Annotated in this window: 413 protein-coding genes, 7 tRNA genes, 2 rRNA genes, 7 pseudogenes, 1 riboswitch and 1 other annotated feature (1 of these 431 cut by a window edge); of the genes and pseudogenes, 143 read left to right on the top strand and 286 right to left on the bottom strand. The window is 62.6% G+C overall.

The genetic code is table 11. The features are described from left to right. From C1A13_RS02830 to C1A13_RS02775, 12 genes are all read right to left on the bottom strand, one after another. Positions 1-142 carry the 5' portion of an NAD(P)H-dependent glycerol-3-phosphate dehydrogenase gene (locus C1A13_RS02830; RefSeq protein WP_101548886.1) on the bottom strand. The gene continues 872 nt to the left of window position 1, outside the view, so 142 of the gene's 1014 nt are visible here — the first part of the coding sequence; the start codon lies at positions 140-142; its stop codon lies beyond the left edge, outside the window. A gap of 42 nt (positions 143-184) precedes the next feature. Further along, the gene (gene plsY, locus C1A13_RS02825; RefSeq protein WP_101548884.1) at positions 185-844 is read right to left on the bottom strand and encodes a glycerol-3-phosphate 1-O-acyltransferase PlsY; all 660 of its coding nucleotides are present in this window, start codon (positions 842-844) and stop codon (positions 185-187) included. A gap of 32 nt (positions 845-876) precedes the next feature. Then, positions 877-2205 carry a ribosome biogenesis GTPase Der gene (gene der / locus C1A13_RS02820; protein ID WP_101548882.1) on the bottom strand — a complete coding sequence of 443 codons (1329 nt, stop codon included), beginning with the start codon at positions 2203-2205 and terminating at the stop codon, positions 877-879. Between the two features lies 1 nt (position 2206). Beyond that, positions 2207-3538: a DUF512 domain-containing protein gene (locus C1A13_RS02815; RefSeq protein WP_101548880.1), complete on the bottom strand. Its 1332-nt coding sequence runs from the start codon at positions 3536-3538 to the stop codon at positions 2207-2209. Between the two features lie 76 nt (positions 3539-3614). Further along, positions 3615-3797 (bottom strand): 50S ribosomal protein L32, encoded by a 183-nt coding sequence (rpmF, locus tag C1A13_RS02810; RefSeq protein WP_101548878.1) that lies wholly within the window; start codon positions 3795-3797, stop codon positions 3615-3617. A gap of 80 nt (positions 3798-3877) precedes the next feature. Then, a complete protein-coding gene (locus C1A13_RS02805) occupies positions 3878-4375 on the bottom strand; it encodes a YceD family protein (RefSeq protein ID WP_101548876.1) in 498 nt (165 codons plus the stop codon). Positions 4376-4501: 126 nt separating this feature from the next. After that, entirely contained in the window at positions 4502-6055 is a 1554-nt protein-coding gene (locus C1A13_RS02800) for an acyl CoA:acetate/3-ketoacid CoA transferase (protein WP_101548874.1), read from the bottom strand. Between the two features lie 1281 nt (positions 6056-7336). After that, positions 7337-8125, bottom strand: a complete 789-nt coding sequence (locus C1A13_RS02795; protein ID WP_101548872.1) for a hypothetical protein — start codon at positions 8123-8125, stop codon at positions 7337-7339. Positions 8126-8278: 153 nt separating this feature from the next. Then, positions 8279-8689 (bottom strand): hypothetical protein, encoded by a 411-nt coding sequence (locus C1A13_RS02790; protein WP_101548870.1) that lies wholly within the window; start codon positions 8687-8689, stop codon positions 8279-8281. A gap of 44 nt (positions 8690-8733) precedes the next feature. Continuing rightward, positions 8734-10071 carry a glucose-6-phosphate isomerase gene (locus C1A13_RS02785; protein ID WP_101548868.1) on the bottom strand — a complete coding sequence of 446 codons (1338 nt, stop codon included), beginning with the start codon at positions 10069-10071 and terminating at the stop codon, positions 8734-8736. A gap of 165 nt (positions 10072-10236) precedes the next feature. Then, positions 10237-11412: a D-alanyl-D-alanine carboxypeptidase family protein gene (locus tag C1A13_RS02780; protein ID WP_101548866.1), complete on the bottom strand. Its 1176-nt coding sequence runs from the start codon at positions 11410-11412 to the stop codon at positions 10237-10239. A 1392-nt stretch (positions 11413-12804) separates the two neighbouring features. Next, positions 12805-13038 carry an HPr family phosphocarrier protein gene (locus C1A13_RS02775; RefSeq protein ID WP_101548864.1) on the bottom strand — a complete coding sequence of 78 codons (234 nt, stop codon included), beginning with the start codon at positions 13036-13038 and terminating at the stop codon, positions 12805-12807. Between the two features lie 203 nt (positions 13039-13241). Here C1A13_RS02775 and mtaB point away from each other — a divergent pair, with 203 nt between their 5' ends. The 5 genes from mtaB (at position 13242) to C1A13_RS02750 (ending at position 20694) form a co-directional block, all read left to right on the top strand. Continuing rightward, positions 13242-14573, top strand: coding sequence for a tRNA (N(6)-L-threonylcarbamoyladenosine(37)-C(2))-methylthiotransferase MtaB (gene mtaB, locus C1A13_RS02770; protein WP_101548862.1), 1332 nt, complete (start codon positions 13242-13244; stop codon positions 14571-14573). Beyond that, entirely contained in the window at positions 14570-15139 is a 570-nt protein-coding gene (locus C1A13_RS02765; RefSeq protein WP_101548860.1) for a hypothetical protein, read from the top strand. Before mtaB ends, C1A13_RS02765 begins: the two co-directional genes overlap by 4 nt. A 19-nt stretch (positions 15140-15158) precedes the next feature. Then, positions 15159-18869 (top strand): phosphoribosylformylglycinamidine synthase, encoded by a 3711-nt coding sequence (locus C1A13_RS02760; RefSeq protein WP_101548858.1) that lies wholly within the window; start codon positions 15159-15161, stop codon positions 18867-18869. Positions 18870-19695: 826 nt separating this feature from the next. Further along, the gene (locus tag C1A13_RS02755) at positions 19696-20403 is read left to right on the top strand and encodes a TVP38/TMEM64 family protein (protein ID WP_172439139.1); all 708 of its coding nucleotides are present in this window, start codon (positions 19696-19698) and stop codon (positions 20401-20403) included. A gap of 96 nt (positions 20404-20499) precedes the next feature. Next, a complete protein-coding gene (locus tag C1A13_RS02750; protein ID WP_101548854.1) occupies positions 20500-20694 on the top strand; it encodes a hypothetical protein in 195 nt (64 codons plus the stop codon). A gap of 730 nt (positions 20695-21424) precedes the next feature. Here C1A13_RS02750 and rpiB (C1A13_RS02745) read toward each other — a convergent pair. The 9 genes from rpiB (C1A13_RS02745) to C1A13_RS02710 all read right to left on the bottom strand — a co-directional run bounded on the left by rpiB (C1A13_RS02745) (position 21425) and on the right by C1A13_RS02710 (position 30719). Further along, a complete protein-coding gene (gene rpiB / locus C1A13_RS02745) occupies positions 21425-21886 on the bottom strand; it encodes a ribose 5-phosphate isomerase B (RefSeq protein ID WP_101548852.1) in 462 nt (153 codons plus the stop codon). Positions 21887-21960: 74 nt separating this feature from the next. After that, positions 21961-22893: an allose kinase gene (gene alsK / locus C1A13_RS02740; protein ID WP_101548849.1), complete on the bottom strand. Its 933-nt coding sequence runs from the start codon at positions 22891-22893 to the stop codon at positions 21961-21963. Between the two features lie 15 nt (positions 22894-22908). Continuing rightward, positions 22909-23592 (bottom strand): D-allulose 6-phosphate 3-epimerase, encoded by a 684-nt coding sequence (gene alsE, locus C1A13_RS02735; protein ID WP_101548847.1) that lies wholly within the window; start codon positions 23590-23592, stop codon positions 22909-22911. An 82-nt stretch (positions 23593-23674) separates the two neighbouring features. Beyond that, positions 23675-24649, bottom strand: coding sequence for a D-allose ABC transporter permease (gene alsC / locus C1A13_RS02730; RefSeq protein ID WP_242970804.1), 975 nt, complete (start codon positions 24647-24649; stop codon positions 23675-23677). A gap of 17 nt (positions 24650-24666) precedes the next feature. Further along, positions 24667-26193 carry a sugar ABC transporter ATP-binding protein gene (locus tag C1A13_RS02725; protein ID WP_101548843.1) on the bottom strand — a complete coding sequence of 509 codons (1527 nt, stop codon included), beginning with the start codon at positions 26191-26193 and terminating at the stop codon, positions 24667-24669. Positions 26194-26352: 159 nt separating this feature from the next. Next, the gene (gene alsB, locus C1A13_RS02720) at positions 26353-27381 is read right to left on the bottom strand and encodes a D-allose transporter substrate-binding protein (RefSeq protein WP_101548841.1); all 1029 of its coding nucleotides are present in this window, start codon (positions 27379-27381) and stop codon (positions 26353-26355) included. A 248-nt stretch (positions 27382-27629) separates the two neighbouring features. Continuing rightward, positions 27630-28634, bottom strand: coding sequence for a LacI family DNA-binding transcriptional regulator (locus tag C1A13_RS02715; RefSeq protein ID WP_172439138.1), 1005 nt, complete (start codon positions 28632-28634; stop codon positions 27630-27632). Positions 28635-28723: 89 nt separating this feature from the next. Continuing rightward, positions 28724-29398 (bottom strand): metallophosphoesterase, encoded by a 675-nt coding sequence (locus C1A13_RS14605; protein WP_146021671.1) that lies wholly within the window; start codon positions 29396-29398, stop codon positions 28724-28726. Between the two features lie 25 nt (positions 29399-29423). Next, on the bottom strand, positions 29424-30719 hold the full coding sequence (locus tag C1A13_RS02710; RefSeq protein WP_101548838.1) for an O-acetylhomoserine aminocarboxypropyltransferase/cysteine synthase family protein: 1296 nt from the start codon (positions 30717-30719) through the stop codon (positions 29424-29426). A 238-nt stretch (positions 30720-30957) separates the two neighbouring features. Between C1A13_RS02710 and C1A13_RS02705 the strand changes: the two genes are divergently transcribed. The 4 genes from C1A13_RS02705 (at position 30958) to C1A13_RS02690 (ending at position 34692) form a co-directional block, all read left to right on the top strand. Beyond that, entirely contained in the window at positions 30958-32508 is a 1551-nt protein-coding gene (locus C1A13_RS02705; protein WP_101548836.1) for a D-alanyl-D-alanine carboxypeptidase family protein, read from the top strand. A 149-nt stretch (positions 32509-32657) separates the two neighbouring features. Next, complete coding sequence (locus C1A13_RS02700) at positions 32658-33701, top strand: DUF4349 domain-containing protein (RefSeq protein WP_172439137.1); 1044 nt, start codon at positions 32658-32660, stop codon at positions 33699-33701. A gap of 141 nt (positions 33702-33842) precedes the next feature. Continuing rightward, on the top strand, positions 33843-34073 hold the full coding sequence (locus tag C1A13_RS02695) for an AbrB/MazE/SpoVT family DNA-binding domain-containing protein (protein WP_101548832.1): 231 nt from the start codon (positions 33843-33845) through the stop codon (positions 34071-34073). Continuing rightward, a complete protein-coding gene (locus C1A13_RS02690) occupies positions 34063-34692 on the top strand; it encodes an L-2-amino-thiazoline-4-carboxylic acid hydrolase (protein WP_101548830.1) in 630 nt (209 codons plus the stop codon). The genes C1A13_RS02695 and C1A13_RS02690 overlap by 11 nt, the downstream gene beginning before the upstream one ends. Before the next feature lie 49 nt (positions 34693-34741). Here the strand turns inward: C1A13_RS02690 and rplL are convergent, their stop codons facing one another. Beyond that, on the bottom strand, positions 34742-35119 hold the full coding sequence (rplL, locus tag C1A13_RS02685; protein WP_101548828.1) for a 50S ribosomal protein L7/L12: 378 nt from the start codon (positions 35117-35119) through the stop codon (positions 34742-34744). 159 nt (positions 35120-35278) lie between these two features. Continuing rightward, positions 35279-35782, bottom strand: a pseudogene (gene rplJ / locus C1A13_RS02680) (50S ribosomal protein L10); the annotation flags it as partial. Positions 35783-35800: 18 nt separating this feature from the next. Beyond that, positions 35801-35955: a sequence feature (ribosomal protein L10 leader region), on the bottom strand. 112 nt (positions 35956-36067) lie between these two features. Between rplJ and C1A13_RS02675 the strand changes: the two are divergent. Next, a complete protein-coding gene (locus C1A13_RS02675; RefSeq protein WP_101548824.1) occupies positions 36068-36565 on the top strand; it encodes a hypothetical protein in 498 nt (165 codons plus the stop codon). Positions 36566-36620: 55 nt separating this feature from the next. On the opposite strand, the gene rplA is transcribed toward C1A13_RS02675, so the two are convergent. The 8 genes from rplA to C1A13_RS02635 all read right to left on the bottom strand — a co-directional run bounded on the left by rplA (position 36621) and on the right by C1A13_RS02635 (position 40853). After that, positions 36621-37313, bottom strand: coding sequence for a 50S ribosomal protein L1 (rplA, locus tag C1A13_RS02670; protein WP_101548822.1), 693 nt, complete (start codon positions 37311-37313; stop codon positions 36621-36623). Between the two features lie 56 nt (positions 37314-37369). Then, positions 37370-37795 (bottom strand): 50S ribosomal protein L11, encoded by a 426-nt coding sequence (gene rplK, locus C1A13_RS02665; protein WP_101548820.1) that lies wholly within the window; start codon positions 37793-37795, stop codon positions 37370-37372. A gap of 115 nt (positions 37796-37910) precedes the next feature. Next, the gene (nusG, locus tag C1A13_RS02660) at positions 37911-38435 is read right to left on the bottom strand and encodes a transcription termination/antitermination protein NusG (RefSeq protein ID WP_101548818.1); all 525 of its coding nucleotides are present in this window, start codon (positions 38433-38435) and stop codon (positions 37911-37913) included. A 44-nt stretch (positions 38436-38479) separates the two neighbouring features. Continuing rightward, positions 38480-38707, bottom strand: coding sequence for a preprotein translocase subunit SecE (secE, locus tag C1A13_RS02655; RefSeq protein ID WP_101548816.1), 228 nt, complete (start codon positions 38705-38707; stop codon positions 38480-38482). A gap of 21 nt (positions 38708-38728) precedes the next feature. Further along, positions 38729-38878 carry a 50S ribosomal protein L33 gene (rpmG, locus tag C1A13_RS02650; RefSeq protein WP_006876590.1) on the bottom strand — a complete coding sequence of 50 codons (150 nt, stop codon included), beginning with the start codon at positions 38876-38878 and terminating at the stop codon, positions 38729-38731. A 154-nt stretch (positions 38879-39032) separates the two neighbouring features. Then, a complete protein-coding gene (locus C1A13_RS02645; RefSeq protein ID WP_146021670.1) occupies positions 39033-39302 on the bottom strand; it encodes a DUF6809 family protein in 270 nt (89 codons plus the stop codon). A 196-nt stretch (positions 39303-39498) separates the two neighbouring features. Then, on the bottom strand, positions 39499-39648 hold the full coding sequence (locus C1A13_RS14800) for a hypothetical protein (RefSeq protein ID WP_172439136.1): 150 nt from the start codon (positions 39646-39648) through the stop codon (positions 39499-39501). Positions 39649-39914: 266 nt separating this feature from the next. Then, on the bottom strand, positions 39915-40853 hold the full coding sequence (locus C1A13_RS02635; RefSeq protein WP_101548810.1) for an AEC family transporter: 939 nt from the start codon (positions 40851-40853) through the stop codon (positions 39915-39917). Between the two features lie 213 nt (positions 40854-41066). Between C1A13_RS02635 and C1A13_RS02630 the strand changes: the two genes are divergently transcribed. The 6 genes from C1A13_RS02630 to C1A13_RS02605 all read left to right on the top strand — a co-directional run bounded on the left by C1A13_RS02630 (position 41067) and on the right by C1A13_RS02605 (position 48080). Next, positions 41067-42128 carry a D-alanine--D-alanine ligase family protein gene (locus C1A13_RS02630; RefSeq protein WP_101548808.1) on the top strand — a complete coding sequence of 354 codons (1062 nt, stop codon included), beginning with the start codon at positions 41067-41069 and terminating at the stop codon, positions 42126-42128. 36 nt (positions 42129-42164) lie between these two features. Next, a complete protein-coding gene (murI, locus tag C1A13_RS02625) occupies positions 42165-42977 on the top strand; it encodes a glutamate racemase (RefSeq protein ID WP_101548803.1) in 813 nt (270 codons plus the stop codon). Positions 42978-42998: 21 nt separating this feature from the next. Next, positions 42999-43424: a DUF1934 domain-containing protein gene (locus tag C1A13_RS02620; protein WP_242970803.1), complete on the top strand. Its 426-nt coding sequence runs from the start codon at positions 42999-43001 to the stop codon at positions 43422-43424. Between the two features lie 116 nt (positions 43425-43540). Beyond that, positions 43541-45235 (top strand): arginine--tRNA ligase, encoded by a 1695-nt coding sequence (gene argS / locus C1A13_RS02615; protein ID WP_101548799.1) that lies wholly within the window; start codon positions 43541-43543, stop codon positions 45233-45235. A gap of 13 nt (positions 45236-45248) precedes the next feature. Then, positions 45249-46469 carry a homocysteine S-methyltransferase family protein gene (locus C1A13_RS02610; protein WP_101548797.1) on the top strand — a complete coding sequence of 407 codons (1221 nt, stop codon included), beginning with the start codon at positions 45249-45251 and terminating at the stop codon, positions 46467-46469. Positions 46470-47453: 984 nt separating this feature from the next. Then, positions 47454-48080, top strand: coding sequence for a flavin reductase (locus C1A13_RS02605; protein ID WP_242970802.1), 627 nt, complete (start codon positions 47454-47456; stop codon positions 48078-48080). A gap of 300 nt (positions 48081-48380) precedes the next feature. Here C1A13_RS02605 and C1A13_RS02600 read toward each other — a convergent pair whose 3' ends face one another. The 5 genes from C1A13_RS02600 to glmU form a co-directional block, all read right to left on the bottom strand. Beyond that, on the bottom strand, positions 48381-49427 hold the full coding sequence (locus C1A13_RS02600) for a hypothetical protein (protein ID WP_101548795.1): 1047 nt from the start codon (positions 49425-49427) through the stop codon (positions 48381-48383). Positions 49428-49586: 159 nt separating this feature from the next. Continuing rightward, positions 49587-53045, bottom strand: coding sequence for a transcription-repair coupling factor (gene mfd / locus C1A13_RS02595; RefSeq protein ID WP_101548793.1), 3459 nt, complete (start codon positions 53043-53045; stop codon positions 49587-49589). Positions 53046-54055: 1010 nt separating this feature from the next. Beyond that, entirely contained in the window at positions 54056-54673 is a 618-nt protein-coding gene (pth, locus tag C1A13_RS02590) for an aminoacyl-tRNA hydrolase (protein WP_101548791.1), read from the bottom strand. Positions 54674-54758: 85 nt separating this feature from the next. Beyond that, positions 54759-55721, bottom strand: coding sequence for a ribose-phosphate diphosphokinase (locus tag C1A13_RS02585; RefSeq protein ID WP_101548789.1), 963 nt, complete (start codon positions 55719-55721; stop codon positions 54759-54761). A 28-nt stretch (positions 55722-55749) separates the two neighbouring features. After that, the gene (gene glmU, locus C1A13_RS02580; RefSeq protein WP_242970801.1) at positions 55750-57144 is read right to left on the bottom strand and encodes a bifunctional UDP-N-acetylglucosamine diphosphorylase/glucosamine-1-phosphate N-acetyltransferase GlmU; all 1395 of its coding nucleotides are present in this window, start codon (positions 57142-57144) and stop codon (positions 55750-55752) included. 373 nt (positions 57145-57517) lie between these two features. Here glmU and ppdK point away from each other — a divergent pair, with 373 nt between their 5' ends. The 10 genes from ppdK to C1A13_RS02530 all read left to right on the top strand — a co-directional run bounded on the left by ppdK (position 57518) and on the right by C1A13_RS02530 (position 68998). After that, positions 57518-60145, top strand: coding sequence for a pyruvate, phosphate dikinase (gene ppdK / locus C1A13_RS02575; protein ID WP_101548785.1), 2628 nt, complete (start codon positions 57518-57520; stop codon positions 60143-60145). An 806-nt stretch (positions 60146-60951) separates the two neighbouring features. Beyond that, positions 60952-62091, top strand: coding sequence for an FtsW/RodA/SpoVE family cell cycle protein (locus C1A13_RS02570; RefSeq protein ID WP_101548783.1), 1140 nt, complete (start codon positions 60952-60954; stop codon positions 62089-62091). Between the two features lie 63 nt (positions 62092-62154). After that, positions 62155-63822 carry a formate--tetrahydrofolate ligase gene (locus tag C1A13_RS02565; protein ID WP_101548781.1) on the top strand — a complete coding sequence of 556 codons (1668 nt, stop codon included), beginning with the start codon at positions 62155-62157 and terminating at the stop codon, positions 63820-63822. A gap of 26 nt (positions 63823-63848) precedes the next feature. After that, on the top strand, positions 63849-64274 hold the full coding sequence (gene tsaE, locus C1A13_RS02560; protein ID WP_242970800.1) for a tRNA (adenosine(37)-N6)-threonylcarbamoyltransferase complex ATPase subunit type 1 TsaE: 426 nt from the start codon (positions 63849-63851) through the stop codon (positions 64272-64274). Next, positions 64271-64987 carry a tRNA (adenosine(37)-N6)-threonylcarbamoyltransferase complex dimerization subunit type 1 TsaB gene (gene tsaB / locus C1A13_RS02555; RefSeq protein WP_101548779.1) on the top strand — a complete coding sequence of 239 codons (717 nt, stop codon included), beginning with the start codon at positions 64271-64273 and terminating at the stop codon, positions 64985-64987. The genes tsaE and tsaB overlap by 4 nt, the downstream gene beginning before the upstream one ends. Next, positions 64984-65421, top strand: coding sequence for a ribose 5-phosphate isomerase B (rpiB, locus tag C1A13_RS02550; RefSeq protein ID WP_101548777.1), 438 nt, complete (start codon positions 64984-64986; stop codon positions 65419-65421). The genes tsaB and rpiB (C1A13_RS02550) overlap by 4 nt, the downstream gene beginning before the upstream one ends. Positions 65422-65457: 36 nt before the next feature. After that, positions 65458-66087 (top strand): uracil phosphoribosyltransferase, encoded by a 630-nt coding sequence (gene upp / locus C1A13_RS02545; RefSeq protein ID WP_101548775.1) that lies wholly within the window; start codon positions 65458-65460, stop codon positions 66085-66087. Between the two features lie 127 nt (positions 66088-66214). Beyond that, entirely contained in the window at positions 66215-66565 is a 351-nt protein-coding gene (locus tag C1A13_RS02540) for a sulfite exporter TauE/SafE family protein (RefSeq protein WP_101548773.1), read from the top strand. Beyond that, positions 66562-66942 (top strand): sulfite exporter TauE/SafE family protein, encoded by a 381-nt coding sequence (locus tag C1A13_RS02535; protein ID WP_172439134.1) that lies wholly within the window; start codon positions 66562-66564, stop codon positions 66940-66942. Before C1A13_RS02540 ends, C1A13_RS02535 begins: the two co-directional genes overlap by 4 nt. 1357 nt (positions 66943-68299) lie before the next feature. Then, a complete protein-coding gene (locus C1A13_RS02530; RefSeq protein WP_207654173.1) occupies positions 68300-68998 on the top strand; it encodes a M23 family metallopeptidase in 699 nt (232 codons plus the stop codon). Positions 68999-69070: 72 nt separating this feature from the next. Here C1A13_RS02530 and C1A13_RS02525 read toward each other — a convergent pair whose 3' ends face one another. Beyond that, on the bottom strand, positions 69071-69385 hold the full coding sequence (locus tag C1A13_RS02525; protein ID WP_101548768.1) for a hypothetical protein: 315 nt from the start codon (positions 69383-69385) through the stop codon (positions 69071-69073). Positions 69386-69553: 168 nt separating this feature from the next. On the opposite strand from C1A13_RS02525, the gene C1A13_RS02520 reads away from it, so the two are divergent. Further along, positions 69554-69886, top strand: coding sequence for a helix-turn-helix domain-containing protein (locus C1A13_RS02520; protein WP_101548766.1), 333 nt, complete (start codon positions 69554-69556; stop codon positions 69884-69886). 78 nt (positions 69887-69964) lie between these two features. On the opposite strand, the gene C1A13_RS02515 is transcribed toward C1A13_RS02520, so the two are convergent. The 5 genes from C1A13_RS02515 to C1A13_RS02495 form a co-directional block, all read right to left on the bottom strand. Further along, on the bottom strand, positions 69965-70525 hold the full coding sequence (locus C1A13_RS02515; protein ID WP_207654172.1) for a serine acetyltransferase: 561 nt from the start codon (positions 70523-70525) through the stop codon (positions 69965-69967). A gap of 57 nt (positions 70526-70582) precedes the next feature. After that, the gene (locus C1A13_RS02510) at positions 70583-71635 is read right to left on the bottom strand and encodes a class B sortase (protein ID WP_101548764.1); all 1053 of its coding nucleotides are present in this window, start codon (positions 71633-71635) and stop codon (positions 70583-70585) included. Between the two features lie 169 nt (positions 71636-71804). Next, entirely contained in the window at positions 71805-75632 is a 3828-nt protein-coding gene (locus tag C1A13_RS02505; protein WP_101548762.1) for a nicotinamide-nucleotide amidohydrolase family protein, read from the bottom strand. 33 nt (positions 75633-75665) lie between these two features. Continuing rightward, entirely contained in the window at positions 75666-76835 is a 1170-nt protein-coding gene (gene thiI, locus C1A13_RS02500; RefSeq protein WP_101548760.1) for a tRNA uracil 4-sulfurtransferase ThiI, read from the bottom strand. Positions 76836-76856: 21 nt separating this feature from the next. Further along, positions 76857-77999 carry a cysteine desulfurase family protein gene (locus C1A13_RS02495; RefSeq protein ID WP_101548758.1) on the bottom strand — a complete coding sequence of 381 codons (1143 nt, stop codon included), beginning with the start codon at positions 77997-77999 and terminating at the stop codon, positions 76857-76859. Positions 78000-78176: 177 nt separating this feature from the next. Here C1A13_RS02495 and ypeB point away from each other — a divergent pair, with 177 nt between their 5' ends. Beyond that, the gene (gene ypeB, locus C1A13_RS02490; protein ID WP_101548756.1) at positions 78177-79544 is read left to right on the top strand and encodes a germination protein YpeB; all 1368 of its coding nucleotides are present in this window, start codon (positions 78177-78179) and stop codon (positions 79542-79544) included. Between the two features lie 506 nt (positions 79545-80050). Here ypeB and C1A13_RS02485 read toward each other — a convergent pair. The 6 genes from C1A13_RS02485 to C1A13_RS02460 form a co-directional block, all read right to left on the bottom strand. Beyond that, entirely contained in the window at positions 80051-80962 is a 912-nt protein-coding gene (locus tag C1A13_RS02485) for a CPBP family intramembrane glutamic endopeptidase (RefSeq protein WP_172439132.1), read from the bottom strand. Between the two features lie 4 nt (positions 80963-80966). Beyond that, positions 80967-81443, bottom strand: coding sequence for a peptidylprolyl isomerase (locus tag C1A13_RS02480; RefSeq protein ID WP_370867176.1), 477 nt, complete (start codon positions 81441-81443; stop codon positions 80967-80969). 248 nt (positions 81444-81691) lie between these two features. Further along, positions 81692-82075: a NifB/NifX family molybdenum-iron cluster-binding protein gene (locus C1A13_RS02475; protein WP_101548749.1), complete on the bottom strand. Its 384-nt coding sequence runs from the start codon at positions 82073-82075 to the stop codon at positions 81692-81694. Next, complete coding sequence (locus tag C1A13_RS02470; RefSeq protein ID WP_101548747.1) at positions 82053-82448, bottom strand: DUF134 domain-containing protein; 396 nt, start codon at positions 82446-82448, stop codon at positions 82053-82055. The genes C1A13_RS02475 and C1A13_RS02470 overlap by 23 nt, the downstream gene beginning before the upstream one ends. Positions 82449-82611: 163 nt before the next feature. Then, complete coding sequence (locus tag C1A13_RS02465) at positions 82612-84240, bottom strand: flotillin family protein (RefSeq protein ID WP_101548745.1); 1629 nt, start codon at positions 84238-84240, stop codon at positions 82612-82614. 14 nt (positions 84241-84254) lie between these two features. Next, the gene (locus C1A13_RS02460; protein ID WP_101548743.1) at positions 84255-85013 is read right to left on the bottom strand and encodes an NfeD family protein; all 759 of its coding nucleotides are present in this window, start codon (positions 85011-85013) and stop codon (positions 84255-84257) included. A 339-nt stretch (positions 85014-85352) separates the two neighbouring features. Between C1A13_RS02460 and C1A13_RS02455 the strand changes: the two genes are divergently transcribed. From C1A13_RS02455 to C1A13_RS02395, 12 genes are all read left to right on the top strand, one after another. Beyond that, positions 85353-86291 carry a sugar-binding transcriptional regulator gene (locus tag C1A13_RS02455; RefSeq protein ID WP_172439131.1) on the top strand — a complete coding sequence of 313 codons (939 nt, stop codon included), beginning with the start codon at positions 85353-85355 and terminating at the stop codon, positions 86289-86291. 20 nt (positions 86292-86311) lie between these two features. Beyond that, positions 86312-87307, top strand: a complete 996-nt coding sequence (locus C1A13_RS02450) for a sugar ABC transporter substrate-binding protein (RefSeq protein ID WP_101548740.1) — start codon at positions 86312-86314, stop codon at positions 87305-87307. Positions 87308-87340: 33 nt separating this feature from the next. Next, positions 87341-88822 (top strand): sugar ABC transporter ATP-binding protein, encoded by a 1482-nt coding sequence (locus tag C1A13_RS02445; RefSeq protein ID WP_101548738.1) that lies wholly within the window; start codon positions 87341-87343, stop codon positions 88820-88822. A 16-nt stretch (positions 88823-88838) separates the two neighbouring features. Continuing rightward, positions 88839-89792: an ABC transporter permease gene (locus tag C1A13_RS02440; protein WP_101548735.1), complete on the top strand. Its 954-nt coding sequence runs from the start codon at positions 88839-88841 to the stop codon at positions 89790-89792. After that, positions 89789-90601 carry a tryptophan synthase subunit alpha gene (locus tag C1A13_RS02435; RefSeq protein ID WP_101548733.1) on the top strand — a complete coding sequence of 271 codons (813 nt, stop codon included), beginning with the start codon at positions 89789-89791 and terminating at the stop codon, positions 90599-90601. Before C1A13_RS02440 ends, C1A13_RS02435 begins: the two co-directional genes overlap by 4 nt. Continuing rightward, positions 90559-92037, top strand: a complete 1479-nt coding sequence (locus tag C1A13_RS02430; RefSeq protein ID WP_101548730.1) for a xylulokinase — start codon at positions 90559-90561, stop codon at positions 92035-92037. The genes C1A13_RS02435 and C1A13_RS02430 overlap by 43 nt, the downstream gene beginning before the upstream one ends. A gap of 106 nt (positions 92038-92143) precedes the next feature. Continuing rightward, positions 92144-92322, top strand: a riboswitch (cobalamin riboswitch). A 205-nt stretch (positions 92323-92527) separates the two neighbouring features. Next, positions 92528-93487 carry a sirohydrochlorin cobaltochelatase gene (locus C1A13_RS02425; protein ID WP_172439130.1) on the top strand — a complete coding sequence of 320 codons (960 nt, stop codon included), beginning with the start codon at positions 92528-92530 and terminating at the stop codon, positions 93485-93487. A gap of 196 nt (positions 93488-93683) precedes the next feature. After that, a complete protein-coding gene (locus C1A13_RS14795) occupies positions 93684-94586 on the top strand; it encodes a hypothetical protein (protein WP_172439129.1) in 903 nt (300 codons plus the stop codon). Beyond that, complete coding sequence (locus tag C1A13_RS02410; protein ID WP_242970799.1) at positions 94583-95725, top strand: ABC transporter substrate-binding protein; 1143 nt, start codon at positions 94583-94585, stop codon at positions 95723-95725. Before C1A13_RS14795 ends, C1A13_RS02410 begins: the two co-directional genes overlap by 4 nt. Before the next feature lie 23 nt (positions 95726-95748). Continuing rightward, the gene (locus tag C1A13_RS02405; protein ID WP_101548726.1) at positions 95749-96780 is read left to right on the top strand and encodes an iron chelate uptake ABC transporter family permease subunit; all 1032 of its coding nucleotides are present in this window, start codon (positions 95749-95751) and stop codon (positions 96778-96780) included. Then, on the top strand, positions 96780-97895 hold the full coding sequence (locus C1A13_RS02400; RefSeq protein WP_101548724.1) for an ABC transporter ATP-binding protein: 1116 nt from the start codon (positions 96780-96782) through the stop codon (positions 97893-97895). Before C1A13_RS02405 ends, C1A13_RS02400 begins: the two co-directional genes overlap by 1 nt. 253 nt (positions 97896-98148) lie before the next feature. Next, entirely contained in the window at positions 98149-99375 is a 1227-nt protein-coding gene (locus C1A13_RS02395; RefSeq protein WP_101548722.1) for a hypothetical protein, read from the top strand. A gap of 96 nt (positions 99376-99471) precedes the next feature. On the opposite strand, the gene eno is transcribed toward C1A13_RS02395, so the two are convergent. From eno to C1A13_RS02285, 22 genes are all read right to left on the bottom strand, one after another. Beyond that, complete coding sequence (gene eno, locus C1A13_RS02390; RefSeq protein ID WP_101548720.1) at positions 99472-100755, bottom strand: phosphopyruvate hydratase; 1284 nt, start codon at positions 100753-100755, stop codon at positions 99472-99474. 299 nt (positions 100756-101054) lie between these two features. Further along, complete coding sequence (locus C1A13_RS02385; RefSeq protein WP_101548718.1) at positions 101055-101945, bottom strand: MurR/RpiR family transcriptional regulator; 891 nt, start codon at positions 101943-101945, stop codon at positions 101055-101057. A 179-nt stretch (positions 101946-102124) separates the two neighbouring features. After that, positions 102125-102943 (bottom strand): transketolase, encoded by an 819-nt coding sequence (locus C1A13_RS02380; protein ID WP_101548716.1) that lies wholly within the window; start codon positions 102941-102943, stop codon positions 102125-102127. Positions 102944-102948: 5 nt separating this feature from the next. Continuing rightward, positions 102949-103890: a transketolase family protein gene (locus C1A13_RS02375; RefSeq protein ID WP_242970797.1), complete on the bottom strand. Its 942-nt coding sequence runs from the start codon at positions 103888-103890 to the stop codon at positions 102949-102951. After that, positions 103880-105445, bottom strand: coding sequence for an FGGY-family carbohydrate kinase (locus tag C1A13_RS02370; RefSeq protein WP_101548714.1), 1566 nt, complete (start codon positions 105443-105445; stop codon positions 103880-103882). The genes C1A13_RS02375 and C1A13_RS02370 overlap by 11 nt, the downstream gene beginning before the upstream one ends. 41 nt (positions 105446-105486) lie before the next feature. Next, positions 105487-105927, bottom strand: coding sequence for an RpiB/LacA/LacB family sugar-phosphate isomerase (locus tag C1A13_RS02365; RefSeq protein ID WP_101548710.1), 441 nt, complete (start codon positions 105925-105927; stop codon positions 105487-105489). A gap of 20 nt (positions 105928-105947) precedes the next feature. Further along, a complete protein-coding gene (locus C1A13_RS02360) occupies positions 105948-106730 on the bottom strand; it encodes a triose-phosphate isomerase (protein ID WP_101548708.1) in 783 nt (260 codons plus the stop codon). A gap of 77 nt (positions 106731-106807) precedes the next feature. Continuing rightward, positions 106808-108253 (bottom strand): hypothetical protein, encoded by a 1446-nt coding sequence (locus C1A13_RS02355; protein WP_101548706.1) that lies wholly within the window; start codon positions 108251-108253, stop codon positions 106808-106810. Then, positions 108250-109791, bottom strand: a complete 1542-nt coding sequence (locus C1A13_RS02350) for an FGGY-family carbohydrate kinase (protein WP_101548704.1) — start codon at positions 109789-109791, stop codon at positions 108250-108252. The genes C1A13_RS02355 and C1A13_RS02350 overlap by 4 nt, the downstream gene beginning before the upstream one ends. Positions 109792-109816: 25 nt before the next feature. Then, positions 109817-110482, bottom strand: a complete 666-nt coding sequence (locus tag C1A13_RS02345) for a class II aldolase/adducin family protein (RefSeq protein ID WP_101548702.1) — start codon at positions 110480-110482, stop codon at positions 109817-109819. A 12-nt stretch (positions 110483-110494) separates the two neighbouring features. After that, positions 110495-111109, bottom strand: a complete 615-nt coding sequence (locus C1A13_RS02340) for a dihydroxyacetone kinase subunit L (protein WP_101548700.1) — start codon at positions 111107-111109, stop codon at positions 110495-110497. An 11-nt stretch (positions 111110-111120) separates the two neighbouring features. Then, positions 111121-112128 carry a dihydroxyacetone kinase subunit DhaK gene (locus tag C1A13_RS02335; RefSeq protein ID WP_101548698.1) on the bottom strand — a complete coding sequence of 336 codons (1008 nt, stop codon included), beginning with the start codon at positions 112126-112128 and terminating at the stop codon, positions 111121-111123. Between the two features lie 24 nt (positions 112129-112152). Further along, positions 112153-113688: a xylulokinase gene (locus C1A13_RS02330; protein WP_101548696.1), complete on the bottom strand. Its 1536-nt coding sequence runs from the start codon at positions 113686-113688 to the stop codon at positions 112153-112155. A gap of 27 nt (positions 113689-113715) precedes the next feature. Next, the gene (locus C1A13_RS02325; protein ID WP_101548694.1) at positions 113716-114540 is read right to left on the bottom strand and encodes a sugar phosphate isomerase/epimerase family protein; all 825 of its coding nucleotides are present in this window, start codon (positions 114538-114540) and stop codon (positions 113716-113718) included. Positions 114541-114582: 42 nt separating this feature from the next. Then, positions 114583-115533 (bottom strand): ABC transporter permease, encoded by a 951-nt coding sequence (locus tag C1A13_RS02320; RefSeq protein ID WP_186895850.1) that lies wholly within the window; start codon positions 115531-115533, stop codon positions 114583-114585. 242 nt (positions 115534-115775) lie between these two features. Further along, positions 115776-116846, bottom strand: a complete 1071-nt coding sequence (locus C1A13_RS02315) for a sugar ABC transporter substrate-binding protein (protein ID WP_172439128.1) — start codon at positions 116844-116846, stop codon at positions 115776-115778. A 59-nt stretch (positions 116847-116905) separates the two neighbouring features. Continuing rightward, the gene (locus tag C1A13_RS02310) at positions 116906-117913 is read right to left on the bottom strand and encodes an ABC transporter permease (protein ID WP_101548687.1); all 1008 of its coding nucleotides are present in this window, start codon (positions 117911-117913) and stop codon (positions 116906-116908) included. Then, entirely contained in the window at positions 117897-119402 is a 1506-nt protein-coding gene (locus C1A13_RS02305) for a sugar ABC transporter ATP-binding protein (protein ID WP_207654170.1), read from the bottom strand. Before C1A13_RS02305 ends, C1A13_RS02310 begins: the two co-directional genes overlap by 17 nt. Before the next feature lie 631 nt (positions 119403-120033). After that, positions 120034-121389, bottom strand: a complete 1356-nt coding sequence (locus C1A13_RS02300; RefSeq protein ID WP_278277658.1) for a D-serine ammonia-lyase — start codon at positions 121387-121389, stop codon at positions 120034-120036. 19 nt (positions 121390-121408) lie between these two features. Further along, entirely contained in the window at positions 121409-122761 is a 1353-nt protein-coding gene (locus C1A13_RS02295; RefSeq protein WP_101548680.1) for a GntP family permease, read from the bottom strand. 22 nt (positions 122762-122783) lie between these two features. Further along, on the bottom strand, positions 122784-123959 hold the full coding sequence (locus C1A13_RS02290) for a M20 family metallopeptidase (RefSeq protein ID WP_101548678.1): 1176 nt from the start codon (positions 123957-123959) through the stop codon (positions 122784-122786). Between the two features lie 216 nt (positions 123960-124175). Continuing rightward, on the bottom strand, positions 124176-124730 hold the full coding sequence (locus C1A13_RS02285) for a cupin domain-containing protein (RefSeq protein ID WP_101548676.1): 555 nt from the start codon (positions 124728-124730) through the stop codon (positions 124176-124178). Positions 124731-125029: 299 nt separating this feature from the next. Between C1A13_RS02285 and C1A13_RS14600 the strand changes: the two genes are divergently transcribed. The 4 genes from C1A13_RS14600 to C1A13_RS02265 all read left to right on the top strand — a co-directional run bounded on the left by C1A13_RS14600 (position 125030) and on the right by C1A13_RS02265 (position 132693). Beyond that, on the top strand, positions 125030-125605 hold the full coding sequence (locus C1A13_RS14600) for a hypothetical protein (protein WP_146021667.1): 576 nt from the start codon (positions 125030-125032) through the stop codon (positions 125603-125605). 5 nt (positions 125606-125610) lie between these two features. Beyond that, the gene (locus C1A13_RS02275; protein WP_101548672.1) at positions 125611-125847 is read left to right on the top strand and encodes a BhlA/UviB family holin-like peptide; all 237 of its coding nucleotides are present in this window, start codon (positions 125611-125613) and stop codon (positions 125845-125847) included. A gap of 120 nt (positions 125848-125967) precedes the next feature. Continuing rightward, positions 125968-127290: an RICIN domain-containing protein gene (locus C1A13_RS02270; protein WP_101548670.1), complete on the top strand. Its 1323-nt coding sequence runs from the start codon at positions 125968-125970 to the stop codon at positions 127288-127290. A gap of 54 nt (positions 127291-127344) precedes the next feature. Next, complete coding sequence (locus C1A13_RS02265; protein ID WP_101548668.1) at positions 127345-132693, top strand: RHS repeat domain-containing protein; 5349 nt, start codon at positions 127345-127347, stop codon at positions 132691-132693. 45 nt (positions 132694-132738) lie between these two features. On the opposite strand, the gene C1A13_RS02260 is transcribed toward C1A13_RS02265, so the two are convergent. Beyond that, complete coding sequence (locus tag C1A13_RS02260) at positions 132739-133701, bottom strand: hypothetical protein (protein ID WP_146021666.1); 963 nt, start codon at positions 133699-133701, stop codon at positions 132739-132741. Positions 133702-134155: 454 nt separating this feature from the next. Between C1A13_RS02260 and C1A13_RS02255 the strand changes: the two genes are divergently transcribed. From C1A13_RS02255 to C1A13_RS02240, 4 genes are all read left to right on the top strand, one after another. Next, positions 134156-134764 (top strand): sigma-70 family RNA polymerase sigma factor, encoded by a 609-nt coding sequence (locus tag C1A13_RS02255; protein WP_101548664.1) that lies wholly within the window; start codon positions 134156-134158, stop codon positions 134762-134764. A gap of 288 nt (positions 134765-135052) precedes the next feature. Next, a complete protein-coding gene (locus tag C1A13_RS02250; protein ID WP_101548662.1) occupies positions 135053-135385 on the top strand; it encodes a helix-turn-helix domain-containing protein in 333 nt (110 codons plus the stop codon). Between the two features lie 88 nt (positions 135386-135473). Then, complete coding sequence (locus C1A13_RS02245) at positions 135474-136031, top strand: RNA polymerase sigma factor (protein ID WP_242970888.1); 558 nt, start codon at positions 135474-135476, stop codon at positions 136029-136031. Continuing rightward, positions 136028-136456 carry a hypothetical protein gene (locus tag C1A13_RS02240; protein WP_146021665.1) on the top strand — a complete coding sequence of 143 codons (429 nt, stop codon included), beginning with the start codon at positions 136028-136030 and terminating at the stop codon, positions 136454-136456. The genes C1A13_RS02245 and C1A13_RS02240 overlap by 4 nt, the downstream gene beginning before the upstream one ends. A 55-nt stretch (positions 136457-136511) precedes the next feature. On the opposite strand, the gene C1A13_RS02235 is transcribed toward C1A13_RS02240, so the two are convergent. The 11 genes from C1A13_RS02235 to C1A13_RS15230 all read right to left on the bottom strand — a co-directional run bounded on the left by C1A13_RS02235 (position 136512) and on the right by C1A13_RS15230 (position 145737). Then, positions 136512-136588 (bottom strand) — tRNA-Arg (locus C1A13_RS02235). Between the two features lie 110 nt (positions 136589-136698). Continuing rightward, on the bottom strand, positions 136699-137745 hold the full coding sequence (locus C1A13_RS02230) for a G5 domain-containing protein (protein ID WP_172439127.1): 1047 nt from the start codon (positions 137743-137745) through the stop codon (positions 136699-136701). Between the two features lie 525 nt (positions 137746-138270). Beyond that, positions 138271-139482 carry a tyrosine-type recombinase/integrase gene (locus tag C1A13_RS02225; protein WP_002576318.1) on the bottom strand — a complete coding sequence of 404 codons (1212 nt, stop codon included), beginning with the start codon at positions 139480-139482 and terminating at the stop codon, positions 138271-138273. Between the two features lie 145 nt (positions 139483-139627). Beyond that, positions 139628-140839 (bottom strand): tyrosine-type recombinase/integrase, encoded by a 1212-nt coding sequence (locus C1A13_RS02220; protein ID WP_002576319.1) that lies wholly within the window; start codon positions 140837-140839, stop codon positions 139628-139630. A gap of 84 nt (positions 140840-140923) precedes the next feature. After that, a complete protein-coding gene (locus tag C1A13_RS02215) occupies positions 140924-141154 on the bottom strand; it encodes a hypothetical protein (protein ID WP_002576320.1) in 231 nt (76 codons plus the stop codon). A gap of 476 nt (positions 141155-141630) precedes the next feature. After that, on the bottom strand, positions 141631-142101 hold the full coding sequence (locus C1A13_RS02205) for an RNA polymerase subunit sigma-73 (RefSeq protein WP_002576321.1): 471 nt from the start codon (positions 142099-142101) through the stop codon (positions 141631-141633). A gap of 167 nt (positions 142102-142268) precedes the next feature. Beyond that, a complete protein-coding gene (bcrD, locus tag C1A13_RS02200) occupies positions 142269-143096 on the bottom strand; it encodes a bacitracin resistance undecaprenyl-diphosphatase BcrD (protein ID WP_002576322.1) in 828 nt (275 codons plus the stop codon). Next, positions 143096-143845: an ABC transporter permease gene (locus C1A13_RS02195; RefSeq protein WP_002576323.1), complete on the bottom strand. Its 750-nt coding sequence runs from the start codon at positions 143843-143845 to the stop codon at positions 143096-143098. The genes bcrD and C1A13_RS02195 overlap by 1 nt, the downstream gene beginning before the upstream one ends. Then, on the bottom strand, positions 143838-144755 hold the full coding sequence (gene bcrA, locus C1A13_RS02190) for a bacitracin ABC transporter ATP-binding protein BcrA (protein WP_002576324.1): 918 nt from the start codon (positions 144753-144755) through the stop codon (positions 143838-143840). The genes C1A13_RS02195 and bcrA overlap by 8 nt, the downstream gene beginning before the upstream one ends. Before the next feature lie 180 nt (positions 144756-144935). Then, positions 144936-145550: a bacitracin resistance transcriptional activator BcrR gene (gene bcrR, locus C1A13_RS02185; RefSeq protein ID WP_075876659.1), complete on the bottom strand. Its 615-nt coding sequence runs from the start codon at positions 145548-145550 to the stop codon at positions 144936-144938. Then, positions 145540-145737 (bottom strand): helix-turn-helix domain-containing protein, encoded by a 198-nt coding sequence (locus C1A13_RS15230; protein WP_009246557.1) that lies wholly within the window; start codon positions 145735-145737, stop codon positions 145540-145542. Before C1A13_RS15230 ends, bcrR begins: the two co-directional genes overlap by 11 nt. 159 nt (positions 145738-145896) lie before the next feature. Between C1A13_RS15230 and C1A13_RS02175 the strand changes: the two genes are divergently transcribed. Continuing rightward, a complete protein-coding gene (locus C1A13_RS02175; RefSeq protein WP_425330774.1) occupies positions 145897-146256 on the top strand; it encodes a helix-turn-helix domain-containing protein in 360 nt (119 codons plus the stop codon). 80 nt (positions 146257-146336) lie between these two features. Here the strand turns inward: C1A13_RS02175 and C1A13_RS02170 are convergent, their stop codons facing one another. Both C1A13_RS02170 and C1A13_RS02160 read right to left on the bottom strand, forming a co-directional pair. Beyond that, positions 146337-146633 carry a hypothetical protein gene (locus C1A13_RS02170; RefSeq protein WP_002576327.1) on the bottom strand — a complete coding sequence of 99 codons (297 nt, stop codon included), beginning with the start codon at positions 146631-146633 and terminating at the stop codon, positions 146337-146339. 250 nt (positions 146634-146883) lie between these two features. After that, positions 146884-148296: a relaxase/mobilization nuclease domain-containing protein gene (locus C1A13_RS02160; RefSeq protein ID WP_071428832.1), complete on the bottom strand. Its 1413-nt coding sequence runs from the start codon at positions 148294-148296 to the stop codon at positions 146884-146886. Positions 148297-148398: 102 nt separating this feature from the next. Between C1A13_RS02160 and C1A13_RS02155 the strand changes: the two genes are divergently transcribed. Continuing rightward, entirely contained in the window at positions 148399-149868 is a 1470-nt protein-coding gene (locus tag C1A13_RS02155) for an RNA-binding domain-containing protein (protein ID WP_087291302.1), read from the top strand. A gap of 169 nt (positions 149869-150037) precedes the next feature. On the opposite strand, the gene C1A13_RS02150 is transcribed toward C1A13_RS02155, so the two are convergent. The 28 genes and pseudogenes from C1A13_RS02150 to C1A13_RS01980 all read right to left on the bottom strand — a co-directional run bounded on the left by C1A13_RS02150 (position 150038) and on the right by C1A13_RS01980 (position 183053). After that, positions 150038-150349, bottom strand: coding sequence for a CD1845 family protein (locus C1A13_RS02150; RefSeq protein WP_087291303.1), 312 nt, complete (start codon positions 150347-150349; stop codon positions 150038-150040). Further along, positions 150346-150651 carry a hypothetical protein gene (locus C1A13_RS02145; RefSeq protein ID WP_087291305.1) on the bottom strand — a complete coding sequence of 102 codons (306 nt, stop codon included), beginning with the start codon at positions 150649-150651 and terminating at the stop codon, positions 150346-150348. Before C1A13_RS02145 ends, C1A13_RS02150 begins: the two co-directional genes overlap by 4 nt. Positions 150652-150792: 141 nt before the next feature. Beyond that, the gene (locus tag C1A13_RS02140) at positions 150793-151137 is read right to left on the bottom strand and encodes a plasmid mobilization protein (RefSeq protein ID WP_087291307.1); all 345 of its coding nucleotides are present in this window, start codon (positions 151135-151137) and stop codon (positions 150793-150795) included. Next, on the bottom strand, positions 151134-152210 hold the full coding sequence (locus tag C1A13_RS02135) for a DUF3849 domain-containing protein (protein ID WP_087291309.1): 1077 nt from the start codon (positions 152208-152210) through the stop codon (positions 151134-151136). The genes C1A13_RS02140 and C1A13_RS02135 overlap by 4 nt, the downstream gene beginning before the upstream one ends. A gap of 1 nt (position 152211) precedes the next feature. Next, positions 152212-154182 (bottom strand): helicase-related protein, encoded by a 1971-nt coding sequence (locus C1A13_RS02130; RefSeq protein ID WP_101548652.1) that lies wholly within the window; start codon positions 154180-154182, stop codon positions 152212-152214. Next, positions 154179-155993, bottom strand: a complete 1815-nt coding sequence (locus C1A13_RS02125) for a reverse transcriptase/maturase family protein (protein ID WP_002576337.1) — start codon at positions 155991-155993, stop codon at positions 154179-154181. The genes C1A13_RS02130 and C1A13_RS02125 overlap by 4 nt, the downstream gene beginning before the upstream one ends. A gap of 587 nt (positions 155994-156580) precedes the next feature. Continuing rightward, positions 156581-163042: pseudogene (locus tag C1A13_RS15070) on the bottom strand (DEAD/DEAH box helicase family protein); the annotation flags it as partial. 77 nt (positions 163043-163119) lie between these two features. Next, on the bottom strand, positions 163120-163335 hold the full coding sequence (locus C1A13_RS02090) for a transposon-transfer assisting family protein (RefSeq protein WP_071429841.1): 216 nt from the start codon (positions 163333-163335) through the stop codon (positions 163120-163122). A 1-nt stretch (position 163336) separates the two neighbouring features. Then, on the bottom strand, positions 163337-166321 hold the full coding sequence (locus C1A13_RS02085; protein ID WP_071429839.1) for an LPD16 domain-containing protein: 2985 nt from the start codon (positions 166319-166321) through the stop codon (positions 163337-163339). A gap of 2 nt (positions 166322-166323) precedes the next feature. Next, positions 166324-166605: an immunoglobulin gene (locus C1A13_RS02080; RefSeq protein WP_071429837.1), complete on the bottom strand. Its 282-nt coding sequence runs from the start codon at positions 166603-166605 to the stop codon at positions 166324-166326. Further along, complete coding sequence (locus C1A13_RS02075) at positions 166602-168701, bottom strand: type IA DNA topoisomerase (RefSeq protein ID WP_071429835.1); 2100 nt, start codon at positions 168699-168701, stop codon at positions 166602-166604. Before C1A13_RS02075 ends, C1A13_RS02080 begins: the two co-directional genes overlap by 4 nt. A gap of 193 nt (positions 168702-168894) precedes the next feature. After that, positions 168895-169662 carry a DUF4366 domain-containing protein gene (locus C1A13_RS02065; RefSeq protein WP_071429830.1) on the bottom strand — a complete coding sequence of 256 codons (768 nt, stop codon included), beginning with the start codon at positions 169660-169662 and terminating at the stop codon, positions 168895-168897. Next, entirely contained in the window at positions 169652-169906 is a 255-nt protein-coding gene (locus tag C1A13_RS02060; protein ID WP_071429828.1) for a DUF4315 family protein, read from the bottom strand. Before C1A13_RS02060 ends, C1A13_RS02065 begins: the two co-directional genes overlap by 11 nt. Positions 169907-169912: 6 nt before the next feature. Next, positions 169913-170590 carry a phosphoadenosine phosphosulfate reductase gene (locus tag C1A13_RS02055; protein WP_437177254.1) on the bottom strand — a complete coding sequence of 226 codons (678 nt, stop codon included), beginning with the start codon at positions 170588-170590 and terminating at the stop codon, positions 169913-169915. A 64-nt stretch (positions 170591-170654) separates the two neighbouring features. Next, the gene (locus C1A13_RS02050) at positions 170655-172388 is read right to left on the bottom strand and encodes a C40 family peptidase (RefSeq protein ID WP_071429824.1); all 1734 of its coding nucleotides are present in this window, start codon (positions 172386-172388) and stop codon (positions 170655-170657) included. After that, positions 172381-172764: a DUF3851 family protein gene (locus C1A13_RS02045; protein WP_437177256.1), complete on the bottom strand. Its 384-nt coding sequence runs from the start codon at positions 172762-172764 to the stop codon at positions 172381-172383. Before C1A13_RS02045 ends, C1A13_RS02050 begins: the two co-directional genes overlap by 8 nt. Then, positions 172764-173123: a conjugal transfer protein TraE gene (locus tag C1A13_RS02040; protein ID WP_418428023.1), complete on the bottom strand. Its 360-nt coding sequence runs from the start codon at positions 173121-173123 to the stop codon at positions 172764-172766. The genes C1A13_RS02045 and C1A13_RS02040 overlap by 1 nt, the downstream gene beginning before the upstream one ends. Positions 173124-173390: 267 nt before the next feature. Beyond that, a pseudogene (locus tag C1A13_RS02035) lies at positions 173391-175544 on the bottom strand (VirB4-like conjugal transfer ATPase, CD1110 family); the annotation flags it as partial. Beyond that, a complete protein-coding gene (locus tag C1A13_RS02030) occupies positions 175486-175890 on the bottom strand; it encodes a PrgI family protein (RefSeq protein ID WP_087291318.1) in 405 nt (134 codons plus the stop codon). The gene C1A13_RS02030 and the pseudogene C1A13_RS02035, both read right to left, overlap by 59 nt. A 22-nt stretch (positions 175891-175912) precedes the next feature. Next, positions 175913-176782 (bottom strand): VirB6/TrbL-like conjugal transfer protein, CD1112 family, encoded by an 870-nt coding sequence (locus tag C1A13_RS02025; RefSeq protein WP_087291320.1) that lies wholly within the window; start codon positions 176780-176782, stop codon positions 175913-175915. A 76-nt stretch (positions 176783-176858) separates the two neighbouring features. Continuing rightward, positions 176859-176957 (bottom strand): annotated as a pseudogene (locus C1A13_RS15225) (Maff2 family mobile element protein); the annotation flags it as partial. 86 nt (positions 176958-177043) lie between these two features. Beyond that, positions 177044-178663: a recombinase family protein gene (locus C1A13_RS02015; RefSeq protein ID WP_074754402.1), complete on the bottom strand. Its 1620-nt coding sequence runs from the start codon at positions 178661-178663 to the stop codon at positions 177044-177046. 111 nt (positions 178664-178774) lie between these two features. Next, the gene (locus C1A13_RS02010) at positions 178775-178963 is read right to left on the bottom strand and encodes a transposon-encoded TnpW family protein (RefSeq protein WP_020995296.1); all 189 of its coding nucleotides are present in this window, start codon (positions 178961-178963) and stop codon (positions 178775-178777) included. A 14-nt stretch (positions 178964-178977) separates the two neighbouring features. Then, a complete protein-coding gene (locus C1A13_RS02005; RefSeq protein ID WP_074754404.1) occupies positions 178978-179820 on the bottom strand; it encodes an ATP-binding protein in 843 nt (280 codons plus the stop codon). Next, on the bottom strand, positions 179817-180569 hold the full coding sequence (locus C1A13_RS02000) for a phage replisome organizer N-terminal domain-containing protein (protein ID WP_074754406.1): 753 nt from the start codon (positions 180567-180569) through the stop codon (positions 179817-179819). Before C1A13_RS02000 ends, C1A13_RS02005 begins: the two co-directional genes overlap by 4 nt. A gap of 112 nt (positions 180570-180681) precedes the next feature. Beyond that, the gene (locus C1A13_RS01990; RefSeq protein ID WP_004452819.1) at positions 180682-181068 is read right to left on the bottom strand and encodes a cysteine-rich VLP domain-containing protein; all 387 of its coding nucleotides are present in this window, start codon (positions 181066-181068) and stop codon (positions 180682-180684) included. After that, complete coding sequence (locus C1A13_RS01985) at positions 181058-182683, bottom strand: relaxase/mobilization nuclease domain-containing protein (RefSeq protein ID WP_075704893.1); 1626 nt, start codon at positions 182681-182683, stop codon at positions 181058-181060. The genes C1A13_RS01990 and C1A13_RS01985 overlap by 11 nt, the downstream gene beginning before the upstream one ends. Beyond that, positions 182655-183053 (bottom strand): plasmid mobilization protein, encoded by a 399-nt coding sequence (locus tag C1A13_RS01980; RefSeq protein ID WP_002584975.1) that lies wholly within the window; start codon positions 183051-183053, stop codon positions 182655-182657. Before C1A13_RS01980 ends, C1A13_RS01985 begins: the two co-directional genes overlap by 29 nt. A 337-nt stretch (positions 183054-183390) precedes the next feature. Here C1A13_RS01980 and C1A13_RS14785 point away from each other — a divergent pair, with 337 nt between their 5' ends. After that, positions 183391-183621: a hypothetical protein gene (locus C1A13_RS14785; protein WP_158024444.1), complete on the top strand. Its 231-nt coding sequence runs from the start codon at positions 183391-183393 to the stop codon at positions 183619-183621. A 44-nt stretch (positions 183622-183665) separates the two neighbouring features. Here C1A13_RS14785 and C1A13_RS01975 read toward each other — a convergent pair whose 3' ends face one another. From C1A13_RS01975 to erm(G), 3 genes are all read right to left on the bottom strand, one after another. Continuing rightward, positions 183666-184145 carry an MGMT family protein gene (locus C1A13_RS01975; protein WP_075704894.1) on the bottom strand — a complete coding sequence of 160 codons (480 nt, stop codon included), beginning with the start codon at positions 184143-184145 and terminating at the stop codon, positions 183666-183668. A gap of 104 nt (positions 184146-184249) precedes the next feature. Further along, a complete protein-coding gene (locus tag C1A13_RS01970) occupies positions 184250-184447 on the bottom strand; it encodes a helix-turn-helix domain-containing protein (protein ID WP_075704895.1) in 198 nt (65 codons plus the stop codon). Positions 184448-184672: 225 nt separating this feature from the next. Then, a complete protein-coding gene (gene erm(G), locus C1A13_RS01965) occupies positions 184673-185407 on the bottom strand; it encodes a 23S rRNA (adenine(2058)-N(6))-methyltransferase Erm(G) (protein WP_014387027.1) in 735 nt (244 codons plus the stop codon). A gap of 166 nt (positions 185408-185573) precedes the next feature. Here erm(G) and tnpA point away from each other — a divergent pair, with 166 nt between their 5' ends. The 3 genes and pseudogenes from tnpA to C1A13_RS15060 all read left to right on the top strand — a co-directional run. Further along, positions 185574-185990 (top strand): IS66 family insertion sequence element accessory protein TnpA, encoded by a 417-nt coding sequence (tnpA, locus tag C1A13_RS01960; protein ID WP_075704896.1) that lies wholly within the window; start codon positions 185574-185576, stop codon positions 185988-185990. Beyond that, complete coding sequence (tnpB, locus tag C1A13_RS01955) at positions 185984-186331, top strand: IS66 family insertion sequence element accessory protein TnpB (RefSeq protein ID WP_075704897.1); 348 nt, start codon at positions 185984-185986, stop codon at positions 186329-186331. Before tnpA ends, tnpB begins: the two co-directional genes overlap by 7 nt. 73 nt (positions 186332-186404) lie before the next feature. Beyond that, positions 186405-186722: pseudogene (locus tag C1A13_RS15060) on the top strand (IS66 family transposase); the annotation flags it as partial. Between the two features lie 135 nt (positions 186723-186857). On the opposite strand, the pseudogene C1A13_RS14780 reads toward C1A13_RS15060, so the two are convergent. From C1A13_RS14780 to C1A13_RS01815, 27 genes and pseudogenes are all read right to left on the bottom strand, one after another. Continuing rightward, positions 186858-186986 (bottom strand): annotated as a pseudogene (locus C1A13_RS14780) (Maff2 family mobile element protein); the annotation flags it as partial. Between the two features lie 217 nt (positions 186987-187203). Beyond that, the gene (locus tag C1A13_RS01945) at positions 187204-189033 is read right to left on the bottom strand and encodes a VirD4-like conjugal transfer protein, CD1115 family (RefSeq protein WP_087291322.1); all 1830 of its coding nucleotides are present in this window, start codon (positions 189031-189033) and stop codon (positions 187204-187206) included. After that, positions 189030-189530, bottom strand: coding sequence for a PcfB family protein (locus tag C1A13_RS01940; protein ID WP_071429803.1), 501 nt, complete (start codon positions 189528-189530; stop codon positions 189030-189032). Before C1A13_RS01940 ends, C1A13_RS01945 begins: the two co-directional genes overlap by 4 nt. 87 nt (positions 189531-189617) lie before the next feature. Continuing rightward, positions 189618-190355 (bottom strand): BRO family protein, encoded by a 738-nt coding sequence (locus tag C1A13_RS01935; protein ID WP_087291324.1) that lies wholly within the window; start codon positions 190353-190355, stop codon positions 189618-189620. Positions 190356-190393: 38 nt separating this feature from the next. Beyond that, the gene (locus tag C1A13_RS01930) at positions 190394-191287 is read right to left on the bottom strand and encodes a DUF6017 domain-containing protein (protein WP_087291326.1); all 894 of its coding nucleotides are present in this window, start codon (positions 191285-191287) and stop codon (positions 190394-190396) included. Positions 191288-191568: 281 nt separating this feature from the next. Then, entirely contained in the window at positions 191569-191847 is a 279-nt protein-coding gene (locus C1A13_RS01920; RefSeq protein ID WP_087291328.1) for a DUF5720 family protein, read from the bottom strand. A 13-nt stretch (positions 191848-191860) separates the two neighbouring features. Beyond that, positions 191861-192787 (bottom strand): ParB/RepB/Spo0J family partition protein, encoded by a 927-nt coding sequence (locus tag C1A13_RS01915; protein WP_087291330.1) that lies wholly within the window; start codon positions 192785-192787, stop codon positions 191861-191863. Further along, positions 192744-193565 (bottom strand): ParA family protein, encoded by an 822-nt coding sequence (locus C1A13_RS01910; RefSeq protein WP_087291332.1) that lies wholly within the window; start codon positions 193563-193565, stop codon positions 192744-192746. The genes C1A13_RS01915 and C1A13_RS01910 overlap by 44 nt, the downstream gene beginning before the upstream one ends. A 448-nt stretch (positions 193566-194013) precedes the next feature. Beyond that, positions 194014-194412 carry a 30S ribosomal protein S9 gene (gene rpsI, locus C1A13_RS01905; RefSeq protein WP_101548644.1) on the bottom strand — a complete coding sequence of 133 codons (399 nt, stop codon included), beginning with the start codon at positions 194410-194412 and terminating at the stop codon, positions 194014-194016. 19 nt (positions 194413-194431) lie between these two features. Further along, the gene (gene rplM / locus C1A13_RS01900) at positions 194432-194860 is read right to left on the bottom strand and encodes a 50S ribosomal protein L13 (RefSeq protein WP_101548642.1); all 429 of its coding nucleotides are present in this window, start codon (positions 194858-194860) and stop codon (positions 194432-194434) included. 202 nt (positions 194861-195062) lie between these two features. Continuing rightward, a complete protein-coding gene (locus C1A13_RS01895; RefSeq protein ID WP_101548640.1) occupies positions 195063-195251 on the bottom strand; it encodes a PspC domain-containing protein in 189 nt (62 codons plus the stop codon). Positions 195252-195309: 58 nt separating this feature from the next. Continuing rightward, positions 195310-196524 carry a class I SAM-dependent rRNA methyltransferase gene (locus C1A13_RS01890; RefSeq protein WP_101548638.1) on the bottom strand — a complete coding sequence of 405 codons (1215 nt, stop codon included), beginning with the start codon at positions 196522-196524 and terminating at the stop codon, positions 195310-195312. 22 nt (positions 196525-196546) lie between these two features. Further along, entirely contained in the window at positions 196547-197605 is a 1059-nt protein-coding gene (locus C1A13_RS01885) for a hypothetical protein (RefSeq protein WP_101548636.1), read from the bottom strand. Between the two features lie 279 nt (positions 197606-197884). Further along, positions 197885-199678 carry an aspartate--tRNA ligase gene (gene aspS, locus C1A13_RS01880; RefSeq protein ID WP_101548635.1) on the bottom strand — a complete coding sequence of 598 codons (1794 nt, stop codon included), beginning with the start codon at positions 199676-199678 and terminating at the stop codon, positions 197885-197887. Positions 199679-199695: 17 nt separating this feature from the next. Next, positions 199696-201009, bottom strand: a complete 1314-nt coding sequence (gene hisS / locus C1A13_RS01875; RefSeq protein ID WP_101548633.1) for a histidine--tRNA ligase — start codon at positions 201007-201009, stop codon at positions 199696-199698. A gap of 131 nt (positions 201010-201140) precedes the next feature. Next, positions 201141-201380, bottom strand: coding sequence for a hypothetical protein (locus tag C1A13_RS01870; RefSeq protein ID WP_101548630.1), 240 nt, complete (start codon positions 201378-201380; stop codon positions 201141-201143). A gap of 279 nt (positions 201381-201659) precedes the next feature. Beyond that, a complete protein-coding gene (mgsA, locus tag C1A13_RS01865; RefSeq protein ID WP_101548628.1) occupies positions 201660-202067 on the bottom strand; it encodes a methylglyoxal synthase in 408 nt (135 codons plus the stop codon). A 130-nt stretch (positions 202068-202197) separates the two neighbouring features. Next, positions 202198-202917, bottom strand: coding sequence for a division plane positioning ATPase MipZ (locus C1A13_RS01860; RefSeq protein WP_101548625.1), 720 nt, complete (start codon positions 202915-202917; stop codon positions 202198-202200). A gap of 18 nt (positions 202918-202935) precedes the next feature. Further along, the gene (locus C1A13_RS01855) at positions 202936-205035 is read right to left on the bottom strand and encodes a penicillin-binding transpeptidase domain-containing protein (RefSeq protein ID WP_101548623.1); all 2100 of its coding nucleotides are present in this window, start codon (positions 205033-205035) and stop codon (positions 202936-202938) included. Between the two features lie 24 nt (positions 205036-205059). Further along, positions 205060-205581 carry a hypothetical protein gene (locus tag C1A13_RS01850; protein ID WP_101548621.1) on the bottom strand — a complete coding sequence of 174 codons (522 nt, stop codon included), beginning with the start codon at positions 205579-205581 and terminating at the stop codon, positions 205060-205062. Further along, positions 205578-206435 carry a rod shape-determining protein MreC gene (gene mreC, locus C1A13_RS01845; protein ID WP_101548619.1) on the bottom strand — a complete coding sequence of 286 codons (858 nt, stop codon included), beginning with the start codon at positions 206433-206435 and terminating at the stop codon, positions 205578-205580. Before mreC ends, C1A13_RS01850 begins: the two co-directional genes overlap by 4 nt. A 24-nt stretch (positions 206436-206459) precedes the next feature. Continuing rightward, positions 206460-207476 (bottom strand): rod shape-determining protein, encoded by a 1017-nt coding sequence (locus C1A13_RS01840; RefSeq protein ID WP_101548617.1) that lies wholly within the window; start codon positions 207474-207476, stop codon positions 206460-206462. A 123-nt stretch (positions 207477-207599) separates the two neighbouring features. Then, complete coding sequence (locus tag C1A13_RS01835; RefSeq protein WP_347295240.1) at positions 207600-208253, bottom strand: Maf family protein; 654 nt, start codon at positions 208251-208253, stop codon at positions 207600-207602. Then, positions 208180-208521 carry a DUF4321 domain-containing protein gene (locus tag C1A13_RS01830; protein WP_101548615.1) on the bottom strand — a complete coding sequence of 114 codons (342 nt, stop codon included), beginning with the start codon at positions 208519-208521 and terminating at the stop codon, positions 208180-208182. Before C1A13_RS01830 ends, C1A13_RS01835 begins: the two co-directional genes overlap by 74 nt. Positions 208522-209591: 1070 nt before the next feature. Beyond that, on the bottom strand, positions 209592-210023 hold the full coding sequence (dut, locus tag C1A13_RS01825) for a dUTP diphosphatase (protein ID WP_101548613.1): 432 nt from the start codon (positions 210021-210023) through the stop codon (positions 209592-209594). Positions 210024-210035: 12 nt separating this feature from the next. After that, complete coding sequence (locus C1A13_RS01820; RefSeq protein WP_101548611.1) at positions 210036-212105, bottom strand: peptidase U32 family protein; 2070 nt, start codon at positions 212103-212105, stop codon at positions 210036-210038. After that, positions 212102-212467 (bottom strand): cell division protein ZapA, encoded by a 366-nt coding sequence (locus tag C1A13_RS01815; protein WP_158595720.1) that lies wholly within the window; start codon positions 212465-212467, stop codon positions 212102-212104. Before C1A13_RS01815 ends, C1A13_RS01820 begins: the two co-directional genes overlap by 4 nt. A 306-nt stretch (positions 212468-212773) precedes the next feature. On the opposite strand from C1A13_RS01815, the gene C1A13_RS01810 reads away from it, so the two are divergent. The 3 genes from C1A13_RS01810 to C1A13_RS01800 all read left to right on the top strand — a co-directional run bounded on the left by C1A13_RS01810 (position 212774) and on the right by C1A13_RS01800 (position 217879). Then, a complete protein-coding gene (locus C1A13_RS01810) occupies positions 212774-215176 on the top strand; it encodes a glycogen/starch/alpha-glucan phosphorylase (RefSeq protein ID WP_101548607.1) in 2403 nt (800 codons plus the stop codon). Between the two features lie 91 nt (positions 215177-215267). Next, positions 215268-217127, top strand: a complete 1860-nt coding sequence (locus C1A13_RS01805; RefSeq protein WP_101548605.1) for an alpha-amylase family glycosyl hydrolase — start codon at positions 215268-215270, stop codon at positions 217125-217127. A 62-nt stretch (positions 217128-217189) separates the two neighbouring features. Then, positions 217190-217879 (top strand): ABC transporter ATP-binding protein, encoded by a 690-nt coding sequence (locus C1A13_RS01800; RefSeq protein WP_101548603.1) that lies wholly within the window; start codon positions 217190-217192, stop codon positions 217877-217879. Between the two features lie 56 nt (positions 217880-217935). Here the strand turns inward: C1A13_RS01800 and nifJ are convergent, their stop codons facing one another. Continuing rightward, the gene (gene nifJ, locus C1A13_RS01795; protein ID WP_101548601.1) at positions 217936-221613 is read right to left on the bottom strand and encodes a pyruvate:ferredoxin (flavodoxin) oxidoreductase; all 3678 of its coding nucleotides are present in this window, start codon (positions 221611-221613) and stop codon (positions 217936-217938) included. Positions 221614-221999: 386 nt separating this feature from the next. Here nifJ and C1A13_RS01790 point away from each other — a divergent pair, with 386 nt between their 5' ends. The 4 genes from C1A13_RS01790 (at position 222000) to C1A13_RS01775 (ending at position 227000) form a co-directional block, all read left to right on the top strand. After that, on the top strand, positions 222000-223352 hold the full coding sequence (locus C1A13_RS01790) for a hemolysin family protein (RefSeq protein WP_172439126.1): 1353 nt from the start codon (positions 222000-222002) through the stop codon (positions 223350-223352). A 76-nt stretch (positions 223353-223428) separates the two neighbouring features. Then, positions 223429-224361, top strand: a complete 933-nt coding sequence (locus C1A13_RS01785; RefSeq protein ID WP_101548597.1) for a hypothetical protein — start codon at positions 223429-223431, stop codon at positions 224359-224361. Positions 224362-224438: 77 nt separating this feature from the next. Continuing rightward, positions 224439-225149, top strand: coding sequence for a tRNA 2-thiocytidine biosynthesis TtcA family protein (locus C1A13_RS01780; protein ID WP_101548595.1), 711 nt, complete (start codon positions 224439-224441; stop codon positions 225147-225149). Between the two features lie 1143 nt (positions 225150-226292). Beyond that, a complete protein-coding gene (locus tag C1A13_RS01775; protein ID WP_101548593.1) occupies positions 226293-227000 on the top strand; it encodes a tRNA threonylcarbamoyladenosine dehydratase in 708 nt (235 codons plus the stop codon). A 259-nt stretch (positions 227001-227259) separates the two neighbouring features. Here the strand turns inward: C1A13_RS01775 and C1A13_RS01770 are convergent, their stop codons facing one another. Then, positions 227260-227574 carry a DUF1292 domain-containing protein gene (locus C1A13_RS01770; RefSeq protein WP_101548592.1) on the bottom strand — a complete coding sequence of 105 codons (315 nt, stop codon included), beginning with the start codon at positions 227572-227574 and terminating at the stop codon, positions 227260-227262. 1132 nt (positions 227575-228706) lie between these two features. Here C1A13_RS01770 and C1A13_RS01765 point away from each other — a divergent pair. Next, on the top strand, positions 228707-229486 hold the full coding sequence (locus C1A13_RS01765; protein WP_207654169.1) for a peptidylprolyl isomerase: 780 nt from the start codon (positions 228707-228709) through the stop codon (positions 229484-229486). Between the two features lie 67 nt (positions 229487-229553). Then, entirely contained in the window at positions 229554-229979 is a 426-nt protein-coding gene (locus C1A13_RS01760) for a hypothetical protein (protein WP_101548590.1), read from the top strand. A gap of 118 nt (positions 229980-230097) precedes the next feature. Here C1A13_RS01760 and C1A13_RS01755 read toward each other — a convergent pair whose 3' ends face one another. Continuing rightward, on the bottom strand, positions 230098-230589 hold the full coding sequence (locus C1A13_RS01755; protein WP_101548588.1) for a hypothetical protein: 492 nt from the start codon (positions 230587-230589) through the stop codon (positions 230098-230100). A 12-nt stretch (positions 230590-230601) separates the two neighbouring features. Then, positions 230602-232893 (bottom strand): hydratase, encoded by a 2292-nt coding sequence (locus C1A13_RS01750; protein ID WP_101548586.1) that lies wholly within the window; start codon positions 232891-232893, stop codon positions 230602-230604. Between the two features lie 155 nt (positions 232894-233048). Between C1A13_RS01750 and C1A13_RS01745 the strand changes: the two genes are divergently transcribed. The 3 genes from C1A13_RS01745 (at position 233049) to C1A13_RS01735 (ending at position 234327) form a co-directional block, all read left to right on the top strand. Beyond that, positions 233049-233930, top strand: coding sequence for an LCP family glycopolymer transferase (locus C1A13_RS01745; protein WP_101548584.1), 882 nt, complete (start codon positions 233049-233051; stop codon positions 233928-233930). Positions 233931-234137: 207 nt separating this feature from the next. Next, a tRNA-Thr gene (locus C1A13_RS01740) sits at positions 234138-234213 on the top strand. A 29-nt stretch (positions 234214-234242) separates the two neighbouring features. Beyond that, positions 234243-234327: transfer RNA gene (locus C1A13_RS01735), tRNA-Tyr, on the top strand. Positions 234328-234737: 410 nt separating this feature from the next. Here the strand turns inward: C1A13_RS01735 and C1A13_RS15220 are convergent. Then, on the bottom strand, positions 234738-234905 hold the full coding sequence (locus tag C1A13_RS15220; protein ID WP_199724048.1) for a helix-turn-helix domain-containing protein: 168 nt from the start codon (positions 234903-234905) through the stop codon (positions 234738-234740). 305 nt (positions 234906-235210) lie between these two features. Here C1A13_RS15220 and C1A13_RS01725 point away from each other — a divergent pair, with 305 nt between their 5' ends. From C1A13_RS01725 to C1A13_RS01685, 11 genes are all read left to right on the top strand, one after another. Further along, positions 235211-236332: an ROK family transcriptional regulator gene (locus tag C1A13_RS01725; protein ID WP_101548580.1), complete on the top strand. Its 1122-nt coding sequence runs from the start codon at positions 235211-235213 to the stop codon at positions 236330-236332. Positions 236333-236551: 219 nt separating this feature from the next. Continuing rightward, a complete protein-coding gene (locus C1A13_RS01720; RefSeq protein ID WP_101548578.1) occupies positions 236552-237601 on the top strand; it encodes an NAD(P)-dependent alcohol dehydrogenase in 1050 nt (349 codons plus the stop codon). Between the two features lie 17 nt (positions 237602-237618). Beyond that, positions 237619-238383 (top strand): SDR family oxidoreductase, encoded by a 765-nt coding sequence (locus tag C1A13_RS01715; RefSeq protein ID WP_101548575.1) that lies wholly within the window; start codon positions 237619-237621, stop codon positions 238381-238383. Between the two features lie 189 nt (positions 238384-238572). Then, positions 238573-239055: a DUF4367 domain-containing protein gene (locus C1A13_RS01710; protein WP_101548573.1), complete on the top strand. Its 483-nt coding sequence runs from the start codon at positions 238573-238575 to the stop codon at positions 239053-239055. Between the two features lie 63 nt (positions 239056-239118). Then, positions 239119-239253 (top strand): hypothetical protein, encoded by a 135-nt coding sequence (locus C1A13_RS15180; protein WP_256153159.1) that lies wholly within the window; start codon positions 239119-239121, stop codon positions 239251-239253. A 13-nt stretch (positions 239254-239266) separates the two neighbouring features. Beyond that, complete coding sequence (locus C1A13_RS01705; RefSeq protein WP_199724050.1) at positions 239267-239494, top strand: hypothetical protein; 228 nt, start codon at positions 239267-239269, stop codon at positions 239492-239494. 111 nt (positions 239495-239605) lie between these two features. Next, positions 239606-239854 (top strand): hypothetical protein, encoded by a 249-nt coding sequence (locus C1A13_RS01700; RefSeq protein ID WP_101548571.1) that lies wholly within the window; start codon positions 239606-239608, stop codon positions 239852-239854. 458 nt (positions 239855-240312) lie between these two features. Then, on the top strand, positions 240313-240552 hold the full coding sequence (locus C1A13_RS01695; protein ID WP_101548569.1) for a heavy-metal-associated domain-containing protein: 240 nt from the start codon (positions 240313-240315) through the stop codon (positions 240550-240552). A 910-nt stretch (positions 240553-241462) separates the two neighbouring features. Then, positions 241463-241699: a helix-turn-helix domain-containing protein gene (locus C1A13_RS01690; protein WP_101548567.1), complete on the top strand. Its 237-nt coding sequence runs from the start codon at positions 241463-241465 to the stop codon at positions 241697-241699. 642 nt (positions 241700-242341) lie between these two features. Further along, positions 242342-242485 (top strand): hypothetical protein, encoded by a 144-nt coding sequence (locus tag C1A13_RS14775; RefSeq protein WP_172439125.1) that lies wholly within the window; start codon positions 242342-242344, stop codon positions 242483-242485. Between the two features lie 62 nt (positions 242486-242547). Further along, on the top strand, positions 242548-242748 hold the full coding sequence (locus tag C1A13_RS01685) for a DUF6774 domain-containing protein (RefSeq protein WP_101548565.1): 201 nt from the start codon (positions 242548-242550) through the stop codon (positions 242746-242748). Here C1A13_RS01685 and C1A13_RS01680 read toward each other — a convergent pair. After that, complete coding sequence (locus tag C1A13_RS01680) at positions 242740-243165, bottom strand: putative ABC transporter permease (RefSeq protein WP_101548563.1); 426 nt, start codon at positions 243163-243165, stop codon at positions 242740-242742. The two genes, C1A13_RS01685 and C1A13_RS01680, sit on opposite strands and share 9 nt — an antisense overlap. Before the next feature lie 122 nt (positions 243166-243287). Between C1A13_RS01680 and C1A13_RS01675 the strand changes: the two genes are divergently transcribed. After that, positions 243288-243476, top strand: coding sequence for a ferredoxin (locus C1A13_RS01675; protein ID WP_101548561.1), 189 nt, complete (start codon positions 243288-243290; stop codon positions 243474-243476). 152 nt (positions 243477-243628) lie between these two features. On the opposite strand, the gene C1A13_RS01670 is transcribed toward C1A13_RS01675, so the two are convergent. Beyond that, a complete protein-coding gene (locus tag C1A13_RS01670; protein WP_101548559.1) occupies positions 243629-244153 on the bottom strand; it encodes a QueT transporter family protein in 525 nt (174 codons plus the stop codon). A 252-nt stretch (positions 244154-244405) separates the two neighbouring features. Between C1A13_RS01670 and C1A13_RS01665 the strand changes: the two genes are divergently transcribed. The 4 genes from C1A13_RS01665 (at position 244406) to C1A13_RS01650 (ending at position 248958) form a co-directional block, all read left to right on the top strand. Continuing rightward, positions 244406-245149: a histidine phosphatase family protein gene (locus tag C1A13_RS01665; RefSeq protein WP_101548557.1), complete on the top strand. Its 744-nt coding sequence runs from the start codon at positions 244406-244408 to the stop codon at positions 245147-245149. After that, a complete protein-coding gene (ruvX, locus tag C1A13_RS01660) occupies positions 245146-245574 on the top strand; it encodes a Holliday junction resolvase RuvX (RefSeq protein ID WP_101548555.1) in 429 nt (142 codons plus the stop codon). Before C1A13_RS01665 ends, ruvX begins: the two co-directional genes overlap by 4 nt. A 61-nt stretch (positions 245575-245635) precedes the next feature. Next, on the top strand, positions 245636-247291 hold the full coding sequence (gltX, locus tag C1A13_RS01655) for a glutamate--tRNA ligase (RefSeq protein WP_101548553.1): 1656 nt from the start codon (positions 245636-245638) through the stop codon (positions 247289-247291). A gap of 17 nt (positions 247292-247308) precedes the next feature. Continuing rightward, positions 247309-248958, top strand: a complete 1650-nt coding sequence (locus C1A13_RS01650) for a glutamine--tRNA ligase/YqeY domain fusion protein (protein ID WP_101548551.1) — start codon at positions 247309-247311, stop codon at positions 248956-248958. A 54-nt stretch (positions 248959-249012) separates the two neighbouring features. On the opposite strand, the gene C1A13_RS01645 is transcribed toward C1A13_RS01650, so the two are convergent. From C1A13_RS01645 to C1A13_RS01615, 7 genes are all read right to left on the bottom strand, one after another. Next, complete coding sequence (locus C1A13_RS01645; protein WP_101548548.1) at positions 249013-250170, bottom strand: MFS transporter; 1158 nt, start codon at positions 250168-250170, stop codon at positions 249013-249015. Between the two features lie 154 nt (positions 250171-250324). Continuing rightward, on the bottom strand, positions 250325-251197 hold the full coding sequence (locus C1A13_RS01640) for a class II fructose-bisphosphate aldolase (protein WP_101548546.1): 873 nt from the start codon (positions 251195-251197) through the stop codon (positions 250325-250327). A 20-nt stretch (positions 251198-251217) separates the two neighbouring features. After that, entirely contained in the window at positions 251218-252696 is a 1479-nt protein-coding gene (locus C1A13_RS01635) for a rhamnulokinase (protein WP_172439124.1), read from the bottom strand. 5 nt (positions 252697-252701) lie between these two features. Next, positions 252702-253364: a class II aldolase/adducin family protein gene (locus C1A13_RS01630; RefSeq protein WP_101548542.1), complete on the bottom strand. Its 663-nt coding sequence runs from the start codon at positions 253362-253364 to the stop codon at positions 252702-252704. Between the two features lie 18 nt (positions 253365-253382). Then, positions 253383-254831 (bottom strand): aldehyde dehydrogenase family protein, encoded by a 1449-nt coding sequence (locus C1A13_RS01625; RefSeq protein ID WP_101548539.1) that lies wholly within the window; start codon positions 254829-254831, stop codon positions 253383-253385. 14 nt (positions 254832-254845) lie between these two features. Next, positions 254846-255787, bottom strand: coding sequence for a carbohydrate kinase family protein (locus C1A13_RS01620; protein ID WP_101548534.1), 942 nt, complete (start codon positions 255785-255787; stop codon positions 254846-254848). Between the two features lie 80 nt (positions 255788-255867). Beyond that, positions 255868-256908, bottom strand: coding sequence for an NAD(P)-dependent alcohol dehydrogenase (locus C1A13_RS01615; protein WP_101548531.1), 1041 nt, complete (start codon positions 256906-256908; stop codon positions 255868-255870). Positions 256909-257208: 300 nt separating this feature from the next. On the opposite strand from C1A13_RS01615, the gene C1A13_RS01610 reads away from it, so the two are divergent. From C1A13_RS01610 to C1A13_RS01595, 4 genes are read left to right on the top strand one after another with little or no spacing between them, the layout of a single operon-like run. Then, positions 257209-258252 (top strand): 2-hydroxyacid dehydrogenase, encoded by a 1044-nt coding sequence (locus tag C1A13_RS01610; RefSeq protein ID WP_101548529.1) that lies wholly within the window; start codon positions 257209-257211, stop codon positions 258250-258252. Positions 258253-258256: 4 nt separating this feature from the next. Next, positions 258257-259708, top strand: coding sequence for an FGGY-family carbohydrate kinase (locus C1A13_RS01605; RefSeq protein ID WP_172439123.1), 1452 nt, complete (start codon positions 258257-258259; stop codon positions 259706-259708). 20 nt (positions 259709-259728) lie between these two features. Continuing rightward, positions 259729-261183, top strand: a complete 1455-nt coding sequence (locus tag C1A13_RS01600) for an aldehyde dehydrogenase family protein (protein ID WP_101548525.1) — start codon at positions 259729-259731, stop codon at positions 261181-261183. A gap of 41 nt (positions 261184-261224) precedes the next feature. Next, a complete protein-coding gene (locus C1A13_RS01595; RefSeq protein ID WP_101548524.1) occupies positions 261225-262271 on the top strand; it encodes an alcohol dehydrogenase catalytic domain-containing protein in 1047 nt (348 codons plus the stop codon). A 173-nt stretch (positions 262272-262444) separates the two neighbouring features. On the opposite strand, the gene C1A13_RS01590 is transcribed toward C1A13_RS01595, so the two are convergent. From C1A13_RS01590 to C1A13_RS01560, 7 genes are all read right to left on the bottom strand, one after another. Beyond that, positions 262445-263554 carry a Gfo/Idh/MocA family protein gene (locus C1A13_RS01590; RefSeq protein WP_101548522.1) on the bottom strand — a complete coding sequence of 370 codons (1110 nt, stop codon included), beginning with the start codon at positions 263552-263554 and terminating at the stop codon, positions 262445-262447. A gap of 22 nt (positions 263555-263576) precedes the next feature. Next, positions 263577-264353 (bottom strand): SDR family oxidoreductase, encoded by a 777-nt coding sequence (locus C1A13_RS01585; protein WP_242970796.1) that lies wholly within the window; start codon positions 264351-264353, stop codon positions 263577-263579. Positions 264354-264384: 31 nt separating this feature from the next. Continuing rightward, the gene (locus tag C1A13_RS01580) at positions 264385-265203 is read right to left on the bottom strand and encodes a sugar phosphate isomerase/epimerase family protein (protein ID WP_172439122.1); all 819 of its coding nucleotides are present in this window, start codon (positions 265201-265203) and stop codon (positions 264385-264387) included. Between the two features lie 11 nt (positions 265204-265214). After that, a complete protein-coding gene (locus C1A13_RS01575) occupies positions 265215-265862 on the bottom strand; it encodes a transaldolase family protein (RefSeq protein WP_101548518.1) in 648 nt (215 codons plus the stop codon). Further along, a complete protein-coding gene (locus C1A13_RS01570) occupies positions 265862-266890 on the bottom strand; it encodes an aldo/keto reductase (protein WP_172439121.1) in 1029 nt (342 codons plus the stop codon). Before C1A13_RS01570 ends, C1A13_RS01575 begins: the two co-directional genes overlap by 1 nt. 135 nt (positions 266891-267025) lie before the next feature. Beyond that, positions 267026-267913 (bottom strand): N-acetylneuraminate lyase, encoded by an 888-nt coding sequence (locus C1A13_RS01565; protein ID WP_101553161.1) that lies wholly within the window; start codon positions 267911-267913, stop codon positions 267026-267028. A gap of 14 nt (positions 267914-267927) precedes the next feature. Beyond that, positions 267928-269019: an alcohol dehydrogenase catalytic domain-containing protein gene (locus C1A13_RS01560; protein ID WP_101548514.1), complete on the bottom strand. Its 1092-nt coding sequence runs from the start codon at positions 269017-269019 to the stop codon at positions 267928-267930. A 134-nt stretch (positions 269020-269153) separates the two neighbouring features. Between C1A13_RS01560 and C1A13_RS01555 the strand changes: the two genes are divergently transcribed. Continuing rightward, the gene (locus C1A13_RS01555; protein ID WP_101548512.1) at positions 269154-270158 is read left to right on the top strand and encodes an ROK family protein; all 1005 of its coding nucleotides are present in this window, start codon (positions 269154-269156) and stop codon (positions 270156-270158) included. Between the two features lie 230 nt (positions 270159-270388). Here C1A13_RS01555 and C1A13_RS01550 read toward each other — a convergent pair whose 3' ends face one another. The 5 genes from C1A13_RS01550 to C1A13_RS01530 form a co-directional block, all read right to left on the bottom strand. Next, complete coding sequence (locus C1A13_RS01550; protein WP_101548511.1) at positions 270389-271504, bottom strand: mandelate racemase/muconate lactonizing enzyme family protein; 1116 nt, start codon at positions 271502-271504, stop codon at positions 270389-270391. Between the two features lie 20 nt (positions 271505-271524). Then, positions 271525-272709, bottom strand: a complete 1185-nt coding sequence (locus C1A13_RS01545; protein ID WP_101548509.1) for a sugar ABC transporter permease — start codon at positions 272707-272709, stop codon at positions 271525-271527. After that, positions 272706-274232, bottom strand: coding sequence for a sugar ABC transporter ATP-binding protein (locus tag C1A13_RS01540; RefSeq protein WP_101548506.1), 1527 nt, complete (start codon positions 274230-274232; stop codon positions 272706-272708). The genes C1A13_RS01545 and C1A13_RS01540 overlap by 4 nt, the downstream gene beginning before the upstream one ends. Positions 274233-274341: 109 nt before the next feature. Continuing rightward, entirely contained in the window at positions 274342-275199 is an 858-nt protein-coding gene (locus tag C1A13_RS01535; RefSeq protein ID WP_101548504.1) for a sugar phosphate isomerase/epimerase family protein, read from the bottom strand. A 4-nt stretch (positions 275200-275203) separates the two neighbouring features. Continuing rightward, positions 275204-276331, bottom strand: coding sequence for a sugar ABC transporter substrate-binding protein (locus tag C1A13_RS01530; RefSeq protein ID WP_101548502.1), 1128 nt, complete (start codon positions 276329-276331; stop codon positions 275204-275206). Positions 276332-277011: 680 nt separating this feature from the next. Here C1A13_RS01530 and C1A13_RS01525 point away from each other — a divergent pair. Further along, positions 277012-277740 (top strand): FadR/GntR family transcriptional regulator, encoded by a 729-nt coding sequence (locus tag C1A13_RS01525; RefSeq protein ID WP_121587301.1) that lies wholly within the window; start codon positions 277012-277014, stop codon positions 277738-277740. A 233-nt stretch (positions 277741-277973) separates the two neighbouring features. On the opposite strand, the gene C1A13_RS01520 is transcribed toward C1A13_RS01525, so the two are convergent. The 3 genes from C1A13_RS01520 to yfbR all read right to left on the bottom strand — a co-directional run bounded on the left by C1A13_RS01520 (position 277974) and on the right by yfbR (position 279665). Further along, the gene (locus C1A13_RS01520; protein ID WP_101548498.1) at positions 277974-278264 is read right to left on the bottom strand and encodes a hypothetical protein; all 291 of its coding nucleotides are present in this window, start codon (positions 278262-278264) and stop codon (positions 277974-277976) included. Between the two features lie 167 nt (positions 278265-278431). Further along, complete coding sequence (locus C1A13_RS01515) at positions 278432-279004, bottom strand: ECF transporter S component (protein ID WP_101548496.1); 573 nt, start codon at positions 279002-279004, stop codon at positions 278432-278434. Between the two features lie 97 nt (positions 279005-279101). Further along, positions 279102-279665, bottom strand: coding sequence for a 5'-deoxynucleotidase (gene yfbR, locus C1A13_RS01510; protein ID WP_101553160.1), 564 nt, complete (start codon positions 279663-279665; stop codon positions 279102-279104). Positions 279666-279834: 169 nt separating this feature from the next. Here yfbR and C1A13_RS01505 point away from each other — a divergent pair, with 169 nt between their 5' ends. Together C1A13_RS01505 and C1A13_RS01500 are read left to right on the top strand one after the other, a co-directional pair. Next, positions 279835-282408, top strand: a complete 2574-nt coding sequence (locus C1A13_RS01505; protein WP_242970794.1) for a YfhO family protein — start codon at positions 279835-279837, stop codon at positions 282406-282408. Further along, on the top strand, positions 282405-283352 hold the full coding sequence (locus C1A13_RS01500) for a glycosyltransferase family 2 protein (protein ID WP_101548494.1): 948 nt from the start codon (positions 282405-282407) through the stop codon (positions 283350-283352). The genes C1A13_RS01505 and C1A13_RS01500 overlap by 4 nt, the downstream gene beginning before the upstream one ends. A 77-nt stretch (positions 283353-283429) precedes the next feature. Here the strand turns inward: C1A13_RS01500 and C1A13_RS01495 are convergent, their stop codons facing one another. From C1A13_RS01495 to C1A13_RS01440, 12 genes are all read right to left on the bottom strand, one after another. Next, positions 283430-284971: a Na+/H+ antiporter NhaC family protein gene (locus tag C1A13_RS01495; RefSeq protein WP_101548492.1), complete on the bottom strand. Its 1542-nt coding sequence runs from the start codon at positions 284969-284971 to the stop codon at positions 283430-283432. Between the two features lie 173 nt (positions 284972-285144). Then, on the bottom strand, positions 285145-286734 hold the full coding sequence (locus C1A13_RS01490) for a B12-binding domain-containing radical SAM protein (RefSeq protein ID WP_172439120.1): 1590 nt from the start codon (positions 286732-286734) through the stop codon (positions 285145-285147). A 1374-nt stretch (positions 286735-288108) separates the two neighbouring features. Next, positions 288109-290262 carry a Tex family protein gene (locus C1A13_RS01485; RefSeq protein ID WP_101548486.1) on the bottom strand — a complete coding sequence of 718 codons (2154 nt, stop codon included), beginning with the start codon at positions 290260-290262 and terminating at the stop codon, positions 288109-288111. A gap of 37 nt (positions 290263-290299) precedes the next feature. Continuing rightward, positions 290300-290605 (bottom strand): sodium ion-translocating decarboxylase subunit beta, encoded by a 306-nt coding sequence (locus C1A13_RS01480; protein WP_101548484.1) that lies wholly within the window; start codon positions 290603-290605, stop codon positions 290300-290302. Between the two features lie 181 nt (positions 290606-290786). Then, on the bottom strand, positions 290787-291026 hold the full coding sequence (locus tag C1A13_RS01475; protein WP_101548482.1) for a hypothetical protein: 240 nt from the start codon (positions 291024-291026) through the stop codon (positions 290787-290789). Positions 291027-291084: 58 nt separating this feature from the next. Next, a tRNA-Met gene (locus tag C1A13_RS01470) sits at positions 291085-291161 on the bottom strand. 191 nt (positions 291162-291352) lie between these two features. After that, positions 291353-291640, bottom strand: a complete 288-nt coding sequence (locus tag C1A13_RS01465; RefSeq protein WP_101548479.1) for a hypothetical protein — start codon at positions 291638-291640, stop codon at positions 291353-291355. Between the two features lie 172 nt (positions 291641-291812). After that, positions 291813-293330: a 2,3-bisphosphoglycerate-independent phosphoglycerate mutase gene (gene gpmI, locus C1A13_RS01460; protein ID WP_101548477.1), complete on the bottom strand. Its 1518-nt coding sequence runs from the start codon at positions 293328-293330 to the stop codon at positions 291813-291815. Between the two features lie 24 nt (positions 293331-293354). Then, a complete protein-coding gene (gene tpiA, locus C1A13_RS01455) occupies positions 293355-294122 on the bottom strand; it encodes a triose-phosphate isomerase (protein ID WP_101548475.1) in 768 nt (255 codons plus the stop codon). A 193-nt stretch (positions 294123-294315) separates the two neighbouring features. After that, positions 294316-295506 (bottom strand): phosphoglycerate kinase, encoded by a 1191-nt coding sequence (locus C1A13_RS01450; RefSeq protein WP_101548473.1) that lies wholly within the window; start codon positions 295504-295506, stop codon positions 294316-294318. A gap of 219 nt (positions 295507-295725) precedes the next feature. Beyond that, positions 295726-296661 (bottom strand): DegV family protein, encoded by a 936-nt coding sequence (locus C1A13_RS01445; RefSeq protein ID WP_101548472.1) that lies wholly within the window; start codon positions 296659-296661, stop codon positions 295726-295728. 12 nt (positions 296662-296673) lie between these two features. Beyond that, positions 296674-297186, bottom strand: a complete 513-nt coding sequence (locus C1A13_RS01440) for a tRNA (cytidine(34)-2'-O)-methyltransferase (protein WP_101548471.1) — start codon at positions 297184-297186, stop codon at positions 296674-296676. Between the two features lie 209 nt (positions 297187-297395). Between C1A13_RS01440 and C1A13_RS01435 the strand changes: the two genes are divergently transcribed. From C1A13_RS01435 to C1A13_RS14770, 19 genes are all read left to right on the top strand, one after another. Next, the gene (locus C1A13_RS01435; RefSeq protein ID WP_101548470.1) at positions 297396-297896 is read left to right on the top strand and encodes a hypothetical protein; all 501 of its coding nucleotides are present in this window, start codon (positions 297396-297398) and stop codon (positions 297894-297896) included. After that, a complete protein-coding gene (locus tag C1A13_RS01430) occupies positions 297889-299142 on the top strand; it encodes a PBSX family phage terminase large subunit (RefSeq protein ID WP_101548469.1) in 1254 nt (417 codons plus the stop codon). Before C1A13_RS01435 ends, C1A13_RS01430 begins: the two co-directional genes overlap by 8 nt. 202 nt (positions 299143-299344) lie before the next feature. Continuing rightward, the gene (locus C1A13_RS01425; protein ID WP_242970793.1) at positions 299345-300502 is read left to right on the top strand and encodes a phage portal protein; all 1158 of its coding nucleotides are present in this window, start codon (positions 299345-299347) and stop codon (positions 300500-300502) included. After that, on the top strand, positions 300499-301440 hold the full coding sequence (locus tag C1A13_RS01420) for a hypothetical protein (RefSeq protein ID WP_101548464.1): 942 nt from the start codon (positions 300499-300501) through the stop codon (positions 301438-301440). Before C1A13_RS01425 ends, C1A13_RS01420 begins: the two co-directional genes overlap by 4 nt. A 17-nt stretch (positions 301441-301457) precedes the next feature. Then, entirely contained in the window at positions 301458-302483 is a 1026-nt protein-coding gene (locus C1A13_RS01415; protein WP_101548462.1) for a phage major capsid protein, read from the top strand. 191 nt (positions 302484-302674) lie between these two features. After that, on the top strand, positions 302675-303025 hold the full coding sequence (locus C1A13_RS01410) for a hypothetical protein (RefSeq protein WP_101548460.1): 351 nt from the start codon (positions 302675-302677) through the stop codon (positions 303023-303025). Next, a complete protein-coding gene (locus tag C1A13_RS01405; RefSeq protein ID WP_101548458.1) occupies positions 303022-303369 on the top strand; it encodes a hypothetical protein in 348 nt (115 codons plus the stop codon). The genes C1A13_RS01410 and C1A13_RS01405 overlap by 4 nt, the downstream gene beginning before the upstream one ends. Beyond that, positions 303366-303818 carry a hypothetical protein gene (locus C1A13_RS01400; protein ID WP_101548456.1) on the top strand — a complete coding sequence of 151 codons (453 nt, stop codon included), beginning with the start codon at positions 303366-303368 and terminating at the stop codon, positions 303816-303818. Before C1A13_RS01405 ends, C1A13_RS01400 begins: the two co-directional genes overlap by 4 nt. A 4-nt stretch (positions 303819-303822) precedes the next feature. Next, positions 303823-304824 (top strand): phage tail sheath subtilisin-like domain-containing protein, encoded by a 1002-nt coding sequence (locus C1A13_RS01395; protein ID WP_172439119.1) that lies wholly within the window; start codon positions 303823-303825, stop codon positions 304822-304824. A gap of 17 nt (positions 304825-304841) precedes the next feature. Then, positions 304842-305222, top strand: a complete 381-nt coding sequence (locus C1A13_RS01390) for a hypothetical protein (RefSeq protein ID WP_101548452.1) — start codon at positions 304842-304844, stop codon at positions 305220-305222. Beyond that, positions 305219-305605 carry a hypothetical protein gene (locus tag C1A13_RS01385; RefSeq protein ID WP_101548450.1) on the top strand — a complete coding sequence of 129 codons (387 nt, stop codon included), beginning with the start codon at positions 305219-305221 and terminating at the stop codon, positions 305603-305605. Before C1A13_RS01390 ends, C1A13_RS01385 begins: the two co-directional genes overlap by 4 nt. Beyond that, on the top strand, positions 305599-306348 hold the full coding sequence (locus C1A13_RS01380; protein ID WP_101548448.1) for a hypothetical protein: 750 nt from the start codon (positions 305599-305601) through the stop codon (positions 306346-306348). Before C1A13_RS01385 ends, C1A13_RS01380 begins: the two co-directional genes overlap by 7 nt. Further along, a complete protein-coding gene (locus C1A13_RS01375) occupies positions 306345-307322 on the top strand; it encodes a hypothetical protein (RefSeq protein ID WP_101548446.1) in 978 nt (325 codons plus the stop codon). The genes C1A13_RS01380 and C1A13_RS01375 overlap by 4 nt, the downstream gene beginning before the upstream one ends. A gap of 17 nt (positions 307323-307339) precedes the next feature. Next, complete coding sequence (locus C1A13_RS01370) at positions 307340-307693, top strand: hypothetical protein (protein ID WP_101548444.1); 354 nt, start codon at positions 307340-307342, stop codon at positions 307691-307693. After that, positions 307690-308742, top strand: coding sequence for a baseplate J/gp47 family protein (locus tag C1A13_RS01365; protein ID WP_172439118.1), 1053 nt, complete (start codon positions 307690-307692; stop codon positions 308740-308742). The genes C1A13_RS01370 and C1A13_RS01365 overlap by 4 nt, the downstream gene beginning before the upstream one ends. Positions 308743-308745: 3 nt before the next feature. Continuing rightward, the gene (locus tag C1A13_RS01360) at positions 308746-309312 is read left to right on the top strand and encodes a hypothetical protein (protein ID WP_101548440.1); all 567 of its coding nucleotides are present in this window, start codon (positions 308746-308748) and stop codon (positions 309310-309312) included. A 135-nt stretch (positions 309313-309447) separates the two neighbouring features. After that, positions 309448-309915 carry a hypothetical protein gene (locus C1A13_RS01355; protein ID WP_101548438.1) on the top strand — a complete coding sequence of 156 codons (468 nt, stop codon included), beginning with the start codon at positions 309448-309450 and terminating at the stop codon, positions 309913-309915. Positions 309916-310051: 136 nt separating this feature from the next. Then, the gene (gene rpsT, locus C1A13_RS01350; RefSeq protein ID WP_101548436.1) at positions 310052-310312 is read left to right on the top strand and encodes a 30S ribosomal protein S20; all 261 of its coding nucleotides are present in this window, start codon (positions 310052-310054) and stop codon (positions 310310-310312) included. 169 nt (positions 310313-310481) lie between these two features. Continuing rightward, a complete protein-coding gene (locus tag C1A13_RS14770; RefSeq protein WP_158595660.1) occupies positions 310482-310649 on the top strand; it encodes a hypothetical protein in 168 nt (55 codons plus the stop codon). Between the two features lie 48 nt (positions 310650-310697). Here C1A13_RS14770 and C1A13_RS01345 read toward each other — a convergent pair whose 3' ends face one another. Further along, a complete protein-coding gene (locus C1A13_RS01345) occupies positions 310698-311561 on the bottom strand; it encodes a pyridoxamine kinase (protein ID WP_101548434.1) in 864 nt (287 codons plus the stop codon). A 153-nt stretch (positions 311562-311714) separates the two neighbouring features. On the opposite strand from C1A13_RS01345, the gene C1A13_RS14765 reads away from it, so the two are divergent. Beyond that, positions 311715-311891 carry a hypothetical protein gene (locus C1A13_RS14765; RefSeq protein ID WP_158595661.1) on the top strand — a complete coding sequence of 59 codons (177 nt, stop codon included), beginning with the start codon at positions 311715-311717 and terminating at the stop codon, positions 311889-311891. 59 nt (positions 311892-311950) lie between these two features. Here C1A13_RS14765 and C1A13_RS01340 read toward each other — a convergent pair whose 3' ends face one another. Both C1A13_RS01340 and C1A13_RS01335 read right to left on the bottom strand, forming a co-directional pair. Continuing rightward, a complete protein-coding gene (locus C1A13_RS01340; RefSeq protein ID WP_242970792.1) occupies positions 311951-313321 on the bottom strand; it encodes a TrkH family potassium uptake protein in 1371 nt (456 codons plus the stop codon). Between the two features lie 50 nt (positions 313322-313371). Beyond that, positions 313372-313794: a bis(5'-nucleosyl)-tetraphosphatase gene (locus tag C1A13_RS01335; RefSeq protein WP_101553158.1), complete on the bottom strand. Its 423-nt coding sequence runs from the start codon at positions 313792-313794 to the stop codon at positions 313372-313374. A 238-nt stretch (positions 313795-314032) separates the two neighbouring features. Between C1A13_RS01335 and C1A13_RS01330 the strand changes: the two genes are divergently transcribed. After that, positions 314033-314109: transfer RNA gene (locus C1A13_RS01330), tRNA-Arg, on the top strand. 226 nt (positions 314110-314335) lie between these two features. On the opposite strand, the gene C1A13_RS01325 is transcribed toward C1A13_RS01330, so the two are convergent. The 6 genes from C1A13_RS01325 to C1A13_RS01300 all read right to left on the bottom strand — a co-directional run bounded on the left by C1A13_RS01325 (position 314336) and on the right by C1A13_RS01300 (position 322686). Then, positions 314336-315520, bottom strand: coding sequence for a S8 family peptidase (locus C1A13_RS01325; RefSeq protein ID WP_101548432.1), 1185 nt, complete (start codon positions 315518-315520; stop codon positions 314336-314338). A gap of 240 nt (positions 315521-315760) precedes the next feature. Further along, positions 315761-317170, bottom strand: coding sequence for a Sapep family Mn(2+)-dependent dipeptidase (locus C1A13_RS01320; protein ID WP_101548430.1), 1410 nt, complete (start codon positions 317168-317170; stop codon positions 315761-315763). 61 nt (positions 317171-317231) lie between these two features. Next, a complete protein-coding gene (locus tag C1A13_RS01315) occupies positions 317232-318614 on the bottom strand; it encodes an MmgE/PrpD family protein (RefSeq protein ID WP_101548428.1) in 1383 nt (460 codons plus the stop codon). A 46-nt stretch (positions 318615-318660) separates the two neighbouring features. Beyond that, entirely contained in the window at positions 318661-319971 is a 1311-nt protein-coding gene (locus C1A13_RS01310; RefSeq protein ID WP_101548426.1) for an MFS transporter, read from the bottom strand. 99 nt (positions 319972-320070) lie between these two features. Further along, positions 320071-321558 (bottom strand): sodium:solute symporter family protein, encoded by a 1488-nt coding sequence (locus tag C1A13_RS01305; protein WP_172439117.1) that lies wholly within the window; start codon positions 321556-321558, stop codon positions 320071-320073. A 96-nt stretch (positions 321559-321654) separates the two neighbouring features. After that, on the bottom strand, positions 321655-322686 hold the full coding sequence (locus C1A13_RS01300; protein WP_101548422.1) for a LacI family DNA-binding transcriptional regulator: 1032 nt from the start codon (positions 322684-322686) through the stop codon (positions 321655-321657). A 270-nt stretch (positions 322687-322956) separates the two neighbouring features. Here C1A13_RS01300 and C1A13_RS01295 point away from each other — a divergent pair, with 270 nt between their 5' ends. The 3 genes from C1A13_RS01295 to C1A13_RS01285 all read left to right on the top strand — a co-directional run bounded on the left by C1A13_RS01295 (position 322957) and on the right by C1A13_RS01285 (position 325384). Beyond that, positions 322957-323769: a class I SAM-dependent methyltransferase gene (locus tag C1A13_RS01295; protein ID WP_101548420.1), complete on the top strand. Its 813-nt coding sequence runs from the start codon at positions 322957-322959 to the stop codon at positions 323767-323769. 17 nt (positions 323770-323786) lie between these two features. Then, a complete protein-coding gene (locus tag C1A13_RS01290; RefSeq protein WP_101548418.1) occupies positions 323787-324212 on the top strand; it encodes a DUF3788 domain-containing protein in 426 nt (141 codons plus the stop codon). A gap of 191 nt (positions 324213-324403) precedes the next feature. Further along, a complete protein-coding gene (locus C1A13_RS01285) occupies positions 324404-325384 on the top strand; it encodes a DUF4397 domain-containing protein (RefSeq protein WP_101548416.1) in 981 nt (326 codons plus the stop codon). 344 nt (positions 325385-325728) lie between these two features. Here C1A13_RS01285 and C1A13_RS01280 read toward each other — a convergent pair whose 3' ends face one another. After that, positions 325729-328956 (bottom strand): UvrD-helicase domain-containing protein, encoded by a 3228-nt coding sequence (locus tag C1A13_RS01280; RefSeq protein WP_101548413.1) that lies wholly within the window; start codon positions 328954-328956, stop codon positions 325729-325731. Between the two features lie 266 nt (positions 328957-329222). On the opposite strand from C1A13_RS01280, the gene C1A13_RS01275 reads away from it, so the two are divergent. The 3 genes from C1A13_RS01275 to C1A13_RS01265 all read left to right on the top strand — a co-directional run bounded on the left by C1A13_RS01275 (position 329223) and on the right by C1A13_RS01265 (position 331675). After that, positions 329223-329660 (top strand): RrF2 family transcriptional regulator, encoded by a 438-nt coding sequence (locus C1A13_RS01275; RefSeq protein WP_101553157.1) that lies wholly within the window; start codon positions 329223-329225, stop codon positions 329658-329660. Positions 329661-329772: 112 nt separating this feature from the next. Next, the gene (cysK, locus tag C1A13_RS01270) at positions 329773-330708 is read left to right on the top strand and encodes a cysteine synthase A (RefSeq protein ID WP_101548411.1); all 936 of its coding nucleotides are present in this window, start codon (positions 329773-329775) and stop codon (positions 330706-330708) included. A 91-nt stretch (positions 330709-330799) separates the two neighbouring features. Continuing rightward, positions 330800-331675, top strand: a complete 876-nt coding sequence (locus tag C1A13_RS01265) for an MBL fold metallo-hydrolase (RefSeq protein WP_101548408.1) — start codon at positions 330800-330802, stop codon at positions 331673-331675. A gap of 157 nt (positions 331676-331832) precedes the next feature. Here the strand turns inward: C1A13_RS01265 and C1A13_RS01260 are convergent. From C1A13_RS01260 to C1A13_RS01225, 8 genes are all read right to left on the bottom strand, one after another. Continuing rightward, a tRNA-Leu gene (locus C1A13_RS01260) sits at positions 331833-331917 on the bottom strand. 53 nt (positions 331918-331970) lie between these two features. Beyond that, positions 331971-333245, bottom strand: a complete 1275-nt coding sequence (locus C1A13_RS01255; RefSeq protein ID WP_101548405.1) for an aminotransferase class I/II-fold pyridoxal phosphate-dependent enzyme — start codon at positions 333243-333245, stop codon at positions 331971-331973. A 245-nt stretch (positions 333246-333490) separates the two neighbouring features. Beyond that, positions 333491-334321, bottom strand: a complete 831-nt coding sequence (locus tag C1A13_RS01250; protein ID WP_101548403.1) for a GNAT family N-acetyltransferase — start codon at positions 334319-334321, stop codon at positions 333491-333493. Further along, complete coding sequence (locus tag C1A13_RS01245; RefSeq protein ID WP_101548401.1) at positions 334318-335331, bottom strand: M42 family metallopeptidase; 1014 nt, start codon at positions 335329-335331, stop codon at positions 334318-334320. The genes C1A13_RS01250 and C1A13_RS01245 overlap by 4 nt, the downstream gene beginning before the upstream one ends. Continuing rightward, positions 335331-336359, bottom strand: a complete 1029-nt coding sequence (locus C1A13_RS01240) for a M42 family metallopeptidase (RefSeq protein WP_172439116.1) — start codon at positions 336357-336359, stop codon at positions 335331-335333. Before C1A13_RS01240 ends, C1A13_RS01245 begins: the two co-directional genes overlap by 1 nt. 34 nt (positions 336360-336393) lie before the next feature. Continuing rightward, the gene (gene murD / locus C1A13_RS01235; protein ID WP_101548397.1) at positions 336394-337791 is read right to left on the bottom strand and encodes a UDP-N-acetylmuramoyl-L-alanine--D-glutamate ligase; all 1398 of its coding nucleotides are present in this window, start codon (positions 337789-337791) and stop codon (positions 336394-336396) included. An 894-nt stretch (positions 337792-338685) separates the two neighbouring features. Continuing rightward, entirely contained in the window at positions 338686-339897 is a 1212-nt protein-coding gene (gene alr, locus C1A13_RS01230; protein WP_242970791.1) for an alanine racemase, read from the bottom strand. Beyond that, positions 339894-340076, bottom strand: a complete 183-nt coding sequence (locus C1A13_RS01225; RefSeq protein ID WP_101548394.1) for a hypothetical protein — start codon at positions 340074-340076, stop codon at positions 339894-339896. The genes alr and C1A13_RS01225 overlap by 4 nt, the downstream gene beginning before the upstream one ends. 129 nt (positions 340077-340205) lie before the next feature. Between C1A13_RS01225 and gpr the strand changes: the two genes are divergently transcribed. The 3 genes from gpr (at position 340206) to C1A13_RS01210 (ending at position 342798) form a co-directional block, all read left to right on the top strand. Next, complete coding sequence (gpr, locus tag C1A13_RS01220; protein WP_101548393.1) at positions 340206-341075, top strand: GPR endopeptidase; 870 nt, start codon at positions 340206-340208, stop codon at positions 341073-341075. Between the two features lie 130 nt (positions 341076-341205). Next, positions 341206-342363 carry a stage II sporulation protein P gene (gene spoIIP / locus C1A13_RS01215; protein WP_101548390.1) on the top strand — a complete coding sequence of 386 codons (1158 nt, stop codon included), beginning with the start codon at positions 341206-341208 and terminating at the stop codon, positions 342361-342363. A 33-nt stretch (positions 342364-342396) separates the two neighbouring features. Beyond that, on the top strand, positions 342397-342798 hold the full coding sequence (locus tag C1A13_RS01210) for a hypothetical protein (RefSeq protein WP_101548388.1): 402 nt from the start codon (positions 342397-342399) through the stop codon (positions 342796-342798). Here C1A13_RS01210 and C1A13_RS01205 read toward each other — a convergent pair. The 5 genes from C1A13_RS01205 to C1A13_RS01190 all read right to left on the bottom strand — a co-directional run bounded on the left by C1A13_RS01205 (position 342744) and on the right by C1A13_RS01190 (position 357782). Then, positions 342744-343271: a nitroreductase family protein gene (locus tag C1A13_RS01205; RefSeq protein WP_101548386.1), complete on the bottom strand. Its 528-nt coding sequence runs from the start codon at positions 343269-343271 to the stop codon at positions 342744-342746. The genes C1A13_RS01210 and C1A13_RS01205 overlap by 55 nt on opposite strands. Continuing rightward, positions 343253-343480, bottom strand: a complete 228-nt coding sequence (locus tag C1A13_RS01200; protein ID WP_172439115.1) for a helix-turn-helix domain-containing protein — start codon at positions 343478-343480, stop codon at positions 343253-343255. The genes C1A13_RS01205 and C1A13_RS01200 overlap by 19 nt, the downstream gene beginning before the upstream one ends. Continuing rightward, positions 343459-353667 (bottom strand): leucine-rich repeat protein, encoded by a 10209-nt coding sequence (locus C1A13_RS15045; RefSeq protein ID WP_278277687.1) that lies wholly within the window; start codon positions 353665-353667, stop codon positions 343459-343461. The genes C1A13_RS01200 and C1A13_RS15045 overlap by 22 nt, the downstream gene beginning before the upstream one ends. Before the next feature lie 209 nt (positions 353668-353876). Then, on the bottom strand, positions 353877-355631 hold the full coding sequence (locus tag C1A13_RS15040; RefSeq protein ID WP_242970790.1) for a hypothetical protein: 1755 nt from the start codon (positions 355629-355631) through the stop codon (positions 353877-353879). A 291-nt stretch (positions 355632-355922) separates the two neighbouring features. Further along, positions 355923-357782, bottom strand: coding sequence for a hypothetical protein (locus C1A13_RS01190; RefSeq protein WP_101548380.1), 1860 nt, complete (start codon positions 357780-357782; stop codon positions 355923-355925). On the opposite strand from C1A13_RS01190, the gene C1A13_RS01185 reads away from it, so the two are divergent. Further along, a complete protein-coding gene (locus C1A13_RS01185) occupies positions 357768-359609 on the top strand; it encodes an ATP-binding protein (protein WP_101548378.1) in 1842 nt (613 codons plus the stop codon). The genes C1A13_RS01190 and C1A13_RS01185 overlap by 15 nt on opposite strands. A 39-nt stretch (positions 359610-359648) precedes the next feature. Here the strand turns inward: C1A13_RS01185 and C1A13_RS01180 are convergent, their stop codons facing one another. Then, positions 359649-360308: a LytR/AlgR family response regulator transcription factor gene (locus C1A13_RS01180; RefSeq protein ID WP_101548376.1), complete on the bottom strand. Its 660-nt coding sequence runs from the start codon at positions 360306-360308 to the stop codon at positions 359649-359651. Positions 360309-360895: 587 nt separating this feature from the next. Then, positions 360896-361639 carry a nitroreductase family protein gene (locus C1A13_RS01175; RefSeq protein WP_242970887.1) on the bottom strand — a complete coding sequence of 248 codons (744 nt, stop codon included), beginning with the start codon at positions 361637-361639 and terminating at the stop codon, positions 360896-360898. A 145-nt stretch (positions 361640-361784) separates the two neighbouring features. Between C1A13_RS01175 and C1A13_RS01170 the strand changes: the two genes are divergently transcribed. Then, entirely contained in the window at positions 361785-362177 is a 393-nt protein-coding gene (locus C1A13_RS01170; RefSeq protein ID WP_101548373.1) for a VOC family protein, read from the top strand. 131 nt (positions 362178-362308) lie between these two features. Here C1A13_RS01170 and C1A13_RS01165 read toward each other — a convergent pair whose 3' ends face one another. The 3 genes from C1A13_RS01165 to C1A13_RS01155 all read right to left on the bottom strand — a co-directional run bounded on the left by C1A13_RS01165 (position 362309) and on the right by C1A13_RS01155 (position 364835). Then, entirely contained in the window at positions 362309-362869 is a 561-nt protein-coding gene (locus C1A13_RS01165; RefSeq protein ID WP_101548371.1) for a YdeI/OmpD-associated family protein, read from the bottom strand. A 53-nt stretch (positions 362870-362922) separates the two neighbouring features. Next, the gene (locus C1A13_RS01160) at positions 362923-364338 is read right to left on the bottom strand and encodes an esterase/lipase family protein (RefSeq protein WP_242970789.1); all 1416 of its coding nucleotides are present in this window, start codon (positions 364336-364338) and stop codon (positions 362923-362925) included. 74 nt (positions 364339-364412) lie between these two features. Continuing rightward, a complete protein-coding gene (locus C1A13_RS01155) occupies positions 364413-364835 on the bottom strand; it encodes a DUF3795 domain-containing protein (RefSeq protein WP_101548368.1) in 423 nt (140 codons plus the stop codon). A gap of 256 nt (positions 364836-365091) precedes the next feature. Between C1A13_RS01155 and C1A13_RS01150 the strand changes: the two genes are divergently transcribed. The 3 genes from C1A13_RS01150 to hemW all read left to right on the top strand — a co-directional run bounded on the left by C1A13_RS01150 (position 365092) and on the right by hemW (position 369627). Next, positions 365092-365847 carry a GNAT family N-acetyltransferase gene (locus C1A13_RS01150; protein ID WP_101548366.1) on the top strand — a complete coding sequence of 252 codons (756 nt, stop codon included), beginning with the start codon at positions 365092-365094 and terminating at the stop codon, positions 365845-365847. Between the two features lie 107 nt (positions 365848-365954). After that, entirely contained in the window at positions 365955-367763 is a 1809-nt protein-coding gene (gene lepA / locus C1A13_RS01145) for a translation elongation factor 4 (RefSeq protein ID WP_101553155.1), read from the top strand. A 757-nt stretch (positions 367764-368520) separates the two neighbouring features. Beyond that, positions 368521-369627: a radical SAM family heme chaperone HemW gene (gene hemW, locus C1A13_RS01140; protein ID WP_101548364.1), complete on the top strand. Its 1107-nt coding sequence runs from the start codon at positions 368521-368523 to the stop codon at positions 369625-369627. Here hemW and C1A13_RS01135 read toward each other — a convergent pair whose 3' ends face one another. Then, positions 369628-370158: a Chromate resistance protein ChrB gene (locus C1A13_RS01135; protein WP_101548362.1), complete on the bottom strand. Its 531-nt coding sequence runs from the start codon at positions 370156-370158 to the stop codon at positions 369628-369630. Positions 370159-370373: 215 nt separating this feature from the next. Here C1A13_RS01135 and asnA point away from each other — a divergent pair, with 215 nt between their 5' ends. Both asnA and C1A13_RS01125 read left to right on the top strand, forming a co-directional pair. Then, positions 370374-371387, top strand: coding sequence for an aspartate--ammonia ligase (gene asnA / locus C1A13_RS01130; protein ID WP_101548361.1), 1014 nt, complete (start codon positions 370374-370376; stop codon positions 371385-371387). A gap of 330 nt (positions 371388-371717) precedes the next feature. Then, positions 371718-373799, top strand: a complete 2082-nt coding sequence (locus tag C1A13_RS01125) for a glutamine synthetase III family protein (protein WP_101548359.1) — start codon at positions 371718-371720, stop codon at positions 373797-373799. Positions 373800-373850: 51 nt separating this feature from the next. On the opposite strand, the gene nrdG is transcribed toward C1A13_RS01125, so the two are convergent. The 3 genes and pseudogenes from nrdG to C1A13_RS01115 all read right to left on the bottom strand — a co-directional run bounded on the left by nrdG (position 373851) and on the right by C1A13_RS01115 (position 376890). Continuing rightward, complete coding sequence (nrdG, locus tag C1A13_RS01120) at positions 373851-374363, bottom strand: anaerobic ribonucleoside-triphosphate reductase activating protein (protein ID WP_101548357.1); 513 nt, start codon at positions 374361-374363, stop codon at positions 373851-373853. Further along, positions 374363-374491, bottom strand: a pseudogene (gene nrdD, locus C1A13_RS14590) (anaerobic ribonucleoside-triphosphate reductase); the annotation flags it as partial. The pseudogene nrdD and the gene nrdG, both read right to left, overlap by 1 nt. An 80-nt stretch (positions 374492-374571) precedes the next feature. Further along, a complete protein-coding gene (locus C1A13_RS01115) occupies positions 374572-376890 on the bottom strand; it encodes an anaerobic ribonucleoside triphosphate reductase (protein ID WP_101548355.1) in 2319 nt (772 codons plus the stop codon). Positions 376891-377212: 322 nt separating this feature from the next. On the opposite strand from C1A13_RS01115, the gene C1A13_RS01110 reads away from it, so the two are divergent. Together C1A13_RS01110 and abc-f are read left to right on the top strand one after the other, a co-directional pair. After that, entirely contained in the window at positions 377213-378823 is a 1611-nt protein-coding gene (locus tag C1A13_RS01110) for a peptide ABC transporter substrate-binding protein (RefSeq protein WP_101548353.1), read from the top strand. 304 nt (positions 378824-379127) lie between these two features. After that, entirely contained in the window at positions 379128-380663 is a 1536-nt protein-coding gene (gene abc-f, locus C1A13_RS01105) for a ribosomal protection-like ABC-F family protein (RefSeq protein ID WP_101548351.1), read from the top strand. A gap of 978 nt (positions 380664-381641) precedes the next feature. Here the strand turns inward: abc-f and rplQ are convergent. The 41 genes from rplQ to C1A13_RS00900 all read right to left on the bottom strand — a co-directional run bounded on the left by rplQ (position 381642) and on the right by C1A13_RS00900 (position 405793). Next, positions 381642-381983: a 50S ribosomal protein L17 gene (gene rplQ, locus C1A13_RS01100; protein ID WP_101548349.1), complete on the bottom strand. Its 342-nt coding sequence runs from the start codon at positions 381981-381983 to the stop codon at positions 381642-381644. A gap of 86 nt (positions 381984-382069) precedes the next feature. Continuing rightward, entirely contained in the window at positions 382070-383029 is a 960-nt protein-coding gene (locus C1A13_RS01095) for a DNA-directed RNA polymerase subunit alpha (protein WP_101548347.1), read from the bottom strand. A 90-nt stretch (positions 383030-383119) separates the two neighbouring features. Further along, positions 383120-383740 carry a 30S ribosomal protein S4 gene (rpsD, locus tag C1A13_RS01090; protein ID WP_101548329.1) on the bottom strand — a complete coding sequence of 207 codons (621 nt, stop codon included), beginning with the start codon at positions 383738-383740 and terminating at the stop codon, positions 383120-383122. Positions 383741-383781: 41 nt separating this feature from the next. Then, the gene (rpsK, locus tag C1A13_RS01085) at positions 383782-384183 is read right to left on the bottom strand and encodes a 30S ribosomal protein S11 (protein ID WP_101548327.1); all 402 of its coding nucleotides are present in this window, start codon (positions 384181-384183) and stop codon (positions 383782-383784) included. A 19-nt stretch (positions 384184-384202) separates the two neighbouring features. Continuing rightward, positions 384203-384571, bottom strand: a complete 369-nt coding sequence (gene rpsM, locus C1A13_RS01080) for a 30S ribosomal protein S13 (RefSeq protein ID WP_101548325.1) — start codon at positions 384569-384571, stop codon at positions 384203-384205. 35 nt (positions 384572-384606) lie between these two features. Further along, positions 384607-384720, bottom strand: coding sequence for a 50S ribosomal protein L36 (rpmJ, locus tag C1A13_RS01075; protein WP_066455330.1), 114 nt, complete (start codon positions 384718-384720; stop codon positions 384607-384609). 38 nt (positions 384721-384758) lie between these two features. Then, on the bottom strand, positions 384759-384977 hold the full coding sequence (gene infA, locus C1A13_RS01070; RefSeq protein WP_066455331.1) for a translation initiation factor IF-1: 219 nt from the start codon (positions 384975-384977) through the stop codon (positions 384759-384761). Next, entirely contained in the window at positions 384970-385239 is a 270-nt protein-coding gene (locus C1A13_RS01065; RefSeq protein ID WP_207726248.1) for a KOW domain-containing RNA-binding protein, read from the bottom strand. The genes infA and C1A13_RS01065 overlap by 8 nt, the downstream gene beginning before the upstream one ends. A gap of 14 nt (positions 385240-385253) precedes the next feature. Further along, positions 385254-386000, bottom strand: a complete 747-nt coding sequence (gene map / locus C1A13_RS01060; protein ID WP_101548323.1) for a type I methionyl aminopeptidase — start codon at positions 385998-386000, stop codon at positions 385254-385256. A 2-nt stretch (positions 386001-386002) separates the two neighbouring features. Beyond that, a complete protein-coding gene (locus C1A13_RS01055; RefSeq protein WP_101548321.1) occupies positions 386003-386635 on the bottom strand; it encodes an adenylate kinase in 633 nt (210 codons plus the stop codon). 13 nt (positions 386636-386648) lie between these two features. Next, complete coding sequence (gene secY / locus C1A13_RS01050) at positions 386649-387953, bottom strand: preprotein translocase subunit SecY (RefSeq protein ID WP_101548318.1); 1305 nt, start codon at positions 387951-387953, stop codon at positions 386649-386651. A 1-nt stretch (position 387954) separates the two neighbouring features. Beyond that, positions 387955-388392 carry a 50S ribosomal protein L15 gene (gene rplO, locus C1A13_RS01045; RefSeq protein WP_101548316.1) on the bottom strand — a complete coding sequence of 146 codons (438 nt, stop codon included), beginning with the start codon at positions 388390-388392 and terminating at the stop codon, positions 387955-387957. Positions 388393-388412: 20 nt separating this feature from the next. After that, positions 388413-388589, bottom strand: coding sequence for a 50S ribosomal protein L30 (rpmD, locus tag C1A13_RS01040; protein WP_101548314.1), 177 nt, complete (start codon positions 388587-388589; stop codon positions 388413-388415). A gap of 13 nt (positions 388590-388602) precedes the next feature. Next, positions 388603-389106: a 30S ribosomal protein S5 gene (gene rpsE / locus C1A13_RS01035; RefSeq protein ID WP_101548311.1), complete on the bottom strand. Its 504-nt coding sequence runs from the start codon at positions 389104-389106 to the stop codon at positions 388603-388605. Between the two features lie 16 nt (positions 389107-389122). Beyond that, entirely contained in the window at positions 389123-389482 is a 360-nt protein-coding gene (rplR, locus tag C1A13_RS01030; RefSeq protein WP_101548309.1) for a 50S ribosomal protein L18, read from the bottom strand. A gap of 14 nt (positions 389483-389496) precedes the next feature. Continuing rightward, positions 389497-390042, bottom strand: coding sequence for a 50S ribosomal protein L6 (gene rplF, locus C1A13_RS01025; RefSeq protein WP_101548307.1), 546 nt, complete (start codon positions 390040-390042; stop codon positions 389497-389499). Positions 390043-390057: 15 nt separating this feature from the next. After that, positions 390058-390456: a 30S ribosomal protein S8 gene (gene rpsH / locus C1A13_RS01020; protein ID WP_101548305.1), complete on the bottom strand. Its 399-nt coding sequence runs from the start codon at positions 390454-390456 to the stop codon at positions 390058-390060. A 33-nt stretch (positions 390457-390489) separates the two neighbouring features. Next, the gene (locus tag C1A13_RS01015; RefSeq protein ID WP_101548303.1) at positions 390490-390675 is read right to left on the bottom strand and encodes a type Z 30S ribosomal protein S14; all 186 of its coding nucleotides are present in this window, start codon (positions 390673-390675) and stop codon (positions 390490-390492) included. Between the two features lie 12 nt (positions 390676-390687). Then, complete coding sequence (gene rplE, locus C1A13_RS01010; protein ID WP_101548301.1) at positions 390688-391227, bottom strand: 50S ribosomal protein L5; 540 nt, start codon at positions 391225-391227, stop codon at positions 390688-390690. 16 nt (positions 391228-391243) lie between these two features. Beyond that, complete coding sequence (gene rplX, locus C1A13_RS01005) at positions 391244-391567, bottom strand: 50S ribosomal protein L24 (RefSeq protein ID WP_101548299.1); 324 nt, start codon at positions 391565-391567, stop codon at positions 391244-391246. A 15-nt stretch (positions 391568-391582) separates the two neighbouring features. After that, positions 391583-391951: a 50S ribosomal protein L14 gene (rplN, locus tag C1A13_RS01000; protein WP_101548298.1), complete on the bottom strand. Its 369-nt coding sequence runs from the start codon at positions 391949-391951 to the stop codon at positions 391583-391585. Positions 391952-391999: 48 nt separating this feature from the next. Next, a complete protein-coding gene (gene rpsQ / locus C1A13_RS00995) occupies positions 392000-392257 on the bottom strand; it encodes a 30S ribosomal protein S17 (RefSeq protein WP_101548297.1) in 258 nt (85 codons plus the stop codon). A 22-nt stretch (positions 392258-392279) separates the two neighbouring features. Continuing rightward, complete coding sequence (gene rpmC / locus C1A13_RS00990; protein ID WP_101548296.1) at positions 392280-392480, bottom strand: 50S ribosomal protein L29; 201 nt, start codon at positions 392478-392480, stop codon at positions 392280-392282. Next, positions 392480-392911 carry a 50S ribosomal protein L16 gene (gene rplP, locus C1A13_RS00985; protein WP_101548295.1) on the bottom strand — a complete coding sequence of 144 codons (432 nt, stop codon included), beginning with the start codon at positions 392909-392911 and terminating at the stop codon, positions 392480-392482. Before rplP ends, rpmC begins: the two co-directional genes overlap by 1 nt. Next, positions 392911-393618, bottom strand: a complete 708-nt coding sequence (rpsC, locus tag C1A13_RS00980) for a 30S ribosomal protein S3 (protein ID WP_101548293.1) — start codon at positions 393616-393618, stop codon at positions 392911-392913. Before rpsC ends, rplP begins: the two co-directional genes overlap by 1 nt. A gap of 21 nt (positions 393619-393639) precedes the next feature. Continuing rightward, positions 393640-393975, bottom strand: coding sequence for a 50S ribosomal protein L22 (gene rplV, locus C1A13_RS00975; protein ID WP_101548289.1), 336 nt, complete (start codon positions 393973-393975; stop codon positions 393640-393642). A gap of 27 nt (positions 393976-394002) precedes the next feature. After that, positions 394003-394278 carry a 30S ribosomal protein S19 gene (gene rpsS, locus C1A13_RS00970; protein WP_101548286.1) on the bottom strand — a complete coding sequence of 92 codons (276 nt, stop codon included), beginning with the start codon at positions 394276-394278 and terminating at the stop codon, positions 394003-394005. A 25-nt stretch (positions 394279-394303) separates the two neighbouring features. Further along, positions 394304-395137, bottom strand: a complete 834-nt coding sequence (rplB, locus tag C1A13_RS00965) for a 50S ribosomal protein L2 (protein ID WP_101548284.1) — start codon at positions 395135-395137, stop codon at positions 394304-394306. Between the two features lie 64 nt (positions 395138-395201). After that, positions 395202-395498, bottom strand: coding sequence for a 50S ribosomal protein L23 (rplW, locus tag C1A13_RS00960; protein ID WP_101548279.1), 297 nt, complete (start codon positions 395496-395498; stop codon positions 395202-395204). Further along, positions 395498-396121, bottom strand: coding sequence for a 50S ribosomal protein L4 (gene rplD, locus C1A13_RS00955; RefSeq protein WP_101548277.1), 624 nt, complete (start codon positions 396119-396121; stop codon positions 395498-395500). Before rplD ends, rplW begins: the two co-directional genes overlap by 1 nt. Positions 396122-396140: 19 nt before the next feature. After that, the gene (gene rplC, locus C1A13_RS00950; RefSeq protein WP_101548275.1) at positions 396141-396773 is read right to left on the bottom strand and encodes a 50S ribosomal protein L3; all 633 of its coding nucleotides are present in this window, start codon (positions 396771-396773) and stop codon (positions 396141-396143) included. An 83-nt stretch (positions 396774-396856) separates the two neighbouring features. After that, positions 396857-397168 carry a 30S ribosomal protein S10 gene (gene rpsJ, locus C1A13_RS00945; RefSeq protein WP_006873286.1) on the bottom strand — a complete coding sequence of 104 codons (312 nt, stop codon included), beginning with the start codon at positions 397166-397168 and terminating at the stop codon, positions 396857-396859. A gap of 500 nt (positions 397169-397668) precedes the next feature. Beyond that, entirely contained in the window at positions 397669-398334 is a 666-nt protein-coding gene (locus tag C1A13_RS00940; RefSeq protein WP_101548273.1) for a hypothetical protein, read from the bottom strand. A gap of 56 nt (positions 398335-398390) precedes the next feature. Then, positions 398391-399827, bottom strand: a complete 1437-nt coding sequence (proS, locus tag C1A13_RS00935) for a proline--tRNA ligase (RefSeq protein ID WP_101548271.1) — start codon at positions 399825-399827, stop codon at positions 398391-398393. Between the two features lie 207 nt (positions 399828-400034). After that, positions 400035-400760: a Bax inhibitor-1/YccA family protein gene (locus tag C1A13_RS00930; protein WP_101548269.1), complete on the bottom strand. Its 726-nt coding sequence runs from the start codon at positions 400758-400760 to the stop codon at positions 400035-400037. Between the two features lie 71 nt (positions 400761-400831). Further along, on the bottom strand, positions 400832-401062 hold the full coding sequence (locus C1A13_RS00925) for an acyl carrier protein (RefSeq protein WP_101548267.1): 231 nt from the start codon (positions 401060-401062) through the stop codon (positions 400832-400834). Positions 401063-401290: 228 nt separating this feature from the next. Beyond that, positions 401291-401722: a 3-hydroxyacyl-ACP dehydratase FabZ gene (fabZ, locus tag C1A13_RS00920; protein WP_101548265.1), complete on the bottom strand. Its 432-nt coding sequence runs from the start codon at positions 401720-401722 to the stop codon at positions 401291-401293. A 4-nt stretch (positions 401723-401726) separates the two neighbouring features. Then, a complete protein-coding gene (gene fabF, locus C1A13_RS00915; RefSeq protein ID WP_101548258.1) occupies positions 401727-402962 on the bottom strand; it encodes a beta-ketoacyl-ACP synthase II in 1236 nt (411 codons plus the stop codon). 27 nt (positions 402963-402989) lie between these two features. Further along, the gene (gene fabG / locus C1A13_RS00910) at positions 402990-403727 is read right to left on the bottom strand and encodes a 3-oxoacyl-[acyl-carrier-protein] reductase (RefSeq protein WP_101548256.1); all 738 of its coding nucleotides are present in this window, start codon (positions 403725-403727) and stop codon (positions 402990-402992) included. Then, a complete protein-coding gene (locus tag C1A13_RS00905) occupies positions 403720-404673 on the bottom strand; it encodes a nitronate monooxygenase (RefSeq protein WP_101553153.1) in 954 nt (317 codons plus the stop codon). Before C1A13_RS00905 ends, fabG begins: the two co-directional genes overlap by 8 nt. 121 nt (positions 404674-404794) lie before the next feature. Continuing rightward, entirely contained in the window at positions 404795-405793 is a 999-nt protein-coding gene (locus C1A13_RS00900) for a 3-oxoacyl-ACP synthase III family protein (RefSeq protein WP_101548254.1), read from the bottom strand. Positions 405794-405993: 200 nt separating this feature from the next. On the opposite strand from C1A13_RS00900, the gene fabD reads away from it, so the two are divergent. Genes fabD through C1A13_RS00885 form a run of 3 tightly spaced genes read left to right on the top strand, consistent with a single transcriptional unit; the run spans position 405994 to position 408296 of the window. Next, entirely contained in the window at positions 405994-406911 is a 918-nt protein-coding gene (fabD, locus tag C1A13_RS00895) for an ACP S-malonyltransferase (protein WP_101548252.1), read from the top strand. Between the two features lie 33 nt (positions 406912-406944). Continuing rightward, entirely contained in the window at positions 406945-407787 is an 843-nt protein-coding gene (aroE, locus tag C1A13_RS00890) for a shikimate dehydrogenase (protein WP_101548250.1), read from the top strand. After that, positions 407784-408296, top strand: coding sequence for a shikimate kinase (locus tag C1A13_RS00885; RefSeq protein WP_101548248.1), 513 nt, complete (start codon positions 407784-407786; stop codon positions 408294-408296). The genes aroE and C1A13_RS00885 overlap by 4 nt, the downstream gene beginning before the upstream one ends. Positions 408297-408365: 69 nt before the next feature. Here the strand turns inward: C1A13_RS00885 and C1A13_RS00880 are convergent, their stop codons facing one another. The 3 genes from C1A13_RS00880 to C1A13_RS00870 are packed head-to-tail and all read right to left on the bottom strand — an operon-like array spanning position 408366 to position 411577. After that, positions 408366-408950, bottom strand: a complete 585-nt coding sequence (locus C1A13_RS00880) for a CD3072 family TudS-related putative desulfidase (RefSeq protein WP_101548246.1) — start codon at positions 408948-408950, stop codon at positions 408366-408368. A 47-nt stretch (positions 408951-408997) separates the two neighbouring features. Continuing rightward, positions 408998-410281, bottom strand: coding sequence for a cytosine deaminase (gene codA / locus C1A13_RS00875; protein ID WP_101548245.1), 1284 nt, complete (start codon positions 410279-410281; stop codon positions 408998-409000). Positions 410282-410293: 12 nt separating this feature from the next. Further along, a complete protein-coding gene (locus C1A13_RS00870) occupies positions 410294-411577 on the bottom strand; it encodes a purine-cytosine permease family protein (RefSeq protein WP_172439112.1) in 1284 nt (427 codons plus the stop codon). A gap of 507 nt (positions 411578-412084) precedes the next feature. Here C1A13_RS00870 and C1A13_RS00865 point away from each other — a divergent pair. Next, positions 412085-414061 carry a LacI family DNA-binding transcriptional regulator gene (locus C1A13_RS00865; RefSeq protein WP_172439111.1) on the top strand — a complete coding sequence of 659 codons (1977 nt, stop codon included), beginning with the start codon at positions 412085-412087 and terminating at the stop codon, positions 414059-414061. A 111-nt stretch (positions 414062-414172) separates the two neighbouring features. Then, positions 414173-414766, top strand: coding sequence for a hypothetical protein (locus tag C1A13_RS00860; protein WP_101548239.1), 594 nt, complete (start codon positions 414173-414175; stop codon positions 414764-414766). A gap of 127 nt (positions 414767-414893) precedes the next feature. Here C1A13_RS00860 and C1A13_RS15175 read toward each other — a convergent pair whose 3' ends face one another. The 6 genes from C1A13_RS15175 to C1A13_RS00835 form a co-directional block, all read right to left on the bottom strand. Beyond that, positions 414894-415019, bottom strand: a complete 126-nt coding sequence (locus C1A13_RS15175) for a hypothetical protein (RefSeq protein WP_278277655.1) — start codon at positions 415017-415019, stop codon at positions 414894-414896. A gap of 12 nt (positions 415020-415031) precedes the next feature. Beyond that, a complete protein-coding gene (locus C1A13_RS00855; RefSeq protein ID WP_101548235.1) occupies positions 415032-416801 on the bottom strand; it encodes a phosphoenolpyruvate carboxykinase (GTP) in 1770 nt (589 codons plus the stop codon). 218 nt (positions 416802-417019) lie between these two features. Further along, positions 417020-418045 carry a tRNA (adenosine(37)-N6)-threonylcarbamoyltransferase complex transferase subunit TsaD gene (gene tsaD, locus C1A13_RS00850; RefSeq protein ID WP_101548233.1) on the bottom strand — a complete coding sequence of 342 codons (1026 nt, stop codon included), beginning with the start codon at positions 418043-418045 and terminating at the stop codon, positions 417020-417022. Further along, entirely contained in the window at positions 418042-418491 is a 450-nt protein-coding gene (rimI, locus tag C1A13_RS00845; protein ID WP_101548231.1) for a ribosomal protein S18-alanine N-acetyltransferase, read from the bottom strand. Before rimI ends, tsaD begins: the two co-directional genes overlap by 4 nt. 67 nt (positions 418492-418558) lie before the next feature. Further along, positions 418559-421159 (bottom strand): DNA polymerase I, encoded by a 2601-nt coding sequence (polA, locus tag C1A13_RS00840; protein ID WP_101548229.1) that lies wholly within the window; start codon positions 421157-421159, stop codon positions 418559-418561. 234 nt (positions 421160-421393) lie between these two features. Continuing rightward, positions 421394-421855 (bottom strand): GNAT family N-acetyltransferase, encoded by a 462-nt coding sequence (locus tag C1A13_RS00835; protein ID WP_101548224.1) that lies wholly within the window; start codon positions 421853-421855, stop codon positions 421394-421396. 120 nt (positions 421856-421975) lie between these two features. Between C1A13_RS00835 and dusB the strand changes: the two genes are divergently transcribed. Both dusB and trmB read left to right on the top strand, forming a co-directional pair. Next, positions 421976-422962, top strand: a complete 987-nt coding sequence (dusB, locus tag C1A13_RS00830; protein WP_101548221.1) for a tRNA dihydrouridine synthase DusB — start codon at positions 421976-421978, stop codon at positions 422960-422962. Beyond that, complete coding sequence (trmB, locus tag C1A13_RS00825; protein ID WP_101548219.1) at positions 422959-423660, top strand: tRNA (guanosine(46)-N7)-methyltransferase TrmB; 702 nt, start codon at positions 422959-422961, stop codon at positions 423658-423660. Before dusB ends, trmB begins: the two co-directional genes overlap by 4 nt. A gap of 1367 nt (positions 423661-425027) precedes the next feature. Here the strand turns inward: trmB and ilvN are convergent. Next, positions 425028-425519, bottom strand: a complete 492-nt coding sequence (ilvN, locus tag C1A13_RS00820) for an acetolactate synthase small subunit (protein WP_101548215.1) — start codon at positions 425517-425519, stop codon at positions 425028-425030. A gap of 15 nt (positions 425520-425534) precedes the next feature. Continuing rightward, a complete protein-coding gene (ilvB, locus tag C1A13_RS00815) occupies positions 425535-427157 on the bottom strand; it encodes a biosynthetic-type acetolactate synthase large subunit (protein ID WP_101553152.1) in 1623 nt (540 codons plus the stop codon). A 176-nt stretch (positions 427158-427333) separates the two neighbouring features. Here ilvB and C1A13_RS00810 point away from each other — a divergent pair, with 176 nt between their 5' ends. Beyond that, positions 427334-427813 carry an SAM-dependent methyltransferase gene (locus tag C1A13_RS00810; RefSeq protein WP_101548213.1) on the top strand — a complete coding sequence of 160 codons (480 nt, stop codon included), beginning with the start codon at positions 427334-427336 and terminating at the stop codon, positions 427811-427813. Between the two features lie 58 nt (positions 427814-427871). Here the strand turns inward: C1A13_RS00810 and C1A13_RS00805 are convergent, their stop codons facing one another. The 8 genes from C1A13_RS00805 to C1A13_RS00770 form a co-directional block, all read right to left on the bottom strand. Continuing rightward, the gene (locus C1A13_RS00805; RefSeq protein ID WP_101548211.1) at positions 427872-428912 is read right to left on the bottom strand and encodes an ABC transporter substrate-binding protein; all 1041 of its coding nucleotides are present in this window, start codon (positions 428910-428912) and stop codon (positions 427872-427874) included. A 137-nt stretch (positions 428913-429049) separates the two neighbouring features. Beyond that, on the bottom strand, positions 429050-429961 hold the full coding sequence (gene argF / locus C1A13_RS00800) for an ornithine carbamoyltransferase (RefSeq protein WP_101548210.1): 912 nt from the start codon (positions 429959-429961) through the stop codon (positions 429050-429052). Continuing rightward, positions 429936-431120 carry an acetylornithine/succinylornithine family transaminase gene (locus tag C1A13_RS00795; protein WP_101548208.1) on the bottom strand — a complete coding sequence of 395 codons (1185 nt, stop codon included), beginning with the start codon at positions 431118-431120 and terminating at the stop codon, positions 429936-429938. The genes argF and C1A13_RS00795 overlap by 26 nt, the downstream gene beginning before the upstream one ends. Before the next feature lie 311 nt (positions 431121-431431). Further along, a complete protein-coding gene (argB, locus tag C1A13_RS00790) occupies positions 431432-432292 on the bottom strand; it encodes an acetylglutamate kinase (protein ID WP_101548206.1) in 861 nt (286 codons plus the stop codon). Between the two features lie 182 nt (positions 432293-432474). After that, positions 432475-433695 carry a bifunctional glutamate N-acetyltransferase/amino-acid acetyltransferase ArgJ gene (gene argJ, locus C1A13_RS00785; protein WP_101548204.1) on the bottom strand — a complete coding sequence of 407 codons (1221 nt, stop codon included), beginning with the start codon at positions 433693-433695 and terminating at the stop codon, positions 432475-432477. A 20-nt stretch (positions 433696-433715) separates the two neighbouring features. Next, entirely contained in the window at positions 433716-434756 is a 1041-nt protein-coding gene (argC, locus tag C1A13_RS00780; protein ID WP_101548202.1) for an N-acetyl-gamma-glutamyl-phosphate reductase, read from the bottom strand. A gap of 144 nt (positions 434757-434900) precedes the next feature. After that, positions 434901-436283, bottom strand: coding sequence for an argininosuccinate lyase (gene argH / locus C1A13_RS00775; RefSeq protein WP_101548200.1), 1383 nt, complete (start codon positions 436281-436283; stop codon positions 434901-434903). Positions 436284-436373: 90 nt separating this feature from the next. Further along, positions 436374-437594 (bottom strand): argininosuccinate synthase, encoded by a 1221-nt coding sequence (locus C1A13_RS00770; protein WP_101548197.1) that lies wholly within the window; start codon positions 437592-437594, stop codon positions 436374-436376. Positions 437595-437799: 205 nt separating this feature from the next. Between C1A13_RS00770 and C1A13_RS00765 the strand changes: the two genes are divergently transcribed. Then, positions 437800-438303: a flavin reductase family protein gene (locus C1A13_RS00765; RefSeq protein WP_101548195.1), complete on the top strand. Its 504-nt coding sequence runs from the start codon at positions 437800-437802 to the stop codon at positions 438301-438303. A gap of 881 nt (positions 438304-439184) precedes the next feature. Here the strand turns inward: C1A13_RS00765 and hflX are convergent. Further along, positions 439185-440435, bottom strand: coding sequence for a GTPase HflX (gene hflX / locus C1A13_RS00760; RefSeq protein ID WP_172439110.1), 1251 nt, complete (start codon positions 440433-440435; stop codon positions 439185-439187). A 143-nt stretch (positions 440436-440578) separates the two neighbouring features. On the opposite strand from hflX, the gene C1A13_RS00755 reads away from it, so the two are divergent. Further along, on the top strand, positions 440579-441181 hold the full coding sequence (locus C1A13_RS00755) for a DUF1638 domain-containing protein (protein ID WP_101548191.1): 603 nt from the start codon (positions 440579-440581) through the stop codon (positions 441179-441181). Positions 441182-441248: 67 nt separating this feature from the next. On the opposite strand, the gene C1A13_RS00750 is transcribed toward C1A13_RS00755, so the two are convergent. From C1A13_RS00750 to C1A13_RS00725, 6 genes are all read right to left on the bottom strand, one after another. Further along, a complete protein-coding gene (locus tag C1A13_RS00750) occupies positions 441249-442172 on the bottom strand; it encodes an SPFH domain-containing protein (protein ID WP_101548188.1) in 924 nt (307 codons plus the stop codon). Positions 442173-442186: 14 nt separating this feature from the next. Then, entirely contained in the window at positions 442187-442660 is a 474-nt protein-coding gene (locus C1A13_RS00745) for an NfeD family protein (RefSeq protein ID WP_172439109.1), read from the bottom strand. 277 nt (positions 442661-442937) lie between these two features. Next, a complete protein-coding gene (locus C1A13_RS00740; protein ID WP_101548177.1) occupies positions 442938-444104 on the bottom strand; it encodes a phosphoglycerate dehydrogenase in 1167 nt (388 codons plus the stop codon). Continuing rightward, positions 444104-445189, bottom strand: coding sequence for a 3-phosphoserine/phosphohydroxythreonine transaminase (gene serC / locus C1A13_RS00735; protein ID WP_101548175.1), 1086 nt, complete (start codon positions 445187-445189; stop codon positions 444104-444106). The genes C1A13_RS00740 and serC overlap by 1 nt, the downstream gene beginning before the upstream one ends. A 1099-nt stretch (positions 445190-446288) precedes the next feature. After that, a complete protein-coding gene (locus C1A13_RS00730) occupies positions 446289-447764 on the bottom strand; it encodes an ATP-binding cassette domain-containing protein (protein WP_101548173.1) in 1476 nt (491 codons plus the stop codon). Positions 447765-447775: 11 nt separating this feature from the next. After that, positions 447776-448369 carry a nuclease-related domain-containing protein gene (locus C1A13_RS00725; RefSeq protein WP_146021659.1) on the bottom strand — a complete coding sequence of 198 codons (594 nt, stop codon included), beginning with the start codon at positions 448367-448369 and terminating at the stop codon, positions 447776-447778. 157 nt (positions 448370-448526) lie between these two features. On the opposite strand from C1A13_RS00725, the gene C1A13_RS00720 reads away from it, so the two are divergent. From C1A13_RS00720 to C1A13_RS00705, 4 genes are all read left to right on the top strand, one after another. After that, positions 448527-449030 (top strand): DUF4358 domain-containing protein, encoded by a 504-nt coding sequence (locus C1A13_RS00720; protein WP_172439108.1) that lies wholly within the window; start codon positions 448527-448529, stop codon positions 449028-449030. A gap of 239 nt (positions 449031-449269) precedes the next feature. Next, positions 449270-450058 (top strand): heparan-alpha-glucosaminide N-acetyltransferase domain-containing protein, encoded by a 789-nt coding sequence (locus C1A13_RS00715; protein WP_101548167.1) that lies wholly within the window; start codon positions 449270-449272, stop codon positions 450056-450058. A 331-nt stretch (positions 450059-450389) separates the two neighbouring features. After that, positions 450390-450971, top strand: coding sequence for a transcriptional repressor LexA (lexA, locus tag C1A13_RS00710; RefSeq protein ID WP_101548165.1), 582 nt, complete (start codon positions 450390-450392; stop codon positions 450969-450971). Positions 450972-451012: 41 nt separating this feature from the next. Then, positions 451013-451792: a Cof-type HAD-IIB family hydrolase gene (locus tag C1A13_RS00705; RefSeq protein ID WP_101548162.1), complete on the top strand. Its 780-nt coding sequence runs from the start codon at positions 451013-451015 to the stop codon at positions 451790-451792. A gap of 45 nt (positions 451793-451837) precedes the next feature. Here C1A13_RS00705 and C1A13_RS00700 read toward each other — a convergent pair whose 3' ends face one another. The 4 genes from C1A13_RS00700 to rrf (C1A13_RS00685) form a co-directional block, all read right to left on the bottom strand. Beyond that, the gene (locus tag C1A13_RS00700) at positions 451838-452305 is read right to left on the bottom strand and encodes a GyrI-like domain-containing protein (RefSeq protein WP_101548160.1); all 468 of its coding nucleotides are present in this window, start codon (positions 452303-452305) and stop codon (positions 451838-451840) included. Positions 452306-452423: 118 nt separating this feature from the next. After that, positions 452424-452540, bottom strand: a 5S ribosomal RNA gene (rrf, locus tag C1A13_RS00695). 3 nt (positions 452541-452543) lie between these two features. Next, positions 452544-452619 (bottom strand) — tRNA-Asn (locus C1A13_RS00690). Between the two features lie 50 nt (positions 452620-452669). Continuing rightward, a 5S ribosomal RNA gene (rrf, locus tag C1A13_RS00685) occupies positions 452670-452786 on the bottom strand. Between the last annotated feature and the right edge of the window lie 48 nt (positions 452787-452834).

Here is a 452834-nt window from a genome sequence, read left to right as displayed (position 1 = left end):
TTTTATGCTCCCGTGCTGCGGAGAGGGTCTCGATCTCCTGCTGGAACGGGGAGTAGAGGGTGACCCGGTGCCCGCACTTGTCGCACAGGACGGCGAGCGCGGTCCCGAAGCCGCCCGCCCCGAGGATGAGGATGTTTGCCATGGCGGTTCCTCCTTATACACGTTGCGCGGGGCGGCCGGAAGGTCAGCCCTGCTTGTTTTTATCCTGTCCGAAACGGTATTCGGTGCCGTTCAGGAGGCGTTTGATGTTCTCGCGGTGCATAAACGCACCCAGCCCGCTGAGCAGCAGCGCGAAGAGCAGGTCGAAGCCGAAGGGCCTGCCGGTGAAATGGTCGACGGCCACCGTGAAGATGGGGAAAAGCACATAGCCGATGATCACGGTGAGGGAGACGATCTTGACGATGAAGACCACCGGGACGAGCAGCACCACCAGCAGCAGGAAGACCTTCCAGTTGAGCATGAGCACGACGCCCAGGCTGGTGAGCACCCCCTTGCCCCCCTTGAAGCCGAAGTAGAGGGGGAAGAGGTGGCCGAGCAGCGCGAAGAAGCCCGCTATGTACCCGCCGTCGACAGCGGTGACCCCCAGCAGCAGGAAGATGATCCGGCCGAGGGCGACGGCCACCACCCCTTTCCCGAAGTCCCCGACGGCGGTCAGGGCGGCCATCTTCTTGCCGTAGTTACGCAGGATGTTGGTCATGCCCGCGTTGCCGCTGCCGTGATTGCGCACGTCGTCCTGCGCGCCGATGCGGGAGACGATCACCGCGAAGCTCACGCTGCCGATCAGGTAGGCGGCCAGCGCGGCCGCGCCCGCGGCGATCCAGAAGCCGGGAGTAAACGTATTCATTCCATCACACCCTCATAGCGTTATTTGCCGGGTCATTTCTTGCCGTCGTCCCGCTCGCGCACCACGATGCGCACCGGAGTCCCCTCCATCCCGAAGGTGGAACGGATCTGGTTTTCGAGGTAGCGCTGGTAGGAGAAGTGGAAGAGCTCCTTGTCGTTGCAGAAGAAGACGAAGGTCGGCGGCCGGGTGGAGGCCTGTGTGCAGAAATAGATGCGCAGCCGCTTGCCCTTGTCGGTGGGGGGCTGCACCCGCGCCGTCGCGTAGGAGAGCATGTCGTTGAGCCGCCCGGTCGGGACGCGCATCGCGTTCTGGGCGTTGACGAAATTGATCAGCTCGTAGAGCTTGTCGATCCGCTGGCCCGTCTTGGCGGAGATGAAGATGAAGGGCACGTAGGACATGAAGGAGAAGTCGTTCTCGAGCTTTTTGCGGTACTCCTGCATCGTGCGGCCGTCCTTGTCGACGGCGTCCCACTTGTTGACCGCCACGATGCAGCCCTTGCCCTGCTCGTGCGCGTAGCCGGCAACCTTGCTGTCCTGCTCGGTGAAGCCGACCGTCGCGTCGAGCATGATGACGCACACGTCGCTGCGGTCGACCGCCATGTAGGCGCGCAACACGCTGTATCGCTCGATCTCCTCGTCGACCTTCGATTTGCGGCGGATGCCCGCCGTGTCGATGAAGACGTATTTGCCGAACTCGTTTTCCACGACCGTGTCGGTCGCGTCGCGGGTGGTGCCCGCCACGTCGGAGACGATCATCCGCTCCTCCCCGGCCACGCGGTTGATGAGGGAGGACTTGCCGACGTTCGGCTTGCCGATGACCGCCACGCGGACATATTCGGGATCGTAGGAGTCCTGCGCCTCGAAATCGATGTGCGAATAGCAGGCGTCGAGCAGGTCGCCGGTGCCGTGTCCGTGCACCGAGGACACCGGGATCGGGTCCCCGAGGCCGAGGTTGTAGAATTCATAGAACTCGGGCGGCGGCTCGCCGAGCCGGTCGGCCTTGTTGACCGCCAGCACCACCGGCTTGCCGCTCTTCTGGAGCATGACCGCCACGTCCTGGTCGTTCGCCGTCACGCCCGACTGGATATCCACCACGAGGATGATCACGTCGGCCGAATCGATCGCGAGCTGCGCCTGCCGGCGCATCTGCGAGAGGATCTGGTCGTCCGAATAGGGCTCGATGCCGCCGGTGTCCACCAGCATCACCGTTTTGCCGCGCCATTCGCACTCGTAATAGATGCGGTCGCGCGTCACGCCGGGCGTGTCCTGCACAATCGAGATGCGCGCGCCCGCCAGTTTATTGAAGAGGGTCGATTTCCCCACGTTGGGGCGGCCCACGATCGCAATCAGCGGTTTGGACATGCTATTCCTCCTTTGCCACGGAGACGCCCGCGCGGCCGGTCATGGCCGCGTAGAGCTCGTATCCGTCGTTGTCAACCGGCAGCACCGGCACGCCGAGCGCCTCTTCGAGCGCCTCGAGCGTCATGTCGTCCAGAAATTTGTCCCGCTCGTGCCGCAGCATCGCCGACGGCAGCAGCAACCGGTCGCCGAGCGCCTCCCCGCCGAGCTGTTCGGCGAGATCAACGCCTGTCACCAGCCCCGCGACGGTGATCTTTTCGCCGAAAAAGCGGTTCTCGATCGCGCGCACCCGGATGTCGATGTCCGGGTAGCGGTCCATCACCCGCCGCGCCAGCGACGAGATGAGCGGGCAGGCCGCCTTGCCGGTGGCCACCGTGAAGGCGCCCTCCGCGACCCCCTCCCCGTCGTCGTCCGAAAACGCGCCGGAAAACTCGTCCTCGAGCAGGGAGAGCAGTCCCACGCCGTTCTCGAGCTGCGCGAACTCGCCGTAGTAGCCCGCCGCCGGGATGGGGCGTCCCGCCAGCAGGAAAAACTCGTCGGACGGATAGGCCACCCGCTCGCCGTGCTCCTCCAGCATCCTTTGCTGGAACGCCTCGACGCGGTCGATCGTGTCGCCCGCCTCCGCCGCGGTGAAGGACCGCAGCTCCGCCAGGCCCTCGCGGTATTTGGTCAGCCCCACCGGCACGCAGGCCACGCTCTGCACGCCCGGATATAGCTTGCCCAGATCGGCGAGCGTTTTTGCAAGCGCCTCCCCGTCGTTCCAGCCGGGGCAGAGCACGAGCTGGGTGTTGATGCGGATGCCCGCCTTCGCCAGCCGCTCGATGTAGCGCAGCGACCCGGCCGCGTTGGGGTTCTTCATCATCGCCACCCGCAGCGCGGGGTCGGTCGTGTGGACCGACACGTTCACGGGGGAGATGTGCATCTCTATGATACGGTCAATATCCGCATCCGTCAAGTTGGTGAGCGTGATATAGTTCCCGAAGAGGAAGGAAAGCCGGCTGTCGTCGTCCTTGAAGTAGAGGCTTTCGCGCATGCCGGGGGGCATCTGGTCGATGAAGCAGAAGACGCACTTGTTTTTGCAGGAGTGCTGTTTGTCCATCAGGTAGGTCTCGAAATCGAGGCCGATGTCGTCGTACTCCGCCTTTTTGATGCGCACCGAATAGGGCGCGCCTCCCCGCAGCAGCGAAAGCTCGAGCTGCCGGTCGGTCATGTAGAACCGGTAGTCGAGCACGTCGTTGATGGGGCGGCCGCCGATCGTGAGCAGCGTGTCGCCCGGGCGGACGCCCGCGCGCGCGGCGTGGGACCCGGGGGCAACGGTCTGGATGAGAACTGGCATAGGGGCGCTCCTCCTTCGGGAAACAAGAAAAAAGAGGTGGAAAACTTCCACCTCCGTCGCACATCGCTTTCGGCTCTTACGCCTCGACCTTGATTACTTCCCTGTCTTTGTAGTAACCGCAGTTGGGGCAAACCTTATGGGGAGCCTTCAGCTCGCCGCAATGGGTGCATTTCGAGAATGCGGGAGCATCCAGTTTCCAAACGTTGGAACGCCTCTTGTTTTTGCGCGCTTTTGAGGATTTTCTCTTTGGTACTGCCATCTTGTGGCACCCCCTTCAATCTGTTATGTTACCGGTACCCGCGCCTGTGAGCCGGAGCAGGCGCCGCTTTTGTTACAAAGCTAGTCCTTCAGCAGTTCCCGCAGTTTGTCCAGCCTGGGGTCCCGCTCGGTTCGGTCGCAGCCGCATTCCCCCTCGTTGAGGTTTGCGCCGCATTTGGGACAGAGCCCCCTGCAGTCGTCGCCGCACAGGATCGAGGTGGGGAGTTCGAGGAGAATATCGGAGGTCGCGAGCTCCGCCAAATCGAGCTTGCCGTCCGGTATTACTATATACTCATCGTTGTCCTCACGGTTCAGGGATAAAACCACCGTGTGCGAGAATTCCTGATGCCCGGGCCTGGTGAGCGGCGTAAGACACCGGTCGCACACCGTCTCGAGCACGAAATCCACCGTATAGCCGACGTCCACGATTTCCGCGCGGTTGCGCGCGATGCCGGCGATCCTGACAGGCTGGTGGAACAGCCCGCTTCCCCACCGCCTGACGTCCCCGAGATCCAGCGCTGCGGAAAACTCCTGCGTCTCGCCCGGGTTGTCGAACAGTTTGGAGAGATCGACCTTCATGCGTCACACTCCGTTCGGTCGCGTTTTCGGGGTTCGCATCTGCGGATTTGGGCGCAGTGCCCCCGCAAATGTCACGAAGATTATTATAACCGTTCCATCCGCGAATGTCAAGGGTGCGCGGACAAATTACAGGGCAATTTCCATGGTCTTCAGATCCGTTGCGACCGCGGCGTCGAAATCGAGCAGGTCGAGGATGTCGCGGCGCAGGTCGACCCCCGGCGCGATCTCGCAGATCTCAAGCCCCCGCTCCCCCAGGCGGAAGACGCACCTCTCGGTGACATAGAGCACCCGCTGGCCGGAGCGGCGGGCGTTGAGCGCCGAAAAGCTCACGCTCTGCACCGCCTTGACAAACTTGCGCACCCGCCCTTCCCGCAGGATGCGCAGCTTCCCGTCCTCCACCGCGACCTCCAGGCCGCCCGCCGTGAAGTTGACGCAGAAGACGATCCGCCCGGTCGACTGGGTGATGTTCGCAAATCCCCCGATCCCCGCTGGGCGGCCGGGGAGCCGGTGGGCGTTGACGCTGCCGTCGCTGCCGACCTCGAAGCCGCCCATGAAGCAGATGTCCAGCCCGCCGCCGTCGTAGAAGTCGAACTGCTGGGAGGTGTCGGTGATGACGTCCGCGCCGATCGTCGCGCCGAAGGCGAGCCCCGGCGCGGGCAGTCCGCCGATGCCGCCCGATTCGACGGTGAGGGTCAGGGAGCCCAGCAGCCCGCGCCGCGCCGCGGCCGGGCCGACCGTCTCGGGGATGCCGATGCCGATATTGACCACGTCGCCCGCCCGCAGCTCCTTCGCGGCGCGTGCGCCGATGATCTCATGCGAGAGATTCGCCGCCTGCTCTCCCCGCTTGCCCGACAGCCGCAGGCGGCCCATCCAGTAGTCCATATGGGTGGGCGGCACGTGGATGTCCCCCGAGAGGGATGGGTTGTAGTCGGTTTGGATGATCTGGTGCTGGTCGGGACAGACGACCACCGCGTCGACGAGCACCCCCGGCACGATGACGTTGCGCGGCCGGGTGAAGACGGGCGACAGGCTTTCGACCTGCACGATCACCCTGCCGCCGTTCGCCTTGGTCGCCTGCGCGAGCGAGAGCGCGTCAGCGGTGACGCACTCCTTGTCAAAGGTGATGTTGCCGTTGGGGTCCGCGGCCGTGCCGCGGATAAACGCCACGTCGAATTTGGGCGCGCGGTAGAAGAGCAGCTCCTCCCCGTCCACCTCGACCAGCTTCACCCAGGTCTCCTTGGACCGCTCGTTGAGGCCGGGCCCCTCGAGCCTCGGGTCGACAAAGAGATTGAGCCCCACCCGGGTATACACCCCCGGCTGCCGTCCCGCCGCTGCGCGCTGCATCTGCGCCATCACGCCGAGCGGCATGTTGTACCCCTCGATTTTGTTCTCGCTGATCATCCGCAGCGCCGCCGGCATACTCATGAAATGCCCCGCCACGATGCTTTTGACCGCGCCCGCCGCAATATACGGATCGGCGCACAGCCGCTCGTCCCATCCGCCGAAGCCGGACGCGCAGTAGAGGGTCAGTCCGTTCGGATGGCCGCTTTCGGCGTGGCGCGCGGCCAGCGCGTCCTGAAGGCGCGAGGGATTGGCCAGCGACAAAAATGCGTTGATGCCGATCGTGTCGCCGTCGCGCACAAGCGCGGCGGCCTCCTGCGGGGTCATGATCTGGAACATGGCGGGGCTCCCTTCCTGTTGTTACCGCTCCATTGTACCTGAACGGAGGCGCGGTTGCAACCTCTTTGTTTTTGCCGCCCATCGAGCGGCAGGGATTGCCGCGCTGCGCCCGGCGGGGGCATTCTTAGGTTTACCGCTCAGTGAACGGTGTAGCTTGCCGGTGGCCGACCGACGGCGGCCTTGGATTTGCCGCTCATCGAGCGGCGCAGTTTGTCGGTAGTCGACCGACAGCGGGCTTAGATTTGCCGCTCAGTGATCGGCGTAGTTGCCGGGTCCCGCCCCGGCGGGCGGCCCCATTTCTTGTACGGACAAGAAATGGGGGAAAGAAGCCGCAGGGGGCTACGCCCCCTTGACCCCCGCGCCGCCTCCGGTCGGCCTGCGGCCAAAGTCGGCGGCGCCCCGTCCACGGATAAACGGACGAGTGTACCGCAACCCGCCAGCCGCCGCGCCGCGGGCGCAATGCCTCTGCCCGAGAGTCTCCGGAACCGTATCGGAAGTGCATCCGGAGAGGCACGGCCGCTTTTGCGTGGCGCGCAGCACCCACGGGGAGGCGGAAAACCGGGCGGTACAGCCGCCCGCGCGCGCGGAGCGCGCGAACGCCCGGGACGGGCGTTGTTTTCCGCCGTGCGTCCCCGGCGAGCTTTCCGATAACCGGATTGTTGGGCGCAGTGGCACCGGCCTTCTACCCGCGGCTGGCTGAACGTGAGCGGTGGGGGGATTCTCAAGGGGGGCGAGCTTTGCGACCTGCTTCCTTACAAAAGATTCCGCCGTAGGCGGCTCAAAGCGGGTTCCAAAGGGCCGGCGAGGCCCTTTGAGCGGCCGTCGCGCGTAGCGCGCTCCGGGCGTAGCCCGGGCAGGCCGCTTGAAGCCCCCCTTGAGCGCCTTTCTTCCGCCGACTTCTTGGGCGCGCAAGAAGTCGGCCCGCCCGCCGGGGCGGGACCCGGCAATCTCCGCCGCCGAAGGCGGCTCCGCTTAGGGTTCCGGCCCGCAGGGCCGGATCGCATGGCGACTCCCTACGGGGAATCCAAAGGGGGCCTGTGGCCCTCTTTGAATGCGCGTCGCCGCTCTGCGGCGCTCGCCGCAGGCGAGGAGCGCATCTAAAGCCTCGCCGGGCGCAGCGCGGCAAATCCAAAACCGCCGCCGGGGCGGGTCCCGGCAATTTCTGCCGCCAAAGGCTGCACATCTAAAGCGCCCCGGAGGGGCACGTGAAAGCCCCGCCGGGCGCAGCGCAGCAAACCCAAAAAGCGGCCGCCCTGCGGGCGGCCGCTTTCATATCCTGATTTATGCTGCCGGGAGATCGCTCATCTCCTGGTAGCTGGCGAGGTCCGCCGGGAACTGCACGGCAAAGTCCTCGCCCACCGCGGGGTATGTGGAGGTCATCGTCGAGGTGCAGACGGCGGTCTGGCCCTCGACCACCGCTGAGAATTTGACCTGGGCCCTGTCGGCGGCGATCCTGCCGTCCTTATCGATCGTCACGCTCCCGGTGATCGCCAGGGGCTTGACATTGGTAAGGCCCTCCTCGCGCAGCGCATCCCGGAGCGCCGCCAGCACGTCGCCCGCCGCGGCCTGCAATTCGGTCGCGCCGACCTTATAGGTGATCACGGTGTTTCCGTCCACCTGCTTGACGGTCGCGTTCTTCAGCGCATCGGTGGGAGCCGTCGGCGTGCAGAATTCATTGACGATCATGCCCGCCGCCTCCATCGGCGCGCGCACTTTCAACTTGGCGCCGGGGCCGCCGTCCAAATAGAGGTATCCGCCCTTATAATAGAAGCCAAGCTTCTCCTCTCCGTCGGGCAGCGCCGTCGAGATGACGATCGAAAACTGCGTCCTGTCCCCTTCCCCCTTCATCTGGATCGTCGCGTTGGTGCGCAGGCTGATCGTGAGGCCGCCCGCCTTCATGGCGGTGTCGATTGCCGTGTTGACCTGCACGGCGTCTCCCTGAAGGCTTTTATCCAGCGCCTCCCGGTAGATTTTCGCCGGGTTTCCCACGGCGGCCGTCTCCTTGGCGGTGAATCCCCCGAGGGAAAGCACCAGAACCGTACAGAGCAGCAATGCCAAACATTTCTTCATCTCTCCGCCATCCTTTCCGTTCAGACATGGTTTTCAGGCTTCCTGTGACAAACGGCCGCCCAAAAAGGCGGCCGTTTGGTACGCATGATAAATGTGGGAGCCGGGGAAGGAATGCGGCTGCCTCCTTCCCGCAAGGCGCCGGCTGAGCCGGAATCAGATGATATATTGGTGGATGCGCTCGGGCAGATCGGTCTTGTCGCAGGAGACGGTAAAGGTCATCGTGGCGCCATTCTGATCCAGCAGCTTTACGAGTTTATCGACCATGACGGCGAACGCCTGAAAGTCCTTGCCGCCGACCTTGAAGGTCGCGTCGACAAACACTTCCGTGATGTCGTAGTTGCCCGCGAAGAGGCCGCAGAAGAATCCATAGAACGCGTCGAAGCCGCTGACGGCGTAGTCGTCGATGTCGATGAGGCGCGCCTGGTGGCTGATGTCAAAGGTCAGGGTATTGCCCTTTTCCACGCAGACCACATTGCCCTTGGAAGTCGTCACCGCTTCGTTGACCATGCCGATGAGCCGCTTGGTTTTTCCGGAGCCTTTGTTTCCTACGATAAGCTTTATCATGTGAAATTCCTCCAATATATGAAATTTGGTTTCCAAACGTCCTGTTAGCCCAGCTTCGCCTCGAGCTCCGCGCGCTGATCCTCATAGCCCGGCTTGCCGAGCAGCGCGAACATGTTTTTCTTGTAGCTCTCGACGCCCGGCTGGTTGAAGGGGTTCACCGCCAGCAGGTATCCGCTGATGGCGCACGCCTTCTCGAAGAAATAGACCATGTAGCCGAACTCATGCTCGTTGATTTCGGGGACCTCAAGCACCATGTTCGGCACGCCGCCCTCGGTGTGCGCGAGGATGGTCCCCTGCATCGCCTTGTGGTTGACGACCGACATGTTCTGGTTGGAAAGGAAGTTGAGTCCGTCAAGGTTCTCCGGGTCGTCCTTGACAAAGAAGTCCTTTGTGGAGTTTTGGATGTCCACGACCGTTTCAAACATGCAGCGGCTGCCTTCCTGGATAAATTGCCCCATCGAATGCAGGTCGGTGGAAAAGACGACCGACGCCGGGAAGAGCCCCTTCTGGTCCTTGCCCTCGCTCTCGCCGAAGAGCTGCTTGAACCACTCGTTCATCATCGTGAACGCCGGCTCGTAGCTGACGAGAAGTTCGATCTGCTTGCCCTTGCGATAGAGGATGTTGCGGTAGGCCGCGTACTTGTAGCAGTCGTTTTTGCACAGGTCGCCGATGGCCAGATCGTCCATCGCGGCGGCCGCGCCGCCCATCACCGCTTCGATATCGATGCCCGCGACCGCCATCGGCAGCAGGCCCACGGCGGTCAGCACCGAATAGCGCCCGCCCACGTCGTCGGGGATGACGAAGGTCTCGTAGCCCTCGCGGTCGGAGAGCTCCTTGAGGGTGCCGCGCGCCTTGTCGGTGGTGGCGTAGATGCGGCCTCTGGCCTCCTCCTTTCCGTACCGCTGCTCAAGCAGCTCGCGGAAGACCCGGAACGCGAGCGCGGGCTCGGTGGTGGTGCCGGACTTGGAGATGATGTTGACCGACACGCGCCTGCCCTCGCAGAGGGCCAGCACCGTGTTGAGATAATCGGGGCTGATGCTGTTGCCGACGAAGTAAATGTCGGGGGTATCCTTTTTCAGGTTGTTGTAATAGGGAGAGCGCAGCAGCTCGAGCGCGGCGCGCGCGCCGAGGTAGGAGCCGCCGATGCCGATGACGAGCAGCAGGTCGGTATCCGACTGGATCTTTCCGGCCGCCGCCTTGATGCGGGAGAACTCCTCCTGGTCGTAATCCTTCGGCAGGGTGGTCCAGCCGAGGTAATCGTTGCCCAAACCGGATTTTTCCGTCAAAGTCCGGTGCGCGGCCAGCACCTGCGGTTCGATCGCTTTGAGCTCATGTTCGTTCACAAAACTTTTGAGATACCTGGTGTTCAACTTCATTGCCATCTCAGGTCTTCCTTTCCGCTTGGATATTGTACAAATCGCACAATTCGACGTCGTGCAGAATCCTTCTTTGTTACACATATTGTACCCTATTTGACGGTCCATTTCAAGCCGGGTTTATGAAAATTCCAAAAATAATCCATGTCGGCCGCGGGCGGTCAAACCCCCTTACATTGCGACCAGCCGGCAGAGCAGTTCCTTGAGCGCGTTGCCGAAGGTCATCCGTTCCACGCCCTCCGCCGCGACGAGGTTGTATTCGCAGAGGACGCTCTCCCCCACCCGGACCGTCACCTTCCCGAGCATCTGCCCCGCCTCGACCGGGGCCTCCACATCCTCGAGCAGCTCTGCCTGCTGTTCGATCGCATCCTTGTCGGAGGCCTTGACGATCACCGCGCCCGGCGTTTCGGACAGCACCGAGACCTCCTGCGCCACGCCGTGGCGCACGGGCACCGCGTCCAGCCCCTCGAGCGGCGGCAGCTCGACGCGGGTGTAGTTGGCGAAACCGTAATCGAGCAGTCCCCGTGCGGCGGAGAACCGCTCCGCCGAGGTCGGGCTCCCGAGCGTCACCGCGACGAGCGACATCCCCTTGCGGGTCGCGCTCGCCGACAGGCAGCTGCCCGCGCCGTTCGTCGTGCCCGTTTTCAGCCCGGTGCAGCCGTCATAGAACCGCACGAGCTTGTTCGTGTTGACCAGCTGGGTCTGGCCGTCCCGCAGCTCCGACATCCACACGCTCGAATACTCGGTGATCTTTGGATGCCTGAGCAGCTCCCGGCTCATCGTCGCGATATCGCGCGCCGTCGTCACATGCCCCTCCGCGTCCAGCCCGGTCGCGTTGACGAAGTGGGTATTGGTCATCTCAAGCTGCTGGGCGCGCTCGTTCATCAGGCCGACGAACGCCTCCTCGCTGCCCGCGATCATCTCCGCCAGCGCCACCGACGCGTCGTTGGCGCTCGAAATCGCGGTCGCCTTCAAAAGGTCGTCGACCGTCATCTGTTCCCCTGCCTTGAACCAGATCTGGCTTCCGCCCATCGATTCGGCGTGTTCCGAGCAGGTCACCATGTCGTCGATTGAGATGCGCCCCTCGTCGAGCGCCTCCATGACGAGCAGCAGCGTCATCACCTTGGTGATCGACGCGGGAGGCAGCACCTCATCCGCGTTCTTCTCAAAGAGCACCCGCCCGCTCTCCTGCTCGATCAGGATCGCCGATTTCGCCGGCAGGGAATTGTCCACCGGCGCCGCCGTCTCAAGCGCGGTCATGTCCGGTAAATCCTCCGCATAGACCCCCGCCGACAGCGGGACGCATATCAAAACGCTCAGTAGAACCGCCGCGAGCCTTTTCTTCATATCCGCACACCTCTCCTGTCAAATTAGTACATGTGTATGCGGCGCCGCCGGGTTTTATTTGCGGAGGGGCTTAGATTTGCCGCTCGGTGAGCGGAGGAGGTTGTCGGTGGCCGGCCGACGGCGGTCTTGGATTTGCCGCTCATCGAGCGGCGCAGTTTGTCGGTAGTCGACCGGCAGCGGTCTTAGATTATCCGCTCATCGAGCGGAGGAGGTTGTCGGTAGTCGACCGGCAGCGGTCTTAGATTATCCGCTCATCGAGCGGCGCAGTTTGTCGGTAGTCGACCGGCAGCGGTCTTGGATTTGCCGCTCGACGAGCGGCGTAGTTGCCGGGTCCCGCCCCGGCGGGCGGCCCCATTTCTTGTACGGACAAGAAATGGGGGAAAGAAGCCGCAGGGGGCTATGCCCCCTTGACCCCCGCGCCGCCTCCGGTTGGCCTTCGGCCAAAGTCGGCGGCGCCCTGCCACGGATCAGCGGACAAGCCTACAGCATCCCGCCCGCCGCCGCGCCGCGGGCGCAATGCCTCTGCCGGCGAGCCTCCGGAACCGTATCGGGAGTGCGCTTGGGGGAGGCACGGCCGCTTTAATTTCGCTCGCATGTCCCACGGGGAGGCGGAAAACTGCGCGGCTACGCCGCGCACGCGCGCAGAGTGCGCGAACGCCCGGAACGGGCGTTGTTTTCCGCCGTGCGTCCCCGGCGAGCCTTCCGGCCTCAGTCGTTGGGTGCGCCCGCAACCCGAATTGAGCCTTCAGCTGGTGTACCCGTGGGGAGTGACGGTAGTCTGCGGGTTATGGCAAGGTACTCCCGGAGATCCCGCTTAGAGTTCCGGCTCATGGGGCCGGGTCCGCGCAGCGGACTCAAGCCGGGGTCGCGGGGCGGAGCGCCCGCGACTGCGGTCCGCAGACCGCGTTTCGGAGGCCAACCGCCGAAGGCGGCTCTTAGGCCGGAGATCGGCCGTCGCGCGTAGCGCGCTCCGGGCGCAGCCCGGGCAGGCCGCCCAAGGTGGAGGGTTCTTAGGCGGACTTTTGGGTTCTTTTCGTCCGTCCGAAAAGGAACCCGTGGTGCGCGGCGGAACGCGCTCGTCATTCTTGCCGCCCACGGGCGGCTCCGCTTAGGGTTCCGGCCCGCAGGGCCGGGTCGCATGGCGACTCCCTACGGGGAATCCAAAGGGGTCGCGAAGCGACAGCCCGAATGGGGACACCATTTGTCCCGAAGGGACAAGTGGCGCCTGTGGCCCTCTTTGAATGCGCGTCGCCGCTCTGCGGCGCTCGCCGCAGGCGAGGAGCGCATCTAAAGCCCCGCCGGGCGCAGCGCGGCAGCTCCAAGGCTCCGCAGGGGACGGCAAACCAACAAAAAAAGGCGCACCCCAAAGGTGCGCCTTTTGCATTCGCAGTCCTATGCTTCCACAATGAAGCCCTTGACTTCCTTCAAAAACTCCGGGCAGTTGTCGGCGTAGATCTCCATCTTGATCGGCTTGGCGAGATCGAGGGAAAAGATTCCCATGATGGATTTCGCGTCGACGGCATAGCGTCCGGACACAAGGTCCACGTCGAAATCATATTTCGAAACGGTATTCACGAAGTTTTTCACGTCATTGATGGTGTCAAGTTTGATGACTACAGATTTCATGTCGATGTCCTCCTTCTTCTTGACATATTACTAATTTATGTTTTTACTACATTCTCACTATATCAGCGGGGTTTCTTTAAGTCAACTGCTAATTGTAATTGTTCCGAAAATTCATTATAATATGTGTATCATTGGAAAAAACGCCTTTGGATACTGTGCAACTTGCACATGAAAATTATTCCTGTTTTGGACGGAGTGTATAAATGAAAGCCGCTTTTTACACCCTTGGCTGCAAAGTGAACCAATATGAAGCGCAGATTCTCGAGCAGCTTTTTTCCGCCGCTGGCTATGAGATCGTCCCCCATACGGAGCCTGCCGACGTCTATGTGATCAACTCCTGCACCGTCACCGCGACGGGCGACCAGAAGACCCGCCGGATGCTGCGCCATCTGAAGTCGCAGAACCCGGACGCGGTCGTCGCGCTGACCGGCTGCTACCCCCAGGCCTTCCCCGACGCCGCCGACCGTCTGCCCGAGGCGGACGTCGTCACCGGCGCGCGCGGCCGGGAACGGCTCACCGCGCTCGTGGAGCGGGCCCGCGTCACCGGGGAGCGGATTGTCGACATCCGCCCGCACGAGCGGGGGGAGTCCTTCGAGCCGATGCGCGCCGAGCAGTTTTCCGAACGCACCCGCGCGTTCGTCAAGATCGAGGACGGGTGCGAGCGCTACTGCGCCTACTGCATCATCCCCACCGCGCGCGGGCCGGTCCGCTCCAAAAAGCCGGACGAGCTGCGCGCCGAGCTCGAGGGGCTCGCGAAGGCGGGCTACCGGGAGGCGGTGCTCGTGGGCATCAACCTCTCCTGCTACGGAAAGGACCTCGGCCTGCGGCTGATCGACGCGGTCGAGCTCGCCTGCTCGGTCGAGGGGATCGAGCGGGTGCGGCTGGGCTCCCTCGAGCCCGAGCTGCTCACCGACGGAGATATCGAGCGGATGTCCCGCCAGCCGAAGCTCTGCCCCCAGTTCCATCTCTCCCTCCAGAGCGGCTGCGACGCGACCCTCAAACGCATGAACCGCCATTACGACGCCGTCGAATATGCCCGCATCGCCGGGAGCCTGCGGCGGCATTTCGACAACTGTGCCGTCACGACCGACATCATGGTCGGCTTCCCCGGCGAGGACGAGGCGGAGTTCGCGCAGTCGCTCGCCTTCGCGGAGGAGATCGCGCTCGCCAAGGCGCACGTCTTCGCCTACTCCCGCCGGCCCGGCACCCACGCCGCGGACATGCCCGGTCAGGTGCCCCGCGCCGTCAAGGAGGCCCGCTCGGCCCGGATGATCGAGACCACCCTGCGCACCCGCGCCGCCTTCCTCGCCGCGCAGGTGGGGAGCAGGCAGCCCGTCCTCTTCGAGAGCCGGACCGCGGACGGGATGCAGGAGGGCTACACCCCCAACTACACCCCCGTGCGGGTGCGCGCGGACGAGCCGCTCGCCGGGAGCATCCGGGAGGTGCGAATCGTTTCCGCGCACGGGGACTGGTGCGAAGGGGAGCTCCCGTCCCAACCACCCACCGCTGTCAATCAGAAAGAAGGCGCCCTATGAACGATACCCTCAAACGCTTTGAAAGCTGCCTCACCGGGGACTTCGACAACTCCGCGCAGATCGCCGCCCAGCAGGCGGCCGGGAAGGTCACCCACCCCGCCGCGCGGCACGTCAGCCGCAACGTCAACGGCAGGGTCGACCACCTGCCCGCGGACCCCGGCGGCTTTTTCGTGCTGGAGGAGAGCTATTACACCCGGGACGGCCGGACCAACGCGATGCCGCACCTGTTTTTCTTCTCCTCCGACGCGCCCGGGCGCGTCAAACTCGACTCCTACGACCTGCCGAAGGACCTTCCCCGCGCGGAGCTTGTCAACGGCAACCCCGCCCTGCGCTTTGACTACCGCGGGCTTTCCCGTTCGGAGACGTTCACTCCCCTCGTCTATCAGGAGGATGAGCGGGGCGTTTTTTACGGCCGGTGCGTCAGCCGGCTTTCCGCCGACACCACCCTCACGCTGGAGGAGTGGATCGGCCCCGAGGTCCTGCTTGTCACAGAGATTCTGGAGAAGGCGGGCCGCGTCCTGGTGGGCGTGCCTTCCCCCATTGAATACCGCCGTATTACAAAATAAACGATCTGGAGGAGCACCAATGAGCGTTTACCGAATCTACGTGGAGAAAAAACCGGAGTTTGCCGTGGAGGCGGCCGGAGTCCTCAGCGACCTGCGCACCGTGCTGATGCTCGACTGCGTCAAGGGCGTGCGCATCCTCAATCGCTACGACGTTGAAGGGATCGACCGGGCCGACTTCGACGCCGCGCGCGGCACGATCTTTTCCGAGCCGCAGGTCGACGTGACCTACGACGAGCTCCCCCCCGCCGCGCCGGGCGAAGAGGTCTTCGCGGTCGAGTACCTGCCCGGCCAGTTCGACCAGCGCGCCGATTCCTGCGCCCAGTGCATCTCCCTCGCCACCTCCAAGGAACAGCCGATCGTGCGTTCCGCGCGGGTGTACATCCTCTCGGGCGGCATCCCGGCGGACGCGCTCGACGCGGTCAAGAACTATCTCGTCAACCCGGTGGAAAGCCGCCTCGCGTCGCTCGAGCTGCCCGAAACGCTCGACGTCAAATACGACATCCCCACGACGGTGGAAACACTCGACGGCTTCACCGCGCTCGACGCGGCGGGGCTTGCGGACTTCGTCTCCCGCTACGGGCTCGCGATGGACACCGACGACATCGCCTTCTGCCAGGACTACTTTAAAAACACCGAGCGCCGCGACCCGACCATCACCGAGATCCGCATGATCGACACCTACTGGTCGGACCACTGCCGCCACACGACCTTCCTCACCAACCTGAAAAACGTGAAGGTCGAGACCCCCTACATCAAAAAGAGCTTTGAAAAATACCTCGCCCTGCGGGACAAGCTCTATGCCGGGAAAGAGAAGCCGATGACGCTGATGGACCTCGCGGTGATCGGCGCGAAGGCGCTTAAGGCGGAGGGGAAGCTCCCCGACCTCGACGAGAGCGAGGAGATCAACGCCTGCTCGGTGAAAATCAAGGTGAATGTGGACGGCGGGGAGCAGGACTGGCTGCTCATGTTTAAAAACGAGACGCACAACCACCCGACCGAGATCGAGCCGTTCGGCGGCGCGGCCACCTGTCTGGGCGGCGCGATCCGCGACCCGCTCTCGGGGCGCAGCTATGTCTATCAGGCGATGCGCGTGACGGGCGCGGCCGACCCGACGGTTCCCCTCTCCGAGACGATGAAGGGCAAGCTCCCCCAGCGCAAGATCACGACGACGGCCGCGGCGGGCTACTCCTCCTACGGCAACCAGATCGGGCTCGCGACCGGGCATGTGGCGGAGGTCTACCACCCCGGCTACGCGGCCAAGCGGATGGAGATCGGCGCCGTGGTGGGCGCGACGCCCGCCGACCACGTGGTGCGCGACCGTCCCGATCCGGGCGACATCGTCATCCTGCTCGGCGGGCGTACCGGCCGGGACGGCTGCGGCGGCGCGACCGGCTCCTCCAAGAGCCACACCCTCTCCTCGCTCGAGAGCTGCGGCGCGGAGGTGCAGAAGGGCAATCCGCCCATCGAGCGCAAGCTCCAGCGCCTCTTCCGCGACGGGGAGGTGACCCGCATGATCCGCCGCTGCAACGACTTCGGCGCGGGCGGCGTGTCGGTGGCGATCGGCGAATTGGCCGACGGCCTGCGCATCAACCTCGACGCGGTCCCCAAGAAGTACGACGGCCTCGACGGCACCGAGCTGGCGATCTCCGAATCGCAGGAGCGCATGGCCGTCGTCGTCGCGCCGGAAAACGTGGATCAATTCATCGGCCGCGCCCACGCGGAAAACCTCGAGGCCACCGTCGTCGCCGAGGTGACCGCCGAACCCCGTCTCGTGATGGAGTGGAACGGGCGGCGGATCGTCGACCTCTCCCGCGCGTTCCTCAACTCCAACGGCGCGGTCAAATACACCGACGTGGAGATCACCGCCCCGCGCGAGTTCGAGCGGCTGCGTTCCACCGCCCCGATGAAGGAAAAGTGGACCGCGATGATGGAAAACCTCAACGTCTGCTCCCAGAAGGGGCTGGTCGAGCGGTTCGACTCGACGATCGGCGCAGGCACCGTGCTGCTGCCCTTCGGCGGCGTGCGCCAGCTCACCCCCGCGCAGGCGATGGCCGCGAAAATCCCCGTCCTGCACGGCGAGACGACGACCGCCTCGCTGATGGGCTGGGGCTTCAACCCCGACCGCTCGGCCGCCAGCCCCTACCACGGCGCGGTCTGCGCGGTGGTCGAATCGGTCGCCAAGGTGGTCGCCGCGGGCGGCAGTTATCACAAATGCTGGCTCACCTTCCAGGAGTACTTCGAGCGCACCAAGAACGACCCCAGGCGCTGGGGCAAGCCGATGGCCGCCCTGCTCGGCGCGCTCGAGGCCCAGCTCGGCCTCGGCATCGGCTCGATCGGCGGCAAGGACTCGATGTCCGGCACCTTTGAGGAGATCGACGTGCCGCCCACCCTCGTCTCCTTCGCCGTCTCGGTGGCCAAAACCGGGAACATCATCTCCCCCGAGTTCAAGGAGGCGGGCCACAAGGTCTACCTGATCGCGCCCGCCTACGACGAGAACCAGCTCCCCAAATTTGAGAGCGTCAAGGCGGTCTTCGACGAGGTGGAGCGGCTGGTCGCCGAAAAGGAGGCGGTCTCCGTCTGGGCAATCGGGTACGGCGGCGTCTGCGAGGGCGTCACCAAGATGTGCTTCGGCAACGGGCTCGGCTTCGACTTCTCCGCCACCTTCGACGACGCGGCCCTCTTCGAGCCGCTCTACGGCGGATTCCTTATCGAGGCGTCCGAGCCGATCGCCGGCCTGCCCTGCATCGGTTCCGTCTCCCCCGCCTATGCCATCCGCTACGGCTTCGACCTCATCCCGCTCGATGACATTCAGGATAGCTGGGAGGATAAATTACAAAAAGTATTCCCCTATCTCTCTCCGAGCAGCGACGGCCCCGTGCCCGCATACAACTATGAATCGAGGGGCAAACTTACCGCGTCGGTAAAAACCGCCCGCCCGCGGGTGCTCATCCCCGTCTTCCCCGGCACCAACTGCGAGTACGACACCGCACGTGCCTTTGAGCGCGCCGGCGCCGACGCGGAGGTCTTCGTCGTGCGCAACCTCTCCGCCGCCGACATCGCCGAAAGCGTCGCGGCCTTCGCGGACACAATCGCGCGGTCGCAGATCATCGCGCTGCCGGGCGGCTTCTCGGGCGGCGACGAGCCGGACGGCTCGGCCAAGTTCATCATCTCCTTCCTGCGCAACCCGCGCATCCGCGACGCGGTCCACGAGCTCCTCAAAAACCGCGACGGCCTCATGCTGGGCATCTGCAACGGCTTCCAGGCGCTCGTCAAGCTCGGGCTCGTCCCCTACGGCGAAATCCGCGACATGGATGAAAGCTGCGCGACCCTGACCTATAACTCGGTCGGCCGCCACCAGAGCATGCTGGTGCGCACCCGCGTCGCCTCCAACAAGTCCCCCTGGCTCGCCGACATGAAGCCGGGCGACATCCACACGATCGCAATCTCCCACGGCGAAGGACGGTTCGTCGCGCCGCAGGCGCTCATCGACCGGCTCGCCGAAAACGGCCAGATCGCCACCCAGTACGTCGACCTCGACGGCAATCCGACCGGGGATATCCGCTTCAATCCCAACAACTCCTACTGCGCCATCGAGGGCATCACCTCCCCCGACGGCCGCGTCTTCGGAAAGATGGGGCACACCGAGCGGTATGTCGACGGGCTCTATAAGAATGTCGGCGGCAACTGCTTCCAAGACCTCTTCGGCAATGCGGTAAGATACTTCCGCTGATTTTCTGTTGCTTGCCGCTCGGGGAGCGGCGGGGCTTGCCGGTAGTCGACCGGCGGCGCTTCTTAGGTTTTCCGCCCGAGGGCCGGAGGGCTTGTCGGCTACCCGCCGACAGGGGGCCTTCTTAGGTTTGCCGCTCGGGGAGCGGCGGAGCCTGCCGGGTCCCGCCCCGGCGGGCGGCCCCATTTCTTGTACGGACAAGAAATGGGGAAAAGAAACCGCAGGGGGCTTGAAGCGGCCTGCCTGGGCTGCGCCCGGAGCGCGCTATGCGCGACGGCCGATCTCCGCCTAAGAGCCGCCTTCGGCGGTTGGCCTCCGAAACGCGGTCTGCGGACCGCAGTCGCGGGCGCTCCGCCCCGCGCCCCCGGCTTGAGTCCGCTACGCGGACCCGGCCCTGCGGGCCGGATTCTCTATAAGGTTGGCCTACGGCCAAATCCTTGACCCCCAGGCCGCGACGGCCTGCGGCCTTAAAGGTCGCGGCCCCGCACCACGGATCGAAGGACCAGTCTACAGCAACCCATCAGCCGCCGCGCCGCAGGCGCAACGCCTCTGCCCGAGAGCCCCAGGAGCCGTACCGGGCGTGCGCACGGGGAGGCATACTCCCAACGACAAGTGCCGCAGCACGCGCTTTGGCTTGTCCAAACGCGGGGGCAGTTGCGGTCAGGGGCCGCAACTGACGTGCGCCTCGACGCCTCTGCCGGCGAGCCCCCGGAATGCTCTTACCGGTGCGTCCGGGGAGATACGACCTTCCCCGGGCGGCGCGCCGCGCAGTTTTCCGCTTCCTTGTGGGAGCGGCGAGGCAAAACCAGAAGAAAGGATGCGAACCGCGATGGCCGAGCAGAAAAAGGGCCGCTGGAAGTGGCGGCTCACGGCGGTCGCCGCCGTGGCCGTCGCGGGCGCGCTCCTCTATCTGACCTGGCGGTACTACCCGGTGATCAAGGGCCTTATGGAGCCGGAGAACATGGCCCGCTTTCAGGAAAAGCTGCAATCCTTCGGCATGCTCGGCGTGCTGGCGCTCATCGGGATCCAGACGGTGCAGGTGGTTTCGGGCGTCATCCCCGCACTGCCCATCCAGATCGCGGCGGGACTCACCTACGGGGCGTTCGGCGGCCTGTTCGTCTGCCTGGCCGGGATTTTCATCGGCAGTACGATTGTCTTCCTCGTCGTCAAGCGGTACGGTCAGCCCGTCGTCGACCGGATGTTCCCCAGGAAAGAGCAGGAGAAGCTCTCCTTCCTGCGGGACGCCGGCAAGCTGGAGAAGATCGTCTTTATCCTCTACCTCATCCCCGCGATGCCCAAGGACGTCTTCACCTATCTCGCCGCCCTCACCCCGCTCGACTTCAAGCGCTTTATCCTGATTTCAATGGCCGCGCGCGCCCCGATGATTTTATGCGACACCTTCGCGAGCGGCACCCTCATCGAGGGAGATTACCGGAAATCCATCGTCATCTTCTGCGTCGCCGCCGCGATCGGCATCTGCGGCATGATCTTCAGCCCCAAAATCTTGCAAAGGCTCCGCGACCGAAAACAGAAGTAGCAAAAGGCCCGCCAATTGGCGGGCCTTTTAAATTAGGTCGATTTTCCCCTAACGGGAACTCCTATTTCTGTTACAATCCTGTTGGAGGTCACAGCTTTGGATCGCAACCGCATTAAATGCCGCCTGTCCTGTAACGAGCAGCTGCTTCGACAGGCACTTGACAAGCCAAGCCGCAAACTGCTTCTGCGCATCATCGACGACCTAAACCTCTTATCCGAACTGGGCAGCGAGAAAGCCTATCGCGACGGCATCCGGCAGGGAATTCACCTCATGTCTGATGAGGATGTTTAGTCCGCCCAGAAGTTGAGGGGACTTTTATCGCATCCCTTCGGGACGCTTTAGGGGAGCCGCCTTCGGCGGCATGGATTGCCGGGTCCCGCCCCGGCGGGCTTAGATTTCCCGCCCGAGAGGCGGAGGGCTTGCCGGTAGTCGACCGGCGGCGACCCCATTTCTTGTGCGGACAAGAAATGGGGGAAAGAAACCGCAAGGGGCTGTGCCCCCTTGACCCCCGCGCCGCCTCCGGTTGGCCTGCGGCCAAAGTCGGCGGCGCCCCGTCCACGGATTAGCGGACGAGCCTACAGCATCCCGCCCGCCGCCGCGCCGCGGGCGCAATGCCTCTGCCGGCGAGCCTCCGGAACCGTACCGGGGGTGCTTCCGGGGAGGTGCGGCCGCTTTTGCGTGGCACGCAGCGCCCACGGGGAGGCGGAAAACTGCACGGCTTCGCCGCGCACGCGCAAAACGCGCGAACGCCCGGAACGGGCGTTGTTTTCCGCCGCATGGTTTTGGAGAGCCATTCGGCTTCATCTATTGGGTGCGCCCGCAACCTGAATTGAGCCCTCAGCTGGTGTACCTGTGGGGAGTGACGGCAACCGGCGGGTACTGGCAAGGTACTCCCGGAGATTCCAAAGGACCCGGCGGAGGGTCCTTTGGCGCCCTTCTTTGGTTACTTTCTTTGGCGCAAAGAAAGTAACCCGCCTGCCGGGGCGGGACCCGGCAACTCCGCCGCTCCCCGAGCGGCAAATCACTTCGCCGCTGCAAGCTCCCCTGTATTCTCGATTTCGGAGATCATGTCCACCCGGACCTGATGGCGGCCGCCCTCATAGGCGGCGCCCAGCCACTCGTCCACGATCATCTTCGCGGTCTCGACGCCGATGACCCGAGCGCCGAAGGCGATGATGTTGGTATTGTTGTGCTGCTTGGAGAGCTTGGCCGAATAGGGCTCGCTGCACACGCAGGCGCGGATGCCCTTGACCTTGTTGGCGGCCAGCGAGATGCCCACGCCGGTGCCGCAGATGAGCACGCCGCCGTCGACCTCGCCCGCGGCCACCAGCTTCGCGACCTTGTAGCCGCTGACGGGGTAGTTGAACCGCTCGGTGCTGTTGGTGCCGACGTCGACGACCTCGATGCCCTTCTCCTCGAGATAGGCCTTGATCTCCCGTTTCATCTCGACCGCGACGTGGTCGTTTCCAATGGCAAGTTTCATGGCGAGTTCCTCCATTCTGAAATCACAAGCCCGGGCCCGCGCAAAACCGCGCCGCCCGGGCTGTTTTGTTTCGTTTACAGGTAGCTGGGGTCCGCCAGCCGCTTTTCGGCGTAGATGGCCGCGCCGACCGGGCCGTTGGCCTGGTTGGGACGCGAATAGCGGAGGTCGAGCGTCCGCTCGGGGTAGGGCTTGCGGGCGTAGCGGTGCACCGCTTCCTCCAGTGCGCCGCGCGGGAAGCCCTCCATCTGGAGCAGGCCGCCCCCCAGGATGACGCAGTCGGGGTCGAAGAGGTTGGCCTCCGCCGCGACCGCCTGTCCCATGCCCTCGAGGAAGTCCTGCATGACGCAGGAATCCATGTGCCGGGCGAAAAGCTGGTTGATCGGGGTGCCGGGGAAATGCTGCGCCTGGATCCGTTCGAGCGCGATGCCCGAGACGACCGTCTCCATACAGCTCACATTGCCGCACATGCACACCCGCTTGTTGCCGTAGACGGGCAGGTGTCCGAGCTCCGCGGCGACGCCGTTGCGGCCCAGCAGGATCTTTCCGTTGACCATCACGGCGTTGCCGATGCCGGTGCCGAAATAGATGCCCGCCACGCAGTCCTGCGCGGTGACGCCGAGGTCCTCGAGGTCGAAGAGCAGCAGGTAGTTGACGTCCCGGTTGATGAAGACCGGGATGCCGAGCGCGGATTCGAGCGCGTCGACGACGGCGAAATCGTCCGGGATGCAGGCGATGTTCGGGGTCTGCACCACGACGGTGCGCGCGCGGTTGATGGTGGAGGGAAAGCCGATCGAGACGGCCTTGGGCATCTTTCCGCCGAGGTTGCGCCCGCAGTAGCCGCGGATGCACGCGGCCAGCTTCTGCGCGGGGTCGCAGTCCTCCAGGAAGGTATCCCGCGTGCTCTGCCGCTCGAACGCCGACAGCCGGTGCGACCCGTCCACCAGGCCGAACCGCATATTCGTGCCGCCGATATCAATCCCGAGCACATACGCTTCCGATCCGTTCATGGTCTGGCCTCCCGTTCACAGTTTGACGCCGGTTTCTTCCTCAAACTGTCCTTTCATCTTGTCATATGCGGCCGCGAGGTCCGCGTCCAGGCTGAAGAGCCCCGAGGTGCCGAGGATAAAGGTCTCCGCGCCCGCGTCATAGAGCCGCTTGAAGGTTTTCTTATTGCAGGAGCCGTCGATCATGATCCGGTAATGCCAGCCGTTTTCCTCCCGCAGGCGCTTGGCCTCGGCGATCTTGTCGAGCATCTCGGTGATGAACGGCTGCCCCGCGAAGCCCACGTCCACCGTCATCAGCGTGAGCACGTCGATGCGGTTGAGGTAGTGCTTGCAATAGGAGAGCGGGGTCGCCGGGTTGAGGGTGACGCCCACCTTGCAGCCCGCGTCCCTGATGTGGTTGAGGGTGCGGAAGCAGTCGGTGTTGATCGTCTCCGCGTGGGGGCTGATGAGCGCCGCGCCCGCCTGGGCGCAGGCGTCGATCCAGTCGTTGGGGTTGGTGGTCATCAGGTGGACGTCCATCGGCTTTTTCGCCACCCGCGCGCAGGCCCGCATGAAATCGGGACTGAGGGTGATGTTCTTGCAGTAGTGGCCGTCCATGATATCGATGTGGTAGCCGTCGGCCTTCTGGTCGAGCACCTCGATCTGATGCTTGATGTCCAGGAAATCCATGCACATCAGGCTCACGGAAAATTCAGGTTTCATGATAACAAGTACCTCCGACAAATCTATAGGTCCCCCGCCCCGGCGGGCGGGGCGGGAGTGGGGAAAATCGGGAGCGCGCCGGTCAGTTCTTCCTGCTCGCGCCGAAGAACCGGTCGAGGGTCACGGCCAGGATGAGCAGGCAGCCCATCGCCAGTTGCTGGTAGTAGCTGGAGACGCCGACCATGTTGAGGCCGTTGTTGATGACGCCGATGATCAGGCCGCCGATGACGACTTTGGGGATCTTGCCGACGCCGCCGAAGAAGGAGGCGCCGCCGATGATGACGGCCTCGATGGCGAAGGTCTCGTAGCCGGTGCCGGCGTTGGGCTCGGCGGCGGCGAGGCGGGCGATGTTGACCATGCCGGCCAGCGCCGCGCAGACGCCCGAGATCGAGAACGCGAGGATGGTGTGCTTTTTGACGGTGATGCCGGCGTACCAGGCGGACTGCGAGTTGCCGCCGAGGGCGTAGAGGTTGCGGCCGCACTGGCATTTGGTCGTCAGGAAGGTGAGCACCGTCGCGGTGATGAGCGCCACGAGGATGGGCACCGGGACGACGCCGAACAGCTTGCCGCCCATCGTCTTGGAGAAAGCCACCGGCAGGCCGGAGACGGCGCGCGCGTCGGTGATGATGTAGACGAGGCTGCGCAGGATGGCCTGGGTGCCCAGCGTAATGATGAAGGGGGGCAGGCCGGTGGCGGTGACGAGCACGCCGTTTAAGAAGCCGATGAAGGCGCCGAACAGCAGCACGCCGACGAGGATGGCGACGACCGGGTGAAACCCGGCGTTGACCATCAGCTGCGCGGTGAGCGCGCCGGAGAGGGCCATGATCGAGCTGACGCTCAGGTCGATGCCGCCGAGCAGGATGGCAAAGAATTCGCCCAGGCCCAGCAGGATGGTGATCGAGCTCTGCTCCATCACCTTGACGAGGTTGCCGCCCGTCAAAAAGGTGGTGGGCCGCAGGATTCCGAATACGACGACCATGATCGCGAGGATCGTGATCGTGCTGTAGCGATCCCAGTAATCGCTGAAGGTGAAGGACCGTTTCGTGATCGTTTTCAACTTGCTCTCCTCCCGTGTCATGCAGTTTCGCCGGTAGCGGCCTTCGCGAGCTTTTCCTCGGTCGCGTCCGCCACTTCGTAGATTTCTGTGATCCTGCCGTCCGCCATGACGGCGATCCGGTCGCAGAGGCCGAGCAGCTCCGGCATTTCGCTGGAGACCACGATGACCCCGATTCCTCCGTCGGCAAGCCCGCGCATCAGCTTGTAGATCTCGCTCTTGGTCCCGACGTCGATGCCCTTGGTGGGCTCGTCGAAGATGAGCAGCTTGACGCCGGCCGCCATCCATTTGCCGAGGATGACCTTCTGCTGGTTGCCGCCCGAGAGCTGCGAGGTGAGCTGCTCGAGGGAGGCGCATTTGATCTGGATGTCCGCGCGCTCCTTTTCGGCGAGCCGCTGCTCCTCGGCGTTGTTGGTCAGCCCCAGCATCCCGTCGAGGGAGGAGCGCTTGAGCTGGTAGGCGATGGAGATGTTGCGCTTGTTGCTGAAGTTCTGGAAAAAGCCCGTTTCACGGCGGTTCTCGGTCACCATCCCGATCCCCTGGCGCAACGCCTGGTAGGGGTTCTTGATCGTGAGCCGCCTGCCTTCGAGCCACACTTCGCCCGAGGCCTTGGGCGCGGCGCCGTAGATGGCGCACATCGTCTCGCTGCGCCCCGCGCCGACGAGCCCCGAGAACCCGAGGATCTCGCCCCGGCGCAGGCTGAAGGAGATGTCCTTCGCCCTGCCGTCCTTGCGGGTGAGGTTTTTGCATTCGAACATCACGTCGCCGAATTCGTAGTGCTCCTCCGGCTTGTGCTGGTAGGTGCCCTTGATCTCGCGTCCGACCATCAGCCGGACCATGTCGTCGGTGGTGAGGTCGGCCACCTGGTAGGTGCCCACATAGCCGCCGTCCTTCATGATCGTGATGCGGTCGCCGATTTCGGCGATCTCGGAGAGCTTGTGGGAGATGAACACCACGCCCTTGCCCTCTTCCTTGAGCTGGCGGATGATGACGAAGAGCTTCTGGACCTCCTCCTCGGTCAGCGAGGAGGTCGGTTCGTCCATGACGATGACCTTCGCGTTAAAGGCAACCGACTTGGCGATCTCGACCATCTGCTTTTCACTGATGCTCAGGTCGCCCACGCTGGTGGTCGGCTTGCGGTTCGTGAGGTTGACCTTTTTGAGCAGTTCCTCGGTGCGTGCGTTCATTTCGGCGTAGTCGACCACGGCCAGCGGGCCCGCGTGCTTCATCGGCAGGCGGCCCATGAAGATGTTTTCGCGGATGTCCAGCCAGTTGACCACGCTCAGCTCCTGGTAGATGATGCTGATGCCGCCCTCGGCGGACAGGTGCGGCGTGAGGTGGGAATACTCCTTGCCCTCCAGCACGATGGTCCCACCGTCCGGCCTGTAGGCGCCGCTGAGCACCTTCATCAGGGTCGATTTCCCGGCGCCGTTCTCTCCCAGCAGGACATGCACCTCGCCGGGGCGCACGTCAAAGTTGATGCGGTCCAGCGCCACAACGCCAGGAAAGCGTTTGGTGATTTCTTTCATTTGGATGATGGGTTCCAATCGCGCCCTCCCCTTTCAAAGAGATGATCATTTCCGGCACCGCCGCCAGACGCGGTCAGCTGGGCAGGCGCCCCGCCGGGGGCGCGGTGCCTGCCACTCGCAGCGCCTGACGCAGCGCCGCCCCCTGCGGGGCGGCGGCGGCGCGTCTGCGTCGGGTGATTACTTGATATACTCGGAGGCGTTCTCGCTGGTGATGAGGATCGCGTCGATGCCGTAGACCGGGACTTCGGCGCCGGGCTCCATCGCCGCGTCGTTCTCAACGGCCTCGACCATCAGCTGCAGGCCCTTCGCGCCGACGGCGGCGGGGTCCTGCGCGACGGTGGCGGCGAGCTTGCCGTCCGCGACGGACTGGATCGCATCGTCGTTGCCGTCGGTGCCGCAGACCTTGATGTCCTTGCCGGAAGCCTCGACAGCCTCCTGCACGCCCATCGCCATGGTGTCGTTGCAGCAGTAGATCGCCTTGAGGTCGGGATGCGCGGTGATGTAGTTGGTGGCGACGTCATACGCCTTGGTGCGGTCCCAGTCGGCCGGCTGGCTCTCAACGATCGTGAGGCCCGCGGCTTCAAAGGCGGCCTTCGCGCCGTCGCGGCGGTTCTCACCGGAAACCGCGCCGGCCTTGCCCTCGACGATGGCGACTTCACCGGCGCCGCCGATCTGCTCGATCAGGTACTCGGCGCCGAGTTTGCCGACCGCCACGTTGTCGGTGGCGACATAAGCGGTGCAGGCGCCGCCCAGCTCGGCGAGCGCGTCCATATTGACCTTCTCGTCGATGTTGACGATCTTGATGCCCTTGGAGGTCGCATCAGCAATCGCGTTGTTCAGGTTCACGTCGGAGATCGGAGCCACGCCGATCGCCTTATAGCCGGTGGAGATGGCGTTCTCGAGCAGGGTGACCTGTCCCTCGACGTCGTCCTCGGTGTTGGCGGCGTAGATGTCGACCTTGATGCCCATCTTGTCGGCCTCGGCCTGGATGCCGTCGCGCATGGTCTGCCAGAACTGGCTGGAGAGAACCTTCAGGACAACGGCGTATTCCGCCTTGCCCTCGGCGGCCGGGGCGCTCTCGGCGGGAGCCGCGTCGGTGCTCGAAGCCTCAGCCGCGGGCTGGGAAGGCTGGGCGGGGGTGGACCCGCAGGCCGCCAGGCTCAGACCGATTGCCATAGCCAAAAGAATCGCGATGATCTTTTTCATTGAATTTCCTCCTAACATGTTGTCCCGTCCCGGTCGGGGCGGAAAGTGTCGAAAACGGGTAATCGTTTTCTCACTGCATCCCAAATATAATATTTCGCCAGTTGAATGTCAACCGCGTGGAATCAATTTCATCGATTTGATGGGTAATCGTTTGCTCATCTTGTGCAAATTACCCGGATTGATTACAAAAGCGTAACAAAAAACGGGCGCCGCCCAAAGGCGGCGCCCGTTTGATCACCTTTTTCCCGTCACCGGCGGGTGGAATTCCGCACCGTCAGCGTCACGGGCAGCCGGTAGTGGCTGCGCTCGGGGCGCTCCCCGCGCATCATCTGGAAGAGCAGCTCGGTGGCCAGCCGCGACATCTCCGCCACGTCCTGGTGCACGCTCGTGAGCCCGGGGCCGCACGCCTCGGCGAGCTGGCAGTCGTCGAACCCGGTCACCAAGACGTCGCGCGGCACCGAAAGCCCGTGCTCGCGCAGCGCGATGACCGCTCCCGCGGCCATCGTGTCGGTGGTGGACATGACGGCGTCGAACGCCACCCCGCCGTCGAGCAGGTCGGCGACCGCCTTGCGCGCGCCGTCGATCGAGACGGCGTCGAGGTTGATGCGCAGGGCCTCTTCCTCCTCCACGCCCGCCTCCCCGATCGCCCGCTGGAAGCCCCTGTACCGGGCGAGCTGGTTGGAGTCGTTGCCGAGGCATTTGAGGATGAGGATGTGCCGGCAGCCCGCGCCCAGCAGCTCCCGCGTGGCGAGGTAGCCCCCCTGGGTGTTGTCCGACTCGATCATCACGCCCTCCCCGCGCTCCTTTTCGCTGCGGGAGGGGCGGTCGACGTAGACCACCGGCAGGCTGTCCAGCTCGGTGTAGTTGCGGGTGCTGGAGATCAGCACGATCCCGCTGACGTTCTGGGCGGTCAGCGACCGGATGTGCTTCTTTTCCAGCGAGGAGGATTCGTTGGTGTTGCAGATCAGGCAGGAGTAGCCCCGCCGGGTGAACTCCATCTCAAGGTGGAGCACCACGTTGGCGAAATGCGGGTTGGTGATGTCCGGCACCACCACGCCGATGACGCGCGTGCGGCTGGTGCGCAGCCCCTTGGCGCTCATGTTCGGGGTGTAGTCGTTCTGCCGGATGACCCGGAGCACCCGCTCCTCCGTCTCCTTGGAGAACCGCCCGTTCTGGTTGATGACGCGGGAGACCGTTGCGGTCGAAACGCCGGCCAGCCGGGCGATCTCCTTGATGCTTTTGGCTTTTTCCACACCTGTCCCTCCCGATCCGCGCCGGAAACGCTCATTTCCGAACAGTATACGCGCTGTGCGGGCGTTTTGCAAGTCCCCCGCGGCTTTCGCTATTTCATCCCCTTGAGGGGCAGAATCTCCTGGTAGACGGCGTGGTACATCGGCGGGATGACCTTGTCGAGGTGGATGCTCCCGAAGAACCAGTGCTTGTAGCGCACCGTCTGGGAGACCTCGTCGAGGAACGCCTCCAGCTGGTTCACGTGGTCGCGGTCCATGTTGAGGAACCCGTTGACCGTGTTGGAGGCCGAATGGGTGATGATGTAGTCGACGACGTTGCCGCGGGCCGCCAGGTTCTCCCGCGCGTGCGCGAGCTCCTCCGGGTCGGGCAACTCGCCCGGCCACCAGCTCGCGCCGGGGACGCGCGCGTCCGAATCGGAGCTCTCCCCGCCCCCGAAGGTGAAGACCTCGTCGCTTTCGATCGTGTAGATCTCGCCGCGGAGCAGCTGGTGGCATTTGCCGCTGATTTGCCGCGCCTTCCCGCCGCAGAAGTCGACGACCGGGTAACCCGCGAGCAGGTCGAGGTTGTCGTGGGTGCCCTCGACGAAGAGGACGTTGTAGCGGCGCTTGCCCAGCCATTTGAGCACCCGCTGTTCCTTCTTGGAGCCGTCCCACACAAAGCCGAAATCGCCGCAGACGATCAGCGTGTCGCCCTTTTTGAGCTTTTTGGCGGCCTTTCCCTTGAAGCGGCCGAGGTCGGCGTGGACATCTCCCGTCACATAAATCATAGATCGTTTCCCCCGTGGATGGCGGTTATTTCGCGGCCGCGATGGCCCGGTCGAGATCGGCGATCAGGTCCGCCGGGTCCTCCAGCCCCACCGACAGGCGGACGGTCTCCGGCGTGATGCCGCTCTCGGCGAGCTGCTCGTCGGAGAGCTGGCTGTGGGTGGTGGAGGCCGGGTGGCTGATGAGGGTGCGGGAATCGCCGACATTGGTGACGTGCAGGATGAGTTCGAGCGAGTCGATGAGCTTCGCGCCCCGCTCGCGGCCCCCCTTGAGCCCGAAGGTGAAGACGCCGCCCGCGCCCTTCGGCAGGTATTTCCGCACAAGCGGGTAATAGGGGCTGGACTTGAGGCCCGGATAGTTGACGAACGCCACGTCGGGGTGGCTTTCGAGGTGTTCGGCGATCGCGAGGGCGCTCTCGGAGATGTGCCTCATGCGCAGCGAGAGGGTCTCGATGCCCTGCATGATGAGGAAGGCGCTCAGCGGCGCGCAGCAGCCGCCGAGGTCGCGCAGCATCATGGCGCGCAGCCGGGAGAGGAAGCCCGCGTTGCCGCAGTCCTTGGCGAAGACGACCCCGTGGTAGCTGACATCCGGCTCGGTGTAGAGCGGGAAACGGGGATTGCCGTTGAAGTCGAAGGTGCCCGCGTCGGTCACGATGCCGCACATGGCGGTGCCGTGGCCGCCGAGGAACTTGGTGGCGGAGTGGACGACGTAGTCCGCGCCGTAGTCAATGGGGCGCAGCAGGTAGGGGGTGGTGAAGGTCGAGTCGACGATCATCGGGACGCCGTGCCGGTGGGCGATCGCCGCGATCGCCTCGATGTCCGCCACGTTCGCGTTGGGGTTGCCGATCGCCTCGACGAAAAACGCCTTGGTGCGGTCGGTGACGGCCGCCTCCCAGGCGCCGAGGTCGCCCGGGTCGACGAATTTCACCTTGACGCCGATCCGCCCGAGGGTGACGCCCATCATGTTGATCGCGCCGCCGTAGATGCAGATGGAGGAGACGATCTCGTCCCCCGCGCCCGCGAGGTTCAAAAAGGTGTGGACCATCGCCGCGTGCCCCGACGCGAAGGCGAGCGCGCCGATGCCGCCGTCGAGCGCGGCCACCCGGCGCTCGAGCGCGTCGACGGTGGGATTGCTCAGGCGGGTGTAGATGTTGCCCGGCTCCTTGAGCTCAAAGAGCCGCGCCGCGTGCTCGGTGCTGTCGAAGGTGTAGGCGGTCGTCTGGTAGATGGGCAGCGCCACCGAATGGGTCTCGGGGTCGGGCTGGGTGCCCGCGTGCACCATCAGCGTGTCGAAGCCGTAATTTTTATCCGCGTAATCCAGCATCTCAATTCCTCCCGTGCTGCAAAATTCCTCGAAATTTGTCTTTTCTTTTGTCGGAACTTTTGGTATACTGTGGGTAGATATTGGCTATTCTAGTAAAATGTATCGGGTTCATTTTATCACAATTTGCCACCGGGCGCAATCGGCAATCCACATTTGATCTGACGCCGCTGCTTGAATCCTGCCGCAAAGCAGCCGGCTTTTGTGATACCGCTCCGGCAGCGGGGAAACGGAAGCTGAAATGAAAAGATGGTGCGCATTCCTCCTGGCGATGACGATCGCCTGTACCATGCTGGCCACGCCGCTTTTGGCGGCTCCGAAGGACGACGGCGCCTCCGCCGGCTCGTCGGAAGCCTCATCGGGGAATTCCTCGTCGGAGCCGGACTCCTCCGGCTCTCCGGACGGCGCGTCCGGCGGCGCCGGGAGCGCCTCACCGGACGCCTCCCTCTCCCCCTACGTGCCCCCCGACGAGGAGCTCTACCAGTCGCAGGGCATCTACCTGCTCAACGTCGACTCGGGCGAGCCGGTCTACAACCGCAACGAGATGGAGCGCATCCAGCCCGCCTCGCTGACCAAGATCATGACCGCGCTCGTCGTGCTCGAGAGCGACCACGACCTCGACAACGAGACCACCGAGCTCAAGACCTATATCCAGAACTATCTCTATAATCTTCAGGCGGGCGACGGCGGCATCTACCAGGGGGTGCAGTTCACGCTGCGCGACCTGCTCTACGGCTCCCTCACCCAGTCGGTCAACGCCGCCGCGATGATGCTGGCCGACTATGTCGGCAACGGCAGCATCGAGGACTTCTGCGTGATGATGAACCAGAAGGCCAAGGAGATGGGCGCGAAAAACACCCACTTCTCCAACCCCACCGGCCTCTACATCGAGGGGGAGGAGAACTACACCACCGCCTATGACATGGCCCTCATCGCCCAGTACGCGATGCAGAACGAGGACTACATGGAGATCGCCAACACCCGGGTCTACACCGCCTACCCGACCGGCGGCCCCGAGAGCGGCATCACCTGGATCTCCACCAATAAAATGATCAACGCCGCCGACACCGACGGCTACTACTACGAGGGCCTGCGCGGCATCAAGACGGGCACCCTGCCCGAGCCGGGGCAGGGGGTCGTCAACTTTGTCTCCACGGCGACGCGGGACGGCTACACCTACCTCGCCGTCTGTCTGGGCGCGCCCTACCGCAGCCCCGACGGCGAAATCTACGCCAACAACCTCGCCTTCCGCGACACCGCGCGCCTCTACGACTGGGCGTTCGACAGCTTCCGCGTCAAGACGCTCATGAGCGTGGGCGAGGAGGTCGCGGGGGTCAACGTGCGGCTCTCGTGGGACACCGACTATATCAAGCTCTTCGCGGCGGACAAGTTCGCCACCCTCGTGCCCAAGGACGTGACCGGCAGCGACATCGAGCCGCAGGTCGAGATCTACAAGGCGATCGAGCGCCCGGTGAAGGGCCAGAAGGGCAAGACCGAGCTCTTCATTGACGCGCCCGTCGAAAAGGGGCAGGAGGTCGGCCGCGTCAAGCTGATGCTCATGGGCGAGGAGGTCGGCAGCGTGCCCCTCGTCGCGGGCGAAACGGTCGAGGCGAGCGTCGCGCTCGTCTACCTGGAAAAGGTGAAGGCCTTCTTCGGCAACTTCATCTTCAAGTTCATCCTCATCTTCGTCATCATCGTGATCGTCCTCTATATCGCCCTGATGATCGTGCGCAACCACAACAAGCGCCGCTACCAGGCCAAGCGCCGCCGCCCGCCCCAGCAGAAGCGGTAAATCGGATTTGAAACGGGATGCCTCGCGGCATCCCGTTTTTCATGCAGTAAAACGGGATTTCCGCCGCACCTTTTGATTGAAACGGCCGTGCACAAGCCGCCCGCCGGGGCGTGGAATATCCCGACATGATGAATTGGGAGGTCAAAAAAATGAAACGAAGCCATTGGGTCCCGCTTTTTGCCGTCCTCGCCGCACTCTCCCTCCTGCTGAGCGCCTGCGGCGCGTCGTCGTACCCCAAAACCGCCGCCGCGACGCCGTCCCCCGCCATGGCGGACTCCGCCGCATACGGCGGATACGCGGAGGACGCGGCCGCCGATATGGGCGGCTTCCAGATGCAGTCGCTCGCGGCGGAGGCCCCGGCCGAAGCGCCCGAACCGAGCGCGCAGGTATCCGACGAGGCGCTCGCCGGCCGCAAAATCGTCAAGCACAGCTACCTCTCCCTCGAAACGATGGAGTTCGAGCGGGCGCTCGCGCAGATTTCGGAGCTCGTCAGCGGGGCCGGCGGCTATGTGGAGAGCCAGAGCGTTGACGGCCGGAGCCTCAGCTACCGCGGCAGCTACTACGAGCGCAGCGCGTCGGTCACCGCGCGGGTGCCCGCCGAAAAGCTCGACGAGGTGGTCGCCGGCGTCGGGGGACTCTGCAATATCGTCTCCCGCAGCGAGAATATGGACGACATCACCGACAGCTACTTCGACGCGCAGGCGCGCCTCGATTCCCTGCGGCAGCAGGAGGCGTCGCTGCTCGAGATCCTCTCCAAGGCGGAGAAGCTCGAGGACGTCGTCCAGCTCCAGACCGCGCTTTCCGACGTGCGCTACCAGATCGAATCCCTCACCGCCCAACTCAAGCGGATGGATTCGCAGGTGACCTACTCCTATCTCAACATGGACCTCCGCGAGGTCGTCGAGTACCAGGAGACGGCCGCCAAGCCCAAGACCTTCGGTGAAAAGCTCTCCGCCGCCGCGACGCGCGCCGGCAACCACCTCGTCGCGTCGGTGCAGGGGCTCCTGCTCTTCGTCGTCGAGGTCGGTCCCCTGCTGATCCTCTGGGCCGTGATCATCCTCGCGATCCTGCTGGCCGTCCGCGCCATTTTGCGCGCCGCCAAAAAGCGCCGCGGGAAAAGGGCTCCCAAGCAGCCCGCAGCCCCTGCGGCGCAGGGTTCCCCCGCGCCGGAGAATGAGAAGCCGCAGGAATGACCCGTTTGAAAAATTTATGGAAACAGCGGCCCCGCGAAAGCGGGGCCGCTGTTTTTTCGGGCATCCGCTTGACTTTTATCGGGAACGCGCTATAATTCATATTAGTATGAATTTCATATTTATATGATCACGGAGGCGCTTATGGAAATTCCGAAGGGGCATCACATTTTCGGCACGGTCAAGGTGGGCGAGCGGGGCCAGATCATCATCCCGAAGGAGGCGCGAGAGCTCTTCGGCATCAAGGCCGGGGACATCCTGCTCGTCCTCGGGGACGAAAAATGGGGGATCGCCGTCACGAAGGCGGACGTCCTGCAGGCCCACGCGCAGGAGGTCTTCCAGATGATCGAGGAGGCCGGGAAGCATGAGGATTGAAGATACCACCCTCTCCTTTCTGGAGGAGGACTGCCTCCAAAGGTTCGGGAGGGCGGAGGGCGCGGCGGTATTCAGCCGGACGCAGGAGCGGTACCGGGACCTTCTGGAGGGCGCCGACGACCGCGGGAGCCCCGCCATCCGGGAACACCTCCAGAAAAAGCTCTTCCCGCCCATGGCCTACTACCTGACGCTGCTCGAGCGGGGGGTCCCGCGGGAGAAGGCGCTGGACCTGACCGGGGAGGAGACGCGCCGGGCGGCGGGCGTCAAGCGGGAGCAGATGCGGCGCCTCGCCGGGTTCCCCTTCGCCTACACCCTCTACCGCTTCGCCTGCAAATCGTTCATGAGGAAGAACTTCCCCGAGGAGGGCTGGGAAACCGAGTGGGTCCGCTGCGACGGGGAGGAACTCCACTTCAACCTCGGCAGGTGCATCTACTGGGACCTCACGCGGCTGCACGGCTGCCCGGAGCTGTGCCGGCTCTACTGCGAAAACGACCTCGTCTCCTTTTCGGGGCTGCTCCCGAAAATCCGGTTTGAGCGCGGCGGCACGCTGGGGACCGGCGCCCCCCGCTGCGATTTCCATTTCCTGAAGGGCGCGTCCCGCCCGGCTCCCCCCAAATAAGAAGAGGCCGTCCTTCCGGACGGCCTCTTCTTTGCGGTTTTGCAGAAACTTACTTGAGCTCGACGGTCGCGCCGGCATCCTCGAGTTTCTTCTTGATGTCCTCGGCGTCGGCCTTGGAAGCGCCTTCCTTGACCGGCTTGGGAGCCTCGTCGACCAGGGCCTTCGCCTCTTTGAGGCCCAGGCCGGTGATCTCCTTGACCAGCTTGATGACGCCCATCTTGGAAGCGCCGGCGTTGGTCAGGATGACGTCGAACTCGCTCTTCTCCTCAGCGGCGGGAGCAGCGGCGGCGGCGCCGCCGGCGACCATCACCGGAGCGGCGGCGGAAACGCCGAACTCTTCCTCGATCGCCTTGACCAGCTCGTTGAGCTCAAGGACGGTGAGGCCTTTGACATCTTCTACAAACTTCAGAATTTTCTCAGAAGCCATAATAAATACCTCCTATAAGTTTCATTTCAGTGGAACGTCGTAAACCGCTCATTCGGCGGCGGGAGCGGCCTCCTCGGCCGCGGGGGCGGGTTCCTCAGCCGCGGGAGCGGCCTCGGCGGGAGCGGCAGCCTCTTCGGCAGGGGCGGCTTCCTCGGCGGGAGCGGCCTCGCCGCTCTTCTCGGCGATCGCGTTGAGCGCGACGGCCAGACCGCGCAGGTTGCCCTGCAGCGCGCTGCACAGCATCGAAAGCAGTGCTTCCCTGTTCGGGAGCTTGCCGAGTTCCGCGACCTTCGCGGCGTCGATCACGCCGCCGTCAACAAAGCCGGCCTTGACAACAAACTTTCCCTTGCTGTCCTCCGCATACTTGGTCAGGATCTTGGCCGCGACGACCTGATCGCCGTCGCTCAGGGCCAGGGCGGTGGTTCCTTCAAGCACCGAATCCAGTGCGTCGTAACCGACCTCCTTTGCCGCGAAGCGGAGCAGCGTGTTCTTGACGACCGCGTACTCGACGCCGGCTTCCCTCAGTTCCTTACGGAGCTTGGTATCGTCGGCGACATTGATCCCCTTGTAGTCGACCAGCACGCCCGCGGCAGCATTTTTCAGCTTTTCCGTCAGCGCGGCGACCGCCTCTTGTTTCTGCTGGAGAATTTTCTCGCTTGGCAAATTCATTCACCTCCAACTGATTTATCAAAAAAAGCCCTTTTCGCCATACCGCGAAAAGAGCATTCAAACCCGCGCGTCACCGCGAGGGGATTACGCCTTTCCTCGGCAGGCAAGGCCGGAGCCTTTTATGTCGTAATGACACCTGCTGTCTTCGGACAGCTTTGTAAGTCTATCATATTTTTGCCAGCCTGTCAAGCCCTGATGCGCCCTTTGCCCGTTGCGGGCGGGAAATTTTTCTGGTATGATGGATGGGATGAAAAAACGCACCGGACGGAGGAGATTTTCATGGATCTGCGGGAACAGCAGCGGCGCGCCTTTGAGGAAAACCCCGGGCTGGAGGCCTTCCAGAAGCGCAAAAGGGCGCTTTTGTGGGGGATGTTCTTCCTGATGATGCTCCTCAAGGCCTTCAACCTCTTCGCCGTCTCGGGGACCGCGCTGCTGCCGCTGGTCGTCGGACTCGCGCTGGGCGCGCTGGTGCCCGGCATCGTCGCCCTGGCCCTCTACCGCGGCCCGTGGAAGCTCGCCTTCCTGCTCTACGCGCTCGCCGCCGTCTCCCTGGCGGACATCCTGAAGAACGCCCTGCCCGTGCTTTCGCTCGGCGTTCCGCTGGCACCGCTCTTCTACGTGGTGCTGGCGATTGAGAGCGTCAGCTGCGCCTACACGCTCCTGCTCGCGGTCTACCTGACCGTCCCGGCCAAAAGCCGCGAATACGCGCGGCTGACCTGCGGGCTTTACGACGCGTGGCGCGACGAGACGCGCCGCCAGAGCGGCCGCAGGCCGTGACGGACTCCCGCAAAAAAGCTCCCCGCGAAAGCGGGGAGCTTTTTATTTTCAGCAATCAGACAAAGCGGCCGGGGTTGATCTTGATGCCGGGGCCCATCGTGGAAGCGACCACGCAGGACTTGACATACTGGCCCTTGGCGGCGGCGGGCTTCGCTTTCACGATCGCGCCGAGCAGGGTGTCGAAGTTCTCCTGCAGCTTCTCCACGCCGAAGGAGACCTTGCCGATCGGGCAGTGGATGATGTTGGTCTTGTCGAGGCGGTACTCGATCTTACCGGCCTTGGCCTCCTGGACGGCCTTGCCGACGTCGGGGGTGACGGTGCCGGCCTTCGGGTTCGGCATAAGGCCGCGGGGGCCGAGGATCTTACCGAGGCGGCCGACGATGCCCATCATGTCGGGCGAGGCGATCACGACGTCGAACTCCATGAAGCCTTCCTTCTGGATGCGCTCCATCAGGTCCTCCGCGCCGACGATATCGGCGCCCGCGTCGAGCGCGGCCTGGGCCTTGTCGGCCTTGCAGAAGACGGCCACGCGGACCTTTTTGCCGGTGCCGTTGGGGAGCACGACCGCGCCGCGGACCTGCTGGTCGGCATGGCGGCTGTCGACGCCCAGACGGACATGGACCTCGACGGTCTCGTCGAATTTCGCCTTGCCGGTTTTCGTGCAGAGATCAAGCGCCTCGGCCGTGTCGTACAGCTTCTGGCTGTCGACCAGCTTTGCGCTGTCTGTATATTTCTTACCGTGTTTCATCTGAACATTTCCTCCTTAGAGTGGTCATTAACGGATTTTTCCTCCCACCCGGGAGCTTAGTCTGCGACTTCGACGCCCATGCTGCGGCAGGTGCCCGCGATCATGCTGATCGCCGTTTCGACATTCGCAGCGTTGAGGTCGGGCATTTTCAGCTCCGCGATCTTCCTGAGCTGTTCCTTGGTGATCGTGCCGACCTTGGTCTTGTTGGGCACGCCGGAACCGCTCTGCAGGTTGATCGCCTTTTTGATCAAAACGGCCGCAGGCGGCGTTTTGGTGATAAAGCTAAAGGAACGGTCGGCATACACAGTGATGACGACCGGGATAATCATACCCGCTTCGTTCTTGGTACGCTCGTTAAAATCCTTGGTGAAGGCCATGATGTTGACGCCGTGCTGGCCGAGCGCCGGGCCGACCGGCGGGGCGGGCGTTGCCTTGCCTGCCGGGATCTGCAGCTTGATATAGCCGACTATCTTCTGAGCCATTTAAAAAGCACCTCCAAAATTAGTGGTTCATTTCGGGACGCAGGAACGTCCCTCCCACAAGCCGGCTCACGCCGGCTCATATCGCCGGAATCGCACCGGCACCTCTCAAAAAAGATTAATTCAAGGGTTCGATCTGGTCGATTTCGAGTTCGACGGGCACGTCCTTGCCCATCATCGAAACGGTGACGCGCACAAGGGCGTTCTGCAGGTCGATCTCGTCGACCGTGCCGATGAAGCCCTCGAGATAACCGTCGCTCACCCGGACCGAATCGCCCACCGCAAAATTGACCTCGATGTTGCGCTGCTCGACGCCCAGCCGCTGCACCTCTTCCTCCGTCAGGGGGACGGGCTTGCTGCCCGGCCCGACGAACCCGGTGACGCCGCGGATATTGCGCACGACATACCAGCTGTCGTCGGTCATGATCATTTTCACGAGCACGTAACCCGGAAAAATTTTGCGTTCGACTTCGCGTTTTTTGTTGTCCTTGATCTCCGTGACCATTTCGGTGGGAACCTTCACCTCGCCGATCAGGTCCTGGAGCTTCCTGTTTTCCACCGCTTTTTCAATGTTCGTGGCAACCTTGTTCTCATAACCGGAATAGGTGTGCACCACATACCATCTCATATCAGAGTCCGCCATGCATCCACCTCCCGATCATTTTAACACCAGCATCCTTACCGCCGTCATCCGAGCAGGCTGGTAAAGAGATGGATCAGCAGGGTTGCGACGGTGTCGAAGCAGGCGACGACGATCGCGGAGATCACGACCATGATAACGACGATCACCGTATTGTTGATGACCTGTTTCTTGCTGGGCCAGACGATCTTTTTGACCTCGCCTTTGATATCCCTGAAAAAGCGTTTCACCCTGTCGATGAAGCCGGGTTTTTTCTGCGCTGCGCTATCTGCCATCGTTAGACCCGCCTTTCATCCTCACTTCGTTTCCCTGTGCAGGGTGTGCTTCCGGCAGAACTTGCAGTACTTGTTCATCTCAAGTCTGTCGGGATCGTTCTTCTTGTTTTTCATCTTGTTGTAGTTGCGCTGTTTGCACTCCGTGCAGGCCAGAGTAATTTTCACTCTCATTTCGGCACCTCCTGATAATACCGGATTTTTTTGCCTCCCTCGAAAAGGAAACAGGTTGTTTTTGGACAAAAAAAATAACCCTTTTAGAGGTGTACTCATCATACCACAACGGGCCTGTCCAGTCAAGCCCCGAATTCCGTTTTTTTACATGATTTCAGCCCTTTTCGGCGCGGATCTCAAGCATCAGCCGCGCCCCGAGGCAGAACCCCTCCCGGAACGCGTCCTGCTGCTCGATCGCGAAGATGTCCGCCTTCGCGGCCATCAGCGCGTCCAGCCGCTCTTTCTGGCCCGCGTCCAGCATGGCGTGAAGCGCGTCGTAACGCGCGCAGAGGCTGCTCGCCGCCTCCTGCCACCCAGGCACCTCGCGCATGTCCCGGCTCTCCAAATGAAACTCTCCCGTGTACAACGCAGTGATCATTGACATTGAAATTCCCCCTTTGGGGATATTATAACGCGGTCTTTCCAAAAACGGTTCCAGTACCCCAATTTGGGGGTGCGGCCTTGACTTTTCCCACTTTTCGCATATAATAAAAGCAGACAGGAGGCGTAACCGTTAAACGGTTATTCCGCCGGTTTCTAGTTACAGAAAAGTAACCGTCAACTTTTGGAAGGGTGGACGGTTACTTTTTTATTGCCACGATGATGAACAGCATAAGCATCGCGAAGATGATTATGTACTCCATCCGCGCACCACCTCCTCCCTGCCGGGCTGCCCGGCAGCGGAAGGCGGAAGAACCGTCCGACGAAACGCGCTCCTGTCTGTTCTTCATGGTAATGGGATATCTTTCCTTTGTCAACATATATGTGCCGGCGCCCGCGAAACGGGCGTCTCTTTTGTTCCTTTTTTTCTTAAAAAAGGAACCGAAAAAATCGCCTGAAGCAGGGCCTGCGGGCCCGGGCTCAGGGCTCCGCCCTCGAAAAGGCCCCGCGTTCCTTCCGGAACGCGGGGCCTTTTCTCACCCGCCGCCTTTTGAAAAAGGCGGGCGAAAACTTTGTTTCGCGGGCCGCGTCCCGCCCGGGCCGACGGTTCCCCGTCTTAGATAAAGCCCAGATAACCCAGGCCGAAGACCCAGAAGAAGATCGTCACGACCGAGAACATCGTGCCGAACACCACGAGGTGCCCCGCGAGGTCGTAGTCCGCGTCCATCGCGTGGGCCATGTTGAAGGAGGCCACCGCCGTCGGCGCGACAAACATGCCCATCAGCCCCACCAGCTCGACGCCGCGGAAGCCCATCCAGATCGTGATCGGCAGCATGATCGCGGGCACGATCACCAGCCGGCCCGCCACGCCCACGATGATGTTGCGCAGGTTGCCGCGCACCGCGCCGAAATTGAAGAGCCCGCCCAGCACCATGAGCGCCACCGGCGTGGAACACCGGGTGATGTCCCGCAGGGAGGTCACCACCGGGACGGGGAGCTGGATGCGCAGCGCGACCGTCAGGTAGCCGAGGATCGCCGCGACGATATAGGGGTTTTTGAGCACGCCGAGCGCGATTTTGCCCGGCTTGATCTTTCCGCCGCGGAAGATCTCCAGCTCAATGACCGTCAGCACGTTGTAGAGCGGCACCACCACCGACACGAGCAGCGAGATCGGGCCGATGTTGCCCTCCCCGAGGATCGAGGTGCCGATCGCCGTGCAGAAGAGCACCGCGTTGGTCCGGAAAAGCCCCTGAAGCAGCGCGGCGCGGCGGGGGTTTTCCTTCTCGATCACCACCGTGATGATCCACAGCGCGGTGAACAGGAGCAGCTCGCTCACCACGGCGAAAAGCAGCATCCGCCCGCTTTCGCCGATGGGGGTGCGCGCCGTGTAGATGTTATAGTAGAGAAGCGGCGCCATGAATACTTTAAAACAGACGTCGTTCATCTTGTCGAGCGTGTGCTGGTCGAACATGCCGATCCTGCGCAGCAGGCAGCCCAGCGCGAGCATCAGGAACATCGGCACGACGACGTTCAGGGCCATTTGCAGGCTTTCCACACAATCCCTCCTCCATTCTGTCAATAGTACAATCTTAGCCGTGTGCGGGCGGAAAGTCAAGAAATCCCGTGCGCCTTGTGATTTTGGATAAGCGCGCCCCCGCTTCCCGCCAAAATACCGACAGGTTACCTCATTGCGTACTATCGGCGTTTGTGCTAGAATATAGATTGAATTATTATGAATATTTCTATATCTGGATGTGAGGGGTTTTCTTTGGGCAAAAAAACAGTGGCCGTGGTTTTCGGCTCGGTCTCCAGCGAATACGAAGTCTCCCTGCGCTCGGCGGCGTCGGTGCTGCGCAACATTCCGCGCGACCGCTACGACGTGGTCATGGTCGGCATCACCAAGGACGGGCGCTGGTATGAATACGGCGGGTCGGTCGACGACCTCGAGGCGGACCGGTGGCTCGAAAACGGCCCCGTCACCCCGGCGGTCATCTCCCCCGACCGCTCCTGCGGCGGCCTGCTGCGCCAGGCCCCCGGCGGGCCGGAAAACGTCCCTGTCGACGTGATCTTCCCCGTCATGCACGGCGAGCACGCCGAGGACGGCACCATCCAGGGGCTTTTCGAGATGGCGGGCATCCCCTATGTGGGCTGCGGGGTGCTGGCCTCCTCCACCTGCATGGACAAGGACGTCACCCACATCCTGCTCGAGGCCGCTGGCATCCGCACCGCGCCCTACGCGGCGCTCGTGCGTCCGCAGCTCGCCCGGTTCGATTCCCTCGAGCCCTCCCTGCGGGAGAAGCTCGGCTACCCGATGTTCGTCAAGCCCGCCAACACCGGCTCGTCGGTCGGCGTCGGCAAGGCGAAGGACCGGGCGGGGCTGCTCGCCGCCCTGAAAGAGGCGTTCCGCTACGACCGCAAGGTGGTGGTGGAAAAGGCGATCCTGGGCGCGGAGGTCGAATGCGCCGTGCTCGGCAACTACACCGACGCGGCCGCGGCGGTCGTCGGGGAGATCGTCCCCCACCACGAATTTTACGACTACGAGGGCAAATACCTCGACGATTCCACCGACCTTTTCGTCCCCGCGCGCATCCCGAAGGAGACGAGCGAGGCGATCCGCACGGCCGCCGTGCGGGCGTTCGCTGCGATGGGCTGCACCGGGCTGGCGCGCGTCGATTTCTTCGCGGAGCGGGACGGCGGGATCATCCTCAACGAGATCAACACGCTGCCCGGCTTCACCTCGATCTCCATGTACCCCAAGCTCTTCGAGGCGGCGGGCGTCCCCTATCCCGAGCTGATCGACCGGCTCATCCGGCTCGCGCTGGAAAAATAATCGAACGAACCATTCAGCAAGAAAGAGGTGAGCGGTATGGACAACCGTGCGATCGGCGTCTTTGATTCGGGGCTGGGCGGCCTCACGACCGTCCGGGAGCTGCGCAAGCTGCTGCCGGACGAACGGATCGTCTATTTCGGCGACACCGGGCGGGTCCCCTACGGGAACCGCAGCCGTGAGACGATCCGGAAATATGCGATGCAGGACATCCGCTTCCTCAAACGGCACGAGGTCAAGCTGGTCATCGCGGCCTGCGGCACCGTCAGCTCGGCCCTCACGCCCGAGCTTTCCGCCGAGGCGGGCGTGCCCTTCTCGGGGGTCGTCGTCCCCGCCGCGCAGGCGGCCTGCGCCGCCACCGTCAACGGCCGCATCGGCGTGATCGGCACCACCGCGACGGTGCGTTCGGGCGCCTATGGGCGCGCCATCCGCACGATCAACCCCGACGCGCGCACCTTCGGCAACGCCTGCCCCCTCTTCGTGCCGCTGGTGGAAAACGGCTTTATCCAGCCGGACAACGAGATCACCGCGAAGGTCGCGGAAATCTACCTCAAGCCCATGATCGACGAGCGGGTCGACACCCTCATCCTCGGCTGCACCCACTACCCGCTCATCTACGATATCATCGACCGGGCGCTCGGCTCCCGCGTCACCCTCATCGACGCCGGCAAGCAGGTCGCGCGCTGGGCGCAGGGCTATCTCGCCCGGGAGGACCTGCTCGCCGGGCCGGGAGGCGGCGGCACCGAATTTTATGTGAGCGACTCCCCCGACGGGTTCTCCGAAATCGCCGGCCTGTTTTTGGGCGGCGACGTCAAGGGGGACGTCACGCAGATTGATCTGGATACGCTTTAGCGTACACAAAGGATGTTACGGATGAAAAAGGATGTTCTAATCGAAATCAAAGGCGTTTATAAGCAGGAGGGCGACGAGGACGAAATCGAGCTCTTTACGACCGGCTCCTATTATAAGCGCAACGGCAACTACTATATCGCCTACGACGAATCGGAGGCCACCGGCTTCGACGGCACCCACACGGTGCTCAAGGTCGAGCAGAGCGACAAGGTCACCCTGCTGCGCACCGGCACCGCCAAAAGCCAGCTCATCGTCGAGCGGGGCGTGCGCCACCAGTGCCACTACGACACCGGCTACGGCCCCATGATGATCGGCGTTTCGGGCGACCGCGTCGTCTCCGAGCTCGGCGACCACGGCGGCAGGCTCGAATTCGCCTACTCGCTCGACGTCAACACCCTGCTTGCCAGCGAAAACGCCGTCTATATCAACGTGCGCGAACAGGCGTAGCAAAGGGACCTTTCAGACCTTGAGGGCCGGCCGCCGGCCGCATGGGAGCGTTCCGAACAGGGCTCCCCCGGGCGGCGGGCCGGCAAAAAATATGAATGTACAGGATGTGTGACAGCATGACCAACCCGATCGCCGAAACCAAACAGTCGGTCGCGCAACTGCTCGACGCCGCGCTCGAAAGGGCCGTCGAGGCGGGGGCGCTGCCCGCCTCGAACGAGCTGCCCGACTTCGTCGTCGAGATCCCCGCGGACACCTCCCACGGCGACTTCGCCTCCAACATCGCGATGGCCTGCGCGCGCCCCTTCAAAAGCGCGCCCCGCAAGATCGCCGAGGCGATCTGCCAGCACCTCGACCTCTCGGGCAGCCCCTTTGACCGGACGGAGATCGCCGGCCCGGGCTTCATCAACTTCTTCCTCAAGGACGCGTGGTTCGCGGACGTGGTCGCGGCGGTGCTGCGCGAGGGGGATTCCTTCGGCCGCACCGGCTTCGGGCGCGGGAAAAAGGTCCAGGTCGAGTTCGTCTCCGCCAACCCCACCGGGCCCATGCACATGGGCAACGCGCGCGGCGGCGCGCTGGGCGACTGCCTCGCGGCCGCGCTTGACTGGGCGGGCTACGACGTGACCCGCGAGTTCTACGTCAACGACGCCGGCAACCAGATCGAAAAATTCGGGCTCTCCCTCGAGGCCCGCTACCTCCAGCTTTACCGGGGCGAGGAAGCGGTCCCCTTCCCCGAGGACGGCTACCACGGGGACGACGTCCGCGAGCGCGCGAAGGAATTCGCGGACCAAAACGGGGACAAGTACCTCGACGCGCCGGCGGAGGAGCGCCGCCGGGCGCTCGTCGACTACGCGCTGCCCAAAAACATCGAAAAGCTGAAGGCAGACCTCGAACGGTACCGCATCGTCTACGACGTGTGGTTCCACGAGAGCGAGCTGCACCACGGCGCGATCGACGAGGCGATACAAAAGCTCACCGAACGCGGCATGACCTACGAGAAGGAGGGCGCGCTCTGGTACCGCGCCACCGAAAACGGCGGCGAGAAGGACGAGGTGCTCGTGCGCGCCAACGGCTTCCCCACCTACTTCGCGGCGGACATCGCCTACCACTACAACAAGTTCGCGGTGCGCGGCTTCCAGCGTGTCATCAACGTGTGGGGCGCCGACCACCACGGTCATGTGGCCCGCCTCAAGGGCGCGATGGACGCCATCGGGCTCGACGGCTCCAAACTGGACATCGTGCTCATGCAGTTCGTGCGGCTCATGCAGGACGGCCAGCCGGTCAAGATGTCCAAGCGCACCGGCAAGGCGATCTCGCTGACCGACCTCATCGACGAGGTGCCGGTCGACGCGGCGCGCTTCCTCTTCAACCTGCGCGAGCCCAACTCGATGGTCGATTTCGACCTCGGGCTGGCGGTCGAGCAGTCGATGCAGAACCCCGTCTACTATGTGCAGTACGCGCACGCGCGCATCTGCTCGCTGCTCAAAAAGCTCGCCGAGGAGGGCGTTTCCCCACGCGCCTGCTCCCAGAAGGAGCTCTCCGCGCTGAACACCTCCGAGGAGGCCGAGCTCATCCGCGCGCTCGCGCGCTTTCCGCAGGAGATCGTCGACGCGGCCAGGAGCTACGACCCCGCGCGCCTCACCAAATACGCGGTCGACGTCGCGACGCTCTTCCACAAGTACTATACCGTCTGCCGCGTCAAGGGGGAGGCCGAGCCGCTCATGCAGGCGCGCCTCAACCTCTGCCTCGCGGCGCGGACAGTTATACGCAACGTATTAAATTTGTTGAAAATCACCTTCCCCGAAAGCATGTAGGAGGAACCGAAAGATGGAAGACAACGGCCGAAGTCGATTACGCCTGCCGCTGCTGCTCGACGGCGCGACGGGCACCGAGTTCATGAAGGCGGGGATGCCCGCCGGCGTCTGCGTCGAGCAGTGGGCGCTGGAACACCCGGAGACGGTCGCCTCCGTCGCGCGCGGCTATGCCGACGCGGGCAGCGACGTGGTCTACGCCCCCACCTTCCTGGCGAACGCGGGCAACCTGCGGATGTACGGACTGAGCGAGCAGGTGGCGGAGCTGAACGCCGCCCTCGTTCGCACCGTCCGTGAGGCGCTCGCCGGGCGCGGGACGCTCGTCGCGGGGGACATGTCCACCACCGGGCTGATGTGCGAGCCGTTCGGCGAGACGGAATTCGTCCACCTGATCGGCATCTACGCCGAACAGGCCCAGGCGCTCGCGGACGCGGGCGCCGACCTGCTGGCCATCGAGACGATGAGCTCCCTCTCCGAATGCCGCGCGGCCGTGCTTGCCGCACGGCAGACGGGGCTTCCGCTCTTTTTGACGATGACGGTCGACGCCGAGGGGCGCACGATGTGGGGGGACGACGTGCTCGCCGCGCTGGTCGTGCTTCAGGATTTGGGGCTGTCGGCCTTCGGGCTCAACTGCTCGGAGGGGCCGGACGACATGGTGCCCCTCTTTGAACGGATCGCGCCCTATGCGAAAATCCCCCTCATCGCCAAGCCCAACGCGGGCAATCCCCCGCTCTCTCCCGTGCAGTTCGCCGACAAGTGTGCCCGCCTCATGCGGCGGGGCGTTTCGATCATCGGCGGCTGCTGCGGCACCGACCCGGAATACGTCGCCGCGCTCCGCCACATGGTGGACGCCTTCGACGTCGACCGCGTGAAGGTCGCGCCCGCCGATTACGACATCCTCGCCGCCGGCCGGGAGGTCTACTACCTCGACGACGACCTCGAATACTCCGAGCCGCTCACCTGCGAGGTGGATATGGCGGATACGCTTCTGGAGGTTTCACACGACAGCTGCGACGCGGTGCTCATCCATCTTGATACCCCCGACGACGGCTACCGTTTTTCCCTCAACGCGCACATGGTCGACATGCCCGTCGCCTTTGAGTCGGAGTCGCTCGAGGCGCTCGACAGCGCCCTGCTCCACTACAACGGCAAGGCCATCGTCGTCTCCACCTCCTGCGAGATCGAAAAGGAGGACCTCGAGGAGGTCGCCGCCCGTTACGGGGCAATTGTGATGTGATTTTTCGGGGCTTCGCCCCAAGACGGTTTTGGATTTGCCGCTCAGGGAGCGGCGGAGGTTGTCGGTGGCCGGCCGACGGCTGTTTTGGATATTCCGCCCAGCGGGCGGAGGGCTTTTGTTCGCGCCCCTTCGGGGTGCTTTATAGGTGCCGCCTTCGGCGGCGGAGATTGCCGGGTCCCGCCCCGGCAGGCGGCCCCATTTCTTGTACGGACAAGAAATGGGGGAAAGAAGCCGCAGGGGGCCATGCCCCCTTGACCTCCGCGCCGCCTCCGGTTGGCCTTCGGCCAAAGTCGGCGGCGCCCTGTCACGGATGAGCGAACGAGCCTACAGCATCCCGCCAGCCGCCGCGCCGCGGGCGCAATGCCTCTGCCTGAGAGACTCCGGTACCGTACCGGACGTGCTTCCGGGGAGGCACGTCCGCTTTTGCATGGCGCGCAGCGCCCACGGGAAGGCGGAAAACTGCGCGGCTACGCCGCGCACGTGCGCAGAGCGCGCGAACGCCCGATACGGGCGTTGTTTTCCGCTGGGTGGGTCTCCCCGAGCTATCCGGCTTCGGTCGTTGGGAGCGCCCGCAACCTGAATTGAGCCTTCAGCTGGTGTACCCGTGGGGTGTGACGGTAACCTGCGGGTCATGGCAAGGTACTCCAGGGGATCCCTAAGGGGGCGGTGGAGCCCCCTTAGGCGGACTTTTGGTTCCTTTTCGTCCGTCCGAAAAGGAACCCGTGGCGCGCGGCGGAACGCGCTCGTCATTCTTGCCGCTTGGAAAGCGGCAATTCCCGTCTTAGCCCTGCCAGGCACAGCGAGGCAAATCCAAAGCGCCCCGGAGGGGCGCGAAAAAAGCCCCGCCGGGTGCAGCGCGGCAAATCCAAAACCGCCCGCCGGGGCGGAAAACCCAAAAAAGGCTCCGCCGCTCCCAGAGCGGCAGTCCCAATGAATGACAGCCCCAAATCAGTGGCAAGATAAAAAACAGAAGGAGGATGTTTCATGCTGGATTTACAGGCGTTTTTCAAGATGTCCTACGGGCTCTATGTGCTGAGCTCCGCGTTTGACGGCAAGCAAAACGGCTGCATCGTCAACACCGTCACGCAGGTGACAGCCGAACCGCCCAAGGTCGCGGTGGCGGTTTCCAAGCAGAACCTGACCACCTCGCTGATCGAGCGGTCGGGGCTCTTCAACGCCGTGGCGCTCACCGAGGAGGCCACGATGGACCTGATCGGCCGGTTCGGGTTCTGCTCGGGCAGAGAGGAGGACAAATTCGCGGGCATTCCCCACGGCGCGGATGCCAACGGGGTGTGGTATCCCACGGAAACCGCTTCCGCGATGTTCTCCTGCAAGGTGATCGACAAGCTCGACCTCGATACGCACGTGCTCTTTGTCGGCAAATCGATCGAGGCGGTCAAGCTCTCCGACGCGCCCGTCATGACCTATGACTACTACCACAAGGTCAAGAAGGGCGAGACCCCTCCCAACGCCCCCTCCTACAAAAAGCCCGCCGAAAAACACGGCTGGCGCTGCAAGGTCTGCGGCTACATCTACGAGGGCGAGGAGCTTCCGCCCGATTTCATCTGCCCCATCTGCAAGAAGGACGCGAGCTTCTTCGAGCGCATCTGAGTATTTTAAAAGGCGGCCGCTGCGCGGCCGCCTTTTTCATTTCATGAAGCAATCGGTAAAAAGTCCGTGGATTCGAGAGCGCGCGCACCCGGCTCGGCCGCCCGGATTGGGCGCCCCGCGGGCGGCGCGCTGCGTGCAAAGCGGGGCGCTCGGCAGCAGCGGGCCGTCGCCGGGGCTCATCATCGGATCAATCCCCTTTACAGGTTGATTTTTTGTCCTTCGGTACTTATAGAACCGTTCGCGGGGACGTTTGGGGACAACAAAAAGCCGGCGCTTTCGCGCCGGCTTTTATGATGCCGTTCAACCGACCTTCAGTTTTTCAGGGGTGTAGCGCTTGAGGGCCGCGTCGTTATAGGTGACGCCGGTGAGCGAGTCCGCCCACTGGGAGACCTGCTCGTCAAACGCGTCCCCGCGCAGCGCGGAGACCAGCGCCGCCCTGCGCTGGGCAAAGTCGCTCTCGTTTTCCATCACATCGTAGCGGACGAAGAGGTACATCCCGTCCTCCGACTCGGCGACGGTCGGCTCCCCGATCGGCGCGGCAAAAATCGTATCGACCACCTCCTGCGAATAGGAGGAGTTCTCCCGGTTCACAAAGGTGAAGGAGGTGCCCGCCTCCGGCTTCTCGAGGTCCTGGTTGCCCGAAAGCTCCTTGCGGGCCTCGTAGACGAGCGTCTCCATATCCTCGCCCGCCTTGGCGCGCTCGAGGTACTTGTTGATCAGCTCGGAAGCCTGCTCCTTGGCCTTGGCTTTGGCCTCGTCGGTGTCCTCGGCGGGGTTGATCGACACGGGAATGAGCAGGATTTTGGCGTAGTCGGTGGAGAACTTGGTTTTGAGCTCCTCCTCGGGCACCGGGTCGGTGCCGCCTTCGCCGTAGATCGCGTTGAAGATCATCGACTTCTTGACCATGTTCTCCTGCGCGAGGATGAACGACTCCCTGGACACGCCGTTGGCGGTGTAGGTCTCCTCCAGACGGAAGCCGGTCCAGTACTGCTCGGCGGTCTGTTCGACCGAGGCCCTGTCGAGCTCGCTCATGGCAAGGCCCATCTCGCTGAACTTCTGCTCGATCGCGATGTATTCGTCAAGGCCCTTTTTGGCCTCCTCGGCGACCTTCTGGGAGACGGTGACGCCGTCCACCTGCTCCTTGAGCGGGTCCTTGACGTCCGACGGAAGGTCGACCGTCGCGTCGGAATACGCGGTGATCAGTTCGTTGATGTAGACGCCGGCCGGAACGGTCAGGTCGCCCGCCTTGGCCGCCCATTTGGTGTCCCCGCCCATGCTGCAGGCGGCGAGGCTCGCGGTCATCAGCACGGCCAGGCCGAGCGCCGCGATTTTTTTAACAGTCGTCATTTTGAATTCCTCCTGTAAGGGGTATTGCTTGCATACCCGCTTATTATACAACGCCGCCCCCAAAAAGTCCACTAGAAATTCCACACGGTTCGGGAAACGGCTTCCATCCAGTCTTATCCTGTTCCGCGCCGCGCCGCTTATGCGGGCCGTTGCAAAAGATCACTCCCCCATGGCGGCGAGCGCCTCGCGGATGGTGTCGAGCGGTTCGGAACCCGCGGGGATCTTGACGGTGATGTAGGGCTTGCTGCCCGCGCTGACCATCACGCGGCCGCGCAGCCTGACGGCGAGCGAGCCCGCGCGGGACATATCCATGACCTCGGGATAGAGCAGTACCGCGTCCCCGCGCTGGGAGATCTCCCGGATGCCCATCTGGGAGGCGGTGTTGCGCACGAGCGCCACGTCCACCAGCCCCTTGACCGCGTCGGGCGGGTCGCCGAACCGGTCGATCAGCTCGTCGATGAGGTCCATCGCGTCCTCCTCGTTCTGGATGGCGGCGATCTTCTTGTAGATGTCGATGCGCTGGGCGAGGTTGTCGATGTAGTCCTCGGGGATGTGCGCGCCCACCCGCACGTCGACCATGCACTCCGCGGCCGTCCTGGCGGGCGCCTCGCCCTTCTGCTCGGCCACCGCCTCGGAGAGCATCTTGAGGTACATGTCGTAGCCGACCGCCTCCATGTGGCCGTGCTGCTGCGCGCCGAGGATGTTGCCCGCGCCGCGGATCTCAAGGTCGCGCATCGCGATGCGGAAGCCCGACCCGAAGGAGGTGAACTCCCGGATGGCGGACAGCCGCTTGGCGGCCACGTCGGAGAGCTCCTTGTCCCGCCGGAAGGTGAGGTAGGCGAACGCGCGCCGGGTGGAGCGCCCCACCCGCCCGCGCAGCTGGTAGAGCTGGGAGAGCCCCATGCGGTCGGCGTCCTCGATGATGAGGGTGTTGCAGTTGGGCACGTCGACGCCCGTCTCGATGATCGTCGTGCAGACGAGGATGTCGACCTCGTAGTCGAGCAGCTGCTGCCACACGCGGGAAAGCTGTTCCTCCCCCATTTTGCCGTGCGCCGTGACGATGCGCGCCTCGGGGACCATCTGCTTGATCCTATAGGCGCAGGAATCGATGCTCTCGACCCGGTTGTGCAGGTAAAACACCTGCCCGCCCCTGCGCAGCTCCCGCTCGATCGCCTGCGCGATCACGCCCCAGTCGTGCTCGACCACATAGGTCTGCACCGGATGGCGGTCCTGCGGCGCCTCCTCGATGACGCTCATGTCCCGGATGCCGCTCATCGCCATGTTGAGGGTGCGCGGGATGGGGGTGGCCGAAAGGGTCAGCACGTCGACGGTGGCGCGCATCTCCTTGAATTTCTCCTTGTGCCGCACGCCGAACCGCTGTTCCTCGTCGATGATGCAGAGGCCGAGGTCCTTGAACTGGACGTCGTTCTGAACGAGGCGGTGGGTGCCGATGATCATGTCGATCTCCCCGCGCCGCAGCTCGGAAAGGATCTGCTTCTGCTCCTTTGCCGAGCGGAAGCGGGAGAGCAGCTCCACCTTGATCGGGAAGCCCTCCATCCGGCGGGTGGTCGTCTGGTAATGCTGCCACGCGAGGATGGTCGTGGGACAGAGCAGCGCGCATTGCTTGCCGTCCATCACGCATTTGAAGGCGGCCCGGAGCGCCACCTCCGTCTTGCCGAAGCCCACGTCGCCGCAGAGCAGCCGGTCCATCGGGACGGGGTTTTCCATATCCGATTTGATCTCGTCGATGCAGCGGAGCTGGTCGTCCGTCTCCTCAAAGGCGAACCGCCGCTCAAAGTCGTTCTGCCAGTCGGTGTCGGGCGAAAACGCGTAGCCCTTGACCGCCATCCGCTTGGCATAGAGCTCTGTCAGCTCCTTGGCCATGTCCTCGACGGCCTTTTTGACCCGCTGGCGGGTCTTCTGCCACTCGACGGAATTCAGTTTATTGAGGCGCACGTTCGCGTCGTCCCGCACGCCGACGTATTTGCTGACGAGGTCGAGCTGGGTGACCGGCACGAAGAGCATGTCGGTGCCCGCGTAGCGGATTTTGATGTAGTCTTTGACAATCCCCTGCACGTCCCGCTTGACGATCCCCTCAAACACGCCGATGCCGTGGGAGACGTGCACGACGTAGTCCCCCGGCGTCAGATCGCTGATATCGCGGAGCTTTTTACCCTCCTTGGGGCGGGGCTTCCGCTTGGCGCCCTGCACGACCGCCTTGGCCTGCGAGATGACCGCGAGTTTCAGGTCGGGGTATTCCATGCCCGCCGACATGCTCGCCGCGACGACGTACACCACGCCCGGCGTGAGCCTGCCGATCTCCTCGCACTCGGCGGCGCGGATATTTTCCTTCTGCAAATCCTCCGCCAGCGTCACGGCGGCGCGGTAGGTTCCCGCGAAGACGATGACGCAGTAGCCGCGCGAAAGGTAGTTCTGCACGTCCTCCCGCAGCAGGGAGAACTCGCCGCTCCAGGAGGAGAGCTGGACGGCGTTCACGTCGATCATGTCCCGCAGCGGGATGTCCCCCACCGAACGGACGAAGGTGTCGAGCAGCACGCTGTTCGACTCCGACGCGTGCCGCTGCAAATCCACGAAGTCCTCGCCGAACCGGTCGCACCCCTTGAAGAGGACGCCCTCCTCGAGCAGGATCTTGACGTCCTCGTTCTGCTGCCAGAGCACGTTTTTGAGCGCCTCGCGGCAGTTGGCCGTGTCGCAGAGGAAGAGCGGCCGGTCGCGCAGATAGTCGAAGACGGTCGCCGGCTCGGGATAGAGCAGCGGCAGCCACCGGTCGAGGCTCTGGGGCATGATGCCGTCGGAAATCCGCGCGATCTCCCCCTCGAGCTTCTCCTTGGCGAGCTTGCCGCGGGTGCCGCGGATGTTTTTCATCGCGCCCTGCAAAAGCTTCACCAGCCGCTCAGGGCTGTCCGCCACCACCTCGGCCGCCGGGGTGATGTCCACCCGCTTGACCGTGTCAACCCTGCGCTGGGTGTCCGTCTTGAAGGTGGAGATCGTGTCGATCTCGTCCCCCCAGAATTCAACGCGGAAGGGGTCGGGCATGTGGGGCGGGAAAAAGTCGAGGATGCCGCCCCGCTGGGAGAACTGGCAGACACCGTCCACCTGGTCGCAGCGGGTGTAGCCCGCCGACACCAGAAACCGCGTCAGCTCCTCCATCTGGTATTCCCTGCCCGCCTCGAGGGTCCGGATGCGTTTTTCCAGCACCTCCGGGGGCATCGTATACTGAAGCGCGGCCTGCGCCGACGCCACCACGATCTTCAGGCTCCCCGCGTGCAGCCGCCCGAGCACCGCCAGCCGCGCGTGCTCGTATTCCCGCGAGACCCCCTGCACCTCCTGAAAGGTCCATTCGCGCGAGGGGAAAAGAGCAGCCGTCCCCTCCCCCGCCATGATGTTGATGTCCTCGACCAGCCGGGTAGCCGCCGCCTCATCGGACACGACGGCCAGCCCGCCGGTCTCCAGCAGACCGGCGAGCGAAACGATCATATGCGCCTTGTGCACGTTCGAGAGCCCCGTGACGAGCACCGGGGTCGCCCGATTTTTCACCGCGCTTTTGACCCGCTCAAAAGCGGGCAGGCCGGTCAGCAGGTGTTCAAACCCTTTCATTCTGGTGAATTCCTTTCTCTATTTTGCCGCTCTGCGGGCGGCGGGGGATCTTCTTGGGTTTGCCGCCCAGTGGACGGCGGGGCTTGTCGGCTGCCCGCCGACAGGGGGCTTTCTTAGGTTTGCCGCGCTGCGCCCGGCGAGGCTTGCCGGGCCCCGCCCCGGCGGCGGTTTGAGATTTGCCGCGCTGCGCCCGGCGAGGCTTGCCGGGCCCCGCCCCGGCGGCGGTTTGAGATTTGCCGCGCTGCGCCCGGCGGGGCGTAGACGGGAATTGCCGCTTTCCAAGCGGCAAGAATCACGAGCGCGTTCCACCGCGCACCACGGGTTCCTTTTCGGACGGACGAAAAGGAACCAAAAGTCCGCCTTGGGCGGCCTGCCCGGGCTGCGCCCGGAGCGCGCTACGCGCGACGGCCGCTCGCGGGCGCTCCGCCCCGCGACCCCGGCTTGAGTCCGCTTCGCGGACCCGGCCCTATGGGCCGGAACTCTAAGCGGTATCTCCGGGAGTACCTTGCCAGTACCCGCAGGTTACCGCCGCTCCCCACGGGTACACCAGCTGAAGGCTCAATTCAGGTTGCGGGCGCACCCAACGACCGAAGCCGGATAGCTCGGGAAAACCCACCCGGCGGAAAACAACGCCCGTTCCGGGCGTTCGCGCGCTCTGCGCGCGTGCGCGGCGAAGCCGCGCAGTTTTCCGCCTCCCCGTGGGCGCTGTGCGCCACGCAAAAGCGACCGTGCCTCCCCGGGCGCACTTCCGGTACGGTACCGGGGACTCGCCGGCAGAGGCATTGCGCCCGCGGCGCGGCGGCGGGCGGGATGCTGTATACTCGTCCGCTCATCCGTGACAGGGCGCCGCCGACTTTGGCCACAGGCCAACCGGAGGCGGCGCTGGGGGGCAAGGGGGCATAGCCCCCTGCGGCTTCTTTCCCCCATTTCTTGTCCGCACAAGAAATGGGGCCGCCTGCCGGGGCGGGACCCGGCAACTCCGCCGCTCAATGAGCGGCAAACCAAAAAGCCTAAGAGTTGTAGCGGTTCATCGCAAGCTCAATCTTGCCGTCGACGATGAGCATGGCGGCGCGGGCGGCGGTATCGAACACCTTGTCGAGCGTTTCCGCCTGATCGGCGGGGAACTTGCCGAGCACCCACGCGGCCAGGTCGTAATCGGGGCGGGGCTTTTTGCCCACGCCGATCTTGACGCGGGGGAAAGTGTCCTTCCCGGTCAGATAGATGATGCTTTTGATGCCGTTGTGGCCGCCGTCGCTGCCCTGCCGCCGGATGCGCAGGCGGCCCACGTCGAGGCTTACGTCGTCGAAGAGGACGAGCACCTGCTCGATGGGGATCTTGTGGAACTGCATCGCGTCGCGCACCGCCTCGCCCGAGTTGTTCATGAAGGTGGAGGGCTTCATCAGCAGCACCCGGTGCTCCCCGATCATCGCGTCGCCGCAGAGGGATTTGAATTTGAGTCGGTCGATTTTGGCCCCCAGCTTTTCGGCGAGGGCGTCGACGGCCAGGAAGCCCGCGTTGTGACGGGTGTTTTCATAGTCGCGGCCGGGGTTCCCCAGGCCGACGACGAGATACTCCACCGGGCCGCGCGGCAGGGCGGAGAGGGTTTTTGTCTGGCGTTTCAAAAACATGGAACCGCTCCTTCTTCCCGCAGACGGGAAAAGGACGGGATATCGTCGGATACCCCGTCTCTGGATTGTGAATTTCGCGCCGGCGTCAGACGAAGAGGGGGGACACCGGCTTGTCCTCGTAGATGCGTTCGATCGCCTCCGCGAAGACGGGCGCGACCGACAGCATGGTGATTTTGTCGAGCATCTTTTCAGGCGGGATGGGGATGGTGTCAAGCAGGACGAGCTCCTTGATGCAGCTCTGTTCAATCCGCTCGAGCGCGGGCCCGGAGAGTACCCCGTGGGTGGCGCAGGCGTACACCTCGCTGGCGCCGCCCTTTTCGAGGATCGCCTGCGCGCCGTTGCAGAGGGTGCCCGCGGTGTCGATCATGTCGTCGACGATGATCGCCTTTTTGCCGCGCACATCGCCGATGATGTTCATGACCTCCGAGACGTTGGCGCGCTGGCGGCGTTTGTCCACGATGGCCAGCGACACGTCGAGCCGCTCGGCGAACTTGCGCGCGCGGCCGACCGAGCCGAGGTCGGGGGAGACGACGACGATCTCCTCGCGCGGCTCCCCCGAAAAGCGGGAGCCGAAATAGGGGGCGAGCAGCGGCACGCCCTGGAGATGGTCGACGGGGATATCGAAGAAGCCCTGGATCTGGGAGGCGTGCAGGTCCATCGTAAGCACCCGGTCGGCGCCCGCGACGGAGATGAGGTTGGCGCACAGCTTGGCGGAAATCGGCTCGCGCGCCTTGACCTTGCGGTCCTGGCGCGCGTAGCCGTAGTAGGGGACGACCGCCGTGATCCGCCCGGCCGACGCGCGCTTGAAGGCGTCGATCATGATGAGCAGCTCCATCAGGTTGTCGTTGACCGGCCGGCAGGTCGACTGCACGACGAACACGTCGGAGCCGCGCACCGACTCGCCGATGTTCACCGAGATCTCCCCGTCGGAAAAGTGCCTGACCTCGCTCTTGCCGAGCGGCAGCCCGAGGTTGCGGGCGATCTGCGCCGCCACCTTGGGAGTCGCGTTTGCAGCGAAAATTTTGATGTCCTTCCCGTGAAGATTCATGCCGCCGTTCCCCTTCCCGTTATGCCCTTTATTTTTTGTCCGCCTTGAAGGCGATTTTCTCGTCCGACCAGCCCTCTTTGATCTCCTGCCGCACCCGCCCGATCGCCAGCGCGCCGGCGGGCACGTCGGAATCCACCGTCGTACCCGCGGCGGTGTACGCACCCTCGCCGATCCGGACCGGCGGGATCAGGTTGGTGTTGCAGCCGATGAAGGCCCGGTCGCCGACGGTGGTGCGGAACTTCTTCTTGCCGTCGTAGTTGGCGGTCACGACGCCGCAGCCGAAATTGCAGTACCGGCCCACGTCGCTGTCGCCGATATAGGTCAGGTGCGCGATCGACGTCCCGTCGCCGACCGTCGCATTCTTGACTTCCACAAAGTCGCCGATCTTCACGCCGTCCCCGATGTGGCTGTCGGGCCGCAGCTGGGTGAACGGCCCGATGCGGGTGCCCTCCCCCACGGTCGAGTCGGTCAGGTAGGAGGCGAGCACGCGGGTGCCCGCCCCGACGGTGGAATCCTTGATGTAGGAGTTGGGGCCGATGACGCAGCCCGGGCCGATCACCGTCCTCCCCTCGAGGACGGTACCCGGCAGAATCCGCGCGTCGCGGCCGATCTCGACCTGCGCGCCGATCAGAATGCCGTCGGCGCAGGGGATGTCGACGCCGTTATCCAGGTGGCGCAAGAGCATCCGCTCGCGCGCGAGGGTGTTGAGCGCGAGCAGCTGCCTGCGGTCGTTCGCGCCGAGGACGATCTGCGCGTCCTCGCAGAACCAGGCCCCCACCCGGCGGCCCTCCGCGGCCGCGATGGCCGGCACGTCGGTCAGATAGTATTCCCCCTGCGCGTTCTGGGGGGTGAGCTTTGCGAGCGCCCCGGCCAAAAACGCCGCGTCGAACCAGTAGACGCCCGCGTTGATCTCGGTGATCGCGCGGGTCGCCTCGTCGCAGTCGCGCTCCTCCACGATGGCGCGCACGCCGCCGTCCGGACCGCGCAAAACCCGCCCGTAGCCGAACGGGTCGGCCGGCCGCGCGCTCACGAGGGTCACGGCGTTTTGCTCGGCGCGGTGCTGCCGGAGGGCAGCGGTGATCGCGCCTCCTTCGATGAAGGGGGCGTCCCCGTAGAGCACGAGCGCGTCGCCGCCCGCGGCCAGCGCGTCCGCGGCCGCCATGACCGCGTGCCCGGTGCCGCGCCGCTCCCGCTGGCAGACGAATTTGCAGCCGGGGGAAACCGCCGCCTCAACGAGTTTTGCACCCTCCCCCGTCACGATCGTGATGTCGTCGATCCCGGCGTCGCGCACGGCGTTTTCCACCCACCGGATCATCGGCTGAAAAAGCACCTCGCAAAGCACCTTGGGCCGGTCGGATTTCATGCGTTTTCCGTCCCCCGCCGCAAGGATGATCGCAAAGGTGCGCCTGTCTTGTGCGGCCAAAGCCATCCCGCCTTTCCGCGCCGCGCCGGCCGCCCGGGGCCGGAAAACGCCTGCGCATCGGTATTTTGCAGGGCCGCGGGCGGCTCCGCCGCCCTCCCATGCATTTATTATCGCAAGTTTTTGAGCAGTTTGCAAGAGATTGCGCGGGGATTTTGTCGTAATATTGGAAATAATTTTTGTGTAAAACGGTATAAAGGGGCTGGAAAAAACACACATTCTTTGATATAATGAAATGCATGCAGACAGGCTTCCCGCTGTGGCCGCGGGCGCCCCGACCGCGTGCGTTTCATCCGCGCGGACCGCTCTGTTTCGGCGCTTGCCGCAGCGAGCGCCGTTTTTCCGGTGGTCAACAAACAAAATGGAGGTAAAAAAAGTGGGAAAAAAATTCGTTTACATGTTCTCCGAGGGCAATAAGGACATGCGTGAGCTCCTCGGCGGCAAGGGCGCGAACCTCGCCGAAATGACCAAGGCCGGCATGCCGGTTCCGCAGGGCTTCACCGTCTCGACCGAGGCCTGCACCCAGTACTACACCGACGGCCGTCAGATCAATGACGATATCCAGAAGCAGATTTACGAGGGCCTCGCCAAGATGGAGGAGATCTGCGGCAAAAAGTTCGCGGACCCCCAGAACCCGCTGCTCGTCTCCGTCCGTTCGGGCGCCCGCGCCTCGATGCCCGGCATGATGGACACCATCCTCAACCTCGGCCTCAACGACACCGTCGTCGAGGGCTTCGCGAAGTTCACCAACAACCCGCGCTTCGCCTATGACTCCTACCGCCGCTTCATCCAGATGTTCTCCGACGTCGTCATGGAGCTGCCCAAGCCCGAGTTCGAGAAGATCATCGACCAGGTCAAGGAAGAGAAGGGCGTCAAGCAGGATATCGAGCTGACCGCCGACGACATGAAGGAGCTTGTCAAGCGCTTCAAGGCCTTCTACCTCGAGAAGAAGGGCGTCGAGTTCCCGCAGGAGCCCAAGGTCCAGCTCATGGAAGCCGTCAAGGCCGTCTTCCGTTCGTGGGACAACCCCCGCGCCAACGTCTACCGCCGCATGAACGAGATCCCCTACGACTGGGGCACCGCCGTCAACGTCCAGCAGATGGTCTTCGGCAACTCGGGCGACAAGTCCGGCACGGGCGTTGCGTTCACCCGCAACCCGGCCACCGGTGAGAAGGCGCTCTTCGGCGAGTACCTGATCAACGCGCAGGGCGAGGACGTCGTCGCCGGCGTGCGCACCCCCTCCCCGATCAGCCACCTCCATGAGGATATGCCCGAGGTCTACGACGAGTTCGCAAAGATCGCCGACCGCCTCGAGAAGCACTACAAGGACATGCAGGACATGGAGTTCACCATCGAGAACGGCAAGCTCTACATGCTCCAGACCCGTAACGGCAAGCGCACCGCCGCCGCCGCCCTCAAAGTCGCGGTCGACCTCGTGGACGAGGGCATGATCGACGAGAAGGAGGCCGTCCTGCGCGTGGAGCCCAAGCAGCTCGACGCTCTGCTGCACCCGCAGTTCGATTCCGACGCGCTCAAGACCGCCAAGCTGATCGGCAAGGGCCTCGCGGCCTCCCCGGGCGCCGCCTGCGGCAAGGTCGTCTTCTCCGCCGAGGACGCCAAGGAGTGGGCCGACCGCGGCGAAAAGGTCGTTCTCGTCCGCCGCGAGACCTCCCCTGAGGACATCGAGGGCATGGCCGTGGCGCAGGGCATCCTGACCGTCCGCGGCGGCATGACCTCCCACGCGGCCGTCGTCGCGCGCGGCATGGGCACCTGCTGTGTCTCCGGCTGCGGCGAGATCGAGGTCGATTACGACGCCAAGAAGTTCACCCTCGGCGGCATGACCATCAACGAGGGCGACTATATCTCCATCGACGGCTCCACCGGCAACATCTACGGCCAGGCGGTCCCGACCGTCGCGGCCTCCATCTCGGGCGACTTCGGCCGCTTCATGGCCTGGGCCGACAAATACCGCAAGCTCCAGGTCTGGACCAATGCCGACACCCCGCGTGACGCCAAGCAGGGCTTCTCCTTCGGCGCGCAGGGCATCGGCCTGTGCCGCACCGAGCACATGTTCTTCGAGGGCGAGCGCATCAAGGCGATGCGCGAGATGATCGTCGCCGAAAACACCGAGGACCGCAAGAAGGCGCTCGCCAAGATCATGCCTTACCAGCAGGGCGACTTTGAGGCCCTCTACGAGGCGATGGAGGGCCAGCCGGTCACCATCCGCTTCCTCGACCCGCCGCTCCACGAGTTCCTGCCCACCAAGGCGGAGGACATCCAGGAGATCGCCGGCGAGCTGGGCATCACCGTTGAGAAGCTCAAGGCCGTCATCGAGAGCCTGCACGAGTTCAACCCGATGATGGGCCACCGCGGCTGCCGCCTCGCCGTCTCCTATCCGGAGATCGCCGAGATGCAGACGACCGCCGTCATCAACGCCGCCCTCAGCGTCACCAAGAAGGGCAAATACAACATCAAGCCGCTCATCATGATCCCGCTGGTCGGCGAGGTCAAGGAGCTCAAGTTCGTCAAGGACGTCGTCGTCGCCACCGCCGACAGGATTATCAAGGATTCCGGCGTGAAGATGGAGTACGAGGTCGGCACCATGATCGAGATCCCGCGCGCGGCCCTCACCGCCGACGAGATCGCGACCGAGGCCGAGTTCTTCTCCTTCGGCACCAACGACCTGACCCAGATGACCTTCGGCTTCAGCCGCGACGACGCGGGCAAGTTCCTCGACTACTACTACGAGAACAAGATCTACGAGTCCGATCCGTTCGCCCACCTCGACCAGAAGGGCGTCGGCAAGCTGGTTGAAATGGCTGTCAAGCTCGGCCGCCAGACCCGCCCCGACATCCACCTGGGCATCTGCGGTGAGCACGGCGGCGACCCGACGTCCGTCGAGTTCTGCCACCGCACCGGCCTGGACTATGTCTCCTGCTCGCCCTTCCGCGTGCCGATCGCCCGCCTTGCCGCCGCGCAGGCCGCGATCAAATTCCCCCGCTAAACAGCATTGAAAAGGTCCCCCGCGTTTGCGGGGGACCTTTTTTGCGCCTTTGCTACTCCGTCGGGAGGAAAGTCTCCCGGTAACCCCTGTCCTGCGGAATCCATCTGGGGCAGGCCGCCATTCTCGGGCGGCAGTTTTTGGCGCGCGGCGGGTGTATGCAGTGCCCTGCATTGATGGATTGGTACCCGTTCATCCAAATGTAGTGCTGATGGTAATAGCCGCAGTCCTGACAGGTATGTTCGTTGTCCATATCCATAGTAAATAGGCCCCTTCATAAATTCATTCTATGATCAACTTTAAAACGTCGGCCTCCCAGTCTCGTCACCGTCGACGACCCCATTCTATCACTCCCGTAAGATAATATGAAGAAAATAGATATACCGTATATTCACAAAATTTAAATTGCGTTGCAGCAGGCCCCGTTCTTTTTTTCTTGAAAAAAGAACCAAAAAATCGCTTTTCAGGATAGAGCTTCCGCTTGATCTCCGGCCTAAGAGCCGCCCTTCGGGCGGTTGGCCTCCGAAGCGCCTCGCTGCGGCTCGGTGTGCGAAGCGCGGCAAGGGGCTCCGCCCCTTGACCCCGCCGCCTTTGAAAAGGTGTCGCGAAGCGACGGCCCGAATGGGGACACCATTTGCCCGCAGGGCAAGTGGCGGCGAAACGTTTTGTTTGTTTGAATTCCGCCGCCCTTGCATGTCGGCCCGCTTTTTACTATAATAAGAAGGAGTATTGCGCCCGCCGCCCGGCGCGCGCCAAATCATCAAAAGTTCTCCGCCGAAGCCCTCTTTCAAGAGGGCTGGAAAGGTGTTATGAAACGGATTTTTCGTGCTGTGACCTCCTACCTCCGCCAGACCGACAAATGGCTCTGGGCGATGTGCCTTGCCCTCAGCGCCTTCAGCGTTCTGCTGCTCGGCGGCATTCACGATTCGGGCAACGCCATCAACGCCGCCGACGTGGGCCTGCGGCAGATCGCCGTGCAGGCGGGCGCCGCCGCCATCGGCGCGGCCGCGGCGGTCGTCATCTCCCGCTTCGACTACCACACGCTCGGCCGCCTCTGGAAGCTGCACGTCCCGCTTATGTACGGGCTCGTGCTGCTCACCTTCCTGATCGGCGAGGGCACCGCCGCGCGCCCCGAGGATAAGTCCTGGCTGCGCCTCGGGCCGCTCACCCTCCAGCCGACCGAGCTGCTCAAGATTTCCTTAATCCTCACGCTCGCCTATCACATCTACAAGCTCCACGACCAGGTCAACCGCCCGGTCAACCTGCTGGCGATCTGCGTGCACGGGGCCATCCCCGTCCTGATCGTCCACTTCCAGGGGGACGACGGCACCGCGCTGGTCATCGCCTTCATCTTTGTGGGGATGCTTTTCGCTGCGGGCGTCAGCTGGAAATACGTCGCCGCGGCGGTGGTGGCGGCGGTGGCCGCCGCGCCGCTCGCCTGGAACTATGTCATAAACCCCGACCAGAAGCAGCGCATCCTCGCGCTCTTCGACCCCAACGCCGACCTGCTCGGCGGGCTTTACCAGCAGTATAACGCCAAGCTCGCGATCGGCTCGGGACAGATCTGGGGCAAGGGGCTCTTCGGCGTCAGCCACCAGTATGTCCCCAAGGTGCACAACGACTTTATCCTCGCCTTCATCGGCGAATCGTTCGGCTATGTCGGGTGCCTGGCCGTCATCGCCCTCTTCGGGGCGCTCTGCTGCAAGATGCTCCACAACGCCCGCCGCGCGGAGGATTCCCTCGGCCGGCTCATCTGCGTCGGCGTCTTTACCCTCATCTCCGCGCAGGTCTTTGTCAACGTGGGCATGTGCCTCATGGTGCTGCCCGTCATCGGCATCACGCTGCCCTTCCTCTCGGCGGGCGGATCGTCGGTGCTCTCCATCTACCTGGGGCTGGGACTTGTGCTCTCGGTCTACATGCACACCTCCCGCAACCTCTTCAGCCGTTGATCACGGGGGCGTTCCCCCTGCCCGCCGGGCGGCGGATCACATCGTATGGAAAGGACCGTAGCCATGAAGACTGACATCGAGATCGCGCAGGCGGCGTCCATGCTGCCCATCCATGAAATCGCCGACCGCTTGGGGATCCTGCCGGAGGAGCTGGAGCCCTACGGCCGCTACAAGGCCAAGCTGTCCGAATCGGTCTACGCCCGGCTGGCGGACCGTCCCGACGGCAAGCTGGTGCTTGTCACCGCCATCAACCCCACCCCCGCTGGCGAGGGCAAGACCACCACGACCGTCGGGCTGGGCCAGGCGATGAAAAAGATCGGCAAAAACGCGGTCATCGCGCTGCGCGAGCCCTCCCTCGGGCCGGTCTTCGGCATCAAGGGCGGCGCGGCGGGCGGCGGCTATTCGCAGGTCGTGCCGATGGAGGACATCAACCTGCACTTCACCGGCGACATGCACGCGATCACCGCCGCCAATAACCTGCTCTGCGCGGTACTCGACAACCACCTCCAGCAGGGCAACGACCTCGGCGTCGACCCGCGCCGCATCCTCGTGAAGCGCTGCATGGACATGAACGACCGCGCGCTGCGCTCCGTCGTCGTGGGGCTTGGCGGCAAGGTGAACGGCGTGCCGCGTGAGGACGGCTTCATGATCACCGTCGCCAGCGAGGTGATGGCGATCCTCTGCCTCGCCGCCGACCTGACCGACCTCAAAAAACGTTTAGGCGATATTCTCGTCGCTTATACTTACAGTAATACCCCTGTCTACGCGCGCGACCTCCGGGTGAACGGCGCGATGGCGGCGCTTTTAAAGGACGCGCTCAAGCCGAACCTCGTGCAGACGCTCGAGAACACCCCCGCGCTCATGCACGGCGGGCCGTTCGCGAACATCGCGCACGGCTGCAACTCGGTGCGCGCGACCCGCCTGGCCCTCAAGCTCGCCGACTACACGATCACCGAGGCGGGCTTCGGCTCCGACCTGGGCGCGGAGAAGTTCATGGACATCAAATGCCGTTACGCGGGGCTTTCGCCGTCGGCGGTGGTGCTCGTTGCCACGGTGCGCGCCCTCAAATATAACGGCGGCGTGCCCAAGGCCGAGACGGGCGTCCCCAACCCGGACGCGCTCAAAAAGGGCCTCGTGAACCTCGCGGCGCATGTGGAGAACATGCAGAAATTCGGGGTGCCGGTCGTCGTGGCGATCAACCGCTTCGCGGCGGACAGCAGTGAAGAGCTTGCCATCCTCGCGGACTACTGCAAACAGGCGGGCTGCCGGTTCGCGCTCTCCGAGGTGTTCGCGAAGGGCGGCGAGGGCGGCATGGAGCTCGCGCGCGCCGTCGTCGAGGCGTGCGGGGACCCGTCCGATTTCCATCCGCTTTACGACGCCGCGCTCCCTATAAAGGAGAAGATCGAAGCGATCGCATCGCGCATCTACGGCGCGGCGGCGGTCAGCTACAGCGCGGCGGCCGAAAAGATGATCCGGGAGATCGAGGCGCTCGGCAAGGCCGACCTGCCCATCTGCGTGGCAAAGACGCAGTATTCCCTCTCGGACGACCCGGCGAAGCTCGGGCGGCCGCAGGGCTTCACGGTCCACGTCAAGGAGATCCGCCTGTCGGCGGGGGCGGGCTTCATCGTGGCGCTCACGGGCGACATCATGACGATGCCCGGCCTGCCGAAAGCGCCCGCCGCCTACCAGATCGACGTGGACGCCGACGGGCATATCTCCGGCCTCTTCTGATTTTGAATGGCAAGGAAGGTACCTCTGTGATACGATTTTTGAGCCGCTCCACCCGCGAGACGGAGGAATTTGCCGCCGCCTTTGCCGAAAAGCTGCGCCCGGGCGATGTGATCGCCTGCCGCGGCGGCATGGGCGCGGGCAAAACCGCCTTCGCGCGGGGGCTGGCGCGCGGGCTGGGACTCACCGACGAGGTGTCCAGCCCCACCTTCGCGCTGGTGCATGAATATACGCATGGTAATATTTCGCTCTATCATTTTGATATGTATCGCGTTTCCGGGTTCGACGAGCTCTACTCCACCGGCTTTTTCGATTATCTCGAGCAGGACGGCGTGCTCTATATCGAGTGGAGCGAAAACATCGAGGGGGCGCTGCCCGCCGGCGCGATCACGCTGACGCTCGAGCGGGTCGACGACGACACCCGCCAACTCACCATCGAGGGGGAACGGTTTTGAAGATTCTGGCGATCGACACCTCCTCCCAGTCGGCCTCCTGCGCCGTCACCGAGGAGGGGAAGCTGCTGGGGGAGTTCTTCACCAATGTGAAGCTGACCCATTCCCAGACCATCCTGCCGATGGTCGAAAACCTGCTGGAGCAGATCCGCGTCGCCCTTCCGGAGATTGGGCTCTTCGCCGTCACCGACGGGCCGGGCTCCTTCACCGGGCTGCGCATCGGGCTTTCCGCCGTCAAGGGGATGGCCCACGCGCTCGGCAAAGGCTGCGTGGGCGTCTCAACCCTCGAGGCGCTCGCGTGGAACCTTTCGGGGATGGACGCCGCAGTCTGCCCCGTGCTCGACGCGCGCTGCTCCCAGGTCTACACCGCGCTCTTCCGGTCGGGCGGGGATTTCCCCGAGCGGCTGGCCGACGACGAGGCCGTCTCCCTCTCCGCACTCGAGGAGCGGCTGAAAAAGTTTGGGGAGCGCGTATTTCTTGTTGGAGACGGCGCGGAAATGTGCTATAATATGTTCAAAGATCGGGTGGCAAACCTCACCCTTCCCTCGCCCGCGCTGCGCTTCCCGCGCGCGTCGTCGGCCGCGCTCGCGGCCGGACGGGCGTATCTCCGGGGAGACGTCCTGCCGCCCGCTTCCCTTGCGCCCGCATACCTGCGCCTGCCGCAGGCGGAACGCGAGCGCCTTGCCAAACTGACGAAAGAAGGTTCAAGCATATGATCGCATTGGCAGCTGACCACGGCGGCTTCTCCCTCAAGGAGGAAGTCCGCGCCTGGCTCGACGAACAGGGGATCGCCTACAGGGATTTCGGCTCCTATGACGGAGCGTCCTGCGACTATCCCGATATGGCCGCGCCCGCCTGCGAGGCGGTGGTCTCCGGCGAGTGCGAAAGGGCGCTGCTCTTCTGCGGCACCGGCATCGGCATCTCGATCGCGGCCAACAAGGTTCCGGGCATCCGCGCGGCCTGCTGCTCCGACTACTTCAGCGCGAAATTCACCCGCATGCACAACGACGCCAACGCCCTCTGCATGGGCGGCCGGGTCATCGGCCCGGGGCTTGCGATCGAGCTGGCCGACGTCTTTCTCCACACCGAATTCGAGGGCGGACGCCACCAGCGCCGCATCGACAAGATTTCCGCTTTGGAAAGCAGGTAATTCACCACACCATATCTACTGACAGGGGGACGTAACATGTCAAAGCCGTTTATTATGGACCATCCGCTCATCCAGCACAAGATCACGCTCCTGCGCGACAAGAACACCGGTTCCAAGGAGTTCCGCGAGCTGACCAACGAGATCGCCATGCTGATGTGCTATGAGGCCACCCGCGACATGCCGATGAAGCAGGTCGAGGTCGAAACGCCCATCTGTGTCGGCAAGTTCAACGTGATCGCCGGCCGCAAGATCGCCTTCATCCCCATTCTGCGCGCGGGGCTCGGCATGGTCGACGGCCTGCTCTCCCTCGTTCCCGCCGCAAAGGTCGGCCATATCGGCATGTACCGCGACCCTGATACCCATATGCCTGTCGAGTATTACTGCAAGCTGCCCGCCGACATCCAGGAGCGCGACATCCTCGTGCTCGACCCGATGCTCGCCACCGGCGGTTCCGCCGTCGACGCGATCAACCAGCTCAAGGCGCGCGGCTGCACCAACATCAAGTTCATGTGCATCATCGCCGCGCCCGAAGGCCTCGCCGCCATGGAGAAGGCCCACCCCGACGTGCAGATCTACGTCGGCGCGCTCGACGACCACCTCAACGAGCACATGTACATCGTTCCCGGCCTCGGCGACGCGGGCGACCGCATCTTCGGGACCAAGTAAATCGTTTCGCGGGCGGCAGATCCCCAACCCCCGCCGACGGGGCAATCCATATTCTTGAAAAGCATATTTTGAGGCACTGTTTGGAAAGCTAGTTCCAAACAGTGCCTTTTTGTTTTGGGAGGAAACGATGAAAAATCTGAAATTTATCCTGACCGGCGCGGCGGCGGGGCTCCTCAACGGGCTCTTCGGCGCGGGCGGCGGCATGGTGGTGGTGCCGATGCTCCACAAGGACGGCCTGCCCGCCGAGCGCGCGCACGCCACCTCGATCGCCGTGATTCTGCCCCTTTCGATCGCCAGCAGCGTTCTCTATCTCACGCGCGGCTACCTCAACGTCATGAGCGCGGTAAAATTCATCCCGCTCGGCCTCGTGGGCGCGGGGATCGGCGCATGGCTGCTCCCCAAGATCAAAACCGTCTGGCTCCACCGCATTTTCGGCGTCATCGTGCTCTATTCCGCGGTGCGCCTGCTGCTGCAATGAGCTGGATCGTCATCGCCGTCGTCTCCCTTCTCAGCGGCCTGCTCGGCTCCCTCGGCATGGGCGCCGGGGCCGTGCTGCTGCTCTACCTGCGCGTTTTCGGCGGCGTGGAACAATTTGAAGCGCAGGGCATCAACCTCATCTTCTTCCTCCCCATCGCGGTGCTGTCCATCCTCCTGCACGCCCGCAACCACCTCATCAGCTGGAAGGCCGCCGGCGTCTGCATCCTCGCGGGCCTTCCCGCCGTCTTTCTCGGCGTGTGGCTCGGCGGCCTCGCGGGAGGGCCGCTGCTCTCCAAGCTCTTTGCCGGACTGCTGCTCATCATCGGCGTGCGCGAACTCTTCCAGAAGGATACCGGCTCCCAGTCAGAGCATTCTTAGGTTTGCCGCTCCCAAGCGGCGGAGTTTGTCGGTAGTCGACCGACGGCGGTATTAGATTTGCCGCTCGGGGAGCGGCGGAACTGCCGGGTCCCGCCCCGGCGTGGGCTTAGGCTTGCCGCTCAGTGAGCGACGTAGCTTGTCGGTAGTCGACCGACAGCGAGTTCCTTTCTTGCTTGCCCAAGAAAGGAACCAAAGAAGGGCACGAGGGGCTTCGCCCCTGCGACCCCAGCGCCGCCTCCGGTTGGCCTGCGGCCAAAGTCGGCGGCGCCCCGTCCACGAATGAGTGAACGAGTCTTCAGCATCCCGCCCGCCGCCGCGCCGCGGGCGCAATGCCTCTGCCCGGGAGTCTCCGGAACCGAATCAGAAGTGCGCCAGGGGAGGCACGGCCGCTTTTATTTCGCTCGCATCTCCCACGGGGAGGCGGAAAACTGCGCGGCTTCGCCGTGCACGCGCGCTTTGCGCGCGAACGCCCGGAACGGGCGTTGTTTTCCGCCGTGGGTTATGCGAGCCATCCGGCTTCGGTCGTTGGGCGCACCCGCAACCTGAATTGAGCCTTCAGCTGGTGTACCCGTGGGGAGCGGCTGTAACCTGCGGGTACTGGCAAGGTACTCCCGGGGGGATACCGCTTAGAGTTCCGGCCCATGGGGCCGGGTCCGCGTAGCGGACTCAAGCCGGGGTCGCGGGGCGGAGCGCCCGCGACTGCGGTCCGCAGACCGCGTTTCGGAGGCCAACCGCCGAAGGCGGCTCTTAGGCCGGAGATCGGCCGTCGCGCGTAGCGCGCTCCGGGCGCAGCCCGGGCAGGCCGCCCAAGGCGGAGGGTTCTTAGGCGGACTTTTGGTTCCTTTTCGTCTGTCCGAAAAGGAACCCGTGGTGCGCGGCGGAACGCGCTCGTCATTCTTGCCGCCCACAGGCGGCTCCGCTCAGGGTTCCGGCCCGCAGGGCCGGGTCGCATGGCGACTCCCTACGGGGAATCCAAAGGGGTCGCGAAGCGACAGCCCGAATGGGGACACCATTTGTCCCAAAGGGACAAGTGGCGCCTGTGGCCCTCTTTGAATGCGCGTCGCCGCTCTGCGGCGCTCGCCGCAGGCGAGGAGCGCATCTAAAGCCCCGCCGGGCACAGCGAGGCAAATCCAAAGCGCCCCGGAGGGGCGCGCAAAAACCCCTGGCCGCAGGGCGGCGGCCGCCGCTCCCCAAACGGGAAAGAAAGAAAATTTTATCGGAGTATAAAGCGCTTGCCTAGCGTTCAAAATAATACCGGAGGTGTAACCACAAAATGAATGATTCTTATAATCCAAAGAGCAAATTCAGTAAATTCATGGCAGGAAAAGGTTTTTACATTGCCCTTGCGATCTGTGTGGTGGGAGCTGGTACCGCCGCATGGGTGGCGGTAGACAAAACCATCGAGCGGATCGATCAAAATAACGACCGCGTGATCGAACAGCAGGCCCCATCCAGCACACAGGAGCCGGCCTACGGTTTCCCCGATCTGGAGGAGGCGGGAAAAGCGCAGAGCGGCGTCGGCGTCGACGGCAACAAGTCGGCCTCGCCCTCCTCGTCTACAGCGCCTTCGTCCTCCTCCGCGGCTGCGTCCAAACCGGACGAGCCCTCCGTAGAGGCAAAGGCGCAGCCCGAGCCGCAGCCCTCCTCCTTCGTCTTGCCGATCTCGGGCGAGATCTTCGCGCCCTACAGCGGCGGTGAGCTTGTCAAGAACGCCACGCTGAAGGAATGGCGCACCCATGACGGCATCGATATCAAGGCCGACAAGGGCGCGCAGGTCAAGGCGGTTTGCGACGGCAAGGTGACCGCCGTGCGCGACGACCCGCTGATGGGCATGACCATCGAGATCCTCCACCACGACGACATCACCTCGATCTACTGCGGACTGGATAAAAAGACCTCCGTCAAGGAGGGCGACAGCGTCCAGGTCGGCCAGGCGATCGGCACGGTCGGCGATATCCCCTGTGAAATCTCCCTCGATCCCCACCTCCATTTTGCGATGAAGGTCGGCGGCGCGTGGGTCGATCCCCTCAAAACGATGGGCAAAGTTTCTGACTGACTTCCTATTCTCCCATAGAACAGCGCGGCGGCCGCCGGGATTTCCCGGCGGCCGCCGCGCGTTTTGGTCGGTTTATCCCTCCAGCAGGCGCCCGTCCCGCCAGAGGTAGCGGTCGGCGCAGACGCCCTCCCCGGCGCGCACACAGAGGAGGACCGCCAGTCCCTCCCCGGACGGGGTGACGCTCACGGCGATCAGCTCCGTCCGCCCCCTGCGTTCCTCCGTGCGGGCGAGCGCGCGCCTCACCGGCTCGGGGATCCCGTCCGGAAGGGGCGCGGACGGGGCGGGCGGAAGCGGGGCTGCGGGTTCGGAGGCCGCGGCGCCGCACCCGGCGGCGAAGAGCATCGCCGCCAGGAACAGGCCCGCCGCGATCCGGCCGGATCTCCGCATATCCCCCACCTCAACAATCACGCAAAGTATAATCGTATTATAACGCATCATAATTATAAATACAAGTACTTTAGGATTTATAGTGAGTTTTCTTTGCCGCGCTTTTCATTATCCTTTTATTATAGGCGCGTCCGTGCACGGGGCGCGCAGGGAGGGAAGCGGAAACATATGTATATGGATTACAGCCTGCTCGGCAGGCGGATCGCCTATCTGCGCCGCCGCAAGGGCCTGACGCAGGAACAGCTCGCGGAGCGCGCGGACGTCACCAACAACTACATCTCGCACATCGAGAACTGCCGTTCGATCCCCAGCCTCGAAACGGTCGTCAAGCTGTGCGGCGCGCTGGGCGTGACGCCCGACGAGCTCCTGCTCGGCACGAGCACGCACGAGCAGAACTACCTGAACAGCGACATTCTGCGCAAGCTGGAGGGCTGCACCCCCGCCGAACGCCGCTTGGTAGACGGCTTCATCGACCTGCTGGTCGACCAGCGGGAGGCCTGACCCGGGGCCGTCCGCCGCGGCGGCGCATACGTGTGACATGAAAAAGGCCCGCGCAGAGCGCGGGCCTTTTTTCATTCGTCAGCGGTCGACGTGCAGCTTTCCGTCCCGGAAGTAGTAATCCACCCCGTCGAGCGTCGTGGTGTAGGTGTTGTCGAGCGCCTCCTTGCGCAGGATGCGGGTCGGGGCGCAGACCGCGACCGAATTCGCGGGCATGTCCTCGTAGACCACCGCGTTGGCGCCGATCCGGCAGTTGTCTCCGACGGTGATCCCCCCGACGATCTTGGCGCCCGCGCCGATATAGACGTTGTCGCCGATCGTGGGCGCGCCGGGGCACTTGCTGCCGGGCAGGGTGTTGGAGCCGATCGTCACCTGCTGGAAGATGACCACGTCCCGCCCGAGCTTCGCGCCGTTGGAAATGAAAATCCCCTGCACGCCGTGCGGGAAGCAGGGCGTCCCGCCAAATTCGCTGTCGAGCCCCACGAAGCTGCCCCGCCGCAGGAAATAGTTCCCGTAGGTGAGCTTCATCAGCTTGCCGGGGCGCTTTTGCAGGCGCGCCTTGAGCCCCCAGATCGACTTGTAGCGCAGCATCGCATACGCCTCGAGAAAGGGGCGCAGGATGGAAAAAATCAGGTCCTTCAAAGGGATATCCTCCTTTAAAAAACGGCCCTCAGACGAGGGCCGTTTTGCCGGTGTCCGCTAGGAGATCTTCTTGGCCATGACGACGAACCGCTGGTTGTCGCCCGCGCCGAGCACCCGCGTGCAGGTGGAGAGGGTGATGATCTTGTCGTTCGGGCCGACCGTGACGCCGAAGTCGTGGATGCTCTTGGCCTTGGCGGTCGAGATGATCTGGTTGACGACCGCGCCGTCCGCGTAGTTGTAGCCGAAGCTCAGGTCGGTGTAGAAGACGGTGAACACCTGGTAGAGGTGGTCGCCGCCGAGCGTGGCGACGCGTATGTAGGGATTCGCCTTGGCGAATTCGGCGTTGTCGTAGGCTGCGAGCTGAGCGAACATCACGTCGCCCGGATTGCCGATGCGCACCGGCCGCCAGCAGTTGGTCCAGTTGTGCCCGTAGAGCACGCAGTTGCGCGAGGTGATCTCGCCGTTCGCGTCAAATTTGGTGTCGCCGTCCGCCCAGATGACGCCGTTGCGGCTCGCCTCTTTATAGTAGCCGCGGCTGGTGTAGAAATTGGTGTTCGCGTTGTAGACGAGCGGGTAGCTAATGTTGGTGTTCGCGATGGTGATCCAGCCGAACACGTCGGGGTTGACCGCCTTCCACCCGGCGATGTCCCCGGCGGCGGGAGGCGTGAAGGTCGCGCCCTCCTCCTTCTCATAGGTTTCGGCGCGGGATTTGAGCAGGCGGGAGAGCTGCACCGCCGTCACCGGCTCGTAACGGGTCGCGCCGGCGAGCGCGTCCACCTCCGGCTGGCTGCTTTCCGCCGGCTCCGCAGGCACGGAAACAGGCTCCGCCTCGGAGACGGGCTGCTGCGGCTGCGAGGCCTGCTCCTCCTGTGCGGAGGAGCTCGGGGAGACGGGCTCCCTGCGGGTGAGGTCCATGCCGGAGACCGCCGAGACGAGCCCCCAGCCTCCGGCCGCCACCGCGAGCACGATCACCGCGAGGGACGCGCGGCTGCGCAGCACGCGGGGGATGCTCCGGTTGTTGGTGTACCAGTCAAGGAAGTCGCACACGGCCGACTTAACGCCCACGCAGAAATAGTAGACCCCGCGCAGGAACTTTTTGAGCAGATTCATAGAAAACCCTCTTTATCCTCTTTATCATTCTCCCGGCGGCCCCGCCGCCCCAAACAGTCCAGTTACAATTTCAAATTATAGCACATTCCCGTCGGATTGTGGAGAGGAAATTTTATAAAACTCCCGGATGCCGCCGAAAAGGCGGCCCGTCTCCGCCGGGGTCTCCGGCCTATTTGACCTTGGTGCCGGGGTAGTAGTGCTCCAGGATGTCGAGGTAGTCCCAGCCCTCCTCGGCGGCGTAGAGGTTGGCGCCCGTCTGGCTCATGCCGACCCCGTGGCCGTAGCCGTAGGTCGTGAAGGTGAACTCGTCGCGGCGGGAGGAATAGTCGATCTCGAAGGCGGCGGAGCGCAGGCCGAGCACATTTTCCCGCAGGACCCTGCCGGTCACCGTCTTCCTGCCCACCCGCACCGACTTGACATACATGCCGCCCTCGGTGTAATCCTCGATGTCGAACCAGTCATCCGGGTCGTCGCTGTAGTCGTAGAGGTCGATCTTGAGGGCGCTCTTCACCTTTTTGGCGACGGCGTCCGCGCTCAGCTTGACGCTGACCTCATAGTTCCTGGCCATCTCGTCGATCTCACTGTCGACCGACACGAGGTAGGGGTAGCTACCGCCCCACACGTCCTCCGAGGCGATGGTCACGCCCGCCGAGGTCGCGTAGAAGGGGGTGAAGGCGAGCTTGTTCTTGTAGTAGACCGCCTCGCCCGCGACCTCCTCGACCGCGTCGTACACCTCGTCGCTCGGCGTCTTGGTGCCGAGGTAGGGGGTGATGCCGCTCTTGTTCTGCTGCTTGATGAAGGTGTAGGCGGCGACCGCCTGCGCCTTGATCGCCTCCTCCTCGAAGCCCGCGCCCATCTCGTTCATGACGACCCGCGCGACGATGTCCGTCGCGCGCCCGGTCGTCTTTTTGCCTCCCGTCACGATCGTGAGCTTGTCGTTGGCGGAGCTGCGCACCGTCGCGGCCGCGACCTGCGTCTCCCCTTCGCCGCCCTCGTCGCCGCCGCCCGTCTCCTCGACCGGCTGGCTGCTCTCGGGGGTGGGCTCGGGTTCCGGCTCCGGCTCCGGCTCGCTGGGCGGCGGCGGCGTTTCACTGCTCGCCGGGGGCGGCGCGGCCTCGCTCGACGCGGGCGGCGTCACCGTGCTCGCCGTGCTGCTGCTCGACGAGGCGGACTCCTTCTCCTTGTCGCGCGCGATGCTCTCCGCCTCGTCGGCGTACTGCTCCGCCTTTTCAAATTCCTTCTTGGCCGAATTGGCCGCCGCCAGCGCGTCCTGGTACGCCTGCTTGGTCACGCCGGACGGATGCTTCTCGTAGATCTCCCGCGCGAGGTCGGACGCGTCGAGCGCGTCGTAATAGGCCTGCTTCGCGCGGTCCATCGCCTGCGCCGCCTTGTCCGCCGCGCCGCGCGCCTCGGAGGCGCCCGCCGAGCCGCGCCCGGCCCTGTCGAGGTAGTTCTGCGCCTCATCGCGCGCCTCGCGGGCCTTTTTCAGCGCGTACTGCGCGTCGTCGGCGTAACCGAGCGCCCGATCGTCGTACTCCGTCTGCGCGGCGCTCTGCGAGGAGGACGGGGACGCCGCGGCGGAGGAACCGCCCGCCGCGCCCGACGCGCCGGCGCTGGCCGCCGCGGAAGCGCCCGGCAGCTCGGGCACGAGGCCCGCCGCCGACTCGGTCTTGGCGTTCTTGACCGCCTCCGCGGTCGCCTGCCCGCCCGCAAAGCCCGCAGGCAGCCTGACGTTCTGGTTGACGCTGTAGGTGATGTCGCTGCCGTCCGCCTTCTCCCCGTCGCGCACCCGGCGCCCGACCACGACGGTGCGCACATGCGCGTCGTCCGAGACGGGCCCGAACTCGTAGGAGCAGGTGGAGAGCATGAGGAACTTGTCGCCGAACTGGACGTCAACGTTGGAACTGTAGTAGGAGCGGCTGGTGATCTCGTCGACGAAGGTGTTGAAGGTGGCTTGGTCGCCGAGGTCCAGGTAGGTGTTGTAATAGAAGATCGGGCCGTAGGCCTCCTTGGCGTTGGTGATGAAGACGGCCATGATCTTATAGTCGTTGTCCCGGTAGACGTCGTCGAACGAGATGACCGGGTGCTCCCGCAGATACTCGATGCCCGCCGTGGGGTTGGCGAAATCCTTGGTGCCGCTCGCGCCCTTGTACTTCATCAGCTCGCCGAACATCTGCCCGTCGGTCATGTTGTGGCCGTAGATGATGTAGTTGTCGCTCTGCGGCTCCATCGAGTCGTTCGCCTCGAGCCAGGGGATGCCGTATTTGTTGTCCTTGCGGTAGAAGTCGCGGCGCAGGTAGTAGCTGTTGTCGATATAGTGCACCACCGGGTAGTTGACCTGGGTGCCGTCGATCGAAAGCCAGCCCGCCACGTCCTCGTTGATCTGGTAGAGGTTGGCGAACTTCTTCTGGTATCCGGCGGGATAGCCGTCGGGCACCTCGATATTGCCGTCGTCCTCGATGCCGAGCGCGGCGCTGTACGCCTTGGCGATCTCCTCGTTCTGGCTGCGGTTTTTGGCCGAGCCGCCGTAGAAGCTGACGAGGTAGGCCGCCGAGCCGATGAAGACGCAGACCGCCACGATGAGGATGAGCTTGCGCACCACGTCGGCGGGGGCGTCCCCTCTGGCCGGGAAGACCGCCGCGAGAAAGCCGCGTTTCTTCTTCTGCGCGCCGGGGCCCTCCCCCTTCGCGCCGGCCGCGGCCGGCGCGGGCAGCCTGCCCGCCGCCGCGTCCTTCAGCGGCGCCCCGCCCGGGAGCCTTCCCGGCAGGGCGGTTATGTACAGCCGCACAAGGTCGAGCGCGGCCAGGCAGGCGGCGTAGCGGATCGCCTCGGGCGGGGTGTCCTTGGGGAGCGAAAGGCTCCTCGTCCAGACCTCCTTCGCGTCGCAGAGGGCGATGTGGACGGTGCCCGTCCGCTTCGCGTCCTCGCCGCGTCCGCCGGCGTTGCCGGTGACCGCGAGCCCGAGGGCGGATTTTCCCTTCTCCATCGCGCCCTGCGCCATGGCGGCGGCCGTCTGCGGGCTTACGGGGCCGTATTTCTTGAGGAGCTTGGCGGACACGCCGAGGGAATCCTGCTTGATGCGGTCGGAGTAGGCGGAGACGCCGTAGGCGACCGTCCCCGCGCCGCCGGGCGCGGCGGAGAGCAGCTCCCCGAGCGACCCGCCGGTGCACGCCTCGCCGAGGCTGACGGTGAGCTTCGCCCCGGCCAGCAGTCCGGCCGCGACCTGCGGGAGGGGCCCGCAGTCGACGCCGAAGACCGCCTCCCCGAGGCGCTTTTCGATCTCCTTCACGACGGGCGCGCAGATGGCCGAGGCCTGCGCCTTGTCGGCGGCGCGCGCCGTGACGCGCACCTGGAATTCGCCCCGCCGGGGATAGACGGCGACGGCCGGGTTCTGCGAGCGCAGGATGGGGCCGAGCTTTTCGCGCATCTCCTTTTCATCGGGGCCGTAGACGCCCACCGTGCGGGTCACGACGGCGGCGTCGGAAAACTTCGCCAGATAGGGCATGACGCTGTGCTGGAACATCGGGACGAACTCCCGCGGGTCCTCGGGCACCATCAGCAGAAACTGGTTGCCCGCCGACAGCGCGCAGCCGGGGGTGACCCCGCGCACGCCGGGGAAGACCACCGACTGCTCGGGCATCATCGCGAGCCTGGCGACCTGCTGTGGCATCTGCCGCCCGGCGCGCTCATAGGCCTCCTTCATCCGCTTGAGGCTCGGTTCGTGCATGACGAGGCGGCGGGAGAGCCCCTCGCAGACGGTCTCCTTGGCAATGCCGTCCGGCCCGGGGCCGAGCCCGCCCATCAGGATGACCACGTCGCTGCGCCCGAGCGCGCGCGCGATCGCCGCGCGCAGGCTCTGCACGCTGGTCCCCACGGCGGCGGAAGCCCCCACCTCGATCCCGCAGGTCCCGAGTTCCTTTTCGAGTAACCGGGTGTTTGCCGCCAGCGCGCCGTCCTCGGCAAGGGCGGCGCCGACGCCGATAATCTCAGCGATCAAGCAAAACCCTCCTTCTTCTTGGTGTGCGGCGTTTTAGCCGATCGTTTCCATCCGCGTGTTTTCCGTCGCACACGCGAGCATCGCCTCCGCGTCCAGGCGGCTCTCCGCCTCCAGAACGTAGCCGAGGCGGGGTTTTGTCTTGGGATGCCGGGGGGTGAAGACGGTGCAGCAGTCCTCGTAGGGCAGAATCGAGGTCTCGAACGTGTCGATCTTGTTGGCGATCCGCACGATCTCGTCCTTGTCCATGCCGATCACCGGGCGCAGCACCGGCAGGTCGCTCGCCACATCGGTGCAGGCGAGCGCGTCGAGCGTCTGGCTGGCCACCTGCGCGAGGCTCTCCCCCGTGATGAGCGCGCCGCAGCCGTTTTCCCGCGCGATCCGCGCGGCGATCTTCATCATCATCCGCCGCATCACGACGGTGAAGATGTCCTCGGGGCAGTTGTCCCGGATGGCCTCCTGGATCTCGGTGAAGGGCACGACCGCCAGCCGCACCCGCCCGCACCAGGCGGACATCTTTTTGCAGAGGGTGCGCACCTTTTCGAGCGCGAATTCGCTCGTGTAGGGCGGGCTCACAAAGTGCACCGCCATGACCTCCAGCCCGCGCTTGGCCATCATCCAGCCCGCCACCGGGCTGTCGATGCCGCCGGAAATGAGCAGCATCGCCCGCCCGCTCGTGCCGACCGGGAGCCCTCCCGCGCCGTGGAGCTGGTCGGTGTGCAGGTAGGCCGCCACCTCGCGGATCTCCACGTAGACGGTCACGTCGGGGTGGTGCACGTCCACCGTGAGGCGGGGGTACGCCTCGAGCAGCGCGGCCCCCATCTCCATGCAGATTTCGGGCGACTTCATCGGGAAGGTCTTGTCCGACCGCTTGGCTTCCACCTTGAAGGTCCGCGCCCCCTCGAGTGCGTACCGCAGATAGCCCGGGGCCGCCGCGCGGATCTTTTCAAAGTCCTTTTCGACGATCGCCGCGCGGGTGAGCGCGGCCACGCCGAAGACGCGCGAAAGACGGTCGACCGCCTCGTCGATATCGATCTCTTCACTTTCCGGCTCGACGTAGATCGTCGACTGGGCGCTGCGGATCTTAAAGCTCCCGAGCGTCTCCAGCCTGCGCCGGCAGTTTTTCATCAGCACTTCCTCAAAGGAGCGGCGGTTGAGCCCCTTGAGCGCCAGCTCGCCGCATTTGAGCAGTATCAGTTCCTTCATTCGTTTCCCTGTCCCATCCTGTTATTTGTGCGCCACCCTGGCGATTCCTTCGCGGAGGGCCGAAACCAGCATGTCCAGCTCCTCCTCGCTTGTCCCGTAGATGAAGCTCGCGCGCAGCGCGCCGTCCACCACCGGGGCGGGCAGCCCCATCGACAAAAGCACGGGGCTTTTCGCCCCCTTCGAGCAGGCCGACCCGCTCGAAACAAAGACCCCCCGGCTCTCGAGGAAGTGGAGCATCGTCTCCGAGCGGTAGCCGGGCACCGAAAAATTCACGATGTAGGGGGAGCCGTCCGCCGGGGAGATCAGCCGCACCCCGCTCATTTCCGAAAGCTGTTCCCGCAGGCGGTCCCGCAGGGCTTCGGCGCGCGCAAAATTCTCCGGCACCTTCCCGTTAAGCGCGGCGCACGCCGCGCCGAACCCGGCGATCGCCGGGAGGTTCTCGGTGCCCGAGCGCAGCCCCCGCTCCTGCCCGCCGCCGCAGATCTGCGGCAGGACGCGCACGCCGCGGCGAATATAGAGGGCCCCGGACCCCTTGGGTCCGCAGATTTTATGCCCGCTCACGCTCATCAGGTCGACCTCCATGCGAGAGACGCGCAGCGGCAGCTTGCCAAACGCCTGCACCCCGTCGCAGTGGATGAGCGTCTCGGGATTTTTGCGGCGGATGCGCTTCGCGGCCTCCGCCACCGGGAAGATTGCGCCCGTCTCGTTGTTGACGAGCATCATGCTGACGAGCGCCGTGCGTTCGTCGACCGCGTCGGCGAACGCCCCGGCGTCGAGCTTCCCATCCGGGCCGGGCTTCACGTACGCGACCTCCCAGCCCTCCGACTCGAGCCGCCGCATCGCCTCCGAGACGGAGGAGTGCTCCGCCGCCGTCGTGACGAGCTTTTTTCCGCGCCGCGCGCGCGCCGCCGCGCCGCCGAAGACCGCGAGGTTATTCGCCTCGCTGCCCCCCGAGGTGAAGGTCACGCACTCGGCCTGACACCCCAGCAGCGCCGCGACCGCCTCCCGCGCCGCAGCCATCTCCCGCGCCGAGGCAAGCCCCATTGCGTGCAGGGAGGAGGGATTCCCAAAGCAGTCCCGCATCATCCGCGCCGCCGCTTCCACCGCCGCCGGACAGGCGCGCGTGGTCGCCGCGTTATCCAGATATGCCGTTTTTTCTTCCATCAATCCCCTGCTCCCATCTCTGCCAAGGCGCATACCGCCCTATTATCCGTTTTAGTATAGCGCAATTCCGCTTTTTTTTCAACGAATGTCCACCAAAATTCTCATATTTTCAATATTTGTTCACAAAATAACAGGGTGTATATCCGAATTTCAACAATTTTTCCGGGAGGTACCTTCATGAACGTCGCCCTCTCCAAACGAGCCCTCATCCGCATCATCAGCTTTTTGGCCGCCGTCCTGCTGGTGGCCGCCGGCATCGCCGTGCAGCAGCACGCCGCCGCGCGCGACTACCGCCTCCAGCTCGAGAACACCTATGCCCGCGCGCTCGGCGAGCTGTCGAGCTATCTCGCGAACATCTCCGCCGACCTGGAAAAGGGCCAGTATGTCGGCACCCCCACGCAGCTTTCCCAGATGTCCGCGCGCATCTGGCGGGAGAGCGGCGGCGCGAAATCCGCCCTCTCCTCCCTGCCGGTGAGCGACCTGCACATGGACAACACCTATAAGTTCCTTTCGCAGGTGGGCGATTACGCGATGGCGCTCTCCAAAAAAGTGGCGGCCGGCGCGCAGCTCTCCGAGGAGGACCGGCAGAACGCGGAGGCGCTGCGCGAATACGCCGCCAAGCTCAACGACTATGTCGGCGGGGTCGAGCGGCAGGTGCGGGACGGCCGCATCGACGTGACTGCCCTGCGCACCACGCGTCATGACGGCGGCGACGACACCGAGGGCACCCGGCCCGCGGGCGTATCCGCCGGGTTTGAGGACGTGGAGCAGACGATGACCGGATATCCCACCCTCATCTATGACGGGCCCTTCTCCGACCACCTGCTCACCCGGCGGCCCCGCCTCACCTATGGGCGCCCGACCGTCACCCCCGACGCGGCGCAGCAGGCCGCGGCTTCGGCCGCCCGCCTCAACCCCGGGGACCTCGCCCGCGCGGACGACGAAAATTCCAACATGCCCTCCTACACCTTCAAGGCGGAAAATCTGAGCATCGGCGTGACCAAGGCGGGCGGGCTCGTCACCTACCTGATCAACGGCCGCGAAATCGGCGAGGAACGCCTGCGCAACGACGCGATCTTCCGTTTCGGGGAGGATTACCTCACCTCGCTCGGCTATGAGGACATGCGCGCCACCTACTATGAGAAGGCGGACGGCGTCTGCACGATCAACTACGCCGCGACGAGCGGCAACGTCATCCTCTACACCGACCTCATCAAGGTCGGCGTCGCGCTCGACGACGGCAGCATCGTCTTTTACGATGCGCGCGGCTATATCAACAACCACCGCGACCGCACCCTGGGCGAGCCCGCCATCACCGCCGAGGAGGCCCTCCAATCGGTGAGTCCCTCGCTGACCGTGCTCTCCGAGCGGCTCGCGCTCATCCCCACCAGCGGACAGAACGAGGTGCTCACCTATGAGTTCCAGACCCGCGCGGGCGAAGGCGACGACGCGCAGAAAATCCTCGTCTATGTCAACGCCTCCACCGGCGCGGAGGAACAGATTCTGCTGCTTCTGGAGACGCCCGAGGGAACGATGACGAAATAACCCGGGGAAGCTTTCGAGAAAGTTTCCCCGGGATCCCTTCAAAGCTTTGGGTTCAGGCGCGCCCCCAGCGCCCCCACGCCCGCCGTTCGTGAAACTTCGTCCCAGGAAACGGCTTCTCAGGGGGCTCTGAAAAGCCCCCTGAAACCCGAAACGTTTGGTTCAGGCGCGGCCCCGGCGCACCCGTACCCGCCGCCCGTGAAACTTCGTCCCCAAACCAAACGTTTTGCCAGCTTTTTCAAAAGCTGCGGGGCCGCGGGGCCGCGCCCCGCGCCGCGCCCGCAGGCGCGGAACGCTCCGATCCTCCGGGCGCATTTTCTTTGCTTCTTTCTTTTGCAAGAGAAAAGAAAGAAGCTCCCCGCGCGGCGGGCGGAAAACCGTGCGGCGGGACCGCACGCGCGCGCTTCGCGCGCGGACGCGCCGGAGGCGCGTCGTTTTCCGCCAAGCCCGCGGGAGCGCCGCGCCCCGCCAAAAAGCCCCGGACGGAATCATTCCGTCCGGGGCTTTTTCTAGTGCATCTGGGCCGGTACCAAGGCCATCAGAAAGCAGAGTGCCAAAAAGACGTCCACCGGCCACGACCGGAAGAGCCTGCGGAAGCCGAACGGCTTCGACTCGGGGCATTTCGGCGGGAACACGGGCCGGCGCTTGCGGTAGCGCACCACCAGATAGCCGACGCACACGAGGCCAAAGATTACAAAAAATCCGTTTGCGGCGGCCACCGCCACCTCGTTCGGCAGCTCGACCGCCGTGTTGATGAGCATGGCGAAGGTGTTATAGAACATGTGGATCATCACGGTGGGCAGGACGGAGCCGGCCCGCTGGGCGATGACCGCGAGGAGGATGCCCATAAAGAAGGTGCCGACTCCCTGCGTCAGGTTGCCGTGCGTAAAGGCAAAGAGCATCGCGGAGGCGAAGATGGCGAACCGCGGGCCATACCGCGTGAAGGTGCGCAGCAGCAATCCCCGGAAGAGAAGCTCCTCCAGCAGCGGGGCCAGAACGGAAACCGCCAGCAGCATGAGCACGCAGCCGGGCAGGTCGAAGGGCAGGGTGAGCTCGGGCGACCAGAGCTCGATGCCGGCCGCCGAAAGCAGAGCCTCGATGGCCACGGCCAGGTAGCCGCTCGCAAAGCTGGCGCCGACCATCATGAGGAAGCCGGGACCCACCCACTTTTCGAGGTGGTGCTCCCCCGTGAATAGGCTCTTCAGCGGGATGCCGACCATGCGCGAAAGAAGCAGGATGGGCGGCAGGTCCCCCACCACGGTGGAGACCACCAGCGTGACCGGCATGAAGAGCTCCTGCGGGAGGGAGGCGAAAAGCATCAGAAGGGCGATCAGCACGCCCGCCACCAGCTGCATGCCGAGCAGGAGAAGCAGGGAAAGCCCGCACCACAGGTAATCGCGGCGGGCGGCCTGGATTTCCACCCGCTTAGTCCTCGGTATAGGTGACCTTTGCCATCCGCTGGACCTTCTTGGGCCGGTCGGAGTAGTCGGTCGGGACAGCGGCGATCTCATCCACGACGTCCATGCCCTCGATCACCTTGCCGAATGCGGCGTACTGCCCGTCGAGGTGGGGCGCGTCGGCGTGCATGATGAAGAACTGGGAGCCTGCCGAATTCGGGTTGCCCGAACGCGCCATCGAAAGGACGCCGCGGGTGTGCTTGAGGTCGTTCTTTACGCCGTTGGCGGCGAATTCGCCCTTGATCGTATGGCCGGGACCGCCCATGCCGGTGCCCTGCGGGCAGCCGCCCTGGATCATGAAGCCGGGGATGACGCGGTGGAAGATGAGCCCGTCATAAAAGCCGTCCTTGACAAGGTTCACGAAGTTCTCCACCGTGGCGGGCGCCACGTCGGGGTAGAGCTCGATTTTGATCTCCTTGCCGTTTTCCATCTGAATCGTAACCATAATGACCTCCATCAAAGCCGGGGCTGGCCCGGATATTCTTACTGTCCTGTTCAGTTTACTACATCCGCGCACCGCACGCAAGCCCCTTCCTCCGCGCGGAAAGAAAGAGGACCGGCGGACGCGTCGCGTCCGCCGGTCCCTTCACGCCGCCGCAACGGGCGGCGGACGCCTCGGGGCGCCGCCCCGCGGGCCCGCCGCCTTTTGAAAAAGGCGGGCGAAACCTTTAAAATCTCAGCGCGTGCGCGCCGTCAGTGGCCGCAGGAGTGGCTCCCGCAGTCGTGCCCCTCACCATGGCCCTCGTGGTGGGCGCAGACGGTGTCCGGATCGTAGGACAGGCTGCCCGCCAGCAGCGCCGCGACCTGCGCGTCCGCCTCCCCCGAGGCGCCCGGATAGAGGGTGATGCCCGCTTCGGCCAGCGCGGTGCGCGCGCCGCCGCCGATGCCGCCGCAGATCAGCGTATCCACGCCGCGCTCCCGCAGAAAGCCCGCCAGCGCGCCGTGGCCGCTGCCGTTCGTGGGCAGGACGGCGGAGGAGACGACTTTGCCGTCCGCGACCTCGTACACCTTGAACTGCCCGGTGTGTCCGAAGTGCTGGAAGACCTGTCCGTTTTCATAAGTGACCGCAATTTTCATCGTAATGACCCCCATCTAATAATTGGCAGCGCCGTTTTTCACAGCACCGTTTTTTACAATTCCTGCCACAGCAGTGGTCCGCGTGGGCGCAGAGCGCGTACTCCCCGCCCCGGATCGTCAGCATCCTGCCGTTGACGAGCGCGTCGGCCAGCTTCCCGCGCGCCCGGTCGTAAACCGTCTGGACGGTGGTGCGCGCGACGCCGATCTGCGCGGCGCACTCCTCCTGCGTGTAATCGAGCAGGTCGATCAGGCGGATGACCTCGTATTCATCCACCGTCATCTCCACGGCGTCCTCCGGCGGGCCGTCCAGCGGCCCGAACCGTTCCCGCCTGGGCAGTTCGCAGATACGCCTGCATTTTGTTGGCCGCGGCATCCGATCGCCTCCCGATGTTTCCGGTATATGTCAGTTATTATAGCGCAATATCCGGCATATGTCAATAAAAACTTTGCCCCGCGCGCGTACCCCGCCTCCACGCTGGGCAAACCGGAAAACGCCCCCCTGCCGCGGCAGGGGGGCGTTCGGCACGCTTACGCGCTTATTTTTTCGGAGTGTCCGCGGGGCCTTCCGGTTCGTTCCGGGAGACGTCCATATCCATATGGACGTTGCGGGTGGTCCTGGCCTCGAAGGTGTTGGCGCGCATGACCTCGGTCATGTCGAAGCCGATCGTGTCCTTGAGCGCCTCGTTGACCGCCTTGAGCGCGCCCACCGTATAGCGGGCCACGTCCGCCGCGCCGGCGCCGTCCCCGTTTTCCGAGCCGCCGCCGATGATCGTGATGTTGCCGATCTTCGCCATCGGCTCCGCGACCGCGCGGGCGATCTCCGGCAGCTTTTCAATGACCATCTGCAGCTTGCCCGCGTCGTTCATCTTGGCCAGCGCCTCGGCCTTCTTCTCAAGCGCCTCGGCCTCCGCAAGGCCCAGCTGCTTGACCGCCTCGGCCTGCGCGAGGCCCTGCTTTTCGGTGATCTCCGCCTGCGCGACGCCCTCCTGCTTGATGCGCTCCGCCTGCGCCGCCGCGTCCATCTTCTTCGCCGCGGCCTGCGCCTCGGCGTCGAGCTTCATCGCGTCCGCCCGCGCCGCCGCGTCGAGGCGCTTGGCCTCCGCCTCGGCCTCCGCGCGCAGGATCGCCGCGATCTTCTGCGCTTCCGCGGCGAGCTGGGCCTTCTGCTTCTCCGCCTCGGAGGGCTTCACCATCGTTTCGAGCAGCTCGGCTTCCTTGCGCTCCGCCTTGCGCTTGGCAAGGTCGATGTTCTTCTGCTCCGCCGCGATCAGGATCTGGATCTCCGCCTCGCGGACCTCCTTGGCGCGCTGCTCCTTGAGGACGTTGGCGTCCATCTCGGTGTTGGTGATGTCCTTCAGGGTGACGTTCTGCTGGATGCTGTACGCCGCGTCGGAAATCGCCTGGGTGGTCTGGCGCTCCCGCTCGTAGTTGAGCTTTTTGATGTCCGCGTCCTTTTTGGCCTCGGCCACGCGGGCCTCCGCCTCCAGACGGGCCTGCTCGCCCGCGCGCTTGGCCTCGGAGGTCTTGATCATGCTCTCCTTGATCGCCTCGGCCTGCGCGATCTCCGCGTCCCGCTTGACCGCCGCGATCTGCGGCTTGCTCAGCGCCTCGAAGTATCCGTTCTGGTCCCCGATGCCCTTGATCGTGAAGGATTTGAGCTCCAGCCCCAGCTCCTTGAGCTGCTCCTCCGCGACCTCCTTGACCCGCTCGGAAAAGGTCTTGCGGTCCTTGTAGAGCTGTTCCGCGGTCATATCCGCGATGATCTCGCGCAGGCGGCCCTCGCAGACGTCGCGCGCGGTGTCCACGATGTGCTGGCGGGTCTCCGCCTCGCGCCCGCAGTTGAACTGCTCGACGGCCGAACGGATCATCGTCTCGTCGTTCTTGATCTTGACGACCACCGTGCCGTTGGCTTCGATCGGGACGGCGTCGGCGGTCAGGGTGCCCTGCATGTTCACGTCAAAGCTCATGTTCTCCAGCGTCACATAGTCGATCCGCTGCATGACGGGGATCACGATGACGCCGCCGCCGGTGATGACCTTAGCCTTCCCCAGGCCGGTGACGATCGCCGCCTTATCCGCCGGAACCTTCTTCCAGGTCGACAGGATACAGATCAGGATCAAAACCACGGCCGCCGCCACAATTCCGATTGTAATCAGATACTCCATACACGTTACCTCCCCTATGACTCTTGTTTATCTTCCAGTGGAGCCGCGATACACACCATCCTTTCCGGATCGACCTCCACAACGGTTACGGCCTGCCCCACGGGGATCCGCGCGATCCCCTCCGCCGGGCGCGCGTCGTAGGAAACGAGGCTCCCGGACGCGCTGTGCACCCGGATCGTCCCCACGAAGTCGTCCCGCAGCTCGAGCGTCACGACGCCCTCCTGCCCCTTGATCTCCCGGATGCCCGCCGCGTAAGAGCGGTTGCGCTTGAGCGGGAGGATCACGAAGCGGCCGAGCAGCCAGCCCGCCAGCAGCCCCGAGGCCGCGGACACGACCAGCCCCGCGGCGGGCGGCAGCCTGGTCAGGCAGAGCCTGCCCACCGCGCCGAACACCACCGCGGTCAGGGAGAGGGTCATCAGGTTGATGATGACGGGCGCGTGGGCGCGCCCCGCGGCGGACACATGCGCGCCTTCCGCGCCCGCGTCCGCGGGCGCTTCGGCGGAGAGGTCCGCGTCCATGTCCGCGTCCATATCGAGATCCGCGTCGAGGTCCATGTCCGCGTCCAAATCCACGTCCGTGTCGAGGTCCACGTCGAAGTCCGCATCCGCGTCGAGCCCGGCATCCAGGTCCATTGAGGCGTCGGCGCCGACATCCGCGTCCGCGCCCAGGTCGAGCGCGCCGCCGATCGCCCCCACGAGCACGTCCAGGACGGGCACCACGAAGCCGCCCGCGATGAAACAGTTGTAGATCACCCGCATCCGTTCCAGATCCATGCCGACGCCCCCTCTCTGCTTCCTATTTTACCGCATCGAACCGCTGAAGGCAACCTCATTTGCCCGCGCGCCGGTTCCTCCCGCTGCCTATAAAACCCGTTCGGAGCGCCCGGCGGGACACCCCGGACGGGGCGGGGCGTCAAAACGGTGATTTTGAAATAAATTTCAATGATGATAGAATGTACAATCCGGAAAAAACGCGCTTGTGTACCTTGTTGGATTTGAAAGTAATTTCCGGAGGGAATCGCCCGAAAAGTATTTACATCGCGGAAAAAGGGTGATACGATGCAGGTGAACTCAATTTCAGGATTGGAACAGATGTTCAAGCGAGGTGAGGTTATGGCAATCACTGACAACCTGCGCATGATGGTAAAGGTCTGCCGCCTCTATTACGAGGAGAACCTCAGCCAGAAGGAGATCTCCGCCCTGATGGGGATCTCCCGCCCGCAGATCAGCCGGATGCTGACCTGCGCGCGGTCGAAAAACATCGTCTCGATCAAGATCAACAACCCCTTCGAGGACGAGACCAACCTGGGCCGCGCGCTGGCCGGGCGCTACCGGCTGAAGGACGCCCTCGTGCTCGACACCCGGGACGGCAGCCCCGAGACCTTCGGGCGGATGGCGGCGGAGTACCTCGACGCGTACATCGCCGACGGGGAGTGCGTCGGCGTCATGAGCGGGCAGACGATCAGCCGCGTGGTCTGGTCGATCGGCAGGCTCGAGCGGCGCGGGCTCGAGTGCGTCCCCCTCGTGGGCGGCATCGGGTCGGGAAGCGTCAACTGGCACGCCAACGCCATCGCCCAGCGGCTCGCGGAGTGCTCCGGCGGCAGCTGCTACATCCTCAACGCGCCCGTCATCGTGCAGAGCCGGGAGTCGCGGGATATGCTCGTAAGGGAGCCGGACATCGCCGCCGTCCTCGAAAAGGGCGCGAAATGCGACGCCGCGATCGTCGGGATCGGCCAGATCGACCTGCGCTCCACCACCGCCCAGAGCGGCGCACTGAGCGCCCGGGACATCGAACGGCTGAAGGCGGAGGGCGCGGTCGCCTCGGTCTGCACCTCCTACCTCGACCGGCGGGGGCGGGTGCTCGACCTCGAGCTGTGCGAACGCTCGATCGGCCAGACCCTGGGGCAGCTCGACCGCTGCCGGACGATCGCGCTGGCCATCGGGCGTAGCAAGGTGGCCTCCATCCGAGCGGCACTTTCGAGCGGTTACATCGACGTGTTCATCACCGATTTGGAAACCGCCCGTGCAACCATAGAAGAACCTGAAGATTGATCAGTACAGGAGGAAATGAAATGAAAAAGCTATTGGCAGTTCTCTTGGCAGGCATCCTGGCGCTCTCCCTGGCGGCATGCGGCGGTTCCGCCGAGCCGTCCTCCACCCCCGCGCCCGCGTCCCAGGCCGCGCCCGCGGAAAGCGGCGACGCCGCCGAGCCCGCCGCGGCCGGCGCCGCCGGCAAGAAAATCTCCATCCTCACCGCCAACCTCAGCTCGGTGACCACCAACCAGATGTGCGAGATGATGAAGGCCGGCATGGAGAAGGAGGGCATGGAGGTCACCCTCGTCGACACCAAGGGCGACTTCGGCCAGCTGGCCAGCCGCATCGAGGACAGCGTCTCCGCCAAGGCGGACGCGATCGTCATCGTGAGCTGCGACCCCGGACAGATCGCCCCCCAGCTCCAGACCGCCTTTGACGCGGGCGTGCCCGTCTTCGGCTGCGACAGCGGCTACATGGAGGGCATGATGATCAACGCCACCAGCGACAACTACGCGATGGGCCAGCTGATCACCAAATACCTCTTTGAGGACCTGATGGGCGGCAAGGGCACCGTCATCGCGCTGACCCACCGTCCGCATCCGGGCGTTGTGAAGCGCTGCGAGGCGTTCGACGACATGATCAAGGATTACCCCGACATCACCCTGATCACCGAGCAGCACGTCGAGGTCCCCGGCCCGATCGAAAACTCCCGCAAGATCATGGAAAACCTCATCCTCTCGAATTCCGCCAAGGACTCCGTCACCGCGGTGTGGTGCGGATGGGATGAGCCGGCCATCGGCGCCACCCAGGCGCTCATGGACGCGGGCCGCGACGAGGTCATCGTCACCGGCGTGGACGGCAACAGCCAGGCGGTCGAGCTGATCAACGAGGGCAGCAACCTCAAGGCCACGGTCGAGCAGAACTTCGAGGGCATGTCCCAGATCGTCGTGGACGAACTGGTGAAGCTCTTCAACGGCGAAGAGATCGAAAAGGGCGACCGCTACGCTCCCGCGACCCTGATCACCAAGGAATAAGGCTTCTAAATCGTTTCGCCGGGAGTGAACGGAATGCTTTTGCAGACAAAGAAACTTTGTAAACAGTTCGGCGGCATGTATGCGCTGAAGGATATCGACTTTGAAATCGCCGAGGGGGAGATCCACGGCCTCGTGGGGGAGAACGGCGCGGGCAAATCCACGCTGATCAAAATCCTCACGGGCGTCTACAGCCTCGACAGCGGCGAGGTGTGGTGGAACGGCAGCCCGGTGCGGATTGAAAACCCGCGCCAGAGCCGGGACATCGGCATCAACGTCATCCACCAGGACCGCAACCTCATCCCCGCCTTCAGCGGGGTGGAGAACGTCTACCTGGGGATGGACTACGAAAAAAAAGCGGGCTTTGCCGTCGACTGGGCGAAGATGAAGGCGCGGGTCGAGGCGGTCATGCGGGAGCTGAAGGTCGAGATCGACCTCAGCCTCCCCGCCTCCGCGCTCTCCCCGCCCCAGCGCACCCTGCTGGAGATCGTCCGCGCCATGATGACCGAGTGCCGGCTGCTCATCCTCGACGAGCCCACCGCCTCCCTCACCGACAAGGAGGCGGAGATGCTCTTCGAGACGATCGGCAAGCTCAAGGCCCGGGGCACCGCCATCCTCTACGTCACCCACCGGATGGACGAGATCTTCCGCCTCACCGACCGGATCACCGTCTTCAAGAACGGCCAGTCGGCCGGCACCGTCAGGACGGCGGACGTGGACAAGGACGCCATCATCTCGATGATGACCGACAACTGGGTGAGCGAAACGCTCACCGTCTCCCGCAAGTACGGGGAGGTCCTGCTCGACGCGGAGCACATCGCCTCCCGCGACGGGATCGTCAAGGACGCGAGCCTCACGGTGCGCGCCGGAGAGATCCTCGGGGTGTTCGGGCTTGGAGGCAGCGGCCGCACCGAGCTGCTCGAATGCATCTACGGCTACCGCCCGGCGGAAAAGGGCAGCGTGACCCTCTGCGGCAGGCAGATCGCGCATCCCTCCCCCGGCGGCTCGATCAAAAACGGCATGGTCCTCATCTGCGAGGACCGGCGCGGCAAGGCGCTGGTGGGGTCCTTGAGCGTCAAGCAGAACACCGTGCTCTCCACCATCGACAGCTACGCGCGCTTCGGCGTGGTGAACGAGCGCAAGGAGCTCTCCGACACGCGGGAGAAGATCGAGGCCCTCTCGATCAAGACGGAGGGCCCCAACCAGACGGTCCTACAGCTTTCGGGCGGCAACCAGCAGAAGGTGGTCTTCGCCAAGGCGCTGATGTCCCGGCCCAAGGTGCTGCTCTGCGACGAGCCCACCCAGGCGGTGGACGTCAAGACCCGCGCCGAGATCCACAAGCTCCTGCGCCGGCTCGCGGACGCGGGCAGCGCGGTCGTCTTTGTCTCCTCCGACCTCAAGGAGGTGCTGGAGGCGACGGACAACGTGCAGGTCATGGCGGGCGGCAGGACGAAGGAACGCTTCGTCAACGACGGCCTGACGGCCGAGCAGGTGCTCGCATGCTGCTATGCAAACTAAGCAGGGAGGAATCAATATGAAACAGAAAGCAGGCGTTTCAGAACTGCTCAGGGCGTATGGCACGATCTTTGCGGGCATTCTGATCGTCATTGTATTCAGCGTCATGCGCCCGGACGCCTTCTTCACGATGGGCAACCTCGTCAACATCACCCGGCAGATTTCGCTGCTGGTCATCATCGCGCTGGGCGCCACCCTCGTGATGTCGGTCGAGGAGTTCGACCTCTCGGTCGGCGCCCTGGCGAGCCTCGGCGGCGTCATCGGCGCCAAGATGGCGGTGGCGGGCGCGCCGATCTTCCTCTGCTTCATCGCGCCGGTGGTCATCTGCTTTGCCATCGGCTTCGTGAACGGCTGGATCGTCACCAAGTTCCGGGTGCTCTCCTTCATCACCACGCTCGCGATGAGCACCATCCTGGGCGGCTTCACCTTCTGGTTCACCGGGGGCGCGACCGTCTTCCAGGACATCCCCAAGAGCTTCACCTACGTCGGCACCAAAACGGTGCTCGGCGCGCCCATCCTCTCGATCATCATGCTTCTGCTCACGGTGGTCTTCTGGTTTGTGATGCGCCACACCGCCTTCGGCCGCAAGCTCTACGCCATCGGCGGCAACGAGGCGGCCTCCCAGGTGTCCGGCATCAACGTCAAGAAGTATAAGAACCTCGCCTTCGCCCTGTGCGCCTCGCTGGCCGCCCTCACCGGCGTGCTGATGGCCTCCCGGCTGGGCTCGGCGCACCCGACCGGCGGGGACGGGCTGTTTTTGCAGTCCTACGCCGCCGCCTTCCTCGGACGCACCGTCTTCCGCGAGGGCGTGCCCAACATCTGGGGCACCTTCGTGGGCGCCGCGATCCTCGGCGTGCTCGCCAACGGCCTGACCATTTTGCAGGTCCCCACCTTCATGCAGGACCTGCTGACCGGCTGCATCATCATTCTGGCGGTCGTGGTTCAGAAGATTGGGCGCGGTGATGCCAAGTGAGGGAGATCGTCAATCCGCGCAACCTCGCGGCGGTGGGCCGCCCCGGCCTGCTGGTGGGCTACCTGCTGGCCGGCTACCCCGACCGGGAGCGTTTCCTGGAAACCGCCGCGGAATGTGAAAGGACGGGGCTCGACATCCTCGAGGTGGGCTTCCCCGCCGCCGACCCGAGCTCGGACGGGGAGGTCATCCAGCACGCGCACACCCTCGCGGATCATTCGATCTGCCGCGACCTCGGCTACTGGAGGGCGCTGCGCGGCGCCGTGGAATGCCCGATCTGGGTGATGGGGTACCGCGACGACCTTCTGCCGTCGGGCGTCTGCCGCGCCATGGCGGAGGCCGACCTTGCGGACGCCTTCGTCATCCCCGACATGACGCCGGAGGAGCGGTACAGCCTCGCCGGGGAGCTGGCGCCGCTCGGGACCGACGTGCTCGGCTTCACCAATCCCGAGATGTCCGCGCGGGAGCTGGAGGACTGCTTCGACCGGTTTTCATTGATCTACCAGCAGCTCTACGCGGGCCGCACCGGAATGCCGGTGCTGGCGGAGGATTTCGGCGGGCCCCTTTCCCGGGCCCACACCCATCCCCACGTCCGGGCGTTCGCCGGCTTCGGCATCAGCACCCCCCAGCGGGTCGCGGAGCTTCTGTCGGCGGGCTTCGACGGGGCCATCGTCGGCACCGCCCTGATGAAAAAACTCAACGAGTCGCCCGAGGCGCTTTACGCCTTTGTAAAGGAGCTCAAGGCGGCGGCAAGAGCGGGAGGAATTCGATGCGGTATATCGCAACCTTCGACATCGGCACCACGGCGGTAAAGGGGGTCCTCCTCTCGGAGGACAACGCCTGCGCCTGTGAAAAGAGCGTGGAGATCGAGACCTTTTCCGAGGGGGGCCGGCGGGAGCAGGACCCCCTCTCCTGGTACGCGGCGGTTCGCGAGATCTCCCGCGCCTTCTTCGCGGGGGGGATCTCCCCCGGCGACGTGCGCGGGATCGTCATGAGCGGGCAGATGCAGGACCTCATCCCCGTGGACGGGGACCTGCGCCCCACCTGCAACGCGATCCTCTATTCCGACGGGCGCGCCGGGGCGGAGGCCGAGCGGCTCGCCGCGCTGATCGGCCGGGAGGAGCTTGTCCGGAGCACCGGCAACCAGTTCGACGGCTCCCTCCCCTTCCCAAAGCTGCTCTGGCTCAAGGAGCAGAACCCTGGCGCCTACCGGGCGGCCGAAAAGGTGCTCATCAGCTCCAAGGACTACTGCATCGCGCGGCTGACGGGCGAATTCGTCAGCGACGTGACCGCATCGGCCACCGCGGGGCTCATGGACATCCATGAAAAGCGCTGGAACACCGCCTGGATGGAGGCGGCCGGGCTGGATTCCGGAAAGCTCCCGCGGCTGCGCTACGCCCACGAGCAGGCGGGCGCGGTGACGCCCGGGGCGGCGGCGGAGACGGGGTACCTGCCCGGCACGCCGGTCTACACCGGCACCGGCGACGCGGGCGCCACGACGCTCGCCAGCGGCATCTCCGCCGACGGCGAATTCAACATCAATCTCGGCACCTCCGGCTGGGTGGCCTGCGTCTCGGACGACGTGCTGCCCAAGGGCGACGTCTTCAACCTCGCGGCCATGCCGGAGGGCGTCTATATCAACGTGGTCCCCTTCTTCAACGCGGGCAACGTGCACAAGTGGGTCAGCCGGGCCCTCGCGCCCAGCGAGCAGGGGAAATACGACTATGTGGACCGGCTGCTGGAAGAGAGCGAGGCGGGCAGCCACGGGACGATGTTCCTGCCCTACCTCGTGGGGGAGCGGTTCCCCGTCGTGGACACCCAAATCCGGGGCGGCTATGTGGGCGTCACCCCCGAGACCACCAAGCAGGACCTCGCGCGCAGCGCGCTGGAGGGGGTCGCCTTCTCCATCCGGCAGGGGATCGAGAGCATCGGGCGGGTCCCCGGTAAAATCTCCCTGATCGGCGGCGGCGCCCGCACCCCCGTCTGGTGCCAGATCCTCGCGGACGTGCTGGGGCATCCCGTACACGTCTACCGGAACTCCGACTACCTGCCCGCGGTCGCCATCGCGGCGTCGGTGCTGGTCGCGCAGGGGGAGATCGGGGACTACACCGAATTCACCGACACCCTGCAGGGCTCGGACAACTGCGTGCGCTACGACCCGGTCCCCGCAAACGTCGAGCGGTATAACCGGGTCTATCCCCGCTACCTGCGGGTATACCCCGCGCTGAAAACCCTCTGCGGCGACTGACGAACAGCCGCTACTGCCGGGCCGGCGGGACAGGTCCCGCCGGCCCGGCCTTTTTGCGCGGATAGGCGGATTGACAAACGGAATCCCCCGGTGCTATACTGACATCAACTTCATAGTGGAGACAGGTTATGGAAGCTGGGTGCGATTCCCACGCAAGGCCGTTGCTGTGTTTCACCGCCGGGCCGGCGGACGCCACTGGAAAAGATTCCGGGAAGGCGCCGGCCCCTGCGTCCGGACCGGACGCGGGTGATCAGTCAGAATACTTGCCTGTCCCCCTGCCGCGCGGAGCGCGCGGCGCGTGCAGCCCCGCGGACTACCGGGGTTCTGGACAGGATTTGAGGCATGCCGGCCGTTTTTGCTCCGGGTATGTCTTGTCTTTGTGTTGGAAGGAACGTCCGCGGGTTGGCCGCGGACGTTTTTTTCGACCCGTTTTGCCCGGGGACCCCTCCGGGCTTCAATTGGGAAACCGCAATGAGAAGGAGAAATAAAAATGAACATGCGCGCTAAAAGGACCCTGGCTTTGATCCTGTCCCTGTCGCTCGGCCTGCTCGCGTTCGCGGGCTGCTCCAGCGCCCCGGCGGCCGCACCCGGCGAGAGCGAGGCCCCCGCCGCCCCCGCGAGTTCCGCCGGTGAGGAGCCCGCGCCCGAAGAGGCCGCCCCGGCGGCGGCCGACAAGGTCCTGCTCGTGACCAGCTTTGGCACCAGCTATAACGACAACCGCGACCTTTCGATCGGCAGCATCGAGCAGAAGCTCCAGGCGGCCTATCCCGACTATGAGGTCCGCCGCGCCTTCACGAGCCAGATCATCATCGACAAGCTCAAAAAGCGCGACGGCATCGCAATCGACAACGTGACCGAGGCGATGGACCGGCTCGTTTCCGACGGCGTCAGGGAGGTCGTGGTACAGCCCACCCATGTCATGAGCGGCTTCGAGTACGACGACGTGGTCGCGGAGGTCACCCCCTACGCGGACAAATTTGACAGCTTCAAGGTCGGCAGTCCGCTGCTCGTCTCCGACGCGGATTACGACGAGGTCGTCTCGATCATCACCGGCGAGACAAAGGACTATGACGCCGAGGGCACCGCGGTGGTCTTTATGGGCCACGGCACCGAGCACGAGGCGAACGCCACCTATGCCAAGCTCCAGCAGCACCTGACCGCCGCGGGCTACGGCAACTACTTCATCGGCACCGTCGAGGCCACCCCCTCGCTGGACGACGTCCTCGCGCTTGTCCAGGATTCCGGCGCGAAAAAGGTGGTCCTGCTGCCGCTCATGATCGTCGCGGGCGACCACGCCAACAACGACATGGCGGGGGACGAAGAGGGCTCGTGGAAAACCACTTTTGAGCAGGCGGGCTTTGAGGTCGAGTGCGTCCTCAGGGGCCTCGGCCAGTACGAGGAGATCCAAAACATGTTCGTCGAGCATGTGGGCGCGCTGATCGCGCAGTAATCCCGCAGCCGGGCGGGGCGCGGCCTGCCGCGCCCCGCCAAAAAAACGCCGAAACCGGCCGGGCGCGGGTTTTGGCGTTTTTCATTTTTGGGGACGGCCCGGCGGATTTTGACAAGCGCCCGCCTTCCGGGTAAAATAGCAATCGCAGGGAATTCCCCGGCCTTTACCCGGGGGATCGAAAAAGGAGTATCACCCGATGAAAAAGACTGGAACGATTCTGCTGGCCGCGCTGGCGGCCTGCATCCTCTTTTCCGGCTGCGCGGCCGAGGCGCCGCGCGCCGAAAGCCCGACGTCCGCGCCGGCCGCGTCCTCGGAGAGCGCGCCTCCCGCTTCCCAGCCGGAAGCCTCCGAAAACGCGCGGGAAGGCCCCGGGGAGGAGGCCCCCGAGCCGGTCTATGCCGACCGGATTCAGGAGGGGACCTACCCGATCGAGGTGTCCTCAAGCTCCTCCATGTTCCGGATCGTCGACGCACAGCTCACCGTGGCGGACGGGGAGATGTCCGCGGTGCTGACGCTTGGCGGCAAGGGCTATGAAAAGCTCTATATGGGCACCGGCGAGCAGGCGCTCGCCGACACGGACGACAACTGCATCTATTTTACCGAGGACGATCAGGGCCGGTACGCCTACCGGGTCCCGGTGGCCGCGCTCGACCTGGAAACCGACTGCGCCGCGTGGAGCACCCGCAAGGAGAAGTGGTACGACCGGGTCCTCGTCTTCCACTCCGCGGGGCTCCCCGCCGGGGCGGTCTCGCCGGCCTCGCCGGGAAAGCTTCCCACCGACGGGCGGTACCTCGTCGACGTGGCCCTGTCGGGCGGCTCGGGCAGGGCCTCTGTGGAGTCCCCGGCGGCGGTCACGGTCGCGGGCGGAAGGGCCACGGCCGTCATCGTGTGGAGCAGCCCCTACTACGAGTCCATGCGGGTGGACGGGACGGATTACGAGCCCCTCTCCGCCGGCGGGAATTCCACCTTTGAAATCCCTGTCGTTCTGGACGCGGACATGGCGGTCAGCGCGCGGACAATCGCGATGAGCGAGCCCCACGACGTCGACTATACGCTGCGCTTCGATTCCGCGACGGCCGTGCCGTCGGAGCCCCAGTGAAGCGGCGGCTGGCCTGCCTGGCCGCAGCCCTCCTGCTCGCCCTCACCCCGCTTTCAGGCTGCGCCGGGGCCCCGGCCGCCGGGAGCCCGGGGGCGCTCGGCAACGGCTGGCTGCCCGAGCGCAGCATGGAACTGCGGTACGCGGAGAATTTCAGCGTGGATTACTATTCCGGCGGCTATACGCTGATCACCATTTCGGACGGCAGCCGCTTCCTCACCGTCCCGCAGGGCCGCGAGGCCCCGGAGGGGATCGACGGGGAGATCACCGTCCTTCGCCGGCCGGTCGAAAACATCTACCTCGTCGCCACCTCGGCGATGTGCCTCTTCGACGCGCTCGACGGGCTCGGCAGCATCCGGCTTTCGGGGACGAAGGCGGGCGACTGGTATATCCCGGGCGCGCGGGCGGCGATGGACGCGGGGAAGATCCTCTACGCGGGAAAATACAACGCGCCCGACTTTGAGCGCATCCTGTCCAGTTCCTGCGGCCTCGCCGTGGAATCCACAATGATCAACCACGTCCCGGAGGTGCGGGAAAAGCTGGAGGAGCTCGGCATCCCGGTGCTGGTCGACCAGTCGAGCTATGAGCCCCACCCCCTCGGGCGCACCGAATGGATCAAGCTCTACGGCGCGCTGCTCGGGAAGGAGGACGAGGCCGAGCGGCTCTTCGCGGAGCAGGCCGCCTATCTGGACGAGGCCGCCGGGGCGGAGAACACCGGGAAGACGGTCGCGTTTTTCTACATCAGCTCGTCGGGCTACGCCGTCGCCAGGAAGTCCGGCGACTATGTGACGAAGATGATCGAGCTCGCGGGGGGGAACTACGTCTTCAAGGACCTCGGGGACCCCGCCAGCGCCACCAGCACGGTGCCCCTTGAGATGGAACAGTTCTACGCGGCGGCCAGGGACGCGGACTACATCATCTACAACAGCACGATCGGCGGGGAGCTCTCCTCGCTCGGCGAGCTTATCGACAAGAACGGGCTGCTCCGGGACTTCCGGGCGGTGCAGAACGGCAACGTCTGGTGCACCGAAAAGAACCTTTTCCAGGAGACGACCCAGTTCGGCCTGATGATCTCCGACATCCGCCGGATGCTCACGGAGGAGGACCCGGACGGGCTGCGCTTCCTGTACCGGCTGCAATGACGGCGCGGCGCGCCGGGAGGAGGATGGAAATGAGAGAGGAAACGGCCCGGCGGCGCCTGCGGTACTGCGTCGTGCTCGCGGCTTTCGCCGCCCTCTTCGTCGCGCTCGCGCTGCTGAACATCGGCGTCGGCAGCGTGTCCGTGGGGGTGCGGGAGATCCTCGGCATCCTCTTTCGCGGGGAGGGGGGCGAGACGGCGCGCGGCATCATCTGGAAGGTGCGGCTGCCCCGCGCCGCGGCGGGCGTCCTGCTCGGCGGCGCGCTCTCGCTGTCGGGATTCCTGCTGCAGACCTTCTTCAACAACCCGATCGCCGGCCCCTACGTGCTGGGGATCTCGTCCGGTGCCAAGCTGACGGTCGCCATCCTTATGGTGCTGGCGCTCAGCCGCTACCGCTCGGTCGGCTCCGCCGCCATGATCGCCGCCGCCTTCGCGGGCGCGATGCTCTCGATGGGGTTCGTCCTGCTCATGGCGCGGGCGGTCCGGCGGTCGTCGATGCTCATCGTCAGCGGGGTCATGATCGGCTACATCTGCTCGGCGGTCACCGACTTCATCGTCGCCTTCGCCGACGACGCCAGCATCGTGAACCTCCACAACTGGTCCCGCGGCAGCTTTTCCGGCGCTTCGTGGGAGGACGTGCGGGTGATGGCGGTCGTCGTGCTGGCCGCCTCGGCCGCCGTCTTTCTGCTCTCCAAGCCGATCGGCGCCTACCAGCTGGGCGAAAGCTACGCGCAGAACATGGGGGTGAACATCCGGGCGTTCCGCGTCGTGCTGGTGCTGCTCTCGAGCGTGCTGAGCGCCTGCGTCACCGCCTTCGCCGGGCCGATCTCCTTTGTGGGGATCGCCGTGCCGCATCTGGTGCGGTCGTTTTTGAAGACCTCCCGGCCCCTGCTCGTCATCCCCGTCTGCTTTTTGGGCGGCGCCATCTTCTGCCTGGGGTGCGATCTGGCGGCGCGGACCCTTTTCGCGCCCATGGAGCTGAGCATCAGCTCGGTGACCGCCGTGGTCGGCGCGCCCGTCGTGATCGGGATCATGCTGAGGAAGAAGGTGAAAGGCTGATGGCGGAACCCTTCTTCCGGACCGAACGGCTGACGGTCGGCTATAACGGCGTCCCGCTCATCCGGGACATCGAGATCCGGCTGGACCGAGGCCGGATCCTCACGCTGATCGGGCCGAACGGCTCGGGCAAGTCGACCGTTCTGAAGAGCATTACAAACTACCTGAAGCCCCTCTGCGGGGCCGTCTACCTCGAAAGCCGCGCGGTCGGCGGCATGACCGGCGGCGACCTCTCCCGCCTGGTGTCGGTCGTGCTCACCGAAAAGCCCCGCACCGAGCTGATGACCTGCGGGGAGGTCGCCGCGACGGGGCGGTACCCCTACACGGGCATGCTGGGCATCCTTTCGGAGGAGGACCGCCGCCTGGTGCGCGAGGCCATGGAGCTGGTGGACGTCTGGGCGCTGCGGGAGCAGGATTTCACCGAGATCAGCGACGGGCAGCGGCAGCGGGTCCTGCTCGCGCGGGCGATCTGCCAGCAGCCCCGGGTCATCGTGCTCGACGAGCCGACCGCCTTCCTCGACGTGCGCTACAAGCTCGAGCTGCTCGGCATCCTGCGGAAGCTGGCGAAGGAGCGGCGGATCACCGTGATCATGTCGCTCCACGAGCTCGACCTCGCGCAGAAGGTTTCCGACCTGGTCATGTGCGTCAAGGGGGAGACGGTCACGCACATCGGCCCCCCGCAGGAGATCTTCAACCGGGAGCTGATCGCCGGGCTGTACGGACTCACGGGCGGAAGCTACAACCCCCTCTTCGGGAGCTTCGAGATGGCCCGCCCGGCGGGCGAGCCGCAGCTCTTCGTCATCGCGGGCGGCGGGACGGGCATCCCCGTCTTCCGCGCGCTGCAAAAGAAGGGGGTCCCCTTCGCCGCCGGCGTCCTGCACGAAAATGACGCCGACTGCCTCCTCGCCCGCGACCTCGCGGGCGAGGTGATCGCGGAGCGGGCCTTCGAGCCGATCGGCGCGGACGCCTACGGCCGCGCGCTGCGGCGGATGAAGGCCTGCGGCAGGGTGGTCAACTGCCTCACGGGCTACGGCGAAATGAACCGGAAGAACCGGGAGCTGTACGAACAGGCCCTCGCGATGGGGCTGGAGACGGTGACGGGCGCGGACCTGATTTGAGGACGGCGCAGGACGGCGGGCACGGCCCCCATATGCCCGCCCCGATGATCGCCGGCAAGCTCGCCGGAGGCTTCTGCGCGATCCTCGCGGTCCGCGTCTTTTCCGCGAACCGGCGGCGCCGGCGGCCGGGGAGCTCTCCGGGGCCGGGCCGGTCTGACCGGACCGGAAAAAATCCGCTTCCCCGCTGTCCCTTTCCGTGCGGCGCACCTGTTATAGAGGGTGTCGGAATCTTGACGGACGGAGGGCAAAACAGGTGAAACGGATTCTTCTGGCGGGTATTCTCATCCTTTCGCTGGCCGTCTGCGGCGCGGGCTGCGCGGCACAGGCGGAACTGGACGCTCCCTCCGCGTCTTCGGGCGCCGGGGAGGAGACGCCACACGGCGGCGCGGAGGAAAACCCCATCGACGGGGCCTTCGCGCACATGCGGGAGGTCCTCGGGGAGGAGGAGGCCGAAAGCGAAACGATGGCCTATCTCTACGCCCGCCAGTGGTACTGGGAGCTGGAGGAGGTCTTTTCACGGATCGACCCGAACCTCTACCTGTACATCGACTTCGACCGGGACTATATCCTCACGCAGGCCCGCATGAAGCTGATGGCGACCGGCGAGGGGGAAAGCGCCGCCAACCAGTTCGCCGCCATTGGGGATTTCCTGCGGGGCGAGGCGCTGCGGTTCCACGCGCTCCTCGGGGAAACGGGCGCCGACTGCCCCTACACGGTCGACGAGGCCTCCCTGGCCGGGGCCCTGTCCGGGTACCGCTATTCGCTGAACGCGCCGGGGGAATGGCCCGGCGGCGGGGCCATGCCGGCGTGGTCCGGGGAATATCCGCTGCCGCTCCTCGCGGGCGTACCGGAAAAAGAGGCCTACCTCTATTACGCCCATCCGTTCGGAATGCTGCTGAACATCAGGGGGACCAGCAAGCTCTATCCCGACTGGCCGGGTCTCTCCCCGCGCATGGGCCTGCCGGAGATGCGGGTCATGGACGCCGATTCCGACGGTGAGGAGGAGGTCGTCATCACCCACACGTGGGTCACCGGGGTCGGGCTCACCTACATCTCCGCCGGCTCCCTCTACGTGGTGGAGTACAATCCCGATTCGGGCGTGGTCCGCGGGACGACCGTCTTCGACCCGGACGACTTCGACGACCTGCTGAAGGACGAGCTCTCCCTCCGGTGCGATCCCGGCGCGCGCTCCCTCAGCCTCTCCTACCGGGATCAAACGGTCACGCAGCCGCTTCCCGAGCTCCCCGAGCTGAATGAGACGGTGCGCTACGGACTCATCATGGGGGAGCTGATGCGGTACGAATTCCAGGACGACGGCCGCATCGTCCTGCGGGCGGATCTCGTCGCCTACTGCAAGGACTACCCCTATCCCGCCTTTGCCGTGACCTTTCCGCTCACCGCCGACGTCGTCTATACCGACGGGGAATATTCCGGGCGGATCGGGCTGCAAAACGTTTCCCTCCTGGAGTCCGGCTGGTGAACCACGGCGCACGCCCTCGAAAAAGCCGCCGCCCTTTCGGGCGGCGGCTTTTGAAACGTCAGGAGGCCGGTTTCAGGCCCGCCCGCTCCCTGCCGCTCAGAAGCAGCCGGGGCCGGGGTAGCGGGCCGCGCCGCCCAGCTCCTCCTCGATGCGCAGCAGGCGGTTGTATTTCGCCACGCGTTCGGTACGGCTGGGCGCGCCGGTCTTGATCTGGCCCGCGTTCAGCGCGACCGCGAGGTCGGCGATCGTGGTGTCCTCCGTCTCGCCCGAGCGGTGGGAGACGATCGCGGTGTAGCCCGCCCGCTTGGCCAGCTTGATGGCGTCGATCGTCTCGGTGAGGGAGCCGATCTGGTTGAGCTTGATGAGGATCGAGTTGGCGCAGCGGCGGTCGATCCCCTTTTGGAGGCGCTCGGTGTTGGTGACGAAGAAGTCGTCGCCCACGAGCTGCACCCTGCCGCCCAGCTCGGCGGTGAGCTTCCGCCAGCCCTCCCAGTCCTCCTCGTCGAGCGCGTCCTCGATCGAGCGGATGGGGTATTGGTCAACGAGGGATTTCCAGTGGGCGATCAGCTCGTCGGTGGTGAACCGCTTCCGGCTCTTGGGGAGGAAGTAGCCGTTTTCGCTCTTCCATTCGCTGGACGCGGCGTCCATGGCGAGGACGAAATCGCCGCCCGGACGGTACCCGGCCTCTTCGATCGCGCGGAGCAGATAGCGGATCGCCTCCTCGTCGCTCTCGAGGTTGGGCGCGTAGCCGCCCTCGTCGCCCACCGCGGTGGAGTGGCCCTCCGCCTTGAGGATGGCGGCCAGCTTGTGGAACACCTCGGTGCACCAGCGTAGCCCCTCCCGGAAATCCGGTGCGCCGACCGGCATGATCATGAACTCCTGCACGTCGATGCTGTTGGCCGCGTGGGCCCCGCCGTTCAGGATGTTCATCATCGGAACCGGCAGCGTGTCGGCGGCGACGCCGCCCAAAAACCGGTAGAGCGGCAGCCCGAGGCTGTTCGCGGCCGCGTGCGCGCAGGCCAGCGAAACGGCCAGTATGGCGTTCGCGCCGAGGCGGGATTTTTCCCTGGTGCCGTCGAGCGCCAGCATCGCCGCGTCGATCTCGGCGGTGCGGGCTGCGTCCATGCCGGTGAGCGCCGCGCGAATCTCGTTGTTGACGCTGCCGACGGCCTTCCGCACGCCCTTGCCGCCGAAGCGGGACGCGTCCCCGTCGCGCAGCTCCAGCGCCTCGAACTGTCCGGTGGAGGCGCCGCTGGGGACCGCGGCGGTGCCCGCGTTGCCGTCCTCCAGCGTTACGACCGCCTCCACGGTGGGGTTCCCGCGCGAGTCGATGATCTCCCGCCCGTGGATATCGCAAATGATCGAACCGATGGTTTTCATAAAGAAGACTCCTCTCACATTTCAGGTGCGTGTCGTAAAAATGAAAAGCGGATCGGCGGGGTACACGGCGCCATTCGCCCCATTAGGTTAGCTATAGCTAACCTTTTCGTTAAAATTATACCTCTTTGGTAGAGGATTGTCAAGGGCGCGGGGGCGCGTCCAAAAAAGTTTACAACTCCGCCACTCCCGGATTATTCCCGTTTTCCTGCCGGATTATTCCCGCCCTCCCCCGGGGCGGGCCGGTCCGCGCCGAAAAAAAGCGGGGCGGGTTTCCGTTGGAAACCCGCCCCGCGGCCTTGTCAGACTTTCACCTCGCTGTCCTCGTTCGACAGCTTCGTCATCTGCTCGATGACCTTCGCGCCCTGCTTTTTCACTTCCTCGATATCCTTCTCGTTGTTGTCGACGGTACAGAGGTAGAGCGTCTCCAAAACCGTCTGCTCGGCGATGCGCCGGGAGATGATGTCCCCGGCGGTGGTGTCGTCGACCGTGCCGGTCAGCAGCGCGTAGGAGCAGTGCTTCAGCAGGGGGGATTTGGCCGCCGCCGTGACGCCGATCGTGATGGCGCCGCGTTCGCGGGCGATGCGCATGGCCTCCACGACCGACTTCGACCGGCCGGTGTGGGAGACCGCGAGCGCGACGTCCCCGAACCGCATCGAGGAGGCGCAGAACACCTGCATGTCCTGGTCGTTGAGCACCACGCAGGCCTTACCGATCTTCATGAGCTTCAGGCTGATCAGCTGGCAGGGGATGATCGCGTCGCCGTTGCCAAACATGATGATGATGTTCGCCTTCCGCAGGGCGTACGCCGCGGGCTCATACTGGTCGGAGATCAGCGCGAGGGTGTTGAGCATCGTCTCGTTGTTCTTGTCGATCACCGAACGCATCAGCTCCCGCGCGGAGACCTGCTCCACCGGGGTGGCGAAGCCGGGGTCGTCCGGCTGCCGCTCGGCCATCCGGACGCTGTTGCGGAAATCCAAAAAGCCCTTGTAGCCCATGTGCTTGCACAGGCGGATGATCGTGGCGCTGCTCGCGTCGATTTCAGCGGAAATCGTGTTCAGGTTCAACGACCCGATGCGGTGCAGGTTTTCGATCAGATAGGTGGCTGCGGCCTTTTCACTTCGGGGAAGCGAGGGAAGGATTAACTGCAGCTTTGTTTTCAGGATGCTGAAACTATCCATCTCTTGCGGCATTCCCAACCGATCCCCCTTTCCCGCGAAACGAAACGCGGCGCACGGTTTTGCCTGCGCAACGTAAACCGACAGGCAATTCTACCCATTATTATACTTCTTTTTGATACGCGGTCAACAAAAAACTCATTTTTCCGTCACGGAAACGGGCCGCGCCGGTTGTCCGGGCGTTCCTTCCCGTCCTAATCCGCCAGTTCCCTCAGCGCGCCGGCGAGCTGCTCCGCCGTGGGAGGCGTGTAGTGCAGCTGGGGCTGGTCGAGCAGGTAGGAGGCGCCCTTCCCCTTGACCGTGTGCGCGAGGATAAGGGTGGGCGCGCCCTTTGTGCGGTCGGCGCGGCAGAACGCCTCGTCGATCTCGTCGAAGTTGTGCCCGTCGATCTCGATCACGTTCCAGCGAAACGCCCGCCATTTGTCCGCCAGCGGCTCCAGCGGGAGGATCTCCTCGGTGGCGCCGTCGTTCTGGTAGCGGTTGCGGTCGATGATCGCGACGAGGTTGTCGAGCGCGAACCGCGGGGCCGCCATGGCGGCCTCCCAGACCTGTCCCTCGTCGAGCTCCCCGTCGCCCAGGATCACATGGACCCTGACGCCGGGCTGCCGGCGCTTCGCGGCGATCGCCATGCCGGTCCCCAGCGAAAGCCCCAGGCCGAGCGAGCCGGTGGTGGCGTCCACGCCGGGAATCGCGATGCAGGGGTGGCCCTGCAGCAGGCTGCCGATTTTGCGCAGGCGGTGGAACTCCTCCTTCGGGAAGAAGCCGCTCTCCCCCAGCGCGGCGTACAGGACGGGCGCGGCGTGCCCCTTGGAGAGGACCAGCCGGTCGCGGGAGGGGGATTTCGGTGAGGCCGTGTCGTAACGGAGCCGGTAAAAATACAGGTACGCCATCAGGTCGGCCAGTGAGCAGGAGCCGCCGGGATGCCCGCTCTGCGCCTCGTAGGTCATTTGCAGCACGTCGCGCCGCAGCTGCCTTGCCCGCCGCTCCAGCGCCTGCCTGTCTTGCTCGTTCATCCGCCTCATCCTTTCCGGGCAATGGCCGCCCTTGCCCTTGAAACGATCCGTTCCGCCGTGAGCCCGTATTTCTCGAGCAGCAGCGCGCCGTTCCCCGATTCCCCGAAGGTGTCTTCAAGCGCCACCTGTTCCATGGGGACGGGGCGGCGTTTGGCCACCGTCTCGGCCACGGCGCCGAAAACGCCGCCGAAACAGTTGTGGTCCTCCGCGGTGACGATCGCCCCCGTCCTGTCCGCGTACTCCCACAGCAGCTCCCGGTCGATCGGCTTGACGCTCCGCAGGTTGATCACCGCCGCCGAGACGCCCTCCGCCTCCAGCAGCTCCGCGGCGCGCAGGGCCCGCTCCACCATGACGCCCACCGCAGCGAGCGTGACGTCCGAGCCGTCCCGCAGGACCTCGCCCTTCCCCACCCGGAAGTCGACCGCTTCCGGCTCCAGGTGGAGGGGGGCCCCCACCCCCCGGCCGAGCCGGACGTATACCGGCCCGGGCGTTTGCAGCGCGGCGAACACCGCGCCCCGCACCTCGCCCGGGTCCGCCGCCACGAGCACCTTCATGTTGGGCAGCGCGCGCATGATGGCGATGTCCTCGACCGCCTGGTGGGTCGCGCCGTCCTCGCCCACGCTGATTCCGCCGTGCGTGGCCACGATCTTGACATTGAGGTTGGGGTAGCAGAGGCAGTTGCGGATCTGTTCAAACGGCTTTTCCGTCGCGAAGACGCCGTAGGCGGTGAAGATCACCGGGCCGCCGAAGGACGCGATGCCCGCCGCGATGCCCACGGCGTCCGCCTCCGCGATGCCCACCGAATAAAACCGGTCGGGCCAGCGCTCCCCAAACATCCTGCTGCGCGTCGATTTGGACACGTCGGCGGTCACCACATACAGTTCCGGGAAGGCCTCCCCCACGGCGGCGAAGGTCTTGCCCAATTCGTCCCTGAAATTACCTACCACGCTCGTCACCTCCACCATTCAGTTCCTTCACGACCGTTGCCATCCGCTCCATGTTCGGCTTCAGGCTGCGGTACAGCTCCAGGTATTCCCGGTAGTACCGCTCGTACATCTTTCGGCGCGCGGCGTCCGGCAGGACCGGCTCGTCGAACACGTTCCACCTTTCCACGCCCGCATAGTCCAGCAGGCCCGTCCCGACGCCCGCCAGGACGACGTCCCCCAGGTTGGCCTCCACGTCGTTTTTGGGGCACACCACCTGAAAGCCGGTGACGTCCGCGATGATCTGCCGCCAGAGCGGCGATTTCGCCACGCCGCCCGCCAGCACCAGCCGCTCGTCGAGCACGCCGCCCTGCGGCGCGGCCTCCATCGAATGGCGGAGGGAAAAGGCCACCGCCTCCAAAAAGGCCCGGAACAGGTGAGCTCTGGTGTGGTGCAGGTCGAGCCCGAACACCACGCCGCGGGCGTTGACGTCCCAGATGGGGGCGCGCTCCCCCATGAAGTAGGGCAGCACCAGCAGCCCCTCGCTGCCGGGCGGGATTTCCGCCGCGGCCTCATCGAGGCGCGCGTAGGCGTTTTTCCCGCCCTGAAGCTCCTCCCGGTACTCCAGCTCCGCGAAGGCGCCGCGGAACCAGCGGGTCAGCGCCCCGGCGGTGGCCGCGCCGCCGAAGGTGAAGAGCAGGTCGGCCGCGTCCTTCACGTAGGGCATGGTGATGAGCTCCCGCCCGGTTTCGCCGCCGCCGTGCACAAAGCCCCAGGTCATCGAGGTCCCGATGACCGCCACATGCTGCCCGGGCCTCGTCACGCCGAGGCCGAGCGTGGCCACCGTGCAGTCCACGCCGCCCGCGCAGACGGGCGTGCCCGCCGGCAGGCCCAGCTCCGCCGCGCATTCCGGCGTGAGCCCGCCCACCACGGCGGAGGAGTCGACGACGCGGTCCGGCATCATCGCGCGCGGGATGCCCAGCGCCTCCATCAGCTCGCCGCTCCAGCAGCGGCGCTCCATGTCGAAGATGCCGCCCAGGTTGCCCGCCGAGGAATAGTCGATCGCGACCTCCCCCGTCATCCGGTAGATGGCGTAGGCGTTCGGCGGCAAAAAGCACCGGATTCTGGCCCAGTTCTCCGGCTCGTGCTCCTTGATCCAGAGGATCTTCGTGTAGCCGTAGTAGGGGTCGAGGCCGTTGCGGGTGATGCGGTAGAGCCGGTCGAAGCCGACGCGGTCTTCCACCATGCGGCTGACGTCGTCCGCGCGGCGGTCCATCCAGATCATGCAGGGCCGCACCGGCCGCATCTCGTCGTCGAGCGGCACGCCCGAGCCCCCGTAGAGTCCGCTGACGCAGATGCCGCCGACCGATTCCGGCGGAATCCCCGCCTTTTTCACCGCGTCGCGGATGGTGGACTTCACCGCCTCCACCCACACCTCCGGCCACTGCTCGGCCCAGAGCGCCCGGGGCGTCGTCACGCCGTATTCGGCGAGCGAGGAGGCCAGCAGGGCGCCGTTCGTATCCATGACGATGGATTTCGTGCCCGACGTGCCGATGTCCGTTCCGATCAAATAGTTCATTTTCGGGCCTCCCTTTTCCTTCCCGCCGCGCTCCGGGCGGGTCAATCGATCCCGTTTTCGTACTCGCAGATGCGCCGCACCTTCGGCGCGGACCGGGACTGCGGGTCGAACTCCTCCTTGAGATAAGCCGCCACGAGGCATTTCGCCAGCTCGGCGCCGGTGACCTGCGCGCCCAAGGTGATGATGTTCGCGTGGTTGCTCAGCTCCGCGCGCTGCGCCTGGTAGACGTTGTTCACCAGCGCCGCATAGGCGCCCTTCACCTTGTTGGCGGCGATGCTCACGCCGATGCCGGTCCCGCAGATCAGCACCCCCCGGTCGCATTCGCCGGCCGCCACCGCCTTCGCAAGGCGGACGGCGGTGTTGGCGTAGATGGGGTCGTCCCCGCCAAAATCCACGCACTCGTGCCCCAGGCCCGAGATAAAGGCCTTCAGCTCCTGTTTCAGTTCAGCCGCGTTTGGGTCGCAGCCAATCGCGATTTTCATCGTATCCTTCCCTCTTCCTTTCAGGCGGCGGACGCCAGGACCGCGCGCATGATGTCCGCGAAACGCTCCGCGTCCCACGCGCTGCGGCCGATGAACAGGCCGTCGATCTCTTCGCAGCGGCTGAGCGCCACGGCGTTTTCCGGGTTGACGCTCCCGCCGTAGAGCAGCGGGACGCGGCTTCCCGCCTCCCCGAAGAGCTCCACCATCGTCCCGCGCAGCATGCGGTGCTTTTCCCCCGCGTACCCCTCGTCCGCCGGGATCCCGTTCACGCCGATGGCCCAGACGGGCTCGTAGGCGACCCACACGCGGTCCGCCTCCTCCGGGCGCACCTGGTGGAGCCCGATCTTTAGCTGGACGCGCAGCACCTCGTCGCCGGTGCCGTACCGCCGGTCCTCCAGCTGTTCCCCCACACACAGAAGAACGCGGAAGCCGTGGTCCAGCGCGCAGCGGACCTTCTTTTCCTCCTCCGCGTCCGTCTCGCGGAAGGTGTGCCGCCGTTCGGAGTGCCCGACCATCACCAGCCGCGCGCCCGCCTCCCGCAGCATGAGCGGGGAGATCTCGCCGGTATACTGCCCGCGCTCCTCCCAGCCCATGTTCTGGGCGCCGAGGAGGATTCCCGAGCCCGCGCGGTCAAGCTCTGCCCGCGCGGGCCCAAGCGAGGTGTAGGAGGGGATCACGAAGCGCTGCGCGCGCTCCGGCGGGATGCCGTGCGTGAGCTCCTCGAGGCGGCGCAGGTAATCCACGGTCTCCGCGGCGGTCTTGAACATTTTGGTGTTGGTGCCGAAGTAGAATCTGTCCTGCATGGGGACGACTCCTTTCAAAACGCGGCCGATACGTCCGCCGCCCCGGTGGGAGATGGGTCCCGCCGGGGCGGATGGCGTCAGCGGTCCATGACCAGCTTGACGCCGTAGAAGCCGCAGATGTATTCCAGTTCCTTGGAGAAATCGCCGTAGACGATCGCGTAGTGGTGCCCGGTGGCGTTGCGCAGGAAGGAGTCCGGGTCCTCGAGCCTGATGCCGCAGCCCGGCCAGCGGGTGCCGCCCGCGAAGCTGTTGTTGGGGTCCTCCTCGTCGTTGTTCACGCGCAGGCTGGTCTTGGCGACGGCCGCGTGGAAGCGCAGGGTGTCGTCGTTTCCGCCGAGGCGCAGCAGCGTGACGGTGCGGTCGCCCTCGAACTCGAACTCGATGCACGCGCCGCCCGAATCGCCGTTCAGGTAGGGCTTGGCCACCGCCTCGTCGGGGACGAGCGGCGGGATGGGCCACAGCCGGTAGCCCAGGCTGTTCGCCATGGACACGGGGCCGGAGCCGCAGTTGAAAAAGTTCATTACGCCGTTCTGCTCGTTAAGGCGGGAGATGTCCGCGAACATCACCGGGGCGTGGGCCAGCTTCTTGAGGATGTACATCGAAACGCCGGCGGGCACGTCCCCCTCGCAGGCCGCGATGGTGGACTCCTCCTCGTTGAGCAGCGCGGTGGCGAGGCAGGCGCCGTAGCTGTAGCCGTAGCACTTGTTCACCAGCTCGGGCATGCACTTGGTGGCGAACATATCCACGTCGTAGAGTTCCTGGAAACGCTTATAGGCAAGATACAGGCGCATCTGGGAGAGGATGGCGTCCTCGTTGATCTTTTCGCCGTTCTCCAGCTTCCAGTTGACCTTGGCGCAGTTGTCGATGAACTGCCGCGCGAGCCGCTCGGCCTCCGCCTCGTCGATGTTCTCCAGCTCCTTGAAGATTTCGACGTGGTCGTACTGGGGGAAATCGATGCCGAACACCTTTTTCCAATTGAACTCGTTCACCTGCGTCTGGTACATCATCATGCACTTGCCGCCGATGAGCGCGATGTTCCTGCCCGCCATGTCGTTTTTGGTCCATGCGGCGCGCAGCGCCTTCTTGATGTCCGCGGCGCGCTCCGCGTCGTCGATCCTGCCGTACATGTAGACGAAGGGGAGCTTCATCTCCTCCATCACGTAGCGCAGCTGCACCGACACGCCGAGGGAGCCGTTGGCGATCTCGTCGCAGAGCCCGTACATGACGCAGGGCTTGCCGCCCAGCGAGTTGACCGCGGTGGTCACCAGGGAGGTGTACATCCAGGAGCCGATGACGAAGAGGAACATGTCGCAGTTGGCCTTCTCCATCGCGGTGCAGGTCTCCATGATCTCGTCCATGTCGAAGAGCGGCTCGTCGGGAACCATGATCTCAATCTCCGGGTCCGCGCCGAAGGTGCGCCGGGCAACCTCGATGTAGTTCCGGATGTTCCCCTGGTACTGGTTCGTCTTTGCGATGGGCAGGATCCCCATCTTGGGCTTTGCGTTGCGGTTAAATTTACTCATACGGTGCCTCCTGGAATTTTGATGTGGTTAAATTCCTTCAATGAATCATAGAGGTGCGTGTACTTCCGGTAGGCGGCTTCGTAGGCGCCGGTCCACGCGGGATCCGGCCGGTAGACGCGGTCCACCTTCACGCAGGCGCGCACGGCCTGCTCGCAGGAGGGGTACACCCCCATGCTGCACATGGCGATCATCGCCGCGCCGAGGCAGGCGGCGTCCTTTTCCCGCAGCGTGGAGACCGGGCGGTTCAGGATGTCCGCCTTGAGCTGCATCCACCGCGGCGATTTGGACGCGCCGCCCACCACCCGGATGTCCTTGAAGCGAAAGCCCATATCCTCGTAGTAGAGCATGTTGATCTTGAACTCGTAGGTGAGCGAATCCATGATGGCCTTCACCACGTCGTGCCGGGTGCTGTCGATCGTGAGCCCCACGATCGCGCCCCGCGAGTCGAGGTCGTTCCAGGGCGGCCCGCTGCCGATGAAGTGCGGCAGCACCATCACGCCGCTGGGCCCCTCGGGCGCGCGCTCCGTCATCACGTCGTAGACGTTCCGGCCGGTCCGCCGCGCCTCCTGCTCCTCGGCGAGGGAAAAGTTGTTCTTGAACCACTTGAGCAGCAGCCCGCCCACCTGGGAGGAGGACATGAGGAAATACCGCCCGGGAATGGTGTAGGCGTAGCAGGAGACGCCCGCCGCGAGCGCCCGCTCGTCGGTGATCTTCTTCGAGGACATCACGCCGATGCCCTCGATGGTGCCGTGGGAATCCATGCCGATGCTCTCATCGATGAGCCCGGCGCCCAGCGCGGCGCAGGTCTGGTCCTGTCCGCCCGCCACCAGCGCCACCGCCTCGGTGAGGCCCAGCTCGGCCGCGGCCTCCCGCGACAGGTTCCCGACGACCCGGCCGGGTTCCGCCGTTTCGCAGAAGAGGCTCCGATCCAGCCCCGCCGCCCGCAGCAGCTCGTCCGACCAGCATTTCCTCTCGATGTCGAACGCCATGGTGCGGCCGGCCTGCGGGTGGTCGACCACCCCTTCCCCCGCGCCGAGGCGTTTCATGACGTACTCGGTGAAGGTGACGTATTTATACGTCCGGGGGATCAGCTCCGGCTCGTGGCGGCGCATCCACAGGATCGTGGGGAGCGAGCCCATCGGATGCGGCGGGAAGCCGGTGATGTCGTAGATCCGCTGCGCCGGAACCGCCCCGGTCAGCAGCTTCGTCTCCTCGTCGGCGCGGTAGTCCATGCCGAGGATGGCGTCCCGGAGGGGGCGGTAGTCCCCGTCCACCGGCATGACCTCCTCCCCCAGCACCGAGGTGCTGAGCGCGCGGACCTCCTCCGCCCGCATGCCCGCCGCCTTCGCCTGCGCGACCGACTCCTTCAGGACGTGCGTGACGGCCTCCCACATGACCGCGGGGCTCTGCTCCGCCCAGCCGGGGGCGCGGCAGATGATGTCGAATTCCTCGTAGCACCTGCCGAAGCAGGCGCCCGCCTCGTCGAAAACGGCGGCCTTGCAGCCGGTTGTGCCGATATCCAAGCCGATAAAATACATGGTGTTCCCCCCAAAACGGCGGTCGTTATTTCTTCGCCAGGATCGCCCGCACGCCCTCGATCTCACGCGGGGTCATCTGGTAGGCGCCGCCCAGCGCGTTGGTCACGAGAATCGCCTGCCCGACGGCCTCGAGGCACTCGAGCTTGTAGCAGGCGTCCATCACGTCCACCGAGGAGAGGCAGAGCACGCCGTGGCCCTTGAGAATCAGCGCGCGCACGTCCGGGTTCTTCCGGATGCACTTGTGCACCACCTGGGGAACCTCGATCGTGGTGGGCACGGAAAATTCCGTGACCTCGATCCCGCCGATGTCCAGCATCGCCTCGGGCATGCAGAAGTCCTCAAAGGTGTAGTTGGACATGGCGAAGCCCGTCATGATGGGCGGATGGCTGTGCACAATCGCGCGGATCTCCGGCATCGAGCGGTAGACCTCCAGATGCATCCGGATGTCGGCGGCGGGCTTTAAGCCCTCCAGGAGGTTGCCCTCCATATCCACCAGGCTGATCTGCTCCTCGCTGATCTCGGATTTGCAGAAGCCGGAGGCCGTGAGCAGGATCTGATTCTCCCCGATGCGGACGCTGTAGTTGCCGCCCTTGCCGACAAGGAGACCCTTTTCGGCAAGGCGGGAGCCCACCTTGAGCATATCCTGTTTGGTCTGGCGCACGGCCTGCTGGTACATGAATTCTTCAAACATCGATATCACACCCTATTCCATATCATTGATCGCTTCAAAAATCAGCGCCCCGACGACGGACCCCCCGTCCAGAACGCCCAGGCTCTTTTCCCCGTAATAGGCGGCGCGGCCCCATACGGCCTTCATCGCCCGGGTCCCCTCGCTGCCCTCCCGCGCGGCCTTCGCGGCCTTGGCGAAAGCGGCCCGCGCGCCCTCTCCGGCATGGGCCGACAGCGCCTCGACGCCGGGAGTCAGGGAGTCGAGGATGGTCTTTTCTCCCGGCTTGGAGCCGGCCTTGGCCATCACGTTTTCCAGCCCCGCGCGCATCGCTTCCGCGAGCCGCGCCGCGTCGCACGTCTCCGTGCCCTTCAGGCTCCTCGCCATGCCCTTGAAAAAGAAGGCGAGGATGGTCCCCAGCGAGCTGGGCGCCGCTTCGTTGAAGTGGTCGCCGCACCGGTTGAGGCATTTCCCCAGATCGGTCTCCTGCGAATCGTGCAGGAAATCGGACACGGCGCGGAACCCGCCGCTCATGGAGATGCCAAGGTCCCCGTCACCGTTCTGCTGGTCCAGGCTCACCAGGGCGTCCCTGTTTTCATCGATCCGCGCGGAGATCGCGTCGATCGCCCTGCAAAGGTCTTTCGTCGTCATAACGCCCTCCATCATTTGTTGGCATTGGTGTAAAAGGGGGTGGAAGCGGGCGCGCGGAGCAGCTCCTTGAGCTCCCTGTCGAGCTTGAAGAGGGTGACGGAAAGGCCCGCCATCTCCATGGAGGTCGCGAACTCGCCCACATGGGGCATAAAAATCTTCACGCCCCGCTCCCCCAGAATCTGCGCCACCCGGCGGTAGACGATGAACAGCTCCTCCGCGGGCGTCCCGCCCAGCCCGTTCACCAGGACGGAGACCTCGTCCCCCGCCTCCAGCGGCAGGTCCGCGAGCAGCTTTTCCATGAGGATCTCGGAGATCCGGTCGGCGGTCATCATCTTTTCCACCGTGATGCCCTTCTCGCCGTGGATTCCCATGCCGATCTCGATCTCGTCGTCCGCGATCGCAAAGGTGGGGCGGCCCGCCTCCGGCACGATGCAGGGGGTGAGTGCCACGCCCATCGTGCGGGTGTTGGCGACCGCCTTTTCGGCGACCGCCGCGACTTCGTCGAGGCTCCGCATCTGGCCGGCCGCGGCCCCGGCGCATTTGTAGGCGTAGAGGATGCCCGCCACGCCGCGCCGCTTTTCGGCGGTCTCCCTCGGGCTGGAGGCCACGTCGTCGCACGCCAGCACGCTGCGGCAGCGGATGTCGTCGAACTCGCAGTCCTCGATCGCCTGCTGGAAGTTCATCTTGTCGCCGCCGTAGTTGCCGTAGAGGCAGAGGACGCCCGCGCCGGAATCGACGGCGCGGATGGCGCTTGCCATCTTGGTGTAGGCGGGCGAGGCGAAGACGTTGCCGACGGCGCAGGCGTCCACCATGCCGGCGCCCACGTAGCCCAAAAAGAGCGGCAGGTGCCCGGAGCCGCCCGCCGTCACAATCCCGACCTTCCCCTTTTGGGAGGGGTAGCCTGAGACCAGCACCCGGCGGTCGCCATCCAGGAAATGCACCCGGTCGCCGTAGGCGGCGACGATGCCCTCCATCGTCTCATCGACAAAATCAGCGGGTTGGTTGATGACTTTTTTCATATGTATTCCCTCCGAAACGAGTGGTCAATGGGTCTCGTCAAAATGCTTGAGCGCTTGGAAAATCCCCTTCGACGCGGGATAGATCTGCGTGTAGACGGCGAACAGGTCGTCGTAGACCGCTTTTTTCGACACGTCGGGCTCGAAGGTGCGGTCGCTTCCAAAGGAGGCGAACCGCCCGGGCAGCGACGCGGGGTCCTTGCCGTGATGGGAGGCCAGCACGGCCGCGCCCAGCGCGCCGCAGGCGGAATATTCCGGAACCCGGCGGACCGGGGCCTGGAAAAGGTCCGCGAAGATCTGGCACCAGAGGGTGTTGACCGCGCCGCCGCCGGAAATCCGGATGCACCTCATCGGCGCGCCCACCTCGCGGAGCTGGAGGTAGACCTCCCGCATCCCGAACGCCAGCCCCTCCAGCAGGGCCCGGTAGAGGTGCCCGCGGGTGTGCGACGGGGTCAGCCCCACCGTCACGCCCTTCGCGTAGGGGTCGTCCACCGGGTTGCGCTGGCCGAGGAGCGAGGGGAAGAAGAGCAGCCCGTCGCAGCCGGGGCGCACCCGCGCAGCCTCCTCGTCCATCCGCCGGAAGCCCTCTTCCGCGCCGCGCGCGGACTCGGCCGCGTAAAGGCTCTCGCGCATCCAGTTGACCGAGGTGCCCACGCTCATGAGGCCGGTGTAGGCCACCCACTGGTCGCGGACGGCGCTGGAATAGACCTGCAGCCGCGCGCCCTCGTTGTGGGCGCAGACGCCCAGCGAGGTGGAGATGAGCCCGCCCGAGCCGAGGACGACGCTGTAGACGCCCTCCTCCACGGCGCCGGAGCCCACCGTCTGCATGATGGCGTCCCCCGCGCCCGCCACGACCACCGTGTCCGGGCCGAGGCCCAGCTCGGCGGCCACCTCCGGCAGCACGGTCCCGACCGCCTGGTCGGCGTGGAAGATCGGCGGCAGCACCTCTTCGGGCAGGCCGATCAGGTCGAGCAGTTCCCGGTTCCAGCGGTGGTTTCGCACGTCGTAGACGCCGAAGCCGCTGGCGTCCGACTCGTCGGTCGCCGGGACGCCGGTCAGCACGGTGCGCACATAGTCCTTGGGGTTCACGACGGCCCGCGTCCGGGCAAAGAGCGCGGGCTCATTTTCCCGCATCCAGAGGATCTTCCCCGCCGTGCAGGAGGGGACCATCTTGTTGTTGGTGTAGGGCAGAAGGCCCTCCTTGCCGCCCACCTTGGCGTAGATTTCGTCGTTCTGCTTCTCATTGCGGAAATCGACGCAGCTGAGGATGGGGCGGAGCGGTTCCAGATGTTCGTCCAGCGCCACAAGCCCGTGCATCTGCCCGGTGAGGCCGATGGCCGCCGTGCGGCGGTCCGGGCCGAGCTCCCGCACGAGCGCGCGGATGCAGTCAAGCCCGGCGTCGCGCAGCACGCGGGCGGGCTGCTCGTAGCAGCCCAGCCCCGTGCAGACCAGGGTGTTGTCATACCGCACCGACTGGACGCCGAGGGTCTTCCCCTCCCCGTCGACCGCGATGGCCTTGCAGCCGGAGGAGCCGATGTCGACGCCGATATACGCCTCTTTCATATGCGCACCTCCGCTCCGGCATCCGGGTCAGAAGCCCAGCGTGTCATGCGCGTAGGCCATGCTCTGCTTCACGCATTCCTCTTCGTAGGCGACGGTCTCGGCATGGGTGTCGCAGCGGTTGATGTAGAGCTCGAGGAAGATGTTCCCGTCGTAGCCGTTCTGCTTGAGGATGTCCAGCATGAGCGGGAAATCCACATATCCCTGTCCGAGGGGGACGCCGGTGATCACGTCGCCGCGCGGGTCGAGGGAGACGACATAGTCCTTGAAGTGGACGGTCTTCGCATAGGGCGCGAGGGTGCGCACCACCGTCTCGGTCGGGGTCATGAAGCAGGTGGAGTTGCAGGTGTCGAGCGCGCAGCCGAAGAAGGGGTCGTTCACGCCTTCGATGATCTTCTTGACCTCGTAGACGTCGTTGAGCTTGCCGTTCTCGATCGCGACGTGCACGCCGTACTCATGCGCCGTGGGCATGAGCGCGCCGATCGTCTCGATGCCCTTCCGCACCTGCCGCTCCAGGCCGGCCGCGTCGGTGTCGCGGTCCATGTCCCAGCCGATGCGCAGCACCTTGGAGCCGAGGAATTTGGAGACCTCGAGCATCCGCTTGAAGTAGTTGAAATCCGTGCCGCGCGAGCCGGTCTCGACCGTCATGCCCTCCTTTACGATCCGGTCGCGGATCGCGGTGAGCTGCTCCTCGGTGAACTCGTGCAGGGAGATGTTGTTGCAGAGCAGGACGGCCTTCACGCCGTACTTGACGCAGCGGTCAATGAGCTGGTCCACCGTCATGGGGTCCTCGGGGCGGTAGTAGGGGCGGCCGATCGACCACCTGTATGCGAACGAGCCAATTCCGAAATTCATTGCTGATTACTCCTTTACCTTCTTAATGACTTTTTTGCGCGCTTATACTCTAAAACGCTTTCTCTCGATGTAGCCGAGGAGCGTCATTGTAAACACGATTACAATTCCGTAGGCGAGCTGCTGGGTCGGCAGGCCGAAGCCCAGGAAGGTCATTGCGCTCATCAGGCACATGATGAACAGGATGCCGAAGCCGGCCTGCACCATGTTGCCGTAGCCGCCGGACTGGCTGATCCCGCCGATCGTGACCGCCGCCACCATCGGCATGAGCAGGTTTGCGCCGACATCGGGGTTCACGCCGCCGATGCACATGGGGATGAACATCGCCGCGATCCCGGCGAAGACGCCGGAGAGCAGGTAGACGATGATATAGATCCGGGAGACCGAAATGCCCGCGTGCTCGGCGCTCTTGGGGTTGCTGCCGGTCAGGATGACCTGCCTGCCGAACGTGGTCTTGCTCAGCACCACCGCCATCAGGATGAAGATGACGATGGGGATGATCGCCGCCATGGGGATGATGGTCTTCCCGATGTGGATGCCCGTGAGGGTGGAGAGCCGGGAGAGCTCCCGGGGACCGCCAGAAACGGTGTAACCGTTCGTGAACACATAGCACAGTCCCATTGCCAGAAGCTGGCTGGCCAGGGTGATGATAAAGGGCGCGATGTGGAACTTTGCCACCGCGATGCCGTTCAGAAGGCCGAACAGCGCGCCGATCGTGCAGGAGACCAGCAGGCCGAGCACGATGATGAGCCAGGGGTTCATATCCGGGTTCGCGTCGGAGAGCAGGGACATGGTCTTGGTGGAGACCACGGCGGAAAAGCCCGTCACATATCCGATGCTCAGGTCAATTCCCGAGTTGCCGGAAAGGAACACGAATACCAGGCCGATGGCGCCGATGATGTAGTAGGAATACGAGGTGAGCATGGAGATGATGTTCGCCATCGAGAAGAAATTGCGATTCAGGAAGCCCATCACAACGCAGACCACGATCAGCATATACACAACCGGCAAATCCAAGGAAAACTTCTTGAAGCCGTTCCAGAACCGATTCTTATTTCCCAATGTCGAATTGCTTTTGAACTTTGTATCCATATGATTGACCTCTCATCGAAGCGTTCTTGGGTTGTGCGAGCTTCCCTCGGGGAACGGCGGGTCTGCCGCGGCCGAGCCGGCGGCAAACCCGCCGCACCTTTGGGCGGAAAGTTTACAGGGTGGCGCGTCTTGCGTCTGCGGGGAGATTATCCCAGCATGTCGGCATACTTGACGGTCCAGATCTCGTCGGACTTCGCCTCGAGCTCGTCGGGGCCGACGCCGAAGGTGGGCATATAGAAGGTGTCGCTCTCAAGGGTCTCGCCGTTGACGAGCTTGACGGCCGCGTCGTAGATCGCGCCGCCGGCGGTGTCGGCCGGGATGACGAAGATCTTGTCGGTGTAGCCCTCTTCCATGTAGGCGACTGCGGGAGGCTCGCCGGAGAGCGAGGTGTAGTAGACATGGCCTTCCTCGCCGCGTTTAATCTTGAGACCGGCCTCCTCCAGCGCCTGGTAGCAGGAGCCGTCCATGTGCGCGGAGACGTTGGCAACCGCCCACGGGGTGTAGACCTGCAGCGCGTTCTGCATGTTGGTGAGCGCCTTGTCGACGTCCCAGTCGGTCATGATCTCGACGACCTTGAGGTTGGTGTGGCCGGAGGCGGCGATCGTCTCCTGGAAGCCTTCGCGGCGGGCAATGCCGTTGGGGTCCGCGAGGGAGCCGACCGTCAGGAAGATCGTGTGCTCTTCGCCGTCGTCCACGGAGAGGAGGTATTCTGCGAGCTGCTTGGCGTCGCTGTAGGAATCGTACATCGCGGTGAAGAAGACGTTCTCGTGCTCCACTTTGCGGTCGTAGTTGATAACCGGGACGCCCGCCGCCTGGGCATAGTCATAAGCGGTGAGGATGGCGTCCTGGTCGATGGCGCAGCAGACGATGACGTCGACGCCCTGGTCGATCAGGGATTTGAACTGGGTGTACTGGGTGGTGGTGTCGTCATCGGCGCACAGCTCGATGATTTCCACGTTGCCGGCGGCCTCCGCCGCGCTGTAAAGGCCCATCAGCTCCACCTTGCGGAAAACCGTGGTGGCGGTATCGGTGGAAACGCCGATCTTGATGGTCTTGCCCGCGTCCTCGCTGGGGGCGGGAGCGGCGTCGTCCGCCGCGCTGGGGGCGGCGTTTTCGGGAGCCGGGGTGTTCGCGGGCGCCTCGGGTGCGGAGCTGCCGCAGGCGGCGAGCGCGAGTGTCATTGCGAGCGCCAGAACCAGTGCTAATGCCTTTCTCATTTCTTGTCCTCCTAGACTTTTGTTATTTTCTGCACGGCAAGCCGTGCCGGGTACCAATCCTATTGGATCTGCAGGAAGCGCGCGCGCCGTTCCCTGATGACGCTCGCATTGTTGCGCATCGTGGTGGCGGTGTCGATCGCGATGGCGCAGAGCATCATCACCGCGCGCGCGAAGACCTGGTAGTAGCTGGAGATGTCCAGCATCGTCATGGCGTTTTCGATCAGGTAGAGGAAAACGCATCCGAGCGCGGACCCCACAATGGAGGATTTGCCGCCGCTCATCTTGGTGCCGCCCAGAACGACGGCGGTGATGACGGTGAACTCGTAGCCCATGCAGGAGTTGGGGGCGATCGAGCCGATGCGCCCGGCGTAGACGATGCCGCCCAGCGCGGCGCAGACCCCGCAGATGACATAGGCGCCGATCCGGATGCGGGTGACGTTCAGGCCGGAAAAGACGGCCGAGTTCTTGCTTCCGCCGACCGCCAGCACATACCGGCCGAAGCGGCTGTAACGCAGGACGAGGATGCCGATGACGGTCATGATGACCATGAGGACCGTGGGGGTGGGGACCAGCTGGAACAGCTTGGAGTTCCCGATCACCCGCAGCGGGGCGTCCACGAACTTCTGGGAATTGTCGAGCAGCAGGTAGGCCGCGCCCCGCAGGATGGACATCGTCGCCAGCGTGGCGATCATGTCGGGGAAGTTGAGCACGCTGGCCATGAAGCCGTTGAGCAGTCCGACCAGGCACCCGACGACCAGCACGATCAGGAAAATCGCCCACACGGGGAAGATGCCGTAGGAGTTCAGCCGGTACATCAGCGCCATGGTAAACAGAGCGTTCATGCCCACCGAAATGTCGATGCCGCCGGTGGAGATGACGAAGGTCATGCCGATGGCCATGATTCCAAACAGGCTGCACTGGCAGAGGATGTTCATAATGTTGGTCGCCTGTAAGAAGGCCGGCTGCGACACGGCCAGGATCAAAAAGAGCAGAATGTTGCCGATCAGAGCGGCCGCCCACTGCTCGCTCATAAATCTTTTCAGCGGGCTGTTATGCGTTTTCACCATGGTTACCCCCTACCGACGATTCGTCTTCCTGTTGTGAGGACGCGATCGACAGAATCCGGCGCACGTCGAAGTCCTCGCGCATCAGCTCGGAGACCATCCGGCCGCGCCGCATCACGATGATCCTGTGCGCCATGGAGACCAGCTCGTTCAGGTCGGAAGAGACCAGGATCACGGCCGTGCCCGTTTTGGCAAGCTCGACGATGTACTCGCCGATCTCCGCCCTCGAGCCCACGTCCACGCCCCGGGTGGGGTCGTCGAACATGCAGACCTTCGGGGAATGGCTCAGCCATCGGCCGACGATGATCTTCTGCTGGTTGCCGCCGCTGAGCTCGGTGATGTAGGCTTCGATGCCGGGGCAGGCGACGCGGAAGCGGTCGATGACCTTCTGCGCGTTCTCCTTTTCCCTGCGGAAGCCGAAGAACTTCACCCTCCGGTTGACAAAGTGGTCGATCTGGGCCGCGGTGATGTTCTCCTTCAGGTCGCGCCGCGGGAAGATGCCGCAGTTTTTGCGGTCCTCCGGGATCATCACCATTCCCTTTTTGATCAGCTGCTGTGTGTTCCACCTTTTAAAGGTCTCGCCCATGAACTCGATCGTGCCCCCGCATTTGCGCAGGCCGAAGATGGATTCCATCAGCTCGGTGCGTCCCGCGCCGATGAGGCCCGCCACGCCGAGGATCTCGCCCTTATGTACCTCGAAATTGATGTCCGCGAAGCTCTCCGACTCGAGCCCGGTCACGCGCAGCGCGACCTCCGGGTCCGGCTCACCCAGGCTGAAGGAGGAACCCTCCAGCGAATGGCCGACCATGTGCTCCTCGATCTCGTGCTTGGTGACCTCCGTCACCGGCGCGTCGCAGACCTTTTCGGAGTTGCGCAGCACGACGACCTTGTCGCAGACGGCGAACACCTCGTCCAGGAAATGCGTGATGAAGATCATGCCGATGCGCTGTTTCTTCAGCGTGCGCATCACCTCGAACAGCCGCTCGCGTTCCGGCGCCGTCAGGGATGCGGTGGGCTCGTCTAGGATCAGCACGCGGGGATTGAGCCGGATCGCCTTGGCGATCTCGATCAGCTGCTGCTCGCCGGGGCCCAGGGTCCCGACGATCGCGTCCGGGTCGAGCTGGATGTTCATGATGCCCATGTACTTGAGGGCTTCCTCGCGGCACTTCTTCCAGTTGACCATCGACTTCTTCCCGGGGAAGTCCTCGATGCAGATGTTTTCGGCGACGGTGAGGTTCAAAAACAGGCTCAGTTCCTGATGCACCGCGGCGATCGGCAGCTTGCCCATCTTGATCTCCTTCATCTCCCTGCCGTCGAAGGTGATGGACCCCTCGGTGGGCTCCAGCAGTCCGACCAGCATGTTTTTGAAGGTGGATTTGCCCGCGCCGTTTTCCCCCAGCAGGGCGGTGATTTCGCCTTCGCGGACAACGAAGTCGACCCCGGAGACGACCTTTTTGTTTGCGAACGCCTTTGTGAGATTTTTTGTTTCCAAAATCACAGTGCTCATAAGATACCTCACCTGTTTATTGTTATAAATGCTGCCGTGACCCCGCGGCAGCAACCGTTACCTCCCGGGCGTCCGCGGTGCTGCGGTGTGCGGCCGTCGCCGATCTTTTCGGCAAAATCTCAATTTTAATCTGGCAAATTATAATTCATAATATTTTTATTATTTTTGAAATAAATTACGATGCCGTGTTGTCAAAGCGTCCGAATAACCACATGTTTATCACGGAAATTTCACACAATTTGCAACATATCATTTAAAAAAAGCACAAAAATGGAAATCTAAAGCAGATTTTCTTGAGAAAATATTTAACTTTTCTATTTCAAATTCTGTAATCTTTTACTTGATTATTATACTTTTTATCAACAAAGTCAATACCAAAAATGAATATTTCCCCCGATTCGTTCCAGCTCAACAAAACCGTCCGCGTTTCTTTGTAGAAAGTGACACAGTTTTTTCTCCCGGTGGTGCGTATTCGCGTATCCGGCCTTCCCCGCGGCGGGTAAAAAAACGGCGCCCGCGGATAACGCGGGCGCCGTCCCGGACAAAAAGGACCCGGCGCCTGTCTGCACAGGCGCCGGGTCCTTTTTCTCCTGATTCCGTCTATGGCCCCGGACGGCTATTCCCCCTCCGTGCCCTTCCGGTAGTACTCCTCCATCACGTCCGCGGGCACCATGCTGCCGCCCGTCGCCCACGCGATGTGCGTGAACTGGCTCTGGAAGCCGGCGAGCTTCTCCCGGACCAGGTAGCCGCGCCCCTCCCCGGTCCCGAGGAGGTTGAGGACGCCCGGGACGCCGGCCAGCGCGCTCGGCTCGAGGCGGATGCCCTCGGTGTCCGCCATCCGCGCGAGCAGACGGTACATATGCCGGTCGCTGACCGTCATCGCGCCGCTGATGAACGGGTGCATCAGCCGCCCCACCAGATGGGAGCACCTGCCGACCGCCAGCCCGTCGGCCGCGGTCCGGTTGTCGATGCCGATGTCCTGCACGCAGACCCCGTCGTAGCGTCCGGTATAGAGCCCCAGCAGCATGCAGGGGGAATGGGTCGGCTCCGCAAAGAAGCAGTGGGCCGCGTCCCCGAAGAGGGTCTTGATGCCGAAGGCGACGCCGCCCGGACCCCCGCCGACCCCGCAGGGCAGGTAGACGAAGAGCGGGTGCTCGCGGTCGACGGCGATCCGCATCTCCTCCAGCTGCTTTTTGAGCCGGAGGGCGGCCACCGCGTAGCCGAGGAAGAGGTCCTTCGAGTTTTCGTCGTCGATGAAGTGGCAGGAGGGGTCGGACTGCGCCTGCCTGCGCCCCTCGGTGACCGCGAGGCTGTAGTCGTTCTCATATTCGACGACGTGCACGCCGAGGCCGCGCAGCATATCCTTCTTCCACTGGCGCGCGTCCGCCGACATGTGGACGGTGACGTGGAAGCCGAGCTTCGCGCTCATGATGCCGATCGAAAGCCCGAGGTTCCCCGTCGAGCCCACCGCGATCTTATACCGCGAAAAGAACTCCCGGAAGCGCGGCTCCGCGAGGCGCGCGTAATCGTCCGTCCAGGAGAGCAGCCCCTCTTCGACCGCGAGCTCCTCCGCGTGCTTGAGGACCTCGTAGATGCCGCCCCGCGCCTTGATGGAGCCGGAAATCGGAAGCTCGCTGTCGCATTTGAGCAGCAGCCTCCCGTCGATCGGGACGCCGCTCTGCTCCTCGAGGGCCTTTTTCATGCGGGGGATCTCCCGCAGCGGGGACTCCAGAATCCCGCCCGAAACGGCCGTCTCGGGGAAGGCCGCGGCGAGATAGGGGGCGAACCGGTCCAGCCGGTCGCTGGCGTCCTCGATGTCCCGGATGGTGAACGGACAGTTCCCCGCCGCTTGCGCGGCGGGGCGTTTTTGATCGTTGATCCAGAAGCATTCCCGTAAATCCCGGAGGGAGCGGAGGAGCGGGTATTTCGCGCTCCATTCGCTTTCCTCCATCGACAATATCGTGTTATCCATAATCGACTCCTAAAACGTACTAGAATAATCCCGGCAGGAAGCCGCTGAAGCAGTTGATGAGCAGGATGATCGCAAAGGCGACCACGCTGGCCAGCGTGGTACTGACCGTCACGACCATCGTCTCGTTGATGGAGATGCCGTTGAGCTGGGAGGGGTGCCAGAAGGCGCCGTCGGTGGGCAGGGTGAGGCCGACGGTGCCGGCGCAGACCGCGAGGCCCACGAGCACGGGCGACAGCCCCTGCAGCGCGATCGCCGGGCCGACGATGGAGACCGCCGTCATCATGGCGACCGTGGCGGAGCCGACCGCCGCGCGGATGATCATGGCGAGCAGGAAGCCGAGCAGCAGCACGGGCATGTTGAAGTGGGAGAACATGTTCGCCAGCGCGTCGCCGATGCCCGTCTGGGTGATGACCTTGGCAAAGCAGCCGCCGCAGCCGATGACCATGAGGATGCTGCCGACCTTGTTGGCGCTCGTGTCGATATACCGCATGATGCCCTTCTTGGCCGGGCCCGCGACCAGGTATTTGCGCAGGGTCACGGCGGCGAGCAGCATCGCCATGAAGAGGGCGACGTTTTTATCGCCGATGAACTGGAAGACGGTGTAGAGGATGCTCCCCTCCGCGGCGAACATCGGCACGACGGCGCCCAGCACGATGAGGATGATCGGGAAAAGGATCAGCGCGAAGCCGATGCCCGCCGACGGCTTGGTTTCGTCGGCCTTGATCAGGTCGCTGTTGGCGTCGAGGAACTCCTGGGCCTCCTTGCGGCCTTTGGCGTTGATGCCGTTGGAGAACTGCCAGCCGCAGAGCAGGCTCGCGATGATCGAGACGATCAGGCCGTAGAAGATGAACCAGCCGAGGTTCGCGCCGACCTCCGCCGCGACCGCGACCGGGCCGGGCGTCGGCGCGACGATGCAGTGGGTGAGCAGCAGGCCCACGAAGAGCGCGTTCACATAGCCGGTCATCTTCTTATTGGTGAGCTTCTGCAGCGAATTGAGCAGGGGCGAGAGCATGACGTAGGCCGACCCGAAATAGACGGGGATCGAGACCACGTAGCCCAGCAGGTTGATCGCGAGGTAGTCGTGCTTGGAGCCGACCTTGCGCAGGAGGAATTTCGCGATCTCCTCCAGCGCGCCGGACGAGCCGAGCATCTCGCCGAAGATGCATCCGAAGATGATGACGAGTCCGGTGCTGGTCATCGTGCTGCCGAAGCCGCCGCTGATGGCGCCGGTCAGCTCGGCGATCTTCATGCCGGAAAGCAGCCCCATCATGATTGTCGCAGAGACGAGTCCCACCGACGCGCTCCATTTGAAGCGGATCAGTACCACCAGCAGAAAAACCATGGAAACCAGGAAAACAATCAGAGTATTCATGCCGTTCTCTCCCTCCTAGATATCATTCCTGTGCGAATTGATCCGAATTGGCCACGGCGGCGACGTACATCTTGCTTCTGTCGAAGATCGAGTCGACCACCGCGTACTCCTTCATGGTGTGGTTCCACTGCCCGCGCACGCCGCAGGAGCAGATCGTCGGGACGCCCGCCATCGTCGTGGACGCGGCGTCGGACCCGCCGCCGAGCGGGCGGCCGTTGACCTCCGGGAGGCCGTATTCCTTCGTGATCCCCCTGACGTACTCGAAGAACCGCATGCCCTCGCCGGTCGTCTCAAAGACGTCCAGCTTGTTCAGGAAGGCGTATTTGGTGGAGGTGCCGTCGATGTAGGTCTTTTTGCAGATTTCGTCGAGCCGGGCGAGCAGCTTTTCCTTGCCGCTCATGGTGGTGTAGCGCATGTCGAGCACCACCTCGCAGTGGGCGGGGACCGCGTTGGGCACCGTGCCGCCCGAGATCGTCCCGATGTTGCAGGTGTTGCCGATCGAAAGGTCGGTCATGTTGTGGAAGTCGATGATCTTGTAGGCCATCTCGGCGATCGCGCTCCTGCCGCCCTGGAAGTCGTTGCCCGAGTGGGTCTCCACGCCGTCCACCTCGACCGTGTAGCGCAGGCAGCCCTTGCGGCCGGTGCAGAGGTAGTTGTCGATCATGCCCGTCTCCATATTGAAGGCGCACAGGCAGCCCTTCGCCTCCGCCTCCATCACCTCGGCGCCCTGGGAGCCGGTGTGGTTGATCTCCTCGTCCCCCGAGAAGCAGAACTTGATCGGACGCTCGTCGTACCCGATCCTGTTGAGCGCCTTCACGGTGGTCAGCGCGATCAGGATGCCGCCCTTCATGTCGAGGACGCCGGGGCCATAGGCCTTGCCGTCGACGATCTTGAAGGGGTTTTCCGGGTGCATGCCCGTCGGGAAGACGGTGTCCATGTGCCCGCAGAAGAGGATCGGCTTGCCCGGGCGGTCCTTGCCCAGGACGCCGACCAGCGTGTCGGCGTTGACGCCCACCGGCACGTACCGGCATTCGAATCCGGCCTTCTCCATCTCCGCCTTCAGGAAGTCGGAAAATATGCGGACCTTGTCCGGCGTCTTGCTCCAGCTTTCACGGTTGACGAATTCCCGGTAGAGCCCGAGGGTCTCCTCCCGGATCTCGTCGATGTACGCATATGCCGCGGAGAGGTCTTTTTTCACTGCAGGTTCCTCCATTCCATTTTTCCCGGTCATTTTTTGCGAAAATAACAAAAGGGCATTAAAAAGCACTTAACAACAACGCTGTTTGTTAAGTACAGTTTAACACCCGTTTTAAAAATGTCAACCTGTTCAATTAAAAATCGTCAAATAGATTTGTTCACAGCCAAAAAATTGTACAATCTGACCATATCGGCCGGTTTCCGCCGCCCGCCGCCGTCAAAAGCTGGGCGGCGTGATCGCGAACAGGACGTCGCACTCCTCGTCCCCGTCGTTCTTCCAGCGGTGGAGGCTCTCGGGCGGGATCAGGACGCTGTCGCCCTCCTCCAGCTCGTAGGGGACGTCGTTGACGTAGACGGTGATCCGCCCCTTGACCACATAGGCGACCTCCTCGCCGTGGTGCATCGTCTCGACGTTGTGGGAATCGTTCTTCCCCGGCACGTGCATCATGCAGAACTCGATGTCCCCGCTGACGTTGGCGGTCAGCAGCTCATAGACGATGTCCTCCGTCTCCGGCCTGCCGAGCGTGATCCGCGCGTCCCGGCGGACCACCAGGTCCCGGTCCTCCTCCTCGCTGAGGAAAAACTTGTACATCGGAACGTCCAGCGCCATGGAAATGAGCTTGAGCGTGTTGATCGACGGGTTCACCAGGTTCCGTTCAATCTGGCTTAACATCGAGGCGGTCATGCCCGTCATTTCCGCCAGCTGCCGCAGGCTGATATTCCTTGCGCTTCTACAGTTTTGCAGTACACTGCCGATATCCAGATCTTCCACGTTACTCTCCCATAACCCGCTGGCTCCGCCCGTCCCGGCTTCGCGCCCGGCCGGGGGTTCCCCGCAGCTGTTGTCGTAAATTGTCTTTATTATAGGAGATCGGCCGTTAATTGTCAATGCACCGCCGCGCGCGGGTCCGGCCCGGCGGGGATCCGGTTCCCGCGGGAAACTATGGCACCGGATTGTGCGTACTTGCCGGTCCGGCGGAAGGAGGCTACAATAAGATCAACAGCCGCGCTCCGCCACAGCGCCCCGGCGCCGTCCGGGGCGGCCGATTTTTGCGCGGCCCGGGAGGCACTATGGACCGTATCGAACTGATCCGCCGTCTCAACGGCGTCCTGCTTGACGAAATGCCCGCATACCGCGGTCAGGCCGCCGGGTTCCCGGACGACCTGCGATCTGCGGTGTATCACGAAAAAATACCGGCGGCGCGCGACTTCGCCTGCAAAGAAAACTCCGGACAAAACACCTCCGCCAAAAAAACGGACTGGGCAAATGCCCAGTCCGCTTTTTTGTATTTGCTTCGGCTGTCACAGTCCGGCTTGAGTTCCCATTCCGAGGCAGTTTCTCCCGAAAAAGCGCTCCCGGAACCTGCCGCTTGGGGACTTGCCGGCGAACGGATTAAAACCGCATCCTTGGGTGAACTGCACGCCGGTCAGGATGCAAGCCAGTACCTGGTCCGCTACGTTACAAATCGGAAACCATCCCACCGGCTTTTGCATCGCGCGGGGTCGAGGGCGCGATCCCGGTATTTTTTTATTTGCAGGCCAATTTTTGGACACGGTTTTACTTCTTATCAACCACAGGCCGGGTCCAAGGCCCGGACGGCAGGACGCGCACGTCCCTGCCGGCAACCGCTGCACGTTGGGAGGTGAATGCAATGGACATGGAATTTCTGAAAATGTTCAGCGTGGACGGCGTTTGGGCGCTGCTCAGCGTCGCGCTGATCTTTTATATCCTCAAGAGCCAGGAAAAACGGGATGAGCGCCAGGACCAACGCGAGCAAAACTATCAGCAGATGATCCTCAGCCTCACAGAAACCGCGAAGGATATCACGGACGTCAAGCAGCTGCTTCAGGACCATCTCTGCGCCGTCGATGAAAAAAGTCCCGAATGATCCGCCGGCGGAATCCATCAATAGCTTGTTTAGGGTCCGGAGCCGCGTTTCATCACAGCCTGTCGGGAAACGGACGGCTCCTCACGGCCCTCGGCAAATAAAAGAAAAGGAGAATGCACTATGTGTAACTCGCACGAACACCGTCAAACGGCCGGGTTCATCCCCTCCGCGCAGGGGCTGATCCTCGGCGAGATTCCCGGCGCGCAAATCCTGCTCGAGCCCTCCGCGAAAAGCGGGCGCGCCGCACTCAGTCCTCTGGCCGGCCCGGCTCCCGCCGCTCGCCCGGCCTCCACGGCGATCCCGCGCGCCGCCGCGGCCCCGCCCGACGCGCGCACGCAGGTGAACTACTGCCTGCGCAACGCCGGCAGCGGCCTCTACCTCACGGCGGACGGCGCTGAAACGGACTCCAACTGCACCCAGCGCGCCTTCGCGGGGACGCCGAACCAGGTCTGGTACCTCACGCAGGAGAGCGGCGGCTGGCAGCTCGCCCCGCGCCACTCCCCCGGCAGGCGGCTCGCAGTCCTCTCCGGCGCCGCCGAGGGCGCCAACGTCGGTCTCTCCCTCGGGAAGGATACGCCCGAGACCGCCCAGCTTTGGGCCCTCTCCAAAAACGCACGCGGCTGCTACGTCCTTTATTCCCGGGCGAGCGGCGGCACCCGCGCGCTCTGCGTCGATCCCGCCAACGCCTCGGCGGTGGGAGCGAACGTGGCGCAGTACGCCTACACCGACAACGCCGCCCTCAACGGCGAGTGGGTTCTCGAGCCCTTCATCGCCCCCTACATGGAATTCGACCAGGGGTATTTCATGTATCATTCCGGTTATTCCGGCCTGGCGATCCAGGAACGGCTCAACAGCATCGCGAACGAGGCCTTTTCCATCCTCTATGGGGAGTATGGCCTGCGGCCGGCTCCGTCGGTCAGCGAAATGATCCCCTCCCTCGCGGACGACTGCGCGGGCATGCTTTACCTCTGCGAGCACGGCGGTCCCTGCACCAACACCTACAGCGGCGAGGAGGACGCGCTGCACCACAACAACTGGCCCAAGCAGCTCTACTGGTACCAGGCCCGCGGCCGCTACGACAACGGCTTCCACCTTCTTTGGGACGGCCACCGCAAGTGCACCAACGCCTCCGGCAGGCACTCCAATTTCGGTCTGGGCGAGCAGTATTATTTTGTGAGCGTGCCGCTGAAACCGTATATTGCCATGAATCTCCCGCTCAACGTCACCTTTGAGCAGCTCGTCGCCCTGACGCTGCGCGGCATTTCCGACATCTTCGGGGCGCAGAGCACCGCCCACGATTCCAGCTGCATCGCCGACCCGAACAGCAACACCCAGACGATCTACAACGCCGTCAAAAACGGCGCGCAGAGGAGCTTCTGGTGCAGCGCCTGCCACGCCCGGATGCTCGCCAACATCGACAAATTTTCAAACAGCCCCGCGTGAGGCCGTGGGAAGGAAAAACGTCCACTTGACATGACATGAAAAGGAGTGTCCCCTATGAAACGAATCAAGGAAGAAAACGGCTGGGTCCTCTATGACCGGACCGAGGAGCTGCGGCGGCTTTCCGCACGCGCGGCCCGTTCCGCCGCCGAGGAGATCGTCAAGCCCGACCCGCCCGACGACACCATCACCCCCTCATGGAGCGACCCCAAGGACTATAACGACGCGCCCTTCTCGGTCGAGATCGGCAACGAGGACGTCATCCTCAACAGCGGCGCCGTCCAGCTCACCTACGACGATCTCGTGCTGCCGGGCAGGGGCGGCTTCGACCTGCGCCTCTCCCGCCAGTACGACTCCTCCAAGTCGAACACCGAGGACGTCAACCTCTATTACGACGACGAGGAGGGCGACCGCTGGAACACCGTCGTCTACCGCGCCAAGTGGCAGGACCGCAATCCCACCATGTACGTGCGCAAGGAGGACAGCTTCCTCTTCTGGACCTCCAAATCGGCGCTGAACAGCGAGGTGAAGCAGAGGTACAGCGACGTGGAGGTCAAAAACCACGACGGAACCTTCGACAACGACCAGGAGTACTACGACGGCTACATCTGGCCCGATCCGTGGAAAACCAACGTCTTCCTGCGCACTTCCAAGCGTCCGAACGACCATTTTCACAAGCTCTACGGCCTCGGCTACGGCTGGCGGTTCATGTTGCCCTCCATCGAGAAGGTGCTCACCCAGGACTACCGGACCCGCTACAAGACCTTCGTGCACCTTGAAAACGGCCTCTCCCTGCCCATCAACGAGGACGACAACGGCTTTGAGGACTACCCGCTCAAGGACTATGCGGTCTCCAAGTCGAACAACGCCTACACCGTCTCCTATAAGGACGGCCGCAAGGCGTACTTCGACGCGAATAACCGCCTCGCCCGCATGACCGACCGGTTCGGCAACGAGATCTCCTTCGCGTACGACTCCACCGGCCGCATGAACCAGATCACCGACACCTTCGGCCGCGTCATCCTCCTGGAGCTCTCGGGGACCGCCCTCACGGTCAAGCGGCAGGACACCGGCGAGGTCCTCATGACCTACACAGTGGAAAACGGCGAACTGAAGACGGCCACCGACAGAGCGGGCCGCACCACCTCCTACACCTACAGCCGCCAGAGCCACTTTACCCGCATGAGCCGGGAGGAGACGGGCGATCTGCCGGTGGATATCACCTCGGTGCTGCTGACCGCCATCGACCATCCCACCGGCGCGCGCACCGAATATGCCTACACCTCCCGCGTCGACCGCTACGAGTCGCCCTTTGAGGGGGAGCACCAGATTCCGCTGCTCGCCTCCCGCCGCGACCTGCCCGGCGCGTCCGATACGGCGGTCGACGAACGCACCTTCAGCTACACCGCGGAGGAGGCGCGCAACAAGCAGAAGGACGACGACGGCGAGCTCCTCTACGGCGTCCAGGACTGGGGCAGCTATTACACGGCCACCGCGACCATCCACACCCACAAGAACGCCTCGGGCGGCTACGACGTGTGGGAGACCACCGAGTTCCGGGACGACGGCTTCAAGCGTTCGGAGCGGCTGTTCCACCGCGTGGACGGCGCGGAAAAGGAGGTGGAGCGGCACGAGTACGGCTACCAGGACCGCCTGCTCAAGACCCAGCTCGACTCCTATCTCAACTACGACTACGCCGGGCTTGAGGACAAGCTCAACATCTGGCAGCGGATCACCGAATACACCTATTCGGCCGACAAGCGGGGCGACGTCCTCAAGAAGATCGAGCGCTATCCGGCTCGTCCCGGCTGCGACCAGGAGCAGGCCTTCGTCTACGACGGCAATTTCAGCATTCCGGTGGAGCAGTCCACGCTGATCGCCGCGGGCCGGTATGTCGTCCAGCGCGACACCCTGCGCAGTGAAGCGGACGGCAAGGGCAAGGTGCCCGAATGGCGGAAGGTCTATGAAAAGCGGGACGGCGCGGAGACCCTCCGGGAGAGGATTCACTACGCCTATGACGCGAACTTCCGCGTGACCTCCGAGAAGCGCTACCACGGGGACGATCTGGAAACGGCGGCGGATTTCGTCGAGACGGCCTACACCTACGGGAGCTACACCGACCAGCCGGTCTCCCAGCAGCTTTCCGGCGTCAGGGATATCGACGGCGTCCTCGTCCCCTCGCCGAACGGCGCGGGCGTCCTGCGCACCGAAACCGCCTACGACTGGTTCGGCCGCGCCGTCAGCACGACCGACCCCAACGGCAACACCACCGCGACCGAATACGACGGCGTCGGGCGCGTCACCAAGGTGACCCATCCGGACGCGGCCTTCCGCACGACCGTCTACAACGACGCCGCCAACACGATCGTCACAACCGACGAAAACGGCTTCTCCCGGCGGCAGGAGTACACCCCGCTGGGCAAAATCGCAAAGGACTACGCCCTCTCCCCCGAGACATTGCTCGTCGAGTACCGTTACGACAGCCTCCAGCGGCTTTCCCGGCAGATCAGCTATGACGCCGTGGGCGCGCCGCGCGCCACGATCTCCTATACCTACGACCTGTTCGACCAGGTCCTGACCAAGCAGGCCGCGGGCGAGGGGGTCGACATGCTCGAGACCCACACCTACAACCCCGCCTACCCGGGCGCGACCCGGCTCGAACAGGTGGTCACCGCGGGCGAGGAGGGCGCGCCGCAGATCACAAGGTTCACCCAGACCGACCCGATGGGCAAGGCGGCCGTCGAGCAGGTGGGCGACCTTGTCACCCAGCACACCTACGACCGCGCCGGCAACCGCGTCAAGACGGTCGATCCCCGCGGCTACAGCACGATGTGGGAATATGACTACGCCGGGCGGCAGACCCGCGAGATCAACGCGGTGGGCCGCAGCGTCTACACCACCTACGACGCGCTCGGGCGCAAGGTGAAATCCCGCGACCGCGCCGGCCACGACACCCTCTTCACCTATGACGCGGCGGGCCGCCTCATCCAGCAGGAGGCCCCCTTCTACAAGTCCTTCCACACCTTCACCCGCTACTACTATGACGCGGCGGGCAACCTCACCCGGCAGGACCAGCTCTGCTGCGAGGAGGATTACGAGATGGGCTACGACGACGAGTGGCGCACCACCCGCTACACCTACGACGGCAGGGGCCGTGTCGTCGACACCATCCAGTACGACGACCGGGCCGACCGGGAGATCCGCACCCGCTTCGTCTACGACGGGGCAGGCAACAAGACCGCCCAGTATACCGGTATGCTCGGGGACAGCACCGACGGCGCGGCGGTCACCTCCTACACCTACGACCGCTTCGGCAAGCTGCTGACGACGACCGACCCGATGGGGCAGACCGAGACGAACGTCTACGACGCCACCGGCCTGCTCACCTCCAAGACCGACCGCAACGGCAATACCACCGCTTACACCTACGACGGCGCGGGCCGCGTGCTGAGCGAGACGGTCACGGCGGACGGCGCGGCGTCGAGCGTCACCCACGCCTACACCCGCACCGGGCAGAAGAAGCAGGACGCCAACGGCACGCTGACCGTCTCCTTCGAGTACGACGCGATGGGCCGGATGGTGAAGCAGACCGAGTCGGACGGCACAGTGAAGGCCTACGTCTACGACGAGAACGGCAACCGCGTGAAGTTCTTCCTGCTGCGCGGCGGCGTCCAGGAGATGAGCCTCACCTACATCTACGACCGGCTGAACCGCCTCGTGGAGATGGGCAGCAACAACTCGACGGTGGTCAAATACTCCTACGACGCCAACGGCAACCGCACGATGATGATGTATCCGCAGAGCGGCATCTACGTGGGCTACACCTACAACTACGCCAACCTCGTGACGATGGTCGACAACTACGTGGGAAACACCAGCCCGTCCTACCGTACCTACAGCTACTACATGGACGGCAGCGTGAACCGGGTCGACGACGACAGCACCCTCTACGTCTACAGCTACGACTCCATGGGCCGGCTGTACATGGAGGAGGACTACCGCGACGACACCGGCTACGAGCTCGACTTCGCCTACGACCGCTTCGGCAACCGCGAATCGCTCTTCGCCTACAACGTGGATTACGACGACTGGTACGAGATCGCCTACACCTACGATCTCAACAACCGTTTGATCCGCGAGGACCGCGAGGACTTCATCGACTCCCCGGGCCACACGACGGGCGTTACGGCCACGACCTACACCTACGACGGAAACGGCAGCCAGCTCACAAAAACGACGGTTGACGGCGCCGAAACGCGGACGTATAATGGGTTTGGGCAACTGGAAGGAATTACCGGTCCATCCGGTTCCGCCAGCTTCGCCTACCGTCCGGACGGCCTGCGGTACCGCAAAACGACCGGAAGCGGGAGTGCCGCGGCGACGCACATCCACCTGTGGGATGGGCAGAACATCGTGGCCGAGGTCGGCGCGACGGGCGCCCTGAACACGCGGTACATCCACGGGACCGGGCTGATCGCGCGAGAGATGGACGGCGCGCTGCAGTACTATCTCTTCGACGCGCACGGCGACGTTCTGCACCGGCTGGACGCGAACGGGAACGTGCTCAAGACCTACCGGTACGACGCCTTCGGCAACGAGATCGACCCGGAGCCGCTGGACACGAACCCCTTCCGCTACTGCGGGGAGTACTTCGACCGCGAGATCGGCACCTACTATTTGCGCGCGCGGAACTACGACCCGCGGATCGGAAGATTCACCACCGAGGACGCCCTGCGCAGCGCGACAGTTTCGCTCCCGGGGGACAGGAAGGCGGTCGATCCGCTCAGCCTCAATCTCTATTCGTATTGTCGAAATAACCCCGTATTATACCTTGACCCTAACGGCACTGCATCAAAACCGTTGCAGGTTTGGCTCAAATCTCATAGTGACAAAAAAGATCCGTGGCAATTGGAATCCGACCTATCTGATCTCTTTGGTGAATCCTATGATGTTGGAGACTACGATTCTATAAAATATGACGAAGCTCTTGTCGCAAGAATTCTGTTCCACGAAGATGCTACTACCGAGGGAAAATATGCAATAGCTTGGACAATTAAAAACCGTTTGAAAAATGGTGGTGATTTAAGAAGTATCATTAAGGATGATTACGGGAAGTATATATCTTCGCAGCCAGAAGCATTCTTCAAACCAATTGAATGGATAAATTCTGCAGGTAATCAAACATACTCTAAATGGCACCCCGACTTTATCGGCGCAGGGACTTCTACTTGGGAAAGCTGGATTATCTCAACACATATTGCACAGGATCTTTTGAATGGCCAGTTAAAAGATAATCCTTTTGTTGGTTTATCTGATAATCCTGATGAAGTAATCCAGTTTGTTGGTCTTGGATATGGGACAGCCCGTCACGAGCGCATCGGTAATCATTACTTTCTCGTAAGATAACAAATAAACGTGCGCTGCATGACATGCAGCGCACGTTTATTTGTTTTAGCTTTCATTGATCCACAACCAATTTTCATCCGAAGCCGTTCGATTCAAATCATATGTGCCTATGAAATTGCAATCTTTTATTGTGAAGCCTGTCGGGCCATATTCCAACACTGCGTAACAGGCGCCGATCCGGCGCGCAAACTGATAATCGATAAAAAAATCCTCTCTTACCAGTATCTCATCCTTCCCATCGCGATCAATGTCCTGCGGTTTGAATATCAAAAAGTTATTCCTGCTTTTCACAGTGTTAATAGCATTTTCAAAGAACTTTTTATCTTCTATGATCGATAAAGGATCCTCAATTTGTCCGCTATCGTCATATATCAGGTAATCCGACGTATCAATTGCCACTTCCTTACCTGTTCTCACATTTTTTGCAAGTCCTTGGTATTGATTCAGGAATGCAAACCGGAATCCCAAATCTATCCACTGAGTTTCTTCATCGGAATCATAAATGACTTTTGATTCTTCACAATTATATTTAAGAACAAGACTTCTAAAATAGGGGCCTGTGGTACCAGCACCATCCAATTCACATTGCAAAATGATCTCATCCCCATTATCCGCATCGATATCCCCAAATCGTACCGTCGGTGCATTTAACAAATTATCCCCGATCAGAAAAGAATTTATCTCCCCTTCTTTGTCAACCAGAAGCACCCATTGGGTTACATCTCCGTCTACTGAAAGGAGCGTATATCGCAAAGTGCTCGGAGGGAACTCTGCAACAAGTCTGAGTTCCACATCGCCCTCATCTGGTTTAAAACCGTCGGGCAGCGGGACCTCATTTGCCAATACTTTCTCCTTCAGAAATTCCAAATAAGAGAGAGACACGGATTCTCCTGCCGATGTAGGGCCATTCACAGAAATATTCTCATGATTTATGTTTTCCTGCCCAGAGCAGCCAGGGGTGACCAAAGCCAACAGGCCCACCAACCCCAGAATTGTCATGATTTTCACATTCCTGCCCTCCATTATTTTCTCTTCATCTAACAACTTAATGTTTACTTTAAATATCCGCACTCCAGTGAGCGTATCTCTCGATCTATTTTTTATTTTAATTCTGCGAGTCCTTTATTGCAAGCGCAACATGGAAATTATTGTATCAAACAAAGGGGAGCCTCCTTAACAGGACCGGTTTTCAAGTCATGAATACAGCCAATGTCCCGCGCTCCTATGGGGCGCTAATTTTTTTGCCTAAAAATGAAATTTACTGTTAGGTTTTTCTATTTTCTCCCTTCTTAGTAAATAGATGGAACTTCTGGGAAGGGAACCCCCAAACGTATCAGGGAAGTAAAAAAACATGCCATAAAATCGCGGCGGCCCTTCTTCCCTTCCTCATTCGAAAAAAATCGACATCGGGGGTTAAGTTTCAGCATGTAGCTTCCTTGGTATCACCCAGGGGGGAAGCTCTATGTCTGATCTTCTGGTGAAAAAAGTGCGGGAGGCCCAGCGTACGGATTGTGCGGGTCAAGATGCGATGCTCTGTCTGCTTTCGCAGTTCCGCCCTCTCATGAAAACCTACATACGGCGGCTGCATCTTGTTTCGGCCGAGGATGCGGAGGCCAGCCTGACGCTGCATTTCATCCAAATCATCCGGTCTGTCGATCTAAACAGGGATACCCTGCATCAGGACAACCGTCTCGCGGGCTACATCATAAAAAGCATGTACAACGCCTATATCCACCTGTCGAAGGCCGCCGACAAAAGCCGCCTCTGTATCCCGATCTCCAATTACACCGGCGCGGACGATGAGAACGGCGGCCCCCCGGGCTGGCTGGAATCTAAAATGTCCTATGAGCCTGCGTTCGATGCAAACATCGTTTTGGAGGACCTCCTGGGGGTGCTGACGAAACGCGAGGCGGACATCATCCGCTGCCACTTTATATGGGGGTATGGAACGCGAAGGATCGCCCGGATATTAAACGTCTCGGAGTCCGCGGTCTCAAAATCGAAAAGGCGGGCGCTGGAAAAGCTGAAGGCCTATATAATCGAGCAGGACAAAGCGTTGAAAAACACTTGAACGCCGTGTCGGCCTTCCACGGCGCAGGCGCGGCGAATGGACGGGAACGCCCCGGCAGGGGAGTCCGGCCCCGCGCCGATCACGGCGGCAGGGATCCTGCATACGGAACAAAGGAGGCGGGGGCGCCGGCTGCGCTCCCCCTTCTTTGTTATTTTTCCGAACAGCATCAATTGGGACAACTATTTGTTAGGAATCCGTCCTTATTTCACCCTTTTAAATCTATACGTTCTTTTTGATTTCTCACAATATGGGTAAAATATAATCGGAGCCGGAGGGGAGGGAGCTAATATGCACAGGAAAAGGGTACCGACTCCGTTCAGCAAGGAAGCTGGACTGCGCGTTTCGAAGGTGCGGCGTGAAAGAGGTCTTTCGCGCGAAGATCTCGCAAACTTGTCCGGCATCTCCACGCAGACGCTGAAGCGTCTGGAAAAAGGAGAGCACGTCATGCTCTATTGTTACGAAGAAATCGCGTGCGCCCTGGACGTTCCCGCCTCCTATTTTTTCGGCTGCACGCTGAATCCCGAGGAGGCGGATCAGTTCAGCCCCAGGGCGTATCAGTTCAGCCGAGCCGACATCTTTCGCTTCCTGGAGGAGCATCGGCTTGAGAACGATGGAAAATAAATGGCGGGAGCGCTGCCCGCGGCAATGCGGCACACTGTGAAAACCTGCAACTGATGTACGCGCGGAGGAGGCGGTTACCGTGTATATCATGCTGCCGATTATGCTCGCCGTCCGAATCGGGAACGATGAGGACCGGAAATACCTGGAGAAACTATATAATGAAACCTATCGGGCACTCGTTTCCTATGCCGATTCCATCCTGCAATGCCGGGAGGATTCCCTCGATCAGGTGCAAGCGCTGTTTCTGGAGATGACCGGACACATAAAGACCCTCCGGGAGCTGCATTCGCCGTACTGTTATTTGAAGAAATGCCTCACCCGTCGGATTTTCAACCTGATCAACGAACGCGCGGCCAAGCCCTGCCGGAGCATGGACGAATTTGAAGAGAAATATGGGGCTCTGCCCGACGTGACCGCAGCCGTCGAAGGGGGGGTCGTCCGGAACGAGTCCTATCTGCTTCTCCGCGCCTACGTTCAAAACCTGAAACCGCTTTACCGCAGTTTCATCATCCTGCACTATTATTACGGGTTGAAAATCAAGGACGTCAGCAGGCTGCTTGACGTCACGCCGGAATATGCGAGCGTCATCCATAGGCGGGCAAAAGAGGAATTGAAGCGGCTTATTCCCAGGGAAGAAGTGACGTGATGGACATTGAAAGTTTCGAACGGGAATATGAAGAACAAAAAGTGGAGCACCTGCTGAAATGTGCCGGACTGATCGCGGCGGAACTCGAATGGGAGGCCGACCATGCCCGCGCAGCCGCGGAGCCGGCCCCGGACGAAGAGATAAAAAACCGTATCTGGCGGGAGATCGAACGGAAACTGGAGAAAGAGCGGCGCGAAGAGGCCCGCGGGAAAGCCGTCCGGCGTGGGATCAAGGGCGCGATGCTCGCGGCCGTCGCCCTCAGCATCCTGCTGGTCGGGCTGTTCGTTACGGTGTCCGCCTTCCGCGTTCCCGTGTCCAACTACTTTTTTGAAAAATATGATAAATACTCAAAATTCATCGTGGACGCCGGCGGGTACACCATTGGAGAAAAACCGGAGTCCGATAACCAACCTTTCGTCGAATGAATCCTCCGCAAGGCCCAAGGACAAAAAAACGGACACGCATGAGCGTGTCCGTTTTTGGTGCGCCAGAAGGGACTCGAACCCCCGACCTACTGGTTCGTAGCCAGTCACTCTATCCAGCTGAGCTACTGGCGCATACTGACTGTAATCAGCCTTACTATAATACTATGTTTGGAAGGTTTCGTCAAGTCTTTTTTCAAAAATTTACGGAGGCGGCCGCACCCGGACGGGTGCGGCCGCCTGTTTTAATCGAGCACGTAGATATCCACGATCTTGCGGCCGTTGAGGGCGCTCTCCGCGTAGGTGTCGTAGAAGAGGTCGACGTCGACGATGTCGGCCAGCAGGCCGGTGCCGGTGTCGGCGGCGATCGCGCAGCCGTATATGAAATTGTTGTCGTGCGAGACAATATACAGCCGGGACCCGTAGGGAATCTCACGCGGGTCGACGGCGACATGCCCCGGCACCGCGTACCGCCCGCTGGCGGTCTTGGCGCCCTGCCGCGCGCTGTAGCCGGTCGCGACCTGGTTGGTCAGCAGCCGGGCGTACTCCACCGGGCGGCCCTCCTCGTCCACGTTGAGGTCAAAATCAAGCGGGGAAACGGGGGTCAGCGACCCGATGAGGATCGTCTCGGTGACCGGCGCGAGGGTGACCTTCTCGCCGAGCAGCTGCACGTCCTCTTTCTCCCCGTCGACCGTCCTCTGGACGTAGGTCAGCGTCTTGATGCCGTCCGCGCCGGGCTGGATCGTCCGGCTGTTCCCCACCCGCAGAAGCGGGGAATTCTTGCGCACCGTCTCATAGGGGATCGCCTCGTCGACGGTGTATTTTTCATATTCCACCCGCTGGAGGACGACCTCGTCCCCATCCTCGAGCGATTTTTCGGCGGGCGGGCCCAGCAGGTCGTTGCCGTCGTATTCGATGCCGTTGTCGTGGAGCAGCTCGCTGACGGTTGTTCCGCTGTCCACCTCGTATTCCTGCGTCTCGCCGTCCGCGGTGAGGGTGACGCGGAAGGATTTCGTCGTGTCCACCTGGACGTAGTGTCCCGAGATCTCCCCCAGCCCCGGATCGCCGGCCGCCAGGGCGCCCAGGCCGACGCTTTGCAGGATCCGGTCGGGGCGGTTTTCCATCGTATGGCTCACCGTGCGGCCGTCCTCGCCGATGACGTAGACGGTGTTGGTCGTGGTCGTGATCTGGTAGACCACGAACGCCAGCACGAGAGAAAGCATACTGACTGCAAAGATCCGGCTGCGCAGGAACCTGCCCAGCGCGCGGACTTCGCTCCAAAGTTTTTTCATACCTACTCCTTCTTGCTCGCCGGCCGGGGGAATTTCCATCGGCCGGTACGCATTGGGTGCACTCCGCTGTCAAAAAATAATCTGGTAAATTTACCCTTTGCTTAGTATACCGGAGTAGTTGCAATTATATTCAGATTGCATAGTTTTGTCAAATCCATCTTGTGCAACTTCCTCGTCAAAAATCCATTTTGTCAGTTTTTTTCCTCATTTTTTCGACGAATTGGGACAAAATTGCCCCAATCCAAAACGCAGCTGACGGGTAAAATTCACAAAAATTTCATATTAATTTCAGCAGAAGCCTGTCCCCGGGAATCGTTCCGAAAAAACGAAAAACCGCATGGAGCGTGGCTCCATGCGGTTTGAAAAAGCCGGGAAATGATCAGCGCTTGGAGAACTGGGGCGCGCGGCGGGCCGCTTTGAGGCCGTACTTCAATCGTCTGAGCGATGATTTTCCTTGATATTCCGGGCTTTTTTGAGCCTCGGCCCCTCGGTTGTCCTATTCCTTAACCAAAAAACAGGCCACTTTTACGAGGGGACAGCTTGATGAAATGCAGAATTTACTACATCGAATAGCTGTTCTGGTTTATTATACTTTACTCTTGCATAGATGTCCATAGTTGTCTTGCTGTTCTCATGTCCGGCAAGGTACTGGACCGTCTTGGGGTCAACACCTGCATACAGAAGATTGGTGATGTAGGTATGCCGCAGCAGGTGCGGTGTCACATCGAAGTCCAGGCTATACACAATGTTGGGATTGTTTTTCTGATGTCCTCCCAGACTCGGCTGAACAGTGTACTTGATGCTCTGTCCGTTCACATACTTATAATAGGTACGCTCCTTGGTAGACCGAACAACGATGTACTGCCAGACACGTTTGAACTGCGAATATGACAAGGGCTGTCCCTCACTATCGGCAATCACATATTCCGATTTGGAGGCAGCCTTGGCTTCCCGCAGACAATTCACAAGGCATTTGGGAATGGGAATATCCCTTCTTGCTGCTTTCGTCTTAAGCGTTGTAGAGATAACCGGTCTGTTATGCTCTGATCGCCATGCGCGCCGCACAGAGATATATGGAGTGGGTGCATCGAGGAACACACAATCCCATTGCAAGGCGAGAGCTTCTTCTCGGCGCAGACCGGCATATAAGCCGATCATGGTAAACAGATACGGCGGAAGTCCTTTGACGGTTTCCAGCAGCACTTCCACCTGCTGGTCTGTCAGCGAATCTTTCTTTTGGGTCGGTTTCCCTCCTTTTGCCGAAATCCCCTCACACGGATTGTATTCCAGCAACTGGCTCCGCTCTGCCGAGTAAAAAATGCACTTGAGGAGCATATTCACCGTATTGTGCAGGCTCTCGGACTTATTGGACAATGGGATCAGCGCCAGACGAATATCATCCGCTGTTACTTCCTCCATATACATATCTCCCAAAGGCTTGATAATGTAGTTCTTCATATTGGAGGCGTAGCCCTTCAGTGTAGCCGGCGACACTTTTGCGGATTGCATCAACAGCCACTTCTCACAATACTCGGCCACAGTAGGATGCTCCCGGTGGAAGATGATCTCCGCTACCTGGCGTCTCGCCTCCTGCTCTTTATCGTACAGTTCCTCGCAGGTAGTCCCATACAAGCTCACCTGCTTGCCGTCTGCGTCCAGAATCCGGGTTCTGTAATACAGGACACCCTTTCGTGTGACGGTTCCATATTGAGGTATGTTTTTTTTCTTCTTTGCCATAATTAATTTCCTTTCTCGCGTGGTGATGTATCTACACCTCCTTTTTATCAGAGATTTCAAATTGAATCAAAGATACGGCCAAGGAAAAACTAAGAGCGAGACATCCTTGTCTCGCTCTTACTTCATTTTCTGAATTGTTCGGAACTTACACAGCGTCCCATAAGTCAAAGGCACAGCCCATTGCTTTGACAAGATCATCCGGCCTGTTGTATTTGACCTTTGCGTAAATGTCCATCGTGATTTTGCTGCTTTCATGGCCCGCCAAATATTGTACCGTTTTGGGGTCCACCGAAGAATGAATCAGATTGGTGATGTAGGTGTGCCGCAGCTGATGCGGTGTCACTTCAAAATCCAGGCTATATACCACATGGCCGTTATTCCTGGCTTTTTCTCCAAGTTTCGGGTAAAGCATATATTTTACATACTTTCCGTCCACAAGTTTTCTGGCCATTCTCGGCTTTGCAGTCCGCGTCACAATATACTGCCACAGCCGCTTAAACTGTGTATAGGATAGCGGATCACCGTCCCGATTGGCAATCACATAATCCGAAGTGGATTTTTTCTTTGCATCTTTCAGACATTCAACCAGACAGACCGGGAGAGGAATGTTTCTTTGTGCCGCTTTGGTCTTTAGCTCGGTAAGAATGACCGGCCTGTTATGTTCTGTGTGCCATGCCCGCCGTACCGTTAAGTACGGAGCCTCTGCATCCAGATACACAGAATCCCATTGCAGCGCCAGGATTTCTTCCCGGCGCAGACCGGCATATAAACCGATCATCACAAATACATAGGGCGGCAAATCCCGGATCGTGTCCAAAAGCCGCTCAACCTGTTCATCCGTCAATGCCTGTCTTTCTTCCTGGGGAACTCCTCCCTTTGCATCCAGGTATATGGTCGGGTCCTCGTCAATCACATGGCTCTCCTTGGCCGCCCGGAAAATGGACTTGCAGAGAATCACCACAGACTTATAAACCGAAGCCGACTTCTTGGAAACAGGTACGAGGGCAAGTTGGATGTCATCCAGGGATACATCAGCCATTCTCTTGTCTCCCAGCCCTCCAATAATGTGCCGCCGCACCTTAGAGGTATAATCTGTCAAGGTGGTGGCCCGAACATGGACGGACTGCATCAGCAGCCACTTCTCACAGTACTCAGCAACCGTAGGCGATCTTCGACGAAACGTAGTACTGTCAATCTGCTCTAACGCCTCCAGTTCCTTGTCATAAAGCTTTTCGGGCGTCTTTGCATAAAGCGCCACTCTGTTTCCATCCGAATCTTCGACTCTGGTTCTATAATATTCAATGCCGTTAAGCACGACCGTACCATATTGAGGAATTGCCCTTTTTCTTTTTGCCAATTCCGTCACCTCCTAAGAATAATGTCCAGCGCTGTACCTTTGTTTTATCAGACATATTAGGTTCCAGCAAGGATACGGAACAGCTCAAGCTCGGACACTTCGCAGCTTGCGGTATGTAGCGCTTTTTTCCACTGGCTTTGCACGATGGGTGCATTTTGCGATATACTCCTGAAGGCCAGCATCTGTAAAGTACACGCAACCATTTTGCACATACTGAACATAGGAAATTAGCCCACTGTTTCGAGCTGCATCCAAAGTGGCAATGCTAATCCCCAGTAATTTGGCAGCCTCTTTCCGCGAAATCAATTTTTCCATAGGTGGTCCCCCTTTCTGTCAAAGATGTGGTTGTTGCTTTCAAAATCACATGAATGCGCTGGCAACCGAAGCTGCCAGCGCATGGTATCTGACTTTGAAAAATTTACTCGCCACATTTGCCACGCACCCCTGGCGATGGGGACATTCCGGTCTCCGCTGGCGCGGCTGTCATAACTCCACAGCGTCGTTTTACTCGTGCGCCGCAGAGTTCCCCCCAAGTCTTTAGGAGGCCGTGAGGAAGTATCTTTAACCCCTATGCAGTCATCGCGCCCTGAAATGCCACTTTCGGGTATCAGGCTGACGTGGATCGCTCGGAACAGTCCTATTCATCACCTCCTGGGGCTGTCCATCTTCGCGGCGTGCCTGATTCGCTCGTACATAGGTTATGTACCGGAAATGCCGTCTATGAAATTGTCAAGCTCCACATTGGGAGAATGTTCTTCCCTCAATGGGTAGGCACTGATACGCTTCATTTGTTAAGTGTTATTCAAAAATTTTTTTATTTTTTTAAATCTTTGTGCAACAGCACTTCTGGAACAATGCCAAAGACGTGCTACATCAATTTGACGATAACCATCCACAAAAAGTAATGTCAATAGCTCCAAATCTTTCTTCGACAGCTTCTTCAATCTCAACAGTAGTTGTTCGTTTTCCACCGAAGCCAACCATCCATATCGCGTTTGATCAATCTTATCAACATCCCATTGATAAGATAACGATGCAAACTTTCGGAACAGCTGTGATTGACCACATACTTCATCATATTGTTCACAAGGTATTGGTTGCGTATGGTTTTGAAAAACCCTTTGACTGCAAAACCATGCCCAGTCATATTCTTTCATGGCAGCAATCTGTTCTTCGCTCATCCCTGCATCACAATACTCAACTTCTAAACGCTTCCATCTACTATCAAACTTCTTTTTCTCATATCCATAATTAAATCCCATTATTAACCTCCTGTAGATTCAATTTGCAAAATTCACCATGCAAACTAAAATCAGGAGGAGATCGACAACGAGAATCTCTGGGTTGTTTTCCATCCCCAGAAACAAAAATGCCAGCTGATCTTAAGGACCAACTGGCATTTTTATTCGCGCACAAAGAAAACGCATTATTAAGATTTTATAAGTACAACAAGTATACCAAGCACAATTCGATACCAACCAAACACCTTAAAATCATGTTTTTTGATAAAGTTCATTAGGAATTTAATTACTAAGACAGATACCGCAAATGCCACAGCCATACCGAGAACAAGAGCGAGCAGTTCTGCACTTGTAAATTCAAACCCGAATTTTAACAGCTTAAAAGCACTTGCTCCAAGCATAGTAGGTACTGCGAGGAAAAAAGTAAACTCTGCTGCTGCCACTCGTGAAACTCCTATGAGTAAAGCACCTATAATCGTTGCTCCCGACCGTGATGTGCCGGGTATAAGTGATAACACTTGAAATGCCCCTATCAAGATTGCTGTTTTATAGCTGATGTCAGAAAGTGCCATAGTAGTAGGAGTACGCTTTTTATTCCAATTTTCTATGAGAATGAATAACAAACCATAAAAGATTAACATGATTGAAATCACAATGGGGGTTTGGAGGTAAGCATCCAAATAATCATCAAATAGAATCCCCATAATAGCTGACGGTACACAAGCTACCGCAACCTTGAACCACAACGAGAAAGTATCCTTTTTAACAATTGACTGTGCTTTGTTCTTAAATTGAAAGGGAAACATCTTGTTCCAAAACATTACAACCACTGCGAGTATAGCTCCAAGTTGAATAACAACAAAAAACATTTCTTTAAATGCTTCGCTCATATTAAGTGTGATAAATTCGTCCACAAGAATCATATGTCCTGTGCTGCTGATAGGTAGCCACTCAGTAATACCCTCAACAATTCCAAGAAAAATAACTTTTAAAATTTCTATAAAATCAAGTACCATTATTTCAAATCCTCCTTTTTAAAATGATGAAAGGTCATAAGAAAACCAACTGCTGATACAAGAATAATAATAGATACAGACAGCAGTGTAGGATAGCCGGTACTCTGAAGTTTACCCTGCACCAAGAAATAGGTGGCTGTCCACGGATACAACGCTCCCCATTCTTGATTTGAAAGTGCGGCACTTCCCATGACAATCACGGCAGAGCCAATCATCGGGGCGACAAATCCTTTTGTTTTCATAGCAACAAACACAAAAGGAGAAACTGTTAAAAACATCAGGATACTGCCAAACAAAAACTTGGGGAGCCATACTATTGCCACTAGTAAGCTATATCCCTCCAATGTAAAGACAGCGTCATATAGCCCACAAACGATAAATATACCTGCCCATGTTACAAGGGTTAGCATAACAATCCAAAGAAGCAGGGTGCAAAATTTTCCAATTAATAGTTTTGTCCTTGAAATGGGTATGGGCAATATGGTTTTGAGGGTGCTTTCTGTGTACTCTCTGCTAAACAAGTAAGCTGCAATTGCCACATATATCATAATGTTTACCAGCAGCATGATATACAGTACACTGTCGCTGTATATGTCAGACAAGGTAAAGATAATCTCCGGCTTATCAAAATGTGTTTGCAAGGCTTCTATTAACATCAAAAGTGGGGTAGATAATACCCCTGCCACACTAATTAGCACCATTTTTGAACGCTTTAGTTTTAATAATTCACAAGAAATAAGATTAAGCAATACCGCCACCTCCAATCAGTTTAGAAAAGTAGTCCTCTAAGTTTTCCTCACTATCATTTATCCTTGTCACGAGCAGTCCATTTCGTGCAAATTCTCGATTGATTTCTCCAACACTTTGGCTAAAGTCATAAATTCTCACCGTACCGTCCTGCACTGTAAAATCCGTCATGTGGTAGTGGTTTTCTAAAATCTTTCCGGCTATCTCACTGTCAGATAAATCAAATTGAATGTATTTTCGATTCCTTTTGTGAAGCTCGGATATATTCACTTCCTCTACTAAATGCCCCTCGTGCATAACGCCGATAATATCTGCTATCTGTTCAATCTCGCTTAAAACATGGCTTGAGATAAAAATGGTAATGCCATGATTGTGACTAAGTTCAGATAAAAATGAGCGTATTTCAACTATTCCAATGGGGTCAAGTCCGTTAATCGGTTCGTCAAGTATTAAAAGCTCCGGCTCGTGCATAATGGCGGCGGCAATACCAAGCCGTTGCTTCATTCCGAGGGAATAATCGGAAAAGACTTTTCTTTTCTCCTTATGCAGCCCCACAACTTCAAGAGCTTTTTCTACTCCACTTTTAGATACTCCCCCTCGCAGTTTAGCGAGAATTTGCAAATTCTCATACCCTGTTAAATTACTGTAAAATCCCGGTGTTTCGATAATAGAGCCTACTTTGCTATAAAGGGTATGGATATTTTCCTTATAGTTTGTGCCAAACAAGCGTACCGTTCCCTCCGTTGGGAAAGCAAGCTGCAACATCATTTTCATTGCTGTGGTTTTGCCTGCTCCGTTTCTGCCGAGCAAACCATAAATTTTGCCCTTTGGCACATGAAGATTTACCTTATCGACAACGGTGGCTGTTCCGTATCGCTTCGTAAGATTTTCTGTTTCAATGATATAATCCATATTTGATTCTCCTTTCCGTGGGTTGCTGTTCTTGTTTTCGCTGACCACAATCTTATTATCCACGAGTATTGCATAGAAGCCAAGAAATCTACCGTCACAATGCCGACACAATAGATGTCAGCACGAAAAAAGCTCCGACACTTATCGTGTCAGAGCCTATTTTAAAGGGTTTATGGCATTTTACTTTGTTTGGGTTTGCTTTATCCAGACAAATATTTTAGCAACAAATAGCAGAAACATAAGGGCGGTTACATAGGGTTGTCTTGCCGTAGCGAAGAAGCAGATAAAAAGCGTACTCAGCACGAGAGAGCATTTTGTGATTATGTTGCTCCATGATTCCTTTTCAAAACAAACACACATCAGTTTCGCTATCCCAAGTGCAATCAAAACAATAAAAACAATCCAATAGATTGCAAGATATATTGGGGTAGTGTCTGTAAATGAAAGTAGATTGACAGAATAAATATATCCGTCAACAAGGTTACCATACAACGGCAAAAGTATAAAAGTAACCGCCATCATATCTAATATTCCATAAATGAAACTGTAAATTTTTTTCAAGTTGGAACGATTTTCAGTTTCGGCAAGTGTAATCAGTTCTTCGCCCGATAGCAGTTCATCTATGGTCACAGAAAAGAATTTAGAAATACACTTGAGCGACTCAATGTTAGGGTAACCCTTGCCGCTTTCCCATTTTGAAATGGCTGTTCTTGATACATATAATTGCTCCGCAAGTTGTTCCTGCGTTAAGTTCTTTCCAGTCCTAAGCTGTTGTAGCTTTTCATTAAATTCCATGATTCTCCTCCTGTTTGTTCCTTGTTTTCATACGTCCATCAACGGGTTTTTCTGCATCTTTTGGTATCATCCATGCACGACCAAATTTTTCAGTTCCGTCAATGCGATTTTCCTCACATAATTTTTGTATCCGTCTTTCCGATATGCCCCATTTTTCAGAAGCGGCTTTCACAGAAATGTAATTCATAATATCAACTTCCTTTCGCAAAGAGTATATAATTATTATATACGGAATGACGAATAATAGCAAGTTTCTCTCCACTAATACGAAATTATACACTACTAAACATAAAATCATACTTCGTTCAAATATCATCACCCGAAATGTACAATGATATAGGATGATATTAAAATGTACCAAGATGAAAGAAAACTTGATTTTAAGCCGTTAGGTATAGCGATAAAAAAAGCTCGGGAAGCAAAAGGGTGGACACAGGAATATCTTGCCCAACTGGTAGACCTTACGCCACGCTCTATTATGTATATAGAGAACAGGGGGCAGCACCCAAGGCTTAACAAATTTTATCTCATTACTACCTTGCTTGACATCTCTGTAGACCAGTTCTTTTTTCCATGCAATGAAGATGGCGACAACAATCGCCGCAAACAAGTTGATGTACTGTTGAATGATATGGAAGAAAAGGAGCTTATCGTGATGGAAGCTACGGCTCAAGGCTTGAAAAAGGCAAGAGAAACTGCGGAATAATTAACGCTGTTTTCGTAAGCCAAGCCAACTGAAAAAAGTGCGACACCTACACAGGCTATCGCACTTTTTAGGTTATTTTTTTATTCTCCACACAAATCATAAAGCTGTTCACATCGGTTTTGAATATCTAAGATTTCTGTTTCGGTTAAACTCCTGCGGTTATGAGTAAGTTGTTGCTCTAAAAAATCACGATAGCCATCAAGTAAGGCATCCCGTAAAAGCTCGGGGGCTTTGCAATGTTCCACACCAAACCATTGCTCATCTTTTTCATCCCAAATCATAACGGTGTATCCTCGCTTAGTGTTCACCACCTCCAAAACACTATCTTTATTTAGGTAATCGTTGAATACTTCTAAAACCTTTTCAAAGGTCATCATTTTATCAGCCCTTTCATATTTTAGGTGCTTATATGTAAGTAGTTTATATACTTATTACGACTATGATAATAAAAGTAAATCATCGTGTAAAGGATACGGATATTGTTTGCGAACAAAAGTGGCAAGCGATGCCTGTGGCTATCCAGATAGCCCCACGCGCTTGTTGAGGGAAGTCCCCCAAGCCCCCTTTGAACACAGATTTTCAATCTGTGGCTGCGCGTTCTGGCGAACGCTTTTGACCGCGACCAGCTCACCGCTGGCCGTGGTCTTTTTCTTTCTGTTGCGGCTCGGTCGGCTCTATCGCCAGGACCCGATCCACGTTGTTCTTGACGGTCAGCAGTTCCCGCATGGCGGCGCGGGCCTGCCGGTACTCTCCGTAAGCCTTTTTCTTATCCGCCAGCAGCTGGGCATACTCGGACTGAAGCTCCTTGATGGTGGGCAGCTTTTTCACGTTCAGCTCATTAAAGGCCTCCTTGGCCGCTTGGTGCAGCCGGATCTCATCCTCATGCTCCGCGTAAAATTTCCGAGAATATCCGGCCCTTCGGTAGGCCACATAGGTCTCGCGGGTCTTAGCATAGTTGACGATGTGCGTGCGCAGCACGGCGATCTCAGCCATGCGCTTTTCGGCCGCCTTAATCTGTGCAGATAGCGCATTGTATCGGGCTGTTGCCTCTGCCGTTTTTGTTTCCAGGTCGGCATAGTCCAGTAGGCCGTGTTCGGACAGATAGTTGAGGGTTTGAGCCATCTGCTTGAGGTTGAACACCTTGGCCCAGCGTGTATACCCGGCGCCTTTCCCGGCCTGGAGTTTTGCCTGGATGTCTACCAGCAGATTGACCTTGGGCGGAGCAGCCTGCACAGCAGTTTCCTTTCGGGGTGTATGCTCCTTTTGCCCGGAGAGGACGGCAAGCAGATCGTCCAGCGTGTAGCCGTCCCCCAGTCGGTCAAAGCGGATATTGTTGCCCCAGCCCTCCGCGCTGATGGAAATGGTTTTGCCGCGCCGGTGGACGGTGAAGCCGTCCTGTTCCAGCAGACGAAGAAGCTCCTCCAAGGTGCCCGGTTTCTGTACCAGTGCCCTGTCAATGGCCTGGCGCAGTTGCTCCTTGTGGGAGGGCTTCGCCGCGTCGCCCAGCCACTTGTTGTAGCTCTGGCCGCGCCGCTTAGGGGTCTCCACGATGGAATAGCCGTTCTCAATGCAGATGGTATCGTTCAGACGGCGGACGGCACGGGTGCTTCCCCAGAAATTGCGGAACTTGCGGTCACACTCCAGCGTGGTGGAGTTCCATATAATATGGTTGTGGACGTGAGACTTGTCGATGTGGGTGCAGACGATGAAAGCGTGCTTGCCTTTGGTAAAGCGCCGGGCCAGCTCCACGCCCAGCCGATTTGCTTCCTCCGGCGTAATCTCGCCCGGCACAAAGGACTGCCGCAGGTGGTAGGCAATCACATCATCCTTGCCGCGCACCCGGCCGGTGCGGGCAGCGTAGGTCTGCTTGTCCAGCAGGAACTGCGCGTCCGCCACGCGGCTGTCACACTGGTAGCTGGTGATGAGCCTGCCGTGGTCGGTCTTGTCTGGATTTTTTACATAGTCGATGATGTCGCTGATGGCCTTGCCGACCGTGCGGCCCTTTCCTGCGTGCAGCGGCATGATGCGGGTGGTGGCCATGACTTTTCCTCCTTCCATCGGAAATGCGTTTGATATTGCGTGCAAAATCTCGTATAATAATAAAAAAGTATAAAACCAACTCGAAAGGGGGCTGTTGCTCCTATGACAGAAGCCGAACTTCTGAAGCTGATCGAGGACGGCGAGAACATCCGGGTGGAGTTTAAGAAATCCACCACTGAGATTACAAAGGATGTTTACGATACCGTCTGTTCTTTTTCCAACCGAGACGGTGGAATCATTCTCCTGGGCGTCAAAGACAACGGGGAGATTTTGGGTGTTGCCCCGGATGCGGTTGACCGTATGAAAAAAGACTTCGTGACTTCCATCAACAACGGGCAGAAAATCAATCCGCCTCTGTACTTGCAGCCGGAAGCCTGCACCGTAGACGGCCGCACGCTGCTGGTCATTCAGGTGCCGTCCGGCAGCCAGGTCTGCCGCCATCACGGGCGCATTTTTGACCGCAGCCACGAAGCAGATATTGATATAACCGACAACTCCGACATGGTGTACCAGCTGTACGCCCGGAAAAGCGGCAGTTATTTTGTAAATAAAGTGACCCGCTTCCAGATGGACGACTTGCGCCCTGACCTGATGGAGCGCGCCAGAGCCATGACCACCAGCCGCACGGCCAACCATCCGTGGAAGTCCATGTCAGACGAAGAACTGCTGCGCAGCGCCGGTCTGATCTTAAAAGACCCCGAAAGGCAGCTCGAAGGCATTACCCTGGCGGCGATTCTTCTGTTCGGGAAGGACAGCACGATCCTGGCTGTATTGCCGCAGCACAAAACGGACGCCATTTTCCGGGTGGAAAATCTGGATCGCTATGACGACCGGGATGTCATCATCACGAATCTGCTGGAAACCTATGACCGGCTGATCGCTTTCGGTCAAAAGCACCTCAGTGACCCCTTTGTGCAGGAGGGCCTCCAGAGCGTCAGCGCCAGAGACCGCATCCTGCGCGAAATTTTCTCCAACAGCCTGGCGCACCGGGATTACTCCAGCGGCTATGTGGCAAAATTCGTAATTGAGCGTAACCGGCTCTACACCGAAAATGCCAACCGTTCCCACGGGCACGGCGCTCTGCACCTTTCCTCCTTTGAGCCGTATGCCAAGAACCCGCCCATTTCCAAAGTGTTCCGTGAGATTGGACTGGCGGACGAGCTGGGGTCCGGGATGCGGAATACTTACAAATACACGAAGCTCTATTCCGGTGGAACCCCGGAATTTATCGAGGGCGATGTGTTCCGCACCGTGGTTCCGCTGGCCCCGATTGCGGTGGAAAAGGTTGGGCCGCAGGACGAGACCCAAGTGAGGACCCAAGTGAGGACCCAAGTGGGAACCCAAGTGGGAACCCAAGTGACACTTACAGACCAGATTTTAGCCTTTTGTGCAGAACCGCGCTCGAAAGCTGAAATTGCGGAACATTGTGGGTATAAAAACACAAAGGGATTTACAAAGAGGTACTTGCGTCCACTGCTGGACAATGGACAGCTGCAAATGACCATCCCAGATAAGCCCAGAAGCCAACATCAAAAATATGTAACGGTGCAAAAGCCTGCACCAGAAAATTGAACCAAATCAGGGTGTCGGAGGAAGTTGTATGCTCCGACACCCTGATTTTTTATATGCCTTTGATGTGCGTGGACTTTACTTTCATGCTAATCTCATCACTGAAATTAGCACGAAAGTAAAGTCAAAAAAATTGCCGGGATGTATCTCCCGGCAATTCTGCATTTTCGATTCAGCCATACACCGCGTCCTGGATCACATACCGCAGGTCCTGCACCTTGCCCACCAGCCAGGCAGCGGCCATTGGCAGGCCCACCGGGCTGACCAGGAAGGCGATCACCAGCAGGATGATGCCGTTTTGCGGTGAGTAGGTCACAAGCACTGCGATCCCCAGTAGCGCCACCAGGGTGGAGGCCAGGCCAAAGATAAAGCTGGACACATACAGCAGCCCGAAGCATACCCAGGTGAACAGCATCAGCGCCAGCACCACCGGCGCGGCGAGGATTTTCAGCCCCAGTTTCAAAATAAACAATATCACTCTCATTTCAGCGCCTCCTTTCGCCAGTCCAGGTATGGCTGGCACAGTTCGTCTACGGCTTTCTCATCCATTTCGGTGGCCTCTCTGCGGCCTTGCGTCCGGCGGATCAGCTCGAAATCCCAGTAATCTTGTAGCAGCAGATCAAAAAGTTCCTCTGGAGTCCGGCAAAGAACGCCATCCACGCAGTATCGTGAATCGCTGTTCCAGCTTATCCGAACGTAACCGCGCCTGCATGGAAGGACTTCTTCCTCCGAGTCTTGCCCCAGATAATCATGGAACACAGTCAAGACATTTTCAAACGTCAACATCAGCCATCACCTCGTTTCTGACTCCATTATCAATCACACCCCGCCAAAACGCAACGATACGGGCAAAGAAAAAGGAGGGAGGCCCGGCGCAGCAGCCCGCATACGCCAGACCTCCCTCCGCAGCCAGGGCGTATGCCCCTGTCACGACAGCTTTGCCAGCTGGGTCAATATCTTATGCACCCCATCCCACAAAGCCTCCTGCCGCTGGGATATATCTTCCAGGTCGGCGTCATAAATGCGCCCGGTCTCATGCACGCGGCGGGTCAGCTGGTTGAGGTTGTTGCTGCTCCGGCGCATCAGGGAGACCAGCTCCTTCAGCTCCGGCAGTTCCAGGCGCACCACATAACCGTCCAAAGCCATTTTTCGCAGATATGCTTCCCGGTTGGAGGTGCACAGCTGGGCCATCTTTTGCTCGATCATCGCCAGTTCCTCCGGCGAGACCCGGAAGTTCAGCTGCACCTCCCGCTTGCGCTTGGGGGCGGTCATCGCTCCGGCTCCTGCTTTTTGCGGGCCGGTGCTTTCTTCTCAGGTTTTTCAGCGGGGTGCGGTTCCTGCTTCAGCTGGCGGCGGACCGAGGGGCGGCGCTGGCGCAACTCCTTACTGCGGTCCTCGCTGGCAAGGATGGTGACATAGGTGCCGGGACGGTCCACCAACCCGGTGATCGTCAGGCTGCGGAACGGCAGCAGTGCCATCAGCTGGTCATGGGCCTGGGTGCCTGCACGGGCCAGAAAGTCCGGCGACACGCGGGCCATGTAATGGGTGCCGTGGGGGCTGTTTGGGGTATCCGGGGCGCGCAGCTCCTGCAACAGCCGGGCGGCCTCGGCCTGGATTTCCTCCGGCGTCAGCGGCTGAAGCCGCAGATAGTCCTGCCGCGCCTGGCTCAGAAACAGATCGACCAGGCCGGGGTGGCTGTCCACCACAAAGTCCAGGTTGCGTTCGCCGCCGAAGCCGTCCGGGTTGGGCGGGATGTCCACAGTCTTGGCCCACGTCTTGTTGGCCGGGCTGAACCGCCCATCCCAGTCCTTCTGCTGCACAGTGTTTGCTAATACATAGAGGGTGCGGGTGTAGCCGAACTGCTCGATCACCTGGGGCACCGCGTCTTTGCCCAGCCGATTGTCCCGATAATGTTCCGAAATGGATGCCTCGATGGCCTCCTTGCAAGCGATGTTGGCGCGGCGGGACGAACGATAGAGGTCCAGTTCGCCCTGTTCGCGGGCATAGGCGGCGTCATGCCGGTTGAGCGGCAGTTCCCGCTGGGTGTCCAGTGCTGCCTCAGCCCGCTGCTCGATACTGTCCCGCACCACATCCATGTAGGAAGTCTCCCGGTCGGCAAACTCCTTGTACACATCGGCCAGCGGGGACGGCGACGCCAACAGCGCGGCAGCCCGGCTTTGGGGTAGATCCAGTTCCTCCATTGCCATCAAAATGTCCTCCCGGACAGCGTACTCATAGGCATGGTTCAGAATTTCTTCCGGCGGCTGGCTTTTCAGCCAGTCCCGGAACTTGTCCTGCTCGGCGGCCATCTTTTCATAGAGGGCCGTATTTTTGTCTGCGTTCATGTTATCGCACCTCCTGTTCATGGTGTTTGGGTTTCTTTTCGGGGCTGCGCAGCGGCACCGGGCGTTTCAGCCCTTCCAGCACCGAGGGACGGCTGCTCTTAGCCACCACCGCCTCCGGTGCGGGGTGCTTATGGCCGTCAATATTCAGCAGCACATCCAGCTCTGCCAGCCGGGCGGATTTATCCCGCAGCTCCTGCTCCTGGGGAAAGGGCTTCCCCACCTCGGCCTTGGCGGCGGCCTGCTGCTGATAGAGGTTATCCAGCTGATTTTTCACCGCCTCCAGCCGCTGGGGCATCTGGGCAAGGGCGTTGTCAATACGGGTGAGGTTGCCGCGCGGGTCGGTGCCCAAGGCCGTCCGGTGGGTCATCTCGCCTTTCAGCAGGAGCATATATTCCTGCCGGAAAGCGTCAAACGACACCGACATAGCAAAGCCCCGGTAGCTGCCCACCGATACCGGATCAGAGCCTTTGACCTCCTTGCAGGCATCCAAAAGCGCCGCACCGGCGTTCTCCTTGTCGGTCAGGGTGTCGCCCCGGACTTCCATGCCCGCAAAGCCGTCCTCCGGGTGCGGGTGTTCCGCCAGCGTTTTCATATCCGCTTCCAGCCCGGTGATAAAACCTTTGTTTTTCTCGATTTCCTCCGGGAAGGTTTTGAGCAGCTGGTCCTCCAAGTGGTATTGCCTGCTTTGGTGGTCGGCCTTCATCAATTTCAACCGCGCCACGTCCACATCCAGGTCCATGCGTTCCTTGATGCGCGGGTCTCCTGCACACAAAGCCTTGATCTCGGCAAATGACAACGCCGTTTCGTCCACATCGTCGCAGCTCCGCACCGGAGATTTGGAGGTCATAATTTGGCTGATAAACCGTTGTTTATTCTCAACGGTCTGCCAGAGGTAAGCGTCAAACGTCCCCTCGGTGACGTAACGGAACACATGGACAGTCTCGTTCTGGTTGCCCTGACGCTCAATGCGGCCCTTTCTCTGGGCCAGATCGCCAGGCCGCCACGGGCAGTCCAGGTCATGCAGTGCCACCAGGCGATCCTGGACGTTGGTACCCGCGCCCATTGTCTGTGTACTGCCCAGCAGCACCCGCACCTGGCCGGTGCGCACCTTGGAGAACAACTCTTTTTTTCGAACCTCGGTGTTGGCCTCATGGATAAAGGCGATCTGTTCGGCAGGCACTCCCTTGGCAATGAGCTTTTGTTGAATGTCCTCATACACCGTAAAGGCCGGTTCCGGCTCTGGCAGCGGCACCGCGTCCTCCAATGCGTGCAGCGTTGGGTTGTCCAGCGCCTTCGCTGCCTTTTTGGCAGGCCGGGCCTGGGGCGTAGAGATGTCGCAAAAGACCAGCTGTGTCAGCTTGTCGGCCTCGCCGTCCCGCCAGATTTGCATGATATTGTCCACACACTGGTTGACTTTGGTGCCGGGTTCGTCTGGGAGCAGCTGGTTGATGATCCTCTGGTCCAGGCCCAGCTTGCGTCCGTCGCTGGTGATCTTGAGCATATTGTCCTGGGACGGGTCCACCGTACCGCTGTGTACCTGAGACGCCCGCTCGGAGAGTGCCTGTACCATCTCTTTCTGGATTTCGGTGGGCTGGGCCACGACGTTGTGGTACTCCACCTGCGGCGTGGACAGATGCAGCTGGTCGGCGGTCTTGATGTCCGCGACCTCTTTGAACAGGTTCATCAGCTCCGGCAGGTTGAAGAACTTGGAGAAACGGGTCCTGGCCCGGTAGCCGGTTCCCTCCGGGGCAAGCTCCAGCGAGGTGCAGGTCTCCCCGAAGCGGCTGGCCCAGCAGTCAAAGTGGGTCATGCCCAGCTCTTGCAGGCGGTCATATTGGAGATACCGCTGCATGGTATAAAGTTCATAAGGTAGGAAACGCCACGCCATACTTCCTTTCGTCCGTGGTCTTGGCGTAACCCCCTCCAGAACCGTGCTTACACCTCTCGATGTACACGGCTCGCCATCTTTCATAGTTTAAGTGATTTTGTCTTTGCTTCTTCGTAGCATTTCGGGCAGAGAGCCAATGACTTCCGCCTTTTCAGTAACATCAGTTCATCAAATTCATTATCAGCGTTCAAATCTTTTAAGCGCTTTACATGGTGCATATACACTTTCACGGGGTTTGCTCCGCACATCTCGCATTGTCCGCTTTTTAAACGTCCTGCAAGACTATTCGGTTTTATCTGCCCTCTGTATTTCGGCATAATGTCTACAAATTCAGGTGCGATATTGTTATTACGCCTAAATCCTTCATTGTAAAACTCACACCGCTTTGTTCCACTCTTGGTTTTGTAATCTGCGCCAAAGTCGCCCTTTACGCTACGGTATTTCTTATACATCTTCATAACAGAAGAATTATATTTTGCCGCCAACGTCTTTAAACAGCTTCCACGCATGATAGAATGAAATTTCCCCAGATTGCATACATTGATTGCTAACCTGTAATAATTGTACAATCCTCTGATTTCAGAATTATATTTACTGATGATTGCCACATCGTCTAATGGCATAAGCGCCCCTCTGTGGAGTGGCTTCCAAATCTCTTTGCCGTTTTCGTCTTTTTTGATTTTAAACGCACCGTATTCGTGCAGTTTCGCAATCCATTTTTCTTTCGGCATATATAACTGCACTTTTCCATACCACACCCGTTGCAGACCTTTTTTCGTCCGCTTTGTGTCCTGACTTCTTGATATTCTTATGTCGTATCCAAGATACCGCACCTTTTCAGAGGAATGGGTAACGTGAGTTTTCTCCTCCGACATTGTGAGATTTAGCTTGTCTTTTAGAAATATCTTTACCTGTTCCTTGATATTTTCAGCATCCTGCTTTGAACCTGTTATTGAAATCAGGAAATCGTCAGCGTAACGGTTGTATTGAAGTCTTTTGTAATTCTCATCCATCTCGTCTAAATGTGGTGTGGACAACATCACTTTCCTTGCTTCTTTAAATGCTGCTAGGTTTGCTTCTGTGCGCTCTATTTCCAGATTTTTCTGCGCTTTCCGATAAGCCCAGCGTACCTTATCATGGTCTTTGTGGACTTTACGGCTTCTTGTATCGCCTTTGTCAAAACTCTTTTTCATCCTTGCCATGAACTCATCAAGTTCATTCAGATAGATGTTGGCAAGTATCGGACTGACACCGGAGCCTTGTGGACTGCCGGAGTACGTTTCATGGTATGTCCACTGTTCCATATATCCTGCCCTTAGAAACTTCCACATCAGCGATATGAACGCTTCATCTTTTATGCGCTTTCTCAAAAGCTGTATTGTGATATGGTGGTCGAAGCTGTCAAAACAAGCCTTAATGTCTCCTTCGATTATCCACTTTGCACCAGTGAACAGCGTTACGATTTCTTTTAACGCTGTGTGGCAACTTCTTTTCGGTCTGAAACCATGTGAATTATCAGAGAATGTCGGCTCATAGATTGCTTCAAGTATCATACGGACAACTTCCTGTAACAGTTTATCGTCCGTTGACGGAATCCCCAATGGGCGCTTTTTACTGCTGTTTTTCTTCGCAATATAAACACGCCTTGCAGGGTTCGGCTGGTATGAGTGGTCTCTCAGCTTCTGAATGAGCTTTTCAATGCGCTCCATGCTCATACCGTCAAGAGTGAATCCGTCTGCACCTGCCGTCATGCTCCCCTGAGAGGTCGCAATATTCTGGTATGCAAGCAGATAGAACTCTGGGTTGTACAGGTTACGGTATAATCTCTCGTACCTGTACTCTTTGTTTTTTGCTTTTTCACTTAAACTTTTCAATACATTTTCGGGACTTCTCATAATGCCTCACGCACCTTTCCTTATTATTTGTATTGAAGAAAGACTGTCTCCCTTCGCCATGTGGACGGCTTTCCCGTCCTCGGACTACTACGGAGACTCTGTTGCCATAGTAAATATTCAGAGTCACTTTTCTCATAGCACTCATAGCCGATTTTCGGCATTTTACCTTAGGCAATCCCCGTTTAGAACTGTAATAACATAAGCCTGTTATGATTTCGGATGTGACGTTCGTCGTTTTCCATTATCCTATGGCTGATTTACTCTGGGTATCTTGTGGATACGCATGGCCGACTCATATCCACCAGAGTACATGCGAGTATAACTTCCTTACGCATGGAGCAACATTTTGCCCAATCTCCGACTGTCATTCAGGCAGTTTAGCTTTCATCCTTATTCATAACTTTTCGCCACTACCACGCAAACACTTTGGAAGTTTCCGTGTTTCGTGCCCTCCGACATGCTACACTCCCCATCGGGTTTCCCCTTTTGGATAAGTCGGGTGACGATAGGGTGCGGATTATTCCGCTTTGATACCTTGCCCTATTACTTGCTCAAGGTAAGATTATTACAGCCCCTTACGGGCGCACGGTCATACTGTTCGACACAGGTGTGCCGGTCGCAAAGACAACGCCCCGGCCACCCGTCAGCTCATCCATATAGCGGCACTTGGCGAACATATCGCTGGATTTCTGCGCGTCCGTAGTGGAGAGGCCCGCCACATTGCGCATTTTGGTGTAAAGAAACAGATTTTTATAGTTGTGGGCCTCATCCACGAACAGCCGGTCAACGCCCAACTGCTCAAACGTCACCACGTCATCTTTTCGGTCCTCGGCTTGCAGCTTTTCCAGCCTGGCTTCCAGGGACTTTCGGGTGCGTTCCAGTTGCTTGACCGTAAAACGCTCCCCACCGCTGGCCTCTACCTCAGAGATACCCTCGGTGATCTCCCAGATCTGTTCCTGCAAAAGCCGCTCCTGGCGTTCCTTGCTGATGGGGATTTTCTCAAACTGGCTGTGACCCATGATGATGGCATCGTAGTCGCCAGTGGCGACTCTGGCACAAAATTTTTTGCGATTGTGCTTCTCAAAATCTTTTCGCGTTGTCACCAGGATGTTAGCGGATGGGTAGAGCCGCAGGAACTCCGACGCCCACTGCTCGGTCAAGTGGTTCGGCACCACAAAGAGAGATTTCTGGCAAAGGCCCAATCGTTTGGCCTCCATCGCGGCCCCAACCATTTCAAAAGTTTTGCCCGCACCCACCTCATGGGCCAGCAGCGTGTTGCCGCCGTACAGCACATGGGCGATGGCGTTTTTCTGGTGTTCCCGCAGGGTGATGGACGGGTTCATGCCGCCAAAGACGATATGGCTGCCGTCATACTCGCGGGGCCTGGTACTGTTCATTTCTTCATTGTACTGGCGCACCAATGCCTGCCGCCGCTCCGGGTCGCGCCAAATCCAATCCTTGAACGCCTCACGGATGGCCTGCTGCTTCTGGGCCGCCAGAGTAGTTTCTTTGGCGTTCAGCACCCGGCGCTCCTTGCCGTCTGCGTCCTCCACGGTGTCGTAGATGCGGACATCCCGCAGGTTCAGGCTGTCCTCCAGGATTTTATAGGCGTTGGCCCGCTCAGTTCCATACGTCGAGTAAGCAGCCACATTGTTCTGCCCAACGGCATTTTTACCGGAGATCTGCCATTCCGCCGTAAAGGGGGTATAGTGGACCTCAATGCTGCGCTGAAGGTAAAAGGGTGTGTCAAAGGTCTCGTACATGAATTGCTGGATGTACTCTTTGTCGATCCATGTTGCCCCCAGCCGCACTTCGATCTCGGAAGCGTCCAGGTCCTTGGGCTGGGCGGCAGTCAGGGCTTCCACGTTGACCGCGAAGGCCGGGTCCTGCTCCGCCGCCCGCTGAGCCTGACGCAGCTTCCGGCGCACGTTGCCGGACAGGTACTCATCCGCCGCGACATAGAGGGGTGTCCCATCCGGCTCACTCTGGCCGGGCACACGGAAAATGACGCCTTGCAGTTCAGCGGCCAATTCCTCACTGGTTTTGCCGGTCAGCTGCTCCATGTAAGCCATATCCACACAGGCTTTCTCCGAAATGGATACCGCAAGTGCTTCGCTGGCCGTGTCCACCGTGGTGACGGCTTCATGGGGTTTGATGGTCCGCTTTGAAAACATATCCGCCTTGCGCTCCAGTTTGCCGTCCTCGTCCAGCACCTCCAGGGCGCAGAGCAGATAGTAGCTGCTGTCATCGGCAAAGGCCAGCCGATTGGCCCGGTCGTTGATAAGGCCATACTTGGCGGAAAAATCGTCATAGAGCCGGTTCAGCTCGGCCATCTGTCCCTGGATGGCGGCCTCCGGCGCGGCGGCGTCCATTTCCAGGTCGATGAGCCGCTGCACACAGTCCCGCAGCCCCACCAGCCCCTTGACACGGGCCTCGGCGGTGGCGTTCAGGTCAGGGCGCACCATGCGGCTGTTTTCCCGGAAGTACACCGCACCGTCCACCACCGTGTAGGAATAGTTCTTCACGTTGGGGTCAGCTGGGAGGGATTCGTCGATGTCCTCGCCCTCGCCCAGCTCCGGCAGCGCGGCCTCCTGATAGGTTCCCTGGATGTACTTCACGGCATCGTGCAGCTGGTCGGCCAGCTCCAACCCTTCGATGGGGGCCACGGTGTAGTCCTGCTTGCCATATTGGGTGCTTTCAGCGGTAGGCCGCCCTAACACCATCTCTGGGTGGTCCAGAAAATATTGGTTGACCGTGAAGCCGTCCTCGGTCCGGCCCACCTGGGTCCAGTCCGGCGCAATATCCAGCGGGCGGTCCCGCTTTTGCAGAAAGAGAATGTCCGAAACAACCTCCGTTCCGGCATTCTTTTTGAAAGCGTCATTGGGCAGACGAATGGCTCCCAGCAGTTCGGCCCGCTGGGCCAGATACCGGCGCACGGTGGAATCCTTGGCGTCCATCGTATAGCGGCTGGTGACGAAAGCCACCATGCCGCCGGGCCGCACTTGGTCTAAAGATTTTGCAAAAAAGTAGTTATGGATGTTGAAGCCCAGCTTATTGTAGGCTCTGTCGTTGACTTGGTACTGGCCGAAAGGCACGTTGCCGATGGCAAGGTCGTAAAAGTCCCGCCGGTCGGTGGTCTCGAAGCCCGCCACGGTGATGTCAGCCTTGGGGTAAAGCTGCTTTGCGATCCGGCCGCTGATGGAATCCAGCTCCACGCCGTACAGGCGGCTGTCCGCCATACTCTCCGGCAGCATTCCGAAGAAATTGCCCACGCCCATAGACGGCTCCAAAATGTTGCCGGTACGGAAGCCCATCTTCTCCACGGCCTCATAGATGGCACGGATGACGGTAGGGCTGGTGTAGTGGGCATTCAAGGTGGAGGCTCTGGCCGCAGCGTATTCCTCCGGGGTCAGCAGTTCTTTCAGTTCCGAAAACTCGGCAGCCCACGCAGATTTGTCCGGGTCAAAGGCATCTGCCAGGCCACCCCAGCCAACATAGCGGGACAATACCGCCTGCTGCTCCGGCGTGGACTGCCCGGTGGTCTCCTCCAGATGCTTCAGCAGCTTAATCGCTGCCACATTGGCCTGGTACTTGGCCTTGGGGCCGCCCTCACCCAGATGGTCGTCGGTGATGTGAAAATTCTGCGCGTTGCGGCGCAGGTTGTCTTTGTACTCTTGGTAGGCCGCCTGCTCAGCTGCCCTCTGGTCGGGGAAGGTCTGCCACTCACCGTTTACCGGGATGGCGACCTGCGGCCCCGGTTCTGCATCTGCCTCCACTTCCGGGGCGGGCACGGGTTCCTGCGGCGTGGGTTCCGGCTGGTCGATGTGCAGCCGTTCCACCACCACGTCATAGGGCAGGTTATTCTTGTCGCCGGGGTAGACCTTAACTGGCTCGGCTGTGATTTCCGGCGCAGGGGTTTCTTTTTCCCCCGGCGTAAACAGTCCGGCGTTGCGCTCATCCTGGCGCAGCCAGGTTTCAAACTGTTCCCGGCTGATGACATCATAACTCCAGGCATAAGGCCCGGTGTAAATGCGGACCGTTGTATCTTCAATGGCATCAATCGTGCCGGTGATGGGATGATCGGGCGCAGGGAGCGTCACATGGTCGCCCACCTGGTAAGAAGGGGTGCCTTCCAGGAAGGGCGTGTTCAACCGGTCCGCAAAGGCTTCGGCTTCTTCCCTTGTTTCAAAGGTCTGGTATATATCATCCAGATCATAATAGCGCCCCGTCTGCTGGTCGCGGACAATGAAGGGTTCTTCAAACGCATCCGATGTTTCCTCTACCGCATACCGCTTAAAGCCGTCTGGGTCCTGGAAGAATCCGTCCTGCTCATGCACATACAATCCCCGCAGAAGCGGCACAAGTTCATCCCAGCGGTATGCCAGGGTCGCAAGTTTTCGTTCCTCATGGTCCAGGATCTCCACCTCAACGCTGGTGGTGAAGGTGCGGTAGTCCGCTATATCCCCGGTCACAAGGTCCATCGTCTCCACGCGCCCGGAATACAGCTCGGAAAGGCGTTTGGCGATTTTGGTGTTGCCCTCGCCATCCCGTAGCCAGCGGGAAATGTACTCCTTATCCTGCCAGGCAAGCAGGCCGGAAGTCAGCACTTCCCGCAGGTCCTGGTCCGCTTTCTCCGGGTTGGCAAAAAGGAACTCGGTAATGGAGCCGTTTCGCAGGTCGTTTTTCAGAAGCTGCTCGAACCGTTCCCGGCTTTCGGCCCGGAAGATTGGGTAAGTCATGCCGGAAGGAAGAAGCTGTACGGTATCCGCCCGCAGTTCTGTGATCTGGTATTCCTGATTGTCCAGATAGACCGTGTCGCCCTCATGGTAGACCGGCGCGGCAGGGTCATAGACCTTTTCCTCCGGGATGGCCTGCTGGATGGCCTCGTATTCTTCATCGGAAACGGTAATGTCAATCTCATGAGCCGGCTCCCCGTTCCCGATGGTGATGGTGTCTCCCTCGCGGGTGACGGGCTGGCCGGACAGGTCGGGTGGTGCGACCTGTGCCTGCGCGGCCTCATCCGGGTAGTTGCCAAAAATACGCAGGTAGGTCCGCTGCTGCAAATCGTAGATTGCCGCGCCGTCGTAGGCAAAGCCGTCCGGCTCCATCGTGCCGTCCACATACCCCTGGGCGGCCTTTTCGGCTTCTTCCCGTTTGGGATATTCCATACGCTCATCAAAGCCGTTCTCAGAATGGTGATAGACCACCACCTGATACCGGCGGACATCCTGCTCTTGCCTTTCCGGCTGGCGCTCCTGTTCTGTCAGGAAAGTGCCATCCGCAATGAGCTGGGCAATCCGGCGCTGCACTTTGGGCCACGGCAATTCCATTTCTACGGAGCTTCCGGCACGGGCGAGCAACAGCTTTGTGCTGTCTCCGCCGCTATATTCGCGGGCCAGCCAGGCAGCGGTATCTTTCTCTCGTGCATGGTCTGCCATATAGTGGACCACCGCACGTTTGCTGGCAGCGTCCCCATTCCAAACGCGGATGGCATCGTCGATGTCATCCTGCGAAAGCGGGCGCAGCAGCTCGTGGAGACGCGGATAGGTCTCGTCAATGATTTCTCTGTGCAAGCGTTGGCGGAACTCCGGCGTATAGGAATAGAGCTGGAGCAGCTCCCTGTTGCCGGACGACAAAACAGCGCGGCGGATGGCCGATCTGCCTTCAATCACGGCACTTTCATAATCGCTGTGACCACAGGCGTTGCGGTATCGGGTATCCTCGGTAACAGCCTCCAGTACAATAGGCTTATATTTCTCATGCAGCTCTCGGAGGGTAGGCTTTACCGACTCCGCCTCATAGTCGCCAGCTTCTGGCTGCGGCTGCTCCTGGGCAAAAGAAGAAGCAGAGGGCGTTTTCACACTCTCTGCTTCGTCAATTATCTGGATTTGTTCCGCTTCGGAGAGGAACAGGTTTAAGGTCAGCTGTTGATAAGCTCCGCCAGCAGGATCTCCTCGGCCTGGGCCTTGCAGGTGTTCATCAGGCCCACCCACTGCATCGGGTCGCGGGCTTTCAGCTCCTCCGTCGCGCCCGCCGACTCCGCCAGCTGGGGCATCATCTGCTCCAGACGGCTGTTCGCCGTCTCGTCGATCTCGATGAGGTGCGGGTACAGCTTCTCGGTCAGCAGCAGCTGGTTGTAAATCAGGGGCCGGTGTTCCTTCAGATACGCTTTCCGCAGCCGCCCGTACTTGCCCAGGGGCTTCTCCGGCTGTTCGCTCAGGCTCAGGTCGGGAATCAGGTAATCCCCGTTCTGCGTGTAAGTCAGGTTGTTCTTCATGGTGGTTGCTCCTTTCCGCGAGTTGTTCGCGCTCATAATTCTGGATGGTGACGCCGATCTGCCGCAGCACCTGCTGGTTCATCTGACTGACCGCCGCTCCCAATGCCCCAACCGTGGCCGGGGTATTAAAATCGAAAATCGGCATGAAGTCCTCATGCTGGAAATATTGCTCCGTATCCAGCCCACATCGGGACATCAGGGCGTAGGCGATGCTGACGGTGGCGGCAGACTTGAATTGCACCTCGATGTTGTACTCATCGTACTCCTCCAAAAAGGAACCGTCAACGATATAGAGAATGTCCTGCCTGTGTTCGTCCCAGTATTCCTCCGCCAGCTTGGCGGCCACATCAGCCAGTTGCTGGGCCAGGTCGTTGCTGCTCACATCGTAGTTGCGTTCCAGCATGGCCGACACAGGCCCAATGTGCCGTTCCTCCAGCTGCCACAGCCAGGGGGTGCGGGAATGTTCACGGGTGCCGGTGTCGGAAATATCGAACACATAGCGCAGGCGGGGCCGGTCCCCGGAATCGTCCACCAGGGCGATGCCCTTGGAACCGCGCCGCACATACCGGCCCATGCGGTCATTCCACAGGTCGTACTCGGCGCAGGCGGTAGCGTCCGGGCGCTGAGCGTAGATCATCAGCTGCTCGTGATAGGGGTACTTGTAAAGCCGGGCGGCGGTAGTGAGAAAGCCCGCCCACTCCTGCCAACTGCCGGTGAGCTGGACCGCGACCTTCTCCGCCATCTGCGCGTACATTTCTGCTTTGGTTGGCATGGTTATCTGTCCTCCCTTCCATTCAGGAATCGAAAAGGGGCGGCACGGTGGCCGCCCCGGCTGGTCAAAACAGGGTGTTACTCGTCAAAATCAGGGTACAGTTCCAGCTCGTCAAACTCGGTATCAGTCATAACTCGGAGCTTGGCGAGGGTGCTGTTGGTCAGGGCCAGCAGTTCGGTCTCGTCCGGCTCCAAATGGCCACGCATCTCGGACAGCGCCTCGATGGCTCCCAGGCGACTGCCGGGGTTGTAGATGCACAGCAGGTTGGTTTCTTCAAAGGTCATAGCGTTCATATCAGATCTCCCTTTCCGCGCTCTTTTTGGGCGCTGTCTTTTTATGTTCGGATTTAGGCTGGCTTTTCAGCTGGTCCATGACGGACTTCTTCTTGTCCCGATCTTCCCGGTGGGCGGCGGCCGCCAAATCCATGAGAGAGATGGGCTGACCGCTGCGGGCCTGCTGTTCCAGCTGAGCCACCGTCGGCTCCTTGGGGCCATTGTTGATAACGCCGTCGATCATGCCGTAGTCGTCCTCAACCGTCATCTCCGCACTTTTCAGCGGATTGTCCGGCAGGAAGCCGGGGATTTGCTGAAAGCCAAAACTGTCGCAGTAATGACAGGATACCTTGCCGTCCTGCTTGATGGCAACGATGTCGCTGACGCTCATAGACGGGTGGCGGTAGTCGGCAGGGTGTTCGTTGTTGAAGCGGTATTCGAGATTATCCAGCACGCTGCCTTTCAGGTCGCCGGGTGTGAGCGGCGCAGTATAGACCAGATCGTAGTTATCGCGCTGCACAGTCCGCCCGATGGACTTGACCCATTCCAGCCCTTCATAGCGGATGTCCCTCAGCTCATCGGTGTGCTTCACCTGATAGATGGCATAGCAATCGCCCTTGTGGTTGAGAAACGCCTGCTCCCGTTCCTGCTGGTGGTCCATGCGGTCCATGACCTGAGCATCAAAGGAGGGACTATCCTCCCATTCCTCACGGGTGACGGCAAAAATGCCATCGTGGGCGTCCAGGTCGGCGGTATCAAAGGCCATCGCGGGGTTTTCGCCCTGCTGGACCATGTAAACGGTTAGGTCCTGCGCCATCAGCTCGTAGGCCCGCTCTTTGGAAAGGGGCAGAAGGTCGCTGTCCAGATAGCCGCACTTTTCCAGATCGTCCTGGGTCAACGTCGGGTCCGGCATAGGGTATTCGTCCAGTGTCTGCTCCGGGGCATCCGGCAGCTGGGTGACTTCCGGCACAGCTGCCTGGGCCGCCTCCTGCAAGGTCTCAATCATGGACAGCGGCGCATACCGAATGGACTGGCCGCCCATGCCGTGCATCTCACAGATTTTCAGCGCAGCGGTGGACAGCGGCAGCTCCGGCGCATCCAGCTGGCCGCCGTCCAACTGCTTCATGGTGGCGGCGTCGTAGAGCGTGTAGTCCCAGCCGGTGTCACAGGGCTGAACATGAAGATAGGTGGCATCATCAACCAGCAACAGGGCCTCCTGGGCTTCGGCGCTGGGGGCAGGTGTATTAGGCGTTTCCTCTGTGGGCTGCTGAACAGCGACCTCCGGAGCCAGTTCCGGCGCGGCCTCCTGCCGGGGCACCGCCTGTTCCGGCTGGGCGGTCAGGTCAATGCCGCGCTCCTTACAAATTTCCTTGTAGTGCCGGTCAATATCGGAAATCAGCTCACCGGCGGTCTTATTGATAACCTCCAGACTGGCCCGCAGCTCCTTCAGTTCCTTGCCCTGGCTCCAACTGGCGATATAGCCGAAGCTGTTGTCGGCAGTCTGGATACCGTAATACTGGCAAACCGCATAGGAGATGCTCTCCGCCTGGACTTCCTCCGTATGCCGATCCTTCGCTGCCTGAACCTCGGCAACGTGATCTTCCTCCACCTCCAGACGCCACTCGAACTGATTCTCGTCCACAAAGCGCCAGTCTGCACCGGCAGCGAACTGTTCCGCCTCTGCTTCGGTTGCAAAGCCCTGGGAAAAGTCCCGCTTGGTCCCGCCGTCGCTGACCATGACCACCTTCCAGGTGGGTTCGGGTTTCGTCCGCTTCGGGTCGTGTAGCTTGCTGTGGGCGGTCTCATGCACGGCAGCGGAAACGGTCTGCACCTCGCTCATGCCTTCCCGAATGGCGATCCGCTGCTGATCGGAGGAAAAATAGCCGTCCATGTTTGCATCCATCGGCTCAAACTCGATGGGGACCGGGGCGGACCGGCGCAGAGCCTCCATAAATACCTCATAGTTCTGGACGTTGCCGGACAGGCTGGAGGCCAACTCCGGCAGGGGCTTTCCGTCCGTCTGGCTGACGTCAAACACCTTCACCGGGCGGAACAGTGGGATCTCGATCTCCTTTTCCTCCATGATGACCTTGCCATCCTTATCCAGCATAGGGGCTTTGGTGTCCGGGTCCAGCTTCTGCTCCTCGATTTTCTTCTTATATGGTGTCGGGGCAATGATGGTAATGCCGTGTTCACCCCGCTTCACATGGCGGGAAAACTGATTTTTCCACTTGTTGTAACCGGCCACCAGCGTAGCGTCCGGGCGCTGCATATAGATGAGCATGGTGTTGTTGACGGAGTAGCGGTGGAAGCGGGACATCACGGACAGGTAACGGCGGTATTTGTCGCTCTCGAACAGCTCCTTGATGCCCTGTTCAATGCCCGCCGTGATTTCCTGCAACCGCTCCCGGTTGGTGGGTTTGTCAGCCATGATTTTCACTCTCCCTTCTATGGCCGAGATTTCAGCAGTGTGTTCTGCAATCCATTGGTCCTGTGCCTCGGTGCTGCTGTCGAGAAACGTATCCAGCAGATAGCCCATGTAATCTTTCTTTTGAATAGCCTCCATAAAACGGGGATGCGGGTTCTCGTCCGGCGTTTTGGGGGAATAATCGGTTTCCCATTTTCGGAGCAAGTGGTAGTAGTCCGCCAGAACACGCCACCCATGTTCCCGTTTTTCCTTTAATTTCTGCGCCTCGGTTTTCTGCCGGACGTAACGCCTCCGGGGAGGGGCCTGACTGTCATAGGCCAGGCCAAAATCCAGGGCCAGCTTTTCGGCGGCCTCCTTGGGGGACAGGTCATAGAGCCGGGCGGTGAAGTCGATCACGTCGCCAGTTGCCCCGCAACCAAAACAGTAAAAGTAGTCCTCGTTCAGCTTCATGCTGGGGTGGCGGTCATCGTGGAAGGGACAGCAGGCCATGCCGCCGCGCCCCACCGCGATGCCGTACATTTCCGCCGCCTCCCTGGCGGTGACGGACTGTTTCACGACTTCAAAGACACTCTCGCCCATGCTCACTTGTCACCCGCTTTAGGGACGGGCGGCCTGTACCCGGCGGCCTTGGCTCGTTCACTGGCGGCCTTGCGGCGCTCGGCGCTGTACGGTTCCCGGACAGACACGCAGCGTTTGGGCACCGTAAAGGTCTGACGGTCTTTTTTTACGATCTGGTCCGGGTACTTCTCCGCCAGCCGCCGCAGCTTCTCCAACAGCTTCGGGTCATGGGTGTAGACCTCGGCGGTGGCCTCGGCCTGGTTGTAGAGGATAATGGTTTCCTGTTCATATAAACTCAGTTTCATTTGCCGCCGCCTTTCTGCCGGTCAAAGTCCAGCTTGAAATTGACATACTGGCCGGTATCTTCCAGCACCACGGTGGCGTCGTAGGTTTTGCCGCTCTTTTCGGAGTACAACCCGGTCACACGGGCGCGGCCATCTTTGAGCAGCACCGCCACAATGGCCTTGGTGGGCTGTTTGCGCTTCGCGGTCCACCACTTGCTGTTTTTCCAGATTGCAAATTTGCAGGATTTGTCTTGGCAGAAGAAGCCCTTTTGCATTTCTGCAACCTCGCCGCCGCAGCGGGGGCATTTGCCCACCACCTCGCGGGGCGGGGTGAACAGGTACTCGCTACCTTTGATGACCTGATAGGTTCCCACCAGTTCTTTCAGCATGGCGCAGATCCCGTCCATGAAGTCCTCCGGGGCCAGCTCGCCGCGCTCGATCTCGCCCAGCCGGTACTCCCACTCGGCGGTCAGCAGCGGGGATTGCAGCTGCTCCGGCAGGACAGTAATCAAGGAAAGTGCGTCATGGGATGGCAGAAGCTGTACGGTTTTTTTGCTCTTTTTTCGTTTCAGGAAGCCCGTGGAGACCAACTTTTCCAAAATCCCGGCGCGGGTGGCGGGGGTGCCGAGACCTTTGCGCTCGGCATCTTCCGGCATATCATCTTTTCCGGCAGTCTCCATCGCGGAGAGTAAGGTGTCCTCGGTGAAGTGCTTGGGCGGGGTGGTCTTACCCGCCTTGACGGCGGCACCGGCTACCGGCAGCTCCTGGCCTTCGGTCAGCTCCGGCAGCGCCTTGCTTTCGTTGTCGTTGTCCGGCTCCGCATTTTTCATACTGGCGCGGTAGGCGGCGTCCAGTTCCCGCCAGCCAGGCTGCTTCACCGTGCGGCCTTTGGCGGTGAACTCCGCGCCATCGCACTCCACCGTGATAGCGGTCTCGGCGTAGGTATAGGGCGGGGCCACCGCGCACAGCAGCCGCAGGGCCACCAGCTCCAGAATTGCCCGTTCGCCCACCGGCAAAGCAGACAAGTTCGCCTCCCGGATGCTGCGGGTGGGGATCACCGCATGGTGGTCGGTCACTTTCTTGTCGTTGATGACCGCCGCCGCATCGCAGGAAATGGCGATGCCCTTGCGGAACGGCATGGCGTTGGCGACCAGATTCACCAGCACCGGCAGGCCCTCGGCCATGTCGGAAGTCAGGTAGCGGCTGTCCGTCCGGGGATAGGTGCAGAGCTTCTTTTCATAGAGGTTTTGCAGGTAATCCAATGTCTGCTGCGCCGTGAAGCCCAGCAAGCGGTTGGCATCCCGCTGGAGAGTGGTCAGGTCGTAGAGGGCGGGCGGCTTCTCGGTTTTGTCCTTGCGCTCCACCTGTTTGACCGTGGCCATGCCGCCCTCGCTGGCTTGCCGCAGTTGCTCGGCAGTGCCTTTATTGTCCATCCGAGAGCTGGCAGCGGAAAAGCCGGGCAGTTCCAGCACCACCGTATAAAACGGCACCGGCTTGAAGGCGTCGATCTCGGCCTCCCGCTGGACGATGAGCGCCAACGTCGGGGACATAACGCGGCCAATGTTGAGGGTACGGTGATACAGCACCGAAAAGAGGCGGGTGGCGTTGATGCCCACCAGCCAGTCGGCCTTGGCCCGGCAGAGGGCTGCCTGATGCAGACCGTCATAGTCCGCACCGGGGCGCAGGTTGGCAAAGCCCTCCCGGATGGCGGAATCCTCCATGCTGCTGATCCACAACCGTTTCATGGGCTTGGTGCAGCCCGCCAGACAGTAAACGGTGCGGAAAATCAACTCACCCTCGCGCCCGGCATCGCAGGCGTTGACTACCTCGGTCACGTCCTCCCGCCGCAGCAGGGTACGCAGCACATCGAACTGATCCCGTTTGTCCTTGGCGATGGTGAAGCGCCAGGTCTCCGGCAAAATCGGCAGGTCATCATAGCGCCACTTGGCGTAGTCAGGATTATAGGTGGCGGCATCGGCCAGCCCGGCCAGATGCCCCAGGCACCAGCTCACCAGCCAGCCGCCGCCCTCCAGGTAGCCGTCCCTGCGGGTGGTAGCGCCCAGTACAGCGGCCAACGAATTTGCAACCGAAGGTTTCTCGGCAATTACCAATTTCATTTCTGTCTCCTCCTTTCGCGCAGCCATGCGGTCAGCTCCTTGTGGCAGAATCCCACGCAGGGCTGGCCGGGGCGGTAGTTTCCACAGCCATAGCAGGGGTGGCCGGGAGATAAAGAGGGAGGACGGGAAACTGCCTTCCCGCCCTCCGGCCTGCGCATCATCATGGGTTCAAAGGGGCTGTCGGTGAACCGGGTCATTTGACCGGGTTCTCGCTTTCTTCATCGCCGCCCCCGTCGGCTTCCTCCGGCTCGGTCTCCCAGGTCTCATCCTCCGGGAGTTCTTCATCTGCGCCATAATCGTAATCATCTAAGTTATCGCTGCCCTTGGTCTTGGGCTTCTGCTTGATGAATTTGAAGTAGACCAGCGCACCGATGCCACCCAGCGCGGCCAGCACCACCAGCAAAAACGCCGGATTCAGCCCCGCCGGTTCGGTTTCCGGCTCAGCCTCCGTCTCCGGGGTGGGCGTAGGTTCCGGCTCCTGACCCGTGCATCCAGCCATATCCACGGCGCAGACCGGACAAGCCGTATTCACTGCGCCCGCCGCACACTTCTCCGTACAGTTGCAGACGGCAGGGGTTTCCTCTGTGGTCTGGCCGTCCTCCATCAGTGCCTCCAGATCGGCCTCATCCACCTGGTTTAAGAAGTGGACGGCGGTCTCCTTGTCCTCGTTGGCACGGTCAATGAGGATGTAGAAGTAGTTGCCCGCCTTGGTGGTGACTGTGATGAGCTGCTTGTTGCCGCCAAAGTCATCCACCAGGGCGGCGTTGCCCTCCGGGGTCAGCGGCGGGCTGTCCTCGGTTTCCTCCACCACCACATTGCTGTCATTGGTGGCATCAGCTTCCGGTGTGGCCGTCGGCGCGGGGTCCGTGCCTTGGGCAAAGGCGGTCACAGAAAAGCCGCCCATCAGCACCAGAGAGGTGCAAAGGGCGGCAAGGGTTCTGAAAATCTTCTTATTCTTCATGGGTCATGTCCTCCTGTTCGGAATTGGCGGGAATCGCTTCCTGGCCGGGCACCATTCCGCCAGCCAGCAGGGCGTTCAACTGGGCCGGGGTCATGCGCAGGGCGCGCACCATCTGGACAATCTCCAGATTTTCCGCTTCAGTTTTCTGCGCTTCCAGGGCCTTCAGCTTTTCCTGCTGCTCCGCGATTTTCTCGCGGGTTTTGGCGATCTCCTGGTCGATGCGCTCGATTTTGTTCTTAGCCATAGTCAATCACTCCATTCCATATCGCTCTTTCCAAGCGTAGTTGCGCCCCAATCCCTTGACGGTCTTGAGATGGGGCATTGCGTTTTCCTCAATGGCAAGCGCCCGACGGTACAGGTCGGGGTGTTGCCGTTTCAGGGCTTCTACTTCGTCCCGCTTCATGCTGGGGCAGAAAAAGCAGGACGATTTACCGGGCAGAGGCAGACCAGCCTCCTGGATTGCCCGGATACAATCGTCCCGCGTCCAGTGCCAGTCCTCAATCAGCGGATAGCGGTTCTTATACTTTTTGTCCGCTTCATTGTACTTTTTGGAATGTTCGTACCGTTTCTGCTCCCCGGCGTCGTAGCCAATGAACCGCGTGACCCGTTCGCCCGCCTGCCACACGGCGCGGCATTGCGGATGGTGGTTGCAGAACTTTTCCTGCGGGCCGATTTTGTGCTTCTGCGAGCACCGCTTGAAGCCGTAGGCGATGGAGGGCAGCGTCCCCGAACGCAGGCACTCCGTTTCCAGGGTTAGCCGGTTGCCACTGCGGTCTACATTCTTCACCACCGTAATGTGTGGCATCCTGTGTTCTTGCAGCCACCGGTTCATGATTTCCAGAAAGCGGTAGGTATGTGGATGCTCCGCCCCGGTGTCCGCAAAGGTGATGAGGTCAACGGGAATCTCATGCTGATGAAGCCCAACCAAAAGGGCGGCACTGTTCGTGCCGCCCCCAAAAGATACAATATTCAGTTTTATACCTCCGAAAAAATCACCAGTTCATCAGGCCGTAGCCCTTGATGCACTCATAAGTCAGCGAGTAGCTTTTAATCTTGCAGGCGTCGCCGCTGTTGCCCTCCACGGTGTAGACGCGGCTGCCGTCGGTGCCCACCACGATGCCCACATGGTCGGCGGACCCGTCCAAATCCCAGTCAAAGAAGATGGCGTCGCCGGGAGCGATGTTTTCATATCCCCGCGCACCCCACTGACCGTGCGACTGGAACCAGGGGACGCCCTGGGACTGACAGGCGGCAAAGCGAGGTTCGGATAACCCCATCTGGCCGTAACACCAGGAGACGAAGCAGGCGCACCACTCCACACGGGAGGTAAATCCGTACCAGCTCCAGTAGGGCTGGCCGCCCACATTGCCCACCTGGCTTTTGGCGATGTCCACCACCGCCTGATTGCCGGGCCGTGTTCCGTTCACAAACTCCACACCGGCCAAGCTCTCGGAGTCGCTGGTGTCGACGGAACCACCGCCGAAGATCAGCGGCTTGTTGCCCAGCGTCTGCCGGTACACCTGATACATCTCCAGCTGATCCGGCGTCAACAACTCCGAAGCCACAGAGGATATGGGCTTGCTGGTGAGGGTCACATTTAAGATGTAGTAGTTATAGGGCACCTCAACGTCATACTCGTTGCCCTCACTGTCGGTCCGGGTCTCGGTGCGGTAGCGCACCTCCACTTCCTCGGTCAGCGTCAGCCGGTACTGGGCATTGAAGATGCGTTCCAGCTCCGCCTGGGCGCTTGCTCGCGTGTAGCCCTGCAAGACGGCAGACAGGTAGGCCGCCAGCTCGTGGGGGTCGTGGCCGATCATATCCAGGTCATAGCGGTACTCGTCATAGCCGGGATGGCTGCTCTCGATGTTGTCGATCTCGGCTTGCAGCGCGGCCTCCTTGGCTGCATAGTCCGCCTCCACCGCCACCAGTTCCGGGTCATCCGAAGGGTAGGTGGTGCCGGAAATCATCGAACCGATGCTCTGCGCCATCATGGAGCAGGAGGACATAGTGTTGAGCAGCAGGCAGATCAGCAGGAAAATCGCCAGCACCATGATGAAGCCTTTCTTGTGCTGCATCACATAGGCACCGGCCTGCTGGGCCTTTTCTTTGACCGTTTTGGCCGCCTTGCCGGATTTCTGGGCGGCACCAGCGGCGGTCCCGCCGGACTGTGCGGCCCGTTTGGCAGCGGCGTACTGCTTTTTGATCTGCTGCTTCTGCTGCCACCGGGACAGCGGGTTACTCGCAGCCTGGGGATTGTCCTGCAACGACTTCTGGTACAGTGCATTGATGTTGGCCTTTTCCAGCTGTCGCTCGGCCTGGGCGGCCTTGCGGTAGGGTTTCAGCTTGTGGCTGCGGTAGCCCTCCTGGACCAGATGCACGCCAGTCTCCACGGCTTCCTCGGACTTGTGGGCGCTCTCCACGCCCACGTTGTCATCCTCGGACTCCTGAATCTCCTGGTGAATCTTGCCTGCCACTGCATTGCCCGGCGCATCCCGCAGAGAATGGGACAGCTTGGAGGGCGGCCGGGGCTTATCCTCCAACACCAGCTTGGTTGTGACCTTGCCGGTCTTGGGGTCCACCTCGGTCCGTTTGACCTGCTTTTTTGGAATTTTTGCCTGCGCCTTGTCCGCTTTGGCGGCGGCCTTTTCCGCCTTGCGGACGGGCTTTCCCAATGCCGGGTCCGCCTGTTCTTCCTCCGTGAAGCGCAGGCGCGGTTCCTTAATCAAACCATTCTCCCAGCATGAGGGAGGCCATCATGCCGGAAAGCTCCGCATAGGCCGCCAGCCCCATCGGCCCCACAAAGCGGCACTCGGTCAGGCAGGCGTAAAGCTGGGCCAGCGCATCCGCCAGAATCTGGACTTCGGTGCCTTCCAGCACGGCCCCGCCGGTCTGGCCCCGCTGGACTTTGGCGGCGCACAAAATCTCCACCAAGCGCAGCAGGCCGATCTCGCCGGTCTCGGTCAACTCCACCGCCTGGTCTGCCGCCGTGCGGCACTCGGCAACCGCGTCGGCCATCGCCGTCAGCAGTGCGGTGCGCTGGGTCTCCAACGCCCGATCCAAAAACATCATGTGGTCATTGTTCAAAATTTCGGGTTTCATAATCAATCGGCCTCCTTTATTTCCTGTGGTTTTGTGGTCATAATGCGGTACAGCTCGGTGTTTTTCGGGAAGTGGTCCACGAAAGGCAAAATCGTGGAACCGTAGAACAGCAGCCCTTCGCCCTCGCCGGAATGGGTCACATAGGACAGCTGGTGCGGGGAAATGCCCAGCTGTTTGGCGAGAATCTGTCGGTCACCGCCCGCCTGGTTGAGCATATACACGAAGTCGGAGTTCTCGAAGATGTTCTCTACCTCGCGGGACGCAAGAAGATCCTTCACGTTCTGAGTAATCTGATTGTGATTAGCGAATGGCTTTTTATCCATTCCTCTGGAGCTTTCGCCCATTTTCAGCGGCGTGTCCATTCACGCCCAGCATAGCATATCTTTTTGCCACGGGTTTCCCCGTATCGGCTGGCAACGCGGCCTCGTGGAAACATTATATTCTCCTAATAATGGAGGTTCAGTTTCTATGCGTTGCGTGTGACCGGCTTTTTGTGTCCGGCCTTCCACTCGGATCAGGGCGCTGCCCCCTTCCCGATTTCTTCCGCGTTCATACTCCTGGCCTACACGCCGATTTCGGCCAGGACGGCAAAATTTGTTCCGCAAGCGTTTCCCGGAACAAATTCATTTACCTGTAGGGATTCCTCCCCATTTACGAAAACGCTTCCAGATCTCTACCGTATAAGCGGCGGTCTGTTCCTCTTTTAAGAGCAGGTGCATCTCGTCGATGTAGTAGCGGGTGGACTTGTGGGCCGCCCGGTTGATGGTGACACGGTTCCACACCTGATCCTGGACAACCAACATCCCGATTTTCTTCAGCTGTTTGCCCAGCTCTTTGATGTCATAGCAGACGATGCGGTTATGCACATTGACGTTGGACCTGTGATTGAACACATTCAAAGAACCAGTGACGTAGATTTCCAGTGCCGTGGCGATGTACTGGGCCTCCTTCTCGTCCTGAGCGCGCAGCAGGTCATACAAATCCTCCAGAATCGGCATATTCTCCGGCCTGGGGTCGTTGAGATAGTTCTGGTAGACCAGCCGCACACAGCGGTCGATGATGGTTTTCTGCACCGGCTGCAAACCTTCCTTACCGCCCACAATCAGCTCGCACAGCGACAAAATAAAATCGGACTTGAGGGACAGCGGGCTTTCATCGTCCGAATAGTCCAGGTTCAAGTCCATCGGGTTGATATAGTTGGTGGAAGTGGGCGAAACCTTAATGACCTGCCCGTGCAGACGTTCCACCAGCGGGGCGTACTCGGCCTCCGGGTCACAGATGATGACATCATCGCTGGTGAGCAGGAAACAGTTGGCAATCTCGCGCTTGGCCGAAAAACTTTTGCCGGAACCGGGCGTGCCCAGAATCAGGCCGTTGGGGTTCTTCAGCAGCTTGCGATCCACCATGATGAGGTTGTTGGAAAGAGCATTGATGCCGTAATACAGCGCCTCGCGGCCTGACTGGAACAGCTCCTGGGTGGTGAACGGCACGAAGATGGCCGTGGAACTGGTAGTCAGCCCACGCTGAATTTCCACCTGGTTCAGCCCCAACGGCAGGCTGCTCATCAAGCCTTCCTCTTGCTGGAAGTCCAGCCGCACCAGCTGGCAGTTGTGCTTCTGGGCGATGGAGCTGGCCTGGAAGATGTTGTTGTCCAGCTGGCGGGGGGTATCCGCTGTGTTCAGCACCAGAAACGTCACCAGGAACATCCGCTCATTGCGGGATTGCAGGTCCTGCAACAGCTTCTTGGCCTCGTTGCCGTAAGTTGCCAGATCGGACGGGATTATATCCATGTCATATCCGGCGCGGACAGCCTTTTTCTGTTCCTCGATTTTGCTGCGGTCCAGGTCGGTGATTTTCCGTTTCACCGTCTTGATGGCCTTCACCTGGTCCACCGACTGGATGTGCAGGTTCACGATTAGGCTGCTTTCCATGTCCAGGAAGTCCGCCAGCATCCGGTCATTCAGCTCCGGGGCCAGAATCTGCACGAAGCTGACCGCCCCATACTTCCTGCCCATGCGGAACTGCTTGCCGGTACGGAACTCAAAGCCGGACGGCGCGATGAAGTCCTTGGTGGAAAGGCCCGACGGGGCCAGCCATTCCCACTCGAACTGGAACGGAACCTGCTCGTCCATGTGGAAAATGGCGTGCAGCTGGGCCAGCCTGGCTTTGCCGTCCAATACCTCGGCGGCGACGCCCAGCCGCTTGAAGTTGTTCAGCACATCGGTCTCGATGCGCTCCAGCCGGGGCTTGGCGGTGCGGATACTGTCCGCCTCGATGGAAAAGGTCAGGTACTTGGTTTTGATAAGACCGTTATTGCCACGCGCCAGCTGGTTTTGCAGCATCTGTGTGTATTCCACCCGGATCGGGTCGAAGTCGTCCCCCTGGGGCGGGATCGTGATGCTGTTGGCAAAAGTCTCCTGGGACGCTGCCAGGTTCAAGAAGGACAGCTGAAACCGGATGGAGCTGTCAAAGTAGTTGAGGAAATCGCACCAGCCCTCGAAGATGGCAGCTTTGTCCTCGTTCTGGCTGAGCTGGTAGTTGATGTCCTGGAACTGGATGGTTTTCGTATAGCGGCCATCCGCCACTTTACAGATACCGTCCGGCCACATCCGTTCATAGGGGATGCTGTCCTGGGCGGACTGCTCTTTTTTGTCCGTGCGGTTGGCACGGGCAATCGCTGCCTCGATCTGTTTGCGTTCGGCGCGGGTCAGCTTACGCCGGGTTTTAGTCTGCGGCTCTGCCTTTTCGGCCTGCCGCTTTGTCTTTGCCGCGAACAATGTCATACACCTCCTTATCGAGATTTGCCTGCCGCTCCAACGCGGCGTAGAAGTTATTGGTCCGATACGGGCGCTGCCTGGGCCGGATGACAGCCACTTTGAGGATGTTGCCGACGATCTTTTCCAGGGGCTGGCCGTGCTTCTCATACATCGCCAGCATGAAGAAGGGCAGCATGACGAGCATCATGCACATGGCCGCCACGCTGTTGCCAGCAGGCCCCCGGAGCAAAAAGAAAAGCGGCACGCCGATGAGCGCCCCGCTGCCGAAGCAGACAAGCTGCCTCTTGGTTAAGTTGAATGCGACTTTCGTCTTGACCTTGGACAAGTCTTTGGGTACGGGTACATAAGCCATTTTGAGCTTCCTCCTTCCTGGGTCAGTGCGCCTGAAATACTGCTTTGGACAGGCTGCCGGTCTTAAACAGAGTAAAGCACAGCAGAACCGTATAGCCCACGCAGGTCCAGATCGCCATGATAACGTCGTCCTCGGTGGCGATGTTCTGCACCAGCACGGCGTAGATCGCCACACAAACGATAATGAGGAACGCCTGAAAGCCCAGGGCCAGCAGGCTGCGCAGATAGTTCTGGCCCATGCCGCCCCATTCCTTGCCCATCATGGTCGCCATCGGGATGGGGGCCACCGACGTGACAAGGTAAATCTCAATCATACGGCCATAAATGACGATAAAAATGCAGATATACAGCGCCCACATAGTAATGCCGATAAAGAGCGACTGGAACCACAGGCCGAACAGCGGCCCCAGGTCCATATCCATCAGCCGGGACTCCATATCGGTCATAACCGAGGAGATGTCGATAGATGCGTCCGAACCGATGATGCCGGACGCCTGGGCCACCACACTTTGGGCCATGTCAAACACGCCCATGACAAGGTTCCAGGTGTTGGTGACAAGCAAAATCGCAGCGGCGGATTTGAACACCCATTTGAAGATCATCCAGGTGTCCACATCATGCAGGTTGTTGCGGTCGGTTATCATCTGGATCAGCTCCAGCGTCATCACGATGGCCAGGATCACGCCTGCAATCGGCACCATGATGGAGTTGGAGAGGTTCTGGATCATGCTGAAAATGCTGCCGTTCCACCCCTGCGGGGTCTGACCCACCTGGGTAGCGATGTCCGCGACCTGCTGGTTCACGCTGTCGAACATCCCCGTTAAGTTTCCCATGATGCCGCCCACCAGCATCTCTTTGAGCCAGTTGGTCAGGGCATCCAATAAGAAATCCATACGGTGTCAAACCTCCTTTCAGCCCCTCCCGCTGAGCGCGGGAGGGGGCGAGGATTTCAGCGGGTAACGGGTTCGATTAGACAGTGAACAGGCCGGACAGCAGGGGCACCAGCACCATGCCGACGATAGCGACGCCCGCGCCCGCCATGAGCTGTTTCATGCCCTGGCTCTTTGCTGATGTGCGATAAAGAAGTAATAGAAGTGTAAAAAATTTTGCCGTTCCTATCCGGCACTTGGCCATTGTGTCGGATAGGTCGGGCGTTAGGCTTCGGGCAAGTCAATTTTGCCGACAAAGCTGTAATAAATCTCAATGTCCTGCCTGCGGGTGCCGTTCTCGTCATAGCTGCACTCATGCACGACGATTTTCTCAATCATTTCCCGCAAGAGGGTGGGTGTCAATTCCTCAAAGGCAAGGTGCTTGCGGACAATCCCCATGAATTTCTCGGCGTTAACGGTGGCCGCCTGCGACTTGTCCAGTTCCGCCTGCAATGCGGCGGTGCGGTCTTTCAGTTCCCGCTGCTCCTGCTCATAGTCTGCCGACAGTTCCATGAAACGCTCGTCGCTGATTTTGCCGTTCACATTGTCCTCATACAGCCGCTTGATAATGCGGCTCACTTCGGCAATCCGCTCCTGCGCCTGTTCAAGCTGCTTGGTGGCTGCGGCGGTCTTTCTCTTGCCGCCGATTTCGTTCTGCTGGATCAGCAGCTTTACAAAACGGCTCTCGTGCCTGGCAGCATACTCCGTCACTTGCCGGAGATTGGAGAGGACACCGGCGGTCAGCAGGTCGGTGCGGATAAAGTGCGCCGTACAGTCGCGGGTGCGCTTCTTGTAGCTGCCGCAGATGTAACAGTCCTGCTTGCGGTTCTTGTTCTGATACCGCTGCTGGTACATCACATGGCCGCAGTCGGCGCAGAACAGCATACCAGAGAACAGCCCCACTTCGTCATAGCGGTTCGGGCGTTTGCGCTGCTTGCGTAACTCCTGCACACGCTCCCATGTTTCCGTGTCAATAATCGGCTCATGGTGGTTCTCAAAAATGGCCTGCTTCTCAATGGGATTTTCTACGCTGTGCTTGGTCTTGTAAGAGGGCTTTTCCGTCTTGAAGTTTACCAGACAGCCGGTGTACTCCCGGTTTTCGAGGATATGAACGACGGTGTTCGTCGCCCATTTACACTCATAGCCGGGGTGGTAGCGGCGTGTGCTGCCTGTCCTGCGGTATTCCAGCGTCCCCGGCGTGGGGATTTGCTGTTCCGTCAGCATACGGGCAATCTTGGTCGGGCCGTTCCCCGCAAGGCAAAGCTGGTAAATCTGCTGGACAACCGGCGCGGTTTCCTCGTCAACGATATAGTTCTCGTCCTCGTCCATGAGGTAGCCATACACCGGCTTGCTGGTAACGGGCTTGCCGCTCATGCCTTTTGCTCTTTTAACTGCCTTGATTTTCTTGCTCGTATCTCTCACCAGCCATTCGTTGAACAGATTTCGCAGAGGGGTAAAATCATTGTCCATGCCGCCGTTTGCGCTGTCCACATTGTCGTTGACAGCGATAAAACGCACGCCCTTTTGAGGGAACAGCATTTCCGTGTAAAACCCTACCTGCAAGTAGTTTCGCCCTAACCGGCTCATGTCCTTGACAATGACCGTACCAACTTTCCCGGCTTCAATGTCCGCAAGCATGGCTTGAAATCCGGGCCGCTGGAAGTTCGCGCCGGAATAACCGTCGTCGGTGTACCAGCGCAGATTGGTAAAGCCGTTCTGTTTTGCGTAGGTTTCGAGTATCCTTTTTTGGTTCGATATGGAATTACTCTCGCCTTGCAGCTCGTCCTCATGGGACAATCTCGGATAAAGGGCGGTAATGAGGTTTTGGGTGGCTTGTCTTAACATAAAATCCTCCGTTTCCGACAGCCAGCCCCACTATTCCGTGGTTTCATTGTACCACGGAACAGCGGGGGCTGTACAGCGGCAAAAGCGTTAAATTTGCTTCTTTACAGTCGGTCAAATTGCCGGTTTTTGCGTAGCAGCGGCTTCCGCTTCCAGTACCCGCGCCATTTTGTCGGCGGCGGTGGTCGTGGTATCTTTCTTGAAATAGCCGGACACGACAAGGACGGAATTGCCCATGCGGATTTCCGTCACGCAGTCGGGGCGGCGGGCGGTGCGGGTGTCGTGCTGCTTGTTATCTGCCATAGGCAATACTCCTTTCAGTCGGTAATCAGTTTCTTCATGCTCTCCATTTTCCGCTTGGCGGTTTCCTGCCGGAAGTTGTCGCCGGTAAAGCGTACCGGGACGCACATGGAAAGCAGCCGGTCATAAATCCGGGAATGGGCGGTGTCCTCCGGGTTTCGCAGGTCGTCCAGCGTGAGGTTGGTCGTGACGATCAGCGGCTTGCCGCTGCGGTAACGGCTGTCAATCACATTGAAAACCTGTTCCAGCCCGTAGTCGGTGCCGCGTTCCATGCCAAAGTCGTCAAGGATCAGCAGCGGATAGCGGCAAAGGCGGGAAATGTACTCGTTGCGCCCCTCAAAGCTGGCGGCAAGGTCATTGAGGATCAGGGCAAAGTTCGTCATGTGGACGGGGATTTCTTTCTCCATGAGGGCGTTTGCGATACAGCCCGCAAGGTAGCTTTTCCCGGTTCCTACGCCGCCCCAGAACAGGCAGCCGATATTGTCTGTCCGCATATCCTCCCAATGCTCCACATACCGGCGGGCAAGCCCGGCCTGCGGGTTCCTGCCGTTGTCATTCTCGAAAGTCCAGTCCCGCATGGCGGGGTCGGTAAAGCCCCGGCGTTTCAGTTCTTCCACGGTGTCAAGGTGCCTGCGCCGCTTTTCGGCGGCTTCCCGTTCCTCGCGGGCGGTTTTCTGGCAGTCGCACTCTGCCGGGTGGCGGTCGCGCCCGAAGATAGCGGCCTTATCCGGCGCAAAATAGGCTTCTTTCGGCTTGCGGCACTTGCCGCAGTACAGCAAACCGTCCTCGCCGGTGTAGTCCTCCGGCTCCGGGGTGGTGGCCGTCATATTCTCCAAAACAGCGTTGATTTCGTTCTTCATAAACTCTCGCCCTCCTTGCATGAGTAGTCTGGTATGCCCTTTTTCGGGGCTTTCTTAGTTGCGTCCTCCTGCGCCCATTTGTAGATGGTGGCGGCATGGCTCTTGTATCGCTTGCCGCTGGACGCGATATGGCAGGATAGCCGGTCAATGTAATAGTCCCATTTGCCGGGCAGGTCTGCTTTCAGCCCGTCCAGTTCCGATTGCGAAAGAAAAACATTTTCATACCGGCCATAGGCGGCGCGGGCGGGTTGTCCCGTATCTAACTCTCGCTCTCTCTCTTTTTCTATCTCTTTCTCTATCTCTATCTCTGGTGGACAAATGTCCGCTTGATATGGTGGACATTTGTCCGCCCCGGCCTTTGGCAAGGCTTTCTGCTCCTGCAAAGCCAGCCTTGCCCGCCGTTTTCGCTCCCCCTCGGTAGAGGATTGGCCGATCAGTAGTTCAATGTTGCTCATATACAGTGCGCCGTTCTGTAACGGCTCCACAAGCCCCAGCTTCATAAAAATCTGCAAGGCCCGTTCTACGGTGCCGACTTGCTGACGGGTAATGGTGGCAATCATCTGCGCGGTGTAGGGGATATTTTCATCAAGCTGCAACTTCCCGCCGTTTTTCAGCGATTTCAGGTACAGTTTCAAGAGGATGTTGGAATAGAGGATACCGTCCTGCATACTTTCCAGCAGCACAATGGCGTCCTCGTCAAAGTAATTCTCTTTCAGCTTGAGGTAGTAGTATTTTCGGTTGTCTGACATGGTTCCTCCTTTGGGTGGATTTGGGGTGTTTGTACGCATTTAGAACGCCGTTTCCGGGGGAAAAGGATAAATGTATCGCGTACCCTTTGACACCCACGAAAAAAGCCTTGATTTATGCGGGTTTGAAAGGCTCTAAAGCGTGACATCTCTGCCTTTGTTTCCGCTTTCTCTCGGCGGCGCGGATTTTCTTCATGCGCCCGGCGCAGTCGGGGCAGTATTTCCCCCGGTTGGATTTGGGGACAAAGGCCGCTCCGCAGACGGCACACCGTTTCCGGCTCCCCCGGTATAAGAGGGCTGCGGACAGCTCCCCGTCAAGGGGCAGGACAGCCACACGGAACCAGCGGCACATGAGGGAAAGGGAAATGCTCTGGACGCACACGCAAGGCTCCCCGTCGTCTAACAGCAGGCAGTTCCCCTCGTCGTAGTTACAGCACTCATGTACCAGCCGCCGCGCCCGCCGGTGCTGGCGGTAGTCCATGCGGGGCAGGTTATCGCTCATGGCTCTGCTCCTTTCTGCGGTGCGGCTCGTCCCGGCGCAAAATCTGGTTGATATTCCGCTTGACGGTCTGCAACTCCTTGAACCGCTGCTTCTGTTCGTGATAGGTGTTATACAGGCCGTCTTTCTCGGAGATAAGCTGCTCGATCTCGGCCTGCAACGCTTTCCGGGCGGGCAGCTTGGTAATGCCATGCGCCTTGAAATACCGGGGGGCTGCGTCGGCTATGATAAAATCGCTCTCATGGGCCTGCCGGTATGCGGCGCGGGCTTTCTCGGATTTCTGCGCTTTCAACCCGTCGCGGGCGGGCTTGGTCTGGGCGTAGGCCAACACCTGCCGCTGCAACTCCTTTTTCCCTTGCAGCTTGGTTTCCAGTGCTTTCAGTTCGCCGCTGGTCTGGCGCATTTCCGCATAGGCGGTATCAACGGCGGCTTCTAACTGCTCCGGGGAAGTAAAGCCGTACTGCTGGTAGACGGACAGCGTTTTGGCGGCCTGCTTCAGATTGTGTATCTTCGCCCAGCGTTCATAGCCCCGGCCTTTGCCCTCGGCCATTTTCTGCTCAATGTCCACAAGCCGCTGCACTCCGTCCTGTTTGGGGGCGGTTTGAGGGGCTTTTGCGGGCTGTATGCCGCGTTTCTCCTGCCAGGGGTATTCAGGTATGGCTGCGGCCTTTTCTATGGCTCTGGCGGCATTCTGCTCCAAAACGGCAAGGACGGCGGTGCGGTCAAAATCGTCGCCCAGCTTCCGGGCGGTGATGGGCTTTGTCCTGTCCGGCGTGAGATAGGACAGCCGCCCCCGGCTCTCCTTGACGGTCACACCCTCCCGCAGCAGCAGAGAGGAAAACTCGTCAAAGCTGGCGGCGGTGGCAAGGGCTTTCCGTATGGTCTGCCGCAGCTTTTCCTTGTTCGTTTCAAACTTGGTCTGCCGGGGCGTGATACCATCGGCAATCATGGGGGCGTTCTGCTTGTCCAGCGCGGCTTGTCCCTTTTTCTGCGCCCAATACTCCCGGTCGGTGATGCGGTTCTTGCTGCCGTTCAAGAGGTCGATTTGGTAAAGCCCCTCCCGGTGGCACATCTCCATGACTTCGGATTTGAAGTAGCGCAGGGCAGCGTCGGTACATCGGTGCTTGCAGCCGGCTTTCGTGTCGGCTGGCCTGTCCATGTAGGGCAGGAACGGCACTTCCTCAATCCGCAGGCTGTTTATGACGATATGCACATGAATGTTGCCGCTGTGGTTATGCCCGTCCGGGTGGGTGCAGACAAGGGCTTGGTGGCCGGGGAAATGTTCTTTACAGAATTGCTCCCCCAACGCCTGCGCCCGGTCTACGGTCAGGCCGTTGTCCGGCCCGTCCCGCGGGTCAAAGCTGATGATGTAGTGGTGGCTTTTCACATCTTCCCGCCGCTGGTTTTTCTCATAGCGGAGATTGGCCCGCATACACGCAACGGCAAAATCCTCCCCGCCGCAGTTCAGCGTAGACAGCCGGTAGTCCTCGCGGGGGATAAGCCTGCCGGTTTCATCAAGGACGGGCTTCATGGTAAATTCGTCATGCTCAAAGAGCAGGTATTGTTCGGCGGCTCCGTAGTCGGCGTTTTTAGAGTTGATATGTTTGAGTGTTGCCAACCGCGTCACCTACTTTCTTTAAGACTTCATACTTGAGGGCGGCAAGGTCGGCTATGGCGGCGCGTACCTCGCCGGACAACGCATGATAGGGCGCGCCGTACTCGTTCAGATACCGGGCAATCTGGTTGAGGTTGCCGCCGATCCTGCCGTACTCGGCTGCGAGCTTCCCGACAGCGGAGAGCAGTTCGTCATTGACCGACGACACATGGAGTACGGGGCGTATGGTGGTACGCCGGATCGCCTGCCGGAGAAATTCCGACTGGCTGATACCATAGGGCGCAAGCCGCGCTGTGAAGTCGGCGTATTCATCTTCGGTCAGCCGGGTTTTCACAACGCGGCTGCGGTGGGGTGTGTTGTATTTTTTTCGCATGGTCGTGACCTCCTTTCTTGCCGCATGAGCGCGGCGGGGATAAGCGGCGCAAGCCGCATAGCAGGGTTTGGGGAAGGCACTCCCCAACAAGTTTCCCGCGAGGGGCAAAACCGCAGAATTGCGGATTTTGGCACCGTGGTAGAAACTTGCTCTAAGTAAGCCGCAGACTGGCCCTGTCCGGGCTTTTCCGTACATAGAGCGAACAGGGCGGGGCTTTCAGCCCGCTGTTCGCTGCCTTTTTTCTTTCGCCAATATTACTCCGCAGAGGGGCTTTGCTACCCGCTGGACAGAGATTTTTCAAAATTTCTTTTGCCTTAGTAATCCGGGAACGGGGATTTTGGCAACCGGCGGGACAGAAAAATTTTGCTTTCACTTCCTACAACGGAGAGATTTTGAAAATGCCAAATATCCGGGCGGGAAAATTTCTCCCCTCATTTACTACTACAACCGGCAGGGGGCAAAATGGCCGGGAGCCAGAACGGGCAACAAAAAAAGCAGCAAATCTTTTTCAGACTTACTGCTTTCGCTGGTCGCCGGTGGCGGCTGGTATTCAGTTTTGAAAGTTTAGGGCTGGCTGGTATGACGATAACGCGTTTAGCAAATAAAAACTTCTCATCTCAAATCAAAAAGAATACTTTCATAGTCCTTTACAAAATACTTTATATTTGTGCGTCCTTTCTGAATAATTGTGTGGCCTTCCGCTTCCAACTTTTCCTTTTGTGCCTCTACACCGCCGGGATATTTTGCGTTCAATTCCCCGTTTGCCTTTAAGGTTCGCCAATACGGGGTTTCATCTTCAGAACGCTGGTAACTCGCCCATGCTGCAATAGATACAAAAATCCCGGCTGTAATAGGCTCTGTGAAATCCGCTCCATTCAGTTTAGCAAAATATTCACGGATTTTTCCGACAGTGATTACTTTGCCATAAGGAATTAGTTTCATCACTTTATCATATTCGATTGGTGGGGCAAAATACATTCTGCTTCCGCCATATTTCTCAATGCTTTTCTGGTCGGTAATAATCTGAAATTTAGGCATATCCTTGCTATCATGTAGCATGGCATTAAAATCTTTTTTATCTTCATTCGCCATCTCTCAACACCTCCTGCCTTAATTATAGTGGAGCAGATTATTCCATGCAATGAGACGGTTTGAAAATCAGCTTGATTTTTTTCTTGTCTGACATTGGATATAACTCAACGGTCAAAGCGAAATTTGAACAGCGCGGCAATGAGCCGCTGCTTCACATAGTCCTCCACCTCGGAGTTGACCTGTCCGTTTATTTTGGAGAAGTAGCGGATATATCCGGCGTAGTGGGAAAGAACCGTGTCGATTGCGTCCGGGTCGCCCTCATGGGCTTTAACGATTGTTTCATAGGGGAGAAGTTTACTCATGGTCGTTTCCCTCCATGAGCTGGCTGGAGAGGACAGAATGAATGTCATTTGAGTACGTCCGTTCTCGGAAACATATCCACTTCGCTTTTGGCACTATCGGTATACGGGAACATATCCAATCTCTCTCTGGAATGTATACCATACTTTTAAAAGGCAGAATAGCATTTTAACTTATGCTACCCTACCTATAACTAAACATTTACAGTTGCATGTGGCCTATTGTTTTTAGCCGTTAAATATTTTATAACTATTAAATAGCGATACAAATTGTTCGAAACTAATATTGTTTATATCATATATTCTCGCATGTTTTAAAGCTTTATTAAATTGATTTTTTGTAAACAGTTTTTCATACTCTTTGTTAACCCATTTCATTACAAAAGTTTCATATTTTTTTCTCTCTTTAAATGCCATTTTTGCTGGCTTTCTTTTTAATACAATTAATGCGCTATCCACTTTAGGTTTTGGATGGAAATAATACCTAGGAATTTTTGCTAATATAGAAATATCTACCTCTGCCATTAACAGCAATGCTAGTGATCTGTTTGTATCTAATAACCTTTTAGCAAAACCATATTCCACTATTAAATAACTTATTGTGGCTGAACTTTCAAAAACAATTTTTCGAATTATATTTGTGCTTATGTTGTAAGGTATGCTGCCAAATATTTTATATGGATTGTGGCTAGGAAATGTAAATTTCAGTATATCATCATTTACTATTTGATAGTTAGGATAATTTAAGAGCTTATTACGAGTTACCTCACATAATTTAGAATCAATTTCTATCGCCGTAACAAAATTACATCTCTTTACCAATTCAGCAGTAAAATGACCTTTCCCTGCACCTATTTCAAAGATGTTATCTTTTTCATCTAAACTTATGCAATTCATTATTTTTTCTATGTGATATTTTGAAGTAATAAAATTTTGACTATCTTTTATATTTACTTTGTTCATTATAACCTCTCCTTAAAGGTAAGCGCCTAATATAAGGGTATCTGTTCGCTTGGTCATATATTTGCCATAATAGTAGTAATCACATATGCCAGCATTTTACTCTATGATCCGGCGCTAGGATCTAGCAGTAAGCAAGCATTTTACTACAATTATGGAGGTTACATTTATGCAGACAGAAAGACGAACTGCCGATGAGCAATACCGGCTCATCATGGAATGTCGCAGCAGCGGACTAAGCGATTTTCAGTGGTGCAACGAGCACGGGATCAAACCCGGTACATTCTACAACTGGGTCAAGCGGCTTCGCAAAAAATCCTGCTATGATATTCCGCCGGCAACAGGCCGGGGAGGCTATAAGCCTTCGGAACAACAGGATGTTGTCAAACTTGAAATCGTTGACCAGCCTGTTCTGCACGAAGAGACACCACAGCTTTTAAGCGTGCTTCCGGATCATACGGATACAAACTGTATGGAAGCAACTGCTGAGATCAAACTCGGCTCCGCCCTGATCAGGATTTCAAATGATATAGATCCGGCACTTTTAGCACAGATCATCCGGTCTGTGGGAGGTGCATCATGCTAGGCGACATTACAGCTGCAACAGATATTTATATCATTTGTGGCTACACCGATATGAGAAAATCAATCGATGGTCTGTGCGCCATCATCAGAGACCAGCTTCACTTTGAACCGGAGCATACCACCGCGCTCTACCTTTTCTGCGGCAGACGCAATGACAGGATAAAGGCACTCCTTCATGAGAATGACGGTTTTGTGCTTTTATATAAACGCCTCGATCATAACACCGGAAAATACCGGTGGCCACGTAACCGTGACGAGGTGAAAACCATTACATGGAGGCAGTTTGACTGGCTCATGTCCGGTCTTGAGATCGAGCAGCCAAAGGCAATAAAAAGTGCCTGAAACGCTTGATTTTTCTAGGCTTTTGCACCTGTTTATGGTACAATAGAAGTATCAAAAAACGGAGCAGAAGACCATGCCTTCAGGAGTAAAAGATATCCAGCTCTTAGAGCTTAAGGATACAATCTCACAACTGAATAAAACAATCAGCACTCAGAACGAACTCATAAGTTCATTGCAGAAGATGCTGGAAGAACGCAATGCGAAGGACAGTGAAAAAGACCTTCTGATCGCGAATCTCCAGTCTCAGCTTGCGTATCTTAAGAACAAGGTCTTTGGCTCAACCAGTGAAATACGCCATGACCAGCTGGACGGACAGCTGAATCTGTTCGGTACACCCGTCGGTGATGAAAAGCCTGCGGAAGTGATCGAACCGGAAGTGATCAGCGTCAAGGGGTATACCAAAGAGCGGAAACCCAAGGCAACCTATGATGACAAGTATAACTCTGTGCGCTCCATTTGTAAACATTTTTTTACGGATATAGTAGGACTGTCTATCAAATTTTTCTGTGTTTCTTTACGACACATGAGCATTGGCTCCGGGGTTATCGTTGCCATAACCTTCCAGCAAATTGATGACGCCCCACACGCCGAGACCGGCACCGAGAGCGATAACGAGGGTCTGAAGAACGGTGATTGCCTGATTGAAAAATTCCATAAATAAAGTTGGCCGGAATCATTTGAAAAAGATTGATTTAGTCATGGTTCATAGGCATACAAAAGCCGGACAATCGCCGCCCGATTTCCGGGCTGGCTGATTCCGGCCTTCCTCCTTTTTCATTATTTTGATTAGAGATCGTCCGCTTTGTACGCCGATGGGCCCCAGCGGGGCGGTGGTGGCGGGTAGATAGGACCCCTCCTTTCACAGCGGAACATCAATCGTCGGCTGCGGCGTCGATCTCATACACGTCGCAGACCTGGTTGGGTTTGAGCTTCAGCCGGGCCTTGAGATAGCCTTCAATATCAAAGGCGTTCTTCGGGTCGGCGTCGGCGGTGAGCTTGTAATTGGGGTGCTGGGTGATGTCGTATTTGTCGGACAAAAACGGCCGCACCCCGCGCAGCTGCAAAATGCACTTGCTGCCGTCCATGACGGCCAGCTCGTCTTGGCTCATCAGCTCTTTACCGAGCTTTTGGTAGTTGAGCGAATGGGAAGTTTCCCGCCCGCGGCTCTCACCAACATTGTAGGTGTCGATAGTCTCCTTGCCCAGCACGGCAGCCAGTTCTTTGAGCGTGGTGGGTTCTTTACCGCCCAAAAAGATCGAGGTATCCATGTTGCCAATGATTGTGTCGGCGTTGTCCTTGTAGATGGCCTTGAGCTGGCTCTGCGCCTGCAACACCAGACAGGCAGAGATTTCTCGACTGCGGATGGTGGCGACCAATTTTTCCAGCTTGGGGATCTGGCCGATGTTGGCGCACTCATCAATGAGGCAGCGCACATGAACCGGCAGCCGCCCGCCGTACACATCGTCGGCCTTTTCGCATAGTAAGTTAAACAACTGCGTGTAGCACATGGAGATCAGGAAGTTAAAGCTATCATCAGTGTCCGACATGATAAGAAACAAGGCCGTTCGTCGGTCTCCCAGGGTGTCCAGCTCCAGCTCGTCATAGGCTGTGACCTCCCGCAGCTCGGCAATGTCGAACACCGCCAGCCGTGCGCCGCAGCTCACCAAAATCGACTTCGCAGTTTTGCCTGCGGCCAATTTATATTTGGCATATTGGCGCACCGCAAAGTGGTTGGGTTCCCGCTCTTTCAGCTCATCAAACATCAGGTCAACGGCATTTTTGAACTCCTCATCGTCCTCCCGGACCTCCATGCTGTTGATCATCTCGATGAGGGTGGAGAAATTCTGTTCCTCCACAGGGGCCTCGTAGTGGATGTAGCCGATGAGCGCGCAGTACAGCAGCGTCTCGGCCTTGACCCAGAAATCGTCCCCGGCCTTGCCCTCGCCCTTCGTATTCGCAATCAGGGTCGTGACCAGCTTCAAAATATCCTTTTCGCTGTGGATGTAGCTGAAAGGGTTATAGTGCATGGACTTCTTGAAGTTGATGGTGTTCAGCACCTTGATCTGGTACGGCTCATAGATGACTTTGCCGTTTTTGTCCTTCACCGGCTTGCCGTCCTTGCCCAGCTTTGGCGCGCCCCGCTGAAGCATTTTGCCGCACTCCACCAGGATGGTGCCCTTTGGGTCGGTGACCACATAGGAACTGTGCATCTGCATCAGATTGGGCTTAAGCCAGAAGCGGGTCTTGCCGGAGCCGGAACCGCCGATGACCAGCACGTTTTTATTGCGCGCATACTTTGGGTTCTTAGGGCGGCTGGACATAGTGAGCCGTTCGGTCTGGGTCAAAATGACATTATTCTGGAACACCGGGTCGATATAGGGGGCAATATCGTCGTGGGTGCCCCATCGGGCTGAACCGTACTCCACGTTATGGCGGTATTTCTTGGCGTTCTTGCCTTTCAGGTACACCGCCAGCCGCAGACCAGCGCCGCAGCACAGGCCAACAGCCAGGTCCAGCGGGTGCAGGCTGGGCCACCAGCTTCCCAGCGCCACCGGCAGGGTGGAGAAGAACGAAAGCATCTTGGCCGAGGCATCCGCGCCGGTCGCCAGCCGCCAGGCTTCCCCTAAGTTGGTGGCAAACAGGCCCAGCAGAAAATAGGGCAGGTTCAGCAGCACCAGTTTTTTCACATTCAGCTGCTTCATCGTTCCAGCTCCTTCCGCTTTGTCCTGTCCACCACCGCATTTTTAATAAGCTCCTTGAAGTGGCTGAGCTTCTCCAGCACCGACGGGCGCTCGCTGCGGTCGGCCTTCCTGACCTTCTTCTGGGTGTACTCCGAGAATGCCGCCGTCAGGGCGTCGGCATCGCGGGCCTTGAAGAAAATCAGGTACTTGGGCGGCGAGGTGCTGCGGTCCTTTTTCACCGCATAGTCCACGCCGTACTTGCGGGCGATGCGCTCAAAATCACGGATGGACGGGTCGTTGATCTCGATGTTGGAGACGCCCTGGTTCTGCCCGATGAGCTGCTTCACCGTCTGCTTGCCCTTTGGGGTAACGGGAGAATCCCGGCTGCGCTGCTTTTCCAGCTTTTTTTCCCTGCGGTGAGCCATGTACTTGGATATGGCGGCCTTGAACAGCCTGCCGGTGAACTTGGTGCCGCTGACAACCAGCGTCAAAGTCCTGTTTTCCACTTCCTCCTGCATAGGTCATCCCTCCCTTCGTCGGTTATGCAGTGGATGGTCTTGAATACTAAGGCGGGACCACCAGCCGCCGCAGAAGATACCGGCCCGTCATACCGTCACCAGAATCAGGTCACGCAGACCGGCAAAGTGCAGTTTGCCCTTGGGCGTCACCAGCGTGTAGGAGCCGGTGTGGCCGTTGCGGTAGTAGTCCCGCACACAGAACAGCCCATCGTTGGCGCTCTTGGCGTAGGGCAGCACGCAGCCGGAAGGAGTGCGGTAGACAAATCGCCGTTCCAGCAGGAAGCGGACAAAGCGCCGCTCCGGCACGTCCAGCTCCTTGGCGGTGGTGCGCAGGTTGGTACTGTGGTGCAGGTCGATGAACAGGTCGTAGTAGACGGCTTTGCTTTGCAGCCGGGCATTGTCCTCCCGCAGCGCCGCGTTTTTCTCGCGCTCAGCCAGCAGGTCGGTGCAGAGCTTCAGCAACGCCTCCGGGGAGGTGGCGATCTCCCATAGCTTTTCCTGGGTCACATAGGCTCCGTGTTTGCGGATACTGGGAAGCACCTCATCGAACACCCAGCGTTCAAACCGTTCCGCCGAGGGCAGCTTGCTGTGGACAATGAGGCGGTACACATCGCCTTCGGGGATAAATTTCATTTGTTGAATCCCGCCGTTAGAAGGGGTCGGTAAAACACAGACCCCTTTACAATGGGCCGCGATAGCGTCAGCCGGGCGTCGGTATCCGAGTGCTTGGGCAATATCTTTTCCGCAAAACAGGACCTTGCCATTCTGCTCAAAAGTACGGATGCTGCCAAACTCCGGGTTTTTGAAAATTTCCATCTGGTTCATATCGTGCCTCCTTCGGCAGTGCAGCAGAAAAGCGGCCGTTACCAGCCGCCTGCGTACATATCGTGGTTGACCTGGGCCGTGTAGTGGTTGCTCATGGTGACCGGCGCGTTGAACAGCACGGTCAGCAGGTATTGCTTCATGTTGCGGACCTCGGTGGTGTTGTTGTGCAGGCTCTCCATGACAAACTCGATGTGGGAGCTGTCCAGCTTCAGGAACCGCGACCTCACGACCTCATGAGGGAAGTCCGCCCCGGCAATACGGGTGGTTTTCCGTCTGGCGCAGACCGTCTCCACAATCAGCTCCACGATCTCGTCCAGGTCCTCCCGGTAGGTCTCAAACTCACGGCACAGGTGGTCGTACTCGATGTTCTCCAGAATCAATTCCCGATAATCCTGCATTTCTTCCATCGACATCGAATCCCGTCCTTTCCGTTCCGGCGGCCTGGCCGCCGCAGTTGCCCGGAAGGGAATGGAATCGGTACTTGATCCTTGGGTATTTGATTTTTGGGTTTTTGATTTCTCTATATTTAATTCTGCGGGCTTTTCCGTATCCGGTTTATCCAGATACGGGTTTTCCGTATCTGGTGAAGCCGTATCTGGGCCAGCAGTATCCGGGTGGGGCATATCCGGCGCTTTGGGCTGGGGCTGCTCGTAGATGACGTACTCGGTGTCACTGATGCGGCCCTGCCGGTCCCGTAGCTGGTGACGGACGATGTAACCGGCGGCCTCCAGTTCCCGCAGCGCCCCGCCGATGGCATCCACGCCTTCCTTGCAGATCTTCGCCAGGCCGCGTGTGGTATAGTTCCAGTCCTCCGGCAAGGACAGCATCATGGAAAGCAGTCCCTTGGATTTCAGCGACAGCGCCTTATCGCGCAGGTGGTGGTTGCTCATAACGGTATAATCACGGGTCCGTTCAATACGAAAAACGGCCATTTCATCACTCCTCTCGGTATTCATGACATGAAAAAAGCCGCAATCTTTCAAAAAGACTGCGGCGGTCAGGTGCGATATTTCCGGCTGCGCCAGGAATAAGGCGGCTTTGGCACAGGGGGCCGGGTAAAAACGTCTTGCTCACTCACAAAGGGCAGGCGCTGCATCACCCGGTCGATCTCGGTGCTTTCCATGTCATGTTGGGATTGGCAGTGTTCACGGATGGCCTCTTGAATCTCTCTAACGGTACACATAATTCATTCCTTTCTTGGCAGATGGCAGGTTTACGGGTGACGGCGTTTCTTTTTCGGTTTGAAATCGAGGATATGGCCCTCTACAACGTGGGCATACCGCTTGATTTTGATTTGCTGGCTGCGCTGGGCGTCCAGGGCCTGCCGGTAGCCATCCTCGGTGAGAAACAGGCGAACCTCATCGCCGGGGCTGCCGTAGGGGGTGCGGGGCTTGCGAACCATGAACTCCACCATCCAGCGGGTGCTGTCCTGGAACCGCTCCACAGCCAAAATGTTATGTCCTTTCAGCTCACGGGCTGAAATATCCCTCATAGGCTCTCCTTTCTCAGCGGTCGTGCTGTTGCTGGCGCTTGCGCTGCCACTGTTCCAGCAGCTTGATGATGGTCTCCTGCATCCGCTGGGGCGTGTAACTCCGGGGAAAATATTTGCGCAGGGTGTCACTGGTGAATGTGATCTTGTCCAGGTCACTTTTCTTTTCCTCACCCATGATGACCCGCATCATGTCGAGGGTCAGGTGGCCCTCCTGACTGTACTTTTTCAGCCGCTGGGCTTGGGAGAGGGAGGGGGTGGCCTGCTCGCTGTCCATCGCGTCCAGCAGGTCCACCTGTTCCTCTTTTTTGAGGAAGGACAGCTCATAGGCCGGGTTGAAGGCAATTTTCTTCTCGTCCACCATGTCCAGCAATTCGGGGATCAGCTCAGTCAGGCGGATAAATCTTTTGATTTGAGATTTACTGTCAGGGCTGTTCTCAGCTATTTTTTCTGCTGCGGTCAACTTCGGCCCAACTTGGGCCGAAGTTAAATCCGTTCTGGCCCCCTGGTGCTTGATGGCCTCCAGCTTCATCTTATAAGCAAAAGCCCGCTCACTGGGGAGCAGGCTTTCTCGCTGCAAGTTGCTGTCAACCATGATGATGGTGGCCTGGTCGTCGTCCAGATCGCGGACAATGACCGGCATGGTATCCTTGCCAGCCAGTTCGCTGGCCCGGTGCCGCCGGTGCCCAGCCACCAGTTCATAGCCGCCGTTGGGGTCCGGGCGGGCGATGGCCGGAACCAGCACACCATACTGCCGGATGCTGTCGGCGGTTTCCATCATGGCCTCATCGTCCTTGACTTTGAAGGGGTGGTCCTTGAACGGGTGCAGCTCGGACAGGGGGATTTCCAGAACCTTCTCCCGCTGGGCGTCGGCCCGGCTTTCCTCGGTGGAAAACAGATCATCGACCGAGGCCAGCTCTACTTTTTTCGCGCTGCTTTTCAAGTTTCAACACCTCCTTCGTCAGATTTCGGTAGCCTTCGGCCACCTTGCCGCCGGGATCGTGGGCGAAGATGCTCTTGCCCTCGGCGCTGGTCTCTTTGGCCCGGACCGAGTGGGGTATCTCGGTGCCGAACACCTTAATTTTGCTGCCATAGGTCTCCCGCAGCAGGGCGGCAATCTCCTTGGCAAAGTTGGTGCGGTTATCCACCATCGTCAGCAGAATGCCGTCGATCTGGAGCTTGGGGTTCAGCTGCCGCGTGACCTTGCTGATAGTGGACAGCAGCTGCTCCAGGCCCTTGGCAGGCAGATACTCCGCCTGAACGGGGACTATGATCCTGTTGGCGGCGGCCAGCGCGTTGACCGTGAGCATCCCCAGGGAGGGCTGGCAGTCAATCAGGATATGGGAATACTGTCCTTTGAGCGTGTCCAGATACTGCCGCAGGATGGTCTCTCGGCTCATGGCGTTCACCAGGGACACCTCCATGCCGGAGAGCTGGATGTCGGCGGGCATCAGGTCCACGCCCTCCGGGTGGTGCAGGATGCCCTCGCCGGGGCGGAGCGGCTCGTCCATCAGGATGCGGCCCATCGCGTCCGAGAGGGTGAAGGGCAGCTTGTCCGGCTGCGGGTTGCCCAGGCTGATGGTCAGGCTGGCCTGGGGGTCAGCGTCCACCAGCAGCACTTTCTTTCCGGCCTGGGCCAGCCCGATGCCTAAGTTGGCACAGGTGGTCGTTTTGCCGACGCCGCCCTTCTGGTTGGCGACGGCGATGATTTGCGTGTTCATTATGTTTCACCTCGTTTCTGTTGATTGCGTTCGGTTCTGGAAATAGAAAAAGCCGCCACTTCTTTCGATAAAAAGAGTGACGGCTTTTTCTGATCCCGGAACATTAGTCCCTGGAAATGCAAAAAGCGCCCAGCAGGTACACTGAACGCTTTCGCAATAAAATCATATTCATTTGTTCATATTTGGTCAAACTCTGCCAAACCGATTTTGCATAAAAATGCAGAGGGCTTAAAAGGCAAAAATGACCTTGGGGGAGAGGGAAAGGCCAAAAAAGTTGTCCTATAATTTAACCCATTAGCCCTCATTTTAGGGGTGGTTGTCCTTTATTTAACCCATAAAAATCGGTTCAAAACAGGTCAGACCATGCCAAAACAGGCCAAACAATCTGAAAAGGAAAAACCCCGAAAACCGCATGGTTTCGGGGTTTTTGAGCTGTTTTGAACTGAAATTAGCGCTTGCTGAACTGAGGCGCGCGACGGGCAGCCTTGAGGCCGTACTTTTTGCGCTCCTTCATACGAGGGTCGCGGGTGAGGAACCCGGCCTTCTTGAGGATCGGGCGCATCTCTTCGCCGTTCTGGAGCAGCGCGCGGGAGATGCCGTGGCGGATGGCGCCGGCCTGGCCGGAAACGCCGCCGCCCGCAACCGTGCACACAACGTCGAACTTGCCGAGGGTGTCTGTAAGGTTGAGCGGCTGACGGACAATCAGCTTGAGGGTCTCAAGGCCGAAATAGTCGTCGATGTCACGGCCGTTGATGGTGATCGAGCCGGTGCCGGGGTAGAGCCTGACGCGGGAAACGGACTGTTTCCTTCTGCCGGTACCGTAAAAATAAGGTCTGCCTTCGTACATAATCGTTAATTCCCCTTCCTTACAGTGTCCACGCCTGCGGCTTCTGCGCGGCATGCGTATGCTCCGCGCCACGGAACACGCGGCATCTGGTGAGCGCTTTACGGCCAATGACCGTGTCGGGGACCATGCCCTTGACGGCGAGCATCATCGCCAGCTCGGGGCGCTCCTTCATCAGCTTGCTGTACTGGACCTCCTTGAGGCCGCCGATCCAGCCGCTGTGACGGCGATACATCTTCTGATCGAGCTTCTTGCCGGTCAGGACGGCCTTCTCCGCGTTGATGATGATCACATGATCACCGCAGTCGCAGTTGGGCGCGAAGATGGGTTTATGTTTCCCGCGAAGGATCGACGCCGCAACAGCAGCGGTGCGCCCCAGCGGCTTGTCGGCAGCATCAAGGATATACCACTTGCGGGTAATTTCTGCTACCTTCGGCATAGTTGTAGACATACCTTTTCCTCCAATATTCTTCTTCTAAATCCGGTTTGCATTTCGCGACAATTTGTATTATAACCCGCGCCCCGCGCCCTGTCAACACTTTTTTGCGGGTTTTTTAATTTACAAATGACACGCTCTGTTTTTCGCCTGTTTTCTCTTTGGTTCTCCCGTATCCTCCGGATGCAAATCACATTTTCCCGGGGACGGGAGGCGCTCAAATCACTTCGCTCTCTTTGGGGACGATGATCGCGGCGATGATGTAGGCGATGAGCCCGGGGCCCATCAGCGAGATCAGCACCCATCCCAGGCGGATGAGCGTCGCGTCGACGCCGAAATAATCCCCCAGCCCGCCGCACACCCCGGCGAGCATGCTGTTGGTTTCCGAACGGTAAAGCTTTTTCATAGTTCCTCCTAACTTCCCCGGCGCGCCGGGGGCAGACGGTTTTGGCGCGGACGCGCCGTCAGATGATCTGGAAGAGGTAAAACTTCAGATAGTCGGTCTCCGGAACGTTCCAGAGGACGGGGTGGTCGGGCGACTGCTGGCGCGCCTCGATCTGCCGCAGCTGCACCCCCGCGTCGCGCGCGGCGGAGGCCAGCATCCGCCGGAAGCGGCCGTCGGTCATGAAATGGGAGCAGGAGCAGGTCGCGAGGTAGCCCCCGCGCGGCAGCAGCTTCATCGCGCGCAGGTTGATCTCCTTATACCCGCGCTCCGCGCGGTCCACCGTTTTGCGGCTCTTGGTGAAGGCAGGCGGGTCGAGAATGATGAAGTCGTATTTCTCCGCGCCGCCCTCCAGCGCAGGCAGCAGGTCGAAAACGTTCGCCGCCTTCGTCTCGACGACCCCGTCCAGCCCGTTGCGCCGGGCGTTTTCCGCCGCGAGCGCCACCGCGTCCGCCGAGACGTCCACCGCGCACACGTGCGCCGCGCCGCCCGCCGCCGCATTGAGGGCGAAGGAGCCGGTGTGGGTGAAGCAGTCGAGCACCCGGCGGCCGCGCGCGAGCTTCGCCACCGCCCGCCGGTTGTATTTCTGGTCAAGGAAAAAGCCCGTCTTCTGGCCGTTTTCAAAGTCCACGCCGTAGACGATGCCGTTTTCGGTGATCTCGGTGCGGGTCGGGCCGCCGTCGCCGCCGAACCAGCCCTTGCCCTGCGGAAGGCCCTCCAGCTCGCGGATGGCGGCGTCGTTGCGCTCGTAGACGCCGCAGACGGCCTGTCCGTCCCGCTCGAGCACCTTTTTGAGCAGCGGGAAGAGCAGGGGCTTTATCCGCTCGATGCCCGCCGAGAGCGTCTGCGTCACGAGCACCTCCCCGAAGCGGTCGACCGTGAGCCCGGGGAACTGGTCCGCCTCCCCGAAGATCACCCGGCAGCAGGAGGCGTCCTCCCCCATCACCGTTTTGCGGTAGTCCCACGCCCAGCGCAGCCGCCGCTCCCAGAACGCCTCGTCGAACCGGTCGTTGGCGTTGCGGGAGAGGATGCGCACGCGGATCTTCGACCGCTCACTGATAAAGCCGGTGCCCAGGTAGGCGCCCTTATCGCTTACCACGTCGACCAGGCCGCCGTTTTCACAGCCGCCCTCGATCCCGGTGATCTCGGTGTCGTAGACCCACGGGTGGCCTTCCTCAATCGATTTCTGCGCCTTGCGCGTGACCGCCGCCCGGGCGAATGGTCTGTTTTGCTTCATCACTTACTCCAATCGGTATATTTTATACGTTTATTCTCTGTATGTAATAACTTTCATCCGGGTCGCCGTAGTGCAGCATGAAGGTGTGGCAGTCCTCCGGCACCGCGAAAAAGAGCTGCCCCGTGGTCACCGTCCGGTCGGTGTAGCGCATCCCGTCCACATCGAGCGGCGTGAAGGGGGCCGGCAGGTCCGCGCTGTAGGGCCACAGCGAACGCCCGCCGTCCTGCCCCACCCGCACGAAGGGCGGCTGGAAGAACTCCCGCCCGAAGGCGTCCGCGTCGGTGACCTCGGCGGTAAAATCGATAAAGATCGCCTTCTCGCCCGGCAGCAGCAGGCTTTCCAGCCCGGCGGAGCCGGCCGGGCCCGCGGAATTGACCGTCAGCGTCACGCCCTTGGACGCGCCGACCTCCGTCCCGTAGGTAAAGCTCGCGAGCGCCGAGAGGTCCGGCGCGGGCGCGGCGAAAGGCTCCGAGCCGGCCGCGTCCCCCTCGCCGGGGGCCGGCGCGCCGTCCTCCCCGCCAAAGGGCTCCGCGGGGACGGAGCCGTCCGCTCCGTCCTCAAAAAAGCCGTCCGCCGCCGGTTCGGATGGCGCTTGCCCGTCGTCCCAGTCGTCCCACACCTCCCAGTCTTCCCACTCGTCCGGCGCTTCAAGCGAGGCGGCCATCGCCTCCCGCTCCGCGCGCGCCGCGAGCGAGGCCGCGGCCGAGGCGGCCGCCGCGCCGCGCTCCTGCCGTTCCCGGGCCGCGTGGTAGGCCGAAAGGCCGCCGACCAAACCGCCCCCCACCATGATGAGCACGAACAGGAAAATGCCCGCCGCAACCTTCCAGCGGTTGGACCGCTTTTCCTGCCGGGTGGTGGGCGCCGTGTAGGTCGTCCATCCGGGCGGCGGTGTGCCGGGGGCCCTCTTCGGCTGGCGGTAGGTCTGCCAGCCCCGCCGGGGCTGCGGCTCCGCCGTTTCCGTGTGCGGAGCGGCCGCTGCGCCCTCCGCGCGGGGAAGCTGGTTATGCGCCCCGCATTTGGGGCAGAGCTCATCCTTGTCGTAATCGTAGACCTTTCCGCAGGATCCGCATTTGATCCGCATAAGGCCACCCCCTCCAGAAAATTTCCCAATACCGGCCGCGTCAAACCCCGGGCGGACCCGGCGGCCCTTCATGCCGCGGCCACAGGCGGCGCGCGTCATTCGCGCGCGGGTTCCTCCGTCCGCGCGCCCGCCGGCGCGCGGTGGGATAATTGGCCGCTGGGGCGGGAGCGAGCCGCAGCGAGCGGACCGCCCCGGCCATAAAATGGATCATAGCCGCTCTGTGACTATTATACCATACGCAACGAAAAAAGGGGACGGATTTCTCCGTCCCCCGCGGCTTTATTCCGCCTCTTCGCGCGCGGTCACCGCGATCGACAGCTCCCGCAGGCTCTTCTCGTCCACCTCGGCGGGGCACTGGGTCATCAGCTCGCTCGCGTTCTGCACCTTCGGGAAGGCCATCACGTCGCGGATGGAGGATTTCCCGAGCATCAGCATTACCAGCCGGTCAAGGCCGTAGGCCATGCCGCCGTGGGGCGGCGCGCCGTATTTGAAGGCGTCGATCAGGTAGCCGAATTTGGCGCGGGCGCTCTCCTCCGAGAAGCCGAGCGCCTCGAACATCCGCTCCTGCAATTCGGGGGTGTTGATCCGGATCGAGCCGCCGCCCACCTCGCAGCCGTTGAGCACCATGTCGTAGGCGCGCGCGTGGCAGGCGCCCGGGTCGCTCTCGAGCTTGTCGAGGTCCTCGAACGCCGGATGGGTGAACGGGTGGTGCTTGGCCACATAGCGGCCCTCCTCCTCGCTGTACTCGAAGAGCGGGAAGTCGGTCACCCACAGGAAGTTGAATTTCCCCTCGGGGATGAGGCCGAGGCGGTTTGCCAGCTCGACGCGCAGCGCGCCGAGGCTGTCGAACACCGTCTGGTTATTGCCGTCCGCCACGATGAGCAGCACATCCCCCTTCTCCGCGCCGAGCCGGCCGCGGATCGCCTCTTTTTCGGCGTCGGTGAGGAACTTCTCATAGGAGGAGGTCTCCGCGTCGGCCGTCAGGCGGGTGTAGGCCAGGCCCTTGGCGCGGTAGGCCTTCACAAAGTCGACGAGCTTGTCGATCTCCTTGCGGGAGAGGTGGTCGGCCGCGCCCTTGACATTGAGGGCGCGCACGCTGCCGCCCGCCTCGAGCGCGCCTTTGAACACCTTGAATTCGCAGCCGCCGAGCAGGTCGGAGAGGTCGCAGAGCTCCATGCCGAAGCGGGTGTCCGGCTTGTCCGAGCCGAACCGTTCCATCGCCTCGTCGTAGGGCATGCGCAGGAAGGGGGTGGGGATCCCGACACCGAGCACCTCCTTGAAGACGTGCGCCATGAACCCCTCGTTGACCGTCATGACGTCCTCCTCGTCGACGAAGGACATCTCCAGGTCGATCTGGGTGAACTCGGGCTGGCGGTCGGCGCGCAGGTCCTCGTCGCGGAAGCAGCGCGCGATCTGCATGTAGCGGTCGTAGCCCGACAGCATGAGCAGCTGCTTATACTGCTGGGGGGACTGGGGCAGCGCGTAGAAGCACCCCGGGTGCACCCGGCTGGGCACGAGGTAGTCGCGCGCGCCCTCGGGGGTGGACTTGATGAGGGAGGGCGTCTCGATCTCGAGGAAGCCGTTTCTGTCGTAGTAGTCGTGCGCCGCCTTGACGATCTTATGGCGCATCAGAATGGCGTGCTGCATCTCGCTGCGGCGCAGGTCGAGGTAGCGGTATTTGAGCCGCAGCTCCTCCTTGACGTTGGTCTTGTCGGTGATCTCAAAGGGCGGGGTCTGCGCCTTCGCGAGGATGCGCAGGTCGCTGACATAGAGCTCGACCTCGCCGGTGGGCAGGTCGGGGTTGACCGACTCGCGGCGGCGGACCTCGCCCTTCGCCATCAGCACGAATTCCGACCGCACCGTCTGCGCCCTGGCGCGCAGCGCCGCGTCGGTCCGGTCGTCGAAGGCGAGCTGCACGATTCCCGTGCGGTCCCGCAGGTCGATGAAGACGAGCATCCCCTTGTCGCGCGCGCGCTGCACCCAGCCGCAGGCGACCGCTTCCTTCCCGATGTCCTCCGCGGTAAATTCGCCGCAGTATTTGGTGCGTTTCAGTCCCTGCATGGTATCCATCATTGATCCCTCGTTCCTCATTATTCCGGCATGCCGTCCGGCGCGGCGTCGATCACCGCGTCGAGCATGTTGTGGTAGACGTATTTGAGAAAGCCCTCCGCGTTGAGCGGCACCTCGGCCGCCTCGCCGGTGTCCATCCGCTTGACGCGGGCCCTGCCCTCCGCAAGCTCGTTGTCCCCGATGATGCAGCTGTATTTCGCGCCGAGCTTGTCCGCGTACTTCATCTGCGCCTTGACGCTGCGCCCCACGGAATCGCACTCGGCCCAGAACCCCTCGGCGCGCAGGCCGGCGGCGAGCTCCACCGCCTTGAGGGAGGCCGCCTCCCCCATGCTGCCGATGTAGATCGTGCAGTTCCGCTCGGGCGGGAACGCGCAGCCCTGCTGCTCCATGACGAGCAGCAGCCGCTCGAGCCCCATCGCAAAGCCGACCGACGGGGTGGGCGCGCCGCCCAGCAGCTCGATCAGCCCGTCGTACCGCCCGCCGCCGCAGACGGTGCCCTGCGCGCCGATGCCGGTCGCCACGAACTCGAAGACGGTGCGGGTGTAGTAGTCGAGCCCGCGCACGATCGTCGGGTTGACGGTATATGCGACGCCCATCGCGTCGAGGTCCTTTTTGAGGCCCTCGAAGTGGGCGCGGCAGTCGCCGCAGATATAGTCGAGCACCTTGGGCGCGTCCTTCGCGATCGCCGAGCAGACGGGGCTCTTGCAGTCGAGGATGCGCATCGGGTTGCGCTCGAGCCGGTCGCGGCAGGTCTCGCACAGCTCCCCAAGGTGGGAGGCGAAGTAGGCTTTGAGCGCCTCGTGGTATCTGGCGCGGCACTCCGGGCAGCCGATCGAGTTCAGTTCCAGCCGCAGGCCGGTGACGCCGAGCGCGTCGAAGACCGCCTTGGCCACGCCGATTACCTGCGCGTCCGCCACATGGGAGGCCGCGCCCGCCATCTCGACGCCGAACTGGTGGAACTCCCGCAGGCGGCCCGCCTGCGGCTTCTCGTACCGGAAGCAGTTCACCAGGTAGCAGAGCTTGAGCGGCAGCGCGCCGCCGAGCATCCCGTTTTGCAGGATCGCCCGCATGACCCCCGCGGTCCCCTCGGGGCGCAGGGTGATCGAGCGGCCCGCCTTGTCGTTGAAGGTGTACATCTCCTTCTGCACCACGTCGGTGGTGTCCCCCACCGAGCGGCTGAACAGCTCGGTGTGCTCGAAGGTGGGGATGCGGATCTCCCCGAAGCCCCACAGCGCCGCGACATCCCGCGCCGTCTCCTCGAGATACTGCCACTTGCCGCTCGCGGGCGGCAGCACGTCCTGTGTGCCGCGCGGCGCGTTCGTCAGATATGCCATTGCGTTTCCTCCTCAGATAGACGTCCTTTTATCAGATCATTGCCCGTGTCCGGGCGGCTGAATCCGTCAAAACCTCCGTAACATCATAATACGCCCCGGCGCGGCCTGTCAAGCAAAATCCGCGCCCCGCGTCACCCGCGGCGGCGTTTCCGCTCCTCCAGGAAGGCCGCCATGCAGGAGACCGCGAAGGCGACGAGCCCCGCCGCCAGAAAATAGAACGCGCAGTGCAGCGCCAGCGGCGGCCAGGTGTCGTTGTAACGCTCCGGTATTGCCAGCCGGGGGATCAGCGCGCCGCCGAGCATGATGCCCGCGCCCACGCCGAGTCCCTGCCTGAGCGCCCGCCGCAGCACCTGTTTTCGTTTTTCCTTCATCGCGATGCCTCCGCCCGTAAAAAATCAAAGACCCCGTCCCGGCTGCACGGCGATGCCGTACAAAGGGACGAGGTCATACCGCGCGGTGCCACCCTTGTTGGGCGCGAAAGCGCCCCGCTCAAGCCCCTTTAACGCAGGGAAATACGCGCCTTGCGGCGGGCTTCTCGGGCGTCTTCGCCGCGGATTTCCGACGTGGGCGCCTCTCACCGGCCGCGCCCTCTCTGTCCGTCCATCCGCGGTTACTCCTCCCGCATCAGCGCCTGTAACGGTATGGCGGTTCTACCGCTTGGGGGGATTGACGATATTGCGCCAGTCGAGGTCGCCGCGCTCGAGCGCGTGGATGAGCGCCTCGGCGGTGGCGATGTTGGTCGCAACGGGAATATTGTGCACGTCGCACAAACGCAGAAGCCCCGCCTCGTCGGGCTCGCTGGGCTTCGCGCGGATCGGATCGCGGAAAAAGAGCAGCAGGTCGATCTCGTTGCAGGCGATGCGCGCCGCGATCTGCTGGTCGCCGCCCTGCGAACCGCCCAGAAAGCGGAAGACCTCCAGCCCGGTCGCCTCGGCGACGAGCTTTCCGGTCGTGCCGGTCGCGCAGATATTGTGGCGGCTGAAGACGCCGCAGTAGGCGATACAGAACTGGACCATCAGTTCCTTTTTGGAGTCGTGTGCGATCAAGGCGATGTTCATTGGCGTTCCTCCAAGCCCCTCGTCAGTTTCGTTCTCTCTTCTCTGTAAACGGGCCGCCCTTCTTTCTGTCTGTTTGGCCGGGCGAAATCCAATTTCTGACAGTCTAAACCATCAAGATACATTATACCACCTATTGGACCAGTAAATCAATATAGTTCCCTAAAATCCTTTGTGCAAAATTATCAAATATTATTTTGGATACATTCGACAAATTGATGTTTTGACCGATAGCCACCGGAGTGACAAGCCCCTCGTCGAACGGGAGCACCGCGATGAGCTGCGCGCAGACCTGGTCGATCAGCCAGTCGAGGTCGGGGATGGGGCGCAGCTTCACAAAGTCGCGCGTGAGCAGGTTGACGCACAGCCGGATATCCTCGACGCCCGCCGCGTCGAGCGAATCGGACACCATCCGCCCCGCGCGCGCGGACACCGCGTCCGCCGCCGAGACGATCACCGCCCGGTCGGCGCAGGCCGCGAAGGCCGTCAGCCGCACCCGGTCGCCGCCGTCCACCTCGATCAGGATGAAGTCGAAATGCTCCTCCAGCGCCGCCCGCAGCTCCCGGCAGGCCGCGCCGTCGATGATCGGCTGCAAATCGAGCGGCGCGCAGAGCAGCCGGACGCCGCAGGCGTCCACCATCGCCTCCCCGAGCTCGCACCGCCGCTCGAGCGCGTCGGCGAGGTCGAAGACCACCCGGTCCTGCGCGCCGAGCAGCACGTCGAGGGAACGGTGGGAGCCCTCGATCAGCAGCACCTTTTTCCCGCATGCGGCCAGCGCCGCCCCCAGGTAGGCGCACACAGTCGATTTGCCCGCGCCGCCGCGCCCCGAGGTCACCAGGACCACCTGTGCCATGCCGATTCCTCCCTTTTGTCAGGGGAGCAGCTCCCCGTAGTTGGCCGAGGACCCGCCGGTCCGCGAAAAGAAGTACGCGTCGAAGACGTCGCGCGCCACCGGCGCGATCTGGTAGCCCTCCCAGCCCTTTTCAACGACCACCGCGACCGCGATCTCGGGGTCCTCGGCGGGCGCGTAGGCGATGAACACCGAGTTGTAGAGCCCGTCGCCCCGTTCGGGGGTGCCCGTCTTGGAGGCGACGGTGATCGGGTAGTTCGCGAAGGTCGCCCAGGCCGTGCCCGTCCGGGAGGCCGCGACCATGCCCTCGCGCACCGTCTGGAACGCCTCGGGCGCGTCGACCTCGTCCACGACCTTGGGCTCGTGCTCATAGACCGTCTCGTCGAAGGTGTAGGACTTGACCGATTTGAGCACCGTCACCTCCATGCGCTTGCCGTTGTTGCCGAGGGTGGCGGTGTAGTTGGCAAGCTGGAGCGGCGAAAGCAGCGTCGACTGCTGGCCGATGCCCGCCTGGATCACGTCGCCCGGACGCCACTGGGGGTCGTCCGCGTAGGCGGGGGAGGCGGCCTTGACCTCCGGCGAGGCCACCTGCCCGATGTTCTCGGGCAGCTCGATGCCGGTCGGCACCCCCAGCCCGAGCCGCGCGGCGTACTCGTCGAGCGTGTCGATGCCCATGTAGTAGGCCGCCTCGTAGAAGAAGATGTTGCAGGAGCCGCGGATCGCGTTCACCACGTCGACGTTGCCGTGGGCGGATTCGCAGTGGGGGGTGTATTCCGGCGCAAACCGGTTGTAGACGTAGGTGCAGTTGTAGAGGGTGCGCGGGGTGATCGTCCCCGACGCAAGCGCGCCGAGCGCAACCGCCGGCTTGAAGGAGGAGCCGGGGGTGTAGGCCGCGTCGAGCGCGCGGTTGAAGAGGGGCTGGTTCTCCCCCGCCGCGATCTGGTCGTAATCCCGCTGGTAGGCGGACAGGTCGTAGGAGGGGTAGGTCGCCAGCGCGAGGGCCTCCCCCGTCTTGCACTGGATCACGGCGACCGCGCCCGCGCTCGCCTCCTTGCCCTTGCGCTCCTCCTTGGTGTCCTGAAGGCGCCGGATGTTGCTCGCGAGCGAGTCCTGCGCGACCTTCTGGAGCTGGGAGTCGAGGGTGAGCACGACGGTGTTGCCCGGCACCTGCTCCTTCTCCTCCACCACGTCGATCACGTCGCCCGACGAGTTCATCGTGATCCGCCGGGTCCCGTCGATCCCCTTGAGCTGCGACTCAAAGGCGAGCTCCGCGCCCGACTTGCCGATCACGTCGTCCATCTTGTAGGTGCGTTCGCCGATCTGGGCGGACACCGAGCCGTCGGGGTTCTGCACCTTGCCGGCCGCGTCCCACTGCTCCTTGTAGAGCGGGCCGGTCTGGCCGATGACGTGGGGGGCCACCGTGCCGCTCACATACTGGCGGATGGTGCTCTCCACCACGTCCACCCCCGGCAGCTCGAAGCTGCGCTCCTTGATCTTGGGGACCGTTTCAATCTTGATGTCGGTCGCGAAGGTGTAGGGCACCGACATTGAGAACCCGCGCCGGTCCATCTCGTAGCGCACCCCCGCGATCTTGCGGAACTCCTCGTCGGCGTAGGGGACGGGGTCGTCCTTGTCCCCGTGCTCGAAGAGGCCGTATTTCTCCTTGAGGCGGTAGACCACGTCGTCCGCCGTCGCGTACTGGGCCACGCCCAGCGCGTTTTTGAGCCGGGCGATCTCCGTCTCGTAGGCCTCCCCCGGCTTGAAGCGGAAAGGCGCCTCCGCCGTGAGCGGCAGGTTGTCGATCCAGTCCTCGTCCGCCGACTCCATGATGCGGATCAGCCGCAGGAGCACCTCGTTGGTGGTCCCCTTCTCCAGGAAGGCCATGTTGATCACCACGTCGCGGCCGATCGTGTTGACGGCGAGCGGCCGCCCGTTGCGGTCGAGGATCTCCCCGCGCGCCGCCTTGATCACCTGCTCGGTCGTGCGGACCCGCTCCATCTGGGCGGCGAGCGACTCCCCCTCGACCACCTGGAGCTGCATGAGGCGCAGCGAATAGAGCAGCAGCACCACAATCAGCACCACCGTCATGATGATCATCCGGTTTTTAGCGGTTGTTTTCATCCGATTCTCCCTTGGGACGCGGGGTCAGGCCTCCATACGCCCTTCAAACCAGGCGTGGACCGCGGTGTACAGGTAATAGACCAGCGGCGACACGGCCACGGTATAGATGACGCCGGGCAGGACGTCGTAGACGAACACCATCCACACGTGGTCGTAGCCCCACATGACGTAGTTGAGCAGAAAGTCCAGCAGCCCGCGCGCGAGCATCACGGCGGAAAGCAGCAGAACAAAGTTGATGACGCCGGGGCGCAGCAGGTAGATGACCAGCAGCCCCACGGCCGTGCAGGCGGCCAGCAGGATCATCGCGTTGAAGCCGGCGAGCGCGAAGCCGCCCAAATCGCAGAGGACCCCCGCGAGCACGCCGTAGAACGCCCCGGTGAACTCCCCCTCGTGCATGGCGACGCAAACGGCCGCAGGAATGACAAAGTTCGGCTTTACGCCGAACACCGTCAGAAAGCCGGGGGTGGTCTGCAGGATGTAGAGCAGCACCATCACCACGATATAAGTCGCAAATTTGGCCGTGCGGAACCACTTTTTATTGTTCATTCCGCGCCTCCCTGCCCCTCGAACGACTTGATGACCATCACGTCAGTCAGGCGGCGGACGTCGGCGAACGGCTCGATCTCCGCGAAGAGGGAGATGTCGCCCGGCGCGTTGTCGATGCGGGTGATCTTGCCGATCAGCAGCCCCTGCGGGTAGAGGCTGTCCCCGATGCCGGAGGTCACGACGATGTCCCCCGGCGCGGCCCCGCTCTCGCGGGGCAGGTAGTTGAGGCGGCACTTCCCGTCCGCCGCGAGGTCGACCGAGCCGGTGACGATGCCGATGTCGCGGGTGCGCACGTCGCGCGCGCCCACGTCGATCCACACGTCGAGGATGGTGACCACCTTGGAGTAGTTGACCCCCACCTCGCGCACCACGCCGACCAGCCCGTCGGCGGTGACCACCGGGTCGAGCGGCTCGATGCCGCTGAGGGAACCGCGGTCGATCGTAAAGGAGTAGAAGCGGTCGTCCGGGTCGCGCGCGACCACCGACGCCAGCTCGACCTCAAAGTCGGGGTGCTCCTCCCGGAACTCGACGTCGAGGTACTTGCGCAGCTCCTCGTTTTCGTGCTTATACTCCTCGTAGTTGACCGCCTGGCGGCGCAGCTCGTCGATCTCGGCGCGCAGCGCCTCGTTTTCGGCGGCGATCTCGTCGGCGCGGACATACCGCCGGAAATAGCCGCTCACCGCGCCGGAAATGCTGGAGGAGAGCTTCTGCAAGGGCGTGACGACAACCCCGGCCGCCTGCGAGATGGCCGGGGAGAATCCGCCCGTCCATGCCGCCTGCAGCATGAACGCCAGCAGCAGCACCAGCACGACGAGCAATATCTTGAACCGCTTGCTTTTGAAGAAGTCTCCCAATGCAGATTCCTTTCCCTGCCGCGCTTAGTAGGATTTCGCGTCGTCCGCGAGCAGGTCGCGCAGCCTGTCGATGTCGTCGAGCACGCGCCCGGTGCCCATCGCCACGCAGTCGAGCGGGCTCTCCGCGATATGGACCGGCATGCCCGTCTCCTTTTCGATCAGCTGGTCGAGCCCGCGCAGCAGCGCGCCGCCGCCCGTCAGGGTGATGCCGTGGTCGATGATGTCGGCCGACAGCTCGGGCGGGGTCTTCTCCAGCGTGGTGCGGATCGCGTCGAGCACCATCGACAGGGGGTCTGCCAGCGCCTCGCGGATCTCCTCCGAGGTGATCTGGATGTTCTTGGGCAGGCCGTCCATCAGGTCGCGGCCCTTGATGTCCATCGTGGCCTCCTCCTCGAGCGGGAAGGCCGAGCCGATGTTGATCTTGATGTCCTCGGCGGTGCGTTCGCCGATGAGGAGGTTGTATTTGCGCTTGATGTACTGGATGATCGAGTTGTCCAGCTCGTCGCCGCCGACGCGGACCGAACGGGACGCGACGATGCCGCCCAGCGAGATCACCGCGACCTCGCTGGTGCCGCCGCCGATGTCGACGACCATGCTGCCGGTCGCCTCGGCGACGGGCAGGCCCGCGCCGATGGCCGCAGCCATCGGCTCCTCGATGATCGAGACGTGCTTGGCGCCCGCCTTGAAGGCCGCCTCGCGCACCGCGCGGCGCTCGACCTCGGTGACGCCGGACGGGATGCAGATGATGATGCGGGGACGCGCGAGCACCGAGTTGTTGCACACCTTGCGGATGAAGATCTGGAGCATGGATGCGGTGATGTCGAAATCGGCGATGACCCCGTCCTTGAGCGGGCGCACCGCGACGATGCTGCCGGGGGTGCGTCCGATGACCTCTTTGGCATCCTGCCCGACATAGCGGACGGTGTCGTTGCGGGTGTCGACCGCCACAACCGACGGTTCGCGCATGATGATGCCCTTGCCCTTCATAAAGATGAGGGTGTTGGCGGTGCCCAGGTCAATGCCGATGTCCTTTGAAAACATATGGATACGTCCCCCTTGTATTGTTACGGAAAACCCGCACGATGAATCGAAATGTGTCGCAAAAGCGCGTTTTAACAGGTTCTATTATACCTTGCGGGGCCGGGTTGCACAACAGCTAGTTTGTTAATAATTCGGTAATTTTGCGCCGAATGATTTGTAAAACCTGCCAATCCTTGTATAGATCCCATGAAGCGGCAGGCCCATCACGGTGAAGTAATCCCCCGAGATCCGTTCGATGAACCGCGCGCCGTAGCCCTGAATGCCGTAGGAGCCCGCCTTGTCGAAGGGTTCCCCCGTCGAAAGGTACCACGCGATCTCCCCGTCGGTCAGCGGCGCGAAGGTCACGCCGGTGCACTCGTGGAAGCACTCCTCCCGCCCGCCGCCGAGCAGCGCGACCCCCGTATAGACCTGGTGCGTCCGCCCCGACAGCCGCCGGAGCATCCCCGCTGCGTCCGCCGCGTCCCGCGGCTTGCCGAGGATGAGCCCGTCGATCGCCACGACGGTGTCCGCGCCGATCACAAGCGCGCCGGGCGCCTCCGGCGCCACCGCGCGCGCCTTGCGCAGCGCAAGCGTCCGGACCGCCTCGTCGGGCGCGATGCCCTTAGGGAGCGTCTCGTCCGCCTCGGACACCCGCACCGTAAAGCGCGGGAAGAGGAACCCCAGCAGCTCCTGACGCCGTGGGGACTGGGAGGCGAGGACGATTTCAGCGCCCGGATTCTCCGGGAAGCCCTTCCCCGCCGTGTTTTCCATGCCGATCATGTCTTTGCCGTCCGTCATCAAGATGCATCCTTTTCACCGTGTATTTGTAGCCGAAGAGCGCGCCGATAAAGCAGAGGATGTGCGCGACCGTCACACCGATCTCAAACCCGAAGGCGATCTTGATCACCGACAGGTCGAGCACCATCGGGTTTTCGACCGGCAGCCCGATGCTCCTGCCGAACGCCAGCCAGGACAAAAAGGGAATCTGCTCGGTTGCCGCCGCGATCAGCGCGCCGACCACCAGCGCCGCCACCAGCCAGAACGCGCCGAGAGCCGTCTTTTTCATGCTGTCACTTCCTTGATTCGCCGCTCGGAGAGCGGCGCAGCTTTCGCGGGAGCTGCCGCCCGCTGGCGGCTGGGGCTCTCCCTGGGTTTTCCGACCGAGGGTCGGAGGGTTTTTTCGCGCCCCTTCGGGGCGCTTCAGATGTGCCGTCTGCGGCGGCGGTTTTCGATTTGCCGCGCTGCGCCCGGCGGGGCTTTCACGGGAATTGCCGCTTTCCAAGCGGCAAGAATCACGAGCGCGTTCCGCCGCGCGCCACGGATTCCTTTTCGGCGGACGAAAAGGAACCAAAAGTCCGCCTAAGGGGGCTCCACCGCCCCCTTAGGTATCCCCTGGAGTACCTTGCCATAACCCGCAGATTACCGTCACACCCCACGGGTACACTAGCTGTAGGCACAACTCAGGTTGCGGGTGCTCCCAACGACTGAGGCCGGATAGCTCGCCAAAATCCACACGGCGGAAAACAACGCCCGTTCCGGGCGTTCGTGCGCTCTGCGCGCGTGCGCGGCGAAGCTGCGCGGTTTTCCGCCTCCCCGTGGGCGCTGCGCGCCATGCAAAAGCGGACGTGCCTCCACGAATGCACTTTCGGTACTGCTCCGGAGACTCTCGGGCAGAGGCATTGCGCCCGCGGCGCGGCGCCAGGCGGGATGCTGAACACCCGCCAATTGATCCGTGACAGGGCGCCGCCGACTTTGGCTGAAGGCCAACCGGAGGCGGCGCTGGGGTCGCAGGGATTTGGCCGCAGGCCATCCTTATAGAGAATCCGGCCCGCAGGGCCGGGTCCGCGCAGCGGACTCAAGCCGGGGCCGCGGGGCGGAGCGCCCGCGACTGCGGTCCGCAGACCGCGTTTCGGAGGCCAACCGCCGAAGGCGGCTCTTAGGCCGGAGATCGGCCGTCGCGCGTAGCGCGCTCCGGGCGCAGCCCGGGCAGGCCGCCTAAGCCCCTCGTGCCCTTCGTTGGTTCCTTTCTTGGGCAAGCAAGAAAGGAACTCGCTGTCGGTCGACTACCGACAAACTCCGCCGCTCGCCGAGCGGCAAGTCCTAAGAAGAAGCCCCGCCGGGAAGCGGCAAAAAAGTCTACCTGCCGGTGGACCCGAACCCGCCTTCGCCGCGCGAGGTCTCGCCGAGCTCGTCGCACTCCTCGATCTCGGGGATATGCACCGGCAGCAGCACGAGCTGGGCGATGCGGTCGCCCGGTTCGACGACGAAAGGCTCGTCGGTGTGGTTATAAAGCCCCACGATCACCTCGCCCCGGTAGTCGCTGTCGATCACGCCGACGCAGTTGGCGGGCACGATGCCGTGTTTGATGCCCAGCCCGCTGCGCGCGAAGACAAAGCCCGCGTAGCCCGGCTCGATCGCCATGGCCAGGCCGGTCGGGATCTTGACCGTCCGGCGGGCGGGGATCGTCACCGGGGAGTCGAGGTCGGCGCAGAGGTCGTACCCCGCGCTGCCCGGCGTGGCGTTCGCGGGGATCCGCGCCGACGGGCGCAGGCGTTTGAGTTTCAGCATATGGCAGTCCTCCTATAGTACCGTCTTGTAGAGCAGCCCCCGCGTGAATTTCCCATGGAATTCCCCGCCGGAGCGGTAGGTTTCAAACAGTTTCCCGCACTCCTCCGGGCTCTCGGTGGAAAACCGCAGCTCGACAAAATCGAGGCCGCGCAGCTCCGGAAGCCGGTCCCCCATGAAGAGCGGGACGGGATTGAGGATTTCACTGCACCCGTAGGCGCAGCTCGTATAGAGAATCTCCCCCCGGCGGTCGGTCAGGAAGTTCTCCCCCTTCTTACAACGCGCACAGCCCACGAACGACTTCACCGGGCAGTTGCGCACCGTCATGAGGGGCAGACGCCCGTAGGCGGTCAGCCCGAGCGGAACGGGGGATTGAATCCTTTTCGCCATGTCGAGCGTCGCCTCGAAGGAGAGCAGCAGGTCGCAAAGCCCCCAGCCGGCGAGCGTTTCGGCCGCGTAGGAGTTCATCGCGTTGAAAAACGGTTCCCCGTGCAGCATAAAGCCCGCCGCCCCGGCGATTTTTACCGCGCCGGGGTTTCCCACGGCCGCGTGGCGGATTCCCCTCTCCCGCAGCAGCGAGAGCTGCTTTTCCAGCGCCTCCCCTCCCGAAAAGAGGATGCGCGGCAGCCCGGCGCACAGCTTGTCCGCATACGCGGGCGCGCCGTTTTCACAGAGCTTCACAAGCTCGGGCACCGGCAGCGTGACGAGCTCCGCCCCCTCGAGCAGTTCGGGCGAAAGCTGCCGCGCGCTGTAGGCGCGCACCCGCAGCGCCGGGAGCGGCGCGGGTGCGTGTCCGCGCGGCGCGCCCGCCCTTGCGCGGTCGAAGGGGATGGCGCGGGTTTTTCCGCGCAGCCCGTCGAGCTTTCCGAGCGCCTCGCGGCGCAGGGCGTTGACCGCCGAGGCGGGCAGCATCAGCCCTTCCCCGATCTCGCAGGAGACGCTTCGGACATGGTAAGGGGTCCCGCCCGTCTTGGAGAGGCTCGCCGCCGCGCGCTCCGGATCGGTGGGGCGGTTGACCGCCGCCTGGGGGATCTCCCCCGCGGCTTCGGAAATGTTGCCGTCCCCGTCGGTCACGACGAGACGCGCGGGCTCCCCCGCCTTCATCGTGAAGCGGAAATCCGCCTCCACCTTCTGCACCTGCTTGCGCGGGTCGGTGTAGAGGGTCTCCAGCCCGCCGAGCACCCCCGCCGCCGCGGTGACGTCCTCCTTCTGGCGGATGCCGAACATCTCCGCGCCGAGGCGCCCCTCGAAATAACCATCTGTAAATCCACTGCGCGAAAATACGGATTGTAGCGTTTCCAAGTCGACCGGTTCCCCCGCCAGCGCCTTGCGGCAGGCGGTGACTGCGGCCGCGACATATTCGGGGCGCTTCATCCGCCCCTCGATCTTGAGGGCGGACACGCCGAGCTCCCGAAGCTCCCCCGCCCGCCCGATGATGCTCATATCCTTTAAGGAGAGGGCGTGTTCGCTGTTCCCCGCCTTGCAGGGCAGACGGCAGGGCTGGGCGCAGAGGCCGCGGTTGCCGCTGCGCTGGCCGAGCACCGCGCTCATATAGCACTGGCCGGACACCGACATGCACAGCGCGCCGTGCACAAAGGTCTCCACCTCGAGGGAGGTCGAGCGGATGATCTCCCTGATCTCCTCTTTCGAGCACTCGCGGGCCAGCACGACGCGGGAAAAGCCCATCTCCTCGAGCATTTTGGCCCCCTCGGCGTTGTGCACCACCATCTGGGTGGAGCCGTGCAGCCGAAGCGACGGGGCGCACCTGCGCAGCAGCGCCGCCGCGCCCGCGTCCTGCACGATGACCGCGTCGACCCCCGCCGCGCAGGCGGCTTCGGCGTCGGCCAAAAATTGTGGGATTTCATCCTCGCGTACGACGATATTGAGCGTCAGGTAGACCCTGACGCCCCGGATGTGGCAGCGGCGGACGGTGTCCGCCAGATGCTCCAGGGTAAAATTTTCGGCGCCGCGGCGGGCGTTGAACGCCCCGGCGCCGAGATAGACCGCGTCCGCCCCGCAGAGGACGGCCGCTTCAAGCGCCGCCGGGTTCCCGGCGGGCGCGAGCACCTCCGGCAGGCGGCTCATTTCACGTCCAGCTTGGTCTGGCCCTTCATCTCCTGCCCGTCGAGCTGGCGGCGCAGGTGGGCGTTCTCCCGCTTGACCTCGTCGAGCTCGATGCGCGCCTTGGCGGCGTCCTCGAGGTACTCCGAAATCTGGGTGCGCATGCGGTCGGCGTTCTCCTCGCTGCGCTTGTAGGCGTCGATATAGTTGATGGCGCAGAGCACCATCACGTCGTTGAAGGAGATGCTCGGGTTCTTCTCCAGAATCCCCTTGATCTGCTCGTCCAGCTCCTGCGCGAGTCCGAGCACGTATTCTTCCGGTTCCGACGTGGAGATCGTATAGTGCACGCCGTTGATCGTAATCCTGACGCGGTTGATGGTATTCATGGTCCGATAACCTCCCATACTTGCTGTTATCTTTCATATTATATCGCATTTCCCGCCGCGAATAAAGAGCCCGTACAAATTTTCCGAGTTTCTTTGGTTTTTCCACCCCTTTCTGGAGGTTTTTGCCGAATCCCGCGTTTTTACGCCCCATCGCTTGCATGGCGCGGCGTTTTAGGGTATAATGAAGTGTAATTATCCAGTTTTATACAAGGGTAAAGCGCCAGCGCGTCAAAGCGCTGCCGCGCCGCCTGATTGCCGCATAAAAGGCCGGCCCGCACCTGCCGCACCGAGTATTAGGAGGGTATCATGAACATCAGCAAGCACTACACCAAGGAGGTCCTCAAGGACCTCCTCCTGGACACCTTCAAGAGCGACATGCTCATCGAGCCGGAGCACGCCTCCGACGAGGTCTATTACGAGGCGCTCTGCCGCGTCACCCGCGAGATCCTCAGCGAAAAGTACAAGATCTTCAACGCTCACAACAACGCCCGCGCGGAGAAGAAGGTCTATTATCTCTGCATGGAGTTTTTGATGGGCCGCTCCCTCAAGAACAGCCTCTACAACCTCGGCATCCAGGACGCGATGACCGCCGCCCTCGAGGAGCTGGAGGTCGACATCGAAAAGATGTACGCGCTCGAGCCGGACGCGGGCCTCGGCAACGGCGGCCTGGGCCGCCTCGCCGCCTGCTACCTCGACGCGATGGCCACCGAGAACCTGCCCGCCATGGGCTACTCGATCCTCTACGAGTACGGCATCTTCAAGCAGCGGATCATCGACGGCTGGCAGACCGAGACGCCCGATTACTGGCTGCCGGGCGGCAGCGTCTGGCTCAAGAAGAAGCCCGACCGCACCGTGCCGATCAAGTTCGGCGGGCGCATCGAGGAGGGCTGGGAAGGCGGCCACCACTGGGTCAACCACGTCGACTACCAGACCGTCTACGCCGTCCCCCACGACATGTACGTCACCGGCTTCCAGAGTGAGGGCATCGCGGTGCTGCGCCTGTGGAAGGCGCAGAGCCCCGGCTTCGACATGGAGGCCTTCAACCGCGGCGACTACGTCAACTCGATGGGCGCCGCTTCCGCCTCCGAGGCGATCTCCAAGGTGCTCTACCCCAACGACAACCACGCCGAGGGCAAGATGCTGCGCCTCAAGCAGCAGTATTTCCTCACCGCCGCCTCGATCTCCGACATCGTGCGCCGGCACCTCTCCCTCTACGGCACGCTCGACAACTTCGGCGAAAAGAACGCCATCCAGATCAACGACACCCACCCCGCCCTCGCCATCCCCGAGCTGATGCGGGTGCTGCTCGACGACTGCGGCTACGAGTGGGAGCGCGCCTGGGACATCGTTGTGCGCACCTTCGCCTACACCAACCACACCGTCATGGCCGAGGCGCTCGAAAAGTGGAACGAGGACATCTTCCGCAACCTGCTGCCCCGCATCTACCAGATCGTCCAGGAGATCGACCGCCGCTTCTGCGCCGAGCTGCGCGACGTCTACCACTACGACCCCTACGACATCGACCGCATGCGGGTGGTCTACGACTTCCAGGTGCGCATGGCCAACCTCGCCGTCATCGCCTCCCACAGCGTCAACGGCGTCTCCAAGCTGCACTCCCAGATCCTCCGGGACAGCGTCTTCCGCGACTATTACCACCTCACCCCCTACAAGTTCAAGAACGTCACCAACGGCATCGCCTCCCGGCGCTGGCTCTACCAGTCCAACCCCGGGCTCACAAAGCTCCTCTGCGACACGATCGGCGACAGCTGGCTTACCGACATGTCCCACCTGAAACGCTTCGACAAGTTTTCCACCGACAAGGCGGTGCTCGAACGGCTCGCCGCCGTCAAGCGGGAGAACAAGGAGCGGCTCTCCAAATACGTGCTCGAGACCTCCGGCGTCGCGCTCGACCCCGACTCGGTCTTCGACGTGCAGGTCAAGCGCCTGCACGAGTATAAGCGGCAGCACCTGAACGCGCTGCACATCCTGAACGAGTACTTCTGGCTCAAGGACCACCCGAACGCCCCCTTCCTGCCCAAGACCTACATCTTCGGCGCCAAGGCGGCCCCCGGCTACTTCCTCGCCAAGCAGATCATCAAGTTCATCTGCACCCTGCGCGACGTGATCGAGGCGGACCCCGCGGTGCGCGGCAAGCTGCGCATCGTCTTCCTCGAAAACTACAGCGTCACCATCTCCGAGCTGCTCATGCCCGCCTCGGAGATCTCCGAGCAGATCTCCCTCGCCGGCACCGAGGCGAGCGGCACCGGCAACATGAAGCTCATGCTCAACGGCGCGATTACCCTCGGCACCCTCGACGGCGCGAACGTCGAGATCGGCGAACGGGTCGGCAAGGACAACATCCTCATCTTCGGCATGACCGCCGAGCGCGCCGCCGACCTCAAGGCCGCCGGCTACAACCCCGCCGAGTACTACAACCGCGACCAGCGCCTGCGCCGCGCGATCGACCTGCTCGCCTCCGGGCTGGCGGGCCAGCAGTTCCCCACCATCGCCAACTCCCTGCGCTACGACGACCCCTACATGGTGCTCGCCGACTTCGACGCCTACTGCGGCATCCAGCAGGAGGCCTCCCGCCTCTACCAGGATACCGCCAGGTGGCAGGAGATGTCGCTCCACAACATCGCGGCGTCCGGCTATTTCTGCGCCGACCGCGCGATCGAGGAGTACGCGCACGACATCTGGTCGCTCTGAGCGCCTTCCGCGCCCCCGCTTTCCATGTCATCCGGTCAGGCTGTCAAAAATTTTTTGGCAGCCTGATTCAATCTGTATCGGAGTTGATCTCGTGAGTACCTTTCTCTTCGACAGCCGCGACGACCGCTGCAAAACCCCCTTCGGGGCGGTCCCCACGGACGACGTCGTCACCTTCCGCGTCTTCCTGCCGATCTCCTACCAGCTGCGCGAGCCCGCGCTGCTCGTCTACAAGGCGGACCGCTGGGATTCCCCCGAGCGCATCCCCATGCACTACGAGGCGAGCGACGGGGTGAGCTGCTCCTACACCTGCATCTTCTATTCCCCCGACCCGCAGCTCTATTTCTACCTCTTCGAGGTCGCCGGGGTCAACGGAAAGATGCGCATCGCCCGCGACCAGGACGGCTTCGGCGTGCTGCTGCCGCAGGGCGGGGAGATGTGGCAGCTCACCGTCTACGACAAGGCGATGCGCGCGCCCGAATTCATGAAGAACGGCATCCTCTACCAGATCTTCCCCGACCGCTTCTGCGCGTCGGGCGGGGCCAAGAGCGGCGTGCCCTCCGACCGGCGGCTCCACCGCGACTGGTACGAGTTGCCCGAATACCTGCCCGACCGTAACGGCGAGGTGACCAACTCCGACTACTTCGGCGGCGACCTGCGGGGCATCACCCAGAAGCTGACCTACCTCAAAAGCATGGGGGTGGGCACGATCTACCTGAACCCCATCTTCGAGGCGCACTCCAACCACCGCTACAACACCGCGGATTTCCTCCGGATCGACCCGCTGCTCGGCACCGAGGAGGACCTCCGGGAGCTGTGCGCCCGCGCGAAGGCGCTCGGCATCCGCGTCATCCTCGACGGCGTCTTCAACCACACTGGCGCGGACAGCGTCTACTTCAACAAAAAGCGCCGCTACGGGAACGGCGGGGCCTACAACGACCCCCAGAGCCCCTACCGGAGCTGGTATGAGTTCACCAACTACCCCAACGGCTACCAGAGCTGGTGGGGGTTCCAGGAGCTGCCCAACCTGAACGAGCGCGACCCCTCCTACGGCGAGTTCATCTGCGGCGAAAACGGGGTGCTGCGCAAATGGCTTGCGGACGGCATCTCGGGCTGGCGGCTCGACGTGGCGGACGAACTGCCCGACGAGTTCCTCGACCGGGTCGCCGCCTGCGTCAAGGGCGCCGACCCCGACGCCGCCGTCATCGGCGAGGTGTGGGAGGACGCCTCCACCAAGGTCGCCTACGGCATCCGCCGGCGCTATTTCCTCGGCGGGCAGCTCGACTCGGTCATGAACTACCCCTTCCGCGACGCGATCATCGCCTACGTCCGCCACGGCGACTGCAACCGCCTCTACTCCACCCTGCTCTCCATCCTCGAGCACTACCCCAAGCCGGTGCTCGACGTGCTGATGAACTCCCTGTCCACCCACGACATCGAGCGGGCGATCACCGCGCTGGCGGGCGAGCCGATCTCGGGCGGGCGCGACTGGCAGGCGCACAACAACACGCTGAGCCCGGAAAAATACGCGCTCGGCAAAAAGCTCTTCATGCTCGCGTCGGTCATCCAGTACATGCTGCCCGGCGTGCCCTGCCTCTATTACGGCGACGAGGCCGGCCTCTACGGCTACAAGGACCCCTTCAACCGCACCTGCTACCCGTGGGGCCGCGAGGACCCCGAGCTCATCCAGTTCTTCCGCACCCTCGGCGCGATCCGGTCGGGATGCCCGGCGCTCTCCTCCGGCAGCTTCAGCGCCGTCTCCTTCACCCCCGAGGTCGTCTCCTTCCTGCGCGACTGCGGCGGCGAAAGCTACTACGTCGCCGTCAACCGCACCCCCTCGGAGCAGCCGGCCGTCCTCCCGATGGAGTTCAAGGACGCGGCGGTCCTCTACGGCAGCCTCGGCGCCGACGGCCTGCTGCCCCCCTACGGCGCGGCGATCCTCGTCCTGCGTTAAAAAACCGCATAAAAAAGCCTCCCCCGCAGACACTAAGAAAAAACGTCTGCGGGGGATTTGTTATGCCGCTTGTGGAACTGCGGGACCTGTGCAAAATTTATAACGCCGGCGACAACGAGGTGCGCGCGCTCGGCGGCGTCTCCCTCTCGATCGAGGCGGGGGAGTTCGTGGCGATCGTCGGGCAGTCGGGGTCGGGCAAATCGACCCTCATGAACATGCTCGGCTGCCTCGACCTGCCCGACGGAGGGATCTATTTCCTCGACGGGGAGGACGTCGCCCACATCCCCGAGGCCTCCCTCGCCGGCATCCGCAACCGGCGGATCGGCTTCATCTTCCAGGGCTTCAACCTCATCCCCAGCCTGACCGCGCTGGAAAACGTCGAGCTGCCGCTCATCTACCGCGGCATCCCCCGCCGCGAGCGCGGCGAGCTGGCCGTTTCCGCACTTGAGCGGGTGGGGGTGGGCAACCGGATGCACCACTACCCCGCCCAGCTTTCGGGCGGGCAGCAGCAGCGGGTCGCGATCGCCCGCGCGATCGCCGCGAAGCCCCCCATCATCCTCGCGGACGAGCCGACCGGCAACCTCGACTCCGCCTCGGGCGCGCAGGTCATGGACATCCTCCACGAGCTGCACGCCGAGGGACGCACCGTCATCCTCATCACCCACGACGACCGCATCGCCTCCGCGGCCGGGAGGCTCATCCGCATCATCGACGGGCGCATCGTCGAGGATTCGGGAGCCCCGCCCTCCTGAGCCGCACGGCAAAAAAAAGCCCCGCGCCATACGGCGCGGGGCTTTTGCACGTCGGATTATTCCGCGTAGAGCTGCTGAAGCTTAAGCAGGTGCTGGTAGCGCGCGGCGGCGGACTTCTCCGCCTCGTCGAAGAGGGTCTCCGCACGGTCGGGGAAGGAGCGGGTCAGCGAGGAGTACCGGGCCTCGTTCATGATGAAGTCCCTGTAGCTCGCGGTCGGCGCCTTGCTGTCGAGCGTGAACGGGTTTTTGCCCTCCGCCTTGAGCGCGGGGTTGAAGCGGAACATGTTCCAGTAGCCCGCGTCGACGGCCTTCTTCATCTCGGTCTGGCAGTTGGTCATGCCGCCCTTGATGCTGTGCATCTCGCAGGGGGCGTAGCCGATGATGAGGGAGGGGCCGTGATAGGCCTCGGCCTCGGCGATCGCTTTGATCGTCTGGTTCATATCGGCGCCCATCGAGATCTGCGCGACGTAGACGTAGCCGTAGGACATGGCCATCTCGGCGAGGCTCTTCTTGGCGATCGCCTTGCCGGCCGCGGCGAACTGCGCCACCTGGCCGATGTTGGAGGACTTGGACGCCTGGCCGCCGGTGTTGGAATAGACCTCGGTGTCGAAGACCATGACGTTGACGTCCTCGCCCGAAGCGAGCACGTGGTCGAGCCCGCCGTAGCCGATGTCGTACGCCCAGCCGTCGCCGCCGAAGATCCAGACGGACTTCTTGGCGAGGTATTCCTTCTCGGCCAGGATCTCAGCCGTCAGCGTGCAGGCCTCGCAGTCGCAGTGGGCCGCGCCCGACGCCTTGAGGGCCTTCATGTGCTCATGCATCTCGGCGTGCTTGTCGCCAAAGATCTCCTTGCTCGCGGGGGTCTCGATGAAGGCGAGGCAGTCGTCCACGCTCATCAGGCCGCCCTGCAGGGCTTCCACATACTTCTCGGTGGCGGCGGCGTTGGCCTTGCCGTCGTCCATCGTGTCGAGCCACGCCTGCGCGGCTTCCTTCAGCGGGGCCCAGGTGTGGGGCACCTCGATGAGCGCGCGGGTCTTCGCGGCCAGGCGGTCGCGGATGGTCTTCTGTCCGATGTACATGCCGAAGCCGTGCTCGGCGTTGTCCTCAAACAGGGAGTTCGCCCAGGTCGGGCCGCGGCCGGTGTCCTTGTTGACGGTGTACGGGCTGGTGGCGGCCGGTCCGCCCCAGATGGAGGAGCATCCGGTCGCGTTGGAGATGTACATCCGCTCGCCGAACAGCTGGGTGATCAGGCGGGCGTAGGAGGTCTCGGCGCAGCCCGCGCAGGAGCCGGAGAATTCAAGCAGCGGCTGGTTGAACTGGCTGCCCTTGACGGTCTCGTCGGCGGGCATGCCGGGCTTCTTGGAGATGTTCGCGACCATGAAGTCGAAGACTTCCTGCTGGGCGGACTGGCTCTCCTGCGGCTTCATGACAAGCGCTTTCTCCTTGGCCGGGCAGACGCTGACGCAGACGCCGCAGCCCATGCAGTCGAGCGGGGAGACGGCGATCGTGAACTTGTAGTCGGGCGCGCCAGTCATCTTGGCGGTGTACTTGGTCTGCGCGGGGGCCTTCGCGGCCTCGTCGGCGCTCAGCGCGAACGGGCGGATGGTCGCGTGCGGGCAGACATAGGAGCAGCGGTTGCACTGGATGCAGTTTTCCGGCAGCCACTCGGGCACCGACACCGCGACGCCGCGTTTCTCGTAGGCGGAAGCGCCCTGCTCGAAGGTGCCGTCCGCGTGGGGGACGAAGGTGGAGACCGGCAGGCTGTCGCCGTTCATCTTGGAGACGGGCTCCATGATGTCGTGGACCATCGTGACGAGCTCTTTCTTGCCCTCGGGCAGAGCCGACTCGGCCTCGTCCTTGGCGTTCGCCCAGTCGGCCGGGACGTCGATCTTGACGAACGCCGAAACGCCCGCGTCGATCGCCGCGTAGTTCATGTTGACGACGTCCTCGCCCTTCTTGGAGTAGGACTTGTAAGCCGCCTTCTTCATGTAGTCGACGGCCTCGTCGATCGGCAGCACCTTCGCGAGCGCGAAGAACGCGGCCTGCAGGATGGTGTTGGTGCGCTTGCCCATGCCGATCTTGATCGCGAGGTCGATCGCGTTGACGGTGTAGAGCTGGATGTTGTTCTTGGCGATGTAGCGCTTGGCCTCGGCGGGCATGTGGGTGTTGAGCTCCTCGGGGGTCCACTGGCAGTTGATGAGGAAGACGCCGCCCGGCTTCACGTCGCGGACCATCTTGTAGCCCTTGACGACGTAGGAGGGGTTGTGGCAGGCCACGAAGTCGGCCTTGTTGATGTAGTAGGGCGCGCGGATCGGCTCGTCGCCGAAGCGCAGGTGGGAGATCGTGATGCCGCCCGTCTTCTTGGAGTCGTACTGGAAGTACGCCTGCACATACTTGTCGGTGTGGTCGCCGATGATCTTGATCGAGTTCTTGTTCGCGCCGACGGTGCCGTCGCCGCCGAGGCCCCAGAACTTGCACTCGATGGTGCCCTTGGCCGCGGTGTTCGCGAAGTTGTTCTCCTCGAGCGAGGTGTATGTAACGTCGTCGGTGATGCCGATGGTGAAGTGCTTCTTGGGGGAATCCTTCTTCAGCTCGTCAAAGACGGCGAAGACGCTGGAGGGCGGGGTGTCCTTGGAGCCGAGGCCGTAGCGGCCGCCGATGACCGTCTTGCCCGACACGCCGCACTCGGAGAGGGCGGTGATGACGTCGAGGTAGAGCGGCTCGCCCAGGGAGCCGGGCTCCTTGGTGCGGTCGAGGACGGCGATGCTCTTGGCGGTGGCCGGGATCGCCTCGATCAGCTTGGCGGGGACGAAGGGGCGGTAGAGGCGGACCTTGATGAGGCCGACCTTCTCGCCGGCGGCGGTCAGGTAGTCGATGACCTCCTCGGCCACGTCGCAGATCGAGCCCATCGCGATGATGACCCGCTCGGCGTCGGGGGCGCCGTAGTAGTTGAAGAGCTTGTAGTCGGTGCCGAGCTTGGCGTTGACCTTGCCCATGTACTCCTCGACCACGGCCGGCAGCTCGTCATAGAACTTGTTGCAGGCCTCGCGGTGCTGGAAGAAGATGTCGCCGTTCTCGTGGGAGCCGCGCATGACCGGGCGCTCGGGGTTGAGCGCGCGTTTGCGGAAGGCCTCGACCGCGTCCATGTCGACCATCCCGGCCAGGTCGTCGTAGTCCCAGACCTCGATCTTCTGGATCTCGTGGGAGGTGCGGAAGCCGTCGAAGAAGTTGATGAAGGGGACGCGGCCCTTGATGGCGGCCAGGTGCGCCACGGCGCCCAGGTCCATGACCTCCTGCGGGTTGCTCTCGGCGAGCATCGCGAAGCCGGTCTGGCGGCAGGCGTAGACGTCGGAGTGGTCGCCGAAGATGTTCAGCGCGTGGGTGGCGACGGTACGGGCCGAAACATGGAAGACGCCCGGCAGCAGTTCGCCGGCGAGCTTATACATGTTGGGGATCATGAGCAGCAGGCCCTGGGAGGCGGTATAGGTGGTGGTCAGGGCGCCGGCGGCCAGCGAGCCGTGCACGGTGCCCGCCGCGCCCGCCTCGGACTGCATCTCCATGACCTTGACGGTGGTGCCGAAGATATTCTTACGGCCTGCGGCGGCCCACTGGTCGACGTAGTCGGCCATCGGGCTGGACGGCGTGATCGGGTAGATCCCCGCTACCTCGGTAAACGCATAGCTGACATGCGCTGCCGCGGTATTGCCGTCCATGGTGAGTTTGTTTCTTGCCATGTTGCATCTTCCTCCTAATGATAAATTAGCGATCGCTAATAAATTGGATATTCCGAACGGGCCCGAAAGGGCGCAAAAGCCCCTTGTCCCTATCCTTATTGAGTTTATCATTTTTGCCGCGCCTTGTAAATAACAGAACCCAGAAAATTGTGACTGTTTTGTCAATTTTACGGCAAAATCCATCCCGTTTGGGGCGCCCGTATGTGGAAATTCCGGTGCCGCCCCCCGCTTTTCCCCAAAGGCGGGCTTCAAAGCCGCATTTTCCGGGGATTTTTTCCTTCCCGCGGGCGGGCTTCAAATTGACATTGTCCGGAAAAATGTTTATATTTATGGTAGCAGCGCCGGAGCGGAAACAATCGTCCATCCGCGCGGCGCAAATTGGAGGAATGAACAACATGGACCCCTATCCCAGTATCGTGATTTTCCTGCTCCTCATCCTGCTCAGTTCCCTGCTGACCGCCGGGCGCACCGCCCTCACCCAGCTGCGGGACAGCAGCGTGAAGAAGATGGCTTCCTCCGAACGCGGCGGGGAGCGGTTCATCGCGCGGCTGCTTGAACGCCCCGCCGCCTTCCTCGACGGCGTCGAGCTCGCGCGCTTCGCCTGCACGGTGGCCGCGGCGCTCTTCACCTATCCCCTCGCCCTCGTCCCGCTGACCTGGCTCGTCCGCTCGCTTTCCTTCAGCCGGTCGCTTTACTACGCCTTTTCCTTCGTCGGCTTCCTGCTGACCGTGCTCCTGCTCAACGTGCTCTGCGCGCTTCTCCCCTACCGGGTGGCCTGCCGCCATCCCGAGGGGGTCTCGGCCGCGCTCGCGCGGCTGTGCTGGTTCGTCGCCTGCGTCATGCGCCCCTTCGTGCTCCTGAACGGCGCGCTCGCCCGCGGGCTGGCGCGCCTGTTCGGCGTGCGCGCCGGCGAGGAGCCCGAGGAGGCCACCGAGGAGGAGATCCGCATGATGGTCGACGTGGGCAGCGAAAAGGGCTCGATCGAACAGAGCGAGAAGGACATGATCAACAACATCTTCGAGTTCGACGACCGCAGCGTCTCGGAGGTCATGACCCACCGCACCGATATGACCGCCGTGCCCAAGACCGCCTCCCTCGAGGAGATCGCGGACCTGGCCGTCGAGACGGGCTTTTCGCGCATTCCCGTCTACGACGACGACATCGACGACATCATGGGCATCATCTATGTCAAGGACCTGCTCCGCCTCATCGGCAAGGGGGAGGACGCAGCGTTCGACGCCCAGAAATATATGCGCCCCGCCCTCTTCGTGCCCGAGAACATGAGCTGCGTCGACCTCTTCGCGCAGTTCAAGCAGAAGAAGGTCATGGTCGCCGTCGCCGTCGACGAATACGGCGGCACGGCGGGCATCGTCTCGATGGAGGACCTGCTCGAATCAATCGTCGGCAACATCCAGGACGAGTACGACGACGAGGAGGAGGAGATCTCCCAGCTCTCGGACAACTGCTGGTCGATTGACGGCACCGTCGCGATCGACGACGTCGAGCGGCTCTTCGACGTCGAGTTCGACGAGGACACCGACTACGACACGATCGGCGGCCTGATCACCGAGGCCCTCGGCCGCCTGCCCGAACCGGGCGAGCACCCCTCCGTTCAGCTTGAGGGCGTCCAGTTCACCGTCCTGCTCGTCGAGGAGCGGCGCATCGCCCGCATCCGCGCCGAACGCCTCCCTCCCGAGGAGCCGGCCGAGCGCGAGAAGGACAAAAAAGAAAAAAATTGAAAATCCCGGCAGGAAATCCCTGCTTTTCCGCCACTTCTTCCATGTAAAGAATCTGGCTAAAAGGATGTGTGCCGTTATGAAGAGAGGTCTCTGCCTGCTACTGGCGCTGGCGATCTGCGCGGGGCTCGCCGTCCCGGTCTTTGCCGACCGGCTGCTCAAGCCGATCGACGAAGCCTCCCCCCAGCCGGACGAGACGACCCCCGCCATCTCCGTGGCTCCGGCTGAGCTGCCCGTCCTGCTCGAGGCCTCCCTCTGGAAGGGGGACGAGGAGACGGTCAACACGGTGACCGATCCCGACCTGTCCAGGCAGGCCGCCGACCTGCTGCGCGAGGCCGCCGCCTTCCCCGAGGGCGTCACGCCGCCGAGCAGCATCACCGGCGTCAACCTCTACCTCGACTTCCCGGGGCAGGCGCGCCTGCACCTCTTTACGAGCGCCGTCCGCGCGGAGGGCTTTGCCGAGGGGCAGTCCTACCTGATCATCCGCCACATGGACCAGTATTATACCGCGCCCGGCGGGACGATGGACCGGCTGACCGAGCTGCTCTTTCCCCAGACCGTCGCCCTGTGGGCCGCGCTGGAGGACCCGGATTCCCCCGAGAGCGCGGCGCGCGACTACTATAACTTCCTCTCCCCCCGCCTGTCGCGCAGCGAATACGGCGGGCTGGAATTCACCGACGACCGGCGCGGCCTCGTCCTCTGGCAGACTCCCGAGGGCGGCGTCACCCCCGCGCTGGTCGCCCAGCTCACCACCGCCTACCACGGCAGGACCTGCCCCGTCACCTATAAGAGCGCCGGGCGCAGCGCCGCCGAACTCGACGAGATCGTCGAGTTCCTCGAGGCCCGCCGCGGCGTCAAGGGTACCGACACCATCACGAGCTGGGGCATCGACCGGGTAAACGGGCTGGTCATCCTCCACATGAGCGGCCGCTGGCCCGAGCTCAACGCCGCCATGCGCGAAAAGGGCTACACCGACCGGGTGCGCTTCCACGTCGAACCGGCGGAGGGCTGAAATTCCCCTTCCGAACCATCTGCGCCCGGCCGCGGCCGGGCGCTCGCTTTTCCATCAAAACTGTAACGGAGGTTTTTATGCAGGAGATCATGGGCTACATCCGCCGCGCGGTGGAGGAATACCGGATGATTGAGGACGGCGACACGGTCGCCGTCGGCGTGTCGGGCGGCAAGGATTCCGTCGCGCTGCTCGCCGGACTGGCAGGGGTGCGGCGGTTCATCGGCATCGATTTCACCCTCAAGGCGGTCACCCTTGACAACTGCTTCAACGGCGAGGAGGGCGACTTCTCCCCCATCGCCGACCTGTGCGGCTCGCTCGGCGTCGAATACATCCTGCGCCGCACCGACATCGGGCAGATCATCTTCGGCGAGCGCGGCGAATCCAACCCCTGCAGCCTCTGCGCGCGGATGCGCCGCGGGGTGCTGCACGACACCGCCAAGGCGAACGGCTGCAACAAGATCGCGCTCGGCCACCACTTCGACGACGCGGTGGAGACCTTCCTGATGAACCTCTTCAACGAGGGGCGGATCGGCTGCTTTTCCCCCGTCTCCTACCTCTCCCGCAAGGACCTCACGATGATCCGCCCGCTCATCTTCGCCACCGAGCGGGAGGTCCGCAACGCGGTGAACCGCGCCGGGCTCCCCGTCGTCAAGAGCAAATGCCCCGTCGACGGGTGCACCGAACGGCAGTGGACCAAGGAATTTTTATACGATATGGAGAAAACTCATCCCGGAATTACAAAGCGTATCTTCGGAGCCATCCGGCGGGGACATGTCTCGGGGTGGTGATTTGCCGTGCTGCGCCCGGCAAGCCTTTTTCGCGCCCCTCCGGGGCGCTCCAGATGTGCCGTCTTCGGCGGCGGAAATTGCCGGGTCCCGCCCCGACGGCGGTTTTCAATTTGCCGCGCTGCGCCCGGCGGGGCTTTGGATGCGCTCCTCGCCTGCGGCGAGCGCCGCAGAGCGGCGACGCGCATTCAAAGAGGGCCACAGGCCCCCTTTGGATTCCCCGTAGGGAGTCGCCATGCGACCCGGCCCTGCGGGCCGGAACCCTAAGCGGAGCCGCCTTCGGCGGCAAGAATCACGAGCGCGTTCCGCCGCGCGCTACGGGTTCCTTTTCGGACGGACGAAAAGGAACCAAAAGTCCGCCTAAGAACCCTCCACCTTGGGCGGCCTGCCCGGGCTGCGCCCGGAGCGCGCTACGCGCGACGGCCGCTCGCGGGCGCTCCGCCCCGCGACCCCGGCTTGAGTCCGCTGCGCGGACCCGGCCCTGCGGGCCGGAACTCTAAGCGGTATCTCCGGGAGTACCTTGCCAGTACCCGCAGGTTACCGTCACTCCCCACGGGTACACCAGCTGAGGGCTCAATTCAGGTTGCGGGCGCACCCAACGACCGAAGCCGGATGGCTCGCCAAAACCCACGGCGGAAAACAACGCCCGTTCCGGGCGTTCGCGCGCTCTGCGCGCGTGCGCGGCGAAGCCGCGCAGTTTTCCGCCTCCCCGTGGGCGCTGCGCGCCACGCAAAAACGGCCGTGCCTCCCCGGGAGCACCCCCGGTACGGTTCCGGATACTCGCTGACAGAGGCATTGCGCCCGCGGCGCGGCGGCTGGCTGGTTGCTATAGGCTCGTTCGCTGATCCGTGACCAGGGCGCCGCCGACTTTGGCCGCAGGCCAACCAGAGGCGGCGTTGGGGTCGCAGGGGCGAAGCCCCTCGTGCCCTTCTTTGGTTCCTTTCTTAGGCAAGCAAGAAAGGAACTCGCTGTCGGTCGACTACCGACAGGCCCTCCGACCCCCGGGCGGAATATCTAAAACCACCCCAGGGCGGGACCCGGCAAACTACACCGCTCACTGAGCGGTATGCCTAAGGACCGCTGTCGGCCGGCCACCGACAACCTCCGCCGCCCACTGAGCGGCAAAAACAAAAAGGAAGTGCTGCAATGGAAAACTGGCTCGCGCGCACCGCGCTGCTGATCGGGGAGGAGAACACCGCGCGCCTGGCGGGCGCGCGGGGAGCAGTGCTCGGGCTCGGGGGCGTCGGCTCGGCGGCGGCGGAGGCGCTCTGCCGCGCGGGGGTCGGACACCTGCTGCTCGTCGACCACGACACGGTGGACGAGACGAACCTCAACCGTCAGCTCGTGGCGACCCGCGACGCGGTCGGAATGCGCAAGGCGGATGCCGAGCTGCGCCGACTGGGTTCAATCCACCCTGCGGGGGATTTTACCGCCGCGTACGAATTCTACCTGCCGGACAACAGCGGCTTTCTCTTTGACTGGAGACCCGATTTCGTGCTCGACTGCATCGACACGGTGACCGCCAAGCTGCATCTCGCGGAGGCCTGCGCCCGGCGCGGGGTCCCGCTCTACATGTGCCTGGGCACCGGCAACCGGCTCGACCCCGGCGCGCTGCGCATCGGCGACATCGCGGACACGGCCGGCTGCGGCTGCGGGCTCGCGCGGGTGATGCGCCGGGAGCTGAAACGGCGCGGCGTGGCCCGCCAGACGGTGCTCTATTCGGTCGAGGAGCCCGCCAAAGCCGTCTGCCCCGGGGAGCACGGAAGGCACCCGCCGGGAAGCATCGCGTTCGTGCCGCCCGCGGCCGGACTCCTGCTCGCCTCCCGGGCGGCCCGCGACCTGTTGGGACTTTAGAGGAACCAAAAAACGGGCGCCTTCCAAAACTGGAAGGCGCCCGTTCTTTACATGTAAAAACCCCGCCGTATCGATGTCCTGCCAGCTGTAAACCCCCGTCGTTAGACAAGAGTGGGTACGCCCGATCGCGTGTTTCCAGCTCCCTTCGTCCCATCGTGAGATGGGGAGGTCTGCACTCCGCACGCGGAAAGGAACTCCCAAAGTACAGTTGTTGGAGTATAAAGGGCAGAACTGTCGGGTACGGCAGGGAGTTACGGCATTAGTTTTCCCCGTCCTCGCCGCCGGTAAACTCGAAGCTGTCGGACAGACGCTCCATAAAGATCGCCGCGACCTGATCGAACTCGGCCTCGTCCTCGACCGCCTCGAGGAACTCCTCCTCGCCCTCCATGACCGATTTGAGGATCACCAGCTCGCCGTCGTCCTCGCAGTCACAGTCCTCTTCGCCGCAGTCCGCGACCAGCGCCACATAGTGCTGCTCGCCGAGCTCTAGGGTGTCGACGATCTCGAATTCATGCTCGTGGCCCTCATCGTCAACCAGCGTGATCAGATCGGCGCCGAACTCTTCGTTTGCCATAGAAACCGTTCTCCTTTTCCGGGGGTGGATTCCCCCTCAAAAATCGGGCGGAAGGCCCGGTTGTCATCCCTGTTTGATAACATGATAATCCATTGGGAAGCAAATGTCAAATGGTTTTCATTGTGTACAAGTTGTATATATTTTCTTTTCAATCTTGAAAAAATCATATTGACATTCCCCAACAAATTGCTTATAATATAGATACAGAAGAGAGGAACATGATACCAATATTCATAGAAAGGCGGTGGTTCCGATGTACGATGAAGCACACAGTTTCTCATTTGCATTGAGGGACTGTTCGCCCAAGGGCAGGCTTTCCTAGGAGCAGTTTTCAGGACAGCTGCAATCACAGTTTCTGTCGATTTTCAAAGATGATCCGGAGTAAAATCTGTAAATCTGAAAACAACTTGAATTTGGTGCTTGTGAGAGATCCCTTCAGGGAATCCCGAAAGGAAGATGCTCAATCGTAAGAGGCGAGTTCATTCCGCGCAAGACAAATAATCTGTGATTCCAGGTCCCAATCGTAAAACGGGTTTACCGCACGCATCCTATCAAAGCAACCGCACCAGGCAAAATCCCACCGGCGCCGCCGGGGTCGAGTGAAGGGCTTCGGAAACGCCGGCAATGTGAATGATTCGACCTACAATCAAATAACGTTCAGTCCAGGGAACCCAGGCATTGTTGCAGGCATCCTTTACGGTTGAGCAGCAAAGGGTCATATTCCAGAACTGAGCATGGATTCTGCGTCATCGAACTGCATAAGGGCAATCAAAACCGGATCGTAAAGAAGGTCCAAAAGCTGTGATCGTAACCGCAGCGAATGTTTTCGAGTGTTACTTGCATATAGATGTACGAGGTTCCAACAGAGCGGCAGGCCACGGCCCGCCACGGCCGAAAGAGGCTGTGGGAAGGGATCGCGGCAGGCCACATGTCAAAAAAATCAAGCGGCGCCGGTAATCATCGGCGCCGCTTTTGTATGCCCCGCGGCCTCGCCCGCCGATTCATTGCCAAAACGTAAACTTACTATGAATATCCTGCAGGGAGATTGATTTTGGCGGATTATGTGGTAAAATATGAAGAGCAATCCATGTCCTTCGGAAGATCTGTATAAAACCATGGAGGTAACATCATTATGAAAAAAATCGCCCTGCTGCTCTGCGTGGTTCTGATGCTTTCCACGCTGATGGTTGGCTGCAAAAAATCGGAGGAGCCCTCCCCCGAGTCCGGCGCCCCGTCCGGGGAGACCAGCGGACCGGAAAGCATGCCGGAAACCGCTGCCGAGATCTACGCCCACAACATGGAGATCGATGAATCCGCCATCGACCTGGTCCAGTTCAACACGCCGGAGGCCGGTTCCCCCATCGCGACCATTAAAACGTCCCTCGGCGACATCAAGATGGTGCTCTTCCCCAAGGAGGCCCCCAAGGCTGTTGAGAACTTCCAGGCCCTCGTGGAAAAGGGCTATTACAACGGGCTGAAAGTCTACAGCGCCGTGCCGAGCGTCCACGTCGCGACCGGCGATCCCGACAACAACGGCAGCGGCGGCGAAAGCGCCTCGGGCGAGCCGTTTGAGGACGAGTACAGCCTCAACCTCTGGCACTTCAACGGCGCCGTCGCCATGGATAACGGCGGCACCCCCGGCCAGAACGGCAGCCGCTTCTTCATCGTCCAGAACTCCCGCATCACCGATGAGCTCGGCGACAAGATGTTCGACGGCGGCTTCCCCGAGAAGGTCATCCAGAAGTACCTCGAAGTCGGCGGCGTGCCGAATTACGACGCGCGCGACACCGTCTTCGGCCAGGTCATCGAGGGCATGGACGTCGTTGAGAAGATCGCGGCCGTCCCCACCGACGCGGACCACAAGCCCACCGAGGACGTCGTAATCACCTCCGTCGAGCTCGGCACCCTCTGATCGCAGACAGAAACTGAGCGCGGGACGCCAACGCGTCCCGCGTTTTTATGTAAAGGAGACGCTTTTCATGAACCATGTCAAACGCATCGCGGCGCTCGCGCTCGCGCTGGCGCTCGTCCTCTCCCTCGCCGCCTGCGGCGGCTCCAAGACCCGGAAGGTCACCGATTTCCTCACGGAAAAGATGCCCGGCGAGTACGCCGAGGCCACCAAAGCGACCACCGTCACCGACGCGTCCGACGGCTCCTTCAACGTCGAGCTGACGATCGACCTGCCCTCCGGCGGCGCGTCCGATGAGGACATGTTCGATACGATCGCCTTTGAGGCCAGCTACCTCATCGACGAGATCTTTGCCGAGCCCCCCTACCCGCTCAACTTCAAAATCCACTTCCTCAAGGACGGCGCGGACTTCGGCGACATCGAGCGGGCGCACGACAACCCCGTCTTCTACCGCACCTACCAGGGGACGACCGATACCTTCCAGTTCCAGATGTGAGGCCGGAAGCGCATCCGGAGAGGTATGCGCTCCCGCATATGCGCAATAAAAAGAGACCGCCGGCGGCGGTCTCTTTTTTGTCTGCGCGGGAAAGGCGCCTGATGCATTTTGGCTCCGGCTACCCCACGACCTTGTAGCCGTTGGTGAGGTCGCCGAGATCGACGTAATATTTGCGGTAGTCGTCGGGGTGCACGAGCACCCGGACGGTGCGGCGGCCCTCCAGCAGGGAGGCGGGGTTGAACCACAGGCCCTCGCTGCGGAAGTTGTAGATCGTGCGGGTGGCGGAGTCGGTATAGTGGCAGTGCACCACATAGGGGTGCCTGCCGTTCATCTCCAGCGAGGTCTGAAGCCCGCAGCCGTCGTAATCCGCGTTGAGCGCGCGGCCGTTTTCGAGCAGCCAGCGGCGCAGGCGCGCCTTGCGCGCGAGCACCGCGAGACCGATAGCGCCCACGAGCAGGAAGGTCAGCCCCACCAGCCCGAAGGCCAGCAGGAAAATGATCCCGTCCGGCGCGGTGAAGCCGACGCCCAGGCCGATCGCGAGGAACACCGCGCCGAACGCCGTGAAAAAGCCGAAGAACGCCTTCAGGAAGCTCGCCGGATTCCGGAACATACGGGTCCCTCCTTAGTTCTGCGCGCGGTAGTAGTTGATGAGGCAGCCCGCGAGGATGATGTCCCGCTCGTCGTCGGTCAAATCGCCGAGCGTGAGGGTGAAGGGCTTCGTCCCCTCCCCGGTGAAAGCGTAGGCGGTGATCTCCGCCTGCTTCTCCGCGACCGCGCGGCGGATGTTGGGGATGAAGACCGCGTCATATTTCGCGAAGGGCGGCTCGCCGGAAACCACGAAGGGCAGCATGCCCCAGTTGATGAGGTTGGAGCGGTAGCGCTTGGTGGCGTACTCCCGGGCGATGTTGGCCCAGCCGCCCAGCACCTTCTGGCAGGAGGCGGCCTGCTCGCGCGCCGAGCCGTCGCCCGGCTTGACCGCGTAGACGAGGGAGCCGCAGCCGATCGTCCCGCCGTCGACCTCCTGGAAGCCGTCGATCGCGCGGATCCTGTGGATCGGGCAGTCGGGCGACCGGTCGTCGAAGGCGGTGCCCTTCTCGCGGCGGAGCGTCTCCCACTTCTGGGAGTTCTTCGCGGCCCCGACGTACGCCGGGTCCTTGCGGGAGAGGGTGAATTCCGCCAGCTTGAGCGGGTTGGAGCGGTAGGAGGAGGTCTCGCCCGACGGGATCAGCTCGTCGGTGGTGGTGACCGGGTCGGTGATGAAGGCGTCCACGTCGAGCAGCAGGTGCTCGGTCAGCGGGGACATCTCCGGCCAGTCGGCGATGTTCGGGCCGAACTTGAGGGGCAGCTCGGGCTGCGCGCGACCCACGCCGTCATAGACGCGGTTGTCGTAGACCTCGCCGTGGAAGACGTACTTGGGCTTGGTGAAGCCGATATCGAGGTCGGTGGCCGGGGTGAGGACGCCGTGGTTGAGCGCAGTGGCCGCGATCGAGCGCGCGTCCATCAGCGCGACCGACGCGATCTGGCCGTTCCCCGGCTTGGAGCCCTCGCGGTTGGGGAAGTTGCGGGTGCTGTGGCGGATCGAGAGGCCGCCGTTGGCGGGCACGTCGCCCGCGCCGAAGCAGGGGCCGCAGAAGGCGGTGCGCACCGTGGCGCCCGTCTGCATGAGCTTTGCGATCGCGCCGTTCTCCACGAGGCTGATGAAGACCGGCTGGCTCGACGGGTAGACCGACAGCGAAAACTCGTCCGCGCCGATCGAATGGCCCGCCAGGATATCCGCCGCGTCGCAGATGTTGTCGTAGGTGCCGCCCGCGCAGCCGGCGATGACCCCCTGGTCGACGAGCAGGCGGCCGTCCTTCACCTTGTCGCGCAGGGTGAAATGGATGGCGGGGTTGTCGATCGACTTGGCGCCCTCCCGTTCCACCTCGGCGAGGATGTCCATGAGGTTGGCGTTCAATTCGTCGATCTCATAGGCGTTGGAGGGGTGGAAGGGCATCGCGATCATCGGCTTGACGGTCGAGAGGTCGACGTGGACGACCCCGTCGTAATAGGCCGCGTCGCCCGGGGCGAGCCGTTTATACGCCTCTTTGCGGCCGTGGATCTCAAAGTAGTCCTCCACCTGTCCGTCGGTCGCCCACACGGAGGAGAGGCAGGTCGTCTCGGTGGTCATGACGTCGATGCCGTTGCGGTATTCGACGTTCAGGTTGGCGATGCCGTCGCCGATGAACTCCATGACCTTGTTCTTCACATAGCCCTTTTTGAACACCGCGCCGATGATCGCCAGCGCGACGTCCTGCGGGCCGACCCCTCTGTGGGGCCTGCCGGTCAGGTAGACGGCGACCACCTGCGGGCGTTTGATGTCATAGGTGCGGCAGAGCAGCTGCTTGACGAGCTCGGGGCCGCCCTCGCCGACCGCCATCGTGCCGAGCGCGCCGTAGCGCGTGTGGCTGTCCGAGCCGAGGATCATCTTTCCGCAGCCGCTCATCATCTCGCGCATGTACTGGTGGATGACCGCCTGGTGGGCCGGGACGTAGATGCCACCGTACTTCTTGGCGGCGGAGAGTCCGAACATGTGGTCGTCCTCGTTGATCGTGCCGCCCACCGCGCAGAGGGAATTGTGACAGTTGGTGAGCACGTAGGGCAGCGGGAACTTCTCGAGCCCCGACGCGCGCGCCGTCTGGACAATGCCCACGTAGGTGATGTCGTGGGAGGCCATCGCGTCGAATTTGATCTTCAGATCATCCATATTGCCGCTCGTGTTGTGCGCCTCAAGGATCGAATACGCGATCGTCCGCTTGCGCGCCTCCTCCTTCGGGACGGCCCTGCCCATCGCCGCCAGCGCTTCGGCGGCATGTCCGTCGTCGGGGATCAGCTTGCCGTCCGCATAATATGCCCCGGTTTCGTAAAGTTTTATCATGAAATTACCTCCTGTATATTTTCTCAATCAACCGCGCGCGTCATCGGCGGCGGAACAGGTTCTGTCCCTCATTTTAACACATCAAAGCCGCCCGCGCAATGAATAAGCGGTGTACAATCCTGCCAATCCTACTGGGTAGACAGGGGGGATTTCCTTTGCGGGAAGAAAACAAATGGCGCTCCTTTTTGCTGGCGTTCACGCTGACGCTCATGCTGCTCGCCTTCATCATGGTGCTGACGGTTATGGCGGTGCAGCCGTCGATGCCCCGCCAGAACAGCCGCGACGACCCGCCCGAGATCTCCTACCGGCCGGTGGCCGGCGACGCGCTGACCATGGTGGTCGTCGGCAGGTCGCAGGACGGGAGCGCTGGCGATTTCCTCCTCATCCGCTTCAATCCCCAGTACGGGCAGGTGCCCCTCGCGATGCTTCCCCCCGAGACGCTCGTGACCCTCGGCGGCGAACGCCTCACCCTTTCGGAGGCGTGGGAGCGCGGGGGCGGCGTCTCCGTCCGCGAGGCGCTCTCCGAGCGTCTGGGCATCACCGTCGACCGGTACGCCGCCCTCTCGCGCGACATCTTCATCCGCATCGCGCAGAAGACGGGCACCGTCGTCTTCACCCTCCCCTACGCGATCTCCTATGAACGGGACGGCTACTCGATCAACATCCCCGCCGGGGAACGCCGCCTCGACGCGCAGGACGTGGCCGACGTCTTTTCCTGCCCCGTCTTCGAGGGCGGCGCGCTCGGCAAAAGCGAGCTGCTCGGGGACCTCGCGGCCGCCATCGTCAACCAGAACCTCGACGCGGCCGGCGAAAAGCTCTCCTCCGGGCTCTTCAAGCTCGCGGTCAACCTCGTGGACACCGACGTCTCCGCCGCCGACTACGAATTGCGCCGCGACGCCGCCGATTTCATCTCCCGGCTCGACACCGACGTTTCGGGCAGCCTCGCGCCCGCGGGCACGCTGCTCGAGGGGGGCGAGCTCGAGCTTTCCGAGGATTATGTCTCGCTCATCCGCAGGTATTTCGGCGCGGCGGCATAGGCGGGGCGGGCGGGAAACCGGGAGGCGGCAAACCGCCTCCCGGGCGCGGGGAGACCGCTCCCGCGCCGCCGTCCGGCGGGTCCGGACGGCGTTTCCCGCCCCCGCGTTTCCCGCGCGCCGGGATGGCAAAATTTTGGCGAAAACGGGTTGACAAGCCGCAGGCGTTATGATAGAATAAAGTTCGTCGCTATGGAGGATGTTACATCTGCTGGTGTAGCTCAGTTGGTAGAGCAGCTGATTTGTAATCAGCAGGTCGGGGGTTCAAGTCCGTCCACCAGCTCCACCGCTTTTCCACAGCGCGCAACTGAATATGGAGGAGTTCCCGAGTGGCCAAAGGGGGCAGACTGTAAATCTGTTGTCAGTGACTTCGGTGGTTCGAATCCACCCTCCTCCACCAAACACGAGCATCGCAAGACGCTCGTGTTTTTTTATTTCCGGGTGGATTCGAAAGGCGGCTCTTGGCGGGCCGCCGGGGGCGGGCCGCAACCGCCGTGGCTTTTCCGCAGAAAAGCGAAACACCCTCCTCCACCAAACACGAGCATCGCAAGATGCTCGTGTTTTTTTATTCCCGGGTGGATTCGAAAGGCGGCTTTTGGCGGGCCGCCGGGGGCGGGCCGCAACCGCCGTGGCTTTTCCGCAGAAAAGCGAAACACCCTCCTCCACCAACGCGAAAACCCGCATAGTAAGCTACTATGCGGGTTTCTTATTGCATCAACGATAGTTGCACAGGATTGCGGCTACGACACTTATACGACACTTGTACTTAATAAAGGCGGCCCGCCGTCGAAGTTTACACCATGCGAATCTCTATCCGACAAGTCTGGACACGGGGACCCCCAGCGCCCAGGCAAGACTTTCAATTACGTCCGAAGTCGGGTTGGCGGTCCCGCACTCGACCGCGCTGATCGTGCGCACGCACAATCCGGAAGCAAAAGCAAGCCGTTCCTGCGACCATCCCAATTCCAATCTGTTCATTCTGACGTTCACTCCGATTGTCGTTGATAACATGACGCGTCCCTTTCTGCGGGCCGCCTCGTTCGATTCTACTATGTGTCCGTTCAAAAAGGAAGCCGCTAAAAGTTCAAATATCTGACCGTTTTTACTCTTCCAGCGGAAAACATGCCGTTCTTTGACCGATATGCCAGATACGCCTGGCATTATCGCGCTTATCCGCTACCGACGGGTGGGACGCGGCGCGTGATTTTCGCTTTGCGCTTGCCAAACCGGAGGCGGCGGGGTAAAATCAAATGTAAGATCATTTTCATAAAGGGGAAAAGAAAATGCCCAGAGAATCCGTCATGGAGATCAAGACGGTCAACCGCAACCGCATCTACCGGATGATTTACCAGAATCCGCGCATCTCACGGCCGGAGCTCTGCCACCGGCTGGGGCTGAGCATGCCGACCGTAATGCAGAACGTGCGGTACCTGCAGGACCGCGGCCTGGTGGAGGAGGGCGGCAGCCTCGATTCCACGGGAGGACGCAAGGCGGTCGCGCTCACCTGCGTGAAGGACGCGCGGACCGCCGTGGGGCTGGACTTGACCGCGAACCACATCAGCGGCGTGCTGGTCGACCTGGAGGGCGGCATCCTCGCCGAAAGCCGGGAGAAACGCGCCTTTGCGGTGAGCGGCGAATACGCCGACGCGCTCGCCGGCATGGTGCGGGACCTGATCGGGAAGGCCGCGGCGCCCGCCGAACGGGTGCTGGGCGTGGGCGTCTCCATGCCGGGGACCTTTTCGGCCGACGGCGGCCTGATGCTCGATTCCCGGGTGCTGCGGATGCAGAACCTGCGCTGCGCGGAGCTCTCCAGGTCGATCCCCCTCCCCTGCGTCTTCTGCAACGACGCCAACGCGGCCGGCTTCGCGGAGGTCTGGGACGTGCAGAGCCCGTCCGACGCGCTCTACCTCTCGTTGAGCAACACGGTGGGCGGCGCGATCCTGCTCGGGGGGCAGCTCTACAAGGGGGAGAACCAGCGCGGCGGCGAGTTCGGGCACATCCCGGTCGAACGGGACGGAAAACGCTGCTACTGCGGCAAGAAGGGCTGCCTGGACGCCTATTGCTCCGCGACGGTGCTCTCCGATCTGGCGGGGGGCAGCCTCCCGGCATTTTTCCGGGAGCTGCGGGAGGGCGCGCCGAAGGCGCGCATCGCCTGGGCGGATTATCTGGACAACCTCGCCGCCGGGGTGGACATCCTGCGGATGGCGTTCGACTGCCCGGTCATCCTCGGCGGCTACGTGGGCGCGTATATGGAGGACCAGCTGGAGGAGCTGCGCGGCCGGCTCGCCTACCTGAACCGGTTCGACAGGGACGGCGGCTATGTCCGGGTCTGCCGCTACCGCACCGAGGCGTCGGCGGTCGGCGCGGCGCTGATCCACGTGCAGGCGTTCGTGAACAGCATCTGAGCGCGGCCGGGTCCCACATCGTCGGAATTGGAAAAGCGGGGAGCGATCCCCGCTTTTTTGTCTAAATCGGCGCGGCCGCTTTTGTGGATTCCGATGATTTTGCCCTTTTTCGCGCGGCGCGCGGGATTTGCCGTTGACAAGCGGAGGGAAAACCCGTATTTTAATAGTTAGATTCTTTATGTAAATATCCTAACTAACTATTGAAGGGAGCAAGCCCATATGCAGGGAAAGATGAAAGTGGCGGTCATGACCGGCGTCGGCAGGAGCGCGTTTGAGGAGCGGGAAATCCCGCGCCCGAAGGCGGGCGAGGTGCTCGTCAAGCTCGAATACATCGGCATCTGCGGGTCGGACCTGCACTATTACGCGACGGGCGGAATCGGCGACTGCCGGGTGGAGCCTCCCTTTGTGCTCGGGCACGAGGCGGGCGGCACCGTGGTGGAGGCCGGCGCGGGCGTAACCGGCCTCAAGGCCGGGGACCGGGTGGCGCTCGAGCCGGGAAAGACCTGCGGCCACTGCGAGTTCTGCCGCACCGGGCGCTACAACCTCTGTCCCGACGTGGTGTTTTTCGCGACCCCGCCGGTGGACGGCGTGTTCCAGGAGTACGTCGCGCACGAGGCGGGGCTCTGCTTCAAGCTCCCGGACAACGTGAGCACGATGGAGGGCGCGCTGATCGAGCCGCTCGCCGTGGGCTTCCATGCCGCCAACCTCGGGGAGGCGCACATCGGGCAGACGGCGGTCGTCACCGGCTCCGGATGCATCGGGCTGGTCTCCCTGCTGGCGATGAAGGCCATGGGGGTGTCGAGGGTCTACGTGGTGGACGTGATCGAGGCACGGCTGAGGAAGGCGCTGGAATGCGGCGCGGACGGGGTGATCAACGGGAGGACGGCGGACGTGGTGCAGGAGGTCATGAGACTGACCGGCGGCCGGGGGACCGACCTCGTGATCGAGACCGCCGGGACCGAAGCCACCACCCGTCAGGCCATCCAGATGGCGAAGAAGGGCTCGACCATCGTGCTGGTGGGGCTGGGCGCCTCGGGGGAGATGACCCTGCCGATGACCGCCGCCATCAACAAGGAGCTGACCTTCAAAAGCATCTGCCGCTACCGCCACTGCTACCCGATGGCGATCGACGCGGTCGCGACGGGGCGGATCAACATCCGCGGGATCGTCACCAACGAGTTTGCGTTCGACGACCTGCCCGAGGCGCTGGACATCTGCATCAACAACAAGGACGAGGTCGTCAAGGGCGTCGTCAGGGTCGCCGATTAGGAAAGGGAGGGACCGCCATGTATGTCGAGGAACTGTTTGGACTGAAAGGCAAGGTCGCGGTCGTGACCGGGGCGAGCAAGGGGATTGGAAAGACCGCCGCGGTCGGGCTCGCGAAGGCCGGCGCGGAGGTGGCCATCCTCTGCCGCAGCGAGCCGAAGGAGGCGCTGGAGGGCATCGCGGCCGCCGGCGGCCGGGGCTATTGGATCGCCGCCGACGTCACCGACGAAGCGGCCGTCGACGCCGCCTTCGCCGAGATCGCGCGCCGGTCCGGCGCCGTGCATGTGGTGTTCAACAACGCTGGCATCTGCATCCACGAGGACTCGGTCGACGCGCCGGCGGAAAACTTCCGCACGGTCATGAACGTCAATTTTTTCGGGGAGTTTTTTGTGGCGCGCGCCGCCGCGCGGATCATGATGGAGCGGGGCATCCGCGGGAGCATCATCAATATGGCCTCAATGTCCGGTTCGATCGTCAACCTTCCCCAGTGGCAGTGCTCCTACAACGCGTCCAAGGCGGCGGTCATCCACATGACCCGGTCGCTGGCGGTCGAATGGGTCAAAGCGGGCATCCGGGTCAACTGCATCAGCCCGGGATATATTGCGACGGGCGCGCTCGACGAGATCCCGGAGGAGTACCGCGAGTCCTGGATCCCGATGATCCCGATGGCGCGCATGGGGAAGCCGGAGGAGCTGCTTCCCGCGCTTCTCTACCTCGCGAGCGACGCCTCGGGCTACACCACCGGAAGCAACGTGATCGTGGACGGCGGCTATACCTGCCTGTAGGCGGCAGCGGGAAAACGGCGGCATAAAAGGGCGGGGCGGGTCCCGGGAACGCCCCCCCTTTTTTTTTTTCGGCCCTGCCGGGAAACGCCNNNCGGGGCGGTTCCCGGGAACCGCCCCGCCTTTCTTTTTCGCGTCCATGCAGGAAACCGCCGCGCTTCCGGCACCTATCCTCTGAAAGGAGCATCCGCAATGAAAAAATGGATAATTTGCCTGGCCGCCGTTATCGCCCTGTCCATGCTCTCCGCCTGTGCGGGGCAGAAGCCCGCCGAGAGCCAGCTTCCGAACCCCATCGAGGAATACGAAACGCTCGAGGACGCGCAGGCCGCCGCAGGATTTGAAATCCCGACGCCCGCCGAGCTGCCCGAAGGATATACGCTCGAGGCCGTCACGACCATCGCGAAAAGCACCATCCAGCTCATCTACACCGACGGTCGGAACGACCTGACCTACCGCTGCGGGAAGGCCGGCGGCTCCGATATCAGCGGCGATTACAATGTCTACGACGAGGAGGAAACCGCCGACGTCAACGGGAATTCCGTCCTCATGAAGGGCGCCGACGGGTCCCGGTCACTCGCCGTCTGGCAGGACGACGCGTTCTCCTATTCCCTCCATGCCGCCTCCCCGCTTTCGAAGGAGCAGCTGGTCAAAATTGTGGAAAGCGTCAAAAACTGATTTCGGCGGCGCGCGGACGGTTAATTTTCCGCCTCCGGGGAATTCTATTCCCGAGGTGATCGTATGCCAAAGGACAGCCAGCCGGACAAAAAAGAGGTCCGCAGGAAAAAGTGCAACGGCCAGACTCCCCTCACCCGCGAAAACCAGAACCACAACCGGAACGCCAAAAAACATTCGGTCAAACCGGACGACGTGTAAGGAGGGGACCGCCATGCCAAAACCCGGAATGCGCCGCCCCGACCCGCGCGAGCCGCACGGGACGGAAAGCAACCACATCAGCCGCTTCCCGAAGAACGAAGTCTCCCCCGTCCCTGAAATCCAGGGCAAGGCCAAGCATGGGAAGGCCCACGTCCGCCCGGTCATCGAAAACGGCCGGAACGACCACAAGGTTTTCCACGAGTTGAAGGGGGACGGCTCGGTCGGGGACCCCAACCCCTGAAAAGCGCCGCCCACGCGGCGCTTTTTTTCGTCTTTCTCCCGCGCGCTTTGCCGTGATTTTCCGCTGATTTTTCGCGTCCCGCGGCGAACAATACTGCCGAGGTGACTTTTGATGGAATACCAATATGCCGACCTGTCCAACCGGCTCAAAACCGAGATCAAACGGCTGGAAACACAGATCAGCCGCGACACCGGCAGGCGTGTCGTCCTGATCGCCTATGAGGGCGGCGTGCAGCCCACCCCCGTCTTCGGCGACGTGCAGGAATCGGGCTCCGCCGAACTCAAGCGCAACGTCTTCGGGCCGGGCGGCCGCACCCCCGACGACAAGCTCTACGGCAATATTACACAGTGGCATATCTGATCCGCGCCCGTCCTTCATAATTGATTCACAAATCCTTTTCAGAATGTTCGCGCAACTCAAATATCTGCGTCATAATTGCCCGTTATGATAGAGACATGATCAATCTGCCGACGCCGGATGAACGGAATACCGGCCGGACGCCGGCAGGCCCAGCCATTCCCCTACGGGGTTTTCATATACTTTTCTTACTCCTCCTCTTTTCTCTAAAAGCGCGGCGTCATGCCGCGCTTTTGTTTTTGCACCCGCCCTTTTGCGCCCGCATAAACTGGCGTAAGGAGGGCCGTACCATGCCAAATTCACAAAACCTCAGCACCATCACCCTGAGCGTGGGGATTATCCTGCTCATCTGTATCGTCATCCTGCCGCTGCTTTCCGGAACCAGAAACAGTTTTTAGTGCGCCGCTTCTCCCCCGCATCTTTGCATTTCCCCGGGGAATCCTATTCCCGAGGTGATTATGATGTCAAATGAAAGCGCATATTTTATCGTTGAAAACCTCGGCGGCAAGCATGCTCTGAAGGACATTAAGCGCGAGCTGGACGCTCTGCACGGCGTGACCTCCGTCAGCGTCAATCCGGAACACCGGCTCGTCGCGGTCGATTACGACAGCTCCGGCACCTCATACGACCGGATAGAACATCGCCTCAATCGTCTGGGCTTCCAGATTGCGGCCGACGCCAGCGAGATTCAGACCCGCTGACGCGGGCTTCGGACAGCCAAAAGGAACGCCGCCCCCGGGGCGGCGTTCCTTTTTTGATTTGCCGCCCGGCGGACGGTTTGGATTTGCCGCGCTGCACCCGGCGGGGCTTTAGATGCGCTCCTCGCCTGCGGCGAGCGCCGCAGAGCGGCGACGCGCATTCAAAGAGGGCCACAGGCGCCACTTGTCCCTTCGGGACAAATGGTGTCCCCATTCGGGCTGTCGCTTCGCGACCCCTTTGGATTCCCCGTAGGGAGTCGCCATGCGACCCGGCCCTGCGGGCCGGAACCCTAAGCGGAGCCGCCTTCGGCGGCGGAGATTGCCGGGTCCCGCCCCGGCGGGCGGGCCGACTTCTTGCGCGCCCAAGAAGTCGGCGGAAGAAGGGCGCTCAAGGGAGGCTTCAAGCGGCCTGCCCGGGCTACTCCCGGAGCACGCACTCAAAGGCCTCGCCGGCCCTTTGGAACCCACTTTGAGCCGCCTACGGTGGAATCTTTTGTAAGGAAGCGGGGCGCAAAGCTCGCCCCCCTTGAGAATCCCCCCTCCGCTCCGTTGGACGAACTTGACCGAGCTGTGAATTCTTTTGATAAAGCGCGTGTCACGATCTGACGCAAGCGTAAAGGAATCCCCTGCTGACGGACGTGTGGGCACCAGCCTTCTACCTGCGGCTAGGTGGACGGTAGTCCTCATCGGTGGGATGCTCTATACAAATAAAGCGCTCTTCCGCTTTTCGTACAGTATCCGTTAAATGGTCGATTCCCGTCAAAAAAACACCGAAAAGCCTGTAATAGCGTTCCCGATAGGTCATATATTTCCCTCCGTAATAATTTTTTACACTTGCTGTAATTTTATCTGTATTAAAGATAAATGTCAATATCTGAATTCCAGATATCGCATAATAAATGCGGTGATGGATATGGTGTTTTACAACTTGAGGGCGCTTCGTATCGACAACGATATCAAACAACAGGCGTTAGCCAATGTGCTAGGCATTGCACAAAACACTTACTCCCAGTATGAAACGGGAAAAATTGCTTTCACCGATGAAATGCTGCTGAAGCTCGCCAAATATTATCATACCAGTGTGGATTATCTAATGGATTTAACAGATGAAAAAACCCCTTATCCTCCGCCGACACGACACAAATTATAAGCGGCCGCCTTCTGGCGGCCGCTTTATTACTTGTTTGCATGAGGGCGGCCGTGTCTCCCCGGAAGCACCCCCCGGTACGGTTCCGGGGGCTCGTCGGCAGAGGCATTGCGCCCGCGGCGCGGCGGCTGGCGGGATGCTGCACACCCGTCCGTTCATCCGTGGCAGGGCGCCGCCGACTTTGGCCGCAGGCCAACCGGAGGCGGCGCGGGGGTCAAGGGGATTTGGCCGCAGGCCATCCTTATAGAGAATCCGGCCCACAGGGCCGGGTCCGCGTAGCGGACTCAAGCCGGGGTCGCGGGGCGGAGCGCCCGCGAGCGGCCGTCGCGCGTAGCGCGCTCCGGGCGCAGCCCGGGAAGGCCGCCCAAGCCCCCTGCGGCTTCTTTCCCCCATTTCTTGTCCGCACAAGAAATGGGGCCGCTCGCCGGAGCGGGACCCGGCAATTCCGCCGCTCGATGAGCGGTATGCCTAAGGGGTCGCTGTCGGTCGACTACCGACAAGCTCCGCCGCTCACTGAGCGGTAAGCCTAAAACCGCCGTCGGTCGACTACCGACAAACTGCGCCGCTCGACGAGCGGCAAATCTAAAACCGCCGGGTGATTAAGCCCGCCGCAGGCGGCCCATACTCCCAGTGAGGTGATGGACCATGTCCTATGTCGATCCAAAGCTGCGCTACCGGTTCGAGTCGCTCCCCATCGAGCTGAAAAACGAGATCCTGCGCCGCGACGTCAGTCTTTACACCCTGAACGACCTGATCGAATGTCTCCAAAGCATTGTGGAGGAAGAGTAAGCTCTTCCTCCACTGTGTCATTTCCGGGGGATTTTTCATAGGATGCGCGGGGAGGTGACCGCATGAACTCCTACGAACTGGTCACCGCGATCACCGCGCTCGCGGTATCGATCGCGCAGGACTATCCGGACAACACCGAGCTCGACGTGCTCGGCTCCATCTTTGTGCAGCTGGGCGAGACGCTCGAGACGATCGCGCTCCAGCGGGAGCTGGAGGAGAACCGGCGGGTCCCGCCCGCCGGAAGGCCGGACGTATCAGAGTAGCTTGTAGGCGGGCTTTCGTTCGCCGAACCACCAGTGGCGCAGCCAGTCGTCGAGGACGATGGCCGGCAGGGAGAGCAGGAACCACAGGTTCGTATAAAGCAGGCAGACCTGACCGCAGAGGTTATAGGGCATCCCGGAATAGTCCCAGATCCCCAGCTCCAGCCATATGTTCAGGACCATGCCCGCGCAGAATTCCGCCGTTGTGACGATGAACGCGGCCAGCACCATCTGGGAGAGCAGCGCCACGCACCACTCGCACCGCTCGTTGATCCGCCCGATCAGCAGAAAGCAGACGCCTCCCAGCACCGCCATCGTCCAGTCGGAATGTCCCCGCCAGAGCACCTCCACCAGATAATAGAGCGCGCCGCCCACCGCAAAGAGCACCCCCTGCCGCAGAGGGACATGCAGGTCGACCATCGCAGCGCCTCCTTCCCTTTTTTCCCATTTTATGCGGGCGCGGCCCGTCCAAACCCCTTCTTTGGATAATTTGGGCGAAGATGGGAAAGAATAGGGATATCTTTACGGAAGGAGGACCTGCCATGATTGCCAAAATAGACCGCGACGGCTGCATCTCCTGCGGCATGTGCGTGGAAATCTGCCCCGAGGTGTTCCATATGGGGGACGACGGGCTGGCCGACGTGCACCAGAATCCCGTCCCGGATGAAGCGGAGAAGGGCGCCGTCACCGCGCAGGAGAGCTGCCCCGTTTCGGTCATCCATGTTGAGTGAGCTGAGTCTTACTTTTTATTTCTCTAACCGGAACGACTAGTATTATGTTACCATTGACCTTTCCGCGGCCGTATGGTAGGATAAATTTACAAACTAAATACCGTTTCCCGGAAAAAGGCCTGCGGCACAGCCGCAGGCCTTTTTTCTGTCCTTTAAGATTTTCCGAACAGCCGTTCCCCCAGCCCCTTGCGTTCCAGCGCCCAGACGAGAAGCAGCCCGAGCACGCAGCAGGAGAGCAGCTGGCCGGCGCCGACCGACAGCGCGGTGGCCAGGAAAACGCCCGTGTTCCACCCCTCCGGGGAGAGGAGGGTGATCTCCGCGCCAATGAAGACGGCGTTGACGAGCACGGGGGGCAGCGACGACGCCACCGGAAGGCCGAAGACGCGCGCCTTCCGCAGCGCCCAGCTCATGAGCGCGGCGATGAGGGTGGCGGAGGTGCCCACCACCACGTCGATCAGCCCCATCGACGAGCCGAGGGCGTTGGTGAGCGCGCAGCCGAGCGTCACACCGACGATGGCGTCCGGGCTCAGTACGGGCAGCAGGGTGAGCGCCTCCGAGACGCGCACCTGCACCGCCCCGAAGGAGAGCGGCAGCAGCAGGAGGCTGACGGCGCAGTAGACCGCGGCGATCATGGCCGCCACGACCATGCGCCGGATGTTGGGGGTTTGCCTTGTCATGTTTTTTTCCTCTTTTCCGGAGCCTTTCCGCGGTTTTCCACGGACGCCCCTAGTATTTGTTTAAGGTCAGGATGTTGCGAACTGACCGCCGCGCAAGCGGCTTTCTTATTTTAGCTTCCGGCGCGGGAAAAAGCAAGCCCGGGATTGTGATTCCCTCGGATTTATAGTATAATATATGCGTGTGTTTTGCGGGCGCCCTGCCGCCCGCGCCCGCGATCGCGCGGGGAATTCATTGGAATCGGGTGAAATCGTTTGACCACTACCTTATATCTGGTCCGCCACGCGGAGGCCGAGGGCAACTGGCGGCGGACCTTTCAGGGACACAGCAACAGCGACGTGAGCGAAAAGGGCTACCGGCAGCTCGAATACCTCGCCCGCCGGTTCGCGGATATCCCGCTGGACGCCGTCTACGCCTCCCCGCTCAAGCGGGCGTACGAGACGGCGAAGGCGATCGACCGCGCGGCCGGGCTGCCCATCGTCACCGACGACGGCCTCATGGAGATCAACGGCGGCGCGTTCGAGGGGGTGCCCTTCGCGGAGCTGCCGCTGCGCTTCCCCGTGGAGGAGGCGCGCTGGGACAACGAGCCGTGGGCGTTCGAGGCCCCGGGCGGCGAGAGCATGCGCAGCGTCTACGAGCGGATGCGGGACACCATCGGCCGCATCGTGCGGGCGCACGCGGGCGGGACGGTCGCCGTCGCCTCCCACGGCTGCGCCATCCGCAACTACCTCTGCTTCGCGCAGGGCTGGCCGATCGAGCGGATCGGCGAGGTCGGCTGGTGCGACAACACCGCCGTGAGCAGGATCGAATTCGGGGACGATTTCCTGCCGCGTCCGGTCTACCTCAACGACTCCTCCCACCTGCCGGAGGCCGCCTCGACCTTCGCGCTCCAGGATTGGTGGCGCAGCGTCCCCGTCACCGAGGAGGACCGCGCGGCCTATGCCGCGCGGGAAAATACCGATGCCGGCGGCCAGGCCGCCAAAGGAGTGAAGATATGAAGATCATGGCTGTTGATTTCGGCGACGCGCGCACCGGCCTTGCCTGTTGCGACCGCACCGAATACCTCGCGTCCCCCATCGGGGTCATCCACGACAAGGACTTCGGCAGCGTGGTCCAGAAGGTCGCCGCCTCCGCCAGCGAATACGGCGCGGAGATGGTCATCGTGGGACACCCCATCAATATGGACGGCTCGGAGGGCCCCCGCGCCCAGCTCTGCGCCGACTTCGCCGACCAGCTTGCCCGGCTGGTCAACGTCCCCGTGCGCCTGTGGGACGAGCGCGGCACCACCGTCTCCGCGACGGGGTACCTCAACGCCACCAACACCCGCGGCAAAAAACGCAAGGAGGTCATCGACGAGGTGGCCGCCACCATCATCCTCGAAAGTTATATGAATTACCGCCGCAATCATCCGGATGAAGATTGATAACGGTGGAAAATTGTAGTATACTATCCGCGTGATTACAGCCGCAAAGGAGCTTTTTTTGATGGACTACAACGCACTTGCCGACCTGCTCTTCCCCGGCCTCGACGAGGAGGCGGCCATCGCCAAAATCGAGGCGGACTACCCGCCCCGCAGCCTGCCCGAGGGGGCTAAGGTCACCCGCATGGCCCCCAGCCCCACCGGCTTCATGCACCTCGGGAACCTCTTCGGCGCGATCGCGGACGAACGCCTCGCCCACCAGAGCGGCGGCGTCTTCTACCTGCGCATCGAGGACACCGACCAGAAACGCGAGGTGCCCGGCGCGGTCGAAACGATCCTCAAGGTCTTTTCCGACTACGAGCTTCCCTTCGACGAGGGCGCGACGGCCGACGGCGACAACGGCGCCTACGGCCCCTACCGGCAGCGTCAGCGCGAGGGGATCTACCGGGCCTACGCCAAGCGGCTCGTCCGGCAGGGGAAGGCGTATCCCTGCTTCTGCACCGAGGAGGAGCTCGCCGCCATCCGCGAAAAGCAGGCCGCCGAAAAGGCGAATTTCGGCTATTATGGGAGCTGGGCGGTACACCGCGACACCCCCCTGAGCGAGGTGGAATCCCGTGTTGCGGCGGGCGAGCCGTTCGTGCTGCGCTTCCGCAGCGAGGGCGACCCCGGCCGCCGCACCAAGTTCACCGACCTCGTGCGCGGCACGATGGAGCTGCCCGAGAACGACCAGGACGTGGTTCTCCTCAAAAGCGACGGCATCCCCACCTACCACTTTGCGCACGTCGTCGACGACCACCTGATGGGCACGACCCACGTCGTGCGCGGCGAGGAGTGGCTGGCGACGCTGCCCATCCACATCCAGCTTTTCGGCGCGATGGGCTGGAGGATGCCCAAGTATGTGCACACCGCCCAGCTCATGAAGCTGGAAAACGGCAATAAGCGCAAGCTCTCCAAGCGCAAGGACCCCGAGCTCGCGCTCGACTTCTACCAGCGGCAGGGGTACTGCGTGGCGGCGGTCAAGGAGTACCTCATGACCCTCTTAAACTCCAATTTCGAGGACTGGAGGCTCGCGAACCCCGACGCCCCGCTCGATAAATTTCCTTTCAACACCAAGAAGATGGGCGTCTCGGGCGCGCTCTTCGACATCGAAAAGCTGGGCGACGTCTCCAAAAACGTCATCTCCCGCATGTCCGCCGCCGAGGTCGCGGACAGGCTCACCGCCTGGGCGCGGGAATACGACCCCGGCTTCTGCGCGCTGCTCGAGCGCGACCCCGCCTACACCGAGGCGATCCTGTCGATCGGCCGCGGCGGCAAAAAGCCCCGCAAGGACATCGCCGTGTGGAGCGGCGCCAAGGAGTATCTGAGCTTCTTCTTCGACGAGCTTTTCGCCTGCGACGGCGCCTACCCCGAAAACGTCTCCGCCGCCGACGCGAAGCGCATCCTCGACGAATACGCCGCAATCTACGACCCCGCGGACGACAGCGGCGTCTGGTTCGACAGGATCAAGGCGCTCGCCGAGCGGCTCGGCTACGCCGCCAACATGAAGGATTACAAGCAGAATCCCTCCGCCTATCCCGGCAGCGTCGCGGATGTGAGCATGGTGCTCCGCGTGGCCGTCACCGGACGGCAGAACTCCCCCGACATGTACGAGATCATGCGGCTGCTCGGCCGGGAGCGGGTGCTCCGGCGGCTCGGCTCCGCGGCGGAAAATCTGAACTGAAAGAGGACGTGTGCCCTATGGAAATCGCTCCTAATTTTTTGACCGAGATCATCGACGAGGACCTCAAAAACGGCTTTTCGGCGCGGATCCACACCCGGTTCCCGCCCGAGCCCAACGGCTACCTGCACATCGGCTCCGCCAAGGCGATCTTCATCAACTACTTCATCGCGAAAAAATACGGCGGACTCTTCAACCTCCGCTACGACGACACCAATCCCGTCAAGGAGGACACCGAGTTCGTCGAGTCGATCGAGGAGGACCTGCGCTGGCTGGGCGCCAACCCCGACGGCATCTTCTACGGCTCCGACTATTTCGACCAGTGCTACGAGTACGCGGTCCAGCTCATCCGGGACGGCAAGGCCTACGTCTGCGACCTGACGGCCGACGAGATGCGCGAATACCGCGGCACCCTCACCCAGCCGGGACGCGAAAGCCCCTACCGGAACCGCTCGGCCGAGGAGAACCTCGACCTCTTCGAGCGGATGAAGAACGGCGAATTCCCCGACGGCTCCCGCACCCTGCGCGCCAAGATCGACATGGCCTCCCCCAACCTCAACCTGCGCGACCCCGCGATCTACCGCATCGTGCGCGCCCATCACCACCGGCAGGGGGACAAATGGTGTATCTACCCGCTGTATGATTTTGCGCATCCTATACAGGACGCAATCGAAGGGATCACCCATTCGATGTGCTCCCTCGAGTTCGAGAACCACCGGCCCCTCTACGAGTGGGTGGTGGACAACATCGGCTTCAACCCCAAGCCCAAGCAGCGGGAGTTCGCCCGGCTCAACATCACGAACACGGTCATGAGCAAGCGCTATCTGCGCGAATTGGTCGAGACCGGCCGCGTCGACGGCTGGGACGACCCGCGTATGCCCACCCTCTGCGGCTTGCGCCGCCGGGGCTACACCCCGAGCGCGATCTTTGAGTTCGTGCAGCGCGCGGGCATCGCCAAGACCAACAGCCTCGTCGATCAGAAGCTGCTCGAATACTGCATCCGCGAGGAACTCAACGCCGCGGCTCCCCGCCGCATGGCGGTGCTCGATCCCATCCGGGTCGTCATCGAAAACTACCCCGAGGGGAAGGAGGAGACCTTCGCGGTCGCCAACAACCCCGTCGACCCCGAGGCCGGGACCCGCGAGGTCGTCTTTACGCGGGAGTGCTACATCGAGCGCACCGACTTCGCCGAGGTGCCGCCGCCCAAGTTCCAGCGGCTGAAGCCGGGCGGCGAGGTCCGGCTGATGGGCGCCTACATCGTGAAGTGCAACGAGGTCGTCAAGGACGCGGACGGCAACGTCGCCGAGCTGCGCTGCACCGCCGACCTCGAAACGGCCAACGGCATGCCCGCCGACGGCCGTAAGGTGCGCGGCACCATCCACTGGGTCTCCGCCGCGCACGCCTGCGACGCGCGCGTGATGCTCTACGAGAACCTCTTTACCCTCGAGGACGTCAACGCCGTGCCCGAGGGCACCAACTACCTCGACTACCTGAATCCCGCTTCCCTCACCGAGCTGCACCACTGCAAGCTCGAGGCGTCCCTCGCCGGCGCGCAGCCGGGCGACCGCTTCCAGTTCGTGCGCATGGGCTACTTCTGCAAGGACAGCAAAAACCCCGGCACCTTTAACCGCATCGTCACGCTCAAGGACAGCTTCAAGGTCGAAAAGTGACGCGAAATATGAAAATACGGCGGCGGATGTCCAAGGACATCCGCCGCCGCTTTTTTATGCCGTTGCGTGTTTTCTCTGGTAAACCAGCGCCGCCATCATGACCGCCGCGAAAAAGATCTGAAAGAACGGGTAGAACCCCATGCCGCCGAGGTCGGCGATCCAACCGAACGCAATCGGCATCAGCAGCGTGGCGAGCTGCGAACTGCCCATCAAAAGGCTGACCGCGCTGCCCGTGTCCCCGATTCCAAAGACCTGCGGCACGTAGTGGATGAAGCAGGGAAAGACCGGCGCGCACCCAAACCCGAGGACCGCCATCGACGCGAGCACCGCGGTCCTTCCGGAGAGCAGGAACAGGGCGAGCGAGCCCGCGGCAATGAGGGCCTGACCGATGTGCATCATCCGCTTGTCGCCCAGCCGGTCGGATATGAACCCGCTCGCGAACCTCCCCACCGTCATCCCGAGGAAGAGAAAGGTCGTCCCCAGCGCGCCGACGTCGTCCGGCAGCCCTTTTCTGATCGTGATGTAGCTGCTCGCCCAAAGCGCCGACGTGGTCTCGATCGCCGTATAGCAGAAGAGCGCCGCGACCATCACCGGCATGCCCTTCAGCCTGATCGCCTCCCGCATGGGCTTCCTTCTCGTCCCCGGGGAACAGACTTCAACGGAAGGGATCTCCTTCCACTTGCCGCGGGAGGACAAAAACAGCAGGAGGACGCCGGTCTGGATGAGGGCCAGGACAAGGTAGCCCGCGTTCCACGCGGCGCCCCCGGCCAGGCAGAGGCTCATGATATAGGGGCCCGCCGTGGCGCCGAGGCTCCACACCATGTTGAGCCAGTTCGCGTATTTTGCCCGCAGGTGCAGCGCCGAAAAGGTATTGATCGAGCAGAGGAAAAAATCCTCGCCGAACCCGAGCGGAATGCTGATGATGCAGAGCATCGCATAGGACCGACAGTTCGCGTACCCAAAGAGCCCCAGGCATATGAGGACAAAACCAAAGGACGCGACCTTGTGCGTCCCGTATTTCCCGACCAGGCGGTCGGTGTAGACGCTGGCGACGACCCGGCCGGCGGCGATGATCATGTTCACATAACCGACGAGGGAGAGCGCCACGCCAAAGTCCCTGTAGACGATCGGCCAGACGGACCCCAGCACGGAGTACTGGAGTCCCGAGGCGGCAAATGTGATGAACAGTACGATCAGGAAATAAAGCGACATGTCGTCTCACTTTCAAATCACGGTTGCGTTGTTTGTTCTTTCGGAGCGGCTGACAGAGCTGCCGCCCCGGAACGGCGCACCGATTTCCTCCCATGTGCCGATTCCAAAGCGACAGCCCTTTCCCCGCCGGCGAAGCCGGCGGGACCTTTGATGATCAGATGTCAAGCGGAAGCGTTCCGAAAATCCGCATCTGCTCTTTGACGGCGGCCTTGCACGCCTCGTGCGCGGCGTTGATGAGCTCGATATAGTGAATCTTGCCGTTGAACTCCTTCAGCTTCGCGTCGATCGCGCCCGACGCCGCGAGCGAAAGGCCGGTAAAGAAGTTGATCTTGTTGATGCCGTGCTCGATCGCCGCGCGGAATTCCGACTCGGGAAGCCCCGATCCACCATGCAGGACGAGCGGGATCTTGACGAGCTCACGGATCTGGTCCAGCCGCTCCGTGTCGATCTTCGGGGTCCCCTTGAAGAGGCCGTGCACCGTGCCGACGGCGACGGCGAGGGCGTCCACGCCCGTCTCCTCGACGAACCGCTTCGCGTCCTCCGGCTTGGTGTACTTGGAGGTGTCCACGTCGCTGGCTTCCAGCTCCCCGCCCTCGGGGCTGCCCACGTGGCCGATTTCCGCTTCAACGCTCACGCCGCAGCTGTGGGCGATTTTGACGAGCTCTTTCGTAATGGCCATGTTTTCCTCCACCGGGAGCGCCGAGCCGTCAAACATAATCGACGTGCAGCCGCCGTGGATGGCTTTGACGCAGCAGGCGAAGCTGTTGCCGTGGTCCAGATGCAGGCAGACGGGAACCGTCGCCCGCTGGCAGCGGTCCAGCAGCCGGTTGAAGTAAAAGCTCATCTGCCGCTCGTCCCTGTCGTCGGCAAAGAAGTTGGGCACCATCAGGATGACCGGGAGCCCCTCTTCCTCCGCCGCCGCGACGATGGCCTCCGTGAAGTTGTCGTCCAGCGTGTCGAACGCGCCTACCGCGTACTTTTTCTCCACGCTTTCCTTCAGGATTTCCGTTAATGTTACCAGTCCCATATTGATAGCCTCCTGTTATTTCATAGAACCATTTTGCCGCAATATTCCCGGTACCGGTCCGCCGCCGCGTCCCAGAGCGGCGCGCGCTCCTCCCGGGGCGTGAAGGTCCTGACCTCGAACGACGACCGGACGATTTCCGGGAAATCCGCCGTTTGGATTTTGCCCTCCGCCGCCGCCTGCAGGAGGATGCCGCCGACCGACGCGCTCTCGTACGGCCCGGCTTCCACCCGCATCCGCGCGGCGTCCGCAATCATCTGGTTGAGGAAGTCGTTCTTTCCTCCTCCGCCGACGATCCGGAGTTTTGTAAATTCCCTGCCCGAAAGCTCTCGGAGCTGCGCGAGGGTCTGCCGGTACTGGAGCGCCATGCTTTCGTAGACGCACCTCGCAATTTCTCCGAGCGCGGCCGGGACCGGCTGTCCCGTCTTCCCGCAGTAGGCGCGGATCGTCTCCGCGGGGTCCGCGTCGCTGACGAACACGGGCTCCTCCAAATTGACCAGCGACCGGAAGGGTTCCGCCGCCTCCGCCTGCCGGACGATCTCATCCCAGGAGAGGGGCCCGGCGGTTTCGCAAAGGCCGCGGTGAAGATTCTGCATGCACCACATGCCCATGATGTCCTTCTGGAGCCTCCACCTGCCGTCCGCGCAGCCCTCGTTGGAGAAGTTGTACGCGAGAACCTCCCTGTTGATCGTCGGGCCGTCGCATTCCGCCCCGATGATCGACCAGGTGCCGCTCGAGCAGAACGCCTCGTCCGGCGCCACGGTCAGCGTCGTGACGGCGGACGCCGTGTCGTGCGACGCGGCGGGCGCGTATTTCAGGCGGCCCGCCGCCTCCGGAAGCACCCCGGGCAGGAGGTCGTACCGCCTCGTGCCGGGCAGGACGATCTCCCCAAAGAGGTGCTCCGGAAGCCCAAGCGCCCGGATCAGGCGCCCGTTCCAGCCCCCCGTAAACGGGTCGATCAGCTGGGTCGTCGTGGCGATCGTAAACTCCGAGTAGGCCCTGCCCGTAAAGAAGTACCCGAACAGGTCGGGAAGCGTGAGGATCCTTTCCGCATGGGCGAGGGCCGGGTCCCTTTCGAGCATCCGCTCGTACAGCTGAAACACCGCGTTGCCGCGCCGCACCTGGCTGCCGCACTGCATGAAGTACGCTTCCGGCGGCATCACGTCCCGGAAGAACGCCTCCATGGCGCTCCCGTCGGAATTGCGCGTACACCACGGATATCCGATCGGCTGACCGTTTTTGTCGAGGAACGCGATGTCGTTGCCCCACAGGTCCACGCAGAAGCTGGAGAGGTCTCCGTGCTCCCTCTGCGCCCTGCGGACGCATTCGATCATCTCGTGGAAGAGGTGGAAGAGGGCCCAGTAATCCCTGCCGGCCACGGGGACGTGGTAGTTGGCGAACCTGTGCACCTCCCGCAGCGTGAGCCGCCGGCCCTCCAGCGTGCCCACGATGCCTCTCCCGCTACCGCCGCCGACGTCTATCGCAAGATAAGATGTTGACATGGCGGTCATCCGCCCATGGCGTCTTTTTGAAAAGCCGCCAACTGCTCCCGGATGCTTTCCTCGTTGGGGATGTCGTGCGCGCCGCCGATCATAAAGTTTGCAACCGCATAGATCTTGCAGCACTTTTCCAGGAATTCCATGTTGTAGTAGGCCTGGCGGACCGTCTCCGCCCAGGTCACCGCGCCGTGGTTCTCGATGAGCACCGCCCGGTTGGTTTTGACGTAGGGCCGGACCGCCTCGGGAAGTTCAGAGGTTCCCGGACGGCCGTAAGGGGCGACCCGGATCTCTTCGCCGAAGAGCCCCAGCAGCTCGGGGAGCATCCTGGTGTTGACGCGTTTCCCGCTGCATGCGAAGGCGGTGGCGAAGGTGGCGTGCGTATGGAACACCGCGCCGGCCTTGCCGCTCTCCCGGTAAACCCCGTAATGCATCTTCGATTCGGACGAGACCGGAAGGCTGCCGGCGATGATGAGGTTTCCGTCGAGGTCGGTCTTGGACAGCATCTCCGGCGTGAGGTCGTTTTTGCTTACGCCGGTGGGGGTCACCCACACGGCGTCGGCGCCCGTCCGCACGGAGATGTTGCCCTCGTTCCCGGCCACCATCCCCTGCCGGTACACGCGCTTTCCGTATTCACAGATCAACTGCTTTGCTTCTTCATCGCTGTAATACATGTATTTGGATTCCTCTGTTCACTTTCTCTCGTTGAACGCATACCGGAACACGATCGATTTGAGCTGCGTCACCTCGTCCATGACCCGGGAAAGGGATTCACGGCTGTTGCCGCTCATCTTCCTGCCGCCGCCGAACGGGAGCTCCGCCGCGCGGAAGTTGCCCGAGCCGTTGATGGCGATGTGGCCGGTTTTCAGCCTCTTGGCCACCTGGATGCAGGTGTAGATGTTCCGGGAGAAAAGCCCGCCTCCGAGCCCGTAATGTGAGCTGTTGGCGATCCCGACCGCTTCGTCGACCGTGTCGAAGCCGATCACCGGCCACACGGGGCCGAACACCTCCATGTCGCGCGCGATATCCGTGTCGGGCGCCACATCGGTAAGGATGGTGGGCTCGTAGAACGCGCCGTTGCGCTTGCCGCCGCGCACGATCCTGGCGCCCTGCGCGACCGTCAGGTTGACCTGCTCCTCCACCTGCCTGGCGGCCCTCTCCGAGATCATCGGGCCCATGTTGACCTTCGGGTCCATCGGGTCGCCGATCACGAGCTTATCCAGCTCGGCGCTGAGCCTGCGGATGAATTCCTCCTTCAGGGAGTTATGTACCAGGAACCTCTTGGAGCCCGTGCAGCACTGGCGGTTGTTCCGCGCCTGGTCCTCGGCCTCCTTGACCACAAGGTCCATGTCGGCGTCCTCGAACACAATGAACGGGTCGTTGCCGCCGAGCTCGAACTTGTAGTCGGTGAGGTGCTTCGCGGCCGTCGCCGCAATGCTGAGGCCGGCGTCCGTGCTTCCGGTGAAGTTGACGCACGCGATCCGCGGGTCGTCGACGAGGCAGTCTCCCACGACGGATCCCTTTCCGGTCAGGCACTGCGCCACGCCCGCGGGGAGGCCCGCTTCGTGGAGCATCTCGTGCAGCACGAGAAGCGTCATCGGGTCATAGGAGGGCGCCTTGACCACGATCGTGTTGCCCGCGGCAAGCGCCGCGGCCGTCTTGAACGCCCAGATGGCGGGCGGGAAGTTGTAGGGGATGATGCAGGCGAGCGTTCCGAGCGGCTCGTGGATCGTGATCTGGAGGTCGTCGTCGTATCCCGGCTCCGTGCCGATCGGCATGGTCGATCCATAGTAGTGCATCGCAACGTCACACGCGCCGCGGTATACGTACGCCACGGAATCGAGCTCCCACACGGCCTCCTTCATGTACGGCTTGCCGGCTTCCTTGGCGAGGATCTCGCCCAGCTCGAGCCTTCTCTCCATCACCAGGTCGGCGAACCGGCGGAGGATGACGCAGCGTTCCCGCACCGGAAGCGCCGCCCAGGCCTCCTGCGCGGCGACCGCGCCGTCAACCGCCTTCGTGATGTCCTCCGCCGTGGCGGAGGGGACCGTATCGATCACCTGCAGCGTCGCAGGGTTGACCACGTCTTGGGTCCTGCCGTCGGAAGAGTCGACCTTCTGACCGTTGATGATCATTTTCATAGCATAATCTCCTTCTATTTTCTGTGGGCGTCCAGGTAGTCCTGAACCTGTTGTTTGCTCTTGATCGCGCCGCTCGCGCCATACTGGCTGATCGCGATCGCCGACGCGGCGGACCCGAAATAGAGCGCTTCCTCCATGCTTTTCCCGTCCACGATCCCCGTGATGAAGCCGGCCACAAAGTTATCCCCGGCCCCCAGCGTGTCGACCACCCGGTCCGCGATCGTGCCGACGCGGTATGTCCTGCCTTCCGAGCTTGCGAAGACGCCCTGCGCGCCCATCTTCAGGACGACCGTCTTGACGCCCCGCCTGTGGAATTCGTCCGCGATCTCCTCGGGAGAATCCTTGCCCGTGAAGTACGACGCTTCATGATAGCTCGGGACCAGATAATCCAGGTATTTCATCGCGCCCGCGATATCCTCCAGGGACATCTGCGACTGGTCGAGGACCATGTCCGCCATCGTCAGCGCGCCCGCTTCCTTCGCCTTTTTCAGCAGCGCCGTCAAATCCGCGTCGGTCTGGCCCCTGCTCCAGAAAAGGCTTGCGACGGAAACCAGCCTGGCGCCCGCAAAATCGATGTCGAACACATCCGTGCTGTAGCGCATGTTCCCCGCGGCACCGTTGCGGAGGGTCATGCATCCGTGCTCGCCGTCGGCCCCGACGGTGACGACGGTCGCCGTCGTGCTGTGCTCCCGGTCCCGGACGACGCCGTCCGTCGGGATCCCGTAGCCCTCGATCAGGCTCATGAAGGCGCTGCCCAGCGCGTCGTCGCCGATCGCAGTGTAGAGCTTCACGTCGTTGCCCATTGCCGCGAGCCCGACAGCCTCGTTGACCGCGTCTCCGCCCACATACATGTCGATGCTCTCGGAAAACTGCGTCATGCCGTCGGGCGTCCGGTCCGGGCCGTTCTTTACGATGATGTCGACAACCGCGTTGCCGACGCAGATGACTTTATTCATGAGGCGGCCTCCCCCTGTACAATCAATTCGGGCGGGGAAGCCGGACGGCGTCCGGCTTCCCCGCTTTTTGCGGCTTCCGGTCAGTCCTCGCTGATTTTGAGCACCGCCTTGACCATCGACTGCCGTTTGCTGATGCAGTCTTCGAACGCCTCCATCGCGTCGTCGAGCGGATAGACCTTGGAGACGATGTCCTTCACGTTGATCCGGCCGGCCGCGATCGCCTCGACGCAGGTGGGGTAGACGTTGCGGTAGCGGAAGTTGGTCATGAGCGTGAGCTCCTTGTCGCACATCTTCTGGAGGTTGAGCGACGTCTCGCCGACCACGTTCCCGACCTGCATGATGACGCCGCCCTTTTTGCAGATGTAGACCGCGGCCTCCGCCGTATAGCGGCTGCCCGCCGTCTCGAAGACAAAGTCGGGGCCGATGCCGTCGTAATACTTGAGCACCTCGGCGACGGAATCCTTATCGGTGGTGTTGATGACGCGTGTCGCGCCGACCTCGAGGGCCTTTTCGAGCCTGATGTCGTAGAGGTCGACGGCGGTGATGTCCGTGATCCCGGCCGCCTTCAGGGACATGATCGTGACGAGGCCGATGCAGCCCGTTCCGAGCACGACCGCCGAATCGCCCACCTGGATGCCCGAACGGACGACCGAGTTCATGCCGACCGCGAGCGGCTCCACCAGGGCGCCTTCCATCGTCGACACGTTGTCCGGGAGCTTGAAGCAGAGCTCCGCGGGATGCGTGATGTACTCCCTCATCGCGCCCTTCGTGCGCGGAGCCGAAAGGAACTCCATCTCCTTGCAGAGGTTGTATTTGCCCTTTTTGCACCACTCGCATTTGCCGCAGAAGGTTCCCGGCTCGACGCAGACCCGGTCCCCGACCTTGAGATCCTTGACGCCGTCGGCCACTTCCACCACCGTGCCCGCGAACTCATGCCCGATGATGAAGGGGTAGACGTCCGGGAAGTCGGGCTCCCCGAAGGAATAGAAGTGAACGTCGGAACCGCACACGCCGCAATACCCCACTTTCACCTTTACATATCCGGGCTTCATTTCCGGCATGGGGGTGTCCATAATTTCGATCTTCCGGTTCTCCATGACGACCGCTGCTTTGTTGACCATAGTATCTTCCCTTTCTTTATTATTTATTTTAAGTATAATAATAAATTCCAAATTGTTCTGCTATAACTATACCAAAGAAACGTCAAATGTCAATACGCCGAGGGTTTTATTTTTCGGGAGAATATCCCGCCCGAATTTTGTGAAATATGTAAAACCCCAATATAATGCTGATTTTTCAGCAAATTCATCTAACAAAATGTTTCTCCTTCTATTGCTTTTCTGATTTAATACTGCTATAATCGTGTAAGCAAATATTTATATTATAATTATTATTAAAACAATAATAAGTTGGTGACCGCCTTGAGACAAAAGCTCTTATTCGTCGCGGACTTCTCGATTTCCGAACAGGACGTCCGCGAGAACCTGTACCGCTTTGCCCCCTATGACGTTGACGTGGACATCATTGAGGTCTCCATGGGAGCGGATGAAAACGAGCGGGCCCAGTATATCCTGAAGACTGAGACGGCGGGCCCCGAATGGTTTACGCCCCCGGCGGAGCTGCTTGAAAAGGCGGCCGGCGCGGACATCATTGTCACCGATTTTGTGGCGATCGGCTCCCGGGTCATCGAGGCCGCGAAGCGCCTCAAGCTGATCGGGGTGACGAGAAGCGGCGTGGAGAACGTCAACCTCGCCTGCGCCGGGGAGCGCGGCGTGGCCGTCGTCTGCTCCCCCGGCCGGGTCGCCGCGCCCGTCGCGGATTACACGGTCGGCATGATCATCGCCGAGTCGCGGAACATCGCGAGAAGCTCCCTCACCGCCAACGGCGGCAGCTGGGTCGTCCGGTTCCGCAATTACCCCTATTCCCACAACCTTGCCGACAAGACCGTCGGGATCATCGGATACGGCGCGATCGGCCAGATGGTCGCGGAGCGCCTGCGGGCGTTCGGGTGCCGGATCATCGCCTATGAAAATTACATGCCCGCGGAAAAGGTGCGCGCGCTCGGCGCGGAGCCCGTATCGCTCGACCGGCTGCTGGAAACCTCCGACTTTATCACCATACACGCCCGCCTCAGCGAGGAGAGCAGGGGTATGCTCGGGCGCGAAGAGTTTCGGAGGATGAAGCCCTCCGCGTTCTTTATCAACACCGCCCGCGCGGGGCTCATCGACGAAGACGCCCTGATCGAGGTCCTGCGGGACCATCGGATCGCCGGGGCCGCCCTCGACGTCTTCTCCCACGAGCCGATCAACCCGGACAACCCCCTTCTCAAGCTCGACAACGTCACGCTCACCCCCCACCTCGCGGGGACGACGAGCAATGTCGCGGGCAACTCGATCGCCGTCCTGCTCAAGGACCTTGACCGGTACTTCCGAGGCGAGCCGATGGTCCATGTCAGGCAGGGATGAGGCGATGAAAAGAGCGGTTCTCGTCATCGACGTCGGCACGTCGAACGTCCGGACAAACCTCATCGATCTGGAGGACGGCGGCATCCTCACCGGGGCGTCCAAGAAGAACCTCTGGCTGAACACCGGCATCGGCCGGTGCGAGATGGACGCGGACACGATCTGGAAAAACCTCCAGGACTCCCTTCGCGAGGCCCTCGAGGCGTGCCGCGGGCTCTGTGAGATCGCGTGCGTCAGCTTCTCGGTGATGGGCGACTCGCTGGTCCCCGTGGACGGAGACCTGAAGCCCTTGCGGAACATGATCATGGCGTTCGACACGCGCGCCCGGCGCGAGGCCGAGGAGATCACCTACCTCGTCGGGGATGAAAAATTCCGCGCCATCACCGGCGGGCCCTGTTTTTCGACCCTCCTGTGCTCCAAAATCCTATGGCTCAAGCGCCATGAGCCCGACGTGTACCAGAGGGCCCGCCGCTACCTGAGCATTCAGGAATACCTCCTTTGCAGGATGGGGCTCGGCATCCACATCGACTACACGCTGGCCTGCAGAAAATCCCTTTTTGACGTCGTCGGGAAGGAGTGGTCGGATACCATCGCCTCCTGCATCGGCATCGATGTGTCACAGGCGGGCGGCGAGGTCCACGATTCCGCCTGCGTCCTGGCAAGTCTGGACCGGATCGGCGATGTCCGGCTGCCCCGCGAGATTCCCATCGTCCTTGGCGCGCACGACGCGGAGTGCGGATTTCTGGGGCTCGGGGTCAATCCGGAGCGGGACCGGATCTTCGGCGACGTTTCCGGGACCTACGAAATGCTCGGAAGCTTCTCGCGGGGCAGGGCTCCCGCGGCAGTCTGCACCCCCGCCGAACTGGGCTGCGCGTTTTCCCGGGACACCCACTCCATCAACGGCGCGGCCATCACCGGCAGGTACCTCTCCTGGTACCGGAACGAAATTTACCGGGGCGGCGGGAACCTGTTCGCCGAGATGGAGGAGCAGATCCGCTTCGACGCGTCGTCGCGCGTCGCCTTCCTCATGAGCAACGACAAGACGAACTGCGCGCTCACCGGCTTCGACACCTCCATGCCGAACCACGCCGTCTATCAGGCGATCATCGAGGGGATCACCTACCGGGTCAAGGAGGTGGCCGAGGGGATCGAAAAAACGGTCGGCGCTCCCTGCGAGGCCCTCTACTGCGGGGGCGGCGGTTCCGGCTCCTCCAAATGGCTCCAGCTCAAATCCGACCTCCTGCAAAAGGAGGTGCGGCGTGTGCTGAATCCCGAGGTCTCCTCCGTGGGCGCGGCGATTCTGGGCGCCGTGGGAATCGGCTTCTATTCGGGCTATACGGAGGCCATCTCCCGGATGGTCCGGGTGTCGGACGCTTTTGTTCCCAATCCGGCGATCAGCGCCGCCTACCAGGAACGGTTCAACAGTTATCTCAAAGAACGCAAACGCTATTATCAATGATCGAAAAGGAGAGCGAAACCATGAAAATGCTGATCAGCGGAAACTGGGTGGACGCCGCCAACCGGGCGACCATCGACGTCACCAACCCCTACGACGGCAAGCTGCTTGAGACGGTGCCCAACGCCGCTAAGGAGGACGTCGACCGCGCCATCGCCGACGCCGTCACGGCCCAGAAGCAGTGGAACCGGGTCATCGTCCGCGAGCGCGCGAAAATCCTGCGCAGGTATCTGGAGCTCCTCACGGAGTACCGGGACGAGCTCGCCAGGACCCTCACGCTCGAGACGGGCAAGCCGATCTTCGACTCCTACGGCGAGATCGACTCCGTCTACATGACGTTCGAGAGCTCCATCGAGATCGTCAAGCACCAATACGGGAAGACGATGCCCATGGGCATCGAGGGCGGCTACGACGACGACCTCCAGGTGACGGTGCACGAGCCGCTCGGCGTCATCGCCTGCATCGTCCCCTTCAATTTCCCGGCCGCCCTCTGGGCGTTTAAGGCGGGTCCGGCGCTGATGGCGGGCAACGCCATCGTCGTGAAGCCCGCGACCTCCAATCCGCTCACCGTCTTAAAGCTCATGGGGCTTCTGGTGGAGGCGGGCGTTACGCCGGGCGCCGTGCAGTGCGTCACCGGCCGCGGCTCCACCGTCGGCAACTGGATTTCCGACAACCCCAGCATCGCCCAGCTCAACCTCACGGGCGGCGTGGAGGCGGGCAAGGAGATCGCCCGGCATGCCGCCGAAAACCTCACCGCCTATAAGTTCGAGCTTGGCGGCAACGATCCGCTCATCATCTGCGCGGACTGCGACATGGACCTGGCCGTCAACGAGGCGGGCGACAAGACGCGGAACGCGGGCCAGTGCTGCTCGGGCGCCAAACGGTTCATCGTCCACGAGTCGATCAAGGACGAATTTGTCACCCGGCTGATCGAGGAGCGCCTGAAAACGGTGAAGGAGGGCGACCTGATGGATCTCGAGACCGACTTCGGCGTGCTGATCAGCGAAGCGGCCGCCAAAGAGGTCGAGCAGCAGGTGCGGCACACCATCGGCCAGGGCGCCAAGCTGGTGTACGGCGGTGTCCGGAGGGGTGCGTATTACATGCCCACGGTGCTCGACAACTGCACGAAGGATATGGATATCTGCAAAAACATGGAGATCTTTGGACCGATCTTCCCCATCTTCACCTTCCAGACGCTGGATGAAGCGATTGAGATCGCTGAGACCTCCGACTACGGCCTCAGCTCGGGCGTCATCACGAACGACTTCCAGGACGCCATGAAGGTGGCCGCGAGTTTAAGAACGGGCATGGTCGCCGTCAACGGTTCCGGCGGGTTCCGCGCGCAGGAGCTGCCCTTCGGCGGCGGCAAGAAGATGAGCGGGAACAGCCGCGAGTGCATGTCCTCCGTCCTGGAAGAGGTGACGCAGGAGAAATCCATCATCTTCCGGTACGCCATGAAAAAATACCACGAGTCCTGATCGCTCCGGCGCGCCGCGCCCCGACTGGGAAGGAGAAAGCTATGAAAGCGCTGTATTATGAAAAGCCGCTCAGGGAAAACGCGTCGATCCGCGAGATGCCCGATCCCGTCTGCGGGAGCCATGACATTGTCATCAAGGTGATGAGCTGCAGCATCTGCCACGGCGTCGAGGCGGACCACGAGGCGCCCGGCGGGAGCAGCTGCTCCGGGTATCCGCTGATCCCGGGCCATGAGTTCGCCGGCTATGTCCATGAGGTCGGCGACGCCGTCACGACCTTCCGGGTGGGCGACCGGGTCACCGCCGACAACACCGTTCCCTGCGGCGTCTGCCATTACTGCAAAAAAGGTGATTTCATCCACTGCCCGGACAAGCGGAACCTGGGGAACAAGGCGGACGGCGGCTTCGCGGAATATGTGAAGGTCGCCGAGGGCAAGGCGGTCCGGCTGCCGGATCACGTCAGCTTCAACGAGGGCTGTCTTTCCGAGCCTGTCGCCTGCTGCATGCACTCCATGGATCAGATGAACATCCGCTACGGCGACGACGTGCTCGTCATGGGCGCCGGCCCGATGGGCATGATCCTCGCGATGCTGGCGTCGCACAGCAACGCGAACCACGTCGTGGTCTGCGCGTCGTCCGCGGCCAAATTGGAAAAGGTCAAGGCGCTCGGGATCGAAACCGTTTTGATGGACCGCGGCGACTATTCCAAGCATGAGAAGGAGCTTCTTTCCCGCTACCCGCTCGGGTTCGACTGCCTCTTCGACGCCACGGGCGCCGAGGAGCTCGTCTACTCCACCCCCAGGCTCATGAAGATGGGCGGGCGGATTCTCGGCTACGGCTACTACCGCGGCGAGCGTCCGACGCTCCGCTTCCCCTTCAGTGAATTCTGGGACCGGGAGCTCACCTATTACTCCTCCCTCAGCCAGGTGGGCGATTTCGGCAGGGCGGTGGGCGCCATCGCCGCGGGCAAGGTCAACGCCAAGGCGCTGATCAGCGGCGAATACGACCTCGACCATTATTTCGACGGCCTCGACCGGGTGATGCACGAAAAGGACGTCATCAAGATCATCATCCATCCGAACGCCGGATAGGTCCCCCTACCCCGGAGGAACCCCCGGCAGGCACGGATTCCCGTTGCACAGGGCAATTACGGACGCGGACTCCGCGCCCGTAATTGCCCTGTCCGCGTTTCGCCGGAGACGGGCGGAAATGGAAGCGGGTCTCCGCCCCGGACGGCGCGGGGGCCCGCTTCCTTCCATTTTGGTCAGTCGAGGCGGATCGTCCTGCCCTGCCTCGCAGATTCATACATCGTTTCGATCACCCTGACCACGGCGGCGGCCTGTTCGGCACGCACCGCGTGCGGCCTGCCACCCTCCAAATCGGTGAGCCAACTGTCCATCTCCCGGACCGGCGCGAGGGAGAGCACCTCGTCGGCCAGATCGCCCATCGGGATGAATTTTTCCGGGCCGTCGGGCGTGACCGTGACGAGCCGGTCGTATTCCGCCTTCACCAGCTTCCACCGGTAGGAGCCCGGGCCGTAGTCGCCCTGCAGCTGCTGCGCCCCGCCCTTCGTCCCGCACACCGTCACGCACGCTTCCCGCGCGTCGGGAATGTTGAGCGCCCAGGACGCCTCCACGCTGAGGAGCGCGCCGTTTTTCATGCGGATAAAGCCGAACGCCGAGTCCTCCACCTCGAATTTGGCGGGGTCCCAGGGGCCCCACACGTTGCCGGCCGGGTCGTCGACCAGGCCCTTGAACGCCGCGGCCGTGACCGACGCGATCTCATAGTTATCCATAAACCACAGGGCGAGGTCGATGGCGTGGGTGCCGATATCGATCAGCGGCCCGCCGCCCTGCGCCTCCATCGAAAGGAAGCGGCCCCATGTGGGGACCTTTTTTCTGCGCGTGGCGTGCGCCTTCGCGTAGTAGATCTCCCCCAGGTCGCCCGCGCGCGCGGCCGCGTGGACAGCCTGCGAGTCGTCCCGGAACCGGTTCTGGTAGCCGACGGTGAGCTTCCTCTGGTTTTTCTTCGCGGCCTCCACCATCCTGCACGCGTCCGCGTAGCTTTCGGCCATCGGCTTTTCGCACATGACGTGCTTGCCCGCGTTGAGGGCCTTGACCGCGATTTCGCAGTGCGAATGGTTGGGCGTACAGATGTGGACCGCGTCCACAGCGGGATCGTTCAGGAGCTCTTCAAAGTCCTCGCAGACCTTTGCGCCGGGCAGCAGGTCCTCCCGGAGGCTGTATGCCGCCGCCGGCTGCATATCCGCCAGCGCGGTGATCTCGCAGCGGTCCGGGAACTGTAACAGCGCCCTTACGTGTTTCACCCGCGCGATCGAGCCGCAGCCGATGATCCCGATTCTCAATTTTCCCATAACCAGCCTCCCATTCCCGGTGCTATTCCATCGCGAGGAAGCCGCCGTCGACCGGCATCGTGACGCCCGTCATATAGCCGGCGGCCTTCGACGCCAAAAACAGGACCGCCGCCGCGATATCCTCCGGCTCGCCCCAGCGTCCCATGGCGATCCTCCGGAAGATTCCGCCGCTCGCCTGCTTATCATGGAAGAACTCCCAATTCATTTTCGTCATGATGTACCCGGGCGCGACCGCGTTGACCTGGATGCCCTTGCCCGCCCACTCGTTGGAGAACGCTTTGGTAAGCTGCATCACGCCGCCCTTCGAGGCCGTGTAGGGGACGACGTTGAGCCCCGCGATGAAGCTGGTCATGGAGGCGAAGTTGATGATCTTGCCGCTTCCCTGCGGGAGCATCGTCCTGCCGGCGAGCTGGGTGAGCTCGAACACCGCGTCAAGGTTGACGTCCATCACCTTCCGGTAGTCCTCGAAGGGGAACTCCTCCGCCTTGTGCAGGATCTGGATGCCCGCGCAGTTGACGAGGATGTCCAGCCTTCCGCCGAGCGAGTCCAGCGCCGCGTCGTAGGCGGCCTTTCTCGCCCCGGACGCGGAGAGGTCCCCAACGACCGAATGGAACACGCCGCCCGTCTCCTCCGCCAGCCTGCGCGCCGTGTCCTCCAGGTTTTTCGCCAGGTCGACAAGGCATACCTCCGCGCCGTAATAGGCAAAATACCGCGCGACCTCCCTGCCCATCCCCTGGTTCCCGCCGGTCACGATGGCCTTCTGGCCGGCCAGGTCAAACAAATTGAGCCTGTCTTTCAATGCGTTTCCTCCCCGAATTTAAAATAAAGGGTCAGTCGAAGACCCTGTGCAGCAGGGCGGCGTCCTTCGCCAGCAGCTCCTCCGGGGCGCCCCGGCCGCATACGGACGCCTTGTCATAGACGCTTTCCAGAATCAGGCACCCCTTGTAATCGCTGTCGAGGATCGCCCGCGCCGTCCGGAAAAACCCGGAGGTCCCCTCCCCCAGCAGCGAGCCCGAAAGCATGGGGCCGACGCCGTCCTTCAGGTGGACGCCGCCGATCAGGCCGGCCAGCGCGGTAAAATACCGCGCCATGGACGTTCCGTCGTACACATAGAGGTTCTGCGAATCAAAGAAGATCTTGACCATCGGGTTATCCACCGCGTCCAGGAGGTTGTGGACCTGCTCCACGCTCTGGTTGATTTCCAGATGGGTCTCAATGCCCCTCTCCGCGGCTTTTTCGCTGAACCGTTTGATATATGCCGCCGCCCGGTGGAAGGACGGCCCGTCGCAGATGCCGTTTTTGCCCAGCACGGGCAGCAGAAACGACTTGCAGCCGAATTCCCCGCAGAGGTCGATCGTCCGGTCGACCAGTTCGGCCGCGATCCGTTCCTCCTCCGCGCCCTGCGGCATCGTAAAGCTGTACTGGTCCACGAACTGGGGGGACAGGGAACAGATATCCACCCCATATTCCGCACTCCCCTGCCGGTACGCCTCGATCACGGCCGGGCTGCCGAGGCCCTGCCCCGCCAACACCTCCTCGCCGACGCCAAGCTGTAAGCAATCGAGTTTTTGTTCTGCGGCGATCCGGCAGAGCTCTCTGCCCCGCGCTTTCAGGGACCACTCGCACACGCCGTATTGAAATCTTCCCATTGTCCCACTCCTCATCCTTTCGCGGCTTCGGTGAACAGCTTCAAATACCACTCGGTGACCGGATACGGTTTTTCCAGCGCGGCAAAGGCCGCGTCCGGCGTAATCGTTGCGATATCCACGCCCAGCGCGGCCGCAGCCGTCATATCCTGCGCGCGTTCCGTCGCCGCGGCGAGGACCTTCGTATGCGTGCCCGCCACGACGGCCACGATCGCGTCGAGGGTGTCCATCCCGCTGTAGCCGATCTGCCCGATGTCGCCGACATAGGGGGCGACGTAGTCGGCGCCCGCCGCGGACGCGAGAAGCGCCTGCGCCGCGGTCGTCACGGTGGTGATGCAGATCTCGTTGTCAAACAGTTTTTCGGCGCGGATTTTGTGAAACGCCCGGAACCCCTCCACGCAGGCCGGGATCTTGACGACCACCCTCGGGCTGATGGCCGCGTAGGATACGGCCATCTCCACCATCCCGCCGCAGTCCATCGCGTTGGCCTGCGCGAATACGGGGTAGCCGGGGAACGCCCGGCAGATGTTGGCGATCGTCCGGACCGGCGGCGCGGACTCCCTGGCGAGGATGGCGGGATTCGTCGTGATCCCGCTGAGGACCCCCAGCTCATCCATTTTTTTGAGCGTCTCAATATTGGCGCAGTCTGCGTAAAGCAGCATCAGATTTTCCCTCCCGTGTAGTGGTCCAATTTTTTGACAAGCTCGCGTGAAAGGTCCCTGAGGTCCCAGATGGGCAGGCACTCCCCGATCGCCTGGACCTCCTCGAGCTCACGGAAGACGTCCTGCGGGAGCGGCCCCTTTTCGGCCGACTCGATGTTCTGCCGGACGTGGGCGAGCTCCCGCGCGCCCGCGACGTGCGTGGCGATCTCCTCGTGGTTTATGATATACCGGATCGTCAGTTCGGGCAGGGAGATGCCCGTCTCGTCGGAAATCCGGTAAATCCGTTCCAGCTTCTTCACGACGTTTTGGACCCGTTCGTCCTCGATCGGCTTTAGAAGCTCCATCCACCTCCGGTCCTTGACGATCAAAAACGGCGTGTTCTGCCCGAAGCCGCCCCCGAGCGCGACGCCCACGCCCTGCTCCACGCACGCCGGGATGAGCTCGTCGTAGATGGGCTTTGAAAGGAGGCTCATCCCCCCCGCGGGGAGCACGAAATCGAACTTGCCCGACTTCACAAGCCGGGCGAGGCCGTGGTAGTCCCATCCGCCGAAGCCGACGCTCCTGACCAGGCCCTCCTTCTTCGCCTCGAGCAAAAACTCGATCGCGGCTCCCGACGCGGTCTCATAGTCGATCTGCCACTGCGGCCAGTCGGGCTCGTGGATATTGAAGATGTCAATGACGTCCTTCTGCAAAAGCCACATGCTGTGCTTGAGCGCCCGCATCATTTTGACCGGGTCCACGAACGCCTCGACGCAGGTCTGCCGCACCGTGTTGGCGTACTCCTCCTTGACCGACCTTTCGAAGTAGCCCATCTTCGTCGAGCAGCACAGCCGGGGGTTATCCCGGTGGCGCGCGAGCGCCCTGCCGAGCAGCTCCTCGCTCTCCCCCCAGCCGTACATCTCAGCGGTGTCGTAATAGGTGATCCCGCTGTCCATGGCGTAGTCCAGAATCTCATACGCCGCGTCCTGCATCACGTTGAATTCTTCCGTGAACTGGTAGCATCCCAGACCGAGAACGGAGACGTCCATTCCCGTTTTTCCCAACCTGCGTTCAATCATTTTGCGGCTCCTATCGATACGAATTCATCATCGAAAGCGCTGCCAGCCGGCCCGGCAGCCGTTGACGGGCTGCTCCGGGCCGGCCGGTGCTGCGGGGGCTTCGGGTCAGGCGATCCCCCCGTCGTACAGATCCACGAGCGCCTTCTCGAGTTTTTGATAGTCTTCGGGCCTCAGCGGCTGGAACGGCTTGATGCAGTTGCCGCAGTCGATCCCCTGGAGCTTGAGCACGCCCTTGATGGCGGGGAAGATCCCGATTTCGAGAAGGGTCCTGATCATCCCGTTGCCCTTGCCCTGAAGGTACCTCGCCCGCTCCATGTCCCCCGCGTCAAACGCCTTTTTCAGCTGGACGAACACGTCGGCCATGATCGAGAAGGTGCTGCCGATCGACGCCCTGACGCCGACAGAAAGCGCCGGAAGCAGGATTTCGTCATGCCCGTTGAACACGGCCTTGTCCCGGCAGGTCCTTACCAGCGCCTCCGTCTGCATGAGGTCCATGGTCGTCTGCTTGACGCCGACGATCCCGTCGTGCGCGAGCAGCTCGACCAATTCCTCCGTCCCGAAGGAGACGCCGCTCATTTTGGGGATGTTGTAGAGGATCACCGGCATACCGGAGGCCTCCGCGATGTCAAAATAGTACTGCACGATCTCCCGCTTGGAGTAGGAGAAATAAAAGGGCGGGACCGCGGAGATCGCCGTTACGCCGCATTCCGCCGCCGCGTTCGCCATCTTGATGCTGGCACGGGTCGAGAAGGTCCCGATGTTCGCAATGACGTCGCACCTTCCGTCCACGATCGCGCAGACGGCTTTGATCAGCTGCACCCGCTGCTCATCCCGCAATAGGAAGGATTCGCCGGTGCTGCCGCTGACGTAGAAGCCCGACACCCCCTGCCCAATGGTCTTTTCGATCACCTGCGCCAGGGCCTTTTCATTGATCTCCTCATTTTCATCGATCGGGGTGATGATCGCCGGATAGATTCCTTCAAACTGTTTCATCATTCCGTTCCCTTTTACTGGTCCAGCTCAGGAACCAGGACGACCTTCGCCGCCTCCCGGTTGGTGAACATCTCAAAGCCCTCCCTCCATTTGGAGAGCGGCAGCTTGTGGGTCACGATCGGGTCCATGTTGATCCGCCCTTCGCGGTAGAGGGCCAGCGTGTTCCGCCAGGAGGTGTGGTCATAGCCCATGTGCCCGATGAAGGTGACGCCCTTGTGGCCCATCAGGTCCGCGGGGTCCTCCTCATAGGAGACCGCCGTCCGGGTGTAGCCCACCATGATGAACGCGCCGCCCGGACGCAGCATCCGCACCGCCTCCGGCAGGATGTTGGCGGAACGCGACGCGCAGTTGATCACGGCCGCGACCCCGTCTTCCCCACAGATCTCCTTCACCTTCCTGACGACATCCGGGTCGTCCGCCATCAGGATGTCGGTGGCGCCCAGCTCCTCGCAGATCGGGTTCCTCGTGGGGGCGCTCCTTCTGGTGCCGATCACGATGATCCGCGCCGCGTTGATCAGCCGGGCGATCAGCACGCTGAACAGCCCCAGCGGGCCGTTGCCGTAGATCACCACGTTGTCGCCCGGAAGGACCTTCGCCTCCTGTACGATGGCTTTGTACGCGTTGCAGATGGGGTCCATGACCGCCGCGTGCTCAAACGGCATGTTGTCGGGAATCCGGCGGATGCTGGCGGGGTCCCGCTGGAGGACGACCCCCGGAATCCGCACGTACTCGGCCATGCCGCCGTCCATGTCGCCGCCGATGCCCTTGCGCTCGGGGCAGAGCAGGAAATTGCCCGTCTCGCAGGCCGGGCAGTGGCCGCACACGTAGCCGGTGTTGTCCGAAACCACCCGGTCGCCGACCTTCCAGCCGGTGACGTTCCTGCCCACCTCATAGACCTCGCCCGCGAATTCATGCCCGATGACCATCGGGTAGGTGTAGTTTTTGTATTTCGCCTCATCCGGGCCGTACAGGAGCGGCATATCCGAGCCGCAGATGCCCGCCGCCTTCACCTTGAGGACGATGTCGTTGTCGCCGCACACCGGGTTGGGGACGTCCGTGTACTCCAGATGGAACGGTCCGTACGCTGTTTTTGCAACTGCTTTCATTTCTTTACCTCCTATGTCTTCCTGGGACTTATGACGAAACTGCATTAACAGTTTGTTTTCCTGGTCGGTTTCTCTTGCAATACTTATTATTTTGTCTTATAATAATATCTAGAATAATCGCGAAGGTGAATGATATGAGTAAAGTCAGTACCGTCAATCAGGTGAAGGAGCACAACATCGCCCTGGTCCGCGACGTCATCCACAGCTCCGTGGAGTTCACGAAGCATTCCGTCGCCCAGGCCACGGGGCTCAGCATCGCCACCACGAACAGCATCCTCAACATGCTCTGCGAGGCCGGGGAGATCGTGGCCATCGGCAACGTCTCCTCGACGATCGGCCGCCCCGCCGCCAAATACGCATACAACCGGGATTACGCCCACATCTGCTGCGTCTTCCCCTCGTCCGCCGGGAGCCAGCGCTACCTGTTCTATTCGGTGTTCGACCTGCTCGGCAACTCGGTCGAGCAGAACCAGGTGTGGCTGGAGGACGTGACCTACGAAAGCTTCGAGGAGCTGCTCGGCTCTCTGCTCGAAAAGGACCCCGGCATCAAAAAGGTCAGCATCGGAATCCCCGGCTATTACGACAACAACCACATCCACTCCTGCACCATGACGGGCCTGAACGGCTGCGACCTGACCGGGAAGCTCAGCGAGCGGTTTCCCTGCGAGTTTCTCATGGAAAACAACATGAACGCCATCGCCTACGGCCTTTACGACGCCAGACGGGAGCATGGCCACGCCCCCACCGCGCTCGTCGTCGTCTCCTTCTTTGAGGGCAGCGGCCCCGGCTCCGGGATCATCATCGACGGCAAGATCTATCTCGGCAAGAGCAATTTTGCGGGGGAGGTGGTCTTCCTGCCCTACCAGGACGGCAACATCTACGACCTCGTGAACCAGGGGCCGGAATCCATCGTCAAAAGCACCGCGCAGGTGGTCAGCTCCTACTGCGCCATCCTGAACCCCGAGACCTGCGTCCTCACGGGGGAAAACCTCAGCGCGGACATGTGCGGGCCGATCCTCGACCGCTGCAAGCACTTTATCCCGGAGCAGCACCTGCCCGAGCTGCTGTATGTATCCAACTATAACCAGTACTACCAGAACGGGCTCTTCCGGATCGCGTTAAACAACCCCTACCATTGACCGCCCCGGAAGAGAGATGACGCTGTCAAGTGAAATACCGAAACATTTCATTGACAACGTCACCGCAACACCGGGACCGTGATTCCGCAACCGGAATCCCCCGCCGCTTGAAACGCCGGAACTTTTCCCGCCGCACCGATGACGACGGCTCGGGCCGTCGCCATCGGTGCGTTTTTCCGCCCTGCGGGAGGACCGGCTATTTTGTGCGCGCCCGATTTTGCAATCAGGCGTCAGATTTTCTCATCATACTCGTTGATGAAGTCCATGTTGAGCTTCAGGCCCAGACCCGGAAGGTCGGGAATCGTCATGAAGCCGTGGTCCGGCTTCGGCGCGTCGAGATAGGTGTCGGCCGTGATCCCCTCGAACAGCTTGAGCCTCTCGAGGAAGGGCGCGTTGCCGAACGCGCTGACCAGGTGGATGTGGATGTTTTCCATCGCGTGCGGGGCGAACTTCACGTTGAACGCCTGGGTGAGCGCGCCGATTTTCAGCATCTCGGTAAATCCGCCCGCGCGGGTCCCGTCCAGCTGCACGATGTCCGCGCAGCCGTTGACGAGCAGGTCCCTCGCCCCATACTTGGTATATTCCTGCTCGCCGGTCGCGAGCGGGAGGTCGGTGGAGTTCTTAAATTTGATGAGGCCCGGGATGTCGTCGGCAAAGACCGGCTCCTCGAGGAACATGACGTCGTAGTCCTTGACCCGGTTGGCGAACCGCGCGCCCGTCGCCGCGTCCCAGCAGTTGTTCGCGTCCAGCATGATGCCGATCTCCGGCCCCACGGCCTCGCGCACCTTGCGGACCCGCTCCAGGTCGCGGTTGGTGTTGTGCCCGCCTTCCACGCCGACTTTGAATTTGATCTTCGAGTATCCGTCGGCCTTGACCAGATTGACCATCTCTTCCACGAGCTCCTCGTCCGAGTAGGAGGTCCACCCGCCGCTCCCGTAAACGGGAATTTTGGTCTCGGTGCCGCCGAACATCTTATAAAGAGGCATGTTGAGGATCTTGCCCTTGAGGTCCCACAGCGCGATGTCGATCGCCGAGAGGGCGCAGAACATCAGGCCTTTGCGGCCCACGCCGCGGAGGTAGGCTACGAGTTCGTTCCAGATGACCTCCGTCTCAAACGGGTCCCTGCCGATCAGCTTGGGCTTGATGTTCTTTTCGATCATCAGCTTGGTGGCCTCGCCGCCGACCTCGTGGTAGGTTACGCCAAAGCCCTCGATTCCGTCGTCCGTCGTAATGCGGACGATTGTGAAGCCGACGGTCTCGACCTTTCTTGTCGCATCCGCAAAGCCGCCTGAAATCGGCTTGGATACAAGATGCACTTTGATATCCCGAATCTTACTGTTTTGCATATCATATCTCTCCTGTACGATTAAACTGCCTGAACGGTCCTGGCCTTCCTGTTGCTTGCATAGGCGTCGAGGGCGATTGCAAACAGCAGAACGCCGCCGCGGACAATGTACTGGAACGCCGGGTCAAGGTTCATCAGGCTCATGCCGTTGTCGAGCGCCGCCATGATCAGCGTGCCGGCGACGGCGCCGGCCACGGTGCCGCGTCCGCCCGTGATTGCGGTGCCGCCGACCACGCAGCCCGTGATGGCGGTGAACTCATACCCATTGCCGCCCGCGGTGGTCGCCGCGCTCAAACGCCCCACATATACGAGGGCCGCCGTCGCAACCACGACCGCATGGAGGACATAGAGCTTTAAGAGCTCCTTGGAGACGTTGATGCCGGAGAGGGCCGCCGCGTCCTTGTTGCCGCCGATCGCGTAGACGTACCGGCCGAACTTGGTGTTGTTGCTGACGTACGAAACGATGATCGTCAGCACAAACAGGATGATCATCGCATAGGCAAAGCCCTTGTAGCTGTAGAGGATGACCGTGACGACCGCCGCGAGGATCGCGATGAGCGCCATCTTGGGAACGAGCTTCATCCAGTTTTTCTCGCTGAGGCCCTGCTTGATGCTCTTCTTTTCCTTCGCCACCGTAAAGGCGATGTAGGCGATGATGATCAGGGCGCCCAGAATCAGCGTGGTGTCATTGTGCGTCCCGCTGATCGAGGGCATGTAGCCGTTGCCCATCTCCGCGATGATCCCCTTGACCGGGCCGACCATGCGCCCGTCGCTGATATACTGGTTGATCCCGAGGAAGACCAGCTGGGTGGCCAGGGTGATGATGAACGCCGGCAGCTTCATGTAGCCGACCCAGAAGCCGTGCCACAGGCCGGTGATGATCGCGATCGCAAAGACGATCAGGACCACCACGATCGACGGCACCGAGCCGTAGTTGACCTGGATCAGCGCCGCGACCATCGCGAGCATGCCGAGGTAACGGCCCGCGGAAAGGTCCGCGTTGCCCGTGATGATGACCAGGCACATGGTGATGGCGATGATCGAGCATGTCGCACCCTGCATCAGAAGGTTCGACAGGTTGCGGACAGTCAAGAACATGCCGCCCGTAAAGATCTGAAAGAGCCCGAAGATAACGATTGCCTCCAGAACCAGGCTGTTCTGGTAAAACAGGGCAAACAAGTCGACTTTTTTCTTGGTTTTCGTCATGTCGTAACGCCTCCCGTTGCAGCCAAAGCCACATCTTCCTGAGTGATATTTCTCGCCGAATTATCAAATTCTGCGCTGATCCTGCCCTCCCGCATGACGTAGATGCGGTCGCTTATCCCGAGGATCTCCGGCAGCTCGGAGGAGATCATGATGACCGCGATCCCCTGGGCCGCCATCTGGTTGATCAGCTGGTAGATCTCCGTCTTGGCGCCGATGTCGATGCCCCTGGTCGCCTCGTCCAGAATCAGGACCTTCGGCTCCGTCATGAGGGCCTTGGCCAGGCAGACCTTCTGCTGGTTTCCGCCCGAGAGGTTGCCCGCCCTCTGGAGAATGGACGGCGTCTTGATCCGCAGCTTTTTGACCATCTCTTTCACTTTGCCGTACTCTTTGTCGCGGTTGATGAAAAGGCCGTTGTTGATGTACTTGTCAAGACTGGAGAGCGAAGCGTTATAGGCGATGTCCGAGGTCAGGACAAGCCCGTAGCGCTTGCGGTCCTCCGAGGAATAGAACACGCCGGCCTTGATCGCCTCGTTGGAATTCTTGAAGCGCTGCCTCTGCCTGCCCCTGTATTCGAGCTTTCCGGTGATGGCGTCATCGAGCGCGCCGAAGATGCTCATCCCCAGCTCGGTGCGTCCCGCGCCGATCATTCCCGCCAGGCCGATGACTTCGCCCTCGCGGACCTCGAGGTTGATGTCCCGGACGATCCATTTGTTGTTGATGCCGTCGAATACCGACCAGTCGGAAACCTTCAGCGCCACCTCCCCGATCGGGCAGCTGCGCGGCTCGAAAAGGGTCTTGAGCTCGCGGCCGACCATGCCGCTGATCAGCGTGTCCTGGGAATATTCCTTCGCCGGCCTGGTTTCCACCGTCTGGCCGTCGCGCAGGATTGTGACCGTATCGGCGATGCTCAGGACCTCGCCGAGCTTGTGGGAGATGAAGATGATGCTCATCCCCTTATCCCGCAGGCCGCGGACCAGCTCCAGGAGGTTTTCGGAGTCGTCCTCCGGCAGCGGCGCCGTCGGCTCGTCAAGGATGAGGATTTTGCAGTTTTTGTTGAGCGCCTTGGCGATCTCCACAAGCTGCTGCTGCCCGATGCCCAGATTTCCGACCCTCGTCTTGGGGTTCACCTTCAGTTTCAGCTCGTCGAGCAGTTCCTTTGCCCTGTCATATTCGAAATCCCAGTCGATGAGACCGCTCTGGCAGACCTCATCTCCCAAAAAAATATTTTCACATACAGTTAAGGTTTGGATCAGGCCGAGCTCCTGGTGGATGATTGCGATGCCGGCCGCTTCACTCTCTTTGATGCCTTTGAAGCTGACTTTTTCTCCATTCAGAATGAGTTCGCCTGAATAATCGGTATACTCACCGCTCAGGACCTTCATAAGGGTTGACTTACCTGCGCCATTTTCGCCTACAAGTGCATGGACTTCCCCGCGCCGGACGTCAAACGTAACGTCGTCCAGGGCCTTGACTCCAGGGAACAGTTTTGTGATGTGATTCATCTGCAGGACATAATCTTCCATATATGTGCGCCCCTCCCTTCCTTTCATGATGATTTGTGGGGCTCCACCCGCAAAAGAGCGGAGCCCCACAATTCTTGCGGTTCAGTGATTCGTGCGAAATGCTGCCGTTTTAAAAGTGCTGGTCCCACCACTTCTGCAGCTTGCCGCAGATGAGTTCCGGCGTGGTGACCGCCGGGTCCGTGGTCCACATGACTTCGTTTCCGAAGTACCCTTTGTAGCGGTTGTCGTCGAACGTCTTGAGCATGGCGTCCAGATCCAGCTCGCCCTCGCCCGGGATCCGGTGCTCCCACGCCCCGGAGGGAAGCAGGCCGCCGTCCGTGTAGTGGACGTTAACGACCTTATCCGCGCCGCAGATGTCGTAGACATCCTGCACCGATTCGTTGGTCTGCGCCAGGCACATCAGGTCGATGGTGACCGCCATGTTGTCCGAGCCGCAGTCGCTGATCAGCTTCATGATCCGCTTGTGGTCGGTGATCACGGTGATATCCCTGGTGGTCGCCTCGTAGGTGATCGTCACGCCTTCCGTCTTTGCGATCTCCGCGAGCCTGCCCATCGAATCCACGGTGATGTTCCAGACGTCGTCGATGCTCTCGTCCATGTTTGCATAGCCCGGGAACACCAGCACGTAGGGCGCGTCGATGACGCCGGCCGTGCGGATGGCCTTTTCAAAATACCGGAAGGTGCGCAGGCGGGTGGCGGGGTTTTTGGAGGAGAGATTGGTCGGGTAGGCGCAGTTTTCGGGGTTAAGCTCGACCACGCTCAGACCGCGCTCATCCAGCTTGCGCTTGAGCACCTTCATGTCCGCATTGGTAATGTCGTCCATGCAGAAATGGGGCTCCGCGCCATAGAACTCCAGCTTGCCGGCGCCCAGCCGCTGCAGGGAATCCAGCGCATAATCCAGGGAATAGTCGATGTAGGGAAAGTTGGACAGGATGAACTGGTCCCTTGTCAGATTCTTAAATTTCATAGGGTTACTCTCCGTAAACTTCCTCGTGCGTGAAGAGTCCGGCCGCGATGACCGTCTCGTCGATGTTGTCCTTGGTGACGACGACGCCGGGATAGCTCATGAACGGGATGGTCTGGCCGTCGCTGTTCACGTCGGTGCCGAAATCAGCCGCGGTCTTTTCGCCGAGGTAGTACTGGATGCAGGCTTCGGTGAAGAGCTGCGGATACTCGCTGCCGGCTTTCGCAACCGTGGAGACCTGGGTGCCCTGGACGATCCGCTGGCAGGCCAGCAGGTCGCAGTCCTGGCCGCAGACGAGGACCTTGCCCGCAAGCCCGGCGCCTTCCAGCGCCTGGATCGCGCCGCCAGCCATGCCGTCGTTCATGCAGAGGATCGCGGTCAGGCTGTCGCCGTACTCAGCGATCCAGTTCTCCGCGTAGCCCATGGCGGTCGCGGGATCCCAGTTGGTGGTCCACTGCTCGCCGACGACTTCCACGTCGCAGTTCTTCATGCTGTCGAGCATGCCTTCCTGGAACTTCACAACGCCGGTGCCGCCGGTGGAATCGCCGTAGATGTACGCAACATTGCCGGTGATGTTCATGTCGCCGATCGTCTTGGTGATCAGCTGGCCGATCTCATAGAAGTCGTTGCCGCCGGTGAAGTCGGCGTAGGTGTCGCCCATGACCGGCTCGTAGTAGCAAACCAGGACGCCTTCGTCGTGGGCGGCCTTCATGGCGTTGGTGATGGCGCCGGGCTCATTGCACTGTGCGATCAGGATGTCGATCCCCTGCGCGACCAGGTTCTCGATCTGACCGGCCTGCTTCTGCGCGTCATTCTCAGCGACCTGATAGATCAGCTCGACGCCCTGGTCCTTGCAGACCTGCTTGATAACGTTGAGCTCCTTCACCCAGCGCTCTTCCTGCTGCGTTTTCCAGGAGACGCCGATGACGATATCCTCTTTGGCCTTCACGGGCTTGCCGTTCCAGCCGACATTGCCTTCCGCGGCGGGTTCGGCCGCGGGCTCGACCGCAGAATCGGCTGCGGACTCGGGAATCGCCTCATTCGTTGACTCGGGGGCCGCGTTGTTCGTAGCGCATGCGCTGAGAGAAACCAGCATTGCCATTGCAAGCACTACCGCCAAAAATTTCTTAAACATCTTTCAATCTCCTTTTCATTTTTCCCCGAAATAAATTTCAGGTATTTCGTGTCACAATTATAGCTAAATACTTGGAATAGTTCAATCAATTTTTGATTTTTTTACGAATTTATTTGATATTTCAGCCTTTTCGCCAAACCCGGTTCTAGGTTTTCATCCACTTTAACTATGATATTTTGTCAATATTATGGTAAATCGTCTATTTTGCATAATAATGTAGGCGTTTTAGAAGCATTAATCAGTCAATAAATTTGCAAATGTTATTTTTATACATTGACATTATATCAAATATTGATTGACATTTATTTTCTTTGAAGTATAATTTATTTACCGGAATGCAATAGTTTTTAATAACTGTTTCACGGAGGCTTTTCGGCTCTTTTTTCAAATTTGAACGAGACCCTCCTCCCGCCACCCGATATCACCCCGCTGACCACTGGTAAAAAGAGAGGCGCCGTCAAAAACACCGCCCCCTCCTCTATCTAACAAAAACACCTTGATTTTCCATCTATTGGGATTTGTTGCGGGCGTTTTTTAAATTGATTGATATATTTATTTTATTCATTACTCGCTATTGATTTTTTATGGAAATAGGTTATACTAATTTGAGAAGATCGCTCTGTCCATTTTTTCTATTCGCTGCCGTCCAAATTTTTGTTGAGAGGAACATCTATCACACCATGCCAGACACAACGGGATCGAACAATTTCATAAACGATCAGATCGCGGAATTGATTATGGAGTGCATCGACGAGCACAAGAAGCTCCCCACGGAACAGGAGTTGATGGAGCGTTTCCAGATCAACCGGTTTGCTTTGCGCGAAATTTTGAACGCCTATGCCGTCAACGGCATCATCGTTTCGCAGCAGGGCAGCGGCCGCTATGCGCAGTTTCCGGATTTGGGCGTCCAGATCAAAAACATCTGGGCCCCGTTCATCAAGTGCCGGCCGTCTCTGCTGCTCGACTTTTTCGAGATCCGGAAATGTCTGGAGCTCTCGTCGCTCCCCATCGCCATGCAGAACCTGCGGCCGGACGACCTTTTGCAGCTGCGCCACCATACCGACGCGATGCTCAAATGCGCCCAGGCCGGCGAGTCGTTTGAAAGCTTCGACCGGGATTTCCACTGCACCCTCTTCGCCTGCACGGGAAACCTGTTTTTCAAGCAGCTGCTGACCGCTTTCTGGGACATCTGTGAGGATTCCATCATCTGGCCCTCCAGCAACGACCTTCTCTACGTCGCCCAGCAGCACATCGACATTCTCGAGGCGCTGGCCTGCCAGGACGAGGCGAAGGCATCCGAGCTTTTGAACATGCAGCTTGTCGAATCGCGTAACCAGATCGCGCTGGCGCTGGTGAAAGGAAGCCAGGAAAGCCCGCGTGAGCATAACGCCTTCGTCGCGCTTACCTGAGGCGCGAACCGTCACACGGATCGGTCCCGTTAAGCAATCAAAAAAACAGGCCGGAACGGCGCCGCGGATGCGGCGCCGTTCCGGCCTGTTTTGGTATTTCACGACGTGTCCGGAGACGGGATGCGTCCGGACAAAACCGAAGCCCGGCGGTTTCCCGCCGGGCGATGTTCGCGCCGCTTACGCGGAGCGCATGATTCCTTGGGACGAAATAGTGGATAAACGCCGCAGAAATCTTATTTCAGGAGTTTGATTTTGCCGAGCAGAGGAACCTCTTTCTCTTCCTCTTTGCAGGCGGCGACAAGGCCCATGATCCAGAAAATGAACACCACGATGCTGGCGATTCCGCCGATGATCGCACCGACGATGGTGATCCGGGCGATGATGCTGCACACGATGCCAGCCAGGAAAATGACAAGGGCCTGATTCAGGTGGAACTTCGCACCCTCCTTGTCGCCCGCGAAAAACGCGATGATCCAGCCGATCCAGGTGATGTACGCGACAATACCGGTCGTTTTTTTGTTCACGAAATAACCTCCTCAAAATTTCCCAAGGCTCCTCTTTATCTTACCCCATTCGACAGCAATTGTCAAAGGAACCTGCAAATTTTACAGGGGAATCTCATGAAAAGATATGCATAAAAATTTGTTCTTATGCATCGCGTGTGGGTTCGCAGCGGAAAAACGGCGTATATTTATTCCCCGCGGCCGCCCACCGCCCGGCTTAACGCCGGATAGACCGCGAGCGCCAGCGCGCCGCCGGCCAGCGCGGTCACAAACTGCGGCCAGGAAAACATCACCGACAGCATCTGCGCCTGCTTGGGCGGCACATTGGGGAGCATCCCCAGGATCGCCGGAACCGTCAGCCACAGCGCCGCGCATTTCGCACCGGCGCCGACCAGCACGCCGGCCGCCCGCCGGCCCGTGCCGTGCGATTTCCCGAGGAAAAACCACGCCGCCGCGGCGATCACCGCGTTTCCAAGCGCGATCGCTGGTACGATGAAGGGCACCGGCGTCATGCCGAGCAGCGCCGCCAGAACCGACGAGACGACCCCGCAGGCCACCCCCGACCAGAGTCCCACGCTGGCCGCCGCCAAAATCAGGACCAGATTGACCAGCGAGCCGGTCACCAGCTGGTTGATGCTGAACGGCCCGGCGATCACCGCCCCCGCGGGCAGCATCCTGCCGACAATCTGCGCAAGCAGCACAAGCGCCGTGCACAGCGCCGTGCGGGTGATCCATTTTACCTTTTCATCCGTATGGGTCATTGGAACGCCTCCTCACAGGTATCATGATACGCAAAAGGGATCGTTTTTCAAGACTGTCGGGCGGCCTTTGCCCGCGGGACGGGAAACCGGAAAGATCTCACCTGCTGATCTCGTCGAGGGTGCGGTCGAAGGCGGGCAGATACTCCCGCAAAAAAATGTCGACGGCGGGGATCCCCATCTCACGCAGGGCGGCGAGCTGGGATTCGCGGGCGCTGAGGAAATCGTCGTTGCCCATGCGGATCTCCTCGATGCACTTGACGAGCGCGGAGAGCTTGTCCGCGGCCTTGACGAGCCGGCGGACCTGCGGGTCCTCCTCGAAGAAGCAGGGACGGTACCGTTCGGCCAGCTCGGAGGGCAGGGTGGCGAGCAGCCGGCCGGCGGCAGCCTCCTCGATGGCCTTGTAGCTCTCCTTGATGGCGGGATTGTGGTATTTGACGGGGGTGGGCAGGTCGCCGGTGAGGATCTCGCTGCAATCGTGGTAGAGGGCGCAGAGCACCACCCGCGCGGGGTCCGCCCCCTCGATGAGGGCGAGCGCGTGGGCAAAATAAGCGGTTTCGAGGGTGTGCTCGCTGAGGTTCTCGGTGCGGGAATTACGCATGAGGCCCCAGCGGCTGATGTATTTCATTCGGGAAAGCATCGCAAAAAATCCATAGGGTTCCATCATCCTGCTCCTTTCCTGGGCGGTCTTCTGCATCAAATGATACCATATCGGCCACTGAAAGAAAAGAAAGCCTTTGCAGGAAAATTTTCGGCGGGCTTTTAAACGCCGTCATTTGTGGTATAATTTAGTAAGGTATCTTCCCCCCATTTGTCAGCTTGGAGGTTTTGCAATGCCGCTCACGTCACAGACGCAGAATAAGGGCAGCTGCCGCAGGGCGTTTCTGATCGCACTGGTGACAGCCGCCGTCATCTTTCTCCCGTTCATCATCTGGGACAAGGGGTACTTTTTCTTTTACGGGGATTTTAACGTCCAGCAGATCCCGTTCTATAAGCTCGCCCACGAGGCGGTGCGGTCCGGGGATCTCTTCTGGAACTGGTATACCGACCTGGGCGCCAACTTTATCGGCTCCTACAGCTTCTACCTGCTTGGAAGCCCGTTTTTCTGGCTGACCCTGCCCTTCCCCACCTCCTTCGTCCCCCATCTGATGGGACCGCTGCTCATTCTCAAGCACGCCTGCGCCGCTTTCACCGGCACCCTCTACCTCAAGCGGTTTGTGAAGGAACGCGATTATGCCGTCTTCGGCGGGCTGCTCTACGCCTTTTCCGGGTTCGCCGTCTACAACGTCTTCTTCAACCACTTCCACGAGGCGATCGTCTTCTTCCCGCTCCTGCTCGTCGGGCTTGAGGAGCTGATCGTCCATAACCGCCGGGGCGTCTTCGCCCTTGCCGTCGCAATCAACGCCTTTGTGAACTACTGGTTCTTCATCGGCGAGGTCGTTTTCGTCGTCCTCTATTTCATCATCCGCGCCCTCTCCCCCGACTGGCGCATGAACCTGCGCCGCTTCTTCTGGACGGCGTTTGAATCGGTGCTCGGGCTCCTGCTTTCAATGGCGCTCTTTTTGCCCGCCGTCCTGGCGATCATGGGCAACCCGCGCACCGGCGCGGACGAGCTGCTCAGCGGCTGGAACCTCTGGCTCTACTGGCACCAGCAGCTCTACCCCGCGATCGTCTCCTCCGCCTTCTTCCCGCCCGACCTGCCCAGCCGCCCCAACCTCTTCCCCGACCGCGGGGCCAAGTGGGCCTCCCTTTCGGCGTGGCTGCCCTTCGTCAGCATGACCGGCGTCATCGCCTACGTCCGCTCCAAGCGCGACTGGCTCCGCCGCATCCTGCTCGTCTGCGCCGTCGTCGCGCTCGTGCCCGGGCTCAACAGCATCTTCATCCTCTTCAACAACTCCTACTACGCGCGCTGGTACTACATGCCCATCCTGCTGATGGCGCTCGCCACCGTGCTCGCGCTTGAAAACCGCTCGGTCGACCTCGACAAGGGGTTCCGGTGGACGCTCCTGTTCACCGCCGTCGTCACCGCCATCCTCGGCCTCACCCCCACCCTCCAGTCGGACGGCGGCGTCAAGATTGGGCTGGCCAAATATCCCGAACGGTTCGCGGCCACCGCCGGCATCGCGATGCTCGGCCTCCTCGCGCTCTGGCTCATCATCCGCCGCTGGCGAAACACAAGGGGCTTCATGCGCATCATGACTGCCGCGCTCTGCTTTGTGTGCGCGTGCTATTCGATCACCTTCATCGCCACCGGCAAGACCCATTCGGACAAGCCCGATTTCCTGCGCGACACCGCGCTGGCGGGCCGCTATGAGCTTGAGCTGCCCGACGACGGCACCTTTGCCCGCACGGACATCTACCACGGCATGGACAACCTCGGCATGTTCTGGCACCTGCCCAACATCCAGACCTTTCACTCGATCGTGCCCGTCTCGATCATGGAGTTCTACCCCAAGGTGGGCGTCAAGCGGGACGTCTCCTCCAAGCCCGAAACGGAGTATTACCAGCTGCGCCCGCTGCTTTCGGTGCGCTGGCTCTTCATCAAGACGGACGACCCCGAGCAGGAGCCGATGCCCGGCTGGGAGCCCCGGTCGGTCCAGCTCGGCTACAACCTCTATGAGAACGAATATTTCATCCCCATGGGCTTCACCTACGACTACTATATCACCGTGCGCGACCTCGAGGAGGTCCCCGAGGAGGACCGCGCCGCCGTGCTGCTGCACGCGCTCGTCCTCAAGGACGAGGCGGCCGCCCGCCACGGCGATATCCTCGAATATATGCCCAAGGAATACTACGGCGGCCTCGACGAGGAGGACTATTACGCCGACTGCCTCGCGCGGCGGGAGACCGCGGGCTATGAATTCACGACCGACAACCGCGGCTTCACCTCCCGCATCGACCTGCCGCGGGAAAACCTCGTCTTCTACTCGGTGCCCTACGATTCCGGCTGGTCCGCCACCGTGAACGGCCAGCCCGCCCAGATCGAAAAGGCCGCGCTCGGTTTCATGGCGGTGCGTGCCCCCGCCGGGGACAACGTCATCCGCTTCACCTACACGACGCCCGGCCTCTACGCCGGCGTCCTCCTCACGCTGGGCGCGGCGCTGCTGCTCGTCATCTACCTGCTGCTCTGGAAGCGGTACGGCAGAACGCCCGACGACCCGCCCCGGCCTCCCCTGCGGGAGATGACCGACGAGCTGGCCGGCGGGGAGCCGGCCGCCGAGTGGAAGGGGGCGAGCGCGGAGCCGCCGGAGGGCGGCGGCGCGCCCGGCGGCGGGGAAGCCGGGCCCGGCGCGTCCGGCATCGACGATGCGGACGGGACGCGCGAAGAGGACGCGGACGGCCCGCCTGAGCCGCCGCCCGCCTCCTGGTTTGATGAAACGCCCGATTCCGGGGAGGAAACGCAATGAATGAAATTTTATACCTGGTCATCCCCTGCTACAACGAGCAGGAGGTGCTGCCCGAGACCTCCAAACGCCTTAAGGCAAAGCTGGGCGGCATGATCGCCGCCGGGACCGTCTCCCCGCAGAGCCGCGTCCTCTTTGTGGACGACGGCAGCCGCGACACGACCTGGCAGCTCATCTCCGAGCTGCATGAGCGCGACCCGCTCTTTTCCGGCCTCAAGCTCTCCCACAACCAGGGCCACCAGAACGCGCTCGTGGCGGGGCTCACCGTGGCCAAGGACCTCTGCGACATCGCCATCTCGATGGACGCAGACCTGCAGGACGACGTCGACGCGGTCGACCGGTTCGTCGCCGAGTACCAGGCGGGCAGCGACATCGTCTACGGCGTGCGCTCCTCCCGCAAAAAGGACACCCTCTTCAAGCGCACCACGGCGGTCGGCTACTACCGCTTCCTCCGGTGGATGGGGGTGGAGATCGTCCAGAACCACGCCGACTACCGCCTCATGAGCCGCCGCGCCCTCGAGGCGCTCTCCCAGTACGGCGAGGTCAACCTCTTCCTGCGCGGCATCGTGCCGCTCATCGGCTTTCGCACCTCGGTCGTGGCCTACGAGCGCAGCGAACGGTTCGCGGGCGAATCCAAATACCCGCTGAAAAAGATGCTCTCCTTTGCCGTCGACGGCATCACCTCCTTCTCGGTCAAGCCCATCCGCCTCATCACCACCCTCGGGGTGCTGATCTTCGCGGTCAGCGTGCTCTGCCTGCTCTGGCTGCTCGTCACAAAGCTCTTCGGCCACACGGTCGAGGGCTGGACCACCCTCATGGGTTCCGTCTGGGCGCTCGGCGGCATCCAGCTGCTCTGCCTGGGAATCCTCGGCGAGTATATCGGCAAGATCTATAAGGAGGTCAAGCACCGCCCCCGCTTTGTGATCGACCAGCTTCTCAACGACTGAAGCGGACGCTATCCATACAATGAAACACCGGGCCGCTGCCATTGGCAGCGGCCCGGTTCTTTTGATTGCGGCAGGTTTTAAGCGGCCTGTTTTTCACCCCTGTTGGCGAACAGCCGGTGGAGGACAAAGAGCGCGCCCAGCAGCAGGACGATGGATACGCCGAGGGTGATCGGGATGTTGCCCCCGGTCAGGCCCGCCACGATATAGCCAAAGAAGCAGCAGACCGCCACGGTGAGCGCGTAGACCATCTGGGTGGAGACGTGCTCGATGTGGTTGCAGCCCGCGCCGGTGGACGACAGGATCGTCGTGTCGGAGATGGGGGAGCAGTGGTCGCCGAAAACGCTGCCCGCCAGCGTCGCGGAGAGGGAGACGACCAGCAGCTGGGGAGCGGCCGCCATGCAGACGGGGACGATGATCGGGATCAGGATGCCGAAGGTGCCCCAGGCGGTGCCCATCGCGAAGGAGAGGAATGCGGCGATCGCAAAGACCAGCGCGGGCAGCAGGAAGCCGGGGAAGCCTCCGTTTTCGACGAGGCCCTTGACGAATTCGCCCGTCATGAGCAGGTCGCGGCAGACGCCGCTGATCGTCCAGGCGAGGATGAGGATGATGTCCGCGGGGACCATCGACTTGACGCCCTCGCCGATGCCGGCCATGAAGTCCTTATAGTGGACCACGCCGCGCGGCACGAAGAGCAGGAACGCCACGATGAGGCCGCCGAAGCCGCCGATGACCAGCGCCTCGGAGGCGGTGCAGTTGCCAAACGCCGCGCCGACCGAATGGAAGGCCGGGTCCTCGCCCCAGAAGCCGCCGTTCCACAGCATCGCGAGGATCGAGAAAATAATCAGCGCCACGACGGGGATGATCATGTCGTAGACGTGGCCCTTGTCGTTGACGGGCAGTTCCTCGCCCACGGTGGTGTCCACCGCGCCGAGCTCGCCCTTGGCCGCGCGCGCCTCCGCGCCCGCCATCGGGCCGAAGTCGAGGTTGGTGCAGCAGAGCGCGACCACCATGACGATGGAGAGCAGCGCGTAGAGGTTGTAGGGGATGGTGGCCACAAAGGCGCCCAGATCGCTTTCAAACGCGCCCGTCACCGCCAGGTTGGAGCCCACGGCCGCCGCCCAGCTGGAAATCGGCGCGATGATGCAGATGGGCGCGGCCGTCGCGTCGATGATGTACGCGAGCTTCGCGCGGGAAACGCCGTACTTGTCGGTGACCGGCTTCATGACGGTGCCGACGGTGAGGCAGTTGAAATAGTCGTCGATGAAGATGAGCGCGCCGAGCGCACTCGTCGCGAGCAGGGCGCTGCGCTTGCTCTTGAGCTTGCTGGAGGCCCAACGGCCGTACGCCCGCGAGCCGCCCGCCATCTGCATGACGACGACCAGCGCGCCGAGCAGCGCCAAAAACAACAGGATGTTGACGTCCATACGGCCCGCCATCAGCTTGAAGGTCGTCTCCGCGACGCCGACCACCGGATTGAGGCCGGTATTGAGCGCATAGATGAGCGCCCCCGACAGGATGCCGATCATCAGCGAGGAGATGACCTCCTTGGTGATCAGCGCGAGGCCGATCGCGATAATGGGCGGCAGCAGCGACAGCCAGCCTACGAATACAGGTTCCATCTTTCTTTTGTCCCCCTCAAATAAAAACAAATTGTGAACGTGCTGTTATAAAGATCGCATAATTACAGGGAAAAGTCAACACAATCCAACAAATTTCCCCTATTTTCTTGCAAAAAAATACAGTCCCTGTCCGCCCGGGACATACAGAAAAGGCCGGGTAAATACCCGGCCTTTTACAAAATCCGTTCGGCGCGCGCCCTGCCGCGCAGATCCCGCTCCCCGTGGAAAAAGCAGACCGCCGTCTCCCCCGGCTCCCGCCCGGGGCTGGTCACGTCAAAGGGGAACAGTTCGAGATGCGCTCCCGATGGCAGCCCCCGCTCCGCCGCGCGCCGCCGCGCCTCCCGCGGGGCCTCGGGGCAGCAGGCCGGCAGCCGGCGCGGCCTCTCATGCAGGCAGAGATCGTACCGCACGAGCCAGCGGCAGATTTCGGGATCGCCGCCGCGGTCGACGCAGAGCGCGTAAAGCAGGTCGTAATACTCGTACTTGCCCACCGCGCGCGCCGGCATCCGCTCCCCGAGCGAGCGCATCGCCTCAAACGGCGAGGGGATGTATTCCAGCAGGTATGCGAGCGTATGGGAAAACCGGCCGCTGTTGTAGTAGGCCTCGGTCATCTCCTCGACCGATTTAAGCCGCGAAAGCTCCAAAAAGGAGAGCCGCGGCGTGCATAAAATTTCATAGGGCGGCGTTTCGCTGTGCACGAGGCCGTATTCCTCCCGGCGCGCGTAGAGGGAGGAGCCGCGCAGCAGCTTGAGAAAGCCGAGCTGGAGCTGCTCCGGCCGCAGGGAAAACACCTCGTCGTAGCTTTTCGCGAACCGCGCGAAATCCTCGCCCGGCAGCCCCGCGATCAGGTCGAGGTGCAGATGCAGGCGGCCCGCCGCCGACAGCGCGCGCACGTTCTCCATCAGGCGGCCGACGTCCGTCTTGCGGCAGACCTCCGCGAGCGTTTCGCCGCAGGTGCTCTGCACGCCGATCTCGAACTGGAAAAGTCCCGGCCGCACCGTGGAGAGAAACGCCAGCTGCTCCCCGGTGAGCAGGTCTCCGCCCAGCTCCATCTGAAAGCCGGTGATTCCGTTGTCGTGCTCCGCGAGGAATTTCCAGATCGCGAGCGCCCGGTCCGCGTCGAGGTTGAAGGTACGGTCGACGAACTTGACCTGCATCACCCCGGCGTCGAGGAACCGCCGCAAATCGTCGAAGACGCGCGGCAGCGAGCGGTAACGCACCGTCCGGTCGGCGGATGACAGGCAGTAGCTGCACCCGAACGGGCACCCGCGCGACGACTCATAGTAGAGCACCCGGTCTTTGAGCGCGTCGAAATCGCGGTAAGGGAAGGGCAGCGCGTCCAGGTCGGTAAACCGCCCGGCGCGGCGGACCCCGCGCGGCCGTCCCTCCCGCAGGACACCGGCGATCTGCGGCTCCCCCTCCCCGCAGAGGATCGCGTCCGCCCACGGCATCGCCGCGAGCCGTTCCTCCGGGTCGAAGCTCACCTCCGGCCCGCCCAGCAGGATGGACGCCTCCGGAAAGAGCAGCCGCAGGTCCGCGCCGAGCCTGCGCACATATTCGATGTTCCAGATGTAGCAGGAAAAGCAATAGGTATCCGCGCCCCGGCGCGCAAGGTCGCTGAGGATCTCCCGCGTGGGCTGGTTGATCGTATATTCCGCGATCCCTGCCTCCATCCCCTCCGCCGCGAGCACGTTTTGCAGATCGCGCACCGCGAGGTTGGTGTGGCTGTATTTCGCGTTGATTGCCACAAGCAGGATGTTCATTGCGTTCCTCCTGGGGGGTACCGCTCGGGGAGCGGCGGCGTTTGCCGGCGGCCCGCCGGCGGGGCTTTCTTCGCGCCCCTTCGGGGCGCATCTTGTAAGAGATTCTGCCGCAGGCAGTTCCTCCATGGGAATCCAAAGAGGCGTAAACCCCTTTGAACGCGCGCCGCCGCGCAGCGGCGCTCCGGCGAAGCCGGGCGGCGCGTTTTAGCCGGGTCCCGCCCCGGCGGCGGTCCTAGATTTGCCGCGCTGCGTCCGGCGGGGCTTTTTCCGCACCCCTTCGGGACGCTCCAGATGTGCCGCCTGCGGCGGCGGAGATTGCCGGGACCCGCCCCGGCGGGCGGGCCTGGATTTGCCGCGCTGCGCCCGGCGGGGCTTTTTCCGCACCCCTTCGGGGCGCTCCAGATGTGCCGCCTGCGGCGGCGGAGATTGCCGGGACCCGCCCCGGCGGCGGTCCTGGATTTGCCGCGCTGCGCCCGACGGGGCTTTTTTCGCGCCCCTTCAGGACGCTCCAGATGTGCCGCCTGCGGCGGCGGAGATTGCCGGGACCCGCCCCGGCAGGCGGGCCGACTTCTTGCACGCCCAAGAAGTCGGCGGAAGAAGGACGCTCAAGGGGACTTCCGCCTTGGGCGGCCTGCCCGGGCTACGCCCGGAGCGCGCTACGCGCGACGGCCGCTCGCGGGCGCTCCGCCCCGCGACCCCGGCTTGAGTCCGCTACGCGGACCCGGCCCTGCGGGCCGGAACTTTAAGCGGTATCCCCCGGGAGTACCTTGCCATGACCCGCGGACTGCCGCCGCTCCCCACGGGTACACAAGCTGAAGGCTCAATTCAGGTTGCGGACGCTCCCAACAGATGAAGCCGGATGGCTCGCCAAAACCATACGGCGGAAAACAACGCCCGTTCCGGGCGTTCGCGCGCTTTGCGCGTGTGCGCGGCGAAGCCGCGCAGTTTTCCGCCTCCCTGTGGGAGATGCGAGCGAAATAAAAGCGGTCGTGCCTCCCATATGGGAACTTCCGGTACGGTTCCGGGGGCTCGCCGGCAGAGGCATTGCGCCCGCGGCGCGGCGGCGGGCGGGTTGTTGTACACCCGCCCATTGATCCGTGGCAGGGCGCCGCCGACTTTGGCCGCAGGCCAACCGGAGGCGGCGCGGGGGTCAAGGGGGCATAGCCCCCTGCGGTTTCTTTCCCCTATTTCTTGGGCGGCCAAGAAATAGGGCCGCCCGCCGGGGCGGGACCCGGCAAGCTACGCCGCTCACTGAGCGGCAAGCCTAAACCGCCGTCGGTCGACTACCGACAAGCTACGCCGCTCGATGAGCGGAAAATCTAAGCCTGCCGTCGGCCGCCAGCCGGCAGCTACGCCGCTCCCCGAGCGGCAAATCTAAGCAGGCTTCTTCATCGTGAGCGAGATGCGCTTGCGGGGCACATCCACCGACAAAACCCATACGGTGACGATGTCGCCCACCTTGAGCAGTTCGCTTGGATGCTTGATGAAGCGGTTGGTGATCTGAGAGATGTGCACCAGGCCGTCCTGGTGCACGCCGATGTCCACGAATACGCCGAAGTCGATGACGTTGCGCACCGTTCCGGTGAGCTCCATGCCGGGCTTCAGGTCCTTGAGATCCATGATGTCGGTGCGCAGCATGGGCGGGGGCAGCTCGTCGCGCAGGTCGCGTCCCGGTTTCATGAGGTCGGAGACGATATCGCGCAGGGTGGGCACGCCGACGCCGCATGCCTCCGCGACCTTTCCCTCCCCGGCGGCGCGGACCTTGTCCGGCAGTCCGGTGAGGTTCCCCGCCGCCACGTCGTCCAGCGTATAGCCGAAGCGCGCGAGCAGCGCCTTGGCGGCGTCATAGCTCTCGGGATGCACGCCCGTATTGTCCAGGACGTTTTTCGCGTGGGGGATGCGCAGGAAGCCCGCACACTGCTCATAGGCCTTGGGGCCGAGCTTAGGGACTTTTTTAAGCTGGGCACGGGAGGTGAACGCGCCGTTCTCCTCTCGCCAGGCGACGATGTTTTTCGCGACCGTGGCCGAAAGGCCCGACACATAGCCGAGCAGGGAGGCCGAGGCGGTGTTGAGGTCGACGCCGACCCGGTTGACGCAGTCCTCCACCACGCCGCCGAGCGTCTCGTCGAGCCGCTTGGGGGGCATGTCGTGCTGGTACTGTCCGACGCCCACCGACTTGGGGTCGATCTTCACAAGCTCGGCCAGCGGGTCCTGGAGCCGCCGTGCGATCGACACCGCGCTGCGCAGCGACACGTCGAATTCGGGGAACTCGGCCGCGCCCAGCTTGGAGGCGGAATAGACCGACGCCCCCGCCTCGTTCACCATCATGTAGCTGAGGCCGCAGTCCAGCTCGCGGATGAGCTCCGCGGCGAAGATCTCGCTCTCCTTCGAGGCGGTGCCGTTGCCGATCGAGAGCACCTGCACCCCGTGCTTTTTGATCAGCGCCGAAAGCGTCCGCTTGGCCTCGGCGGTTTTATTTTGGGGCGGCGTCGGGTAGATAACCGTCGTGTCGAGCACCTTGCCGGTCGGATCGACCACCGCGATCTTGCAGCCGGTGCGGTAGGCGGGGTCGATCGCGAGCACCGTCCTGCCCTTGACGGGCGGCTGCATGAGCAGCGCCTTGAGGTTCACGCCGAAATTCTTAATCGCCTGCTCGTCCGCCATGTCGGTCAGGTCGGCCCGCATCTCCCGTTCCAGCGACGGATGCACCAGGCGCTTGTAGGCGTCCTCGACCGCCGCCGTGACGAGCGGGGTCGTGATGCTCCCCTTTTTGACGAAGAGCCCGGCCAGCAGGCCGGCGGCGTAGTCCGCGTCCGCCTCGACCGATACCTTGAGGAAGCCCTCCTTTTCGCCGCGGTTGATGGCGAGCACCCGGTGGCTCGGCACCTTGGAGACCGGCTCCGCATAGTCGTAGTAGGTCGCGTAGACCGAATCCCTGCCCGCGTCGGCGGCGGCGCTCCGCAGCACCGCGTTGCGCCGGTAGTAATCCCGCAGACGCTGGCGGCCCTCCGCGCTGTCCGACACCTGCTCCGCGATGATGTCTGACGCGCCCGCGAGCGCGTCCTCCACCGACGCGACCTCCTTCTCCGGGTCCACGAAGGGCCGGGCAAGCTCCTCCGGCGTGCCCGACATGCGGTCCTGCGCGAGCAGCAGCGCGGCAAGCGGTTCGAGGCCGCGTTCCTTCGCGATCGTCGCGCGGGTGCGCCGCTTCTGCTTATAAGGGCGGTAGATGTCTTCGAGGCGCGCAAGCGTCCCGGCCGACGCGATGTCGGCGGCGAGTTCGTCGGTCATCTTACCCTGCTCGGTGATCGAGGCGGAGACCTCCTCCCGGCGCTTTTGCAGCCCGCGCAGGTAGTCCAGCCGGTCCGCCAGCTCGCGGAGCACCTGGTCGTCGCACGAGCCCGTTTTCTCCTTGCGGTAGCGCGCGATGAATGGGATCGTATTTCCCTCGTCGATCAGCGCGATGATGTTGTCCACATAGTCCTTTGCGATGTGGAATTCCCTTGAGAGGATCGCTGAAAAATCCATTTTCTTATCCATCCTGTTATATTAAATATAAAAATTACTACTTGTTCTTTCGGCGCAGCAGGATAAGCGCCACGCAGCCCACGACGGAAAGCGCGGTCAGCACCCCGGCGAGCAGCATGGGCGGCAGGATGTTCGCCGTCGTATAGATGGCGGTGGGCCCGTCCGCGCCGCCGATGATGGCGATCGAACCCGCGCCCTCCGCGATGTGGAACTGCACGCTCTCCCCGAGCAGCCGATCCGCCCACCAGAACAGCAGCCGCCTGCCCAGCAGGATCAGCATGGCAAGCGCCGCGCAGGCGATCGTCCCGATTTTGACCGCCCTGTAAAGGAGTCTCCCTTTCATGTCTCCATCTCCCCGTTTCCTGGAAATCCGCTTCCCGCCCCGCCGCAAGCCGCGCCGGCGGGCGGAAACGCCGCCTGGAAATGTGCTTATTGTACCACAAATCCGGGTCCGCTTCAACCGGACGGGCCGCCGCGCCCGCATCAAAAAGGGCCCCGTCCGCTAAGGCGGACGGGGCCCTTTTTCAGAGTTTTTTCTGTTGCTCGGCGAGCCAGGCGGCCGCGGCCTCGAGTCCCCGGGCGTCCAGCGGGAAGGTCTCCTCCCCCAGCATGAGCCCGTGCTCCTGGCAGTATTCGAGGCAGTAGGTCTGGTAGGCCCACACCTTGATTTCCTCGCCGTCGGGTTTCAGTTTATAGCGGAAATTCCCCTCGCTGCCCGTATGGGTGTTCTTCTCCTTCAGGAAATCGAGCATCGGCAGGTCCATGCAATTACCTCCACAATCATAAAAAGTTCGTAAAGCATTGGCCTTACGAACTTTTTGTTGGTTGCGGAGGCAGGATTTGAACCTACGACCTTCGGGTTATGAGCCCGACGAGCTACCGGACTGCTCCACTCCGCGATATGTCAACGCTTTTTAGGCGCCTTATTATATTACCACGCCGCAGGGCGTTTGTCAATAGATAAGCGGCAATTTTAATTAAGTCATTCCAGCGCGGCTCCCGCGGCCATCGCCGGATCGTTCACCGAACGCGAAGGGATTGCGCGGCGAGGGGAAAAGAAGCGGCCGCCCGCAGGGCGGCCGCCGTGCTTTTATTCCTCGGTGGGTTCCTCTCCGTCATCCTGCGCGGCCGCTTCCGGCGCGGCATCCTGGACGGTCTCCTCCGGCGCGGAGCATCCGCAGCCGCAGACATCCTCCTCGTCGTCCTCGTCGACCTGGGTCGCATAGTAGTCCAGATCGGACATGTCGTCCATCAGTTCGTCGTCGAGATCGTCGCAGAGCGCGCAGCTGCGGCGTTTAAAATAAGCGGCAAACGCGACGATCGCGCCCGCTATGGCGATCAGAAGGGCAATGGTCGCTATAAAGGTACCTTTTCTCATATCGATTCCTCCTGTAGTGGATAGTTGGGCGTGTAGATGCATCTATTATAATCCATTTCCCGGATAAAGACAAGTCATTACGTTTATTTTGTGCCAGACCGGGTAAAATATACGGTCCCGCGTAAAGACGCAAAAAACCGCCCCGCGCAGCGCGCGGGGCGGCTTTCTCTTTTTATTCGACGATGCTTTTGCCGGTCATCTCCTTGGGCTGGGGCAGGTCGAGGAGCTTGAGCATCGTGGGGGCGAGATCCGCCAGGCGGCCTCCCTCGCGCAGTTTCACGTCGCCGCAGCCCACCGCGATGAGCGGCACCGGGTTGGTGGTGTGCGCCGTGAAGGGGGAGCCGTCCGGCTCGAACATCTGGTCGGCGTTGCCGTGGTCGGCGGTGATCAGTGCGCGCCCGCCCATCCGCAGGATCGCGTCCACCGTCTCGCCGAGGCATTTGTCCACCGCTTCCACCGCGCGCTTGGCCGCGTTGAAGACGCCGGTGTGCCCGACCATGTCGCAGTTGGCATAGTTGAGGATGATCACGTCGTATTTCCCGCTTTCGATCCGCTTGACCACCTCGTCGGCAACGATGTAGGCGCTCATCTCCGGCTGCATGTCATAGGTCGCAACCTTGGGAGAGGGGATCAGCGCGCGGTCCTCGCCCGGGTAGGGCTGCTCGACGCCGCCGTTGAAAAAGAAGGTGACGTGCGCGTACTTCTCCGTCTCCGCAATCCGCAGCTGGGTGAGGCCCTGGTCGGAGATGTACTGGCCGAAGGTGTTGTCGAGGCTCTCCGGCTTGAAGGCCACCTCGACGTTCGGCATTGTCACATCGTACTGGGTCATGCAGACGAAGAAGACGTGCTTTTGGCCGCCCTCGCGCTCAAAGCCCTTGAAGTCTGGGTCCACGAAGGTCCGGGTCAGTTCGCGCGCGCGGTCGGGACGGAAGTTGTAGAAGATCATCGAATCGCCGTCGCGGACGCCTGCGTCCTTGAGGCAGACGGTCGGCTCGATGAATTCGTCGGTGACCTCCGCGCCGTAGGATTTCTCCGCCGCGTCGACCGCCGAGGGGTTGAAGTTGCCCTCCCCCTTCACGATCGCGTTATAGGCGCGGGAGACGCGCTCCCAGCGGTTGTCGCGGTCCATCGCGTAATACCGGCCGATCACCGTCGCGATGCGGCCGATGCCGATCCGGTTCATCTCGGCTTCCAGCGCCGCAAGGAAATCCACACCAGAGGTCGGGGGCACGTCGCGGCCGTCCATGAAGCAGTGGACGTACACCTTCTTGAGCCCCGCGTCCTTCGCCAGCCGCAGCAGACCGTAAAGGTGGGTGTTGTGGCTGTGCACGCCGCCGTCCGAGCAGAGGCCCATCAGGTGCAGCGCGGAGTCGTTCTTTTTGCAGTTCTCCACCGCCGCCAGCAGAGCGGGGGTTTGAAAGAAGTCCCCGTCCTCGATCGACTTGGAGATGCGGGTCAGCTCCTGATAGACGATGCGGCCCGCGCCGATATTGGTGTGGCCCACCTCCGAGTTGCCCATCTGGCCGTCGGGCAGGCCCACGTCGAGGCCGGACGCCCCGATCAGCGTGTGGGGGCAGGTGGCCATCAGGCGGTCGATGTTCGGCTTTTTGGCCGCCGCGATCGCGTTGCCGTAGTCCTGCGGGTTATATCCAAAACCGTCCAGGATAATGAGTGCCAAAGGTTTTTTCATCTGCTTTCCTCCTAATGCCCGGGTTTATTTCGAGGCCGCTTCCACGATCGCCGTGAAGTCGGGGGCCTTGAGGGACGCGCCCCCGATGAGCCCGCCGTCCACGTCCGGCTGCGCAACCAGCTCCGCCGCGTTCTTCGCGTTCATCGAGCCGCCGTACTGGATGGTCAGGCCGTCCGCGGCCGCCTGGCCGTAGAGGCCCGCGACCACCGCGCGGATGTAACGGCAGACCTCGTTCGCCTGCCCGGCGGTCGCGGTCTTGCCCGTGCCGATCGCCCAGACCGGCTCATACGCGATGATGACGCGCTTGAGTTCCTCGGCGGAGACGCCGCCCAGCGCGACCTTCGTCTGAAGACCGACGATCTCCTCGGTGATCCCCTGCTCCCGCTGCGCGAGCAGCTCGCCCACGCAGAGGATGACGGTGAGGCCCGCGTCGAGCGCCGCGCGCACGCGCTTCTGCACCGTCTCGTCCGTCTCGCCGAAATACTGGCGGCGCTCGCTGTGGCCGATGACCACATATTTGACGCCCATCTCGGCGAGCATGTCGGCGGAGATCTCGCCCGTGAAGGCGCCCGATTTCTCCCAGTGGCAGTTCTCGGCGCCCACGCCGATGTTGGTCCCCTCGGTCAGCGCGAGCGCGGTCTCGAGGTTGGTGTAGGGCACACAGATCACGACGCCGCAGCCGGCGTCCGCGACCATCGGCTTGAGCTCTTCGATCAGGGCTTTCGCCTCGGGGCGGGTCTTGTTCATCTTCCAGTTGCCGGCGATGACGGCCTTGCGCAGGTTCTTGTTCATAGTATGTCCTCCTGTATCGTGATGTATTGATGACGGTTTTCGGGCCGCGGCGGGAAACCCGCGCCTCGCGCGGGACGCAAAACTTTGTTTTGCGTACAAACGGCGGAGCCGTTTGGTTTCCCGCCCCCGCGTGTGCGGATGGGGCGCGGGAGGCTGAAAAAGGGCGGGCTGACGCCCGCCCTTTTGGTGGCTCTTATTTGTCGTTGAGGGCCGCGATGCCGGGCAGCTCGAGGCCTTCGAGGAACTCGAGGGAGGCGCCGCCGCCGGTGGAGATGTGGGTCATCTTGTCGGCATAGCCGAGCTTGGTGACCGCCGCGGCCGAATCGCCGCCGCCGATGATCGAGACCGCGCCGCTCTCGGCGACCGCCTCGGCGACCTTGAGGGTGCCCTCGGCGAACCGCTCGAACTCAAAGACGCCCATCGGGCCGTTCCACACGACGGTGCCGGCGTTCTTCACGGCGCCGCAGAAGAGCTCGATCGTCCTGGGGCCGATGTCCATACCCATCCAGCCGTCGGGGATGTCGTCGCTGTCGACGATTTTGATGTCGCAGTTGGCGTCGAACTTGTCGCCCGCCTTGTTGTCGACCGGCAGCAGCAGGCTGACGCCCTTGTCCTTCGCCTTCTGGAGCATCTCGCGCGCCAGGTCGAGCTTATCCTCCTCGCAGAGGGAGTTGCCGATCGAATGGCCCTGCGCCTTCATGAAGGTGTAGGACATGCCGCCGCCCACGATGAGGGTGTCGACCTTCTCGAGGAGGTTGTTGATGACGCCGATCTTGTCGGAGACCTTCGCGCCGCCCAGGATCGCCACAAAGGGGCGCTTGGGGTCGGAGAGGGCCTTGCCCATGATGGTGATCTCCTTCTGGATGAGGAAGCCGCAGACGGCGGGCAGGTAATCGGCGACGCCGGCGGTCGAGGAATGGGCGCGGTGCGCCGAACCGAATGCGTCGTTGACATAGATTTCCGCCAGCGAGGCAAACGCCTTGGCGAGATCGGGGTTGTTCTTGGTCTCGCCCGCCTCGAAGCGGACGTTCTCGAGCAGAAGCAGCTCGCCGGGCTTCAGCGCCGCGGCCTTGGCCTTCGCGTCGTCGCCGACGACGTCCCTGGCCATCGCGACCGGCTTGCCGAGCAGCTCGCTCAGGCGGGCCGCCACAGGCGCGAGGGAGAACTCGGGCTTCACTTCGCCCTTCGGACGTCCGAGGTGGGAGCAGAGGATGACTGCCGCGTTGTGGTCAAGCAGGTACTTGATGGTCGGCAGGGCCGCAACGATGCGCTTGTCCGAGGTGATGACGCCGTCCTTGAGCGGGACGTTGAAATCGCAGCGGACGAGTACCTTTTTGCCGTTTACGTCGATGTCCTCCACCGACTTTTTGTTGTAAGAGGTCATTGAAATAGCCACCCTTCATTTTATGTAAATTGGCATAGACTTACCCGGTCGATTGATGCAGATTGCATAACCTGAAACCATGAATATTTTAATGCAACAACCCGCATTTTGCAAGGGCTTTTGCCCATTTTCCCTGCTTTGAACAGCCATGCCGCAAGGTTTGACGTTTTCTTTGGGGATTTTTGCACACGACATGTGCAAAAAGCGCCTGCGGCGCCCTCAGCCCCGGATGAAATCCTGCTCCCGCGCCCGGGTGTTGATCCGTTTTTCCCCGCGCACGATCACGCCCGCGACCTTCGGGCCCGAGTTGATCGCGATCGACGCTCCCGCGAGGTAGCGCGCCTTCGGCGCGTGTCCGAATTTTTTGGCGACCGCCTTGTAAATGTCTTCCCCGTACTGCTCCACCGAGCCGCAGATGACCGCCGTCGGCGCCTTTTTGTCCACCGCGCGGCCGTAGGCGTAATCCACAATGTGCGGAACGACGTTTCTGTCCCCGCGCACCTTCTCCACCACCGTCGTCACCCCATCCACAATCGATATGATCGGGCGCAGGCCGAGCACGTCCCCGACAAACGCGGACGCCGCCGGGATGCGGCCCGATTTCCGCGCGTATTCGAGCGAGTAGGCGGCGAAGATGATCTCCACCGTCGCGTAGAAATCGTCGAGCCAGGCGGTGATCTCCTCCGCACTCCTGCCCGCCTTGATCATCTTGGACGCCTCGACGATCGGGTAGCCGTAGCCCAGCGTGTAGGTGCCGGAATCGAGCACGGTGATGTTCATCTTCCCCTCCGCCTCGGGGTGCTCCTTATAAAACTGCTGCTTGCCGAACACCGCCGCCTCGAACATGTTGGAGCCCACCGAGGTGATCGTCGTGTTGATCACGTCGGTATAGCCCTGCTCGAACGCGTCAAGGTACGCCTGCTGGTAGGTGATCGACAGGATGTGGCTCGTCACGGGCAGCTCCTTTGCCGCCGTCAGCCGCTCGTAAAATTCCCGGGTGGTGAAATCCACCCGCTCAAGATAGCCCTTGCCGTCGATCGCGATCGGGATCGGCAGCATGACGATGCCGCCCTCCAGCAGGTCGGCGTCGGAGATATCGCTCGCGGAATCGGTCATCAGCAGGATCCTCTGATCCGTCGTCTTTTTCTTTCCCATCTGTTTCTCCCATCACAAAGGGACCGCGTCCCAGTCGTATTTCGTCAGCTTTCCATGGTTTTGGAGCGCCGGGAATCCCCACTGCCGCAGCGTCTCGTAGGCCGCCACCGCCACCGTATTGGAGAGGTTCAGGCTGCGCGCCCCCGCGATCATCGGCAGGCGCACGCAACGGTCCGGGTTCGCGCGGAGCAGCTCCTCCGGCAGGCCCGCGTCCTCCCGGCCGAACACGAGGTACGCGTCGTCCGGGTAGGCGATATCGGTATAGGTCCGGCGGGCTTTCGTGGTGAAATAGTAGAACTCGCCCCGCGGGTTGCGGGAAAAGAATTCCGGCGTGCTCTCATAGGTGGTGATGTCGAGCAGGCGCCAGTAGTCCAGACCGGCGCGCTTGAGCTTCGCGTCGGTGATCTCAAAGCCCAGCGGCCCCACCAGGTGCAGCCGCGCCCCCGTCGCCGCGCAGGTCCGCGCGATGTTCCCCGTGTTCTGGGGAATCTGCGGTTCGATCAGGACGATATTCAAAACGGACATTCCGGCTTTTCCAGCTCCCTTTTCTGTCGTGCAGGCGCGCCTGCTGTACCTTATAATTTACCATTTTCTTCACAGTTTAGTCAAGTATCCGCCAGTTTGCGGCGCACTTCCGCAGGGTTTTTGAAAAAATATTTTTTCTCCCGGCGCGTTCGTTGCGTTTTTCCGCAATTTCCGCCCCGTTTTCCGGTACGGGTGAAAGGATGTGGCCTATGAAACCCTCTCTCAACACGCAGAGGCGGAGGGCCTTCTGCGTCTATATGGCGCGCGGCTTTCCGCCCGAGGAGGCCGCGCGTAAAGCGGGCTTCGGCGCCGGAGACTGCGGCATGCAGTCAGCGGCGCTGCTGGGCGACGCGAAGGTGCGCCGATCGATCGCCCGGCTGCGAAAGGAGCTCTCCTTCGGCGCGCCCGCGTCGCTCGCGCGGGCAGGGCTCGAACGCATCGCGCTGGGGGACGCCGCGGGCGCGCTGCCGCTGCTTTCCGGCGAGGGAGGCCCGGCCTCCGCCGCCGACCTCTTCCATGTGGCCGAGGTGCGGCTCCCCAAGGGGGGCGGGGTGGAGATCAAGTTCTGCGACCGGCTCAAGGCTCTTTCGCTGCTCGCGGGGCTTGACGGCGGCGAGCAGAACGCGGCGGGCTCCCTGCTCGCGGCGCTCGCCCGGTCGGCGCAGGCCCCCGCCGACGACCCGCGCGCGGAGGACGGGGCGGATGGGTGATTTCACCCGGTTCTCCCAAAAGCAGATGACCGCGCTCACCTGGTGGCGGCCGGGAAGCCCCCATGAAGCCCGCGACGCGGTCATCTGCGACGGGGCGGTGCGCAGCGGCAAGACGTTCTGCCTTTCGCTCGGGTTCCTCCTCTGGTCGATGACAGGCTTTGACGGGCAGTGCTTCGCGCTCTGCGGCAAGACGGTGGCCGCCCTGCGCCGCAACGTCGTGTCCCCGCTGCTTCCCTGCCTGCGGGAGCTCGGCTTCGCGGTGAAGGAACGGCTTTCCCGCGGCGTGCTCGAGGTTGCCTTCCAAAACCGGCGCAACCGCTTCTATCTCTTCGGCGGGCGGGACGAGGGGAGCGCCGCGCTTATCCAGGGGGTCACCCTCGCGGGCGTGCTGCTCGACGAGGCCGCGCTCATGCCGCGCTCCTTTGTCGAGCAGGCCGTGGCGCGCTGCTCCGTCGAGGGCGCGCGGCTGTGGTTCTCCTGCAATCCCGAGCATCCGCAGCACTGGTTTTACACCGAGTGGATCCTCAAGGCGAAGGAAAAAAACGCCCTCTATCTGCACTTCACCATGCGCGACAACCCCGCCCTCTCCCCCGCCGTCCTGCGGCGGTATGAGCAGCTCTACTCCGGCGCGTTCCGCGAGCGGTTCGTCCTGGGCAGGTGGACCGCCGCGCAGGGCGCCGTCTACCCGATGTTCGACCCGCTCCGGCATGTGGTGGATTCCGCGCCGGCCTGCTCCCGCTATTTCATCTCCTGCGACTACGGCACCGTCAACCCCGCCTCCTTCGGGCTGTGGGGGGAGGCGGGCGGCGTCTGGTACCGGCTGGCGGAATACTACCACGACTCCCGCAGGACGGGAGAGCTAAAGACCGACGAGGAATATTACGCCGCGCTCGAAGCGCTCGCCGGGGACCGGCCCGTCGAGGCGGTCGTCGTCGATCCGTCCGCCGCGAGTTTTCTCGCCTGCATCCGGCGGCACGGCAGATTTCCCGCCCTGCCCGCCAAAAACGATGTGGCGGACGGCATCCGGCTGGTGAGCGAGCTGCTCCGGGAGGAAAGGCTCCGCTTCTGCGCCGGGTGCGCCGACACGATCCGGGAGTTCGGGCTCTACCGCTGGGACGAGCGCGCCGGGCGGGACGCGCCCGTCAAGCAGAACGACCACGCCATGGACGACATCCGCTACTTTGCCGCCACCCTGCTTGCGCGCGGGGAGCCGGGCTGCGCCGCCGCCGCGGTGGCGCGGGGATGAGGGGCGGGGCCGCGCCGGACCGGAGGGACGGCGGGCGCGGGCCGCCGCAGGCGGCGCGCGCTCCCCGCGCGAAGCGCGGGGCGGCCCCGCGGCGGCGAATGCGCGCCGGGCGGGGATGGATACGCCGCCGGAGGGCGGCGGCAACGAAAGGGGGCGCGGGGGAAAACATCTGGTTTGCCCCCGCCCCGAGGGGAGGATCAATTTGAAAATCAGGGATTTTTTCCGGCGGGGGGAGGCGGCGGTCAGCGTACAGACCGCCCGCGAGCCCTGCCGGGGCTGGGACGGCCTGCTGCCGCTGGCCACGCCCGACTGCGCGGTCTATGACGGGCTGCGGCGCGCCATCCCGGTGATCGACGCGGCGATCGACAAGATCGGGCGGCTGGTCGGCGGGTGTGCGCCCGTCTGCTCCAACCGCGCGGCGCAGGCCGAGCTGGAGGCGTTTTTTCGCGGGGTGCCGGTCGGCGCGGTCTCGTGGGGCATGGAGAGCTTCGTGCGCTGCTATCTAGACAGCCTGCTCACCTATGGAAACGCGGTCGGTGAAATCGTGGTCGCGGCGGACGGGAAATCCGTCGCCGGGCTCTATAACGCGCCGCTGCGCAACATCGCGTTCCGGGACGCGGGTTCACCCTTCGGCGTGCAGGTGTGCGCCGCGAAGGACGGGCTCGCCCCCGTTCCCGTCCCCTGGCCCGAGCTCATCGTCTTTTCGGCGCTTAACCCCGCGGCCGGGGAGCTGCGCGGCGCCTCGCTGCTCGCCGGGCTGCCCTTCGTGTCCGACGTGCTGATGAAGATCTACGCGTCGATCGGGCAGAACTTCGAGCGGATCGCCAACCTGCGCTACGCCGTGACCTACCGTCCCGGCGCCAACGCGGTCGACCGGGCGTGCGCCAGGGAGATCGCGGAGAACATCGCACGCGAATGGGCCGACGCGATGGATTCGGTCAAGCAGGGGGCGATCAAGGATTTCGTCGCCGTGGGGGACGTGGACATCAAGGTGATCGGCGCGGACAACCAGATGATCGGCACCGAGGTGCCGGTCCGGCAGATGCTCGAGCAGATCGTCGCCAAGCTCGGCGTGCCGCCCTTCCTGCTCGGCCTCAACTGGTCGACCACCGAACGGATGAGCGCGCAGCAGGCGGATATCCTCACCTCCGAGCTGGAGAGCTACCGCCGCCTGCTCACCCCCGTACTCATCCGCATCTGCACGGTCTTTCTGCGCCTGCGGGGCTACGCCTGCGGCGTGGACATCGCATGGGACAACATCAACCTCCAGGACGAGCTGGAGCTTGCCAACGCACGCCTGCAGAATTTGCAGGCCGACAAGCTCGCGCGGGAACTGGAGCGGACGGAGGAGAACCGATGAAACAGGCAGTCATCCAAAAGGCGGCGGATACCCCCGCGACGGGGGAACAGCTCGCCAAAATCAACCGCTTTTCCCGGCGGGAGCTCTCCGCGGAAGAGGTCTATGTCTTTTCGCTCCTGCTCTGCGACAACGAGGTCGACCGCGACTACGAGCGGTTCCCCGCCGCGTCGCTCGAAAAGCTGGCGGCGCTCTTTGTGGGAAAGACGGGCATCTTCGACCACAACCCGCGCGGAGAAAACCAGACCGCACGCATCTTTGAGACCGCCGTGGAGACCGACCAGGGCCGTCTGACCGCCGCCGGGGAACCCTACGCCGCGCTGCGCGCGTGGGCCTACATGGTGCGGTGCGACAAGAACGCCGATCTCATCCTCGAGATCGACGCGGGTATCAAAAAGGAGGTCAGCGTCGGCTGCGCCGTCGAACGGGCGGAGTGCTCAATCTGCGGAGCGGACGTGCGGGAAAGGCCCTGCTCCCACGAGGCGGGACAGGAATACGGCGGCGCGCTCTGCTGGCACGAGCTTCGAAACCCCACCGACGCCTACGAATGGTCGTTTGTCGCGGTCCCCGCCCAGAAGCGGGCCGGGGTCACCAAGGGCGCGCATACCGCCGGGGAGGATCTCGTCAAATCGCTCGAGGGGGGCGGCGGGGTAACGCTCGGCCACGCGCAGGCGCTTGCGCTGGCAAAGCAGCTCCGGGAGCTCGGCGCGCTCGCCGAGGCCGGACGGGCGCGGCTTATGGAAAAGCGGAAGGAGTTCGTGCGGCTGGCGGCCTTCGCGCTGCCCGCGCTTGACGCGGCCGCCGCCGAATCCGCCGCCGCGGGCATGGACGAAGGACAGCTCGACGCCTTCTGCAAGGGGTTCGCGGGGAAGGCTCCCGCCTTTTTGCAGCTCGGCGGGAAACCGGAAAAGCCGTCCGACAACGGTGCATTTTGTATTTGACAGGAAGGATGAAGCATATGGCAAACTACCAGAATATCCGGCTCGACAAGACGATGTACAAGGCGGGGGTCCCCTTTTCCGACCAGCTCGAAAAGCTCGATCCCTCCGCCGCCTACGCCGGCACCGAGCTGGCCGGGCTCGACGCCTTTCAGCGCCAGCTCAAGCGGTTCGACATCCGGGTGAGCGGTCCCAAGAGCGATACGATCGCCAAGTTCTTCGGCACGAGCGATTCCGCCGCCCTCTTCCCCGAATATGTGGCACGCGCCGTCCTGCAGGGCATGGATGAGAGCGCAGTGATCCAGAGCATCATCGCGTCCAAAACGGTCATCAACTCGCTCGACTACCGCACCATCGCCACCGCCGACGGGCACGACGTGTCCGCTTCGGTCGTCGCCGAGGGCGCGGCCATCCCCGAGACGGTCATCAAGCTCAAGGACAATCTCGTCCGGCTCACCAAGCGGGGCCGTATGCTCGTCGCCTCCTATGAGGCGGTCAAGTTCCAGCGCATCGACCTCTTCTCGATCACCCTGAAGCAGATCGGCGCCTACATCACCAAGGCTCAGCTCGCCGACGCGGTGAACGTGCTGATCAACGGCGACGCGCCCGGCGACGCCAACGGCAACGCCGCCGAGGTCGTCAAGACCGCCGAGGCCGGCAAGCTCTCCTACGACGATCTGCTCGCCCTGTGGGGCAGGTTCAGCGACTTCCAGATGAACACGCTGATCGCCTCCCCCGACATGATGCAGAAGCTTCTTGTCCTCACCGAGCTGCGTGATCCCGTCGCCGGACTCAACTTCACCGGCAGCGGCATGATCGGCACCCCGCTCGGCGCGAACGTCATCCGCTGCGCCGCCGTGCCCGCCGGCACCATCGTCGCGCTCGACAAGAACTTTGCGCTTGAGATGGTCACCGCCGGCGACATCACCGTCGATTACGACAAGCTCATCAACACCCAGCTTGAACGCGCCGCCGTCACCTCGACCAGCGGGTTCGCCAAGATCTTCCCCGACGCGGTGAAGGTCCTGACGCTCAAGACCGCGTAAGGCGAGACGCAAAAAGCGCGCCGGAGGGCGCGCGGCAAAGCGGCGGAAAACGCGCGGGCCCGAGGAAACGGGCCCGCGCAGCCGGGCGGGGCGAAGCCCCGGACGGCCGGACGCCGGAGGCGGCCGGTTTTCCGCCGCGCAATGGGGGTGCGGGGGAAATGTGTTCCCCCGCCGTGTAAAGGAGGCGTTTTATGGATACGGAAGCCATTTTCAGCCGATTTGTGCGGCTGGCGGGGCTGGAGACGGACGGGGCGGAGGGCTGGAAGCCGCTCTGCGCGGCAGCGGCAGCGCGCCTGGCCGAACACCTGCTGCCGGGCGCGGACGCGGCGGACGAGCGGCTGCTGCTCGCCGCCGCCGGGGAGGCCTGCTACCAGTACGCGCTCTCCCGGCAGAACACGCAGAGCATCCGGGTGGGGGATATTTCCCTCTCCCCGGCGGAGGACGGCCTCGAGGGGACACGGCTGCTGCGTGACGAGCTGCTCGCAGGGGCCGCCGATCTTCTGGACTGCGGATGCGCGTCCTTCAGGCAGGTGGAGGCATGAGCATCGCCGGGGCGGTGACGGCCGCCATCAGGCAGTGCGGCCGGGAGACGGCGCTCGAGCAGGACGGGGCGGTCTTCCGCTTCTTCGCCTGCGTGCAGCCGCGCGCCTACGACACGCAGGCGCGCACGCAGAACATTCAGTCGCGGTTCGGGAAAATCGACCCGCGGCAGTTCATCTACTACGGGCCGCTTTCGGGTGGTGGCGAGCGGGTGCGGGAGGGTTCCATCCTCACGGTGGGGGGCGAACGCTATGAGATCCTGCTCTGCCACGATTTTTACTGCGGCGGCGATCCGGCGTTTCGCTGGGCGGCGGCGCGGCTGGTAAGGGAGGAATCTGAAGCATGACTGATCCGCTGACCGGCCTGCGTGCGGAGATGGCCGCCTTCCTGCGGGAGAGCCCGCTTCTCGAAGGGATCGCCGTCCGGGAAGAGTTCCCGGGCGGTTACAAGGGAGTCCCGACCCGGCAGGCCTGCGTCGCGGTCGGGATTTCCGGCGTCGAGCGCGCCGCCGCGCCGGGGGGACGGGTGAAGCTCACCCTGCGGTTCGACATCCTCTGCCCGCCCGGCGGAAATCCCGGCTGCCACGGCCTCTTCGACCGGCTGTGCGGCGCGCTCTTTTTCCAGAAGAACGCGTTCGGCGCGGTGGAAATCCACTGCGGGGACGCCGCGTTCGACCGGGAGACCGGCTGCCTCGTGCTGACCGCAGAGGCGGTCCTCGCGGGGCTGCTCCTTCCGAATGAGGACGCGGAGGGCGAAGGATTCACCGACATCATCATCAAGGCAAAGGAAGTGTGACCCTATGATCAAACGACCTGATTCCATGCGGCCCGGGGTCTTTATCCATACGAGCGTGCGGCCTTATGCGGGCGGCTGTCCCGCCGGGCGGGGCGTCGCCGTCGCCGCGCGGGCGGGCGCCGGTTATTCCGGGTCCGGCGTGGCCGAGCTCTACACGCTGGCCGACGCCGCGGCGTTCGGCACGGAGAGCGTCCTCTACGGCATGGCGCAGACGCTGCTTGCCGCGGGCGTCGTCCCGGTTTACGCCGCCGCGGCCGGTGAGGACTACGCCGCCGCGCTCGCCGCGCTGGAAACCGAGGAAAATCTCTTCGTGGTGGTATGCGACGGGGGCGCCGAGGCGCTCTGCGCGCATGTGGACGCCTGCTGCGCGGCGGGAAGGGAGCGGGTGGGACTGCTCGCGGTTGCGGGGACCGAAGCGGCCCGCGAAACCGCCGCCGCGGCCGACAACCGCCGCGTCGCCGTCCTGTGCGACGGGGGGACGAACACCGCGCGTACCGCGGCGGCGTTCGCGGCGGCCCTGGCCGCCGCGAACGCGGGCAGCCTTTCCGGCCTCGCGGTCCCGCTCGACATCCCCTTCGACGGCGGGCTTACCGCCGCTGAAACGGAAGAATTGCTGCGCGCGGGCGTCACCCCCTTTGAGCGGTGCGGCGGCGAGGTGCGGTGCGTGCGCGCCGTCACCACAAGCCGCACGGTGAACGGGCTGCCCGACAGCACCTTTTCCGCCCTCTCCACCGTGCTCGCGGTGGACGAGGTGGTCGGCGCGGTGCGCCGCGCCGTCCGCGCGCGGCTGCGCGGGCTCAAAAACAACGCCGTCACGCGGGAGAGCATCGCGTCGCAGATCACCGTCGAGCTCGAGCGGGAGCGCGCGCTCGGCGTGATCGACAGCTACCGGCCGCCCCGGGTCGCCGCCCACCCGGACGACGCGTCCGTCTGTGTGGCGACGCTGTCGCTGCGGGTCGCGCCCGAGATCAACCAGATCGTGATCGCGGCCGACATCGTGGTTTAGAGCGGAAGGAGGACAAAATGGCATTTATCAGTTTCCCGACAAGCAAGGACATCTACATCGAGGTGGACGGCCGCCGCCTGGCCACCGCCCAGAGCTACAAGGCCAAATCCACCCGCGAGAGCCGCTATGTCGAGGCGTTCGGTTCGGCGGAGCCGGTGGGCACCGTGGGCGGGCGCATCCGCCACGTGCTCGAACTTGTGCGGGTGGTCGTCTCCCCCGCCTCCGACGTGGACTTCTTTTCCCTCGAGGACTTCAACGTCGTCATCGTGCGGCCCGACGGCAAGATCATCTATTCCGGGTGCCAGTGGTCGGCGATCGGCGAGGACGCCCCGCTGGGCGACCTCGTCTATGAGAGCCTCACCCTCGTGGCGCGTTCGCGCATGGAGGTGCGGTCATGAGGCGCGGCGCGGCGGAGCGTTTCACCGTCCCCTTTGAGGGGCGCGGCGTCCATTTTTGCAGGCAGAACGCCGCCCAGCGCCTTTCCCACCGTCAGCGCGCCTGCGCGATGATGCCCCGGCTCGGAAAGCGGGGGCTGGGCGGCGAGGAGGCCTACGCGCTCGCCTACAACTGCGTGCTGCTCTGGCAGACGCTTGACGGGCCCGACCGGCTGCGCACCCCCGCGGGGGCGCTGCGCCGGTACACCCTCGGGCAGATCGCCGGGCTCTGCCGCCTCTACTGGGCGCAGGGGGACCTGCCCTTCGGCGGGGCGGAGGAGGACGGCTTCGACCGGGAGGAATATTCCTTCAACGAGAGCTTTTCGGAGGAGGAATTTCCATGCTGAACCTCGACGCCGAGCTGGCCGAAAACCTCAAGGTCTATTCCGACTACACGAAATCCCGCGCGGCGGTCAACTACCCCGCCAAAATGGACGTTCCCATGGTGTGGGACCGCTATCTGGACACCGCGCGGCCGGTGGGGGACGGGCTCTCCACCGGGCAGGCCGCCTACACGCCCGCCCTGCCGGACTATGAGGCCGCGGGGTTTGAGGACGCCTCCCCCGCCCCGGTGGGGTGGCGGGTTTCCGGCGAGGGGGAGGGAGGCCTGCTCGGGCAGGGGGGAGGGAGGCCTGCTCGGGCAGCTCAACGACCGCCTCAAAACCCAGGCCCGGCGCTACCCGCACCCGATCACCAACGAAATGGAGGACTTCTCATGAGCAGGATGCAGTATGGGGAGTTCGTCTTCCCGCACAATCCCAGGCGGATCGAACTGAGCTATACCGGGACCCTCGCGCCGCAGGTCTTCCCCGGCTGCGGCGCGGCGGTGCAGGAGCTCGGCCCCCGCTGCCGCGTCGCAAGGTGCGAGGGGGAGGTCTTCGCCCCCACGCCCGAGGGCGCGGCGGCAAAGCTTGCGGAAATCTCCGCGGCCTGCACGGGCGGCGGGTTCGCCCTCCTCTACCTGCCCGCGGGCGGCAGCTTTGAGGCCGCCGTCTCCCGCTTCGCCTACATGGCGCAGGGGGACGGGCGGGTGCTTACCTACACGCTCGAATTCGTCGAACGCGCCGCACAGAGAGGGGTGGGCGCATGACCGAACTGACCGGCGAATGGTCCTGCACGGTGAAGGATTCGGCGGATAACGCCGTTTTGCTGCCCGCGCCGCTCGAATGGGAAATCGTCAAATCGCTCGACTCGCCCGCGCACTCGTTCGAGGGGATTTTCCCCTGCGCGCGCGCCTGCGGCGACCTGCGCTCCGTCGAGGTGAAAATCGGTGGGCGGACGCTCTTTTCCGGCAGGCCCGACGAGGCGGCGGTCACCGAGGACGCGGACGGGCGGCGGCTCAAGCTGATCGCACGCAGCATCGGCGCGGTGCTGCTCGACAACGAGGCCCTGCCGCAGACCTATACCACCGGGCTTTCCCTCACCGAGCTCTTCGACGAGCACATCCGGCCCTACGGCTTCTCCACACTGATCACCGACTTCGACGTCTTCTTCAACCAGTACCAGATTTTGAAGGGGACGAGCGAATGGGAGGCGCTTTCCAACTTCTTTCGCAACGGGAGCCAGGGGATCGCCCGCATCGACGACGCGGGACGGGTCGTCTGCAAGATGAATCCCGGAGAGGGAAGCTTCCATCGAATCTCCAACCGGGACGCGGGGGCCCAGCGGTACACATGCCTCAAGATCACCGACAACCGCTACTCCCCCATCACCCGGTTCGTCATCCGCGACGACGACGGCGCGTACAGCTACGCCTACAACAACCCCGAGGCCTCCGCGCTCGGGCTCGTGCGCAAGCGGTACCTCATTCCGTCGGTCGAGTACACGCTGACCCCCACCGGCGGCCAGATCGACGCGATGCTGCGCATCCGCCGTTCAATGCTCGGCAAGCGGGTGGTCACCGTCACCTGCCCCGGACTGCTCGATATCTCGGTCTGCGACACCGCGTCCGTGTCGGGCGGATATGAGACCTTTGAGGGGCTGCTGGTGCACCAGGTGCGGCACCGGCTCGCTTCCTCCGGCGCGTCGACCGAGCTCACGCTCGTCGACCGCGGCTACCTGTAGGAAAAGGAGGGCGTATGATGGACGCTTTGCTCATTGACGGCGGACACCTCTGCGATTCTCTCGGAAGCCCCGTCATGGTCGGCGGCGAACGGGAGCTTTTGCAGCGCGCCGCCATCCGGCTCGCGGTGAGGCGGGGAAGCCTGCCCCACGATCCCGCCTTCGGCAGCACGCTGCACCGCCTCGGCGCGGACGGCCCCGCCGGAGCCCGCGACGCGCGGGCGCTCGCCGACGCGCGCCTGGCGCTCGCCCCCCTGCCGCAGTTCGAGGTCCGCGCGGCGGAATGCGCGTGGGAACCCGGCGCGCGGCGGCTGACGGTGCGGGTCACCCTCGCGCTGGCGGGGCGGGACTATCAACTGGAGGTGGACATATGAACGAACAGGAGTTTTACCGCGCGATGACCGCGCGTTACAGCGCGCTTTCCGGCTTCGTCCCCGACGAGGCGTCGGACATCGCGCTGCGCTTTCACGCGCTGGCGGGCGAGCTCGCGGACTTTTCCGCGCGGCTCGACGAGGCCGCGCGGCAGTCCGACCCGCTGACCGCGAAGGGCGAGGCGCTCGACGCCCTCGCCGCGCTGCGGGGGATTTCCCGCAGGCCCGCCGCGCACGCCGCCGGGGAACTCACCTTTACCCGCGCGCCGGGAACGGCCGGGGAGGTTCCGATCCCGGCGGGGACCGCGTGCGCGGCCCCGGACGGGCGGGTGTATCTCACCACGGACGCGGGAAGCATCCCCGCGGGGGAGACGTCCGCCACGCTGGCGGCGCGGGCCGCCCTGGCGGGCCGCGGCGGCAACGCCGCCGCGGGCAGCGTCACGCTGCCGCGCCGCCTCGCGGCGGGAGTCGCGGCGGTGGAGAACGGCGCGCCCTTTGCCGGCGGGACGGACGCGGAGGGGGACGATTCGCTGCGCCGCCGCCTGCTCGCCGCCTGGGCCCGCCCCGCGAACGGCGTAAACGGCGAAAGCTACCGTGCGGCAGCCGAGGCGTGGCCGGGTATCGGAAGCGCGGCCGTATGCGCGGGAGAACGTCCCGGTTCCCTCACCGTCTATGCGGCGGCGGACGGAGCGCCGGCCGTCCCGGAGGCGGTGCTTGCCGGTCTGTCGGAGGCGCTCGGCGGGATGCGCGCCCCCTGCGACACGGTCACGGTCGAAAGCGCCGAGGCGGTCGCCGCCGGCGTCTCCATTGAGATCGAAGCCCCGGCGGAATGCTTTTCCGAGGTGCGGGAGGCCCTGCTCGGCCGTGTCCGGGAGACGCTCGACCGCATGCCGGTCGGCGCGGGGCTGCCCGTGGCGCGCCTCTGCGCGCTCGCAATGGACCGCGAAGAGGTGACCAACTGCCGCGTCCTGCTGCCCGCCGCCGACCTGGCGGCCGGCCCGGCGCAGGTGCTGCGGGCGGGGGAACTCTCCGTCACGCGGATGGGAGGGTAAGCGATGGGGCTCTTTCCCCGGACGGCCGCGACCGGCCTCTATGACCTGAGACCCGGCGGATCCGTCTTCCGTGAGCTTTCGGCCTACGAAGCGGCGTTCGCGCTGCTCTCCTCCGCGCTTGAGCGCTGTGAGGCGTCCTTCTTTTCCCCGCGCGCGGACCGCGCGCAGCTCGAGCGCCTCTGCGCCCTCTGCGGCTTTCGCGTCCCCGCCGGCATGGAGCTTTCCGCGCTGCGGGAGGCTTCCGCCGCGCTGGCGCGCGGCCCGGGCTGCACGCCCGGGGCGCTCGAATCCCACTTTCGCGCGCTCGGCGCGGACCTCTCCCTGCGCGAACAGGACGGACAGAACCGCGTCCTCGCGGAGGGGTTGGGCGCGGGCGGGCTCATTCCGGACAACGCGGCGCTCCTCCGGCTGCTCGCGGCGCTGCTGCCCGTGGGCGTCGGCGCGGCGGACAACTTCGGCAGCCTCTCGTGGGAACGGCTGGACGCGTCCGGCCTCACCGCCGCGCAGCTCGATGAAAAGGACCTGGCCTGGGCGGAGATCGACGCCGGGCAGCTCCCGGAGACCCGCTGACCGGGCGAAAAACCAGCCGCCGCGGGCGGCTGCCCCGCGCGGCTTTGCCGTGCGGGAGGCGGGCGGCATGCCCGCCGTTTTTCGCCCCCGCGCCCCCCGGCCGGGGCACGCCAACCTGAAAAAGGAAGTGAAGCAATGGCAAGCACCAACAGCACGGAACATCTGCAGCTCAACCAGTGGAGCGGCACCGACCGGCCCAAGATGGCCGACTTCAACGCGGACAACCAAAAGATCGACGGAGCGCTCCACGCCCACACGGCCGACGGTGCCGCGCACGTCTCCGCGCAGGAACGCGCGGCGTGGACGGGAGCCGTCCCGGTGCTCGGCAGCTACGAGGGGGACGGACAGCCCATGCAGGAAATTTCCCTCGGGTTCTCCCCCGCCTTCGGAATCGTCTTTGCCGCCGGTGAAAACCCCTTCCAGCCGGTCGACCAGACCACCGTCGCCCTCCGGGCGGCCTTTCTCGCCGGCGGCGGTTCTTCACAGGCCGCGCTGGTCACCGAGACGGGGTTTTCGGTGCTCAGTTCGGCAACGCCCGTCTCCGGACGGGTCGCCGCCCTCAACGAGGCGGGCGTCACCTATCAATATCTGGTCTTTCGCTAAAAAAGAGGGGCGGCGCGGTGCGCCGCCCCTCTTTTTTGCAGGAAAAATTTCTTGCGGGGTATTGCATTTTTTCAAAAAAGATGCTATCATAACTTGTACTGTCTGATGATATCCAGCGGACAAGGAGGTGTGAACCATGCCGAATATCAAATCTGCGAAAAAAAGAGTGCTCGTTGCCCAGAAGAAGGCGCTTGAGAATAAAGCGGTCAAGACCAACCTCAAAACCGTGCTGAAGAAGGCGGATGCTGCGGTTGCCGCCGGTGCCGCCGATTCTGCCGACGCGATCCGCGTCGCGATCAAGAAGGTCGACCAGGCCGCTTCGAAGAACATCCTGCACAAGAACGCCGCCGCGCACAGGAAGTCCGCGCTTATGAAGAAGCTCGCCGCCGCCAAATAAGCGGCTCCATGCAGCCTTTTCTCTGTGACACTGTCACCTCCGGTGGCAGTGTTATTTGTTTTTCCGGGCCGCGCGGGGCCGCCCGGCCCGGTTGACGGTTTTCCCATTTTGCGGTATCATAGTAGCTGGTGAAAATTTCGGCGCCTCGCGCGCATGGAGGGGAATCCCGATGGATCGCAACGACAAACGCTTTCTTTCCCTGTTGTGGCTGGTGGTCCCGGTCGCGCTTGCCGTTCTGGTATGCTGCGTCACGGCGGGGTATTCCATCTACCGCCGCGCCGTGGAACGCGCCTACCACGAAACCAGCTGGGGCGGCGGGAACGACCTGCCCTTCTGAATCCGAATAAAAAGCCCCCGACTCATGGAGCCGGGGGCTTTTCAATGTTTAAAGCGGCTTGTAGCCCTTGAGGATCTCATCGTGGGTCAGCCAGCCGAGGCACCGCTCGAACATGACGCCGTAGCGCGTGTCAGTCCCATAGCTGAAGGTCGTCTTGATCGCCAGCTCGACGAACCGGGTCGCGCGCGCCATCGCGATCGGAAAGCTGTCCCCCCTGAGCATCGCGCCGGTGAGCACGCTTGCGAAGATATCTCCCGTGCCGGGATAGGCCGCCGGGACATATTCGTACCCCACGTACCAGAAGGCGTTGCGCCCGCGGTCGTATCCCACGGCCGCGCATTCCCCCGACGCCAGTTCCACGCCGGTGATCACCACGTGGCGCGGGCCGAGTTCTCCCAGCCGCGCGAGCATGCTTTTGAGCGGCTGGCGCGCGAGGGGTTCGGGACGGTAGGGCTCGCCGAGCAGGATGGCCGCCTCGGTCGGATTGGGGGTGATGACCGCCGCGCTGCGCACGAGGCTGCGCATCCGCTCCATCAGCGCGGGGGTGCAGGTGCGGTAGGGCTTGCCGTGATCCCCCATCACCGGGTCGACGACGGCCAGCGCGTCCGGCCACGCCGCGATGAACGCGGCCACGTCGTCCGCCTGCGAGGGGTTGGAGAGAAAGCCGGAATAGATCCCCTCGAACCCGAGCTCCAGCCGCTGGTAATGTTCGAAGCAGGGGCGGATATAGTCGGTCAGGTCGCGGTATTCCACCTCGCCCAGCCCGCCCGTGTGGGTGGAGAGGACCGCCGTCGGCACCGGGCAGACCTGGATCCCCATCGCGGAGAGCGTGGGGGTCACGACGGCGAGCGAGCTCCGGCCGAAGCCGGCCAGCCCGTGGATGGCCGCGACGCGCGGCGGACGGTCCGTCATAACATTCACCTCACAAAATTGGAATTCATTTCCTCGGATAGCCGTTTCCAGAAAGTTTGCGTAATCGCTCCGCCGCGCGCAGGGCATACTGTCAGTATGGGACGCATCGGGTGCGTTCCGCGGAACCAACTAAATTTACGGAGGTGCAATCCTATGAACAAAACGGCGGCGACAGCGGTGACCGGCGTGGCGGTGGCAATGGCGGCGGGTACCGCGGCTTATATGATGAACCACAAAAAGAACCCCGGCAAAAAGCTCAAGCAGAACGCGACCAAGGCGATCAAGACCCTCGGCACCGTGCTGGACAGCGTGGAGTATATGATGCGGTAAATGCCCATCGGCGGAAATTGCCGTTCGTCAGAACGGCAATTTTTCATGCAACAACGCCCTCAGCCGATCTGGATCTTCCCGACCGGCAGAATTTCCTTGCGGTTGGCGGTGGGGCGCATGGCCAGCGCGAGGAAGAAGGTCACCGGCCCGAGGCGCCCGATATACATCTCGAAGATGAGCAGGATGCGCGACAGGGTGCTGGCGACCGCCGAGATGCCCGCCGAAAGCCCGACCGTCGCGAATGCGGAGACGCTCTCGAAAAGCGCGTCCACGCCGGTGACCGCGTGGGTGCCGCTCATCGTGGCGACGATGCAGGCGGCGGTGATCGTGACCGCGAGAATCCCCAGGATCATGACGGCCAGCGATTTATAGACCGCGCTCTTCTCCACCTTGCGGCGGAAGATGACGGTGTCCTCGTCGCCGCGCACGACGCTATAGACGGTCATAAAGATGACCGCGAAGGTCGTGCACTTGATGCCGCCGCCCGTCGAGCCGGGCGCCGCGCCGACAAACATGAGCAGCGAGGAGAGGATCTTGGTGATGTCGTGCATCGGCTCGAGCGGGAAGACGTTGAAGCCCGCCGTGCGGCAGCTCACCGAGTGGAACCACGCCGCGCCGAGCCGCTCCCCCGTCCCGGAAAGCCCTCCCAGGGTGAAGGGGTTGTTCCACTCGCAGACGGCGGTAAACGCCATCCCCACCAGGATGAGGGAAACGGTGGAGACGATGACGATGCGGGTGTGGAGCAGCAGTTTTTTGGTGCGCCGGTACTGGAGCAGGTCGTGGATGACGATGAAGCCGATGCCGCCCACAATGATGAGCAGTCCCACCGTGCCGACGACGATCGGGTTGCCCACGTAGCCGGTCAGCGATACATACGGTTCCGCCCGCCCGAAGATGTCGAACCCGGCGTTGCAGAAGGCGGAGACGGAGGTGAACACCGAGATGAAGATGCCCTCCGCCCCGAACTCGGGCACGAACACGGTCGCCAGCAGGAGCGCGCCCGCCGTCTCGACGGTCAGCGCGGTGATCATGACCACCTTCATGAGCTGGTTGATGTCCGGGCCGGTGGACGCGACCGATTCCTGCGCGAGGTGCATCCCGCGCAGGCCGAGCTTGCGGCCGATCGCGATGTTGAAGAAGGTGGTCAGCGTCACGAGTCCCAGGCCGCCGATCTGGATGAGCGCGAGGATGACGCACTGCCCGAAGGCGGACCAGTAGGCGTAGGTGTCGTGCACGACCAGCCCGGTCACGCAGGTCGAGGAGGTCGCCGTGAACAGGCAGTCGAGAAAGGGGGTAAAGGCGCCCGTACGGCTGGACACGGGGAGCATCAGCAGCAGCGTCCCCACGAGGATGACCGCGGCAAAGCTCAGCGTGATCGTGCGCGTGGGGAAGGAGAAGAGCCAGCTCCTCCGGATAGGTTGTCGATCCAAATCAGTTCGCCTGCGCTTTCGTAATCATTCGGAAAAGCCGCCGCGTCCGTTTAGTGTTCCCGGTCCTTTGCCAAAAACCGCTTGGCCTCGTTGATGAGGTTTTTGTCGTTGCGGAAGGTGACCATCCCGTCCGCGTCGTCCAGCAGGCACCACTGGTACTCGCTGATTTCCTCCTCCTGCCGCCTGACGGTGTCGTCCCCGCCCGGATAGCCGAGAAAGTAGACCACCTGCTTTTTGACGTGCGGCTTGGGGAAATACTCGACGCTCTGCCGGAAGCCGTCCCGCAGGTTGACGTCCAGCCCCGTCTCCTCCTTGATCTCCCGCAGCGCGGTCTGGTACTCGTTTTCCCCCGATTCCACATGCCCCTTGGGGAAGGACCAGTGCCCGCCGTTGCGGTGCTTGATGAGCAGGAGTTCCACCTTATCCTGTTTTTTGCGGTAGACAAGCGCCCCGCAGGATTTTTCGCGAATCATCCGTTTTTCCATTCCTCTCTTTTGCGGCGCCGAATCCGCGCCTGAGTCGCGCCGGCCGCCCGTGTGCCCGCGGGACTGCCGCGCCCGGTGCACAGCACCAGCATATACAGTTATTAATATATCACTTTTTATGGGTCTTTAAAAGTGGGTTTTGGATTTTTCTGCGAAAACGCCGAATCCGGCCCCCCGCGTTCGGTTGACAAAAATATCCCTCCGCATTATAATATTATGGTGTTATGCGCCCGTAGCTCAGTCGGATAGAGCGACCGCCTCCTAAGCGGTAGGTCGGAGGTTCGAATCCCCTCGGGCGCGCCAAAAAACCGAAGGCTTTGCCTTCGGTTTTTTTCATACTGACGTCCGATTTTCCGCCTCCGGCTCTAAAAACCTCCTGTCACCCCCGAAGGGGAAAGCGGCAGATGCCGTTCGGCCTGCCGCCGGAGGCGAACTTCTTAAAAAGCGGTTTTATTGCATTTCCGCTGGCTGGAAGCCGCGTTTCAGCCTTCGGAAGGAGGCCGTCCGCCGTTCTTTCACCGGTTCTGTTTTACAGGCGGTTGGCCAGTTCAAACATGGCGTTCACGTCCAGCGCGCCGCCGGTCAGGACCTTCCCGGCCAAGCCGGGGATTTTCACCGCGCTGGATAGGATGATGTTTTTGATCGTCGAGGCGGATAAGGCGGGCATATACGCCTTCAGCAAGGCCGCCGCGCCGGCGACATGCGGCGCGGACATCGAAGTGCCGTTCTTGGGCGTATACCCGCCCTGCAGGTCCAGGCTGAGAATACCGGTTCCGGGCGCGGCGATATCCACACTTTCAAATCCATAATTTGAAAACCGCGCCAGGGTGTGATACGGGTCTATGGCCGCGACGGATAGGATGTTGCCGCTCGTGTAGGAGGCGGGATAGATGGGTGCGGCGTCGTTATTTGTGCCGGAGTTCCCCGCCGATGCTATAAACAATCCGCCGTACCGGTCGATCGCATCTTTCAATGCGCGCGAATAGGACCGGCCGCCCCAGCTGGCGTTGAGGATGGGGATCTCAAATTGATTCGCAAAATAGATCGCCGCGATGGCTGACGCGACGTCAAGGCCGAATTTCATGGAGACCGTCTTTACTTTCCAGCATACCCCGGCAATGCCGATCCCGTTGTTCCCCACTGCGCCTACGGTACCCGCGACATGGGTGCCGTGTCCGTTCAAGTCCATGGAATAGCGATCGTTGCCGGCGAAATTCCACCCGTTCTCCAGCTGCCCGTCCGGTGAGGCCCACATGTTTGCCCGGATGTCCGGATGCGTATGGTCTATGCCGGTGTCTATCACGCCGACCGCGACTTGATCGCTCCCCGTCGTATAGTTCCATGCCGCGGGCGCGTGGATGTTTTGCAGCCCCCACAGCCGGCTGTTCAGCGGGTCGTCGGGAATCAAGTGAAGGTCTTCCAGATAGTCCGGCTCCGCATACGCGACATGAGGATTGGCCGACAGCCGTTCGACCGCGTCGTCCACCGCGGCTCCATCCCTGCTGTTCAGATGGACCAGGATCAGATCCAACCCGCCGCCTTCGCCGCCCGTCCCGTTTGAACGAAATATGTACTCCGCTTTTTCATACGCAAGTTCGTTTAAAACACGGCCGGCCGCATCCCCGGACGCGTTTGGTGAATCGGGATCGCGATGGATGGCAACAATGATTTTTCCCGCCTCGTATGGATTGTGAGAGTCAGCGCCAAATTGCACAACTATACGCCCCCTTTGCTGGTTTTATTCTATGAGCGACCCCTTCCCTTTGTTACCGGCCGGGCGGATGGGACCGTCCCTTCTCCCTCATTGGTAAAATCCCATCGTCCCGTTACGGCCTATTGCCCGTACACGAGGATCTTTACAAGATCCTTTTTCTTTGCCCCAACGCGGCCTTATACAAAAAGGCGGCCAGGCTTCGACTGGCCGCCTTTTCCGATCCGCTTCGGGCAGGCTTCTTCAGCCGCCCAGCTCTTCCGGCTCCAGTCCCTGCATCCGCAGGACCGCCAGCGCGTAGACGAGGAAGCTCTCGTCCAGGGTGGACAGGCTGGTCCCCTCGTCGGGGCCGTGGCAGTCGCCCACAAAGTCCGGCTTGATTTCCTCCCCCGCCAGTCCCGGGCCGAAGCTCACCGCCCGCCGGAAGCACCGGGCGTAGGTGCCGCCGCCCCAGGTATAGGCGGGGGCGGCGCTGCCGGTGACCTCCCTGTGCGCGTCCAGCAGCAGCCGGATCACCGGGTCCTCCTCCGGGATGAAGAAGGGCTCCGAGTAGTTGATCAGGGAAAACGCGGACCCCGCCGCGCCCGCCGCGGCCTCCAGGCGTTCCGCCAGCCCCGGGCCGGTGACGGCGGCGGGATAGCGGATGTTGATGTTCTGCCGGACGACGCCGTCCCGCATCCGGATCACCCCGCCCACGCAGGTCAGGGCGCCCAGCGCGTCGTCCTTACAGTCGACGCCCAGCCCTTGCCCATAGGGGGACAGGTGCAGCCGGTGCAGCAGTTCAAAGAAGGGGCGTTCGTCCTCGTCCGTCAGACCTTCGGTCAGCAGAAAGTCCACCAGCAGACCGATCGCGTTTTTCCCCCGCTCCGGCATGGCGCTGTGGGCCCCCACCCCATGAGCGGTGATTCGCAGGAGGCCGTCCTCCGTCGCCGCCTCGATCCCCTCGCGGCCCAAAGGCAGGCGGCCCCGGAATTTTACCAGGCAGACCGCCCGCTCGGGAATCATGTTGCTGGCCTCCCCCGCCTGGATATCCACCACGTTCCCTTCGAGCTTCGGGGAGACGAACTCCCCCTGGAAGAGCCCCTTTTCGCCGTTGCAGACCGGGAACAGCGCGTCGGAGGAGAGGCAGAAGAGGGGCTGGGGCTGGGCCGCCAGATAGGGGCCCACGTCCCCCATGCCGGTCTCCTCGTTGCAGCCCATCAGCGTCCGCAGGGTGTAGCGAAGTTTGATCCCGCTCTCCCGGAAGAATTTGGCCAGATACATGCAGTAGACCAGCGGACCCTTGTCGTCGTCCGTCCCCCTGCCGATCAGCCAGTCCCCCCGCCGCTCCATCCGGAAGGGCTCGAACGTCCAGCCCTCCCCGGCGGGCACCACGTCCAGATGGGCGATGGTGGCGATGTGCGCCTCCCGCTCTCCGGGCAGGTCGAACCAGCCCATGCAGTTCTCGTGGCTGTGGGGCTCAAAGCCCATCCGGGCGGCGATCTCCAGAGCGCGGTCCAGTGCCCGGCGGGGTCCCTCCCCGAAAGGCGCACCCGGTGCGGGGCTCCCCTGCACGCTGGGGATGTCCACCAGCGCCCCGATGTCCGCGACGATGGCCTCCCGGTTTTCCCGCAGGAATTCCCGGGCTTTTTGAAGCAGTTCCGTTTCCTTCATCGTGATTCCCCCATGACGGAACGGATGCCCCCTGTGCAGGGGGCATCCGGATGTAAATGGTTTATTTCCCGGCCAGCAGGGCGGTCAGGTCGTTGAGGTCCGCGCAGTCTTCGAGCTTCTCGACGCCGTCGGCGAATTTCGCCGCGTTTTCCGCGCCGATAAACTCCGCCGTCCGGGCGATGAAGAATTCCTTCTCCTCCGCCATCGTGAAGTTGTTGCGGGGATGTCCCTTGGGTCCGCGCAGCGTCTCGCTGAAGACCCGTCCGTCCCTGCAAACCACCTCCACCGTGGTTTCGGGGAAGGTGCCCTGCCAGAAGATCTCGAACATGTGCAGGCGGTTGGCCTGAGGGCCGAAGTATTCCACAATTCCGGAGAGCTCGTTGAGTTCCTTACTGGAGCGGCTCTCGAGGCTGTACCAGTCCTCCGACGGCTTTTTTCCGGTGAGGTAGCAGGCAAAGCAGTAGGGCAGGCTGTACTCCGCCTGGATGAGACCCATGGGCAGCGGGTTCTCGGCGCTGTAGATATCGATGATCGGGGAGACCCGCACCTTGGCGATGTCCGCGAGCGTCAGCTTTTCCCGGGTGCAGATGTTGTCCAGCCCGTCCAGCGGCGCCTGGACCCAGACGTTGGCGGGCCAGTGCTTCAGCAGCGTCTCGTTGATGTAAAAGGTCTTGCCCAGCTCTCTGTCCATCCAGTCCCAGTCGCACTTGTTGGAGACGTAGAGCCAGTAGCCGGTGTCCCCTTCCAGCCCGTCGGCGTAATATTCAAAGCCCTGCCGGGTGATCTCCGCGCTCTCCGCGCCACTCCTGCCCGCGATGCCGTGGGCGTAGTGGTAGATGTCCCCGTCGCCGTCCTTGCCCATGAGGGTGGGCGCCTGATAGGCGGCCAGCGAGATGCAGGCGGCCATCTGGGCGGCGTCCAGGCCCAGCATCTTGCCCGCCGCGACGGCGGACGCGAAGATCTGCCAGTTCACCAGCCCCCAGCCCCGTCCCTGGGCGAGGTAGGTGTCGAAGTCGGGCTGGACCGCCATGGCGATCCGCTGGTAGACCTCGTAGGCCGCTACGATGGCGGTGATCACTTCCCTGCCGCCGGCATGCTTCTGCTCGCCGTAGGCAAAGGAGGCCGGGATCGCCCCCGCCGAGGCGTGGCCGGTCCAGGTGCAGTCCTCCCAGTCGAGCACATCGGCGGCGGTGCCGTTGGCATACACCGCGTCGGAGGGACTGACCCGCACGCCCTTGGCGCCCCAGATGGTGGCGTCCGGGCCGCTGCGGCGGGCCGCCGCAACGGCGGCCGCGTTCACGGTGGGGCTCATGTTGCTGCTGGCGATGCTGACGGCGATGGTGTGCAGGATGATCTTCTTGGCCTGCTCCACGACGTCCGCGGGCAGTTCCTCGTATTTCAGCCCGGCGGCGTAGTCCGCAAGGATTTTGGTGTATTCTTTCATAGCTGTTTACCTCCTGATATTGTAATGTGACGGGCGCGCGGGCGCTTTACGCCTGCTCCGCCGTTTGGGCCTCTCCCACGTATCCCTGGAAACCGGGGCGGGTCTCCACCCACAGGGGGTTCTTCTTGCTGGTGGCGACGAGGCCGAGGACCAGCAGGACCGCCGAAAATCCGCCGAAGATGGCGAAGACGGTGTTGTAGGAGCCCACGATGTCATAGGTGAAGTTGAGCAGCGGGAAGCCGAGGGTGCTGCCGATCGTCCGGAAGACCACCGAGTAGCTCATGAACTTGGAGTACTCTTTGAAGCCGAACACCTCGCGCATGAAGACGGGCAGCACGGTGAAGAGGATGATCCCCAGCCCCATGGAAAGCCCGATGACCGGCCCCAGGAAGGACATCGACGGCGTGATGACGAGCAGTGAGGCGATGGCGAGCAGGTAGCCGCCCACGCAGAGGGTGGTGCCGATCCGCACGCCCCAGCGGTCCATCGCCCACCCGAGAGGCAGCAGGAAGACCACCGAGCCGATGCTGAACAGGCCGACCACGTCGCCCGAAAACACCGTATCGAACCCGACCGTGCTCAGATGCGCCGGTACCGCGTAGACCACCGGGTAGACGATGAGGCCGGTGATAAAGGTCCAGAAATAGGCGCAGTAGAGCTTGGGGCTGCGCAGGGCGGACTTGAATTCCGCGCCGGGAAGCACGGACGCGTCCTCCTGCTTCCGGGCTTCCTCCCCGGACTTGCCCTTGATCCCCCACGGCTGGAGCTTTTTGTCGGATGGGCGGTCGCGGATGACGAGGAAGACCAGGATCGTCACCGCGAGGATCAGCCACATGGTGTAGAGCATTGAACTGCGCCAGCCGTCGTTTTCGATCCAGGAGGCGACCAGCTTCGAGGTGAAGAAGGCGCACAGGTTGCTGAAGGTGAACATCGCACTGATGATGGTGGCGCCCTTGCGCGCGAACCAGTTGTTGACGATGTTGCCCACGCTGACCTGGCTGAACAGCGGCCAGATGAAGCCGGAGGCCGCGGAGGCCAGGAAGATCATCGGCAGGTTGCCGGAGATCGCGTACAGGAGCGCCGCGATCGCCCCGGACAGCGCGCCCGCGGTGATGATATATCGAATTTTAAACTTTTTTTCGATCCTTGCATAGAGGAAATAAAGCACCGCCGACACGATCTCGTTGAAGGACTGCGTCAGGGAATAGGCCCCGCGCGAAATCCCCAGCTCCTCGGTGATCGGCACCATGTACAGGCCGAAGGCGTTGCTGAACAGGAATACCGCCGGCAGCGCGATGGCGTAGACCAGGACCACTAAAAACGCGTAATGAAACTTCTTATTGGACGTCTGTCCCATAAATACCCTCCTTTTTTCCTTAAAAACATTGTAACGACCGGGAACGTTCCCAATTCGAGGCGAAACAAATTCCTTCCACACACCGGCCCCGGACGCGGGTCAGGACCCGGCCTTTTCCGCGCGGCGGAGGCTGCGGAATTTCTCCTGGAAATAGTAGGTGGCGTCGATCTCCGCCTGCGTGGGCGCCTTGCCGAACCTCTGCCCGACCAGGCACCCGGCCAGGCAGCAGGGCAGGCCGATCCAGATGGCATCGAGCCCGTGGGGTCTGCCGAGGATGGTCCAGACGAGGGCCGCCAGCCCTCCCGCGACCATCCCGGTGATCGCGCCCTCAGTGTTCATCTTCTTGCTGAACCAGGCGAACAGGTAGGGAATCACCAGCGCGGCCGCGCAGATGGACATCACCACGTCCATCAGCTCCATGATCCCCTGGAACCAGAGGGAGAGGCCGATGCTGAAGACGGTGCAGAGAAGGATTCCCACGCGGCTCAGGAAGATGTCGTCCTTGTCGCTGATCTGTTTCCCTCTCGATTTCATGGCATGCTGGATCAGGTCCTTCGAGATGATCATCCCCCCGGCGAAAAGGGTGGAGGAGGCGCAGGACATGATCGTGGAGAGCACGCCGTAGAGCAGCAGGAGCCCCACCACGGGTCCCGCCTTCATCATGAGGGTGTAAAACACCATGTTGGGCTCCACGCCCGGCCCGAGCAGCACCTTGGCCGCGGCGCCCACATAGCAGGGGATCGCCAGAATGGGGAGTACGAGGAAGGTCCCCAGATAGAGGCCGCGCTTCGCGGATTTCACGTTTTTGGCCGAGGCCACCCGCTGCAGGTCGTCCTGGTTACCCACGATGACCAGCAGGCCCATCGTAATGCAGTAGTAGATCAGCTCCTTCACCCAGCCGAAGCCCTGGAAGAGGGAGAGCGCCTCCGGCTGCCCGGCCGCCTGGTAGTACTGCGCCACCGGCTGCCATCCCCCCAGGCTGAAGAGCACGAAGCCGAGGGCCAAAAAGGGACAGAGCGTCTGGAAGATCGACTGGATGAAGTTGGTGACCATGACGCTGAGGAAGCCGGAGATCGCCGTGTAGAACAGGATGATGACCGCCGATACCAGCACCCCGCGCAGATGGGACCACCCCAGGAAGGTGGTGAACAGGAACGCCAGGGCGTTGAACTGCAACCCCATCATCATGCAGTATTTCAGGGAGAATCCTATGCCCACGGGGTATTGGATGGCCCCGTCGTAGCCGGAAAAGCGCATTTGGTAGAACTCCGCGATGGTGAAGAGCTTCAGCGCCTTCAGACGGCTGGCGAAAAAATAGATCCAGGGCAGGGTGACGAGGTAGAGGCTGGCGTAGCTCCACCAGCTGACCACGCCCCCCGTGTAGCTGGAGGCACACAGACCGATGAGGCCGGCGCTCCCCACCCACGCCCCGATGCTGACCGCCGCGATGACCGTAGAGCCAAAGCGGTTTGCCGCGAGGCCGAAGTCCGCGATCGACTTTGTGGCCTGCCCCCGCAGCACGATGCCGATGACGACCATCGCCACCATGTAAATTGCCATGGCTGCAACAAAAAAGGTAGTGCTCACTTCTACTCCTCCCGATTGCAAAACGGGAACGTTCCCGTTTTGCGGCGCGGCCATTCCTCAAATTCGGCCGCAACACACTTCAAATCTGTCAGAAACTCACGGGTGGGCAGCGTTCCTACCCACCGATTTGCGCATTTCCATCGAGTAGGACATCATCACGTCCCGGTACTCCAGTTCCTCGTTCCGGATCACCTCCAGCATCAGCCTGGTGATGAGTACGCCGTAGTCGTAGTCGGATACAAAGACGGAGGTGATGAACCGTTCCTCGGCGTCGTCCCGCTTGATCGTGACGATCGAATAGTCCTCCGGGCACCGCAGCCCCTTCTCCCGGAAATAGAGCAGGATTGCGGTCGCGTGGCTCATCTCGTCGGCGAAGAGCGCGGTGTATTTCCCCTTCCGGAACGCCCGGTAGAGGCCGCTCAGGTACTCCTCCGTGAGCGTCCGCTCCATCGGCGACCGGTAAAAGGAGTCCTCGTCGTAGGGGATGCCCGCCTGAAGGCAGGTGCTCTCCCACGCGCGCATCCGCGCCCTGCGGAACTGCTCGTCCTGCGGCTCGAAGCCCACGGTCGTCAGAATCCGCCGGTGGCCGTTCATCACCAGGAGATGATAGAGGTCGCAGCTGTAGTAGTAGTTTCCGTGGTAGACTCGGAAGCCGCGGTTCATCTGCAGCCGCTCACCGCCGTACACCACGTTGCGAAACTGGTTGGCGGCCTGCTGCACCTCCGGCAGGTCGTCCCAGCCCAGGGTGATCAGTCCCTGGATCCTCTGATCCCGCAGATAGCGCACATACTTGGGCACATACCCGGGGGCCGGGCTATGCTGGAGCAGATCGTGGACGATGAGCAGGTCGCAGTCGTTTTCCCCCAGTGTGTCCAGGATGCCGGCGATGCGCCGGGATATGGAGGGGTGGCTGAACATGCTGCTACCCAGCGAGAGGATGCCCACCACCGTGTTATGTACGCCCCGCAGGCCCCTGGCCATGTAGTTGGGGGAATACCCCATCTCCCGCATGGTGTCCTCCACGATCTTCCGGGTTTTGGGGCTCACCGAGCCTCCGTTGATCACTCTGGAAATGGTGCTTTTGGAGACCCCGGCCTTTTGGGCAATATCCAGTATTGAAAACTCCATAACCACCCCTTCATTTCCAAAGCTTTTAGGGAACGTTCCCAATCCGTATTATAAATTTGTTCGTTTGGGAAGTCAAGATGTTTTTTACGAATCATCACTTGAGACAAATCTTTCTTTTCAAACTTGGGCAAACTACCCACCTTCCCCGGCACACATTTACAAAATTTACCATTTTCCCGCACACTCCGCGTCCAAGCTTGCCCGGCGGGAGGCAATCGGTTATAATGGGAGAAAACCCGCGCGCGGCGCGCCCTTCTGAAAGGAGCCGTCATGAACACAAACCGGAACATCGACCACGGCCGCGCGTTCGACTGGGGGCGCGCCTCCGTCGACTATGCGAAATACCGGGACATCTACCCGCCCGAATTTTACCGGCGGCTGCTCGACATGGGGCTCTGCACCAAGGGGCAGGCCGTCCTGGACCTCGGGACCGGGACGGGGGTGCTGCCCAGGAACCTCTGCCGCTACGGCGCCTCCTTCGTGGGGACCGATATCTCGGAGGAACAGATCGCGCAGGCCCGGCGGCTGGCGGAGGAGGCGGGCTTGGAGATCGCCTTCCGGTGCCTCCCGGCGGAGGAGACCGACTTTCCGGACGGCAGCTTCGACGTGGTGACGGCCTGCCAGTGCTTCTTTTACTTCGACCACGCCCTGCTCGCCCCGCGGCTCAGCCGGATCCTGAAGCGCCCGGGGCGGCTCGCGGCGCTCTATATGGCGTGGCTGCCCGGCGAGGACCCGATCGCCGCGAAGAGCGAGGAGCTCGTGCAAAGGTACAATCCCGGCTGGACCGGCGGCGGCGAGACCCGGCATCCGATCGCCGTGCCGGACGCCTACGAAGCCGATTTCGAGATGGAGCGGCAGGAGGTCTTCGACCTGCGGGTGCCCTTCACCCGGGAGGGGTGGAACGGACGGATGAAGGCCTGCCGGGGGATCGGGGCCTCCCTGCCCGCGGAGGAGATCGCGCGCTTTGACCGGGAACACCTCGCGCTGCTCGAACGGATCGCGCCGCCGCGCTTTGAAATCCTGCACTATGCGGCGGTCACGGTTCTGAGGACAAAGGAAACAGGCGCGTCCGCGCCGCAATGAAAATGGAGGAACCGTCTATGGCATGGAAGGACACCTATCCGAAGGACCGCGCCCCCTCGGCGGAGGAGATCGACGCCTGCGTGGGAAGCCCACTCTGGGGGGCCCTCTGCCGCACGGTTGAGGAAACCTACGGCGCCGCCCCCAGGATCGAGTACAGCTGCTGCTCAATGGCGCCGGGCTGGAACGTCAAATACAAAAAGGGCGGCCGGGCGCTCTGCACCCTCTATCCGAACGAGGGGTATTTTTCCTGCATGGTGGTGGTCGGGGAACGGGTCCTGCCCGAGGCGGAGCTGCTGATCACCGCCTGCGATCCCTACACGCAGGAGCTCTTCCGGAACACGAAGGTCTCGATGGGCGGCAAATGGCTCTATATCGACGTGAAGAGCGAGCCGGTCCTGCGGGACACCCTGCGGTTTATCTCCCTGCGCGCCGCCGGGAAATAAATGAAGCGGGGCTTTCCCGTTTTGCCTATAAAAAAGGGGGGCGCGCTGCCGTTTGGCAGCGCGCCCCCCTTTTTTCGTCCGCGCCCGCACGGGGCGTTTTTCTCCCCGGCGGGCAAACGGGCCCCGGAAGAATCACCGGAGGCCCGGCTTTTTAATAGTATGGTAGAAATCGTGAAAGGAGATGGATCAACATGTATTCATCCGACAACATGGGCGGATATTCCGGCCGGAACATCCCGGTCGCGCCGCTGCCCAATCCCGGGGAGGGCGGCCCGGCTGCACCGGGCGACGCGCCCGCCCTGCCGCTCCCCGGTTTCGGCGAGGGCGGCCCCGTTTTCGGCGGCGATACCCCCTCCATCCCGCTGCCCAACCCGGGCGAAGGCGGTCCGGTCGCGCCCGGTCCCGGCGGAAATTTCCCCGTCGTGCCGCTGCCCAACCCCGGGGAGGGCGGACCCGTCGCACCCGGCCGTCCGGGACAGACGATCCCCATCCTGCCGGCGCCGAATCCGCCCTGCTTTTACTGCGGAGCGGGCAGGTTTGGAAAGGTCCGCTTCCTCAACGCCGCCTTTGGCTACCGGCCCTTCCGCATCTTCATCAACAACCGCTTCATCGTCAACGGCCTCGGCTTTACCTCCCTCACCCCTTACGGCAGGGTGTCCAACGGGTTCCAGACCGTGACGGTCACCGGCACGAACGGCTATGTCTATCTCCAGAAATCCATCCCTTTCAAGGCGGACGACAGCGTGACGATCGCCGTCATCAACTCCGCCAGCGGTCTCGACCTCCTGCAGATTTCCGACACCTCCTGCGCGCGGCCCGCCTCGATGTCCTGCTTCCGGGCGTGCAACCTGGCTTATTACAGCAATCCGGTCGACATCCTGCTCGGCGACGGGCGCGTGATCTACAGCGACGTGCGCTTCAAGGAGGTCACCTCCTTCAAACGCATCCGCCCGGGCGACTACCAGATCGACATTGCCGAGACAAACCTGCGCCCCGAGCCGCGTATGGCGGACATCGAAACGCTCGACGGCGGCGTCACCGTCTTTGAACTGCCGCAGGCGCTGGTGTCCACCTTCGTCACCATCCGCCCCAACGCCACCTATACCCTGTACATCTTCAGCCGGGATACCTCCCCCGACGCACTCCAGACCATGATCGTCGAGGATCGGTGACCGCCTCCCGGCGGGCGGTTTTGGATTTGCCGTGCTGCGCCCGGCGGAGCTTGGACGGGAATTGCCGCTTAAAAAGCGGCAAGAATCACGAGCGCGTTCCGCCGCGCGCCACGGGTTCCTTTTCGGACGGACGAAAAGGAACCAAAAGTCCGCCTAAGAACCCTCCGCCGGGTTCTTAGGGATCTCCGGGAGTACCTTGCCATAACCCGCCGGTTGCCGTCACTCCCCACGGGTACACCAGCTGAGGGCTCAATTCAGGTTGCGGGCGCTCCCAACGAAAGGAACGGTAAGTGCCGGCGCGGCCGGCCTGAACCAAACGTTTTGAGGGGTCCAGGGGAACTTTTTCAAAAGTTCCCCTGGAAAAAACTCAGCTGCACGCCGCCAGGCGCGGGACGGCGCGCCGGGGTGGCGTGGCTGTGTGCGAGCTGGTCCGCGGGGATGTCCGCGAGGAAGGGGGAGGGCTCGCCCGGGCAGAGCAGGACAAGTTCCTCCCTGGCGCGGGTCATGCCGACGTAGAAGAGCCGGCGCTCCTCGGCGGGATCGTTCTCGCGGCCGGGCGAGTCGAGGGGGAGCACGCCGCGCTTTGCGCCGCAGAGAAAGACGACGGGGAATTCGAGCCCCTTCGCGCCGTGCAGGGTGAGCAGGGTGACCGCGTCGGAGAGGTAGGCGCGGCTGCCGCTGCGCGCCACATCCCGTTCTTCGCCGAGGGTGAGGTTCAGGAGGAAGGCGGGCATGTCGGCGTGGAGCACCGCCATGTTTAGAAGCCGTTCCATGGCGGGGGAGGAGCGCCCGGTATCCCCGATCCAGTCCTCGAGCAGGCGGCGGGGCTTTTCCCGCCGGGCGCGCGGCAGATATTTTTCCGCCAGCTCCGCCCAGAGGACAAGCGGTTCCGCCGCCGCGAGCGCTGGCGGGAGCAGTTCCAGCAGCCGCGCCGGGGAATCGGCCGCCGCCCCGGCGGCCGTCCGCAGGAAGGCGTCCGCCGCAGCCCTTTCACAGCCGAGCGATTCGGTCAGGCAGGCGCGCAGGGAGAAGGGATCGGCAGAGCCGCAAAGGCCCCGGAAAAAGCCGACCGCGCCCCGCACCAGCCCGTCGGACAGGAGCTTGTCCCGCCCGGCGACAAGGTAGGGAATCCCTTCGATGCCGAGGCATTTTTCCAGCGCCTCGGCCTGCCGGTGGGTCCGGCAGAGGACTGCAAAGTCGGAAAAGCCCCGGGGCTGCGCGCTCCCGCCGCCCTGTGCGTCAAGCATGTCGATGCCGCCCACCAGCCGGTTGATCTCCTTGGCCACAAAGATCGCTTCTGAAAATTCGTCCGCCGCCATGACGAGCCGCACGGGGCCGCCGTCCGGCCGCTGGGCCTCAAGCGTCCGTTCCGGGCCCCCGTTTTTGGAGATGACCGGCAGGGACGCCCGCAGAATCTGCGGGGTGGAGCGGTAGTTGCGGGTGAGGACGACGGTCTTCGCGGCGGGCCAGTCGGCGGCAAAGCGCGCGAAGCACCGGGCGTCCGACCCACGGAAGCCGTAGATCGACTGGTCGGGGTCGCCGATGACGAATACCCCGGCGCTCTCCCCGCTCCAGGCGCGCACCAGCCGGTACTGCACGTCGCTCACGTCCTGGAACTCATCCACGAGCAGGTGGGTGAAGGCGCGCCGCTCCTTCGCCGTGGCCTCCCCGTGAACGAAAAGGTCGTAGGCGTCCAGCAGCAGATCGTCGTAGTCGCGCACGCCCGCTTCCTTCAGCAGTTCGCAGTAGCGTTCGCACGCCTCGACCGGGACCGACCCGTCGGCGGGCAGCCCCCCCTTGCGGCGGGAGACCTCCTGCACGAGCTTCCGCGCGGAGAGCCGCAGGTCGAGCGCGCCGGTCACCTCCGAGGCGGCGGCGAGCGCCTCCCCCTCCCCGATCAGCGAGACCGGCCCCCGTTCGGAGAGCAGCCGCAGGCAGATGGCGTGGAAGGTGCCGATCGTCATCGCGCGCACGGCGCGCTTGCCGAAGAGGGCCTCGAGCCGTTCGCGCATCTCCCCCGCCGCCTTGTTGGTGAAGGTGACGGCGGTGATCTGCGCGGGCTTGACCCCCTGCCCGACGAGCCACGCGACGCGGGCGACGAGCGTCCTGGTCTTGCCGGTGCCGGGCCCCGCGACGACCGCCACGGCGTGTTCCGCCGCCGTGACCGCCGCGCGCTGCTCCTCGTTGAGCCCCGCGAGCGCCCCGCCCTCCGGTGGGGCGGCGGAGACCTCCTCCGCCTTTTTGGCCGCGCGGGCAGGCCGCGGCGCGGCGGGCGCTTTCTTTTTGGGCGCGGGCAGGGACGACGATCCGAACAGACTCATCTGCCCCGCGAGCGTCTCGATCTCCTGCGGGTCGAGCAGCTTGATCTTCCCATACTCCCCGTCGTAGCCGGGGGAGAGCTCCACCTGACCGCGCCGCATCCGGCGCACCCCCTCGGCCACCGCCGGGCCCGCCACCCGGCCGATCTCCTCCTCCGGGACCTCCCGCAGGATGGTGAATTCGGGTCCAAGCTCCCGCAGCAGCGCCTCGTAGCGGGCCGTCACCCGGCCGCTCGCCGGTCCGAAGCCGGTGCAGGCGGCGATCACCTCGGGCAGGGGCACGAGGCTCTGGAAGGGGACCGAATCCTGCGGAACGAAGCCCTCCTCCCGGTCGGCGAGCTCCTCCACCCGGTGGAGCACGCCGATCGTCAGCTTGCCGCCGCAGACGGGGCAGCGCCCGTCGGCCGGGGTGTCGCCCGGGCGCAGGCAGAGCTTGCAGCTGCGGTGCCCGTCGAAGTGGTACTTGCCCTCCTCGGGAAAAAACTCGACCGTCCCGCGAAAGCCGGGCGCGCCGCGCCCGCGCAGCGCCGAGGCCAGCGCGGGATAGGAGGGCTCGATCTCCAGCAGGTTGGCCTCCCGCCCGAGCTTGGAGGGGGAGTGCGCGTCCGAATTGGAGATGAGCGCGTAGCGGTCGAGCGCCGACAGCCGCCAGTTCATCGGCGGATCGGAGGAAAGCCCCGTCTCGACCGCGTGGATGCAGGGGGTCATGTCGCCGAAGCAGGCCTCGATCGTGTCGAAGCCGGAAAACGCCCCGAAGAGGGAAAAATGGGGCGTCCAGATGTGCGCGGGGATAAAGACCGCCTCGGGGCAGGTTTCCATCGTAATCTCCAGCAGGTCGCGGCTGTCCAGCCCGAGAATCGGCCGCCCGTCCGAGTGGATGTTGCCGATCGCCTCGAGCTTTTTCGAGAGGGCCTCCGCCGCCTCGAGGCCGGGCAGGAGGATGAGGTTGTGGACCTTGCGCACCCGGCCGTCCTTTTTATAGATCGAGCTGATCTCCCCCGTGACGACGAACCGGGGGCGCTCCGTTCCCGCGGCGCCCTCCACATGCAGTCCCTCGCGGAGGGTGTAGAGCCCTTCCTCCGCCGGGACGAGCTTGTCCCGCAGCTCCTGCCGCCAGGCGGGGTGGGTGAAATCCCCCGTGCCCAGAAGCCCAATCCCCTTGCGGCGGGCCCACAGGTCGAGATGTTCCGGCACGCATTCCCCGCTGGTCGCGCGGGAATACTTTGAGTGGATGTGCAGGTCGGCGATGAGCATAGGCGTCCTCCGTTTTTTTGGAATGGTATCATCATACCGCCTTTTCCCCGGGGATGCAAGCGGCGCGGGCGGCGGCTGCCGGTCAGACGGAAACAGGGAGGGGGGCGTGTGGGGGGAAACCGTAGGTTCCTACTGCACGTTGAGCGGGCGGATAAACCCGCCGCAGCGGGCCCCTCAACTTGCCGAAAAAACTTTTTCGGCAAGTTGAGGGGACTTTTCAAAGTCCCCCGGGGGGCGTATAATGACAGAGGAATGGAGGGATGGCCGTGAAGATATCAACAAGAGGACGCTACGCGCTGCGGCTCATGCTCGATCTTGCGCTGCACGACACGGGAGAATACATTTCCCTGCGGGACATTTCGGCCCGGCAGGAGATCTCGGTCAAATACCTCGAACAGATCGTCACGGTGCTCGGCCGGGCGGGGCTTGTGCGCAGCGTGCGCGGCCCGCAGGGGGGCTACCGGCTCTCGAAGGCCCCGGCGGACTACACGGCGGGGGAAATCCTGCGGACGATCGAGGGGAGTCTCGCGCCGGTGGCCTGCCTGGACGACTCCCCCAACGCCTGCGCGCGCGCGGGAGAATGCGCGACCCTCGTGCTGTGGGAACGGCTCTCCCGCGCGATCAACGAGACGGTGGACGGCATGACGCTGGCCGACCTCGCGGAGATCCAGCGGGCAAAGGCGGGCAACGACTACGTGATCTGAAAAACATCCCATCCGGGGGTTGACAAACCGGCATTCTCCCGCTATACTAATTTCATACTAAACACATAGGAATTAAATGAATTCCGCAACACACCTTCAGGAGGGACTGGATATGGCAAAGATCTATCGCAGCATGACCGAACTGGTCGGCGGGACACCGCTGCTTGAACTGACGAACTACGAACGCCGGGAGAACCTCGACGCGCGGCTGCTTGCAAAGCTGGAATACCTGAACCCGGCGGGTTCGGTCAAGGACCGCATCGCCAAGGCGATGCTTGACGAGGCGGAGCGGGCCGGGCGGCTCGGGGAGGGCTCGGTGATCGTCGAGCCCACGAGCGGCAACACCGGCATCGGGCTGGCGGCGGCGGGCGCGGCGCGCGGCTACCGCGTCATCCTGACGATGCCCGAGACGATGAGCGTCGAGCGGCGCAGCCTGCTGAAGGCCTACGGCGCCGAGCTGGTGCTCACCGACGGCGCGCTCGGCATGAAGGGCGCGATCGCAAAGGCGCAGGAGATCGCCGCCGCGACCCCGGATTCCTTTATCCCCGGGCAGTTTGAAAACCCCGCGAACCCTGCCGCGCACCGCGCCACAACCGGCCCGGAAATCTGGGAGGACACCGGCGGCGAGGTGGACGTCTTCGTCGCGGGCATCGGCACCGGCGGCACGATCACCGGCGTCGGCGAGTACCTCAAATCGAAGAACCCGGCGGTCCGGATCGTCGCGGTGGAGCCGTCCGGCTCCCCCGTCCTCTCGGGCGGAAGCGCCGGCCCCCACAAAATCCAGGGCATCGGCGCCGGCTTCGTCCCCGACACCCTCAACACGGCGGTCTACGACGAGATCATCACCGTCGAAAACGAGGACGCGTTTGCCGCCGGGCGGGAGATCGCGCGGCGGGAGGGGGTGCTCGTGGGCATCTCGTCGGGCGCGGCGGTGTGGGCGGCGGCGCAGCTCGCGCGCCGTCCCGAATACAGCGGAAAGACGATCGTCGTTCTGCTGCCCGACACGGGCGACCGCTATCTCTCCACCCCCCTCTTTTCGGGGGAATAACAGCACCCCAGCAGAGGCGGCCGGAAGGGACTTCCGGCCGCCTCGCTTTTGTGGTAAAATGGTGTCATCATCCGGACAAGGAGGCGTCGGCATGTATGAACTGATCCGGGCGGGGGAGCAGACGTGGTATATCGACTGTCCCGCGAAGATGGGGCTTTTTCTCGCGGAGGACGGCGCGTGGCTGATTGACAGCGGCAACGACAAGGACGCGGGGCGCAGGGTGCGCAAGCTGCTCGACGCCAACGGCTGGACGCTGGCGGGCATCCTCAACACCCACTCGAACGCGGACCACATCGGCGGGAACCGGTTTTTGCAGGACCGGTACCACTGCCCCGTCTATTCGACGCCCGCGGAAAACGCCTTGATCCGCGCCCCGCGGCTCGAGCCCTCCTTCCTCTACGGCGGGTATCCCTGCAAGGCGCTTTGCAACAAGTTTTTGATGGCGCAGGAGAGCGAGCCCTCCCCCATCGAGGGCGCCCCGCTGCCCGAAGGGCTTGAGGTTTTCCCGCTGCCGGGACATTTCTTCGGGATGGTCGGCTTTCGCACGCCCGACGGCGTCTGTTTCCTCGCCGACTGCCTCTCCGGGGAGGCGGTCCTCGAAAAATACCACGTCGGTTTCATCTACGACGTGCGCGCCTACCTCGAGACGCTCGACTGGGTGGAGACGCTCGAGGCGAAGCTCTTCGTCCCGGCGCACGCTCCCGCGGCGGAGGATATCCGCCCGCTCGCCGCGCTCAACCGCGCCAAGGTCCAGGAGATCGCCGGGCGGGTGCTCGCCATCTGCGCCGAGCCCCGCACGCCCGAAGAGGTCATCCGGGAGGTGTTCTCCGCCTATGGGCTCACGATGGATTTCAACCAGTATGTCCTCGTGGGCAGTACGGTGCGCTCCTATCTCAGCTACCTCTGCGACGAGGGGCTGATCGCCGCGCGGTTCGAGGACAACCGTCTGCTGTGGGAACGCGTCTGAACCGCCCGACCGCAGGCCCGGCGGCAAATAAAAACAACCAGTCCCAGGACTGGTTGTTTTTATCTGCCTTTACACGACGAAATCCATTTCGTCATGGCATCCCTTTCACCAGCTAAAAAACCAGCGCATACGCGCTGGTTTTTTAGGGTGTCAGTCATGGTGCGGGTAGAGGGGGTCGAACCCTTACGCCTTGCGGCACAGGATCCTAAATCCTGCGCGTCTGCCAATTCCGCCATACCCGCGCGGCGCCGCCGGACGGCGGCAGAATCATGATACCATTCCGCATCGCGGCTTGTCAACCGTCCCTTCGGAGCACGCCCGATTCGAGCAGCGACTGCGCCGCGAGGATCACGCCCGTCTTGCCGCTCGGCCAGGTGAGCCCGCCCTGAAGCCACGCGGCATAGGGCTCGCGCATCGGCCCGTCGGCGGAAAGCTCGATCGACGCGCCCATCGTGAACGCGCCCGCGGCCATGATGACCTTGCTGTCGTAGCCGGGCATGTCCCACGCCTCGGGGGTGACGAACGCGTCGACCGGCGCGCCCTTCTGCACCCCGCGGCAGAAGGCGGAGAGCCCCTCGGGCGTGCCGAGCTTCACCGCCTGGATGATGTCGGTGCGCGGCGCGTCAAAATGCGGATAGACCTCGAAGCCGAGCCGCTCGAAGAGCGCCGCGGAGAAGACGGCGGTCTTCAGCGCGGCGGCCACCACGGTGGGCGCGAAGAAGAGCCCCATAAACATCCCGCGCAGCTGCCCGAGGGTGCAGCCGACCTCCTTGCCGACGCCCGGCGCGGTCAGCCGGCAGGCGCACTGCTCGATCAGGTCGGCGCGCCCCGCGATATATCCGCCCGTCTTGGCGATTCCGCCGCCCGGATTCTTGATGAGCGACCCGATGACGAGGTCCGCGCCCGCCTGCGCCGGCTCGCGGCGCTCGACGAACTCGCCGTAGCAGTTGTCCACGACGATCAGCGCGCCGGGGTTGGCCTCCCGCACGATGCCCGCGATCCTTTCGATCTGCGCGACGCTCAGCGATTCCCGCAGCGAATAGCCGCGCGACCGCTGCAAATACGCCATCCTCGCCCCCTTCACCGCGTCCGCCATGCGCGCGTAGTCGGGGGACCCGTCGGGCAGCAGGTCGAGCTGCTCGTAGCGAATGCCGAACTCCTTAAGCGAACCGTGCCCGCCCGGCACAATGCCGATCACCGGCTGGAGGGTGTCGTAGGGCAGTCCGGTCAGCGACACCATCCGGTCGCCCGGCCGCAGCACCCCGAAGAGCGCCGTCGTGATCGCGTGGGTGCCCGAGACGAAATTGTGCCGGATGAGCGCGTCCTCCGTCCCCATCACCCGCGCCAGCACCCGGTCGAGCACCTCGCGGCCCCGGTCGTCGTAGCCGTAGCCGGTTGTGCCCGCAAAGTGGCTCTCGCTCACGTTGTTTTCGATGAAGGCGGAGAGCACCTTCATGCCGTTATACTCCGCGTTGCCGTCGATGCGCGCGAACGCCTCGCGGCAGGTCTCCTCCGCCTCTTCCGCCATCCGCGCGATAGATGGATCGATGTGAAAAAACTGTTCAACCATACCTCCGGGGGAAACTTTTGAGAAAGTTTCCCCCAGCCCCCCTTCAAAACGTTTTATTCGGGCGTATCTCGTCCCGAAAACCGCCCGCCCCCCCGACCGCACCAGGGAACCCTTCTAAAACTTTTCATTCGGGCGCGCCTCACGTTAATAGCCAGCCTCGTCCCCCGACCGCCTCAGTTCCGCCGCACGGTCCGAGCGTGCGGAGAACCCCCGCGCCCTGCCTGCGCCAAAAGCTTTGAAGGATTCTAAAGGGAACTTTCTCGAAAGTTCCCTTTAGACCATAAGCCCGCGTCCTCATAGCCGCAGGCGCGGTGGAAGGCCGCGATCCCGTCCTCCGCGGTCAGCAGCCAGGGCTCGAGGCCCTGCGCAAGCGCGGCATTTGTCGCGTGCGCCATCATCCGGCGGGCATAGCCCCGCCCCCGGCAGGCCGGATCGGTCGCCAAACCCGCCAGAATCGCGCGGGAGGCGTCCTTAAAGTAAATACCAATTGTTGAAACGATACGCTCATCTACTTTTAGTATGTAAATATCCGCCAGACCGTGCCGCCGCTTGTGGGAAACCTCGGTGAGCCACGCGGCATAATCGGTGCGCGCGGCGAACGCCGGGTCGGCCGCGCAGAGCAGCGCATAGACGGCTCCCAGGTCCTCGGCGGGCGCGGCAGTCCCCGGGGGAACGCCGTCCGCGCAGGGCGCGGCCGCGGCGGGGCGGGCGTCCGCCGGGGCGGAACGCCCGCCCCACCGCAGGATTCGCGACGAGCGAAGCCCGCCGCGAATCACGGCGTTCACCCGTTCGCAGAGCGCCCGCTCCCCCTCGTAGGAGCGGCAGCCGACGGCCGCGAGGAAGGCGGCTAGCTCGTCCGCATCGGCCGCGGCGTCCGCCGCGAGGGTGACGGTGCCGTCCAGCCGGGACACCGCGCCCACGGCGCGGTCCCCGTCAAGCAGCAGCCAGAGGTCGAGCACCCCGTCCGAAAGGCCATAGGTTTGATACTGCGAGTATATTTTTGTTCCAAATATACCGAATTTGCCAACCGACGCCTCAAAAAGAGCCGCCCATTCGCCACCGGCATAGCGGATCATCCGCCGAAATCGGCGGCCAGCGCGCTGAGCAGCCGGAGCGTCTCGTCCACGTCGAACCGGTTGACGACACAGGAGGGGGTGTGCAGATAGCGGCAGGGCACCGACACGGCGAGCACCCGCGCGCCCCTGCCCGCGACCTGGACCGACCGCGCCTCGTTGCCGCCGTAGACGCCCTCCTTGGGCTGGCAGGCGATGCCGCCCGCCTTCGCCGCAGCGAGCGCGCGGCGGTAGAGGTCCATGTCGTAGACGGTACCCTTGTCCATGAAGGATAGGACGGGGCCTTTTTTCAGGGAGCAGACCACCTTTTCGGGCGGGGTGCCGGGGATGTCGCAGGCGGTCGTCGTCTCGACGGCGACCGCGATCTCCGCACCCGTCTGATAGGCCGCGGTGCGCGCGCCCGTCGTGCCCGTCTCCTCCTGTACGGTGAAGGCGAAATGGGTGTCGTAGGCAAGCTCCGACCCAATCAGCTCGACGAGCAGCGCGCAGCCGACCCGGTCGTCGAGCGCCCGCCCGCGCAGGAAGCCGTCCCCGAAGGCGGTGTATTGGGAGGTGAAGACCGCGCGGTCCCCCAGTGCGACACGGGTAAACGCGTCGTCGCGGTCCTTCGCGCCAATGTCGATGAAGAGCGCGTCGGGCTCGGGGGCCTTGTCCCGCTCGTCGGCGGACTTCATGTGCACCGCCTTGGAGCCGATCACGCCAAAGGTCTCCCCGATGCGCACCGATTTGCCGGGGAGCACCCGGCGGTCGATGCCGCCCACGGTGGTGAATTTGAGCAGGCCGCTCTCCTCCACCCAGGTGATGATCAGCCCCACCTCGTCCATGTGGGCCGAAAAGAGGAGCGGATGGGCGGGGGCCTGTTTCCCTTTTTTGAAGGCGAGGATGTTGCCGAGCGCATCCACCTTGTAGATACAGTGTCCCTCGATCATTTTGAGGATTTCATACCGCACCGGCTCCTCGCAGCCGGACACGCCGGGAAGGGCGCTCAATTTGGCAAGGTTCTCATAGAGCATCACCGGACACCTCCAAACGCGTCCGCCACATAGGCGGCGATCAATTCGGCGGCCGCCTCCACGTCGGAGACGTGGACGACCTCGACCGGCGTGTGCATATACCGCTGGGGGATCGAGACAAGCGCGCAGCGCACCCCCGCGCCCGAAACGGCGATGCCGTCGACGTCGGTGCCGGTGCTCCCGCCCATGACCTCGACCTGGAAGGGGATGTTTTCCCGCACGGCGACCTCCCGCAGGCGGGAGGACATGCCGTTGTCGATGACCGGCGCGACGCCGACCATCGGGCCGCCGCCCATCTCGCCGCACTTGGCGCGCGGGCAGTCGGGCGTGTGCCCGAAGGAGACGTCCACCGCCACCGCGTGGGTGGGCGAAAGGATGTTCGCGGCGGTGGCCGCGCCCTGTCCGCCGACCTCCTCGAGGGTGGTCAGCGCGACGGACAGCCCGCAGGAAAGCTCCCGTCCCGCCAGCTTTTCCGCGGCCAAAATGACCGCCGCGCAGCCGGCGCGGTCGTCGGCGGCACGCGTGCTGATCCGGCCGTTCATCAGTTCCCGCGCCTCACAGCAGAAGGTCACGCGGTCGCCCGGCGCGATCCTTTCCCGCGCTTCTTCGGCCGAAAGGCCCACGTCGATCGAAATGTCCTCGATCTTGGGCAGGTGGGTGTCGTCGGAATTGAGGTGGGGCGGCACGGTGCAGACGACGCCGGGCAGCTCGCCCTTTGCCGTGTGCACGACGACCTGCGCCGCGAGCAGCAGCGCGCGGTCGATGCCGCCGACGTTCGAGACGCGCAGAAAGCCGCCGTCGTCGATGTAGGTGACGATCATGCCGACGCTGTCGATGTGGGCGGTGAGCATCACATGCTCGCCCGAGGCGGGGACCGGCTTGATCCGGCAGAGCAGCGAGCCGAGCGGCGCGCGCTCACATGCGCCGAGCGGCGCGAGCATTTGCTGCGCCGCTTCCACCGCCCCATCCTCCCCGCCGGACACGCCGAGCGCGCCCGCGAGGGTTAATATCTGTTCCGTGGTGGTCATGGGAACCTCCTGTATTTTCAAACTCATTTTCCGTTCAAAGCGCGTTCACGAGTTCCTTGAAGCGGCGGCCGCGCGTGCCGTAATTGGGGAACATGTCGAAGCTCGCGCAGGCGGGCGAAAGCGAGACGATGTCGCCCGGTCCGGCGGCCTCCGCCGCCTTTTTGACCGCCTCCTCGAGGCTTCCGGCGCGAAGGATCGCGAGCTCCGCCGGGTCGAACCCCGGAAAGGCGCGCACCTCCGCCTCGATCGTGTCGGCGGTCGCGCCGATCAGGATGAGCGTCTTGACCCGTTCCACCAGCTTGGGGATGAGCGGGTCGAAGGGGATTTTTTTGTCGTAGCCTCCCGCGATGATGACGAGCTTCTGGTCAAAGCTCTCCAGCCCGGCGATCGTGCGGGTGGGGGTGGTGGCGATCGAATCGTTGTACCAGCGCACCCCGTCCTTCTCCCGGACGAACTCGATGCGGTGCTCCACCCCGTCGAATTCGACCGCGACGTTGTAGATCGCCTCCCGGTCGACATAGCCCCAGGTGGCGCAGATCGCGGCGAGGTAGTTTTCGATGTTGTGCAGGCCGGGGAGCTTGATCTCGGCGGCGTGCATGATCTTGGTGCGCTCGCCGTTCACCGACATGTAGATAATGCCGTCCTCCCCGAGAAACGCGCCGGTGCGCACCGGGCGCTTGACCGAGAACTCGAAGAGCTGGCCCCGCACGCATTCGGGGTTGGCGAAGGAGGCGGCGACGTCGTTGTCCACGCCGAGCACGGTGCGGGAAAACGCCCCCTGATGCGCGAAGATGTTGCGCTTGGCGTCAATATATTCCTGCATATCCTTGTGCACGTCGAGGTGGTTGGGGGTGATGTTGGTGACCACCGCGATGTCGGGGCTCTCCCGCATCGAGATGAGCTGGAAGCTCGACAGCTCCGCCACCGCGAAGTCCCCCTCGCGAATGTCGCGGATGAGCGGCATGAGCGCGCGGCCGATGTTGCCGCCCACATGCACCCGCCTGCCCGCCTCCTTGAGGATTTCGGTGATCAGCGTGGTGGTGGTCGTCTTGCCGTCGCTGCCGGTGATGCCGATCGTCTTGCAGGGGCAGAGGTCGAAAAAGAGCTCCATCTCGCTCGTGACGGCGACCCCGTCGCGGCGCAGCCGCTCCAGCACAGGGTGGTGGAACTTCATCCCCGGCGTACGCAGGACGATGTCCGCGTCGATGTTTTCGAGATAGTCCTCCCCGAGGCGGAGCTTGACCCCGCGCGCCTCAAAATTGTTGCAGATCGCCTCCCCCACCTCTTCGCGGGTGCGGCGGTCGTGCGCGGTCACCTTCGCGCCGTAGTCGTTCAGCCGGCTGATGAGGTCGCTGTGGCTCACGCCGATGCCGATGACGGAGATTTTCTTGCCCTTGATGCCGTGGAAAAAGCGGTCTACCCTGCTGTCCATAAGCTGCCTCCAATTTCGCCCTGGAATTCGTTTGAACGTTCCTATTATATTCGCTATACCCCGATTTATCAAGCGGATTTTGTTGCAGCGGCGCTTTTCATTGCCGCCCAGTGGGCGGCGGAGCTTGTCGGCTGCCCGCCAACAGGAGGCCTTCTTAGATTTGCCGCTCGGGGAGCGGCGGAGGTTTTATCGCCCTCCTTCGGAGGGCTGAGAGGAGCCGCCTTCGGCGGCAGGGGATTGCCGGGTCCCGCCCCGGCAGGCGGGGTACTTTCTTTGCGTCAAAGAAAGTACCCAAAGAAGGACGCTCAAGGGGACTTCCGCCAGTCCCCTTGAGAATCCCCCGGGAGTACCTTGCCAGTACCCGCCGGTTACAACCGCTCCCCACGAATACGCCAGCTGAGGGCTCAATTCAGGTTGCGGGCGCTCCCAACACGGGAACAGGAGACCTGCCAAAAAGGAGCGCCGCCCGTGGGCGGCGCTCCTAAAATGCGCATGGTGTGATACGCGTGTCTCCCCGGAAGCATTCCCGGTACGGTTCCGGAGACTCGCCGGCAGAGGCATTGCGCCCGCGGCGCGGCGGCCGGCAGGATGCTGTCGGCTTGTCCGCTGATCCGTGGACGGGGCGCCGCCGACTTTGGCCGAAGGCCAACCGGAGGCGGCGCTGGGGGTCAAGGGGGCATAGCCCCCTGCGGCTTCTTTCCCCCATTTCTTGTCCGCACAAGAAATGGGGCCGCCTGCCGGGGCGGGACCCGGCAACTCTGCCGCTCCCTGAGCGGACAATCTAAAACCGCTGTCGGACGACCACCAACAAGCTCCTCCACTCGTTGAGCGGCAAATCTAAAACCGCCGTCGGCCGGCCACCGACAACCTCCGCCGCTCTCCGAGCGGACAATCTCACAGCGTGGCGATCACATAGTCGACGGCTGCGATCTCCCGGCCGGCCTGTATGTATACCCGCGGGACCCGCCTGCCGATGAGGCAGGCCTCCTCATAGTTGATTGTGCCGTTGAGCGCGGCAAAATCGTCGAGGGTGATCGACTTGCCGCCCTCGCTGCCGATGAGGGTGACGACGTCGCCGCTGCGGGCCCCGTCGATCCCGGTCACGTCGACCATGAGCTGGTCCATGCAGACCGCGCCGGTGATGGGCGCGTACTGTCCGCGAACGATCACGCGGCCCTTGTTGGTGAAGTTGCGGCGGTAGCCGTCGGCGTAACCGATCGCGATGGAGGCGAGCCTCTGGCCGTCGTGCTCGGTGACATACCGGCGGCCGTAGCTGACGGCGATCCCGGCCTCGAGCGTCTTGACCATCGTGATGGTGGTGTAGAGGGACATGGCGGGCCGCAGGTCCGCCATCCCCGCGTATTCGGGGGAGGGGGGCAGGCCGTAGAGCACGACGCCGAGCCGCACCATGTCGAGGTGCATCTCGGGATAGGCGAGCGCCGCCGCGCTGTTGCAGCAGTGGCGCAGCGCAAAGGTGATCCCCCGCTTTTCCAGCAGCTCCACCGTGTCCAGGAAGGACCGGTACTGCATCCGGGTATAGTCCCGGCTGTCCCCGGCGCACTCGTCGGCGCAGGCGAAGTGGGTGAAGACGCCGGTGCAGGAAAGTCCGGGCAGCGCGCACACCCGCGCGATCTCCTCGGCGGCGCGCGCCTCATGGCCGTGCTGGGCGAAAAAGCCGATGCGGCTCATTCCCGTGTCGATCTTCACATGGCAGTCGATCACGGCCTTCTGTTCGACCGCGGCGCGGGAAAGCTCCCCCGCGTACTCCTCCGAATAGACTGTCTGGGAGATGCCCAGCTCCGCCAGGGTGTGCGCCATCTCGGGCGGCGTGCAGCCCAGGATCAAAATCGGGCGGGCGACCTCCTGCCTGCGCAGGGAGATCGCCTCGTTGATATTGGAAACCGCGAACCAGTCGGCGCCCTCCCGCTGGAGCGCGCGGGAGACGTAGCCATCCCCGTGGCCGTAGGCGTCCGCCTTGACCACCGCCATCGTGCGGCAGCCGGGCGTCAGGCGGCTTTTGAGCTCGCGGTAGTTGTGTACGATGCAGTCCAGGTCGATGTCCGCCCAGGTGCGGCGCAGGTAGTCCATGGTGTTATCCCCCGTCATTCATCCGCGTTCTTGTCCCTCACCATGAGCATCGCCAGGCCGGCGGTGTTCACAACGATCGAAAGCCCCAGTGTGATGAGGGCCCACACCGAGTTCGTATTGAATAAAAGAAGCAGGGCGACCAACAATATGATCACGCCGGCGGCGAGTATCCGCGCCCCGATTTTCCGCACGCTCATAGCTTTCCTTTCCTTTATCCCGCGGCTTGGCCGCCGCGTCGTTCCGTCCTTATAATATACACCAACCGCCCGGCTTTTACAACCGCGCGAAAAACTTTAACAGTTTCGTCAAGAATCGGAGGGACCCCCATGAACCTGATCCGGACCGACCTCGCGGTGGAAGCCGCCGAACCCTACCGGGACCGCCTGCCCGACGGCGTTTCGATCGCGGAGGACGAGCGGGCGGGCGTCAAGCTCACCCGCGTGGAGATCACCAAACCCGAGGCCGCCGAGCGTCTCGGACGGCCGTGCGGCCGGTACATCACCCTTGAACTGCCCGCCGTGTCCTCCAGCGTGGAGCCGGCGGACGACGTGACCCACGCCGTCGCGGACGAGCTCTCCGCGCTGCTGCCCGCGGAGGGCTCGGTGCTCGTGGTCGGGCTCGGCAACGAGCAGATCACCCCCGACGCGCTCGGCCCCCGCGCCGCCCACCAGGTGCTCGCCACCCGGCACATCCCCGCCCAGCTCGCGGAGCAGACCGGCCTTTCGGGGCTGCGCCCCGTGGCCTCCCTCGCGCCCGGCGTGCTCGGACAGACGGGCATCGAGACGGGCGAGATCGTCCGTTCGATCGTGCGCGACCTCGCGCCCGCCTGCGTCGTCGTGATCGACGCGCTCGCCTCCCGCTCCCTCGACCGGCTCGGCCGCACCATCCAGCTTTCCAACAGCGGCATCTCCCCCGGCTCGGGGGTGCTCAACGCCCGGCGGGAGCTGAGCGAGGAATCCCTCGGCGTGCCGGTCGTATCGGTCGGCATCCCCACCGTCGTCGACGGCGAGACCCTCGCCCGCGACATCCTCGGGGACGACGGCCGCGACGCCGCGCCCGGCGCTTCCGCCATGATGGTCACCCCCCGCGACATCGACGCGATCATCGAGCGGGGGGCCAAGCACCTTTCGCTCGCCATCAACGCCGCGCTCCAGCCCCAGCTCTCCCTCGAGGACATCACCTACCTCGTGTCGTAACCCCCCGGCATAAACCCCCTTCCCCCTGAATAGAATGCATAGAAACGCTTTTTATGCTTTGGGGGGCGGGAATGTGAAACGATATGGTCGTGCACCCGGGCCGGCGCGCCGCCTTGGGGCCGTCATCACAATGGTCGTTGTTCTGCCGCTGTCGATCATGGCGGTTTTTTCGCTTTCCCCCGACCTGGGCGAGCTGACCGAGCGCGCCGCGCTCATCTCGGCGATGGTAAACATGCCCGAGGGGTCGCTCGCCCTTTTGGAATCGCGGTTCGCGGACAAGATCGACCCCGCCTACTATCAGGGCGAGGAATCCCAGGTCGCGCCCTACGTCGCGCCCTTTGACGAGGGAGACGCCTCCGCCGCGCCGCAGGGCCTGCCCGAATCCTCCCCCGTCCCCGCCAAGCAGGTGCGCGTCGCCGACCCCTCTCCCGCCGCGGACAACTCCCATCCCGTGCCCGCGGAATACCGGGGGCGGATCGTGCAGGAGAACATGGCGGGCTCGGGCGACAGCCTGATCCCCTACGGCGAGGGCCTGCTCCGCAACTATACCGAGGTGCCCGCCGACGACATCCGGGAGATCATGGAGCGGGGGCTCAACATCCGGCTGGAGGACACCCCCGCGCCGCAGGTGCTCATCTTCCACACCCACGCGACCGAGAGCTACGAGCCCTACGACAGTGAAAATTATGACATGCGGAATACTTGGCGGTCAACGGACAACACTAAGAATATGGTCGCGGTGGGCAACGCGCTGGAAAAGGCTCTGCGGGACGCGGGGATCGGGGTCGTGCACGATACGACCCAGCACGACTACCCCTCCTACAACGGCTCCTACGAGCGCAGCGCCGAAACGATCAAGTCCTATCTGGAGAAGTATCCGACCATCAAGATCGCGCTCGACGTGCACCGCGACGCCATCCAGCGGGAGGACGACCTCATCGTCAAGCCCACGGTGGAGATCAACGGCCGCAAGGCCGCCCAGCTCATGATCATCACCGGCAGCGACGACGGCACGATGAACGTCCCCGAGTGGCGGGAAAACCTGCGCTTTGCCGCATCCCTTCAGGACGCCATCGAGCAGGACACCCCCGAGCTGACCCGCCCGATCTTCTTCTGCTACCGAAAATACAACATGGATCTGACCACCGGCTCGCTGCTCCTCGAGGTCGGCTCCAACGCCAACACCCTCGACGAGAGCGTCTATACCGCCGAACTGGTCGGGAAGTCCCTCGCGCGGATGCTCAACGAAAACCGCGAAGCATCCCCGGAAACTGCTCCAAATGGATAGTCTATTGGTATAAACCTAAGGTGAAAATACAGGATGTTAAACAGAGATGCGCGCCTCTTTTGGGTTTCCTTTCTTTTGACCCTGATCCTGACGGGCTGGCTGGCCCTCTTCCTGTGGGTCGACACCACCAGCTCCCGCTATGAAAACGCAGCCGGCGTCCGCGCGCTTGAGATCGCGCCCGCCGGGGAACTCCGATACAGCGTCGCCCTGCTGGGCAGGCAGTACGCCATCTCCCTGGAGCCCTTCAATGCGTTCGAGGCCTGGCGGCAGGACCACGCCTGCCTCGTCACCCCGCGCCCGCTGCTGCTCGCGCAGCAGGGCTACGGCCTGCTCCTGCGGGGCTGGGACTCATTGGACAATTGGTATAAAAACTACGAATATCAACAAAACGTCATGAAATCACAGGAAGGCGTCCCGGTCGAACCGGACGCATGAACGCCGAAGGGGCCGCTCACAGAGCGGCCCCTTCGGCGCTTATTCAGTCCCTGCTTCCATTTATAGACCGCGGCCAGCGTCTCTTCCCCGTCCGAACCGGGGCCCGCGTGCAGCTTCGCCTCGTACCGGATGTGACGCCGCTGAAGGCAGAGGTCCAGAAAGCACAAAAAAATCCCCAGATCGATTTGGTTGTAGAACGCCACCTGGCCGGCGGGCATGATCCCGCTCCTGCCCGGCTTGCGCACGCGGTACACGCGCAAGGCGTCGCCTTCGCGTTCCACCAGCCACGGCTGCGTGTTGCAGGCGCTCGGCGCAAACCGGACAATTTCGGTGACGCCCTCGACGGGCTCCCCGCGCCAGATTTCGCCGACCGGCTTCCGTTTGCTCCGTAACAGGTCCTTGCGGAATTTTTGGCCGCCGGCGGGTTGAGGATAAAAAAGATCGGCTGCTGGATTTAAATTTGGATGAAACAATTATTCGGAAGGTAATTGATCGAAACCTGAAGGGCATCCGACAGCTTGACAATCGTGACGACTCCCGGCGCCTCTTTGCCGCGTTCCCAGCCGCTGATGGTTTCCTGTTTCTCTCCTATGCTGTTCGTGAGTTGCGCTCGGGTCAGGCCGCGGCTGCGACGCAATTCCTGTAATCGGGGTGCGAATGTTAACTTTTTTTCTTTTTCCAAGTCCACACCCCATACCCTGCAAGAATCATCAGTATCACCGCGGCGATTGCAAGGGATATTCCATTTACACTGTGCTCCGCCATCCTAGCATCAGGGGTGCCAGCATAAACATCCGCTTGGAATCCCGCGTCCGGCGGGGTCATGGTTTCAGGCACATCCGGCTGGAGCCGCACCGCCTGCCCGGGAATGGAAGGCCGGACAGGTTCTGCCGCAGGCGCGGTCACCTCATATAGGACGCCTCCGGTCACGGGAATATACTTGCCGGGTCCGCCTGTTTCGGGGTTCGTTTCCGCAGCGGGATTGAGAACGGTGCTCTCGGCAATCCCCGCGTACAGTTCCGCCAGCTTGCTGAGCGGCCAATAGATTCGGCCTGATTCGTTTTTCTGCGCCATGTTCGCCGGAATGGTAATGGTCTTGCCGTTCCAGGTGATGACAAGGTTCACACCGCTATTCTCGCGAAGGGCGTCCATGACGCTCCATGGCATCTTGTCGTAGCCGTGTGCGTTCACCTTGACCACGTCCCCATCCCGCGCGCCGTTAATTTTGTCCTTGACGCCCATCCAGAATTCGTACTGATCGTTATCCGGGGAAGAGCCTCCATTGCTCCCATGGCTACCGCCGCCGTGCGGCGGTGCGGGCGGGGTCGTTCCACCCGGGGTATATGCGATGGCGTAGGTGGAAAATTTGTCGGTTTGGAATATCAGCTTGTTTTCGGACTGCGTGGTAGGCAAAGCCACAGCGCTGCCATCATGTACGCGGATGACCACATAATTGCTGCCGCCGCGCATATCGTCAGGGATGGTTATGGTTATCTCGATCGGTTGGTGCGACTCGGTGATCGTTTCCGTCGGCTTTGTCGTCCCGCTTTCGGTCACGGTCTTTTCAAGCGTGATCTCGAAGTAGACGCCGATGGTGTCCGCCTTGGTTCCTCCCAAGGTTTGTTCCACAAGAGTCTTATCGGGTTGATCATCCCTCTTTTCGACGATCAGCTCCACCTTGACGTTGCGGTTGTTATCGATATCCTCTTGCGTGATTACCGCGTCGGCCAGATCCTTTTCAGGTGCGGTCACGGTGGTCCCGGCCTTCGTGTCATCCACGATTGCTGTGACCTTAAAGCCGGCCTTGCCGGGGGTGTTGTTGACGTTACCCCCATCGCCGCCGCTGATGCCTTCGCCGGCGGCGCCTGGATTTCCGGTACCATCGCCAGGGATGTTTCCGCCGTCGCCGCCGGTGGCGGAACCATTCCCGCCAGCCGCACCGCCGCCGATGACCGTGCCGTCGCCGCCGTCACCACCGTTGCCCGTGCCGGATCCCATGCCGCCAGAGCCGCCGGCGGTGTTTCCTCCGACCGTGGTGGAGCCGCCGGTTTCGGTGCCATTGCCGCCGTTGCCGCCGCCGCCGTTTCCTGTTCCGTTGCCGCCGTCGCCGCCAGTCGCGTTCCCACCGGTACCTACATCAATAGAGCCGGAACCGGCCGAGGTCGAGCCGTTACCCCCATCGCCGCCGGTTGTGCTCCCGGATCCGCCGTTGCCGCCGGTGGTTTCACCGTTGACAACGGTGCTGCCGCCTGTGGACGTGCCATCGCCGCCGTTGCCGCCCGCGCCGGTGGAGCCGTCGCCGCCGTTGCCGCCGGAGGCGCTGCCTCCCGTGCCGATTTCGACGTCGCTGCCACCGCCGCCAGTGACACCGTTTCCGCCGTTTCCGCCAGTAGAGCCGCTGCCGCCGTCGCCGCCGGTGATGGCGCCATCGTCAACAGAAATGTTGCCGTCCGAACCCAAGTCGACGCCGGGCGCTCCGTCGCCGCCTGTACCGCCGGGGTTATCGCCGCCATCGCCGCCGGAAATCGTGCCGCCGCCGATGATCGTAAGGGTGTGATCGCCCACCACCACGAAGGATGGCTTGCCGTCCGAACCGTTTTGACCGTTGGCGCCGTTGATCGTGTGGCCGCCAAGGTCGATGGTCACATCGGTTTCCACCCGGATGGGATCGTCCAGGGTAACATCTTTTTCAATCTTGATCGTGCCATCCGGCTGGAGCGTCGCGTTGCCCGGACCAAAGGCGTTATCCACCTTCTCTTGGGTCAGCGGGGCGGTGAGTCCGCTGGTTTCGTTGCTGACCGTCAGGGTGGCGACCCTTGTGGTGACGCTCTCCGCCCCGTTGGCGGACAGCACGCAATAGAATTGGTAAATGGTGCTCCGGATGCCAGTATAATTCTTGTCGTTTGCCGTGAATGTCTTCGCGTTTGTAAGCGGGGTGTCCTTGCTCGGATTCGGCTTGTCGCCCAGCATCTGATACCACTGGTAGATCAGCGTTTTGCCGCCGCTGGCCGTGGCTTCCACCGTGAAGTCGGCGCTGCCGTTCGCCGCAACCGTTTTGTCTGCGGGCTGTACGGTGATGGTGATCACAGAGCCGGACACGCCGGTGGAACCGGGTGTGCTGGCGACGTCGCCCGCATCGCCGCCGGAAACGCCCTGCCCGCCCGTGCCGGGATTGCCTGTGCCGTCCTCGGGCACGCCGCCTCCGTCGCCGCCGGTGGCGGAACCGTTCCCGCCGGCCGTACCGCCGTCGATCACCGTGCCGTTGCCGCCATTTCCGCCGCCACCCGTGCCGGAACCGCTGCCGCCGTTCCCGCCGTTTGTTTCACCGTTCACGGTGGTGGAGCCGCCCGCGCCGGTTTGGGTGCCGTTGCCGCCCGCACCGCCCGCGCCATTGCCGCCGGTGCTGTTGCCGCCGTTGCCGCCGGCGGCGCTGCCGTCCGTGCCAACGTCAACCGTTCCAGAGCCGGTTGAGGACGCGCCGTCTCCGCCGTTGCCGCCGTTGCCGCCCGCGCCGCTGCCGCCGTCGCCGCCCGTGGCGGACCCGCCGTTGATGGTAATGTTTCCGCTGCCGGTGATGGCGTCGCCGCCGTTGCCGCCCACATCGCCGCTGCCGCCCGCGCCGCCGTTTATATCCGCGCCGTCGTCCACCGTCAGGCTGCCGTCGGCCTGAATGCCGTCGCCGCCATTGCCGCCGGTCCCACCGGGTTTATTTTCGCCATCGACGCCGTTGACCGAGCCGGGGCCTTTGATGGTCACGTCCGCGCCGCTCTCAATGATGATGACAGGGCTCACGCCGGGCTTGCCGGTGATGGTGTGTCCGCCCAGGTCGATGACCACATCGACCCCGGCTTTGACAACGATGGTTTCATCCACCACGACATCGTTGTTGATTGTAATGGTGGGGGGATTGGTGGTGCCGTCCAGCGTGGCGTTGCCAGGCCCGAACACGCCGTCCACCTTGTCTTGGGTCAGCGGTGCGGTCAGGTCGCCGCCGGTGCCGGCGGAATCGCCGCTGCCGATCGTCCAGTCGTACCAAAGGTCATCGTCCGTGTTGCCGTCCGCCACAGCCTTGTAGGCGGCCCGCGCCGCCTTTAAGGCGCTGCCGGTGAGCGGCGCGCCGCCTGCGTCCACAAAGGTGATTGCGCGCGGAGAGGGACAGCCGCTGAACGAGGACTTAGATGCCGTCGGCGGAGCGGCCGGCAAGCTGATGGAAGCGAGCGATGTACAGTCTTCAAACGCATCAGACCAAATCCTTGTTATCTGGGGAAGTTTGACGGCCGTCAACTGCGTGCACTTCTCAAAGGTATCTGTTTTAAGCTCGGTTGCGGAGGAAAGGGTAACCGTCGCGAGCGCCCCGCAACCCATGAACGCGCCCGATTCAATCGAGGCCGCCTTCGGGAAGTCGGCGCTTGTCAGGGCGGCACAGTCCCGAAATGCCTGTCCCCCGATGGAGGTCGCCTCTGGAATGGTTACGCTGGAAAGATGAGAGCAATTGATGAACGCAACGTCTCCGATGGCGACCGCCTGCGGGATGCTGACGCTCTCCAGCGCGCTGTTGCTGAACTTTGCGCTGCCCATCTCTTTTTCCACTTTGACCTCGGGCGCAACCGAAAAGCTCTTTAGAGCGTTTTGATCATAGGTGTATGGGCTATGAAAGTTTTTCCAGTCGAAAGCGGTGATTTCGCCGGACAGCACCTCCAGCGTTGCAACCTTGTCCGCGCCGCCGGAGTTGAAAACCGCGTCGTTCAAATTGGCTCCCTCCACCGGGTTGCCGCCGTTCACCTTGATGGTGATCGCGGTGGGGGCGGGCTCCGTGACCTTCCAGCCATACCACCGGTGGTCGAACGGATTCTCGTCGTAACAGGAGATGTAGGCCTTCTGAGCGGCGGCGAGGGCCTCGCCGGAAAGCTCTTGATCGTCCGCGTCCACAAGGACCAGCGAACGCTCGGCCGGGCAGCCTTCGAACGCAGTGTCATAGCTCACGGCGGGTGGGGTCGCGCCCAGCCGGAGCGTTTTCAGTTGGGCGCCGCTTCCAAACACTTTATTACCGATCTTCGTCACCCGAGGGAAGCTGGCGTATGAAAGCCCGTTACAGTTCCCAAACGCATCGTTGCCGATTTTGATTGCCTGGGGGATGAAGACGCGCTCGAGGCTTGAGGGAAAGACCTTGTCGCTCGGGATGTCCGCCACGGTCACGCCTTCCGCCACCGTGAAGTCGGTGAGGGCCGTAAAGTTCTCTTTGAACCAGGCCCAGTCTCCAGCGGTAAGCTCCCCCGCCGTCACCGTGAGGGTCTTGACTCCTGCCACGTCCTTGCCGCTGTTCGTCACGGCGTCCTCCAGGCTGGCCCCGCTGGCGGAACCGCCGTCCAGCGTGATGGCGATCTTGGCGGCGGGCAGGTCCTTTGCGGGCAGCTTCCAGCCGTACCAGTAGCTGTCGGTGGTGTCGCCGTCGCCTGCCGCCTTGTAAGACGCCCATGCGGCGTCATCGTCTGCCAGCACGGCGCCGTCCGCGCCCACCAGCGCCAGTTTGCGGTCGTTCGGGCACCCCGTAAAGGCGGTGGCGGAAACCGAAGTGGGCCGGGCCGCGCCCAGGGTGAGGGTTTTCAGCGCCGCACAACTTTCGAATGCGCCGTCGCCAATGAAGTTGGCCTTGGGGAAGGCGGCGCTGGCGAGGGCGTTGCACCCCTTGAACGCATTGCTGCCAATGGTTATCGCCTCGGGGAAGCTGATTGTTTCCAGGTTCCTACAGTCTTCAAATGCATATGAGTTCACTTGCTTTGCCCCGGGGAAGCTGGCGCTCACGAGAGAGGTGCAGTTATAAAACGTGTTGTTGCTGATGGCCAGGACCTGGGGGAAACTGGCGTCCACAAGCTTCCCGCAGTTATAAAACGCCGAAGCTCCGATGTCTGTCACATCCCCAAAGACAGGGGCCGTCAGCTTTGTGCAGCCTTTGAACCCATTGGCGCCGATGGATGCGGCCACGGGGAAGCTGGGGGTGGTGAGGCCGTCACAATTAAGGAACGCGGAGTTGCCGATGTATTTCGCGGCGGGGAAGACGGGGGCGGTGAGGGTCTCGCAGTCCTGGAACGCCCTGATGTCAATGATCGTCGCGGCCGAAAAATCCACGGTGGAAAGGCGCCCGCACCCGTTGAAGGCGTCGGCGCTGACCTTCGTCACCTTGGGGAAGCTGGCGCCCGTGAGGGCGGTGCAGCAATAAAACGCATTTTGGCCAAGGGTTGTCGCGTCGGGGAAGCTGGCTGTGGTAAGCCTCAGACAGCCTGTAAACGCGCGGCCGCCGACGGCTTTCACTCCTGCGGCATGCACCCTCTGGATGGTCGTGGGGAAGACGGGGAGGTTTACCTCGCCGGCGGGGATATCCGCGGCGGTCACGCCTTCCGCCACCGTGAAGCCGGTGAGGGCCGAAAACTTTCCTTGGAACCAGGTCCAGTCATCGGCGGTCAGCTCGCCTGCCGTCACCGTGAGGGCCTTGACCGTTGCCGCCTCCCTGCCGCTCTTTGTCACGGCCTCCTCCAGGCTGGCCCCGCTGGCGGAACCGCCGTCCAGCGTGATGGTGATTTTATCGGCAGGCGCCTCCATTATGGTGAGCTGGAGGTCGGTTTCGGTGGAGGCTTCGGCGTAGTTGCCCTTGGCCGCAAGCCCCGCCCGCACCAGATATTCCCCCGCCGCCGTGGGCAGGCCGACGGTGTAGCCGCCGCTGAATAAGCTCCGGAAGAACGAGGCGGCCGTCGCGGTTTTGGGCTTGTAGGCGTAGACGATCCCGCCGTTGGCGGCGGCGTTGTAGGTTTCGCCGTTTACCAGGGTGACGTCGGGCGGGGTGATGCTCCCGCCCACGGGGATGGTCTGGCTTTCCGCCGGCCATGTCAGGGTTGGGGTGGCCGGATTGATGACCAGTCCACCGGAAATTGTTTTCTCAAACGCCGCATAGGTGCTGTCGGCGGGGCGGGTCACGGTTACGTCATAGCTTCCCGCATTTGTCGGGGAAGCGACGGGGGTTCCGTTTTGTTGGTACGTGACCGAGAAGCCGGTGACGCCGCTGGGGGTGGGCGTCACGGTAAAGGTCCAGCCGCCGCCCGAGTAGGTGGCGGTCTGCACCGTCTCCCCGATGGTGATCTTCGGCTCCCCCACCAGCCAGCCGTACCAGCGGCCGTCCCCCGCCGCGTTGCCGTTTTCGGTCACACCGTCGTAGGCGGCCTGCGCGGCGGCGAGGGCGTCGCCGGTCAGGGTATTGCCGTCCGTCCCCAGAAGGGTCAGGGAACGCTTGGAAGCGCAGCCTCTGAAAACCTCGGAATTGGATACGCTGGGAGGATCGGCCGGCAGCTTCAGGGACGTGAGCTTTGTGCAGTTGTAAAACGCTTGCGAGCCGACCTCGGCCGCCTTGGGGAAGGAGGCCTCAGCCAGATTGGAACAGCCATAAAAGGCGCTGATGCCGATACTCGCTGCCTGGGGGAAGCTGACGGCGGTCAGTGCGGTGCAGCCGTAAAACATGCTGTTGGATACGGATCCAGCCTTGGGCATGGATATGGTTTGGAGAGCGGTACAGCCTCTGAACAGGTTGATGGCATAGTCGCTATTGGCGGCGGCCTGGAGGGCCGTCAGTTCCGGCAGGCTTACCTCCTTTAGGGCCTTGCAGTTCATAAAGACCCCCTGGCCAGCGGCTTTGAGCCCGCTGAAATCGATCTTTTCCAGGGCGGAGCAGTAGGCGAACGCATACTGCGGCAGCACCTCCACCTGGGGGAAGGCGGCCTCGGTCAGTTTTTCGCAATACGCAAACGCTTTCATTCCGATCTGGGTGACCTCGGGCATCTCCGCCGTGGTCAGCTCCTTGCAGTACATAAACGCGCCGTTCCCGATGGCGGTGAGCCCTGGAATCTTCACCGACACAATGCTGCCGGGAAAGACGCCATTATTCCCGTTGAGGTTCCCGACGTTGGGGATCGGCGCGGCCGTTACCGACCCGGCCGCCTCAAAGCTGGCGAGGGCGGTAAGGCTTTCCCTCTTTTCCGTAAACCAGGTCCAATCGTCGGCGGTGATCTCCCCCGCCGCGATCTCCAGCGCGGTGATTTTGTCAAGACCGATGCCTGAGGCCGCCACTGCCTTCTCCAGGTCGTCCCCGCCCACCGGCTGAGAGCCGTTCACCTTGACGGTGATGGCGTCGGCGGGCGTTTCCTCGATGGTGAGCTGGAGGTCGGTTGCGGTGACGGCGGCGGCGTAGTTGCCCCTGGCCGCAAGCCCCGCCCGCACCAGATACTCCCCCGGCGCCGTGGGCAGGCCGCCGGTGTAACCGTCGCTGAATAAGCCCCGGAAAAACGAGGCGATGCTTGCGGTCCTGGGCTTATAGGCGTAGGTGATTTCGCCGTTTTGGGCGGCGCTGTAGCTTTCGCCGTTCACCAGGGTGACGCTGGGCGGGGTGATGCTCCCGCCCTCCTGGATGGTCTGGCTTGCCGCGGGCCAGGCGAGGGTGGGAACGGCGGGGCTGACGACCAATCCGCCGGGGATGGTTTCCTCCAAGGACGGGTGGTCGCCCTCGGCGGCGCGGGTCACCGTCACGTCGTAGGTCCCCGCGGCGATGGGGGTCGTCTTTGTGCCGTTCTGCCGGTAGGTCACGGTAAAACCGGTGACGCTGCCGGGGGTGGGCTTTACGGTAAAGGCCTGGGCCTTGCCCGAGTAGGAAACGGTCTGCACCGCTTTGTCAATGGTGATCTCGGAGGCCCGCACCGTCCAGCCATACCAGAGGCCGTCGTTTGCTGTGCCATCGGCGGCGTCGCTGTCGTAGGCGGCCTGAGCGGCGGTGAGGGCGTCACCGGTGAGGGACGCGCCGTCTGCGCCCACAAAGTGGAGGAAGCGGAACTCGGGTAAGGTTTCGTCAAAGGGCCGATGCCCATTTGGCGCGGCAGGCGGGGTGGCCCCCAGGGTCAGGGAGTCGAACTTTTCGCAGTACCAAAACGCCATATCCCGGATCGTTGTCACCGCGGGGAAGCTGGCCTCTTTCAAATTCCCGCACCGGAAAAATGCATTCCCGTAGATGGCGGTGGCGTCGGGGAAGTCGGCGCTCTCCAGGGCCTTACATTCGTAGAAGGCGCTTTCCCCGATCACTTTGACCTTGGGGATGCGCACCCGCCGGATGGTAGCGGGGAACAGGTTGGTGTTGTGGTGGGGAATGTCCGCGACGCTTTCCACCGCGTCCTCCACGATAAAATCGGTGAGGGCGGGCAGCGTCTTGTCGGCGGCATTCGCATCTGCGGTTTCAAATCCCGTCCAGTCCTCAGCGGTGATCTCGCCTGCCGTCACGGTGAGCTGTTTGATGGCGCTGGCGGTAAGCCCCGACCGGCGCACGGCGTCGGCGAGGCTGGCGCCCTGCACGGACTGCCCGTCCAGGGTGACGGTGATCTTCATGTCGGGGATGGCGGCCACGATGACCTCCTTTGCCGGGCTGGCGAAGGACGCGCCGTCCACCGCTTTTACACGCACCCGGTAGGCCCCCTGTGCAAGGCTGAGGGCGGTCGCGCCCTGCGGCACCGCCGTCCAGGCGCTTGCGGTGGAAAGCCGGTACTCCATGGTGCCGTCCACGCCCGTGATCTCCCCTTCGCCCCCCGTGGGGGTGGCGGGCGCGGCGGGGCGCGCGGGCACCGTCAGGGACTGGGGTGCGCTGTCGTCGGTGGTATCGCCGCCCTTTTTCACAATGGAAAGGGTCTGGCCGAAGTAGCTTTCCGCGATGTGGAGCGTGGTGCCGTCGAGGGTGACGGGGCTGCCGTTTACCGTGTAGCTGCCGCCTTCCGCAAAGCCGGTGAGGATTTCCGCCACGTAGTCGATGCCGATGTTGGGGGCGGCTTCCACCGGTTTCGCCTTGGTCACGGTGATGGTGGCCTGCGCCGACTTCGTCTTCTCGCTGGGCTGGGCGGTGGCGGTGACTTGGACGGTTACCTCGCCCGCCTGGGTGACGGTCAGGATATTCCCTTCGAGGGTGGCGCCCGCGGTATTATTCTCGATCTCGCAGCTGTAAGAGATCGTCCTCTCGGGGTGCGCCGGGCATTCGTCAGTAGACGCATAGACGGCCTTCCCCACGATCTCCCGGGTGGCGCTGGGCGCGTCCACCGGGATGATGATGGGGTCTGTGCCCGTAAGCTGCAAGTTATTCAGCGCGCAGGTGCACAGTTCGGTGACGGTGACAAGGCAGGAGGCGGTATGCCCGCCGTCATTGGTGGTGACGGTGATGGTGGCGGTGCCCAAGGCGACGCCTGTGACATTACCGTTGGCGGTCACCGTGGCGACGCTCTCGTCGCTGCTCTTCCAGCTGACGGTTTTATCCGCCGCGCCGTTGGGCTTCACCGTGGCGGTGAGGAACTCCGACCTGGTTCTTTCGATGCTCATGGCGGTTTTGTTTAGGGTAACGCCGCTGGCATGGGGCCTGACCGTCACGGTGCAGCGAGCGTACACCTTGTCGTCCAGGGCGGAGGCGGCGGTGATCCAGGTCGTTCCCCCGGCCCGAGCGGTGACCTTGCCGTTTTCGTCCACAATGGCCACGCCCTCGTCGTCGCTGCTCCAGGTCACCTCTTGGTAAGTGGTTCCGTCGACCGTGGCCTTTAGCGTTCCGGTATCCCCGGCGTTCAGAGTCAGACTGGACTGGTCCAACGTCACGCGGGTGGGAGCCTCCACCACCGTGACGGCGCAGGAGGCGGTTTGCCCATCGTTCGCCTTGGCGGTCACGGTATCCGTGCCGGCTGCTATCGCATAGATAGTGCACTGTTCATAAAATCCCTTGAGTTTAATTATACTTTCATTGTTAGATTTTGTTGTCCAGCTGTCCTCTCTGTTTTCCACCTTTTGGTCGTCGCTTTTTGTCAGAGCCATGATGTCGCGGCTCTTGCCCACCGCCATGGTCACCGCGCTGGGCTCCAGGGTCAGATGCTCGGGCCTGTTGTCCGGCTCCCGGTAGCTCCCCGGCAGGGTGGGCCGGATGGCGCCAAGGGTTCCTCCCCCGGTGGTTGTGGGCAGGGGCAGCTTTACGCCGTAGGTAAAGAGTCCGTCGTCCCCATAGCTCCAGCCGCTGCTGCCCAGGTTCACGACGGCGGAAACCTTTTGGGCCCCTTCTTTGGGGACCTCGATGCTCTCGCCATGGATGCCGGTGTCGCTGACCCCGGTGCCGCTGGCGATGGTTCGCTCCGAACCGGCGGCGCCGAACAGGAGGTCCGCCCGGGCATAAAAGGGCCCCTCGGGGGTGCCGCCGCTGCTGGTGCCCCCCAGCACCCGTCCCACATCCTGGGCGCCGGTGACCTTCTCCCCCAGGGCGTACAGGCCGCTTCGCTGCCCCTGACCCCGGCGACGCCCCCCACATAGCGCGCGCCGCTGACGGTGCCGGTGCTGTAACAGTGGTCCAGCGCCCCGCCGATGGAGCCCACAACGCCCCCAACAGCCTCCCCGGTGCCGGTGACGCTGCCGCCGCTGGCGCAGTTTTTGATGTTGCGGGCGCTCCCCGCGATGCCCCCCACGTTGCCCGCGCCGCTGACTTCCGCCAGGCTGACGCAGTTTTGGATGGTGCCCCCGAAGGCCTTCCCCGCGATGCCGCCGGTGTAGCCGCCGCCGTTCACCTTGCCGGTGACCACGACGTTCTGTACCACCGCATTGCCCCCCAGGGCCCCGAACATCCCGCTGTAGATGCTGCCGTTGATGTTCAGGTTTACCGAATGGCCCTGGCCGTCAAAGGTGCCGTTGAAGCGGACGGGGGTCGAGCTGGAGTCAATGATGCTCCCGCCGATGGGTCCCCCGATGCCGGCGCCCGCATACAGGCTCGTTTCCAGATAGACGGTGGCGCCGGTGCCGATCTCGGTATGGATCGACGACGCTTCGGGGTTGTTCGCTGAGATCAGGTTCATGAAATGCTGGTACTGGGCGTCATTGCTGATACTGTAGTACCCGCCGAGTTCCAGCTTCGTCACGTCATCCGTCAGGGGGATTCGCTCGCCATCCGCCAGTGTCGTCACTGAAAACATGGTTTCCAGCGCGGCGAGCTTGGCGAGCGCCTCGGGGTCGAACGCCGCTTTCTCCTCGTCGGAGAGAGCGTCGAAGGCCGCGCGGGCGGCCTCCGCCTGTGCCCTCACCTCATCCATGCGCGCGGCAGCGGCGGCCTCGTCCGGCGTATCCGCTTCGTAGGCCGCCAATATCTCGGCTTGCAGCTCCTCCACCGTGGGCAGCGCCGCGATCAGCGCCAGCGCCGCCTTTGCCGCTTCGGACTGTTCCGGCAGACAGGCGCAGCTTTCCCAGTGTTCGGCGCAGACCGGGCAGGCTTCATCCACCGCGTCCTCTGTGCAAAGCGCGGTGCAGGTGCATTTTTCTTCCGGCTGCTCCTCCGTAAAGGCGCAGCTCTCCCAGTGTTCGGCGCAGACGGGGCACTCCGCATCCACCGCGTCCTCTGTGCAAAGCGCGGCGCAGGTGCATTTCTTTTCCTGCGCGGGCTCGTCCGGCTTTCTGTAGAGAGGGCAGTCCTCGCTGTGCGCCACCTCGCCGCTGTCCGCAGCCGGGCAGCTGCAGGTTGGCGGCGCGGGCGGCTCAGGCGTCTCCGCCTTCTCAGAGTCCACCGGAAGACCGCTACTGCTATTCGGCGCGGGCTGGTCCTTTGCCTCCTCTATCTTTACAGGCGTATTGTCAAGGGAGGGAGAGGAATCCCTGGAGCTGTCCGCCTCTTCTGCCGTATCCTGCTGCACAATGTTCGCCGGTTCCTCCCCGGCCTGTGCATACACAAAACTGTTGGTCATGCTCAGCGCCATACAGACGGCCAACAGCAATGAAAGCCCCCGGCGGCAGGTGTGATTTTTCATAGTTCGCCCTCCTATAAAGATTGCTCTCTGACAAAGGAGTTTAACCGCCCCATGGGGCGGTTAAGAGAGGGGGCATGCCCCCTCTCTTAACCCTGATTGTCGGATACGCGATACAATTATCATAATTTTATCAGTTTTTGCATTTCTCGTGTGACCTTTTGCACCAACGTCACATATACGGTACGAATGCAATGACGGCCGGTTGACGCGGCGGGAGTTTCTGTGATACCGTATAACGTATAATAGAAAAACACCTGCTCTTCAGGCAGAAGAGCAGGTGCATGGGGTTTCTTATTTTTGTTTTCCATGCCGGTGGGACCAGATCGCGGCCCCCAGGACCAGCGCGGCCGTGGCAGCCGTCGCCGCCGCGAAACCGGGGACATGGGGGGGCGAGGGATTGGACGCGGCCGCGGCCACGGGGCTTGCCGGGGGATCGGGAACCGATCCCGGCGCCGCATCCTCTTTTTCGCTTGCCGCTTCAGACGATGGGCCGACGGAATCTTCCCGGGATGCAAGATCCGTTTTGGCGGTTCCGCCCGTCTGATCAGCTTCGTGGGACGGGAGCGGCTGAGGCGTTTGCCCGCTTTCCGGCGGCTCGGACGTGGGTCCGGCGGGCTTTGGCCCGGAGGATGCGCCCGTCTCGGGGGAGCGCTCCGGCGCGTCGTCCGACTCCTCTTTGCCTGGGCGGTCGTTTTCTCCCTGGCCCCCGCCGCCGTGGTCGCCGCTGTTGTCGTCGTGGGGCGTCATATCCCAACCCCCGGAGGACGGCTTGAGGTCAAAAACTTTTGTGACCCCCGCGAAAGGGGAGCCAACGACCGTCACTTTCACATACAAAACGGCGGTGGATTCTGTTATCATCGGATTGTAATCCTCATCCGCGGCAATCAGCGTGTATTCAAATCTTCCGCTTTGCCGCTGGTCGCTGGGGAGGTCATCCCAGGACCAGGGTTCCTCATACCAGGTTTCGTTGTCCAGGGAGTAGGCGAGGACGGCTTTTTCCATCCCCGCGACCCAGGGGAACGCAAAATAGGGGCCCAGATCGCCGTAGCTGTTGATCCTGACGTCGGCGGTAAAGGGGAACTCCCTGTCCCGCAGCACGTGGACGGTGAGTTCGGGAACGGGCATGTCCACCAGGATTAGCCCGTCGTCCCAGCGCTGCTTCTCCCCGCCGGTCCAAGCGGCATGGGGGGCGTAGCTGCCCGGAACGGTAAAACATTCCGCCCCCGACTTGATGCCCGCTTCAAATGCCTCGCGGCTCCACCGGTAAGCAAAGCGCCGCGTGTCCTGATAGGTCCCGTCCACCAGGCGCAGCGTCGCTTCCTCCGGAAGGCGCAGCTCATCAAACCGCGTTCCCGAAGTCACGTAGGCGGCGCAGACCATGCCGCCGAGGTCGTCGGCCGCCGGATCCCGGTAAACAAGCGGTTCGCCGGGTTCCCTCTCAACGGCCACCGTCGCCACGGCGGTTCCCTCCGCTCTGGCCCAGCCCTTCATCTCGTCCCAGTCCGGCTCTCCGTAAATGCCGGAAATCGTGAAGGTTTCCGCGCCGCTCCCGATGCCCGCTTCATAGTCGGCCCGGTTCCAGGTGACGCAAAAATCCAGGCTGGCGGGGTCTTGATAGGGGTTTGCCCCCTCCGCCGGCCGCAGCGTCAGGGTGTCCTGATACCGGACGGCATCCTCAAAGAGCGTGTCCTCCCGCACCTTCCATATGACCTCCTCGTCCTGGACACTGTAAACCGTCTGATCGTCCCGGGGGCGAATATGGACCAGCAGCCTCGGCGGGTCCGGCATGGTCACGAGTCCCATGTCCCAAAGTTCCGCCAGCTCCGGGGAACTTTGACCGGGAAGGCCGTATTCGCCCGTCATGGTGAACGCGGTTTCTCCCCGCCCCACCGCGGCGTCGAATTCCCCCTCGTCCCACAGCAGTGCAAACGTGTCGCTCCCGCTGTCCCAGTAGAAGTCGTCCTCGCCGATGTTCCGGGTAATGAGCCCAAAATCGATGTCCCGGTTGAATCGGATTTGATACGGGCTGTCGTCCGCTGCGCGGTAGACCCGCGCCTGGGGCGGCTCCCCCTCCGCGTGGACCGGACAGACCATCCCCAGCGGCAATACGGCGCAGAGAGAAAGGAGCGTTAATTGATGCAAAAACTTCATGAACACCGTCTCCTTTCCTGGATTTGCGCGGCGTGCTCCCTGCTGGCGTTCGCGTTGCTGCTGGCCGGCACCTACCGCTTCGATAACAAATATACCGCCGGCCCCCCTTACGGCGAGGACGGCGTGTTTTCTTTTTCCGAAAGCGATTTGACGAAACCCATCCCGCTGGTCGACGGCTGGCTCCTGGACGGACGGGAGGTTTTCATTGGGCAGTATTCCAATTTTTCATTTCTGCCGGGCCGGGATTCCCCCTTTGGCGAAGGGACCTATACCCTGACTCTGCGCTATGAAGGCCCGCCCCGCACCCTCCTGCTGGAACTGCCGCAGGTCTTCACCGAATATACGCTTTATGTGAACCAACGGCCGGCGGCATCCACTGGATCGGGCGCTGTGATCGATGTCCCCGTGGGTGGCGGTGACACCGGCCTTCGGCTGGAAACCGTCAATCGGAGCCACTACTACAGCGGCCTCACCTACCCGCCCATGCTGGGCACCGCTGAAGCCATTGGGCAAATGTCCTTTCTTCGCACACTGGTATATTCTGCGGCGGTGGTTTCGGCGCTGACGCTGGCGATCTTCTCCCTGTCGCTGTGGTTTTCGCGGGAAAGGGATGGGCTTTTCCTCCACTTCGGCGTCCTCTGCCTCGCCTTCGCCGTCCACTGCCTTCATCCATTCGTGTGGCAGCTGGGGCTTTCAGGGACGCTCTGGTACGCGGTGGAGGACGCCTCCTGGCTTCTGGCGCTCTGCGAGGCGGCGGCGGTGGCGGCCGTCGCCTCCGGACTACGCCGGAACGCCTGGTACCGGCGGCTTCTGCGCCCCGCCGCACTTTTCGTGTGCATTTTGTCTATGACCGCCGTACTTTTCATCATACCGGCGGCGCCCGGTTTCGTCAAGTTTTACGGCGGGCTGATGGATGGGGCCAAACTGCTGATCTGGGCTTTCCTCGCCCTTTGCGCGGGGACCGGGCTTGGCGGGGAAAAGCATGGCGCGGTCCCGTTTGTGCTGGCCGCCGCGGGCATTCTGGGCGTCAGCCTCTTCGCGGACTTCTGGGACGCCAACAAGTTCGAGCCGATCTATGGACTCTGGCAGGAGGAGTACGCGGGGGCCGCGCTGGTCCTGGCCTTCGGCGGCCTGATGGTGCGCCGGAACGCACGGCTTTTGCGGGAAAGCGCCGAACTTCAAGCAATGAAGCTGCAAAATCGGTTCGCCGCCGATAGCGCCGCTCAGATGCGCGGCGCCATTGAGCAAGCACGTGCCCTGAAGCACGAGCTGCGCCACCATGTGGAAACAATGACGGCTTTTTATCAGGCGGAAGAATATGTCCGTCTGGGCGCGTATTTGGCCGAGCTCGACCGGCAAAAAGAGGAGCTTCCACAGCTCTATTATACGGAAAATTTCCTGGTGAACGCCATCCTTTCGGGGCGGCTCGGCCCCGCGGGGAACGCCGGCATCCGGATCGAGTGTGAGGCCCGCGTCCCCGAAAACCTGCCCATCGCCGACGCGGATTTGTGTATGCTCTTATCAAATCTGCTGGATAACGCGGTGGAGGCGTGTGAGCGCCTTCCCGCCGGCAGTGAGCGTTTTATTTCCCTGTCGCTGGCGGTCAGGCAAGGGGTGTTCCTCGTCATCTGCCAGAATTCCGCCCCGCCCCGGAATACGGGGAGCAGCTCTTTTCTCACCAGCAAACCCGATGCCGGCTGCCACGGATTGGGGATTCCCACCATGCGCCGGGTGACTGAGAAATATGACGGGGCGTTGGAGCTTCGGCAGCTGGGGTCGGTATTTACTCTGCAAGCCGCATTACGGCTTCCCCCGGAAAATCATTGATTCTCCTCGTGCAAAAAAGCCGCTTGCGAAAGCGGCTTTTTATGTAAGAAACTCCAGCCACCGGGCCTGCGCATCCTGATAACGCCGGACGGCAACCGGAACCTCCCCTTCGCCGTGCAGCAGAAACCGGTATTTTTGAATCCCGCTCACACACGCGAGGTTGACAATGAAGCTGCGGTGGCAGTGGTAAAAGCTTTCCGGCGGCAGCGCGTCCAGAACTGTTTTCAACGCGCCGAAGCAGGAAACGGTTTTTTCCTTACAGTGAACCACCAGTTCCCGTCGGAAAATCTCAATATAACGAATATCACTCAATCGGATCGCGGTTGCGCCGCCTCCCAACGTCTCCAATACGAGAGAAGGCCGCTCCTTACGCCTTTCCAGGCAATGCAGCAATACCGGCCTCAGGTTTTCCTGTGTAAGCGGCTTCAGCAGATAACTCACCGGATAGCTTCGATAGCCCGCCAGCGCAAACTCCGGGCTTCTTGAAACGAACACCAGATCGGTTTCATCACCGCGTTCCCTCAGGCATTCCGCGACATTGATCCCGTCCTGCCCGTCATCCATCATAATATCCAACAGGATCAAGTCCCAAGACGTTCCCTGTTTGTGGGCCTTCAGCAGTTCAGAGGCCGTATGGAAAAATTCGGTCTCGGTTTCCATCCCTGCTTCCCGCAGCAACGCAGCGGCTGCCGCCGCCATCTCCTCCAAATCCCGCTCAATATCATCACAAACCGCTATCTTATAAATGGGTACTCCCCCTTATGACGCCCTTGTTTTTCAACCCTAAAAATAGAATTTACTTTGATGGTTTATGAAAACATTATTATTGTATGATAATGGGTTGTATTTTGCAAGTATTGAAAAGAAGTTCCGACCGGGTCTCCGCATAGATTCCCAAAATCTTGCGCAGCTCCGGCATATTTCAACTCTCCTCCTAGGAATCGCAAGCGTACAATTCCGCCCGTACCTGCTACGATAAGCTTCTTAGGCTTTGCGTGTGTTGGGTCCCGCCGCGATCCCTGATTTGGCGGTACATCCTCATGATTACCCGTTTTACGGGTCGTCTCGTGAAAACCGATGACACGCCTGCCTCGTCACCCCGCGCCCGCTGCCGCTCGCGCAGCAGGGCTACGGCCTGCTCCTGCGGGGCTGGGGCTCATTAGACAATTGGTATAAAAACCATGAATATCAACAAAACGTCATGAAATCACAGGAAGGCGTCCCGGTCGAACCGGACGCATGAACGCCGAAGGGGCCGCTCACAGAGCGGCCCCTTCGGCGCTTATTCAGTCCTGCTTCCATTTATAGACCGCGGCCAGCGTCTTTTCCCCGTCCGAACCGGGGTCCGCGTGCAGCTTCGCCTCGTACCGGATGTGACGCCGCTGAAGGCAGAGGTCCAGAAAGCACAAAAAAATCCCCAGATCGATTTGGTTGTAGAACGCCACCTGGCCGGCGGGCATGATCCCGCTCCTGCCCGGCTTGCGCACGCGGTAAACGCGCAAGGCGTCGCCTTCGCGTTCCACCAGCCACGGCTGCGTGTTGCAGGCGCTCGGCGCAAACCGGACAATTTCGGTGACGCCCTCGACGGGCTCCCCGCGCCAGATTTCGCCGACCGGCTTCCGTTTGCTCCGGAACAGGTCCTTGCGGAATTTTTGGCCGTCGTCGATTTTGGCAATGGCGATCATGATGACAAAATCGAGCCCCTCCGGCGGGGGCCCCGGCGCTTTTCCGATCCCGTACCACAGCGTTCCGATGTTTTGCGAGACAAGGGACAGCTCCAGCTGTTCGCCCAGGTACCCGATGTTCTGCAAATAATGGTCCTTCCTCTCGCTATACAGCAAAATACAGGCCTGCTGTCCGCGCTTGCAGGTGGTTTCCCCAGCCGGGACGATCCGAATGGCCGTCCGAATCCCGGGGCACAGGGGGACCAGGGAACGCCAGGTTTCCTCAATCGACCGCAGTTCCTCGGGGGATATGCCGGTATCGCCGGTATCTCGGAACAGGTGAAACGATTTTCTCTTGAAAATCATATCGTAGAGGCTGTCGTTTAGCATGTCACCGTCCTCCCGTCAGGCGCGTAACAGATTTGAAAAAAGTGATTTGACAAGCATCCCGGCAGCAATTAAACTGTATGGTAAGCTCGCATTTCCCAATAAAACGCGGAGGGATCAGATCATGGCGCTTCATCTTGCAGGCTGGAATGTTGTATTGGATTCCGATCGGGCGGACGAGCTGTCCGCATTTTACGAAAGGCTGCTTGGCTGGACGCGGTTCAAGGGCGAAGAATATACCGTCTTGGTGGACCTGGAGCAAACGGGGACCCCCACCTGGATCACCATCCAGCAGGCGGATGATTACCTTCCGCCCGTTTGGCCCGCGGCGCCGGAGGAGCAGCAGCAAATGGCGCATTTGGATTTCCACGTCGCGGATGTGGAAGAAGGGGTGAAGCACGCCCTGTCGTGCGGCGCGTCCATGTCGGAAGTCCAATTTGACGACCGCTGGCGGGTCATGCTCGACCCCGCGGGACATCCGTTCTGTATTCTGCCCCCCATCATGCCCTGGCCGTAAGGACGCTGCGTCCGGTTCGCCGGCCGTGGCGGCTGTTTTTTGCGCCGGCCCGCCTTTCGGGCCGGCGCTTTGCGTCCCGTCACCGGAGCAAATCCCTTTTTCAGCGCGGGTTCCCCGTCTCCCGCGGGGCCTTACATCGGCTTCAGGTTTTGATTGAGCCGGCCGACCATCCACGCCAGACGCTTTTTCCGCCCCTCGTCGGTCCTGGCGGCCAGATACGCTTTGGTATAGGTCCTCCTCACTGACGGGGACATCGCGGAAAAATGCGTGTGGGCGGGCTCGTATCCCGCCAGCAGTTCGGAAACCGCCCGTACCTGCTCCTCCGTGACCGCCGGGGATTTTGGGGCGTCCCACTGCCCGTTTTGCTTCGCCTCCGCGATCTTTTCCCGGCCGAAGCAGGTCATGCGTCCCTGCCGCTCCAGCTTTTCAGCCAGCGCTTTGTTCTTCTCCGACCACTTGCTGTTCTCCCTGCGCGGGGAAAAATATTTTACGTAGGAGCTGTCGTCAATCCGCTGCATCTGTCCGTCGATCCAGCCAAAGCAGAGCGCCTCCTCCAGCGCCTCCGCCGCCGTGATCGTCCGCGGGCCGCCCGCCTTGCCGAAGAGCAGCCAGATGCCGCCGTCCGTCCGGCAGTGGTCCTGAAGCCACCCGCGGAACTCCTCCCTGCCGGAAAATTGCAGTCTTTCGTCCATGGCGCTTCCCCTTTCATTCGCTGTTCCCGGGGCTTCCGGGTCCGCCGCCGGGGTTAGAACCCGTCGTCGCGCAGGCGGGACACAAGCCCGACATACCATTCGATGACGTCGAAGCCCCGGTAGTCCTCCCGCTTGAGGTCGATGATGTCGCCGTGCGAAATGCCGCGGCGCCGCCGGCTGGAGAGCACGCCGCCGAACGTCCCCCACTTGGCCGAGTCGATGCACACGAGGCCGTCGTTGGGGCCCCGGACGCACCGGAGCAGGAAATAGGGGATGCTGAGCAGCGGGTCGCTCAGCGGGTTTTTCATGACGGTGGCCCAGCTCCGGTAGCTGACGCGCGGGTCGTCGGGCGTTTCGGCGTTGAAGGCCTCCGCGAAGGCGGGCGCGAGCTGACGGCTGGCCGTGCACGCGTCGGGGGCCCGGTCCCCGACCTTGCGGAAGGCCGCGTCGACCATCCCGCAGATTTTGCGGTAGAGGCCGTCGGGCAGCTTCCCGAGCAGGTCCAGCAGCTCGGAGCCGCGGTGCGGGGTGGAGATCGTCGTGAGCGACGCCACGGCCTCCCCCATCCCAAGCCGGGTGATCAGGTAGCGCGCGTCGAGCCCGCCCTTGGAGTGCGCGATGATGTTGACCTTTTCGCAGCCCGTCTCCGTTTGGATCTCCAGGATTTTTGCGCGGATGGCCTCGGCGTTGTCCTCGATCGTGCCCCACGCCTGCTGGTGCCCGTAGTAGACCGCGGCGCCGTTCCGCTGCAATTCGCGCGGGATGCGGCCCCAGTAGTTGAAATATTTGAGATCGCGGAAGCCGACCCCGTGCACGAGAAGCAGCGGATATCTCGTCCGGCAGACGTCCCGCTCCGCGCGCACCCGGCGCGCCTCCTCGCGGTAGCATTCGTGGTCGTATTCATCCCGCGCGGCCCGGCAGAGCCAGAGCATCAAAAAGAGGTTGACGACCGGGATCCACAGGTTCAGGACGAGCAGCACCCGCTTGACGATCCCCAGCCTGCGGCAGGTGAAGAGAATCCGCAGCGCGCCGCCGAGGATGACCAGCGCGACGAGCAGAAACGCCGCCGCGAGGTCGGCGGGGACGACCCAGCCCGGCAGGCCGCCCGCGAGCGGCGGCAGGACCCACAGGTAAAAGACCGCCTGCATCAAAAGCAGGAGCAGCCCGCCCCGCAGCGCCATGCGCCCGGCCCAGAGGACCCGGACGCGGCGGTTTTCGGTCTGGTAGTCCCGCGCGGGGAAAAACAGCAGGCGCAGGAGCGTCCAGGCGAAATAGACGCCCACCGCCAGCCGCACCGCCCAGAGGCCCGCCCCGCCAAGGCGGGAGAGCCGCTGCCACCAGAAGAGCGCGTGCGGCAGCAGCAGGGCGCAGAGCGCCATATGCCAGCGGCCCAGAAGGTCGAGCTTCTTCGCCGCGTCCAACAGGACCGCGCCCAGACAGGCCGCGATCAGCAATATTTTGAGCATCATCCGGGCACACTCCCCCTCGGCCGCAGCCGGCCGAACCCATTGTACGCCTTTTCCGCCCCGTTTTCCGGCGGGCGTCAGACCTCCCCGGGGCCGCGCGGCCTGCCGCATTCGCTGCACGCCGCGTCGTGGAGGGAGACGGTCCCGCCGCAGGCGGGACAGGTGAATTCTTCCCGCTGCGCCGCCAGAAACGCCTCCAGCCCCCGCGCCTTCACCGCCGCGCCGTTTTCCATGGGGCTCGCTTGATAGCGCTTGCGGTAGCTCCTGTCGAGGTTTTTCACCGGCTTGCAGGGGTAATCCGGGCACGCAAAGCAGTAGGCGAGGCCCCGCTCCCGGGCGCAGTCGCGGACGCCGCATTTCCGGCAGTGCTCCGGCTTGCCGCCGTCGCCGCCGAAGCAGCCGGGACAGGGCCTTTTGCTCACGCAGTGCCGGCAGCAGGCCATGCAGTTCATGCCGCAGGGCGCGAACAGCCTCTCATCGATCTTTTCGGGCATTTTCATCGGTCGGTCCACCCTTCCGCTTCTCCGCGCATATGGGACTGAAAAGCAGCGACCGACCGCATATGCCGGCGGGCGCGTCCCGTTGGTTCCATCCTACCACACCTTCCCCGCAAATGGCAAGGCCGCCCTCCCGCGGCGGGCGGGACCCGGCCTGATTTCCAAATTCCTTTGAGAAGCGCGGCCGGGTATGTTATGATACAGAAAAGGCGTTCTGCCTTTGGGCCACGCCAAAATTCAATTGGAAACGAGGACGCGTATGGAACCGGATTTTATAAACCTGACGGAGGAAAACCTCGCCGAAGAGCATCTCTGCTGCATCATCCGCAGCAAAAAGCCCCACCCGGGCGTCGAGGCCAAGCGGCAATGGCTCGCCGCCCGGCTCAAGGAAGGCCATGTGTTCCGAAAGCTCGATGCGAAGGCGGTGGTTTTCATCGAATACGCCCCTCTTGAGACGGCGTGGGTACCCGTCCTTGGCGGCAACTACATCTATCTTTACTGCCTCTGGGTCGACGGCGGCTGCAAGGGCAAGGGGTACGGGCGGTCGCTCATGGAGTACTGCCTGGCCGACGCCAAAAGGCAGGGCAGGTCCGGCGTCTGCATGCTCGGGGCGAAAAAACAAAAGGCCTGGCTCTCCGACCAGGCGTTTGCAAAGAAGTTCGGCTTTGAGGCGGTCGACACGGCCGGGAACGAATACGAGCTGCTCGCGCTCTCCTTCGACGGGACCGTGCCGCAATTCGCGCCGAACGCGAAAAAACTGGCGGTCGAAAGCCCGGAGCTCACGATCTGCTACAGCGTGCAATGCCCCTTTATCCCCCAGCGCGTCGAGGCGGTCCGGCGGTACTGCGAGGAACGCGGCGTCCCCCTCTCCCTCATTCCGGTGGACACCCTGCAAAAGGCGAAGGAGCTGCCCTGCGTCTTCAACAACTGGGCGGTGTTCTATGGGGGAAGTTTCGTGACGGTCAACCAGCTCGACGCAGCCGGGATCGAGAGGATCCTCAAAAAAGGTTCCTGACGGGATCGCCGCCGCGCCGTATTGCATCCCGCCGGGCGGTTATGCTATAATTTAGTATTGGAAAAATTTTAGGATGCCCATTGGACGGGCGGAAACGGCAGGGCAAAATGGATAAGGAACACATCCGTAATTTCTGCATCATCGCGCATATCGACCACGGCAAAAGCACGCTGGCCGACCGCATCCTCGAACTCACCGAGGCGGTGAGCCAGCGGGACATGGAGGACCAGATCCTCGACAATATGGAGCTCGAGCGGGAGCGCGGCATCACGATCAAGGCGCGCGCCGTCACCCTCACCTACCACGCGGACGATGGGCAGGACTACCAGTTCAACCTGATCGATACCCCCGGACACGTCGACTTCAACTACGAGGTCTCCCGGTCGCTCGCCGCCTGCGAGGGCGCGGTGCTCGTGGTGGACGCGTCGCAGGGCATCGAGGCCCAGACGCTCGCCAACACCTATCTGGCGATCGAGCACGACCTCGAGGTCACCCCCGTCATCAATAAGATCGACCTGCCCGCCGCCGAGCCCGACCGGGTCGCGCAGGAGGTCGAGGACATCATCGGCATCCCCTGCATGGACGCGCCGCGCATCTCCGCCAAAACGGGCGAAAACGTCCACGCGGTGCTTGAACGGGTCGTCGCGGACATCCCCGCCCCCGAGGGGGACGAAACCGCCCCGCTGCGCGCGCTCATCTTCGACAGCGTCTACGACAGCTACCGGGGCGTCATCGTCTACGTCCGCGTCATGGACGGCACCGTCCGGCCCGGCATGACCATCCGCATGATGTCCACCGGCGCGGAGTTCACCGTCGTCGAGTGCGGCGTGATGGGCGCGACCAGCCTCGTGCCGCAGGAGGAGCTTGCCGCGGGCGAGGTCGGCTACATCACCGCCTCGATCAAGACGGTGCGGGATACCGCCGTCGGCGACACCGTCACCGACGCCGAGAATCCCGCCGCCGAGCCCCTGCCCGGCTACCGCAAGGTGCTGCCGATGGTCTTTTCGGGCATCTACCCGCAGGACGGCGCCAAATACCCCGACCTGCGCGACGCGCTCGAAAAGCTCCAGCTCAACGACGCCTCCCTCTCCTTTGAGCCGGAATCCTCCGTCGCGCTCGGCTTCGGCTTCCGCTGCGGCTTTCTGGGACTCCTGCACATGGAGATCGTGCAGGAACGGCTCGAACGGGAGTTCAATCTTGACATCGTCACGACGCTGCCAAGCGTCGTCTACAGGCTCCAGATGCAGAGCGGTGAGGAGCTCACGATCGACAATCCCGCCAGCTATCCCGACCCGGCGCAGATCGTATCGGCGCAGGAGCCGTTCGTCAAGGCGAACATCTTTACGCCGCCCGCCTACATCGGCAACATCATGGAGCTCTGCCAGGACCGCCGCGGCGTCTATCTCGACACCAAATACCTCGACGCCGACCGGGTCGAGCTTCATTACGAGCTGCCCCTCAACGAGATCGTCTACGATTTCTTCGACGCGCTCAAATCCCGCACCCGCGGCTACGCCTCCTTCGACTATGAGATGTGCGGCTACCGCGACAGCAAGCTCGTCAAGCTCGACATCCTTTTAAACAGCGAGGTCGTCGACGCGCTCTCCTTCATCGCCCACGCCGACAAGGCCTATCCGCGCGCGCGGCGCATCTGCGAAAACCTGCGGGACAACATCCCCCGCCAGCTCTTTGAGGTGCCCATCCAGGCCGCCATCGGCGGCAAGGTCATCGCCCGCGAAACCGTCAAGGCGCTGCGCAAGGACGTGCTCGCCAAATGCTACGGCGGCGACATCACCCGCAAAAAGAAGCTGCTCGAAAAACAGAAGGAAGGCAAAAAGAAGATGCGCCAGCTCGGCTCCGTCTCGATTCCGCCCGAGGCGTTCACCGCCGTGCTCAAGCTCGACTCGAAGGACTGATTTGCCGCCCGAGGGGCGGCGGGACTTGCCAGCTCCCGCCGGCAGGGGGCTTCCTTGGGCTTGCCGCTCATGAGCGGTACAGTTGCCGGGTCCCGCCCCGGCGGGCGGCCCCATTTCTTGTACGGACAAGAAATGGGGAAAAGAAGCCGCAGGGGGCTGCGCCCCCTTGACCCCCAGGCCGCGACGGCCTGCGGCCATAAAGGTCGCGGCCCCGTGCCACGGATCGAAGGACCAGCCTACAGCAGTCCATCAGCCGCCGCGCCGCGGGCGCAACGCCTCTGCCGGCGAGCCTCAGGAGCCGTGCCGCGGGTGCGGCCGGGGAGGCCGATCGTAATGCTCCCAAAGTGCCGCAGTGTCTGCCAGGGGGGTGGGCGCACGCGCATTGTTGCAACGGCCCTCAGGAACCGTGCCGGACATGCGCACGGGGAGATACGGCCGTTGGGAGCGCCCGCAACCTGAATTGAGCCCTCAGCTGGTGTACCTGTGGGGAGTGACGGCAACCGGCGGGTACTGGCAAGGTACTCCCGGGGGATTCTCAAGGGGACTGGCGGAAGTCCCCTTGAGCGTCCTTCTTTGGGTACTTTCTTTGACGCAAAGAAAGTACCCCGCCCGCCGGGGCGGGACCCGGCAATCCCCTGCCGCCGAAGGCGGCTCCTCTCAGCCCTCCGAAGGAGGGCGATAAAACCTCCGCCGCTCCCCGAGCGGCAAATCCAAAAAAGCCCCCGCCGCCCGCAGGGCGGCAAAAAAGGAGATTCCCATGTGCGATGCCCTCTATATCCACATCCCCTTTTGCGAGCGCAAGTGCCCCTACTGCGACTTCTATTCGGTGGCGGCGGACGAGGCGCTGATGGACGCCTATACCGACGCGGCCATCCGCTCCATCGGGCGGGCGCCCTACGCGCTCGCGCCGCTCGATACCGTCTATTTCGGCGGCGGCACCCCTTCGATACTGGGGGGCCGCCGCCTTTCGCGCATCCTCGAGGCGGCGGATGCGCGCTTTGGGATCGCGTCGGGCGCGGAGATTACCGTCGAGTGCAACCCCCATTCGGCGCTTGGGCGGGAGCTTTCCATCCTGCGGGCGGCGGGCGTCAACCGCCTTTCGTTCGGGATGCAGAGCGCCGACGACGGCCAGCTCCGGCGGCTCGGGCGGCTGCATACCGCCGCCGACGTGGTTTCGGCGGTGGAGACGGCGCGGGGCTGCGGCTTCGCGCATTTTTCGCTCGACCTCATGCTCGCCACGCCCGGCCAGACCCCTGCGGACATCGACCGGGCGGTCGGCCTGTGCGGCAGGCTCGGCGCGGAACATGTGAGCGCCTACCTGCTCAAGATCGAGCCGGGCACCCCCTTTGACCGGCAGGGGGTCGCGGCGGCCTGCCCGGACGAGGAGGGACAGGCCGCGGCCTACCTGCACGCGGCCGGATCGCTGGAGGCGGGAGGCTGGAGGCAGTACGAGATCAGCAATTTCGCGCGGGAGGGCCGCGTCGCCCGCCACAACCTCAAATACTGGGACTGCCGGGAATACCTCGGCATGGGACCGTCGGCCCACTCGTTCGTAAATGGGCGGCGGTTCTATTTCCCGCGCGACCTGCGGGGATTCCTCGCGTCGGGCGGGGATTTCTCCCGGGCCGTCGACGACGGCCCGGGCGGGGACGCGGAGGAATACCTGATGCTCCGCCTGCGGCTTTCCGAGGGGGTGCGCTGGGACGCACTCGCGGCCCGCTATCCCGGCTTTGGCGCGAAAAATCTGCGCGAAAAAGCCCGCCGGATTCCCGGCGGGCTGATAACGCTTGATTCGGACGGCCTGCGCCTCACGGCGGAGGGCTTTCTCCTCTCCAACGCGGTGATCGGGGAGCTGCTCGGCTAATCAGACGTCCATCATCTTCCTGAGCTGCTTGCCCAGATCGGAGGCGATCCCCTTGACCCCGTCGATAATCTCGTTGATGCCCGTTTCGATCTCCTTGGCCTCGGAGGCCTTAAAGAAGTCGCGGGAACGGGTCTTGCGGTAACGCTTTACCATCTGGCGGATGCGCTCGGTCTCCTGCGCGGTCAGCGGCTGTTCGGGCCGTTTGAGCATGAGCAGCACGTTCGCGCAGTCGGAGAGCAGCTCGGTGTATTCGTCGTCCACCTGCTTTTTGAAGCGGGCGGTCATCTGCGCCTCGTCGTTCGGGTCGGTGAAACGGAGCTCGACGATCGACGCCTCCCCCCCGAGCTGGCGGATCTTCTGCGCCAAAGCGGAAAACTGCTGCATGCTCTGGGCCGTGTTGGGCAGCAGGGCGACCCCTTGCTTGAAGTATTCGGCGCCAATCTCCTTGAGCTTTCGCCAGACGTAGACCCGTGCCTTCGAGGGATTGATCGGCACGTTATAGCTCAGCGCCAGCCAGACGGTCCGCGGCATACGGCCCACCTCCCAACTCGTATCGACAAATTTCGCGTCCCACCACACACAACGGGGCGCGATCTGATTTTATTGTAACCGTTGTTTCCTTTTTCGTCAACACCCGGCCGCCCGGATGGTGGAATTTCTCTTGCATGGAAGGGCCGCGGATGGTAGAATAATGAAATGAATTGTATTCCGTCCGCGGGCGGATTTTGAAAGGATGGTCATCCCCCATGTCGGTGAGAAACCTCTCCCTGCCGGAGCACTATTTTTCCAAGCTGGACATTATGGAGACTGAGATCGCCATCAAGCTGGCGAAGGACACCTTTGAGCGGGAGCTCGCGCGCTGCCTCGAATTGACGCGTGTGTCCGCACCCCTCTTCGTACAGCCCGAGACCGGCCTCAACGACGACCTCAACGGCGTCGAACGGCCGGTGCAGTTCGATATCCTCGACCTCGGCTCCGACGTGCAGATCGTCCACTCGCTGGCGAAATGGAAGCGTCTCGCGCTCGCGCGCTACGGCTTCGCGCCCGGCACCGGGCTTTACACCGATATGAACGCCATCCGCCGCGACGAGGTGCTCGACAATCTCCACTCGGTCTACGTCGACCAGTGGGACTGGGAGAAGGTCATCACCCGCGAACAGCGGTGTGCCGAAACGCTGAAGGATACCGTGCGCCAGATCATGAAGGCGCTCTGCAAGACGCAGGAGACCCTTGCCAACCAGTTCTCCTGCCTCGAACGCTACCTGCCGGAACAGATCTCCTTCGTTACGAGCCAGCAGCTCGAGGACGAATACCCCACCCTCTCTCCCAAGGAGCGGGAGGACGCGGCCGCCAAAAAATACGGCGCGGTCTTCATCATGCAGATCGGCGGCGCGCTCAAGTCCGGCAAGCCCCACGACGGCCGTGCGCCCGACTACGACGACTGGTCCTTAAACGGCGACATCATCATCTGGTACCCGGTGCTCGGGCGGGCGCTCGAGCTCTCCTCGATGGGCATCCGCGTCGACGCCGACGCGCTGCGCCGCCAGCTTGAAATCTCCGGTCACACCGAGCGTGCGTCGATGCCCTTCCACAAGATGCTGCTCGAGGGCCGCCTCCCGCTCACGATGGGCGGCGGCGTGGGCCAGAGCCGCATCTGCATGGCGATGCTCCAGAAGGCCCACATCGGCGAGGTGCAGGCGTCCGTCTGGCCCGAGGATATGCGCGACGCCTGCGAGGCGTCGGGCATCCACCTGCTGTAACCAGGGGGGGAACTTTTGCCAAAGGGAACTTTCGAGAAAGTTCCCTTTGGAAACCCTTAAAGCTTTTGATTCAGGCCCGCCGCGGCACGTCGCCGCACGCGCGCCCCGTGAGACAAACGTTTTTTCCGGTCTTGGAAAGGCCTCAACGAATAACAAAAATTTTCGCCCGCCTTTTTTAAAAGGCGGCGGGGCCGCGGGGCGGAGCCCCGCGTCGCGCCCGCAGGCGCGAAACGCTTGATCCTTTAAGCGTATTTTCTTTGCTGCTTTCTTTTACAAGAGAAAAGAAAGCAGGCCCGCCGAATCGCGGGAAACGGAGAGGGAGGGAAACACATGGATCTGACAAAGCTGTTCGGCTGCCGGGTGTTCGGCGACGCCGCGATGCGCGAGCATCTCTCGCGCGAGGTCTACGAAAGCCTGCGGCGCACCCGCGAGGCGGGGCTGCCGCTCGACCCGTCGATCGCGCAGGCGGTCGCGGAGGGGATGAAGGACTGGGCGATCGCGCAGGGCGCCACCCACTACACCCACTGGTTCCAGCCGCTGACCAACATCACCGCCGGCAAGCACGACGCCTTCATCGAACCGGACGGCGAGGGCGGCATGATGCTCGAATTTTCCTCCAAGGCGCTCATCAAGGGGGAGCCGGACGCGTCGAGCTTCCCGTCGGGCGGGCTGCGCGCCACCTTTGAGGCGCGCGGATACACCACCTGGGACCCCACCTCCCCCGCCTTCGTCAAGGACGGCACCCTCTATATCCCGACCGCCTTCTGCTCCTACGGCGGCGAGGCGCTTGACCAGAAGACCCCCCTCCTGCGTTCGATGCAGGCGGTCGGTAGCGAAGGGGTCCGCCTGCTGCACCTGCTCGGCGAGGAATCCGTCAGCTATGTCATCCCGACGGTCGGCGCGGAGCAGGAGTATTTCCTCATCGACCGCGCGCTCTACGAGCAGCGCCTCGACCTGAAGATCTGCGGCCGCACCCTCATCGGCGCGAAGCCCCCCAAGGGGCAGGAGCTCGACGACCACTACTGCGGGCGCATCCGTCTGCGGGTGTCCGACTTCATGCACGCGCTCGACGAGGAGCTCTGGTCGCTGGGGGTGCCCGCCAAGACCAAGCACAACGAGGCAGCCCCCGCCCAGCACGAGCTGGCCCCCGTCTACGACCAGGCGAACATCGCCTGCGACCACAACCAGCTCACGATGGAGATGATGCGGGTCGTCGCCAAAAAGAAAAACCTCGCCTGCCTGCTGCATGAAAAGCCCTTCGCGGGCATCAACGGCAGCGGCAAGCACAACAACTACTCCCTCGTCACCGACGCCGGCAAAAACCTCCTCTCCCCCTCGGGGGACCCGGTGCGGAACCGGCGCTTCCTGCTGCTGGCGGCGGCCTTTGTCCAGGTGGTGGACGAGTACGGCGACCTGCTGCGCGCGTCGGCCGCCTGCGCGGGCAACGACCAGCGCCTCGGCGGCTGCGAGGCTCCGCCGCCGGTGATCTCCGTCTTCCTCGGGGAGGCGCTCACCCGCACCCTCTTCTCCTTCGCCGACGGCGGCGGCTGCCCCGAGGAGCACCGCCAGCTGCTCAAGACCGGCGTGGACGCGCTGCCCGAGCTCGTCAAGGACGACTCCGACCGCAACCGCACCTCCCCCTTCGCCTTCACCGGCAACAAGTTCGAGTTCCGCATGCCGGGCGCGTCCCAGTCGATCGCGCTGACCAACGTCGTGCTCAACACCGCGCTCGCCGACGTCTTTTCCGGCTTCTCCGACCGGCTGGAGCGCGCCGCCGACCGCGACGCGGAAATCTGCGCCCTCATCTCCGAGGTCATGCAAAAGCACGGCCGCATCATCTATAACGGCAACAACTATTCCGAGGCGTGGGTTCAGGAGGCCCGGCGGCGGGGCCTGCCCATCATCCCCTCGACCGTCGAGGCGTTCGACTGCCTCGTCGCGCCCAAAAATATCGCCCTTTTCGCGCGGCACGGCGTCTTTACCGAGGCCGAGTGCATCTCCCGGCATGAGATCCTGCTGGAAAACTACGTCAAGGTCGTCGGCATCGAGGCCGCCACCCTCATCGAGATGGTGCGGCGGCAGGTCTATCCCGCCGTCGTGCGTTACACCGGCGAGATCGCCGAGACGGTCAACCGGATGCGCACCGCGGGCGCGGCGGCCGTCTCCACCGTGCGGCTGCTCGACACCCTCACCGCGCTCGTCGACCAGATCGACAGCGAGCTCGGCGCCCTGCGGGACGCCTATGCGCGCAGCCAGTCGATCGAGGACGTGCACGCCCACGCCGAATTTATGCGCAGCGACATCCGCCTGTGCATGGAGAGCCTGCGGGCCGCCTGCGACGCCGCCGAGACGATCATGGACGGAACCTGCTGGCCGATGCCGACCTACACCGACCTGTTGCTGCGCGTATAAAACTACATAAAACGAGGGCGGAGCCTTTGGCTCCGCCCTCGTTTTTCCGTTTTATTGTGCGAGCCCGGCGGCGGCAAGCGCCTCCGGGACTTTAATCAGCCGCTGGTTGCGGCTGCCCCGGTACTCCAGCGTCAAATCGCGCTCCGCCTCGAGATACGGTCCGTCGACCAGCAGGTCGGCCAGCCGCAGCAGGCGCAGAACGGCGGGATTTCGTTCGCCCATGTGCAATAACTGTTCAAATGTATACCCGGAGTAAATCACAATGTTCTTGCCGAGCGCGCGGATGCGTTCCCCGAGCGCGGCGAGCGCCTCCGGCTGGCAGAAGGGTTCCCCGCCCGAAAAGGTCACGCCGCTCATCAGCGGGTCGGCCTTCACCTGCCGCACAATCTCGTCGGGGTCCGCGGGGTAACCGCCGGCAAAGTCGTGGGTCTGGGGGTTGTGGCAGCCGGGGCAGCGGTGCGGGCACCCCTGCACAAAGACGACGTACCGCATCCCCGGGCCGTCGACGATCGAGTCGGAGACGCACCCCGCGACGCGCAGCGGCGGAATCTCTTCCGCCGGCATCAGAGCTTTACTTCACGGCTGACGGTGTGCTTGACCCGCTCGCCCACCTCGGCGCGCTTTGCGTCGTTGAACCGGTCGAGGGTTCCCACCAGATAGCCGGTGATGCGGCGGATGCGTTCGAACCCGACGCCCTTGCCGACCATTTCCACGCCGTCCTGATTGATCTGTACCATAAAAAATGCCTCCTCATTTAATCGTTCTAAATTGTTCAGAAGGAAAGCGGATTCGCGCTGCGCTCGCTCTCCTCAAAGGGGTCCCCGCAGTAGCCGCAGTTGGCGGCGCTCTCCTGCCAGCAGCCGAGCTCCCGCAGCTTCTGGACGCTCACGGCCTCCCCCTCGCGCCTGCCGCAGCGGGGGCAGACCTCGTCGATGATGCCGGTGTAGCCGCAGACGGGGTCGCGGTCGACCGGGTGGTTGATCGAGCCGTAGCCGATGCCGCACTCCTTCATGTAGCGCACCACCTGCTCAAACGCGTCGAGGTTTTTCAGCGGGTCGCCGTCCAGCTCGATGTAGGAGATGTGCCCCGCGTTGGTCAGCGCGTGGTAGGGCGCCTCGAGGCGGATCTTCTCGCTGGCGGAGATGTTGTAGTAGACGGGGATGTGGAAGGAGTTGGTGTAGAACTCGTGGTCGGTGATCCCTTCGAGCTCCCCGAACTGCTTGCGGTCCATCCGCACGAACCGCCCCGAAAGCCCCTCGGCCGGGGTGGCGAGCAGGGTGTAGTTGAAGCCGGTGGCGCGGGTCGCGTCGTCCATGCGGCGGCGCATGTGCCCGATGATCTCCAGCCCGAGGTTCTGCGCGTACTCGCTCTCCCCGTGGTGCTGGCCGATCAGCGCCTTGAGCGTCTCCGCCAGCCCGATGAAGCCCATCGACAGGGTGCCGTGTTTGAGCACCTCGCGCACCTCGTCGTCGGGACCGAGCTTGTCCGAATCGATCCACACCCCCTGCCCCATCAGGAAGGGGTAGTTGCGGACCTTCTTTTTCGCTTGGATTTCAAACCGCTCCATGAGCTGGTCGATCACGAGGTCGATCTTGCGGTCGAGCTCCTCAAAGAACCAGTCGACGTCCCCCTTCGCGCGGATGGCGATGCGCGGCAGGTTCACCGAGGTGAAGCTCAGGTTGCCGCGGCCGTTGACGATCTCGCGGGTGGGGTCGTAGTGGTTGCCGATCACGCGGGTGCGGCAGCCCATGTAGGCGATCTCCGTCTCGGGGTGGCCGGGCTTGTAGTACTGGAGGTTGTAGGGCGCGTCGATGAAGGAAAAGTTGGGGAAGAGCCGCTTGGCCGACACGCGGCAGGCGAGCTTGAAGAGGTCGTAGTTGGGTTCGCCGTCGTTAAAGTTGATCCCCTCCTTCACCTTGAAGATGTGAATGGGGAAGATGGGGGTCTCGCCGTTGCCGAGCCCCGCCTCGGTGGCGCGCAGCACGCATTCGACCACAAGGCGGCCCTCCGGCGAGGTGTCGGTGCCGTAGTTGATCGACGAGAAGGGGATCTGCGCGCCCGCGCGGGAATGCATCGTGTTGAGGTTGTGGACGAACGCCTCCATCGCCTGGTAGGTGGCGCGGCGGGTCTCCTTGACCGCCTCCCGGCGGGCGAACTGCTGGAGCTTTTCCGTCGTCTCCCCGTCGGTGTATTCGTGCAGCAGCTCGGCCTCCTGGTCTCGGTAGCCGTTGTCGTCCGCAAAGACGGGGCCGATTCCCCGCGCGTCGGAAATCCCGTCGCGGATCGCCTTGGCGATCCCCTCCGCGTCGTCGATGCCGCAGAAGAGCTCGAGCCCCTTGGCGAGGTTGCGGGTGTAGAGCTTGCGGTAGGTCTTCGCCACACCCTTGGCCATTCCGTAGTCGAAGTTGGGGATGCTCTGTCCGCCGTGCTGGTCGTTCTGGTTGGACTGGATGGCGATGCAGGCGAGGGCCGCGTAGCTCGAGATGTCGTTGGGCTCCCGCAGAAAGCCGTGCCCGGTGCAGAAGCCGCCGGTGAAGAGCTTGTCGATGTCGATCTGGCAGCAGGTGGTCGTCAGCGTCAGGAAATCGAGGTCGTGGATGTGGATGTCCCCCGCCAGGTGCGCCTTCGAGTGCTCGGGCCGCAGCACGAACATGTGGTAGAACTGCTTGGCCCCCTCGGAGCCGTATTTGAGCATCGTGCCCATCGCGGTGTCGCCGTCGATGTTGGCGTTCTCCCGCTTGATGTCGTTCTCGTCCGCCGACTTGTAGGTGAGCTCCTCATAGGTCTTCATGAGGCGGGTGTTCATATCGCGCACGCGGGTGCGCTGCGCGCGGTAGAGGATGAACTCCTTGGCGGTGCGGGCGTGGCCGTTGTCCACGAGCGTGCGCTCCACCGCGTCCTGGATCTCCTCGACCGTGGGGCTCTGGTTCCCGGCCTCCTCGAGGGAGGCGGCCACCTGCTCCGCCAGCGCGCGGGCCATCTCGTAATCGCTGCCGCCCAGCGCCTGCGCCGCCTTGAAGATCGCGGCCGCGATCTTGTCGAGGTCGAACAGGACGCACCGGCCGTCGCGCTTTACAATCGTCTGTATCATTCGGGTACCCTCCGTTATCTTGTTGTCCCCATATTTTGTGGTATTTTTCTTTATTTTCCACAAGATATAGTTCCATTTCATCACGCAGTTTCTATTTTAATGGAAAACAGGTTCCCTGTCAATGGTGAAAAACACATTTTTTAGTAGCGGTTTTTTCGTTTGGCACAAGATGTTGTGTTTTTGGCGAATTCTGGGGATTCAGGCCGAACCCCCGCGGCGCAGCAAATCCCGGGCTTTTCCGCACCTTTTGGGTGCGCGCGGGTTTGCAAACCGGCGCGAATTCTGATAGAATTTGACTAAGATTTCAACGGAAGGTGCCGCCATGAGAAAACTGCGCGCAGCCGCTTTGATATTGTTCCTGCTGCTCCTGCTGGGCGGATGCGGGAGCTCCGCCGGCGAGATCATCCGCTACGACGTCCCCACGGGCGTTTCCCTGCTCGACCCCCAGTTCGCGACCGACACGACCGCCCGCATGATCATCTCCAACACCTTTGAGGGGCTCTACCGCCAGCTTCCCGACGGCGAGGTGGTCCCCCGCCTCGCCGAAAGCAGTGAGGTCTCGGGCGACGGGCTTGTCTGGACCTTCCACCTGCGCCGGGATGCCGTGTGGAACGCCTCCGGCAGCCGTTCCGCCTTCCACGAGGCCCCCGTGACCGCACACGACTTCGCCTTCGCGCTCTCCCGCATGTTCGACCCGGCGGCGTTCAGCCCCTTCGCGGGGGAGTTCTCCTCGGTCAAAAACGCCTCGCTTATCCTGAGCGGCGCGGCGCCCCAGTCCTCGCTCGGCGTGCGCGCACTCGACGACTACACGCTGGAGGTCACCCTCGTCCGGCAGGACAGCCGCCTGCCCGAGCTGCTCTCCGCGAGCTACGCGATGCCCTGCAGCCGGGAATTCTTCGAGTCGACGCGCGCCCGCTACGGCTTCGACATCGGAAGCCTGCTCTGCAATGGCCCCTTCTATCTCTACAACTGGAACAACGACCGGGTGATCTCCCTGCGCCGCAACAGGCATTACCTCGACGACCAGCCGGTCGTCGCGCGCGGGGTGGACCTCTATACGCCCGGCGCGGCGGACGGCGCGGAACCCGCCGCCCGTTTCCTCGCGGGCGAAACGGACGCCTGCAAGGTCTCCTTCTCCGACCTTCCCGCCGTGGAGGACACGGGCGGGCAGGTCACCTCCTTTGAGGACACCGTGTGGGTGCTCCTGCTCAACGGACACAAGGAGCCCCTCGCGAACACGAACATCCGCCAGGCGGTCGCCTACAGCGTCAACCGTTCCCTCTTTGAGGGCCGGCTTCCCGGCAACCTGCGCGCTGCCGATACGCTGGTGCCGCCCGCCATCCTCTGGCAGGGGGAGACCTTCCGGGCGCGGGCCGGGGAAAAGGGGCCGCTCGTCTCGAGCCCCGACCTCGCCAAGCGATGCTATGTGGCGGGGCTCGAGGACCTCGGTCTCTCCGCCCTGCCGCTGGGGGAGCTGCTCGTCTGCGAGGGCAACAACCAGCGGGCGCTGGCCGGATACGTCCAGCAGGGGCTCCAGCGCTCCCTCGGACTCTTCGCCGGGCTTAACGTCCTGCCGCAGGAGGAGGCCCTCGAACGGGTGCGGGAGGGCGATTTCGACGCGGCCATCGTGCCCCTCTCGGCCGCCTATTCCTCCCCCGACGCGCTGCTCTCCCTCTTCCGGTCCGGCTCGGGGCAGAACTGGGCGGGCTATTCCAACGCCGATTTCGACGCACTGCTCGATTCGGCCTCCACCCTCAGCGGCGTTGAGCTGTTCGACGCCTACCGTCAGGCGGAGACCCTCCTGCTCGAGGACGGCGCGGTCATCCCCCTCTACTTCGAAACGAGCTACTACGCCTCGGGCAAGGGCGTCACCGGCATCGGGTTTTCGCCCTTTTTGACGGGCGTCTCCTTCCAGTCGTCCGACAGGGAATAGCCCCCGCTTGACAAGAACCCGGCCCTGTGATAGAATACAGCCAAATCTAAGAAAGCACGAGGTTTCTGCGGAAGATGCGTAAATAACAGCCGATGAATCAAGAACACACCACGGCGGCCGCTGCGGCCGTCTTATGTTGTTCTGTCCGGCTGGCATCCGCCGCAGAAATGTTGATTTCCCGCAACGGAAATGCGCCTCCCCGCCCCTGGGCGGCAGCGCCGCGCGCCCGTGCGCTTTTTTGCATGGCCGCGCGCTTTCTGCGAATCGGAATCCCTCCCGGACAGGACGTCCGGGAGGGATTTTTATGTATCTGTTACAGGCGCGGGACCTCAAAAAAAGCTTTGGGGTCCGCACGCTCTTTTCCGTGGATAAGCTCGAGGTCCACGACGGCGACCGCATCGGGCTGGTCGGCGCGAACGGCGCGGGCAAATCGACGCTCTTAAACATCCTCTTTGGCGGAGAGCCCGCCGACGAGGGAACCATTGACCGGCGCTGCCCCATTGCGCTCGTCCGCCAGTCGGGCGAGGCGGAGGGCGAGGGCGACGGGCGGACGCTCCGGGAGTGGGCGGTGGCGGACGGCGCCCGCAAGAGCGGCGGGGAGCGCACCCGCGCCGCTCTTGCGGCGGCCTTTTCACGCGGGGACCCGCTGCTCTTCGCCGACGAGCCGACCACCAACCTCGACCTCGACGGCATCGAGACGCTACAAAAGCAGCTCCGCGGGTACCGCGGCGCGGTGGTGCTCGTCTCCCACGACCGCGCGCTGCTCGACCGGGTGTGCACCGCAATCTGGGCGATCGAGGAGGGGACGGTGCGGGTCTTCCCAGGCGGCTATTCCGCGTGGATCGCCGAGCGCGACCGGGAACACGCCTTCCGGCAGTTCGAGTATGACCAGTACCGCGCGGAAAAGGCCCGCCTGCTCGCGGAGGCGCGCGACCTGCGGGAAGCGGCGCGCGGGATGCGGAAAATGCCCCGGCGCATGGGACTCAGCGAGGCGCGGCTCCACAAGGGCACCGCCTCGATCCCCCAGGGCACGGTGGAGGCGCGGGCCAAGGCGCTCTCCCGCCGCGCGGAACGCCTGGAGGCGCGGGAACGCCCCGGAGACCTGCCCGAGGTGCGCATGGCGCTCGGCGCCGCGCACCCCGTCACCGCCAAAACCGCCGCGCGCGTCGAGGGACTGACCGTCCGTTACGGACCGCGCACCGTCCTGAAGGACGCCTCCTTCTCCCTGCCCACCGGCAGCCGCACCGTCATGCTCGGTCCCAACGGCGCGGGCAAGACCACCCTTCTGGAGCACCTGATGCGCGATGGCGAATGTGCCCGGTTCGCCGAGGGGGTGAAGCCGGGGTATTTCTCCCAGAATCACGAGGTGCTCGACCCCCAAAAGACGGTGCTCGAAAACGCGCGGGCCGATTCCCCGCTCGAGGAGCACGAGGTGCGCACCATCCTCGCCAATCTCGGTATCGCCGGGGACGACGTGCACAAAATCGCGGGGACCCTCTCGGGCGGCGAACGCGCCAAGGCGGTCTTCGCGCGGCTGCTCGCCTCCGACTGCAACCTGCTCGTCCTAGACGAGCCGACCAACCACATCGACCTCTACACCGCCGAGGCGCTTGAGAGCCTCCTGCGAAAATGGCAGGGCACCCTGCTCGTCGTGACCCACGACCGCCGCCTTGCCGAGCAGGTCGCGGAGCGGCTGCTCTTCGTCGAACAGGGCGGCGTCTCCGCCTTTGAGGGCGGCTGGCAGGCCTGGCGGGAGGAGCAGGCACGCCGGGCCGCTCCACGCGACGCTGGGCTCGACGAGCTCATCGAGCGGATGCGCCGCGCGGCGGAGTTCTCTTAATTTTTCCGCTCGTGGGCGGAGGAGGTTGCCGCGCTGCGCCCGGCAGAATCCTCTTGAGTTTGCCGCGCTGCGCCCGGCAGGGCGTCGACGGGAATTGCCGCCCGTGGGCGGTAAGAATCACGAGCGCGTTCCGCCGCGCGCCACGGGTTCCTTTTCGGACGGACGAAAAGGAACCAAAAGTCCGCCTAAGAACCCTCCACCTTGGGCGGCCTGCCCGGGCTGCGCCCGGAGCGCGCTACGCGCGACGGCCGCTCGCGGGCGCTCCGCCCCGCGACCCCGGCTTGAGTCCGCTACGCGGACCCGGCCCTGCGGGCCGGAACTTTAAGCGGTATCCCCCGGGAGTACCTTGCCAGTATCCGCAGGTTACCGCCGCTCCCCACGGGTACACCAGCTGAAGGCTCAATTCAGGTTACGGGTGCGCCCAACGACCGAAGCCGGATGGCTCGCCGGGGACATACGGCGGAAAACAACGCCCGTTCCGGGCGTTCGCGCGCCCTGCGCGCGTGCGCGGCGAAGCCGCGCAGTTTTCCGCTTCCCCGTGGGAGATGCGCGCCACGCAAATGCGGCCGTGTCTCCCCGGAAGCACTCCCGGTACGGTTCCGGAGACTCCCGGGCAGAGGCATTGCGCCTGCGGCGCGGAGGCGGGCGGGATGCTGTAAGCCCGTCCGCTGATCCGTGGACGGGGCGCCGCCGACTTTGGCTGAAGGCCAACCGGAGGCGGCGCGGGGGTCAAGGGGGCGCAGCCCCCTGCGGTTTCTTTCCCCTATTTCTTGGGCGGCCAAGAAATAGGGCCGCCTGCCGGGGCGGGACCCGGCAAGCTACACCGCTCACTGAGCGGAAAATCTAAGCACGCTGTCGGTCGACTACCGACAACCTCCGCCGCTCGTTGAGCGGACAATCTAAACCCGCCGCCTAGGGCCAACCCCGGGGAAGATAAAAAGAGGGACCGCACGGTGTGCGGTCCCTCTTTTAAATAAATCAAACGAGCTCGATGATAGCCATCTCTGCGGCGTCACCGCGGCGAGGTCCGATCTTGACGATCCTGGTATAGCCGCCCTTGGTCTCTTTGTACTTCGGGGCGATCTCGTCGAAGAGCTTCTTCGCAACGTCCTCCTTTGTGACAAAGGAGAGCACCTGACGCTTGGAGTGGAGATCGTTGGTTTTCGCCGTTGTAATCATCTTCTCGGTCATCGCGCGGACTTCCTTGGCCCGGGTGACGGTGGTTTCGATCTTGCCGTTTTCCAGCAGGAAGGTAACCATCGCCCTGAGCATCGCCATTCTGTGGCTGGAAGACCGGCCGAGTTTCCTGGTTCCTGGCATTCTGTTTCACTCCTTACCCAATGCTTTGAGATTCCCGCCCGTTAACAGCCCGGACGGGGTTGGGCCGCGGGGCGCGGCCGGTAAATTCAGTTGTCGTCGTCCTTAGAAAGGTCGAATCCCAGTGACTGTAACTTCCAGATGACCTCTTCCAGCGATTTTTTGCCGAGGTTCCGGACCTTCATCATCTCGTCGGGGGACTTGTTGATGAGGTCTGCCACGGTGTTGACGCCGGCCCTCTTCAGACAGTTGAACGCGCGAACAGATAAGTCAAGCTCTTCAATGGTCATCTCAAGGAGTTTATCCTTGCCGGTATCCTCTTTCTTGTCCATGATCTCGGTCGCACTCACCTCGTCGGAAAGATCGACGAAATGATTGAGTTGCCTATTGAGGATCTTGGCCGCCAGACTGACCGCCTCCTTCGCGGAGATGGTGCCGTCCGTCCAGACTTCCAGCGTTAATTTATCGTAGTCGGTTATCTGTTCCACGCGGGTGTTTTCCACCGTGTAGTTGACCTTGAGCACGGGGGTATAGATGCTGTCCACGGCGATGGTGCCCACCGGGGCTTTTTCCAGCTCGGTGTGCTTGTTGCGCTCGGCCGAGACGTATCCCTGGCCCTTCTTGAGCGTGATCTCCATGGAGAGCTTCGCGCCGGCGTCGAGCGTCGCGATATGCATGCTCGGGTCGAGGATCTCGACCTCGCTGTCGCACTCGATGCTGCCCGCAGTCACTTCACATTCACCCTGCGCATCGATCCTCACCGTCTTGGGCTCGTCGCAATAGAGCTTTGCGGTGAGGCCCTTGATATTGAGGATGATCTCGGTTACATCTTCTTTTACGCCCGGGATTGTCGAGAATTCGTGTTGTATTCCGTCGATCTTCACAGAGATGACCGCAACACCAGGAAGAGAGGAAAGCAGCACGCGGCGCAGCGAGTTGCCGAGCGTTGTACCAAATCCCCTGTCCAACGGTTCCGCAACAAATTTGCCGTAACTGCCGTCAGATTTGAGCTCGACCGTTTCTATCTTGGGCTCTATGATCTTGACCATTATGGACCCTCCTTCTGCGGCGGGAGCATTCCCGCCTGGTCATTCTCGTTTCCCTGCAACCATGCTTGGCGCGTGATTCACGCAGCCGGATTATTTGCTGTACAACTCGACGATGAGATGCTCTTCAACATCCAGGTCGATGTCCTCACGGTTCGGGAGCTCGATGACGCGTCCGGTCATATTGGTCTTGTCGCAGTCGAGCCACTTGGGAACGGGACGGGAGCCAAACGCTTCCACCACGCCCTTGAGCTTGTCGCTCTTGGACTTGACGGCAACGGTGTCGCCGGCCTTGAGCAGGATGGAGGGGATGTTGGCCTTCTTGCCGTTCACGGTGAAGTGGCCGTGGCGGACGAGCTGGCGGGCCTCCTTGCGGGAGGAAGCGAAACCGAGGCGGTAGACCACGTTGTCGAGCCTGCTCTCGCAGATGCGCAGCAGATTCTCGCCCGTGACGCCGGGTTTCGCGGCGGCCATATCAAAGTACTTGGCGAACTGGCTTTCCAGGATGCCGTAGTAACGCCTGGCCTGCTGTTTGGCGCGCAGCTGGACTCCATATTCGGAAGCCTTTCTGGTGCGCGCTTTGCCGTGCTGCCCGGGGACGGTGGCCCTGCGGGTGACGGCGCACTTATCGGTGTAGCAACGCTCGCCCTTGAGGAACAGCTTCTTGTTCTCGCGGCGGCAGAGCCTGCATACAGCGCCGGTATATCTTGCCATAAATTGCACCTCCTGATTGGTTGGCGGCTATGAGCCGCTGCTTATACGCGCCTTCTCTTGGGCGGGCGGCATCCGTTGTGCGGAATCGGGGTGACGTCCTTGATCATGTTGACCTCGAGTCCCGCCGCCTGCAGCGCGCGGATGGCAGCCTCACGGCCCGAGCCCGGGCCCTTTACAAACACTTCGACCGTCTTGAGTCCGTGCTCCATCGCAGCTTTCGCGGCGACTTCCGCAGCGGTCTGCGCGGCAAACGGGGTGCTCTTGCGGGAACCGCGGAAGCCGAGCCCGCCGGCCGAGGCCCACGAAAGGGCGTTGCCCTGGGTGTCGGTGATCGTCACGATCGTGTTGTTAAAGGTGGACTGGATATGTGCGGCGCCACGCTCGATGTTCTTGCGTTCCCGACGCCTGCGAGTGGCGGTCTTTTTAGCGGCAACCTTTGCCATCGTCTATATCCCTCCCTGATTATTTCTTCTTGTTGGCGATTGTCTTCTTGGGTCCCTTGCGGGTGCGCGCGTTGGTCTTGGTGCGCTGTCCGCGGACGGGAAGCCCTTTGCGGTGACGCACGCCGCGGTAGCAGCCGATCTCAACCAGGCGCTTGATATTCAGCGCCGTCTCACGGCGAAGGTCGCCCTCCACCTGCACGTTGTGGTCGATATACTCACGCAGTTTGGAAACGTCGTCCTCCGTAAGGTCCTTGACACGGATGTCCGGGTTCACTCCGGTGGACTCGAGGATCTGCTGTGCGGTTTTGCGGCCGATCCCGAAGATATAGGTCAGCCCGATCTCGACCCGCTTGTCTCTCGGCAGGTCAACGCCAGCTATACGAGCCATACTGTTCTTGCACCTCCATTATTCTGGTCTGCACTTTAGCCCTGACGCTGTTTGTGCTTGGGGTTTTGGCATATTACCATGATGCGGCCCTTGCGCTTGATGATCTTGCATTTTTCGCAAATCGGTTTCACGGAAGGTCTGACTTTCATGCGAAACTACCTCCTTCAATCGGTAAAAACGGTATCTGCTATTTGGAACGCCACGTGATGCGCCCCTTGGTCAGGTCGTACGGAGACATCTCCAGCGTGACCTTGTCTCCCGGCAGGATGCGGATGAAGTTCATCCGCAGTTTGCCGGAAATGTGCGCCAAAAGCTGATGCCCGTTGGGCAGCTCCACGCGGAACTGTGCGTTGGGCAGGCTCTCCACGACGACGCCCTCAATTTCGATGACATCTTCCTTAGACAAGCTGATTTCCTCCCTCGTCTGATTCCCGCCGGAGGGCGGCAAGCGCCCTGCGCAGCTTTCGATTGGTGTCGATGCCCGAAAGGTCGAGCACCGTGTTGGTTTTCCGGATGTGTTTGACGCTCTTACGCTTTGGGGCTTCCAGCGGCCTGCGTCCGCCGTCGCAGAGCAGGACCCGCCCCTCTTCCTCCGCGAGGGCCACAAAGTAGCCTCCCGCGTCGTGCCCCGCCTTCGAGCACACCACGCGACCCCTTTCGACCGGCATCCCGCACCTCCCGCTCAAGGCAGAGTCAGGATGACCGGGCCGCTCTCGGTGATCGCGACGGTATGCTCGAAATGCGCGGCGAGCTTATGGTCGTTGGTCACGACCGTCCAGTCGTTGTCCAGCACGTGCAGCGCGGGTGAGCCCTCGGTGATCATCGGCTCGATGGCGATGACCATGCCGGGGACCAGCCGCACGCCGTGGCCGGGGCGCCCGTAGTTGGGCACCTCCGGTTCCTCATGCATCTCGGTCCCGATCCCGTGCCCGACATACTCGCGCACGACGCCGTAACCGAGCGCCTCCACGTACGACTGCACCGCGTACCCGATGTCCCCCAGCCGCGCGCCCGGTTTTGCAACCGCGATCGCCGCCAGCAGGCTCTCTCTTGTCGCGTCCATCAGCTTCTGGGCCGCATCGCTCACCCTGCCCGCGGCGAAGGTCGCCGCGTTGTCCCCGTGGTAGCCGTCAACGATGGCTCCCACGTCGATGCTCACAATGTCGCCCTCCTGGATGACGCGTCCCCCGGGGATGCCGTGGATGATCTCGTCATTCACCGACACGCACGCGCTGCCCGGAAAACCACCATACCCTAAAAACGAGGGGATGGCGCCTTTGGATTGAATGAAACTTCTGACGGCCCGGTCGATCTCGCCCGTCGTAACGCCGGGTCTGACCGCCGCGCCCCCCACCTGCAACGCCTGTGCTGAGATGGAGCCGGCGCGTTTCATCTTCGCAAGCTCCTTCGACGTTTTCAGCACGACCATACTTAAGCCTCCAGCGCGGCAAGCGTCAGTTTCGTGGTGTCCGCAACTTCTTCCTGGCCTTCCACGATGCGGAGCTTGCCCTTCTTCTGGTAGAACTCCTTGAGGGGCTCGGTCTGCTCGTGGTAGGTGGCCAGGCGGCCGCGCACGGTCTCGGGCTGGTCGTCCTTGCGGATGATCAGCTTCCCGCCGTCCTTGTCGCACACGCCCTCCACCTTGGAAGGCTTGTAGTCGACATGGTAGCTGGCGCCGCAGCTCTCGCAGACCCTGCGGCCGGAAAGCCGCCGTTCGATCGCCTCGTCGGCGACCTCGATGTCGATGACCCTGTCGATCTCGACGCCCATCTCGTCAAGCGCGGCGGCCTGCGGGACGGTGCGCGGGAATCCGTCGAGGATGAACCCGTTTTTGCAGTCGTCCTGCTGGAGCCGCTCCTTGATGATGCCGATCACGACCTCGTCGGGCACCAGCGCGCCGCTCTCCATATAGGATTTCGCGCGCAGACCCATCTCGGTCCCGTTCTTGAGCGCCTCACGGATGATGTTGCCCGTGCTGATGGCCGGGATTCCCAGCTTTTCACAGATGACTTCCGCCTGGGTGCCTTTGCCGGCGCCGGGAGCGCCGAGGAGTATCAGTTTCATAACGACATCTCCTTTACTCTAAGAAGCCCTTGTAGTGGCGCATCATCATCTGGCTTTCCAGCTGCCGGAAGGTGTCGAGCGCCACGCCCACGACGATGATGATCGAAGTTCCGCCGAGCGCGATGTTCATCTTGGTGATACCGCCGATGCCGATCGGCAGGACGGCCACGAGCGCCAGGAAGATACCGCCGACCAGCGTGATCTTGGAGATGATCCGCGCGATGAAGTCGGAGGTCGGACGGCCCGGACGGATGCCGGGGATGGTGCCCGAGTTGTTCCTGAGGTTGTTGGACATCTCGATCGGGTTATACTGAATCGCCACGTAGAAGTAGTTGAACGCGAGGATCAGGATAAAGTAGAGCACCGCGTAGAGCGGGGTGTTGTAGTTGAACGCGCCGAGGAAGTTCGCCCAGAAGCCGGTGCCGTTGGGGGCCACGAACGCCTTGATGGTGCCCGGGATCGCCAGCAGCGAGGAGGCGAAGATGATCGGCAGAACGCCCGACATGTTCACTTTAATGGGGATGAAGGTCGACTGTCCGCCGTACATCTTGCGGCCTACGACCTTTTTGGCGTACTGCACCGGGATGCGCCGCTCGGCGTTGGTCATGATGATAATCACCACGATCAGCGCGAGGAAGAGCACCACAATGAGCGGAACGGTGAAGTAGTACATCGGCTGCTCGGAGCCCATCTGCAGGTAGATCCAGAGCTTCTGGATCGCCGCCGGGCCGCGGGAAACGATGCCGGCGAACAGGATCATCGAGATGCCGTTGCCGATGCCGTGCTCGTCGATGCGCTCGCCCAGGTAGACGATCAGCATCGCGCCGCCCATGAAGGCCGCGATGATGACGATCGCGGAGAAGATTCCCGCGAAGCCGCTGCGGTACATCACGGCGCCGCTCTGGTTGCGCAGCAGGGTGTAGTAGGCCCATGCCTGCAGAAGCGCGAGCGCGACGGTGACGTAACGGGTGATCTTGTTGATCTTTCTGCGCCCGTCCTCGCCCTCCTTCGCCATGCGCTCGAGGGCCGGGATGGCCACGGTGAGCAGCTGGATGACGATCGAAGAGGTGATATACGGGGTGATGGACAGCGCGAAGATGGTCGCCCTGGCGAACGCGCCGCCCGAGAGGATGTCGAGATAGCCGAGCAGGTTGCCCGCGTTGGCGGGGTTCTGGAGCATCTGCTGGAGAACCTGCGCGTCAAGGAAGGGCACCGGGACGGCCGTGCCGAGCCGGAAGAGCACCAGGATCATCAAGGTGTAGAGGATCTTTTTCCTCAGGTCCGCAATGTGCCACGCGTTTTTTAACGTCTGGAACATTTTACTTCACCTCAGCCTTCCCGCCTGCTTTCTCAATCTTTTCCTTGGCAGACGCTGAAAAAGCCGCGCAGTTGACGGTGAGCTTCTTGGTGATCTCGCCGTTGCCGAGGACTTTGACGCCGTCAAGGGTCTTTTTGAGGATACCAGCGTCGAGGAGCGCCTGGGCGTCCACGACCGCGCCATCCTCGAATTTCTCGAGATCGGAAACGTTGACCGTGGCGTAATGGGTGGCGAAGATGTTCACGAAGCCGCGCTTCGGAACACGCCGCGCCAGCGGCATCTGGCCGCCCTCAAATCCGGGCTGTTTGGCGCCGGAACGGGCCTTCTGGCCTTTGTGGCCCTTGCCCGCCGTCTTTCCGTTGCCGGAACCGTGGCCGCGGCCCTTGCGGAACACGTCCTTGTTCGAACCCGGCACGGGGGAAAGTTCATGCAATTTCATTTGACCTGCACCTCCTTGCTTTATGCGTTGGTGACCTCAATGAGGTGGGAAATTTTCGTGATCTTGCCCTTCGTCGCGTCGTTGTCGGGCTGGGTGGTGGTATCGCCGATCCTGCGCAGTCCCAAGGATTCGGCGGTGGCAATCTGGTCGTCTTTTCTGCCGACGAGGCTCTTAACGAGCTTGATGGTAAGCGCCATAACGCCTTCCTCCTTATCCAATAATATCCTTCACGGATTTGCCGCGGATGGCCGCGACCTGCTCCGCGTCACGCAGGGAGCACAGCCCCTGGATGGTCGCCGAAACGACGTTGCAGGGGTTGTTGGAACGCAGGCACTTGGTACGGATGTCCTTGATGCCCGCGGTCTCCATCACCGCACGGACGGGGCCGCCCGCGATGACGCCGGTTCCTTCCGGGGCCGGTTTCATCAGCACGCGTCCCGCGCCGTAAACGCCGATCGCCTCGTGGGGGATGGTCGTTCCCTTGAGGGAGATCTTGTGAAGGTGTTTTTTCGCGTCCTCAATACCCTTGCGGATGGCGTCGGGTACCTCGCCCGCTTTACCAAGCCCGAAGCCGACCGTGCCGTTGCCGTCGCCGACAACCACGAGGGCCGCGAACTTGAAGATGCGTCCGCCTTTCACCGTTTTGGAAACGCGGTTAATCGCTACGACGCGCTCCTTGAGCTCGTCATTGTTGTTCGCATTAAACTGAGCCAAAAGTATCCCTCCTTCTTTAGAATTTGAGGCCGCCTTCACGGGCCGCTTCCGCCAGCTCCTTGACGCGCCCGTGGTAGATATAGCCGCCGCGGTCGAACACCACTTCGCTGATGCCCTTGTCGGCCGCTTTCTTCGCAATCGCTTCGCCGACCTTCTTGGCCGCTTCCTTGTTGCCGCCGTTGCCCTCGAAATCCTTGTCCAGCGAGGACGCCGCGCACAGCGTCACGCCGTTTTCATCGTCGATGATCTGGGCATAGATGTGTTTGGCGGAGCGGAAGACATCAAGACGAGGGCAGCCAGGCGTGCCGCTGATCTTCGCCCTGACCCTGCTGTGCCGTTTGAGTCTGGCGACATTCTTGTCAGGCTTCGTTACCATGTTACTTCACTCCTTTACTTCTTGCCCTTGCCCGCTTTGCCTTCCTTGCGGATGATCACTTCGTCGATATACTTGATCCCCTTGCCCTTATACGGCTCGGGCGGGCGCTTCTCGCGGACTTCCGCCGCGAACTGGCCGACCTTCTGCTTGTCGGGGCCGTGGATGATGATCTTGTTGGGCGCGGGGACGTCGATCGTGATGTCGGCGTTGTCCTCCATGAAGACCTGGTGGCTGTAGCCGAGGGTCATGACGAGCTGTTTGCCCTGCTTGGCCGCGCGGTAGCCGACGCCGTTGATCTCGAGTTCCTTCTTGAACTCCTCGGTGACGCCCTGCACCATGTTGGCGACCAGGGTGCGGGTCAGCCCGTGCAGGCTGCGCATCTCCTTCTCGTCGTTGGGGCGGGTCACGAGGATCTCGCTGCCTTCCTGCTTGATGCCCATCTCGGGGCGGAAGGTCTGGGTCAGGGTGCCCTTGGGGCCCTTGACGGTTACCGTGCTGCCGTCGATTTTGACGTCGACGCCCGCGGGCACGGTGATGGGTTTTCTTCCGATTCGACTCATTTCACCGCACCCCCCTTACCAAATGAACGCGAGGACTTCGCCGCCGACATTCTCTTTGCGAGCCTGCCTGTCGGTCATAACGCCCTTGTTGGTGGACAGGATGGCAACGCCGAGTCCCTTCATCACGCGGGGCATATCCTCACAGCTGGTGTAGATGCGCAGGCCGGGTTTGGAAACCCTGCGAAGGCCCTGGATGACCGGGGTCTTGCCCTGCCCGTATTTCAGGACAACGCGGATGGTGCCCTGTTTGCCGTCCTCGACGACGGTGAAGCTCTTTATATATCCTTCATCCAACAAAATCTGAGCAATTGCTTTCTTCATGTTGGAAGCAGGAATATCGACCGTATCATGTTTTGCACTGTTCGCATTTCTGATACGGGTCAGCATGTCAGCGATCGTATCGGTGATATGCATGCCGTCAACCTCCTTTATTCGCTCAGCTTTGTTTTACCAGCTTGCCTTCCTGACGCCGGGGATCTGCCCTTTGTACGCCAGTTCCCTGAAACAAATACGGCAGACTCCGAATTTGCGAAGGTAAGCGTGCGGCCTGCCGCAGATCTTGCACCGGGTGTATTCCCTGGTGGAGAACTTCGCCGGGCGGCTCTGCTTGATCTTCATCGATGTTTTTGCCACAGTTTTCCCTCCTTACTTCGCAAATGGGGCGCCCATGAGCGTCAAGAGCTCGCGGGACTCCTCGTCGGTTTTCGCAGTGGTGACAAAGCAGATGTCCATGCCCCGGACCTTGTCGATCTTGTCGTAGTCGATCTCGGGGAAGATCAGCTGCTCCTTGAGGCCCATGTTGTAGTTGCCGCGCCCGTCGAAGCCGTTGGGGTTGATCCCACGGAAGTCGCGCACGCGGGGCAGGGCCACGGAGAACAGCCTGTCGACGAACTCATACATCCGGTCGCCGCGCAGGGTGACCTTTGCGCCGATGTTCATGCCTTCACGCAGCTTGAAGTTCGCCACGGATTTTTTCGCCTTGCAGATGACCGGGCGCTGGCCCGTGATCTTGGAAAGGTCAGAAACGATTGCGTCGATGATCTTGGGATTGTCCCGCGCCTCGCCGCAGCCGACATTGATGACGACCTTATCAAGCTTGGGGATCTGCATGACAGATTTATAGCTGAATTTCTTCATCAGCGCGGGAGCGATCTCGCCCACGTACTGGTCCTTGAGTCGTGCCATGATTTCTCCTCCTTACTTAAAAAGTTTCGCCACATTTCGGGTTTTTGCAGATACGTTCCTTCTTGCCGTCGTTGAGAACCTTGTGGGCAATCCGGGTGGGCTTGCCGCATTTGGGGCAGACGAGCATGACCTTGGAGGCGTACATGGCGCCCTCCGCCTTCACGATGCCGCCGGGATCGCCCATTTTGCGGGGCTTGACGTGCTTGGTCATCATGTTGACGTGGTCGACGATGACCTTGCCCTCCTTGGGGGAGACCTCAAGAACCTTGCCCTGCTTGCCCTTGTCCTTGCCGGACAGAACGATGACTGTATCGCCCTTTTTGACGTGAAGCTTATTCACTTTTGAGCACCTCCATTACAGCACCTCGGGAGCGAGGCTTAAAATCTTGAGGTACTCCTTTTCGCGGAGTTCCCTCGCAACCGGTCCAAAGATACGGGTACCTCTGGGGTTTTTATCTTCTCTGATGATGACCGCAGCGTTCTCGTCGAAGCGGATATAGGTCCCGTCGTCGCGGCGGATCCCCTTAGCGGAACGAACGATTACCGCCTTGACCACGTCGCCCTTTTTCACCTGACCGCCGGGCGCGGCCTTCTTGACGGAAGCCACGACCACATCGCCAATGTTGGCGTATCTCCTGCGGGAGCCGCCGAGCACGCGGATGCACATGAGTTCCTTCGCACCGGTGTTGTCGGCTACTTTGAGATAGGTCTGCATCTGTATCACAGAGCGTTCCTCCTTTCAATCGGACTGTCGGAAAAGACCGTCCGGATGTTATTTCGCCTTCTCAATGATTTCGGTGACCCTCCACCGTTTATCCTTGGACAGGGGGCGGGTCTCCATGATCTTGACCTTGTCGCCAACGCCGCACGCGTTCTCTTCGTCGTGCGCCTTGAACTTCACGGTGCGCTTGATGATCTTCTTGTAAAGGGGATGTTTGACGTTGTCCTGGATGGCGACGACGACCGTCTTATCCATCTTATCGCTGACAACCGTGCCGACACGGGTCTTGCGGAGATTTCTTTCGCTCATTTACCTTCGTCCTCCCTTCCGCTTACTGCGCGCTCTTAAGCTCGTTGGCCCGGATCTGGGTCTTCACCCGCGCGATGTCCTTCTTGACGATGTTCAGGCGCATCGGGTTATCGAGCTGGTTGATCGCGTGCTGGAAACGAAGGTTGAAAAGCTCGGCTTTGAGGTCGTTGAGCTTCTCCTGAAGCTCCTTGTCAGACAGTTCCCTGATCTCAGTTGCCTTCATTACTCTTCACTCCCCTTTTCCTCAGTCTCTTTGGCAACGAACTTGCACTTGATGGGCAGCTTGTGCGCGGCAAGACGCATTGCCTCACGGGCCAGGTCCTCGGGCACGCCGCCGATTTCAAACATCACGCGGCCGGGCTTGACGACTGCGACCCAGTACTCGGGGCTTCCTTTACCGGAACCCATGCGGGTCTCGGCCGGTTTTTCGGTGATCGGCTTATCCGGGAAAATCTTGATCCAGACCTGGCCGCCGCGCTTGATGTAGCGGGTCATGGCGATACGGGCGGCCTCGATCTGGTTGGAGGTGACCCACGCCGGCTCAAGCGCCTGCAGGCCGAAATCTCCGTAAGTGACGGTGTTGCCGCGCAGGGCCTTGCCCTTGAGGCGGCCGCGCTGAACACGGCGGTATTTCACACGTTTTGGCAGCAGCATTACTGTTTGCCTCCTTCCCTCTGGGGACGGTCATCCCTGCGGGGCCTCTTGGCATCCCCGAGAACCTCTCCGGCGTAGATCCATACCTTGACGCCGATTCTTCCGTAGGTGGTGTTCGCCTCGGCAAAGCCGTAGTCGATGTCGGCGCGGATGGTCTGCAGGGGGATGGTGCCCTCATGGTAGTGCTCGGTCCTCGCGATCTCGGCGCCGCCCAGACGGCCGGACACCTGGATCTTGATGCCGCGGGCGCCGAACTTCATCGCGCGTCCGATCGACTGCTTCATGGCGCGGCGGAAGGAGACGCGGGCTTCCAGCTGGGCGGCGATCGACTCGGCCACGAGCTGGGCGTTCTTGTCGGGGGACTTGACCTCGACGACGTTGATGAAGACCTGGCGCTTGTCGGCCGCGGCCTTGCCCTTGTTGATCATCTCGTCGCACTGGCGGCGGATCTTCTCGATCTCGGCGCCGCCCCTGCCGATGACGATGCCCGGGCGGGAGCAGTGGATGTGGATGCGCACCTTGGTGGCGTCGCGCTCGATTTCAATGCGGGGGATTCCTGCATCGTAAAGGGTTTTCTTTAAGAACTTGCGGAGCTTATAATCCTCGACAAGGATATCGCCGAAAGCATCGTCCTTAGCAAACCAGCGGGAATCCCAATCCTTAATAACTCCGACACGAAGGCCGTGCGGATTCACTTTTTGGCCCATAGTTTACCTCCTCTTTCAGCGTTATTCTTGTTCTTTGACGGTGATGAAGACGTGGGACGTCCTCTTGAGTACGCGGAACGCCCTGCCCTGCGCGCGGGGGCGGATCCGTTTCATCGTCGGGCCGGGGGTGACGTAGCACTCGGACACGTACAGGTTGTTCCTGTCCATGTTGAAATTGTTCTCGGCATTTGCCACGGCCGACTTCAGCAGCTTCTCCAACGGCTCGCAAGCGGCCTTGGGGGTCTGCCGGAGAATCGCCATCGCCTGGTCGGCGGGCTTGTTGCGGATAAGATCAAGCACGATCTGCACCTTGCGAGGCGCGATGCGGGCATGTCTCAGCGAAGCTCTTGCTTCCATGGTTGAGTTCCTCCTTTCGGCCTCGTTTTAGTTGCTCTTCCTGGCGCCGGCGTGTCCGCGGTAGGTCCTGGTGGGGGCAAACTCGCCGAGCTTGTGCCCAACCATGTCCTCGGTCACATAAACCGGCACGTGCTTGCGGCCGTCGTGGACCGCGAAGGTGTGCCCGACAAAATCGGGGAATATCGTCGAAGCGCGGCTCCAGGTCTTGAGGACCTGCTTTTTCTCGCCGCTCTCGTTCATCTTGCGGACCCTCTCCAGCAGAACGGGCTGAACGTACGGTCCCTTTTTAATGCTTCTACCCATGAATATTTCCTCCTTTCAGCCCGTCTTACTTCGCGTTGCGGCGCTTGACAATAAACTTGTCGGAGCGGTTGTGTTTGGCGCGGGTCTTGTAACCCAGCGCGGGCTTGCCCCAAGGGGTGACCGGGCCCGGACGTCCGACCGGGCTCTTGCCCTCGCCGCCGCCGTGCGGGTGGTCGCAGGGGTTCATGACGGAGCCGCGGACGGTCGGGCGCCAGCCCATGTGGCGGCGGCGGCCGGCCTTGCCGTAGTTGACGTTCTCGAAATCGATGTTGCCGACCTGGCCGATCGTGGCCACGCAGATCTCGGGGATGTTGCGAAGCTCGCCGGAGGGCAGGCGGACGAGCGCCATGCCGTTTTCCTTCGCCATCAGCTGGGCCATGACGCCGGCCGAACGCGCCAGCTGCGCGCCCTTGCCCGGGTAAAGCTCGATGTTGTGGATGAAGGTACCGGTCGGGATGTTCATCATCGGCAGCGAGTTGCCCGGCTTGATGTCCGCCTTGGCGCCGGAGACCACCGTGTCGCCGACCTTGAGGCCGTTGGGCGCGATGATGTAGCGCTTCTCGCCGTCCTCGTACTGGACGAGCGCGATGTGGGCGGTGCGGTTGGGGTCATACTCGAGCGTCAGGACCTTGGCCGGGATATCGGCCTTGTCGCGCTTGAAATCGATGATGCGGTATTTCCGGCGGTTGCCGCCGCCGCGGTGGCGGACGGTGATCCTGCCGTTGCTGTTGCGTCCGGAGTGCTTCTTGACAGGCTCAAGCAGGCTCTTTTCCGGAGCGACCTTGCTCAACTCGCTGTAGTCGGTGACAGTCATCTGCCGGCGACTGGGCGTAGTGGGCTTATAGCTCTTAATAGCCATTCGGTTTCACTCTCCTCATTTTAGTTAGCGGGGCAGAGAACCCCATACGCGGCGCAGGGCGCCATTAGAGCATGGTGTCGAAGAACTCGATCGTCTTCGAACCCTCGGTCAACGTCACGATCGCCTTCTTGAAGGAAGGGGTGTAGCCCTGGTTGCGGCCCATCCGTTTCAGGCGGCCGCGGCAGCTGATCGTGTTGACCGACGACACCTTGGCGCCGGGGAACAGCGCCTCGACGGCCTTGGCGATTTCAATCTTGTTGGCGTCCTTGGCGACCCGGAAGGTGTACTTCCGAAGCTGCACGTTCGCCATCGAAGCCTCGGTGATGACCGGACGGAGGATAATGTCCTGCGGAGCTTTCATTATGCGTACACCTCCTCGAGTTTGGCGACGGCGTCTTTCGCGACGATGAACTTGTCGCAGTTGACGATGTCGTAGACGTTGAGCGTGTTGACCAGCGCGGTCTTGACGCCCGGGATGTTGGAAGCGGATTTGATGAACTGGTCGTTCTTGTCGCCCATGACGATGAGCGCCTTCTTTTCCGCGCCGAGCGCCTTGAGCATGTCGACCACCGGGCGGGTCTTGTAGCCGTCCACGGTGATCTGGTCGACCACGATCAGGTCGTTCGTGAGGACCTTGTCGGAGAAGACCGATTTGATCGCCAGGCGGCGGGTCTTCTTGTTGAGGGAGTAGCTGTAATCGCGCGGCTTGGGGCCGAGCGCGATGCCGCCCTTGCGCCACTGGGGAGCGCGGATGGAACCCTGGCGCGCGTGGCCGGTGCCCTTCTGCCTCCAGGGCTTCTTGCCGCCGCCGGTAACCTCGGTGCGGGTCAGGGTCGACTGGGTGCCCTGGCGCTGGTTGGCCAGATAATTCACGACGCACGCGTGCACGACCGCCTGATTGGGGGTGATGCCGAAGACGGCGTCGGAAAGCTCGATCTCAGAAACGGCTTTGCCGGCCATATCATAAACTTGAACCTTTGGCATTGTGTGTGTCCTCCTTCCCTTACGCCTTGACGCTATCGGTGATGCAGACCACGCCGCCCTTGGCGCCGGGGATCGCACCTCTGATCGCGATGAGATTGTTTTCCGCGTCCACCTTGACGACCGCAAGGTTCTGGACGGTGACGTGTTCGTCACCCATGTGGCCCGGGAGGCCCTTGCCCTTAAAGACGCGGGACGGGGACGAGCAGGCGCCGTTGGAGCCGGCGTGGCGTCCGACGGGGCCGGAGCCGTGGGTCGCTTTGAGGGTGTGGTTGCCGAACCGCTTGACGGTGCCGGCGTAGCCCTTGCCCTTCGAGGTGCCCGCGACATCCACCGCGTCTCCCGCGGCGAAGGCGTCGGCCTTGATGATGTCGCCGACGTTTAAGGACGAGCAGTCCTCCAGACGGAACTCCTTGAGGGTGCGCTTCTGCGCGACGTCAGCCTTCGCGAAGTGTCCCTTGAGCGGTTTGTTGATCGCCTTGTCCGAGATGTCGCCATAACCGATCTGCACGGCTTCATAGCCGTCGTTTTCGATTGTCTTCTTCTGGACGACAACGCAGGGGCCGGCCTCAACGACGGTCACGGGGATCACTTTTCCGTTCTCGTCAAAAAGCTGGGTCATGCCGATCTTTTTGCCTACGATGCACTTTTGCATACCTTTCTTACCTCCTGAAGGTTATTGGTCGGCTCTCGCCGACTTGACCTGACGGCGGATCCGTCGTCGGGGTTTCGCGCGGCTTAGAGCTTGATTTCAATCTCCACGCCGGCGGGGAGTTCGAGTCCCGTGAGCGCCTCGACCGTCTTGTTCGAGGGACGCAGGATGTCGATGAGCCGTTTGTGGGTCCTCATCTCGAACTGCTCGCGGCTGTCCTTATACTTGTGGACGGCGCGCAGGATGGTGACGATTTCCTTCTCGGTCGGCAGGGGGATCGGACCGGAAACGCGGGCGCCGGTGCGCTTTGCCGTTTCCACAATCTTCTCCGCCGATGCATCGACGAGCTGGTGATCGTAACCTTTGAGCCTGATTCTGATTTTCTCCTTGACTGCCACTGAAGATCGCCTCCTTAATGTTTTCTGACGACACTTCACATACCGAATCGCTCTGTACACCCCTCCGGGTGTTTCGCGGGCGGGCATACAAAAAATCCGGTAAACCTTCCAGTTTAGCCGGACTTCATACCGCCCGCGGCCAAAAGCCGCCGCGCCGCGCAAAATGCCTCTGGAGGCGCATTGCGCACGCTTTCATCAGTATTAAAGTCGCCCGGTTTGAAATCGGACATACTCCGCGGAAATTCCCCGCCTCAAAGGGCGGCCACCTCCCGCATCATCGCATATCTGTGCAGTCACGCTCGATTATAATACCACAACCCCCGTCACAATGCAAGTATTTTCTGATAAAAATTCGTAAAAAGCTCCAAAAAATTTTCGCTTCCCAGCCGCCGTCAAAAGTCCCTTTTCAGGAAAGTTTCCCCGCTCCCCCGGCGGCTTATGCGGGCGGCCCGGGGCGAAAAAAGAGGGGCGGCTCCGCCGCCCCTCTTTTGAGGGATTCTTTAAAACTCCGGGCCCTTGTTTTCCGGCTGCTGCGGCGCCTCCGGCGCGGCGGGCGGGGCCTTGGGGCTGCTGCCCGCGGGCATCGCGGCGTAATTGATGCCGGCTCCCTGCGCGGCCGAAAGGCTCGCGAGGTAGGCCTTCTTCTGCTGGCTCGACCCGACGAGGTAGAGGATCGGCAGGACGACGCCGCCTACGAGGCTCACCAGCCCGTTCAGCGAGAAGACGCCGCCCGAGAAGAGCATGCCGATCACGCCGAGGATGAGCAGCACGATTCCCCACGCCATGAAGAAGCCGCTCTTCTCCGGACGGGAGCTGCGGCTCAGCCCCATGATGCCCGCGATGGCGCGCGGGACGGCGGCGATCGCCGCGAAGAGGATCATGACCGCGCTGATCACGGCGAAGACGCCGCCCATCACCGACTGGAACTCCTCGTCCTGCATGAGCTCATAGAACTGCTCCGGGTCGTCGATGCCCGCCTGCGCCGCGAAGGAGGGGTCCTCCATCGCGATCTCCATGATCATGCTCGTAAAGCCGCTCGAGCTGCCGCCCAGCTCCTTCTGGACGTCCATCGAGATCATGCCCGCGGACACCAGCCCGAGCACCGCGAAGACGATCATCAAAATCGCCGTCACCTTGAGCAGCGTGTTCTGATAGGTCATTTCCATGTTCTTACCCCCGTTTGCTGTTTATTCCGGCGCGCGCCGGGAAATTCGGATCCGGATCAGTACGCCCGGCCCCAGATGATCGAGGTCGTGGCGGGCCTGCCGCAGATCGGGCAGACGTCGCCGATCCGCTCCTGCTCGAAGGGCATGCAGCGGGAGGTGAGCCCCGCCTCCTCCTTGACGCGCAGCTCACACGCCTCGTCGCCGCACCACATCGTCTTGAAGAAGCCGCTCTTTTCCGCCGCCAGCGCCTTGAGCTCGTCGAAGGTCCGCGCGGTCCAGGTGCGCGCCTCGCGGTTGGCAAGCGCCTTCTGATAGAGGCCGTCGTGCACCGCGCGCAGCAGCTCGGGCACCTTCGCCTCCAGTTCGTCGAGGGAGACGACCGTCTTCTCGCGGTTGTCGCGCCGCACGAGCACGCACTGGTTCTGCTCGATGTCGCGCGGGCCGATCTCCAGCCGGAGCGGCACGCCCTTCATCTCGTACTCCGCGAACTTCCAGCCCGCCGAGTTGTCGCTATCGTCCATCTTCGCGCGGCAGAAGCCCTTCAGCTTTTCGGTGATCTCCCCCGCCTTTTCGAGCACGCCCTCCTTGTGCTGGGCGACCGGCACGACGATCACCTGCACCGGCGCGATGGCGGGCGGCAGCACCAGCCCGTCGTTGTCGCCGTGGGTCATGATGATCGCGCCGATGATGCGGGTCGACATCCCCCACGAGGTCTGGTGCGGGTACTGGGGCTTGTTGTCGCGGCCCTGGAAGGTGATGTCGAACGCGCGGGCGAACCCGTCGCCGAAATAGTGGGAGGTGCCCGACTGGAGCGCCTTGCCGTCGTGCATCATCGCCTCGATCGTATAGGTGGCCTCCGCGCCCGCGAACTGCTCCTTTTTGGTCTTGCGGCCCTTGGTGACGGGGATCGCGAGGCTCTCCTCGCAGAAGTCGGCGTAGACGTTCAGCATCCGCTCGGTCTCCGCCATCGCCTCCTCGGCCGTCTCGTGCATCGTGTGGCCCTCCTGCCACCAGAACTCGCAGGTGCGCAGGAAGGGGCGGGTGGTCTTCTCCCACCGCACGACCGAGCACCACTGGTTGTAGAGCTTGGGCAGGTCGCGGTAGGAGTGGATGATGTTCGCGTAGTGCTCGCAGAAGAGGGTCTCGGAGGTCGGGCGCACGCAGAGGCGCTCGGTGAGCTTCTCCTCGCCGCCGTGGGTCACCCACGCCACCTCGGGCGCGAAGCCCTCGACATGGTCCTTCTCCTTCTGGAGCAGGCCCTCGGGGATGAACATCGGCATCATGACGTTTTCATGCCCCGTCGCCTTGAAGCGGCCGTCGAGGTCGTGCTGGATGTTCTCCCAGATCGCGCAGCCGTAGGGGCGCACGACCGTGCAGCCGCGCACCGACGAATAGTCCGCCAGGTCGGCCTTTTTAACGATGTCGGTGTACCATTTCGCGAAGTCCTCCTCCATCGAGGTGATCGCTTCCACCATCTTTTTCTTGTCCGCCATAAAGCATGTTCTCCTTCGGCGTCCCGCGGGGCGCCCCAAAATATGACCGGCGGCCCGGGGCCGCCGCGGCATTACCCTTGTATCATAACGAATTTTCGCGCGAATTGCAAGGCCCGGCCTTCCCCGCCCGCCGGTTTCCCGCCCCGGCTTCCCCGGGAACCGCAAAACAGGCCGCCGTCCGCAGGACGGCGGCCTTCCGCGCTCCGGTCACTTGCGCTTGCCGAGCAGGCGCAGCAGATAGAGGAAGAGGTTGATGAAGTCGAGATAGAGGTTGAGCGCCGAATAGATCGAAACCTTTTCCAGCATCTCCGCGTCGCCCTCGAAGGCGTGGTAGTAGTCCTTGACCTTCTTGGAGTCGTAGGTGGTGACGCCGAGGAAGATCGCGACGCCGATAAAGCAGATCGCCGTCTCGAAGCCCTCGAGCCCGAGGAAGAGGTTGACGGCCCCCATAAGCAGCAGCGCGAGCAGGCCGAAAAGGATGAGCGGCGCGAAGCCGGAGACGTCGCGCTTGGTGATGAGGCCCGCCGCGGCCATCACGCCAAAGAAGACGGACACGACGCCGAAGACGAAGATCGCGCTGCCCGCGTCGTAGAGGAGCAGGAGCGGCGAGAGCGCGATGCCGGTGAGCACCGAATAGCAGAGAAAGATCACCCGCGCGGTGGTCACCGAATACTTCCGGATGCGGGAGGTGAGGTAGAAGACGAGCGCGAGCTTGCCGATCAGCAGCGCGAAGGGCAGCCAGGGGGTGATAAAGAAGAGGAGCACCATCCGGGTCGCGTAGAGCAAAAAGGAGGTGACGAAGGTGAGCAGGAGCCCCAAAAACATCCAGCCGTAGGTTTTGGCCACATGCCGGTAGAGGGGGGTCTGCACCTGCTGGCGGACCGCGTCGAGGTCGGTGCCGTCCTGGAAGCCGCCGTAGCTGTTCTCGTTCATCCGGGTTCATCCTTTCCTAATGAAGTGAAAAAATAAAATCCCCGCCGTCCCGGCGGGGATTCCGAAACGCGTCAGTTGGCGTGGTCTTCGATATATTTGACGATGTCGCCGACGGTCTTGATGTTCTCGATCTCCTCGTCGGGGATCTCGCAGTCGAACTCCTCCTCGAGGGACATGACCAGGTCGACGATGTCCAGCGAGTCGGCGCCCAGGTCGCTCTGGATGTTGGCCTCCATTGTGACGACGTCTTCCTCGACGTCCAGCTGGTCCACGAGAAGCTCTCTGACTTTTTCAAATACCATGATTGTTTCCTCCTATAATTCGTTCTATCGGTACCTCGTATGATCTGACGGAAGGGGCCGCCGTGGGCGGACCCGCCTTGCTAACGACAACTATCATACCCGTTTTGCCACGGTTTGGCAATAGGTATTTGCACATATTTTGTCGGGTTTTCCAATTTGCATTTGGCCAGGCCACACAAACTTTGGAAAAGCCCCCGCGGCGGCTGTTTCCCGCCCGCGCACAGGCGTCTATTTCATGAGCGCGAAGGTGATCTCGGCGCTCGCGGCGCGCTCGCCGCCGACCGTCGCGGTCCCCTTGCCCATGCCGAAGTTCCCGCGCACCCGCAGCATCTCCACCTCGAGGCGGAGCGTGTCGCCCGGCAGCACCTGCCGGCGGAACTTCGCCTTGTCGATGCCCGCGAAGAAGGCGATCTTGCCCTGGTTCTCCGGCATCGACAGCGCGCACACCGCGCCCGCCTGCGCGAGCATCTCGATGATCAGCACGCCCGGCGTGACGGGATGCCCGGGGAAGTGCCCCTGAAACCAGAAGGAATCGGGGCTGATGAACTTTGTGGCCACCACCCGCTTGCCGACCTCCAGCTCCTCGACCTCGTCGATGAGCAGGAAGGGATCGCGGTGGGGGATAATCTCCATGATCTGTTCCTTATTATAGAGCGCCATTCGATCACCCCTCGTATTTTTTGAAGAGCAGGCTCGCGTTGTGCCCGCCGAAGCCCAGCGAATTGGACAGCGCGTACCGGATGTCCGCCCTGCGCGCGCCCTCGGTCACATAGTCGAGGTCGCAGTCCTCGTCGGGGACCCTGTAGCCGATCGTCGGCGGCATGACGCCGTCCCGCAGGGCAAGCGCCGTGGCGATCGTCTCGACGCCGCCCGCCGCGCCGAGCATGTGCCCGGTCACCGACTTGGTCGAGCTGACCCCCAGCTTGTAGGCGTGTTCGCCGAACGCCGCCTTGATCGCGAGCGTCTCGCACTTCTCGTTGAGCTGGGTGGAGGTGCCGTGGGCGTTGATATAGCCGACCTGCTCGGGGGAAACGCCGCCGTCCGCCATCGCGTTCATCATCGCGTGCGCCGCGCCCTCGCCGTCGGGGGAGGGCCCGGTGATGTGGTGGGCGTCGTCGGTCGCGCCGTAGCCCACGACCTCGGCGATGATGTTCGCGCCGCGGCGGCGGGCGTGCTCGAGCTCCTCAAGCAGCACGAGCCCCGCGCCCTCGCCCATCACGAAGCCGCTGCGCTCCTTGTCGAAGGGGATCGACAGCCGGTCGCAGTCCTCCGACTCGGTCAGGGTGTTCATGTTGGAAAATCCCGCGACCGCGACCTCGGTGATCGGCGCCTCCGCGCCGCCCGCGATCGCCAGGTCGAGATAACCGTACTTGATCTTGCGGAACGCCTCGCCGATCGAATGGGAGCCGGTCGCGCAGGCGGTGACCACCGCGAAGTTGTCCCCCTTGAAGCCGTATTCGATCGCGATCTGGCCCGCGGCCATGTTGGAGATCATCATCGGCACCATGAAGACGCTCACGCGGTCGGGGCCCTTTTCGAGGAACTTCTGGTGCTCGGCCAGCGTGGTCTGGAACCCGCCGATGCCGCTGCCCACGATGACGCCGGCGCGGAAGGGGTCGATACCGCTCAGGTCCCCCGCGCCCTCGACGACCTGCTTCGCGGCGGCCATCGCAAACTGGGTGTAGCGGTCCATGCGGCGGGCCTCCTTCTTGTTGAGCCCCTGCGCGACGGGGTCCCAGCCGTCGATCTCGGCCGCGCATTTGACCTTGATGCGGGAGGTGTCGAAGGAGGTGATCGGCCTGAAGGCGTGGCGGCCCTGCACCACGTTCCGCCAGAAATCGGCTGTGTTCATGCCGACGGGGGAAACGACCCCCGTCGAGGTGATTACGACTCGTTTCATATGCAAATACTCCTGTTTTTCAAAATGTCACTGGCCCATGCCGCCGTCGACGACGAGCACCTGCCCGGTGATGTAACCGGCCGCGTCGCTTGCCAGAAACGCCACCGCGTTCGCCACGTCCTCCGGCTGGCCCATCCTCTTGAGCGCCACGCCGCCGAGGATCGCCTCCTTCGCCTTGTCGGAGAGCTTGGCGGTCATGTCGGTCTGGATAAAGCCGGGGGCCACCGCGTTCACGGTGATGCCGCGCCCGCCGAGCTCCCTGGCCGCCGTCTTGGTCATGCCCACGATCGCCGCCTTGGAGGCGGAATAGTTGAGCTGCCCTGCGTTGCCGTAGAGTCCCGACACCGACGCCATGCTGACGATGCGGCCCGAACGCTGCTTCATCATCACCGGCGTGACGTGCCGGATCATATTGAAAACGCCCTTCTGGTTGACGTTCACGACGCTGTCGTACTGGTCCTCGCTCATGCGGGCGATCAGGCCGTCGCGGGTGATGCCCGCGTTGTTGACGAGCACGTCGACCGAGCCGAACCGCTCCTGCACGGCCTTCACCATCTCCGCGCACGCGTCAAATTTGGACACGTCCGCGACGAAGCACTCCGCCTCGACTCCCCTTGCGCGGCATTCCTCCGCGACCGCCTGCGCCTGCGGCAGCAGGCTTTCGAGGCAGTTGACCGCGATATTGAAGCCGTCCTCCGCCAGTTTCAGCGAGATCGCCCGGCCGATGCCGGTGCCGCCGCCGGTGATTACCGCCGTCTTATTCAATGGTGATACCCCTTTCCGTAAGCAAGTCGCGGAGGAGATGCTCCCCCTGCGCCATCAGGTTTTCCACGATTTCACTGGCGGGCGCGGCGCCCTTCACGAGCCCCGAAATCTCCCCCGCCATAAAGGTGCCCTCCTCGAGGTTGCCGTCCTGCACCGCCTTGCGCAGGCTGCCGGCCGCCATCCGTTCGAATTCCTCCCGGCTGACCTCCTCATGCTCGAGCTTGGCGAGCTTCCGCGTAAACTTGGTCTTGAGCGACCGGATGGGCGCGCCGCCCTCCCGTCCGGTGACGATCGTGTCGGTGTCCTTGGCCCCGGCGACGAGCTCCTTATACTTGGCGCAGGCCGGGCTCTCGTCGGCGCAGACGAAGATGGTGCCGCACTGCACCCCCTGCGCGCCGAGCGCGATGGCCGCGGCCACGCCGCGCCCGTCCGCGATGCCGCCCGCCGCGACGACCGGCACGCTCACCGCGTCCACGACCTGCGGCACGAGGCACATGGTGGTCAGCTCGCCGATGTGGCCGCCCGATTCGGTGCCCTCCGCGACGACCGCGTCGGCGCCCGCGCGCTCCATCCGTCTGGCCATCCCCGCCGAGGCGACCACCGGGATCACCTTGATGCCCGCGGCCTTCCACGCCTCCATGTACTTGCCGGGGTTGCCCGCGCCCGTTGTGACGACCGCGACCTTCTGTTCGGCGCAGATGCGCGCCACATCGTCCGCGAAGGGGCTCATGAGCATGACGTTCACGCCGAAGGGCCTGTCGGTGAGGGACTTCGCTTCCCGGATCATCGCCTCGACCACCTCGCCGGGCGCGGCCGCCGCGCCGATGAGCCCGAGGCCGCCGGCGTTGGACACCGCCGCCGCCAGCTTTGCGTCGGCCACCCACGCCATGCCGCCCTGGAAGACGGGATAGCGGATGCCGAGCAGTTCGGTAATTCTTGTTTTCAGCATTGGTTTTCTCCTCCACGTAAGACTGTGGGGCCGCGCCCCTCCGGCGCCGCCCATGGCGTAGCCGCTTCATCTCTATGATAATCGCGCCTCACGCGCGCGTCCAGCAGGATTTTGCATTTTACCAGGTGAAGACCGCCCCGCCGTAGGTGAGCCCCGCGCCGAAGCCCGCGATGCCGACCTTGTCGCCGCGGCGGAGCCTGCCGCTCCGGTTCAGCTCGTCGAGCGCGATGGCCGCAGAGGCGGACGAGGTGTTGCCCGTGTGGTCGATCGTCATGAACGCCTTTTCCATCGGCAGGCCGAGGTTTTTCATCGCCGTCTGGACGATGCGCACGTTGGCCTGGTGCGGCACGATCCAGTCGAGCTCTCCGGAGGTGATCCCCGCCCGCGCGCAGGCGGTGTTGATCGCCTGCGGCATCATTTTGGTCGCGAACTTGTAGATCTCGCGCCCGCCCATGACCATCTGCCCGGGCAGCTCGGGACGGGTGTAGACCTCATCCGGCTCGGGCGGGTTGGTGGTCCAGGGGGAGGCGGGCGGCGGGTTCTTGCAGAACATCAGCCCGTAGCCGGAGCCGTCCGCGCCGACCATCGCGCCGTACATGGCGTTTTCCTCCGCCCTGATCACGCAGGCGCCCGCGCCGTCGCCGAAGAGCACGCAGGTGCTGCGGTCGGCGTAGTTGGTGAGGCGGGAGAGCATCTCCGTGCTCACGACGAGCACCGTGTCGACGCCGTCGCCGGTGGCGAGATAGCGCCGCGCCATGTCCACCGCGTAGACGAACGCCGCGCAGGCGCAGTTGACGTCGATGCACATCGCGTTTTTCGCGCCGATCTCCTGCTGGATGCAGCAGCTCATCGAGGGGGTCGCGAAATCGGCGGTGACCGTCGTGACCAGCACCAGCCCGATCTCCGCGGGGTCGATGCCCGCGTCGTCGATCGCGGCCCTGGCCGCCCGCGCGCCCATCCGCCAGGTGGTCTCGCCGTTGGCGATGTGGCGGGTGACGATGCCCGTGCGCGGACGGATCCATTCGTCCGAGGTGTCCACGATCTTGGCGTACTCGCCGTTGTCGACCGTCAGGGGCGGCAGATAGCTGCCCGTACCGCAAAATCTGATTCCTGTCATGGCGTCTCCTCATTATCGTTTTTACATTTTGCCTATTGCATCATGAATTTCTTTGTGCTATAATGGGCAAAAATGTAACAGTTGTTATATTTCGATTGTTATCATACCGTCAACCGGGCCAATTTGTCAACTATTAATTTGTGAATATTTTCTTTTTTTGCCCGGACACGGTCAACTTTTATAGGAATGAGGGGTTATTGATGTCGAAGTTAGCTTTTGTATTCAGCGGCCAGGGCTCCCAGTACCCGGGCATGGGCAAGGAGCTGTACGACAGCTTTGAGTCGGTCCGCAACGTCTATGAGTGCGGCAGCGACGTGCTCGGGTTCGACCTGGCGAAGGTCACCTTCGAAGGCGACGCCGAAACCCTCGCGCAGACGAAGATTTCCCAACCCGCTATTTTTGCCGTTTCGATGGCCGCCTATTCGGTCGTCTCCCAGATGTGCGAGCCCTCCGCCGTGGCGGGCCACTCACTGGGCGAATACGCCGCGCTGACCGCGGCGGGCGCCTTCTCGCTCGAGGACGGCTTCCGGATGATCGCCGCGCGCGGAATCGCGATGCAGCGCGCCGCCGACAAGAACCCCGGCAGCATGTACGCGATCCTCGGCAGCGACGAGCGGACGATCGCCCGCGTCTGCAAGGAGACCCCCGGCTACGTCCTGCCCGTCAACTACAACAACGCCACCCAGACGGTCATCGCGGGTGAAAACGCCGCCGCCGAGGCCGCCGCCAACGCGCTTGCCGAGATGGGCTACAAGGCCAAGAAGCTGGCGGTGTCCAGCGCCTTCCACTCCAAGCTGATGGCCTCCGCCGCGCAGGAGTTCTCCGAGGCGATCGCGGACGTCGCCTTCCACCCGCTGGCGATCCCCTTCTATTCCAACATCACCGGCCGGCAGATCCATCCGGACGCCGACCTGCGCCAGTACCTCATCCAGCACCTCGTCTCCCCCGTGCACTTCCACGAGGAGGTCTCCGACATGGTGGCCGACGGCGTCGACATGTTCATCGAGCTCGGCCCCAACAAGGTGCTCACCTCCCTCATCAAGCGCGGCTTCAAGCAGGTCAGCGCCTGCAACATCGAGAAGCCCAGCGCGGTCGAAAAGCTGCGCGAAACCCTGTAATTCCCGACAATTGATATAAGGAGCCCGGGCCCTATGAAACGGTATGCTTTGATCGGACACCCGCTCGGACATTCGCTCTCCCCCGAGATCCACCGGCGCCTCTTCGCGCTGGAGGGCCTCGACGCGGACTACGCGCTTCTCGATATTCCTCCCGAGGAGCTCGCGTCCCGGGCGGATACCCTGCGGGAGCTCGCCGCCTTCAACGTGACGATCCCCCACAAGCGCGCCGTCATCCCCCTGCTCGACTCCCTCGGCGATGCCGCGCGCCTCTTCGGCGCGGTCAACGCCGTGCATAATGCGGACGGCCGCCTGGTCGGTGACAACACCGACTGTGGCGGCTTTCTGCGCGCCCTGGGCGCGCACGGCGTCGCCATCGCGGGCGACATCTGCGTGCTCGGCGCGGGCGGGGTGGGACGGATGTTCGCCCTCGAGTGCGCGCGGCAGGGCGCGCGGGTGACCGTGGCCGTGCGGGAGAGCGGGCGCGAAAAGGCCTCCGAGCTCCTGCGCGAGGCGCGGGAAAAGCTTGGGGCGGAGCTTTCGGTGCGCGGCATCGACGCCCTCGACGGCCGCTTTTCGCTGCTCATCAACGGCACCCCCGTGGGCATGTACCCGAACACGGACGCCTGCCCGGTGCCGCCCGCCCTCCTCGACGGGGTGGACACCGTCTTCGACTGTGTCTACAACCCCTCCGAGACGCTGCTCCTGCGCCATGCGCGCGAACGCGGCGTCAAGGCGGTCGGCGGCATGGAGATGCTTGTCTGGCAGGCGGCGATCGCCCACGAGATCTGGCACGGCACCCGGTTTTCCGACCGCGCCGTGGGAAGGATCGTCGAGGAGATGGCCGCGTACCTGCTGCTGAAGGAGCAAACGCCATGAACAACATCATCCTCTGCGGCTTCATGGGCTGCGGCAAGACGACCGTGGGCACCCTGCTCGCCCGGCGGCTCGGGATGGAGTACGCCGACCTCGACGCCGAAATCGAGGCGGAGGCGGGCATGGCGATCCCCGCCATCTTCGCCGAATACGGCGAGGCGCGTTTCCGCGACCTCGAGCACGAGGCGGTCAGGGCCCTCGCGGGACGCGCGGACTGCGTCGTCTCGACGGGAGGCGGCGCGCTGACCTACCCGCGCAACCGGGAGGCCCTCTCCCCGCGCGACCTCGTCGTCTTTCTCGACGCGCCGTTCGACGCCTGCCTGGAGCGCATCCGCGGCAGCGACCGGCCGATCGTGCGGCGCAGCTCCCCGGAGGAGCTTCGGGCCCTCTTCGACGCCCGCCGCCCCGCCTATCTCGCCGCCGCAAACGCCGTCGCGGACGCGTCCGCCGGGCCCGAAGCGGTCGCGGAGGCGGTCGCGCGCATCCGCGCGGAGCGGGGGCCGGCCCTCTGATTCTGCAAAAAAGAAGCGCCCGGCGCATACGCGCCGGGCGCTTCTTTCGTTGAGGATCGGTTCGCCGGTTCAGGCTTCCATGAGGTCGGCGATGAACTGCTCGAACTCGGAAAGGATTTTTTCAAAGGGCTTCGCGGGTTCGTCGAGGTTGAGGCCGTAGAAGGGCGGCATCAGGATGCCCCGCTCCATGATCTCCTTCTGCAGTTCCTCGATGAAGACGCCGGTGCCCTCGACGAGCGCGTCGCCGTAGTCGAGGTCCTTGGGCGGGCCGCCCCAGTCGTCATTGTGGCTGGTCAGCGTGACGCCGCAGGTCGGGGAGCCGTTGCAGGAGAGCACCGCCACCGTCTGGTAGCCCATCTGCACGTAGCTCTCCATGTAGTCGACGTTGCGCACCGCGATCTGGCGGCAGAAGCGGCGGAAGCCGACGTTGTCGTAGAGGTTCTTGGTGTGCTGCCAGCGCTGGATGCCGAGGTAGAGCGTCTCGGGGCAGTCCATCTGCTGCATGCCGAGGTCGTATTTGTGCAGGATCTTGACCACGTCGAGGCTGAACCCGCCGTACCGCGCGAGGTCGCGCACCTTGTTGTTGGTGTTGAGCAGGCAGCTCGATACGAAGATGATCTTTTTACTCCGGGAATCCTCCCTTTGCAGTGACATACGGACCCTTCTTTCCAGATGTTATGGTTCTCCGCCGTATCCGGCGGTCAGAGCTTGAAATCGATGGTTTCGGTCCGCCCGCCGAACCGGAGCTCGCGGCGCGCGGGCTCCGTCTCGCAGACGATCTTTCCGCGGCGAACCACATAGAGGCATTCGCAGGTGAGGCGGACCGCGTCGAAGGGGGTGTCCGCGTCGAGCACCACGAAGTCGGCGGAGTTGCCCTCCTCAATGCCGTAATCCTCCAGGCACATCGTGCGGGCGGAATTGACGGTGATCATATCCAGCAGCTGGCCGATCTGGTCGTAGCCGCTGAGCTGCGCGGTGTGCATCAGCAGGTTGGCCGCGCCGAGCATCGAGCCCTTGCCCATCGGGTACCAGGGGTCCATCAGGTCGTCGTGCCCGATGCAGACGTTGACCCCCGCCGCGAGCAGCTCGTCCACCCGCGTGCAGCCCCTCCTGCGGGGATAGCCGTCGGTCCGGTTCTGGAGCACCGAGTTGGGATAGGGGTTGGTGATGATGTTGAGGCTCGCCCGCTGCAAAACCCCCATCAGCTTGAAGGCGTAATCGTTGTTGTAGTTGTGCATGGCGGTCGTGTGGCTGGCGGTCGCGCGGCCTTCCATGCCGCGCACGATCGCCTCGCGCGCCACCACCTCGACGAACCGCGACTGGTCGTCGGTGTTCTCGTCGCAGTGGATGTCCACGAGCGCCCCGTACTTCTCCGCGAGGTCGAAGGCGAACTTGACGTCCGCGACCCCGTCCTCCCGCGAGAACTCGATGTAGGGCAGGCCGCCGACCACGTCGCAGCCCATCCGCATCGCGCGGTCCATCAGGTCGGTCCCGCCCTCGAAGGTGAAGACGCAGTCCTGTGGGAAGGCGACGATCTGCAGGTCCACGAGGTCCTTCATCTCCTCGCGCACCTCGGCGAGCGCCTCCACGGTGAGCAGGCTGCGGTCGGTCGCGTCGGCGTGGGTGCGCATGCGCAGCACGCCGTTGGCAACCTCCCATTTGATCGCCTTGATCGCGTTTTCCTTGATAATCTCCTTGGTGAGCGTCTGCTTGCGCTCCCCCCAGATCTGAATGCCCTCCAGCAGGGTCCCGCTCATATTGTAGCGGGGATTTCCCACGCTCAGCGTGGCGTCGAGGTGTTGGTGGGGGTCGCAGAGGGGCGGAATCACGAGCCTTCCGCCCGCATCGATCACCCGCGCGTCCTCGGGCGCGGCCAGCACGGCGGCGGGCGCGACGCGGTAAAATTTCCCCTCGCGGATGTGGATGTCATGCAGCGCGTCCCTGCCGCGCAGACGGGCGTTTTTGACGAACAGTTCTTCCCGCATCTTCTCTCCTCCTTACGCCTTGCGCGGCGAAAGCTTTTCGACCGCAAAGTAGACGACGGCGATCAGCAGGAAGGTCGGGACCGTGGCGCCGATGGTCGGGGCGACGTGGGGCAGGATGTTGAAGATCGCCACGCCGACAAGCCAGATCACGATCGCGCGGACGTTGAAGCCGTTTTTATACCAGTAGCTGGAGGAGGCGTTGTCCACCAGCAGCTGTTCCGCGTCGACCTGCTGCTTTTTGAGCAGGAAGTAGTCGACGAGCAGGATGGCGATCAGCGGCACGAAGATCGAGCCGACGATCGTGAGGAACTGGATGAAGTGGCCGATCAGGTTGGGGATGACCGCCACGCCGGTGATTGCGACGCCGCCGCCCACGATGATCTTCCACGGCTCGATCTTGGGGAAGACGTTGACGAAGGAGATCGCGGAGGAATAGAGGTTCATGACGTTGGTGGTGACGCTCGAAAGGATGATGATGAGCAGGGCGGGGACGCCCAGGCCGAGCGACACGAGCATCGAGGAGGGGTTGGGGTCGCCGGTCACGATTGAGGAGATCATGCCGACGAACATAAAGCCCGCCGCGCCCGCGAGGGACCCGATCAGCGTGCCCACGCTGGAGGAGGACTTGTTTTTCGCGTAGCGGGTGTAGTCGCACACCATCGGCCCCCATGCGAACGCGTTGGCCGCGAGCACGTCGATGCCGAGCATGATGGGCATCGGGCTCTCGGGGCGGAAGGCGGTGAGGTTGCTCCAACCGTAGTTTTTGATCATGAGGTAGGCCGCGTAGATCGACAGCAGCGCCAGCAGCGGCACCGACACCCGCTGAAGCCAGGTGATCGAACGGAAGCCGTAGGCGGTGATGAGCAGCTGCACGATGCCGGTCAGGATGATCCAGAGCGTGATGTTGCTGTAGCCGGTCATGGCGGAGACCACCGCGTCGATCGAGCTGCCACAGACGACGGTGACAGACGCGCCCCAGCCGATCAGCTGAACCGCGTTGGCGATGGCGGGGACGTAGGAGCCCTTGATGCCGAAGGTCATGCGGGCGGCCGCCATGGTCGGGATGCGCACCTTGTAGCCGATGACGCCGAGCGCGAGCAGCGGAAGGATGACGAGCACGTTGCCCCACAGCAGCATGGCGGCCGCGCGCGCGAAGCCGAGCCCGGCCATCGAGCCGCCCATCAGCAGGCGCGGAACCGCCACATTGGCGCAGAACCAGACGAACGCCATGTCCCAAAGTCCGGTTTTCTGTTCCGATTCGGGGATGATTTGGATGCCTTCCCGTTCCAGTTTCATAGGAACCCTCCTTATTCGTTCTGTGGTGAATCGCCAAATCTGTCTCTTTTTTTGCCGATCCCCCGCATTTGAACCCATCGTATCAGCAGGAATTTTGCCTGTCAAATCACGCTTGTATAATACTCCCAATATATTCCATGATTTTTATGGGTTTTTCGTTCAAATCCCCATTTTATTTGCGCATTTAATTTTCCATACCCCCAATCCGGCCCTGACGGATATGAAAAAACCACAATTCGGAATCGGAAATTGCACTTTTTATTCGGCCGCTTTCCCGCCCGGCGGCCGAAATCCGGCGTTTTAGACCGGAGACCGGTTCGTAGAATCACAACGAAACATCTTTATTTGCGCATTTAACTTCATTTGTTCCATTTCTTACCCGCCGGATGGTCATTGTGAACAAAGCGCCCCCCTGCCCTTTACTGGAAAGCTCCGATTTTTCACCGCGGCCCCCTTTCAAATTGACGGGGCCCCGCCGCCGGTTTATCATGGAAAGGGGGGATGCAGATGATAACGATCCAGGACGTGGCGCGGCGGAGCGGCGTGTCCGCCACCACCGTTTCCCACGTGATCAACAAGACCCGCTATGTGCGCCCCGAGCTTGCCGACCGGGTGATGCACGCCGTCGGGGAGCTCGGCTACACCCCGCTGCGGGTCTCCCACCGGCAGAAGCTCTGCGGGATGCGCGTGGCCGGCATCTTTTTAAGCAGCATCCGGGGCAGCTACGCCTCCGACCTCGCCGACTGCCTGGCCGCCGAGCTGCTCGACAAGCGGGTGCGGATCGTCGCGATCGTCACCGAGCAGCGCCTGGCGTGGAAGGATTTCCTCGAGTATGTCCGCCTCTACCACCTCGACACCGCCATCGTGCACTACTCGGTCGAGATCCGGGACGACGGCGGCGCCCCGCCGCCGGTGCAGACGATCTTCATCAACCACATCCCCACCGAGCGGGAAAACTGCTACTACATCAACTTCGACTATCCCCACGCCGTGGGGCTCGCCCTCCGCCACCTGCTTAACCGGGGGCACGCCGACATCGCTTTCCTCGCCTGCCAGAGCAGCTCCTTCATCAACCAGTCGGTCCTCTCCGCCGCGCATGAGACCTGCCGCCAGTACGGGCTCGCCTTCGACGACGGCCACTTCTGGACGATCGACGACACCTACAGCCGGGACGAGCTCGTCCGCCAGCTGGGCGCCTGCTTCCAGGCGCATCCGGGAATCACCGCGGTCATCACCGCCGAGACGGGCGCCACCATGCACATCATGGACTACATCCGCCTCAACGACCTGCAGTTCCCGCAGGACCTCTCCCTCATCACGATCGGCGACATGTACATCGCAAAGGTCTTTTTCCCCAACATCACGCGGGTGGACATGAAGGTGCGCGAGCTGGTGGCCGGCATCCGCGAGCTCATCCTCGGCGGGAACGAGCGGCGGCACCGGCTGATCTCCGCCGACTTCATCCTCGGGGAATCGACCCGCACGCTGGCGCGCGGCCCGTCGGGCGCGCAGGCCGGGCGGGCCGAGCTGCTGGAGCTCACCGACGCGGAGATCGAGGAGGTGCAGCACCGCGGCTATTCGGTCTGCATCTCGATCAACGACGAGCGCTCCCTCTCCTCCCGCCTGCTCGCGCAGGGGATGCGGGACGGCTTCGCCGCGCTCGGCATCGGGGTGCTCGGCACCGTCAACGCCCAACAGGACGCGCAGCTCCAGAAGATCCAGCTGGACAGCCTCGCCGCCATGCACCCCGACGCGATCGTCTGCCTGCCAGTGCTGGAGGGGCGGGAGCTCGACCGCTACCGCAAGCTCTGCCGGAGCGGCATCCGGCTGGTCTTCGCGGGGGACGTGCCCGCCTCGATGCCGCCCTTCTCCTACGACACCTGCGTCGCGGCCAACGAGTCGGAAAACGGCCGCGCCGCGGGCAAGCTCCTCGCCGCCGAGGTGCTCCGCCGGGGCGGGAGCTGCCTCGGCTTCCTCTACGGCAGCGCGCAGTCCTTCTGTACCCGGCAGCGCGACCTCTCCGCCACCGGCATCATCGCCGAGGAGTTCCCCCAGCTCGAGACGGTGGCGCGGCGGGACTTCTACAGCCCCTGCGGGAACGCCCCCCTCATCCGCGGCCTGCTGGAGGCCCACCCCGAAATCGACGGCCTCTACGCGAGCGACGAACGGCTCGCCGCCGACGCGGCCGCCGCGCTGCGCGAGCTTTCGCGCCCGGACGTCGCGGTCGTCGCCGCGGGGCTCGACTACGGCGTGGCCAAGCTGCTCGCGGCCGAAAAAAACATCACCGCGGTCAGCTGCCCCCGCTCCTATGAGACCGGGCGCGCCGCCGCGCTGGCCTGCGCGTGCAGCCTGCTCGGCAAGCAGCCCCTGCCCCACATCGTCACCGTGCCGGCGGTCGTCACCGCCAAAAACCTCGAGAAATCCTGGCTGGAGCTGGTCAAGCGCCGTCTTCCCCGCGAAATCTCCGAGCTGCTCGCCCGCTGAGCGGTCTTCAAATTTCCGCCGGTTCCCTATAAATTTCTTCACAGTTCATTGACATTCTGGTCACAAATGGTACAATAAGCGTGGAAAATTGTGACAAAAGGAGTGCTGACTGTGAAAAAATGGATTAGCGCGGTAATCGCGTTTGCAATGCTGCTTTCCCTCTCCTGCCCGGTCTTCGCCGAGCGCCTGCTCAAGCCCATCGAGGAGGCGGCGCCCGCCGCCGCGGAAGTGGAGGACGAGACCCCGGTCATCCCTGAGGAGCAGGTCCCGACCGCCGCGGCGCCTACCGTCGCGCTGACCGCCGCAGAATACGAGCTCGGCTATGTGAACATGGCCACCGAGCTGAGCGCCGCCCTCGGCGGCGCGCTCAAGGGCTACGACTACCGCGACAAGCGCACCTTCGGCAAAATCGGCGACGAGATCGCCGCGAGCCGGGACCTGCTCTCCGAGCTGGCTTCGGTCGCCGCCCCCGCCGAGTACCAGGAGGCCCACAAGCTCTTCGCCGCGGCCGCGGAAAAGACCGCCGCCTACTACGACAGCTTCACCGCGATGACCCACTCCCCCTCCAAGGCCAGCTACGACAAGTCGGTCAAGGCGAGCCAGGAGGCCCAGAAGGCCATCCTCGCGGCGGTCAACCAGTTCGTGGAGACCTATACCTCCCTGCATCCGGGCTCCCAGTTCACCCGCATCCCCGTGGGCGCCTGACTTCCACAAGCATCTGAAGAGCGCCGGGCGCGAATGCGCCCGGCGCTCTTTGCGTCGTCCCCCGCGGAGGGACGCAAAAAGGCCCCGGACGCTTTGCGTCCGGGGCCTTTTGACATCGTTGAAAGAGCTATTTTTTGTCGCGGAGGATGAGCGCCGCCATGACGCCGAACGTCACGGCGATCGCCGCGGCCGCGCCCACGAGGGCCGTGGCCGCGATCCCGCGCCAGGGGTTGAAGAGCCGCAGTTCTTTCATCATAACGGCACCTTACTTGTCGAGGTTGGCTTCGAGGGTCGCGAGCTGGCTTTCGAGTTCCTTCGGCAGCTTGTCGCCAAACTTCGCATAGAACTCCTTGATGCCCTTGACCTCCTCTTTCCAGAGGGCCTTGTCGACGGTCAGCAGGTCCTTGACGGTGTCGGTGGTGACGTCGCCGAGACCCTCCACGTCGATATCCTCCGGCTTCGGCTCGTAGCCGATCGGGGTCTCCACCGCCTCGGCCCTGCCCTCGCAGCGGTCGATGATCCAGTTCAGCACGCGCATGTTGTCGCCGAAGCCCGGCCAGATAAAGTGGCCTTCGTCGTCGGTGCGGAACCAGTTGACGTTGAAGATCTTGGGGGCCTTGTCGCCGAGCTTCTCGCCCATTTCGAGCCAGTGCGCCCAGTAGTCGCCCATGTTGTAGCCGCAGAAGGGCAGCATCGCCATCGGGTCGCGGCGGACGACGCCCACGGCGCCGGCGGCGGCGGCAGTCGTCTCGGAGGCCATGGTGGAGCCGACGAAGACGCCGTGCTTCCAATCCCTCGCCTGGTAGACCAGCGGAGCGGTCTTGGCGCGGCGGCCGCCGAAGATGATCGCGGAGATGGGCACGCCGTTGGGGTTATTGAACTCGGAGGAGATGCAGGGGCAGTTGACCGCCGGAGCGGTGAACCGGGAGTTGGGATGCGCGCCCTTGGAGCCGTCGGTGCAGTCCCACTTCTCGCCCTTCCAGTTGAGCGCGTTCTTGGGCGGGTTCTTGTCGAGGCCCTCCCACCAGACGGTGTTGTCGTCGAGGTTGTGGACCACGTTGGTGAAGATCGTGTTCTTCTGGGTGGAGATCAGCGCGTTGGGGTTGGACTTCATGTTGGTGCCGGGAGCGACGCCGAAGAAGCCGTTCTCCGGGTTGATCGCCCAGAGGCGCCCGTCCGGGCCGACGCGCAGCCAGGCGATGTCGTCGCCGACCGTCCAGACCTTGTAGCCGGCATCCTGGAATTTCTTCGGCGGGATGAGCATGGCCAGGTTGGTCTTGCCGCACGCGGAGGGGAACGCCGCGCAGACGTATTTGATCTCGCCCTTGGGGTTCTCCAGGCCGAGGATGAGCATGTGCTCGGCCATCCAGCCCTCGTTCTTCGCCTGGTAGGAGGCGATGCGCAGGGCGAAGCACTTCTTGCCGAGCAGGACGTTGCCGCCGTAGCCCGAGTTGACCGACCAGATGGTGTTGTCCTCGGGGAACTGGACGATGTAGCGGTTCTCCTCCTCCATCTTGGCCTTGGAGTGCAGGCCGCGGACAAAGTCGTTGGAGGTGTCGCCGAGCTGGTCGAACGCCTGCTGGCCCATGCGGGTCATGATGTCCATGTTGAGCACGACGTAGATCGAGTCGGTCAGCTCAACGCCCACCTTGGAGAAGGGGGAGCCGATCGGGCCCATGCAGTAGGGGAGGATATACATGGTGCGGCCCTGCATCGCACCGTCGAAGAGGGTGCGCAGCTTGGCGTACATGACCTGCGGGTCCTCCCAGTTGTTGGTCGGGCCGGCGTCCTCCTTCCTGCGGGAGCAGATAAAGGTCCTGCCCTCGACGCGCGCGACGTCGTTGATGGCGGTGCGATGGAGCAGGCAGCCCGGGAGCTTCTCGGGGTTGAGAGCTTCCATCTCGCCGGTCGCGAGAGCCTGGTCGCGCAGCTCTTTGAGCTGGGCCTCGCTGCCGTCGATCCAAACAACCTTGTCGGGTTTTACAAGCGCCTTCATCTCCTCAATCCAGTTGAGGACATTCTTGTTGTTTGTCATGATTGTTCTCCTCTCGGTGTATTTGGAATAATTTATAAAAACCATGCCGGAATGCGGGGGAATTTGGTCGGTTTTCTGTGGAGTTTCCCTAGAAAATCGAAATCTCCCACGTTTATCATTATAGACCGAACCTTTTGAAATTGCAATGGGTTTTCTGGAATTTGTGTTAATTTTTCGTCAAAGTTTTGCAGGAGGGCAAAGTTCCCTCCTGCATTTTGTCAGTCCCGCGCCGAAAATGCCGCCGCGATATCCATGGACGGGGCGGCGTTGAGGGAGAGCGCCGCGGGCGGATTTGCAAGGAATTCATAGTAGCCCTGCGCGCCGATCATCGCGGCGTTGTCCCCGCAGAGGGAGAGGGGCGGCACGTAAAGCGTAAAGCCGTTTTTCCGGCACATCTCCCCGAGCGCGGCGCGCAGGCCGCTGTTGGCGGAAACCCCGCCGGCCGCCGCGACGACGCGGTATCCGAGCTCCTTCGCCGCGGCCTCGAGGTGGCCGGTCAGCACCTCGCAGACCGTCCTCTGGAAGCTCGCGGCCAGCGAATCGATGTCGACCTCCTCCCCCTTCTGCCCGGCGTTGTGCAGCAGGTTGATGACCGCCGTCTTGAGCCCCGAAAAGCTGAAGTCGTAGGGCGCGCCCTCGACGCGGGGCTTGGGGAGCTTATATCTGCCCGGGTCGCCGCGCCCGGCGGCCTCGTCGATGTAGACGCCGCCCGGGTAGGGGAACCCCATCGCGCGGGCGGACTTGTCGAACGCCTCCCCCGCCGCGTCGTCCCGCGTGCGGCCGACGACGCGGAATTCGGTGTAGGAGCGCACCTCGACGATGTGGGTGTGCCCGCCCGACACCACGAGGCAGAGGAAGGGCGGCTCCAGCTCGGGATGGGCCAGGTAGTTGGCGGCGATGTGCCCGCGGATGTGGTGGACGGGCACGAGGGGCTTTCCCGCCGCGAGGGCGAGCCCCTTGGCGTAGTTGACCCCCACGAGCAGCGCGCCGATGAGCCCCGGCGCGGCGGTCACCGCGACGGCGTCGATCCCCTCGAGCGGGACGCCCGCCTCGTCGAGCGCGCCCTGCACCACCGGCACGATGTTCTCGCAGTGGCGGCGGGAGGCGATCTCCGGCACCACGCCGCCGTAGACGCGGTGCTCCGCCACCTGCGAGTTGATGACCGAGGAAAGGACCCTGCGCCCGTCCTCCACCACGGCGGCGGCCGTCTCGTCGCAGGAGCTTTCGATCGCTAAAATCTTCATGTCGCTGTTTCCTCCCGCGCCCCCCGCGTCAAAAACGCCGTCATCAGGATGGCGTCCTCCGCCGGGTTGGCGTAAAAATTGCGGCGGCGGCCCACCGCGCCGAAGCCGAGCTTCTCATAGAAGGCGATGGCCGCGCGGTTCCCCTCCCGCACCTCGAGGGTCAGAAAGCCGAGCTTTTCCCGGCGGGCGTAGAGGAACATCCGCCGCATGAGCGCGGTGGCGATCCCCCGGCGGCGGAATTCCGCCGTGACCGCCACGTTCGCGATGTATCCCTCGTCCAGCACCCGGTGCATCCCGGCGTAGCCGACCACCCGGCTTCCGCTGCGGGCGACGAAGAAGACCGCGCAGGGGTTTTCCAGTTCCCCCGCGAGGGTGCGCCCGCTCCACGGCTGGGAGAAGCACTCCGCCTCGATTTCGGCCACCCCCGCCACGTCCGCCCCGGTCATCCGCCCAAAGCGGACGAGGTACTGGGGCGTTCCCGAGAGGCGGGAAATCAGCCGGAGGCGGCGCGGTCTATTTGGCTTCGAGCCAGTTGTCCCCGACGTTGGCGTCGGCCACGAGGGGGACCTTGAGCGTAATGGCATGTTCCATTTCCTCCTTGAGGATCGCGGTCGCGGCCGGGACCTCCTCCGCGGGCGCCTCGACGAGCAGCTCGTCGTGCACCTGCAAAATGAGCCGGGCGCGCAGCCCCTCCCGGCGCAGGCGTTCAAACACCCGCACCATGGCGATCTTGATGATGTCGGCGGCCGTCCCCTGGATGGGGGTGTTGCGCGCGACCCGCTCCCCGAACGCCTGCGTCACCTTGTTGGACGCGGCCAGCTCGGGCAGATAGCGGCGGCGGCCGAAGAGAGTTCTCACATAGCCGTTTTTCCGCGCGAATTTGATGGTGTCCTCCATATACTTCCGGACGCCCGCGTAGTGCTCCAGGTAATTCTTGATGTAGCTGTCCGCCTCGGCGATCGAGACGCCGATATCCTGCGAGAGGGAAAACGCCCCGATGCCGTAGACGATCCCGAAGTTGACCGCCTTGGCGCGCGAGCGCATGACCGGCGTGACCATCTCCTCCGGCAGGCCGAACACCTGCGCGGCGGTGGTCGTGTGGATGTCCTCGCCGCTCTGGAAGGCGGCGATCATGTTTTCATCGTCCGCGAGGTCGGCCAGCACCCGCAGCTCGATCTGCGAGTAGTCGGCGTCGACCAGCTTCCAGCCCTCCCGCGCGCGGAAGAACCGGCGCAGCTTGCTGCCCTCCTCGGTGCGCACCGGGATGTTCTGGAGGTTCGGCTCGGTCGAGCTGATCCGGCCGGTGCGCGTCTCGGTCTGCTGAAAGGTGGAGCGCACCCGCCCGTCGGGCCCGACCACCTTAAGGAGCCCGTCCACATAGGTGGACTTGAGCTTGGAGAGCTTGCGGTATTCGAGGATCAGGTTGATGATCGGGTGGTGGGGCCGCAGCGCCTCGAGCACGTCCACGTTGGTGGAATAGCCCGTCTTGGTCTTCTTTTTGGCGGGCAGGCCGAGCTTCACGAAGAGGACGTCCCCCAGCTGCTTGGGCGAATTGAGGTTGAAGTCGTACCCCGCGTACTCCACGATGCCCGCGTGCAGCTCCTCCAGCCGGTCGTCGAGCTCACCGCCGTATTCCCGCAGGGCGTCGGCGTCAAGGGAAAAGCCTTCACACTCCATGCCCGCCAGCACCCGCGCGAGCGGCATCTCGATCTCGAAGAGCAGCTTCTCCTGCCCCTTCTCCGCGATCTCCGCCGCCAGCTGGCCGCACAGCTCGTCCAGCACAGCCGCCTGCCCCGCCAGCGCGGCAAAATCCTCCGGCACCCCGCCCGCCAGCTCGCGCGGCGCGATGCCGTACTGGGCCGCCAGTTGCAGCGGGTCGTAGACGGCGCTCGTCGGACTGAGCAGATAGGCTGCCAGCTCGGCATCGAACTTTACATTCTGTATATACTTGTTTTCTTTATACGCAATTCGGTGGAACGGCTTGCTGCTCCACACCCGCAGCGGCGCGTCCGAACGGAGCAGCTCCGCCGCCGCGTCCTTGCCCGCGAGCAGCAGCGCGTCCGGAAGAACGGCGGCGACGGCGACAATGTCGCCGCTGCCGTCCAGGCCGGCGATCACATCCGCCCCGCCCGCCGCGGCCACGCGCCCGGCAAAGTCCGCAGGGCCCGCCGAGACGGTAAGCGGCCTGGACGGCTCGCGCGCCGCCGCAGGCGGCGCGTCGCCGCCCTCCCCGGCGGCGGCCTGCGGGTCGACGCCCCAGCGTTCCATCATTTTGAACATCTCCAGCCGCGCGAAGAGAGCGGCCGCCTTTTTCTGATCGACCGCCCCCCGGAGGTAATGCCCCGGCTCCGCGTCGATCGGCGCGTCGCAGCAGATCTCCCCCAGCTTACGGCTGGTGTAGGCCATCTCGCGGCCCTCCGCGAGCTTTTTGCGCACGCCCGGCTTGATGGACGGGTCGTCGAGGTGCTCGTAGACCGCGTCGAGGTCGTGGAACTGAGAGACGAGCGCCAGCGCCGTCTTTTCGCCGATGCCCGCCACGCCCGGGATGTTGTCCGAGGCGTCTCCCATCAGCGCCTTCACGTCGATGAGCTGGGGCGGCTCGACGCCGTATTTCTCCATCACCGCCGCGCGGTCGTAGAGGGTGGAGGCGGGCTGGCCCATCTTGGTAGTCGCCAGCCGCACCGACACATGCCCCCCCACAAGCTGGAGGCTGTCCCGGTCGCCGGTCGCGATGACGCAGTCGTTCCCGCCGTCGGAGCACGCCTTCGCGAGCGTGCCGAGGATATCGTCCGCCTCGTAGCCCTGGCAGGTGACGATCGTGAAACCGAGCGCGCCCAGCAGCTCCTTGAGCGGCTCCATCTGGGAGGCCAGCTCGTCGGGCATCCCCTTGCGCTGAGCCTTGTAGCCGTCGTACATCTCATGCCGGAAGGTCGGTCCGTGCAGATCGAACGCGCACGCCACCGCCTCCGGCTGCACCTCGTCGAGCACCTTGAGCAGGATGCTCAGGAACCCGTAGATGCCGTTGGTGAACTCTCCGTTCTTGGTCGTCAGCGCCTTGATGCCATAGTAGGCGCGGTTTAAAATGCTGTTGCCGTCGATCGCAAGCAGCTTCATAAGCAACAATCCTTTCTCCGGGGGGCTTTTGAAAAAGTCCCCCGGACCCCGAAAACTTTGATCAGGCCGGCCTCGTCCCATCACCGCGGGCGCGAGACGTGAGGCGGGGCGGTCTCCCCGCCGCCGGACAGTGCGCCCCGCAAAACAGGGCGGCGGAAAACGACGCGCCGCAGGCGCGTCCGCGCGCGAAGCGCGCGCGGGCGGCTCCGCCGCCCGGTTTTCCGCCCAGCCGCGCTAGAGGTCGAACTGCATGATCCGCCGCGCCTCGGCGAACCCGTTCCTGCGGTAAAAGCGGACGGCGCCCTCGTTCTGGGCCAGCGCGCAGAGCTCGACATACCGGAGCCCGCGGCCGCGCGCCCACGATTTGACGCTCTCCATCAGCAGCGCGCCGACGCCGCCGTTTCGGTGCCGCTCGTCGACGCAGAGGTCCATCAGGTAGGCGTAGCGGTAGGGGATGACACAGTCGTAGGGCGGCGTCGCAAGGTCCTGCGCCAGCGCGAACCCGCAGACCTCCCCCGCGTCGTCCGCCACAAAAAGCTCCTGATCCCCGGCTGCGACAACCTCCCGCAAAAACGTCTCGTCCTGCGGGGTATCGCGAAAGCGTTCCGGCTGCATCCGCGCCGAAAGCGCGAAGAGCTGCTTGTAAATCTCCACGATTCGCGGAATATCCGCCTCCACGGCGGTCCGAATCTCCATATGCGTCTCTTCCCTTCCCGCTTACATACTGGATATTATAGCATAAAACATTGCCTGACAGTCAAATTTCTGTTAAGATATCATGTGGAATTTGAAAAAGTTTTGCACGGGGAGGCTCCCATGAAGATCGGGGACATCGAAATCAAACGGACGGCGGCGCTCGCTCCGATGGCGGGCGTGGCGGACAGCGCCTTCCGCCAGGTCTGCAAGGAGTTCGGCGCGGCCTATATGGTCGGCGAGATGGCGAGCGCCAAGGGGATGCACTACTCCGATAAGAAGACCGCCAAGCTGCTCGGCGTACAGGATGCCGAACGGCCGGTCGCGGTGCAGCTCTTCGGGGACGAGCCGGACATCCTGGCGGAGGCGGCAAAAAAGGCGCTCGATTACCGTCCCGACGTGATTGACATCAACATGGGCTGTCCCGCGCCCAAGATCGCGGGCAACGGGGGCGGCAGCGCGCTCATGAAAAATCCCGCCCTCGCGGGCAGGATCGCCGAGGCGGTCGTCAAGGCGGTTCCCCTGCCGGTCACCGTCAAGTTCCGCAAGGGCTGGGACGACGAGCATGTCAACGCGGTGGAATTTGCGCGCATCATGGAGGAGAGCGGCGCGGCCGCGCTCACCGTGCACGGCCGCACCCGCCAGCAGTTCTATTCCCCGCCCGTCGATCTGGACGTCATCGCCGCGGTAAAGGCCGCCGTTTCGATCCCCGTGATCGGAAATGGGGACTGCGTTGATATGCAATCAGTATTGCACATGTATGATTATACAAAATGTGACCTTGTCATGATCGGCCGCGGAGCGCTCGGGAGTCCCTGGCTTTTCCGGCAGGTCGACCGCTATTTTGACGACGGCAGCGTTTTGCCCGCGCCGCCGCTCGCGGAGCGCATGGAGGTCATGCTCCGCCATCTGAGGCTCATCTGCGAAAACAAGGGGGAGCGCCAGGGGATGCGCGAGGCGCGCAAGCACGCCGCCTGGTATATGAAGGGGATGCGCGGCGCGGCCGCCTTCCGCAAGCGTTCGGGCGAGCTCTGCACCTACGAGGACGCGGTGCGGCTGGCTTCCGACGTACTCGCCGCCAATCCGGACATCAGGGAGGAAATGCTATGAGACCGAGAAAAAAACCGAATCTCGCCCCCCGGCTCGCGGCCTGCGCGCCGGTCGTCATCCAAAGCCCGGAGGAAAAGAAGGGCCGCATCCGCGAGGAGTTTCCCAACCCCGGCGCGCCGCTGTACCTGGAACTCGGCTGCGGCAAGGGCGCGTTTATCTGCGCGCTTGCCTCCCTGCATCCCGAAATCAACTTCGTCGCGATGGAGAAGGAGGCAAACGTCGCCGTCATCGCCACCGAGCGCGCTATGGAGGCCCGGCTGCCCAACCTGCGCTTCATTCTCGGCGACGCCGACCATTTGCCGGAAATCTTCCTGCCCGGCGAGGTCGGGCGCATCTATATCAACTTCTGTGATCCCTGGCACAAGCACCGGCAGTTTAAGCGCCGCCTCACCTACCGGGGCCGTCTCGCCGTCTACAACGCCCTGCTCGCCGACGGGGGCGAGGTGTGGTTCAAGACGGACAACTATATGCTCTACCACTTTTCCACCTTTGAATTCGACGCCTGCATGGAGCGGTATTTTTCCACCACCGACCTGCACCGCAGTGAATACGCGGAGGGCAACATCATGACCGAATACGAGCGGTATTTTTCCAATCTCGGCCAGCCGATCTATTCCATCCGAGCGCGGAGGAATCCCGATTGTGCTCTGGTCCCGGATCTTTCTTCCGCGGAGCGCAAACCCGCCGATGACGAGTGATCGTCACCGGCGGGTTTTTCTTTGCCGCTCGGGGAGCGGCGGAGCTTGTCGGTGGCCGGCCGACGGCGGGTTTAGATTATCCGCTCAGTGATCGGCGGAGTTTGTCGGTAGTCGACCGACGGCCGTTTTAGATATTCCGCCCCGGGGGCGGAGGGCCTGTCGGTAGTCGACCGACGGCGGACCTTAGGTTCACCGCTCAGTGAGCGGTATAGTTTGCCGGGTCCCGCCACGGCGGGCGGCCCCATTTCTTATACGGACAAGAAATGGGGGAAAGAAGCCGCAGGGGGCTTGGGCGGCCTGCCCGGGCTGCGCCCGGAGCGCGCTACGCGCGACGGCCGCTCGCGGGCGCTCCGCCCCGCGCCCCCGGCTTGAGTCCGCTTCGCAGACCCGGCCCTGCGGGCCGGATTCTCTACAAGGATGGCCTGCGGCCAAATCCCTGCGACCCCAACGCCGCCTCCGGTTGGCCTTCGGCCAAAGTCGGCGGCACCCTGTCACGGATCAGCGAGCAAGCCTACAGCATCCCGCCCGCCGCCGCGCCGCAGGCGCAATGCCTCTGCCGGCGAGCCCCCGGAACCGTACCGGGGGTGCTTGTGGGGAGGCACGGCCGCTTTTGCATGGCGCGCAGCGCCCACGCGGAGGCGGAAAACTGCGCGGCTTCGCCGCGCACGCGCGCGGAGCGCGCGAACGCCCGAAACGGGCGTTGTTTTCCGCTGTGGATTATGGCGAGCTATCCGGCTTCGGTCGTTGGGAGCGCCCGCAACCTGAATTGAGCCCTCAGCTGGTGTACCTGTGGGGAGCGGCGGTAACCTGCGGGTTATGGCAAGGTTCTCCAGGGGATATCTAAGGGGGCGGTGGAGCCCCCCTTAGGCGGACTTTTCGTTCCTTTTCGTCCGTCCGAAAAGGAACCCGTGCCGCGCGGCGGAACGCGCTCGTATTTCTTGCCGCCCACGGGCGGCAATTCCCGTGATAGCCTCGCCGGGCGGCCGTCGGCGGGACACGCCTCCGGCACTAGGCCTGCGGGCCGTCGCAGCGCGGCAAATCCAAAACCACCGCCGGGGCGGGTCCCGGCAATCCCCGCCGCCAAAGGCGGCTCCCCTAAAGCGCCCCGGAGGGGCGCGTAAAAGGCTTGCCGGGCGCAACGCGGCAAATCTAAAACCGCCCGCCGGGGCGGGACCCGGCAATCTCCGCCGCCGAAGGCGGCACATCTGGAGCGCCCCGAAGGGGCGCGATAAAAAGTCCCGCCGGGCGCAGCGCGGCAAATCCAAAACCGCCGCCGGGGCGGGACCCGACAAGCTCCACCGCTCTCCGAGCGGCAAACCTAAGAAGGCCCCTGCCGGCGGGCAGCCGACAAGCCCCTGAGCGGCAAATCACTTCCGAATGGCGTCGGCGCCCTTCTGAAGGGCGATCATCCCCGTGCGGGCGATCTCGGCGATGCCGTAGGGGGTGAGCATATCGATCAGCAGGTCGACCCGCTCGGGGCGGTCGCACATCTCGACCGTGAGGGTGGCGCGGGAGAGGTCGACGATCTTGGCGTTCATGATCGTGGCGATGTCGATGACTTCCCCGCGGTTCTGCTGGGTGGCGTTCGTCTTGATAAGGATGAGCTCGCGGCGGGTGGCCGCGTCGGTCTCAAGGAGCTTGACCTTGATGACGTCAATCTGTTTATTAAGCTGCTTTTCGACCTGTTCGATCGTGCGCTCGTCCCCCTCGACGACGATCGTCATGCGGGAGACGGTGGGGTCCTCGGTCTCGCCTACCGCGAGGCTTTCGATGTTGAAGCCCCGGCGCGCGAAAAGCCCCGCCGTGCGGGAGAGCACGCCCGCCTTATTTTCCACCAGCACCGACATGATCTGTTTCATACGCTTTCCCTCCTGTCAGCGGGTTTCCTCCCGCGGGTCGACGACACATTCGAGGATATACGAACCGTCCGCCGCAAGGAACCGTTCCACCGCGGCCCCGGCCTCCTCCATGGAATCGATCCGGTCGAAGGGGACGCCGTACGCCCCGGCGATCCCGCCGATCTCCGGACCGCCCGCAAGGGCGACCGCGGTTTCCCGGCCCCGGTATTCCCTCTGCTGGATTTCGCGCACCATGCCGAGCATATCGTTGCGCATCACGACGAGCTTGACCGGCACCCCGTGCTGGTTGGCGGTGGCAAGCTCCATCATGGCCATCTGGAACGCCCCGTCGCCGCAGACGGCGACGACCTGCCGCCCGGGGCAGGCCAGCTTCGCGCCGAGGGCGGCGGGCAGCGCGTAGCCCATCGTGCCCATGCCGCCCGTCGTGAGGAAGAGCCCGTCCCTGACCGCGCAGTTTTTCGCCGACCAGATCTGGTTCTGCCCCACGTCGGAGACATAGATCGCGTCGGGCTCCATTTTGGCGGAGAGCAGACGCACGAACGCCTCCGGATCGACGCAGCCCGCCCTGGGCGGCGCCGCTGCGGGCGCCGCCTCCCGCGCGCGGCGGGCGCGCAGCCATTCGAGCCACTTGCCCCACTCGCCGCGCGGGGACTGCTCGAGAAGCTGTTCGAGCACGGCGGCCGCGTCCCCCACGAGGGGGATGGTGGTGCCGAGGTTTTTGCCGATCTCCGCCGCGTCGATGTCGATGTGCACGACGGCGGTCGCCGCCTCGATCTGGTCGGGCTTGGCCATCGCGCGGTTGTCGGCGCGCGCGCCGAGGATGATGAGCAGGTCGCTTTCGGCGACCGCCTCGTTTGCGGCGCAGCCGCCGCTCTGTCCGAGCATCCCGAAATAGAGCGGATGCCCGGCGGGCAGCGCGCCGATGCCCATGAGGGTGCTCACCGCGGGCAGCGAGACCGCCTCGCAGAGGGCGCGCACCTGCTTTTGCGCGCCCGCCGCGATCGCGCCGCCGCCCACGCAGAGCAGCGGGCGCTTGGCGGCGCGGATTGCCTCCGCGACCCGCTTCACCTGCACGGCATGACCCCGGAAGCGGGGCTTATAGCCCCGGATCGAGGCCTCCTGCGGGTAGCGGAAATTGATCAGCTGCCGCTGGACGTCGACGGGCATGTCGATCAGCACCGGCCCGCGCCGCCCGGTTGACGCGATGTAAAACGCCTCCTTGAAGACGCGCGGGATGTCGGAAGCGTCCTTGACGAGATAGCTGTATTTGGTGAACGGCTCCGCCGCGCCCGTGGTGTCGACCTCCTGGAAGACGTCGCGGCCCAGAAGTCCCGTCTCCACCTGCCCGGTGATCGCGACGAGCGGGATGCTGTCGGCATAGGCCGTGGCGATCGCAGTGAAGAGGTTGGTCGCGCCGGGGCCGGAGGTGGCGACGCAGACGGCGGGCTTCCCGGTGACGCGGGCGTAGCCGCTCGCGGCGTGGCCGGCGTTCTGTTCATTGCGGGTGAGGATGTGCCGGATGGACGACTGTCCGAGGCAGTCGTAAAACGGGCAGATCGCCGCGCCGGGATACCCGAATACCACGGAAATTCCCTCCGCCTCAAGACATTTCACCATCGCCTGCGCGCCGCTGATCATCTGCATCCACCCTTCCTGTCGGAGTTGTCCCTTTTGGCTATTATACGCGCTCGCGCCCTCCTCCGTCAATGCGTGGAGACGGATTTGCGGGTTTTCAAAATTGGGGCTTGTAGTATCAAGGCTTGCTGTTATACTGGTAGCAACGGTACCGTAAAAAATCAAACAGGAGGTTTTTTATGGACATCAGCTACTCAGTAAAACCGATCGGCCGCATCCGTTCGGACGGCGGCGGCTTCCGCCTGGAGCTCGACCCGGCCTACCGCCCGGCGATGGCCGGGCTGGAGGGCTTCGGCTATCTCAATATCCTCTGGTGGTTTTCCGGCTGCGACGACGCCCGCTCCCGCGAAAACCTGGTCGAACGGTCCCCCTATGTCAGGGGACCGGAGCGCCTGGGGGTCTTTGCCACCCGCTCGCCCATGCGCCCCAACCCCCTCGCCCTCTCCTGCGCGGCCGTGACCCGTCTCGACCCCAAGGCGGGCGTGATCGGACTAAGCTACATCGACGCGGAGGACGGCAGCCCCCTCCTCGACCTCAAGCCCTACACCCCCAGCCTCGACCGGGTGGAGGACCCGCCGCTGCCGGCGTGGTGCGCCCACTGGCCGGGGGATGTGGAATCCGGCGGCGATTTCCCCTGGGAGGACGAGTTCAACTTCTGACACGGCCGCCCGCAAAGAAAAACGGGACCGGGGCTCCGCCCCGGTCCCGTTTGTCACTCTATCCGACCTGCGTCATATCGCTGATGTCGAGCATCCCGTCATCCCCGCCGCTCTCCTCTCCCGAGGAGGATTCCGCCGCCGGTTCCTCCTCGGGCGGCGCGTCAAGCAGGGAGGCCAGCTCGGGGTACGCCTCGGCGAACATTTTTTCCAGCTCGGCAAACATCCTGCCGCTCTGCCGCTCGAGGGCCGTGCCGTTCACCGGGTAGATGCGCCCCTGCTTATAGGCGTCGGTCGTGTTGTAGACCTGGGTGCCCTTAAAGTATTCGGGATCGATCCCCTCGTCGTAGAAGATGATATCGGGATAGAGGTTGACCGCCTGGTCGGCGGGGTATTCCCAGCCGGTGTAGGCCGCCGCGTCGTTCTCGACGCCGATCGCGGCGAGCAGCTCCCCCTCGAAGGCGTCCCCCGTCGCCATCATGAGCGGCGCTGCGCGCAGGTAGACGCCGCCCAGCCGTTCGGTCACCCGCGAGGCGGCGGCGGTCAGCGCGTCCCAACGGTTTTCAAGCGCCCGGAAGGTGTCGTAGCCGTTCTGGTCGCCGTCCTCCAGCCCGCCCAGCACGATCGCCGTATTCAGGTAGATCGCGCGCAGCTCGTCCATCGAATGCGCGCGGGGCAGCACGACCACCTCGGCGCCCATCTGCTGGAGCTTCACCGTGTCCGCCTCGGAGAGGGCGGCGGAGGAAAAGACCACGTCGGGCCGGATGTCCGAAAGCGCCTCGAAATCGGGCAGCGCGGCGGTGCCGCAGCGGGGCAGCCCGTCCGCGCCGGCGGGGTAGTCGCAGAAGTCGCTGACCCCGGCGAGCTGGTTTTCCGCGCCGAGCTCGAAGATCACCTCGGTCAGCGCGGGCGAAAGGGAGACGGCCGCGCGCGGCTTTTCAGGGATGCGGATGTCGCCGATCGCGACCGGCCAGTTGGGATCGGGCTCCTCCTCGGGCGCGGAGGAGGAGCTTTCCCCGCCGCGTTCCTTCTCCCCGCAGGCGGCGAGGGAGACGAGCAGCATCATCGCCAGCAGAAGCGCCAGCAGCTTTTTCACGTTCATCGGTCCATCCTTTCGGCGTTGCCGCCCGGGTTTGTGTCTATTTTAGCCCATCGTGGAAGCAGTGTCAATCGCGCGCCCGTTTGCTGCGCGCTCCAAAAAAACAGGAGGCCCCTCATGGGGCCTCCTGTTTTTTCATCCTATTTGCCCGCCATCAGCTTGACCATGACGGCCTTCTGGGCGTGCAGGCGGTTTTCCGCCTCGTCGAAAATCTCGTTTGAGTGCTTTTCAAACGTCTCGTCGGTGATCTCCTCGCCGCGGTGGGCGGGCAGGCAGTGCTGCACCATCACGTCGGGGGCGCAGAGCCCCAGAAGCTCCTCGTTCACCTGGTAGCCCCTGAAGGCGGCGCGGCGCTTCTCCGCCTCCTCCTCCATGCCCATCGACGCCCACACGTCGGTAAAGACGACGTCGGCCTTTTCGGCGGCGGCGCGGATGTCGGAGGTGAGCAGGAACTTGCCGCCGTAGGGCTTCGCGAAGTCGAGCACCACCGGGTCGGGCCGGTAGCCGGCGGGGGTCGCGGCCGCGACGGACATCCCCGTCTTGAGGCCGCCGACGATGAGGGAGTTGGCCATGTTGTTGCCGTCGCCGATGTAGCACATTTTGAGCCCCTCAAGACCGCCCTTGTATTCGCGGATGGTCATGAGGTCGGCGAGCACCTGGCAGGGGTGGCAGAAGTCGGTCAGGCCGTTGATGATGGGGATCGAGCCGTATTTGGCGAGGTCCTCGACCTCCTGCTGGGCGAAGGTGCGGATCATGATGCCGTCGAGATACCGCGAGAGCACGCGGGCGGTGTCCTGCACCGGCTCGCCGCGGCCGATCTGCAAATCGCGCGCCGACAGGAAGAGCGCCGAACCGCCGAGCTGCGCCATGCCGACTTCAAAGGAGACGCGGGTCCGGGTGGAGGATTTCTGGAAGATCATCCCCATCGTTTTCCCCTTCAGGTGCTGGTGGCGGATGCCGTGTTTGAGCTCGTATTTGAGCTGGTCGCCGAGGTTCAGCAGTTCGATGATCTCCTCGTTGGAAAGGTCAAGCAGTTTCAGCAGATGATTCATGTTCGAGCACCTCTTTCAGTCTTTTTAAGCCTTCATCGATTTCCGGATAGGTGATGGTGAGCGGGGGCAGCATCCGCAGCTTCGCCTTGGCGGTCAGGATGATGAGCCCGTTTTCGAGGCAGGCGGCCGCCGCCTCGCGGCTGTTGACCCCCTCGAGCGTCACGCCGAGCATGAGCCCCTTTCCCTCGACGCTCACGACGTGCGGCATCCCTTCGACCGCCCTTGTGATGTACGTGCCCTTTTCCGCGACCTCCTGAAGCAGCCCTTCGCCGATGCGTCCGAGCACCTCCAAAGCGCCCGCGCAGGCCACCGGGTTGCCGCCGAAGGTGGTGGCGTGGTCGCCCGCGCCGAGCGTATGGGCGCATTTTTCGCCGAAGAGCACCGCGCCGAGCGGCAGTCCGCCGCCGAGCCCCTTGGCGAGCGAGACGAGGTCGGGCGTGATCCCGTAGTGCTCGCAGCAGAGCAGCTTTCCGGTGCGGCCGATTCCCGTCTGCACCTCGTCGACCATCAGCAGGATGTCGCGCTCCTTACAGATGCGCGCCGCCGCGTCGACGAATTCCCGGTCGAGCGGCACAACGCCGCCCTCCCCCTGGATGAGCTCGAGCAGGATGCCGCAGGTTTCCCCGTCGGCGGCGCGCTCGAGCGCGGCGATATCCCCCGCCCCCACAAACGAAAAACCGTCGGTGAATGGGTCAAAATACCGGTGGAAGACCTCCTGCCCCGTGGCGGAGAGGGTCGTCACCGTGCGCCCGTGAAAGGAATTTTCGAGCGCCACGATTTTGTGGCGGCCCCTGCCGTATTTATCGAAGCTGTACTTGCGGGCGGTCTTGATCATGCCCTCGTTGGCCTCCGCGCCCGAGTTGCAGAAGAACACCTTGTCGGCAAACGTCCGCTCGCAGAGGGTTTTGGCCACCTTCACCATCGGCGCGGTGTAGTAGAGGTTGGAGATGTGCTGGAGGGTGGCCGCCTGCTTCGCGACCGCCGCGGCCCACCCCTCGTCGCAGAAGCCGAGGGAGTTCACCCCGATGCCGCTGGAAAAGTCGATGTATGTTTTCCCGTCCCCGCCCGTGCAGGTCGCGTTTTTGCCGCTGGCCGCTTCGAACGGGAACCGCCCGTAGGTGTTCGCGATATACTGTTTATCTTCCTCCATGAGGGTCATGCCGATCACCCTTTCCGTTCGTGGGGAAACCTTTTGTCTTGTAAAAGGTTTCCCCACACCCTTTTCCAAAATCCGCTTGAAGGACAAGGCGTCTTGCGGCGTGCGCGCCGCGCGTCAGGGCTCCGCCCTGACAACCCGCCGCCTTTTATAAAAGGCGGGCGAAAATTTTAGTCTCACGGGCCGTGTGTGAAAAAGCGGGCGAAAACTTTATCCTCACGGGACGCGCGCGCGGCGTCGCGGCGCGTCCCGCCTGAACCAAAAGTTTCGGGGTCCAGGGGGACTTTTCAAAGTCCCCCTGGTTCCCCCAGCCGCTATCCTAAGAACATCGTGCCGATGCCTTCGTTGGTCATGAGCTCGATGAGGATCGAGTGGGGGATGCGCCCGTCGATAATGAAGGCGCGCTTGACGCCGCGGCGCACCGCCTCGACGCAGCACTCCACCTTGGGGATCATACCGCCCGCGATGACCCCCTGCCGCACGAGCAGGGGCACCTCGCTGACCTTGACCTCGGGGATCAGCGTGTTTTCGTCGTCCCTGTTGCGGAGCAGTCCGCGCACGTCGGTCATGGAGATGAGGTTTTCGGCGTGCAGCTCGGCGGCGATACGGCAGGCCGCCGAATCGGCGTTGATGTTGTAGACGGTGCCGTCCTCCCCGCAGCCGAGGGTGGCGATGACGGGGATGTAGCCCCGGTCGAGCGCGTCGCGCAGCACGGTCGCGTCGACGCCCGTGACCTCCCCGACATAGCCGAGGTCGGCCTCACCCTCGATCTTTTTGGCCGAGATCATCCGGCCGTCAATGCCGCAGAGACCGATCGCCCGGCCCCCCTGCTGCTCGAGCAGGTTGACGAGGTCCTTGTTGGTCTTGCCCGCGAGCACCATCTGCGCCACCTTGAGGGTCTCCTCGTCGGTGTAGCGCAGGCCGCCGATGAACCGGCTCTCCTTGCCGATGGCCTTGAGCGTCTCGGTGATCTCGGGCCCGCCGCCGTGCACCAATACGATCTTGATGCCGACGAGCGAGAGCAGCACGATGTCGCTCATGACGGCGGCCTTGAGCGCGCCGTCTACCATCGCGTTGCCGCCGTACTTGACGACGACCACCTTGCCCGCGTAGTCCTGGATATAGGGCAGCGCCTCCGCGAGCACCTGCGCCTTATCGGAATTCGTAATCTGCATGCTATCCCTCTCCTCCCAATTGGTTGCCGTCCGCCCGTGCCGAAGGATCTCCCGCCGCGCCGCCTGACCGCGGAAAACGGATGTGGGGCAAGGCGGCGAGGAAGCGCGCGAGGGCCGCGTACGTGTGTACGCAACCGGAGCGCGCGGCCGAAGGGGCGCCGCCCCGCGCCGTTAGCCGCCGGTCAGGTGCGGTAATCGCCGTTGATCTTCACATAGTCATAGGTCAAATCGCAGCCCCATGCGGTGGCGGATTCCCCGCCCTGCCCCATGTCGACCTCGATGCGGATCTCCTTTTCTCCGAGGACCTTCTTGGCTTCCTCCTCGCTGAATGGAACGCCCGCGCCGTTTTCGCAGACGTGGACGCTGCCCGCGTCGGAGGCGAGCGTCACCGCCACCCGGTCGATCTCGAACTCCGCGTCGGTGTAACCGATCGCGCAGAGGATACGGCCCCAGTTGGCGTCCTCGCCGAACATCGCGGCCTTAAAGAGGCTCGAGCAGACGACCGATTTGGCGACCTTTTTGGCGGTTTCCTTGTCGGGCGCTCCGGTGACGGTGCACTCGAGCAGCTTGGACGCGCCCTCGCCGTCGGCGGCCAGCTCCTTGGCGATCTGGCGGCAGACCATCATGAGCCCCTGCGCGAAGTGGTAATAGTCGGCGTCCATCGAGGCGATCTCCGGGTTGCCCGCCTCGCCGTTTGCGAGGATGGAGAGCATGTCGTTGGTGGAGGTGTCCCCGTCGACCGAAACCATGTTGAAGGTCTCGTCCGCGACGCATTTGAGCGCCTTCTGGAGCAGGGCCGGGGCGATGGCCGCGTCGGTCGTGACAAAGCAGAGCATGGTGGCCATATTGGGATGGATCATCCCCGAGCCCTTGGCGATGCCGCCGATCGTGCAGGTTTTTCCGCCGAGCGGGAACCGCACCGCGACCTCCTTGCGCCTGGTGTCGGTGGTCATGATCGCCTCGGCGGCGTCCGCGCTCCCCGTCTCCGAGAGGGAAGCGGCCAGCGCGGGCATGGCGGCGGTGATCGGGGAAAGCGGCAGCGGCTGGCCGATGACCCCGGTCGACGCGACGATCACGTCGGCGGGGGAGATTTTCAGTGCGGCGGCCGCGCTGCCGCACATGGCGTTCGCGATGTCGACGCCGTCGGCGTTGCAGGTGTTGGCGTTGCCGGAGTTGCAGAGGAACGCCCTCGCGCGGCCGTCCTTCAAATGCGCCTGCGTCACGAGGATGGGCGCGCCCTTGACCTTGTTCTGCGTATAGATCGCGGCGGCGGCGCAGGATTTCTTGCTCACGATGAGCGCGAGGTCGTTTTTGGTGCGGTTTTTGCGGATGCCGGCGTGGACGGCGCCCGCCGAAAAGCCTTTGGCGGCGCAGACGCCGCCCTCGACGAATGTATAGGACATGCTGGTTCACTCCTTCATGCTCAAAACGCGGGCGGGATAATGCGGAGCCCCGCATCCTCCTCGAGCCCGAGCGCGATATTCATATTCTGGATCGCCTGCCCGGCCGCGCCCTTGACCATGTTGTCGATCGTCGAGACGACGATCAGGCGGCCGGTATGGGCGTCGGCGTGCAGGGAGATGTGGCAGTAGTTGGAATATTTGACGTTCTTGAGGTTCGCGGCCGCCCCGTCGGGCAGCACCCTGACAAATTCCTCGCCTCGGTAGAATCCCTCATAGAGCACCCGCACGGCCGCGAGGTCGAAGCCGGGCATGAAATTCGCGTACATCGTCGAGACGATGCCCCGGTTGACGGCCAGCAAATGCGGCACGAAGGTGACCCTCACCTCCCGCCCGGCGAGCTCGGAAAGGGTCTGCTCGATCTCGGGGGTGTGGCGGTGGGAGGCGACCTTGTAGGGCGCGAACGCCTCGTTGCACTCGGTGTAGTGGGTGTTGAGGGCGAGGCCGCGGCCCGCGCCGGTCGCGCCCGACTTGGAGTCGATGACGAGGGTGGCGGGGTCGATGGCGCCGGCCTTCACGGCGGGAGCGAGGCCGAGGGCGATGGAGGTGGGATAGCATCCGGGGTTGCCGATGAGCTTCGCGCCCGCGAGCCTCGCCCGGTGCAGCTCGGGGATGCAGTAGACGGCGGCCTCATGCAGCGCGGGATCGGCGTAGTCCTTGCCGTACCACTGCTTGTAATCCGCCTCGTTTTTGAGGCGGAAATCCGCGCCCATATCGATGTAGAGCTTGCCCGCGTCGAAGCACCGGCGCGCGATGGGCTCGGAGAGCCCGGCGGGCAGCGAGCCAAAGACGACGTCGCAGCGGTCGGCGACGGCGGCGTCATTGGCGAGGGTCTCGCCGAAGATGCCGGTGAGCTGCGGATAGATTTCGCTGATCGCCCGCCCCTCAAAGGAGACGGAGGAGACGGCCGCGACCTCGACAAAAGGGTGGGAGAGGAGCAGCCGCACGATCTCAAGTCCCGCGTAGCCGGTGGCGCCGATGACGCCCGCTTTGATCTTCTCCATGGGAACACCTCAAATCATCAAACATTTCGCCGGCCTTTTCAAAGGCCGTGGGGTCCGGGGGCAAAGCATCTTGCGGCGTGCGCGCCGCGTGTCAGGGCCCCGCCCTGACAACCCGCAAGCTTTTGAAAAAGCTTGACCAAAACTTTAGTTTTGGTTCTCTTCCAAAAACTTTGCGATCAGCGCAAGCTGTTTTTTCACCGCGTCGGGCGACGGCCCGCCCTCGCTGAGCCGGCCCTTCACGCAGGTTTCCAGGTTGATCGCGCCGTACACGTCCTCCGCGAAGACCCCGCTCGCCGCCCGGTAGTCCTCCAGCGGCAGGGTTTCCAGCGTCAGTCCCCGGCGGATGCACTCCGCCACCAGCCCGCCGGTGATCTTGTATGCGTCGCGGAAGGGAACCCCCTTCTTGGTCAGGTAGTCGGCGCAGTCGGTCGCGTTGATGAACCCCTTCGCCGCCGCCGCGCGCATGTTTTCCTTTAACACCGTCATCGTGTGGAGCATCGGCGTGAAGGTCTTGAGGCAGAGCTTCACCGTGTCCACCGCGTCGAAGACGGCCTCCTTGTCCTCCTGCATATCCTTGTTATAGGCGAGCGGAAGCCCCTTCATCATCGTGAGCAGCGTCATCAGATCGCCGTAGACCCGCCCCGTCTTGCCGCGCACCAGCTCGGCCACGTCGGGGTTTTTCTTCTGCGGCATGATCGACGACCCGGTCGCAAAGGCGTCGTCAAGCTCGATGAACTTGAATTCCCACGAGCACCACGCCACGATCTCCTCCGAAAAGCGCGACAGGTGCATCATGATGACCGCGATCGCATTCGCCAGCTCGATGCAGAAGTCCCGGTCGGACACCCCGTCGAGCGAGTTGGCCGTCGGGGCCGTAAAGCCGAGCGCCGCCGCCGTCCGCTGCCGGTCGATCGGGTAGGTCGTCCCGGCGAGCGCACCCGAGCCGAGCGGACAGAATTCCATCCGCCCCGCCGCGTCGGACACCCGCCCCACGTCGCGCGAAAACATGCTGGCGTAGGCCGCCAGGTGGTGGGCGAAGGTCACCGGCTGCGCCCGCTGCAAATGGGTGTAGCCGGGCATGACCGTGTCGAGGTGCTCCGCCGCCCGGTCACGCAGCTCCGAAATGAGCGCGAGCAGCAGGGCTTTGATCTCCTTTGCCTCCTCCCGCAGCGTCAGCCGCAGGTCGAGCGCGACCTGGTCGTTGCGGCTGCGCGCGGTGTGCAGGCGCTTTCCCGCGCCGCCGATCCGCTTTGTGAGCTCCGCCTCGACGAACATGTGGATGTCCTCCGCGCCGGGGTCGAAGACGAGCGCGCCGCTTTTTAGATCCGCGAGGATGCCCTCGAGCCCCTGCGCGATCGCGTCCGCGTCCTCCTGCGGGATGATCCCCTGCGCCGCGAGCATCGCGGCGTGCGCCAGCGAGCCCTTGATATCCTGCTCATACATCCGGCAGTCGAACCGGATGGAGGAATTGAAGTCGTTTACCCGGTCGTCGACCTCTTTGGAAAACCGTCCCGCCCACATCTTCATATACCGGCTTCTCCTTTACGCGTTGTGAAATGCCTGTAACGCGGAAGGCAGACGTCCCCGCGTTACGGCTAAAAACTCTGTGCAGTTTCTTTATTTGATCTTCTTTTCGTCGAGCAGCGCCTTGACCTTGATCGGCAGGCCGAAGAGGTTGATGAAGCCTGCGGAATCCGCCTGGTCGTAGACGTGGTCCTCGCCGAAGGTGGCGATCTCCTCCGAATAGAGGGAGTGCGGGGAGGTCATGCCGGCGTTCATGATGTTGCCCTTGTAGAGCTTGAGCTTCACGTCGCCGGTCACCGTCTCCTGCGTCTTGTCGACAAAGGCGTTGAGCGCCTCCATCAGCGGCGTGTACCACTGGCCGTTGTAGACGAGCTCGCTGTACTTGATGCCCATCTGCATCTTGTAGTGCTGGGTCTCCTTGTCGAGGGTGATCTCCTCGAGCGACTGGTGGGCCGCATAGAGGATGGTGCCGCCCGGGGTCTCGTAGACGCCCCGGCTCTTCATGCCGACCAGCCGGTTTTCGACCATGTCGATGATGCCGATGCCGTTTTTGCCGCCCAGCTCATTGAGCTTATAGATGATGTCGACCGGCTTCATCTTCTGGCCGTCGACCGCGACCGGCACGCCCTTTTCAAAGCTCAGCGTCACATAGGTGGGCTTGTCGGGGGCCTTCTCGGGCGAAACGCCCATCTCGAGGATTTTATCGTAGTCCGGCTCATTCGCGGGGTCCTCGAGGTCGAGGCCCTCGTGCGACAGATGCCAGAGGTTCTTGTCCTTGGAGTAGTTGGTCTCCCGGTTAATCTTGAGCGGGACATTGTGCTCCTCCGCGTAGGCGATCTCCTTTTCCCGCGAGTTGAGCTCCCAGAACCGCCACGGGGCGATGATCGGCATGTTGGGGGCGAACGCCTTGATTGTCAGCTCGAACCGCACCTGGTCGTTGCCCTTGCCGGTGCAGCCGTGGACGATCGCGTCGGCGCCCTCCTTCTTGGCGATCTCAACCAGCCGTTTCGCGATGACCGGCCGCGCAAAGGAGGTGCCCAGCAGGTATTTGCCCTCGTAGACCGCGCCCGCCTTGACGGTCGGGACGATAAAATCGTTGACGAATTCCTCGGTGAGGTCCTCGATGTAGCATTTGGAGGCGCCCGTCTTGATCGCCTTCTCCTCAAGCCCCTCGAGCTCGCCCATGCCCTGCCCGACGTTGGCCGCGACCGCGATCACCTCGCAGCCGTAATGCTCCTTGAGCCAGGGGATGATGACCGAGGTATCCAGACCGCCGGAATACGCCAAAACGACTTTATTGAATTTCTGTTCCATATTTCATTCCTCCGTTGGTTAATCATTCATTCGATACCCCTATTATACATTATATTTATGCAAATGCAAGCATTTTTACGTATAAATATTCAGCATCATAAAAATTTAATTGGGTAAAGTTGCACAAAAAGAGGTTCTTTTCGCGGAAAGGGCGTGCTATAATAGGGATTACATGGAAGAATACATACGGAAGGAATGATAGAATATGCAGAAAATATCCCCCTACGAACTGGCCGTCAACCCATTTGAAGCGATCCACCACAAATGGGCGATGATCACCACCCAGTCGGGCGAAAAGGTCAACACTATGGTCGCGAGCTGGGGCGGCGTGGGCATTATGTGGAACCGCCCGGTCACCTGGGTCTTTTTGAGGCCCCAGCGGTTCACCCGCGAGCTGCTCGACCGGAGCGAACGGTTTTCCGTCTGCTTTTTGCCCGAGCAGTACCGCCAGCAGATGAACTACTGCGGGTCCCACTCGGGCCGTGCGGAGGAGAAGCTCGCCGTCTGCGGCTTCGAGGCCGTCGCACTCGACGGCGCGCCGGTGCTCGCGCAGTCGGAACTCGCGCTCACCTGCCGCAAGCTCTACCGCCAGCCGATGGACCCCGCCTGCTTCCTCGACCACGAGCCCGATACCCGCTGGTATCCCGAAAAGGATTACCATATCATGTACGTCTCCGAAATCCTGGGCGCCTACCAGGGGGAACTTTGAAGAGTTCCCCCTGGACCCCCGAAACTTTTGATGCAGGCCGGGCGTGGTGCGCCGCCGCCAGCTCCGCCCGTGCGGCAACGCGGCGGTGCACTCGCCGTCTTTCCGTCAACCCTCATAAAAAAGAGGCCGTCCGACTGGACGGCCTCTTTTGATATGGCAGATTCCGTTCTCCCAACAACGGCTGCCGGAAGGCTCGGCAAAACCGCCCGGCGGAAAACAACGCCCGTTCCGGGCGTTCGCGCGCCTTGCGCGCGTGCGCGGCGAAGCCGCGCAGTTTTCCGCCTCCCCGCGGGCGCTGCGCGCCACGCAAAAGCGGACGTGCCTCCCCTATGGGAACTACCGATACGGTTCCGGAGACTCGCCGGCAGAGGCATTGCGCCCGTGGCGCGGCGGCGGGCGGGTTGCTGTACACCCGTCCGTTCATCCGTGGCAGGGTGCCGCCGACTTTGGCCGAAGGCCAACTGGAGGCGGCGCGGGGGTCAAGGAGATTTGGCCGCAGGCCATCCTTATAGAGAATCCGGCCCACAGGGCCGGGTCCGCGAAGCGGACTCAAGCCGGGGTCGCGGGGCGGAGCGCCCGCGAGCGGCCGTCGCGCGTAGCGCGCTCCAGGCGCAGCCCGGGCAGGCCGCCCAAGCCCCCTGCGGCTTCTTTCCCCCATTTCTTGTCCGCACAAGAAATGGGGCCGCCCGCCGGGGCGGGACCCGGCAACTCTGCCGCTCACTGAGCGGCAAGCCCATGGAGGCCCCCTGCCGGTGGGACCCGGCAATCCCCGCCGCCAAAGGCGGCTCATTCAGAGCGTCTCTACGAGACGCGAAAAAACCCTCCGCCCCTCGGGCGGAAACCCCCAGGAGGAACTCCGCCGCTCCCCGGGCGGCAAAAAATCACTCCCCGTGCAGGGCAAACTCCGCCACCTTGTGCAGAATCCTCACGTCGACGAGCGCGTCGAGACTGGTTCCTTCGGGCGTGTACTCCTGCGAAAAGACCTTGCCGCCCGCCATGATCTCATTGACCAGTCCCGAGCGGTCGTAGGGGATGAGCAGGCGCAGCCGCCGATGGGTGGGCGCAAGGGCGGCGGCGGTCTTCTGGAGCAGGTCGTCGAAGCCAAAGCCGGTTTTCGCCGAGAGCAGGACGGTGCGCTCCCCAAAGAGGAGCGGCGCCTCGGAGATGAGGTCGCATTTGTTGAGCAGCACGAGCATCGGCTTGTCGCCCACGCCGAGCTCCTCCATCAGACGGCGGGTGACGGCCACCTGCTCGTCCGTCTCGTCGGAGGAGGCGTCGCACACGCACCAGAGCAGGTCGGCGTTCGCCGCCTCCTCGAGGGTGGATTTGAACGCCTCGACAAGCTGGTGGGGCAGCCGCCGCACCAGCCCGACCGTGTCGATCAGCAGGACCTCCCGCCCGTCCGGCAGGGAGAGCGCGCGCGAGGTCGGGTCGAGGGTTGCGAAGAGCTTGTCCTCGACGAGCACTCCCGCGTTGGTCAGGGCGTTCAGGAGGGTCGATTTGCCGACGTTGGTGTAGCCGACGATCGCAACGGTCGTGATCCCCTCCTTTTTGCGGCGGGCGCGCAGGAGTCCCCGCCGCTTTTCCAGCTCGGCGAGCTGGTCCTGCAGCGCGGCGATCCGCCGCCGGATGTGCCGGCGGTCGGTTTCGAGCTGGCTTTCGCCCGGGCCGCGCGTGCCGATGCCGCCGCCCAGCCGGGAGAGCGCGCCCCCCAGCCCCGTGAGCCGGGGCAGCCGGTAGCGCAGCTGCGCCAGCTCGACCTGCAATTTTCCCTCGGCGGTGACGGCGCGCTGGGCGAAGATGTCGAGGATGAGGGTGGTGCGGTCGATGACCGGCACGCCGCACGCGTCCTCGATGTTGCGCATCTGCGCCGGGGAGAGCTCGCAGTCGAAGACGACGAGGTCCGCGCCGTCCCCCCTGCAGAATTCCGCGATCTCCGAAAGCCGCCCGCTACCGATCACCGTGGCCGGGTCGAAGCCACTCCGCTTCTGGAGCACCTTGGCGGCGGTCTCCGCGCCGGCGGTTACGGCAAGCTCCTCAAGCTCGTCGAGGGACACCCGCGCGTCATACTCCCCCGTGTCCACCGCGACGAGCACCGCGCGCTGCTTTTTTTCCACATTGTTTTCGATCATCCGCCTGCTCCCTTCCCCCTTTGTCCGGGGCTTTCCGCGCCCCTGCGGGGGCGGCAATCTTTTTTCCAGATTCTTTGCATTGAACCCGGGGCGTTTATGGGCTAAACTCAAACTAGAAATCATGAATTGGATGTGAACAACCGATGAAGCTCAACCTGATCGCCAGCATCCCCCTGCGCCCCGTCATCGAACGCATGCTCTCCGCCTCTCCCCATCGGCTGGAGCCGGTCTATCTGCCCGCGGCCCGCGCCGACCGGCCCGCATTCCTGCGTGAGCGGATCGCACGCGCGGAGGGCTTTGACGCGCTGCTGCTCGCGGACGGCGCGGAGCTGCTGGACGGGGAGGGCCTCGCGGCGGGAACCGTCCCGCTCGTTCTGCCGCGCGTACATAACTGCGTTTCCCTGCTGCTCGGCGGCGCGCCCCGCTACCGCGGCCTCTTCGGCCTGCACGGCGGCGAGCTCTGCTGGCGGGCCCCGCTCTGCGCGGAGGAGCTCTTCTTCACCCCGCGCGCCGACTGCTCCGCTCTCTGCTATCTCGCGGACACCACCCTCGGGCTTCCCGACGAGAGCATCGAGGCGCGCGCCGCGGCCCGGAAAAACGGCTGGGATTACTTCGCGGAGGAGATCGACCCCGCGCTGCTCGCGCGGCTGCTCGCGGGCGGCTGGGAGGGGGACGATTTCGTCACAGTCCCGGCGGGCGGCCGGGTGGTCCCCACCTACACGCAGGAGCTTTTCCGCGCCGAGTGATTTTTATACATCAGCCGCAAAGGGACGGGCTCGCGCCCGTCCCTTTTGTTGCCTTTACGGGAATTTCTCACCTGTCGGAGACGAGCTCCTTGAGGGAGGAGGCCATGCCGGCCAGCGACTGGATTTCGCTGGGGATGATGATCTTGGTGGCCTTGCCGTCGGCGGCCTTGGCGAACGCCTCGAGACTCTTGAGCTGGACGACCTTGTCGCTCGCGTTGGCCTCGGTCAGGACGCGCAGCGCGTCGGCGTTCGCCTTCTGCACCAGCGCGATGGCCTCCGCCTCGCCCTGCGCCTCGCGGATCTTCTGCTCCTTGACGCCTTCGGCGCGCAGGATGGCGGACTGTTTTTCCGCCTCGGCGCGCAGGATGGCGGACTCCTTTTCACCCTCGGCCACGAGGATCTGGCTGCGCTTTTCGCCCTCGGCGCGCAGAATCGATTCGCGGCGCTCGCGCTCCGCCTTCATCTGCTTCTCCATCGCGTCCTGGATCTCGCGCGGCGGCAGGATGTTCTTGAGCTCGACGCGATTGACCTTGATGCCCCATTTGTCCGTCGCCTCGTCGAGGATCGCGGTGATCTTGGTGTTGATGACGTCGCGCGAGGAGAGGGTGCTGTCGAGCTCCATCTCGCCGATGATGTTACGCAGGGTGGTAGCGGTCAGGTTCTCGATGGCGGAGAGCGGGCGCTCGACGCCGTAGGTGTAGAGCTTGGCGTCGGTCACCTGGTAAAAGACGACCGTGTCAATCTGCATGGTGACGTTGTCGCGGGTGATGACCGGCTGGGGCGCGAAGTCCGCGACCTGCTCCTTGAGGGAGACGCGCTTGGCGATCCGGTCGAAGAACGGCATCTTGAAGTGCAGGCCGGTCTCCCAGGTCGCGTAGTAGGCGCCCAGGCGCTCGACGACGTAGACCGACGCCTGCGGGACGATCTTGATGTTTGTGATCACGACGATCAGGACGATCAATACCAGGATGCCCAGAATGATTCCCAACATGTTGCGTGTCCTCCTTATGATTCGGTTTGTTTGCTGTAAGGCTCGACGATCAGCTTGACGCCGTCGATGGCGAGCACCCTGATCTTTTCTCCGGCGGGGATGTCGGCCCCGTCGCTGGAGCGCGCCGACCAATCGAGCCCGCCGACCCGCGCGCGTCCCGCGGAGAGGTCGTTGTCGATCGGATCGGTGACGACCCCCACCTGCCCGATGAACCGGTCGGCGTTGGTGCTCTCCTTTTTGACATGGAGCAGGTTTTTGGCGATCGGCCGGGTGCCGATCAGCAGGACGGCCGAGACGATCACGAACGTCCAAAGCTGGACCACCCACGACACGTCGAGCAGCGCCGCTTCCGCCGCGGTAACCGCCGCGCCCACCGCGAACCAGATCGATACGAGCTGGACGGTCAGGCCCTCGGACACCGCGAACGCAATGGCCAGCAGCAGCCAGACGATCGGCGCGTACTGCTGCCACCAGGAAAGCATATTCATGCCGGCAACCCTCACTTTCATCTTTTATCTGAGCGGCTTTTGTAATCCGGATTCCGCTTGAACATATTGTACCACATTCCGCACGGATTCCACAACCGCTAAAGAATCTCTTTTCCGTTCCCCCCGCATCCCCCGGCATCCGTCCGCCCTGGCTGATCCCCTGATCTTATCCGCACGCCTCCATGCTCTCTCAGGCTCCCTCATCCTCGCCTTTTGTTTTTGCGCACCGGGGAAAAGAAACGCCCCCTGCGGCGCAGGGGGCGTTTTGAAATCGCGGTTACCGGTAGATGTTGACGCGGATGACGCCTTCGATGTCGCGGAGCTTGGCGATGATCTCATCGCTGATGCAGCCCTTGACGTCGACCATCGTGTAGGCGTAGTCCTTCTTGGATTTGTTGGTGAGGTTTTCGATGTTGAGTCCGCTGTCCGAGAGGACGGGGGCAAACTGGGTGAGCATCGCGGGGATGTTCCGGTGGATGAGGGTGATGCGGCTGTCCCCGCTGCGCGGCATCGAGACGGACGGCAGGTTGACCGAGTTGCGGATGTTGCCGTTCTCGAGGTAGTCGACGAGCTCTTCGGCGGCCATGCGCGCGCAGTTGTCCTCGCTCTCGGGCGTGGACGCGCCGAGGTGGGGGATCACCAGCACGCCCGGATGGCCGAGCAGGTCCTCGCTGGGGAAGTCGGTGAAGTAGCAGCGGACCTGCTTCTCCTCCAGTCCCGCGAGCAGGTCCTCATTGACCACCAGATCGCCGCGCGCAAAGTTTAAGAGCCTGACGCCGTGCTTCATCATCTGGATCGACTCGGAGTTGATCATCCCCTTGGTCTCGGGCGTGGAGGGGATGTGCAGGGTGATGAAGTCGCAGTTCTCATAGATCTCCTTGAGGCTGTTAGCGTGCTTGATGCTGCGGGAGACGTTCCACGCGTTCTCGACCGACAGGTAGGGGTCGTAGCCCCACACCTCCATGTCGAGGTGGCGGGCGAAGTTGGCGATGCGGGTGCCGATCGCGCCCAGGCCGATCACGCCGAGGCTCTTGCCGGCGAGCTCGGGGCCGACGAACTGGCTCTTGCCCTTTTCGACGAGCTTGCCGACCTCGCCGCCCTGGCCCTTGAGGGACTGCGTCCACACCATCGAGGGGTAAATCTTGCGCGCGGACATGAGCAGCGCGCAGACGACCAGCTCCTTGACCGCGTTCGCGTTCGCGCCCGGGGTGTTGAAGACGACGATGCCCTGTTCGCTGCACCGGTCGATGGGGATGTTGTTGACTCCCGCGCCTGCCCGCGCGACCGCGAGCAGGGATTCGGGCAGCTCCATCTCATGCATCGCGGCCGAGCGCACGAGGATGCCGTTGGGGTCCTCCACGTCGTCGCCGATGCGGTATTTGTTGCGGTCAAAGACGTCCAGCCCGTTGGGGCTGATCTTATTGAGCGTTTTAATGTTGTACATCAGCCGTTCACCTCCTCAAACTTTGCCATCAGCGCAACCAGTTTTTCCACGCCCTCGACCGGCATCGCGTTGTAGATCGAGGCGCGCATGCCGCCCACCGAACGGTGGCCCTTGAGGTTGAGGAACCCGGCGGCCTTCGCCTCGGACACGAACTTCGCGTCGAGCTCGTCGCTGCCGGTGACAAAGGGGATGTTCATGAGGGAGCGGTCCTCTTTGGCGACGGTGCCCTTGAAGAGCTTCGACCGGTCGAGGAAATCGTAGAGGAGGCCCGCCTTCTTCTCGTTGATCTTCTTCATCCCGGCAAGGCCGCCGACCTCGTTTTTGAGCCACTCGAGCACGAGCTTGCAGATGTAGATCGCATAGGTCGGCGGGGTGTTGAACATCGAGCCGTTATCCACATGGGTCTGGTAGTTGAACATGGTCGGCGTGCTCTCCATCGCCTTCCCGACGAGGTCCTCCCGCACGATGACGACGGTCAGCCCCGCGGGGCCCATGTTTTTCTGCGCGCCCGCGTAGAGCAGGCCGAAGCGGCTCACGTCGATCGGCTCGGAGAGGATGCAGGAGGAGACGTCCGCCACGAGCGGAACGCTGCCGGTGTCGGGCAGCTCATGCCAGACGGTGCCGTAGATCGTGTTGTTGAGGCAGATGTGGAAATAATCCGCGTCGGGCCGGAACTCGGCCGGATCGAGCTTGGGGATGTAGGAGAACGTCTTGTCCTTGGAGGAGGCGACCGCCTTGCAGTCTCCGTACCGGGACGCCTCCTTGTACGCCTTGGTGGCCCACTGGCCGGTGATCACGAAGTCGGCCTTGCCGGAACCCGTCATCAGGTTCATCGGGACCATCGCGAACTGGCTGGACGCGCCGCCCTGCAAAAAGAGCACCTTATAGTTGTCCGGGATTCCCATGACCTCGCGCAGCAGCGCCTCGCAGCCGTCGATGATCGCCTGGTACTCCTTCGAGCGGTGGCTCATCTCCATGACCGATTCGCCGGTGCCCTGGTAGTCGAGCATCTCCGAGGCCGCTTTCGCCAGCACGCTCTCGGGCAGCATCGACGGGCCCGCCGAAAAATTGTATGCCCTTGCCAATTGTAAAACCTCCCCTTCCACCCAATTTACTTGGGCAGCGTAATGAAAATATTGATACCATTATATTTCAAACCGCCGCCCCAGTCAATCTTATTCTCCCTTTGGGAGGCAAATTCGCCGTTTTTTTGCAGGATGAGCCTTCCGGACATGCAGATTTCGGTGGTTCTTCCCAATGGATCTGCCGCCCTGCGGGCGGGGTGCTCTGGTTGTGCCGCCTTCGGCGGCGGGGATTGCCGGGTCCCGCCCCGGGGCCATGTTTTGGATTTGCCGCTCATCGCACGGCGGTTTTCAATTTTCCGCCCTGCGGGCAGAGCGCCTTTTTACGCGCCCCTCCGGGGCGCTCCAGATGTGCCGCCTTCGGCAGCGGAGATTGCCGGGACCCGCCCCGGCGGGCGGGCCGACTTCTTGCGCGCCCAAGAAGTCGGCGGAAGAAGGGCGCTCAAGGGGACTTCCGCCAGTCCCCTTGAGAAACCCCCGGGAGTACCTTGCCAGTACCCGCAGACTACCGTCACTCCCCACAGGTACACCAGCTGAGGGCTCAATTCAGGTTGCGGGCGCTCCCAACACAGGAACAGGAGAGCTGCCAAAAAGGAGCGCCGCCCGTGGGCGGCGCTCCTAACATGCGCATGGTGTGCTACGCGTGTCTCCCCGGAAGCACTCCCGGTACGGTTCCGGAGACTCTCGGGCAGAGGCATTGCGCCCGCGGCGCGGCGGCGGGCGGGATGCGGTAAACTTGCCTATTGATCCGTGAACCGGGCGCCGCCGACTTTGGCCGCAGGCCAACCGGAGGCGGCGTTGGGGTCGCAGGGATTTGGCCGCAGGCCATCCTTGTAGAGAATCCGGCCCGCAGGGCCGGGTCCGCGAAGCGGACTCAAGCCGGGGTCGCGGGGCGGAGCGCCCGCGACTGCGGTCCGCAGACCGCGTTTCGGAGGCCAACCGCCGAAGGCGGCTCTTAGGCCGGAGATCGGCCGTCGCGCGTAGCGCGCTCCGGGCGCAGCCCGGGCAGGCCGCCTAAGCCCCTCGTGCCCTTCTTTGGTTCCTTTCTTGGGCAAGCAAGAAAGGAACTCGCTGTCGGTCGACTACCGACAACTTCCTCCGCTCACTGAGCGGCTGCCCCGATCGCCTCCTGCACCGCCCCGCGGGAAAGCTCGGCGGCGGAGCCGCTCAGCGCGAGCCCGCCATCCCGCATGACGGCGATGTTGTCGCAGAGGCCGAACGCCTCGTCGATGTCGGCGGTGAGCCAGAGGACGGCCGCGCCCTTCTGGAGGAGCTTGTTCATCTCAAAATAGAGCCGCATTTTCGCGGGGATGTCCACGCCGGCGGTCGGCTCGCAGAGCAGGTAGACGAACGCCTGCTTGCGCATCGCGCGTTCCACCAGCTCCCGTTGGCGGTTGCCGCCCGTGATGTACTCCTGCTGCGGCCGGAGCATGACGTAGTTGCCGAGGGCCTTGCCCACGCTGGCCATCAGCCGTTTGGCGGAGATTGCCATGCGGCTGGCGGAGGTGTCCTGCTTGCCCGCGTTGACCGCGATCTCGCTTTCGCGGATCTCCTCCTCGTCCTCCTGGCTGGAGGCGAGCACGATGCCCGCCCGCACCGCCGTGATCGGCGAGGGAATCTCCAGCGGGGCGCCGTTTAAGAAGATTTTCCCCGTCGTCTTTCCGAGTCCCGCGAGGCTGCGCGCGACGCTGAGCTTGCCCGACTGGGCGCCGCCCATGAACGCGGTCACCTGCCCGGCGCGCAGCGAAAGGCTCACGCCGGAGAAGTTCGGCCCCGAGAAGTCCTCGAGGCGCAGGACCTCCTTCCCGGCCTCCGGACGCTCGCGGTAATAGATGTTTTCCGACTTGATGCCGTAGACCGCCTCAATCAGCGCCTTCTCGTCGAATTCACCGGCGGGCGCGCTGCGCACGATCTCCCCGTCCTCCATGACCGAGATCGTGTCCGCGACCGCGAGCACCTCGTTCAGGTCGTGGGAAATGATCAGGAAGGCGCGGCCCTCCTGCTTGAGCCCGGCAATCGCGTCGTAAAGCCGCTGCTTTTCGCTCTCGTTGAGGTGGGTGGAGGGCTCGTCCAGCAGGATGATCCGCCCGTCGGTGACGATCGCGCGGGCGATCGCCGTGAGCTGGCGTTCCGCGTCGGTGAGGTTGCCCATCGGCGCGCGCGGGTCGATCTGGACGTTCATCTGGCGGAAGACCTCCTCGCACCGGTGGAGCATCCGCCTGTTGTCCACCAGCCCGAGCTTGCCGCCCATGCGCAGCTCGTTGCCGAAAAAGAGGTTCTCATAGACCGGCAGGTTCGCAAACATCTGCTGGTGCTGCGCCACAAGGATCAGCCCGTTTTTGACCGCGTCGGAGGTGTTTCGGATCTCGGCGGGCTGCCCGTCGATCAGCACCTGCCCTCTGTCGGGCGTAAAAACGCCCATGATCGTGGAAAAGAGGGTGCTTTTGCCCGAGGCGTTGCGCCCCACCAGCGCGTGCACCTCGCCGGGGCGCAGCGCGAGGTTGATCCCCCGCAGATAAAATTCGCTGCTGATGCGGCGGCTGACGCCGCGCAGTTCCAGCAGATACCGTTCTTCCATCCCTACTCCCCTCAATTCTTCCGGGCGGCTTCCAGCACCGCCGTCACCGCCTCGACGTTGACCCCGCGGTCCTCGTCGAACCGCGCGCGGTTCAGGTAGCCGCGCAGCTTGCCCATCTTGATGACCTCCGGAGATTTGATATAGCTGATCGTCTTCTTGCCGTTAAAGGTGATGACCGCCACCTGCTCGACCGGCACCCGGTGCCCCGCGTCCCGGCAGAGGGTGAGCACCCGGCCGGAGCACTGGGCCGCCGCCCTGCGCGGGTTGGGCACCGAATACCGCTTGCCTTCGTCCGCGATGACCCACTGCTCCTCGTCGGGCCCGCCGAAGTATTCCCCGGCGTAGCAGAGGTCATAGACGAGCAGAACGCCGAAATAACCCACAAGGATGTGGTCCGCCCAGCCGGAAAGCCCGTTCGAGACGAGCACGGGGCTGTCGATCACCTTGTAGCCGCGCGGCGCGGCAAAACTGCGCAGCGCGCGCGAAACCTTCCTGCGCTCCGAATCCTCCGTGCGGGGGTGCAGTTTTTTGTAGAGCACCAGCGCGGCGCCGGCGGCCAGCACCGCCACGCCGAAAAAGATCAAAAGTCCCCAAAACGTATCCATGTCAAACGCCCTTTCCCTATAGAATCGCCTTTGCTAATGATAGCAAATCGCGGCGGTTTTTGCAAGAACGCGGGCGCCCCGGGCGGCCCGCTTGACTAACCGGGGAAATCCGTTATACTTAAAAGGTGCCGAAACGGCCGGAAGGGAGGCTTCCGCCTTGAAAAGAACCATCGCGCTCCTCTGCGCGCTGCTCCTCTGCCTGACGGGCTGCCGTTCGGAGGGGCCCGGGCAGGACGCCGCCGTCGAAAGCGCCGGTCCCCTTGTGGAGACCGCCGAACCGGAAACGGCGATCGAAAAAATCTACGAGAACGTGACCGTCCGCGGGCTCGCCGACGCGTCGGACGACGACCTGACCGATAAATTTTTCCTCGACGTCTCGATGCTCGACAGCTACTGGGTGCGTTTTTCCTCGGGGGATTTCGGGCTGGCCGACGTCTTCATCCTCAAGCCGTCCGAGGGGATGGAGCCCAAGGTGCGCGACGCGCTCGAGCAGGTGAAGCTCAACCGCGCCAAGGAGTTTGAAAACTACGACGTCTACGACGCCCACCAGATCGCGCAGGACGCGGTCATCTATGAGCAGGGCGGCTATCTCATCATGCTCATGCTCGCGGACACCGACGCTGCGCGGGACGTCATCGACCAGTACATTCCGAAGATTTGAGGGAAAGGGGCCGCGAGGCCCCTTTTTTGCCGCGTTTTCGCGGCGCGGACATGCTATCCTGTCCGGAGGACGGGCCCGCGCCCGCCCCGGCTTTCGGCGGGTTTTCCGCCGTTTTGCCGCCGGAAGTTCCCCAAAAGCCCGCGGCTGTGCTATAATGCAGGCAGGGAATTTTTCCCTGTTTTCGGCCGCGCCGCCGGAACCGGTGGTTCCTTTCCATTTTCTCCAAGGAGGTTTGCGCCATGCCCCAGTCCCACTCCGCCGGGAAACCCGGCCGCGTCCTGCTCTTCGACGAGCTGCGGGGCCTGTCCATCCTGCTGGTCGTCATCTACCACGGCGCCTTCGACCTGATCGCCGTCTACGGCGTCAGGATCCCCATCTTCGACGCGCCGCTGCTCCAGAAGTTCCTGCAGCCCCTCTTCGCCGGGCTCTTCGTCTTCATTTCGGGCGCTGTCTCCCGTTACTCCCGCAGCAACCTGCGGCGCGGGCTCGCCTGCTTTGCCTGCGGGCTGCTCATCACCCTCGTCACCGGCCTGCTCCCGATGGTGCCCGACCGCTTTGGCATCCTCCACCTGCTCGGCGCGAGCATGGTCCTCTTCGCGCTGTTGCGCCCCCTGCTCGACCGGATCCCCACCGCCGCCGGGTTCCTCCTCTTTTTCACCCTCTTCTTTTTCTGCCGGAGGGTGCCGGACGGCGTCTTCGGCTTTCCGCCCCTCGCCGCGCAGCTGCCCGAAAGCTGGTACACCGCCAGCCCCTGGCTCTTCCCCCTCGGGTTTCCCCAGCCCTGGTTTGAATCCGCCGACTACTTCCCCATCCTCCCCTGGACCCTTCTCTTTTTCGCGGGGTCCTATCTTGGGGTGTGGGCGCGCGCGGGCAGGCTGCCCTCTTTCTGCTACCGGGGACGCCTTCCCGCCCTCCAGACGGTCGGGCGCAAAAGCCTCTGGATCTACCTGCTGCACCAGCCGGTGCTCGTCCTCCTGCTCGGCGCATTCGTCTGGCTCGCACGCGGCGTGCTCGGCCTGCCCATCTGAGCCGGCAGCCCGGACCCCTCGCGGCGCAAAAAAAGGGCCGGATGCTCTGCAACATCCGGTCCAAGCTGTTTGAGGTGTGTTTTGAGGAGGGTAGAGATACTCAAAATGTTTGCGGCTAATCTTGAGTACATCTTTATTATAACCATTTTTCCGGGTGGTTTGTTAAGGATTCATGGCTACTTTTTAAAGAAAAGTCACTCTTTTTATAAACGAAATTTGAATATTGGTAACACCCGTTTCATCCTGTTAAAGTTTTTAGAACATACGTTTGCATTTTGGGACGTCTTCTGCTATACTGGAACCGAAAACAAACCATGCGGGAGGTGCCCATATGCAGCAGTTGTCACCGCGGGAGGCCGACATTCTCGAGGTTATCCGTACATCGATTGACGCCGGCGTGGTCCCCAGCGTCCGGGAGATCTGCGCGCGGCTGGGGATCAAATCGACCTCGACCGTGCACCGCTACCTCACGAGCCTCCAGGAGAAGGGGTACATCCTGCGGGAGGACAACCTCAACCGCTCGATCCGCCTGCCCCACAGCGAGGTGACGCGGGTCCCCGTCGTCGGCACGGTGGCCGCCGGACAGCCGATCCTGGCGGAGGAGGTCATCGAGGACTACCTGCCCGTCGCGCTGCACGGGGACGCGAAGGAGCTCTTCGCCCTGCGGGTGCGGGGGGACAGCATGATCAACGTCGGCATCTTCGACGGCGACCTGATCGTGGCGCGGCGCTGCGAGACCGCCCGCAACGGCGAGATCGTCGTCGCGCTGGTGGACGACGAGGCGACCGTCAAGCGCTTTTACAAGGAGAACGGCGGCTACCGCCTCCAGCCGGAGAACGACGCGATGGAGCCGATCTATACCGACCATGTGGTCGTCCTCGGGCGGGTGGCCGCCCTCTACCGGGAGTTCTGAAACTTTTGCCGCCGAGGGCGGCGGAAAGGCGGGGTTTCTGCTTGATTCGGGCAATCTTCTTTGACATCGACGGGACGCTGGTGAGCTTTTCGACCCACCGCATCCCCGAAAGCACCTGGCGCGCGCTTGACGAGGCGCGCCGGAAGGGGGTCCTCCTCTTCATCGCCACCGGGCGGCACACCTCCGTCATGCAGGAGGGGCACGTCCTCGGCGACTTCCCCTACGACGGCTACATCACCCTCAACGGACAGTACTGCTATACGCGGGAGGGCATGGTCCACCAGAACTGCGTGCCCCCCGCCGACATCCGCGCACTCGTGGAGCTGCTCGACCGCGATCCCTTCCCCTGCCTCTTCATGGAGAAGGACCGGATCTACGCCAACCGGATCGACGACAACATGCGTTCGGCCCACAAGGCGGTGAATCTTCCGCTGCCCGAGGTGGCGGACTACCACCGCGCGCTCCACCACGACGTCTACCAGCTTAACTTTTTCCTCACCCCCGAGGAGGAGTCCTACCCCCTCTCGCGGATGCCCGGCTGCGCCGCCACCCGGTGGAGCCCCTACTTTTCCGACATCACCCCGCGCGGCGGCTCCAAACGCATCGGGATTGAAAAGATGCTCGCCCACTTCGGCATCCCGGCCTCGGATACGATGGCCTTCGGGGACGGCGGCAACGACATCGAGATGCTGCGCTTCGCGGGCGTGGGCGTCGCGATGGGAAACGCGGGCGAGGAGGTTCGGCAGGCCGCCGACTACGTCACCGACGACGTCGACCACGACGGTATCCAAAACGCGCTGCGCCGGTTCGGCGTCATCTAAAAAAGAAGCCCCCCGCAAGGGGGGCTTCTTTTTAGCCGTTGGGTCTCAGTCCTTGCCGCGGACCGCGAAGAGCAGGTCGATCGACGGGGCTTTGCCCACGCTCTTTTCGGTGTGCAGCTCATATTCCAGGTTGCGCGCCGCATAGCCGCTCCCGGGAAGCCACTTCGTATAGAAATATCGCTTGGCCTCCCCCACCGCCGGGCCCCACAGAAACCCGAGCTTGGGGCGGACGGTGATCCGCGCGTAAAGGCCCGCCTCCAGCGTGAAGGCGGCGAGCGGCGGGGCCACAAAATTCCCCGCAATCAAAAGCTCGAACGCCTCCGTCCGCGGGTCGTAATTCCGGGAGAGGACATAAAGGGGCAGGACCTCCCCCTCTTTTTTCCCGATGGCCCGATAATATTCCGCCGAGAGGCTGGGGATATCCTTCGAGACCGTCCGGTCGCTCGATTTGCCCCAGACGCCGTGGATTTCTTGCGCTTCCACCGTTTCCAGCGTAACGGTCAGGTTGGCCATATCGCATCCGCTCCGTTCTTTTTCAGTTCTCTTTCATCCTATCACTCCGCTCCCCCCGGTGCAAGGGCCCGCGGCCGGGAAAAAGAAAAAACAGCAACATTGCTGTTGCTGCTTTTTGCGCCGGCACAGTCCTATCTTCCCGGGAAGTCTCCCTCCAAGTATTTTCGGCACCGCTGAGCTTAACTTCCGTGTTCGGGATGGGAACGGGTGGGACCTCAGCGTCATATGCACCAACGAATGGCTCCCCCTGTCTGGCTCGAACAGACGACCCTGCGGTTAACAGCCGCATGCTCTACCGACTGAGCTAAGGAGGAATATGAAGAATTTGAGATGCCAGCGTACAAAACAATTGTACGCTGGCAGGAGCTGGCATAGACCTATCTTCCCGGGAAGTCACCCTCCAAGTATTGTCGGCACCGCTGAGCTTAACTTCTGTGTTCGGGATGGGAACAGGTGGGACCTCAGCGTCATATACACCAGCCATACGGCTCGCTGCCCGGCTTCGCCGGAGCGCCGCTTTGCGGCGACG

This window comes from Anaerotruncus massiliensis (ex Togo et al. 2026), assembly GCF_900199635.1.
Lineage (GTDB): Bacteria > Bacillota > Clostridia > Oscillospirales > Ruminococcaceae > Anaerotruncus > Anaerotruncus massiliensis.
This window is presented reverse-complemented; position numbering and strand designations above follow the sequence as displayed.

What these genes read in the sequence shown, in the direction of transcription:
- plsY (WP_101548884.1), bottom strand. Translation starts at nt 844, where the DNA reads ATGAATACGTTTACTCCCGGCTTCTGGATCGCCGCGGGCGCGGCCGCG.
- der (WP_101548882.1), bottom strand. Translation starts at nt 2,205, where the DNA reads ATGTCCAAACCGCTGATTGCGATCGTGGGCCGCCCCAACGTGGGGAAA.
- C1A13_RS02815 (WP_101548880.1), bottom strand. Translation starts at nt 3,538, where the DNA reads ATGCCAGTTCTCATCCAGACCGTTGCCCCCGGGTCCCACGCCGCGCGC.
- rpmF (WP_101548878.1), bottom strand. Translation starts at nt 3,797, where the DNA reads ATGGCAGTACCAAAGAGAAAATCCTCAAAAGCGCGCAAAAACAAGAGG.
- C1A13_RS02805 (WP_101548876.1), bottom strand. Translation starts at nt 4,375, where the DNA reads ATGAAGGTCGATCTCTCCAAACTGTTCGACAACCCGGGCGAGACGCAG.
- C1A13_RS02800 (WP_101548874.1), bottom strand. Translation starts at nt 6,055, where the DNA reads ATGTTCCAGATCATGACCCCGCAGGAGGCCGCCGCGCTTGTGCGCGAC.
- C1A13_RS02795 (WP_101548872.1), bottom strand. Translation starts at nt 8,125, where the DNA reads ATGAAGAAATGTTTGGCATTGCTGCTCTGTACGGTTCTGGTGCTTTCC.
- C1A13_RS02790 (WP_101548870.1), bottom strand. Translation starts at nt 8,689, where the DNA reads ATGATAAAGCTTATCGTAGGAAACAAAGGCTCCGGAAAAACCAAGCGG.
- C1A13_RS02785 (WP_101548868.1), bottom strand. Translation starts at nt 10,071, where the DNA reads ATGGCAATGAAGTTGAACACCAGGTATCTCAAAAGTTTTGTGAACGAA.
- C1A13_RS02780 (WP_101548866.1), bottom strand. Translation starts at nt 11,412, where the DNA reads ATGAAGAAAAGGCTCGCGGCGGTTCTACTGAGCGTTTTGATATGCGTC.
- C1A13_RS02775 (WP_101548864.1), bottom strand. Translation starts at nt 13,038, where the DNA reads ATGAAATCTGTAGTCATCAAACTTGACACCATCAATGACGTGAAAAAC.
- mtaB (WP_101548862.1), top strand. Translation starts at nt 13,242, where the DNA reads ATGAAAGCCGCTTTTTACACCCTTGGCTGCAAAGTGAACCAATATGAA.
- C1A13_RS02765 (WP_101548860.1), top strand. Translation starts at nt 14,570, where the DNA reads ATGAACGATACCCTCAAACGCTTTGAAAGCTGCCTCACCGGGGACTTC.
- C1A13_RS02760 (WP_101548858.1), top strand. Translation starts at nt 15,159, where the DNA reads ATGAGCGTTTACCGAATCTACGTGGAGAAAAAACCGGAGTTTGCCGTG.
- C1A13_RS02755 (WP_172439139.1), top strand. Translation starts at nt 19,696, where the DNA reads ATGGCCGAGCAGAAAAAGGGCCGCTGGAAGTGGCGGCTCACGGCGGTC.
- rpiB (WP_101548852.1), bottom strand. Translation starts at nt 21,886, where the DNA reads ATGAAACTTGCCATTGGAAACGACCACGTCGCGGTCGAGATGAAACGG.
- alsK (WP_101548849.1), bottom strand. Translation starts at nt 22,893, where the DNA reads ATGAACGGATCGGAAGCGTATGTGCTCGGGATTGATATCGGCGGCACG.
- alsE (WP_101548847.1), bottom strand. Translation starts at nt 23,592, where the DNA reads ATGAAACCTGAATTTTCCGTGAGCCTGATGTGCATGGATTTCCTGGAC.
- alsB (WP_101548841.1), bottom strand. Translation starts at nt 27,381, where the DNA reads ATGAAAAAGATCATCGCGATTCTTTTGGCTATGGCAATCGGTCTGAGC.
- C1A13_RS14605 (WP_146021671.1), bottom strand. Translation starts at nt 29,398, where the DNA reads ATGATTTATGTGACGGGAGATGTCCACGCCGACCTCGGCCGCTTCAAG.
- C1A13_RS02710 (WP_101548838.1), bottom strand. Translation starts at nt 30,719, where the DNA reads ATGCTGGATTACGCGGATAAAAATTACGGCTTCGACACGCTGATGGTG.
- C1A13_RS02705 (WP_101548836.1), top strand. Translation starts at nt 30,958, where the DNA reads ATGAAAAGATGGTGCGCATTCCTCCTGGCGATGACGATCGCCTGTACC.
- C1A13_RS02700 (WP_172439137.1), top strand. Translation starts at nt 32,658, where the DNA reads ATGAAACGAAGCCATTGGGTCCCGCTTTTTGCCGTCCTCGCCGCACTC.
- C1A13_RS02695 (WP_101548832.1), top strand. Translation starts at nt 33,843, where the DNA reads ATGGAAATTCCGAAGGGGCATCACATTTTCGGCACGGTCAAGGTGGGC.
- C1A13_RS02690 (WP_101548830.1), top strand. Translation starts at nt 34,063, where the DNA reads ATGAGGATTGAAGATACCACCCTCTCCTTTCTGGAGGAGGACTGCCTC.
- rplL (WP_101548828.1), bottom strand. Translation starts at nt 35,119, where the DNA reads ATGGCTTCTGAGAAAATTCTGAAGTTTGTAGAAGATGTCAAAGGCCTC.
- C1A13_RS02675 (WP_101548824.1), top strand. Translation starts at nt 36,068, where the DNA reads ATGGATCTGCGGGAACAGCAGCGGCGCGCCTTTGAGGAAAACCCCGGG.
- rplA (WP_101548822.1), bottom strand. Translation starts at nt 37,313, where the DNA reads ATGAAACACGGTAAGAAATATACAGACAGCGCAAAGCTGGTCGACAGC.
- rplK (WP_101548820.1), bottom strand. Translation starts at nt 37,795, where the DNA reads ATGGCTCAGAAGATAGTCGGCTATATCAAGCTGCAGATCCCGGCAGGC.
- nusG (WP_101548818.1), bottom strand. Translation starts at nt 38,435, where the DNA reads ATGGCGGACTCTGATATGAGATGGTATGTGGTGCACACCTATTCCGGT.
- secE (WP_101548816.1), bottom strand. Translation starts at nt 38,707, where the DNA reads ATGGCAGATAGCGCAGCGCAGAAAAAACCCGGCTTCATCGACAGGGTG.
- rpmG (WP_006876590.1), bottom strand. Translation starts at nt 38,878, where the DNA reads ATGAGAGTGAAAATTACTCTGGCCTGCACGGAGTGCAAACAGCGCAAC.
- C1A13_RS02645 (WP_146021670.1), bottom strand. Translation starts at nt 39,302, where the DNA reads ATGTCAATGATCACTGCGTTGTACACGGGAGAGTTTCATTTGGAGAGC.
- C1A13_RS14800 (WP_172439136.1), bottom strand. Translation starts at nt 39,648, where the DNA reads ATGAAGAACAGACAGGAGCGCGTTTCGTCGGACGGTTCTTCCGCCTTC.
- murI (WP_101548803.1), top strand. Translation starts at nt 42,165, where the DNA reads ATGGACAACCGTGCGATCGGCGTCTTTGATTCGGGGCTGGGCGGCCTC.
- C1A13_RS02620 (WP_242970803.1), top strand. Translation starts at nt 42,999, where the DNA reads ATGAAAAAGGATGTTCTAATCGAAATCAAAGGCGTTTATAAGCAGGAG.
- argS (WP_101548799.1), top strand. Translation starts at nt 43,541, where the DNA reads ATGACCAACCCGATCGCCGAAACCAAACAGTCGGTCGCGCAACTGCTC.
- C1A13_RS02610 (WP_101548797.1), top strand. Translation starts at nt 45,249, where the DNA reads ATGGAAGACAACGGCCGAAGTCGATTACGCCTGCCGCTGCTGCTCGAC.
- C1A13_RS02605 (WP_242970802.1), top strand. Translation starts at nt 47,454, where the DNA reads ATGCTGGATTTACAGGCGTTTTTCAAGATGTCCTACGGGCTCTATGTG.
- C1A13_RS02600 (WP_101548795.1), bottom strand. Translation starts at nt 49,427, where the DNA reads ATGACGACTGTTAAAAAAATCGCGGCGCTCGGCCTGGCCGTGCTGATG.
- mfd (WP_101548793.1), bottom strand. Translation starts at nt 53,045, where the DNA reads ATGAAAGGGTTTGAACACCTGCTGACCGGCCTGCCCGCTTTTGAGCGG.
- pth (WP_101548791.1), bottom strand. Translation starts at nt 54,673, where the DNA reads ATGTTTTTGAAACGCCAGACAAAAACCCTCTCCGCCCTGCCGCGCGGC.
- C1A13_RS02585 (WP_101548789.1), bottom strand. Translation starts at nt 55,721, where the DNA reads ATGAATCTTCACGGGAAGGACATCAAAATTTTCGCTGCAAACGCGACT.
- C1A13_RS02570 (WP_101548783.1), top strand. Translation starts at nt 60,952, where the DNA reads ATGAAACGGATTTTTCGTGCTGTGACCTCCTACCTCCGCCAGACCGAC.
- C1A13_RS02565 (WP_101548781.1), top strand. Translation starts at nt 62,155, where the DNA reads ATGAAGACTGACATCGAGATCGCGCAGGCGGCGTCCATGCTGCCCATC.
- rpiB (WP_101548777.1), top strand. Translation starts at nt 64,984, where the DNA reads ATGATCGCATTGGCAGCTGACCACGGCGGCTTCTCCCTCAAGGAGGAA.
- upp (WP_101548775.1), top strand. Translation starts at nt 65,458, where the DNA reads ATGTCAAAGCCGTTTATTATGGACCATCCGCTCATCCAGCACAAGATC.
- C1A13_RS02540 (WP_101548773.1), top strand. Translation starts at nt 66,215, where the DNA reads ATGAAAAATCTGAAATTTATCCTGACCGGCGCGGCGGCGGGGCTCCTC.
- C1A13_RS02535 (WP_172439134.1), top strand. Translation starts at nt 66,562, where the DNA reads ATGAGCTGGATCGTCATCGCCGTCGTCTCCCTTCTCAGCGGCCTGCTC.
- C1A13_RS02525 (WP_101548768.1), bottom strand. Translation starts at nt 69,385, where the DNA reads ATGCGGAGATCCGGCCGGATCGCGGCGGGCCTGTTCCTGGCGGCGATG.
- C1A13_RS02520 (WP_101548766.1), top strand. Translation starts at nt 69,554, where the DNA reads ATGTATATGGATTACAGCCTGCTCGGCAGGCGGATCGCCTATCTGCGC.
- C1A13_RS02510 (WP_101548764.1), bottom strand. Translation starts at nt 71,635, where the DNA reads ATGAATCTGCTCAAAAAGTTCCTGCGCGGGGTCTACTATTTCTGCGTG.
- thiI (WP_101548760.1), bottom strand. Translation starts at nt 76,835, where the DNA reads ATGAAGGAACTGATACTGCTCAAATGCGGCGAGCTGGCGCTCAAGGGG.
- C1A13_RS02495 (WP_101548758.1), bottom strand. Translation starts at nt 77,999, where the DNA reads ATGGAAGAAAAAACGGCATATCTGGATAACGCGGCGACCACGCGCGCC.
- ypeB (WP_101548756.1), top strand. Translation starts at nt 78,177, where the DNA reads ATGAACGTCGCCCTCTCCAAACGAGCCCTCATCCGCATCATCAGCTTT.
- C1A13_RS02480 (WP_370867176.1), bottom strand. Translation starts at nt 81,443, where the DNA reads ATGGTTACGATTCAGATGGAAAACGGCAAGGAGATCAAAATCGAGCTC.
- C1A13_RS02475 (WP_101548749.1), bottom strand. Translation starts at nt 82,075, where the DNA reads ATGAAAATTGCGGTCACTTATGAAAACGGACAGGTCTTCCAGCACTTC.
- C1A13_RS02470 (WP_101548747.1), bottom strand. Translation starts at nt 82,448, where the DNA reads ATGCCGCGGCCAACAAAATGCAGGCGTATCTGCGAACTGCCCAGGCGG.
- C1A13_RS02465 (WP_101548745.1), bottom strand. Translation starts at nt 84,240, where the DNA reads ATGGAGTATCTGATTACAATCGGAATTGTGGCGGCGGCCGTGGTTTTG.
- C1A13_RS02460 (WP_101548743.1), bottom strand. Translation starts at nt 85,013, where the DNA reads ATGGATCTGGAACGGATGCGGGTGATCTACAACTGTTTCATCGCGGGC.
- C1A13_RS02455 (WP_172439131.1), top strand. Translation starts at nt 85,353, where the DNA reads ATGGCAATCACTGACAACCTGCGCATGATGGTAAAGGTCTGCCGCCTC.
- C1A13_RS02450 (WP_101548740.1), top strand. Translation starts at nt 86,312, where the DNA reads ATGAAAAAGCTATTGGCAGTTCTCTTGGCAGGCATCCTGGCGCTCTCC.
- C1A13_RS02445 (WP_101548738.1), top strand. Translation starts at nt 87,341, where the DNA reads ATGCTTTTGCAGACAAAGAAACTTTGTAAACAGTTCGGCGGCATGTAT.
- C1A13_RS02440 (WP_101548735.1), top strand. Translation starts at nt 88,839, where the DNA reads ATGAAACAGAAAGCAGGCGTTTCAGAACTGCTCAGGGCGTATGGCACG.
- C1A13_RS02430 (WP_101548730.1), top strand. Translation starts at nt 90,559, where the DNA reads ATGCGGTATATCGCAACCTTCGACATCGGCACCACGGCGGTAAAGGGG.
- C1A13_RS02425 (WP_172439130.1), top strand. Translation starts at nt 92,528, where the DNA reads ATGAACATGCGCGCTAAAAGGACCCTGGCTTTGATCCTGTCCCTGTCG.
- C1A13_RS14795 (WP_172439129.1), top strand. Translation starts at nt 93,684, where the DNA reads ATGAAAAAGACTGGAACGATTCTGCTGGCCGCGCTGGCGGCCTGCATC.
- C1A13_RS02405 (WP_101548726.1), top strand. Translation starts at nt 95,749, where the DNA reads ATGGAAATGAGAGAGGAAACGGCCCGGCGGCGCCTGCGGTACTGCGTC.
- C1A13_RS02400 (WP_101548724.1), top strand. Translation starts at nt 96,780, where the DNA reads ATGGCGGAACCCTTCTTCCGGACCGAACGGCTGACGGTCGGCTATAAC.
- eno (WP_101548720.1), bottom strand. Translation starts at nt 100,755, where the DNA reads ATGAAAACCATCGGTTCGATCATTTGCGATATCCACGGGCGGGAGATC.
- C1A13_RS02385 (WP_101548718.1), bottom strand. Translation starts at nt 101,945, where the DNA reads ATGCCGCAAGAGATGGATAGTTTCAGCATCCTGAAAACAAAGCTGCAG.
- C1A13_RS02380 (WP_101548716.1), bottom strand. Translation starts at nt 102,943, where the DNA reads ATGAACGAGCAAGACAGGCAGGCGCTGGAGCGGCGGGCAAGGCAGCTG.
- C1A13_RS02370 (WP_101548714.1), bottom strand. Translation starts at nt 105,445, where the DNA reads ATGAACTATTTGATCGGAACGGACATCGGCACGTCGGGCACGAAATCC.
- C1A13_RS02365 (WP_101548710.1), bottom strand. Translation starts at nt 105,927, where the DNA reads ATGAAAATCGCGATTGGCTGCGACCCAAACGCGGCTGAACTGAAACAG.
- C1A13_RS02360 (WP_101548708.1), bottom strand. Translation starts at nt 106,730, where the DNA reads ATGCAGGACAGATTCTACTTCGGCACCAACACCAAAATGTTCAAGACC.
- C1A13_RS02355 (WP_101548706.1), bottom strand. Translation starts at nt 108,253, where the DNA reads ATGAGTAAATTTAACCGCAACGCAAAGCCCAAGATGGGGATCCTGCCC.
- C1A13_RS02350 (WP_101548704.1), bottom strand. Translation starts at nt 109,791, where the DNA reads ATGTATTTTATCGGCTTGGATATCGGCACAACCGGCTGCAAGGCCGCC.
- C1A13_RS02345 (WP_101548702.1), bottom strand. Translation starts at nt 110,482, where the DNA reads ATGTTTGAAGAATTCATGTACCAGCAGGCCGTGCGCCAGACCAAACAG.
- C1A13_RS02340 (WP_101548700.1), bottom strand. Translation starts at nt 111,109, where the DNA reads ATGACGACGAAAGACCTTTGCAGGGCGATCGACGCGATCTCCGCGCGG.
- C1A13_RS02335 (WP_101548698.1), bottom strand. Translation starts at nt 112,128, where the DNA reads ATGAAAAAAGTCATCAACCAACCCGCTGATTTTGTCGATGAGACGATG.
- C1A13_RS02330 (WP_101548696.1), bottom strand. Translation starts at nt 113,688, where the DNA reads ATGAAAGAGGCGTATATCGGCGTCGACATCGGCTCCTCCGGCTGCAAG.
- C1A13_RS02325 (WP_101548694.1), bottom strand. Translation starts at nt 114,540, where the DNA reads ATGAATTTCGGAATTGGCTCGTTCGCATACAGGTGGTCGATCGGCCGC.
- C1A13_RS02320 (WP_186895850.1), bottom strand. Translation starts at nt 115,533, where the DNA reads ATGCTGATCGTGGTCTGCGTTGTGATGGGCTTCCTGAATCGCAATTTC.
- C1A13_RS02315 (WP_172439128.1), bottom strand. Translation starts at nt 116,846, where the DNA reads ATGAGAAAGGCATTAGCACTGGTTCTGGCGCTCGCAATGACACTCGCG.
- C1A13_RS02310 (WP_101548687.1), bottom strand. Translation starts at nt 117,913, where the DNA reads ATGGTGAAAACGCATAACAGCCCGCTGAAAAGATTTATGAGCGAGCAG.
- C1A13_RS02300 (WP_278277658.1), bottom strand. Translation starts at nt 121,389, where the DNA reads ATGGATAACACGATATTGTCGATGGAGGAAAGCGAATGGAGCGCGAAA.
- C1A13_RS02295 (WP_101548680.1), bottom strand. Translation starts at nt 122,761, where the DNA reads ATGAATACTCTGATTGTTTTCCTGGTTTCCATGGTTTTTCTGCTGGTG.
- C1A13_RS14600 (WP_146021667.1), top strand. Translation starts at nt 125,030, where the DNA reads ATGGACCGTATCGAACTGATCCGCCGTCTCAACGGCGTCCTGCTTGAC.
- C1A13_RS02275 (WP_101548672.1), top strand. Translation starts at nt 125,611, where the DNA reads ATGGACATGGAATTTCTGAAAATGTTCAGCGTGGACGGCGTTTGGGCG.
- C1A13_RS02270 (WP_101548670.1), top strand. Translation starts at nt 125,968, where the DNA reads ATGTGTAACTCGCACGAACACCGTCAAACGGCCGGGTTCATCCCCTCC.
- C1A13_RS02265 (WP_101548668.1), top strand. Translation starts at nt 127,345, where the DNA reads ATGAAACGAATCAAGGAAGAAAACGGCTGGGTCCTCTATGACCGGACC.
- C1A13_RS02255 (WP_101548664.1), top strand. Translation starts at nt 134,156, where the DNA reads ATGTCTGATCTTCTGGTGAAAAAAGTGCGGGAGGCCCAGCGTACGGAT.
- C1A13_RS02250 (WP_101548662.1), top strand. Translation starts at nt 135,053, where the DNA reads ATGCACAGGAAAAGGGTACCGACTCCGTTCAGCAAGGAAGCTGGACTG.
- C1A13_RS02245 (WP_242970888.1), top strand. Translation starts at nt 135,474, where the DNA reads ATGCTGCCGATTATGCTCGCCGTCCGAATCGGGAACGATGAGGACCGG.
- C1A13_RS02230 (WP_172439127.1), bottom strand. Translation starts at nt 137,745, where the DNA reads ATGAAAAAACTTTGGAGCGAAGTCCGCGCGCTGGGCAGGTTCCTGCGC.
- C1A13_RS02225 (WP_002576318.1), bottom strand. Translation starts at nt 139,482, where the DNA reads ATGGCAAAGAAGAAAAAAAACATACCTCAATATGGAACCGTCACACGA.
- C1A13_RS02215 (WP_002576320.1), bottom strand. Translation starts at nt 141,154, where the DNA reads ATGGAAAAATTGATTTCGCGGAAAGAGGCTGCCAAATTACTGGGGATT.
- C1A13_RS02205 (WP_002576321.1), bottom strand. Translation starts at nt 142,101, where the DNA reads ATGGGATTTAATTATGGATATGAGAAAAAGAAGTTTGATAGTAGATGG.
- bcrD (WP_002576322.1), bottom strand. Translation starts at nt 143,096, where the DNA reads ATGGTACTTGATTTTATAGAAATTTTAAAAGTTATTTTTCTTGGAATT.
- bcrA (WP_002576324.1), bottom strand. Translation starts at nt 144,755, where the DNA reads ATGGATTATATCATTGAAACAGAAAATCTTACGAAGCGATACGGAACA.
- bcrR (WP_075876659.1), bottom strand. Translation starts at nt 145,550, where the DNA reads ATGGAATTTAATGAAAAGCTACAACAGCTTAGGACTGGAAAGAACTTA.
- C1A13_RS15230 (WP_009246557.1), bottom strand. Translation starts at nt 145,737, where the DNA reads ATGAATTACATTTCTGTGAAAGCCGCTTCTGAAAAATGGGGCATATCG.
- C1A13_RS02170 (WP_002576327.1), bottom strand. Translation starts at nt 146,633, where the DNA reads ATGATGACCTTTGAAAAGGTTTTAGAAGTATTCAACGATTACCTAAAT.
- C1A13_RS02160 (WP_071428832.1), bottom strand. Translation starts at nt 148,296, where the DNA reads ATGGCCACCACCCGCATCATGCCGCTGCACGCAGGAAAGGGCCGCACG.
- C1A13_RS02155 (WP_087291302.1), top strand. Translation starts at nt 148,399, where the DNA reads ATGACAGAAGCCGAACTTCTGAAGCTGATCGAGGACGGCGAGAACATC.
- C1A13_RS02150 (WP_087291303.1), bottom strand. Translation starts at nt 150,349, where the DNA reads ATGAGAGTGATATTGTTTATTTTGAAACTGGGGCTGAAAATCCTCGCC.
- C1A13_RS02145 (WP_087291305.1), bottom strand. Translation starts at nt 150,651, where the DNA reads ATGTTGACGTTTGAAAATGTCTTGACTGTGTTCCATGATTATCTGGGG.
- C1A13_RS02140 (WP_087291307.1), bottom strand. Translation starts at nt 151,137, where the DNA reads ATGACCGCCCCCAAGCGCAAGCGGGAGGTGCAGCTGAACTTCCGGGTC.
- C1A13_RS02135 (WP_087291309.1), bottom strand. Translation starts at nt 152,210, where the DNA reads ATGAACGCAGACAAAAATACGGCCCTCTATGAAAAGATGGCCGCCGAG.
- C1A13_RS02130 (WP_101548652.1), bottom strand. Translation starts at nt 154,182, where the DNA reads ATGAAAGATGGCGAGCCGTGTACATCGAGAGGTGTAAGCACGGTTCTG.
- C1A13_RS02125 (WP_002576337.1), bottom strand. Translation starts at nt 155,993, where the DNA reads ATGAGAAGTCCCGAAAATGTATTGAAAAGTTTAAGTGAAAAAGCAAAA.
- C1A13_RS02090 (WP_071429841.1), bottom strand. Translation starts at nt 163,335, where the DNA reads ATGAACGCTATGACCTTTGAAGAAACCAACCTGCTGTGCATCTACAAC.
- C1A13_RS02085 (WP_071429839.1), bottom strand. Translation starts at nt 166,321, where the DNA reads ATGGGCGAGAGTGTCTTTGAAGTCGTGAAACAGTCCGTCACCGCCAGG.
- C1A13_RS02080 (WP_071429837.1), bottom strand. Translation starts at nt 166,605, where the DNA reads ATGAAACTGAGTTTATATGAACAGGAAACCATTATCCTCTACAACCAG.
- C1A13_RS02075 (WP_071429835.1), bottom strand. Translation starts at nt 168,701, where the DNA reads ATGAAATTGGTAATTGCCGAGAAACCTTCGGTTGCAAATTCGTTGGCC.
- C1A13_RS02065 (WP_071429830.1), bottom strand. Translation starts at nt 169,662, where the DNA reads ATGAAGAATAAGAAGATTTTCAGAACCCTTGCCGCCCTTTGCACCTCT.
- C1A13_RS02060 (WP_071429828.1), bottom strand. Translation starts at nt 169,906, where the DNA reads ATGGCTAAGAACAAAATCGAGCGCATCGACCAGGAGATCGCCAAAACC.
- C1A13_RS02040 (WP_418428023.1), bottom strand. Translation starts at nt 173,123, where the DNA reads ATGGACACGCCGCTGAAAATGGGCGAAAGCTCCAGAGGAATGGATAAA.
- C1A13_RS02030 (WP_087291318.1), bottom strand. Translation starts at nt 175,890, where the DNA reads ATGGCTTATGTACCCGTACCCAAAGACTTGTCCAAGGTCAAGACGAAA.
- C1A13_RS02025 (WP_087291320.1), bottom strand. Translation starts at nt 176,782, where the DNA reads ATGGATTTCTTATTGGATGCCCTGACCAACTGGCTCAAAGAGATGCTG.
- C1A13_RS02015 (WP_074754402.1), bottom strand. Translation starts at nt 178,663, where the DNA reads ATGTTAAGACAAGCCACCCAAAACCTCATTACCGCCCTTTATCCGAGA.
- C1A13_RS02010 (WP_020995296.1), bottom strand. Translation starts at nt 178,963, where the DNA reads ATGGCAGATAACAAGCAGCACGACACCCGCACCGCCCGCCGCCCCGAC.
- C1A13_RS02005 (WP_074754404.1), bottom strand. Translation starts at nt 179,820, where the DNA reads ATGAAGAACGAAATCAACGCTGTTTTGGAGAATATGACGGCCACCACC.
- C1A13_RS02000 (WP_074754406.1), bottom strand. Translation starts at nt 180,569, where the DNA reads ATGTCAGACAACCGAAAATACTACTACCTCAAGCTGAAAGAGAATTAC.
- C1A13_RS01990 (WP_004452819.1), bottom strand. Translation starts at nt 181,068, where the DNA reads ATGAGCGATAACCTGCCCCGCATGGACTACCGCCAGCACCGGCGGGCG.
- C1A13_RS01980 (WP_002584975.1), bottom strand. Translation starts at nt 183,053, where the DNA reads ATGCGAAAAAAATACAACACACCCCACCGCAGCCGCGTTGTGAAAACC.
- C1A13_RS01975 (WP_075704894.1), bottom strand. Translation starts at nt 184,145, where the DNA reads ATGGCGAATGAAGATAAAAAAGATTTTAATGCCATGCTACATGATAGC.
- C1A13_RS01970 (WP_075704895.1), bottom strand. Translation starts at nt 184,447, where the DNA reads ATGAGTAAACTTCTCCCCTATGAAACAATCGTTAAAGCCCATGAGGGC.
- tnpA (WP_075704896.1), top strand. Translation starts at nt 185,574, where the DNA reads ATGCAGACAGAAAGACGAACTGCCGATGAGCAATACCGGCTCATCATG.
- tnpB (WP_075704897.1), top strand. Translation starts at nt 185,984, where the DNA reads ATGCTAGGCGACATTACAGCTGCAACAGATATTTATATCATTTGTGGC.
- C1A13_RS01945 (WP_087291322.1), bottom strand. Translation starts at nt 189,033, where the DNA reads ATGAAGCAGCTGAATGTGAAAAAACTGGTGCTGCTGAACCTGCCCTAT.
- C1A13_RS01940 (WP_071429803.1), bottom strand. Translation starts at nt 189,530, where the DNA reads ATGCAGGAGGAAGTGGAAAACAGGACTTTGACGCTGGTTGTCAGCGGC.
- C1A13_RS01935 (WP_087291324.1), bottom strand. Translation starts at nt 190,355, where the DNA reads ATGAACCAGATGGAAATTTTCAAAAACCCGGAGTTTGGCAGCATCCGT.
- C1A13_RS01930 (WP_087291326.1), bottom strand. Translation starts at nt 191,287, where the DNA reads ATGGCCGTTTTTCGTATTGAACGGACCCGTGATTATACCGTTATGAGC.
- C1A13_RS01920 (WP_087291328.1), bottom strand. Translation starts at nt 191,847, where the DNA reads ATGAGGGATATTTCAGCCCGTGAGCTGAAAGGACATAACATTTTGGCT.
- C1A13_RS01910 (WP_087291332.1), bottom strand. Translation starts at nt 193,565, where the DNA reads ATGAACACGCAAATCATCGCCGTCGCCAACCAGAAGGGCGGCGTCGGC.
- rpsI (WP_101548644.1), bottom strand. Translation starts at nt 194,412, where the DNA reads ATGTACGAAGGCAGACCTTATTTTTACGGTACCGGCAGAAGGAAACAG.
- rplM (WP_101548642.1), bottom strand. Translation starts at nt 194,860, where the DNA reads ATGTCTACAACTATGCCGAAGGTAGCAGAAATTACCCGCAAGTGGTAT.
- C1A13_RS01895 (WP_101548640.1), bottom strand. Translation starts at nt 195,251, where the DNA reads ATGAAAAAGCTTTACCGTTCGGAAACCAACAGCATGCTCGCCGGGGTG.
- C1A13_RS01890 (WP_101548638.1), bottom strand. Translation starts at nt 196,524, where the DNA reads ATGAAGCAAAACAGACCATTCGCCCGGGCGGCGGTCACGCGCAAGGCG.
- C1A13_RS01885 (WP_101548636.1), bottom strand. Translation starts at nt 197,605, where the DNA reads ATGCGGATCAAATGCGGATCCTGCGGAAAGGTCTACGATTACGACAAG.
- aspS (WP_101548635.1), bottom strand. Translation starts at nt 199,678, where the DNA reads ATGATGGATACCATGCAGGGACTGAAACGCACCAAATACTGCGGCGAA.
- hisS (WP_101548633.1), bottom strand. Translation starts at nt 201,009, where the DNA reads ATGGCATATCTGACGAACGCGCCGCGCGGCACACAGGACGTGCTGCCG.
- C1A13_RS01870 (WP_101548630.1), bottom strand. Translation starts at nt 201,380, where the DNA reads ATGAAGGAAAAACGAAAACAGGTGCTGCGGCGGGCGCTCAGGCAGGGA.
- mgsA (WP_101548628.1), bottom strand. Translation starts at nt 202,067, where the DNA reads ATGAACATCGCCTTGATCGCACACGACTCCAAAAAGGAACTGATGGTC.
- C1A13_RS01860 (WP_101548625.1), bottom strand. Translation starts at nt 202,917, where the DNA reads ATGGCACAGGTGGTCCTGGTGACCTCGGGGCGCGGCGGCGCGGGCAAA.
- C1A13_RS01855 (WP_101548623.1), bottom strand. Translation starts at nt 205,035, where the DNA reads ATGAAAACAACCGCTAAAAACCGGATGATCATCATGACGGTGGTGCTG.
- C1A13_RS01850 (WP_101548621.1), bottom strand. Translation starts at nt 205,581, where the DNA reads ATGAACAATAAAAAGTGGTTCCGCACGGCCAAATTTGCGACTTATATC.
- C1A13_RS01840 (WP_101548617.1), bottom strand. Translation starts at nt 207,476, where the DNA reads ATGTTTTCAAAGGACATCGGCATTGACCTGGGCACCGCCAACACCCTC.
- C1A13_RS01835 (WP_347295240.1), bottom strand. Translation starts at nt 208,253, where the DNA reads ATGACGGACGGCAAAGACATGATCGGCATGGAAAACACGGCGGGGAAG.
- C1A13_RS01830 (WP_101548615.1), bottom strand. Translation starts at nt 208,521, where the DNA reads ATGAAAAAGACGGCTCTCGGCGCGTTCTGGCTGGTGGCGGCGCTGGTG.
- dut (WP_101548613.1), bottom strand. Translation starts at nt 210,023, where the DNA reads ATGCTGAAACTCAAACGCCTGCGCCCGTCGGCGCGGATCCCCGCGAAC.
- C1A13_RS01820 (WP_101548611.1), bottom strand. Translation starts at nt 212,105, where the DNA reads ATGAGCCGCCTGCCGGAGGTGCTCGCGCCCGCCGGGAACCCGGCGGCG.
- C1A13_RS01815 (WP_158595720.1), bottom strand. Translation starts at nt 212,467, where the DNA reads ATGAATACCATCAACCGCGTCAGGATTACGATCAACGGCGTGCACTAT.
- C1A13_RS01810 (WP_101548607.1), top strand. Translation starts at nt 212,774, where the DNA reads ATGAACATCAGCAAGCACTACACCAAGGAGGTCCTCAAGGACCTCCTC.
- C1A13_RS01800 (WP_101548603.1), top strand. Translation starts at nt 217,190, where the DNA reads ATGCCGCTTGTGGAACTGCGGGACCTGTGCAAAATTTATAACGCCGGC.
- nifJ (WP_101548601.1), bottom strand. Translation starts at nt 221,613, where the DNA reads ATGGCAAGAAACAAACTCACCATGGACGGCAATACCGCGGCAGCGCAT.
- C1A13_RS01790 (WP_172439126.1), top strand. Translation starts at nt 222,000, where the DNA reads ATGAACAACATGGACCCCTATCCCAGTATCGTGATTTTCCTGCTCCTC.
- C1A13_RS01785 (WP_101548597.1), top strand. Translation starts at nt 223,429, where the DNA reads ATGAAGAGAGGTCTCTGCCTGCTACTGGCGCTGGCGATCTGCGCGGGG.
- C1A13_RS01780 (WP_101548595.1), top strand. Translation starts at nt 224,439, where the DNA reads ATGCAGGAGATCATGGGCTACATCCGCCGCGCGGTGGAGGAATACCGG.
- C1A13_RS01775 (WP_101548593.1), top strand. Translation starts at nt 226,293, where the DNA reads ATGGAAAACTGGCTCGCGCGCACCGCGCTGCTGATCGGGGAGGAGAAC.
- C1A13_RS01770 (WP_101548592.1), bottom strand. Translation starts at nt 227,574, where the DNA reads ATGGCAAACGAAGAGTTCGGCGCCGATCTGATCACGCTGGTTGACGAT.
- C1A13_RS01765 (WP_207654169.1), top strand. Translation starts at nt 228,707, where the DNA reads ATGAAAAAAATCGCCCTGCTGCTCTGCGTGGTTCTGATGCTTTCCACG.
- C1A13_RS01760 (WP_101548590.1), top strand. Translation starts at nt 229,554, where the DNA reads ATGAACCATGTCAAACGCATCGCGGCGCTCGCGCTCGCGCTGGCGCTC.
- C1A13_RS01755 (WP_101548588.1), bottom strand. Translation starts at nt 230,589, where the DNA reads ATGTTCCGGAATCCGGCGAGCTTCCTGAAGGCGTTCTTCGGCTTTTTC.
- C1A13_RS01750 (WP_101548586.1), bottom strand. Translation starts at nt 232,893, where the DNA reads ATGATAAAACTTTACGAAACCGGGGCATATTATGCGGACGGCAAGCTG.
- C1A13_RS15220 (WP_199724048.1), bottom strand. Translation starts at nt 234,905, where the DNA reads ATGAACAGATTGGAATTGGGATGGTCGCAGGAACGGCTTGCTTTTGCT.
- C1A13_RS01725 (WP_101548580.1), top strand. Translation starts at nt 235,211, where the DNA reads ATGCCCAGAGAATCCGTCATGGAGATCAAGACGGTCAACCGCAACCGC.
- C1A13_RS01720 (WP_101548578.1), top strand. Translation starts at nt 236,552, where the DNA reads ATGCAGGGAAAGATGAAAGTGGCGGTCATGACCGGCGTCGGCAGGAGC.
- C1A13_RS01715 (WP_101548575.1), top strand. Translation starts at nt 237,619, where the DNA reads ATGTATGTCGAGGAACTGTTTGGACTGAAAGGCAAGGTCGCGGTCGTG.
- C1A13_RS01710 (WP_101548573.1), top strand. Translation starts at nt 238,573, where the DNA reads ATGAAAAAATGGATAATTTGCCTGGCCGCCGTTATCGCCCTGTCCATG.
- C1A13_RS15180 (WP_256153159.1), top strand. Translation starts at nt 239,119, where the DNA reads ATGCCAAAGGACAGCCAGCCGGACAAAAAAGAGGTCCGCAGGAAAAAG.
- C1A13_RS01705 (WP_199724050.1), top strand. Translation starts at nt 239,267, where the DNA reads ATGCCAAAACCCGGAATGCGCCGCCCCGACCCGCGCGAGCCGCACGGG.
- C1A13_RS01700 (WP_101548571.1), top strand. Translation starts at nt 239,606, where the DNA reads ATGGAATACCAATATGCCGACCTGTCCAACCGGCTCAAAACCGAGATC.
- C1A13_RS01695 (WP_101548569.1), top strand. Translation starts at nt 240,313, where the DNA reads ATGTCAAATGAAAGCGCATATTTTATCGTTGAAAACCTCGGCGGCAAG.
- C1A13_RS01690 (WP_101548567.1), top strand. Translation starts at nt 241,463, where the DNA reads ATGGTGTTTTACAACTTGAGGGCGCTTCGTATCGACAACGATATCAAA.
- C1A13_RS14775 (WP_172439125.1), top strand. Translation starts at nt 242,342, where the DNA reads ATGTCCTATGTCGATCCAAAGCTGCGCTACCGGTTCGAGTCGCTCCCC.
- C1A13_RS01685 (WP_101548565.1), top strand. Translation starts at nt 242,548, where the DNA reads ATGAACTCCTACGAACTGGTCACCGCGATCACCGCGCTCGCGGTATCG.
- C1A13_RS01680 (WP_101548563.1), bottom strand. Translation starts at nt 243,165, where the DNA reads ATGGTCGACCTGCATGTCCCTCTGCGGCAGGGGGTGCTCTTTGCGGTG.
- C1A13_RS01675 (WP_101548561.1), top strand. Translation starts at nt 243,288, where the DNA reads ATGATTGCCAAAATAGACCGCGACGGCTGCATCTCCTGCGGCATGTGC.
- C1A13_RS01670 (WP_101548559.1), bottom strand. Translation starts at nt 244,153, where the DNA reads ATGACAAGGCAAACCCCCAACATCCGGCGCATGGTCGTGGCGGCCATG.
- ruvX (WP_101548555.1), top strand. Translation starts at nt 245,146, where the DNA reads ATGAAGATCATGGCTGTTGATTTCGGCGACGCGCGCACCGGCCTTGCC.
- gltX (WP_101548553.1), top strand. Translation starts at nt 245,636, where the DNA reads ATGGACTACAACGCACTTGCCGACCTGCTCTTCCCCGGCCTCGACGAG.
- C1A13_RS01650 (WP_101548551.1), top strand. Translation starts at nt 247,309, where the DNA reads ATGGAAATCGCTCCTAATTTTTTGACCGAGATCATCGACGAGGACCTC.
- C1A13_RS01645 (WP_101548548.1), bottom strand. Translation starts at nt 250,170, where the DNA reads ATGTCGCTTTATTTCCTGATCGTACTGTTCATCACATTTGCCGCCTCG.
- C1A13_RS01640 (WP_101548546.1), bottom strand. Translation starts at nt 251,197, where the DNA reads ATGGGACTGGTAACATTAACGGAAATCCTGAAGGAAAGCGTGGAGAAA.
- C1A13_RS01635 (WP_172439124.1), bottom strand. Translation starts at nt 252,696, where the DNA reads ATGTCAACATCTTATCTTGCGATAGACGTCGGCGGCGGTAGCGGGAGA.
- C1A13_RS01630 (WP_101548542.1), bottom strand. Translation starts at nt 253,364, where the DNA reads ATGTATTACAGCGATGAAGAAGCAAAGCAGTTGATCTGTGAATACGGA.
- C1A13_RS01625 (WP_101548539.1), bottom strand. Translation starts at nt 254,831, where the DNA reads ATGAAAATGATCATCAACGGTCAGAAGGTCGACTCTTCCGACGGCAGG.
- C1A13_RS01620 (WP_101548534.1), bottom strand. Translation starts at nt 255,787, where the DNA reads ATGAATAAAGTCATCTGCGTCGGCAACGCGGTTGTCGACATCATCGTA.
- C1A13_RS01615 (WP_101548531.1), bottom strand. Translation starts at nt 256,908, where the DNA reads ATGGTCAACAAAGCAGCGGTCGTCATGGAGAACCGGAAGATCGAAATT.
- C1A13_RS01605 (WP_172439123.1), top strand. Translation starts at nt 258,257, where the DNA reads ATGAAAAGAGCGGTTCTCGTCATCGACGTCGGCACGTCGAACGTCCGG.
- C1A13_RS01600 (WP_101548525.1), top strand. Translation starts at nt 259,729, where the DNA reads ATGAAAATGCTGATCAGCGGAAACTGGGTGGACGCCGCCAACCGGGCG.
- C1A13_RS01595 (WP_101548524.1), top strand. Translation starts at nt 261,225, where the DNA reads ATGAAAGCGCTGTATTATGAAAAGCCGCTCAGGGAAAACGCGTCGATC.
- C1A13_RS01590 (WP_101548522.1), bottom strand. Translation starts at nt 263,554, where the DNA reads ATGGGAAAATTGAGAATCGGGATCATCGGCTGCGGCTCGATCGCGCGG.
- C1A13_RS01580 (WP_172439122.1), bottom strand. Translation starts at nt 265,203, where the DNA reads ATGGGAAGATTTCAATACGGCGTGTGCGAGTGGTCCCTGAAAGCGCGG.
- C1A13_RS01575 (WP_101548518.1), bottom strand. Translation starts at nt 265,862, where the DNA reads ATGCTGCTTTACGCAGACTGCGCCAATATTGAGACGCTCAAAAAAATG.
- C1A13_RS01570 (WP_172439121.1), bottom strand. Translation starts at nt 266,890, where the DNA reads ATGGACGTCTCCGTTCTCGGTCTGGGATGCTACCAGTTCACGGAAGAA.
- C1A13_RS01565 (WP_101553161.1), bottom strand. Translation starts at nt 267,913, where the DNA reads ATGAAACAGTTTGAAGGAATCTATCCGGCGATCATCACCCCGATCGAT.
- C1A13_RS01560 (WP_101548514.1), bottom strand. Translation starts at nt 269,019, where the DNA reads ATGAAAGCAGTTGCAAAAACAGCGTACGGACCGTTCCATCTGGAGTAC.
- C1A13_RS01555 (WP_101548512.1), top strand. Translation starts at nt 269,154, where the DNA reads ATGAGTAAAGTCAGTACCGTCAATCAGGTGAAGGAGCACAACATCGCC.
- C1A13_RS01550 (WP_101548511.1), bottom strand. Translation starts at nt 271,504, where the DNA reads ATGCAAAACAGTAAGATTCGGGATATCAAAGTGCATCTTGTATCCAAG.
- C1A13_RS01545 (WP_101548509.1), bottom strand. Translation starts at nt 272,709, where the DNA reads ATGACGAAAACCAAGAAAAAAGTCGACTTGTTTGCCCTGTTTTACCAG.
- C1A13_RS01540 (WP_101548506.1), bottom strand. Translation starts at nt 274,232, where the DNA reads ATGGAAGATTATGTCCTGCAGATGAATCACATCACAAAACTGTTCCCT.
- C1A13_RS01535 (WP_101548504.1), bottom strand. Translation starts at nt 275,199, where the DNA reads ATGAAATTTAAGAATCTGACAAGGGACCAGTTCATCCTGTCCAACTTT.
- C1A13_RS01530 (WP_101548502.1), bottom strand. Translation starts at nt 276,331, where the DNA reads ATGTTTAAGAAATTTTTGGCGGTAGTGCTTGCAATGGCAATGCTGGTT.
- C1A13_RS01525 (WP_121587301.1), top strand. Translation starts at nt 277,012, where the DNA reads ATGCCAGACACAACGGGATCGAACAATTTCATAAACGATCAGATCGCG.
- C1A13_RS01515 (WP_101548496.1), bottom strand. Translation starts at nt 279,004, where the DNA reads ATGACCCATACGGATGAAAAGGTAAAATGGATCACCCGCACGGCGCTG.
- yfbR (WP_101553160.1), bottom strand. Translation starts at nt 279,665, where the DNA reads ATGGAACCCTATGGATTTTTTGCGATGCTTTCCCGAATGAAATACATC.
- C1A13_RS01505 (WP_242970794.1), top strand. Translation starts at nt 279,835, where the DNA reads ATGCCGCTCACGTCACAGACGCAGAATAAGGGCAGCTGCCGCAGGGCG.
- C1A13_RS01500 (WP_101548494.1), top strand. Translation starts at nt 282,405, where the DNA reads ATGAATGAAATTTTATACCTGGTCATCCCCTGCTACAACGAGCAGGAG.
- C1A13_RS01495 (WP_101548492.1), bottom strand. Translation starts at nt 284,971, where the DNA reads ATGGAACCTGTATTCGTAGGCTGGCTGTCGCTGCTGCCGCCCATTATC.
- C1A13_RS01490 (WP_172439120.1), bottom strand. Translation starts at nt 286,734, where the DNA reads ATGAACATCCTGCTTGTGGCAATCAACGCGAAATACAGCCACACCAAC.
- C1A13_RS01485 (WP_101548486.1), bottom strand. Translation starts at nt 290,262, where the DNA reads ATGGATTTTTCAGCGATCCTCTCAAGGGAATTCCACATCGCAAAGGAC.
- C1A13_RS01480 (WP_101548484.1), bottom strand. Translation starts at nt 290,605, where the DNA reads ATGAAAGGGAGACTCCTTTACAGGGCGGTCAAAATCGGGACGATCGCC.
- C1A13_RS01475 (WP_101548482.1), bottom strand. Translation starts at nt 291,026, where the DNA reads ATGGACCTGCCGATGCTCGATTTCCTGAAGGAGAAGAACACCCATACG.
- C1A13_RS01465 (WP_101548479.1), bottom strand. Translation starts at nt 291,640, where the DNA reads ATGAGAAAAGGTACCTTTATAGCGACCATTGCCCTTCTGATCGCCATA.
- gpmI (WP_101548477.1), bottom strand. Translation starts at nt 293,330, where the DNA reads ATGAAAAAACCTTTGGCACTCATTATCCTGGACGGTTTTGGATATAAC.
- tpiA (WP_101548475.1), bottom strand. Translation starts at nt 294,122, where the DNA reads ATGAACAAGAACCTGCGCAAGGCCGTCATCGCCGGCAACTGGAAGATG.
- C1A13_RS01450 (WP_101548473.1), bottom strand. Translation starts at nt 295,506, where the DNA reads ATGACCTCTTACAACAAAAAGTCGGTGGAGGACATCGACGTAAACGGC.
- C1A13_RS01445 (WP_101548472.1), bottom strand. Translation starts at nt 296,661, where the DNA reads ATGGGAAAGAAAAAGACGACGGATCAGAGGATCCTGCTGATGACCGAT.
- C1A13_RS01440 (WP_101548471.1), bottom strand. Translation starts at nt 297,186, where the DNA reads ATGTCCGTTTTGAATATCGTCCTGATCGAACCGCAGATTCCCCAGAAC.
- C1A13_RS01435 (WP_101548470.1), top strand. Translation starts at nt 297,396, where the DNA reads ATGAAACCCTCTCTCAACACGCAGAGGCGGAGGGCCTTCTGCGTCTAT.
- C1A13_RS01430 (WP_101548469.1), top strand. Translation starts at nt 297,889, where the DNA reads ATGGGTGATTTCACCCGGTTCTCCCAAAAGCAGATGACCGCGCTCACC.
- C1A13_RS01420 (WP_101548464.1), top strand. Translation starts at nt 300,499, where the DNA reads ATGAAACAGGCAGTCATCCAAAAGGCGGCGGATACCCCCGCGACGGGG.
- C1A13_RS01415 (WP_101548462.1), top strand. Translation starts at nt 301,458, where the DNA reads ATGGCAAACTACCAGAATATCCGGCTCGACAAGACGATGTACAAGGCG.
- C1A13_RS01410 (WP_101548460.1), top strand. Translation starts at nt 302,675, where the DNA reads ATGGATACGGAAGCCATTTTCAGCCGATTTGTGCGGCTGGCGGGGCTG.
- C1A13_RS01405 (WP_101548458.1), top strand. Translation starts at nt 303,022, where the DNA reads ATGAGCATCGCCGGGGCGGTGACGGCCGCCATCAGGCAGTGCGGCCGG.
- C1A13_RS01400 (WP_101548456.1), top strand. Translation starts at nt 303,366, where the DNA reads ATGACTGATCCGCTGACCGGCCTGCGTGCGGAGATGGCCGCCTTCCTG.
- C1A13_RS01395 (WP_172439119.1), top strand. Translation starts at nt 303,823, where the DNA reads ATGATCAAACGACCTGATTCCATGCGGCCCGGGGTCTTTATCCATACG.
- C1A13_RS01390 (WP_101548452.1), top strand. Translation starts at nt 304,842, where the DNA reads ATGGCATTTATCAGTTTCCCGACAAGCAAGGACATCTACATCGAGGTG.
- C1A13_RS01385 (WP_101548450.1), top strand. Translation starts at nt 305,219, where the DNA reads ATGAGGCGCGGCGCGGCGGAGCGTTTCACCGTCCCCTTTGAGGGGCGC.
- C1A13_RS01380 (WP_101548448.1), top strand. Translation starts at nt 305,599, where the DNA reads ATGCTGAACCTCGACGCCGAGCTGGCCGAAAACCTCAAGGTCTATTCC.
- C1A13_RS01375 (WP_101548446.1), top strand. Translation starts at nt 306,345, where the DNA reads ATGACCGAACTGACCGGCGAATGGTCCTGCACGGTGAAGGATTCGGCG.
- C1A13_RS01370 (WP_101548444.1), top strand. Translation starts at nt 307,340, where the DNA reads ATGGACGCTTTGCTCATTGACGGCGGACACCTCTGCGATTCTCTCGGA.
- C1A13_RS01365 (WP_172439118.1), top strand. Translation starts at nt 307,690, where the DNA reads ATGAACGAACAGGAGTTTTACCGCGCGATGACCGCGCGTTACAGCGCG.
- C1A13_RS01360 (WP_101548440.1), top strand. Translation starts at nt 308,746, where the DNA reads ATGGGGCTCTTTCCCCGGACGGCCGCGACCGGCCTCTATGACCTGAGA.
- C1A13_RS01355 (WP_101548438.1), top strand. Translation starts at nt 309,448, where the DNA reads ATGGCAAGCACCAACAGCACGGAACATCTGCAGCTCAACCAGTGGAGC.
- rpsT (WP_101548436.1), top strand. Translation starts at nt 310,052, where the DNA reads ATGCCGAATATCAAATCTGCGAAAAAAAGAGTGCTCGTTGCCCAGAAG.
- C1A13_RS14770 (WP_158595660.1), top strand. Translation starts at nt 310,482, where the DNA reads ATGGATCGCAACGACAAACGCTTTCTTTCCCTGTTGTGGCTGGTGGTC.
- C1A13_RS01345 (WP_101548434.1), bottom strand. Translation starts at nt 311,561, where the DNA reads ATGACGGACCGTCCGCCGCGCGTCGCGGCCATCCACGGGCTGGCCGGC.
- C1A13_RS14765 (WP_158595661.1), top strand. Translation starts at nt 311,715, where the DNA reads ATGAACAAAACGGCGGCGACAGCGGTGACCGGCGTGGCGGTGGCAATG.
- C1A13_RS01335 (WP_101553158.1), bottom strand. Translation starts at nt 313,794, where the DNA reads ATGATTCGCGAAAAATCCTGCGGGGCGCTTGTCTACCGCAAAAAACAG.
- C1A13_RS01320 (WP_101548430.1), bottom strand. Translation starts at nt 317,170, where the DNA reads ATGAAGGAAACGGAACTGCTTCAAAAAGCCCGGGAATTCCTGCGGGAA.
- C1A13_RS01315 (WP_101548428.1), bottom strand. Translation starts at nt 318,614, where the DNA reads ATGAAAGAATACACCAAAATCCTTGCGGACTACGCCGCCGGGCTGAAA.
- C1A13_RS01310 (WP_101548426.1), bottom strand. Translation starts at nt 319,971, where the DNA reads ATGGGACAGACGTCCAATAAGAAGTTTCATTACGCGTTTTTAGTGGTC.
- C1A13_RS01300 (WP_101548422.1), bottom strand. Translation starts at nt 322,686, where the DNA reads ATGGAGTTTTCAATACTGGATATTGCCCAAAAGGCCGGGGTCTCCAAA.
- C1A13_RS01295 (WP_101548420.1), top strand. Translation starts at nt 322,957, where the DNA reads ATGAACACAAACCGGAACATCGACCACGGCCGCGCGTTCGACTGGGGG.
- C1A13_RS01290 (WP_101548418.1), top strand. Translation starts at nt 323,787, where the DNA reads ATGGCATGGAAGGACACCTATCCGAAGGACCGCGCCCCCTCGGCGGAG.
- C1A13_RS01285 (WP_101548416.1), top strand. Translation starts at nt 324,404, where the DNA reads ATGTATTCATCCGACAACATGGGCGGATATTCCGGCCGGAACATCCCG.
- C1A13_RS01280 (WP_101548413.1), bottom strand. Translation starts at nt 328,956, where the DNA reads ATGCTCATCGCCGACCTGCACATCCACTCAAAGTATTCCCGCGCGACC.
- cysK (WP_101548411.1), top strand. Translation starts at nt 329,773, where the DNA reads ATGGCAAAGATCTATCGCAGCATGACCGAACTGGTCGGCGGGACACCG.
- C1A13_RS01265 (WP_101548408.1), top strand. Translation starts at nt 330,800, where the DNA reads ATGTATGAACTGATCCGGGCGGGGGAGCAGACGTGGTATATCGACTGT.
- C1A13_RS01255 (WP_101548405.1), bottom strand. Translation starts at nt 333,245, where the DNA reads ATGGTTGAACAGTTTTTTCACATCGATCCATCTATCGCGCGGATGGCG.
- C1A13_RS01250 (WP_101548403.1), bottom strand. Translation starts at nt 334,321, where the DNA reads ATGATCCGCTATGCCGGTGGCGAATGGGCGGCTCTTTTTGAGGCGTCG.
- C1A13_RS01245 (WP_101548401.1), bottom strand. Translation starts at nt 335,331, where the DNA reads ATGCTCTATGAGAACCTTGCCAAATTGAGCGCCCTTCCCGGCGTGTCC.
- C1A13_RS01240 (WP_172439116.1), bottom strand. Translation starts at nt 336,359, where the DNA reads ATGACCACCACGGAACAGATATTAACCCTCGCGGGCGCGCTCGGCGTG.
- murD (WP_101548397.1), bottom strand. Translation starts at nt 337,791, where the DNA reads ATGGACAGCAGGGTAGACCGCTTTTTCCACGGCATCAAGGGCAAGAAA.
- alr (WP_242970791.1), bottom strand. Translation starts at nt 339,897, where the DNA reads ATGACGGGGGATAACACCATGGACTACCTGCGCCGCACCTGGGCGGAC.
- C1A13_RS01225 (WP_101548394.1), bottom strand. Translation starts at nt 340,076, where the DNA reads ATGAGCGTGCGGAAAATCGGGGCGCGGATACTCGCCGCCGGCGTGATC.
- gpr (WP_101548393.1), top strand. Translation starts at nt 340,206, where the DNA reads ATGAACCTGATCCGGACCGACCTCGCGGTGGAAGCCGCCGAACCCTAC.
- spoIIP (WP_101548390.1), top strand. Translation starts at nt 341,206, where the DNA reads ATGGTCGTTGTTCTGCCGCTGTCGATCATGGCGGTTTTTTCGCTTTCC.
- C1A13_RS01210 (WP_101548388.1), top strand. Translation starts at nt 342,397, where the DNA reads ATGTTAAACAGAGATGCGCGCCTCTTTTGGGTTTCCTTTCTTTTGACC.
- C1A13_RS15045 (WP_278277687.1), bottom strand. Translation starts at nt 353,667, where the DNA reads ATGGCTCTGACAAAAAGCGACGACCAAAAGGTGGAAAACAGAGAGGAC.
- C1A13_RS15040 (WP_242970790.1), bottom strand. Translation starts at nt 355,631, where the DNA reads ATGAAAAATCACACCTGCCGCCGGGGGCTTTCATTGCTGTTGGCCGTC.
- C1A13_RS01185 (WP_101548378.1), top strand. Translation starts at nt 357,768, where the DNA reads ATGCAAAAACTTCATGAACACCGTCTCCTTTCCTGGATTTGCGCGGCG.
- C1A13_RS01190 (WP_101548380.1), bottom strand. Translation starts at nt 357,782, where the DNA reads ATGAAGTTTTTGCATCAATTAACGCTCCTTTCTCTCTGCGCCGTATTG.
- C1A13_RS01180 (WP_101548376.1), bottom strand. Translation starts at nt 360,308, where the DNA reads ATGGCGGCGGCAGCCGCTGCGTTGCTGCGGGAAGCAGGGATGGAAACC.
- C1A13_RS01175 (WP_242970887.1), bottom strand. Translation starts at nt 361,639, where the DNA reads ATGATTTTCAAGAGAAAATCGTTTCACCTGTTCCGAGATACCGGCGAT.
- C1A13_RS01170 (WP_101548373.1), top strand. Translation starts at nt 361,785, where the DNA reads ATGGCGCTTCATCTTGCAGGCTGGAATGTTGTATTGGATTCCGATCGG.
- C1A13_RS01165 (WP_101548371.1), bottom strand. Translation starts at nt 362,869, where the DNA reads ATGGACGAAAGACTGCAATTTTCCGGCAGGGAGGAGTTCCGCGGGTGG.
- C1A13_RS01160 (WP_242970789.1), bottom strand. Translation starts at nt 364,338, where the DNA reads ATGATGCTCAAAATATTGCTGATCGCGGCCTGTCTGGGCGCGGTCCTG.
- C1A13_RS01155 (WP_101548368.1), bottom strand. Translation starts at nt 364,835, where the DNA reads ATGAAAATGCCCGAAAAGATCGATGAGAGGCTGTTCGCGCCCTGCGGC.
- C1A13_RS01150 (WP_101548366.1), top strand. Translation starts at nt 365,092, where the DNA reads ATGGAACCGGATTTTATAAACCTGACGGAGGAAAACCTCGCCGAAGAG.
- lepA (WP_101553155.1), top strand. Translation starts at nt 365,955, where the DNA reads ATGGATAAGGAACACATCCGTAATTTCTGCATCATCGCGCATATCGAC.
- hemW (WP_101548364.1), top strand. Translation starts at nt 368,521, where the DNA reads ATGTGCGATGCCCTCTATATCCACATCCCCTTTTGCGAGCGCAAGTGC.
- C1A13_RS01135 (WP_101548362.1), bottom strand. Translation starts at nt 370,158, where the DNA reads ATGCCGCGGACCGTCTGGCTGGCGCTGAGCTATAACGTGCCGATCAAT.
- asnA (WP_101548361.1), top strand. Translation starts at nt 370,374, where the DNA reads ATGTCGGTGAGAAACCTCTCCCTGCCGGAGCACTATTTTTCCAAGCTG.
- C1A13_RS01125 (WP_101548359.1), top strand. Translation starts at nt 371,718, where the DNA reads ATGGATCTGACAAAGCTGTTCGGCTGCCGGGTGTTCGGCGACGCCGCG.
- nrdG (WP_101548357.1), bottom strand. Translation starts at nt 374,363, where the DNA reads ATGCCGGCGGAAGAGATTCCGCCGCTGCGCGTCGCGGGGTGCGTCTCC.
- C1A13_RS01115 (WP_101548355.1), bottom strand. Translation starts at nt 376,890, where the DNA reads ATGATACAGACGATTGTAAAGCGCGACGGCCGGTGCGTCCTGTTCGAC.
- C1A13_RS01110 (WP_101548353.1), top strand. Translation starts at nt 377,213, where the DNA reads ATGAGAAAACTGCGCGCAGCCGCTTTGATATTGTTCCTGCTGCTCCTG.
- abc-f (WP_101548351.1), top strand. Translation starts at nt 379,128, where the DNA reads ATGTATCTGTTACAGGCGCGGGACCTCAAAAAAAGCTTTGGGGTCCGC.
- rplQ (WP_101548349.1), bottom strand. Translation starts at nt 381,983, where the DNA reads ATGCCAGGAACCAGGAAACTCGGCCGGTCTTCCAGCCACAGAATGGCG.
- C1A13_RS01095 (WP_101548347.1), bottom strand. Translation starts at nt 383,029, where the DNA reads ATGGTCAAGATCATAGAGCCCAAGATAGAAACGGTCGAGCTCAAATCT.
- rpsD (WP_101548329.1), bottom strand. Translation starts at nt 383,740, where the DNA reads ATGGCAAGATATACCGGCGCTGTATGCAGGCTCTGCCGCCGCGAGAAC.
- rpsK (WP_101548327.1), bottom strand. Translation starts at nt 384,183, where the DNA reads ATGGCAAAGGTTGCCGCTAAAAAGACCGCCACTCGCAGGCGTCGGGAA.
- rpsM (WP_101548325.1), bottom strand. Translation starts at nt 384,571, where the DNA reads ATGGCTCGTATAGCTGGCGTTGACCTGCCGAGAGACAAGCGGGTCGAG.
- rpmJ (WP_066455330.1), bottom strand. Translation starts at nt 384,720, where the DNA reads ATGAAAGTCAGACCTTCCGTGAAACCGATTTGCGAAAAATGCAAGATC.
- C1A13_RS01065 (WP_207726248.1), bottom strand. Translation starts at nt 385,239, where the DNA reads ATGCCGGTCGAAAGGGGTCGCGTGGTGTGCTCGAAGGCGGGGCACGAC.
- map (WP_101548323.1), bottom strand. Translation starts at nt 386,000, where the DNA reads ATGGTCGTGCTGAAAACGTCGAAGGAGCTTGCGAAGATGAAACGCGCC.
- C1A13_RS01055 (WP_101548321.1), bottom strand. Translation starts at nt 386,635, where the DNA reads ATGAAACTGATACTCCTCGGCGCTCCCGGCGCCGGCAAAGGCACCCAG.
- secY (WP_101548318.1), bottom strand. Translation starts at nt 387,953, where the DNA reads ATGTTCCAGACGTTAAAAAACGCGTGGCACATTGCGGACCTGAGGAAA.
- rplO (WP_101548316.1), bottom strand. Translation starts at nt 388,392, where the DNA reads ATGAAATTGCATGAACTTTCCCCCGTGCCGGGTTCGAACAAGGACGTG.
- rpmD (WP_101548314.1), bottom strand. Translation starts at nt 388,589, where the DNA reads ATGGCGCTTACCATCAAGCTCGTTAAGAGCCTCGTCGGCAGAAAAGAC.
- rplR (WP_101548309.1), bottom strand. Translation starts at nt 389,482, where the DNA reads ATGGTAACGAAGCCTGACAAGAATGTCGCCAGACTCAAACGGCACAGC.
- rplF (WP_101548307.1), bottom strand. Translation starts at nt 390,042, where the DNA reads ATGAGTCGAATCGGAAGAAAACCCATCACCGTGCCCGCGGGCGTCGAC.
- rpsH (WP_101548305.1), bottom strand. Translation starts at nt 390,456, where the DNA reads ATGCATATCACCGATACGATCGCTGACATGCTGACCCGTATCAGAAAT.
- rplE (WP_101548301.1), bottom strand. Translation starts at nt 391,227, where the DNA reads ATGGCACGACTCAAGGACCAGTACGTGGGCGAGATCGCTCCCGCGCTG.
- rpsQ (WP_101548297.1), bottom strand. Translation starts at nt 392,257, where the DNA reads ATGAGCGAAAGAAATCTCCGCAAGACCCGTGTCGGCACGGTTGTCAGC.
- rpmC (WP_101548296.1), bottom strand. Translation starts at nt 392,480, where the DNA reads ATGAAGGCAACTGAGATCAGGGAACTGTCTGACAAGGAGCTTCAGGAG.
- rplP (WP_101548295.1), bottom strand. Translation starts at nt 392,911, where the DNA reads ATGCTGCTGCCAAAACGTGTGAAATACCGCCGTGTTCAGCGCGGCCGC.
- rpsC (WP_101548293.1), bottom strand. Translation starts at nt 393,618, where the DNA reads ATGGGCCAAAAAGTGAATCCGCACGGCCTTCGTGTCGGAGTTATTAAG.
- rplV (WP_101548289.1), bottom strand. Translation starts at nt 393,975, where the DNA reads ATGGAAGCAAGAGCTTCGCTGAGACATGCCCGCATCGCGCCTCGCAAG.
- rpsS (WP_101548286.1), bottom strand. Translation starts at nt 394,278, where the DNA reads ATGGGTAGAAGCATTAAAAAGGGACCGTACGTTCAGCCCGTTCTGCTG.
- rplB (WP_101548284.1), bottom strand. Translation starts at nt 395,137, where the DNA reads ATGGCTATTAAGAGCTATAAGCCCACTACGCCCAGTCGCCGGCAGATG.
- rplW (WP_101548279.1), bottom strand. Translation starts at nt 395,498, where the DNA reads ATGAAAGCTCCGCAGGACATTATCCTCCGTCCGGTCATCACCGAGGCT.
- rplD (WP_101548277.1), bottom strand. Translation starts at nt 396,121, where the DNA reads ATGCCAAAGGTTCAAGTTTATGATATGGCCGGCAAAGCCGTTTCTGAG.
- rplC (WP_101548275.1), bottom strand. Translation starts at nt 396,773, where the DNA reads ATGCAAAAGTGCATCGTAGGCAAAAAGATCGGCATGACCCAGCTTTTT.
- C1A13_RS00940 (WP_101548273.1), bottom strand. Translation starts at nt 398,334, where the DNA reads ATGGAAATGACCTATCAGAACACGCTGCTCAAGGTGACGGCGATTTTG.
- proS (WP_101548271.1), bottom strand. Translation starts at nt 399,827, where the DNA reads ATGGCGGACAAGAAAAAGATGGTGGAAGCGATCACCTCGATGGAGGAG.
- C1A13_RS00930 (WP_101548269.1), bottom strand. Translation starts at nt 400,760, where the DNA reads ATGAACGAGAACAGCTACGGCGGCTTCCAGGACGGCACCGACCTCGAC.
- C1A13_RS00925 (WP_101548267.1), bottom strand. Translation starts at nt 401,062, where the DNA reads ATGGTATTTGAAAAAGTCAGAGAGCTTCTCGTGGACCAGCTGGACGTC.
- fabZ (WP_101548265.1), bottom strand. Translation starts at nt 401,722, where the DNA reads ATGGCGCTCTATAATAAGGAACAGATCATGGAGATTATCCCCCACCGC.
- fabF (WP_101548258.1), bottom strand. Translation starts at nt 402,962, where the DNA reads ATGAAACGAGTCGTAATCACCTCGACGGGGGTCGTTTCCCCCGTCGGC.
- C1A13_RS00900 (WP_101548254.1), bottom strand. Translation starts at nt 405,793, where the DNA reads ATGACAGGAATCAGATTTTGCGGTACGGGCAGCTATCTGCCGCCCCTG.
- fabD (WP_101548252.1), top strand. Translation starts at nt 405,994, where the DNA reads ATGTCGAAGTTAGCTTTTGTATTCAGCGGCCAGGGCTCCCAGTACCCG.
- aroE (WP_101548250.1), top strand. Translation starts at nt 406,945, where the DNA reads ATGAAACGGTATGCTTTGATCGGACACCCGCTCGGACATTCGCTCTCC.
- C1A13_RS00885 (WP_101548248.1), top strand. Translation starts at nt 407,784, where the DNA reads ATGAACAACATCATCCTCTGCGGCTTCATGGGCTGCGGCAAGACGACC.
- C1A13_RS00880 (WP_101548246.1), bottom strand. Translation starts at nt 408,950, where the DNA reads ATGTCACTGCAAAGGGAGGATTCCCGGAGTAAAAAGATCATCTTCGTA.
- codA (WP_101548245.1), bottom strand. Translation starts at nt 410,281, where the DNA reads ATGCGGGAAGAACTGTTCGTCAAAAACGCCCGTCTGCGCGGCAGGGAC.
- C1A13_RS00870 (WP_172439112.1), bottom strand. Translation starts at nt 411,577, where the DNA reads ATGAAACTGGAACGGGAAGGCATCCAAATCATCCCCGAATCGGAACAG.
- C1A13_RS00865 (WP_172439111.1), top strand. Translation starts at nt 412,085, where the DNA reads ATGATAACGATCCAGGACGTGGCGCGGCGGAGCGGCGTGTCCGCCACC.
- C1A13_RS15175 (WP_278277655.1), bottom strand. Translation starts at nt 415,019, where the DNA reads ATGAAAGAACTGCGGCTCTTCAACCCCTGGCGCGGGATCGCGGCCACG.
- C1A13_RS00855 (WP_101548235.1), bottom strand. Translation starts at nt 416,801, where the DNA reads ATGACAAACAACAAGAATGTCCTCAACTGGATTGAGGAGATGAAGGCG.
- tsaD (WP_101548233.1), bottom strand. Translation starts at nt 418,045, where the DNA reads ATGAAGATTTTAGCGATCGAAAGCTCCTGCGACGAGACGGCCGCCGCC.
- rimI (WP_101548231.1), bottom strand. Translation starts at nt 418,491, where the DNA reads ATGACCGGGGCGGACGTGGCGGGGGTGGCCGAAATCGAGGCGGAGTGC.
- polA (WP_101548229.1), bottom strand. Translation starts at nt 421,159, where the DNA reads ATGAAGCTGCTTGCGATCGACGGCAACAGCATTTTAAACCGCGCCTAC.
- C1A13_RS00835 (WP_101548224.1), bottom strand. Translation starts at nt 421,855, where the DNA reads ATGGAGATTCGGACCGCCGTGGAGGCGGATATTCCGCGAATCGTGGAG.
- dusB (WP_101548221.1), top strand. Translation starts at nt 421,976, where the DNA reads ATGAAGATCGGGGACATCGAAATCAAACGGACGGCGGCGCTCGCTCCG.
- trmB (WP_101548219.1), top strand. Translation starts at nt 422,959, where the DNA reads ATGAGACCGAGAAAAAAACCGAATCTCGCCCCCCGGCTCGCGGCCTGC.
- ilvN (WP_101548215.1), bottom strand. Translation starts at nt 425,519, where the DNA reads ATGAAACAGATCATGTCGGTGCTGGTGGAAAATAAGGCGGGCGTGCTC.
- ilvB (WP_101553152.1), bottom strand. Translation starts at nt 427,157, where the DNA reads ATGATCAGCGGCGCGCAGGCGATGGTGAAATGTCTTGAGGCGGAGGGA.
- C1A13_RS00810 (WP_101548213.1), top strand. Translation starts at nt 427,334, where the DNA reads ATGGACATCAGCTACTCAGTAAAACCGATCGGCCGCATCCGTTCGGAC.
- C1A13_RS00805 (WP_101548211.1), bottom strand. Translation starts at nt 428,912, where the DNA reads ATGAACGTGAAAAAGCTGCTGGCGCTTCTGCTGGCGATGATGCTGCTC.
- argF (WP_101548210.1), bottom strand. Translation starts at nt 429,961, where the DNA reads ATGAATCATCTGCTGAAACTGCTTGACCTTTCCAACGAGGAGATCATC.
- C1A13_RS00795 (WP_101548208.1), bottom strand. Translation starts at nt 431,120, where the DNA reads ATGACCCTCATGGAGGAAGATAAACAGTATATCGCGAACACCTACGGG.
- argB (WP_101548206.1), bottom strand. Translation starts at nt 432,292, where the DNA reads ATGCAGATTACGAATTCCGATAAGGCGCAGGTGCTCGCGGAGGCGCTG.
- argJ (WP_101548204.1), bottom strand. Translation starts at nt 433,695, where the DNA reads ATGTCCTATACATTCGTCGAGGGCGGCGTCTGCGCCGCCAAAGGCTTT.
- argC (WP_101548202.1), bottom strand. Translation starts at nt 434,756, where the DNA reads ATGGAGAAGATCAAAGCGGGCGTCATCGGCGCCACCGGCTACGCGGGA.
- argH (WP_101548200.1), bottom strand. Translation starts at nt 436,283, where the DNA reads ATGAAGATGTGGGCGGGACGGTTTTCCAAAGAGGTCGACGACCGGGTA.
- C1A13_RS00770 (WP_101548197.1), bottom strand. Translation starts at nt 437,594, where the DNA reads ATGGAACAGAAATTCAATAAAGTCGTTTTGGCGTATTCCGGCGGTCTG.
- C1A13_RS00765 (WP_101548195.1), top strand. Translation starts at nt 437,800, where the DNA reads ATGCAGAAAATATCCCCCTACGAACTGGCCGTCAACCCATTTGAAGCG.
- hflX (WP_172439110.1), bottom strand. Translation starts at nt 440,435, where the DNA reads ATGATCGAAAACAATGTGGAAAAAAAGCAGCGCGCGGTGCTCGTCGCG.
- C1A13_RS00755 (WP_101548191.1), top strand. Translation starts at nt 440,579, where the DNA reads ATGAAGCTCAACCTGATCGCCAGCATCCCCCTGCGCCCCGTCATCGAA.
- C1A13_RS00750 (WP_101548188.1), bottom strand. Translation starts at nt 442,172, where the DNA reads ATGTTGGGAATCATTCTGGGCATCCTGGTATTGATCGTCCTGATCGTC.
- C1A13_RS00745 (WP_172439109.1), bottom strand. Translation starts at nt 442,660, where the DNA reads ATGAATATGCTTTCCTGGTGGCAGCAGTACGCGCCGATCGTCTGGCTG.
- C1A13_RS00740 (WP_101548177.1), bottom strand. Translation starts at nt 444,104, where the DNA reads ATGTACAACATTAAAACGCTCAATAAGATCAGCCCCAACGGGCTGGAC.
- C1A13_RS00730 (WP_101548173.1), bottom strand. Translation starts at nt 447,764, where the DNA reads ATGGAAGAACGGTATCTGCTGGAACTGCGCGGCGTCAGCCGCCGCATC.
- C1A13_RS00725 (WP_146021659.1), bottom strand. Translation starts at nt 448,369, where the DNA reads ATGGATACGTTTTGGGGACTTTTGATCTTTTTCGGCGTGGCGGTGCTG.
- C1A13_RS00715 (WP_101548167.1), top strand. Translation starts at nt 449,270, where the DNA reads ATGCCCCAGTCCCACTCCGCCGGGAAACCCGGCCGCGTCCTGCTCTTC.
- lexA (WP_101548165.1), top strand. Translation starts at nt 450,390, where the DNA reads ATGCAGCAGTTGTCACCGCGGGAGGCCGACATTCTCGAGGTTATCCGT.
- C1A13_RS00700 (WP_101548160.1), bottom strand. Translation starts at nt 452,305, where the DNA reads ATGGCCAACCTGACCGTTACGCTGGAAACGGTGGAAGCGCAAGAAATC.